Source organism: Reyranella sp. GW821-FHT12G01, assembly GCF_058806575.1.
Map to the genome: position 1 here is coordinate 2,769,527 of NZ_JBXAPV010000001.1, position 449,865 is coordinate 3,219,391.

Annotated in this window: 421 protein-coding genes, 2 tRNA genes and 2 other RNA genes (2 of these 425 only partly in view); 162 read left to right on the top strand and 263 right to left on the bottom strand. The window is 66.2% G+C overall.

Annotated elements, in window-relative coordinates; translation table 11 throughout:
• The 4 genes from AC1RP5_RS13375 to AC1RP5_RS13390 form a co-directional block, all read right to left on the bottom strand.
• A protein-coding gene (locus AC1RP5_RS13375; RefSeq protein WP_493111224.1) for an oxidoreductase crosses the window boundary here: on the bottom strand, positions 1 to 379 show its start. The gene continues 452 nt to the left of window position 1, outside the view; only the first 379 of its 831 coding nucleotides appear in the window; it begins with the start codon at positions 377 to 379; the stop codon falls past the left edge of the window.
• Between the two features lie 13 nt (positions 380 to 392).
• Positions 393 to 1,388: an aldo/keto reductase gene (locus AC1RP5_RS13380; protein WP_493111226.1), complete on the bottom strand. Its 996-nt coding sequence runs from the start codon at positions 1,386 to 1,388 to the stop codon at positions 393 to 395.
• Positions 1,389 to 1,455: 67 nt separating this feature from the next.
• Positions 1,456 to 2,952: an aldehyde dehydrogenase family protein gene (locus AC1RP5_RS13385; protein WP_493111228.1), complete on the bottom strand. Its 1,497-nt coding sequence runs from the start codon at positions 2,950 to 2,952 to the stop codon at positions 1,456 to 1,458.
• 16 nt (positions 2,953 to 2,968) lie between these two features.
• A complete protein-coding gene (locus AC1RP5_RS13390) occupies positions 2,969 to 4,465 on the bottom strand; it encodes an aldehyde dehydrogenase family protein (protein WP_493111229.1) in 1,497 nt (498 codons plus the stop codon).
• 201 nt (positions 4,466 to 4,666) lie between these two features.
• On the opposite strand from AC1RP5_RS13390, the gene AC1RP5_RS13395 reads away from it, so the two are divergent.
• The 4 genes from AC1RP5_RS13395 (at position 4,667) to AC1RP5_RS13410 (ending at position 7,332) form a co-directional block, all read left to right on the top strand.
• The gene (locus AC1RP5_RS13395; protein ID WP_493111231.1) at positions 4,667 to 6,007 is read left to right on the top strand and encodes an FAD/NAD(P)-binding protein; all 1,341 of its coding nucleotides are present in this window, start codon (positions 4,667 to 4,669) and stop codon (positions 6,005 to 6,007) included.
• Positions 6,008 to 6,047: 40 nt separating this feature from the next.
• Complete coding sequence (locus tag AC1RP5_RS13400) at positions 6,048 to 6,446, top strand: winged helix-turn-helix domain-containing protein (protein WP_493111233.1); 399 nt, start codon at positions 6,048 to 6,050, stop codon at positions 6,444 to 6,446.
• Between the two features lie 203 nt (positions 6,447 to 6,649).
• Positions 6,650 to 6,931: a hypothetical protein gene (locus tag AC1RP5_RS13405; RefSeq protein ID WP_493111235.1), complete on the top strand. Its 282-nt coding sequence runs from the start codon at positions 6,650 to 6,652 to the stop codon at positions 6,929 to 6,931.
• A gap of 2 nt (positions 6,932 to 6,933) precedes the next feature.
• Positions 6,934 to 7,332, top strand: coding sequence for a hypothetical protein (locus AC1RP5_RS13410; protein ID WP_493111237.1), 399 nt, complete (start codon positions 6,934 to 6,936; stop codon positions 7,330 to 7,332).
• On the opposite strand, the gene modA is transcribed toward AC1RP5_RS13410, so the two are convergent.
• Positions 7,316 to 8,110: a molybdate ABC transporter substrate-binding protein gene (gene modA / locus AC1RP5_RS13415; RefSeq protein ID WP_493111238.1), complete on the bottom strand. Its 795-nt coding sequence runs from the start codon at positions 8,108 to 8,110 to the stop codon at positions 7,316 to 7,318. The genes AC1RP5_RS13410 and modA overlap by 17 nt on opposite strands.
• 158 nt (positions 8,111 to 8,268) lie before the next feature.
• Between modA and AC1RP5_RS13420 the strand changes: the two genes are divergently transcribed.
• From AC1RP5_RS13420 to AC1RP5_RS13440, 5 genes are read left to right on the top strand one after another with little or no spacing between them, the layout of a single operon-like run.
• Entirely contained in the window at positions 8,269 to 8,478 is a 210-nt protein-coding gene (locus tag AC1RP5_RS13420; protein ID WP_493111240.1) for a TOBE domain-containing protein, read from the top strand.
• Between the two features lie 6 nt (positions 8,479 to 8,484).
• Positions 8,485 to 8,982, top strand: a complete 498-nt coding sequence (gene tsaA / locus AC1RP5_RS13425; RefSeq protein ID WP_493111242.1) for a tRNA (N6-threonylcarbamoyladenosine(37)-N6)-methyltransferase TrmO — start codon at positions 8,485 to 8,487, stop codon at positions 8,980 to 8,982.
• Positions 8,979 to 10,016 (top strand): iron ABC transporter substrate-binding protein, encoded by a 1,038-nt coding sequence (locus AC1RP5_RS13430; protein ID WP_493111244.1) that lies wholly within the window; start codon positions 8,979 to 8,981, stop codon positions 10,014 to 10,016. Before tsaA ends, AC1RP5_RS13430 begins: the two co-directional genes overlap by 4 nt.
• A gap of 7 nt (positions 10,017 to 10,023) precedes the next feature.
• Positions 10,024 to 11,025: a FecCD family ABC transporter permease gene (locus AC1RP5_RS13435; RefSeq protein WP_493111246.1), complete on the top strand. Its 1,002-nt coding sequence runs from the start codon at positions 10,024 to 10,026 to the stop codon at positions 11,023 to 11,025.
• Between the two features lie 2 nt (positions 11,026 to 11,027).
• Entirely contained in the window at positions 11,028 to 11,807 is a 780-nt protein-coding gene (locus tag AC1RP5_RS13440) for an ABC transporter ATP-binding protein (protein WP_493111248.1), read from the top strand.
• Between the two features lie 3 nt (positions 11,808 to 11,810).
• Here the strand turns inward: AC1RP5_RS13440 and AC1RP5_RS13445 are convergent, their stop codons facing one another.
• The 3 genes from AC1RP5_RS13445 to AC1RP5_RS13455 all read right to left on the bottom strand — a co-directional run bounded on the left by AC1RP5_RS13445 (position 11,811) and on the right by AC1RP5_RS13455 (position 14,905).
• Positions 11,811 to 12,554, bottom strand: a complete 744-nt coding sequence (locus AC1RP5_RS13445; RefSeq protein WP_493111249.1) for a BON domain-containing protein — start codon at positions 12,552 to 12,554, stop codon at positions 11,811 to 11,813.
• 124 nt (positions 12,555 to 12,678) lie between these two features.
• Complete coding sequence (locus AC1RP5_RS13450; protein ID WP_493111250.1) at positions 12,679 to 13,734, bottom strand: acyl-CoA dehydrogenase family protein; 1,056 nt, start codon at positions 13,732 to 13,734, stop codon at positions 12,679 to 12,681.
• 13 nt (positions 13,735 to 13,747) lie between these two features.
• Entirely contained in the window at positions 13,748 to 14,905 is a 1,158-nt protein-coding gene (locus AC1RP5_RS13455) for an acyl-CoA dehydrogenase family protein (RefSeq protein ID WP_493111252.1), read from the bottom strand.
• A gap of 76 nt (positions 14,906 to 14,981) precedes the next feature.
• Here AC1RP5_RS13455 and AC1RP5_RS13460 point away from each other — a divergent pair, with 76 nt between their 5' ends.
• Positions 14,982 to 15,458 (top strand): YybH family protein, encoded by a 477-nt coding sequence (locus tag AC1RP5_RS13460; RefSeq protein WP_493111253.1) that lies wholly within the window; start codon positions 14,982 to 14,984, stop codon positions 15,456 to 15,458.
• 7 nt (positions 15,459 to 15,465) lie between these two features.
• Here AC1RP5_RS13460 and AC1RP5_RS13465 read toward each other — a convergent pair whose 3' ends face one another.
• The 3 genes from AC1RP5_RS13465 to AC1RP5_RS13475 are packed head-to-tail and all read right to left on the bottom strand — an operon-like array spanning position 15,466 to position 18,856.
• Positions 15,466 to 16,458 carry a DUF3298 domain-containing protein gene (locus AC1RP5_RS13465; RefSeq protein ID WP_493111255.1) on the bottom strand — a complete coding sequence of 331 codons (993 nt, stop codon included), beginning with the start codon at positions 16,456 to 16,458 and terminating at the stop codon, positions 15,466 to 15,468.
• The gene (locus tag AC1RP5_RS13470; protein WP_493111257.1) at positions 16,455 to 17,606 is read right to left on the bottom strand and encodes a pyridoxal phosphate-dependent aminotransferase; all 1,152 of its coding nucleotides are present in this window, start codon (positions 17,604 to 17,606) and stop codon (positions 16,455 to 16,457) included. Before AC1RP5_RS13470 ends, AC1RP5_RS13465 begins: the two co-directional genes overlap by 4 nt.
• Before the next feature lie 8 nt (positions 17,607 to 17,614).
• The gene (locus AC1RP5_RS13475; protein ID WP_493111259.1) at positions 17,615 to 18,856 is read right to left on the bottom strand and encodes a gamma-glutamyltransferase; all 1,242 of its coding nucleotides are present in this window, start codon (positions 18,854 to 18,856) and stop codon (positions 17,615 to 17,617) included.
• A gap of 163 nt (positions 18,857 to 19,019) precedes the next feature.
• On the opposite strand from AC1RP5_RS13475, the gene AC1RP5_RS13480 reads away from it, so the two are divergent.
• The gene (locus tag AC1RP5_RS13480) at positions 19,020 to 20,345 is read left to right on the top strand and encodes a M48 family metalloprotease (protein ID WP_493111260.1); all 1,326 of its coding nucleotides are present in this window, start codon (positions 19,020 to 19,022) and stop codon (positions 20,343 to 20,345) included.
• Between the two features lie 20 nt (positions 20,346 to 20,365).
• Positions 20,366 to 21,136 carry a DsbA family protein gene (locus AC1RP5_RS13485; protein ID WP_493111262.1) on the top strand — a complete coding sequence of 257 codons (771 nt, stop codon included), beginning with the start codon at positions 20,366 to 20,368 and terminating at the stop codon, positions 21,134 to 21,136.
• Between the two features lie 3 nt (positions 21,137 to 21,139).
• Here the strand turns inward: AC1RP5_RS13485 and AC1RP5_RS13490 are convergent, their stop codons facing one another.
• From AC1RP5_RS13490 to hppD, 5 genes are read right to left on the bottom strand one after another with little or no spacing between them, the layout of a single operon-like run.
• A complete protein-coding gene (locus tag AC1RP5_RS13490; RefSeq protein WP_493111263.1) occupies positions 21,140 to 22,615 on the bottom strand; it encodes an aq_1923 C-terminal domain in 1,476 nt (491 codons plus the stop codon).
• The gene (maiA, locus tag AC1RP5_RS13495) at positions 22,612 to 23,256 is read right to left on the bottom strand and encodes a maleylacetoacetate isomerase (RefSeq protein ID WP_493111264.1); all 645 of its coding nucleotides are present in this window, start codon (positions 23,254 to 23,256) and stop codon (positions 22,612 to 22,614) included. The genes AC1RP5_RS13490 and maiA overlap by 4 nt, the downstream gene beginning before the upstream one ends.
• Before the next feature lie 29 nt (positions 23,257 to 23,285).
• Entirely contained in the window at positions 23,286 to 24,278 is a 993-nt protein-coding gene (locus tag AC1RP5_RS13500; RefSeq protein WP_493111266.1) for a fumarylacetoacetate hydrolase family protein, read from the bottom strand.
• Between the two features lie 11 nt (positions 24,279 to 24,289).
• Positions 24,290 to 25,450 (bottom strand): homogentisate 1,2-dioxygenase, encoded by a 1,161-nt coding sequence (locus AC1RP5_RS13505; RefSeq protein WP_493111268.1) that lies wholly within the window; start codon positions 25,448 to 25,450, stop codon positions 24,290 to 24,292.
• A 34-nt stretch (positions 25,451 to 25,484) separates the two neighbouring features.
• Positions 25,485 to 26,576 carry a 4-hydroxyphenylpyruvate dioxygenase gene (gene hppD, locus AC1RP5_RS13510; protein WP_493111270.1) on the bottom strand — a complete coding sequence of 364 codons (1,092 nt, stop codon included), beginning with the start codon at positions 26,574 to 26,576 and terminating at the stop codon, positions 25,485 to 25,487.
• A 40-nt stretch (positions 26,577 to 26,616) separates the two neighbouring features.
• Between hppD and AC1RP5_RS13515 the strand changes: the two genes are divergently transcribed.
• From AC1RP5_RS13515 to aat, 5 genes are all read left to right on the top strand, one after another.
• Positions 26,617 to 27,078, top strand: coding sequence for a MarR family winged helix-turn-helix transcriptional regulator (locus AC1RP5_RS13515; protein WP_493111272.1), 462 nt, complete (start codon positions 26,617 to 26,619; stop codon positions 27,076 to 27,078).
• A gap of 65 nt (positions 27,079 to 27,143) precedes the next feature.
• Positions 27,144 to 27,614, top strand: a complete 471-nt coding sequence (aroQ, locus tag AC1RP5_RS13520) for a type II 3-dehydroquinate dehydratase (protein ID WP_493111273.1) — start codon at positions 27,144 to 27,146, stop codon at positions 27,612 to 27,614.
• 22 nt (positions 27,615 to 27,636) lie between these two features.
• Positions 27,637 to 28,107 carry an acetyl-CoA carboxylase biotin carboxyl carrier protein gene (accB, locus tag AC1RP5_RS13525; RefSeq protein WP_493111275.1) on the top strand — a complete coding sequence of 157 codons (471 nt, stop codon included), beginning with the start codon at positions 27,637 to 27,639 and terminating at the stop codon, positions 28,105 to 28,107.
• A gap of 15 nt (positions 28,108 to 28,122) precedes the next feature.
• Positions 28,123 to 29,466 carry an acetyl-CoA carboxylase biotin carboxylase subunit gene (accC, locus tag AC1RP5_RS13530; protein WP_493111277.1) on the top strand — a complete coding sequence of 448 codons (1,344 nt, stop codon included), beginning with the start codon at positions 28,123 to 28,125 and terminating at the stop codon, positions 29,464 to 29,466.
• 7 nt (positions 29,467 to 29,473) lie between these two features.
• Entirely contained in the window at positions 29,474 to 30,124 is a 651-nt protein-coding gene (gene aat / locus AC1RP5_RS13535) for a leucyl/phenylalanyl-tRNA--protein transferase (RefSeq protein ID WP_493111279.1), read from the top strand.
• Here the strand turns inward: aat and AC1RP5_RS13540 are convergent.
• From AC1RP5_RS13540 to AC1RP5_RS13555, 4 genes are read right to left on the bottom strand one after another with little or no spacing between them, the layout of a single operon-like run.
• Positions 30,061 to 30,525, bottom strand: coding sequence for a DUF2155 domain-containing protein (locus AC1RP5_RS13540; protein ID WP_493111281.1), 465 nt, complete (start codon positions 30,523 to 30,525; stop codon positions 30,061 to 30,063). The two genes, aat and AC1RP5_RS13540, sit on opposite strands and share 64 nt — an antisense overlap.
• Positions 30,526 to 30,527: 2 nt before the next feature.
• Positions 30,528 to 30,758: a hypothetical protein gene (locus AC1RP5_RS13545; RefSeq protein ID WP_493111282.1), complete on the bottom strand. Its 231-nt coding sequence runs from the start codon at positions 30,756 to 30,758 to the stop codon at positions 30,528 to 30,530.
• Positions 30,755 to 31,204 carry an outer membrane lipid asymmetry maintenance protein MlaD gene (gene mlaD, locus AC1RP5_RS13550; RefSeq protein ID WP_493111284.1) on the bottom strand — a complete coding sequence of 150 codons (450 nt, stop codon included), beginning with the start codon at positions 31,202 to 31,204 and terminating at the stop codon, positions 30,755 to 30,757. Before mlaD ends, AC1RP5_RS13545 begins: the two co-directional genes overlap by 4 nt.
• A 26-nt stretch (positions 31,205 to 31,230) precedes the next feature.
• Entirely contained in the window at positions 31,231 to 31,581 is a 351-nt protein-coding gene (locus tag AC1RP5_RS13555; RefSeq protein ID WP_493111285.1) for an NADH:ubiquinone oxidoreductase subunit NDUFA12, read from the bottom strand.
• Between the two features lie 299 nt (positions 31,582 to 31,880).
• Here AC1RP5_RS13555 and AC1RP5_RS13560 point away from each other — a divergent pair, with 299 nt between their 5' ends.
• From AC1RP5_RS13560 to AC1RP5_RS13580, 5 genes are all read left to right on the top strand, one after another.
• Positions 31,881 to 35,573: a vitamin B12-dependent ribonucleotide reductase gene (locus AC1RP5_RS13560; RefSeq protein ID WP_493111287.1), complete on the top strand. Its 3,693-nt coding sequence runs from the start codon at positions 31,881 to 31,883 to the stop codon at positions 35,571 to 35,573.
• Positions 35,574 to 35,971: 398 nt separating this feature from the next.
• The gene (locus AC1RP5_RS13565; RefSeq protein WP_493111289.1) at positions 35,972 to 36,619 is read left to right on the top strand and encodes a TetR/AcrR family transcriptional regulator; all 648 of its coding nucleotides are present in this window, start codon (positions 35,972 to 35,974) and stop codon (positions 36,617 to 36,619) included.
• Positions 36,616 to 37,749, top strand: a complete 1,134-nt coding sequence (locus AC1RP5_RS13570) for an efflux RND transporter periplasmic adaptor subunit (RefSeq protein ID WP_493111290.1) — start codon at positions 36,616 to 36,618, stop codon at positions 37,747 to 37,749. The genes AC1RP5_RS13565 and AC1RP5_RS13570 overlap by 4 nt, the downstream gene beginning before the upstream one ends.
• A 9-nt stretch (positions 37,750 to 37,758) precedes the next feature.
• Positions 37,759 to 40,872, top strand: coding sequence for an efflux RND transporter permease subunit (locus AC1RP5_RS13575; protein ID WP_493111291.1), 3,114 nt, complete (start codon positions 37,759 to 37,761; stop codon positions 40,870 to 40,872).
• 55 nt (positions 40,873 to 40,927) lie between these two features.
• Entirely contained in the window at positions 40,928 to 42,106 is a 1,179-nt protein-coding gene (locus AC1RP5_RS13580; RefSeq protein WP_493111292.1) for a GNAT family N-acetyltransferase, read from the top strand.
• A 4-nt stretch (positions 42,107 to 42,110) separates the two neighbouring features.
• Here AC1RP5_RS13580 and AC1RP5_RS13585 read toward each other — a convergent pair whose 3' ends face one another.
• The 4 genes from AC1RP5_RS13585 to AC1RP5_RS13600 form a co-directional block, all read right to left on the bottom strand.
• Positions 42,111 to 42,284 carry a hypothetical protein gene (locus tag AC1RP5_RS13585; RefSeq protein ID WP_493111294.1) on the bottom strand — a complete coding sequence of 58 codons (174 nt, stop codon included), beginning with the start codon at positions 42,282 to 42,284 and terminating at the stop codon, positions 42,111 to 42,113.
• On the bottom strand, positions 42,284 to 44,605 hold the full coding sequence (gene clpA, locus AC1RP5_RS13590) for an ATP-dependent Clp protease ATP-binding subunit ClpA (RefSeq protein ID WP_493111296.1): 2,322 nt from the start codon (positions 44,603 to 44,605) through the stop codon (positions 42,284 to 42,286). The genes AC1RP5_RS13585 and clpA overlap by 1 nt, the downstream gene beginning before the upstream one ends.
• A gap of 42 nt (positions 44,606 to 44,647) precedes the next feature.
• Positions 44,648 to 45,052 (bottom strand): ATP-dependent Clp protease adapter ClpS, encoded by a 405-nt coding sequence (clpS, locus tag AC1RP5_RS13595; protein WP_493111298.1) that lies wholly within the window; start codon positions 45,050 to 45,052, stop codon positions 44,648 to 44,650.
• 63 nt (positions 45,053 to 45,115) lie between these two features.
• Positions 45,116 to 45,835, bottom strand: a complete 720-nt coding sequence (locus AC1RP5_RS13600; protein ID WP_493111300.1) for a hypothetical protein — start codon at positions 45,833 to 45,835, stop codon at positions 45,116 to 45,118.
• Positions 45,836 to 46,072: 237 nt separating this feature from the next.
• On the opposite strand from AC1RP5_RS13600, the gene AC1RP5_RS13605 reads away from it, so the two are divergent.
• On the top strand, positions 46,073 to 47,446 hold the full coding sequence (locus AC1RP5_RS13605; protein ID WP_493111301.1) for a D-alanyl-D-alanine carboxypeptidase family protein: 1,374 nt from the start codon (positions 46,073 to 46,075) through the stop codon (positions 47,444 to 47,446).
• On the opposite strand, the gene AC1RP5_RS13610 is transcribed toward AC1RP5_RS13605, so the two are convergent.
• The 10 genes from AC1RP5_RS13610 to fabD all read right to left on the bottom strand — a co-directional run bounded on the left by AC1RP5_RS13610 (position 47,415) and on the right by fabD (position 56,728).
• Positions 47,415 to 47,849, bottom strand: a complete 435-nt coding sequence (locus tag AC1RP5_RS13610) for a gamma-glutamylcyclotransferase family protein (protein ID WP_493111303.1) — start codon at positions 47,847 to 47,849, stop codon at positions 47,415 to 47,417. The two genes, AC1RP5_RS13605 and AC1RP5_RS13610, sit on opposite strands and share 32 nt — an antisense overlap.
• A complete protein-coding gene (gene pgmG / locus AC1RP5_RS13615) occupies positions 47,849 to 49,243 on the bottom strand; it encodes a phosphoglucomutase/phosphomannomutase PgmG (protein ID WP_493111305.1) in 1,395 nt (464 codons plus the stop codon). The genes AC1RP5_RS13610 and pgmG overlap by 1 nt, the downstream gene beginning before the upstream one ends.
• 32 nt (positions 49,244 to 49,275) lie before the next feature.
• A complete protein-coding gene (locus AC1RP5_RS13620; RefSeq protein ID WP_493111307.1) occupies positions 49,276 to 50,592 on the bottom strand; it encodes a UDP-glucose dehydrogenase family protein in 1,317 nt (438 codons plus the stop codon).
• A gap of 5 nt (positions 50,593 to 50,597) precedes the next feature.
• Positions 50,598 to 51,473 (bottom strand): UTP--glucose-1-phosphate uridylyltransferase GalU, encoded by an 876-nt coding sequence (galU, locus tag AC1RP5_RS13625; RefSeq protein ID WP_493111309.1) that lies wholly within the window; start codon positions 51,471 to 51,473, stop codon positions 50,598 to 50,600.
• Positions 51,474 to 51,594: 121 nt separating this feature from the next.
• A complete protein-coding gene (locus tag AC1RP5_RS13630; RefSeq protein ID WP_493111311.1) occupies positions 51,595 to 52,305 on the bottom strand; it encodes a J domain-containing protein in 711 nt (236 codons plus the stop codon).
• 3 nt (positions 52,306 to 52,308) lie between these two features.
• Complete coding sequence (mltG, locus tag AC1RP5_RS13635) at positions 52,309 to 53,352, bottom strand: endolytic transglycosylase MltG (RefSeq protein ID WP_493111313.1); 1,044 nt, start codon at positions 53,350 to 53,352, stop codon at positions 52,309 to 52,311.
• A gap of 17 nt (positions 53,353 to 53,369) precedes the next feature.
• Positions 53,370 to 54,626, bottom strand: coding sequence for a beta-ketoacyl-ACP synthase II (gene fabF, locus AC1RP5_RS13640; protein ID WP_493111315.1), 1,257 nt, complete (start codon positions 54,624 to 54,626; stop codon positions 53,370 to 53,372).
• A gap of 34 nt (positions 54,627 to 54,660) precedes the next feature.
• Entirely contained in the window at positions 54,661 to 54,900 is a 240-nt protein-coding gene (locus AC1RP5_RS13645; protein ID WP_068191947.1) for an acyl carrier protein, read from the bottom strand.
• A 135-nt stretch (positions 54,901 to 55,035) separates the two neighbouring features.
• Positions 55,036 to 55,776 (bottom strand): 3-oxoacyl-[acyl-carrier-protein] reductase, encoded by a 741-nt coding sequence (gene fabG, locus AC1RP5_RS13650; RefSeq protein ID WP_493111317.1) that lies wholly within the window; start codon positions 55,774 to 55,776, stop codon positions 55,036 to 55,038.
• Between the two features lie 10 nt (positions 55,777 to 55,786).
• Positions 55,787 to 56,728: an ACP S-malonyltransferase gene (gene fabD / locus AC1RP5_RS13655; protein WP_493111319.1), complete on the bottom strand. Its 942-nt coding sequence runs from the start codon at positions 56,726 to 56,728 to the stop codon at positions 55,787 to 55,789.
• A 238-nt stretch (positions 56,729 to 56,966) separates the two neighbouring features.
• Here fabD and rpsF point away from each other — a divergent pair, with 238 nt between their 5' ends.
• The 4 genes from rpsF to AC1RP5_RS13675 all read left to right on the top strand — a co-directional run bounded on the left by rpsF (position 56,967) and on the right by AC1RP5_RS13675 (position 60,046).
• The gene (rpsF, locus tag AC1RP5_RS13660; RefSeq protein WP_493111321.1) at positions 56,967 to 57,422 is read left to right on the top strand and encodes a 30S ribosomal protein S6; all 456 of its coding nucleotides are present in this window, start codon (positions 56,967 to 56,969) and stop codon (positions 57,420 to 57,422) included.
• On the top strand, positions 57,419 to 57,652 hold the full coding sequence (rpsR, locus tag AC1RP5_RS13665) for a 30S ribosomal protein S18 (protein ID WP_493111322.1): 234 nt from the start codon (positions 57,419 to 57,421) through the stop codon (positions 57,650 to 57,652). The genes rpsF and rpsR overlap by 4 nt, the downstream gene beginning before the upstream one ends.
• 21 nt (positions 57,653 to 57,673) lie before the next feature.
• On the top strand, positions 57,674 to 58,315 hold the full coding sequence (gene rplI / locus AC1RP5_RS13670; RefSeq protein ID WP_493113360.1) for a 50S ribosomal protein L9: 642 nt from the start codon (positions 57,674 to 57,676) through the stop codon (positions 58,313 to 58,315).
• Positions 58,316 to 58,396: 81 nt separating this feature from the next.
• Entirely contained in the window at positions 58,397 to 60,046 is a 1,650-nt protein-coding gene (locus AC1RP5_RS13675) for an ABC transporter permease (protein WP_493111324.1), read from the top strand.
• Here the strand turns inward: AC1RP5_RS13675 and AC1RP5_RS13680 are convergent.
• Positions 60,021 to 61,055, bottom strand: a complete 1,035-nt coding sequence (locus tag AC1RP5_RS13680; protein WP_493111325.1) for a Fe(3+) ABC transporter substrate-binding protein — start codon at positions 61,053 to 61,055, stop codon at positions 60,021 to 60,023. The genes AC1RP5_RS13675 and AC1RP5_RS13680 overlap by 26 nt on opposite strands.
• Positions 61,056 to 61,332: 277 nt before the next feature.
• Here AC1RP5_RS13680 and AC1RP5_RS13685 point away from each other — a divergent pair, with 277 nt between their 5' ends.
• From AC1RP5_RS13685 to AC1RP5_RS13720, 8 genes are read left to right on the top strand one after another with little or no spacing between them, the layout of a single operon-like run.
• Positions 61,333 to 62,859: a replicative DNA helicase gene (locus AC1RP5_RS13685; protein ID WP_493111326.1), complete on the top strand. Its 1,527-nt coding sequence runs from the start codon at positions 61,333 to 61,335 to the stop codon at positions 62,857 to 62,859.
• A 9-nt stretch (positions 62,860 to 62,868) separates the two neighbouring features.
• A complete protein-coding gene (gene alr / locus AC1RP5_RS13690; protein WP_493111328.1) occupies positions 62,869 to 64,038 on the top strand; it encodes an alanine racemase in 1,170 nt (389 codons plus the stop codon).
• Positions 64,035 to 64,814, top strand: coding sequence for an MlaE family ABC transporter permease (locus AC1RP5_RS13695; RefSeq protein WP_493111330.1), 780 nt, complete (start codon positions 64,035 to 64,037; stop codon positions 64,812 to 64,814). The genes alr and AC1RP5_RS13695 overlap by 4 nt, the downstream gene beginning before the upstream one ends.
• Before the next feature lie 11 nt (positions 64,815 to 64,825).
• A complete protein-coding gene (locus AC1RP5_RS13700) occupies positions 64,826 to 65,599 on the top strand; it encodes an ABC transporter ATP-binding protein (RefSeq protein ID WP_493111332.1) in 774 nt (257 codons plus the stop codon).
• A 2-nt stretch (positions 65,600 to 65,601) separates the two neighbouring features.
• The gene (gene radA / locus AC1RP5_RS13705; RefSeq protein WP_493111334.1) at positions 65,602 to 67,065 is read left to right on the top strand and encodes a DNA repair protein RadA; all 1,464 of its coding nucleotides are present in this window, start codon (positions 65,602 to 65,604) and stop codon (positions 67,063 to 67,065) included.
• Positions 67,066 to 67,084: 19 nt separating this feature from the next.
• The gene (locus AC1RP5_RS13710; RefSeq protein ID WP_493111335.1) at positions 67,085 to 67,696 is read left to right on the top strand and encodes a CvpA family protein; all 612 of its coding nucleotides are present in this window, start codon (positions 67,085 to 67,087) and stop codon (positions 67,694 to 67,696) included.
• Between the two features lie 46 nt (positions 67,697 to 67,742).
• A complete protein-coding gene (gene purF / locus AC1RP5_RS13715; protein ID WP_493111337.1) occupies positions 67,743 to 69,206 on the top strand; it encodes an amidophosphoribosyltransferase in 1,464 nt (487 codons plus the stop codon).
• Between the two features lie 10 nt (positions 69,207 to 69,216).
• Positions 69,217 to 69,963 carry an SDR family NAD(P)-dependent oxidoreductase gene (locus AC1RP5_RS13720; RefSeq protein ID WP_493111338.1) on the top strand — a complete coding sequence of 249 codons (747 nt, stop codon included), beginning with the start codon at positions 69,217 to 69,219 and terminating at the stop codon, positions 69,961 to 69,963.
• Positions 69,964 to 69,991: 28 nt separating this feature from the next.
• On the opposite strand, the gene AC1RP5_RS13725 is transcribed toward AC1RP5_RS13720, so the two are convergent.
• The 7 genes from AC1RP5_RS13725 to AC1RP5_RS13755 form a co-directional block, all read right to left on the bottom strand.
• On the bottom strand, positions 69,992 to 71,788 hold the full coding sequence (locus AC1RP5_RS13725) for a hypothetical protein (protein WP_493111339.1): 1,797 nt from the start codon (positions 71,786 to 71,788) through the stop codon (positions 69,992 to 69,994).
• A 127-nt stretch (positions 71,789 to 71,915) separates the two neighbouring features.
• On the bottom strand, positions 71,916 to 74,192 hold the full coding sequence (locus AC1RP5_RS13730; protein WP_493111340.1) for a xanthine dehydrogenase family protein molybdopterin-binding subunit: 2,277 nt from the start codon (positions 74,190 to 74,192) through the stop codon (positions 71,916 to 71,918).
• Complete coding sequence (locus tag AC1RP5_RS13735; protein WP_493111342.1) at positions 74,189 to 74,665, bottom strand: (2Fe-2S)-binding protein; 477 nt, start codon at positions 74,663 to 74,665, stop codon at positions 74,189 to 74,191. The genes AC1RP5_RS13730 and AC1RP5_RS13735 overlap by 4 nt, the downstream gene beginning before the upstream one ends.
• A gap of 4 nt (positions 74,666 to 74,669) precedes the next feature.
• A complete protein-coding gene (locus tag AC1RP5_RS13740; protein ID WP_493111343.1) occupies positions 74,670 to 75,536 on the bottom strand; it encodes an FAD binding domain-containing protein in 867 nt (288 codons plus the stop codon).
• Between the two features lie 230 nt (positions 75,537 to 75,766).
• On the bottom strand, positions 75,767 to 77,206 hold the full coding sequence (der, locus tag AC1RP5_RS13745) for a ribosome biogenesis GTPase Der (RefSeq protein WP_493111345.1): 1,440 nt from the start codon (positions 77,204 to 77,206) through the stop codon (positions 75,767 to 75,769).
• Positions 77,193 to 78,530, bottom strand: coding sequence for an outer membrane protein assembly factor BamB family protein (locus tag AC1RP5_RS13750; RefSeq protein ID WP_493111346.1), 1,338 nt, complete (start codon positions 78,528 to 78,530; stop codon positions 77,193 to 77,195). The genes der and AC1RP5_RS13750 overlap by 14 nt, the downstream gene beginning before the upstream one ends.
• Positions 78,531 to 78,535: 5 nt before the next feature.
• On the bottom strand, positions 78,536 to 79,183 hold the full coding sequence (locus AC1RP5_RS13755) for a tetratricopeptide repeat protein (RefSeq protein WP_493111347.1): 648 nt from the start codon (positions 79,181 to 79,183) through the stop codon (positions 78,536 to 78,538).
• 163 nt (positions 79,184 to 79,346) lie between these two features.
• Between AC1RP5_RS13755 and AC1RP5_RS13760 the strand changes: the two genes are divergently transcribed.
• Positions 79,347 to 79,682 (top strand): DUF2794 domain-containing protein, encoded by a 336-nt coding sequence (locus tag AC1RP5_RS13760; RefSeq protein ID WP_493111349.1) that lies wholly within the window; start codon positions 79,347 to 79,349, stop codon positions 79,680 to 79,682.
• Between the two features lie 2 nt (positions 79,683 to 79,684).
• Here the strand turns inward: AC1RP5_RS13760 and AC1RP5_RS13765 are convergent, their stop codons facing one another.
• Positions 79,685 to 79,900: a YMGG-like glycine zipper-containing protein gene (locus AC1RP5_RS13765; protein WP_493111350.1), complete on the bottom strand. Its 216-nt coding sequence runs from the start codon at positions 79,898 to 79,900 to the stop codon at positions 79,685 to 79,687.
• A 169-nt stretch (positions 79,901 to 80,069) separates the two neighbouring features.
• Here AC1RP5_RS13765 and AC1RP5_RS13770 point away from each other — a divergent pair, with 169 nt between their 5' ends.
• Entirely contained in the window at positions 80,070 to 81,041 is a 972-nt protein-coding gene (locus tag AC1RP5_RS13770; protein ID WP_493111352.1) for a homocysteine S-methyltransferase family protein, read from the top strand.
• Here AC1RP5_RS13770 and AC1RP5_RS13775 read toward each other — a convergent pair.
• Both AC1RP5_RS13775 and AC1RP5_RS13780 read right to left on the bottom strand, forming a co-directional pair.
• Positions 81,038 to 81,379: an ArsC family reductase gene (locus AC1RP5_RS13775; RefSeq protein ID WP_493111354.1), complete on the bottom strand. Its 342-nt coding sequence runs from the start codon at positions 81,377 to 81,379 to the stop codon at positions 81,038 to 81,040. The two genes, AC1RP5_RS13770 and AC1RP5_RS13775, sit on opposite strands and share 4 nt — an antisense overlap.
• Before the next feature lie 17 nt (positions 81,380 to 81,396).
• A complete protein-coding gene (locus AC1RP5_RS13780; RefSeq protein WP_493111355.1) occupies positions 81,397 to 82,980 on the bottom strand; it encodes an ABC transporter substrate-binding protein in 1,584 nt (527 codons plus the stop codon).
• 110 nt (positions 82,981 to 83,090) lie between these two features.
• Between AC1RP5_RS13780 and AC1RP5_RS13785 the strand changes: the two genes are divergently transcribed.
• Entirely contained in the window at positions 83,091 to 83,474 is a 384-nt protein-coding gene (locus tag AC1RP5_RS13785; RefSeq protein WP_493111357.1) for a hypothetical protein, read from the top strand.
• Here the strand turns inward: AC1RP5_RS13785 and AC1RP5_RS13790 are convergent, their stop codons facing one another.
• The 4 genes from AC1RP5_RS13790 to cysG are packed head-to-tail and all read right to left on the bottom strand — an operon-like array spanning position 83,475 to position 87,219.
• Entirely contained in the window at positions 83,475 to 83,918 is a 444-nt protein-coding gene (locus AC1RP5_RS13790; RefSeq protein ID WP_493111359.1) for a DUF934 domain-containing protein, read from the bottom strand.
• On the bottom strand, positions 83,905 to 85,578 hold the full coding sequence (locus tag AC1RP5_RS13795; RefSeq protein WP_493111361.1) for a nitrite/sulfite reductase: 1,674 nt from the start codon (positions 85,576 to 85,578) through the stop codon (positions 83,905 to 83,907). The genes AC1RP5_RS13790 and AC1RP5_RS13795 overlap by 14 nt, the downstream gene beginning before the upstream one ends.
• Complete coding sequence (locus AC1RP5_RS13800; protein ID WP_493111363.1) at positions 85,571 to 85,885, bottom strand: DUF2849 domain-containing protein; 315 nt, start codon at positions 85,883 to 85,885, stop codon at positions 85,571 to 85,573. The genes AC1RP5_RS13795 and AC1RP5_RS13800 overlap by 8 nt, the downstream gene beginning before the upstream one ends.
• Complete coding sequence (gene cysG / locus AC1RP5_RS13805; RefSeq protein ID WP_493111365.1) at positions 85,885 to 87,219, bottom strand: siroheme synthase CysG; 1,335 nt, start codon at positions 87,217 to 87,219, stop codon at positions 85,885 to 85,887. Before cysG ends, AC1RP5_RS13800 begins: the two co-directional genes overlap by 1 nt.
• A gap of 320 nt (positions 87,220 to 87,539) precedes the next feature.
• Here cysG and AC1RP5_RS13810 point away from each other — a divergent pair, with 320 nt between their 5' ends.
• Positions 87,540 to 87,992 carry an Hsp20 family protein gene (locus AC1RP5_RS13810; RefSeq protein ID WP_068194117.1) on the top strand — a complete coding sequence of 151 codons (453 nt, stop codon included), beginning with the start codon at positions 87,540 to 87,542 and terminating at the stop codon, positions 87,990 to 87,992.
• Between the two features lie 97 nt (positions 87,993 to 88,089).
• Here AC1RP5_RS13810 and AC1RP5_RS13815 read toward each other — a convergent pair whose 3' ends face one another.
• Positions 88,090 to 89,019, bottom strand: coding sequence for a fumarylacetoacetate hydrolase family protein (locus AC1RP5_RS13815; RefSeq protein ID WP_493111366.1), 930 nt, complete (start codon positions 89,017 to 89,019; stop codon positions 88,090 to 88,092).
• The gene (locus AC1RP5_RS13820; protein WP_493111367.1) at positions 89,016 to 89,348 is read right to left on the bottom strand and encodes a carboxymuconolactone decarboxylase family protein; all 333 of its coding nucleotides are present in this window, start codon (positions 89,346 to 89,348) and stop codon (positions 89,016 to 89,018) included. The genes AC1RP5_RS13815 and AC1RP5_RS13820 overlap by 4 nt, the downstream gene beginning before the upstream one ends.
• Positions 89,349 to 89,411: 63 nt before the next feature.
• On the opposite strand from AC1RP5_RS13820, the gene AC1RP5_RS13825 reads away from it, so the two are divergent.
• Positions 89,412 to 90,359, top strand: coding sequence for a VOC family protein (locus AC1RP5_RS13825; RefSeq protein WP_493111369.1), 948 nt, complete (start codon positions 89,412 to 89,414; stop codon positions 90,357 to 90,359).
• Positions 90,360 to 90,369: 10 nt separating this feature from the next.
• Here AC1RP5_RS13825 and AC1RP5_RS13830 read toward each other — a convergent pair whose 3' ends face one another.
• Genes AC1RP5_RS13830 through AC1RP5_RS13875 form a run of 10 tightly spaced genes read right to left on the bottom strand, consistent with a single transcriptional unit; the run spans position 90,370 to position 101,991 of the window.
• On the bottom strand, positions 90,370 to 91,239 hold the full coding sequence (locus tag AC1RP5_RS13830) for a fumarylacetoacetate hydrolase family protein (protein WP_493111371.1): 870 nt from the start codon (positions 91,237 to 91,239) through the stop codon (positions 90,370 to 90,372).
• 14 nt (positions 91,240 to 91,253) lie between these two features.
• A complete protein-coding gene (locus AC1RP5_RS13835) occupies positions 91,254 to 92,111 on the bottom strand; it encodes a DODA-type extradiol aromatic ring-opening family dioxygenase (RefSeq protein WP_493111372.1) in 858 nt (285 codons plus the stop codon).
• A gap of 4 nt (positions 92,112 to 92,115) precedes the next feature.
• Entirely contained in the window at positions 92,116 to 94,452 is a 2,337-nt protein-coding gene (locus AC1RP5_RS13840; RefSeq protein WP_493111374.1) for a xanthine dehydrogenase family protein molybdopterin-binding subunit, read from the bottom strand.
• A 36-nt stretch (positions 94,453 to 94,488) separates the two neighbouring features.
• A complete protein-coding gene (locus AC1RP5_RS13845; protein ID WP_493111376.1) occupies positions 94,489 to 95,454 on the bottom strand; it encodes a Bug family tripartite tricarboxylate transporter substrate binding protein in 966 nt (321 codons plus the stop codon).
• 37 nt (positions 95,455 to 95,491) lie between these two features.
• Positions 95,492 to 96,721 carry a VOC family protein gene (locus AC1RP5_RS13850; RefSeq protein WP_493111378.1) on the bottom strand — a complete coding sequence of 410 codons (1,230 nt, stop codon included), beginning with the start codon at positions 96,719 to 96,721 and terminating at the stop codon, positions 95,492 to 95,494.
• A gap of 11 nt (positions 96,722 to 96,732) precedes the next feature.
• Positions 96,733 to 97,512 carry an FCD domain-containing protein gene (locus tag AC1RP5_RS13855; RefSeq protein ID WP_493111380.1) on the bottom strand — a complete coding sequence of 260 codons (780 nt, stop codon included), beginning with the start codon at positions 97,510 to 97,512 and terminating at the stop codon, positions 96,733 to 96,735.
• 9 nt (positions 97,513 to 97,521) lie between these two features.
• Positions 97,522 to 98,229 (bottom strand): ABC transporter ATP-binding protein, encoded by a 708-nt coding sequence (locus AC1RP5_RS13860; RefSeq protein WP_493111381.1) that lies wholly within the window; start codon positions 98,227 to 98,229, stop codon positions 97,522 to 97,524.
• Entirely contained in the window at positions 98,219 to 99,967 is a 1,749-nt protein-coding gene (locus AC1RP5_RS13865) for a branched-chain amino acid ABC transporter ATP-binding protein/permease (RefSeq protein ID WP_493111383.1), read from the bottom strand. Before AC1RP5_RS13865 ends, AC1RP5_RS13860 begins: the two co-directional genes overlap by 11 nt.
• Positions 99,964 to 100,815: a branched-chain amino acid ABC transporter permease gene (locus tag AC1RP5_RS13870; RefSeq protein ID WP_493111385.1), complete on the bottom strand. Its 852-nt coding sequence runs from the start codon at positions 100,813 to 100,815 to the stop codon at positions 99,964 to 99,966. Before AC1RP5_RS13870 ends, AC1RP5_RS13865 begins: the two co-directional genes overlap by 4 nt.
• 6 nt (positions 100,816 to 100,821) lie before the next feature.
• A complete protein-coding gene (locus AC1RP5_RS13875) occupies positions 100,822 to 101,991 on the bottom strand; it encodes an amino acid ABC transporter substrate-binding protein (RefSeq protein WP_493111387.1) in 1,170 nt (389 codons plus the stop codon).
• A gap of 256 nt (positions 101,992 to 102,247) precedes the next feature.
• On the opposite strand from AC1RP5_RS13875, the gene AC1RP5_RS13880 reads away from it, so the two are divergent.
• Positions 102,248 to 103,300 (top strand): alcohol dehydrogenase, encoded by a 1,053-nt coding sequence (locus tag AC1RP5_RS13880; RefSeq protein ID WP_493111388.1) that lies wholly within the window; start codon positions 102,248 to 102,250, stop codon positions 103,298 to 103,300.
• On the top strand, positions 103,297 to 104,262 hold the full coding sequence (locus AC1RP5_RS13885; protein ID WP_493111389.1) for a class I SAM-dependent methyltransferase: 966 nt from the start codon (positions 103,297 to 103,299) through the stop codon (positions 104,260 to 104,262). The genes AC1RP5_RS13880 and AC1RP5_RS13885 overlap by 4 nt, the downstream gene beginning before the upstream one ends.
• On the opposite strand, the gene AC1RP5_RS13890 is transcribed toward AC1RP5_RS13885, so the two are convergent.
• Positions 104,237 to 104,992, bottom strand: a complete 756-nt coding sequence (locus tag AC1RP5_RS13890; RefSeq protein WP_493111391.1) for a TlyA family RNA methyltransferase — start codon at positions 104,990 to 104,992, stop codon at positions 104,237 to 104,239. The genes AC1RP5_RS13885 and AC1RP5_RS13890 overlap by 26 nt on opposite strands.
• Before the next feature lie 38 nt (positions 104,993 to 105,030).
• On the opposite strand from AC1RP5_RS13890, the gene AC1RP5_RS13895 reads away from it, so the two are divergent.
• Together AC1RP5_RS13895 and AC1RP5_RS13900 are read left to right on the top strand one after the other, a co-directional pair.
• Positions 105,031 to 105,774: an SDR family NAD(P)-dependent oxidoreductase gene (locus tag AC1RP5_RS13895; protein ID WP_493111393.1), complete on the top strand. Its 744-nt coding sequence runs from the start codon at positions 105,031 to 105,033 to the stop codon at positions 105,772 to 105,774.
• Between the two features lie 54 nt (positions 105,775 to 105,828).
• Positions 105,829 to 106,491: a peroxiredoxin gene (locus tag AC1RP5_RS13900; protein WP_493111395.1), complete on the top strand. Its 663-nt coding sequence runs from the start codon at positions 105,829 to 105,831 to the stop codon at positions 106,489 to 106,491.
• Between the two features lie 11 nt (positions 106,492 to 106,502).
• Here the strand turns inward: AC1RP5_RS13900 and dxs are convergent, their stop codons facing one another.
• Genes dxs through AC1RP5_RS13915 form a run of 3 tightly spaced genes read right to left on the bottom strand, consistent with a single transcriptional unit; the run spans position 106,503 to position 109,634 of the window.
• On the bottom strand, positions 106,503 to 108,419 hold the full coding sequence (dxs, locus tag AC1RP5_RS13905; protein ID WP_493111396.1) for a 1-deoxy-D-xylulose-5-phosphate synthase: 1,917 nt from the start codon (positions 108,417 to 108,419) through the stop codon (positions 106,503 to 106,505).
• A gap of 40 nt (positions 108,420 to 108,459) precedes the next feature.
• Positions 108,460 to 109,368: a polyprenyl synthetase family protein gene (locus tag AC1RP5_RS13910; RefSeq protein WP_493111398.1), complete on the bottom strand. Its 909-nt coding sequence runs from the start codon at positions 109,366 to 109,368 to the stop codon at positions 108,460 to 108,462.
• An 11-nt stretch (positions 109,369 to 109,379) separates the two neighbouring features.
• Positions 109,380 to 109,634 carry an exodeoxyribonuclease VII small subunit gene (locus AC1RP5_RS13915; RefSeq protein WP_296322317.1) on the bottom strand — a complete coding sequence of 85 codons (255 nt, stop codon included), beginning with the start codon at positions 109,632 to 109,634 and terminating at the stop codon, positions 109,380 to 109,382.
• 276 nt (positions 109,635 to 109,910) lie between these two features.
• Here AC1RP5_RS13915 and AC1RP5_RS13920 point away from each other — a divergent pair, with 276 nt between their 5' ends.
• Entirely contained in the window at positions 109,911 to 110,849 is a 939-nt protein-coding gene (locus AC1RP5_RS13920; RefSeq protein ID WP_493111399.1) for an IclR family transcriptional regulator, read from the top strand.
• Positions 110,850 to 110,879: 30 nt separating this feature from the next.
• Positions 110,880 to 111,356, top strand: coding sequence for a PaaI family thioesterase (locus tag AC1RP5_RS13925; RefSeq protein ID WP_493111401.1), 477 nt, complete (start codon positions 110,880 to 110,882; stop codon positions 111,354 to 111,356).
• A gap of 9 nt (positions 111,357 to 111,365) precedes the next feature.
• Here the strand turns inward: AC1RP5_RS13925 and AC1RP5_RS13930 are convergent, their stop codons facing one another.
• The 6 genes from AC1RP5_RS13930 to AC1RP5_RS13955 all read right to left on the bottom strand — a co-directional run bounded on the left by AC1RP5_RS13930 (position 111,366) and on the right by AC1RP5_RS13955 (position 116,625).
• Positions 111,366 to 112,775, bottom strand: a complete 1,410-nt coding sequence (locus AC1RP5_RS13930; protein ID WP_493111402.1) for a UdgX family uracil-DNA binding protein — start codon at positions 112,773 to 112,775, stop codon at positions 111,366 to 111,368.
• Positions 112,772 to 113,980, bottom strand: a complete 1,209-nt coding sequence (locus tag AC1RP5_RS13935) for a putative DNA modification/repair radical SAM protein (RefSeq protein ID WP_493111404.1) — start codon at positions 113,978 to 113,980, stop codon at positions 112,772 to 112,774. The genes AC1RP5_RS13930 and AC1RP5_RS13935 overlap by 4 nt, the downstream gene beginning before the upstream one ends.
• A gap of 103 nt (positions 113,981 to 114,083) precedes the next feature.
• Entirely contained in the window at positions 114,084 to 114,788 is a 705-nt protein-coding gene (locus AC1RP5_RS13940; RefSeq protein WP_493111406.1) for a dihydrofolate reductase family protein, read from the bottom strand.
• A gap of 28 nt (positions 114,789 to 114,816) precedes the next feature.
• Complete coding sequence (locus AC1RP5_RS13945) at positions 114,817 to 115,389, bottom strand: 2'-5' RNA ligase family protein (RefSeq protein WP_493111408.1); 573 nt, start codon at positions 115,387 to 115,389, stop codon at positions 114,817 to 114,819.
• 51 nt (positions 115,390 to 115,440) lie between these two features.
• Positions 115,441 to 115,893, bottom strand: a complete 453-nt coding sequence (locus tag AC1RP5_RS13950; RefSeq protein ID WP_493111410.1) for a GyrI-like domain-containing protein — start codon at positions 115,891 to 115,893, stop codon at positions 115,441 to 115,443.
• Positions 115,894 to 115,965: 72 nt separating this feature from the next.
• A complete protein-coding gene (locus AC1RP5_RS13955; RefSeq protein WP_493111412.1) occupies positions 115,966 to 116,625 on the bottom strand; it encodes a 2'-5' RNA ligase family protein in 660 nt (219 codons plus the stop codon).
• Positions 116,626 to 116,718: 93 nt separating this feature from the next.
• Here AC1RP5_RS13955 and AC1RP5_RS13960 point away from each other — a divergent pair, with 93 nt between their 5' ends.
• Positions 116,719 to 117,087 carry a hypothetical protein gene (locus AC1RP5_RS13960; protein WP_493111413.1) on the top strand — a complete coding sequence of 123 codons (369 nt, stop codon included), beginning with the start codon at positions 116,719 to 116,721 and terminating at the stop codon, positions 117,085 to 117,087.
• 1 nt (position 117,088) lies between these two features.
• On the opposite strand, the gene AC1RP5_RS13965 is transcribed toward AC1RP5_RS13960, so the two are convergent.
• The 6 genes from AC1RP5_RS13965 to AC1RP5_RS13990 all read right to left on the bottom strand — a co-directional run bounded on the left by AC1RP5_RS13965 (position 117,089) and on the right by AC1RP5_RS13990 (position 123,926).
• Positions 117,089 to 117,517, bottom strand: coding sequence for a hypothetical protein (locus tag AC1RP5_RS13965; protein WP_493111415.1), 429 nt, complete (start codon positions 117,515 to 117,517; stop codon positions 117,089 to 117,091).
• Between the two features lie 9 nt (positions 117,518 to 117,526).
• Positions 117,527 to 118,315 (bottom strand): 2-keto-4-pentenoate hydratase, encoded by a 789-nt coding sequence (locus AC1RP5_RS13970; RefSeq protein WP_493111416.1) that lies wholly within the window; start codon positions 118,313 to 118,315, stop codon positions 117,527 to 117,529.
• Positions 118,316 to 118,347: 32 nt separating this feature from the next.
• Entirely contained in the window at positions 118,348 to 119,136 is a 789-nt protein-coding gene (locus tag AC1RP5_RS13975; RefSeq protein ID WP_493111418.1) for a 2-keto-4-pentenoate hydratase, read from the bottom strand.
• Positions 119,137 to 119,209: 73 nt separating this feature from the next.
• Entirely contained in the window at positions 119,210 to 121,459 is a 2,250-nt protein-coding gene (locus AC1RP5_RS13980) for a 3-hydroxyacyl-CoA dehydrogenase NAD-binding domain-containing protein (protein ID WP_493111419.1), read from the bottom strand.
• A 93-nt stretch (positions 121,460 to 121,552) separates the two neighbouring features.
• Positions 121,553 to 122,764 carry an acetyl-CoA C-acetyltransferase gene (locus tag AC1RP5_RS13985; protein ID WP_493111421.1) on the bottom strand — a complete coding sequence of 404 codons (1,212 nt, stop codon included), beginning with the start codon at positions 122,762 to 122,764 and terminating at the stop codon, positions 121,553 to 121,555.
• 22 nt (positions 122,765 to 122,786) lie between these two features.
• Positions 122,787 to 123,926 carry an acyl-CoA dehydrogenase family protein gene (locus AC1RP5_RS13990; RefSeq protein WP_493111423.1) on the bottom strand — a complete coding sequence of 380 codons (1,140 nt, stop codon included), beginning with the start codon at positions 123,924 to 123,926 and terminating at the stop codon, positions 122,787 to 122,789.
• Between the two features lie 182 nt (positions 123,927 to 124,108).
• Between AC1RP5_RS13990 and map the strand changes: the two genes are divergently transcribed.
• A complete protein-coding gene (gene map / locus AC1RP5_RS13995) occupies positions 124,109 to 124,855 on the top strand; it encodes a type I methionyl aminopeptidase (protein WP_493111424.1) in 747 nt (248 codons plus the stop codon).
• Between the two features lie 27 nt (positions 124,856 to 124,882).
• On the opposite strand, the gene AC1RP5_RS14000 is transcribed toward map, so the two are convergent.
• The 3 genes from AC1RP5_RS14000 to AC1RP5_RS14010 form a co-directional block, all read right to left on the bottom strand.
• On the bottom strand, positions 124,883 to 125,452 hold the full coding sequence (locus tag AC1RP5_RS14000; protein ID WP_493111425.1) for a hypothetical protein: 570 nt from the start codon (positions 125,450 to 125,452) through the stop codon (positions 124,883 to 124,885).
• A gap of 66 nt (positions 125,453 to 125,518) precedes the next feature.
• Positions 125,519 to 127,033: a 3-hydroxyacyl-CoA dehydrogenase gene (locus AC1RP5_RS14005; RefSeq protein ID WP_493111427.1), complete on the bottom strand. Its 1,515-nt coding sequence runs from the start codon at positions 127,031 to 127,033 to the stop codon at positions 125,519 to 125,521.
• Between the two features lie 111 nt (positions 127,034 to 127,144).
• Entirely contained in the window at positions 127,145 to 129,046 is a 1,902-nt protein-coding gene (locus AC1RP5_RS14010; protein WP_493111429.1) for a propionyl-CoA synthetase, read from the bottom strand.
• 93 nt (positions 129,047 to 129,139) lie between these two features.
• On the opposite strand from AC1RP5_RS14010, the gene AC1RP5_RS14015 reads away from it, so the two are divergent.
• The 6 genes from AC1RP5_RS14015 to AC1RP5_RS14040 all read left to right on the top strand — a co-directional run bounded on the left by AC1RP5_RS14015 (position 129,140) and on the right by AC1RP5_RS14040 (position 135,283).
• Positions 129,140 to 129,727 (top strand): hypothetical protein, encoded by a 588-nt coding sequence (locus tag AC1RP5_RS14015; RefSeq protein WP_493111431.1) that lies wholly within the window; start codon positions 129,140 to 129,142, stop codon positions 129,725 to 129,727.
• An 82-nt stretch (positions 129,728 to 129,809) separates the two neighbouring features.
• Positions 129,810 to 130,778 carry a Bug family tripartite tricarboxylate transporter substrate binding protein gene (locus AC1RP5_RS14020; protein WP_493111433.1) on the top strand — a complete coding sequence of 323 codons (969 nt, stop codon included), beginning with the start codon at positions 129,810 to 129,812 and terminating at the stop codon, positions 130,776 to 130,778.
• A gap of 54 nt (positions 130,779 to 130,832) precedes the next feature.
• Entirely contained in the window at positions 130,833 to 132,725 is a 1,893-nt protein-coding gene (locus tag AC1RP5_RS14025) for an acyl-CoA synthetase (RefSeq protein WP_493111434.1), read from the top strand.
• 82 nt (positions 132,726 to 132,807) lie between these two features.
• On the top strand, positions 132,808 to 134,172 hold the full coding sequence (locus AC1RP5_RS14030; RefSeq protein WP_493111435.1) for an SrfA family protein: 1,365 nt from the start codon (positions 132,808 to 132,810) through the stop codon (positions 134,170 to 134,172).
• 93 nt (positions 134,173 to 134,265) lie between these two features.
• Positions 134,266 to 134,991, top strand: a complete 726-nt coding sequence (locus tag AC1RP5_RS14035; RefSeq protein ID WP_493111437.1) for an AzlC family ABC transporter permease — start codon at positions 134,266 to 134,268, stop codon at positions 134,989 to 134,991.
• The gene (locus AC1RP5_RS14040; protein ID WP_493111439.1) at positions 134,975 to 135,283 is read left to right on the top strand and encodes a hypothetical protein; all 309 of its coding nucleotides are present in this window, start codon (positions 134,975 to 134,977) and stop codon (positions 135,281 to 135,283) included. Before AC1RP5_RS14035 ends, AC1RP5_RS14040 begins: the two co-directional genes overlap by 17 nt.
• 21 nt (positions 135,284 to 135,304) lie before the next feature.
• Here AC1RP5_RS14040 and AC1RP5_RS14045 read toward each other — a convergent pair whose 3' ends face one another.
• Positions 135,305 to 135,484, bottom strand: coding sequence for a YdcH family protein (locus tag AC1RP5_RS14045; protein ID WP_493111440.1), 180 nt, complete (start codon positions 135,482 to 135,484; stop codon positions 135,305 to 135,307).
• A 507-nt stretch (positions 135,485 to 135,991) separates the two neighbouring features.
• Between AC1RP5_RS14045 and AC1RP5_RS14050 the strand changes: the two genes are divergently transcribed.
• Positions 135,992 to 137,476 carry a hypothetical protein gene (locus tag AC1RP5_RS14050; RefSeq protein ID WP_493111442.1) on the top strand — a complete coding sequence of 495 codons (1,485 nt, stop codon included), beginning with the start codon at positions 135,992 to 135,994 and terminating at the stop codon, positions 137,474 to 137,476.
• Positions 137,477 to 137,484: 8 nt separating this feature from the next.
• Here the strand turns inward: AC1RP5_RS14050 and AC1RP5_RS14055 are convergent, their stop codons facing one another.
• A complete protein-coding gene (locus AC1RP5_RS14055) occupies positions 137,485 to 139,224 on the bottom strand; it encodes an alkaline phosphatase D family protein (protein WP_493111444.1) in 1,740 nt (579 codons plus the stop codon).
• Between the two features lie 110 nt (positions 139,225 to 139,334).
• On the bottom strand, positions 139,335 to 139,892 hold the full coding sequence (locus tag AC1RP5_RS14060) for a TIGR02444 family protein (RefSeq protein ID WP_493111446.1): 558 nt from the start codon (positions 139,890 to 139,892) through the stop codon (positions 139,335 to 139,337).
• Between the two features lie 94 nt (positions 139,893 to 139,986).
• On the opposite strand from AC1RP5_RS14060, the gene AC1RP5_RS14065 reads away from it, so the two are divergent.
• Genes AC1RP5_RS14065 through AC1RP5_RS14075 form a run of 3 tightly spaced genes read left to right on the top strand, consistent with a single transcriptional unit; the run spans position 139,987 to position 141,864 of the window.
• Positions 139,987 to 140,211, top strand: a complete 225-nt coding sequence (locus AC1RP5_RS14065; RefSeq protein ID WP_068191729.1) for a DUF465 domain-containing protein — start codon at positions 139,987 to 139,989, stop codon at positions 140,209 to 140,211.
• Positions 140,212 to 140,218: 7 nt separating this feature from the next.
• Positions 140,219 to 140,752: a 5-(carboxyamino)imidazole ribonucleotide mutase gene (gene purE / locus AC1RP5_RS14070; protein WP_493111447.1), complete on the top strand. Its 534-nt coding sequence runs from the start codon at positions 140,219 to 140,221 to the stop codon at positions 140,750 to 140,752.
• Positions 140,752 to 141,864, top strand: coding sequence for a 5-(carboxyamino)imidazole ribonucleotide synthase (locus AC1RP5_RS14075; protein ID WP_493111448.1), 1,113 nt, complete (start codon positions 140,752 to 140,754; stop codon positions 141,862 to 141,864). Before purE ends, AC1RP5_RS14075 begins: the two co-directional genes overlap by 1 nt.
• On the opposite strand, the gene AC1RP5_RS14080 is transcribed toward AC1RP5_RS14075, so the two are convergent.
• On the bottom strand, positions 141,800 to 142,471 hold the full coding sequence (locus tag AC1RP5_RS14080) for a COQ9 family protein (protein ID WP_493111450.1): 672 nt from the start codon (positions 142,469 to 142,471) through the stop codon (positions 141,800 to 141,802). The genes AC1RP5_RS14075 and AC1RP5_RS14080 overlap by 65 nt on opposite strands.
• Positions 142,472 to 142,596: 125 nt before the next feature.
• Between AC1RP5_RS14080 and rpsU the strand changes: the two genes are divergently transcribed.
• Positions 142,597 to 142,800 (top strand): 30S ribosomal protein S21, encoded by a 204-nt coding sequence (gene rpsU, locus AC1RP5_RS14085; RefSeq protein WP_020696578.1) that lies wholly within the window; start codon positions 142,597 to 142,599, stop codon positions 142,798 to 142,800.
• Positions 142,801 to 142,862: 62 nt separating this feature from the next.
• Here the strand turns inward: rpsU and AC1RP5_RS14090 are convergent, their stop codons facing one another.
• The 5 genes from AC1RP5_RS14090 to AC1RP5_RS14110 form a co-directional block, all read right to left on the bottom strand.
• Complete coding sequence (locus AC1RP5_RS14090) at positions 142,863 to 143,501, bottom strand: HAD family hydrolase (protein WP_493111452.1); 639 nt, start codon at positions 143,499 to 143,501, stop codon at positions 142,863 to 142,865.
• Positions 143,495 to 144,754, bottom strand: a complete 1,260-nt coding sequence (locus AC1RP5_RS14095) for a hypothetical protein (protein ID WP_493111454.1) — start codon at positions 144,752 to 144,754, stop codon at positions 143,495 to 143,497. The genes AC1RP5_RS14090 and AC1RP5_RS14095 overlap by 7 nt, the downstream gene beginning before the upstream one ends.
• A 109-nt stretch (positions 144,755 to 144,863) precedes the next feature.
• A complete protein-coding gene (locus tag AC1RP5_RS14100) occupies positions 144,864 to 146,273 on the bottom strand; it encodes an NAD(P)(+) transhydrogenase (Re/Si-specific) subunit beta (protein WP_493111456.1) in 1,410 nt (469 codons plus the stop codon).
• 18 nt (positions 146,274 to 146,291) lie between these two features.
• Positions 146,292 to 146,714, bottom strand: a complete 423-nt coding sequence (locus AC1RP5_RS14105; protein ID WP_493111458.1) for an NAD(P) transhydrogenase subunit alpha part 2 — start codon at positions 146,712 to 146,714, stop codon at positions 146,292 to 146,294.
• Between the two features lie 9 nt (positions 146,715 to 146,723).
• On the bottom strand, positions 146,724 to 147,872 hold the full coding sequence (locus tag AC1RP5_RS14110) for a Re/Si-specific NAD(P)(+) transhydrogenase subunit alpha (RefSeq protein WP_493111459.1): 1,149 nt from the start codon (positions 147,870 to 147,872) through the stop codon (positions 146,724 to 146,726).
• Positions 147,873 to 148,015: 143 nt separating this feature from the next.
• Here AC1RP5_RS14110 and AC1RP5_RS14115 point away from each other — a divergent pair, with 143 nt between their 5' ends.
• Positions 148,016 to 149,020, top strand: coding sequence for a 2-hydroxyacid dehydrogenase (locus tag AC1RP5_RS14115; protein WP_493111460.1), 1,005 nt, complete (start codon positions 148,016 to 148,018; stop codon positions 149,018 to 149,020).
• Here AC1RP5_RS14115 and AC1RP5_RS14120 read toward each other — a convergent pair.
• Positions 149,017 to 149,673: a SanA/YdcF family protein gene (locus AC1RP5_RS14120; protein WP_493111462.1), complete on the bottom strand. Its 657-nt coding sequence runs from the start codon at positions 149,671 to 149,673 to the stop codon at positions 149,017 to 149,019. The two genes, AC1RP5_RS14115 and AC1RP5_RS14120, sit on opposite strands and share 4 nt — an antisense overlap.
• A gap of 45 nt (positions 149,674 to 149,718) precedes the next feature.
• Between AC1RP5_RS14120 and AC1RP5_RS14125 the strand changes: the two genes are divergently transcribed.
• Both AC1RP5_RS14125 and AC1RP5_RS14130 read left to right on the top strand, forming a co-directional pair.
• The gene (locus AC1RP5_RS14125) at positions 149,719 to 151,344 is read left to right on the top strand and encodes a thiamine pyrophosphate-dependent enzyme (RefSeq protein WP_493111463.1); all 1,626 of its coding nucleotides are present in this window, start codon (positions 149,719 to 149,721) and stop codon (positions 151,342 to 151,344) included.
• Entirely contained in the window at positions 151,344 to 152,003 is a 660-nt protein-coding gene (locus tag AC1RP5_RS14130; protein ID WP_493111465.1) for an HAD family hydrolase, read from the top strand. The genes AC1RP5_RS14125 and AC1RP5_RS14130 overlap by 1 nt, the downstream gene beginning before the upstream one ends.
• On the opposite strand, the gene AC1RP5_RS14135 is transcribed toward AC1RP5_RS14130, so the two are convergent.
• Genes AC1RP5_RS14135 through AC1RP5_RS14160 form a run of 6 tightly spaced genes read right to left on the bottom strand, consistent with a single transcriptional unit; the run spans position 151,993 to position 157,791 of the window.
• Positions 151,993 to 152,184 (bottom strand): DUF6726 family protein, encoded by a 192-nt coding sequence (locus tag AC1RP5_RS14135; protein WP_493111467.1) that lies wholly within the window; start codon positions 152,182 to 152,184, stop codon positions 151,993 to 151,995. The genes AC1RP5_RS14130 and AC1RP5_RS14135 overlap by 11 nt on opposite strands.
• Before the next feature lie 36 nt (positions 152,185 to 152,220).
• Complete coding sequence (locus tag AC1RP5_RS14140; protein ID WP_493111469.1) at positions 152,221 to 153,135, bottom strand: NAD-dependent epimerase/dehydratase family protein; 915 nt, start codon at positions 153,133 to 153,135, stop codon at positions 152,221 to 152,223.
• Entirely contained in the window at positions 153,132 to 154,466 is a 1,335-nt protein-coding gene (locus tag AC1RP5_RS14145; protein ID WP_493111470.1) for an ABC1 kinase family protein, read from the bottom strand. Before AC1RP5_RS14145 ends, AC1RP5_RS14140 begins: the two co-directional genes overlap by 4 nt.
• 6 nt (positions 154,467 to 154,472) lie before the next feature.
• Positions 154,473 to 156,242: a M3 family oligoendopeptidase gene (locus AC1RP5_RS14150; protein WP_493111472.1), complete on the bottom strand. Its 1,770-nt coding sequence runs from the start codon at positions 156,240 to 156,242 to the stop codon at positions 154,473 to 154,475.
• 50 nt (positions 156,243 to 156,292) lie between these two features.
• On the bottom strand, positions 156,293 to 156,817 hold the full coding sequence (locus tag AC1RP5_RS14155; RefSeq protein WP_493111473.1) for an AAA family ATPase: 525 nt from the start codon (positions 156,815 to 156,817) through the stop codon (positions 156,293 to 156,295).
• Positions 156,817 to 157,791: an NAD-dependent epimerase/dehydratase family protein gene (locus tag AC1RP5_RS14160; protein ID WP_493111475.1), complete on the bottom strand. Its 975-nt coding sequence runs from the start codon at positions 157,789 to 157,791 to the stop codon at positions 156,817 to 156,819. Before AC1RP5_RS14160 ends, AC1RP5_RS14155 begins: the two co-directional genes overlap by 1 nt.
• 174 nt (positions 157,792 to 157,965) lie before the next feature.
• On the opposite strand from AC1RP5_RS14160, the gene AC1RP5_RS14165 reads away from it, so the two are divergent.
• Both AC1RP5_RS14165 and AC1RP5_RS14170 read left to right on the top strand, forming a co-directional pair.
• Entirely contained in the window at positions 157,966 to 161,469 is a 3,504-nt protein-coding gene (locus AC1RP5_RS14165) for an indolepyruvate ferredoxin oxidoreductase family protein (protein WP_493111477.1), read from the top strand.
• Positions 161,470 to 161,595: 126 nt separating this feature from the next.
• Positions 161,596 to 162,813, top strand: coding sequence for an LLM class flavin-dependent oxidoreductase (locus AC1RP5_RS14170; RefSeq protein WP_493111479.1), 1,218 nt, complete (start codon positions 161,596 to 161,598; stop codon positions 162,811 to 162,813).
• Positions 162,814 to 162,825: 12 nt separating this feature from the next.
• Here AC1RP5_RS14170 and AC1RP5_RS14175 read toward each other — a convergent pair whose 3' ends face one another.
• A complete protein-coding gene (locus tag AC1RP5_RS14175; protein WP_493111480.1) occupies positions 162,826 to 163,317 on the bottom strand; it encodes an Lrp/AsnC family transcriptional regulator in 492 nt (163 codons plus the stop codon).
• A 124-nt stretch (positions 163,318 to 163,441) separates the two neighbouring features.
• On the opposite strand from AC1RP5_RS14175, the gene AC1RP5_RS14180 reads away from it, so the two are divergent.
• The 3 genes from AC1RP5_RS14180 (at position 163,442) to AC1RP5_RS14190 (ending at position 164,757) form a co-directional block, all read left to right on the top strand.
• Entirely contained in the window at positions 163,442 to 163,828 is a 387-nt protein-coding gene (locus AC1RP5_RS14180; RefSeq protein ID WP_493111482.1) for a nuclear transport factor 2 family protein, read from the top strand.
• Between the two features lie 229 nt (positions 163,829 to 164,057).
• Entirely contained in the window at positions 164,058 to 164,300 is a 243-nt protein-coding gene (locus AC1RP5_RS14185) for a hypothetical protein (protein WP_493111483.1), read from the top strand.
• Between the two features lie 94 nt (positions 164,301 to 164,394).
• The gene (locus AC1RP5_RS14190; RefSeq protein ID WP_493111484.1) at positions 164,395 to 164,757 is read left to right on the top strand and encodes a PRC-barrel domain-containing protein; all 363 of its coding nucleotides are present in this window, start codon (positions 164,395 to 164,397) and stop codon (positions 164,755 to 164,757) included.
• 57 nt (positions 164,758 to 164,814) lie between these two features.
• Here AC1RP5_RS14190 and AC1RP5_RS14195 read toward each other — a convergent pair whose 3' ends face one another.
• The 4 genes from AC1RP5_RS14195 to alaS are packed head-to-tail and all read right to left on the bottom strand — an operon-like array spanning position 164,815 to position 168,584.
• Complete coding sequence (locus AC1RP5_RS14195) at positions 164,815 to 165,252, bottom strand: hypothetical protein (protein ID WP_493111486.1); 438 nt, start codon at positions 165,250 to 165,252, stop codon at positions 164,815 to 164,817.
• Positions 165,253 to 165,281: 29 nt separating this feature from the next.
• Positions 165,282 to 165,572, bottom strand: coding sequence for a hypothetical protein (locus AC1RP5_RS14200; RefSeq protein ID WP_493111487.1), 291 nt, complete (start codon positions 165,570 to 165,572; stop codon positions 165,282 to 165,284).
• A gap of 1 nt (position 165,573) precedes the next feature.
• Positions 165,574 to 165,918 (bottom strand): hypothetical protein, encoded by a 345-nt coding sequence (locus AC1RP5_RS14205; RefSeq protein ID WP_493111489.1) that lies wholly within the window; start codon positions 165,916 to 165,918, stop codon positions 165,574 to 165,576.
• Positions 165,915 to 168,584: an alanine--tRNA ligase gene (gene alaS / locus AC1RP5_RS14210; protein WP_493111490.1), complete on the bottom strand. Its 2,670-nt coding sequence runs from the start codon at positions 168,582 to 168,584 to the stop codon at positions 165,915 to 165,917. Before alaS ends, AC1RP5_RS14205 begins: the two co-directional genes overlap by 4 nt.
• 56 nt (positions 168,585 to 168,640) lie before the next feature.
• Here alaS and AC1RP5_RS14215 point away from each other — a divergent pair, with 56 nt between their 5' ends.
• Positions 168,641 to 169,339: a YkgJ family cysteine cluster protein gene (locus AC1RP5_RS14215; protein ID WP_493111492.1), complete on the top strand. Its 699-nt coding sequence runs from the start codon at positions 168,641 to 168,643 to the stop codon at positions 169,337 to 169,339.
• 212 nt (positions 169,340 to 169,551) lie between these two features.
• Here the strand turns inward: AC1RP5_RS14215 and recA are convergent, their stop codons facing one another.
• The 3 genes from recA to AC1RP5_RS14230 all read right to left on the bottom strand — a co-directional run bounded on the left by recA (position 169,552) and on the right by AC1RP5_RS14230 (position 172,714).
• A complete protein-coding gene (gene recA, locus AC1RP5_RS14220; protein ID WP_493111493.1) occupies positions 169,552 to 170,622 on the bottom strand; it encodes a recombinase RecA in 1,071 nt (356 codons plus the stop codon).
• 238 nt (positions 170,623 to 170,860) lie between these two features.
• Positions 170,861 to 172,051 carry a CaiB/BaiF CoA transferase family protein gene (locus AC1RP5_RS14225; protein WP_493111494.1) on the bottom strand — a complete coding sequence of 397 codons (1,191 nt, stop codon included), beginning with the start codon at positions 172,049 to 172,051 and terminating at the stop codon, positions 170,861 to 170,863.
• Positions 172,052 to 172,066: 15 nt separating this feature from the next.
• On the bottom strand, positions 172,067 to 172,714 hold the full coding sequence (locus AC1RP5_RS14230) for a hypothetical protein (RefSeq protein ID WP_493111496.1): 648 nt from the start codon (positions 172,712 to 172,714) through the stop codon (positions 172,067 to 172,069).
• Between the two features lie 47 nt (positions 172,715 to 172,761).
• Between AC1RP5_RS14230 and tcuA the strand changes: the two genes are divergently transcribed.
• Together tcuA and AC1RP5_RS14240 are read left to right on the top strand one after the other, a co-directional pair.
• Positions 172,762 to 174,252: an FAD-dependent tricarballylate dehydrogenase TcuA gene (gene tcuA, locus AC1RP5_RS14235; protein ID WP_493111497.1), complete on the top strand. Its 1,491-nt coding sequence runs from the start codon at positions 172,762 to 172,764 to the stop codon at positions 174,250 to 174,252.
• A 104-nt stretch (positions 174,253 to 174,356) separates the two neighbouring features.
• The gene (locus AC1RP5_RS14240; protein WP_493111499.1) at positions 174,357 to 175,334 is read left to right on the top strand and encodes a Bug family tripartite tricarboxylate transporter substrate binding protein; all 978 of its coding nucleotides are present in this window, start codon (positions 174,357 to 174,359) and stop codon (positions 175,332 to 175,334) included.
• A gap of 58 nt (positions 175,335 to 175,392) precedes the next feature.
• On the opposite strand, the gene AC1RP5_RS14245 is transcribed toward AC1RP5_RS14240, so the two are convergent.
• From AC1RP5_RS14245 to AC1RP5_RS14290, 10 genes are all read right to left on the bottom strand, one after another.
• On the bottom strand, positions 175,393 to 175,680 hold the full coding sequence (locus AC1RP5_RS14245) for a carboxymuconolactone decarboxylase family protein (RefSeq protein ID WP_493111501.1): 288 nt from the start codon (positions 175,678 to 175,680) through the stop codon (positions 175,393 to 175,395).
• A gap of 21 nt (positions 175,681 to 175,701) precedes the next feature.
• Positions 175,702 to 175,944, bottom strand: a complete 243-nt coding sequence (locus tag AC1RP5_RS14250) for a hypothetical protein (protein ID WP_493111502.1) — start codon at positions 175,942 to 175,944, stop codon at positions 175,702 to 175,704.
• 42 nt (positions 175,945 to 175,986) lie between these two features.
• A complete protein-coding gene (locus AC1RP5_RS14255) occupies positions 175,987 to 176,418 on the bottom strand; it encodes a hypothetical protein (protein WP_493111504.1) in 432 nt (143 codons plus the stop codon).
• A gap of 55 nt (positions 176,419 to 176,473) precedes the next feature.
• Positions 176,474 to 184,591, bottom strand: coding sequence for a beta strand repeat-containing protein (locus tag AC1RP5_RS14260; protein ID WP_493111505.1), 8,118 nt, complete (start codon positions 184,589 to 184,591; stop codon positions 176,474 to 176,476).
• 399 nt (positions 184,592 to 184,990) lie between these two features.
• A complete protein-coding gene (gene serA, locus AC1RP5_RS14265; RefSeq protein WP_493111507.1) occupies positions 184,991 to 186,574 on the bottom strand; it encodes a phosphoglycerate dehydrogenase in 1,584 nt (527 codons plus the stop codon).
• Positions 186,575 to 186,678: 104 nt separating this feature from the next.
• Positions 186,679 to 187,854 carry a phosphoserine transaminase gene (locus AC1RP5_RS14270; RefSeq protein WP_493113362.1) on the bottom strand — a complete coding sequence of 392 codons (1,176 nt, stop codon included), beginning with the start codon at positions 187,852 to 187,854 and terminating at the stop codon, positions 186,679 to 186,681.
• 105 nt (positions 187,855 to 187,959) lie between these two features.
• Positions 187,960 to 189,612, bottom strand: a complete 1,653-nt coding sequence (locus AC1RP5_RS14275) for a hypothetical protein (protein WP_493111509.1) — start codon at positions 189,610 to 189,612, stop codon at positions 187,960 to 187,962.
• Positions 189,612 to 189,881 (bottom strand): cupin domain-containing protein, encoded by a 270-nt coding sequence (locus AC1RP5_RS14280; protein ID WP_493111510.1) that lies wholly within the window; start codon positions 189,879 to 189,881, stop codon positions 189,612 to 189,614. The genes AC1RP5_RS14275 and AC1RP5_RS14280 overlap by 1 nt, the downstream gene beginning before the upstream one ends.
• 9 nt (positions 189,882 to 189,890) lie before the next feature.
• Entirely contained in the window at positions 189,891 to 190,634 is a 744-nt protein-coding gene (locus tag AC1RP5_RS14285; RefSeq protein WP_493111512.1) for a class I SAM-dependent methyltransferase, read from the bottom strand.
• Complete coding sequence (locus AC1RP5_RS14290; protein ID WP_493111514.1) at positions 190,631 to 191,575, bottom strand: glycosyltransferase family 2 protein; 945 nt, start codon at positions 191,573 to 191,575, stop codon at positions 190,631 to 190,633. Before AC1RP5_RS14290 ends, AC1RP5_RS14285 begins: the two co-directional genes overlap by 4 nt.
• A 102-nt stretch (positions 191,576 to 191,677) precedes the next feature.
• Between AC1RP5_RS14290 and AC1RP5_RS14295 the strand changes: the two genes are divergently transcribed.
• From AC1RP5_RS14295 to AC1RP5_RS14305, 3 genes are all read left to right on the top strand, one after another.
• Entirely contained in the window at positions 191,678 to 192,841 is a 1,164-nt protein-coding gene (locus AC1RP5_RS14295) for an ATP phosphoribosyltransferase regulatory subunit (RefSeq protein WP_493111516.1), read from the top strand.
• Between the two features lie 119 nt (positions 192,842 to 192,960).
• Complete coding sequence (locus tag AC1RP5_RS14300; protein WP_493111518.1) at positions 192,961 to 194,253, top strand: adenylosuccinate synthase; 1,293 nt, start codon at positions 192,961 to 192,963, stop codon at positions 194,251 to 194,253.
• A gap of 2 nt (positions 194,254 to 194,255) precedes the next feature.
• Positions 194,256 to 194,516 (top strand): hypothetical protein, encoded by a 261-nt coding sequence (locus tag AC1RP5_RS14305; protein WP_493111519.1) that lies wholly within the window; start codon positions 194,256 to 194,258, stop codon positions 194,514 to 194,516.
• Between the two features lie 122 nt (positions 194,517 to 194,638).
• On the opposite strand, the gene AC1RP5_RS14310 is transcribed toward AC1RP5_RS14305, so the two are convergent.
• Together AC1RP5_RS14310 and AC1RP5_RS14315 are read right to left on the bottom strand one after the other, a co-directional pair.
• Entirely contained in the window at positions 194,639 to 196,249 is a 1,611-nt protein-coding gene (locus AC1RP5_RS14310) for an ABC transporter substrate-binding protein (protein WP_493111521.1), read from the bottom strand.
• A 41-nt stretch (positions 196,250 to 196,290) separates the two neighbouring features.
• Positions 196,291 to 197,151, bottom strand: coding sequence for a phosphotransferase (locus tag AC1RP5_RS14315; protein ID WP_493111522.1), 861 nt, complete (start codon positions 197,149 to 197,151; stop codon positions 196,291 to 196,293).
• 103 nt (positions 197,152 to 197,254) lie between these two features.
• Between AC1RP5_RS14315 and AC1RP5_RS14320 the strand changes: the two genes are divergently transcribed.
• The 3 genes from AC1RP5_RS14320 to AC1RP5_RS14330 are packed head-to-tail and all read left to right on the top strand — an operon-like array spanning position 197,255 to position 200,712.
• On the top strand, positions 197,255 to 198,928 hold the full coding sequence (locus AC1RP5_RS14320) for a thiamine pyrophosphate-binding protein (protein WP_493111524.1): 1,674 nt from the start codon (positions 197,255 to 197,257) through the stop codon (positions 198,926 to 198,928).
• Between the two features lie 12 nt (positions 198,929 to 198,940).
• On the top strand, positions 198,941 to 199,825 hold the full coding sequence (locus tag AC1RP5_RS14325; RefSeq protein ID WP_493111526.1) for an alpha/beta fold hydrolase: 885 nt from the start codon (positions 198,941 to 198,943) through the stop codon (positions 199,823 to 199,825).
• A 53-nt stretch (positions 199,826 to 199,878) separates the two neighbouring features.
• Positions 199,879 to 200,712, top strand: coding sequence for an alpha/beta fold hydrolase (locus tag AC1RP5_RS14330; RefSeq protein ID WP_493111528.1), 834 nt, complete (start codon positions 199,879 to 199,881; stop codon positions 200,710 to 200,712).
• Positions 200,713 to 200,835: 123 nt separating this feature from the next.
• Here the strand turns inward: AC1RP5_RS14330 and rpoH are convergent, their stop codons facing one another.
• Together rpoH and AC1RP5_RS14340 are read right to left on the bottom strand one after the other, a co-directional pair.
• On the bottom strand, positions 200,836 to 201,759 hold the full coding sequence (rpoH, locus tag AC1RP5_RS14335) for an RNA polymerase sigma factor RpoH (RefSeq protein WP_493111530.1): 924 nt from the start codon (positions 201,757 to 201,759) through the stop codon (positions 200,836 to 200,838).
• 142 nt (positions 201,760 to 201,901) lie between these two features.
• Positions 201,902 to 202,873 (bottom strand): RluA family pseudouridine synthase, encoded by a 972-nt coding sequence (locus AC1RP5_RS14340; RefSeq protein ID WP_493111531.1) that lies wholly within the window; start codon positions 202,871 to 202,873, stop codon positions 201,902 to 201,904.
• Between the two features lie 9 nt (positions 202,874 to 202,882).
• On the opposite strand from AC1RP5_RS14340, the gene AC1RP5_RS14345 reads away from it, so the two are divergent.
• The 11 genes from AC1RP5_RS14345 (at position 202,883) to AC1RP5_RS14395 (ending at position 215,806) form a co-directional block, all read left to right on the top strand.
• Complete coding sequence (locus tag AC1RP5_RS14345) at positions 202,883 to 203,224, top strand: DUF6476 family protein (protein WP_493111533.1); 342 nt, start codon at positions 202,883 to 202,885, stop codon at positions 203,222 to 203,224.
• A 42-nt stretch (positions 203,225 to 203,266) separates the two neighbouring features.
• Positions 203,267 to 204,313, top strand: a complete 1,047-nt coding sequence (locus tag AC1RP5_RS14350; RefSeq protein ID WP_493111535.1) for a threonine aldolase family protein — start codon at positions 203,267 to 203,269, stop codon at positions 204,311 to 204,313.
• Positions 204,314 to 204,320: 7 nt separating this feature from the next.
• Positions 204,321 to 206,618 (top strand): molybdopterin-dependent oxidoreductase, encoded by a 2,298-nt coding sequence (locus tag AC1RP5_RS14355; protein WP_493111537.1) that lies wholly within the window; start codon positions 204,321 to 204,323, stop codon positions 206,616 to 206,618.
• A 93-nt stretch (positions 206,619 to 206,711) separates the two neighbouring features.
• Entirely contained in the window at positions 206,712 to 206,894 is a 183-nt protein-coding gene (gene hemP / locus AC1RP5_RS14360) for a hemin uptake protein HemP (RefSeq protein ID WP_493111539.1), read from the top strand.
• A gap of 230 nt (positions 206,895 to 207,124) precedes the next feature.
• Positions 207,125 to 208,735 carry a multicopper oxidase family protein gene (locus AC1RP5_RS14365; protein WP_493111541.1) on the top strand — a complete coding sequence of 537 codons (1,611 nt, stop codon included), beginning with the start codon at positions 207,125 to 207,127 and terminating at the stop codon, positions 208,733 to 208,735.
• A gap of 7 nt (positions 208,736 to 208,742) precedes the next feature.
• On the top strand, positions 208,743 to 209,558 hold the full coding sequence (locus AC1RP5_RS14370) for an FAD binding domain-containing protein (RefSeq protein ID WP_493111542.1): 816 nt from the start codon (positions 208,743 to 208,745) through the stop codon (positions 209,556 to 209,558).
• Positions 209,555 to 212,257, top strand: a complete 2,703-nt coding sequence (locus AC1RP5_RS14375) for a molybdopterin-dependent oxidoreductase (protein ID WP_493111543.1) — start codon at positions 209,555 to 209,557, stop codon at positions 212,255 to 212,257. Before AC1RP5_RS14370 ends, AC1RP5_RS14375 begins: the two co-directional genes overlap by 4 nt.
• Positions 212,254 to 213,219: an antibiotic biosynthesis monooxygenase gene (locus AC1RP5_RS14380; RefSeq protein WP_493111545.1), complete on the top strand. Its 966-nt coding sequence runs from the start codon at positions 212,254 to 212,256 to the stop codon at positions 213,217 to 213,219. Before AC1RP5_RS14375 ends, AC1RP5_RS14380 begins: the two co-directional genes overlap by 4 nt.
• Before the next feature lie 68 nt (positions 213,220 to 213,287).
• Complete coding sequence (locus AC1RP5_RS14385) at positions 213,288 to 214,292, top strand: methyltransferase (RefSeq protein ID WP_493111547.1); 1,005 nt, start codon at positions 213,288 to 213,290, stop codon at positions 214,290 to 214,292.
• A 196-nt stretch (positions 214,293 to 214,488) separates the two neighbouring features.
• Positions 214,489 to 215,322, top strand: a complete 834-nt coding sequence (locus AC1RP5_RS14390) for a phytanoyl-CoA dioxygenase family protein (RefSeq protein ID WP_493111549.1) — start codon at positions 214,489 to 214,491, stop codon at positions 215,320 to 215,322.
• A gap of 13 nt (positions 215,323 to 215,335) precedes the next feature.
• Positions 215,336 to 215,806 carry a DUF3828 domain-containing protein gene (locus tag AC1RP5_RS14395; RefSeq protein ID WP_493111551.1) on the top strand — a complete coding sequence of 157 codons (471 nt, stop codon included), beginning with the start codon at positions 215,336 to 215,338 and terminating at the stop codon, positions 215,804 to 215,806.
• Positions 215,807 to 215,813: 7 nt separating this feature from the next.
• Here AC1RP5_RS14395 and AC1RP5_RS14400 read toward each other — a convergent pair whose 3' ends face one another.
• Positions 215,814 to 216,617 carry a class II aldolase/adducin family protein gene (locus AC1RP5_RS14400; protein WP_493111552.1) on the bottom strand — a complete coding sequence of 268 codons (804 nt, stop codon included), beginning with the start codon at positions 216,615 to 216,617 and terminating at the stop codon, positions 215,814 to 215,816.
• Between the two features lie 30 nt (positions 216,618 to 216,647).
• Entirely contained in the window at positions 216,648 to 217,871 is a 1,224-nt protein-coding gene (locus AC1RP5_RS14405) for a S1C family serine protease (RefSeq protein WP_493111553.1), read from the bottom strand.
• A gap of 179 nt (positions 217,872 to 218,050) precedes the next feature.
• Between AC1RP5_RS14405 and AC1RP5_RS14410 the strand changes: the two genes are divergently transcribed.
• Positions 218,051 to 218,126, top strand: a tRNA-Glu gene (locus tag AC1RP5_RS14410).
• Positions 218,127 to 218,197: 71 nt separating this feature from the next.
• Here AC1RP5_RS14410 and AC1RP5_RS14415 read toward each other — a convergent pair.
• Positions 218,198 to 219,745 carry a radical SAM protein gene (locus tag AC1RP5_RS14415; RefSeq protein WP_493111554.1) on the bottom strand — a complete coding sequence of 516 codons (1,548 nt, stop codon included), beginning with the start codon at positions 219,743 to 219,745 and terminating at the stop codon, positions 218,198 to 218,200.
• A gap of 351 nt (positions 219,746 to 220,096) precedes the next feature.
• Positions 220,097 to 220,387: a hypothetical protein gene (locus AC1RP5_RS14420; RefSeq protein WP_493111556.1), complete on the bottom strand. Its 291-nt coding sequence runs from the start codon at positions 220,385 to 220,387 to the stop codon at positions 220,097 to 220,099.
• Between the two features lie 77 nt (positions 220,388 to 220,464).
• Between AC1RP5_RS14420 and AC1RP5_RS14425 the strand changes: the two genes are divergently transcribed.
• Positions 220,465 to 222,189, top strand: coding sequence for a hypothetical protein (locus tag AC1RP5_RS14425; RefSeq protein ID WP_493111557.1), 1,725 nt, complete (start codon positions 220,465 to 220,467; stop codon positions 222,187 to 222,189).
• Positions 222,190 to 222,192: 3 nt separating this feature from the next.
• Here AC1RP5_RS14425 and AC1RP5_RS14430 read toward each other — a convergent pair whose 3' ends face one another.
• The 6 genes from AC1RP5_RS14430 to AC1RP5_RS14455 all read right to left on the bottom strand — a co-directional run bounded on the left by AC1RP5_RS14430 (position 222,193) and on the right by AC1RP5_RS14455 (position 228,606).
• Positions 222,193 to 223,287 carry a malate/lactate/ureidoglycolate dehydrogenase gene (locus AC1RP5_RS14430; RefSeq protein WP_493111559.1) on the bottom strand — a complete coding sequence of 365 codons (1,095 nt, stop codon included), beginning with the start codon at positions 223,285 to 223,287 and terminating at the stop codon, positions 222,193 to 222,195.
• 1 nt (position 223,288) lies between these two features.
• Entirely contained in the window at positions 223,289 to 224,053 is a 765-nt protein-coding gene (locus tag AC1RP5_RS14435) for an SDR family oxidoreductase (RefSeq protein ID WP_493111561.1), read from the bottom strand.
• Between the two features lie 182 nt (positions 224,054 to 224,235).
• A complete protein-coding gene (locus AC1RP5_RS14440; RefSeq protein WP_493111563.1) occupies positions 224,236 to 225,336 on the bottom strand; it encodes an ABC transporter ATP-binding protein in 1,101 nt (366 codons plus the stop codon).
• Positions 225,337 to 225,343: 7 nt separating this feature from the next.
• Positions 225,344 to 226,252, bottom strand: coding sequence for a carbohydrate ABC transporter permease (locus tag AC1RP5_RS14445; protein ID WP_493111565.1), 909 nt, complete (start codon positions 226,250 to 226,252; stop codon positions 225,344 to 225,346).
• On the bottom strand, positions 226,252 to 227,181 hold the full coding sequence (locus tag AC1RP5_RS14450) for a carbohydrate ABC transporter permease (RefSeq protein ID WP_493111567.1): 930 nt from the start codon (positions 227,179 to 227,181) through the stop codon (positions 226,252 to 226,254). The genes AC1RP5_RS14445 and AC1RP5_RS14450 overlap by 1 nt, the downstream gene beginning before the upstream one ends.
• Positions 227,182 to 227,265: 84 nt before the next feature.
• Positions 227,266 to 228,606, bottom strand: a complete 1,341-nt coding sequence (locus AC1RP5_RS14455; protein WP_493111568.1) for an ABC transporter substrate-binding protein — start codon at positions 228,604 to 228,606, stop codon at positions 227,266 to 227,268.
• A gap of 304 nt (positions 228,607 to 228,910) precedes the next feature.
• Between AC1RP5_RS14455 and AC1RP5_RS14460 the strand changes: the two genes are divergently transcribed.
• Positions 228,911 to 230,089 (top strand): aminotransferase, encoded by a 1,179-nt coding sequence (locus AC1RP5_RS14460; protein WP_493111569.1) that lies wholly within the window; start codon positions 228,911 to 228,913, stop codon positions 230,087 to 230,089.
• Between the two features lie 15 nt (positions 230,090 to 230,104).
• Here the strand turns inward: AC1RP5_RS14460 and AC1RP5_RS14465 are convergent, their stop codons facing one another.
• Positions 230,105 to 230,458, bottom strand: coding sequence for a DUF2200 domain-containing protein (locus AC1RP5_RS14465; protein WP_493111571.1), 354 nt, complete (start codon positions 230,456 to 230,458; stop codon positions 230,105 to 230,107).
• A 57-nt stretch (positions 230,459 to 230,515) separates the two neighbouring features.
• On the opposite strand from AC1RP5_RS14465, the gene AC1RP5_RS14470 reads away from it, so the two are divergent.
• Positions 230,516 to 231,388, top strand: a complete 873-nt coding sequence (locus tag AC1RP5_RS14470) for an alpha/beta fold hydrolase (RefSeq protein WP_493111572.1) — start codon at positions 230,516 to 230,518, stop codon at positions 231,386 to 231,388.
• Here AC1RP5_RS14470 and thiD read toward each other — a convergent pair.
• The 21 genes from thiD to AC1RP5_RS14575 form a co-directional block, all read right to left on the bottom strand.
• Entirely contained in the window at positions 231,381 to 232,172 is a 792-nt protein-coding gene (thiD, locus tag AC1RP5_RS14475) for a bifunctional hydroxymethylpyrimidine kinase/phosphomethylpyrimidine kinase (protein ID WP_493111574.1), read from the bottom strand. The two genes, AC1RP5_RS14470 and thiD, sit on opposite strands and share 8 nt — an antisense overlap.
• A complete protein-coding gene (gene glmM / locus AC1RP5_RS14480; protein WP_493111576.1) occupies positions 232,169 to 233,518 on the bottom strand; it encodes a phosphoglucosamine mutase in 1,350 nt (449 codons plus the stop codon). The genes thiD and glmM overlap by 4 nt, the downstream gene beginning before the upstream one ends.
• Positions 233,519 to 233,528: 10 nt before the next feature.
• Positions 233,529 to 234,347, bottom strand: coding sequence for a dihydropteroate synthase (folP, locus tag AC1RP5_RS14485; protein ID WP_493111577.1), 819 nt, complete (start codon positions 234,345 to 234,347; stop codon positions 233,529 to 233,531).
• Complete coding sequence (ftsH, locus tag AC1RP5_RS14490) at positions 234,344 to 236,281, bottom strand: ATP-dependent zinc metalloprotease FtsH (protein ID WP_493111579.1); 1,938 nt, start codon at positions 236,279 to 236,281, stop codon at positions 234,344 to 234,346. The genes folP and ftsH overlap by 4 nt, the downstream gene beginning before the upstream one ends.
• Before the next feature lie 12 nt (positions 236,282 to 236,293).
• Positions 236,294 to 237,382, bottom strand: coding sequence for a tRNA lysidine(34) synthetase TilS (tilS, locus tag AC1RP5_RS14495; RefSeq protein ID WP_493111580.1), 1,089 nt, complete (start codon positions 237,380 to 237,382; stop codon positions 236,294 to 236,296).
• Entirely contained in the window at positions 237,379 to 238,149 is a 771-nt protein-coding gene (gene ybgF / locus AC1RP5_RS14500) for a tol-pal system protein YbgF (protein ID WP_493111581.1), read from the bottom strand. The genes tilS and ybgF overlap by 4 nt, the downstream gene beginning before the upstream one ends.
• 104 nt (positions 238,150 to 238,253) lie before the next feature.
• Positions 238,254 to 238,715 (bottom strand): peptidoglycan-associated lipoprotein Pal, encoded by a 462-nt coding sequence (gene pal, locus AC1RP5_RS14505; RefSeq protein WP_493111583.1) that lies wholly within the window; start codon positions 238,713 to 238,715, stop codon positions 238,254 to 238,256.
• A gap of 76 nt (positions 238,716 to 238,791) precedes the next feature.
• Positions 238,792 to 240,114 (bottom strand): Tol-Pal system beta propeller repeat protein TolB, encoded by a 1,323-nt coding sequence (gene tolB / locus AC1RP5_RS14510; protein ID WP_493111584.1) that lies wholly within the window; start codon positions 240,112 to 240,114, stop codon positions 238,792 to 238,794.
• Between the two features lie 42 nt (positions 240,115 to 240,156).
• The gene (locus AC1RP5_RS14515) at positions 240,157 to 241,113 is read right to left on the bottom strand and encodes a hypothetical protein (protein ID WP_493111586.1); all 957 of its coding nucleotides are present in this window, start codon (positions 241,111 to 241,113) and stop codon (positions 240,157 to 240,159) included.
• Positions 241,114 to 241,134: 21 nt separating this feature from the next.
• Positions 241,135 to 241,686: a protein TolR gene (gene tolR / locus AC1RP5_RS14520; protein WP_493111588.1), complete on the bottom strand. Its 552-nt coding sequence runs from the start codon at positions 241,684 to 241,686 to the stop codon at positions 241,135 to 241,137.
• On the bottom strand, positions 241,686 to 242,420 hold the full coding sequence (gene tolQ / locus AC1RP5_RS14525; RefSeq protein ID WP_493111589.1) for a protein TolQ: 735 nt from the start codon (positions 242,418 to 242,420) through the stop codon (positions 241,686 to 241,688). Before tolQ ends, tolR begins: the two co-directional genes overlap by 1 nt.
• Before the next feature lie 17 nt (positions 242,421 to 242,437).
• Entirely contained in the window at positions 242,438 to 242,917 is a 480-nt protein-coding gene (ybgC, locus tag AC1RP5_RS14530; RefSeq protein WP_493111591.1) for a tol-pal system-associated acyl-CoA thioesterase, read from the bottom strand.
• Positions 242,914 to 243,972, bottom strand: a complete 1,059-nt coding sequence (ruvB, locus tag AC1RP5_RS14535; protein WP_493111593.1) for a Holliday junction branch migration DNA helicase RuvB — start codon at positions 243,970 to 243,972, stop codon at positions 242,914 to 242,916. Before ruvB ends, ybgC begins: the two co-directional genes overlap by 4 nt.
• On the bottom strand, positions 243,969 to 244,583 hold the full coding sequence (gene ruvA, locus AC1RP5_RS14540) for a Holliday junction branch migration protein RuvA (RefSeq protein WP_493111595.1): 615 nt from the start codon (positions 244,581 to 244,583) through the stop codon (positions 243,969 to 243,971). The genes ruvB and ruvA overlap by 4 nt, the downstream gene beginning before the upstream one ends.
• Positions 244,580 to 245,071 (bottom strand): crossover junction endodeoxyribonuclease RuvC, encoded by a 492-nt coding sequence (ruvC, locus tag AC1RP5_RS14545; protein WP_493111596.1) that lies wholly within the window; start codon positions 245,069 to 245,071, stop codon positions 244,580 to 244,582. Before ruvC ends, ruvA begins: the two co-directional genes overlap by 4 nt.
• A gap of 10 nt (positions 245,072 to 245,081) precedes the next feature.
• Complete coding sequence (locus AC1RP5_RS14550) at positions 245,082 to 245,840, bottom strand: YebC/PmpR family DNA-binding transcriptional regulator (protein ID WP_493111598.1); 759 nt, start codon at positions 245,838 to 245,840, stop codon at positions 245,082 to 245,084.
• Between the two features lie 302 nt (positions 245,841 to 246,142).
• Positions 246,143 to 246,949, bottom strand: a complete 807-nt coding sequence (locus AC1RP5_RS14555; RefSeq protein WP_493111600.1) for a TIGR00282 family metallophosphoesterase — start codon at positions 246,947 to 246,949, stop codon at positions 246,143 to 246,145.
• A 3-nt stretch (positions 246,950 to 246,952) separates the two neighbouring features.
• Positions 246,953 to 247,528 (bottom strand): 5-formyltetrahydrofolate cyclo-ligase, encoded by a 576-nt coding sequence (locus AC1RP5_RS14560; RefSeq protein WP_493111602.1) that lies wholly within the window; start codon positions 247,526 to 247,528, stop codon positions 246,953 to 246,955.
• A 22-nt stretch (positions 247,529 to 247,550) separates the two neighbouring features.
• A non-coding RNA gene (gene ssrS, locus AC1RP5_RS14565) (6S RNA) lies at positions 247,551 to 247,707 on the bottom strand.
• Between the two features lie 56 nt (positions 247,708 to 247,763).
• A complete protein-coding gene (locus AC1RP5_RS14570; protein WP_493111604.1) occupies positions 247,764 to 248,096 on the bottom strand; it encodes a cell division protein ZapA in 333 nt (110 codons plus the stop codon).
• A 113-nt stretch (positions 248,097 to 248,209) separates the two neighbouring features.
• Positions 248,210 to 248,443, bottom strand: a complete 234-nt coding sequence (locus tag AC1RP5_RS14575; RefSeq protein WP_493111605.1) for a hypothetical protein — start codon at positions 248,441 to 248,443, stop codon at positions 248,210 to 248,212.
• Positions 248,444 to 248,658: 215 nt separating this feature from the next.
• Here AC1RP5_RS14575 and tkt point away from each other — a divergent pair, with 215 nt between their 5' ends.
• Both tkt and gap read left to right on the top strand, forming a co-directional pair.
• A complete protein-coding gene (tkt, locus tag AC1RP5_RS14580) occupies positions 248,659 to 250,647 on the top strand; it encodes a transketolase (RefSeq protein ID WP_493111607.1) in 1,989 nt (662 codons plus the stop codon).
• Between the two features lie 13 nt (positions 250,648 to 250,660).
• Positions 250,661 to 251,665: a type I glyceraldehyde-3-phosphate dehydrogenase gene (gene gap / locus AC1RP5_RS14585; RefSeq protein ID WP_493111609.1), complete on the top strand. Its 1,005-nt coding sequence runs from the start codon at positions 250,661 to 250,663 to the stop codon at positions 251,663 to 251,665.
• A 98-nt stretch (positions 251,666 to 251,763) separates the two neighbouring features.
• Here the strand turns inward: gap and AC1RP5_RS14590 are convergent, their stop codons facing one another.
• A complete protein-coding gene (locus AC1RP5_RS14590; protein WP_493111610.1) occupies positions 251,764 to 252,486 on the bottom strand; it encodes a GntR family transcriptional regulator in 723 nt (240 codons plus the stop codon).
• The gene (locus tag AC1RP5_RS14595) at positions 252,476 to 253,756 is read right to left on the bottom strand and encodes a Zn-dependent hydrolase (RefSeq protein WP_493111612.1); all 1,281 of its coding nucleotides are present in this window, start codon (positions 253,754 to 253,756) and stop codon (positions 252,476 to 252,478) included. The genes AC1RP5_RS14590 and AC1RP5_RS14595 overlap by 11 nt, the downstream gene beginning before the upstream one ends.
• 72 nt (positions 253,757 to 253,828) lie before the next feature.
• Between AC1RP5_RS14595 and AC1RP5_RS14600 the strand changes: the two genes are divergently transcribed.
• The 9 genes from AC1RP5_RS14600 (at position 253,829) to AC1RP5_RS14640 (ending at position 261,280) form a co-directional block, all read left to right on the top strand.
• Positions 253,829 to 254,743 carry a polysaccharide deacetylase family protein gene (locus AC1RP5_RS14600; RefSeq protein WP_493111614.1) on the top strand — a complete coding sequence of 305 codons (915 nt, stop codon included), beginning with the start codon at positions 253,829 to 253,831 and terminating at the stop codon, positions 254,741 to 254,743.
• A gap of 70 nt (positions 254,744 to 254,813) precedes the next feature.
• On the top strand, positions 254,814 to 255,896 hold the full coding sequence (locus AC1RP5_RS14605) for an ABC transporter ATP-binding protein (RefSeq protein WP_493111616.1): 1,083 nt from the start codon (positions 254,814 to 254,816) through the stop codon (positions 255,894 to 255,896).
• A 19-nt stretch (positions 255,897 to 255,915) separates the two neighbouring features.
• Positions 255,916 to 256,935: an extracellular solute-binding protein gene (locus tag AC1RP5_RS14610; RefSeq protein WP_493111618.1), complete on the top strand. Its 1,020-nt coding sequence runs from the start codon at positions 255,916 to 255,918 to the stop codon at positions 256,933 to 256,935.
• Positions 256,932 to 257,771 carry an ABC transporter permease gene (locus tag AC1RP5_RS14615; protein WP_493111620.1) on the top strand — a complete coding sequence of 280 codons (840 nt, stop codon included), beginning with the start codon at positions 256,932 to 256,934 and terminating at the stop codon, positions 257,769 to 257,771. The genes AC1RP5_RS14610 and AC1RP5_RS14615 overlap by 4 nt, the downstream gene beginning before the upstream one ends.
• Positions 257,764 to 258,585 (top strand): ABC transporter permease, encoded by an 822-nt coding sequence (locus tag AC1RP5_RS14620; RefSeq protein WP_493111622.1) that lies wholly within the window; start codon positions 257,764 to 257,766, stop codon positions 258,583 to 258,585. The genes AC1RP5_RS14615 and AC1RP5_RS14620 overlap by 8 nt, the downstream gene beginning before the upstream one ends.
• Positions 258,586 to 258,598: 13 nt before the next feature.
• On the top strand, positions 258,599 to 259,072 hold the full coding sequence (locus AC1RP5_RS14625) for an ureidoglycolate lyase (protein ID WP_493111624.1): 474 nt from the start codon (positions 258,599 to 258,601) through the stop codon (positions 259,070 to 259,072).
• Between the two features lie 19 nt (positions 259,073 to 259,091).
• Positions 259,092 to 260,015 (top strand): polysaccharide deacetylase family protein, encoded by a 924-nt coding sequence (locus tag AC1RP5_RS14630; RefSeq protein WP_493111626.1) that lies wholly within the window; start codon positions 259,092 to 259,094, stop codon positions 260,013 to 260,015.
• 12 nt (positions 260,016 to 260,027) lie between these two features.
• The gene (locus AC1RP5_RS14635) at positions 260,028 to 260,357 is read left to right on the top strand and encodes a hypothetical protein (RefSeq protein WP_493111628.1); all 330 of its coding nucleotides are present in this window, start codon (positions 260,028 to 260,030) and stop codon (positions 260,355 to 260,357) included.
• Positions 260,357 to 261,280, top strand: a complete 924-nt coding sequence (locus AC1RP5_RS14640) for an allantoinase PuuE (protein ID WP_493111630.1) — start codon at positions 260,357 to 260,359, stop codon at positions 261,278 to 261,280. The genes AC1RP5_RS14635 and AC1RP5_RS14640 overlap by 1 nt, the downstream gene beginning before the upstream one ends.
• 3 nt (positions 261,281 to 261,283) lie before the next feature.
• On the opposite strand, the gene AC1RP5_RS14645 is transcribed toward AC1RP5_RS14640, so the two are convergent.
• The gene (locus AC1RP5_RS14645) at positions 261,284 to 262,582 is read right to left on the bottom strand and encodes an MFS transporter (RefSeq protein ID WP_493113364.1); all 1,299 of its coding nucleotides are present in this window, start codon (positions 262,580 to 262,582) and stop codon (positions 261,284 to 261,286) included.
• Positions 262,583 to 262,788: 206 nt separating this feature from the next.
• On the opposite strand from AC1RP5_RS14645, the gene AC1RP5_RS14650 reads away from it, so the two are divergent.
• Together AC1RP5_RS14650 and AC1RP5_RS14655 are read left to right on the top strand one after the other, a co-directional pair.
• Positions 262,789 to 263,709, top strand: coding sequence for a class I fructose-bisphosphate aldolase (locus tag AC1RP5_RS14650; RefSeq protein WP_493111632.1), 921 nt, complete (start codon positions 262,789 to 262,791; stop codon positions 263,707 to 263,709).
• A gap of 271 nt (positions 263,710 to 263,980) precedes the next feature.
• On the top strand, positions 263,981 to 265,669 hold the full coding sequence (locus AC1RP5_RS14655) for a GSCFA domain-containing protein (protein ID WP_493111634.1): 1,689 nt from the start codon (positions 263,981 to 263,983) through the stop codon (positions 265,667 to 265,669).
• 65 nt (positions 265,670 to 265,734) lie between these two features.
• On the opposite strand, the gene AC1RP5_RS14660 is transcribed toward AC1RP5_RS14655, so the two are convergent.
• Entirely contained in the window at positions 265,735 to 266,469 is a 735-nt protein-coding gene (locus AC1RP5_RS14660; RefSeq protein WP_493111636.1) for a Crp/Fnr family transcriptional regulator, read from the bottom strand.
• Between the two features lie 109 nt (positions 266,470 to 266,578).
• Here AC1RP5_RS14660 and AC1RP5_RS14665 point away from each other — a divergent pair, with 109 nt between their 5' ends.
• Complete coding sequence (locus tag AC1RP5_RS14665) at positions 266,579 to 266,962, top strand: response regulator (RefSeq protein ID WP_493111638.1); 384 nt, start codon at positions 266,579 to 266,581, stop codon at positions 266,960 to 266,962.
• Here AC1RP5_RS14665 and AC1RP5_RS14670 read toward each other — a convergent pair whose 3' ends face one another.
• Positions 266,963 to 267,997, bottom strand: coding sequence for an SGNH/GDSL hydrolase family protein (locus AC1RP5_RS14670; RefSeq protein ID WP_493111640.1), 1,035 nt, complete (start codon positions 267,995 to 267,997; stop codon positions 266,963 to 266,965). It lies immediately after the preceding gene.
• Between the two features lie 130 nt (positions 267,998 to 268,127).
• Between AC1RP5_RS14670 and thiE the strand changes: the two genes are divergently transcribed.
• Complete coding sequence (gene thiE / locus AC1RP5_RS14675) at positions 268,128 to 268,769, top strand: thiamine phosphate synthase (RefSeq protein ID WP_493111642.1); 642 nt, start codon at positions 268,128 to 268,130, stop codon at positions 268,767 to 268,769.
• Here the strand turns inward: thiE and epmA are convergent.
• Complete coding sequence (gene epmA, locus AC1RP5_RS14680; RefSeq protein ID WP_493111645.1) at positions 268,755 to 269,750, bottom strand: EF-P lysine aminoacylase EpmA; 996 nt, start codon at positions 269,748 to 269,750, stop codon at positions 268,755 to 268,757. The genes thiE and epmA overlap by 15 nt on opposite strands.
• 44 nt (positions 269,751 to 269,794) lie before the next feature.
• Between epmA and AC1RP5_RS14685 the strand changes: the two genes are divergently transcribed.
• From AC1RP5_RS14685 to AC1RP5_RS14695, 3 genes are all read left to right on the top strand, one after another.
• Positions 269,795 to 270,148, top strand: a complete 354-nt coding sequence (locus AC1RP5_RS14685; protein ID WP_493111647.1) for an MmcQ/YjbR family DNA-binding protein — start codon at positions 269,795 to 269,797, stop codon at positions 270,146 to 270,148.
• 135 nt (positions 270,149 to 270,283) lie between these two features.
• Entirely contained in the window at positions 270,284 to 270,853 is a 570-nt protein-coding gene (efp, locus tag AC1RP5_RS14690) for an elongation factor P (RefSeq protein WP_493111649.1), read from the top strand.
• Between the two features lie 73 nt (positions 270,854 to 270,926).
• A complete protein-coding gene (locus AC1RP5_RS14695) occupies positions 270,927 to 271,775 on the top strand; it encodes an inositol monophosphatase family protein (RefSeq protein ID WP_493113366.1) in 849 nt (282 codons plus the stop codon).
• Here the strand turns inward: AC1RP5_RS14695 and AC1RP5_RS14700 are convergent.
• Positions 271,772 to 272,662 (bottom strand): LysR family transcriptional regulator, encoded by an 891-nt coding sequence (locus AC1RP5_RS14700; protein WP_493111651.1) that lies wholly within the window; start codon positions 272,660 to 272,662, stop codon positions 271,772 to 271,774. The two genes, AC1RP5_RS14695 and AC1RP5_RS14700, sit on opposite strands and share 4 nt — an antisense overlap.
• 154 nt (positions 272,663 to 272,816) lie before the next feature.
• Here AC1RP5_RS14700 and AC1RP5_RS14705 point away from each other — a divergent pair, with 154 nt between their 5' ends.
• From AC1RP5_RS14705 to AC1RP5_RS14715, 3 genes are read left to right on the top strand one after another with little or no spacing between them, the layout of a single operon-like run.
• The gene (locus tag AC1RP5_RS14705) at positions 272,817 to 273,857 is read left to right on the top strand and encodes an OmpA family protein (protein ID WP_493111653.1); all 1,041 of its coding nucleotides are present in this window, start codon (positions 272,817 to 272,819) and stop codon (positions 273,855 to 273,857) included.
• A gap of 36 nt (positions 273,858 to 273,893) precedes the next feature.
• Positions 273,894 to 275,042, top strand: coding sequence for a flagellar motor protein MotA (locus AC1RP5_RS14710; protein WP_493111655.1), 1,149 nt, complete (start codon positions 273,894 to 273,896; stop codon positions 275,040 to 275,042).
• A gap of 5 nt (positions 275,043 to 275,047) precedes the next feature.
• Positions 275,048 to 276,247, top strand: coding sequence for a peptidoglycan -binding protein (locus AC1RP5_RS14715; protein WP_493111657.1), 1,200 nt, complete (start codon positions 275,048 to 275,050; stop codon positions 276,245 to 276,247).
• Between the two features lie 34 nt (positions 276,248 to 276,281).
• Here AC1RP5_RS14715 and AC1RP5_RS14720 read toward each other — a convergent pair whose 3' ends face one another.
• Positions 276,282 to 276,683 (bottom strand): RidA family protein, encoded by a 402-nt coding sequence (locus AC1RP5_RS14720; RefSeq protein WP_493111659.1) that lies wholly within the window; start codon positions 276,681 to 276,683, stop codon positions 276,282 to 276,284.
• 115 nt (positions 276,684 to 276,798) lie between these two features.
• Between AC1RP5_RS14720 and AC1RP5_RS14725 the strand changes: the two genes are divergently transcribed.
• Positions 276,799 to 277,371, top strand: a complete 573-nt coding sequence (locus AC1RP5_RS14725; RefSeq protein ID WP_493113367.1) for a TetR/AcrR family transcriptional regulator — start codon at positions 276,799 to 276,801, stop codon at positions 277,369 to 277,371.
• Positions 277,372 to 277,380: 9 nt separating this feature from the next.
• Here the strand turns inward: AC1RP5_RS14725 and AC1RP5_RS14730 are convergent, their stop codons facing one another.
• Complete coding sequence (locus tag AC1RP5_RS14730; protein ID WP_493111661.1) at positions 277,381 to 277,809, bottom strand: DUF1489 family protein; 429 nt, start codon at positions 277,807 to 277,809, stop codon at positions 277,381 to 277,383.
• A gap of 161 nt (positions 277,810 to 277,970) precedes the next feature.
• On the opposite strand from AC1RP5_RS14730, the gene AC1RP5_RS14735 reads away from it, so the two are divergent.
• Together AC1RP5_RS14735 and pbpC are read left to right on the top strand one after the other, a co-directional pair.
• The gene (locus AC1RP5_RS14735; protein WP_493111663.1) at positions 277,971 to 282,989 is read left to right on the top strand and encodes an alpha-2-macroglobulin family protein; all 5,019 of its coding nucleotides are present in this window, start codon (positions 277,971 to 277,973) and stop codon (positions 282,987 to 282,989) included.
• 5 nt (positions 282,990 to 282,994) lie between these two features.
• Positions 282,995 to 285,031: a penicillin-binding protein 1C gene (gene pbpC / locus AC1RP5_RS14740; RefSeq protein ID WP_493111664.1), complete on the top strand. Its 2,037-nt coding sequence runs from the start codon at positions 282,995 to 282,997 to the stop codon at positions 285,029 to 285,031.
• A 6-nt stretch (positions 285,032 to 285,037) separates the two neighbouring features.
• Here the strand turns inward: pbpC and AC1RP5_RS14745 are convergent, their stop codons facing one another.
• The 8 genes from AC1RP5_RS14745 to AC1RP5_RS14780 form a co-directional block, all read right to left on the bottom strand.
• Positions 285,038 to 285,631: a LysE family translocator gene (locus AC1RP5_RS14745; RefSeq protein ID WP_493111666.1), complete on the bottom strand. Its 594-nt coding sequence runs from the start codon at positions 285,629 to 285,631 to the stop codon at positions 285,038 to 285,040.
• Positions 285,632 to 285,806: 175 nt separating this feature from the next.
• The gene (locus AC1RP5_RS14750) at positions 285,807 to 286,715 is read right to left on the bottom strand and encodes a hydroxymethylglutaryl-CoA lyase (protein WP_493111668.1); all 909 of its coding nucleotides are present in this window, start codon (positions 286,713 to 286,715) and stop codon (positions 285,807 to 285,809) included.
• A gap of 67 nt (positions 286,716 to 286,782) precedes the next feature.
• Entirely contained in the window at positions 286,783 to 287,754 is a 972-nt protein-coding gene (locus AC1RP5_RS14755) for a hypothetical protein (protein WP_493111670.1), read from the bottom strand.
• Between the two features lie 111 nt (positions 287,755 to 287,865).
• On the bottom strand, positions 287,866 to 288,684 hold the full coding sequence (locus tag AC1RP5_RS14760; protein WP_493111672.1) for an ABC transporter permease: 819 nt from the start codon (positions 288,682 to 288,684) through the stop codon (positions 287,866 to 287,868).
• The gene (locus AC1RP5_RS14765; RefSeq protein ID WP_493111674.1) at positions 288,681 to 289,499 is read right to left on the bottom strand and encodes an ABC transporter permease; all 819 of its coding nucleotides are present in this window, start codon (positions 289,497 to 289,499) and stop codon (positions 288,681 to 288,683) included. The genes AC1RP5_RS14760 and AC1RP5_RS14765 overlap by 4 nt, the downstream gene beginning before the upstream one ends.
• A 157-nt stretch (positions 289,500 to 289,656) precedes the next feature.
• A complete protein-coding gene (locus AC1RP5_RS14770; protein ID WP_493111676.1) occupies positions 289,657 to 290,679 on the bottom strand; it encodes an extracellular solute-binding protein in 1,023 nt (340 codons plus the stop codon).
• An 11-nt stretch (positions 290,680 to 290,690) separates the two neighbouring features.
• Entirely contained in the window at positions 290,691 to 291,665 is a 975-nt protein-coding gene (locus tag AC1RP5_RS14775; RefSeq protein WP_493111678.1) for an ABC transporter ATP-binding protein, read from the bottom strand.
• On the bottom strand, positions 291,666 to 292,976 hold the full coding sequence (locus AC1RP5_RS14780; protein WP_493111680.1) for an aspartate aminotransferase family protein: 1,311 nt from the start codon (positions 292,974 to 292,976) through the stop codon (positions 291,666 to 291,668).
• A 152-nt stretch (positions 292,977 to 293,128) separates the two neighbouring features.
• Here AC1RP5_RS14780 and AC1RP5_RS14785 point away from each other — a divergent pair, with 152 nt between their 5' ends.
• The 4 genes from AC1RP5_RS14785 to AC1RP5_RS14800 all read left to right on the top strand — a co-directional run bounded on the left by AC1RP5_RS14785 (position 293,129) and on the right by AC1RP5_RS14800 (position 297,142).
• Complete coding sequence (locus AC1RP5_RS14785) at positions 293,129 to 293,887, top strand: GntR family transcriptional regulator (RefSeq protein ID WP_493111682.1); 759 nt, start codon at positions 293,129 to 293,131, stop codon at positions 293,885 to 293,887.
• Positions 293,888 to 293,900: 13 nt separating this feature from the next.
• On the top strand, positions 293,901 to 294,830 hold the full coding sequence (locus tag AC1RP5_RS14790) for an aminotransferase class IV (RefSeq protein ID WP_493111684.1): 930 nt from the start codon (positions 293,901 to 293,903) through the stop codon (positions 294,828 to 294,830).
• Positions 294,831 to 294,969: 139 nt separating this feature from the next.
• Positions 294,970 to 295,842 carry a DUF2189 domain-containing protein gene (locus AC1RP5_RS14795; protein ID WP_493111686.1) on the top strand — a complete coding sequence of 291 codons (873 nt, stop codon included), beginning with the start codon at positions 294,970 to 294,972 and terminating at the stop codon, positions 295,840 to 295,842.
• 25 nt (positions 295,843 to 295,867) lie between these two features.
• On the top strand, positions 295,868 to 297,142 hold the full coding sequence (locus tag AC1RP5_RS14800) for a solute carrier family 23 protein (RefSeq protein WP_493111688.1): 1,275 nt from the start codon (positions 295,868 to 295,870) through the stop codon (positions 297,140 to 297,142).
• A gap of 160 nt (positions 297,143 to 297,302) precedes the next feature.
• Here the strand turns inward: AC1RP5_RS14800 and AC1RP5_RS14805 are convergent, their stop codons facing one another.
• From AC1RP5_RS14805 to dapA, 9 genes are all read right to left on the bottom strand, one after another.
• Entirely contained in the window at positions 297,303 to 297,662 is a 360-nt protein-coding gene (locus AC1RP5_RS14805; RefSeq protein WP_493111690.1) for a lipocalin-like domain-containing protein, read from the bottom strand.
• Entirely contained in the window at positions 297,659 to 299,665 is a 2,007-nt protein-coding gene (locus AC1RP5_RS14810) for an acetyl-CoA carboxylase biotin carboxylase subunit (protein ID WP_493111692.1), read from the bottom strand. The genes AC1RP5_RS14805 and AC1RP5_RS14810 overlap by 4 nt, the downstream gene beginning before the upstream one ends.
• Positions 299,665 to 300,447: an enoyl-CoA hydratase/isomerase family protein gene (locus tag AC1RP5_RS14815; protein WP_493111694.1), complete on the bottom strand. Its 783-nt coding sequence runs from the start codon at positions 300,445 to 300,447 to the stop codon at positions 299,665 to 299,667. Before AC1RP5_RS14815 ends, AC1RP5_RS14810 begins: the two co-directional genes overlap by 1 nt.
• A 10-nt stretch (positions 300,448 to 300,457) precedes the next feature.
• Positions 300,458 to 302,065, bottom strand: coding sequence for a carboxyl transferase domain-containing protein (locus tag AC1RP5_RS14820; RefSeq protein ID WP_493111696.1), 1,608 nt, complete (start codon positions 302,063 to 302,065; stop codon positions 300,458 to 300,460).
• A 45-nt stretch (positions 302,066 to 302,110) separates the two neighbouring features.
• On the bottom strand, positions 302,111 to 303,193 hold the full coding sequence (locus AC1RP5_RS14825; protein WP_493111698.1) for a TRAP transporter substrate-binding protein: 1,083 nt from the start codon (positions 303,191 to 303,193) through the stop codon (positions 302,111 to 302,113).
• 110 nt (positions 303,194 to 303,303) lie between these two features.
• The gene (locus tag AC1RP5_RS14830; RefSeq protein ID WP_493111700.1) at positions 303,304 to 304,440 is read right to left on the bottom strand and encodes an acyl-CoA dehydrogenase family protein; all 1,137 of its coding nucleotides are present in this window, start codon (positions 304,438 to 304,440) and stop codon (positions 303,304 to 303,306) included.
• A gap of 2 nt (positions 304,441 to 304,442) precedes the next feature.
• Positions 304,443 to 305,114 carry an SDR family oxidoreductase gene (locus tag AC1RP5_RS14835; protein WP_493111702.1) on the bottom strand — a complete coding sequence of 224 codons (672 nt, stop codon included), beginning with the start codon at positions 305,112 to 305,114 and terminating at the stop codon, positions 304,443 to 304,445.
• A 30-nt stretch (positions 305,115 to 305,144) separates the two neighbouring features.
• Positions 305,145 to 305,618 (bottom strand): SsrA-binding protein SmpB, encoded by a 474-nt coding sequence (gene smpB / locus AC1RP5_RS14840; RefSeq protein WP_493111703.1) that lies wholly within the window; start codon positions 305,616 to 305,618, stop codon positions 305,145 to 305,147.
• 31 nt (positions 305,619 to 305,649) lie between these two features.
• A complete protein-coding gene (gene dapA / locus AC1RP5_RS14845) occupies positions 305,650 to 306,528 on the bottom strand; it encodes a 4-hydroxy-tetrahydrodipicolinate synthase (RefSeq protein ID WP_493111705.1) in 879 nt (292 codons plus the stop codon).
• Positions 306,529 to 306,639: 111 nt separating this feature from the next.
• Between dapA and AC1RP5_RS14850 the strand changes: the two genes are divergently transcribed.
• Both AC1RP5_RS14850 and trxC read left to right on the top strand, forming a co-directional pair.
• Entirely contained in the window at positions 306,640 to 308,727 is a 2,088-nt protein-coding gene (locus tag AC1RP5_RS14850) for a lytic transglycosylase domain-containing protein (protein ID WP_493111707.1), read from the top strand.
• A gap of 74 nt (positions 308,728 to 308,801) precedes the next feature.
• The gene (gene trxC, locus AC1RP5_RS14855) at positions 308,802 to 309,248 is read left to right on the top strand and encodes a thioredoxin TrxC (RefSeq protein WP_493111709.1); all 447 of its coding nucleotides are present in this window, start codon (positions 308,802 to 308,804) and stop codon (positions 309,246 to 309,248) included.
• A 22-nt stretch (positions 309,249 to 309,270) separates the two neighbouring features.
• Here trxC and AC1RP5_RS14860 read toward each other — a convergent pair whose 3' ends face one another.
• A complete protein-coding gene (locus AC1RP5_RS14860) occupies positions 309,271 to 310,236 on the bottom strand; it encodes an aldo/keto reductase (RefSeq protein WP_493111711.1) in 966 nt (321 codons plus the stop codon).
• A 60-nt stretch (positions 310,237 to 310,296) separates the two neighbouring features.
• Positions 310,297 to 310,581, bottom strand: coding sequence for a monooxygenase (locus AC1RP5_RS14865; protein ID WP_493111713.1), 285 nt, complete (start codon positions 310,579 to 310,581; stop codon positions 310,297 to 310,299).
• A gap of 67 nt (positions 310,582 to 310,648) precedes the next feature.
• Between AC1RP5_RS14865 and AC1RP5_RS14870 the strand changes: the two genes are divergently transcribed.
• From AC1RP5_RS14870 to AC1RP5_RS14880, 3 genes are read left to right on the top strand one after another with little or no spacing between them, the layout of a single operon-like run.
• Positions 310,649 to 311,338, top strand: a complete 690-nt coding sequence (locus AC1RP5_RS14870) for a haloacid dehalogenase type II (RefSeq protein ID WP_493111714.1) — start codon at positions 310,649 to 310,651, stop codon at positions 311,336 to 311,338.
• On the top strand, positions 311,335 to 312,345 hold the full coding sequence (locus tag AC1RP5_RS14875) for a threonine ammonia-lyase (RefSeq protein ID WP_493111716.1): 1,011 nt from the start codon (positions 311,335 to 311,337) through the stop codon (positions 312,343 to 312,345). The genes AC1RP5_RS14870 and AC1RP5_RS14875 overlap by 4 nt, the downstream gene beginning before the upstream one ends.
• A gap of 2 nt (positions 312,346 to 312,347) precedes the next feature.
• The gene (locus AC1RP5_RS14880; RefSeq protein ID WP_493111718.1) at positions 312,348 to 313,394 is read left to right on the top strand and encodes an adenylate/guanylate cyclase domain-containing protein; all 1,047 of its coding nucleotides are present in this window, start codon (positions 312,348 to 312,350) and stop codon (positions 313,392 to 313,394) included.
• Here AC1RP5_RS14880 and AC1RP5_RS14885 read toward each other — a convergent pair.
• The 10 genes from AC1RP5_RS14885 to AC1RP5_RS14930 form a co-directional block, all read right to left on the bottom strand.
• Positions 313,362 to 314,963, bottom strand: coding sequence for a GMC family oxidoreductase (locus AC1RP5_RS14885; protein ID WP_493111720.1), 1,602 nt, complete (start codon positions 314,961 to 314,963; stop codon positions 313,362 to 313,364). The two genes, AC1RP5_RS14880 and AC1RP5_RS14885, sit on opposite strands and share 33 nt — an antisense overlap.
• Positions 314,956 to 315,927: a branched-chain amino acid ABC transporter permease gene (locus AC1RP5_RS14890; protein WP_493111722.1), complete on the bottom strand. Its 972-nt coding sequence runs from the start codon at positions 315,925 to 315,927 to the stop codon at positions 314,956 to 314,958. The genes AC1RP5_RS14885 and AC1RP5_RS14890 overlap by 8 nt, the downstream gene beginning before the upstream one ends.
• A complete protein-coding gene (locus AC1RP5_RS14895; RefSeq protein ID WP_493111723.1) occupies positions 315,924 to 316,805 on the bottom strand; it encodes a branched-chain amino acid ABC transporter permease in 882 nt (293 codons plus the stop codon). The genes AC1RP5_RS14890 and AC1RP5_RS14895 overlap by 4 nt, the downstream gene beginning before the upstream one ends.
• An 81-nt stretch (positions 316,806 to 316,886) precedes the next feature.
• Positions 316,887 to 317,591: an ABC transporter ATP-binding protein gene (locus tag AC1RP5_RS14900; protein WP_493111725.1), complete on the bottom strand. Its 705-nt coding sequence runs from the start codon at positions 317,589 to 317,591 to the stop codon at positions 316,887 to 316,889.
• Between the two features lie 12 nt (positions 317,592 to 317,603).
• A complete protein-coding gene (locus AC1RP5_RS14905) occupies positions 317,604 to 318,377 on the bottom strand; it encodes an ABC transporter ATP-binding protein (RefSeq protein WP_493111727.1) in 774 nt (257 codons plus the stop codon).
• A gap of 30 nt (positions 318,378 to 318,407) precedes the next feature.
• Positions 318,408 to 319,721 (bottom strand): ABC transporter substrate-binding protein, encoded by a 1,314-nt coding sequence (locus AC1RP5_RS14910; RefSeq protein ID WP_493111729.1) that lies wholly within the window; start codon positions 319,719 to 319,721, stop codon positions 318,408 to 318,410.
• Positions 319,722 to 319,796: 75 nt separating this feature from the next.
• Complete coding sequence (locus tag AC1RP5_RS14915) at positions 319,797 to 321,749, bottom strand: alkyl/aryl-sulfatase (RefSeq protein ID WP_493111730.1); 1,953 nt, start codon at positions 321,747 to 321,749, stop codon at positions 319,797 to 319,799.
• A gap of 5 nt (positions 321,750 to 321,754) precedes the next feature.
• Positions 321,755 to 322,732, bottom strand: coding sequence for a Bug family tripartite tricarboxylate transporter substrate binding protein (locus AC1RP5_RS14920; RefSeq protein WP_493111731.1), 978 nt, complete (start codon positions 322,730 to 322,732; stop codon positions 321,755 to 321,757).
• Positions 322,733 to 322,741: 9 nt separating this feature from the next.
• Positions 322,742 to 323,716: a Bug family tripartite tricarboxylate transporter substrate binding protein gene (locus AC1RP5_RS14925; RefSeq protein WP_493111732.1), complete on the bottom strand. Its 975-nt coding sequence runs from the start codon at positions 323,714 to 323,716 to the stop codon at positions 322,742 to 322,744.
• Positions 323,717 to 323,816: 100 nt separating this feature from the next.
• Positions 323,817 to 325,010: an MFS transporter gene (locus AC1RP5_RS14930; RefSeq protein ID WP_493111733.1), complete on the bottom strand. Its 1,194-nt coding sequence runs from the start codon at positions 325,008 to 325,010 to the stop codon at positions 323,817 to 323,819.
• Positions 325,011 to 325,081: 71 nt separating this feature from the next.
• On the opposite strand from AC1RP5_RS14930, the gene AC1RP5_RS14935 reads away from it, so the two are divergent.
• From AC1RP5_RS14935 to AC1RP5_RS14950, 4 genes are all read left to right on the top strand, one after another.
• Positions 325,082 to 325,876, top strand: coding sequence for an AraC family transcriptional regulator (locus tag AC1RP5_RS14935; RefSeq protein WP_493111735.1), 795 nt, complete (start codon positions 325,082 to 325,084; stop codon positions 325,874 to 325,876).
• A 169-nt stretch (positions 325,877 to 326,045) separates the two neighbouring features.
• A complete protein-coding gene (locus AC1RP5_RS14940; RefSeq protein ID WP_493113369.1) occupies positions 326,046 to 327,860 on the top strand; it encodes an FAD-dependent oxidoreductase in 1,815 nt (604 codons plus the stop codon).
• A complete protein-coding gene (locus tag AC1RP5_RS14945) occupies positions 327,845 to 329,689 on the top strand; it encodes a 2-oxoacid:acceptor oxidoreductase subunit alpha (protein ID WP_493111737.1) in 1,845 nt (614 codons plus the stop codon). The genes AC1RP5_RS14940 and AC1RP5_RS14945 overlap by 16 nt, the downstream gene beginning before the upstream one ends.
• On the top strand, positions 329,686 to 330,741 hold the full coding sequence (locus AC1RP5_RS14950) for a 2-oxoacid:ferredoxin oxidoreductase subunit beta (RefSeq protein WP_493111738.1): 1,056 nt from the start codon (positions 329,686 to 329,688) through the stop codon (positions 330,739 to 330,741). The genes AC1RP5_RS14945 and AC1RP5_RS14950 overlap by 4 nt, the downstream gene beginning before the upstream one ends.
• A gap of 244 nt (positions 330,742 to 330,985) precedes the next feature.
• Here AC1RP5_RS14950 and AC1RP5_RS14955 read toward each other — a convergent pair whose 3' ends face one another.
• Entirely contained in the window at positions 330,986 to 331,471 is a 486-nt protein-coding gene (locus AC1RP5_RS14955) for a cupin domain-containing protein (RefSeq protein WP_493111740.1), read from the bottom strand.
• Positions 331,468 to 332,121, bottom strand: coding sequence for a helix-turn-helix domain-containing protein (locus AC1RP5_RS14960; protein WP_493111742.1), 654 nt, complete (start codon positions 332,119 to 332,121; stop codon positions 331,468 to 331,470). The genes AC1RP5_RS14955 and AC1RP5_RS14960 overlap by 4 nt, the downstream gene beginning before the upstream one ends.
• Before the next feature lie 82 nt (positions 332,122 to 332,203).
• Between AC1RP5_RS14960 and AC1RP5_RS14965 the strand changes: the two genes are divergently transcribed.
• Complete coding sequence (locus AC1RP5_RS14965; protein ID WP_493111744.1) at positions 332,204 to 333,133, top strand: hypothetical protein; 930 nt, start codon at positions 332,204 to 332,206, stop codon at positions 333,131 to 333,133.
• Here the strand turns inward: AC1RP5_RS14965 and AC1RP5_RS14970 are convergent.
• Complete coding sequence (locus tag AC1RP5_RS14970) at positions 333,116 to 334,831, bottom strand: ABC transporter ATP-binding protein/permease (protein ID WP_493111746.1); 1,716 nt, start codon at positions 334,829 to 334,831, stop codon at positions 333,116 to 333,118. The genes AC1RP5_RS14965 and AC1RP5_RS14970 overlap by 18 nt on opposite strands.
• 81 nt (positions 334,832 to 334,912) lie before the next feature.
• Here AC1RP5_RS14970 and AC1RP5_RS14975 point away from each other — a divergent pair, with 81 nt between their 5' ends.
• Positions 334,913 to 336,202 carry an RsmB/NOP family class I SAM-dependent RNA methyltransferase gene (locus tag AC1RP5_RS14975; RefSeq protein WP_493111747.1) on the top strand — a complete coding sequence of 430 codons (1,290 nt, stop codon included), beginning with the start codon at positions 334,913 to 334,915 and terminating at the stop codon, positions 336,200 to 336,202.
• A 60-nt stretch (positions 336,203 to 336,262) separates the two neighbouring features.
• On the opposite strand, the gene AC1RP5_RS14980 is transcribed toward AC1RP5_RS14975, so the two are convergent.
• The 15 genes from AC1RP5_RS14980 to AC1RP5_RS15050 all read right to left on the bottom strand — a co-directional run bounded on the left by AC1RP5_RS14980 (position 336,263) and on the right by AC1RP5_RS15050 (position 354,140).
• On the bottom strand, positions 336,263 to 337,804 hold the full coding sequence (locus AC1RP5_RS14980) for an amidohydrolase family protein (protein ID WP_493111749.1): 1,542 nt from the start codon (positions 337,802 to 337,804) through the stop codon (positions 336,263 to 336,265).
• 34 nt (positions 337,805 to 337,838) lie between these two features.
• Positions 337,839 to 338,669, bottom strand: coding sequence for an ABC transporter ATP-binding protein (locus AC1RP5_RS14985; protein ID WP_493111751.1), 831 nt, complete (start codon positions 338,667 to 338,669; stop codon positions 337,839 to 337,841).
• Entirely contained in the window at positions 338,659 to 339,594 is a 936-nt protein-coding gene (locus tag AC1RP5_RS14990) for an ABC transporter permease (RefSeq protein ID WP_493111753.1), read from the bottom strand. Before AC1RP5_RS14990 ends, AC1RP5_RS14985 begins: the two co-directional genes overlap by 11 nt.
• Positions 339,594 to 340,676: an ABC transporter substrate-binding protein gene (locus tag AC1RP5_RS14995; protein ID WP_493111755.1), complete on the bottom strand. Its 1,083-nt coding sequence runs from the start codon at positions 340,674 to 340,676 to the stop codon at positions 339,594 to 339,596. Before AC1RP5_RS14995 ends, AC1RP5_RS14990 begins: the two co-directional genes overlap by 1 nt.
• A gap of 272 nt (positions 340,677 to 340,948) precedes the next feature.
• Positions 340,949 to 341,923, bottom strand: a complete 975-nt coding sequence (locus tag AC1RP5_RS15000; protein WP_493111758.1) for a DMT family transporter — start codon at positions 341,921 to 341,923, stop codon at positions 340,949 to 340,951.
• Between the two features lie 49 nt (positions 341,924 to 341,972).
• On the bottom strand, positions 341,973 to 343,109 hold the full coding sequence (locus tag AC1RP5_RS15005; protein WP_493111760.1) for an FUSC family protein: 1,137 nt from the start codon (positions 343,107 to 343,109) through the stop codon (positions 341,973 to 341,975).
• Positions 343,106 to 344,110 (bottom strand): HlyD family secretion protein, encoded by a 1,005-nt coding sequence (locus tag AC1RP5_RS15010; protein ID WP_493111761.1) that lies wholly within the window; start codon positions 344,108 to 344,110, stop codon positions 343,106 to 343,108. The genes AC1RP5_RS15005 and AC1RP5_RS15010 overlap by 4 nt, the downstream gene beginning before the upstream one ends.
• A 180-nt stretch (positions 344,111 to 344,290) precedes the next feature.
• Positions 344,291 to 346,468 carry a hybrid sensor histidine kinase/response regulator gene (locus AC1RP5_RS15015; protein WP_493111762.1) on the bottom strand — a complete coding sequence of 726 codons (2,178 nt, stop codon included), beginning with the start codon at positions 346,466 to 346,468 and terminating at the stop codon, positions 344,291 to 344,293.
• Positions 346,469 to 346,474: 6 nt separating this feature from the next.
• The gene (locus AC1RP5_RS15020; protein ID WP_493111763.1) at positions 346,475 to 346,834 is read right to left on the bottom strand and encodes a response regulator; all 360 of its coding nucleotides are present in this window, start codon (positions 346,832 to 346,834) and stop codon (positions 346,475 to 346,477) included.
• Positions 346,835 to 346,842: 8 nt separating this feature from the next.
• Positions 346,843 to 347,979, bottom strand: coding sequence for an NADH:flavin oxidoreductase/NADH oxidase (locus AC1RP5_RS15025; RefSeq protein ID WP_493111765.1), 1,137 nt, complete (start codon positions 347,977 to 347,979; stop codon positions 346,843 to 346,845).
• Positions 347,980 to 347,995: 16 nt separating this feature from the next.
• Positions 347,996 to 348,925 carry an NAD(+) diphosphatase gene (gene nudC, locus AC1RP5_RS15030; RefSeq protein ID WP_493111767.1) on the bottom strand — a complete coding sequence of 310 codons (930 nt, stop codon included), beginning with the start codon at positions 348,923 to 348,925 and terminating at the stop codon, positions 347,996 to 347,998.
• 43 nt (positions 348,926 to 348,968) lie between these two features.
• Positions 348,969 to 351,896, bottom strand: coding sequence for an FAD-binding and (Fe-S)-binding domain-containing protein (locus AC1RP5_RS15035; protein ID WP_493111768.1), 2,928 nt, complete (start codon positions 351,894 to 351,896; stop codon positions 348,969 to 348,971).
• A gap of 94 nt (positions 351,897 to 351,990) precedes the next feature.
• Positions 351,991 to 352,332, bottom strand: a complete 342-nt coding sequence (locus AC1RP5_RS15040) for an endonuclease domain-containing protein (RefSeq protein WP_493111769.1) — start codon at positions 352,330 to 352,332, stop codon at positions 351,991 to 351,993.
• A gap of 120 nt (positions 352,333 to 352,452) precedes the next feature.
• Positions 352,453 to 353,445, bottom strand: coding sequence for a Bug family tripartite tricarboxylate transporter substrate binding protein (locus AC1RP5_RS15045; RefSeq protein WP_493111770.1), 993 nt, complete (start codon positions 353,443 to 353,445; stop codon positions 352,453 to 352,455).
• Positions 353,442 to 354,140, bottom strand: coding sequence for a GntR family transcriptional regulator (locus AC1RP5_RS15050; RefSeq protein ID WP_493111772.1), 699 nt, complete (start codon positions 354,138 to 354,140; stop codon positions 353,442 to 353,444). The genes AC1RP5_RS15045 and AC1RP5_RS15050 overlap by 4 nt, the downstream gene beginning before the upstream one ends.
• Positions 354,141 to 354,203: 63 nt before the next feature.
• Between AC1RP5_RS15050 and AC1RP5_RS15055 the strand changes: the two genes are divergently transcribed.
• The 3 genes from AC1RP5_RS15055 (at position 354,204) to AC1RP5_RS15065 (ending at position 356,951) form a co-directional block, all read left to right on the top strand.
• Positions 354,204 to 355,400, top strand: coding sequence for a pyridoxal-phosphate-dependent aminotransferase family protein (locus AC1RP5_RS15055; RefSeq protein ID WP_493111774.1), 1,197 nt, complete (start codon positions 354,204 to 354,206; stop codon positions 355,398 to 355,400).
• 4 nt (positions 355,401 to 355,404) lie between these two features.
• A complete protein-coding gene (locus AC1RP5_RS15060; RefSeq protein WP_493111775.1) occupies positions 355,405 to 356,049 on the top strand; it encodes a glutathione S-transferase family protein in 645 nt (214 codons plus the stop codon).
• 158 nt (positions 356,050 to 356,207) lie between these two features.
• Complete coding sequence (locus AC1RP5_RS15065) at positions 356,208 to 356,951, top strand: Hint domain-containing protein (RefSeq protein WP_493111777.1); 744 nt, start codon at positions 356,208 to 356,210, stop codon at positions 356,949 to 356,951.
• A gap of 5 nt (positions 356,952 to 356,956) precedes the next feature.
• Here AC1RP5_RS15065 and AC1RP5_RS15070 read toward each other — a convergent pair whose 3' ends face one another.
• From AC1RP5_RS15070 to AC1RP5_RS15100, 7 genes are all read right to left on the bottom strand, one after another.
• Positions 356,957 to 357,967: an ABC transporter ATP-binding protein gene (locus AC1RP5_RS15070; RefSeq protein ID WP_493111778.1), complete on the bottom strand. Its 1,011-nt coding sequence runs from the start codon at positions 357,965 to 357,967 to the stop codon at positions 356,957 to 356,959.
• The gene (locus AC1RP5_RS15075) at positions 357,964 to 358,977 is read right to left on the bottom strand and encodes an ABC transporter ATP-binding protein (protein ID WP_493111780.1); all 1,014 of its coding nucleotides are present in this window, start codon (positions 358,975 to 358,977) and stop codon (positions 357,964 to 357,966) included. Before AC1RP5_RS15075 ends, AC1RP5_RS15070 begins: the two co-directional genes overlap by 4 nt.
• The gene (locus AC1RP5_RS15080) at positions 358,974 to 359,849 is read right to left on the bottom strand and encodes an ABC transporter permease (protein WP_493111782.1); all 876 of its coding nucleotides are present in this window, start codon (positions 359,847 to 359,849) and stop codon (positions 358,974 to 358,976) included. The genes AC1RP5_RS15075 and AC1RP5_RS15080 overlap by 4 nt, the downstream gene beginning before the upstream one ends.
• A gap of 1 nt (position 359,850) precedes the next feature.
• Complete coding sequence (locus AC1RP5_RS15085) at positions 359,851 to 360,792, bottom strand: ABC transporter permease (protein WP_493111783.1); 942 nt, start codon at positions 360,790 to 360,792, stop codon at positions 359,851 to 359,853.
• A gap of 67 nt (positions 360,793 to 360,859) precedes the next feature.
• Positions 360,860 to 362,446, bottom strand: a complete 1,587-nt coding sequence (locus AC1RP5_RS15090; protein WP_493111785.1) for an ABC transporter substrate-binding protein — start codon at positions 362,444 to 362,446, stop codon at positions 360,860 to 360,862.
• A 138-nt stretch (positions 362,447 to 362,584) separates the two neighbouring features.
• Positions 362,585 to 364,057 (bottom strand): M81 family metallopeptidase, encoded by a 1,473-nt coding sequence (locus AC1RP5_RS15095; protein WP_493111787.1) that lies wholly within the window; start codon positions 364,055 to 364,057, stop codon positions 362,585 to 362,587.
• 7 nt (positions 364,058 to 364,064) lie between these two features.
• On the bottom strand, positions 364,065 to 364,955 hold the full coding sequence (locus AC1RP5_RS15100; protein ID WP_493111789.1) for a polysaccharide deacetylase family protein: 891 nt from the start codon (positions 364,953 to 364,955) through the stop codon (positions 364,065 to 364,067).
• A 45-nt stretch (positions 364,956 to 365,000) separates the two neighbouring features.
• Between AC1RP5_RS15100 and AC1RP5_RS15105 the strand changes: the two genes are divergently transcribed.
• From AC1RP5_RS15105 to AC1RP5_RS15120, 4 genes are all read left to right on the top strand, one after another.
• Positions 365,001 to 366,290, top strand: coding sequence for a hypothetical protein (locus tag AC1RP5_RS15105; protein WP_493111791.1), 1,290 nt, complete (start codon positions 365,001 to 365,003; stop codon positions 366,288 to 366,290).
• 139 nt (positions 366,291 to 366,429) lie between these two features.
• On the top strand, positions 366,430 to 368,193 hold the full coding sequence (locus tag AC1RP5_RS15110) for an ABC transporter permease (RefSeq protein ID WP_493111793.1): 1,764 nt from the start codon (positions 366,430 to 366,432) through the stop codon (positions 368,191 to 368,193).
• Between the two features lie 28 nt (positions 368,194 to 368,221).
• A complete protein-coding gene (locus AC1RP5_RS15115; protein WP_493111795.1) occupies positions 368,222 to 369,250 on the top strand; it encodes an extracellular solute-binding protein in 1,029 nt (342 codons plus the stop codon).
• Complete coding sequence (locus AC1RP5_RS15120; protein ID WP_493111797.1) at positions 369,247 to 370,350, top strand: ABC transporter ATP-binding protein; 1,104 nt, start codon at positions 369,247 to 369,249, stop codon at positions 370,348 to 370,350. The genes AC1RP5_RS15115 and AC1RP5_RS15120 overlap by 4 nt, the downstream gene beginning before the upstream one ends.
• Here the strand turns inward: AC1RP5_RS15120 and AC1RP5_RS15125 are convergent.
• From AC1RP5_RS15125 to AC1RP5_RS15155, 7 genes are all read right to left on the bottom strand, one after another.
• Complete coding sequence (locus AC1RP5_RS15125) at positions 370,317 to 371,627, bottom strand: hypothetical protein (protein WP_493111799.1); 1,311 nt, start codon at positions 371,625 to 371,627, stop codon at positions 370,317 to 370,319. The genes AC1RP5_RS15120 and AC1RP5_RS15125 overlap by 34 nt on opposite strands.
• 21 nt (positions 371,628 to 371,648) lie before the next feature.
• Positions 371,649 to 372,839, bottom strand: coding sequence for an aminotransferase class V-fold PLP-dependent enzyme (locus tag AC1RP5_RS15130; protein WP_493111801.1), 1,191 nt, complete (start codon positions 372,837 to 372,839; stop codon positions 371,649 to 371,651).
• A gap of 22 nt (positions 372,840 to 372,861) precedes the next feature.
• Positions 372,862 to 373,935, bottom strand: coding sequence for a cyanuric acid amidohydrolase (atzD, locus tag AC1RP5_RS15135; protein WP_493111802.1), 1,074 nt, complete (start codon positions 373,933 to 373,935; stop codon positions 372,862 to 372,864).
• A 1-nt stretch (position 373,936) separates the two neighbouring features.
• On the bottom strand, positions 373,937 to 374,779 hold the full coding sequence (locus tag AC1RP5_RS15140; RefSeq protein WP_493111803.1) for an ABC transporter permease: 843 nt from the start codon (positions 374,777 to 374,779) through the stop codon (positions 373,937 to 373,939).
• 1 nt (position 374,780) lies between these two features.
• Positions 374,781 to 375,635 (bottom strand): ABC transporter permease, encoded by an 855-nt coding sequence (locus AC1RP5_RS15145; RefSeq protein ID WP_493111804.1) that lies wholly within the window; start codon positions 375,633 to 375,635, stop codon positions 374,781 to 374,783.
• Positions 375,636 to 375,699: 64 nt separating this feature from the next.
• Entirely contained in the window at positions 375,700 to 376,989 is a 1,290-nt protein-coding gene (locus AC1RP5_RS15150; protein ID WP_493111805.1) for an ABC transporter substrate-binding protein, read from the bottom strand.
• Between the two features lie 44 nt (positions 376,990 to 377,033).
• On the bottom strand, positions 377,034 to 378,056 hold the full coding sequence (locus AC1RP5_RS15155; RefSeq protein WP_493111806.1) for an ABC transporter ATP-binding protein: 1,023 nt from the start codon (positions 378,054 to 378,056) through the stop codon (positions 377,034 to 377,036).
• 123 nt (positions 378,057 to 378,179) lie between these two features.
• Here AC1RP5_RS15155 and AC1RP5_RS15160 point away from each other — a divergent pair, with 123 nt between their 5' ends.
• Positions 378,180 to 380,258: a hydantoinase/oxoprolinase family protein gene (locus AC1RP5_RS15160; RefSeq protein WP_493111808.1), complete on the top strand. Its 2,079-nt coding sequence runs from the start codon at positions 378,180 to 378,182 to the stop codon at positions 380,256 to 380,258.
• Entirely contained in the window at positions 380,255 to 382,045 is a 1,791-nt protein-coding gene (locus AC1RP5_RS15165; RefSeq protein ID WP_493111810.1) for a hydantoinase B/oxoprolinase family protein, read from the top strand. The genes AC1RP5_RS15160 and AC1RP5_RS15165 overlap by 4 nt, the downstream gene beginning before the upstream one ends.
• Positions 382,046 to 382,048: 3 nt before the next feature.
• On the opposite strand, the gene AC1RP5_RS15170 is transcribed toward AC1RP5_RS15165, so the two are convergent.
• Positions 382,049 to 382,801, bottom strand: coding sequence for a glucose 1-dehydrogenase (locus tag AC1RP5_RS15170; RefSeq protein ID WP_493111812.1), 753 nt, complete (start codon positions 382,799 to 382,801; stop codon positions 382,049 to 382,051).
• Between the two features lie 77 nt (positions 382,802 to 382,878).
• On the opposite strand from AC1RP5_RS15170, the gene AC1RP5_RS15175 reads away from it, so the two are divergent.
• The 10 genes from AC1RP5_RS15175 to AC1RP5_RS15220 all read left to right on the top strand — a co-directional run bounded on the left by AC1RP5_RS15175 (position 382,879) and on the right by AC1RP5_RS15220 (position 391,631).
• Positions 382,879 to 383,610, top strand: a complete 732-nt coding sequence (locus tag AC1RP5_RS15175; protein ID WP_493111814.1) for an SDR family NAD(P)-dependent oxidoreductase — start codon at positions 382,879 to 382,881, stop codon at positions 383,608 to 383,610.
• An 8-nt stretch (positions 383,611 to 383,618) separates the two neighbouring features.
• Positions 383,619 to 384,926 carry an LLM class flavin-dependent oxidoreductase gene (locus AC1RP5_RS15180; RefSeq protein WP_493111816.1) on the top strand — a complete coding sequence of 436 codons (1,308 nt, stop codon included), beginning with the start codon at positions 383,619 to 383,621 and terminating at the stop codon, positions 384,924 to 384,926.
• A 94-nt stretch (positions 384,927 to 385,020) separates the two neighbouring features.
• Positions 385,021 to 385,115: signal recognition particle sRNA small type (ffs, locus tag AC1RP5_RS15185), an RNA gene on the top strand.
• Positions 385,116 to 385,211: 96 nt separating this feature from the next.
• The gene (locus AC1RP5_RS15190; protein ID WP_493111817.1) at positions 385,212 to 386,969 is read left to right on the top strand and encodes a DNA polymerase III subunit gamma/tau; all 1,758 of its coding nucleotides are present in this window, start codon (positions 385,212 to 385,214) and stop codon (positions 386,967 to 386,969) included.
• Positions 386,969 to 387,298, top strand: coding sequence for a YbaB/EbfC family nucleoid-associated protein (locus AC1RP5_RS15195; RefSeq protein WP_493111818.1), 330 nt, complete (start codon positions 386,969 to 386,971; stop codon positions 387,296 to 387,298). The genes AC1RP5_RS15190 and AC1RP5_RS15195 overlap by 1 nt, the downstream gene beginning before the upstream one ends.
• Before the next feature lie 8 nt (positions 387,299 to 387,306).
• Positions 387,307 to 387,900: a recombination mediator RecR gene (gene recR / locus AC1RP5_RS15200; protein WP_493111820.1), complete on the top strand. Its 594-nt coding sequence runs from the start codon at positions 387,307 to 387,309 to the stop codon at positions 387,898 to 387,900.
• A 10-nt stretch (positions 387,901 to 387,910) separates the two neighbouring features.
• Positions 387,911 to 388,513, top strand: coding sequence for a DUF4126 domain-containing protein (locus AC1RP5_RS15205; protein ID WP_493111821.1), 603 nt, complete (start codon positions 387,911 to 387,913; stop codon positions 388,511 to 388,513).
• Positions 388,514 to 388,597: 84 nt separating this feature from the next.
• Positions 388,598 to 389,332: an arginyltransferase gene (locus AC1RP5_RS15210; protein ID WP_493111823.1), complete on the top strand. Its 735-nt coding sequence runs from the start codon at positions 388,598 to 388,600 to the stop codon at positions 389,330 to 389,332.
• Positions 389,333 to 389,487: 155 nt separating this feature from the next.
• Positions 389,488 to 390,033, top strand: coding sequence for a TRAP transporter small permease subunit (locus AC1RP5_RS15215; RefSeq protein ID WP_493111825.1), 546 nt, complete (start codon positions 389,488 to 389,490; stop codon positions 390,031 to 390,033).
• Positions 390,030 to 391,631, top strand: a complete 1,602-nt coding sequence (locus AC1RP5_RS15220; protein WP_493111827.1) for a TRAP transporter large permease — start codon at positions 390,030 to 390,032, stop codon at positions 391,629 to 391,631. Before AC1RP5_RS15215 ends, AC1RP5_RS15220 begins: the two co-directional genes overlap by 4 nt.
• 403 nt (positions 391,632 to 392,034) lie before the next feature.
• Here the strand turns inward: AC1RP5_RS15220 and AC1RP5_RS15225 are convergent, their stop codons facing one another.
• From AC1RP5_RS15225 to recO, 6 genes are all read right to left on the bottom strand, one after another.
• The gene (locus tag AC1RP5_RS15225; RefSeq protein ID WP_493111828.1) at positions 392,035 to 393,138 is read right to left on the bottom strand and encodes a TRAP transporter substrate-binding protein; all 1,104 of its coding nucleotides are present in this window, start codon (positions 393,136 to 393,138) and stop codon (positions 392,035 to 392,037) included.
• Between the two features lie 200 nt (positions 393,139 to 393,338).
• Positions 393,339 to 394,445, bottom strand: coding sequence for a TRAP transporter substrate-binding protein (locus AC1RP5_RS15230; RefSeq protein WP_493111829.1), 1,107 nt, complete (start codon positions 394,443 to 394,445; stop codon positions 393,339 to 393,341).
• Positions 394,446 to 394,622: 177 nt separating this feature from the next.
• Positions 394,623 to 395,729, bottom strand: coding sequence for a TRAP transporter substrate-binding protein (locus AC1RP5_RS15235; RefSeq protein WP_493111831.1), 1,107 nt, complete (start codon positions 395,727 to 395,729; stop codon positions 394,623 to 394,625).
• A gap of 90 nt (positions 395,730 to 395,819) precedes the next feature.
• Positions 395,820 to 396,626, bottom strand: coding sequence for an undecaprenyl-diphosphate phosphatase (locus tag AC1RP5_RS15240; RefSeq protein WP_493111833.1), 807 nt, complete (start codon positions 396,624 to 396,626; stop codon positions 395,820 to 395,822).
• A 2-nt stretch (positions 396,627 to 396,628) separates the two neighbouring features.
• Positions 396,629 to 398,869, bottom strand: a complete 2,241-nt coding sequence (parC, locus tag AC1RP5_RS15245; RefSeq protein ID WP_493111834.1) for a DNA topoisomerase IV subunit A — start codon at positions 398,867 to 398,869, stop codon at positions 396,629 to 396,631.
• Positions 398,870 to 398,923: 54 nt separating this feature from the next.
• On the bottom strand, positions 398,924 to 399,640 hold the full coding sequence (gene recO / locus AC1RP5_RS15250) for a DNA repair protein RecO (RefSeq protein ID WP_493111836.1): 717 nt from the start codon (positions 399,638 to 399,640) through the stop codon (positions 398,924 to 398,926).
• A gap of 45 nt (positions 399,641 to 399,685) precedes the next feature.
• Here recO and AC1RP5_RS15255 point away from each other — a divergent pair, with 45 nt between their 5' ends.
• Positions 399,686 to 401,224 (top strand): alkaline phosphatase D family protein, encoded by a 1,539-nt coding sequence (locus tag AC1RP5_RS15255; RefSeq protein ID WP_493111837.1) that lies wholly within the window; start codon positions 399,686 to 399,688, stop codon positions 401,222 to 401,224.
• Between the two features lie 125 nt (positions 401,225 to 401,349).
• Here the strand turns inward: AC1RP5_RS15255 and era are convergent, their stop codons facing one another.
• From era to folK, 8 genes are all read right to left on the bottom strand, one after another.
• Positions 401,350 to 402,282: a GTPase Era gene (gene era, locus AC1RP5_RS15260; protein WP_493111839.1), complete on the bottom strand. Its 933-nt coding sequence runs from the start codon at positions 402,280 to 402,282 to the stop codon at positions 401,350 to 401,352.
• Positions 402,279 to 403,031, bottom strand: coding sequence for a ribonuclease III (gene rnc, locus AC1RP5_RS15265; RefSeq protein WP_493111840.1), 753 nt, complete (start codon positions 403,029 to 403,031; stop codon positions 402,279 to 402,281). The genes era and rnc overlap by 4 nt, the downstream gene beginning before the upstream one ends.
• Positions 402,983 to 403,807 carry a signal peptidase I gene (lepB, locus tag AC1RP5_RS15270; protein WP_493111842.1) on the bottom strand — a complete coding sequence of 275 codons (825 nt, stop codon included), beginning with the start codon at positions 403,805 to 403,807 and terminating at the stop codon, positions 402,983 to 402,985. Before lepB ends, rnc begins: the two co-directional genes overlap by 49 nt.
• Before the next feature lie 108 nt (positions 403,808 to 403,915).
• Positions 403,916 to 404,317, bottom strand: a complete 402-nt coding sequence (gene acpS, locus AC1RP5_RS15275) for a holo-ACP synthase (RefSeq protein WP_493111844.1) — start codon at positions 404,315 to 404,317, stop codon at positions 403,916 to 403,918.
• Complete coding sequence (locus tag AC1RP5_RS15280) at positions 404,314 to 405,066, bottom strand: pyridoxine 5'-phosphate synthase (RefSeq protein ID WP_493111845.1); 753 nt, start codon at positions 405,064 to 405,066, stop codon at positions 404,314 to 404,316. Before AC1RP5_RS15280 ends, acpS begins: the two co-directional genes overlap by 4 nt.
• Positions 405,067 to 405,100: 34 nt before the next feature.
• Entirely contained in the window at positions 405,101 to 407,281 is a 2,181-nt protein-coding gene (locus tag AC1RP5_RS15285) for a RelA/SpoT family protein (protein ID WP_493111847.1), read from the bottom strand.
• Positions 407,282 to 407,375: 94 nt separating this feature from the next.
• Positions 407,376 to 407,738, bottom strand: a complete 363-nt coding sequence (gene rpoZ / locus AC1RP5_RS15290; protein ID WP_493111848.1) for a DNA-directed RNA polymerase subunit omega — start codon at positions 407,736 to 407,738, stop codon at positions 407,376 to 407,378.
• Between the two features lie 81 nt (positions 407,739 to 407,819).
• Complete coding sequence (gene folK, locus AC1RP5_RS15295) at positions 407,820 to 408,335, bottom strand: 2-amino-4-hydroxy-6-hydroxymethyldihydropteridine diphosphokinase (RefSeq protein WP_493111850.1); 516 nt, start codon at positions 408,333 to 408,335, stop codon at positions 407,820 to 407,822.
• 145 nt (positions 408,336 to 408,480) lie between these two features.
• Between folK and AC1RP5_RS15300 the strand changes: the two genes are divergently transcribed.
• Together AC1RP5_RS15300 and AC1RP5_RS15305 are read left to right on the top strand one after the other, a co-directional pair.
• Positions 408,481 to 409,107 (top strand): LabA-like NYN domain-containing protein, encoded by a 627-nt coding sequence (locus AC1RP5_RS15300; RefSeq protein ID WP_493111852.1) that lies wholly within the window; start codon positions 408,481 to 408,483, stop codon positions 409,105 to 409,107.
• A gap of 14 nt (positions 409,108 to 409,121) precedes the next feature.
• Entirely contained in the window at positions 409,122 to 409,772 is a 651-nt protein-coding gene (locus tag AC1RP5_RS15305; protein WP_493111853.1) for a uracil-DNA glycosylase, read from the top strand.
• Between the two features lie 3 nt (positions 409,773 to 409,775).
• Here the strand turns inward: AC1RP5_RS15305 and AC1RP5_RS15310 are convergent, their stop codons facing one another.
• The 9 genes from AC1RP5_RS15310 to AC1RP5_RS15350 form a co-directional block, all read right to left on the bottom strand.
• Positions 409,776 to 410,249: a glutathione peroxidase gene (locus AC1RP5_RS15310; protein WP_493111854.1), complete on the bottom strand. Its 474-nt coding sequence runs from the start codon at positions 410,247 to 410,249 to the stop codon at positions 409,776 to 409,778.
• 16 nt (positions 410,250 to 410,265) lie between these two features.
• Positions 410,266 to 410,940 (bottom strand): sulfite oxidase-like oxidoreductase, encoded by a 675-nt coding sequence (locus tag AC1RP5_RS15315; protein WP_493111855.1) that lies wholly within the window; start codon positions 410,938 to 410,940, stop codon positions 410,266 to 410,268.
• An 8-nt stretch (positions 410,941 to 410,948) separates the two neighbouring features.
• Positions 410,949 to 412,484 carry an acyl-CoA synthetase gene (locus AC1RP5_RS15320; RefSeq protein WP_493111857.1) on the bottom strand — a complete coding sequence of 512 codons (1,536 nt, stop codon included), beginning with the start codon at positions 412,482 to 412,484 and terminating at the stop codon, positions 410,949 to 410,951.
• Positions 412,481 to 413,104: a TetR/AcrR family transcriptional regulator gene (locus AC1RP5_RS15325; protein WP_493111859.1), complete on the bottom strand. Its 624-nt coding sequence runs from the start codon at positions 413,102 to 413,104 to the stop codon at positions 412,481 to 412,483. The genes AC1RP5_RS15320 and AC1RP5_RS15325 overlap by 4 nt, the downstream gene beginning before the upstream one ends.
• A gap of 62 nt (positions 413,105 to 413,166) precedes the next feature.
• On the bottom strand, positions 413,167 to 414,339 hold the full coding sequence (locus AC1RP5_RS15330; protein WP_493111861.1) for an isovaleryl-CoA dehydrogenase: 1,173 nt from the start codon (positions 414,337 to 414,339) through the stop codon (positions 413,167 to 413,169).
• 24 nt (positions 414,340 to 414,363) lie between these two features.
• Positions 414,364 to 414,807 (bottom strand): hypothetical protein, encoded by a 444-nt coding sequence (locus AC1RP5_RS15335; RefSeq protein WP_493111863.1) that lies wholly within the window; start codon positions 414,805 to 414,807, stop codon positions 414,364 to 414,366.
• Positions 414,808 to 414,833: 26 nt separating this feature from the next.
• A complete protein-coding gene (gene mgtE, locus AC1RP5_RS15340) occupies positions 414,834 to 416,195 on the bottom strand; it encodes a magnesium transporter (protein WP_493111865.1) in 1,362 nt (453 codons plus the stop codon).
• The gene (locus AC1RP5_RS15345; RefSeq protein WP_493111867.1) at positions 416,192 to 418,474 is read right to left on the bottom strand and encodes an NADP-dependent malic enzyme; all 2,283 of its coding nucleotides are present in this window, start codon (positions 418,472 to 418,474) and stop codon (positions 416,192 to 416,194) included. The genes mgtE and AC1RP5_RS15345 overlap by 4 nt, the downstream gene beginning before the upstream one ends.
• Positions 418,475 to 418,569: 95 nt before the next feature.
• Positions 418,570 to 418,654, bottom strand: a tRNA-Leu gene (locus AC1RP5_RS15350).
• Between the two features lie 89 nt (positions 418,655 to 418,743).
• Here AC1RP5_RS15350 and lipB point away from each other — a divergent pair.
• The gene (gene lipB / locus AC1RP5_RS15355) at positions 418,744 to 419,421 is read left to right on the top strand and encodes a lipoyl(octanoyl) transferase LipB (RefSeq protein WP_493111869.1); all 678 of its coding nucleotides are present in this window, start codon (positions 418,744 to 418,746) and stop codon (positions 419,419 to 419,421) included.
• Here lipB and AC1RP5_RS15360 read toward each other — a convergent pair.
• From AC1RP5_RS15360 to AC1RP5_RS15395, 8 genes are all read right to left on the bottom strand, one after another.
• On the bottom strand, positions 419,399 to 419,680 hold the full coding sequence (locus AC1RP5_RS15360; protein ID WP_493113370.1) for an acylphosphatase: 282 nt from the start codon (positions 419,678 to 419,680) through the stop codon (positions 419,399 to 419,401). The two genes, lipB and AC1RP5_RS15360, sit on opposite strands and share 23 nt — an antisense overlap.
• Before the next feature lie 2 nt (positions 419,681 to 419,682).
• Positions 419,683 to 421,689, bottom strand: a complete 2,007-nt coding sequence (locus AC1RP5_RS15365; RefSeq protein WP_493113372.1) for an acetyl-CoA carboxylase biotin carboxylase subunit — start codon at positions 421,687 to 421,689, stop codon at positions 419,683 to 419,685.
• 107 nt (positions 421,690 to 421,796) lie between these two features.
• Positions 421,797 to 421,991 (bottom strand): hypothetical protein, encoded by a 195-nt coding sequence (locus tag AC1RP5_RS15370; RefSeq protein ID WP_493111871.1) that lies wholly within the window; start codon positions 421,989 to 421,991, stop codon positions 421,797 to 421,799.
• 34 nt (positions 421,992 to 422,025) lie between these two features.
• Positions 422,026 to 423,558, bottom strand: coding sequence for an acyl-CoA carboxylase subunit beta (locus tag AC1RP5_RS15375; protein ID WP_493111872.1), 1,533 nt, complete (start codon positions 423,556 to 423,558; stop codon positions 422,026 to 422,028).
• A 51-nt stretch (positions 423,559 to 423,609) separates the two neighbouring features.
• Positions 423,610 to 424,482 carry a phosphonopyruvate hydrolase gene (locus AC1RP5_RS15380; RefSeq protein WP_493111873.1) on the bottom strand — a complete coding sequence of 291 codons (873 nt, stop codon included), beginning with the start codon at positions 424,480 to 424,482 and terminating at the stop codon, positions 423,610 to 423,612.
• A gap of 10 nt (positions 424,483 to 424,492) precedes the next feature.
• Positions 424,493 to 425,209 (bottom strand): ATP12 family chaperone protein, encoded by a 717-nt coding sequence (locus tag AC1RP5_RS15385; protein ID WP_493111875.1) that lies wholly within the window; start codon positions 425,207 to 425,209, stop codon positions 424,493 to 424,495.
• Between the two features lie 17 nt (positions 425,210 to 425,226).
• On the bottom strand, positions 425,227 to 427,212 hold the full coding sequence (locus AC1RP5_RS15390; protein WP_493111877.1) for an AsmA family protein: 1,986 nt from the start codon (positions 427,210 to 427,212) through the stop codon (positions 425,227 to 425,229).
• Between the two features lie 61 nt (positions 427,213 to 427,273).
• Entirely contained in the window at positions 427,274 to 428,293 is a 1,020-nt protein-coding gene (locus AC1RP5_RS15395; RefSeq protein ID WP_493111878.1) for an RluA family pseudouridine synthase, read from the bottom strand.
• Between the two features lie 35 nt (positions 428,294 to 428,328).
• Here AC1RP5_RS15395 and AC1RP5_RS15400 point away from each other — a divergent pair, with 35 nt between their 5' ends.
• A complete protein-coding gene (locus tag AC1RP5_RS15400) occupies positions 428,329 to 429,219 on the top strand; it encodes a dienelactone hydrolase family protein (RefSeq protein ID WP_493111880.1) in 891 nt (296 codons plus the stop codon).
• On the top strand, positions 429,219 to 430,742 hold the full coding sequence (locus tag AC1RP5_RS15405) for a L,D-transpeptidase family protein (RefSeq protein WP_493111882.1): 1,524 nt from the start codon (positions 429,219 to 429,221) through the stop codon (positions 430,740 to 430,742). Before AC1RP5_RS15400 ends, AC1RP5_RS15405 begins: the two co-directional genes overlap by 1 nt.
• Positions 430,743 to 430,760: 18 nt before the next feature.
• Here the strand turns inward: AC1RP5_RS15405 and AC1RP5_RS15410 are convergent, their stop codons facing one another.
• Entirely contained in the window at positions 430,761 to 432,050 is a 1,290-nt protein-coding gene (locus AC1RP5_RS15410) for a replication-associated recombination protein A (RefSeq protein WP_493111884.1), read from the bottom strand.
• A gap of 22 nt (positions 432,051 to 432,072) precedes the next feature.
• Complete coding sequence (locus AC1RP5_RS15415) at positions 432,073 to 433,446, bottom strand: Do family serine endopeptidase (protein WP_493111885.1); 1,374 nt, start codon at positions 433,444 to 433,446, stop codon at positions 432,073 to 432,075.
• A gap of 135 nt (positions 433,447 to 433,581) precedes the next feature.
• Between AC1RP5_RS15415 and AC1RP5_RS15420 the strand changes: the two genes are divergently transcribed.
• Positions 433,582 to 434,583: a Bug family tripartite tricarboxylate transporter substrate binding protein gene (locus AC1RP5_RS15420; protein ID WP_493111887.1), complete on the top strand. Its 1,002-nt coding sequence runs from the start codon at positions 433,582 to 433,584 to the stop codon at positions 434,581 to 434,583.
• 6 nt (positions 434,584 to 434,589) lie between these two features.
• Here the strand turns inward: AC1RP5_RS15420 and AC1RP5_RS15425 are convergent, their stop codons facing one another.
• Positions 434,590 to 435,312 (bottom strand): lysophospholipid acyltransferase family protein, encoded by a 723-nt coding sequence (locus AC1RP5_RS15425; protein ID WP_493111888.1) that lies wholly within the window; start codon positions 435,310 to 435,312, stop codon positions 434,590 to 434,592.
• Between the two features lie 99 nt (positions 435,313 to 435,411).
• Here AC1RP5_RS15425 and AC1RP5_RS15430 point away from each other — a divergent pair, with 99 nt between their 5' ends.
• Both AC1RP5_RS15430 and hpt read left to right on the top strand, forming a co-directional pair.
• Positions 435,412 to 436,101, top strand: a complete 690-nt coding sequence (locus AC1RP5_RS15430) for a zinc-ribbon domain-containing protein (RefSeq protein WP_493111890.1) — start codon at positions 435,412 to 435,414, stop codon at positions 436,099 to 436,101.
• Entirely contained in the window at positions 436,101 to 436,658 is a 558-nt protein-coding gene (gene hpt, locus AC1RP5_RS15435; protein WP_493111892.1) for a hypoxanthine phosphoribosyltransferase, read from the top strand. Before AC1RP5_RS15430 ends, hpt begins: the two co-directional genes overlap by 1 nt.
• A gap of 117 nt (positions 436,659 to 436,775) precedes the next feature.
• On the opposite strand, the gene AC1RP5_RS15440 is transcribed toward hpt, so the two are convergent.
• Genes AC1RP5_RS15440 through argH form a run of 3 tightly spaced genes read right to left on the bottom strand, consistent with a single transcriptional unit; the run spans position 436,776 to position 442,125 of the window.
• Positions 436,776 to 439,385 (bottom strand): TIGR02302 family protein, encoded by a 2,610-nt coding sequence (locus AC1RP5_RS15440; protein ID WP_493111893.1) that lies wholly within the window; start codon positions 439,383 to 439,385, stop codon positions 436,776 to 436,778.
• Between the two features lie 14 nt (positions 439,386 to 439,399).
• Positions 439,400 to 440,674: a diaminopimelate decarboxylase gene (gene lysA, locus AC1RP5_RS15445; RefSeq protein WP_493111895.1), complete on the bottom strand. Its 1,275-nt coding sequence runs from the start codon at positions 440,672 to 440,674 to the stop codon at positions 439,400 to 439,402.
• Between the two features lie 2 nt (positions 440,675 to 440,676).
• Complete coding sequence (gene argH, locus AC1RP5_RS15450; RefSeq protein ID WP_493111897.1) at positions 440,677 to 442,125, bottom strand: argininosuccinate lyase; 1,449 nt, start codon at positions 442,123 to 442,125, stop codon at positions 440,677 to 440,679.
• 35 nt (positions 442,126 to 442,160) lie between these two features.
• Here argH and AC1RP5_RS15455 point away from each other — a divergent pair, with 35 nt between their 5' ends.
• The 4 genes from AC1RP5_RS15455 to nadC all read left to right on the top strand — a co-directional run bounded on the left by AC1RP5_RS15455 (position 442,161) and on the right by nadC (position 445,658).
• The gene (locus tag AC1RP5_RS15455; RefSeq protein WP_493111899.1) at positions 442,161 to 442,748 is read left to right on the top strand and encodes a TlpA disulfide reductase family protein; all 588 of its coding nucleotides are present in this window, start codon (positions 442,161 to 442,163) and stop codon (positions 442,746 to 442,748) included.
• 55 nt (positions 442,749 to 442,803) lie between these two features.
• Complete coding sequence (locus AC1RP5_RS15460) at positions 442,804 to 443,736, top strand: NUDIX hydrolase (protein ID WP_493111900.1); 933 nt, start codon at positions 442,804 to 442,806, stop codon at positions 443,734 to 443,736.
• Between the two features lie 73 nt (positions 443,737 to 443,809).
• The gene (nadA, locus tag AC1RP5_RS15465; RefSeq protein ID WP_493111901.1) at positions 443,810 to 444,799 is read left to right on the top strand and encodes a quinolinate synthase NadA; all 990 of its coding nucleotides are present in this window, start codon (positions 443,810 to 443,812) and stop codon (positions 444,797 to 444,799) included.
• A gap of 4 nt (positions 444,800 to 444,803) precedes the next feature.
• The gene (gene nadC / locus AC1RP5_RS15470; protein ID WP_493111902.1) at positions 444,804 to 445,658 is read left to right on the top strand and encodes a carboxylating nicotinate-nucleotide diphosphorylase; all 855 of its coding nucleotides are present in this window, start codon (positions 444,804 to 444,806) and stop codon (positions 445,656 to 445,658) included.
• A 55-nt stretch (positions 445,659 to 445,713) separates the two neighbouring features.
• Here nadC and AC1RP5_RS15475 read toward each other — a convergent pair whose 3' ends face one another.
• The 5 genes in view from AC1RP5_RS15475 to AC1RP5_RS15495 are tightly spaced (at most 28 nt apart) and all read right to left on the bottom strand, a layout consistent with a single transcriptional unit that may run on beyond the window.
• Positions 445,714 to 446,175 carry a hypothetical protein gene (locus AC1RP5_RS15475; protein WP_493111904.1) on the bottom strand — a complete coding sequence of 154 codons (462 nt, stop codon included), beginning with the start codon at positions 446,173 to 446,175 and terminating at the stop codon, positions 445,714 to 445,716.
• A gap of 28 nt (positions 446,176 to 446,203) precedes the next feature.
• Positions 446,204 to 447,298 (bottom strand): NADH:flavin oxidoreductase, encoded by a 1,095-nt coding sequence (locus AC1RP5_RS15480; protein ID WP_493111906.1) that lies wholly within the window; start codon positions 447,296 to 447,298, stop codon positions 446,204 to 446,206.
• Between the two features lie 11 nt (positions 447,299 to 447,309).
• Complete coding sequence (locus AC1RP5_RS15485) at positions 447,310 to 448,779, bottom strand: M81 family metallopeptidase (protein ID WP_493111909.1); 1,470 nt, start codon at positions 448,777 to 448,779, stop codon at positions 447,310 to 447,312.
• A 16-nt stretch (positions 448,780 to 448,795) separates the two neighbouring features.
• The gene (locus AC1RP5_RS15490) at positions 448,796 to 449,677 is read right to left on the bottom strand and encodes a 3-hydroxybutyryl-CoA dehydrogenase (RefSeq protein ID WP_493113373.1); all 882 of its coding nucleotides are present in this window, start codon (positions 449,675 to 449,677) and stop codon (positions 448,796 to 448,798) included.
• Between the two features lie 12 nt (positions 449,678 to 449,689).
• A protein-coding gene (locus AC1RP5_RS15495; protein WP_493111911.1) for an electron transfer flavoprotein subunit alpha/FixB family protein crosses the window boundary here: on the bottom strand, positions 449,690 to 449,865 show its final stretch. 760 nt of this gene lie beyond the right edge of the window; 176 of the gene's 936 nt are visible here — the last part of the coding sequence; the start codon falls outside the window, past its right edge; the stop codon is at positions 449,690 to 449,692.

The following is a 449,865-nucleotide window of genomic DNA, read 5'->3' on the forward strand; positions in this document are numbered from 1 at the left end:
CACGCCGTCGCGCGCGCATGCCGGGAAGCACGGCCTGGGTCATGGCCACGAGGCCGAAGAAGTTCGTCTCGAAGAGCTGGCGGATCTCGGCATCGCCCGCCTCCTCGACCGCGCCGCGGTAACCGTAGCCTGCGTTGTTGACCAGCACGTCGATGCCGCCGAAACGGCTCTCGGCCGTGCGTACTGCATCGGTAATATGCGCCCGATCCGTCACGTCGAGCGGCAAAGCGAGCGCGGTCGCCTCCTTGCCGGCAACGATGTCCGCCACCGTCGCGGGATCGCGCGCGGTGACGACGGCGTTCCATCCGCGCGCCAGGACAGCGCGCGCCAACTCGCGGCCGAAGCCCGTCGAGCAACCGGTGATCAGCCAGGTCGGCATGGTTTCCCCTCCTTCAGCGCTCGGCGTCGACCGCACGCCATTCGTGCGTGATCTGGTCCAGCTTTGCCTTGAGATCCTTGGGCAGCGGCCCCTGCTCGGCGGCGGCGAAGCTGTCGGCAAGCTGTTCGGGCTTGGACGCACCGATGATCGGCGCGGTGATCGCCGGGTTCGACAGCGTCCAGCGCATCGCCATGGTGGCCATGTTCATCCCGGCTTCCTTCGCGACGCGACGCAGCGCCTCGATGCTTTCGAACTCGCGCTGATGCCAGTAGCGTTCCTGGTACCGGGCGCCGGCTGTGCCGAGCTGGAAGCGCGAGCCTTCCGGCGGCGGCGCCGCGGCATTGTGCTTGCCGGTGAGAAGACCGCCCGCCAGCGGATTGTAGGGAATCACCGCGATGCCCTCCTCCTCGCACAACGGCAGCAGATCGCGCTCATAGCCGCGGAACAGGAGATTGTAGCGCGGCTGCACCGAGTCAATGCGGACCGTGCCTTTCACCTCGGCGCGGCCGATCCCGCGCGCCACCTTGTGGGCTGGCCAGTTGGACACGCCGACGTAGCGCGCCTTGCCTTGCCGCACGACCGTGTCGAGCGCATCCATCGTCTCGTCAAGCGGTGTGGCGGGGTCGTAACGGTGGAGCTGATAGAGGTCGACATAGTCGGTGCCGAGCCGCTTCAGCGACGCGTCGATCGCCTCCAGAACATGCTTGCGCGACGTGCCCTGCTCCCAGGGATGGCGCCCCATCACACCGGCGCATTTGGTCGCCACGATGAAGTTGTGGCGCTTGCCCTTCAGCCAATCGCCGACGATCTCTTCGGTGCGGCCCACCGTGTCGCGGATACCGCCCAGCGGGTAGACGTTGGCGGTATCGAGGAAGTCGATACCGCCCACCGCCGCCGCGTCCAGGATGGCGTTGCTCTGCGCGACGTCGCATTGCAGGCCGAACGTCATCGTGCCGAGGCAAAGTTTCGAGACACGCAGGCCGGTCCGGCCCAAATTTATGTGCTGCATAATCCCCTCCCAAACGACACGTGGGCCGACTGGCCCACGTGAGTAACCCTGATTGATGGTAACGGCGTCAGGCGGTCTTGATCCAGACCGCCTTCACGTTGAGATACTCCTCGACATGCTGCAGGCCGCTCTCGCGCCCGTAGCCGCTCATCTTGTAGCCGCCGAACGGCACGGCCGGGTCCATCGCCTGGTAGCAGTTGACCCACACCGAGCCGGCACGGATCGCCTTGGCCAGCCGATGCGCCTTGCTGACGTCGCGGGTCCACACGCCGCTGCCGAGACCGAAGGTCGTGGCATTGCCGCGCTGGATCACCTCGTCGATGTCGGTGAAGGGGATCGCGGAGATGACCGGTCCGAAGATCTCCTCCTGGGCGATGCGCATGTCGTCGCGCACGTTGGCGAAGATCGTGGGCGGCACGAAATAGCCCTTGCTGTAATCGCCCTCGGTGAGCTGCTCGCCACCCGACAGGCTTTTAGCGCCTTCCTGCCGACCGATGCCGAGATAGGTCGTGACCCTGTCGAGCTGCTCGGACGAGACGAGCGGCCCGACCTGGGTCTCCGGGTTGCTGCCGTTGCCCACCTTCAGACTCTTGGCGAAGCGCGCCACCTTGTCGGTGAACTCCTCATAGACCTTCTGTTCGACGAAGAGGCGCGTACCGGCGCTGCAGATCTGGCCGGAGTTGGCGAACACCGCCATCGCCGCGCCCGGCACCGCTGCTTCGAGATCGGCATCGGCGAAGACGATGTCGGGCGACTTGCCGCCCAGTTCGAGCGACACCCGCTTCAGGTTGCCGGCGGAGGCCTGGACGATCTTCTGGCCCGTGAGATGCGAGCCAGTGAAGGCCACCTTGTCGACATCGTAATGCGAGGAAAGCGCCGCGCCCGCCGTCTCACCCATGCCGGGCACGACGTTGACGACGCCCGGCGGCACGCCGGCTTCGAGGCAGAGCTCGCCCAGCCGCAGCGAGGTGAGTGGCGCCTCCTCGGCCGGCTTCAGCACGACCGTGCAGCCTGTGGCCAACGCCGGGCCGATCTTCCAGATCGTCGCGGTGAGCGGACCGTTCCACGGGATGATGGCACCGACCACCCCGATCGGCTCCTTCAAGGTGTAGGAGAAGATCTCGCCGGGCAGCGAGTTCTCGATCGTCTCGCCATGGATCGAGGTCGCCATGCCGGCGTAGTAGCGCAGCATGCCGACGGCGCGCTGGCGGTTGTTGCGGGTGCGCGAGATCGGCGCGCCCATGTCGAACGTGTCGAGCGCCGCCAGCTCCTCGATATTCTGCTCGACGAGGTCGGCGAGCTTCAGCAGCAGCGCCTGACGCTCGGCCGGTTTCCACTTGCTCCACGGGCCGGTGAAGGCCTTGCGGGCGGCGGCGACGGCACGATCGATGTCCTCCTTGTCGCCTTCGGCCACCTTGGCGAGCAGTTCGCCGGTGGCCGGATTGTGCGTCTCGAAGGTCTTGCCCGACGCGGCCGGAACCCAGCGGCCGTCGATCAGCATCAGCTTCGTCTTGCCGTCGATATAGGCCGGCTTCTGGGCCGTGCCCTTCTCCATCACAGTCATACTTTGTCTCCTTTGATCAGAGCATCGCGGCGACGGCCTTGACCTCGGTGTAGAGCTCGATCGCCTCGTAGCCCATCTCGCGGCCCCAGCCCGATTGCTTGTAGCCACCGAACGGCAGCGCCACGTCGTTGAAGTTGTGGACGTTCACCCACACCGAGCCCGCCTTGAGCTTGCGGGCGAGCTTGTGGGCAACGCCGATGTCGCGGGTGTAGATGCTGGCGGCGAGGCCGTACTCGGTCGCGTTGCCCTGCTTGGCGATGCGCTCGAGATCCTCGTCGTTGAACGGCATGGCGCAGACCACCGGCCCGAAGATCTCCTCACGCACGACCTTCATGGTGGGATTGGTCTTGGTCAGGATCGTGGGCTCGATGAAGTAGCCCTCGTTGCCGTGACGCTTGCCGCCGGTGATCGCCTCGGCACCCTGCTCCTTGCCCGAAGCCAGATAGCCGGTGACGCGGTCGAACTGCTCCTGCGAGACGAGCGGACCGACGCGCGTGGTCTTGTCGAGTCCGGGACCGATCTTGAGCTTCTTGGCCTCATCGGAGAGACCGGTCATCACCTTGTCGAACAGGCGCTCGTGCACGAACAGACGCGAGCCCGCCGTGCAGCACTGGCCCATGTTGAAGAAGATGCCGGTCGCCGCGCCCGGAATGGCGACGGAGAGATCGGCGTCGGGGAAGACGAAGGACGGTGATTTGCCGCCGAGTTCCAGGCTCACCTTCTTCAGGTTGCCGGCCGCCGCCTGCACGATCAGCTTGCCGACCTCGGTCGAACCGGTGAACGCCACCTTGTCGACATCGGGATGAGCGGCCAGCGCTGCGCCCGGCGTGCCATCCCCCGTCACGATGTTGACCACGCCCGCCGGGAAGCCCGCTTCCATGACCAGCTCCCCAAGACGGATGGCGGAGAGCGGAGTCTGTTCGGCCGGCTTCAGCACGATCGTGCAGCCTGCCGTCAGCGCGGGCGCGATCTTCCACACCGCCATCATCAGAGGGAAGTTCCACGGAATGATCTGGCCGACGACGCCGACCGGCTCGCGCATCGTATAGGCATGCCACTCGCCCGGCGCCGAGATCGGAATGGTCTGGCCGGTGATCTTGGTCGCCCAGCCCGCCATATAGCGCAGCAGCTCGCACGAGAACGGCACGTCGACATTGCGCGCATCCATCACCGGCTTGCCGTTGTCGATGCTCTCGATCTCGGCCAGCTCGTCGGCATGCTTCTCGAGAAGATCGCCGAGGCGCCACACGATCTTGCCGCGCTCCACCGGCTTCATCTTCGTCCACGGGCCTTCGTCGAACGCCTTGCGCGCGGCCTTCACCGCGAGGTCGATATCGGCCGCGTTGCCATCGGCGACTTGCGCGATCTGACCGCCGGTCGCGGGATCGAACACGCCGAACGATTTGCCGCTTTGCGGGGCGACCCACTTGCCGTCGATGAGAAGTTTGTGAGGCTTGGAGATAAAGGCGGAAGCAGCGGCGCCGAGGCGCCCGACATTGACGGAGACGTCCATGATTTCCTCCTGATAGAGCCGGCTGTCTTTTCGTTATATCTATTCAAACATAACGACTGCCGCCCCGCCCGTCACCGCCCAATCGAGCGACCGGGAGTTGCAGAATTATTTCCGCACCGGGAGCATGGAGACCGCGACAGCGCCGAGGGGTCGCACCTGCGTTTGCTGGCTTCCACGGCAGAGCCTCTGCATACTTCGGCAATGCAGCATTCCGAGTCGCCTTCTTCGTCCGTCGACATCGCAATCGTCGGCGGCGGCGCCAGCGGTGTGCTGCTCGCCGCCCAGCTGGTTCGCAAAAGCAACCTACGCGTTGCCCTGGTCGAACGCGGCGCCCATCCGGGACTTGGGGTCGCCTACTCGACCCATTGCCTGCATCACCTTCTCAACGTCCGTGCCAGCGACATGACGGCGCTGGCCGACGAGCCCGATCACTTCGTGCAATGGCTGGCCCGCGACGGCAGCGGCTATGGGCGTGCGGATTTCGTTCCCCGTGCCATCTACGGCCGTTACCTGCAGGACCTGCTGGCCGACGCCATCCAGCGTGCCGGAGGCCACCTGCAGGTGATCACAGGCGAGGTCGTGGCGATCCGTGACGACGGCGAAGGCGTCGAAGTCGACATCGAGGGCCAATCCCCGCTTCGCGCCCGCAAGGCCGTGCTGGCGACCGGTCATCGCCCGCCCTCGAAGGATTCAGGCGCCTATCACGGCAATCCCTGGCGCGACGAAGCCATCGCCGGCCTCGCGCCCGAGGGGTCGATCCTGCTGATCGGCACCAGCCTGACCATGATCGACCTCCTGCTCTCATTGCTAGAGCAAGGTCACAAGGGTCCGATCGTCGCCCTCTCCCGCCGCGGACTGGTGCCGCATCGCCATCCCGCCTCACCGATCCCGACGCCCGAGGCCGATACCGCCGATCTCTTCACCGGCAGCCTGTCGCAGCGCACCGCCCGCTTCCGCGCACGCTTGCGGGCCGGCCTGGGATGGCCCGGCCTCATGCAGCTCCTGCGGCCGCACAACAACGAACTGTGGCACGGGCTCGACCTCGAGGAACGGCGCCGCTTCCTGCGTCACCTGCGGCCGTGGTGGGACATCCATCGCCATCGCGTCGCGCCGCAGATCGGCGAGCAGATCGACGCCGCCAAGGCGCGGGGCCAGCTCTCGATCGTCTCCGGGCGAGTCGAGATCGGCAAGACGACGCCGGACAAGGTCGAGGTCACGATCATCCGCCGCGGCTCGGACATCCGCGAGAAGCACAGCTTCGACCGCGTGGTCGATTGCCGGGGCCCGCGCAACGAAGTCGACGTGCACGTGCCGCTGCATGCGCAGTTGGTGAAGGACGGTCTGCTGCGACCCGATCCGCTCAACCAGGGCCTCGACGTCGCGGTCGACGAAGCGCTGATCGGGAAGGACGGCACGCCGTCGAGCCATCTCTACGTGCTCGGGCCGCCGACCCGCGGCCGCTACACCGAGATCGTGGCGATCCCGGATATCCGCCTGCAGGCCGCCGATGTGGCTGACAATCTGATCGCCGCGCTGCGATAGCCATCTGGCCTTGCGGACAGTCCCGCCGCATAATCGCGGCATGGGACGCGGACCAGCCAAAACAGCAGCCAAGTCGGCCGACAAGACCTCCTTGCACCTCCGGATCGATTTCGGCGGCGAGCGCTCGATCGGTCCGGGCAAGATCCGGCTGCTCGAACTGATCAACGAGACGGGATCGATCTCCGCCGCGGGCCGCGCGCTGGCGATGTCCTACCGGCAGGCCTGGCTGCTGGTCGACGAGATGAACCAGATGTTCCGCGATCCGGTCGTCGCCGCCCAGACCGGCGGTGGCGGTGGCGGCGGCGCCTCGGTGACCGAGACCGGCAACGACATCGTCCGCCTCTATCGCGAGATGGAGCGCCGGGCCTACGGTGCCTCGTCGCCGGAAATCCGCTCGCTGGCCAAGCTGCTCACGCCACCCGACGTAAAGCTGCACTGAGCCTGCCTGGAGGCCGCCTTTCCCTCGTCCCGGGGGAACGCTTGCGCCCTCTCTCGTTATATCTTACTGGATATAGCGTCATTCACCGCAACGAGGTGTCGGTCATGGAGATCGTCGGCAAGGGTCTGACTGATTGTCAGGTGGATCCGACAGGCGTTTCGTTCCGCCTCAACCTCGAAAGCGTAGACGGCAACCCTGCCTCCGTGATCCTTCCGGTCGATTGCCTGCGGTCGCTCCTGATGACGTTGCCCAACGTGATCGAGAAGGCGCTGAAGGCACGCTACCAGGACGACACGCTGAAGATCGTCTATCCGATGGGCAGCTTTTCGCTCGAGGCCGCGGCCGGCAGCGACAGCACGATCCTGACGATGAACACGCCCGACGGCTTCAAGGTCTCCTTCGCCCTGACGCCCGAGGATGCCGGCGGGCTGGCGACCTCGCTCGTGGGGATCGACGTGGCGCAGCCGCGCGCGACCTTCAACTAAAGATGCCGGACGGCGACCAGAGGATCGATTTCGGCCAAGCCGCCGAGGTCAGCGGTGAATTGCTGCCGCAGGACAATGCGGTCCTGATCACCCTGGTTCGTCATGATGGTGGGCGCGCGACCCTGACGATCCCCGCGGGAGACCTGCAGCGGCTGGTGCCGCTCCTGCTCCTGCTGGGCCGCGCCCTGCCGCAGAACTCTTCGTCTGATTCCGCGAAGCTCTCACTGGTGCCCACCGACTCGCTGAGTGTCGGTGGCTTGCCCGGCGGAGAGACGCTGCTGGCCGTGGCGGTCGGGCCGGCCACGGTCGGCTTCTCGATGCCCGCATCGGCCGCCGAGAAACTGGGGCGATCCCTGCTTCTCGCCGGCAGCGATGCGGCGGAGACTACTTCAATACAGTGAAGCCCTGCTTCTCGAAGTACGGCTTGGCGGCCGGGGTCTTCAGGAAGTCGACGAACGCCTGCGCGTCCGGATTGGTCGAGGTCGACAGCAGCGCCATCGGATAGATGATCGCGGGATGCGAATCGGCCGGGAACGTGCCGACGATGCGGACGGCCGGATCGGACGCGGCATCGGTCTTGTAGACAATGCCGAGCGGCGCCTCGCCGCGAGACACCAGGGTCAGCGCCATGCGCACGTTCTCGGCCTGCGCCACGCGATCGGAGACCGACGGCCAGACGCCGAGATATTCCAGCGCCGCCTTGCCGTATTTGCCGGCCGGCACGGCGTCGACGCTGCCCATCGCTAGACGGCCATCGTTGCCCAGCGCGCCGCGCAGGTTGAAGCCCTTGTCGATCTTGAGATCGATCTTCGAATCCTTGGCGCCGATCAGGACGATCTGGTTGCCGAGATAGTCCGAACGGCTCGCAGGCTTGATGAGTTTGCGCTCGGCGACATAGTCCATCCACGGCACGTCGGCCGAGATGAAGATGTCGGCGGGAATGCCGCCCTCGATCTGCTTGGCCAGTGCCGAGCTCGCGGCATAGGAGATCTTGGTCGTCTTGCCGGTCTTCTTGCTCCAGTCGGCCGACGCCTCGTCCAGCGCGTTCTTGAGGCTGGCGGCGGCGAGGATGACGACGTCCTTGCCCTGCGCGCACGCCTGCTGCGCGAAGCTGCCCGCGGAGAACACGAAAGCAGCGGCAGCAAGGGCTGACGTGAAGGTCCGACGAGTACCCAGCATGTAAATCCTCCGGTTCAAAGAGGCGCGATATATCCCACTGAACATAGCGTTTATCCACCGGAATCGCAGTTTGGCTGCATCCGATGGGCCCGCTGTAGCCGAATGGCTATAAAGGTCGCCCGGCTCTATACTTCGGCCGTCAAATCTCAGGAGGAAACATGCGGATCAGCGCCAGGAACCGGTTGAAGGGTACCATCGTCGAGGTGAAGAAGGGCCAGACGACCGCCCACGTCCGGATCGACGTGAAGGGCATCATCGTCACCGCGGCCATCACCAACGAGGCGGTCGATGAGCTCGGCCTCAAGGCTGGCCAGGAGGCCTATGCCATCGTCAAGGCGTCCGACGTCATGGTCGGCCTCGACAACTAGCCCGTCATGGTCCGGCTGAACGAAATCCGCCAGGGCGAGCGGGCGGTCGATCTGCCGGACCGCTTCGGCGCTTCTGCCTACTTCATTGGGCGTATCCGCACGCCCTGGACGTCGCGGCTGGAGACGCCCCGGCAGGGGCGGCTCGACGGTCCGACCTGCCGCCTCGAACTCGATGCGCATTGGGCCGACGGCCTGCTCGGCATCGCCGAGTTCGAGCGGCTGGAGGTGCTCTACTGGCTGCATGAGTCGCGGCGCGACCTCGTTCACCAGAGCCCGCGCAACGACGGCGAGGCGCGCGGCGTGTTCTCGCTACGCACGCCAGTACGGCCCAACCCCATCGGGACGTCGATCGTCCGCCTCGTGAAGATCGAGGGGCCGGTCCTGTTGGTGCGCGGCATGGATTGCCTCGACGGCACGCCCCTGCTCGACGTGAAACCCGACCGCAGCCTGTTCGAGCCGCTGGCGCCGGCCCAGCCCGGCGACTTCCAGGTCGGCGACAAATGAAGCGGCGCAGCGCCCTCGCCCTGCTCGGCGCCGGCCTGCTGGCACGCCCGGGATTCGCGCAGGCCACGCGCGCCATGGTCGATTCTACCGGCCGCAAACTCACCTTGCCGGCGCGCATCGAGCGCGTCTTCGTGGCTGGTCCTCCCGCCTCGGTACTGGCCTACACGCTGGCGCGCGACGCGATGGTCGGCTGGATCCGCACGCCCTCGCCCGCCGAGAAGGAATTTCTGGCCGCCCCCGCCCGCGACCTGCCGGAGACCGGCCGGCTGACCGGGCGTGGCGATACGGTGAGCCTCGAGCGGCTGGTGGCTGCGAAGCCCGACATGGTCCTCGACTTCGGCTCGACGTCGGAGACGTTTGTGTCCCTGGCCAATCGCGTCCAGGAACAGACCGGTATCCCCTACGCATTGATCGACGGGCGTTTCGCCGCCACGGCGGCCTCGCTAAAGCTCGCGGCCGAGATGCTGGGAAGGGTCGAGCGCGGAGCCGCACTCGCGGCCTATGCCGAGAAGGCCTTCGCGCAGGTCGATGGCGTCCTCGCGCGCGTGCCCGCCGACAAGCGTCCGCGCGTCTATCTGGCGCGAGGCCCCGAGGGGCTGGAGACCGGCAGCCGGGGCTCGATCAACACCGAGATCATCGAGCGCGCCGGCGCCATCAATGTGGCCGAGGGGCTCGGCGGGAGCGGCAACATCTCCAGCGCCTCGCTGGAACAGATCATCGCCTGGCAGCCCGACATCGTCGTCACGCTCGACCGCGGTTTCTACAACAGCGTGGCGACCAAGCCCGGCTGGAACCAGGTGCGCGCCGTCGCCAACAAGCGCGTCTATCTCTCGCCCAACCTGCCCTGGGGCTGGATCGATGCGCCGCCCTCGCTCAACCGGCTGATCGGCCTGCGCTGGCTTCTGTCGATCTTCTATCCTGCCGAGGCCAACATCGATCTCAAGGCCGAGACGAAGGCCTTCTACGACCTCTTCTACGGGGTGAATGTGACCGACGCCCAACTGGCGCGACTGCTGGGCGGCGCGGCAAACTGACGGCGTCATGCGCGCCGGCTTCGTCCTCGCCCTCCTTGCTTTGTGCCTCCTCGTTGCCCTGCTTATAGGCAGCGTCATCGGGCCCTACCGGATCCCACCGGGCGAGGTGCTGAAGGCGCTGGTCGCCAGGCTTCTTGGCGAGCCCGCAGCGGCTCCGATCGATACGATCCTGTTCCAGATCCGCTTCCCGCGCGTGCTGGCCGCCGCTCTCGTGGGCGGCGCTCTCGCAGCCGCCGGCGCCAGCTACCAGACGCTGTTCCGCAATCCCCTCGTCTCGCCCGACATTCTCGGCGTCTCAGCCGGCGCGGGCTTCGGCGCCGTGCTCGGCATCCTGCTGTCGCTGCCGGTCATCGCCATCCAGGGACTGGGCTTCGTCACCGGGCTCATCACCGTCGTGATCGTCTATGCACTCGCGCGCGCGCTGCGCAGCCAGAACGAGGTGCTCGTGCTGGTGCTGGCCGGCATCGTCGTCGGCGCGCTCGCGGGCGCCGGCATCTCGCTGGTGAAGATCCTTGCCGATCCCTACAACCAGCTCCCGGCCATCACCTTCTGGTTGCTGGGCAGCCTGTCCGGCATCAAGGCGAGCGACGTGTGGGGCGTGGCCCCGCTGGTGATCGTGGGCCTCGTGCCGCTGATCCTCCTGCGCTGGCGGATCGGCATCCTGTCGCTGGGCGACGACGAGGCGCGCGCGCTCGGCGTCAACGTCGCCCTCGTGCGCGGCGTGGTGATCGCCGCGGCGACGCTGATGACCGCCGCGGCCGTATCGGTCTCCGGCGTGATCGGCTGGATCGGCCTGATGATCCCGCACATGGTGCGGCCCCTGGTCGGGCCGCGCTACGATCGCGTGCTGCCGGCCTCGGTGTTGATGGGCGCCGCGTTCCTGGTGCTGGTCGACACACTGGCGCGCTCCGCTGCCCGCATCGAGATCCCGCTCGGGCTACTGACCGCCCTGATCGGTGCGCCGATCTTTGTCTGGCTGCTGGCGCGCGGCCGGCGCGTGTGGAGCTGAGGATGATCGAAGCCCGCACCCTCACCATCGGCTACGGCGCGACGCAGGTCGCCGCCGCCATCGATCTGTCCGTCGCACCGGGCGAGATTCTCTGCCTGCTCGGTCCCAACGGAGCGGGGAAGACGACCCTGTTCAAGACCCTGCTCGGCCTCATCCCGCCTCTTTCAGGAACGGTCTCCATCGGCGGCAAGCCGGTGGCCGACCTGTCGCGCCCTGCCCTAGCCCGCGCGGTTGCCTATGTCCCGCAGGCGCAGGTGATGGAGTTCGCCTACACGGTCCTCGATCTCGTGCTCATGGGACGCACGGCGCATCTCGGTCCCTTTGCCGCGCCGGGATCCGTCGATATCGAGCGCGCCCGCGCCGCCCTAGATGAGCTCGGAATCCTGAACCTCGCCGACCGCGAGGCCAATCGAATTTCCGGCGGACAGCGACAGCTTGCCCTGATCGCACGTGCGCTGGCGCAGGATGCGCCGATGATGGTGATGGACGAGCCGACCGCGAGCCTCGACCTCGGCAATCGTTTCCTCGTTTTGGCCCGCGTGCAGGCGTTGAGGGAACGCGGTTTCGGGGTGGTCTTCTCGACCCACGATCCCGATCAGGCGCGCGAGCTGGCTACTCGCGTCGCGGTCATTTCCGACGGCCATATCGCCGCCTTTGGCACTGCCGACGAGACACTGACCGCGTCGGTGCTTTCGGCTGTCTATGGCGTGCCGGTCGCTCTCGAGCAGACCAACACCGGGCGCATTGTCGTCGCGCCCGGCAGGTCTCAGTCCCAAGGCTGATCGTCAGCGCCGGTCGGTGCCGGTGCGATTGAACAAGGGTGTGGCCGAGGCGTCCGCAAGATCGGCGCGTTCGGCAACACGCAGGTTGTTCTGTACGTGCTTCACGCCAAGGGCGCGCTCTGCAAGTTCCTCGGCGTGACGCCGGGCGCCGCGGCTGTCGATCGTACCGCTCAGCGTGACTTCGCCGCCCTTCACGAGCACCTCGATGTTGCTGGCATCGACATGCCGATCGTAGGTGAGGCCATCGCAGACATCCTCACGGATTCGTTCGTCCGACCGCGTGTAGCCCTTGGGCCCGCGTCCGCCATGCCCAGAATCATGAGGCGGCGAGCGATAGCCGCCAGCGCCGCGATAGCCATGGTTGACGCGGGCCGCGAAGCCCTCCTCCTCCGGCCAATTCTCGCGCACATTGCGTTGTTCGCTGTACCAGGTCGACGGATGACGCCTTGCCTCGCGGGTCCCCCATCGCCCGTAATCGTCGCCGCCGTACCCGCTGTTGAAGCGGTCGTGCTGGCGGTAGGAATGGTCCGGATCATAATAGTCGTCACGGTCGACGGTGCGTTCAGTGCCGTACCGTCCGCCGTTGCGCTGGTCCTCCATGTGGTAGCCCGGCCCCTGTTCGGCCCGGGCGCCATAAACGCCATGCTCGCGACGCTCCACGTGGCGGCGTTCGTCGCCCTGGTCCGAACCGCTGTAACGGCCATAGGCCTGTTTGATGTCGCGCCGGCTGGAATCGTGGCGTGCCATTTCATCCTCCATTGGGTTTGAGTTCCTCAATGAAGAAATGACCCCCGGCCGGGGTGGTTGCCTCTTCAGGCCAGAAGCCTCTCACGGCCGCATTTCTGCCGCGAGAGGGTTACACGCGGCCTTTTCAGGCGGCGTAGCGGCTCTCGGTAAGGGCTGGCCACAGGGCATCCTTGCCGGCCTTGGCAAAGGACTGACCGATCTTCTCGCCCCAGAAGCTCTCGCTGCCGAAGTCGCGACGCCACACCCAGAGCCTGCGCGTGTAGTGGTGCAGGATGTGCTCATGGGTGAAGCCCATCGCGCCCATCGACTGGTGCGATATGGCCGCGATCCGGTGCGCGAAGTCCGAGCACTGGGTCTTGGCGGCGGCGATCGAGAAGCTGCCGCCGTCGGTGAGACCACCCTCGTCGGCATCGCGCGACGCTGCCTCGGCCGAGGCGATGGTCGCAGCGGCGTAGCTCGCGAGCTCTGCCAGCATGTGCTGGATGGCCTGGAAGGTCGAGATCGGCCGACCAAACTGGACGCGCTGCTTGCAGTACTCTGTCGCGGTCACCAGGATCTTGTCGGCAGCTCCCGCCATCTGCATGGACCGGGCAAGCGCTGCGAGTTCGAGCGCACGATCTGCACTGATGGTGGAGGCTGCGGAGTATTCCGGCGTGGCGCCGTCGAACGACACCGAACCATAGGGCTCGCCCGCATGGCTCGGCGCATCCTCGATCTTGGCGGCATCGCGCGGCACGACGACCAGCGTCGACTTGCCACCGGCCGTCACGATCGCAACGAAACGCTCGGCGACGCCGGCGAACGGTACGCGCGCAACCTTGCCGCTGACGCGGCCGCCCTGCAGGGAAAGTTCACCCAGCGCCAGGGTCGACGGGCCGATGGCCGGCTTGCCGCCCGCAGCGGCGATCAGCAGGTTGGCCAGGGCCGTCTCGGCGACCGGCACGGGCACGGCATGCTCGCCGGCCACGCGCAGCATCGCCATCAGGTCGGCCAGCGTTCCACCCACGCCTTCAAGCTCTTCGGGCACGGCGATTAGCGGCAGGCCCATTTCCTCGATCTCCTTCCAGAGATCGGCAGGCCATACGCCCTTCTCGACGCCGTTTACGACGTCCTTGCCGGCACGTTCGGCGAAGAAGCGGCTGGCGGTCTCCAGCAGCATGTCACGGGTTTCGCGATCCATGATCCTGTCTCCTTCAGCGCAGACCGAGGCCGCGGGCAACGATGCCGCGCAGGACCTGGGTGGTGCCGCCCTGGATGGTGTAGCTCGGCGCCATCATCGACGCGTACTGGGCGATATCGAGGAAGTCGGCGAGATCGTCCTCGGTCGTGGCGTCGGACTCGGCCACGGTCCGCGCGATCTCCGGCAGGTCCTGCTGGTAGATCGTGCCGAGATCCTTCACGAGCGATGCCTCGATGGCGGGCGACTTGCCGCCCTGCATCATGCCGGCAACGGCGGTCGACATCTGGCGCAGGGTCCACAGGCGCGCGATCAGGCGGCCGAGGATCGCACTGGCGCGCTTGGCCGGCTGGCGGCCCAGCACGCGCACCAGCTCGCGCAGCACGTAGAAGTTCTGCATGAAGCGCTCGGGGCCAGAACGCTCGAAGGCCAGTTCGCTGGTGACCTGCAGCCAGCCGTCGCCCTCGTTGCCGATCAGGCAATCCTCGGGAATGAACGCGTCGGAGAAGGTCACCTCGTTCCAGTCGTGGCGACCGGCGAGATTGATGATCGGACGGATGGTGACGCCCGGCGTCTTGAGATCGACCAGGAGCTGGCTCAGACCCTTGTGCCGATCGCCATGCTGACCGGAGGTGCGCACGAGTGTGATGCAGTAGTGATTGCGATGGGCGCCCGAGGTCCAGACCTTGGTGCCGTTGACGCGGAAGCCACCTGGTACCGGCTCGGCGCGCGTGCGCACCGAAGCAAGGTCGGAGCCGGAATCGGGCTCGGACATGCCGATGCTGAAATAGCATTCGCCGCGCGTGATGCGCGGCAGGATCGCCTGGCGCTGCTGTTCGGTTCCGAACTTCAGAAGCAGCGGGCCAGACTGGCGATCGGCGACCCAGTGCGCGCCGGCAGGCGCGCTGTTGCCGAGAAGCTCCTCGGTCACGACGTAGCGGTCGAGGAAGGTGCGCTCACCGCCGCCATACTGCTTGGGCCAGGTGATGCCGAGCCAGCCCTTGGCGCCCAGCGCCTTGCTGAACTCGGGCGACGCCGTGTTCCAGCTCGCGAAGCGGTCCTCGGTTTTGATCTTGGGCAGCGTCTCCTTGAGAAACGCGCGGACCTCACCCCGCAAGGCCTCGGCCTCGGCGGGCAGATGGAACGGTGGGAATTCGAGCTTGGGGATGGACATCATCATCTCGGCTGTTGGATGCCTCTTCTGTGTCGGCTAATCCTGTGCCGCGCAACCCGTGAGTTTCGAGGGTCGAATGCCCCGCCGTCCCCCACGCCTGCCGCCGCTCTTGGCGGAATTCGACGATGACGAACGCGACGCCGTCCTGGCGGCCAACCGCGCCTTCTATCGAGCCTTCAACGATCGCGATCCCGCCGCGATGGACCTGATCTGGGCGCCGACCGGTTCGGTCGTTTGCCTGCATCCCGGACAGCAAGCCCTGCACGACCGGGCGGAAATCATGGCGAGCTGGCGCGCCATCATGAAGCATCCCGAGGCGCCGCGCGTGCGCTGCACCGAGGAATGGGTGGTCGGACGCCCGGGGCTGGCGCTCGTCATCTGCCGCGAGGTGCTGCCCAACGGCCAGCTGATGGCGAGCAACCTCTATGTCCGCATGAGCGACGGCTGGCACATGGCGAGCCACCATTCCGGCCCCGTGCCGCCGGTCGCGACCGAGCGACCCGCACCGACCTCCGCGCCGGCGACGGCGCGCGACCGACGCAAGCTGCACTGAGCCGTCGTCAGCGCGCGACCGGACCGTCGGCGCGCAACAGCGACTTCAGCCGGCTGTAGGGAATGTCGACCGTGTAGGGCCCCGACGAATAGGGGCCGACTTCGTACTGGTTGAAATAGACCTGCAGCCTTTCGGCCTGCCAGCAGAAGCGGCCGGCGCTGTTCACGGTCTTGGTGAGCTTCGTCGGCTGCAGCGCATCGTCGAATCCCGGGTTCTCGACAAACTGCTTCTTGAGGTCGGCGCCGACGATCGCGACGACTTCCTTCAGCCATGGCGTTCCCTTGGCGAAGACGGCGTCAGGCGGCACGGTCTTGCCGGTCTTTAGGTCGACCAGCGTGCAGCTCAGGCTGCCGTAGCCGTGCGCGCCTCCGGTAAAGGCCCAGAAGGTAAGCGCCACGGTGATGGCGTCGGGCCCGGGTCGATAGAGCGAATAGCCCTGCTCGGCCTGCCACTCTTCCTCGCGGTCGCTGCTGGCGTCGGCCGTGGGAGTCGTCTCGCGCGCCGCCTTGGCCGCCGAGTCGGCATAGGACCGGTTGATGACCGCGAAATCCGCCGTGTTGCCCGCGAAGCGCGGATAGCGAAGGTCGATCGTGTACTTCACCTTGCCAACCTTGCCGGTCTTCTCGATCGACTGGTCCTCGACAAACGGATAGGGCCCGGCAGCCGATGCCTTGAGATCGGCGATGCGATTGTCGTAGCGCGTCTTCAGGCAGCGCGCGATCACATCGGGATCCTCGTTCGGCAGGCAGGCGCGATTGCGGCCGACGATCCAGCGCACCTGGCTCTTCTCGAGGCTTTCCTTGGCCGGTCCCGTCAGCTTGGCCAGCAGCGAAGTGTAGAGGTTCGACAGTTCGCGATCGGTCTTCGCCATCGCGGGATCCTTGCAGATCGCGCGCTCCGCGCCGTTAGACGCCTTCGCGCAATCGAAGCTCGGGCCGGCCTGCGCCCACGCGGCAACCGGGCTGAGAGCGATCAGCGCCGCGACGGCAAATCCTCTCATGCACTCCTCCAGTGCTTGAGGCGGCGCACCGCCTCCTCCATCTCCGCCGTCGAGCCCGCGAAGGAAATGCGCAAGGTCCCCGCCCCGCGCGCACGGTCGAAATCGACGCCCGGTGTCACCGCCACGCCGGCTTCGCGCAGCATTCGGCTGCAGAATTCGCGGCTGTCGTTGGTTAGGTGCGAGACGTCGGCATAGATGTAGAAGGCGCCCTGCGCCGGCGTGAGGCGGTCGAGACCGGCCGCCGGCAAGCCCGCCATCAGCAGGTCGCGGTTGGTGCGATAGCGCTTCACGTGTCCGTCGAGTTCGTCGCGGCATTCGAACGCCGCCAGCGCCACGTGCTGGCTGAGGGTCGGCACGGAGATGAAGAAATTCTGCGTCAGGCGCTCGATCGACCGCACCATGTCGGGTGGCACGACCAGCCAGCCGACCCTCCAGCCGGTCATCGAGAAATACTTCGAGAAGCTGTTCACCACGATCGCGGTGTCGGACACCTCGACCGCCGAGTGGGTTTCGCCCTCGTAGACGATGCCGTGATAGATCTCGTCGGAGATCAACCGCACACCGTTGGCGTTGCACCAATCCGCCAGCGCCTTCAGTTCGCTGCGCGTCACCATCGTACCGGTGGGGTTGGAAGGGCTCGCCACGATCAGCCCGTCGAGCTTCCCCGCTTTCTCAAGCGCGGCAACCGTAGGCTGGAAGCGATCGGCTTCCGAGGTCGGCAGGTCGACCGCCTCGAGATTGAGCGCTGCCAGGATGTTGCGATAGGCGGGATAACCGGGCGCCGCGAGCGCCACCCGGTCACCGGCATCGAAGCTCGCGAGGAAGGCCAGCGGAAAGCCGCCGGATGATCCTGTCGTGACGACAACACGATCCGGCGAGACCTCGGCGCCATAGGTCTCGCGATAGAACCGCGCGATCCGCTCGCGCAACGCCGGCATGCCGAGCGCTGCCGTATAGCCGAGACGGTCGGCATCGAGCGCGGCATGCGCCGCGGCCAGCGCCCCCTTCGGCGCCGGCGTGCTTGGCTGTCCCACTTCGAGATGGATGACGACGTCGCCCGCCGCCTCCTTCTCCGCGGCGGCCGCCATGACATCCATCACGATGAATGGATCGACGCCGCTCGAGCGGCGCGAGAGCTTGCCCACCATCGCGAACGCTATTCGGTGGCAAGTGTCGACAGGCCGGCTCCAGCGGGATCGGCTCCCGTCCGGCAGGTTTCCGGGTTGCCCCGCAGGCCCGACGGGCAGGCGATGGCATTGACGAACCCGCCCTGTGCACGACGGTTCGCGAGCACGGTGGCGAGGTTCTTGCCGTTGTCGATGACCTCGCGCGCCACGAAGCCCAGGGCCTGCGCAGCACTCGCCGCACCACCGCCGGCTCCGGCGAAGGTGAACTCGCCGTTGCCCGGATTGGCGATGATCATCGGGCTCACCGAAGCTGCCTCGGGATTCGGCGAACCGAGCATGATGCCGCTGCCGGGTGGGACGACCCGCGCACCGAACAGCTGGCCCATCGAGACCTCGCAGGCAGCGGCGCCGCCCTTGGTGTCGACGGCGGCAAAACCTGCAAAGCCACCGGAATCGACCGGCGTGGCGCCGCCCGGCTGGCTGCCGTTCCACCCCGCCAGGACCGAGGCGCCCGCCGCCGGCGACGGCGCGACATAGACGCGGCTGCGATACTGGCTGACCGAATCGGGCGTCGCGGCGATCGGGATCGCATTGCGCAGCGCGTCCGGCGGAAGGCTGCCGCCCGCCTGCGAGACTTGCTCGGAGAAGGTGCGCCCCAGCGCGCCCTGGAAGAATTCGCCGCCGCCGCGCTGGCGGATGCCGCCCAGCACCGTGGCGAGGTCGGGCTGCGTGAGGAGAGTGCCCTCCGCGCTCGAGCCGAAGAGACGCCGCGCCTCGCCATCGCCCAGGAGTGCCGCGCCAGCCTGCAGATCGCGGGCGAACGCGCGCGAAACCGGGAAACCGAATCGCGCCAGCCGCTCGGCCGGCGCAATCGTCTGCTCCCAACGAAGCTGACCGTGACGGACATGCATCAGGGTGATGGCGCGCACGCCCACCGGCACGGCAAACGGCGTTCCCCTCACGCCGCCCGGCGCGGCGATCGGCGGGAAGATGAAAGCCTCGGCCTTCTTGGTCTTGTCATTGTGGACGATGCAGGCGCCCGAGGCGCCGAGCGATGCGGCCGACGGCAGGGTTACGGCGAGTGCAAAATACATGGCGACCGCCGCGTCGGTGGCATTGCCGCCGGCTAGCAGGATCTCGCGTCCGACCTCCGCCGCACGGCTTTCGTCCGCCGTCGTCGCGGCGAAACTGGTGCCCTTGGTGACAGGCGACAGGGGGCGCCGATTGGCCACCATACCGCCCGGATTGGTGGCGTTTTCGGTGCGGTCCATCTGCCGGTCCGTCTCACTAAAGCCACAACCGGCCAGCAAGAAGACCGCGCTCAGGGCTGCGTTGCGCAATTGACGCGGCCGCTGACCGTTCCTAGCCTGCTTCAGCCCCGTGCCGACCTTGTTCAAACGCATCACCACCCTCTTATGTCTGACGCTCTTCGCGTTGGCACCGTTTCGTGCCGCGACCGCACAGCAAGGTCAACGCCTCAATCTGATCCGTGACGCCGAGATCGAGAGCACGATCCGCACCTTCACGATCCCGATCTGGAAAGCAGCAGGCCTCGATCCCAACGGTGTCGAGATCATGCTCGTCCAGGATGGCTCGCTCAACGCCTTCGTGGCGGGCGGCCAGCGCATCTTCATCAACACTGGCCTGATCATGCGGACTGAACGTCCGAACCAGCTGATCGGCGTCATGGCCCATGAAAGCGGCCACATCGCGGGCGGCCATCTCGCCCGCATGCAGGAAGAGCTGCGCAGCCTGTCGACGCTGCAGATTCTCGAGACCATCCTGGCCGGCGGCGCGATGGCCGGCGGCGCAGTCGGCGGCGCCGGCGCCGGAAGTGGCGGCCACGGCGGCGGAACGGCCCGGCCGATGGCGCCGGGCTCGCTGATGTCGTTCCTGAAATACACCCAGACCCAGGAAAGCGCGGCCGACCAGGCGGCGATCACTTATCTGCAGCGGACCGGACAGTCGCCCAAGGGCACGATCGAATTCCTTCGCTACATGCAGCGTGAAGAGAAGCTCGCGATCAATCGCCGCGATCCCTATCTCACCACTCATCCGCTGACCCCAGAGCGCATCTCTGCCTTCGAGCAGGCCGCGGCGAACTCGCCCTACGTCAACACGCCCGATACGCCGCAATTCCTGCTGCTCCACCAGCGCATGGTGGCCAAGCTCTACGGCTTCGTTGCCCCGGACATGGCTCTCCAGCGTTACGCGGAAGCCGACCGCTCGGTGCCGGCGCGCTATGCCCGCGCCATCGCCCTCTATCGCAAGGGCACGCTGGGCTCGGCGCTGCTGACGATCGACGGCCTGCTCAAGGAGTATCCCAACGACCCGTACTTCCATGAGCTGCGGGCCCAGATGCTCTACGAAAACGGCCGCGCCGCCGAATCCATCCCCTCCTATCGCCGCGCCGTCCAGCTCGCGCCGGCGGCGGCGATCCTCAAGATCGACCTCGCGCGGGCCCTGCTGGACGTGAACAGCCCCGAGAACGACCGCGAGGCCATGCGCAACCTCGACCTCGCCTCCCAGCAGGAATTCGGCAACTTCGACCTGTGGCGCCTGATGGCTTCGGGCTACTCCAAGCTGAACGATCCGGGTATGACGTCCCTGGCGCGGGCGGAAATGGCGGCCCTCCGCGGCCAGCGCGCCGAGGCACAGAGCCATGCCGAGGCGGCGTCGCGCCAGCTCACCGCCGGGACACCGGCGTGGCAGCGCGCGCAGGATCTCAAGGCCTATATCAACACCCGGCCGCGCAAGTAGCCGGCCCTGGAGAACAAGCAATGCGTTCCCTTCTACTGGCTACCCTCGTCGCCATGATGGTCATCGGCGCGGCTGCAGCGACCCGCACCGGCCTGCCCCGCTTCACGAGCGCCTCGCCGGCGCCCGCCGCGGAGGCGTCAGTGCCGACCGATGTGGGCAAGAGCATCCGGGCCTATCTGATTGCCAATCCCGAGGTCCTGGTCGAAGCGATGCAGGAGCTGGAGCGCAAGCAGGACAGCCAGCGCGACGCCGTCGCCGGCAAGGCGATCGGCCAGAACGAGGCCGAGCTGTTCCGCGATGCCGACAGCCCCGTCGGCGGCAACCCGTCAGGCGATGTCACCATCGTCGAGTTCAACGACTACCAGTGCCCCTACTGCAAGCGCGCCTACCAGGCCGTGAAATCGGTCACCGCGGCCGACGGCAAAGTGAAGATCATCTACAAGGACCTGCCGATCCTGGGCGAGCCGTCGAAGATCGCCGCCCTCGCCGCGCTGGCCTCGATGAAGCAGGGCAAGCACAAGGACCTGCACAACGCGCTGATGGAATTCAACGGCAAGCTCGACCGCGAGAAGATCCTTCAGACCGCCGCCTCGGTGGGCATCGACGTGGCCCAGCTCGAGAAGGACATGGAAGATCCCAAGCTGAAGCAGACCATCGATCGCAACATGGCGCTCGCCGGTGCCCTCGGTGTGCGCGGCACGCCGGCCTTCGTCATCGGCAAGCAGTTCGTGCCGGGCGCCGTCGATGCCGAGTCGCTGAAGGCGCTGATCGCCGACGCCCGCAAGAGCTAGGAGCTAACGCGACACCGTCGCGGTGAGGCCGAGCGCATTCACGAGATCGGCGCCCGGCTTCAGGAGATAGTCGAGCTTTTCAAGGCCCAGCGCCGGTTGCGGCGCGGCCTCGACGGTAAGCGTTCCGCCCTGCTCCACGAAGCGGGCGACCGCATCGAGCAGCTTGGACATATCCTGCGTGATCAGGACTCCCGGCGGCTGGTAGCGCCGGATCTCCGCCGCCAGCGCCGCTCGCTCGGCCGCCGCCGATTGGCCGCCGAGTTTGGCTTTCGCCTGGAGCGCCCGCTGCAGCAGGCTCTTGTCGGCAACCACCAGCTTTGCCGACTGCAGCGCGGCCTTCGTGCCCAGCAGCGCGAAGAGGTCGGCCTCGTCGACCGCTCGCCAGAATTCGTCATCGGTCTCGACCACCTGCGCGGTCAACGAGACTTCCAGGAGGTCGGGACCGCTCAGCTTGCAGGCCTCGATCTTCAGGACATTGCGAGCGCGATCCTCGACGCTGCTGCATTCCGCGCCGAGCCGGACCTCCTTGAGATCCATCGACTGCATGACCATGCGCATGCCCAACGCCTCGACGCTGCGCAACGACGGCGCCAGCACGAAGCCTTCGACGCGCATGCGCGAGCGACTCACCTCGGGCCCTTCCCGCACCGTCTCGCCCGAGATGCTGCCCAGCGACATGCCGTAGCGCGTCATGAGCTCGCCGCCGAAGCCCGACATCCGGCCCTCGGCCACGGGAACCCGGCCGATCGGCGTGCCCGGCTCCCAGTCCAGCGAAGAGGCCATGCCGATCTGCCGGCGCAGGTCGATGCCACGCGCCGTGGTGTCGGCAATCGTCAGACCGGCCATCCGGGCACCCGCCGGCTTCACCTGGAAGTCCTTCATCTCGAACGCATCCGTCAGGCCGCGCGCATAACCCGCGATCGAGAGGCGCTTGACGGTCTGGTTGGTCTGATCGAACCCGACATGGACGAGATCGCTCTGCTCGAGGCGATCGACCGATAGCGCGCCCAACAGACGGGCAATCATCACCTCGTTGCGGAAAGGTCCTTCGTAGACCGCGTCGTAACGCGGCAGGTCGATGTTGATGCCCGTCAGCTCGCCGATCGCCCACGAGTCGCCCGCATCGGCTTCAGCCAGGCGGAAATTGCGCATGTGAAGCCGCGCAACGTGCAGCGGATCGCCCCAGCTCAACCCGCCGAACGGCGCCCGCCCCTTCAGGAGTTCATCGAGCGGCCAGGCAAGTCCGGACGCTTCCCACTCGTCGATCTTCAGTTCGCCGTTCGGGCCGCCCGCGACGTTGCGCAGGGAGATGCTGCGATCGAGCAATCCCACCTTCACCGTCTCGACCTTCATGCCGCCCTGCGCGAGCCCGGCCTTCAGGCGGGTGGCGGCGAAGCCTTCGACGAACGGAATGGCCGCGGCGCCGACGCCGACCAGGACAACAACGATGCCGGTGACGACGAGGAGCGACTTCCTCACGCTTCGGCATCCGGCTGCTTGAAGGGCTGGGCCGCGTCGAACGCCGGATGCTTCATGCAGGTGTCGTAGATGCGCTGGATGGTGGGGTAGCGCTTCATGTCGACCTTGAAGCGCGTCGCGTTGAAGACCTGCGGCACCAGGCACATGTCAGCCATGGTGGGCCGGTCGCCGTGACTGAAGTCGCCGGCGCCGCCTGCCTGGGCAAGTGTCGCCTCGTAGGCGTCGAAGCCGGTCTCGATCCAGTGACGCGACCAGGTGAAGGCGCTTTCTTCCGTTTGGTCGAACTTCTGGCGGAGATAGGCCATCACGCGGAGGTTCTGGATGGGATGGATGTCGGCGCTCACGATCAGCGACAGCGACCGCACCCGCGCGCGGCCGACCGGATCCTTAGGCAGCAGCGGCGGCTCGGGATGGGTCTCCTCGAGATACTCCATGATCGCGAGCGACTGGGTCAGCACCGCCCCGTCGTCGAGGACCAGCGCCGGCACCAGCTTCTGCGGATTGAGCGCGGCATAGTCGGCCGAAGACTGCTCGCCCTTGCGCAGGTGCCGCGACGCGTGTTCCACCGCGATGCCCTTGAGGTTCAACGCGATGCGCACGCGAAATGCCGCCGACGAGCGAAAATAGCCGATGAGCTTCATGACCGCCTCCGCGGTCACTCTAGCACGGCTCAGGCGGGTGGCGTGTAGCGCACGACCTTCTGGTCGATCGCCCCGAAGATCGATTTTCCGGCACGGTCGAACATTTCGATGCGGATATGGTCGCCGAAGCTCATGAACGGCGTCACCGGCTTGCCGCCCTCGATCGTCTCGCGCACGCGTCGCTCGGCGATGCAGGAGCAACCGACAGCCGCATCGCGGTTCGCCACCGTGCCCGAGCCCACGATCGTCCCCGCTTCGAGGTGTCGCGTGCGCGCGGCGTGCGCAATGAGCTGGCCGAAGTCGAAGGTGAGATCGGTCGCGGCGTTGGGACGGCCGAATTCCTTGCCGTTCAGGATCGAGATCAGCGGCCGGTCGAGCCGCGCGCCGTTCCAGTCGTCGCCCAGCTCGTCCGGCGTCACGGCGACCGGTGCGAACGCCGTCGCGGGCTTGCCGTGGAAGAAACCGAAGCCCTTGCCGAGCTCGGTTACGATGACATTGCGCAGCGACACGTCGTTCAGGATCGTCACCAGCCTGATGTGCTTGCGCGCAGCCTCGGGCGAGATACCCATCGGCACGTCGTCGACCATCACGCCGATCTCGCCCTCGAAATCGATGCCCCAGGCCTCGTCGGCCATCTCGATCTCGTCGTTGGGCCCGATGAAGGAATCCGAGCCGCCCTGGTACATCAACGGATCGGTCCAGAAGGACGGCGGCATCTCGACACCACGCGCCTTGCGCACCAGCTCGACGTGCACGACGTAGGCCGAGCCGTCGGCCCACTGGTAGGCACGCGGCAGTGGCGCCGCCAGCGCGGTCGTGTCGAGCTCGAAGGAGCCGACCGCCTTGTCGTCCTCGAGCTGCTCGGCGAGGTCCCGCAGCTTCGGCCCGTTGGTGGCCCAGTCGTCGAGCGCCCTCTGCAATGTGGGCGCCACGGTCGTGGCCCGGACACCGCGCGTCAGATCACGGTTCACGACGATCAGCGTGCCGTCACGGCCGCCTTCCTTGAGCGATCCCAGTTTCATTATGCGCTTCCCTATTCCGCCGCCTGCTTCACGTCCGCCGGCCGCCACGATTTCACATAGCCCTCGAACTCGACGCCGGCCGGCATCGCGGCAACGTCCACCGCGTCGCGCGTGTCGATCATCACCGCGACCTCGTCGGTCTCGGTCTTGCCGCCACTGCCGACCTTGGTCGTCGCCGCCTTGAACGCCTTGGGATGTGGCCCATGCGTGAAGCCGCTGGGATGCACCGTCATCATGCCGGGATGGATGTTGTCGCGGCTGAAGAAGCTGCCCTTGTGATAGAAGATCACCTCTTCGAAATCGTCGTTGTTGTGGAAGAACGGCAGGCGCAGCGCTTCCGGATCGCTCTCCAGCGGACGCGGCACGAAGGTGCAGACGACGAAGCGGCTTGTCGCCCACGTCGTGTGCGCCGACGGCGGCAGATGGGCGCGATGGCTCATCAACGGCCGCAAGTCGCGCCAGTTGATGCGCACGACGCTGAGATCGCCATGCCAGCCCACCGCATCCAAAGGATTGAACGGGAAGGTCACGGTCGAGAGCGTGTTGCGGCGCTTCACCGAGACTTTCCAAGACCGCTCGTCCTGCTGCGCGCGGAACACATCGTCGATGCGCGGCGTATCGAGCATCGCCGGGTCGAAGATCGCATGCCGGCCGACCAGTCCCTTCTCCGGCAAGGTGAAGTGGTCGTTGGTCGCCTCGATCATCAGCGACACGGTCGGCTTGGCGGGCTCCAGGCGCCACATCGTGCCGCGCGGGATCACGAGATAGTCGCCCTCGGCATAGTCGAGGTGGCCGTAGTCGCAGAACAGCGCGCCGTTGCCCTCGTGGACGAACAGGAGCTGGTCGCCGTCGCTGTTTCGCGCCAGGTCAGGCATCGGTTTGTCGAGCCGCCAGATGCGCATCTGCAGGTGGGTGTTGCCCATCACCTGTTCGGCATTCCAGGGATTGGCCTGGGCCGTCACCAGCTTGTTAAGATCGAGGGCGCGCGGCCGGATCGGGCCGTCGAATTCGACCCAGTCGGTCGGCTTGTGCTTGTGGTGGAACTGCGCGGACGGGCCGAAGAAGCCCTCCTTGCTGATCTCGCGCTCGTAGGTGCCCTCGGGCAGGCGCACATGGGCCTGCCGCGAGGCGGTGCCCTCGACCTGGCGCAATGGGATCCAGTTCTTGGCCATGGCTTCCTCCGTCGTTCTGTCGTTTCGTTCTTTGCTAGGCCTTCAACACGCCGCGGCGGATCTGGTCGAGTTCGATCGATTCGAACAGCGCGCGGAAATTGCCTTCGCCGAAACCTTCGTTGCCGCGGCGCTGGATGATCTCGAAGAAGATCGGACCGATCACGGTCTGGGTGAAGATCTGCAGCAACAGGCCGCCGCCCTTGGTCGGCGCGCCGTCGATCAGGATGCGGTCGGCCGCCAGTCGCGCCAGGTCCTCGCCATGGCCCGGCAAGCGCTCCTCGATCTGCTCATAATAGGTGTCGGGCACGGTCTGGAACGGCACGCCCTTGCCCTTCAGCGTCTCGACCGTCTCGTAGATGTCGCCGGTGCCCAGCGCGATGTGCTGGATGCCCTCGCCGTGATAGGCGGAGAGGTATTCCTGGATCTGCGACTTGTCGTCGGTGCTCTCGTTGATCGGGATGCGGATCTTGCCGCACGGGCTGGTCATTGCCTTGGACTTGAGGCCGGTCAGCTTGCCCTCGATGTCGAAGTATCGGATCTCGCGGAAATTGAAGAGCCGTTCGTAGAAATCGGCCCACTCGGCCATGCGGCCGCGATGCACGTTGTGCGTCAGGTGATCGATATAGGTGAGGCCGACGCCCTTCGGATTGTGGTCGACGCCCGGCAGCCACTCGAAGTCGACGTCGTAGATGGAACCGCGCTCGCCGTAGCGATCGACCAGATAGAGCAGCGAATCGCCGATACCCTTGATCGCCGGGATGTTGAGCTCCATCGGCCCGACCTTGCCCTCGACGCCCCAGGCGCCGAGCGACAGCGCGCGCTTGTAGGCGGCGCCGGCATTCTTCACGCGCAGCGCGATGGCGCAGACGCTGGGGCCGTGCACGCGCGCGAAGCCCTGGGCGAAGCTCTCCTTCTCGGCGTTCACGATGAAATTCACGTCGCCCTGCCGGTAGAGCGAGACGTCCTTGGAGCGATGCTTCGCCACCTTGGTGAAGCCCATGCTCTCGAACAGGGCGCCCAGCGCCGCGGGATCGGGGGCGGTGTATTCGACGAACTCGAACCCGTCGGTGCCCATCGGGTTCACGGCGTCGATCTCCAGGATCTTGGCTTCGCTGACACTCGCCATGTTTGACCTCCCGGCTGAATTAGTTTCAAATGTAACTATTATGCCGATCGAAGCGCAAGCCCTCGAACTGGAGAAATTTCTCCCCTACCGCCTCTCCGTCCTGGCCCAGCTGGTCAGCGAATCGCTGCACGATCTATACGCCGGGCCCTATGGCCTCAGCGTTACGCAGTGGCGGGTGATGGCGGCCCTCGGCCGGTTCGCTCCGCTCACGGCTTCCGATGTGGGACAGCGGATCGTCATGGACAAGGTTGCCGTCAGCCGGGCGGTCGCGGGCCTGATGAAGCGCGGCCTGGTCGAGCGGAACACCGATCTGGACGACCGGCGGCGAGCCTCGCTGCAGCTCAGCCCGAAAGGTCGCACGATGCATGCTAGGATCGTCCCGCTGGCGCTCGAATACGAGGCTAAACTCTACGAGGCCCTGTCCTCCGAGGAGCGTCTCGCCCTCAACGGCTTGTGTGACCGACTGTTCACCCACGCCAAGCTGTTGAGAAACCGGCCCTGAGGCCGCCTTGTGGCCCCGACTCCCCATGCTATAACGCCCGCCTCTTGTGATTCTGGGAGGCAGGATTGGCCGCAAAGGCCGCCCGGCGCCCGCCGGCCCTCAAGCCGGTGCTGGTGCTCAACGGGCCGAACCTCAACATGCTGGGTAAGCGTCAGCCGGAGATCTACGGCCGCGAGACGCTGACGGACGTCGAGACGGCGTGCCGCGCCGAAGCTGCACGCCTCGGTCTCGAGGTCGAATTCGCCCAGAGCAATCACGAGGGCGTGCTGGTCGACCGCATCCAGGCCGCGCGCGAGGGCAATTCCGGCATTGTCATCAATGCCGGCGCCTACACCCATACGTCGGTGGCCCTGCTCGACGCGCTCAATGCCGCCGAGCTGCCGGCCATCGAGGTCCATCTTTCCAACATCTACAAGCGTGAGAGCTTCCGGCATCATTCGTACATCAGCCCGGCCGCGGTCGGCGTGATCGCGGGTCTCGGAACTCAAGGCTATCTCCTCGCCCTCCAGGCGCTGGCGCGCCTGCTGGCACGCTGACCAACATCGGGAGCGTTTCTCCATGGCAAAGTTCGAACTGGATACCGAGTTCGTCCGCAAGCTGGCGGCAATTCTCGAGGAAACCAAACTCGGCGAGATCGAGCTGGCCGACGGTGAGCGGCGCATCCGCGTCGCCCGTCCGGCCGCGCCCGTCGCGCAGGCGGCCCCCGTCATGATGGCGGCCGCCCCCGCCGCGGCGGCCGCTCCGGTCGCTGCAACCGGTGCGCCTGCCGCCGCTTCAGGCGATCTCTCCAAGCATCCCGGCCTCGTGAAGTCGCCGATGGTGGGCACCGCCTATCTGGCGCCCGAGCCCGGCAAGCCGAACTTCGTCGCGGTGGGCGACAAGGTGACGGCCGGCCAGACGCTGCTCATCATCGAGGCGATGAAGACCTTCAATCCGATCAAGGCTCCGAAGGCCGGCACGGTGACCCAGGTCCTGATCGAGAACGGCCGGCCGGTGGAGTTTGGCGAACCGCTGATGATCGTCGAGTAAGGGGCACCAGTGCCGATGTTCGACAAGGTCCTCATCGCCAATCGCGGCGAGATCGCACTTCGCATCCATCGCGCCTGCCGCGAGATGGGTATCCAGACGGTCGCGGTCCACTCGACCGCGGACAGCGACGCGATGCATGTGCGCCTGGCCGACGAATCGGTGTGCATCGGCCCGCCGCCGGCGCGCGAGAGCTATCTCAACATTCCCGCGATCCTGTCGGCCGCGACGATCGCCGGCGCCGACGCGATCCATCCGGGCTACGGCTTCCTGTCGGAGAATGCGCGCTTCGCCGAGGCGGTGGAGGCACATGGCTTCACCTTCATCGGTCCGACGCCGCAGCACATCTCGATGATGGGCGACAAGATCGTGGCCAAGCAGACTGCCAAGGAACTTGGCCTGCCGCTGGTGCCGGGCTCGCCGGGTCCGGTCGACTCCGTCGAGGAAGTCATCGAACTGGGCACCAAGATCGGCTGGCCGGTGCTGATCAAGGCCGTCGCCGGCGGCGGCGGACGCGGCATGAAGGTCGTCGACGGCCCCGAGGCGGCCGCCGAAGCCTTCTCGCTGGCCCGCGCCGAAGCCAAGGCCGCGTTCAGCAACGATTCGGTCTATGTCGAAAAGTATCTCGGCCGGCCGCGCCACATCGAGATCCAGGTGCTGGGCGACGGGCTCGGCGCCGGCATCCATCTCGGCGAGCGCGACTGCTCGCTGCAGCGCCGCCATCAGAAGGTTCTGGAAGAAGCGCCCTCGCCGGCGCTGAACGCCGAGCAGCGCAACCGGATCGGCGAGTTGGCGGCCGATGCCGTCCGCAAGCTCAAGTATCGCGGCGCCGGCACCATGGAATTCCTGTTCCAGGACGGCGAATTCTACTTCATCGAGATGAACACCCGCCTGCAGGTCGAGCATCCGATCACCGAGGCGGTGACGGGCATCGATCTCGTGCGCGAGCAGATCCGCATCGCTTCCGGCTCGCCTCTCGGCCTCACGCAAAAGGACATCGTGATCCAGGGCCACGCCATCGAGTGCCGGATCAATGCCGAGAACCCCGAGACCTTCGTTCCCTGCCCCGGCACCGTCACCGACTATCACTCGCCGGGCGGACTGGGCGTGCGCGTTGATTCTGGCCTCTATGCCGGCTACGCGATTCCGCCCTACTACGACTCGATGGTCGCCAAGCTGATCGTAAACGGCAGCAGCCGCAACGAATGCATGATGCGTTTGCGCCGTTCGCTCGAGGAGTTCGTGGTCGGGGGCATCGACACCACGATCCCGCTGCATCGCCGCATCATCGGCGAGCAAGCCTTCATCGACGGCGACTACGACATCCACTGGCTGGAGAAGCTGGTCGGCCTGAAGAAGTAGAGCCGGCATGCTGGAGATCACACCCGACCTCCTGCTCCAGGCCTATCGCATCGGTGTCTTTCCCATGGGGGAAAGCCGCCAGGATCCCAAGCTCTATTGGCTCGATCCCCGCCTGCGCGCGGTCTTGCCGCTCGATGGCTTCCACCTCTCGCACCGGCTGGCGCGCACGGTCCGCGGCGGCCACTTCGAGGTGAGTGCCGACACCGCCTTTGCCGAGACGGTGCGCGCCTGCGCCGAGCCGCGCCCTGGCCATCCCGAAAGCTGGATCAACGAACCGATCGTCGCTCTCTACACGGAGCTGCACGCGCGCGGTTACGCGCACAGCCTTGAGTGCCGCGTCGACGGTCGGCTGGTCGGCGGCCTGTACGGCGTCTCGGTGGGCGCCGCGTTCTTCGGCGAGAGCATGTTCAGCCGCGAGCGTGACGCCTCGAAGGTGGCCCTCGTCCATTTGGTGGCGCGGCTGATCAAGGGTGGCTTCCGGCTACTCGACTGCCAGTTCATGACCGAGCATCTACGCAGCTTCGGCGCGGTCGAAATCCCGCGCGACGACTTCAAGGCGCTGCTGGCCGATGCGATCGACCAGCCGGCCGAGTTTCAGCGCGAGCTGGGCGGAGACGATCCCTGCGCCATCGTGCAGGAGAGCACGCGCAAATCGTAGACGCCGTGGTCGAGTGCCGACAGCGACGGCGTCGAGGCGAACATCCAGCCGGCGAACAGCTTCTCTTCCGCCTGGCCGGGCTTGTGATCGATGATGGTGAGATAGGCCACCGATTCCGGCGGCGCCTCGGGCACGTTCACGAGGCAATCGCTGACCGTGACCTCGAGCGTACCGAAGCGCGTCGACTTGCCGACCGGCACATAGAAGCGCTGGGTGCGGGCCGTCACCTTGTCGAGCCCCTGCAGTTCGGCCGACCGCACTCCGGGACCGTCCGGCACGGGTCGCAGGTTGGCGTTGCCCGGGCGTTGCGGAGGTTGCTGTTGTGCCGGCGGTGGCGGTGTTTGTGCCGACGCCGCGCCGATTCCTGCCACGAGGACAGCGAAGACGAGCAGCCCGCGCATGCTCAACTCTTGGCGCGGGGCGGCGTCAACCCGTCGATCAGTTCGTGAAGCGCCTGCTTTATCTGAGTCGCGTCGCATCCCATCAGAACCCCGTCCTCCAGCGCGTCGGCGCAGAGGCTTTCGATCTCCTGGATGTTCTGGTTCAGGACTTTGATCTTTTCGAGGCATGAGACCGGCTTGCCGTCCGGCTGCCGCCAGACCGGCGGCTCCTTCGGGGATTGGGTGCCCATCACTTACTGCTCGTGCTGCCGAACATGAACTTGGCGATCAGTTCGGTGAGCGGGATCGAATCCTGCGTCTGATGGATCTCGCCACCATTCTTCAGCATCTGCTTGTCACTACCCGGCTCGAGCACGACGACCATACCGCCCAGCAGCGACTCGCTCACGATCTTGGCGTTGGTGTCGGCCGGCAGATCGACGTTCGATGTAACCGCGAGACGCACCACCGCCTGATAGGTCTTGGGATCGAGGCTGTAGCTCGTGACGCTGCCGATCTTGACCCCACTCAAGGTCACGTCGGCGCCGCGCTTCAAGCCGTCGATGCGGCCGAAGCGGGCGACGAGTTCGTAGCCGTCAGGGCCCGCACGATCGGATTTCGAAAAGGCGTAAAAAACGAACGCGCCGGCCACCACCAGCACCAGCGCGCCCACGATCGTCTCGACAATATTGCGGCCCACGCGCGTTTCCCCCGCTGCCTGCGCCGTCAGCCTGGACGCCACGCCTCATAGGGAGGCTTGGGCTTCTCGCCCTCGGACAGCGCATGACCCGGAGGCCGATAGGCATGATCGGTGCCCGTAAGATTGGGCAGATGTTCCTTCTGCCACGCTTTGCGCGGCGCACCGCCGGCAGGCGGCGGATCGGCGAGCATGTTGTGCAGCCAACCATGCCATTCGGGAGGGATGCGCGACGCTTCGGCGACGCCGTTGTACATCACCCAGCGCTTGCGCCGCATGCCGGCGACGATGCGCTTGTCCTGGAAGTAGCGGTTGCCCTCCGCATCAGTGCCGACGAGTTCGCCGCGCATCTTGGTGAAGAGCCAGGTGCCGATGATCATGTACGAACCACGTTAGTAAGTGACTGCGCCGCTTGTACGCGGGCGCTCCATCGCGTGCAACGCGACGCGAAGGACGCTCGATTCGTGTCATTCGACGACAGCGAATCGAGTGATTCGATCACCTGTTGCTCACTTGCATCATCTAGTATCATCAACACCCTGGTCTACAAAATGTAGTTGCGCCCACAAGATTTTGTAATTTACTATCATCTCGTGCCCATATGTGCGTGTTCGATCTAGATCGAACACCCCCCGCGACAGGGAACCAGAATGGCGGGAACGGGCACGGGGGATCGTCGATGCGCTTCGAGCGTCGGTATACGCAAGCAGGAAAATCGCCATTCGCAGGAATGGCGTTTCGTGCTGCCGACTCCGAAATTCGCAACCCGGACGGGTCAATCGTCTTCCAGTTGAAGAACATCGAAGTGCCGGCCGCGTGGTCGCAGGTCGCAGCCGACGTTCTCGCGCAGAAGTATTTCCGCCGTGCCGGCGTGCCCGCGCACACGATCCGCGTCGCCGATGCCGACGTGCCGGAGTGGCTGTGGCGTTCGGTGCCCGACGAGGCAGCGCTTGCCGCGATGCCCGAGGCCGAGCGCTTCGGCAGCGAGAGCAGCGCTCGCCAGGTTTTCCACAGGATGGCCGGTGCCTGGACTTACTGGGGTTGGCAGGGCGGCTACTTCGACAGCGAGGAGGATGCCCGCTCCTTCTATGACGAGCAGTGCTTCATGCTCGCGGCGCAGATTTGCGCGCCAAACTCTCCGCAGTGGTTCAACACCGGTCTGCACTGGGCCTACGGCATCGATGGCCCGGGCCAAGGTCACTGGTTCGTCGATCATCGTGATGGTCAGGCCCATCCGTCGGCCTCGGCCTACGAGCGGCCGCAGCCGCATGCCTGCTTCATCCAGAGTGTCGCCGACGATCTGGTGAACGAAGGCGGCATCATGGATCTGTGGATCCGCGAGGCGCGCCTCTTCAAGTACGGCTCCGGCACCGGCTCAAACTTCTCCCGCGTGCGCGGCTCGGGCGAGAAGCTCTCCGGCGGCGGGCAGTCTTCCGGCCTGATGTCGTTCCTCAAGATCGGCGATCGCGCGGCTGGCGCCATCAAGTCGGGCGGCACCACGCGCCGCGCGGCCAAGATGGTGAGCGTCGACATCGACCATCCCGACATCGAGGAGTTCATCTCCTGGAAGATGCTCGAGGAGCAGAAGGTCGCCGCCCTGGTCGCGGGCTCGCGTCTGGCCAACCGGCATCTCAATGCCGTGATGCGCGCCTGCCTCGACGGTGCCGAAGGCGAAGCCGCCTTCGATCCGCGGCAGAATTCGAAGCTGCGGCGCGAGATCGTCGCAGCCCGGCAAGCCGAGCTGCCCGAGAACTACATCCAGCGGGTCATCCAGTTCGCCCGCCAGGGCTACCGGCACATCGAGTTCCCGAGCTTCGACACGGATTGGGACTCGGAAGCCTATGCGTCGGTTTCCGGGCAGAACGCCAACAACTCGGTGCGCGTCACAGATGCGTTCCTGCGCGCGGTCGAAGAGGACCGTCAGTGGGCACTGACCGAGCGCACGACCGGCAAGACGACCCAGACGATGCGGGCTCGCGCCCTGTGGGACCAGGTCGCCGAAGCCGCCTGGCATTCCGCCGATCCGGGCGTCCAGTACGACACGACGATCAACGACTGGCACACCTGCCCCGAATCGGGGCGCATCAACGCCTCGAACCCGTGCTCGGAGTACATGTTCCTCGACGACACGGCGTGCAATCTCGCCTCGCTGAACCTGATGCGGTTCCGGCGCGAGGACGGCTCGATCGATGTCGAGGCGCTGGAACATGCCAGCCGGCTGTGGACGGTCGTCCTCGAGATCTCGGTGATGATGGCGCAATACCCATCGCGCCGGATCGCCGAGTTCTCCTACGAATACCGGACCCTGGGCCTGGGCTACGCCAATCTCGGCGCGCTGCTGATGGCATCGGGCCTCGGCTACGACTCGGCCAAGGGCCGAGCCATCGCTGGCGCCCTCACCTCGATCATGACCGGCACCGCCTATGCAACGTCGGCCGAGATGGCGGGCCTGATGGGCGCCTTCCCGGGCTTCACGGCCAATCGCGAGCCCATGCTGAGGGTCATCCGCAACCATCGGCATGCCGCCCTGGGCTCGACCGAGGCCTATGAAGGTCTCTCCATCGCGCCGCAGCCCCTCGATGCAGCCAACTGCAGCGACGACCGGCTCGTCGCCGCGGCCCGCCGGGTCTGGAATCGCGCGCTGGCGCTGGGCGAACGTCACGGATACCGCAACGCACAAGTCTCCGTACTCGCGCCGACGGGCACGATCGGGCTGGTGATGGACTGCGATACGACCGGTATCGAGCCCGACTTTGCCCTGGTTAAGTTCAAGAAATTGGCTGGCGGCGGCTATTTCAAGATCATCAACCAGACCGTCCCGCTGGCGCTGCGCACCCTGGGCTACGACGACGCCGCGATCACGCGCATCGTCGACCATGCGGTGGGCCACGGCTCGCTTGCCGCCGCGCCGGCGATCAACCATCAGAGCCTTGCCGCCCGCGGCTTCGACGCCGCGACCCTGGAACGGATCGACCGGGCAATCGTCACGGCTTTCGACATCCGTTTCGCCTTCTCGCGTTACACGCTGGGCGAAGTCTTCTGCCGTGAAACGCTCGGCCTCGACGACGAGATGCTTGTCGATCCCAAGCTCGACATCCTCTCTCGCCTCGGCTTCTCACGCAGCGACATCGCCGCCGCGAACGTCCATGCGTGTGGCACGATGAGCGTGGAAGGCGCACGCGATCTCAAGCGTGAGCATCTTTATGTGTTCGATTGTGCGAATCCCTGTGGACGAGATGGCATGCGCTGCTTGTCTGCAGAGAGTCACATACGCATGATGGCAGCAGCACAACCCTTCGTATCGGGTGCCATCTCCAAGACCGTCAACATGCCCAACGCAGCGACGGTCGAGGATTGCCGCAAGGCGTATGAGATGTCGTGGAAGCTCGGATTGAAAGCCAACGCCCTCTACCGTGACGGCTCCAAGCTATCGCAGCCCCTCTCTGCGATGGCCTTGGGCGATGACGTTGCGGCCAATGACGACCTTGCCGACCTGTCTCCGGTCGCGCGGGCGCCGATCATTGCCGAGCGGATCGTGGAACGCATCGTCGAGCGCGAGGTCCGGGCCGGCCGCGAGCGGCTGCCGCAGCGCCGCAAGGGATATACCCAGAAAGCCATCGTCGGCGGCCACAAGGTCTATCTCCGGACCGGTGAATACGAAGATGGCCGCGTCGGCGAGATCTTCGTCGACATGCACAAGGAAGGCGCGGCGTTCCGCAGCCTCATGAACAACTTTGCCATCGCGATCTCGATCGGCCTGCAATACGGCGTGCCCCTCGAGGAATTCGTCGAGGCCTACACCTTCACCCGGTTCGAGCCGTCGGGCCTGGTCGAGGGCAACGACGCGATCAAGATGTCGACGTCGGTGCTCGACTATATCTTCCGCGAGCTGGCGATCTCCTATCTCGGGCGCAACGACCTCGCGCATGTCGAGCAGGCTGACCTCCGCCCCGATGGCGTCGGCCGTGGCGAAGTCCAGGGTGAGCTGCCCTCGCCCGGCACGAATGCCGCCGAAGCGGCCGCCGCCGCGGTCAGCCGCATCGCCAGCGTCGGCTATGTGCGCAGCAACCTTTACGTATTGAACGGCAGGAGTGCCGGCAATGCCGCGATCGCCGACGAGGCGATTGCAGGCGCCGCCCTGCCCCACGGACTGACCGACGGACCAGCCGTCGCTTCGGCGCACATCGCCAAGGCGGCCGTCGTCAGCGTCGCGCTCGGAGAAGCATCCTCCTCATCCTTGGGACAAGCCTTCACGGCGAAGCTCAAGGGCTTTGAAGGGGATGCCTGTCCGGAATGCGGCAACTTCACCATGGTCCGCAACGGGACGTGCCTCAAATGCACAACCTGCGGCGGCACCACCGGCTGCAGTTGAGCATGCGTGGCGTAGCGTACCAGCGTACCCCGGGGGCCTCACGGTTGGGGACCTCATAGCTAACCATAGGAGACAGTTATGGCTGCTAAGAAGAAGGTTGCGAAGAAGAAGGCTGCTAAGAAGAAGAAGCAGTAAATAGGAAAGGGCGTAGGTCAAAGTTTACTTTGACCCCTCTAACCAACGCCTTTCGGCTTCCGTGTGGGTGCCCCCTCTAGGGGCCCCACCGGAGGCCACCTAACAGAAGACGAGCATCAAGCCGATCCGACACCTTCGCTTGCGGAGGTGGAAAGGCGAAACTAGCCAAAGCGTCCGGCGACTTCGGTCTGCCGGACTTTTTTCTGTCCGGCCCCAGCAAACGCGGCTTGAACGACTGCCGTTTCCGCATTACATGGCGGAACATGGATACTGACCGGTCAGTCAATACCGTCCCTCTAAGCCCAACCCGCGTCCGGCGGCCGGAAGACCGTGCCTCCGAGATTGCCCGTGCGGCGCTCGACCTGTTCGTCACCCGGGGTTTTGCCGCCACCAAGCTGGAAGACGTCGCCAAGGCGGCGTCTGTCAGCAAGGGCCTCCCCTACCTCTACTTCAAGAACAAGGAAGAGCTCTTCAAAGCGGTCATCACCGAAGCCGTCCAGGGTCCGCTCGCGTCGGCGAGCGAGTTGATCGACCGCTTCGAAGGAACGAGCGAGGAGCTGTTGCGCGGCCTGGTCGCCGGCTTCCGCGCCTTCGAGGAGAGCCCGGCCGGCGGTGTCGTGAAGCTGATCCTGGCCGAGGCCGGCAACTTCCCCGAGGTCGCGCGTTTCTACTGCACCCACTTCGACGTGCGCGGCCGCGACCTCTTCGCCCGCACCTTGCGGCGCGGCGTGGAGAGCGGCGAGTTCCGTCCCCTTGCCGACCTGGAGACCACCGCCATCCTGGTGGTGCAGCCGCTTGCCATGTTCTCCGTCTGGAAGCGTTCGCTGGCGCCGTTCGATCCCGGCAAGGTCGACAGCGACCAGTACTACGCCGCCTATCTCGACTTCGTACTCAAAGGGCTGCGGCCATGAAAACCAGAAGCAAGATCGTCCTCGCCATCGTCGGCGCCAGCCTGTTGGTGGGCGGCGGCGCCTTCGCCTGGAAGCGCGGCAAGGTCGCGCCGACCGCCGGCAACGGCGCCGTTGCCGCGAAGACGACCGATCGCGCACTCGAGTTGATCCCCGCCGAAGTCCATACGATCAAGCCGCGCGGCCTTGTCGATGTTGTCCGGTTCACCGGCACCACGCAGCCGATCGACCAGACCATCGTGAAGAGCCGCGTCTCCGGCCGCCTCGCCGAGGTTCTGGTCCGCGAGGGCGACCATGTCACCGAAGGCCAGGTGCTGGCGCGCTTCGAGACGACCGAACTGCAGGCGAAGATGAACGAGCGCCAGTCGGCTCTCGAAGCCGCCCGCGCCGACGCGCGCTGGACCGCGCGCGACCGCTCCGACAAGGAGACACTTGCCAACCGCAACATCGTCTCGCAATCCGCCGCCGACCAGGCGCGCGCGACGGCCGAGAACCGCGCCTCCATGGTTGCCGTCAGCGAAGCCCAGCTCGACGTCGCCCGCAAGAACCTGGCCGATGCCGAGGTGAAGGCGCCGTTCGACGGCGTGGTGGGCGAGCGCATCGCCAACCAGGGCGAATCGCTGCCGATCGACGGCAAGATCCTGGCCCTACTCGACACAAGCCATGTCGAGATCGCCGCCCAGATGCCCGCGGCCGACGTGATCCGCATGAAGGTCGGCCAGGCCGCCACCGTCACGCTCGAAGGCTTCGGCGACCGTGTGTTCGACGGCAGGATCACCCGCATCAGCCCGACCACGCAGGCCGGCTCCCGCTCGATTCCCGTCTATGTCGAGATCACCGACCGCCACGAGGCCTTGCGCGGCGGCCTGTTCGGCACCGGCAGCGTCACTGTGCAGGAGAAGGGTCATGCACTGGCCGTCCCCGCCTCGGCGATGCGCAAGGACGATCAGGGTGAGTATGTACTGGTCGTCGAGAACGACGCGCTGGTGCGCAAGCCGGTCGGCGCGGTGCGGACCTGGTCGCGCGGCGAACTGGTCGAGGTGAAGGGCCTCGAATCGGGTATGACCGTGGTCTCGGCGCCCCTGCCCGGCCTTCGGGCCGGCCAGCCTGTCAAGATTGTCGAAACCCGCTAGGCCGCCGCCGTGAAGCTCACCCAGATCGCGGTCGACAATCCGGTCTTCGCCACCATGATGATGGTGGCGTTGCTGGTGATGGGCCTGTTCTCCTATCGCCAGCTCGGCATCGACCAGTTCCCCAACGTCGATTTCCCGATCGTCGTGGTCACGACCGACTATCCCGGCGCTTCACCGGAGACGGTCGAGAGCGAGATCAGCCGCAAGATCGAGGAATCGGTCAATGCCATCGCCGGCCTGAAGACGCTGACCTCGCGGTCGCTCGAAGGCCGGTCGATCGTCATCGCCGAGTTCGAGCTGTCGGTGCCGTCCGCCGTCGCGATGCAGGACGTCCGCGAGAAGGTGCAGATGGTCCGGGCGGCCTTCCGGCCGGAGATCAAGGAACCGCTGATCCAGCGCTTCAACCCGGACGACCAGCCGATCGTGTCGATCGCCGTGCGCTCCGACGTCCGCTCGGTGCGCGATCTCACGACCCTGGCCGACCAGATCATCATCAAGCGCCTGCAGACGGTGCGCGATGTCGGCCGCGCCACCATCGCCGGCGGCCTGAAGCGCCAGATCAACATCGAGCTCGATCCTGGCCGCATGCACGCCCTTCGCGTCGGCGTGAACGACATCATGCGGGCGATCAAGGACGAGAATCAGAACTTCCCCGCCGGCAACGTCCAGCGCGGCAACGACGACCGGGTGATCGAGGTCACCGGCCGGGTCGTCGAACCGGCCGACTTCGCCGACCTGATCGTGGCCCGCCGCGGCCAGGCGCCAGTCTATCTCCGCCAGGTCGCCAACGTGGTCGACGGCCAGCAGGAGCTGGAAAACGTCGCCATGCTGAACGGCGAACGGGCGCTCGCCATCGACGTGGTGAAGACCCAGGGCTCCAACACCATCGAAGTGGCCCGTGGCGTTCGTCGCGCCGTGGCGGAGCTGCAGACGTCCCTGCCCCCGGATGTGAAGCTGGAGATCGTGCGCGACAGCTCGCGCGGCATCCAGAACTCGGTCGACAACGTCCAGCAGACGATGGTCGAGGGCGGCCTGCTCACCATCGCCATCGTCTTCCTGTTCCTGCATTCCTGGCGCAGCACGGTCATCACCGGCCTCGCCCTGCCGATCTCGGTGTTCGGCGCCTTCATGGTGATGGCCGCGTTCGGCTTCACCCTGAACGTGCTCACCCTGATGGCGCTCAGCCTCGCCATCGGCATCCTGATCGACGACGCGATCGTGGTGCGCGAGAACATCATGCGCCACATCGGCTTCGGCAAGACGCACCGCCAGGCCGCCATCGACGGCACCAACGAGATCGGCCTGGCCGTGCTGGCCACGACCTTCTGCATCGTGGCGGTGTTCCTGCCCGTCGCCTTCATGGGCGGCATCATCGGCCGCTTCTTCTTCCAGTTCGGCGTCATGGTCTCGGCCGCCGTGCTGATCTCGCTGTTCGTGTCCTTCACCCTCGATCCGATGCTGTCGTCGGTCTGGTACGACCCGCAGGCCCACGGCAACGGCCGCTTCGCCCGCATCGTCAACGGCGCGCAGGAGAAGGCCAACGGCGTCTATCGTGTCGTGCTGGGCTGGGCGTTGCGCTGGCCCAAGCTCACGCTACTGATCGCGCTGGGCACTTTCGTCGGCAGCTTCGCCTTGCCGAAATACATCGGCTTCGAGTTCGTGCCCCAGGCCGATCTCGGCGAGCAGGTCGTGAGTATCGAAACGCCGGTCGGCTCCTCGCTGGAATACACCGAGGCCAAGCTGCGCCAGGTCGATGCGGCGATCCGCGAGTTTCCCGAGATCGAATACACCTACGGCACGGTCAACACCGGCTATGCCAACGGCAAGAACCAGGCGAGCCTCTATCTCAAGCTGAAGCCGCTGAAGCAGCGCACGCGCTCGCCCGACCAGCTTGCCCAGCCGATCCGCGAGCGGCTGGCCAGCATCCCGGGCATCCTGGTCTCCATCAACATTCCCGGCGGTCCGGGTGGCGGCGTCCAGAAGCAGCTCCAGCTTTCGCTGCAGGGACCGGACACCAACACGCTCGACACGATCTCGCAGGACGTGATGAAGCGCGCCGCCGGCATCCGCGGCCTCGTCGACCTCGATCGCAATCTCAAGGCCGCGAAACCGATCCTGTCGGTGCGCCTGCGCCGTGACGCCGCCTCCGACCTCGGGCTTGGCTCGGCCTCGGTCGCCCAGTCGCTGCGGCCGCTGTTCGCCGGTGACGAAACCAGCCTGTGGCGCGCACCCGATGGCGAGAACTACATGGTCATGGTCCGCCTGCCGACCGACGACCGCAGCGGCATCGCCGACCTCCATCGGGTCTGGTTCACCGCCGGCACCGAGGCCAACGGCCTGCCGCGCATGGTGCATATCGCGCAGATTGCCGATGTCATAACCGACGTTGGCGCCTCGCAGATCAACCGCCGCGACCTCAACCGCGAGGTCCAGATCACCGCCAACGTGTTCGGCCGCTCGGCCGGCGAAGTCTCGAGCGACCTGCAGAAGATCCTGGCCGAGACTAAGCTGCCGCCGGGCTACCGCTTCGTGTTCGGCGGCTCGACCAAGGACATGGCCGAGAGCGCGGCCTACGCCGGCCAGGCGCTGCTGATGGCCGTCATCCTGATCTACCTGATCCTGGCCTCGCAGTTCGGCAGCTTCCTGCAGCCCATCGCCATTATGATGTCGCTGCCGATGTCGCTGATCGGCGTGTTCCTCGGCCTCCTGATCGCCGGCACGACGCTGAACATCTTCTCAGCCATCGGCTTCATCATGCTGATGGGCCTCGTCACCAAGAACGCCATCCTGCTTGTCGACTTCTTCAATCAGGCGCGCGAGCGCGGCGCGCCGGTCAACGAGGCCCTGCTCGAAGCCGGTTCGATCCGCCTGCGGCCGATCCTGATGACCACGCTGGCCATGGTCTTCGGCATGATGCCGCTGGCCCTGGGCCTCGGCGAAGGCGCCAGCCAGCGTGCGCCGATGGCCCATGCGGTCATCGGCGGCCTGATCAGCTCGACCCTTCTCACCCTCGTCGTAGTGCCCGTGATGCTGATCTATATCGACCGGCTCAGCCTGTGGGCGACCCGCAAATTCAGCCATTCGCCCGACGAGATCGCGCGCGAACACAAGCCTGCCGAGTAGAATCGGCGGTATCGATTAGCCATCGTGCTGGCACGATTCGCGCTATGCTGTGTGTATGCCGGATGATGCCCCGACAGTAGGCCTGCGCATCGTCGACTCGCTCGCCGCGGTCGACGCCGCCCAGTGGGATGCCTGCGCCCTCGCGCCCGGATCGGCGGGCAATCCTTTTCTCAGCTACCGCTTCCTGAAGGCTCTGGAGGATTCCAAGTCGGTCGGACGGCGCACCGGGTGGCAACCGCAGTACCTGGTGGCCGAATCGGACGACGGCACCCTGCAGGGCGCCGCGCCGCTCTACATGAAGAGTCATTCCCAGGGCGAGTATGTGTTCGATCACGGCTGGGCACAGGCCCTCGAACGTGCCGGCGGCCGCTATTACCCCAAGCTCCAGGTTGCCGTGCCCTTCACACCGGTGCCCGGGCCGCGCCTGTTCGCCAAGCCCGGCCCGCTCGCGGATGCCGTGCGCGACGCCCTGATCGACATGCTGTCCAAGGTGGCCGACGACAACAATATCAGCTCGGTCCACGCCACCTTCTGCAGCGAAGAAGAATGGAAGCGCTTCGGCGAGCACGGCTGGCTGTTGCGGCTGGGCCAGCAATATCACTGGAAGAACGAAGGCTATCGTACTTTCGATGATTTCCTCGGCGCCCTTGCCTCACGCAAGCGCAAGGCGATCCGCAAGGAGCGCGAAGCCGTGAAGCGCGAAGGCATCTCGATCCATACGCTGAGCGGCGACGACATCCGCCCCGAGCACTGGGATGCCTTCTTCGCCTTCTACATGGATACCGGCGGCCGCAAGTGGGGCACGCCCTATCTCACACGTGCCTTCTTCGACATCCTGGGGTCGACCATGGCCGACAAGGTCGTGCTGGTCCTGGCCGAAGCCGATGGACGCCCGGTCGGCGGGGCACTCAACCTCAAGGGCGACGACACGCTCTACGGGCGCTACTGGGGTTGCCTGGAAAGCCACGCCTTCCTGCATTTCGAAGCCTGCTACTACCAGGCCATCGACTACGCGATCGCTCATGGCCTCGCGCGTGTCGAAGCCGGTGCCCAAGGCGACCACAAGATCCAGCGCGGCTACCTGCCGGTGCCGACCTACTCGGCGCACTGGATCGTCGATCCGAACTTCCGACATGCCGTCGCGGAATATCTCAAGCGCGAACGTCCCGCGGTCCAGCAGGAGATCGAAGGCTTGATGCAGTATTCGCCGTTCAGGAAGGAAAACGAGGGCTGACGGCCTACTTGGCCATCAGCACTCCGAAGAAGAACACGACGAAGAAGACGAGCTGCTGGGTGAGGCCGAGCGGCGCCTGCCAGCCGATCTTTTCGATGATGAACAAGGCCACCCAGAACACCGCGGTGGCGAACACCGCGGCGCGCAGGGCGACCCAGAGAGGCTTGAAGGCGCTCACTACTCGGCGAGCACCGGCTCTTTATTGGCCGGCGGCAACGCCCCGCGCTCAGGCGGCAGGAAGGTGAAGACGAGCTTGGCGGTCTCGGCCGGCCCGTCGACGTCGACACGGACCGTGCCGCCGTCGGAGAGTTTGCCGAACAGCACTTCCTCGGCCAGCGGCTTCTTCACATATTCCTGGATCACGCGGGCGAGCGGCCGGGCGCCGAACAGCTTGTCGTAGCCCTTCTCCGCCAGCCAGCGGCGTGCACCGTCGGTCAGCTCGATGAAGACCTTGCGGTCGGCGAGCTGGACTTCGAGCTCGGCCACGAACTTGTCGACCACCCGTCCCATCGATTCCGGGCCCAGGCTGGCGAACTTGATGATCGCGTCGAGACGGTTGCGGAACTCCGGCGCGAACATGCGGTTGATCGCGTCGTTGTCCTCGTCGTGCCGCTGCTCACGGCCGAAGCCCAGCGCGGGCTTGGCGATGTCAGCGGCGCCGGCATTGGTAGTCATGCAGAGGATGACGTTGCGGAAGTCCACCGTCCGGCCGTTATGGTCGGTGAGCTTGCCGTAATCCATCACCTGCAGCAGGACGTTGAACACGTCCGGATGCGCCTTCTCGATCTCGTCGAACAGCACGACGCAATGCGGATGCTGGTTCACCTTGTCGGTGAGCAGGCCGCCCTGGTCGAAGCCGACATAGCCCGGCGGGGCGCCGATCAGCCGCGAGACGCTGTGCCGTTCCATGTACTCCGACATGTCGAAGCGGATGACTTCAAGGCCAAGCAGGCGTGCAAGCTGGCGCGTCACCTCGGTCTTGCCGACACCGGTCGGGCCAGCCAGCAGGTAGCTGCCGATCGGCTTCTCCGGCGAGCGCAGCCCCGCACGCGCGAGCTTGATCGAGGCCGCGAGCTGATCGATTGCATGGTCCTGGCCGAACACGACCGTCTTCAGGTCGCGGTCGATCGAGCGCAGCAGCTCGGTATCGTCCTTGGAGACCGACTTCGGCGGGATGCGGGCGATCTTGGCGACGATATCCTCGATATCGGCTACTTCGATCGTGGTCTTGCGCTTGTCCGGCGCACGCAGCATCTGGGCCGCGCCGACCTCGTCGATCACGTCGATCGCCTTGTCCGGCAGCTTGCGATCGTGGATGTAGCGCGCCGACAGCTCGACCGCCGCCTTGATGGCGTCGTCGGTGAAGCTCACATGGTGATGCTTCTCATAGACCGGCTTCAGCCCCTTCATGATCTCGATCGCGTCGTTGATCGTGGGCTCCGGCACGTCGATCTTCTGGAAGCGGCGGACCAGCGCGCGATCCTTCTCGAAGTAGTTGCGATACTCCTTGTAGGTCGTCGAGCCGATGCAGCGCAGCTCGCCCGACTGAAGCGAGGGCTTCAGCAGGTTCGACGCGTCCATCGAGCCGCCCGACGTGGCGCCGGCGCCGATGATCGTGTGGATCTCGTCGATGAAGAGAACCGAGTTCGGCTTCTTCTTGAGTTCGCCCAGCACGGCCTTCAGCCGCTCCTCGAAGTCGCCGCGATAGCGCGTGCCGGCCAGCAGCGCACCCATGTCGAGCGAGTAGATGATCGCTTCCTTCAGGACCTCCGGCACCTCGCCGTCGACGATCTTGCGCGCAAGGCCTTCGGCGATCGCCGTCTTGCCGACGCCGGGCTCGCCGACATAGAGCGGGTTGTTCTTGGTGCGGCGGCACAGGACCTGGATCGTGCGCTCGACCTCGTGCTCGCGGCCGATCAGCGGATCGACGCGGCCCTCGCGGGCCTTCTGGTTGAGGTCGACGCAGTAGGCGGCCAGCGCCTCGTTGCCCTGCTTGGCCGCGGACTCGCCACCCGCCTCCTCCTCCGAGCCGCTGACGCGGCGCGCACGGGAGCGGCCCGGCACCTTGGCCTTGCCGTGGCTGATGTAGTCGACCGCATCGAGGCGCGTCATGCCCTGGTTCTCCAGGAACGAGACGGCATGGCTGTCGCGCTCGGAGAAGAGCGCGACCAGCACGTTGGCGCCGGTCACTTCGTTGCGGCCCGAGGACTGCACGTGCACCGCGGCGCGCTGGACGACGCGCTGGAAGCCCGCGGTCGGCAGCGGCTCGCTCGGATTCTGCGTGATGATGCCCTTCAGGCGATTGTCGACGAAGGTCTCGAGATCGTGCCTCAGCCGGTCGATATCGACGCCGCAGGCTTTGAGAACGGGCACCGCATCCTCGTCCTCGGTCATCGACAACAGCAGGTGCTCCAGCGTCGCATATTCATGGCGACGCTCACCTGCGAGCCCGAAGGCGCGATGCAGGGACTTCTCGAGGTTCTTGGACAGCATGGACATCGGACCACCTCGACTGGAAAAACAAACTACTCTTGGTCGGCTCTACTCTTTCTCCAACGTGCACTGGAGAGGGTGCTGGTTCTTGCGGGCGTAATCGACCGTCTGGGTCACTTTCGTCTCCGCGATCTCGTATGTGTAGACACCGCAGACGCCCACGCCCTTCTGGTGGACGTGCAGCATCACCTCGGTCGCCTCTTCGCGATTCTTCTGGAAGATGTTCTGCAGAACGTCGACGACGAACTCCATCGGCGTGTAGTCGTCGTTGAGCATGAGGACTTTGTACATCGACGGCTTCTTGGTGCGGGTACGCGTGAGCGTAAGCGCGCCAGTGCGACCGTCGTCGCCGCCCTCGCCGTCTTCACGACGCGGCGGCTGCTGGGGCGGTCCACCCGGCGGCTCGCTCGGTCCGCCTGACCGCCATTCGCCTGCGTTGCGCAGAAAGTCCATCTTGGTCGCCACACTCCAAAGCCAAGCCACACAGGAATTATATAGGTAGCCCAAACGATTCCGCTACCTCGGTCGGAGCCCATCCTTCCCCACCACGAGCATCCAGCGATCGGCACGGGCCCGGCTGATCGGGGCGTTCATGTCGCGGCGCAGTTCCGCAGGCTCCAGCTTGCGGGGCGGATTGACGGGGATTGGCACCTTGTCCCACGAGAACAGCTTTGCGGAGAACTTCACATTGGCGAAGCCGTCGCTCGGGTAATGATAGGCTTGGAAGCCCCAGACGCCGTTCCGGCAGGACGCCACGGTCCACCAGAAGTCGTTGTCCGGCAGGCGCATTCCGTCTCGCGGAGGCCCGAAGGCCCGGCTCTGCTCGAGCAACCCCACGAGTTCGCGGGTTTCATCCACGCTCAGGATCCGCTGGCCGCCCTTCATGCTCCAGGGCGCGAAGATGTCCGACGGCTGCGAGATCAACATGTTCGTGATCCCGGTTGTGACGGTGCCCTGTCCTTCGAGCACCCCGATGTTCAGACCGGCCGTGCCGTCGGGCTGCAGGAAGATGTCGTAGGCGCGGACCTGCTCCTCCCAGAGCGCGTTGTAGATCAGCCGCAGGTGGTTTCGTCCGCCCGGCACGCAGGCTGCGCGGATGTCGTTGGCCGCCACGAAATCGAACCAGTGGAAACTGCGCACGATCGGCTTTTCGACGTTGCGATCGGGGCGCTGGGCCGCCGCCGGCGCTGCGGCAAGCAGGCCCAGGGCAGCCAGCGTCACGAAAAAAGCCTTCATCGCACTCTCCTCTGGGGGTCCCAGCATAATCCGAACCAACTAGGGCAGCAGAGCGGCATGACCAAAGTTGCATAGCCCCACGAACTTTAGTAAAGTTACAGGAATTGCTCATAACCTATTGGTCGAGCACAAGAATTAGATTTGGCGTATGGCGTATTCGCAATGATATTCCCCCTCAGGCGAATTGCGGTCAGCCTTTCTTGGCTCGCCTTCGGCGTTCTCTTCGTCGGCGCTTCAATGGCGCCGTCGCCGGTCGAAGCCCAGACGACATCCATCAAGCGCGCCGCACCGCCGGCCAAGGCCCGCGCCAAGGCTTCCTCGCGCAACACGTCCTCGTCCTGGGTTCCCAATCCCGGCGTCAACGCCCGTGAATCCTATCTGATCGTCGATGCCACGAGCGGTCGTGAACTCGCCGCCGACCGCGCCGACGAACTGCGTCATCCCGCTTCGCTGACCAAGCTGATGACGATCTACCTCACCTTCTCTGCCCTCGATTCGGGCCGCCTGTCGCTCGGCGATGGCTTGCAGGTGTCGATCAACGCCCTCAACGCGCCGCCGACCAAGATGGGCATGACGCCGGGCGGCACCGTAAACGTGCGCGACGCCACGATGGCGCTGGTCACGCGCTCCGCGAACGACGCCGCGGTGCTGTTGGCCGAAGGCCTCGCCGGCAGCGAGGAAGCCTTCGCCCGCCTGATGACCCAGAAGGCGCGCCAGCTCGGCATGACGTCGACGGTGTTCCGCAATGCCTCGGGCCTGCCGAACAGCGAGCAGGTCACCACGGCGCGCGATCTCGCCAAGCTCGCCAACGCGCTGATGCGCGACTACCCGCACTACTACGCAATCTTCTCCGTGCAGAGCTACTCCTATCGCGGGCGCACGCTGGAGAATCACAACCGCATGCTCGGCAGCTACGAAGGCGCCGACGGACTGAAGACCGGCTACACGAACGCCTCGGGCTTCAATCTCGTGATGTCGGCAATGCGCGACAATCGCCGCCTGATCGGCGTCGTCATGGGCGGCACCAGCGCCGCGCAGCGCGACCGCACGATGGCCGCCCTCATGGATCGCGGCTTCTCGCTGGCGCAGGCCATGCAGCTCTCGCCCTGGACGTCGATCCGCAAGCCCGGCTCTGCCCGCTACACAGCCGCCCAGTTCGATCCCGGCGCCAGCTTTGCCGAGGCCTACAAGCCGCCGGCGGCCCCGCCGCAGCAGGTCAGCCCCAAGTATGCCGGCTTCGTACCGCCCGCCCCGGCAGCACCAGCCAACACGACGGCATTCGCCGCGGCCCCGGCCGCCGCTTCGCCGCCGCCCGCGCCCGCCACGCCGGACACGCCCGCTCTCGGGAGCTGGGTGATCCAGGTCGGCTCCTTCAGCGAGCCCGCCGCGGCGCAGGCCGCGCTCGAACGCGCGACCGCGGCGCTTCCCAACGCCCGCTCGGCCTCGGCGATCGTCGACGAAGTCCAGATGGCGAACCGCGTCTTCCATCGCGCACGGCTCATCAACCTGTCGCAGGAACAGGCCACCGAAGGCTGCAAGCGCCTCGAAAAGCGGAAGATCTACTGCTCGGCGCTGCAGGTCACGGCGTGGAATACGCCGGGTGCACGCTGATCGCCTTTCTCAGGCGATCGATGAACGACCGCTTGTGACGGCGCTGCCAGAGCGTCAGGTCCCAGAGTTCGCGACTGGGCTTTAGCCGCGATTGAATGGGTTCGAAAACCGACACTTCGGTCATCGCCCCACCAACCTTCACCCTGAGCGGCACGACGCGATAGCCCGGCCCTTCATAGGCCGCGAGCAAGGCAACGTCGCGATCGCTGAGGCCGCCGACGATCGCGCCCGGCACCTCGCCGCACGGATCGGCGATCACGATCGGATAGGTGGCGCCTTCCACTCGTCGCCGCGCATGGCCCGGCAGGCTGGCCGCCGTATAGGCCTGCGGCGGCAGGCGCCGCCGCAAGACCAGGGCCGTCACGTCGCGATCGAGCAACGTGCCGTAGAAGAAAAACCGCATCAGTGATGGCCGGACGAGGCGTCGTCCGGCAGCTCGACGCCGCACGCCGCGAGGGCGGCCTTCAGGTCCGACATCAGCCGCTCGAGGCCTGCTTCGTCGGACGCCTCGCAGCGCGCGACCAGGACGGGCTGCGTATTTGACGCCCGCAGGAGCCACCAGCCGTCCTTGGTGCTGACGCGCACGCCGTCGACATCGGAGAATTTGGCGCCGTCCTTCTGCAGCCGCGCCTTCACTTTCTCGACCACGCCGAACTTCTGGTCGTCCGGGCAGTCGAAGCGCAGCTCGGGCGTGTTGATCGGCTGGGGCAGCCCGTCGCGCATCTCGGCCAGGCTTTCCTTCGAGTTGGCCACGATGTTGAGCAGGCGCAGGCCGCAATAGAGCGCATCGTCGAAGCCGTAGAAGGTGTCGGCGAAGAACACGTGGCCGCTCATCTCGCCGGCGAGCGGCGAGCCGATCTCGGCCATCTTGCTCTTGATCAGCGAATGGCCGGTCTTGAACATCATCGGCTTGCCGCCGGCCTTGGCGATCTCGTCGAACAGCACCTGGCTCGCCTTCACGTCGGCGATGATGGTGGCGCCGGGATGGCTCTTCAGCACGTCGCGCGACCACAGGACCAGCAGCTGGTCGCCCCACAGGATGCGGCCCTTGCCGTCGACCGCGCCGATACGGTCACCGTCGCCGTCGAAAGCGATGCCGAGATCGCATCCCTGCTTCTCGACCAGGGCGATGAGCTGTTCGAGGTTCTTCGGAACCGTCGGATCGGGATGATGCGCCGGGAAAGTGCCATCGACCTTCTCGTTGATCACGAAGTGCTCGCCCTCGAGTTTGTCGACGACGGAGCGGATCGACACGCCGACGGCGCCGTTGCCGGTATCCCAGGCGACCTTGAGCTTCTTGCCGGGCTTCACGTCGCGCAGCAGGCGCGCGGCATAGTCGGCGAGGATCGGCCGCTTCTCGACCTTGCCCTGCCCCGTCTCCCAGTCGCCCTTGCCGGCCATCTCACCCAGCGTCTGGATGTCAGCGCCGAAGAACGACTTCTTGCCCATCATCATCTTGAAGCCGTTGTAGTCCGGCGGATTGTGCGATCCGGTGATCTGGATGCCGCCATCGGTCTCAAGGTGATAGACCGCGAAGTAGAGCATCGGCGTCGCCGCGAGGCCGATGTCCAGCACGTCGATGCCAGCCGAGGTGAGGCCCTCGATGCAGGCGGCCGCAAGCTCGGGCGAGCTCAGGCGGCCGTCGTAGCCAAGCGCCACCTTCTTTCCGCCCTTGCGACGGACGAGCGTGCCCAGCGTGCGCCCGATCGCCCGCGCATCGGCGGCATGGACGGTGCCGCCCACGATGCCGCGGATGTCGTACTCACGCAGGATGCTCGGATCGAACTTGTGGCTCATGCGATGGTCTCCGGAAAAAGCCGTGAGGAAAATCAGGACCGCGGGCCGGGACGGCCGACGCCTTCGTAGATGAAGCCGAGCGTACGCATTTCCCCGGGATCGAAGATGTTGCGCAGGTCAACGATGCGCGGCTGGCGCATCACTTCCTTGATGCGACGCGGATCGAGGCCACGGAACTCGTGCCATTCGGTGATCACCACCAGCACGTCCGCCCCCGTCGCCGCCTCGTAGGCGGTCTTGGTGAAGGTGACGTCGCTCATCAGACGCCCCGCCTCGGTCATGCCCTCGGGATCGAACGCGACGATCTTGCCGCCCGCCGCCTGCAGGGCCGGCACGATGTCGAGCGACGGCGCATCGCGCATGTCGTCGGTGTTCGGCTTGAAGGTGAGACCCAGCACACCGATCGTGAGGCCAGCGACCGAGCCGCCGCAGAAATCGATGACCTTCTGGGCCATCTTCTTCTTGCGGCTGTTGTTCACCTGGATGACCTGCTCGACGATCGTCTGCGGCGCGTCGGCCTCGCGTGCGGTGTAGGCCAGTGCCAGCGTGTCCTTGGGGAAGCAGGAGCCACCGAAGCCCGGACCGGGATGCAGGAACTTGCGACCGATACGGCCGTCGAGACCGATGCCGCGCGCCACGTCGTGCACGTCGGCGCCCACCCGCTCGCAGAGGTCGGCGATCTCGTTGATGAAGGTGATCTTGGTCGCGAGGAACGCGTTGCCCGCGTACTTGGTCACCTCGGCCGTCTCGATGTTGGTGAACACCATCGGCGTCTGGATCAGGTTGAGCGGCCGGTATACGGCCGACATCACATCGCGCGCCCGCTGGCTCTCGACGCCGATCACGACCCTATCGGGCTTCATGAAATCCTCGATCGCTGCGCCCTCGCGCAGGAACTCCGGATTGGACGCGACGTCGAACTCAGCGCCCGGCCGTGCTTCGCGGATGATGCGCGCGACCTCACGGCCGGTGCCGACCGGCACGGTCGACTTGGTGACGACCACCGTGTAGCCGGTGATCGCCTTGGCGATCTCGGCCGCCGCGGCATAGACGTAGGTGAGGTCGGCATGGCCATCGCCCCGCCGGGTCGGCGTTCCGACGGCGATGAACACCGCATCGGCATTGCCCACCGCGTCGCTGAGTTGGGTGCTGAAGGTGAGACGTCCGGCCCGTGCATTGTCGGCCACCAGCCTGTCGAGGCCGGGCTCGAAGATCGGGATCTCGCCATTGCGCAGCCGCTCGATCTTGGCTGCTTCCTTGTCGACGCACACCACGTCGTGGCCGAACTGGGCGAAACAGGCCCCGGAGACCAGTCCGACATAGCCGGATCCGATCATGGCAATACGCATTTCAATCAGCCTTTCAGGAGACGGCCCAGGAGAGCGCGCGTCTCGGTGGTGGTATCAGGGCGGTGCAGCGCCACAGCGACATTGGCCTCGAGGAAGCCGATGCGGCTGCCGCAATCGTAGCGCTGGCCGGCGTAGCGCAGGGCGTGGAACGGGCTCTGGCCGATCATCTTCGCCATCGCGTCGGTAAGCTGGATCTCGCCGCCCGCGCCGGTCTCGTGCCGGTCGAGATGGCCGAACACCTCCGGCAACAGCACGTAGCGACCGATCAGCGCCAGGTTCGACGGCGCTTCCTCGGGCTTCGGCTTCTCGACCATGCCGGTGATTTCCGACAGGTTGCCGTTCTCGTTCTTCACCGCCGCGATGCCGTAGCTCTTGGTCTGTTCGCGCGGCACTTCCATCACGGCGACGACGCTGCCGCCGGTCTTCTCATGTGCCTGCACGAGCTGGCCGATGCAGCTCGGCTTGTCGATCGTGAGTTCGTCGGGCAGCAGCACGGCGAACGGCTCGTCGCCGATCCAGTGACGCGCGCACCACACCGCGTGGCCGAGGCCGAGCGGCTTTTGCTGGCGCGTGAAGATGGCATTGCCCGGCTTGATCGTGGCGGCCTGGGTCTGCTTCAGCTCCGGCGCCTTCTTGCGCTGTTCCAGCGTCGCCTCGAGCTCGTAGGCGTGATCGAAGTGATCCTCCAGCGCGCCCTTGTTGCGGCCCGAGACGAAGACGAATTCCTCGATGCCGGCGGCGAGGCATTCCTCCACCGCGTACTGGATGAGCGGCCGGTCGACGACCGTCAGCATCTCCTTGGGCATGGCTTTGGTGGCCGGCAGGAACCTCGTTCCCAACCCGGCGACCGGCAGGACGGCTTTACGGACACGCTGCGCCATGCTCATCGACCTCGTTCATTCAGTGACTGGATTGTATATTAAAATCAATGATTTGACAGGATCGTGGCAAGAAGGTCCACGGGGCGCGTTTGATGCCATGTCAGCGCTCTCCCTGGCAAGATCAACCACCCAGCAGCACGTCCTTGGCGCGGTTGATACGCGCGGCAAGGTCGGCCGTGCCGCCCACGTCGGGATGCATGCGCTGGATCAGGCGGCGGTGAGCGGCCCGAATGTCGTCGACGCTGGCGCCTTCGGTCAGGCCAAGCACGGCCAGCGCCTCTTCGCGCGACATGTCGGTACGCGGCCCGCGGGGCGGCGGCGCCTTCTGCGCATTGCGCCAGTCAACGCCCAGTCGCCGGTCGAGATAGGCCTCGAGGACACGTAGCGAATCGGCGTCCGCCGCACATTCAGAGCGCAGGTCGAGAAGCTCGGCATCCGTCAGGGCATCCAGCGTCCGCCCGGCAAACCGGCCGGCCAGCACCGTCCCGCCGACATCGCCACTCGCATGATCGATCCAGGCTTGCAGGAACACAGTGTTGACCTGGGTCCGCTGACCGGTCCCCGGCGAGCTGAACCCGCCGGACGGGCGGTTCCGGACGGCCCGTGCGATCAAGGCCGTGATGACCACACCCGCCAGTCCCATCAGTTCCGGCAGGAGGCCGGGCAAGAAGCGCATGCCGAAGATCAACAGGCCGCCCACGCCAATGCCGCCCAGAACCACCATGACGATGCGCAGGCCGCGGGCCAGTGACGACGGATTGGCTCGCACCAGCCAGAAGATGACGAAAGCGACGGCAGCCAGGATGAGGAGCGCCAGAAGGAGCGCCGGCACGGCTTACTGCCGGGTCGTCGGCGCCTGTGGCGCCGGCGTCTGCGGCTGCTGCGTCTGGGTCTGCGATTCCGCGCGTTCGCGCTGGATCTGGCGCCACCGCTCGACGTTGCGATTGTGTTCGAGCAGCGTGTTGGCGAAGGCGTGCCCGCCCTGTCCGTCGGCCACGAAATACAGCGAGCGGTCGCGCGCCGGATTGGTCGCCGCCACGATCGAGGCGCGGCCCGGATTGCAGATCGGCCCGCGCGGCAGGGCGGCGATCACATAGGTGTTGAACGGCGTGTTCGACTGCAGGTCGGCGCGTGTCAGATCGCGGCCCAGCGCCACCTTGCCTTCGGTCAGCCCGTAGATGGTCGTGGGATCACTCTCGAGTTTCATGCGCCGGCGCAGGCGGTTCATGAACACCGCCGCCACCTTGGTGCGCTCGGCGGGCACCGCAGTTTCCTTTTCGATCATCGACGCGAGAATCAGCGCCTCGCGCTTGTTGGCCAGCGGCAGCCCCGCGGCCCGCTTGCGCCACGCGTCGTCGAGCGTCTTCTCCATCGCCTCCTTCATGCGCAGCAGCAGCCCGTCGCGGGTGTCGTCGCGCGAATAGAAGTAGGTCTCGGGCAGGAGGTCGCCCTCCTTCACGTCCAGCGTGATGTCGCCGGTCAGCGCCTCGGTCTTGCGCACCAGTTCCAGCACCTCGGGCGTCGTCGTGCCCTCTGGAATGGTGAGGCGGCGCTGGACCACCTTGCCCGACTGCAGGAGGTCGACGAGCGCCTGCATCGAGGTATGGGCCGGCACTTCGTACTCGCCCGCCTTGATGGGCTTGGGCGACGGATCGATCATCAGGGCCACGCGGAACAGGCGCGGATGGGCGATCACGCCCTCTTCCTGCAGCAGCTTGGACATGGTGGTCGGCCCGGCGCCGCGCGGGATCACGATGTTCTTCGTCTTTTCGAGCGGTCCCTGCGCCGTGAGGATGGCGTGGCCGACATAGACCGAGCCACCCATGACGGTCGCGAACAACGCGATGAAGAAGAGAACCCAGCGGAAGTAGCTGAGCATGACTCAGCTCCCGATGTTCAGGCTGGCCCGACGATCAGGGCCGCGTTTGTGCCGCCAAATCCGAACGAATTGCTGAGCGCGTAGCGGACCTTGCGCTGCTTCGCCTGCTTGGGAACCAGGTCGATGTCACAACCCTCGTCCGGCTCGTCGAGATTGAGCGTCGGCGGAACCGCCTGCTCGATCAGCGACTTGATCGAGTAGATCGCTTCGATCGCGCCCGCGGCACCCAGCAGATGTCCCGTCGCCGACTTGGTCGACGACATCGACAGCTTGTAGGCGTCTTGACCGAACGTGCGCTTCACGGCGCCGAGTTCGATCACGTCGGCCATGGTGGACGTGCCATGGGCATTCACATAGTCGATCTGGTCGGTGCCGAGATTGGCACGCTTCAGCGCCGCCTTCATCGCCCGCATCGCGCCATCGCCATCCTCGGAGGGCGCCGTGATGTGATAGGCGTCACCCGACAGGCCATAGCCCAGGATTTCGGCGTAGATCTTGGCGCCGCGCTTCTTGGCATGCTCGTATTCCTCGAGCACGACACAGCCCGCGCCTTCACCCATCACGAAGCCGTCGCGCTTCTTGTCCCACGGACGCGAAGCCTGGGTCGGCGTGTCGTTGAAGTCGGTCGACAGCGCCTTGCAGGCGTTGAAGCCCGCGATGCCGATCCGGCAGATCGCAGCTTCGGCGCCGCCCGCCACCATGACATCGGCATCGTCGAACTGGATCAGCCGCGCCGCATCGCCGATCGCATGCGCACCGGTGGCGCAGGCGGTGACGACGGCATGGTTCGGACCCTTGAAGCCGTATTTGATCGAGACCTGGCCGGAGACCAGGTTGATCAGCGCCGAGGGAATGAAGAACGGACTGACGCGACGTGGCCCCCGCTCCTTCAGCACCAGCGACGTCTCGTAGATCGTCTGCAGGCCACCGATGCCGGAGCCGATCATGACTCCGGTCCGCGTGAGACCTTCCTCGTCCTGCGGCGCCCAGCCGGAATCCTCGACCGCCTGCTGGGCGGCCGCGATTCCGAAGACGATGAACTTGTCGAGCTTCCGCTGCTCCTTGGGCGCAAGGTAATCGTCCACGTTGAAGTGGCCGTTCGCCTTGTCGCCCTGGGGGACTTCGCCCGCGATCTTGGTCGCGAGGTCGGATGTATCGAAAGCCTGGATCGACCGGATACCGGACTCGGCCGCCATCAGGCGACGCCAGTTCGTGTCGACGCCGTCACCCAACGGCGTGACCATACCCATGCCGGTTACGACAACTCGCCTCATCTTCCGCCTTCCTTCTTGCAGGAACCGGTGGAGATCAGGACTTCGCGTTGCCCTTGATGAAGCCGATCGCGTCGCCGACGGTCTGGATCTTCTCGGCGGCGTCGTCGGGAATCTCGATGCCGAACTCTTCCTCGAACGCCATCACGAGCTCGACCGTGTCGAGGCTGTCCGCGCCCAGATCGTCGATGAACTTGGCCTCTTCCTTGACCTGAGCGGCCTCGACGCCGAGATGCTCAACGACGATCTTCTTAACGCGCTCGGCAATATCGCTCATTTTCTTGTCCTTCCGTGTATCCAAAAAATCCCGGCCGCCGAAGGGGGTCGGCGAATGCCGGGCTCTTAACATAGCTGCCGTGCCATTGGCTAGGTCCGAAAAGCCCACAAAATCAGGCACTTGCAGCCTTTACCCTCAGATCATCGCCATCCCGCCGTTGATGTGCAGGGTCTGGCCGGTGACATAAGCGGCTTCGTCGCTCGCGAGATAGACCACACCGGCCGCAATCTCCTCGGGCGAGCCGAGCCGGTCGGCGGGCACGCGGCCCAGGATGGTCTTCTTCTGGTCGTCGGTCAGCACGTCGGTCATCGGCGTGGCAATGAAGCCCGGCGCGAGACAGTTCACGGTGATGCCGCGCGACGCCAGCTCCTGGGCCAGCGACTTCGACATGCCGATCAGTCCGGCCTTGGCCGCGGCGTAGTTCGCCTGTCCGGGATTGCCGGTGACGCCCACGATCGAGGTGATGTTGATGACGCGGCCGAACCGCCGCTTCATCATCCCGCGCATCGCAGCCCGGGTGAGACGGAAGGTGCCGGTGAGGTTCACCTGCAGGACCTTCTCCCACTCCTCGTCCTTCATGCGCATCGAGATGTTGTCGCGCGTGATGCCGGCGTTGTTCACCAGGATGTCGAGCTTGCCGCCCATCGCGGCTTCGGCTTCCTTGGCCAACCGGTCGATGTCGGCCGGATCGTCCATCTTGGCGGCGACGACATGCGCGCGCTCGCCGAGTTCGCCCTTGAGCTTCTCCAGCGCCTCGGCGCGAGTGCCCGACAGCGTCACGGTTGCACCCTGCTTGTGCAGTGCACGCGCGATGGCGCCGCCGATGCCGCCGGACGCACCGGTCACGAGAGCTGCCTTGCCGGTCAGATCGAACATGGCACTCTCCTCAAACCGTCTTCAAAAAGGCTTCGATATCGGCCGGCGTGTTCAGCGCGAGGCCCGTCATGTCCTTGTCGATGCGCTTCACCAGACCCGACAGGACCTTGCCGGTGCCACACTCGACAAGCGCGTCCACGCCCCTCGCCTTCATATATTGCACGCTCTCCCGCCAGCGGACGAGACCGGTGACCTGTTCCACCAGCCGCTGTTTGATGGAGTTGGGATCGCTGAGCTCGGATGCAAGCACATTCGACACCAGCGGCACGCGCGGCGGCATCAGCGTCACTTCCTCGAGCGCGACCTTCATCGCGTCGGCCGCCGGCTGCATCAGCGGGCAATGGAAGGGCGCGCTCACCGGCAGCAGCATGCCGCGCTTGCAACCCTTGGCCTTGGCTGCCTCGATGGTGCGCTCGACCGCTTCCTTGTGGCCGCTGACGACGATCTGGCCGCCGCCATTGTCGTTGGCGACCGCGACGACCTCGCCCTGCGCTGCTTCCTTGCAGGCTTCCTGAGCGGGCTCGAGTTCGATGCCCAGCAGCGCGGCCATCGCGCCGACACCCACCGGCACCGCTTTCTGCATCGACTGTCCGCGCAGCTTCAGGAGCCGTGCGGCATCCGAAAGCGTCAGCGCGCCGGCCGCGGCCAAGGCGGAGTATTCGCCGAGGGAATGGCCCGCGACGTAGGCAGCCATCGCCGGCAGCGGCTTGCCGCCGTCCTTTTCCAGGATCCGGACGACCGCGACACTGACCGCCATCAGGGCCGGCTGGGCGTTCTCGGTCAGGACCAGGTCGCTTTCCGGCCCTTCCCGCATCAATTTGGAGAGATTCTGCTTCAGCGCCTCGTCGACTTCGCCGAAAACGTCCCGGGCGGTGGCGAAGGCACCGGCGAGGTCGACTCCCATGCCGACCGCCTGCGATCCCTGTCCCGGAAAGACAAAAGCCCGACTCATGCGCGTTTTCCCCTGATTTCGGCTAGAATTGCGGCAGTCATACCGGGGTGCCGGACGCAGTCAAGCCGCACCGGGAATGCCTTGCTTTCGGGGCGCTGGCCTGTATAACCGCCCCTCTTCGGGGCCTGAATCGGCCCCGATCTCCTTGCCGCCCCGATGCATTCCGCGATGGGGCGGCTAGATCCGGCCGGTTCCTCGGAACTCCGGGTCGCTAACAGCCATAAGGAGCCGAATCTACATGGCACTCTACGAGAATGTCTTCATTGCGCGTCAGGACGTTGCGACGACGCAGGTGGAGGCTCTGACCACCCAGTTCTCCGAACTGGTCACCAGCCTGGGCGGCACCGTCTCCAAGAAGGAGTACTGGGGCCTGCGTTCGCTGACCTACCGCATCAAGAAGAACCGCAAGGGTCACTACACCCTGCTCAACATCGACGCCCCCGCGGCGGCGGTGAAGGAGCTGGAGCGTACGATGTCGATCAACGAAGACATCATCCGCTACATGACCGTGCGCGTCGACGAGCTCGAGGAAGCGCCGTCGGCCATCATGGTGCGCAGCGCCGAGAAGTCCGACCGTCCGGGCGGCGATCGTGGCGACCGCTGGGGCGATCGCCCGCCGCGTCGCGAGCGTCCGCGCTTCGGTGACGAGGGCGGTCCCGCCCCGGCCGCTGCTGAAACGGGAGAAGAAGCATGAGCGCCCAGCGTCGTCCGTTCACCCGCCGCCGCAAGAGCTGCCCGTTCTCCGGCGCCAACGCGCCGAAGATCGACTACAAGGACGTGCGCCTTCTGCAGCGCTTCGTTTCCGAGCGCGGCAAGATCGTTCCGAGCCGCATCTCGGCGGTCTCGGCCAAGAAGCAGCGTGAGCTCGCCCAGGCGATCAAGCGCGCCCGCTTCCTGGCTCTCCTGCCCTACCTCATCGCCTAATCGGGAGACGCAATCATGCCGATGAACGTCATCCTGCTCGAGCGCGTGCCGAAGCTCGGCCAGATGGGCGACGTTGTGAAGGTGAAGCCCGGCTTCGCCCGCAACTTCCTCCTGCCGCAGAAGAAGGCGCTGCGCGCGACCAAGGACAACATCACCTACTTCGAATCGCAGCGTAAGGTCCTCGAGGCGCAGAACCTCGAGCGCCGCCAGGAAGCCGAAGCGGTCGGCGCCAAGATGAGCGACCTCAAGGTCGTCCTCATCCGTCAGGCGTCCGAAGCGCTCCAGCTCTACGGTTCGGTCACCTCGCGCGACATCGCCGACGGCGCTGCCACGCAAGGTGTGAAGATCGAGCGCAGCCAGGTCGAACTGGACAAGCCGATCAAGGCGCTGGGCGAGCACAAGATCAAGATCCACCTCCATGCGGAAGTCGTGGTCGAGATCTCGGTGCTGGTTGCCCGCTCCGCCGACGAGGCCGAGTTCCTCGCCAAGGGCGGCAAGCTGGTCGCCGAGACCGAGCGTGCGCAGATGGAAGCGGCGGAAGCCGCGCAGCGTGCGGCCGACCAGGCCGCCGCGCTGTTCGAGGCCAAGTCGGCCGAGCCCGCCGAGGGCGAAGGCGAGACTGCCGAGGCCGCGGCCGAGGAAGCGCCAGCCGACCAGAAGTAACCGCGTGCCGACAGGCACTGCGCATCTCTTCGAACGCATGTCATCGCACCGCGATGGCATGCGTTTTCTTTTGGTGAACCCGTGATCTGGCGGCTGGGCGCTTTTCTGGTCGCCGCGGTAGTGGCGCTGCCCCTGCTCGGCATCGCCTCCAGCCTCTTCACCTCACAAGGCGAACTCTGGCGTCACCTCGCCGAGACGCAATTGCCCGACATCGTCGGCAACACCATCGTGCTGCTGCTCGGCGTCGGCATCGGTACGGTCGTGATCGGAACCGGCACCGCCTGGCTGGTGACGACCTGCCGTTTCCCCGGCGTCCGCCTGCTGCAATGGGCGCTGCTGCTGCCGCTGGTCCTACCGACCTACATCATCGGCTATGCCTACGCCGACCTGATGGCCTTCGCAGGACCTCTACAGTCCGGATTGCGAGGCGCCACGGGCTGGTCGCGCGCCGACTACTGGTTCCCCGACTTAGGCTCTGCAGCGGGCGTCGCGTTCCTGTTCACGCTGGTCCTCTATCCCTACGTCTATCTCGCCGCACGCGCTTCCTTCCTGACGCAATCGCAGGCCCTGCTCGAGGCGAGCCGCATTCTCGGCAACGGCCCGTGGCGGACCTTCCTGCGTATCGGCCTGCCGCTCGCGCGTCCCGCCATTGCCGCCGGCGCGGCGCTCGCCCTGCTCGAGACGCTCGCCGACTTCGGCACCGTCCAATATTACGGCGTTCACACCTTCACGACGGCGATCTATCGAACCTGGTACGGGATGGGTAACCGCGAAGGCGCGGCGCAGATCTCGCTGATCCTGATCGCTATCGCCATCGTGCTGATCCTGCTCGAACGCCATTCGCGCGGCCGCGCGAGCTTCGCCATCGCCTCGAACCTGCGCCACCGCGGCGAGCCGGTCACGCTGTCGCGGCGCGCGGCACTTGCCGCCATGGTGGCCTGCGCTCTTCCCGTCCTGCTGGGCTTCCTGCTGCCGACCCTTCACCTCGCCCAGCTTGCGCTGACCTCGGGCACCACGATGGCGGACCATCGTTTCATCGGTGATGGCATCAACAGCCTGATCCTGGCCTCGCTGGCTGCCGCCATCATCGTCGGATTGGCGCTGTTCCTGAGCTATGCCGGGCGCCTGGTGCAGCGGCGCTCGCTCGACCGCACGATCGTGTTCGCGTCGCTGGGCTACGCCATTCCCGGCGCCGTCATCGCCGTCGGCATCCTGCTGCCGCTTGCCGTGGCCGACCACGGCATCGACCTCGTGTCGCGCGGCCTGTTCGGCCTGCCGACCGGGCTGTTGCTGAGCGGCACCGCCTTTGCGCTGCTGACGGCCTACACAGTCCGCTTCCTGGCCGTCGGCATGGCCAACATCGCGCCGGGCCTTGCGGCGATCGATCCCGCGATGGACGCGAGCGCGCGCGTGCTGGGCGCAAAGCCCCGCCAGGTGCTGCGCTACATCCATCTGCCGATGCTGCGCGCGCCAGCCCTGACGGCCGGCATCATCGCTTTCGTCGAAGTGCTGAAGGAGTTGCCGGCGACGCTGCTGATCCGGCCATTCAATTTCGACACGCTGGCGGTCGGCGTCTTCCGGTTCGCCTCCGACGAGCGCCTTGCCCAGGCGGCCGTCGGCGCGATCGTGATCGTTCTCGTGTCGCTGGTGCCGGTGATCCTGCTCAGCCGCGCGGTGGCCGCGGGATCACCGGCTCGCGGGCAGCTTACTTCCAGCCCGCCCGGTCCATGATCTTCAGCGCCTCGGCGTTGTTCTGCGCGAACACCCGGGCGTTGAGCTGGTCTTCCTTGAAGGTGCCGAGCGACTTCAGCTCGGGCGACAGCTCGACGCCGGCCACCACCGGGAACTCCGAGTTGCCCTCGGCGAAGTAGCGCTGGGCGCCCGGCGAAACCAGGTACTCGAGGAACTTCACGGCGGCGTCCTTGTTGGGCGCGTACTTGGCCACGGCGCCGCCGCTGATGTTCACGTGGGTGCCGCGACCGGCCTGGTCGGGGAACACGATGCCGAGCTTGGCGGCGACCTCGCGGTCCTCCGGCTTCTTCGAGCGCAGCAGGTTCACGTAATAGTAGGTGTTGGACACCGCGAGCATCGCCTCGCCGGCGGCCGCGCCCTTGAGCTGGTCGGTGTCGCCACCCCGCGGCGGACGCGCGAGGTTGGCCGCAACGCCCTTGGCCCACGCCTCGGTCTTCTCCGGTCCGAGCGCTGCCAGCAGTGAGCCGACCAGCGATTGATTGTAGATGTGACCCGACGGGCGGATCAGGATCTGGCCCTTCCACTTCGGATCGGCCAGCGCCTCGTAGGTCTTCGGTGCATCGGCCGCCGTCACCTTCTCCTTGTTGTAGAAGATCACGCGGGCGCGCTTGGAGAAGCCGAACCAGTTGTTGTCAGGATCGCGCAGGTGCGCCGGAACGGCCTTCGCCAGCACGGCCGAATTGACCGGCTGCAGCAGGCCCATCTCACGCGCCCGCTCGATGCGGCCGGCATCGGTGGTGATCAGCACATCGCACGGGCTCTTGTCGCCTTCGGTGCGCAGGCGCTGCACCAGCGGATCGGGCTCGGCGTCGACACGGTTGATCTTCACGCCGGTCTGCTTCGTGAAATCTTCGTACAGCGCTTCATCGGTATTGTAGTGGCGGGCGGAATAGAGGTTGAGCGTTCCCGCCTGCGCCCAAGCCTGCCGGGCAATGAAAATGCCGGAACCAAAGGCCAGGCCGGTCTTCACGAGCGCACGTCTTTTCACGACTTCCTCCACTGCGAATGACTATCAGTGGCCCGATATCATTCGGTGTGAAGAATCGCAATTCAAATGCATTTTATTAACAATTACCGTTAGTTAATTCTGTCGGTGGGCGATTCGCAGGCCCCGTGGTCAGCGTGCGCTGGAGATAGGATGTCGCCTCACAGGGAACGCCTTAAGAACACGGGAGTGGTAGTATCCACCTGATCCTCCTTACACTCGGAGGGTCGGCCCGATTGTTTGGTGGCACCCCTCTCGTCTTGAGCGCAAAGACAATGTGATGGAGCCGCTTAAAGAGTCCTCGAACGTCACCCGTCTGCCCGGCGCGGAAGACACGCGCCTGCGCGAGCCGCCGCACAATTTCGAGGCGGAGCAGGCCCTGCTCGGCGCCATCCTCGTGAACAACGCCGCCTATCAGCGCGTGGCCGAGTTCCTGCGCCCCGAGCATTTCGCCGATCCGTCGCACGGCAAGCTCTTCGATTCCCTGACCCGCCTGATCGAGCGCGGACAGGTCGTGAGCGCCGTCACGCTCAAGACCTATGTCGAGCAGGACCCGGCAATGAAGGAAGCCGGCGGTGCGGCCTATCTCGCGCGCCTCGCCGCGGCCTCCGTGCACGTGATCGACGCCGCCGCCTTCGGCCGCGCCGTGCACGATCTCTACCTGCGCCGCCAGCTCATCGACCTCGGCGAAAACGTCGTGAACGGCGCTTTCTCCGGCGACGTCGACGAGACCGCGCTGCAGCAGATCGAGGTCGCCGAAAAGAAGCTCTACGATCTCGCAACGACCGGTCAGACCGAGGGCGGCTTCAAGCCGTTCCGCATGGCCCTGACCGAAGCCACGACCGCAGCCGAGGCCGCGTATCATCGCGAGGGCAAGCTCACCGGTGTGGCCACTGGCCTGTTCAACCTCGACCAGTTGCTGGGCGGCCTGCACAGGTCCGACCTTCTGATCCTCGCGGGCCGACCGTCGATGGGAAAGACGGCTTTGGCCACCAACATCGCCTTCCATGCGGCGAAGTCCTACCGGGAGGACATCGTTGACGGTCACCCGAAAGCGGTGGACGGCGCAGTGGTCGGCTTCTTCTCGCTCGAAATGTCCGCCGAGCAGCTCGCCACCCGTATGCTTTCGGAGCAGGCCGAACTCTCCTCGGAGAAGATCCGCAGAGGCGAGCTGAACAGCACCGAGTTCGACAGGGTGCTGCATGTCAGCCAGGAACTCGAGCACCTCAACTTCTTCATCGACGATACGCCCGCTCTCTCGATCGCCGCGTTGCGTACCCGCGCCCGCCGGCTGAAGCGGACGCACGGTCTTGGCCTGATCATCGTCGACTACCTCCAGCTCCTCAATCCGTCGGGCAAGAGCCGGCAGGAGAACCGCGTGCAGGAGGTCTCGGAAATCACCCGCGGCCTGAAGACGCTCGCCAAGGAACTCGACGTGCCGGTGATCGCGCTGTCACAGCTCTCCCGCGCCGTCGAGCAGCGCGAAGACAAGCGTCCCCAGCTTGCCGACCTTCGTGAATCGGGGTCGATCGAACAGGACGCCGACGTCGTCATGTTCGTCTACCGTGAAGAATACTACCTGACGCGTGCGGAGCCCGCGCGCCGCGCCGAGGAAAGCGACCAGAAGTTCAACGAACGCCATGACGACTGGAAGCAGCGCTGCGAACTGACCTACGGCAAGGCCGAGGTCATCGTGGCCAAGCAGCGTCACGGTCCTACAGGCATCGTGCGTCTGTCGTTCGAAGGCCAGTTCACGAAGTTCGGCAACCTCGATGGTGTTGCTGACGAACCGGTGTCGGCGTTCTAAGGTCGCGGCGTGTCAATTCCTGCCGATGACGATGCGGCGCGACGGGCCGGCGCGATCCTCTCGATCGACCTCGGCGCCATCGCAGCCAACTGGCGCGGTCTGCGCGATGCCGGACGGGCCACCGGACGACCGGTCGACTGCGCCGCCGTCCTGAAGGCCGATGCCTATGGGACCGGTGCGGCCATCGTGGGACCACGGCTGGCGGCCGAGGGCTGCCGGCAGTTCTTCGTGGCCCATATCGACGAGGGCATCGCGCTGCGCCGCGTACTGCCGGAGCCGCCGATCTATGTGCTGAACGGCCTGCTGCCCGGCACCGAGGGCGATTTCGTGGAGCACCGCCTCACCCCGGCGCTCAATCACCTGGCCCAGCTCAACGCCTGGCGGGCGGCGGCCCAGCGCTTCAATCAGGCGCTCGACGCCGTGGTCCATCTCGACACCGGCATGCACCGGCTGGGTTTCGGCGCGGAGGATGCACAGGTCCTGATCAACGAGCGCGGCCGGCTGCGCGGCCTGCGGCTCGCCCTGATCATGAGCCACCTGGTGGCTGCCGAGGAAACCTCCAATCCCGTCAATGGCGAGCAGCTTTCGCGTTTCCGCACCTTCGTGCGGGCCATGCCGGGCGCGCCGACCTCGCTCGCCAACTCCTCGGGCATCTTCCTGGGCCCTGACTTCCATTTCGACCTGCTGCGCCCGGGCGCTGCGCTCTATGGCATCAATCCCCTGCCCGGCCAGTCGAATCCGATGCTGCCGGTCGTGACCCTGCACGCCCACATCCTGCAGACACGGCGGATCGATGCCTTCCAGACGGTGGGCTATGGCGGCGCCTGGCGCTCGGCCCGACCCAGCCGGATTGCCACGATTGCGCTGGGATATGCGGACGGCTATTTCCGTAACCTCGTCAACCGCACCTTCGTGCACCTCGCCGGACACAACGTGCCCGTAATCGGCCGCATCTCCATGGACCTCGTGACCATCGACGTGACCGACGTGCCCGAAGCCCTGTGCCAGCCCGGCGCCATGGTCGAGGTGCTGGGCCCTCATCTCACGCCGGATGACCTCGCCGACCATGCCCGGACCAACGCCTACGAGATCATGACGGCGCTCGGCCGGCGCTATCACCGCGCCTATGTCGACGGCTATGCCGATGCGCCGGCGGACGAAACGGGAGAACCGGCGTGACCATTCCCCTGTTCACCATCCTGGGGCGGATGACGCTCGCCCTCCTGGAAGCGATCGGCAACGTCACGGCCTTCGCCTTCAAGGCAATCCGGCAGGGCCTGCAGCCGCCCTACTATCATCGACAGATCCTCCGGCAGATCATCGAGATCGGCTACTACTCGCTGCCCGTGGTCGGCCTCACCGCGATCTTCACCGGCATGGTGCTGGCGCTGCAGAGCTACACCGGCTTCGCGCGCTTCTCTGCCGAAAGCGCCATCCCCAACGTCGTCGTGGTCTCGCTGACCCGCGAGCTGGGCCCGGTGCTGGCGGGCCTCATGGTCGCGGGCCGGGTCGGCGCCGCGATGGCGGCCGAGATCGGCACCATGCGCGTCACCGAACAGATCGATGCGCTCACCACGCTCTCGACCGACCCATTCAAATATCTCGTCGTGCCGCGCCTGATCGCCGGCGTGCTCACCCTGCCCTTCCTGGTGCTGATCGCCGACATCATCGGTGTGTTTGGCGGCTTCCTGGTCGGCGTCTACAAGCTCGACTTCAACGACGCGGCCTACCTGCGCAACACGATGGATTTCCTGCAGTTCCAGGACGTCTTCTCAGGGCTCGTGAAGGCCGCCGTGTTCGGCTTCCTGATCACCCTGATGGGCTGCTACCACGGCTACACGTCGCGTGGCGGCGCCCAGGGCGTCGGCATGGCAACCACCAGCGCGGTGGTTTCCGCCTCGATCCTGATCCTGACGTTCAACTACTTCATCACCGAAGCCTTCTTCGCGCGCTGACCGCCCTGCCCATGTCGTCTCCCAAGATCTCGCTGCGCGGCGTCACCAAGGCCTTCGGCCCGAAGAAGGTGCTTCAGGGCATCGAGCTCGACGTGGCACCCGGCGAATCGATGGTCGTGATCGGCGGCTCGGGCACCGGCAAGTCGGTGTTGCTGAAGTGCATCCTGGGCCTGCTGTCTCCCGACAACGGCTCGATCAAGATCGAGAACGAGGAAACGAGCGACCTCACCGATCGCAGCCGGGCACGCGTCATGCGCAAGTTCGGCATGCTGTTCCAGGGTGGTGCGCTGTTCGATTCACTGAAGGTCTGGGAGAACGTCGCCTTCGGCCCCATCCAGAGCGACGGCATGGCGCCGGGACAGGCCCGCGAGGTCGCCATCGCCAAGCTGGGCGCCGTGGGCCTCAGCCCGGAGATCGGCGATCTCTTCCCCTCGGAACTCTCGGGCGGCATGCAGAAGCGCGTGGCGCTCGCCCGCGCGATCGCACGTGAGCCCGAGATCATCTTCTTCGACGAGCCCACAACCGGGCTCGATCCGATCATGGCCGACGTCATCAACGATCTGATCGTGAAGTGCGTCAGCGATCTCGGCGCCACAGCCGTCTCGATCACCCACGACATGGCAAGCGCCCGCAAGATCGGCCATCGGATCGCCATGCTCCACGAAGGCAAGCTGATCTGGCAGGGCCCGGTCGCCGACATCGACCGCTCGGGCAATGCCCATGTCGACCAGTTCATCAATGGCCGGGCCGAGGGTCCGATCCGGATGCAGGTCCGGAGCCTCTAGGCGTGGCGCGCCCGCTCAAGCGCTACGTTTGCCAGGCGTGCGGCTCCGTCACCAGCAAGTGGAGCGGCCGCTGCGAATCGTGCGGCGAATGGAACACCATCGTCGAGGAAGCGGCGCCCGCGCCGGGTCCCGCGGGAGGCGGTCTTGCGCGCGGCGGCAAGGGCCGGCTGCTCGAATTCACCGGCCTGACCGGCTCGACGCCTCAACCACCCCGCCTGAAGAGCGGCATCAACGAATTCGACCGGGTGTGCGGCGGCGGACTGGTCGTGGGCTCCGCGCTGCTGATCGGCGGCGATCCCGGTATCGGCAAGTCGACACTGCTGCTGCAGATGGCGGTAGCACTTGCCCGGCAGAACACGGCCTGCGCCTACATCTCCGGCGAAGAAGCCGTCGATCAGGTGCGCCTGCGCGCCGAGCGACTGGGTCTCGCCGATGCGCCGGTCCAGCTCGTCGCGGCCACGTCGGTCCGCGACATCGTGGCCTCGCTGGAACGGGCGGATGCACCCAAGGTCGCGGTCATCGATTCGATCCAGACGATGTGGCTCGACACGGTCGATTCGACGCCCGGCACTGTCACTCAGGTCAGGGCCTCGGCGCAGGCGCTGGTCGAACTCGCCAAGCGGCGTGGCATTGCCGTGCTGCTGGTCGGGCACGTCACCAAGGATGGCGCCATCGCCGGGCCCCGCGTGCTCGAGCACATGGTCGACACGGTCCTCTATTTCGAGGGCGAGCGCGGGCACCAGTTCCGCATCCTGCGCACCGTCAAGAACCGCTTCGGCCCGACCGACGAGATCGGCGTCTTCGAGATGTCCGACCGCGGCCTGTCCGACGTCGCCAATCCCTCGGCCCTGTTCCTGGCGGATCGCCGTGGCCACGTCTCAGGCACCTGTGTCTTCGCCGGCATCGAGGGCACGCGCCCCCTCCTCGTGGAGATCCAGGCGCTGGTCAGCCCCTCTTCCCTGGCCACGCCGCGCCGCGCCGTGGTCGGGTGGGATTCGAACCGGCTGGCGATGGTGCTGGCCGTGCTTGAGGCGCGCTGCGGCGTCACGGTGGGCGCCAACGACGTCTACCTGAATGTGGCGGGTGGACTGCGGATCGGCGAGCCGGCTGCGGACCTCGCGGTGGCGGCGGCGGTCATTTCGTCGCTGGCCGACGAGCAGGTACCGGGCGACATGGTCGTGTTCGGCGAGATCGGCCTCGGCGGCGAGGTCAGGCCGGTCGGCCAGCGCGAGGCGCGTTTGCGCGAGGCCGCCAAGCTCGGTTTTCGCAGCGCGCTTATCCCCCAGGTCCGCAGTGGCTCGGGGCCTGCCCCGCGTGCGCCGGAGGGCATCGCCATTGACGAAATCGAGCATCTATCGGACCTTGTGGCGCGTTTCCAACCGGCTGACCGGCCTCTAAAACGTGGCCGGCGCGAAGGGTCCGGTGACGGATCCGGCGACCGCCGACGCGATCAGGATCAGGACTAGGGCAGAGAGAACGGGATCGATGGAGCAGCTTGGTATTACCGTTTTCGATGTCGCCGTGATCGCCATCGCCGTGTTTGGAGCGGCCATCGGCATGTCCACCGGGTTCGCGCATGCCGTCCTCTTCATCGCCTCCTGGATCGGCGCCGGATGGGTCGCCTGGCGCTTCTCGCCGGTGGTCCAGCCCGAGATCGAGAAGCTCGTCGGCAGCACAGAACTCGCCTATTTCATCTCCCTGCTGACGGTCTTCGTAGGCGCACTGATCGTGCTGATCATGCTGACCAGCGTCCTTTCCCGCTCGATCCGCTCCAGCCCGCTGGGCAAGCCCGACAAGATCCTGGGAGCGGGTTTTGGCGTGCTGTGCGCCTGGGTCGCCATGGGCACGGCCTTCCTGTTCTACGGCTATCTGGGTCCGCGCGCGCTGCCGCCCGCGGTCGAGGGCGCCGCGAGTTTTCCCATGATCCGCGAGATGGCGACCTTCGTGGAGCCTCATCTGCCGACCGGCTTCCGAAATCGCCTGCAGCGTCCGGGCATGGAAAGTGGCGTGATTCCGCCGTCGACGGCGCCGCGCGCCGCGCCCACCCCCGCCGAAACGGCGCCGGCGACGCCTGGGGAAACCAAACCGCCGCAGTGAGTTATCCTTGATAGCTTCGGGGCGACACCCCAGCTATAACCCCGCCGTGCACAGCACCCCGAAACGCTCCGAAGACGACCTCGACAAGTTTCACGAGGAATGTGCGTTGTTCGGCATCTACGGGACGTCAGATGCCGCCGCTCACAGCGCACTGGGCCTGCATGCCCTGCAGCATCGTGGCCAGGAAGCCTCTGGAATCGTCACTTTCGACGGTCGCCTCTTCCACAATCACCGCGCCGCCGGCCTCGTCGGAGACATCTTCGGCACCCAGGCCATCATGGAAAAGTTGGTCGGCTACTCGGCGATCGGCCACAATCGCTACGCCACGACCGGCGGCTCCTCGGACCGCAACATCCAGCCGATCTTCGCCGATTTCGACTTCGGCGGCCTGGCGCTCGCGCATAACGGCAATCTCACTAACGCGTACCTCCTCCGCAAGGAGCTGGTCCGCATCGGCTGCCTGTTCCAATCGACCACCGACACCGAAGTCATCAACCACCTGATCGCCCGGTCGAACTACTCGACCGTCGTCGACCGGCTGATCGATGCGCTGGGCCGGGTCAAGGGCGCGTACTCCCTCCTGCTGCTGACCAACGAGGCTCTGCTGGGCGTTCGCGACCCGATGGGCGTGCGGCCGCTGGTGATCGGCAAGCTGGACGATGCCTGGATCCTGACTTCCGAGAGCTGTGCGCTGGACATCATCGGCGCCCGCTTCGTGCGCGACGTCGAACCGGGCGAGATCGTGATCGTCGACGGTAACGGCCTCAGGTCCATCAAGCCCTTCGCCAAGCAGAAGCGCCGCTTCTGCGTGTTCGAGCACATCTACTTCGCGCGGCCGGATTCGAAGGTCGAGGGCGTCGGCGTCTATGACGCCCGCAAGCGGATCGGCATAGAGCTGGCCAAGGAAAGCCCCGTCCCGGCCGACGTCGTCGTCCCGGTGCCGGACTCCGGCGTGCCCGCCGCGATCGGCTATGCCGCGCAATCAGGCCTGCCATTCGAGCTGGGCATCATCCGCAACCACTATGTCGGCCGCACCTTCATCGAGCCGGCCGACCACATCCGCCATCTCGGCGTGCGCCTGAAGCACAACGCCAACCGCGCCCATATCGAGGGCAAGCGCGTGATCCTGGTCGACGATTCGATCGTCCGCGGCACGACCTCGATGAAGATCGTCGAGATGGTGCGCAATGCCGGCGCCAAGGAAGTGCACATGCGCATCGCGGCGCCGCCGACCACCGACCCCTGCTTCTACGGCATCGACACGCCGGACAAGGACAAGTTGCTGGCCTCCCGCTACGACGTCGCCGGCATGGCGAAGTTCATCGGCGTCGATTCGCTCGCCTTCGTCTCGATCGACGGGCTTTATCGCGCCATGGGCCTGCCGGGCGGCCGCAACTCTGCCGATCCCGCCTTCTGCGATGCCTGCTTCACCGGCGACTACCCGATCGCGCTCGACGACGTGACCGGCGCCGACGACCGCCAGCTCTCCCTTCTCGTCGAATCCGCCTGAGTTCCAAGCCATGACCGAAGCTGCCGTCGGCCGTCTCGCCGGGCGCATCGCGCTGATCACCGGCGCCTCGCGCGGCCTCGGCGCTGCAGCGGCGCTCGCCTACGCGGCCGAGGGCGCGCACTGCGTGCTGGTCGCTCGCACCGTCGGCGGTCTCGAGGAGGTCGACGACAAGATCAAGGCGATCGGCGGCTCGGCGACCCTGGTGCCGCTCGACATCACCGACGGCCCCGGCATCGACCGGCTGGGCCAGGCGCTGTACGAGCGCTTCGGCCGCCTCGACGTGCTGCTGGGCAATGCCGGCATCCTGGGCACGCTGTCGCCGATGGGCCATTTCGAACCCAAGGTGTTCGAGCAGGTGCTCGCGGTGAACGTCACCGCCAACTGGCGCCTGATCCGTTCGATGGACCCGCTGCTGCGCCGCTCCGACGCCGGTCGCGCGATCTTCGTCACGTCGGGCGCTTCGCGTCGCATCCTGCCCTACTGGGGCGCCTACGCCACCAGCAAGGCCGCGCTCGACATGATGGTCGGCATCTATGCCGCCGAGGTCGCGCACACGCCGCTGAAGGTGAACCTCTTCAACCCCGGCCCGACCCGCACCTTCATGCGCCGCGAGGCCTTCCCGGGCGAGGACGAGGCCCAGCAGACGCCGCCCGAGGCGCACGGCGAAGCGCTGATCCAGCTCGCGATGCCATCGTGCACGATGAACGGCGAATGGATCGCCGGCGACGAAGCGCTGGTGGCGCAAACCCGCCAGTAGGTCGGTCGCGGCGAGCGGCGACGCCCGTTCAGCCGCCTTTGAGAACCGGCCGCGGCTGGCTCGCCGCCCGCAGGTTCACCGCGGTTATCACCTTGTCGATGCATTGCTTGGCGTTGGTGACGTAGACCATCTTGTCGTAGTCGCCGCGTGGCGTTGCCGGCCGGCAGGCCTGATAGATCTTCTGCTCTTCCGGGACGCCCGTCCTCGCGAGCGCGCGGTCGATCCGCGAGAGGAAACTCTCCAGCGGATCGCCACCCGACACCCATCCCAGATAGTCCGAAGAGGATCCCAGCGCATACAGAACGTCGATGACCGACGGCTGCTTTTCGGCATGCTCGACGCGGTCGAGATAGGCGATCGCCACATTGATCCGCGGCGCATACCAGTCGGGTGCCAGATCGGCCGCCTGCTGGTATCGGCTGGCCGCATCCTCGAACTTGTGCAGGGCGCGCAGGGTATTGCCCCAATGCGTCAGGAGAACCGCCGTGGGCTCGTATCTCGCGGCTGCCTCGTAACTCTGGTTCGAGCGTTGCAGCAGCGCGATTTCACCGGCGTCCTTCTTGTCGGCGACGGTCACCAGTCCCTTCTGCGTGCGCTGGTGGGCCTTGATCATCCAGAGGCGATAGTAGAGCTGCCCTTCGAAGCCCTTCACCAGCGCATGCAGCTCCGGCGTGCGGTTCGCGGGGATCTTCTTCAGGTTTTCCTCGGCATCCTTGAACGTCGCCCCGGCCAGGTAGAGTTGATACTGCATCGGCGAGCCGGGATCGCTCTGCCACTTCATCGTCGTCGTGGCTTCGTGGATCAGCGTCCCTTTCATCACATAGGCTTCGAACAGGGTCGCCACGGCGCTGGGCGCGTTGTTGAGCTCGATCGTTGCGCCAGTGAAGCGGCCGATCGCCTGATCGAGTTCGCTGAGCTGGTCTTCGCGATCGATGCCGGCCAGCGCGATCGCGCGCGCCATATGGACCCGGCCGTAGACATAGGAGACCCAGGGCCGATCGTCGGGCCGGCCGCGATCAAGCGCCTTGGCGATCAGCGACCGCGTGCGGTCGAAGCCGCACGCCACCCGGCGCTTCTTGAGGCGGCGCATCTCCTGCGTCGTCTCGTCCTCGTCGGCCCGCTTCTCCGCATCGAGGTCCTTGCACTGTTCCTTCTCGATATTGAAGACGTAGGACGCGGCGACCTTCGGGTCGACGAAAGTCATCACCTCGAGCGCGACGCATTCGAGAAGGCGGTCCATGCCGCTGGCGTCGGCATAGGACTCGCACGAGGCACGCCCCGCCGGATCGCCGACGACGTAGACCGAGGCGGCCAGGGCGGGAGACGTCCGCCGCGATACGACCGATGCCTGGATGGTCGTGCGCGACTTGCCGAACAGCGAGGCGACCTCGCGCATGCCCGCGCGCATGGTGAACGGTACGCCGGGAATCTGGAGATCGATGGGGCTCGATGAATGGTCGACGTAAAGCTTTCTCCACTCGGTGGCGCCGCTGCGCTGGATGGCGTCGAGGTGCTTGGCCAGGCTCTGCGCCGCCAGTTCCGGCGTCATGGCCTCTTTGAGATCGAGCAGTTCGACGATGACCGGATCGATGGCGAGCGCCTGCTTGCGCGTCTCGCGGATGACCAGAATGGTGACGATGGAGACAGCGACGATCACCACCACCGAGACGGCGATCTTGCGCACGACATCGAGCCACTTCGCGAGGCCTTCAAAGGCCTGGAATGCGGTCGGACGCGGCTTCAGATTCGAAGAGGAAGCTGTCGGCGGCGACGGCGGAGTCGGACCGCCCGACGCACCTCCCCCGGTGTCGGCATCTGTCGGCATTCTGTCCCCCAAAAAGCCAGACGGCTCATTGTAGGACCAGCTTTCGACCAGCCGCCACGCCCCGAAAATGCAGAGCTAAACGCGGTTTGCAGTGCAGGCGGCCGCCCCTCGACGACCGCCGTCCATGCTATTCGGCGGCCGCAAGCTCCATCGCCGCCAGCACCTTCGGCGGCGACATCGGCAGGCTGTAGAAGCGCCGGCCGAGCGCGTCGTAGATGGCATTCGAAACAGCAGCCAGCGGCGGTACCAGCGGCACCTCGCCGACGCCGCGAACGCCCTGCGGGTGCTTGGGGTTCGGGATCTCGAGGATCACCGAATCGAGCATGGGCAGGTCCGAACAGACGGGCATGCGATAGTCGAGGAAGCTCGGGTTATCGAGCTTGCCGTCCTTGTTGAAGATGTACTCCTCACTCAGCGCCCAGCCGATGCCCTGCGCGGCGCCGCCCTGGATCTGGCCCTCGACGTAGCTCGGATGGATGGCGCGGCCGACGTCCTGGAAGGCCGTGTAGCGCAGCACACGCACGATGCCGAGATCGGGATCGACCTCGACGTCGCAGACATGCGTGGCGAATCCGCCTTCGGCACCCGTCGTGTTGAGCTGCTGGCCGGCGCCGATCGGGCCGCCGGTGGCGCTTGCCTGTGCCGCGATCTGGCCGAGGCTGAGCGGCTCGAACTTGCCGGCATTGTCGCCGGCCGGACGGGCCTCGCCGTTCTCCCAGACGACCGCGTCGGGATCGATCTTCCAGATCTTGGCGGCCCGCTCGCGAAGCTGGGTGATCACCCGCTCCGTCGAGTGAGTCACGACCATGGCCGAGGCGTAGGTCACGCGGCTGCCGCCGGTCAGGTTGCTGAAGCCGATGACGCTGGTGTCGCCGATCAGCACCGAGACCTTCTTGTAGTCGATGCCCAAAAGCTCGGCGGTGATGTTGGCCGTCGAGGCGCGGGAGCCGCCGATGTCGGGATGGCCGGTGATCACGACGACGGTGCCGTCCTCGTTGATATTCACCTGTGCGCTCGATTCGCCGCCGGCGTTGAACCAGAAGCCGGAGGCGACGCCGCGGCCATACAGCATGCCCTTCCCGGCCTTGGGCAGCGGCGTTGTATAGTGCGCGTGCTTCTTCGCCTCTTCGATCGTCTCGACAAAGCCGATGCGCGGGAAGACCGGGCCGTGCGCGGCTTTGGTACCCTGCTTCGCGGCGTTCTTCAGGCGGAAATCGAGCGGATCCAGCTTCAGCGCTTCGGCCAGCTCATCCATGACGCATTCGACGCCATAGGCGCCGATCGGGGCGCCCGGCGCGCGATAGGCCGCGACCTTCGAGCGGTTGGACACCACGTCGTAGCCGAACGAATGAACGTTCGGGATGTCGTAGGGCGCGAAGGCGCAGCCGGCCGCGCCGCGAATGGGCGAGCCCGGCAGTGCGCCAGCCTGCAGGCAGAAGGTGCCTTGTGCGGCCAGCAGCTTGCCGTCCTTGGTCGCGCCCAGCTTGACCTTGCTGTAGGAGCCCGAGGTCGGACCCGAGGCGTGGAACACCTCGCCGCGCGTCATCGTCATCTTCACCGGACGGCCGGACTTCTTGGCGAGGATCAGCGCCAGCGGCTCGAGGTAGATGATGGTCTTGCCGCCGAAGCCGCCACCGATCTCGGCGGGGATGGCGCGGATGTCGTTCTGCGGGAGGCCCGTCAGATAGGCGCACATGGCGCGGACCATGAACTGGCCCTGGCTCGAGCTCCAGATCGTGGCCTTGCCGTCGGAGACGCTGACCAGGCAGGCATGCGGCTCGATGTAGCCTTGGTGCACCGGCTGGGTTCGGAAGCTGCGCTCGATGACGACGTCGGCCCTGGCGAAGCCTTCGCCGATGTCGCCCAGCTTGTGCTCCAGGGTGCCCGCGATGTTCGAGGGCTTGTCCTTGAACTTGATGAAGTCGTGCAGGATCGGTGCGTCGGGCTTCATCGCCTCCTCGACGTCGATCACGAAGGGCAGCACCTCGTACTCGACCTCGATCAGCTTGCAGGCTTCCGCCGCGATCTTCTCCGACATCGCCGCGACCGCCGCGACCGGATGACCGGCAAACAGCGCCTTCTCGCGCGCCATGACGTTGCGGCACATCCAGCGCATGTCCTGAATGCCCAGCATCACGGACTTATCGAGCGGGAAGTTCACGATGTCCTTGGCCGTCATCACGGCCTTCACGCCGGGATAGGCCTCGGCCTTACTGGTATCGATCGACTTGATGCGCGCATGCGGATGCGGGCTGCGCAGCACCTTGCCCCAGATCATGCCGGGCATGGTCGTGTCAGCGGCATAGGCCGCACGACCCGTTACCTTGTCGGCGCCGTCGGGACGGACCGTGCGCTTGCCGATCCACTTGTTGTCGTTGGCGGTGTCGGGAGAGTTGGTGCTCATCGTGCGGCCCTCATGTCGGCGGCGGTATCCATCACGGCGCGGATGATCTTGTCGTAGCCCGTGCAGCGGCACAGGTTTCCGGCCAGCCAGAAGCGAACCTCGTGCTCGGTCGGATCGGGATTCTTTTCCAGCAAGGCGCGCGCGGCCATCAGCACGCCCGGCGTGCAGATGCCGCACTGGAGAGCGGCGGACTCGAGGAACTTCTGCTGCAGCGGATGCAGCTCCTCGCCGGCCATGCCCTCGATGGTACCGATCTTCTGGCCCTCGGCCTCGGCCGCCAGCATCAGGCACGAGCAGACGATGCGGCCGTTCACGGTGATGGTACAGGCGCCGCAGTCGCCGGTGCCGCAGCCTTCCTTAGCGCCGGTCAGGCCGAGCGGCCCGCGCAGCACGTCGAGCATGCTCTGCTCGGCATCGCAGAGGTATTCCTGCGGTTCGCCGTTGATCGTGGTGGTGACGTGGAGCTTGGCCATGGTCTTACTTTCCTCCCGCGCGTTCGGCGGCGATGAGTGCGGTGCGCTTCAGCAGGACGCCGGCGACCTTGGTGCGGTAGGCGATGGTGCCGCGCTTGTCGTCGATCGGGCGGCAGGCGGCACTGCAGGCGGCCGCAGCCTTGGCCAGAGCCGCCTCATCGAGCTTCGAGCCGATCAGCGCCTTCGCAGCCTCCTCGACCAGCAGGACGGTCGGCGCGACGGCGCCCAGGCCGACACGCGCGGCGGTGCAGGTTCCCTTGTCGAGCGTCAGGCTGACGCCGCAGCCCACGACGGCGATGTCCATCTCAGTGCGAGGGATCATGCGCAGGTAGGCGTCGCTCGATCCCTTCGCGCGCGGCGGCAGGTTGAAGCAAACGACGATCTCGCCGGCTTCGAGATTGAGGCGGCCCGGCCCTTTCGGCACCTTCTCGACGGGAAGCTCGCGACGGCCATTCGGCCCCTGGATGACGACGATGGCGCCGGCCGCGACCATGGCGGGCACGCTGTCGCCGGCGGGCGAGCCGTTGCACAGGTTGCCGCCGGCCGTGGCGCGGCCCTGCACCTGGGTGGAGCCGATCAGGTTGGCGGCCTCGACGACACCCGGCCAGACCTTGCTGAGCCTGGGATGCTCGCGCAGCACCATCCCCGAGACGGCGGCGCCGACCCGGAAGCCTCCGTCTTTCGTCTCCTCGATCGAGGTCAGTTCGCCGATCTTCTTGATGTCGATGATCGTGCCGGGCGTGACGACCCCGTTGCGCATCTGGACCAGCAGGTCGGTGCCGCCGGCCAGGATCCGGCCGGAGCCTGCGGCCGCGGCGAATGCCCGAACCGCTTCATCGAGCGTTTTCGGCGCTACGTACTGAACGTCCATCGTTCTACCCTTTCATCCCGTCGGCGGCTGCGGTGCAGCTCGTTATTTCGACTTTGTTGGAATTAAACCTAGGGCAGCAGGTCGCCTTGGGGCAAGGCGCGTCTCTTCTGTCGGCCGCAATGCGGCCGACAGAGGGGTCAGAGGCTTCCTGCGATCGCTCTTTCTTCGGCGCTCTCGGACATTGCCGGGGGCAATGTCCTGACGCTCCCTGGGCTGAGCTCCGCTCAGCCCTACCGCTGCGGCTTGCGACGGCCTTCGTAGGGGTTCTTCGGCTTGCGCATGCTGAGCCGGATCGGCACGCCGGGCATGTCGAAATCGTCCCGCAGGCGGTTCGTCAGGAAGCGCAGATAGTCATTACCCAGCTCTTCCGGCTGGCTGACCGACAGGATGAACGTCGGCGGCCGGCGCTTGATCTGGGTCATGAAGCGCAGGCGGATGCGGCGGCCGTTGCTGGCGAGCGGCGGCGGATGCAGCGTCTCCATCTCGCGCAGCCAGCGATTGAGCTTGGGCGTCGGCACCCGCTTGTTCCAGATCTCGTAGGTCTCGAACACCTTGGGCATCAAGCGATCGATGCCGCGGCCGGTCAGCGCCGAGAAGCCGACGATGGCCGCGTCCTTCACCTGGGAGAACGACATCTCCAGCCGGTCGCGCAGCTTGCGCCACTGCTTGGAAGAGTTCGATTGGTCGTCGGCCAGCAGATCGGTCTTGTTGACCGCGATCACCAGCGCGCGACCTTCCTCGATCACCCAGCCGGCGATGTTGAGGTCCTGCTTCTCGGCCATGTCGGCCGCGTCGAGCACGACCACCGCCACGTCGGCGAGCCGGATCGTGTCGAGCGTATCGGCCACCGAGGCAGCCTCGAGTTTGGCCTCGATGCGGCTACGGCGACGCATGCCGGCCGTATCGACCAGGCGCACCGGGCGCCCCTTCCACTCCCATTCGACCCGGATCGAGTCGCGGGTGATGCCAGCCTCCGGGCCGGTCAGGACGCGTTCCTCGCCGACCAGGCGGTTGAGGAGTGTGGACTTGCCGACATTGGGACGGCCGACGATGGCCAGCAGCAGCGGCCGGCCTGCGGGCAATTCGGCCAGGTCCGGGTCGTCGCCTTCGCTGGCGGCGGCCACCTCGTCCTCGTCGGGCATCGGCTCGATGTGACGGCCGAGCGCTTCGTGCAAATCGCTCAGGCCCTCGCCATGCTCGGCCGAAACCGGGATCGGCTCGCCGAGACCCAAGCCATGCGCTTCGGCCAAGCCCTGCTGGCCCGCCCGGCCCTCGCACTTGTTGGCAACCAGGATCACCTTCGCCGACCGCTTGCGCAGCCAGCTCGCAAAACTCTGGTCGAGCGGCAGGACGCCGGCGCGGGCGTCGATCAGGAAGAGGACGACGTCCGAGCCTTCGATCGCGCGCTCGGTGAAGCGGCGCATGCGCGCCTCGAGCGCCTCGCCACCCGCGGTTTCCCAGCCCGCCGTGTCGAGCAGCATGAAGGCGAGGTCGCCGAGCTGCGCGGGCTGCTCGCGCACGTCACGCGTGACGCCGGGCGTGTCGTCGACGATCGCGCGCCGACGGCCTGCCAGGCGATTGAACAGCGTGGACTTGCCGACGTTGGGACGACCGACGATGGCGACCCGGCGCAGGCCCTGGGGCGCGGGGCGTTCTTCAGCGGAGGGCAACGAGTCGCCCGGAATCTGTCAGCACATAAATGGTCCGGTTGGCGATGACGGGACCGAGGCGCACGCGGTCGCGCACGTCGATCTTGCCGAGCACTTCGCCGGTATAGGGCGAGACGGCCAGCAGATCGCCCAACGAACTCGTCAGCAGCAGGCGGTCACCCGCCAGCACCGGCCCGCCCCACAGGACCGGCGTGCGGCGCTTGGCATCCTCGTACTGCGTCAGCGGCGTCACCCAGCGCACCTTGCCGGTGTCGCGGACCATGGCCACGACATCGGCATTGCCGGTCATCACGAACAGGAAGCGGCCGGCCGTCCACGGCGTCTGGCTGCCGCCGATGTTGCGGTCCCATTGGCGCTGGCCCGAGCGCAGCTCGATGCCGGCGATCTGTCCGGCCGATCCCATCGCGATCACCAGGCCGCGATCGATCACGGGACGGCCGCGAATGTCGGCCAGGTTGCCGAAGGCGCGAAGGTCGGCGCGGGCGCCGATCAGCGATTCGTTCCAGACGGGACGGCCATTGTCGATGCGCAGCGCAACGACTTCGCCCGAGGTGAACGGCGCCACGACGAAGTCGCCGGAGCCGGCCGGGCTGTTGCCGCCGACATAACCCGACGTCTCCTGCAGGCCGGAGAACTGCCAGAGGTCCGAGCCGTCCGAGGCGGCCAGCGCGTGCAGCTTGTTGTCGATGGCGATGACGAAGACCCGGTCGCCGAACACCAGCGGCGAACCACGCACCGGTGCGCTGACGCTCGAATTCCAGTCTTCCTTGCCGGTGGCCGGGTCGAGCGAATAGACGACGGCGAAGCCGGTCGTCACGAACAGCTTGCCGCCGTAATAGGCAAGACCGCCGCCGAATTCGTCGGAGTCGCGCGCCTTCTCGGGCGACAGCGTGACACGCCAGAGAAGCGCGCCGGTGTCGGCGTTGAAGGCCGAGACCGTGCCCTGCGCATCCTTGGCGAACACCTTGCCCTCGGCGACGACCGGCGGCGTGGTGAGGATGCGCGTCGAGCTGCTGCCCGAGCCGACATCGGCGGTCCAGATGATCTGCGGCGAGTCGCCGATCGCCAGGTTGTGCATGGCGTTGTTGGCGAAGCCGCCGGACTGCGGCCACGACTCGTTGACCGTCGGCGGCGGCAACACGACCTGCATGTTGGCGACGTCGCTGTCGGGTTCGAGATCCTTCCGGTCGCCGAGCACGGAAATGCGCTCGCCCGGAATCGGCGTCTTCCTCTTGTCGAAGAAATCGCAGCTCGAGAGGGACGCCACCATGACGACGGCGGCGAGGAGGAAACGGAGATCGGCCACGCGCAACACGCTCGACATCGAAACTACTTCGCCTCCGTGCCGCCGTAGAGATTGAGCATTGCCGTGACGCGCTGCGAGGTACCCTGCGGCACCGCGGGATCCTTGGCGATCTCGTTCCACAATTCCTTTGCGCGCTTGGTGTCGCCCTTGCGGACCACCAGCATCGCCTGCAACTCGCGCACGCTGAGCCGGAACGGACGGCCGGGGCCGGCCAGCGGCTCGAGCTTCGCCACCATCTCCTCGGCCTTCGGCGTGTCTATGCTCTTGAAGGCCGCGATCACCACGGCGAGGTCGCTGAGCTCGGACGCCGAGAGCTTGGGTGCCACGGCCGTCAATGCGGTCGCCTGCTCTTCCAGCGTGGGCAGGAGCTGCGCGGCGGCGAGTGCGGCGAGCGACCGGTACGGCTGCATGGCGTTCGCGGCCTGCTTTTCCAGCTCGACGCGGGCGGCCGCCGGATCGGTTGCGATCTGGGCCAGTGCCGCGGAGTAGGTAGCGCTGGCCGCGGCGCGCTGCGCCTGGTCGTACTGGCGCCAGCCGACGAAACCCGTGACGGCGACCACGACAACGACGGCGCCGGCCACCACCCAGGTGCCGTAGCGGCTCCACCACTCCTTCATCTCGTCCTTGCGGACGGCCTCGTCGATCTCATGGAACGCGGCGGAGTCGGACACGTAGTGCTCCCGGAATATCGCGGAATATCAACAACCTGAGCGGCGGTTCATAGCCCCCCACCCATGCTTTGGCAAACAACGGAATGGGGCTGGAAGGACGCTTTACCCCCACCGGCGGTTCTGCAAGTATTCACACCACTGACATGTTCGAAGTCATGGCGGCATGAACAACCTGTACCGTTTGGCCGATCAGCGGGCCCGGCGCCGTATTGTCTCATTCGACAAGCGCGAACTGTCGCGGCTTCTCGGCGTCTACAGCATGCGTGTGGCTTCCGGCGAATGGCGCGACTACGCCATCGATTTCCGGCCGGGCATGGCGATCTTCTCGATCTTCCGCCACACCGCCGAGCAACCGCTCTACGCCATCGCCAAGGTCCCGGGCGGCGGCAGCGGCTCCAGCTACATGGTCTACAACGGCCCGCGCAAACTGGCGCACGGAGACACGCTCGAAGACGTGCTGCGCGTCTTCGAGCGTAAGCTCAAGCTTCTGCTGGGATAGTGCTACTTCTTCGGCGTGGTGGCAGCGCCGATGCCGGCGCCGACCGCCGTGCCGACCAGCACGGGCGCGACCAGCGGCCAACCCGCAATCGCGCCCACCGCGAGACCCGTGCCCGCGCCAATGGCGCCGCCGGTCACGGCGCGTTCACCCCAGGTGTCGCCGCAGGCGGAAACCGACATGGCGAGGGGCAGAAGAAGGGCAACAGTAGCGATTTTCATTTTCGGACCTCGAATAAAGAGGGGGACAGCCATAACGGCCGACAGCAATCAATTATCTTGCCCGTAAAAGGCTTTATGAGCCGACTCTCTGATATTTCTCCCAATGTGTCAATTATACAGTATAATATCTTGATAAATAACGATTATTTAAATTCAGGAGCGCCACGAGATGAAGATGAGCGCCAAGTATCGCCACGGCCTGCCCCAGGGTGATGGCGGCCTCTTCCTGACCGACGGCGGCATCGAGACCTGCCTGATCTTCCACGACGGACTCGACCTGCCCCTCTTCGCGGCCTTTCCCCTCCTCCGCGAAGCCGAGGGGCGGCGGAAGCTGATCCGGTATTACGAGCGCTACATCGAGATCGCGCGCGCCCACGGCATGGGCTTCATTCTCGAGAGCCCCACCTGGCGGGCCAGCGCTGACTGGGGCGCCCAGCTCGGGTACTCCACGGCCGACACCGCCGCGGCCAATGCGGAGGCAATCCGGCTGATGCATGACCTGCGCGAGGCCCACGAGACCCCGGCCTCACCGATGGTGATCAGCGGCTGCATCGGCCCGCGCGGCGACGGCTATGTCCCCGGCGAGGCCATGACGGAGGGTGCTGCCGAGGCTTATCACGCCCTGCAGATCGACGCCTTTGCCGAGGCCGGCGCCGACATGGTGACGGCCATCACCATGACCAACACCCCGGAAGCGATCGGCCTGGCACGCGCGGCCCTGCGAGCCGGCATGCCCGTGGCGCTGTCCTTCACCGTCGAGACCGACGGCCGCCTGCCGGCCGGACAGACGTTGGCCGAGGCGATCGGGCTCGTCGACGCCGCGACCGCGAACGGGCCGGCCTACTACATGATCAACTGCGCCCACCCCACCCACTTCCAGGACGTGATGGGTTCGGGCCAGGGCTGGACGGGGCGCATCCGGGGGCTGCGCGCCAACGCCTCGCGGCGCAGCCACCAGGAACTGAACGACGCGCCCGATCTCGATGCCGGCGATCCGGTCGAACTCGGCGATCAGTATCGTGCGTTCGTCGAGGCCCATCCGCAGATGAACGTGCTGGGCGGGTGCTGTGGTACCGACCACCGCCACGTCGAGTGCATCGCCCTCGCCTGCACGTCAGTGCGCGCGGGAAAGACGGGCTAGGCCAAAGTCTCGTACTGATCGGGCTTGAAGCCGACCAGCAGCTTGGCCCCGGCTTCGAGCACCGGCCGCTTGATCATCGAGGGCTGGGCTATCATCAGCGCGATCGCCTTGGCCTCGGTCAATCCTTCCTTGTCGCTGTCGGGCAGCTTGCGGAAGGTCGTGCCGGAGCGATTCAGCAGCACTTCCCAGCCGACCTTGCGGGCCCAGCTTTCGAGACGGCCGCGGTCGACGCCGGCCGTCTTGTAGTCGTGGAAGTCGTAGGCGACGCCCTTCTTGTCGAGCCAGGCGCGCGCCTTCTTCATCGTGTCGCAGTTCTTGATGCCGTAGATCGTGGTCATGCCCCACGATCCCGAAGTCAGGGCTGCACGTCCAGTCCCTTGTAGAGGGCCGCGCTGTAGATGCCGTGCGAGCGCACGTTCTTGATGCTCTTCTTGGCGACCAGGAAGAGCCTGGAATGCGCCGCCGGAATCATCAGCGCCTCGTCGTGCATGCGCCGCTGGATCTCCTTGAAGAATTTCTCACGGTCGGCGTCGTTGGTCGCGGTGCGCCCGGCGTCGAGGATGCGGTCGGTCTCGGCATCGTTCCACATCATGCGGTTGGGCACCGGTCGGTTCTTGGAGTGATAGTAGAGATACATCTGGTCACCGGCCGAGGTGTAGGGCACCGAGAGCGTCCAGATGTCGTAATCCTGCTGGGCGATCTTCTGGAAGAAGACCGTGGGATCCCAGGTCTGGATCTTGATGTCGACGCCAACCGTGCGCGCGGCGCCCTGCAGCACTTCCGACAGTTTCGGGTTCTGCCCCACCGTGTAGGAGTACATCAGCAGCTCGAGCTTCTTGCCGTCCTTGTGGCGGAAGCCGTCGGGTCCCATCTTCCAGCCCGCCTCGTCGAGCAGCTTCTTCGACTTCTCCGGATCGCGCTTGGTCAGCACGTCGAGCGTCGCGGGTTCGAAGTCGAGCGCCTTGGGATGGACGAGCGACCGCGCCGTCTCCGCCTGGCCGAAGAAGATCGCCTTGTTGATCTCCTCGCGGTCGACGAGATGGGCGAGCGCCTGGCGAACCCGCTTGTCTTGCAGGTTCTCACGCGTGCTCTTCAGGCCCCAGTAGTACATCGCAAAGTCGGCGGTCGGCTCGTAGACGGCGAGGTTGGGCGCCTTCTTGAAGCTCTCGATCGCCTGCAGCGGATTCCAGTGGCAGAAATCGGCCTGCCCCGAGAGCATGGTGGCGATGCGTGTCGTCTCCTCCGGCACGATGCGCCAGATCATCTTCTCGTACTTCACCGGCCCCTTGTTGGCGTAGACGCCGGTCGGTCCCCATTTGTAGGCATCGTGGCGCTTCAGCACGAGTTCCTTGCGCGGCTGCCAGCTTTCCCAGCACAGCGGCCCGGTGCCGTCGAAGCCCTTGACGCCGAAGTCGGCGCCGAGCGCCTCGACATTGTCCTTGTTGATGATGGTCGCCGCGAAGTTCGCGAGATCGACCAGCAGCTCGGAGTGCGGCCGCTTCAGCTTGTAGACGAGCGTGTGGGGATCGGGCGCGGTCAGGCTATCGATCTCGCCCAGTCGCCAATAGAAAGGCCAGCGCGCCGAAGGATCGGCCAGTCGGGTGAAGGAGTAGATCACGTCGTCGGCGGTGAACTTCTTGCCGCCGCAGAAGGTGACGTCGTCGCGTAATGCGAACGTGTAGGTGAGCCGGTCGTCGGAGATCGTCCACGACTTGGCCAGCAGCGGATGGACGCTCTTCAGGTCCCAATCGAGCGCGACCAGCGTGTCGCCCATCATGAACATGGGATGGCCCATGCCGCTCGACGTGTTGTTGTGCGGGTCGTACTTCGGTGCATCCTGCGAACGAATGTTCACGAAGATTTGCGCGGAGGCCGGCATCGCGAGCGCGCACCAACCCAGCGCGAGCGCCAGCGCGGCGCCCGTTGCTCCCTTGATCATGTCGCTTCCTCCCGCCGGTGTATCCCCGGCTATTGGAGGAAGCCTATCCGGGGTTGCAGGAACCGCCAAGCGGCTCGACGACCGCCACCGGGTTCGCGTAAAATCCGCCCATGCCCATCGAGTACACGATCGACCACGAAAAGCGCTTCATCCACGCCCGGGTGCTGGGCGTCATTGCGCTCAAGGATATTGAGGATTTCACCGATATCGTCGTGGCTCAGAACGCCCTCACCTACCGCAAGCTGTTCGACGGCAGCCGGGGCGACGGCACCTATACCGATGAGGACGTCATGGCGCTGGCTGCCCGGGCGACGGCCTATGCGAGCCTGGCCAACCGCGGCCCCCTGGCGCTGGTCCCGAGGCCCGGGCTCGGCGCGGAACTGGCCAAGCGATACGTCAATCTCGGCAAGTTCACCGGACAGGCGCAGATTTTCGACACCACCGAGGAAGCCCAGAAGTGGCTCGACTCCCAGCCGGATGGCAGCGACGCCTGATCAGGACGCCGCGACGCTGCCGTGTTCGAGCCGGCGCAGCGACGCCGGCACCTGGTCGTCCTCGGCGGGCTGATAGACAACGCTGAACAGAGTCCGCGCCTTCGCGAGGGCATCGCCGAATCCCTTCTGCTCACTCTCGAAGGAATCGAAACCGCAGCGCAGCATGAACGCGATCTGGTCCTGCAGCACGCCGCCGGTCGCCCGCAGCTCACCGCGATAGCCCATGCGGCCGCGCAGCAGGCGGGCCTGGCTATAGGCCCGGCCGTCGCTGAACTTGGGGAAGTTGAGGACGATCAGGCGCAGGCGGCCAACATGCGGCGCGAGGTCCTCGACCGGATCGGTGTTTGACAGGGACACGGCCGGCCATTCGGGCCGCGACTGCCATTCGCTGAACGGCAGGGCGACATAGGAGGCCGGCAGTCCCGCTTCGCTAAACAGTGCCATAGACTCTCTCCTTGAAAGGCTGGGCGCCGATGCGCCGGTAAGTGTCGACGAAACGTTCGCCGTCCTGGCGAGCGTCGAGATAAGTGCCGACCAGGTCGTCGACCGCTTCGACCACCTTGTCCGCGGTCACAGCCGGCCCGAGGATCGTGCCGATCGCCGTCTTGCCGAAGTCGACGTCGCCACCGAGGCTGATCTGGTAGAGCTCGACGCCGTTCTTATCGACGCCGAGGATGCCGATGTGGCCGACATGGTGATGGCCGCAGGCGTTGATGCAGCCCGAGATCTTGATCTTCAGGTCGCCGATATCGTGCTGACGCGCGAGGCTCGCGAAATGGTTGGAAATGCGCTGCGCCACCGGAATCGAGCGCGCATTGGCCAGCGCGCAATAGTCGAGCCCCGGGCAGGCGATGATGTCGGTGATCTTGCCGACATTGGCCTCGGCGAAGCCCAGCGCCTGCAGCGAACGATAGACCTGCGGCAGGTCCTCGACCGCGACATGCGGGAAAATCAGGTTCTGCTCGTGGCTGACCCGCAGCTCTGCCTGGCTATAGGCTTCGGCGATATCGGCGACGCCATCCATCTGGGTGGCGCTGGCATCTCCCGGCGGCGCGCCGGCGGGCTTCAGTGAGGCCGTCACGATGGCGTAGCCCGGCACGCGATGCGGCGCGACGTTGGACTTGAGCCAAAGGGCGAAATCCGGATCGCTCAGGCGCTGGGCCTCGACCAGCCCCGAAACGGCAGGCCGTGCCGACAACTCGGGCGGCGCGAACTGGCGCGCGATCGCCTCGATGGTCTCGGCCGAGAGTGTGAGCGCGCCGTCGCGCATCGCGGCGTACTCGGCCTCGACCTCCTCGCGCATCTTCTCGGCGCCGACCTCATGCACCAGGATCTTGATGCGTGCCTTGTATAGGTTATCGCGGCGTCCGTAGCGATTGTAGACGCGCAAGGTCGCCTCGAGATAGGCGAGCAGCTCGTTCTTCGGCAGGAACTCGCGCAGCGTCTTGCCGATCATCGGCGTGCGGCCAAGACCGCCGCCCACGATCACCTCGAAGCCGACCTCGCCCTGCTCGTTGCGCCACAGGCGCAGACCGATGTCGTGCACGCGCACGGCGGCGCGATCGTTGGGTGAGCCGGTGATGGCGATCTTGAACTTGCGCGGCAGGAAGGTGAATTCGGGATGCAGGGTCGACCACTGGCGCACGATCTCGGCCCAGATGCGGGGATCCTCGATCTCATCGATGGCGGCGCCGGCATAGTGGTCGGCCGTCACGTTGCGAATGCAGTTCCCCGACGTCTGCATCGCATGCATGTCGACTTCGGCAAGCGCCGCCAGCGCGTCCGGCGCGTCCTCGAGCTTGATCCAGTTGAGCTGGAGGTTCTGGCGCGTCGTGAAGTGGCCGTAGCCGCGATCGTACTTGCGCGAGATGTCGGCGAGCTTGCGCAACTGGCGCGACGACAGCGTGCCATAGGGAATAGCGATCCGCAGCATGTAGGCGTGGAGCTGCAGGTAGAGGCCGTTGTGCAGGCGCAACGGCTTGAACTGCTCCTCGGTCAGTTCGCCGGCCAGACGGCGGCGCACCTGGTCGCGGAACTGATCGACCCGCTCGGAGACGAGCGTGCGGTCGTAGTTGTCGTAATGATAGAAATGGGTATCAGGCATAACGCACCGCGTCGGCGGCAATGGCGTCGAAGGTGAGGCCCGAAGCGCGGATCTTCTCGCGCAGCGACAACGGCTCGAGCGTGCCGTGATCGTCCTCGGCCACCGCGACCAGGAACGGATCGACCACTGTGAAGGATTCGGCGCGCGCACGATCCAGCAGGATCTCCGAATTACGCTTGTCGCGGGCAACGGCGGCCCTCTCCAGCCGGTCGGTCCACTGCCCCGCCTCGTCGAGCCAGACGACCATGCCGTCGGCCAGTCGATTGGCGGAAGCGACCTGCAGGTCACCGCTGAGATTCTTGGCCATCAGGACACCTTTGCGAGGGGCAGGCTCTGCGCGACCGCATAGGCCGCGACATCGCCCACGATGATCAGGCTGGGACCGCCGCCGGCCTGGGCGGCAAGCCGCGTCAGATCTGCGAGCGGTCCCGTGGAAACTGTCTGGTCCGGGCGCGTGCCGTTCTCGATGACGGCGACGGGGGTCGAGGGAGCCGCCCCGGCGGCCAGAAGCTGGTCGCGGACCGAAGGCGCTTCCGTCGCGCCCATGTAGATCGCGAGCGTATGGCCCTGCGCGGCAAGTGCCGGCCACGCGGCCTGCTTGCCGCCGACGGCGCTGTGGCCGCTGACGAAGGTCACCGCCGAGGCGTGCTCGCGGTGAGTGAGCGGAATGCCGGCGGATGCCGCGCAGCCCAGGGCCGCCGTAATGCCCGGCACGATCGTGTAGGCAAGGCCCGCCGCGCGCAGCGCATCGACTTCCTCGCCGCCACGCCCGAAGACGAAGGGGTCGCCCGCCTTCAGGCGGACCACGGTCTGCCCGGCCCATACCCGGCGCACCAGTTCGGCATCGATGTCGGCCTGGGCCCAGCTCGGACGACCCTTCCGCTTGCCGACGGAAACGACCTCCGCGTCGCGACGCGCCCGAGCCAGCACTTCCGGCGGCACGAGGCTGTCGTGAAGGATGGCGTCGGCCTCCTGCAGCAACTGCGCAGCCTTCAGGGTCAGCAGATCAGGATCGCCCGGCCCCGCTCCCACGATGTGGGCGATGCCGGCCGGCGCCTTGTGCCGCCGCGCTGCATCGAGATCACCCAGAACGACACGACGCGCGCCCGCTTCGTCGCCCGCGAGGGCAAGGCGCGCCGCCGGCCCTTCGACCAGACGACGGAAGAACGCCCGGCGGCGGGCAGGTTCGGCGATCAGCGCATTGACCTGCGTACGGAACGTGGCCGCCAGCCGCGCAAGCACGCCCAACCGCTGCGGCAACGCCGCCTCGATCCGCCCGCGCAGGACGGTCGCCAAGGTCGGTGACGCACCACCGGTCGAGATCGCCACCACCACGCCGTCGCGATCGACGATCGCCGGCATGATGAAGTCGCAGAGAGCCGGCCGGTCCGCCACGTTGACGGGAACGCCAGCCGCCTTGGCTTGCCGGTAGACGGCTGTATCGGACTCTTCGCCGGACGTCGCCACGAAGGCGGCAACGGCGCCACGGAAATCCTCGACCGCGACCGACGGGCCGGTCAGCCGGTGGACATCGGCCCCAGCCGAAGCGGCCAGGTTGGCGCGAAGGTCGGCCTTGGGCCCTTCGCCCACCACGACGACCTTGCGGCCGGCGAGGTCGAAGAAGAGCGGCAGGTGTTTCACGACACGGCCACGCGCAGTGCGACGTTGAGCGCAAGCATGCCGACCGCCTGGGAGATCGACAGGACCCAAAGGGAAGTCTCGGACTTGGGAAGGAATTTGGACATGCTGGTACCCGCCTTTGATCTGGCGATTCCTCGCATATCCGCCACGAAGTGAATTTCCGAAGGTTGTTCCGGAGGGAGCAATTCCTGCCGTTCAAGAGGCGCGGAAGGAAATTTTTAACGCCCTTGAAGGTCCCTCTTCCCTCCCCAAATCAGCGTCGTTCCCCGCGCCCATCCGGGGCGGGGACGTCCAACATCGCTCAAGAGAGGATGACCAACATGCGTACTGTCGACTATTCCCCGTTCTATCGCGCCACCGTCGGCTTCGACCGGGTCTTCGACCTGCTCGACTCGGTGGCCAGCCAATCCGGCGCCAACGGCTACCCCCCGTACAATATCGAGAAGGCCGGCGATAACGCCTACCGGATCGTGATGGCGGTTGCGGGCTTCGCCGAAGCCGAGCTGAACGTGACCCAGAAGGAGAACGAGCTCCTGGTCACCGGCCAGGCCGCGCCGACCGAAGGCCAGGACGAGAAGCAGTATCTCTATCGTGGCATTGCCGGCCGCAACTTCGAGCGCCGCTTCCAGCTCGCCGACCATGTGAAGGTCACGGGTGCGAAGCTCGCCAACGGCCTGCTTACGATCGAGCTGCAGCGCGAGATCCCGGAGGAGAAGAAGCCCCGCGCGATCCCCGTCCAGGCCGGCAACGGCCAGGCCGCTCTCACTCACTAAGTAGGTAGCAGCCTACTGTCTCGAAGGGGCGTCGCGGGAAACCGCGGCGCCCTTTCATTTTGTCTTCGAGCCGGATCAACGGCTCGCCACGTCGCCGTTACTTGGCGTACTTGCCCGTGAGCTGCGGCGTGTGCGGGCCCTCGCCGCCCTTCTCCTTGTGCTGGAGACGCGTGGTGCGGGCCCAGGTGCGCTTTAGCTCGTCCTTCACGCTGAACTTCAGCGTGCCGATCTTCTCGACCGTCAGCTCGATCTTGTCCCCGTCCATGAACGAGTTGAGACCGCGATGGTTGGTGCCGGTGGCGACGATGTCGCCGGGCTCAAGCGTATGGATCGAGCTCACCCATTCGATGATGTGCGGGATGTGGTGCGCCATGTCGGAGGTGTTGAACTTCTGCATCACGGTGCCGTTGTTGGTCAGGGTGATGTTGAGGTTCTGCGGATCGGCGATCTCGTCGGCGGTGACGATGCACGGACCGATCGGCGCGAACGTGTCACGCGACTTCATCTGGAAGAACACGTTGCCCGGCGGCGGCAGGCCGCGGGCCGATCCGTCGATGAAGCAGGTGTAACCGAAGATGTGCTTGAAAGCGTCGGCCGGCGCCACGCGCGTGGCGCGCTTGCCGATGATCAGCGCCATCTCCGCCTCACCCTCGAAGATCGAGGCCGGCGCGTCGGGCAGCACCATCGTGTCGCCGTCGCCGATCACCGCGGTCGCCGCCTTGTGGAAGGCGTTGATGGCGGGCTTCTCCGGCAACGTGCCGTCTTCCATGTAGTTCACCGCCATGCAGACGATGTTGCCGGGCTTCGGCACCGGCGGACGCAGCTTCACGCCCGACACCGGCACGCCTTTGCCGTCGGCGGCAGCCTTCTCGACCTTGGCCTTGTAGGAATCCCACTTGGCGATGAGGCCGATGATGAGATCCCGCGAATCGAGATGCGGGATGTCCTTCACGGCATCCGTCACGTCGACGACCTGGTCGCCCTTGATGACGCCCAGGCGGTAGTCATTGAAATAGCAAAGCTTCACTTCTTCTCTCCCTCTTCGAGCACTTTCTTGGCGACGTTGGCAGCCGACATGGCCGTCGGCCAGCCGGAATAGAATGCGAGATGCGTGATGAGTTCTATCAGCTCATCCTTGGTCACGCCGTTGTTGATAGCGCGGGCGAAATGACCCGTCTGCTGCTCCGTGCGATTCATCGCCACCAGGGCTGCACACGTTATGAGGCTGCGGTCTCGCTTCGACAGGCCGGGACGCTCCCAGACGTCACCGAACACGACATTGTCGGTTAGTTCGATCAGCTTCGGGGCAAAGGACCGGAGCGCGTCGCGCGGATTGGGAGCCGGCGGCTTGGACATTGTTTCTCTCCTTTTCAGGGTCGGACGACGGGGCTAGCGTTCCTCCAAAGAGCGGAGGAAACAATGGCCGTAATCAAGGCTGCGGAATTTGCCTGGCCCCGGATGGAGGCGCCCGACCTCGACCAGATGGAGGAGTTCCTCACCCATTTCGGCCTGGTCCGGTCCGAACGCACGCCCGACGCGCTCTACATGCGCGGCACCGACGATCACCATCATCTTCATGTCACACACAAGGGCGGCACGAAGTTCATTGGCTTCGCCTATCACGCGGCCGACGAGGACGATCTGAAGCGCCTCGCGAAGCTGCCCGGCGCTTCGGGCATCGAGACACTGGACGAGCCCGGCGGCGGCAAGCGTGTCCGCCTCACCGAGCCCAACGGTTATCGGATCGAAGTCGTCTCGGGACAGACGCGCATCGAGCCGATCAAGATCGCCCGCGACGAGCACAACACCGCGCGAGAGCCCAGCCGCCGGGTCGGCCGCGTGATGCGGCTCGGCAAGTCGCCCACATCGATCCAGCGGATCGGTCATGGTGTGCTCTCCTCGCCGAAGGTGACCGAGACCGTGGCCTGGTTCCGCGAGACGCTGGGCATGATCCGCTCCGACGACGTCTATGTCGGCGAGAAGGAAAACATCATCGGCTCGTTCAACCGTCTCGATCGCGGCGACGCCTATGTCGATCACCATGTCTTCTTCTGCAATCACAACACCAGGGCCGGCCTGAACCACGTTTCCTACGAGGTTCAGGACATCGACTGCGTCTTCCAGGATCACGAGTACATCAAGCGGCTGGGCAAGTACGACCATATGTGGGGCATCGGTCGCCACCTGCTGGGCAGCCAGGTCTACGACTACTGGTGCGATCCATGGGGCCGCGTGCACGAGAGGTGGGCCGACACCGACCGCCTGAACGCGGCCAATGGCGGCAACCTGCTCAGTGCCGAGGAAGGCTTCCAGTCGCAATGGGGCGACCGGCCGCCTGACCGTTTCCTGGGTCACGCCAGCCCCTGAAGGCCGCGGCCTACTTCGTCTTGAACTTGTCGGGCAGGCGCTCCTCGTTGCCGAGCGCCACCTTGCGTACGCCCTCGCTGTCGGGGCTGGGCGGGAAGCCTTCGGATGCGCGCGGCGCCGGCGTCTCGACGACCGTGTTGGACAGGCGGCCAACGCCGGTCACCTCGATGTCGATCGTGTCGCCGGCTTCGAGCGGGCGCGAGTTGGCCGGCGTGCCCGTCAGCAGGATGTCGCCCGGCAGGAAGGTGATGTGTCGCGCCAGGTCGGCGATCAGGTAGCCGCAGTCGAAGATCTGCTCGCTGACCGCGCCCTCCTGCACCATCTTGCCGTTCTTGTAGCTGCGCAACGTCGACTTGCGGACGTCGACACCCGACACGAGCCCCGGCCCGATCGGGCAGAACCCGTCCATACCCTTCACGCGCAGCATCGAGCCCCCGTCGGTGTCGCGGAAGTCATGGCAGCCGAAATCGTTGGCCGGTGCGAAACCGGCGATGCAATCCCAGGCCTCTTCCCGGCTCACGTTCTTCGTGACCTTGGAGAAGACGACGGCCATCTCGCCTTCGTAGTTCACGTACTTGTAGCCCTTGGGCTTCACCAACTCGCCCTTGTGGGCGTTGAGCGCCGTCAGCGGCTTCTGGAAATAGGTCGGCGTCTTGGGCGGTGTGTGCGTGTTGTTGAACTCGTAGTAGCGCGAGATGTAGTTCACATGGACGCAGAGGATCTTCGTCGGATTGCACGGCGGCAGGTGCACGACGTCCTTCTCGTCGGCGGTGCGCCCGTCGGCAAAGACGATCTTGCCGTCCTTGAACTCGACCCAATAGGCGCTGCCGTCCTTCATGACGTGACGGATTTCCTTGCGCGGTCCCTCGAGTACGCTCATCTCAACAACTCCCCCTACTGAAGATCGAACCAGACATGAACATTGCCGGTGCCGGCCGCGTTCTCGTATTCCGAGAGCTGCGTGCCGCGGGCGCGGCAATTCCTGCCGCCCAGCGCCCCCATCATCTGCGCGTAGTGCGCGCCATGACCTTCGTATTTCGCCGCTTCCAGTTCCGGGAACCGGTCGATCACCGTGTCGTGCCGGCCCTGCTTCCAGAGCTCCAGTACTTCCATGTCGAGTGCACGGTTCTTCGGCTCCGACACGTTGTCGGGATGCCAGGCGCGCGGATTCGGCGGCACATGGTCGAGGTCGTAGAATTTGTGGCTCATCGCGCCCGAAGCCAGCAGCACGACCCGTGCGTCAGAGCGCCGGATCGCCTCGCCGACGACCTCGCCCATCTGCAGGAAATGCTTCAGCTTCGCGGTCTGACAGGTGCCGACGCTCAACACCTTCTCGCCGCGGCCGAGATAGTGGATCACGTTCAGGGTCGGATAGTGCAGCGGCAGCGTCTCCTCGACGACGTTGCGCGCCGCGACCTTCTTCTCCTGCGCCACCTTCTCGACTTCGGCGGCCAGCGCCGGTGCGCCCGCATGATCGTAGGGGAAGCGCGTCATCGAGAACGGCAGCTCATCGGACGTATAGGAACCCTTGTAGTGCGCCGCACCCGCCACGAGATGCAGTGACGTGGTGAGCCAGTGCGTGTCGAACAGCACGAACGTGTCGGGCTTCACCTCGTCGATCTTCGCGCGCACGCGATCGAAGCCCTCGATCAGGTCGGAGTCGCGGCCGTTGCCGCGCTGGACCCGGATCTCCTTCGGTTGCACCAGGCCGGGATGGTGCGAAACGACGGCCGCGCCGACGATCTGGCCCATACGTCTATGCTCCCTTCGCCGCCTGGATGGCACGCCAGACATTCTCCGCCGTGGCCGGCATGACCACGTCGCGGACGCCGAGCGGCGCCAGCGCGTCGATCACGGCATTCATGACAACAGGCATAGCGCCCACCGTGCCCGCCTCGCCCGCGCCCTTGGCGCCCAACGGATTGTATTTGGTCGGCACGGGGTTCGACTTTACTTCCATGCTGCACATCATGTCGGCGCGGGGCATCGTGTAGTCGAGGAAGCTCGCGGTCAGGAGCTGGCCGCTCTCGCGGTCCCAGATCACCTGTTCGCCCAGGATCTGGCCGACGCCCTGCGCCACCCCACCGTGAATCTGCCCCTTGAGACCGATCGGGTTCATCACCGTGCCGACATCGTCAACCACCGCATATCGTTCGAGTTTCACCTCGCCGGTGTCCGGGTCGACTTCGACCTCGCAGATATGGCAGCCGTTAGGATAGGTGTCCTTCTCGCCGAGATAGGTCGCGTTCTCGTAGAGGCCGCCCTCGAAGCCGCTCTTGGGCCACTTGGTCGGATTGAACGCGGCCATCGCGACCGCCTTGAGCGACACGGTCTTGTCCGTGCCCTTCACCTTGAAGATGCCTTCGGCGAACTCGATGTCCTGCTCGCCGGCCTCAAGGAGATGGCCGGCCAGTCGCTTGCCCTTCTCGATCACCTTCTCGGCCGCCATGAACAGGGCCGAGCCGCCCAGCACGGTCGAGCGCGAGCCGTTGGTGCCCATGCCGAACGCCACACGATCCGTATCGCCGTCGATGAACTGCACGTCGTGCGGGTCGATGCCCAGCCGCTCGTTCAGGATCTGCTTGAACATGGTCTCATGGCCCTGCCCCTGCGCTTTGGTGCCCATCAGCAGCGCCGCCGTGCCGGCCGGGTTGAAGCGGATCTCGGCATATTCCGGCTGGGCCGTGCCAGCCGCCTGTTCGATCGCGTTGATGATGCCGAGCCCGCGCAGCTTGCCGCGCTTCTTTGATTCGTCGGCGCGCGACGCGTAGCCCGCGACGTCAGCGAGCTTCAGCGCCATGTCGAGATTCTTCTCGAACTCGCCGCAGTCGTAGAACGGCCCGACCGGACTCTGATACGGCAGGGCCGCCTCGGACAGCATGTTCTTGCGCCGCAACTCGATCCGGTCAACGCCCAGCTCGCGCGCCGCATCGTCAATCAGCCGCTCAATCAGGTAGATGGCCTCCGGCCGCCCCGCCCCGCGATAGGGAGCCGTCGGGTTGGTGTTGGAGAGCACGCCCACCACGTTGATGTAGGCCTTGGGGATCAGATAGACGCCCAGCACCGTGCCGATCATGCCGAAGGGCGACAGCAGGTTGCGGTCCGAGCCGACATAGGCGCCGATATTCGCCAGCATGTTGAGACGCAACGCAACGAACTTGTTGTCGGCATCGAGTGCCAACTCGAGCTCGCCGACATTGTCGCGGCCATGCTCGTCAGCCATCACCGCCTCTGAGCGCTCGCAGCACCACTTCACCGGCCGCAGCAGCTTGCGCGCCGCCCACAGAGTCAGGCGATGCTCGACATACTGCCAGCCCTTGGTGCCGAAGCCGCCGCCGACATCGCCGGTAATGACCCGCATCTTGCTCTCGGGCACCTTGAACACGTTCTGCGCCAGCATGTTGCGCACGCGATGGGGATACTGCACGTCTGCGTAGAGCGTCATGCGGTCCTCGCCCTGGTCGTAGACGCCGAGCGTCCCGCGCGGCTCCATGTACTGGGCATGCACGCGCGTGATGACGTAGCGGCGCCGGATGACCTTGGCCGCTCCCTTGATCGCTTCCTCGGTCGCCGCCTTGTTGCCGCGCTCGATGAAGTTGGAAATGTTGTCGGGGCAATCGTCCCAGACCGCCGGCGCACCGGGCTTCACCGTGTCCTCGGTCAGCGTCACCGAGGGGATCGGCTCGTAGTCGATCTCGACCAGCTCGGCCGCATCCTTGGCTTCGGCCAGGGTCTCGGCGATCACCATCGCCACCGGATCGCCGACATAGCGAACCCGGTCAACGACCAGCGCCGGCCGCTGCGGTGCATACATCGGCTTACCGTCAGGCCGCTTCCTCGGCATGTTGGCCTTGGGCATGCCAAGGCCGTCGGCGACCACGTCGTGGCCTGTGTAGACGGCGAGAACACCAGGGGCCGCGGCTGCGGCCTCGGTGCTTATCGACCGGATCTTCGCATGCGCGTGAGGCGAGCGAACGAACACCGCATAGGTCTGACCATGCAGGTTGATGTCGTTGACGAAGCGGCCCTGCCCGCGCAACAGACGCGGGTCCTCGAAACGCAACACCGGCTGGCCGATTCCATACTTGCTCATGACGCTCTCACTCCCGGCGAACTTCGAAATTCAATCTCAGGTCTGGTTGACGACGTGGGCCAGTGGGCGCCAACGCGCCATGTCGGCCTCGACCCGCGCCCGGAACTCAGCCGGACTGCTGAGCGTCGTGTCGTTGCCCAGCTCTTCGAGCTTGGCCTTGATGTCGGGCCGCGCCATCGCCTGCCTGAATGCGTCGTAGAGCCGATCGCGAATGGCAGGCGGCAGACCGGCCGGTGCGGTGAATCCCAGCCACGACACCACGTCGTAGTCCGGCACTATCGTCTCCGCGACGGTCGGCACGTTGGGGAATCCCGGATGCCGCTCCTTTGAGGTCACGGCAAGCGCACGCAGCTTGTCGGTCTTCATCAGCGGCTGGGCGTTGGAGAAGGTCACGACATGCATGTCGAGTCGCCCGCCCACGAGATCGTTGAAGGGCTGGCCGATGCCGCCCTTGTAGGGAATATGGGTCATCTTCGCGCCAGTCTTCTCGAGGATCAGCTCCATCGCCATGTGGAGCGTCGATCCCACACCCGATGTGCCGTAGGTGAGTTTACCCGGCTCACGCCTGCCCTCTTCGATATAGGCCTGGAGCGTCTTGAAGCGCGACTCCGGCGCGACGGTGAGGACGAAGGGAAAGCGCGTGACGATCGAGATGAAGTCGAAGTCCTTCAGGAGATCGTAGCTCAGGCTGCGGTCGGTGGCGGACACCACCGCCTGCCCGCCGGTCATCAGATAGAGCGTGTAGCCGTCAGGCTTCATGCGTGCGATCTGGCTGGCGGCCAGCCGCTCGGCCGCACCAGGTCGCGGTTCGATGACGATCTGCTGTCCCAGAATCTCGGTCAGCGGCACGCTGAGATGGCGGGCGATCGTGTCGGGGTTGGAGCCGGCGTCGTAGCCGTGCATCAGGCGAATGGTTTGCGACGGGTAGGCCTGGGCACGCGCAATCGCGGGTGCTCCGACCGCCGCCGCCGCGGCAGACATCAGCAGACTCCTGCGTCTCATGTTTCCTCCTCCTGTTTTTTCATTGTTCGGGCCGCCGTTATCCCAGCGGTCCCATGAACGTCTGATCGGCATAGGTATCAGACATCGGCTCGATCGCCGCCGGCCAGTCCTTGCCGACCTTGCGGCGCAGCTCGGCTGGACGCGGTTTGCCGTCCCAGCCGATACGCTCCATGTAATAGTGCAGCATGATGCAGTGGCCGGCCGGATCGATGATGTGCGCGGCATAGTCGACGCCGGGATAGAGTTCCGGCGGGATGGCGTCGGTGAACTGCACACCATGCTTCTTCAGGAAGGTCACCGCGTCGCGCAGCTGCTGGTAGCTGCCGACCTCGACGCCCATCGAAGCGCAGCTCGTGTCGGGATTGAGACCGAGCTCGCCGCGCAGCGCCTTGGGGAACAGCGACAGCGAATGGTGCTCGCTGCCGTTGCGCAGGAAGACGCAGCGATGGCCCTTCCAGGTCACAACCTCGGTCCGGATGAAGCCCATCGTCTGGGTGTAGAAGGCTTCCGATGCACCGACGTCGGCCACGAACAAGCTCATCGGGCCGATGCTGGTGACCTTGAACGGCCGTGGCAGGCGCGTGCCGGCGACGATGTATTCCTCGCCCGTCTTGTCCTGGATCACGTTGCCCGAGTTGATATCGATGCCCTTGGCGATGGCGTCGCGCACCTCCTGCTCCTCGGAGATCTGCGGCAGCTCGGGCGTCTCGCGGAAGGCCCGGTAGTACATCGATTCCGGCTTGGAGCGGCCGTCCCAGCCGATCTGCTCCATGCCGTAGTAGAGCTCGACCGTGTGGCCGTCGGGATCGCGAATATAGGTGTGCCAGTTGCTGCCCGGCATGTCGCGGCCGACGCGGCGGATCTCGACGTCGTGCTCGCGGAAGTAATCGGCCGCCGCGAAGACCTCGTCCATCGTGCCGACCTGCCAGGTGATCTGGTTCACCGTGACATCGCGCGAGACGGCATCATCACCGAAGATCGCGCCGAGCGACTTGTGGGCCAGCAGGAAGGCGTGATGGTCGGAATTGTGGCTCATGAAGATGATGCGCGGATCGCCCAGACGCTTCGCCATCTCTTCGCGGCCGGGCACCTTCGAGAAGTCACGCGTGTCGGTGACCCGGAAGCCCAGCAGGCGCTGGTAGAAGTCGAGGCCCTTGTCCATGTCGGCCACGTTGAAGCCGAAATGGCCGAGCCGGCGGATCTTGAACGGTCGCGGATAGCGCACGCCGCCGACATCGTAGGTCGCTGTCTTCTGAATGGTGTCCATCGCTTCTCTCCCTAGCTCTTGCGGCGCTTGGGTTTGAGCACCCTTGCATTGCCGCGGATCAGTCCCGGAACGTCGGCCACCGCCTGTTCGACGGTGGTGCGGATATGCTGCTCCAGCAGGGAGCAGGCGAGATCGGAATCGCGCGCCAGCACGGCGTCGCGGATTTCGAGATGCTCGTTGCGGCGATGCAGCCGGCTGTGGATCATCGTCAGCCAGTGATAGCGGCGGGCCTGGTCGAACAGCTCGCTGCGGTAATGCAGCGACCAGGGCGAACGGCAGGTCGCCACCAGCGCGTCGTGGTAGCGCTTGTGGCGCTTGCCCCATTCCTGCTTCACCGCCAGCGGGTCGTCCTGCTTCGGCGCCGCAAGCTTGCTGAGCAGAAAGTACGAGCTGACGATCTCCGCCTCCCAGGCGTCGGTGCCGTGGCGGATGGCGTCGGCCAGCGTCTTGGTCTCGAGATAGACGCGCAGCTCGGAGAGATCGAGGAAGTCGGCCAGCGAGATCGGCGACACCTGGAAGCCGCGGCCCGCTTCGGTCCGCGCCAGCCCTTCGGAGACGAGATGCGACAGCGCCTCGCGCAGAGTGCCGACGCTGGTGTCGTAGCGCTGGCGCAGCTCGCCGAATTTCAGCTTCTGATCGGGCTTCAGCACGCAGCACAGGATGTCCTCGCGCATCTTACGCAGGACGTCGAACGTCGCCGCGTCCTCGCGGCTGACATCCTGCGGCGCGGTGGTCGCCGACAGGTTCTCGTTGGCGCCCTCGAACGGGACAGTGGAAAGGACTTTGGCCATGAAGGCTCCTCAAACTCCCAGGTAAGCTTCGCGTATGTGCGGCTGCTTCATTAACTCGTCAGGCAGGCCGGTCGCCACGATGCGGCCCTGCTCCAGCACGTAAGCGCGGTCGGCGACACTGAGCGCCTTCACCACGTTCTGCTCGACCAGCAGCACCGCGGCGCCGTCGTCACGCACGCGGACGATGATGTCGAACATGTCGTCGACGATGGTCGGCGCGAGACCGAGCGACGGCTCGTCGAACAGCACGATGCGCGGTTGCGCCATCAGGGCCCGGCCGATCGCCACCATCTGCTGCTGGCCGCCGGACAGCTCGCCGGCCGGCTGGCGGCACTTCTGGCGCAGGATCGGGAACAGGTCGTAGACCCGCTCCAGCGACTGCGCCCGCGCCGAGCGCGGCCCCGGCAGATAGCAGCCCAGTTCGAGGTTCTCCTCGACCGTCATCTTGGTGAACAGCCGCCGTCCCTCCGGCACCAGCGCAATACCGTGGCCGCAATAGCCGTGGGCGCGCACGCGCTTCATGTCGGCGCCATCGAAACGCAGCTCACCCTGCCGGCAGCGCAGCATGCCCGCGATGGCGTTGATCAGCGTCGTCTTGCCCGCACCGTTAGGCCCGATCACCGAGACGATCTCGCCGGCATCGACGTCGAGCGATACATCCCACACAGCAGACGCGTCGCCGTAGCCGACATGGAGGTTGCGGACTTCAAGCAGCATAGGCTTTGCCGAGATAGATGCTGACGACCCTCGGATCGCGCATGACGTCGCGCGGGGCGCCAAGCGCGAAGAGCTTGCCTTCATTCAGGACGGCGACCCGATCGGAGAGTTCGACGACGGCGCGCATGAGATGTTCGACGAAGACGATGGTGGCCCCTTGCGCCCGGATCGCGCGCACCAGCCGGATGGCATTGTCGACCTCGGCCGGGTTGAGACCCGACAGGACCTCGTCCAGCAGCAGCAGCTTGGGCTTGGCCGCCAACGCGCGCGCCAGCTCCAGGAACTTGCGCTCATGCAGGTTCAGTTCGGCCGGCAGCGACTCTTCCTTGCCGGCGAGGCCGGTGAAGCCGATCCAGTGCAGCGCCTCGGCCCGGGTTTCCGCGGCGCTGCGCGGCGGGCCGCCGAAGGTCGCGGCCATCGCCACGTTGTCGAGCACCGTCATATTCGCGAACGGCCGCGGGATCTGATAGGTGCGCGCCACGCCGCGACGGGCGATCTCGTGCGCAGGCAGGTGGCCGATCTCCGCGCCGTCGACCGTGATCGTGCCACCGGTCAGCGGATAGAAACCCGAGATGACGTTGATCAAGGTCGTCTTGCCCGAGCCATTCGGCCCGACCAGCCCCAGGATCTCGCCCTCGCGCACGTCGAGATCGACACCGGCCAGCGCCTGCAGGCCGCCGAACCGCTTGGCTGCCCCCCTCGCCTCCAGGATGTTGCGCGTGCCGACCTGGTGCGGCGTGGCGGGCACGACCGGCACTACGTCGGCATGGGTCTTCTCCTCGACCGGCCGGCGCCGCTTCATCCAGGCCTGGATCGCCGGCACGACGCCGTCGGGCAGCCACAGGATGGCGAGGATCAGGATCAGGCCGACCACCGCGCGGCCGACCATCGCCTCGCCGCCACTGATGAAGGCATAGAGCAGCGCCGTGATGACCGTCGCCCCGATCGCGGGTCCGAACCAGTTGCGCGAGCCGCCCAGCACGCTCATCAGCACGACATAGAGCGGCACGGTGAGTTCGAACGTGCCGCCCACCGTGAGGAAGCCGACATACATCGCGTGGATGCCGCCGACCGCGCCGGCGATGCCCGAGGACAAGGCGAAAGCGATCAGTTTGTAGCGGAAGGTCGGCACGCCCTTGGCTTCGGCGACATCCTCATCGTCATGGATGGCGAACAGGCCGAGGCCGAGCCGTGAATGGGCGACCCACCAGGCGATGCCGAGCGTCAGCACGCACATCAGGAAGCCCAGCATGTAGATCGTACCAGTCGGGGTCGGCATCAGATGCGGCAGTGGCACCGCGCTCATGAACACGCCGGCGCCGCCGTCGATCGGCGTGTTGAGGATCACCGTGGCGATCACGAAGGTGACGGCGAGCGTCAGCAACGCGAACAACTCGCCGCGCAGCCGCTTCATGCGGAACACGACCGCACCGATGCCGACGCCCAGCAGCGCCGCCATCGCCGCGGCGAGCGGCACCGTGGCCAGGAATGGCATGTCCGCCTTCGTCGTCAGCGTGGCGGTCGTGTACATGCCGACGCCGAAGAAGGCAGCGTGGCCCAGGCTGAAATAGCCCGCGAAGCCGGAGAGCAGCGCCCAGCTCGTCGACAGCGAGATCCAGAAGAAGACGAGATAAAAGAAAGAGTCGTAGAAGGCCGGGAGGCCCGCCGTCGGCAGGATCGCGAAAATCGCGATGCCAGCGACCGCCGCGACCTTGGGAATGTTGTGGCCCGCCGTCATGACCACTCCGGATCCCACAACAGGATGGCGATCAGCACCGAGAAGGACACGACCGGCGCCCAGGCGGGACTGAAGATCGCCATGGCGATCGATTCGCTGGCGCCGATCAGCAGGCCCGCCAGCAGCGCGCCCAGCGGATTGCCGAGGCGCCCGATGATCACCACCGCGAAGACGACGCCCAGCCAGGCCCAGATCTGGGCCGGCGCCAGGGTCGCGATCAGGGCGATGAAGGTGCCGGCGACACCGGCATAGGCAGCCCCGATCCCCGAGACCAGATAGGCGAGCTTGCGGTGATCGACGCCATAGGCCGCGGCGATATCGGCATCCTCCGCGCTCGCCCGCAGCGCCTTGCCGACATAGGTCTTGCGCAGCCACAGCCAGGTGCCCCAGGCCAGCACGCCGGCCACCAGGCAGAGGATCAGTTCGAGCACCGGGATGTAGAAAGGCCCTGCCTTGATCGACAGTGTCGAATAGTGCGTCTCGAAGCGGCGATAGTCGGCCGTCCAGTAGAGCTGGATGCCGACTTCGAGCATGACGGCGAAGCTGAAGGTGATCAGCAGCGAGCCCAGCTCGTTCACCTTGAAGCGGATGAACACCCAGTGCTGCGCGAGGCCAATGGCGAACATCGCCGGCACGATGACCAGCACCGACCACCAGGGCGCCACGTGATAGGTCGTGCCCAGCTCGTAGGTCAGGTAGGCCGCGAGGAAGGCGAGCGCGAAATGGCTGAGGTTGACCAGCCGCAGCAGGCCCCAGCTCAGGCTGAGGCCCAGCGCCAGCAAACCGTACATTCCGCCGGCCAGGACGCCCGAGATCAGCGCCTGGCCGAGTAGCGTTGCGCTTGGCATCCGTCGCTACGGCAGCAGCTTCACGCCGGGCGCCGCGAACTCCTTCGGCCAGACGACCTTCCACTCCTTGTTCTGCACCTGGCGGATGAGCTGCGCCGGGGCGCCGTGATTGTAGAGACCGTCGAACTTCAGCGGTCCGTAGATCGTGTTGACCACGTTCTTCTTCAGGAAGGCCGCGATCTGCTTGTCCTCGAGGCTCTTGGCGCCATTCACGCCCTGCTCGAGAATCTGCCATTCCGAGACCATGCCGGCCGCCTGCGCATCGATCAGCGGATAGGGCAGGTTCGCCTTGGTGGCGCGCTCTTTGTAAGCCTCGGCGATCTTGCGGACGCCGGGCCGGCTCATGAAGGGCTCGTCCGGCTCGAGGAAGGTCGACGACCAGGCAAGATTGCCATCCGGCGACAGCGCCAGCGGTCCTGGCGCGGGATAGAGATGGAAGCTGCCCTTCGGCGTGTATTCGAGCTTCTTCAACGCTTCGAGGATCTGGTTGCTCTCCAGTCCCAGCGAGCCCACCCACAGGAAGTCGGCGTTGGCCTCCTTCACGCGCGCGGCGATGGCGCCGAAGTCGCGGTTGCCGGCTTCGTATTCGAGATAGAGTGGCACCTTCACGCCACGCTTCTCCGCCTCCGTCTTCATGCCGTGCGCCATGAACTGCGCCGACGGGAACTTGCTGGTCAGCACCACCATGCTCTTGGGCGGCGCCGGCAGGCTGGCCATCGCATCGAGGATCACGTTGGGATAAGTCTTGTCGGGCTCCGGCCCGAACGGCGTCGCCGGAAACGCCATGTCGTAGGTCTGCAGCTTGGGGATGCCCATGCTGCTCTGGATGATGACCTTGCCGTAACGCTGGGCGACGCCCATCGCCGCCAGGATCGGCGCCGTCGCGTAAGGCCCCTGGATCAGGTCGACCTTGTCGACGGTGATCAGCTTCTCGTAGAGGCTGCGCGCCACGTCCGGCTTGGACTGGTCGTCCAGCAGCACATATTCGACGGGCCGGCCGAGGAAGCCGTCGCGGCTGTTGATCTCCTCGACCATGATCTCCGAGGCGATCTTGTGGATGACCGCGGTCTGGGCCAGGAACCCGGTCAGCGAGAGCGTGCCGCCCACCCGCACCGGCTTGCCCGAAGGCGCCGCCCGTACGATCGCCGGCGCCGCCAGCGCCGCAGTCGAACCCAACAATCCCGCCAAGACATGGCGACGCCGCCATGAGCCCACCCGCTCCTGCATTCGGCTTCCTCCTTCGACGTTTGCTTAATTTGAACGTCGTTGAAATAGAGCCTGCCGCAAGCATCGTCGTAAGTAAACGGATTTTCGAAACTTTCGAAAATATTGAATGTGGACCGTTCTGCGAGATCGGACGGTCGCGAGAAACGCAGACGGCGCACGTCTTTCGGCATATTCTCCGGCCCGGTTTTTAAACGGAGAAGTCCCAATGAAGAGCTACAAGGTCGTCGAGTTCGGCCAGCCGCTGCAGAAGGTCGAGGAAAGCAACCCGGCGCCGCAGGGCGGCGAGGTGCTGGTGAAAGTCACCGCCGCCGGCGTCTGCCACAGCGACGTCCATCTGTGGGAAGGCTTCTTCGACATGGGCGGCGGCAACAAGGTGTCGACGCAGAAGACGATGAACCCGCCGCGCACCATGGGCCACGAGATCGTGGGCGAGGTCGTGGCACTCGGCCCCGACGCCAAGGGCGCGAAGGTCGGCGACAAGGCCGTGGTCTATCCGTGGATCGGCTGCGGCACCTGCTGGTACTGCGCCAACGGCCGCGAGCATCTCTGCCCGACCCCGCGGGCGCTGGGCGTCAACAAGGACGGTGGCTACGCCGACCACGTGCTCGTGCCCGATGCGAAGTATCTCTACCCCTACGGCAACATCCCGACCGAGCTGGCCTGCCTCTATGCCTGCTCCGGCATCACGGCCTTCAGCGCGGTGAAGAAGGCGGTCGGCGAGGATGCCGGCAAGCCCATCCTGGTGATCGGCGCCGGCGGCGTCGGACTGATGGGCGTGCGGTTCGCGCAATCGGTGCTGGGCCATGCTCCGATCGTCGCCGACATCGACGAGGGCAAGCGCAAGCTGGCGCTCGAAAACGGCGCGATGGCCGCCGTCGATCCGCGCGACAAGGACGCGCGCAAGAAGATCATGGAGCTGACCGGCGGCACCGGCGTCGGCGCGGCGATCGATTTTGTCGGCGCCGACAGCACCGCGCAATTCGGCGTCCGCGCGCTGGCCCGCGGCGGTCGGCTGGTCGTCGTCGGCCTGTTCGGCGGCACCTTCTCGCTGCCGATGCCGATGTTCGCCTTCACCGGCTGCCAGATCGTGGGCTCCGTCACCGGCAGCCCCGGCGAGATGAAGGAGATGATGGACCTCGTCACCGCCGGCAAGGTGACGCCGGTGCCGATCGTCAAGCGCACGCTCGACGAGGCCGACACCACGCTGCAGGAGCTGCGCAAGGGCCTGATCATGGGGCGGGCCGTCCTCGTCCCGTGAGCCAGGCGACACGCGCCCTCGCCCACGCCTTCGACAACGGAGCGCTCGCCGCAAGGCGGGCGTTCTTTCTGCGCGCCGAAGAACCGCCTTTCGCGGAGATCGACGCGGAGCAGTCGTTCCGGCCGGCTTTCCTGCGCCTGAAGAAGGCCGTGCCACGCCTGGAGAGCGGCGGGCACGAGCTCGGCCTCGTGCTGCTGACCAAGCACAAGGAAGAGAACTTCGCCAACATCGCGCGCGGTTGGGCCCTTCTCACGCCCGGCGGCAGGTTGGTCTGTGCAGGCGCCAATGATGACGGCGCGGCGAGCCTCGAGAAGCATGTCGGCAAGGCCTTTGGTGGCGTCGACACGCTCTCGAAATTTCATAGCCGGGTCTTCTGGTTCACGAAGACAGCCGGCCACACGCCCCCCGACTATTGGCAGAAGCTCGCGACTTTGCAGCCAGTCGGCGACGGCTCGTGGCAAAGCCAGCCCGGCGTCTTCTCCTGGGATCATGTCGACGACGGCTCCGCCCTGCTCTCGGCGCACCTGCCCACGGATCTCTTCGGGCATGTCGCCGATTTCGGTTGCGGCTGGGGCTTCCTCACCCGGCACGTGCTGGCGACGAGCACTGCCGTGACGAAGATTGACGGTATCGACGCCGAGCATCGCGCCATCGAAGCGGCGCGCGCCAACGTCACCGATCCCCGTGCGGCCTTCCATTGGCTGGACCTGATCAACGAGGCGGCGCCGGGGACCTACGACGCCATCGTCTGCAATCCGCCCTTCCATGCCGGCCGCGCCGCCGAGCCCGCGCTCGGCCAGGGTTTCATTGCGGTCGCGGCCCGGGCGCTGAAGCCGCGCGGCCGCTTCTACATGGTCGCCAATCGCGGCCTGCCCTACGAGCCGCTGCTGAAAGCGAACTTCGCGTCGTTCGAAACGCTGGCCGACAACAACAAGTTCAGGGTGACGCTGGCGCGCCGCTGAACCGGCCGGCGATCAGGAACTCCTTGTTCCCTTCCGCGCCGGTGATCGGACTCTCCGTCACACCCAGCACCTGCCAGCCACTCTGCTCGGCCAGCCACGCCGAGATCGTCTCGACGACCTCGGTGTGAAGCTCCGGCTCGCGCACGATGCCGCCCTTGCCGACGCGGCCCTTGCCCACTTCGAATTGCGGCTTGATCAGCGCCGCCAAATGCGCGCCCGGCGCGGCGAGTGCCAGCGCGGGCGGCAGGACGAGCTTCAGGCTGACGAACGAGGCGTCGCAGACGACGAGGTCGACCAGCTCGGGAACTTCAGCGCGGGTGACGTCGCGGATATTGGTCTTCTCCATCGAGACGATGCGCGGATCGGTGCGCAGCTTCCAGGCGAGCTGATTGGTGCCGACATCGACGGCATAGACTTTCGCGGCTCCGTGCTGCAGCAGGCAATCGGTGAAGCCGCCGGTCGAAGAGCCGACATCGAGCGCGACGCGGCCCGTCACGGTGATCGCGAAGTGATCCAGCGCCTTCTCGAGCTTCAGCCCGCCGCGCGAGACATAAGGGTGAAGCTGGCCTCGCACCTCGAGCGGCGTGTCGGGCGCAACCGCCTGCCCTGCTTTTTCGAGCCGCCGGTCGTTCGAGAAGACGAGCCCCGCCATGACCAGCCGTTGCGCGGCGGCGCGTGTTTCCACGAGCCCGCGTTCGACCAGCGCCACGTCCAGACGAGTCTTCGCCAATACTGTCTCCCTTCGATTGTCCTGCTAGCATGGCGGGCATGAGCATGAAACTTCTGGAGGGCGAACGCGCCCTCGTCACCGGCTGCGCCGGCGGCATCGGCCGCGGCGTTGCCAATGCCTTGAAAGCTGAAGGCGCCATCGTCCTGGGCAGCGATATCACGGCGCCGCCCGCCGAAGACGGCATCGACTTCCTGCAGGCCGACCTTTCGAAGAAGGACGGCTGGAAAGGCCTGCTCGACGGTGCGCTCGCAAAGCTCGGAACGATCTCGCTGTTCGTGCATGCCGCGAGTCCGCGCCGCCTCGAAGCCGACACGCCGCTGTCGGTCAGCGAGGAGACATGGGACCTGATGACCGACATCAACCTGCGCTCCGGCTTCTTCCTCGGCCGTGAGGTCGGGCGTCACATGCGCAACAACAGGATCAAGGGTCGCATCATCCTGGTCACGTCGCAGCACCGCCAGACGCCGCGCAACCTGCCGCACTACAGCGCCTCCAAAGCCGGCATGACGATGGTGATGAAGGAGCTGGCTCGCGTGCTGGCGCCGGACGGTATCCGGGTAAATGCGATCGCGCCGGGCGCCATCCCGGGTGGCGGTTTCGTCTCCAACGACCTCGGATCGCTGGTCGCGCAGATCCCGTTGGGCCGCGCCGGCACGCCCGACGACATCGCCCAGGTCGCCGTAGCAATTCTGTCGGAAAGATTTGGCCGTTATGTCGTGGGCACGACGGTAGAAGTCGATGGTGGTTTGGGCCTCGCAAGCTGGATTCCTTCCAAGGCTTGACCGCGCCAGGCGGAAAGGTTGAGGTGCGGGCCGCCAAACCGGAGGACTTCAGCCATGACGCTTCGCATCAATTCGACCGCGCCCGATTTCAAGGCCGAGACGACCCAGGGTCCGATCGAGTTCCACAAGTGGATCGGCGACGGCTGGGCGATCCTGTTCTCGCACCCCAAGGATTTCACGCCGGTCTGCACGACCGAGCTCGGCTACATGGCCGGCCTCAAGCCGCAGTTCGACAAGCTCAACACCAAGATCATCGGCCTCTCGGTCGATCCCGTGACCAACCACTCCAAGTGGGCGAAGGACATCGAGGAGACTCAAGGCCACGCCGTCACCTATCCGATGATCGGCGATCCCGAGCTTAAGGTCGCGACCGCCTACGACATGCTGCCGGAAGGCGCCGGCACGACGTCGGACGGCCGTACCGCGGCCGACAACGCCACCGTGCGTTCGGTGTTCATCATCGGCCCGGACAAGAAGATCAAGGCGATGCTCACCTATCCGATGAGCACCGGCCGCAACTTCGACGAAGTGCTGCGCCTGCTGGAATCCTGCCAGCTCACGGCCAAGCACCAGGTGGCGACGCCGGTGAACTGGAAGAAGGGCGAGGACGTGATCATCGTCCCGGCCGTGTCCGACGAGGCCGCCAAGGCCAAGTATCCGAACGGCTGGAAGGCGCCGAAGCCCTACCTGCGCATCGTTCCCCAGCCCAAGGACTGAGGAAACGGCAATCAGCCTCGCGCGCGCTCGGTCTGCTGGCCGAGTGCCGCGAGCGCGGTCGCCACGATCTGCGGCGCGTTGAGGCCGGCCCATTCGTATTGCCTGGCCGGCGCGGCGTGATCGATGAAGCGGTCGGGCAGAACCATCGGCCGCACCTTCAGGCCGGCATCGAGCAGGCCTGCCGTCGCCAGATACTGCAACACGAAGCTCGAGAAGCCGCCGACCGAGCCTTCCTCGATCGTGATCAGCACTTCGTGCTCGCGTGCCAGGCGGCGGATCAGGTCGGTGTCGAGCGGCTTGGCGAAGCGGGCATCGGCCACCGTGGTGCTGAGCCCCTTGGCGCCGAGATCCTCGGCCGCCAGCAGGCACTCCTGCAGGCGCGCCCCGAAGTTCAGGATCGCGATCTTGGTGCCCTCGCGCACGATCCGGCCCTTGCCGATCTCCAGAGGCGTGCCCTTGGCCGGCAGCTCGACGCCGACGCCTTCGCCGCGCGGATAGCGGAAGGCCGAGGGGCGGTCGTCGATCTGGGCGGCCGTCGCCACCATGTTCATCAATTCGAGTTCGTCGGCCGCGGCCATGATGACGAACTCCGGCAGGCAGCCGAGATAGGCCACGTCGAACGAGCCGGCATGGGTAGCGCCGTCGGCGCCCACGAGACCGGCGCGATCGATGGCGAAGCGGACGGGAAGTTTCTGGAGCGCAACGTCGTGCACGACCTGGTCGAAGGCGCGCTGCAGGAACGTCGAATAGATGGCGGTGAACGGCTTGAAGCCCTCGGTCGCAAGACCGGCGGCGAAGGTGACGCCATGCTGCTCGGCGATCGCCACGTCGAAGGTGCGCTCGGGAAAGCGCTCGGCGAACTTGTCGAGGCCGGTGCCCGACGGCATCGCCGCGGTGATCGCCACGATCTTCTTGTCGGCTTCCGCTTCGGCGATCAGCGCCTTGGCGAACACGGCGGTGTATTGCGGCGCATTGGCGATCGGCTTGGACTGCTTACCGGTCACCACGTCGAACTTCACGACGCCATGGTACTTGTCCGCGCTCGCCTCGGCCGGGGCATAGCCCTTGCCTTTCTTGGTGACGACATGGACGAGGATCGGCTTGTCGAGCTTGCTGTCGCGGGCGTTCTTCAGCACCGGCAGCAGATGGTCCAGATTGTGACCGTCGACCGGGCCGACATAGTAGAAGCCCAGCTCGTCGAACAGGGTGCCGCCGGCCACGAAGCCGCGCGCGAATTCCTCGGCGCGTTTGGCGGCGAGTTCGAGCGGCTTGGGCAGGTTCTCGGCGAAGGTGCGCCCGAGGTTGCGCAGGGTGACGTAGGGCCGACCCGACAGCAGGCGCGACAGATGGCCCGACAACGCGCCGACCGGCGGCGCGATCGACATGTCGTTGTCGTTCAACACGACGATCAGCCGCGAACGCAGCGCGCCCGCATTGTTCATCGCCTCGTAGGCCATGCCGGCGCTGAGCGCGCCGTCGCCGATCACGGCGATCACGTTGTTGGAGCCGCCCGCGAGGTCGCGCGCCACCGCCATGCCGAGGCCGGCCGAGATCGACGTCGAGGAATGGGCGGCACCGAACGGGTCGTACTCGCTCTCGGCGCGCTGCGTGAAGCCCGACAACCCACCTTCCTGGCGCAGCGTGCGGATGCGGCTGCGGCGGCCGGTGACGATCTTGTGGGGATAGGCCTGGTGGCCGACGTCCCAGATCAGGCGGTCGGCCGGCGTGTCGAAGACGTAGTGCAGCGCCACGGTGAGTTCGACGACGCCCAGCCCCGCGCCGAGATGGCCGCCGGTGACGGAAACGGCCGAGATCGTCTCCTGGCGCAGCTCGTCCGCAAGCTGGCGCAGTTGCTCTGCGCGCAGACGGCGGATGTCAGCGGGAATGTCGACGGTGTCGAGAAGCGGCGTCGTGCTCTGGCCGGTCATTGAAAGATCATACTCCTGCACAGCGACCTGTGCCCCAACTTCAAGTGCGGCGCGCCACGACGAATTCTGTGGCTTGCTTTAGCAAATCCGCCGCCTCGCCAAACGGCTCGAGATGCGCGGCGGCCTGTCGCGCCAGCATCCCCGCCTGTGCCCGCGCCCGCTCGACGCCCAGGATCGACACGAACGTCGCCTTGCCCGCCGCCTCGTCCTTGCCCGTCGCCTTGCCGAGTTCCTCGGCATTGCCCTCGATGTCGAGCAGGTCGTCGACGATCTGGAAGGCGAGGCCCAGGTCGTGCGCGTAAGCTGACAGCGCGGCCCGCATGGTCTCGCTGGCCTTGCCCAGGATCGCACCCGCTGTGCAGGAGAAGGAGATCAGCGCGCCCGTCTTCAGTCGTTGGAGATGCGTGATGGCGCCGATCGACTGGTCGGAGCCCTCTTCCTCGGCCAGGAGATCGAGCATCTGGCCGCCCACCATGCCGCGCGCGCCAGCGGCCTTGGCGAGTTCGCCCACCAGCGCCATGCGCACCGCCGGATCGCCATGCGTGTCCTCGTGCGCCAGCACCTCGAAGGCCAGCGCCTGCAGTGCATCGCCCGCCAGGATGGCCGTCGCCTCGTCGAATTGCCGGTGGCATGTGGGCTTGCCGCGCCTCAATTCGTCGTCGTCCATTGCCGGCAGATCATCATGGATCAGCGAATAGGCGTGCACGAACTCGATGGCGGACGCGGTGCGCAGGGCGGGCAAGGTGCCGACCTTGAACAGCGTGGCCGTCGCCAGGACGAAGAAGGCGCGAAGCCGCTTGCCCCCGCCCAGGCTGGAATAACGCATTGCCTCGAAGACGCGCGCCTCGCCCGAAGCGCCGGACGGCAGCAGGCGGTCCATGGTGCGTTCGACGGACTCGGCCGCGAACGAGAGCGCAGTGCCAAACTGGGTATGCGACGACAAAGGCATGGCGAAGGAAATCAGCCGAGGTCGGCGGGTTGCGTCGCGACCGAGCCGTCGGCGGAGAACACGATCTTTTCCACCTTCATCTTGGCCTCGGCGAGCCGCTGCTCGCAGTGACGCTTCAGCAACGCGCCCCTTTCGTAAGCCGAAATCGCCTCGTCGAGTTTGACCTGGCCGCGCTCGAGCTGCTGGACGATGCCCTCCAGCTCCTTCAGTGCGTCTTCAAAAGACAGGGCGGTAATGTCCTTCGGCAGGGTGGGTTCTTTGGCCAATTTTTGCCTCTTAAAGGGGTTGGTCCGGATCGTACCCGGACGGCGCGAACATGCCGAAAGATGCCGCCCGCGTCATCAAAATAGGCCGAAAATTCCCGAATCAGAGAGCAAAACTACGCCTCTGCAACTGACGATAAGTGAATCACGCATCTGTGACATGGCCGCTTTGCATGTTCGCAGGACAAAACCCGCTTCGGCGCATTGCGATAGACTTAAGCCAATGGCAGGTTCCGCTCCGCAAAGAAATAAACGGCCATTCACCAGGAGTAAGCGCCCATGGGCAACGTCAGCCATCTCGTCACGCGAACCGCCGCTTTCCAGAGCTCCGTCGAGAACGGTCTCGCCGAGGGAACGAGCAGCAAGGATCGGCAGTTCGTCACGGCGCTCGCCCGTGGCCTCGACATCCTGCGCGCCTTCCATGCCGGCGAAGGCATGCTGGGCAACCAGGAGATTGCTCATCGCACCGGTCTGCCGAAGCCGACCGTCGCCCGCCTCACCCACACGCTGACCGAGCTGGGCTACCTCAACTACATCCGCCGCTTCCGTAAGTACGAGCTGGGCGCCTCGGTGCTGGCACTGGGCTATGCCGCGATCTCTAGCATGGACGTCCGCCGCGCCTCGCGTCAGCCGCTGGAGCAGCTCGCGCACGCCCTCAACGCCTCGACCGCGCTGGGCGGCCGCGACCGTCATTCGATGATCTACCTCGAAGCCTGCCGTGGCCCGTCGGTCGTGGCGATCACCCACGATGTCGGCACGCGCGTTCCGATGGCGAGCACGGCGATGGGCCGCGCCTACCTGTTCTCGCTGCCGGACGTCGACCGCAACAAGCAGATCGACGCCATCCGCCGCCGCTGGCGCGACGACTGGGCCAAGGTGAAGACCGGCCTCGAGCGCTCGTTCAAGGAACTGACCGACCGCGGCTTCTGCGTCACCTGGGGCGAGTGGCTGCCCGAGCTGTGCGGCGTCGGCGCGCCGCTGCGCAACTCCGATGGCACGGCCGCCTATGCCGTCAATGCCTCGGCGCCGATCTACCAGATCAGCCGCGACCGTCTCGAAGCCGACTGGGGCCCGCGCCTGGTCAAGGTCGCGCGCGACATCCGCACCGGCATGGCCGCGCAGCCGGCCGTCACCGCCTCGGCCGGCCCGGCCGTGCGCCCGGTGATGACCAATGGCAACGGCCATCGGCCGCCGATGTCGGCGATGGCGCGCCGCTAGGCGCGCCTTCTTCCCAAAGGCTTTTCAGACATGGCGATCCAACGACCGGCCGATGCGCGGCCGGTCGCTTCCCACAAGTTCCGCGGCTTCAACGACCTGATCGGACATCAGGTCGTGTCGTGGCGGCATGGCTTCGTCGAGATGCGCCTCGACGTGCGGGCCGAACTCTGCAACGCCAACGGCCTGCTGCATGGCGGCGTGCTGATGACCCTGCTCGATTCGGCCAGCGGCTTTGCCTGCACCTTCAACGAGACGGCGACGGTTCGACGGCTCTCCGTCACGCTCGCCTTCACCACCCAATTCATCAAGGCCGCGCGCGAAGGCGACGTGCTCACCATCCTCGGCGCCTGGCGGCCCTCGACCAGCCAGAGCACCTTCGCGGCCGAAACCGAGATCTACGACCAGAAGGGCGACCTGATCGCCACCGGTGCCGGCACCTTCCGCTACCTCAAGGGTGAGCGCAGCGACGGCACGCTCGAGTTCCTCGATCAGAAAGCCGCGGACTAGCGCCCGACGCTACCTGCTCGCGGCGATCAGGCGGCGCACGGCCACCAGATCGTCGCGGAACGCTTCGTAGGCTTCGTGCCGCGCCGTCTCGTCCGGCAGGCGCAGCAGATAGGACGGGTGCACCGTCGCATACCCCGCCCACCCTTCCAGGACGATCGGCCCGCGCACCTTCAGCACCGAATGCGGCTTGCCGGTCAGCCCCAGCAAAGCCGTGCCGCCCATCGCGACCACGAGCCTCGGCCGCACGAAGGAAAGCTCGCGCTGCAGCCACCAGCGATAGCGTTTCACTTCGCCCGGGTTGGGGCGCTTGTGCAGCCGCTTCTTGCCGCGCGGCTCGTACTTGAAATGCTTCACCGCGTTGGTGACGTAGACGCGCGAACGATCGATGCCGGCCTCGGCCAGCGCCCTGTCGAAGAGCTGCCCGGCCGGCCCGATGAAGGGCCGCCCTTCCCGTTCCTCCTGGTCGCCCGGTTGTTCGCCCACGAAGGCGACGTCGGGCTCCATCGGCCCCTCGCCCAGCACCGCACGATCTGCACCGGGCGTCAGCGGCTCGGAGGCTGCGATCAGCCGGTTCAACTCGCCGAGCGTCTGCGGTCCCTGATCGGCCATCGCCGCCACGGCCTTCAACGGGTCGCGCTTTTCCCGTTCGGCCGCCTCGCGCGCGATCATCTCGCGGGCCCGTGCCGGCGCCTGCTGCACCAGACCGGCGATGGACGTCGCCTCGGGTAGATTGCGCCAGTACTTCTCCGGCATGTGCTGCCGCATCGCCTTCGGATTGAGGCGCGCCGGATTGAAGATGTTCTCGTAGTAGCAGCGCCACCCCTCTTCGAACGCATCCGATTGCGGCGCGTCGCTGCGTTGCGCGGGCGGCCCGACCATCAGCGCCGCGCGGTCCCAATGGAGCGAGCCGACCGGGGTCAGGATGGACCAGATCAGGCTCCGGAAGCGCTCCACGAAGAAACCTGCCGTCGCTTCGACGATGAAGTGCTGCGGCTCGAACCACGCGACGAACCGCTCGGCGCCGTCGGGATCGTGCGTTTCGCGGAAGCGAAGGAAAGCGTGCATCTTGTGCAGGTCGCGGCGCACCGACTTCGCCATCATCTCCAGCCGATGCACCAGCGGGTCGCTCTGCACCTCGAGAAGCGCGCGCTCGCCGTTCAGCACGCGCCAGATCGCGCCATAGAGCAGCGCATAGCGCTCCCGATCGGTGTGGCAGACCACGAGCTCGATCAGTTCGCCCAGGGCGCGCGGCAGGCCGACAGGTGGTGCTGCGTTCAAGACACTCTCGCCGAAGAGGTCGGCAGCGCCGGCCTGCGACCAGGCAACGGCTTCCGGCATGGCGCGGCGCGCCACCAATCCACGAACGGCCGCGCGGAAACCGCCCAGGTCCGCGCCCGGCTGCAGCGCGACGCCGATCAAAACAGGCTCGCCTGGACGGGCACGTCCGCAAGGCCGCTGCGAAGGTCCCGCCCGTCGGAGATCCGCGTCGGCCGGTAGTCGTCGGCAATCAGGAACGGCAGCAGCCGCTTCACGCTGCGCGCCAGTCGCGCCACGTCGGCCAGGCGCAGCCGCGCATGACGGCGCGCCGCGATAATCTTGTCGACGGACCGCACGCCCAGGCCCGGAATGCGCAGAAGCATCTCACGATCGGCGGTGTTCACGTCGAGCGGGAAACGATCGCGATTCCGCAAGGCCCAGGCCGACTTTGGATCGATGTCGAGAGCGAGCATGCCGTCATGGCCGGCGCTGGCGACCTCAGCAACAGAGAAGCCGTAGAAGCGCAGAAGCCAGTCCGCCTGATAGAGTCGATTCTCGCGCTGCAACGGCGGCGCCTTTTGCGGCAGCACGGCGCTCGGCGACGGGATCGGGCTGAAAGCCGAGTAGTAGACGCGACGCAGCGCATAATCCTTGTAGAGGGACGCGCTGGTCTGCAGCAGCGCTGCGTCGGTCGTCGCATCGGCGCCGACGATGACCTGCGTGCTCTGTCCTGCCGGCGAGAACTTGCGCCGGTCCTCCTTCGCCTCGTCGATCCGCTCCTTCATCTGGCCCATCGCCCCGGTGATCGACGCAGCCTTCTTCTCCGGCGCAAAGCGCGTGAGGCTCTCAGCCGATGCGAGCTCGATGTTGATCGACAGCCGGTCGGCGAATAGCCCGGCCTGTTCGATCAGCCAGGGATTGGCCTCCGGAATCGTCTTCAGATGGATGTAGCCCGCGAAGCCGTGCACGTGCCGCAGCGTCTTCGCGACCAGGACGAGCTGCTCCATCGTGTGGTCGGGATTGCGGATGATGCCCGAGGAGAGGAACAGGCCCTCGATGTAGTTGCGCTTGTAGAAATTGAGCGTCAGCGAGACGACCTCATCGACCGAGAAGCGCGCCCGCTCGACGTTCGAGGAGCGGCGGTTGATGCAATAGGCACAGTCGAACAGGCAGTAGTTGGTCAGCAGGATCTTGAGCAGCGACACGCAGCGTCCGTCGGGCGTGTAGGCGTGGCAGATGCCGTTGCTGGTCGAGCCGATGCCGTCGGGCCCCGCCGCCCGCTTCGGCGCGCCCGACGACGCGCAGGACGCATCGTACTTTGCCGCATCGGACAGGATGCGAAGCTTGGTCTTCAGCTTGTCGTCCACAAACGCCTCCGCAATGAAAGCCCGTTTGTTCTCTATATGTTCCCTTCATTTGCAGACGCAAGCATCACAAATTCTCTCGTTGATTCAATGACTTGAGGTCGAGCTATCCGGACGGTGTCGAACGCAACTTGTAGCGCAGCCACATCGTGCCGCCCTCGAGGACGTCGTGGCTCACGAGCGTCATGCTCTCGATCGGCGCTGGCCCGAGATCGGTATCCCCGGAGTTGAACAGGATCGGGCCGCCGGTGCTGCCGTCGATGACGGGACAGATCACCAGGCTCAGCTCGTCGATCAGGCCAGCCCGCAGCAGCGCGCCGTTCGCGCCGCCTCCGCCCTCCAGCATGATCCGCTCGATGCCGAGCTCGCGATTGAGCGTCTCCAGCGCCGCCGCGAGATCGACCTCGGTCTTGCCGGCGAAGATGTAGGACACGCCGTCGGCGCGCAGCCCGGCGAGGTGACGATCGGGCACCCCCTCGGTCAGAATCACCAGGATCGGATCGCCACCGATATCCTTGCGCGCCCACACCGCCTTGCCCTTGGCGTCGAGAAAGATCCCCCACGCCTTGGCCTCGCGCTGCGCGAACCAGTTTTCGCGCGGGAACACCTGGTCGGTCGGCGGGTAGTGCGGTTCCTTGCTCTTGGCAAACTCCTGCGCCGTGACGCGGCCGCACAGCCACGAGCCGCCGCCCATCTGGTCATGCAGGCGCTCGAACAGGTTGGGCACGACGTTGACCTTGGGCCGCCAGCGGCTCCCCCAGATGCGACCATCGACGCTGCTGACCATGTGGCAAAGGACGTAAGGCTTCATGCCTCGCAGCTTAGCCGAAAGCCGATCCTCAGGAGAATCCGGGAAACGACAACTGCCCGCCTCCGCCTCCTCCCGAGCCCAGCGGCAGGCGCGCGAGATGCCGATGTGTCGTCTTGCCCAGCAGGCTGTGCACGAGGACGACCTCGCGGGCCGTCCAGGTGATCGGAGCGACCTCACGGGACGGCAGGATCGCCTTGCTCCGCCACAATGTCATGTGAGGCATGAACGGCGGCTTCTTCTCGACGCCGGGAGGCGTCAGCACATCCCGAAGGCGCGTCGACAGTGCCTCAAGACCGGCAACGCCCTTGCCGCCATGCAGGACGAAGGCGCCGCCGCTGAGGCTCCGTGCGCGCGTGAAGGCGATCTGGAAGGCCGGCATCTCGACGTAGCTGGCTCGACGGACAAGCGTGGCGATGAATTCCGGCGGCGGCGGAAGCAAGGCATCTCCAACATGCCAAAGAGTGACATGCAGATGTTCCGGCAAGACCTCCGTGCCGGCGAAGCCCGATTCTTCCCGGAGTTTCCGGCGAGCGTCGCCAATCATGTCGACGGTCTTCGCGTCCGGCTTCACTGCGAAAAACAGACGGTCGGTGGCTCGCACAGAAGTCATCTCATCCCTCCTTCAAAGTGAAATGCCCTGCGCGGCTTTCGCTCAAGCGAGCTTGGCGTAGAGATAGGTTTCCTGTTTCGCCGGATCGCTGGCCGTCGCGCCGTAGACTTCCCAGTTCACGCCGGCGAGCTGCAGCTTCTCGGCGGCACACCATTCGAAGACCTTCTGCCACGCCGCGCCCATTCCATCGAAGGGACCGGTCATCACGTAGTGCACGGCGCGCCCGGCCGGCAGCTCGGATGCCACGACCTCGCCATTCGTCCCGATCGGCTTCGAGACGATCGTCCCCGGCTCCATCGACAGCACGCCATCGACCGGAGGCTGCCAGCGCGTGCAGGTGAGTCCGAGCGCTCCGGCGTCGAGCTTCGGCAGGGCCTCGTTGATCTTCGCGCGGGCCGACTGGTGCGCCTGCATGAGCTGGTTCATGGGGGCGGCGACCTTGACCACGGCGGTGAGCTGACGATCGACGGTGACGATGCTGCAATCAGATGACATTTAACTCTCCCGTTACATAACTTGTTAGTTATGGTTAGCGCAGGCTGAGAGAACGTGTCAACCGCGACGATCTCAGCCGAGGGGAATCCGGGCCACGTGACGGTGCGTCGTCTGACCGACGAGGCTGTGCACCAGCACGATCTCGCGAACCGTCCAGGCGATGGGCTCGACCGGCTCGGCTTCGATGTGCCGGCCGTCGTAGAGCAGCGTCACGTGCGGCGTATAGCGACGGGCCGGCCGCGGTGTGTCGTCGAGCGAATCGCTCAGGCGCTGCTGCAGCACTTCCATGCCGACCGTCGAATCGTCGCCCGTCAGCACCAGCGCCCCGTTGGAGAAGCTCATCAGCCGATCGAAGGCGACACGGAACGACGGCATCGGGATTTCCCCGGCACGCGCCATCCAGCCGTCGATCTCGTCCGCGTCCGGCAGCCCATGCCCTTCATGGACGGTCGCCAGGGTGACGTGGAAATGCCCGGTCTTGAGAAGGCGGCCTGTGAGGCCATGCCGGGCACGCCAGGCCGCGGCTTGCTCGGAGATCCGTTCGGCCGTCTCGGCATCGGGCAGGACCGCGAAGAACAGCCGGTCGGTGAAGCTCTGGCGGGTGCGGCGCAGGCCGGCATGACGCCGGCTGAGACGGTCCACACTGAGGCGCGACAGGCCCTGCTCCGGCCGCGGCGCCAGCGGCAGGCGTCCTCCGAACGTCTCGATCGTCGCTCCGAAAAGTGCGCCCAATTCCGCCTCCCTGATCATTTGTTCATGTTATGTTCCTATTGGGGATAAGGCAAGGGCTGCGGGCAGGCTGGAAACATTTGATACGATGGGCGGATGCAGATCCGTGGCTTCTACGAATTCGGCCATACCCTCGACGTGCTCGATGCGGAGAGCCATGGCTTCGCGCCGGCCGACGTGGCGCACGTCGACCGGTTCTGGGCCCATGGCGACATGCACGACAGTTCGGCGGGGTTCGTGCTGCAGCTCCGTGACGGCCGCCATGCCTATGCGGAGTTCCTGCACTGGCACGGCTTCGAGCAGGACGAGGATTTCCGGATCGACGTCGAGATTCTGGACGGTGCCGATCTGCCGACCGCGCCGCTGAAGGAACCCCTCCCCGGCGCCGAGCCCTGGCCGCCGGGCGGCTGGTCAGCCGAGACGGCCCATCTCGACCGCCTGCTCCTTCAGGGCGACCCGGACTGAGCTATTTCTTCGTCGCCTGCTCGCGCAGCGTCTCGGCGATCCTCTTGGCGTCGTAGGTCGGATAAAACTCGGTGCGGAACGCCTTCCATGCGCCCTGCTCCACCGCACGATTGACCTCGCGCAGCCGCGCCGGCGGCACGCGCAGGGTCACGATGTAGCCCAGGCCCATCGCGATGTACCAGGACTCGACCTGGATGCCCTCGGGCGGGAACTTCGCCCAGAAGCCCTGCTCCGTCTGGATCTTGTTGATCTCGTCCAGATTCATCGTCTGGTCATGCCGCATGATGACCGTGAGCAGGATGTAGTCCGACGGCGTGGCCGAAGGGCCCGGCACCGCGGCAGGCGGCGGCGGAGTCTGGGCCGCAGCCGGCAGGGTGAACGAGACACCTGTAAGCATTGCGATGGCGAGCCAGACTCCGAGTCGCTTCATGCCGATCTCCTACTTGATCGTGATCTCCGTCGAGCCGAGACCTTCGAACTCGGTCTTGGCGACACCAGAGCCCGGCAGGAACGCCGGCGGATGAACCGAACCAGTGAGGATCATGTCGCCGGCCTTGAGCTGCCTGCCATGCTTGTTGAGCGCATTGGCGAGCCAGGCGAGCGAGATCATCGCACCGCCCATGACGGCGCTGCCGGGACCGGACGCCAGTTCCTTGCCGTCGAGCGTCGAGCGGCCCTTGAGGCCGGCAAAGTCGAGCTTCTGCCAGTCCTTGATCTCGGTGCCGACGACCAGCGCCGCCTGCAGCACATTGTCGGCGATGCGCGCGGGGCCGGTCATCTTGGTGACGTCGGCATAGCGGTTGTCGACCAGCTCCATGCCGCAATGGAGCGCGCCGACATGGGCGCGGATGCTGTCAGCGGTGTAGGGCGCACCGCCGGCCGGCGCGTCCTTCGAGATGCGGGCAACCAGTTCGGGCTCGATGCCGGGCTTCAGCGGCCATCCCTTCTCGAACGATGCACCGCTCTGGCGCAGGCCGCTGTGATAGACGCCGGCAAAGACCGGCCCCGAGAGCTTCAGCGGCTCGTACTGCGTCGGCAAGGTCAGCGCCACCTTCCAGCCGGCGAACTTGTCGCCGGCCGCGGCATAGAGATCGTGGACCGCGAACTGGACCTTATAGGCGTCGGCCTCCGAGAGGTTGGCCGTCGCTGCAATGATGTCCATCGGCTTCTGCGAGCGCCTTCCCTCGGCGATCTTTTCGGCGAGGGCGGCGATTTCCTTGGCGTCCACGGCAATTCTCCTGACTTGAGCGAGCGATACGCTTACTTGACGGTGATCTCGGCGCCGCCCAGTCCGACGAACTCGGTCCTGGCAACGCCGGCTCCCGGCAGGAACTGCGGCGGGTGCACCGAGCCGGTGAGGATCATGTCGCCGGCCTTGAGCTGCTTGCCGCTGGCGATCAGCTTGTTGGCAAGCCAGGCGAGCGAGATCATCGCGCCGCCCATCACGTTGCTGCCGGGGCCGGCGCCGATCTCCTTGCCCTCGAACTCCGAGCGACCCTTCACGTTGACGAAGTCGGTCTTCTGCCAGTCCTTGATCTCGGTCCCGACGACGCAAGCCGCCTGCAGCACATCGTCGACGATGCGGCCCGGGCCGCCCAGCTTGGAGACGTCGCCGTAGCGATTCTCGACGACTTCCATGCCGCAATAGAGATTGGAGACGAAGCCCATGATCGACTGGGCGGTGTATTCCGTGCCGGCCGGCACGTCCTTGCCCATGCGCGCGACCATCTCGCATTCGACGCCGGCCTTCAGCGGCCAGCCCTTCTCGAACACCACGCCGCTCTGCTTGATGCCGCTGGTGTAGAGGCCGGCGAAGGCCGGGCCCGAGAGCTTCAGCGGCTCGTACTGCGCGGGAACGGCGAAGGCGACCTTCCAGCCCGCGAGCTTCCAGCCGGCGGCCTCGAGCTTGTCGTGGACCGCGAACTGGACCTTGTAGGCATCGGCTTCGGAGAGGCTGGCCGTTGCGTCGGCGAGCCAGTCCATCGTCGTCTTCGAGCGCCGACCTTCGACAATCCGGTCGGCGAGTGCGGCGATTTCCTTGGCGTCCACGGCAATTCCCTCCTGATTTGAGGGAGGGATAATTGCCGTGTCGCCGTGTCAGTGCAAGCGAAGCAGGCCCTGCTCAGGCCGCCTTCGCCGCATGGTAGTTGGCGTAGAAGCTCTCGCCCTTCGCCGCCATGTCGCGCAGCAGCTTCGGGACCTCGAACTGCGCGCCGTACTTTTTGGCGAAGTCGTCGCATTCGGCGACAAACTTCTTGATGCCGACCTGGTCGATCAGGCTGATCGCCCCGCCGGTCTGCGGCGCGAAACCCAGGCCCATGATCGAGCCCACGTCGCCGTCCTGCGGGTTGGTCAGCACGTTGCTTTCGAGACAGCGCGCGGTGTCGACCGCCTGGACATAGAGCAGGCGCTTCTTGATCTCGTCTTCCTTCTCGCGCTTGTCCTCGCCCTCGCCGTAGAGGAGCTTCGGATCGGCCGGGAAGTACTTCTGCAGCTCCGGCCACAGGCGCTTCTTGCCGTCGGCCGGATAGTCGTAGAAGCCCTTGCCGTTCTTGCGGCCGAAGCGCTCCAGCTTCTTGACCATCAGCTCGAGGATATCCTCGGTGCCGCCGCCCTCGAACTTCTGGCCGGCCGCCTCGGCGTCGCGACGAGTCTGGTCCATGATCTTCCACGACAGGTCGATGGCGACCTCGTCGTTCAGCGACAGCGGGCCGACCGGCATGCCGGCATAGCGCGCGCAGTTCTCGATCATGGCGGCAGGCACGCCCTCCTTCAGCATGCGGTGGCCTTCGCTGATGAAGGCGCCGCAGACGCGGGAGGTGAAGAAGCCGCGGCTGTCGTTCACGACGATCGGCGTCTTGCGGATCTTCTGGACGAGGTCCATCGCGCGGGCGAGCGTCTCGGGCGACGTCTTCTTGCCGACGATGATCTCGACCAGCGGCATCTTCTCGACCGGCGAGAAGAAGTGCAGGCCGATGAACTGCTCCGGCCGCGACGAGGCCTCGGCGAGGCCGGTGATCGGCAGCGTCGAGGTGTTGGACGCGAACACCGCGGTCTTCGGCAGAGCGGCCTCGGCCTTCTTGGTCGCCTCGGCCTTGACCTCACGGTTCTCGAACACGGCCTCGATCACGATGTCGCAGTCCTTGAGCGCACCGAAGTCCGGCGTCGCCGTGACCTTCGCGAGCAGCGCGTCGCACTTGGCCTGGTCCATGCGGCCGCGCTTCACGAGCTTGCCCAGCTCTTCGGCGATGTGGGCCTTGCCCTTGTCGGCCGCCGCCTGGTCGCGGTCGAGCAGCACGATGTCGAGGCCGGCCTGCACCGAGACGGTGGCGATGCCGGCGCCCATCAGGCCGGCGCCCAGCACGCCGATCTTCTTGTATTCCTGCTTCGGCACGCCCTTGGGCCGGCGCACCAGCTTGTTGGCTTCCTGCAGGCCGAAGAACAGCGTGCGGATCATGCTCTTGGCGACGGGATCGCGCAGCAGCGAGACGAAGTAGCGCGTCTCGACCTTGAGCGCGGAGTCGAACGGGAGCTGCAGGCCTTCATAGACGCAGCTCATGATCGCCTTCGGCGCCGGATAGACGCCATTGGTCTTGCCGCGAATCATGGCGCTGCCGCCGATGAAGGTCATGACGCCCGGCGGGCTCCAGACCTGGCCACCGGGGAAGCCCGGCGTCTTGAAGCCCTTGCGGTCCCACGGCTGCACCGCGCGGCCGTCGATCGGCTTGGCGCCCTTGCCGGCATATTCCGGTACGACCTGCTCGGTCGGCGGCGCGGTCAGCCACGCCTTGGCGCGGGCCAGCAGCTCGCCCGCCGGAACGACCTCGTGGATCAGGCCGAGGTTCTTGGCGGCGTCGACCGTGAGGTCCTTGCCTTCGAGCAGGATCGGTGCGGCGTTCTGCACGCCGATCAGGCGCGGAATGCGCTGCGTGCCGCCGCCGCCTGGCAGCAGGCCGATCTTCACCTCGGGCTGACCGACCTTGGTCTTCGGATTGGCCGCGGCGATGCGGTAATGCGTGGCGAGGCAGATCTCGAAGCCGCCACCCAGCGCCGTGCCGTTGATCGCCGCGACGATCGGCTTGCCGCCGGTCTCCTGCTGGCGAAACATCTTCTGGAGCTGGCTGAACTGCTCCATCAGCTTCGACGCATCGGACGTGTCGAGGCTCAGGATCATCTCGAGGTCGGCGCCGGCAATGAAGCTGTCCTTGCCCGACGTTATGATGATGCCCTTGACCTTCTCGTCCTTCAGTGCGGTGCCGAGCGCGCCGGCATAGGCCGTCATCGAGGCCTCGTTCAGCACGTTCATCGCGCGGTTGGGCATGTCCCAGGTGATGGTGGCGATGCCGTCCGAATCGACGTTGTAGTTGATCATAGTAGTAGTCCTTTCATGGTCGCCCGGACCGCGGGCCTCCAGGCCCGCATCAGAGTCATGAGCGGGCCTGGAGGCCCGCGGTCCGTATGAGCGTTAGACGCGCTCGATGATGGTGGCCGTGCCCATGCCGCCGCCGACGCAGAGCGTGGCGAGGCCGGTCGAGAGGTTGCGGCGCTCGAGCTCGTCGAGCAGCGTGCCGAGGATCATCGCGCCGGTGGCGCCCAGCGGATGGCCCATGGCGATCGCGCCGCCGTTCACGTTGATCTTGTCGTGCGGCATCTTGAGGATCTGCATGTAGCGCAGCACGACGGCGGCGAAGGCCTCGTTCAGCTCGAACAGGTCGATGTCGTTCACCGACATGCCCGCGCGCTTCAGCGCCTTCTCCGAAGCCGGCGCCGGGCCGGTCAGCATGATCGCCGGCTCCGAGCCGATCGACGCGAAGGAGCGGATGCGGGCGCGCGGCTTGAGGCCGGCCTTCTCGCCGAACTCCTTGGTGCCGAGCAGGATCGCGGCGGCGCCGTCGACGATGCCCGACGAGTTGCCGGCATGATGGACGTGCGTCAGCTTCTCGATCTCGGGATAGCGCTGCTGCGCCACCGCGTTGAAGCCCGGCATCACCTCGCCCTGCATCTTGAAGCTGGGCTCCAGCGAGGCCAGCGTCTGCATGGTCGTGGTCGGGCGCATCAACTCGTCATGGGCCAGCAGCTCGATGCCGTTCTGGTCCTTCACCGGCACGATCGACTTCTTGAAGTAGCCGGCGTCCCAGGCGGCCTTGGCGCGCTTCTGCGACTCGACGGCGTAGCTGTCGACGTCGTCGCGGCTCATGCCGTACTTGGTCGCGATCAGGTCGGCCGAGATGCCCTGCGGCACGAAGTACATCGGGATCGCCACGGCCGGATCGACCGCCCAGGCACCGCCATCCGAACCCATCGGCACGCGGCTCATGCTCTCGACGCCGCCGCCGATCGCGGCCTGGCTCTGGCCCGACATGACCTGCGCCGCCGCCATGTTGGTGGCTTCGAGGCCCGAGGCGCAGAAGCGGTTGATCTGCACGCCCGAGACGCTCTCGGCATAGCCCGCCATTACCGACGCGGTGCGCGCGATGTCGGCACCCTGCTCGCCGATCGGCATCACACAGCCCAGGACGATGTCGTCGACCAGGTGCGTGTCGAGCTTGTTGCGGTCGCGCACGGCCTGAAGCGCGGTGACGGCCAGACGCACCGGCGTCACTTCATGCAGGGAGCCGTCCTTGCGGCCCTTGCCACGCGGCGTGCGGACGGCGTCGTAAATGTATGCGTCGGTCATGTCGGTCTCCTTATTCCAAAACTTAAAGCGTGCGGCCGATCAGCTCTTTCATGATCTCGTTGGTGCCGCCGTAGATCTTCTGCACGCGGGCGTCGGCGTAGAGACGCGCGATCGGGAATTCCCACATGTAGCCGTAGCCGCCGTGGAACTGCAGGCACTCGTCGATCAGCTCGCACTGCAGCTCGGTCGTCCAGTACTTGGCCATCGCCGCGGTCGCGACGTCGAGCTCGCCCTTGAGATGCCTCGCCACGCAATCGTCGACGAACACGCGCGCGATATGGGCCTTGGTCTTGAGTTCCGCCAGCTTGAAGCGCGTGTTCTGGAAATCGATGATCTGCTTTCCGAACGCCTTGCGCTCCTTCACGTAGGCGAGCGTATGTTCCAGCGCCGCTTCGATCGCCGCCACCGCCTGGATGGCGATGACCAGCCGCTCCTGCGGAAGCTGCTGCATCAACTGCACGAAGCCCATACCCGGCCCACCGAGCAGATGATCGGCCGGCACGCGCACGTCCTGGAAGAACAGTTCCGACGTGTCCTGCGCCTTCATCCCGATCTTCTCGAGATTGCGGCCGCGCTTGAAACCTTCGCTCTTCGTCTCGACGGCGATTAGCGACGTGCCCTTGGCGCCGAGCGCGGGATCGGTCTTGGCGACGACGATCACCAGGTCGGCGAGCTGGCCGTTGGAGATGAACGTCTTGGAACCGTTGATGACCCAATGGTTGCCGTCCATGACGGCGGTCGTCTTGACCGACTGCAGATCCGAGCCCGTGCCCGGCTCGGTCATGGCGATGGCCGTGACCAGCTCGCCCGAACAGGCCTTCGGGATCCACTTCTTCTTTTGCTCCTCGGTGCCGTAGTGGAGCAGGTAAGGAACGACGATGTCGTTATGCAGCGAGAAGGCCGGACCCGACGCCAGCGCGCGGCCCTGCTCCTCGATCATGATGGCGCTGTAGAGGAAATCGGCGCCGGCGCCGCCATAGGCCTCCGGCATGGTCATGCCCAGAAGCCCCTGCTCGCCCGCCTTGCGCCACAGCTCGCGCGGCACGATCCCCTCCTCCTCCCACTTCATGTGGAACGGAGTCACTTCCTTCTCGAAAAAGCGCCGGCAGGTGTCGCGGAACATCTGGTGTTCGGGCGTGTAATGCGCGGCCAAAGCGGTCACGAGCGTCGTCCTCCAACGAACAGGATAGTCAGTCTTCTTGGGAGGACTGTGGGCTGCCGACGGTTTATCCGCCAGTGACTCGGGATGTAGTTTACCTTTACGTAAACGTCAACGCACAGAACCGGCGAAGGACGCGAAGTTTCGCGTGCAGAACCGGGCGCTGGGGGCTACGGAGCGCGGCCATGACCATCGAAAATGAAGAGCAACTCGAAAAGCTGCGTGTCATCGGCAAACTGGTGGCCCGCACCCTGACGGCCATGGGCGAAGCGCTGGAACCCGGCATGACCACCAAGGAACTGGACGACCTTGGCCGCGCCCTGCTGGAAAAGGAAGGCGCACGCTCCGCGCCCGAACTCACCTACAACTTCCCCGGCGCGACCTGCATTTCGGTCGGTCCCGACTGCGCGCACGGCATTCCGGACGGCACGAAGGTCAAGGCGGGCGACCTGATCAACATCGACGTCTCGGCCGAGCTCGACGGCTTTTTCGGCGACACCGGCGCGAGCTTCGCCGTTCCTCCGACCAGCCCGCGCATCGAACGCCTCTGCGAGGATGGCCGCCGCGCCATGTGGGCCGGCATTCGCGCCGTAAAGCCCGGCGCGCGGCTGAACGAGGTCGGCCGGGCGATAGAGACCTTCGCCCAGAAGAACGGCTACAGCCTCGTCCGCAACCTCGCGAGCCACGGTGTCGGCCGGTCGCTGCACGACGAGCCGTCGGAAATCCCGACCTGGTACGAGAAGCGCGACCGCCGCAAGATCACCGAGGGTCTCGTCTTCACGATCGAGCCCTTCCTGTCGCTCGGCGCCGACTACGTCGACCAGCTCGACGATGGCTGGACGCTGTGCCCTCCCGGACACGAAGCCACCGTGCAGTACGAACACACGCTGGTCGCGACCCGCCGCGGACCGTTGATCCTGACGCTCGCGTGAGCGCGAAGCCCGGCCGCTACTTCACCGCTACTTGACGGTGGGACAGGCCGCCGCGGGCAAGCGTGAATCGCAGACGCTGACGTCCTCGATGTATTTCTTGATCGTTTCCAGCCGATCAGGCGACGGCACCGAGCGCACGGCACGCTGCACGACGTAGAAACTGTCGTTGCCCTTGATCGCCTTCAGCATCGCCGTCTCCGGCTTGCCCGTCGAGGCGAGCAAGGGACAGCGCAGTAGGACCGACGCGGACTCGTAGCCGTTCACCTTGCCGGTCGTGACCGGCGTCGACGTGCTGCCCTTGCAGGCGCCGGACCACTGCTTCTGCATGGCATTGAGGAACTGCGACGGCTCGATGTCCTTGCGGCTCAGGAAGACCTGGACCGTGACCATCTCCGTCCAGTTCTGCACCGTCTCCGCGGACGGCACGAACTCCTGCATGTTCATGCCGTTCTTGGAGTCCTTGAAGCCGAGCTTGAAGCCTTGCGGCATGCCGACCAGCAGGTTCTCGTTCTTGAGCTGCTGCGCCTGCAGCGCACTGCCGCCGAGGCACATCGACAGGCCGAGACCTGCTGCCGCCCACTTGCTCCGCTTCGTCATCCAGATCCCCTGCAAGGTTGCAGGGGATTGAACGGCGATTGAGCGCCGCTGTTCCCTGTCGGCTCTCTATTCGACCGTCGTCGCGCTCAGCCCCAGCATCGCGCGACGGCGCAGCCACTGGCTCGGACGATAGCGGTCGTCGCCGGTGATCGCCTGGATCTGCACCAGGATCTCGTGGCACTCCTTGACGCCCAGCCAGTCGGCCAGCGCCAGCGGGCCGCGCGGATAGTTGAGGCCGAGCGTCATCGCCGTGTCGACGTCGGCGGCCGAGGCGATGCCAATCATCGCCATCTCGCAGCCGAGATTGGCGATCATCGAGCACATGCGCTGGGCGATGAAGCCGGGCGAATCCTTGATCACCGTCACCTTGGTGCCTGACTTGGCGAGCAGCGCCACGGTGGCGTCGCGGATGGCCGGATCGAAGCCCGGCGCCATCATGATCGTGATGCGCTTGGAGACGTCGCCGGTCAGGTCGACCGCGACGGTACGCTTCGGATCGAGGCCAAGCTCGATGGCCGTCGTCGTGCAGTCCTTGCCGATCGGCGCGACGAGGATCGGGCTCTTGCCGTCGTCGGCCGCCAGCATCTTGGCGCCGTCGCCGCTCACCAGGCCGAGCAGCTTCTTGTTGTGCGTGTCCATGATGACGACGCTCGACGCCGGCACGTGCGAGGTCGGATGGTCGGCGCCCGAATCGATCTTGGCGCCCTTCTCGTCGTAGCCGTACCAGCCGCCGCCGGTCTTGCGGCCGAGCTTGCCCGCCGCATAGAGGCTCTCGTGATAAGGGCTCGGCGTCATGCGCCGGTCATGGAAGAAGCCTTCGTAGATGATCTTGCGCGCCGGGAAGTTCACGTCGATGCCGGTGAGGTCCATCAGCTCGAACGGTCCCATGCGGAAGCCGCAGCTGTCGCGCATGACGGCGTCGACCTGCGAGGGCGTCGCGCGGCCTTCCTGCATGATACGCAAGCCTTCGGTGCCGATCGCGGTGCCGCCAAGATTGACCAGGAAGCCCGGCGTGTCGCCGACCACGACCGGCACGCGCGTCTGACGCTTGCCCAGCGCCACCATGGCGTCGACCACCCACTGCGCGGTGTCGGCGGCGCGGATGACCTCGACCAGCTTCATCAGCGGCACGGGGTTGAAGTAGTGCATGCCGCAGATGCGGTCGCGATGCTTCAGCGAGCGCGCGATCGAGGCGATGCGGATCGACGAGGTGTTCGAGGCCAGGATGGCGTCGGGCGCGATCACCGCCTCGAGTTCGCCGAACAGCTTCTGCTTCACCTCGAGATTCTCGAACACCGCCTCGACGACGACGTGGCAGCCCTTGAGGTCCTCGATCTTGTCGGCGACGCCGAGGTTGGCGTCGGTCTTCGCCAGATCGGCATCGGTGAGGCGGCCCTTCGCGACCAGCCCCTTCAGCGTGTCGAGGATCGCGGCCTTGGCCTTCGCCGCACCGCCGGGTGCGGCGTCGAACATGATGGCCTTCATGCCGCCCTGCGCAGTGACCTGCGCAATGCCACGGCCCATGGCGCCGGTTCCCACGACGCCGACGGTGAGATCGGCGCGGTTGATGTCGAGACTCATACTTCCTCCAAACAATCGACTGTCGTCTTCAAAGCAACGGTGTCATCCCGAGCGCAGCGAGGGATCCTTCAGGGCCTCGCGAAGGATCCCTCGCTGCGCTCGGGATGACAATCAGTTCGCAAACCCGGCCGTCTTCAGGCCGTCCTTGATTTCATCCAGCACCGCCGGATCTTCGATCGTGGCCGGCAGGGTCCACGGTTGGCTGTCGGCCATCTTCTGCATCGTGCCGCGCAGGATCTTGCCGGAGCGTGTCTTGGGCAGCCGCTGCACGACCAGCGCGCTCTTGAAGAAGGCGACCGGCCCGATGCGGTCGCGCACCATCTGCACGACCTCGTTGGTGATCTCCTGCGATGGCCGGTTGACGCCGGCCTTCAACACCAGGAAGCCGAGCGGCACCTGACCCTTCAGCTCGTCGGCGATGCCGATCACCGCGCATTCGGCGACGTCGTTGTGTGCCCCCAGCACTTCCTCGATCTGCCCCGTCGAGAGGCGATGGCCGGCGACGTTGATCACGTCATCGACACGCGTCATCACCGAGACGTAGCCATCGGCATCGATGAAGCCTGCATCGCCGGTTTTGTAGTAGCCGGGGAACTCGCTCATGTAGCTCTGCTTGTAGCGCTCGTCGGCGTTCCACAGCGTCGGGAAGGTTCCCGGTGGCAGCGGCAGCTTGCCGGCCAATGCGCCGACCTCACCGGCCTTCATCTGATGGCCGTTCTCGTCGAGCACGTCGAGATGCCAGCCCGGTGACGGCACCGAGGTCGAACCGAGCTTCACCGGCATCGGATCGAGGCCCTGGAAATTGCCGCAGATCGCCCAGCCGGTCTCGGTCTGCCACCAGTGATCGACCACCGGCACGCCGAGAAGCTTCTGCGCCCATTCGACGGTCGGCGGATCGCCGCGCTCGCCCGCCAGGAACAGCGTGCGGAACTTCGAGAGGTCGTACTGCTTCAGCAGCTTGCCGTCGGGATCCTCGCGCTTGATCGCGCGGAACGCGGTCGGCGCGGTGAACAGCGCCATCGCCTTGTGCTCGGAGATCACGCGCCAGAAGGCGCCAGCGTCGGGTGTACCGACCGGCTTGCCCTCGTAAAGGATCGAAGTCGCGCCGTGGATCAGCGGCCCGTAGACGATGTAGCTGTGGCCCACGACCCAGCCCACGTCCGAGGCGCACCAGTACACTTCGCCCGGCTCGACGCCGTAGAGGTTCTTCATCGACCAGGCGAGCGCCACGCAGTAGCCGCCGGTATCGCGCACCACGCCCTTGGGCTGCCCGGTCGTGCCCGACGTGTAGAGAATGTAGAGCGGATCGGTCGCCTTCACCGGCACGCATTGCGCGGGCTGTGCCGCCGCGAGCGCCTCGTTCCAGTCGAGGTCGCGACCGGCCACCATCGTCGCGGCGCATTGCGGCCGCTGCAGGAGAATGACTCGCGGCACCTTGTGCGCCGCCTGCTCGATCGCCTGATCGACCAGCGGCTTGTACTGCACGATGCGCGTCGGCTCGATGCCGCACGAGGCAGTGAGGATGAGCTTCGGCACGCAATCGTCGATGCGGCTCGACAGTTCCTTGGCCGCAAAGCCGCCGAACACCACCGAGTGAACCGCTCCAATGCGCGCGCAGGCGAGCATCGCCATCACCGCTTCGGGGATCATCGGCATGTAGAGGATGACGCGATCACCCTTGCCCACGCCTTGCGCGGCGATCATGCCCGCAATGCGCGCCACGTGATCGCGCAGTTCGCGGTAGGTGAAGGTCTTCTTCGTGTTGGTGAGCGGCGAATCGTAGATCAGCGCCGCCTGCTCGGCGCGCCCGCCCTCGACATGACGGTCCAGCGCATTGTGGCAGGCGTTGAGTTCACCGCCCTCGAACCAGCGATAGAAAGGCGGATTGGCGCCGTCGAGCACCTTGTCCCAGCGCTTCGTCCAGTCGATTGCGGCCGCCTGCTCCGCCCAGAAACCTTCCGGGTCGCTGAGCGAGCGCGCATGCACGGCGCGATACTTGTCCCCGACGGCCATGAGGTTTCTTCTCCCTTGTCGCAGGCAGGATTAACGCCGGGCATGGACGGCCGCAATCCGGATGTGGGACGATGGCGCATACGGAGGATTTCGATGCGCAGACATTTCATGGCAAGCCTGCTGGCCAGCCTCACGGCGACGGCGTTCCTGGCAGCCACGGCCAATGCCCAGGCACCGGCACAGTCCCAGATACCCACTCTGACTCTGGCCGCTGGCCCTGCGACCGCGGCCACTGGCTGGATCGACTACAAGCCCGAGGGCGGCCGCTTCCGCGTCGACATGCCGACCTTGCCGAAGATCACCATCGTCCAGGTCCCGATCGGCAACAACAACACCGTGCCGATGACCGAGGCGACCTCGGTCGTCCGGCAGGTCGCCTATTCCGCCTCGTATACCGACTATCCCGCCACCGTCACCAAGGGTGCGGCGGCCGAAGTCATCCTGAACCAGGTGCGCAACGGCGCGGGCCAGAGCGCCACCATCCGCGACGAGAAGAAGCTGCAGCTCGGCCGCGCCGAGGGCCGCGAATACACCGTCGTGCAGAGCAATGGCAGCGTCTCCATCACACGCATCTACTGGTCGCGCGGCCGACTCTTCCAGGTACTGGTCGAGGGCAAGGCTGGCATCGAAACCCAGCCTGCGACGCGCCACTTCCTGGAGTCGTTCGCGCTGGTTCAGTAACCAGCTCATGCGCTGACGAGGCTGTCGCCTCGTCCGTCTCCCCGCTATCCTCCCGGCAACAAAATGTTCCTGGGAGGGAACGATGATCGGTCGCCGTGAGGTGACATTGGGCGCGCTCGCCGCGCTCGCGTCGACGCGTGTGCAGGCTCAATCCACCAATTGGCCCGCCAAGCCGATCCGCCTGATCGTGCCCTACGGGCCTGGCGGCTCGGCCGATCAGGTCGCCCGCCTCTACGCCGAGAAGATGAGCGCATCGCTCGGCCAGCAGATCATCGTCGAGGACAAGCCCGGCGCATCCGGCGGTGTCGGCGCACAGATGGTCGCGACCTCTCCGCCCGACGGCTACACGCTTCTCCTGTCGCCGACCGCGATCATGGCGATCACGCCGGCAGCACGAAAGGTGCCGTACAATCCCGAAGACCTCGTGGCCGTCGCGCGCCTGTCAACACCGATCCTCGTCGTCACCTTGACCAATGCGCTGGGCGTCAAGGACTGGGCCGGCTTCGTGGCGCTGGCCAAGGCGAACCCGGGCAAATACTGGTTCGGCTCGTCGGGCCTCGGCACCATCACCCATCTCACCGGCGAAGTGCTGACCCGTGCCGCCGGTATCCAGATGCAGCACTCGCCCTACAAGACCATCGTCGATGCGACGGGCGACGTGTTCGACGGTCGCATCCAGATGGTCTTCGATCCCTCCTTCGTGCCCTACGCCAAGGCCGGCAAGGTGCGCGCCGCCTTCGTCGACCAGCCGTCGCGGATGGCCGATCTTCCCGACACGCCGACCGCGACCGAGGTCGGCCTCGATCTCAAGGGTTTCAGGGCGCGCAGCTGGTTCGGCCTGTTCGCGCCCAAGGGCACGCCCGAGCCCGTCCTGAAGCGACTGTCGGATGCTGCGGCACAGGCCGCTTCACTGCCCGACATGAAGGAGAAATTGCTCCTCGTGGCGCAGAACGTGGATCATCAATCCAACGTCGAGTTTGCGCGTCAGGTGCGCGAGGACCAGGCTTATTTCGCAAAGCTGCTGAAGGACCTCGATATCAAGCTGGAGTAGTCGCGGCGCCCTGTGAGAGAGTGCCGCCACCCAAGGAGGCAGACGGAAGCGATCATGGCCAAGCGCAAGTCGGGAAAAGGCAGCAGCAAGTCGAAGGCTCCGGCCAAGCGCAAGGTCGCCGCCAAGGCGAAGAAGCCGGTCCGTCGCGTCGCGAAGAAAGTCGCGCCGAAGAAGGCCGCTGCGCCCCGGAAGGTCGTTGCCCCCAAAAAGATCGAGGCGCACAAGCCCCTCGCCCGTCCCGGCCTGCGCCGTTCGGTGAAGAGCCGCACGTCGGTCACGCGTCTCGCGCCACCGCGCCCGGTCTCGCACAAGGCGGCGCTCGCCGCCCAGAACATCTACGAGCGCGATCTCGACAAGACGCCCGCGAACTACGCAGCCCTCACGCCGCTGCAGTTCATCGAGCGCGCCGCCAGCGTCTATCCCGACCACCTTGCGCTGATCCACGGCGAGCGCCGCCAGACCTGGTCGGAGACCTACGCACGCTGCCGTCGCCTCGCCTCGGCGCTGGTGAAGGTTGGCATCGGCGTCGGCGACACCGTGGCGATCATGGCGCCCAACATCCCCGAGATGTACGAGGCGCATTTCGGCGTGCCTATGAGCGGCGGCGTGCTGAACTCGCTGAACACGCGTCTCGACGCGGCGATGGTCGCCTTCATCATCGACCATAGCGAGACCAAGGTGTTCCTGGTCGACCGCGAGTTCCATCGCGTCGTCACCGAGGCGCTGGCGATCGCCAAGACCCAGCCGCTGGTCGTCGACATCGACGATCCCGAATGCGAGGACCGCGCGCAGATCGGCGACACGACCTGGGAAGAGTTCATCGCCGACGGCGATCCCGATTTCGCCTGGGCCTACCCCGCCGACGAATGGAACGCGATCACGCTCAACTACACGTCGGGCACGACCGGCAACCCCAAGGGCGTCGTCTACAGTCATCGCGGCGCGACGATCTCGTCCTACGGCAACGCCACGCAATGGCCGATCGGCCTGCACCCGGTCTATCTCTGGACCTTGCCGATGTTCCACTGCAACGGCTGGTGCTTCCCGTGGACGCTGGCGCTGGTCGCCGGCACCTCCGTCTGCCTGCGCCGTCCCGCCGCCAAGCCGATCTTCGATTCGCTGGCCGACAATGGCGTGACCCATATGTGCGGCGCGCCGATCATCATGCAGCTCATCATCGGTGCGACGCCGGCTGAACGGCGGCCGCTCGCGCGCAAGGTCGAGTTCATGACCGCCGCCTCGCCGCCGCCCGCCGCCGTGCTCGAGGCGCTGGAGAAGCAGAACTTCCGCGTGACGCACGTCTATGGCCTGACCGAGGTCTATGGCCCCGCCACCGTCTGCTCGTGGCACGAGGACTGGGACGCACTGCCGGCGCACGACCGTGCGCGGCTGAAGGCGCGCCAGGGCGTGCGCTATGCCGCCGAGGACGGCGTCACGGTGATGGATCCGAAGACCATGAAGGAAGTGCCGCGCGACGGCACGACCATGGGCGAGGTGATGTTCCGCGGCAACCTCACAATGAAGGGCTATCTCAAGAACCCGGCCGCCACGCGCGATGCCTTCGCCAACGGCTGGTTCCATTCCGGCGACCTCGGCGTGATGCACGAGGACGGCTATATCGAGCTGCGCGACCGCTCCAAGGACATCATCATCTCGGGCGGCGAGAACATCTCGACCATCGAGGTCGAGGGCGTGATCATCGCCCACCCGGCTGTCGCCAACGCCGCCGTCGTCGCCAAGCCCGACGAGAAATGGGGCGAGACGCCCTGCGCCTTCGTCATGCTGAAGCCCGGTACGACGGCCAGCGCCGAGGACATCATCGCCCACTGCCGCGCCAATCTCGCCAGCTACAAGTGCCCGCGCTTCGTCGTCTTCCGTGATCTTCCGATGACCTCGACCGGCAAGGTGCAGAAGTTCGTCCTGCGCGAATGGGCCAAGGCGGCCTAGCGCGGCCAAACTGACGCGGCCCCTGCAGCAACAACTGCAAACCATCGCGCCGCCATAATCGCCGGGCTAATTTCCGCTTCCCATGCCCGGCGAAACAACGCTCATCGTGACGACCCGCAGCGGCGTGCGCCCCTTGGGCGTGCGCGGCGAGCCGTTGCACAATGCAGCGCCGCAGTTGCGCCGGGTCGTACGTCGTCGCCTGGGCGACGCGGCCGCCGACCTGTTGGCCGATCCGCAGTTACACGAGAACGATGGCGCCATCGACTGGTACGCTGGCTGGTCAGGTCCCGTACGCGCCGTCGACAATCTCGATCCCGCCGAACGCAACGCCGTGCTGGCCAAGGTCGAAGCCACGCTCGCCGAGATCCGGCGGTTGGGCGACCTGCTGGCGGGCCACGGTCCGAAGGAAGAAACCGGCGTCGTCGGCCTGTCCCTGAAACTGGCGGCGCGCGCGCCGTCGCCAGCCTTCGTCTTTCTCGTCGGCGATCGCCCGGTCATCGTCGCCTGGGGCTACGAGAAAGAAGCCGCCAACGCGCTCCTGCCGCTGGCTCTGGCCCGCGTTCCCGACGCGCGCCCGCCGGAACTGCGTGCCGAGCGCCGCCCGGTTCTCGACGCGACCCAGGTCGCGCCGGCCGCGTCGCTGCCCGCCGTCATTCCCGCCGCCGGTGTGCCGTGGTGGCGCACGCTCGCTCTCGCCGTGCCGCTGCTGCTGCTCCTGCTGGGCGGTGCCTGGCTCCTGCGCGGCTTGCTGCCGGTTGATCCCGACGTCGCCATCGCCACGCGCGAGGGCCCCGCCGGCCCGCCGGCGCCGGAAGCGCTGCCGGATCCGGTTCCGGTGCTGAAGACCGCCTATTCGGCTGAGCAATCACGCGAACGCGTCCTCAAGGTCGAACTGGCGCTCGCGGAAGCCGAACTGAAGAAGCGCATCGCCGACTGCAAGCCGCCCGAACCGCCCAAGCCACCGCAGGTCGCCGCCGCGCCGCCGCCGATCATCCCGCCGACGCCTGCTCCCGCTCCTCCGAAGGTGACACCGCCGCAGCCGGCGCCCCAGCCGCGCAATCCGGGCGACAACCGCCTGCGCCTGCCGAATTCGCCGACCAACGATTACTCCTTCATGCAGGGCTGCTGGCGCACCGATCCGTTCCGCCACGAAGCGCTACAGATGCAGCCCGGCATCTCGTCCTATTGCTTCGACGCCAACGGCGGCGGCCAGCTCGAATGGCGGCGCGGCCGGACGGCCTGCCGCACGCGAGCACAGGCGCGTTTCGAGGGCGCCGTGCTGCGCCTGCGCGATGCCGACTCCACCTGCAACGACGGCTCGCGCTGGTTCTCCGACCAGCTCGTCTGCCAGCGCGGCGCCGACAACGTGGCGGTGTGCAGCGGCCAGTCGCGCAACGCCTACGGCGCGCCTATCACCTGGTCGGTCAATCTGCACAAGCTGAACTGAGCCAGCTAATGGGCGGCTGAGGTAAAGTCGGTTCCGGCACCGCGACGCCTCGCCTAGAGTGCGCGCCGTCCCCCTCTTCATCCGGTAGCTTCAGTGTCCCTTTCCGCGCGCGTGACGTGGCGCAGTTTTCAGGCCGGCGCGTTGCGCATGATCCTGCCCGGCCTCGCCTCCCTTCCGTTCGGGATCGGCTTCGGCGTCGCCGCCGCGCAAAAGGGCCTCAGTGCGTTCGAGACGACGCTGATGAGCTTCACCGTCATGGCCGGAACCAGCCAGATGGTGGCGCTCGACATCTGGGCGCAGCCTTTGCCGCTGATCGCGCTCGCCGTCTCGGTGTTCGTGGCCAACCTCCGTTACTTCGTGATGGGCGCGGCGCTGCAGCCGCATCTTCCGCATCTGCCCTGGTGGCTGCAGCCACCTGTCTGGTACGTGACGGTCGACCAGAACTGGGCGGTGAACATCGCCGAATACCGGAGCGGCCATGGCGATCTCGGCAAGTTCCTGGGCGGCGGCTTCGTCATGGCCTGCATCTGGTCGGGCTCGACCCTGGCGGGACATCTCGCGGCCGGCGGTATCCTCTCCGATCCAACGATGGCCAAGCGCCTCGGCCTCGACTTCGTGGGCATCGCCGTGTTTGTCGTGGTCGCGACCATCCTGTTCCGCGGCAAGCGCGACATCGCGCCGTGGATGGTGGCAATCGCCACCGCACTTGCCGCCAAATGGCTGATCGGCGGCAACTGGTACATCGTCATCGGCGGACTGGCCGGCGGCATCTTCGGCGCACTGCGAGACCTCAGGAAAGACGATGTCCGCCAATCCTGAGAATCTCATTGCGATCTTCGTGATGGCGCTCGCGGCGATGGCCGCGAAGGGCGGCGGCTTCATCGCCATGCGCTGGCTCGGCCGTCATCGCTTCGTGACCGCATTGCTCGATCACGCGCCGGGCGCGGTGCTGGTGTCGGCCGCCATCGTCCCGCTCGTTCAAGCAGGCGGCGCCTTCATCGTCGGCGCGGTTGTCGGCGCCGTACTGACCCGGAAGGTCGGAGGATTTACCCCCGGTCTGTTCGGAGCCGTCGGCGCCGTGGCGCTGGCCCGCTGGGCGGGCCTCACCTGAAGATGTCGGTGGTGATTGTCGTCAGTGCGACGTGTCGGGCTCGCTGAGGCGGACGATCTCGTCCTTGATCATGAGCTTGCGCTTTTTGAGGCTGCAAACCGCATCGTCATCGGGATGCGGCCGGGTGATCTCTTGATGGATCGCTTGCTCAAGAGTGGCGTGCTTGCTCTTGAGCGCTTCGATGTGGTCCACGGTGCTCATAGTCGGATACCTCCGAGTTTGTTTGCGGGGACAGCAGAAGTCTGACTCCGACATTGGGGTAGAGTCACGCCAAATCAACCCGTTCATCAACCGGCCGTTACAGATTGTGCATAATCCCGGAACAGCCATGAGCGTTGCGCCGGTTTCCAGGATCGACACAGGCGAACAAAATTGTGGGCCGTCAAAAGCGCGCCATGCGTAGCGTCATGAAGCATCGCGAAGCGGGCCTGGTCCGCGACGAACCTCATGTAAACCCTTCATTGGGCAGCTCAATTTCGCATACCCCACGCATGAATATTGCACAACACTAGAACATTGTTGAGCGAGTTAAACGCACGTCCACTTCGAAGCCACTGGCGCTGAGCTATTTCTGGAAGGCCTTTTCCTGGTCCGGGATCACTGCCGGCCCGACGCCTGGACACTTTACCCGGGTAAAACTCAATCATATGCTCGATTTGGTAGCGTGTACTTTACGTACGATACTGCAATCGAACTATCGAGACTGTCATGAGTTTCACCAACGACCTCGCCGCTTTCCTCGATTTCGGCGCTGCCCTCAAATTCATGGGCCTGTTACTGGCCTTGACGATCCTGGTCTTCGCGATCTGCCTGACCTTCGTCATAGGTCGTGAACTAGTGCGCTGCACGCCGGATTGGATCAGGGCCAAATCGAACAGGATGAGTGCCGGTCTCGCTAGCGAACCGAACACATGGACCGACATCCTGAAGCGCAAAGAGTTCCTCGGTATTGCCGATTGGTTCATCACGCGTTTCTCGGTGATCGGTGTTATCGGCGTCTTCCTGGCGGGTGGCGCGGCCTGGCTGGACCAGGGCAAGTTCTCGCTGGGTATGCGCGTGCTGGCCCTAAGCATCATGTTCGGCGCAGCGAGCTTGGTCGGCGGCTGGCTACTGGGCCTATTGTTCGGCGTACCTCGTACCGTTGCCCGGCTTGATGACACCACCCCGGCCGCGCCGGCGCCTGTCGAAGGACAGCCTGCCACACCGGCAACTCCACCGGCGCCCCCCCGGCCTCGGCCCGTAAGTGGCGTGAACACCAACCTCACGGACATTTCCGACTGGTTGACCAAGACAATCGTCGGTGTCGGCTTGACCCAGCTTTATCAGGTGCCGACTTTCCTTTGGTCTACCGCCGGCAAACTCAACACGCATGGCTTCCAGTGGGAAACCCACGGGCAGCTGCTCGCTCTTGCGCTGTTCATCTATTTCGCCGTCGGCGGCTTCTGGCTAGGCTACGTCGCCACGCGCACCGTGCTGACGGAACTTCTCAACCAGATCGACGGTGTCGGCCGGGAGACAGCCCAGACGGCCGTCGCTTTGTCCGATCTTAACATCGGCTATTCCGGCGTCATCGAACCGGCGCCGCCCGGCTCGCTTCTGGCGTCGGCCGACGCCGCCCTTTTGAGTGTGTCACGTGAATCCCTGACCAGCCCGCTCGAGATCGCCGCCTGGGGCGCCGCGGCGGCGCGTGCGGGGCGGATGCCGGAGGCGAGGCGCGCCTTGGAACTCGTTCACTCCATGGTCCCGGGAGATCCGGTCTACCGCCAGCTTCTGGCGAAGGTCTACTCGGCAATGGGTGATCGCAGGGCCTCGCAGCAACTGGGGCCCGACCCGTGGCTCGAAGTCTTCAACGCGCTCTATGAGGAGCCGCCTAACGGCTTCACCACTGCTATCGAGAAAGGCGAAGCGCTCGCCATGAAGGAAGGAGCAGGTGCTCCGAAGAGCGCTTCCCTGCATCTGTGGCTGGCCTGTGCCTACGGCCAGAAATATGGTCACCAGCAGAGGGCATCGGCGTCGGCTGATACGCTTGCCGAAATTAGGCAGAAAGCACTCGATGAGTGCAGAACGGCGATCACGATCGATCCCAACGTGCGCCCCACCCTGCAACGCATCTGGAATGCGCCAGCGGACGCCACCGACAATGACCTGGCCGTCTTCAAGGACGACCCGGAGTTCAAGAGCCTGCTGGGCTGATTACGTCATCAGGTCCAGGGAGCGAGCGGTAGGACGTTGGTAACGACTTTCTTGTCTTCGCGGTCGAACACCTCGATGGCATCGCCATTGCGGTCGAAAAGTCGGACTTTCAAAACCGTTTCCGACTTATCGATGTCGATTCGGCAAAAATTGTCTTCCTGCGTGAATCCCCACGAGCGGTAATTCATCTCCCCGCCGTCGAATGGAAACGGATCTCGCTGGTTTGGCGCCTTTGAATCGTGAACATAGTTGTTCGGATTGCCGTCAGCGAACGGGAATGGCCAATAGAAGGCGGACGATGTGATGTCGTAGGCGACAAGCCCGGTGTCGACGCCATCGCGCTCGAAGGTCAGCCGGGCCGTGTTCGCGCAGTGAATGTCACCGGTAAGGAAAATGACATTCTGTATCCTGCTCGAGACAATTCGATTAATGATGGCTTGCCGTGTGTTCGGGAATGCAGGCCACGAGTCGCTGCCATCGCGTCGCACGGCGTTGGCCGAGAACAGGCTGGCCGCCGCCGCTCCCGGAGCCGCATCCAGCCGCTCGCTCATGTCGTTGGGACAGAACACGCTAGAGGACGTGACGAACTTGGGCGTGTCCCCATAGGCCTTCTGCTGATCGTCCAGCCAATCCAGAAAGATATCGAGCTGGCTCCGGTGCGCAATGTCGATGGTCGGCATGCCGAGCATGTGGTTGTCGGCGAGTCCGGCTTTTTCGTCCTTGAAGCGCTCGTTGCGAGTGTCGAGGACGAAGAATGGATAACCGCCGCAGGCGAAACGGTAGTAAGGGCGCAGGCCATAGGATCGCGGACTATGGCTCCACTGGTAGCTCATGTAAGCGCCGATGGCGAAATTGTAGAGCGTCCGTTCCTTGTCGATCCGGTCCTGCGTCCAGTTGTCCTCGATCTCATGATCGTCGAGGATCATGTAGTTCGGCGCCGTGCGCAGAAGCTGTCTCATGTTCGGAGACGAAAATGCCGTCCGGTAGCGCTCCTGAAACTCCTCGTAGGTGTCGGCCCGCCCGATCGGCACCGAGCGGTTAAACTTGTCGGCATAAATCTGATCGCCGACCATCAAAGTGAAGCGCGGCGGCGGATCGGCACTGGCAGGATCGAACTGCTTCACCATGTGTTCGAAGATCCGATCGGCATCCTTGATCTTCCACAACAATCCCGGATACCGGCACGACCCGAAGAGAAACGACAGCTTGTCCTGCCGCTTGCCGTTCACCGCCCCATCATGAGGGCCGGGATGAGGGAAAGTGCGGATCGTTACCTCGCACTGGTCCGCGGTGAGATCGAGGAGGCGTGGACCAATGTTCTCGATAGGTGGCAGGATCTTCGCCAGTTCCGCGTCGCTGATCGTTTCCGCATCCGGTGCCGGATCATCTGTGGTCAGGGTTGCCATTCGCACGCGGTAGGTCGTATCCGGCTTCAGCGACATCGGGGCGCCGTGATCTTCGGGCTTCACTCCGTCGGTTGGGAATTTTCCGAGTTCGACGTCGAACCCGAGCACGAAGGTTCCGCAACGATCGTATTCACGCGGCAGGCGAAAATAATAAGCCGGAGAGATCGTGACTTTGCCACCGGTCCCCTCCTTCACCACCCCGAGGACGCCGACGGTCCGTCGGCTGGATGCAAGTTCACCCGACCGGTCTTCGACGTCCGCCGCTTGAATCCAGAGTCGACAGGAATCATGGGTCGTGTGGCCGATCAGAGGACCAAGTCCCGGCGGACGAAGGACAGACATCGATGCTCCCCCTGCTCAGGTGGCTGCCTCAATCATAGCTGTAGAATGGGTAAGAACAACATCCTATAGTAGCAAATCGTCGTGTTCTGGCTTGATGGGGAATGCTGTCCCTACAACCCGACAGCCTGCGCTACTTCGGGCGATGTCAGTGAGGGGAAGGTTGCCGCCATCAAAGTCGCGACGGCCTTGCGATCCTTGTCGTCGGGTACAACTCCCAGACACACTGCATAGACACCAAGATTGCCGACGGCCGCGCGCAGGCGCTTCTCCGGCGGCCGATCGCGATCCGCAGGCGGCATATGCAGGTTCGCAAGCTTGATCTGTTCGGCATGCTCTGCCGCCAGTTCGGCGTCGGCCACGCGGCGGCGGACGGCATCCACCGTCTCGGGCAGCGCGCCCTGCCAGGTCTCGTTCTTCAGCCGCCGCCGCATCTCGCGCAGCGGCTTCACGATCCCGGATTGCCAGGAGTCGCTCGCGGCCAGGATGCCGCGCAACCGATCGGCGGTGAGGGTCGGCCGGCCCGAGGCGCCCAGCCAGCAGCAGAACAGCAGGATATTGACGTCGCAGCCGCGGCGCTCCTGCAGGTCGAGGCAGGCCTCGGCCACGCCTTCGCCGGCATAGAGCTCGAGCGAGAAATTCCAGAACGGGTGAGGCAGAAAATCCGACACGGCTGATAGGCCTTTGGGCGCTTCCCTTTGGGCGGGCGAAGGGGTACACGGCCGGGAGCGACGTGGCTAGCCTGCCTGGACGAGTGCGCCCCGCATGAATGACCTGACGTCGTCGGACCCGCCGGACGCCGAGACCATCAAGGCCAAGCTAGAGGGCCTGAAGAGCGAGCATCGCGATCTCGACGAGGTGATCGATCGCCTGATCGAGAAGCCGCCGTTCGACCAGCTCCAACTCCAGCGCCTGAAGAAGCGCAAGCTCGGCCTCAAGGATCAGATCCTGCGACTGGAAAGCCAGCTCATTCCCGATATCATCGCCTGAGAAGAGCATGGCCAAGAAAATCACCAAACGCCGCCCGACGCCCAAGCCGGTGATCGGACTGATCATGGGCAGCCAGTCCGACTGGACGACCATGCGCCACGCCGCCGAGACCCTGGAGGCGCTGGGCGTCCCGTTCGAAGCACGCATCATTTCCGCACACCGGACGCCGAAGCGCATGATGGACTATGCGTCGGGCGCCAAGGCGCGCGGCCTGAAGGTGATCATCGCCGGCGCGGGCGGAGCCGCCCATCTTCCCGGCATGACCGCGGCCATGACGCCGCTGCCCGTTCTCGGCGTTCCGGTCGAGAGCGCGGCGTTGAAGGGCCAAGACAGCCTTCTTTCCATTGTCCAGATGCCGGCTGGCATACCCGTCGGCACCCTGGCGATCGGCCGGGCCGGGTCGGTCAATGCTGCCTTGCTGGCTGCCTCGATCGTTGGTCTTGGCGACGCCAAGATCATGTCGGCGCTGGAAGCCTGGCGGGCTCGCCAGACACTGGCCGTCGCCAAGATCCCCACCGACAGCCCCGCTCCCACTCACTGATGCCGGCCCGGAAGCCTCTGCCGCCGGGATCGACGATCGGCATCCTGGGCGGCGGCCAATTGGGCCGTATGACCGCCCTGGCCGCCGCGCGCCTAGGCTACCGCTGTATTGTCTACGCCCCCGACGACCATCCGATCGCTGCGCAGGTCTGCGCCGCTCACGTCAAAGGTGAGTACGACGATGCCGGCGCCCTCGCCCGGTTCGCCGCTCAGGTCGACGCGGTCACCTACGAATTCGAGAACGTGCCCGAGGGCGCCGTCCTGGAATGCGAGAAGCTGAAGCCGGTCCGTCCCGGCGTGAAGCCGATCCACTTCGCCCAGCACCGGCTCCGGGAAAAGGACTTCCTGCGCAAGCTCGGCATCGGCACGGCCGATTACCAGCCCATCCGCTCCGAGGCCGACATCTCGGCCGCCACCGCCCTGCCCGGCATCCTCAAGACCTGTACCGAGGGCTATGACGGCAAGGGACAGGCGCGCGTGACGGACAAGGCGAGCCTGTCCGCCGCCTGGGAAAAGCTCGGCCGGCGCGAATGCATCCTCGAGGCGCTGGTCGACTTCGAATGCGAGGTCTCGGCCATCGTGGCGCGCGGCCTCGACGGCACGACGCGCTGCTTCCCCATCGGCATCAACGCCCATCGCGACGGCATCCTGCGCACCACCACCGTGCCCTCGGGCCTGCCGGCCGCGACGCTGGCCATCGCCGAGGGCTTCGGCATCGAACTGGCGAAGGGCCTCGACCTGGTCGGGCTCGTGGCGCTGGAGATGTTCGTAACCAAGGACGGGAAGGTCCTCGCCAACGAGATGGCGCCGCGGCCGCACAATTCCGGGCACTGGACCATGGACGCCTGCGCCACCAGCCAGTTCGAGCAGTTGGTGCGCGCCGTCTGCGGACTTCCGCTGGGTTCGGTCGAGGTGCTGGCGCCGTCGCGCATGGAAAATTTGATCGGCGACGAGGCCAACGACTGGCCGCGCTATCTCGCCGAGCCGACGGCCCGGCTGCACCTCTACGGCAAGGCGGAGGCCCGCCCCGGCCGCAAGATGGGCCACGTCACCTACGTGCTACCGGGCGTGCCGCCGTCCGCCCCGGCCGCTTCGGACCGCTCCACGACCTGATCTGCCGCTTCAGCTTCTCGAACTTCATCACGTCGTCGATGCGGCGGTCGAGAAAGGCCCAGGTCGCCTCGGAGTCGGGCGAGCGGTCGTTCAGCCAATAGAGCAGCGTCGAGGAATAGACGCCCGCCAGGGTGGCGCGCTTGGTGTAGAAATTGAAGTCGGTGCTGGTGTCGCCGGCGGCGTACCACATGGCATCGACCGTCCTGTAGAGCAGCTTCAGCGCCAGCCCGGCATTGAACGGCAGCGACAGCATGGAGAGCGCCCGGCGCGCCGATTCCCGCTGGCCCACGTGGCGCTCCAGCCGGATGCGGACGGCCGCGGTGATACGATCACGGATCTTGAGGGAAGCGGCGCCCTCCTTCTCCATGTCGGCGACCATCCGCTGGTCGGCCCGCTCGCTGAGATAGGTCAGGACCTGCAGGGGACCGCCCGGAAACAGCCGGTCCGCTTCCCCCGCCGGCAGGTCGATCCCGCGTCCGGCCGCTGTAAGAGCCGCCCGGGTCCAGCCCTCGAAGGTCGCCTCGGCCGAAACTTGGTCGGCCAGCCGGTCCCGCAGGGCGGAGTCAGGGTCGATTTCCGGTAAAATTGGGGGTGTTTGCTCGGTCATAACGTGAAATATAGCCCCTCGACGGGGGGTTCCCAAGGGTATCGCCCTGTGATACCTACGCCGCCTCTGGAATTCCGGCCCCGGGACATCTGTGGGCCAAGCCGCATTGGAAGGAAGCGATCGAAGTGCAGGTTCTCGTTCGTGAAAACAACGTCGATCAGGCGCTGCGCGTCCTGAAGAAGAAGATGCAGCGCGAAGGTATCTTCCGCGAGATGAAGCTCCGCCGCAATTACGAGAAGCCCAGCGAGCGCCGCGCCCGCGAGCGCGCCGAGGCCATCCGTCGCACGCGCAAGCTGATGCGCAAGCGCATGGAGCGCGAGGGCTACTAGTCCTCCCTTCTCCGCACGAAACGACAACCCCCGGCATTCCCGGGGGTTTTTGTTTGGCCGGATCAGGCGTCCAGCAATTCCAGGATCGCCGCTTCCAGTTCCGCGATGTCTGTGACGACCACATCGGGCGCCTCGGCCGCCGACCGTGGGCGCTGACGGCGCCAGCGCCCCGATCGGAACTGGATGGTCGCCATACCGGCGGCCTTGGCGGGTGCGATATCGATGTCGATCCGGTCACCCACCAGTATGCATTCGGCTGGCGGCACGTCGGCATCGCGCGTGAACAGCGCAGCGAGCCCTGCCCGCTCCAGCCGCTCCCAGCGCGGCTCACGCGCGACCAGCACGAGCCCGCGCGCCAGCAGGCGCTTCAACAGTTCCCCGATCCCGGGCCTGAGCTGGAAGGCGTCGAGCTGTCCCGTCATTGCCTCGACGCGTCGCGCCACGCGCGCGACCGTCGAGGGCTCGCCGCCGCACAGCGACTCGATCATGTGAGAGGGAACATCCGGCGCGAAGGCCGCGACCGCCTGTGCAGAGGCCTCTTCGACCATCGCGGAATCGACGCGAATGCCTTCCATTCCGCAGGCCGAGGCAATGGCGCCATCGAGCGCCATCTCCCAGGCGAATTCGAGATCGACCGCGCCGCCGATATCGAAGATGACGGCGCGATAGCTTGGATCTGTTGGCATCACCGGTTTCAGCATCTCGTCGTTCCGACACCCGTGAAGCGGTCCCCGAACGGCCTCGAGGCGATGTTCCACAGGCACTGCCATCTTTCCTGATCGTGAAGAAGAGCCACGTCCGGATCGACCGGCCTGCCGTTACGCCACTTCCCGTCGAAGCGCCGCCCATCGCGCGTCACGAAAACGCCCATCCCTTCCGGAACGCCGTTGGTCCAGTTGCCTTCGTACTGTCCTTGCGGTCCCCGGGCGATGCTCTTGCCCGTGAGCTGTCCCTGATACCAGCGATCTTCCAAGCGATAACCGCCGGGCGCCGTCAGCACGCCTCTGGTCCAGCTCCCCAAGTCCCATTTGCCGCTGTAGCGCCGGCCGTCGGGATAGATTGCTACTCCCTCGCGCAGTTCGCCGTTCTTCCACGTGCCTTCGTATTTAATTCCATTTTCGGTTAACTCGCCCTGCCCTGTGATGCGGCCTCCCTCCATTTGTCCCGAATAGCGCACCGTCAGCCTGCCATCGCGAAACCATTCGAGGACACCCGGGCCCTGGGCGCGCCCCTCGACACACGGCCCGGTCCAGGCGGCGGTCGTCGTTTTCGCGCGCCTCCAATGCCTGTCGTCATACCGATTGCGCACGTCGCATTGCGCTGCCGCTTCGATCCAGCGTGGCGGATTGAGAAGGGCGAAGGGCGACGCCAGAAGGGCAACGAACAATACCAGGCCGATCGCGAACGGCGCCCGCCCCGGCAGACGGGTGAACAGAGATCCGTAGCTCATTTCAGGCGACGGATCGGGATCGGCCGTCCCCCATCGGCGGATCGCCGCGTTTACAGCCAGGAGCACCTGCTCCGGTTCCATGTCGAGGCCGGTGGAGGCGAGCGGGTAGTATTTGGGGCGTAATCCGGTGTCTGGCCCCAGCCATCGCGGCTTGCCGGCATCCAGCCGAGCGTAGAAGGATCGCGGATCGACAAGCTGCAACGCAACGATCGGCACGGTTACCCGCTGGCTGCCCTCGATCGCGGCATGAGCCCCCTTGATGTCGGACCACAGGATGAGATCCGGCGAGCGCCCCCGGTAGGCCGTGATCCCCTTATCGGAGATCTGGATCGCAAAGGGCACGGGCCGGACCAGGTTCCGGATGGCAACGTAAAGACCGGACGCGCCAACTGCGAAGATGATGAAGCCGTACACATAGGCGGCTTCAGGGTGCGTCAGAACGAACGACCGCCACAGCCACCAGCCAAGCCCCGAGAACCCGATGGCCATGACGATGCTGATCATCCCGCCCACGACGGGCGAGCCGAACGGCATCTTCTGATGGATGGTGACTGTCTCTGACGGAGAAGGCCTTGCCCCTTCCCCCGGCGGTGCAGCGGCTTGCGCCGGCTCGCTAATGCGCCGAGCCCTCGAGCGCCTTCACGATGTTCTCGCACATCACCTTGGCGTCGGCGAAGAGCATCATCGTGTTGTCGCGGAAGAACAGCTCGTTATCGACGCCGGCATAGCCCGAGGCCATGCCACGCTTCACGAACAGCACGGTCTGCGCCTTCTCGACGTCGAGGATCGGCATGCCGTAGATCGCGCTCTTCGGGTCGGTCTTGGCCGCCGGATTGGTCACGTCGTTGGCGCCGATCACGAAGGCCACGTCGGTCGAGGCGAAGTCGCGGTTGATGTCGTCGAGCTCGAAGACCTCGTCGTAGGGCACGTTGGCCTCGGCCAGCAGCACGTTCATGTGGCCGGGCATGCGGCCGGCCACCGGATGGATGGCGTAGCGGACCTGCACGCCTTCCTTCTTCAGAAGGTCGGACATCTCGCGCAGCGCGTGCTGGGCCTGCGCCACCGCCATGCCGTAGCCCGGCACGATGATGACGGACTGCGCGTTCTTCATCAGGAAGGCCGCGTCCTCGGCAGAGCCCGCCTTGACCGGCTTGTCGTTCTTCGCTGCCGGGCCGCCGGCCGCCGCGCTGTCGGTGCCGAAGCCGCCCAGGATCACGTTGAAGATCGAGCGGTTCATGCCCTTGCACATGATGTAGCTCAGGATCGCGCCCGAGGAGCCCACCAGCGCGCCGGTCACGATCAGCGCGGTGTTGCCCAGGGTGAAGCCGATGCCGGCCGCCGCCCATCCTGAATAGGAATTGAGCATCGACACCACGACCGGCATGTCGGCACCGCCGATCGGCAGGATCAGCAGGAAGCCCAGCGCCAGCGACAGCACGACCAGCAGGACGAAAGTCGAGGGATGGCCGCGCATCGCGAACCAGACCAGCAGGACCACCAGCGCGATGCCCAGCAGCGCATTCAGCGGATGCTGGCCCTTGAAGACCAGCGGCGAGCCGGTCACCAGCCCCTGCAGCTTGGCGAAGGCCACGACCGAGCCGGTAAAGGTGATAGCGCCGATCACGGTGCCCAGGCCCATCTCGATCAGGCTCTGGGCCTTGATCTTGCCGGGCAGACCGATGCCGAATGCCTCGGGTGAGAGGAACGCGGCGGCGGCCACGAAGACCGCGGCGAGACCGACCAGCGAATGGAAGGCCGCCACGAGCTGCGGCAGCGCCGTCATCTGGATGCGCAGCGCCACGAAGGTGCCGACCGCGCCGCCGATCACCAGACCGGCGAGGATCAGCCAGGGCGAGACGACACCGGGCGAAAGGACGGTGACGCCGATCGCGATCACCATGCCGACGATGCCGTAGAGATTGCCGCCGCGCGACGTGGTCGGCGACGAGAGACCGCGCAGCGCCATGATGAAGCAGATAGCGGCGATCAGATAGCCGTAGGCGGCCAGTTCCTGGGTGAACATCCCTGCTGCTCCCGCCGACTACTTCTTGACCGGCTTCTTCTTGAACATCGACAGCATCCGGTGCGTGACGATGAACCCGCCGAAGATGTTCACGGCGGCGAGCGCCACCGCGATGAAGCCGAAGAGCTGCGCCGCGCCCAGGCCTTTGAGGCCCGCCGCCAACAGCGCGCCGACGATGATCACGGAGGAAACCGCGTTGGTCACGGCCATCAGCGGCGAATGCAGCGCCGGCGTCACCCGCCAGACCACGTAGTAGCCCACGAAGCAGGACAGGGCGAAGATCGTCAGCAACGCCACGAACGGCATATGGCCGTCGGGCACCGCGACCGGGCTCGCCGCGGCCGCGTCGGTGATCTGCTGCGCCATGAGCTTGAGCTGGGCGGCGACGTCCTGCGCCTGGGTTGCGAGCTTGGAGGCCTCGCCTGCGATCTTGTCGTCCATGGGCCGCTCCTAAGCCTGGGTCAGCGAGGGGTGCACGATCTGCCCGTCGCGGGTGACCAGCGTACCCTTCACGACCTCGTCCTCGAGGTTGATCGTGAGCGCCTTGGTCTCCTTGTCGACCATCGGCGTGATGAAGTTGAGCAGGTTGCGCGAGAACAGCGCCGAGGCATCCGTCGGCAGCTCGCCGGGCAGGTTGGCCGGACCGACGATCTTCACGCCGTATTTCTCGACCACCTTGCCGAACTCGGAGAGCGGGCAGTTGCCGCCTTGTTCAACGGCCATGTCGACGATCACCGAGCCGGGCTTCATGGTCTTCACCATCTCCTCGCTGACCAGCACCGGCGCCTTGCGGCCGGGGATCAGCGCGGTGGTGACCACGATGTCCTGCAGCTTGATATGGTCGGCCACCAGCGCCGCCTGCTTGGCCTGGTACTCCGGGCTCATCTGCTTGGCATAGCCGCCCGCCGTCTCGGCTGCCTTGAACTCCTCGTCCTCGACCGCCACGAACTTGGCGCCGAGCGACTGGACCTGCTCCTTGGTGGCCGGGCGCACGTCGGTCGCGGTGACGATCGAGCCCAGGCGCCGCGCCGTCGCGATCGCCTGCAGGCCCGCCACGCCCACGCCCATGATGAAGCTGCGCGACGGCGCCAGGGTGCCGCCAGGGGTCATCATCTGCGGGAAGATGCGGCCGTAATTGTTGGCCGCCAGCAGGACCGCCTTGTAGCCGGCGAGGTTGGCCTGCGAGGAAAGGATGTCCATCGACTGGGCGCGCGTGATGCGCGGGATCAGCTCGAGTGCGAACGAGGTCACACCGCGCGACGCCAGCGCCTGCACCAATTCACGGTTGGTGAGGGCGCCGAGCGGCGACATCAGGGTCTGGCCCTGGCGCAGCAGGCCGAGCTCGTCGAGCCCTTCCTCGGCCGTCATCGGCCGCTGGATCTTGAAGACGATATCGCCCGCGGCGATGGCCGAAGCCGCATCCGGCACGATCGTCGCGCCGGCCTCGCTATAGGCCTGGTCGGTATAGGCCGCGACGGTCCCCGCCCCTGCCTCTATCGTGATCTCCGCGCCCAGCGCTTTCAGCTTCTTGACGGTCTCGGGAGTGGCGGCCACGCGGGTTTCGTGGGGCCGGCGTTCTTTGACAATGGCGATTTTCATGGAGCGCTTTGGATCCGTTTGAACGCGGCGGGACGCTTCGTGCGCCGCACCTTGCACAGCGTTCCGTTCTTTGCCAAGGCGGTTTTTCGCCGCGTGGAAGCCCCACGCTTACGGTCCGTCATGCCGCGTGCTAGGGCTCTACCATGGCTGAGCAACCCCACATCCTGACCGGTTTCCATTTCACCAAGACGACGCTCGCCTCCTTCGGGGAGCGCTGCAGGATCGTCGGGCAGATGCACAGTCCCACACCCACCCCGGCCGACATCCCGCCCGGCACCGCCGCCACCGTGCAGGCGATCGTCAGCACCGGCAGCGTCGGCATCTCCGACGCGATGATGGCCGCCCTGCCCCGGCTCTCGCTGTTCTGCTGCTACGGCACCGGCTACGAGCGCGTCGATCTGGAGGCCGCCCGCCGGCGCGGCATCATGATCACCCACGGTGCCGACGCCAACGCGCCGGACGTCGCCGAACTGGCGCTCGGCATCCTGCTGGCCTCGACCCGCCGGCTGGTGCGCGCCGACAAGATGATCCGTCGTGGCGAGTGGAAGCAACGCATCCCCAACCGGTTCGGCCCGATCGCCGGCCTGACCGGCGGCAAGGTCGGCATCCTGGGCCTCGGCGCCATCGGCCTGGAGTTCGCCAAGCGCATAAAAGGTTTCGACGTCGAGATCGGCTACTGCAACCGCAGCAAGCGCGGCGACGTCGATTTCCGGTATTTCCCCGACGTGATGAAGCTCGCGACCTGGTGCGACTATCTGATCGTCTGCCTGCGCTCGGACGCCTCGAACCGGCACATCATCAATGCCGACGTGCTGAAGGCGCTGGGCCCGCGCGGGCATGTGGTCAACATCTCGCGCGGCTGGGCGGTCGACGAGGCAGCGGTGGCCCACGCGCTGCGCAACGACATCATCGAAGGCGCGGCGCTCGACGTGTTCGACGAGGAGCCCTACACCGGCACCGAACTGCTCGACCTCGACAAGCTGGTGATGACGCCGCATTTCGGCGGCGGCACCGAGCACGCACAGCGCCGCATGACCGACCTGGTGTGCCGCAACCTCGACAATCACTTCGCCGGCAAGCCGGTCGTTTCGCCGGTGGCCGAGTTGCGCGAGTGGGCCAATTCTCCCGAGGCGCCGAAGCCGCGCTAGTTCGGCGGGTCCTTGCCGATGACGATGCGCGGGCCGGTGTATTTTGCCGGCGTGTCGAACCAGACGTCGAAGTAAGCACGCAACGCCGACGGGTAGCGCCGCAGAATCGTGACGATGCTGTAGGCGCGCACAACATCTTGCGCCTCGAAGCCCCAGGCCTCGATGCCCTGTTCGCGGGCGAGGAAGATCGCGCGGGAAAGATGGAAGCGCTGTGACACGATGATCATGCGCGTCTGACCGAACACCGATTCCGCCCGCAGGACCGAGTCGAGGGTGCGCAGGCCCGCGAAGTCGCGATAGATCGCCTCGGCCGGTACGCCGCGCTTGATCAGGCCGTCCCGCATCGCCGTCGGCTCATCGTAGTCGACACGGCTGTTGTCGCCGCTCACCAGCAGGTACTTCACCTTGCCGGTCTTGTAGAGCGCGGCCGCCGCATCGAGCCGGTAGACGAAGTAGCGGTTGGGACCGCCCTCGGGCCCGATCGGCGCGGCACCCAGGACCAGCGCCACCGGCACGTCGGGCAGCGTGGCGACGTCGGCGCTGATGTAAGGCGCGGCGATGGCCTCGAGCCGGCGCTCGGCAACCCAGGACAGGAGGGACAACAGGAGTGCTATCGCGCCCAGCGCGAGCACCGCGTACAACATCAGCCGCATGTCATCGCCTTGATCGCACTCCCCGCCGCCCCTAGAGAGCCAAGCATGCCCCGCCTCAGCACCGCCGAAGCCACGGTCGAAACCCTCCTGCGCCACGGCCTCGACACGGTATATGCCCTGCCCGGCCTGCATCAGGATCCGCTGTTCGACGCCTTCTATCATGCTTCGGACCGGCTGCGGGTGATCCATCCACGCCACGAGCAGACGGCGGCCTACATGGCGCTGGGCGCGGCGCTCGCGACCGGCAAGCCGCAGGCGTTCGGTGTCGTGCCTGGCCCTGGCCTGCTCAACGCCGGCGCGGCGCTGCTCACCGCGTACGGCATGAATGCGCCGGTGATCGGCCTGATCGGCCAGATCCCGCAGGCCGACATCGACAAGGGCCACGGCCATCTGCACGAGATCCACGATCAGTTGGGCCTCATGCGCCACATCACCAAATGGGCCGAGCGCATCCGCAGCCCGCAGGAAGCGCCCACCCTGGTCAGCCAGGCGATCTGGCACGCGACCTCGGGCCGACCGCGTCCCGTCGCGCTGGAATGCGCGCTCGACACCTGGGCCAAGCGCAGCGAGGTCGTGATTCCCGACGGACCGCTGCCCCTGCCACCCGAGACGATCGACGACGAGATGGTCGAGACGGCCGCGAAGATCCTCGGCAATGCGGAACGGCCGATCATCGTGCTGGGCGGCGGTGCGATGGATGCAACCGCCGAGGTGATCAGGCTCGCGGAGATACTCGAAGCGCCGGTCAGCTCTTATCGGCGCGGCCGAGGGATCATTCCCTCGTCGCACCGTCTCGCCGTCGACATGCCGATCGGCCATCGCTTGTGGAAGGACGCCGACGCCGTGCTGGCAATTGGCACGCGCTTCTTCATCCAGAACGGCAGCTGGGGCATCGACGACAAGCTCAAGGTCGTGCGGGTCGATATCGATCCCGACGAACCGGAGCGTTTCCGCAAGCCCGACGCCGCGCTCGTCGGCGATGCCGCGCCGCAGCTTCGCGCGCTGATCGCGGCGCTCGCCCGGCACAATCGCAAGCGGACCTCGCGCGCCGACGAACTTGCCGGCCATCGTGCCTGGCTGGCCGAACGCCTGTCGCGCCTGGAGCCGCAACTCTCGTTCCTGAAGGCGATCCGCAACGCGCTGCCGGAAGACGGCATCTTCGTCGACGAAGTCTCGCAGATGGGCTTCGCCTCGCGCGTCGCCCTCCCCTTCGAGAAGCCGCGCACGTTCCTGTCGCCCGGCTATCAGGACAATCTCGGCTGGGGCTTTGGCACGGCGCTGGGCGCCAAGGCCGCGATGCCCGACCGCAAGGTGCTGGCGATCGCGGGCGACGGCGGCTTCATGTACCAGGTTGGCGAACTCGCGACCGCCGTCCGTCACAATATCGCGGTCGTCGTGGTGGTGTTCGACAATGGTGCCTTCGGCAACGTGAAGCGCATCCAGCAGCAGAGCTACGGTAACCGGCTGATCGCCTCGGACCTGCAGAATCCCGACTTCGGAAAGCTGGCCGATTCGTTCGGTATCGCCTCGTTCAAGGCGCTCGACGCAAGGCAACTGGAAGACGTGTTGCACAAGGCGTTCGCCCTGAATGCACCGGCCCTGGTGTGGGTCCCCCACGGTGACGTGCCGAGCCCGTGGGACATGATCATGATGCCGAGAGTACGAGGGTAATGGAGCTTCCGCGTCGCCCGCAGGCCGTCATCTTCGACATGGACGGCCTCATCTTCGATACCGAGCATCTCTATCAGGAAGCGATCATGGAGGCCGCCCGGGAAGTCGGCCAGCCGATGACGGCGGAGATCTTCCACGGCATGATCGGCAGGCCGTGGCTGCTGACGCGCCAGTTCCTCGTCGAACATTACGGACCGTCTTTCGCCGTCGACGCATTCAGGGCCGCCTGGAATCGCCATTTCGACGTGATCGTCGAGACGCGCCTGTCGCTGAAGCCGGGCGTGGTCGAGCTGCTGGAAGTGCTCGATCAACTGGACCTGCCCCGTGCCATCGCCACGTCCTCTGCGCACAGCACGGTCCGGCATCATCTGGCGGCTCACAAGTTGACCGATCGTTTTCACCATGTCGTGGCGCATGGCGACTACGCGGCCGGCAAGCCGGCGCCCGATCCCTACCTCAAGGCGGCGGCATTGCTGGGCGTCGCTCCGGGCGACTGCCTGGCGCTGGAGGATTCGCACAATGGAGTGAGGTCGGCCGCCGCAGCCGGCGCCATGACCGTGATGGTGCCCGACCTGCTCGAGGCCACCGACGAGATCAACGAACTCTGCGCGCTGGTCCTGCCGGACCTGCACGCTGTCCGCCACCTCATCAATCGATAGCGTCGGCCGTCTTGTCGAGCGGGTAAGCCACGACGTCGCCCGCGACCGGCACGATCTTGGCCGTCGCGCTGGTCACCCGGACCGGAAAGGCCACGACGCCACAGCCCGACAAGGCCGCTGCCATAGCCAGAAGCACCGCGGCACCGACAAGACGCTTGGGATGGAGAATGCGGGTCATCATGCCCTGAAAACGCCCGTGAGCCGGAATCGTTGCAGCCTACCGCAGCGCAGCAAGAACCTCGCGGAAACCCGTGCGGCAGGTAAAACCCAGCACGCGCTTGGCCTTGCTCGCGTCGTAAACACGATCGATCGTGTCGAACATCGTCCAACCGAGCCGTTCATAGAGCGCGCGATATTCAGGGAACAAGCGAGCCACCACTGACGGCGCATCCACGATCAACTCGCGGCAGTCCTCGCGGCCGAAAGGTGTAGGCGCAGAGACGATGAACGTGTCGAAGCCGATGTCCTTCGCCTTCGCGAGCGCCACGACATGCGCCTCGGCCGCATCCTCGACGCTAAGGCGCCGGAACAGGAACTCGTTGGCCTTGGTGTTCTCACCCGACTGCCTGATGGCATGCGCCATGTCGTCTTCCTCGGGGAAGAAACGCGAGGTACGCAACACGAGCACGGGCAGCTTGTGCAAATGATTGAACAGACGGCACAGTTCCTCGGCCGCGAGCTTGGTGACGCCGTAGATGTTGCGTGGCTTAAGCGGCGCCATCGTCTCGTCGATCCACACCGCCTCCTTCGCGCCGCCCGCCTTCCCGTCGCGGATCTCCTGCGAGATCATCAGCGACGTCGTCGACGTGAAGACGAAGCGGTCGACCGCAGAGCCCGGCGCCACCGCCTCCTCCAGCAGGTTCAGCGTGCCTTGCACGTTGACGGCGACGAACTCCGAATTGTCGTGGGTCTCGATGTGCGGCTTGTGACGCGCGGCAGCGTGCACGATCGCGGTGATGCCCTCGTCCTCGATCACGTGACGGACCAGAGCGCGATCGACGACCGAGCCCACGACGGAAGTGGTCGCACCGGGCTCGGGATCGAGGCCCACGACCCTGTGCCCGTCGCGGACAAGCCGGGGTACCAGGGTCTGGCCAAGCCAGCCCGACGAACCGGTGACGAGGATGTTCACGCGAGCCCGACTTCTTTCAGGGCCAGGTCCTGCCGTGCGGCCAACGCACCGACGTCGAAGCCCTCGATCAGGTTCTCGAAGAGCTGGTGCCAGTTGATCGAGGCACGGAGATGGATGAACACCGAGCCGAGGCCGATCGCGGCGCGGTCCATGAACACGAATTCGCGCGGCGGCCGCACGCCGCCCATCTTGCGCAGCTCGCCGAACACGTTCTGCGCCATCTCGCGACCGTAACCTTCGGCCATGCCCTCGGTAAGGCGGCGCGGTCGATCGTCCATCAGCGGTCCGTAGAGGAAGGCGGCCCAGCGATTGAGGATGGCGACCATTTCCTTGCTGAGACCGGTAAAGCCCCAATCCTCGTAGGCCGCAACGGCTCGCGCCTCGTCGTCGGTCATCAGTGCGCGGTAGAGCTCGATGGAGCCGCGCACGAAGCGCGGCGGGAAGATGCGGATACAGCCAAAATCCATCAGGTTCACCGAACCGTCCGGCCGTACCGAATAGTTGCCGAGATGCGGGTCGCCATGGATCGCGCCGTAGAAATAGAACGGCACGTACCAGGCCCGGAACATCGCGATGGCAAGCGCGTCGCGCTCCTCCTGCGAGCGGGTCTTCCAGTTGAGCAGCGGCTCGCCGCTCAGCCAGTCCATGGTCAGCAGGCGCTCGGTCGAATGCGAAGCCACGACGCCAGGCACGTGCACCTGGCTCTCGTCGCGCAGCATGTGGCGGTAGAGCGCGGCATGCTTTGCTTCGCGGCGATAGTCGAGCTCCTCGCGCAGGCGGTTGGTGATCTCGGCATGGATTTCGTCGGTGCGGATCGCCGGATCGAAGCGCTGGCCGATCGCGAACACCATCTTGAGCTGGTTGAGATCGGCTTCGAGTGCCGAAGTCATATCGGGATATTGCAGCTTCGCCGCCACTTCGCGCCCGTCGAGCAGCGACGCGCGATGGACTTGGCCCAGCGAGGCGGCAAACGACGCCTCCTTGTCGAAGCGCGCGAACTTCGCCTGCCAATCCGGTCCCAGCTCCGAGGCCATGCGACGGCGAACGAAGGCCCAGCCCATGGCGGGTGCGTTGGCCTGCAACTGTGCAAGCTCGCGGGCATATTCAGGCGGCAGCGCATCGGGGATGGTGGCGAGCAGCTGCGCTGCCTTCATCAACGGGCCTTTCAGCCCGCCCAACGCCGCCTTCAGTTCGCCGGCATGCTTGTCGCGGTCGAGGTTGAAGCCGAGATAGCGCTGCCCCGCGAGCTTGACCGCCAGCCCGCCGACCGACGTGCCGACCCGCGCATAGCGGCCGAGCCGCCCGCCGAGGGAATCGCCTTCGTCTGCCATCGCGGCCTACAGCTTCTCCAGCTCGTCGATGAAGCCCGAGATGACGTCGAGTCCCTTGTCCCAGAAGGCGGGATCCGAGGCATCGAGGCCGAACGGCGCTAAAAGTTCCTTGTGCCGCTTCACGCCGCCCGAGCGCAGCATGTCGAGGTACTTCTCCTGGAAGCCGTCGGGCTTGGCCTGATAGGCAGCGTAAAGCGAGTTCACCAGGCAGTCGCCGAACGCGTAGGCGTAGACGTAGAACGGCGAATGAATAAAGTGCCCGATATACGACCAGTAATACTTGTACTCGTCGTCGTAGCGGAAAGCCGGACCGAGGCTCTCCTTCTGCACCGCCATCCAGATCTCGCCGATCGCATCGGGCGTCAGCTCACCCTCGCGGCGCGCCATGTGGATGCGCGATTCGAAATCGTAGAACGCGATCTGGCGCACCACGGTGTTCAGCATGTCCTCGACCTTGCCGGCCAGCATCGCCTTGCGCGTGGCCTTGTCCGGCGCGGTCTTGAGCAGCGACTGGAAGGTCAGCATCTCGCCGAACACCGACGCGGTCTCGGCAAGCGTCAGCGGCGTGTCAGCCATCAGCGGACCCTGCTTGGCCGCCAGGACCTGATGCACGCCGTGTCCCAGCTCGTGCGCCAGCGTCATCACGTCCCGCACCTTCCCCTGGTAGTTCAGCAGGAGATAGGGATGCGCCGACGGCACCGTCGGATGGGCGAAAGCGCCCGGAGACTTGCCCGGCCGCGCCGGCGCATCGATCCAGCCGGTGCCGAAGAACTTGCGCCCGACATCGGCCAGCTCGGGCGAGAAAGCGTGATAGGCGTCGAGCACGATCTTCTCGGCCTCGGGCCACGGGATCGTACGGTCGTCATGCTCGGGCAGCGGCGCGTTGCGGTCCCAGTAGGGCATCGTCTCGACGCCGAACCACTTGGCCTTCAGCTTGTAGTAACGGTGCGCGAGCTTCGGATAGGCGGCCTTCACCGACGCGGCGAGCGCATCGACGACCTCGTCCTCGACCACGTTGGCGAGGTTGCGGAACGATTGCGGCCTTGCGTACTTGCGCCAGCGGTCGTCGATCTCCTTGTCCTTGATCAGCGTGTTGGTGACCAGCGAGAAGACCGCGATATTGTCGCCCTGCACCTTGCCGAACGACTTGGCGGCTTCCTTGCGCACCGCGGCGTCCTTGTTCGACAGCTTGTCGAGGATCTGCGGCTCGCTCAGCATCTCGTTGCCGAACGGATAGCGCAGGCGCGCGATCGTCTCGTCGAACAGGCGCGACCAGGCGCTGCTGCCGACCACCGACTGGTCGTGCTGGAACTTCTCGAGCTCGTCGGAAAGCTGGTGCGGCCGGAACAGGCGCGCGTCGCGCAGCCACGGCGCGTACTTGGCGAGCTCCGGCGCCTTCAGCTTCTCTGCGAGATCGGCATCCTCGATCTTGTTGATCTCCAGCCGGAAGAACAGGAGCTTGGAGCCGACGTCGTTCAGCTTCTCGGAGATGTCCTGCGCGAAGCGATTGCGCTCGGGGTCGGACTGGTCCTGCGCCGAGTAGAGCTGCGCGTAGGAGCCGATGCGGCCCAGCAGGTCGCTCATCGCTTCGAGGCGCACGATCGCGCCGCCCAGCGCCTTCCCATCGAGCCCGACGATCTTGCCCTCGTAATCCCTGGCAAAAGCATCCGCTTCGGCGGCGGCGCGCTTCAGGTCGGCGTTAAGATCCGTCCCGCTCGGACTGGAATAGAGGTCGGCCAAGTTCCAGGTCGGCAGATCGCCCAGCACAACGTTCATCCAAAAACTCCCTGCGTCGCCCCTGATATGGGGGGCCGATCGTGGCGTGGCTAGAGGAAGCGCCGGATCTCGGCCACCCGATCTACCACGCTTCCCGGCTCGACGGGCACCAGCTCGAAGCCGTGCGCACGATAGGTGCGCTCATGCACCGCCTCGAAGCGAAGCGCGTCCTCCAGCCCGATCCGCCGTGCCGCCGTCGGCTCGACGAAGCCCATCAGCCGCACGAAAAAGACGCGCCGGTCATAAAATCCCGTTCGCTTCAGCTCCTCGATCTCCCGTCCCAGCAGGTCGGAGGGCGGATGGCCGAGGAACGTCGCCAGCGCCTCGGTGCAAAAGGCGGACCGGTCGTGGAACTGCGTCTCGCCCGACGCCGTCAGGCGCCGCTCTCGCTGGAGGGTCACGATACGGTCGATGAAACCCGGGTCGGTCCACGGCTCGGCGACGCCCCTGGCCTGCTCCAGCGCGATCACGTCGGTCGCCGCTTCCTCGACCGTCCCGAATCCTTCGGTCTCGAGTTGTCGCAGGAGCGTCGTCTTTCCCGCCCCGGGCGCGCCGGTCAGGATGAAGCGGCGCATCAGAGCCGGTTGTAGGCCTTGAACCAGTCGACGAAGAGCGGAATGCCCTGGTCGACGGTCACCTTGGGGGCCCAGCCGAAATCGCGGGTCGTATCGTCGATGTCGGCGGCCGTCTCCTGCATGTCGCCCGGTTCGCCGGGTTTCAGCTCGATAACAGCCTTCCTGCCCAGCGCCTTCTCGAACAGTGCGATCACGTCGGTGATCTCCTCGCTGCGCGAGGCGCCAAGATTGTAGAGCCGATGGCGGGCGGTCTCGGGCGGCTTGTCGAGTGCTGCCAGGGTGCCGGACACGATGTCGTCGATGTAACTGAAATCGCGCCGCAGCTTGCCGTGGTGATAGAGGTCGATCGTGCGGCCCTCGTGGATCGCGCGGGCGAAGATATACGGCGACATGTCGGGCCGGCCCCACGGCCCGTAGACCGTGAAATAGCGCAGGCCGGTGGCCTTGAGCCCGTACTGGTGGACGTAGGTCTCGGTCATCAGCTCGTCGGCCCGCTTGGTGGCGGCATAGAGCGAGACCGGATGGTCGACCGGGTCCTCGACGGCGAAGGGGATCTTGATGTTGCCGCCGTAGACCGACGAGGACGAGGCATAGACCAGGTGCTTGAGCTGCGGCCCCAGCCGGCGGGCCAGTTCGAGCAGGACGACCTGCCCCATCACGTTGGTCTGCACGTAGATATAGGGATCGACCTTGGAATGGCGGATGCCCGGCTGGGCGGCCAGGTGGACGATCCGGTCGATGTCGCCGTGACGGTCGGCCAGCCCCTGCATTACCGCGCGGTCGGAGATATCGGCCTCGACGAAGGTGAACCCGGCCGTCTCGCGCAGCGGCTTGACCCGGGCGAACTTCAGGACCGGGTCGTAGTAGTCGCTGAAATTGTCGATGCCGATCACCGTCTCGCCTCGGGCAAGCAGGGCGCGGGCGACGTGGGAGCCGATAAAGCCGGCGACACCGGTAACAAGGACTGAAGTCATGCGGCCGGACGCTTACAACATTTCACTTGGCGGTGACACCGTGAAACGGCAACGGCACTTACCCCGGCATCGGCGGACGTAAAACGTCGTTTTTGTGCCACCTCCGCGTTCCGCATTGCCCGGAACGTGCAAACGTCGCTACCGTCCCCATATTGAAATGTCAGGGAGGTTGCCATGCCCCTCGCGGTGACCCTGGACGACAAGTACGTACTGGAACGTGGACGCGTTTACCTGACCGGGACGCAGGCGCTGGTGCGCCTCCCCATGATGCAGCGCCAACGCGACCTCGCGGCCGGCCTCAACACCGGCGGCTACATCTCCGGCTATCGCGGCTCGCCGCTGGGCGGCTTCGACCAGGCGCTGTGGCAAGCCAAGAAATTCATCAAGAAGAGCCACATCGAGTTCCAGCCGGGCGTCAACGAGGACCTGGCCGCGACCGCCCTGTGGGGCACCCAGCAGATCCACCTCTATCCCGGCGCACGATACGACGGCGTTTTCGGCATGTGGTATGGCAAGGGCCCGGGCGTCGACCGTTCGGGCGACGTCCTGAAGCACGCCAACTACGCCGGCACGTCCAAGCATGGTGGCATCGTGGCCCTCGCGGGCGACGACCACATGGCCAAATCCTCGACCGTCGCCCACCAGAGCGAGCCGGCCTTCATGTCGGCCGGCATCCCGGTCATCCACCCGGCTGGCGTCCAGGAATATCTCGACTGGGGCCTCCACGCCTTCGCGATGTCGCGTTACTCGGGCCTATGGGTCGCCTTCAAGGTCCTGAGCGAGACCGTCGACAGCTCCGCCTCGGTCTACATCGACCCGCACCGGGTCGAGATCCACACGCCCACCGACTTCGTCCTGCCGCCCGACGGCGTGCATATCCGCTGGCCCGACGACTGGCTGGGCCAGGAGCGCCGCGTCGTCACGGTGAAGCAGCCCGCGGCACTCGCCTACTGGCGCGCCAACCGGCTCGACCGGCTGATGCTCGGCCGTCCCGACGCCCGCTTCGGCATCGTCACCGTCGGCAAATCCTATCTCGACGTGCGCCAGGCGCTGGACGAGCTAGGCCTCGACGACGCCGAGGCCGAGCGCCTGGGCCTCGCCATCTACAAGGTCGGCATGGTCTGGCCGCTGGAGACCGAGGGCGCCACCGCCTTCGCCGCCGGCAAGCGCGAGATCCTCGTCATCGAGGAGAAGCGCGCCCTGATCGAGCAGCAGCTCAAGGACGCGCTGTTCAACGCCCCCGCCGACCGCCGCCCCGTCGTGGTCGGCAAGACCGACGAGCGCGGCCAGATGCTGCTCAAGACCGACGGCGAGCTGACGCCCTTCGAGATCGCCTCGGCCATCGTCGCGCGCTTCGGCCTCGACTCATTCAGCAGCCGCACCAAGGAGCGCTTCGAAGCACTGAAGCGCCGTGCCGGCCGCCAGGTGCGCAACGAGGCCGGACTCGCCCGCGTCCCCTATTTCTGCTCCGGCTGCCCCCACAATACGTCGACCAAGGTGCCCGACGGTTCGATGGCGATGGCCGGCATCGGCTGCCACACACTCGCCATCGGCATGGAGCGCAACACCAAGACCTTCACCCACATGGGCGCCGAGGGCGCGCCGTGGGTCGGCGCCAGCCACTTCACCGACATGCCGCACGTCTTCCAGAACCTGGGCGACGGCACCTACTTCCATTCGGGCTATCTCGCGATCCGTCACGCGGTGGCGACCAACACCACCATCACCTACAAGATCCTCTACAACGACGCCGTCGCCATGACCGGCGGCCAGCCGCACGACGGCAACGTCCATCCCTGGACGATCAGCCAGCAGGTCCATGCCGAGGGCGTGCGCCGCATCGCGCTGGTGAGCGACGATCCCGACAAGTATCCGATCGGCACCGAATGGGCGCCGCACGTCACCTTCCATCACCGCGACCAGCTCGACGAAGTGCAACGCGAGCTGCGCGAGTACAAGGGCGTCTCGGTCCTGATCTACGACCAGACCTGCGCCGCCGAGAAGCGCCGCCGCCGCAAGCGCGGCACCTTCCCCGACCCCAACAAGCGCGTCTTCATCAACGAGGCCGTGTGCGAAGGCTGCGGCGACTGCTCCGTGAAGTCGAACTGCCTCTCGGTCGTGCCGGTCGAGACCGAGTTCGGCCGCAAGCGCGCCATCGACCAGTCGTCCTGCAACAAGGATTTCTCCTGCCTGAACGGCTTCTGCCCGTCGTTCGTCAGCGTCGAAGGCGGCTCGCTGAAGAAGGGCAAGGCGGTCGCCGCGAAGAAGACCGACGCTGCTACGGCCACGCCTGAGCCCGAGATGCCGGCCGCGCCGTCGTTGCCGTCGGTCGAGGACAAGCCCTACGGCGTTCTCATCACCGGCATCGGCGGCACCGGCGTCGTCACCATCGGCGCCATCATGGGCATGGCCGCCCATATCGAGGGCAAGGGCGCGACCGTGCTCGACCAGCTCGGCATGGCCCAGAAGGGCGGCGCGGTCATCAGCCACGTCCGCATCGGCGCGAATCCCGAGGCACTGCACGCCGTGCGCCTGGCTGCCGGCGGCGCCAACGTCCTGCTGGGCTGCGACCTCGTCGTCAGCGCCAGCCCTAACGCGCTGGCGAGCCTCGAGCCCGGCGTCTCACATGCCGTCGTCAACACGCACGAGACCATCACCGGCGAGTTCACCCGCCATCCCGACCTCGCCTTCCCGGCCAACACGCTGAAGCTCTCGGTCGAGGCCGCGGCCGGCGCCGACGGTGTCGAGTTCCTCGACGCGACCGGCATCGCCACGGCGCTGATGGGCGATTCGATCGCCACCAACATGTTCGTGCTGGGCTACGCCTACCAGAAGGGCCTGATCCCGCTCGCCCACGAGTCGATCGAGCGCGCCATCGAGCTGAATGGCGCCGCCGTGCCGATGAACCTCGCCGCCTTCCGCTGGGGCCGCCGCGCCGCCAACGACCGCGCCGCCGTCGAGAAGCTGGTCGCGCCGAAGGAGACGAAGAACAACGTCGTCGTCTTCGCCCGCACCCAGCCGAAGACGCTCGACGAGATCGTGGCCTCGCGCACCAGGCACCTGACCGGCTACCAGAACGCCGCCCTCGCCCAGCGTTACAAGGCGCTGGTCGACAAGGTCCGCGCCGCCGAACAGAAGACCGGCCTGACTGGCCTCGCCGAATCCGTCGCGCTCTATTACGCCAAGCTGCTCTCCTACAAGGACGAGTACGAGGTCGCGCGCCTCTACACCGAGGCCGCCTTCCAGGCCGGCCTCAGCAAGCAGTTCGACGGCGACTACAAGCTCAAATTCCACCTCGCCCCGCCGCTCTTCTCCAGCCGCGATCCGCAGACGGGCCAGCTCATCAAGCAGGAGTTCGGCGCCTGGATGCTCCCGGCCTTCCGGATTCTGGCGAAGCTCAAGGGCCTGCGCGGTACCGCCTTCGACGTCTTCGGCTACACCGAGGAACGCAAGACCGAACGCCGCCTGATCGCCGACTACGAGACGCTGATCACCGAACTGCTGGCGACCCTGTCAGCCCAGAACCACGCCCTCGCGATCAAGCTCGCCTCCATCCCCGACGACATCCGCGGCTACGGCCACGTGAAGGACGCGCACCTGGTAAAGGCCAAGAAGAAGGAAGCCGACCTGCTCCACCAGTGGCGCAACCCGGAAGCGATGAAGGCGGCGGCGGAGTAGCAGCAAGCCTGCCACTGGGCCCGCCAGCGGCCATTTCTATCGGCGGCTGGCCGTCTCTTCCTGCGGAACAGCCCCTATTTGCATGGAGTGCATTTAAGGTCATGCTTTCCCGTGGAGGAACGCACCATGAAATTCGGCATCTTCTACGAACTGCAACTGCCCCGTCCGTGGGCGCCGGGTGACGAGCATCGGCTCTATCAGAACGCACTCGACCAGATCGAGCTGGCGGACCGGCTGGGCTACGACCATGCGTGGCAGGTCGAGCATCACTTCCTCGAAGAGTATTCACACTCGCCGAGCCCCGAATCCTTCCTCGCCGCAGCGAGCCAGCGGACGAAGAACATCCGGTTGGGCCACGGCATCTTCCAAGTGACGACCAACCATCCCACGCGCGTCGCCGAGCGTGTGGCCACGCTCGACCTGCTGTCGAACGGGCGCTGCGAGTTCGGCATGGGCGAAAGCGCCTCGATCACCGAGCTGGAGCCGTTCGGCGTCACCATGGAGAACAAGCGCGAGATCTTCGAGGAAGCGGTCCGCGCCATCATGCCGATGTTCAAGGACGGGCCCAGCGAGCACCAGGGCAAGGTCTGGAACATCCCGTTGCGCATGGTCGTGCCGAAGCCGCTGCAGAAGCCGCATCCGCCGCTGTGGGTCGCCTGCTCGCAGCTGCAGACGCTGACCAAGGCCGGCGAATGGGGCATGGGCGCGCTCGGCTTCCAGTTCGTCTCGGCCGACGCCGCGCACGCCTGGGTGCACGCCTACTACAACGCCTTCGTGAAGCGGCAGAAGAAGCTTACCGACTACAAGACCAACCCGAACATCGCGCTGGTCAGCTTCTTCATGTGCGCCAAGACCGACGAGGAGGCGCGCGAGCGCGCCGACGGCGACACGTTCTTCCAGTTCGCGCTGCGCTTCTACGGCGCGTCGGCAGGCCGGCGGCGGCCGCCCGCCGGCACGGTCAACATGTGGGACGAGTACAACAAGTGGAAGAAGGAGAACCCGGAGCAGCATGCCGCGTCGCTGCGCGGCGGCCTGATCGGCTCTCCCGAAACCATCCGGCGCAAGCTGAAGAAGTTCCAGGCCTCGAACATCGACCAGGTCGTGCTGCTGAACCAGGCCGGCCGCAACGAGCATTCGCATATCTGCGAATCGCTCGAACTGTTCGCCAAGGAAGTGATGCCCGAGTTCCAGGGCGCCCACCCTGAGCTGCTGAAGTGGAAGGAGCGCGTGCTAAACCGCGACATCGAGCTGGAAGAAATCGATACGACGGCTTTCACCGATCGCTACGGCGGCACGATGAAGGCCATCACGCCGGCCACACAGGGCGTGCGCGCCGCGGAGTGACGGCGCGCCGCTTTAGCGGACGGCCTGGTCGAGGTGCTCCAGCGGGAGCGCCCCGCCCGCCTTCAGGGTCTGGATCGCGATGGTGCTCTTCACCTCGCGGACCAGCGGCAGGTTCAGCAGCTTGCCCACCAGGAAACGCTGGTAGGCATCGAGGTCGGGCACGGTGACCTCCAGCAGGTAGTCGGCCTCGCCGGCGACCATGTGGCAGGCGATGACTTCCGGGCAGGCGACCGCCTGCTCCTCGAAGCTGGTCGCGCGGTCGTCGGCATGGCCCTCGATCTTCACGCCGACGAAGACAGTGAGACCGAGACCGATCCGCTTGCGGCCCAGCATGCCGCGATAGCCTTCGATATATCCCTCGCGCTCCAACCGGTTGACCCGGCGCAGGCAGGGCGACGGCGACAGGCCGATCTTCTCGGCGAGGTCGACGTTGCTCAGTCGGCCGTCGGCCTGCAGGGCCGACAGAATGCGCCGGTCGATGGCGTCGAGATCCTCGTTTGGCACGCTCCCGCTCCTTGCCTTTCCAGTACGCAATATCGTGCCAAAAGATGAGGTTAAACGAGGCATAAAAGCAAGGACATACCCTCTGGTATCGCTGGAATGTAGCCGCCCTTCACAGGAGCCAGACATGACCCAGCACGACGGACTCGAGAGCTTTTCCATCCCCGGCGCGATCGCCGAGACGCTCCAGCGTTATATCGATGGTGCCCGGACAGGCGACATCGCCCTGCTGCGCTCGGCCTTCGCCGAGGGCGCGCGCGTGAGCGGCAGCTATGGCGGCAAGCCGGTCACGTGGAGCCTGGGCGAGTTCTGCGACGCCGTCGCCAAGGGCGGGCCGGCGCCCGGACTCGAGGCCCGCATCGTGTCGATCGATCCGGCGGGAGGGGCCGCCATGGCGCGCCTGGAAGCGCTCAACTGGCGCGGTACGCGCTACACCGACTTCTTCGTGATGGTCCGGCGCGAGGATGGCTGGCGGATCGATAGCAAGGTTTTCCACGCGCACGCCCGCGCCTGAGCGCTTCGTGCCGGCCGGTGGAAAAGGTTCCCTCCGGTCGCAGCAATGTCACAGACGGCACCGCACAAGTGCTGTTTGAGTTCGCTAGTGAACCCACAAACGGAAAACCGCACCGGAGATGCGGCGAGTTGATGTTGCCCTGCGGACAGGAATGGGCCTCTAGTTGTGCGAGGGGAAGACGATGTCACGCAGTTTGGAAGCTCCGCTTAGTCCCAACGAGGAGGTGACGTTGCGCCGTGTCGCGCTCGGCATTTCCCCGATGAAGGATCTCGCCCCGCGCGACCTCACCCGCCTGACCTCCCTCTCACTGGTTGAGATCGATGCCGGCGTGCCACGGCTCACGGATGTGGGCCGCCAGCGCTATCGCGCCCTGCCGCGCGCCGGCAGTGCGAAGGATGTGTCCTCGTATGAGGCGATGATTGCCGCCGTCGGCGAGAGGTTGCGCAAGACGGCCGATAAGACTTCTGAATAAGCATCTCGTCGGCACTGACTTTTCGCCAACTCCGGCAACTGGTCGGGTGAGCCTCGCGTTCCTCAGGCACCCCACCATCGAACAGGAGAGAGCGATGACCGACCTCACCATCACGCCGAAGAATCTGATCGCCGCCGAGCGCGTCAACGGCACCGACGTCTACAACCTCCAGGGCGACAAGCTCGGCACCGTCGAGGACATCATGATCGACAAGGTGAGCGGCCGCGCCATCTATGCGGTCATGTCGTTCGGCGGCTTCCTCGGCATCGGCGAGAAGCACCATCCGCTGCCGTGGTCGACGCTGAAGTACGACGAACGCCAGGGCGGCTATGTCGTGGCGCTCGACAAGAAGATCCTGGAAGACGCACCGGCCTACGACGATACCGAGGATTTCCGCTGGACGCCCGACTACGGCCGCCAGATCGACAAGTACTACGGCGTGCCGACCTACTGGTAAACGCGATACCCGTACGTGCCGGCCGGTTGTCCCTTCAGGGACGATCGGCCGGCATTTCTATGGCGTGACGTTCTGGCAGCCCGCGCCCTGCCAGCGATAGCCTTGCGCCGATCCCGACGCCATCGTCCACTCGACGATGCAGCTCTGGCGCACCAGGGTCGGCGGGAAACCGCCCATCGCGACCCAGAGACCGCCTCCCCAGCCCCAACCCCACCCACCGAAACGCTGGTACATGGGCGGCATGCCGGGATCGATGTAGGACGTGTCCCACCGCCATTGCAGGATCTTGGTGCCATCCTCGAGCTGGTAGGTATTGTCCGGGATGCGGCCCATGCTGCCGAGCAGCTTCGCTTCGGACGCGCCGGCCATCGCGCGCAACTGGCTGTCGAAGACCGCCTCGCGCTCCGCGCGCGTGGCACATCCGGCCGTCAGGGTCGCGAGACCCACGACGAGAGCGAAAGCCTTGAACAGCCGCGCGGTGGACATGGCGTCCATTCTAGCGCGCCGCGCACCGGCTTTCACCGCTATCTGATGGCGCCGAGCTTGATCTTGCACTCAACGGTGAGCTGGTTCGTGCGCTGGTCGTTGCAGGGCTTTTGCCGCTCGATCAGGACGGCGGACCAGTAGAAGACGAACACGCCCAGAATCCAGACGGTGATCGACCACCCCATGGCGCTGTCGAGCCGCTGATGGAAAGCCGGCGTCGCACGCGCTGGCGCCGCGATCGAAACGGCCGCCCGCACCGCCATGATGGTGAGTGGGAAAGTCGCCGCGCCGGATGCGAAGTAGAGAAGGATGACCGTGAGCGCGCTCATCTCACCAGGTCAGCTTCGGCATCGGAATCGGCCCGTTCTGCTTGGGCGCCCAGCCGCGCGCCTGCATGCAGTCGGCCATCATGCGCTCGAAATTGTACTTGTAGCCCTGGTTGGCCATGTCCGAGTAAAGGCCCTGCTGGCCATAGCGTTCGCGCTCGGCCGAGAAGGTCGCGCGACGCTGGTCGTCGATGTTGCGATCCTGCTGCGCGATGGCGCGCACCTGGCTGCGGCACTGCGCTTCGTCCGCGCTGAACTGCCCCTCGGTGGCGCCCTGCTTGCTGAAGTCCTTTGGCGCACAGGCGGACACTGCCGCCGCCGCCATCACGAGGACGATGGCGAGCTTCATGTGGCCCCCGCCAACGCCGCCTCGATGGCCTTCAATGCGTCGGATGCTTTCGCACCGTCCGGGCCGCCGCCCTGCGCCATGTCGGGCCGGCCGCCGCCGCCCTTGCCGCCGAGCGCCGCGACGCCCGCCTTCACGAGTTCGACCGCGCTGTGGGTCTTGGCGAGATCTTCCGTCACGCCGACCACGGCCGAAGCCTTGCCGTCCTCGACGCCGATCAGCGCCACGACGCCCGAGCCCAGCTTCTTCTTGAACTCGTCGGCCATGCCCTTGAGATCCTTGCCGGGCACGCCGTTCAGCACGCGGCCGATCAGCTTGACGCCGCCGACATCGCGCACTTCGTCGGCGGCAGAACCGCCGCCCGAGCCGCCGCCGGCCAGCGCCAACGCCTTGCGCGCGTCGGACAGTTCGCGCTCGATCTTCTTCTGGCCCTCGACCAGCGCGGCCAGGCGCGCCGGCAGATCTTCCGGCCGCACCTTCAAGGTCGCCGCCGCCTCGACCAGCAGGTCGGCCTGGTGGCGGACATGCGCCTCGGCGGCATTGCCGGCCAGCGCCTCGATGCGGCGGACGCCCGCCGCGACCGCGCCCTCGCCCACGATCTTGAACAGGCCGATGTCGCCGGTGCGGCGCGCATGCGTGCCGCCGCAGAGTTCGACCGAATACTTCTCGCCACCGGGCACGTTGGCGTCGCCGCCCATCGAGAGCACGCGGACCTCGTCGCCGTACTTCTCGCCGAACAGCGCCATCGCGCCGGCGGCAATCGCCTCGTCCGGCGTCATGAGCCGCGTCTCGACCGCCGAGTTGTGGCGGATGCGATCGTTCACCTCGTCCTCGATCTTGCGCAGCTCCTCGGCCGACACCGCCTTGGTGTGGCTGATGTCGAAGCGCAGGCGGTCGGGCGCGACCAGCGAGCCCTTCTGCGTGACGTGATTGCCGAGATGACGGCGCAGCGCCTCGTGCAGCAGATGGGTTGCCGAATGGTGCGCGCGCAACTGGGCGCGGCGGATCGGGTCGATGGTCATGACCAGATCGTCGCCGACCTTGAGCTCGCCCTTCACGAGCTTGGCGTGATGGGCATGCAGGTCGCCGACCATCTTCTGGACGTCGGTGACCTCGGCCTCGTTGTTGCCGCTCACCAGCTTGCCGGTGTCGCCCTGCTGGCCGCCCGACTCGGCATAGAACGGCGTCTGGTTGGTCAGGATCCAGCCGGTTTGCCCCGCCTTCAGCGAGGTGACTTCCTTGCCGTCGAGCAGGATCGCCTTGATCTGGCCCTCGGCGCGCTCGGTGTCGTAGCCCAGGAACTCGGTGGCGCCGGCCTTCTGGCGCACGTCGAACCAGATCGCCTGGTCGGCGGTCTCGCCCGAGCCCGCCCAGGCGGCACGCGCCTTGGCGCGCTGCTCTTCCATCGAGGTCTCGAAGCCCGCCGTGTCGACCTTGATGTCGCGCGCGCGCAGCACGTCCTGCGTGAGGTCGAGCGGGAAGCCGAACGTGTCGTAGAGCTTGAACGCGACCTCGCCCTTCAAGGTGCCGCCGGCGCTCAGCCCCTTGGTCTCGTCCTCGAGCAGCTTGAGGCCGGTGCCCAGCGTCTTCTTGAAGCGCGTCTCCTCGAGCTTCAGCGTCTCGGTGATCAGCGGCTGGGCGCGCGACAGTTCGGGATAGGCGTCGCCCATCTCGTGCACCAGCGTCGGCACCAGCTTGAAGATCACCGGGTCCTGCGCACCCAGGATGTGGGCGTGGCGCATGGCGCGGCGCATGATACGGCGAAGCACGTAGCCACGGCCTTCGTTCGACGGCAGCACGCCATCGGCGATCAGGAACGAGGTCGCGCGCAGATGGTCGGCGATGACCTTGAGCGAGGCGCTCTGGGCGCCGTCGGGATCGACGTTGATCTCGTGCGCGGTCGCCTCGATCAGGGCGCGGAACAGGTCGATGTCGTAGTTGTTGTGCTTGTGCTGCAGGACGGTCGCGAGACGCTCCAGGCCCATGCCGGTGTCGATCGAGGGCTTGGGCAGCGCGACGCGCTCTTCCTTGGTCACCTGCTCGAATTGCATGAAGACCAGGTTCCAGATCTCGATGAACCGGTCGCCGTCCTGGTCGGGGCTGCCCGGCGGGCCGCCGGGGATGCCCTCGCCGTGATCGTAGAAGATCTCCGAGCACGGGCCGCAGGGGCCGGTGTCGCCCATCGCCCAGAAATTGTCCGAGGTCGGGATGCGGATAATCTTGTCGTCGGACAGACCCGCGATCTTCTTCCAGTGACCGGCCGCCTCGTCGTCGGTGTGATACACCGTGACCAGCAGCTTCTCCTTGGGCAGGCCGTAGTCCTTGGTCAGGAGGTTCCAGGCCAGCTCGATCGCGTGTTCCTTGAAATAGTCGCCGAACGAGAAGTTACCGAGCATCTCGAAGAAGGTGTGGTGGCGGGCGGTGTAGCCCACGTTCTCGAGGTCGTTGTGCTTGCCGCCGGCGCGCACGCACTTCTGCGAGGTCGCCGCCCGCGAATAGGAGCGCGTTTCCAGCCCGGTGAAGACGTTCTTGAACTGCACCATGCCGGCGTTCGTGAACATCAGCGTCGGGTCGTTGCGCGGCACCAACGGGCTCGACTCAACGACTTCGTGGCCGTTCTTGCGGAAGTACTCTAGGAAGGTACGACGGATTTCGCTGACGCTTTGCATGCCGGCCTTGTAGCGTGCGCCAGCCCGCCAAGTCCAGAACAGGGAACCCAGGGGAAATGGCCGCCGAGGCCCATTCTACCGCCACTCTTCGCCTCTCCGTGGGCGACCTCAGGATCGCCCACCCGATCACCGTTCCGACCGGCCCGGTGGCCGCGGCGGAGGTCGTGCCGGCGCTGCAGGGGCTGGTGAACGCGGTGGTCACCGCGGCCGAGGCGGGAAAGGCGATTTCCTGCCGCAAGGGTTGCGGCGCCTGCTGCCGCCAGCTCGTGCCGATCTCCCGCACGGAGGCTGAACGGTTGATGGTGACGGTCGGGGCGCTGCCGGCCGAACGGCGCGCCGTGCTCGACGCCCGCTTCGCCGCCGCCGAAGCCGCCCTTGCCGCCGCCGACCTGAAGGAACGCAAGGGCCGTCCCGACCGCGAGATGTCGACCGGCTACTTCGCGCTGGGCATCCCCTGCCCGTTCCTCGAGGAGGAAAGCTGCTCGATCCATCCGGACCGGCCGCTGGTCTGCCGCGAATATCTCGTCACGTCGCCGGCCGAACTCTGCGCCGGCCCCGCGCAGGAAGGGGTGACGCCGGTGCCGGTGCCGAAGGTATCGCTGGCGGCGCGCGGCCTGCAGGACGAGCGCGAGGACTGGTTTCCGCTGGCGCTGCTGATGGATTGGGCGAAGACGCGGCCCAGAGCTGGAGCGCGGCGCACGGGTCCGGAATGGATCCAGAAGTTCCTGCAGGGGATGTCGCGGAAGCGACCCTAACAAAAGCCCCGACTCAACCCCGGTATCAGCACCTGGATTCTTTCTGAACCGTGCGGGCTCTCGCGCCTCGCGACTTGTAACCAAGCCGCTTGAAGGCGCTGCCGCCCGCCCCGCCCATTCTTTTGCGCGCCTTCGCGCGCAAAAGAATGGGCGGTACCGCGCGTGGGTGCGGTACCGCCCTTAGGGACCCGGAGACAGGGGATCGGGGTTCCCTATTCCTCGTCGTCGTCCTCTTCCTTGCCGCCTTCCATCAAGGCGTTGGCGAGGATGCCGGCATTGGCACGCACCTTGTTCTCGATCGCATTCGCGACCTCGGGGTGCTCCTTGAGGTAATTCTTGGCGTTCTCGCGGCCCTGGCCGATGCGGGTGCCGTCGTAAGAGTACCAGGAGCCCGATTTCTCGACGACGCCGGCCTTCTCGCCGAGGTCGATCAGCTCGCCGCTCTTGGAGACGCCCTCGCCGTACATGATGTCGAATTCGACGACCTTGAACGGCGGCGCCACCTTGTTCTTCACGACCTTGACGCGCGTGGCGTTGCCGACGACTTCATCCTTGTCCTTCAGCGCACCGATGCGGCGGATGTCGAGACGGACCGAGGCGTAGAACTTCAGCGCATTGCCACCGGTCGTCGTCTCGGGGCTGCCGAACATGACGCCGATCTTCATGCGGATCTGGTTGATGAAGATCACCAGCGTGTTCGACTTGGAGATCGACGCGGTGAGCTTGCGCAGCGCCTGGCTCATCAGGCGGGCATGCAGGCCTGGCAACGAATCACCCATCTCGCCTTCGAGCTCGGCGCGCGGCACGAGGGCGGCCACCGAGTCGATGACCAGCACGTCGACGGCGCCGGAGCGCACCAGCGTGTCGGCGATTTCGAGCGCCTGCTCGCCGGCGTCGGGCTGCGAGATCAGCAGGTTGCCGATGTCGACGCCCAGCTTCTTGGCGTAACCGGGATCGAGCGCATGCTCGGCATCGATGAAGGCGCAGGAGCCGCTCTTCTTCTGCGCCTCGGCGATGACGTGCAGCGCAAGCGTCGTCTTGCCCGAGCTTTCCGGTCCGTAGATTTCGACGATGCGCCCCTTGGGCAGGCCGCCGATGCCGAGCGCGATGTCGAGGCCCAGCGAGCCGGTCGAGATCGCTTCGATTTCCAGCGCCTCGCGCTGGCCCAACTTCATGATGGAGCCCTTGCCGAAGGCGCGCTCGATCTGGGCGAGAGCGGCGTCCAGCGCCTTGTTCTTGCTTTCCATGCCTTCTTTTTCGACCACCTTGAGCATCGCCGACATTGGCTCTCTCCTTCTTCCCATGCCCCTGTCAGGAGCGGCAATGCGGATAAGTCCGCAGCGGGCTAGAACGTCCGATGGCGCCAATGTACCCATTTTGTTCCATCCGGCAATGGAACAATTAACCCTCTGAAAGAACTAATGTTCTTGACACAAGTTCTAGATATGTTCCCTGAGGATTATCCCCGATTCGGGATAGTTCCGCTCATGCAATGAACGGGTGCCAAGTCTCGACGGGCCGCTATTTGGGCCCCAGCAGCCCGGCCGTCTTCAGCCCCGCGATGCCCGCGGGATCGTAGCCGATCTCCGACAGCACCTCGTCATTGTGCTGGCCGATCTCGGGCGGATTGGACACCAGCGGCGGCCGCCAGCCCATCATCTGGAAGGGCAGCAGCGGCAACTGGGTCTGCACGCCGCCCGGCAAGGTCGTCGGCGCCAGCGAGCCGTTGGCCAGGAGGTGCGGATGGTCGAACAGGTCCTGAGGCCGGGCGACCGGCGCGAAGGAGATGTCGGCGTCGAGGCACATCTGTTCGAGCGCTTCCTTGGTGTAGGCCTTGAACACTTCGGCGACCTTCGGCACCAGCCACGGCCGCGCCTCGATGCGCAGGTTGTTGGTCGCGAGCTTCGGGTCGGCCGCCAGTTCCGGCTGCTTGAAGAACTCGCAGAAGCGCTTCCACTGGCCGTCGCTGGTGATGCCGATGAAGACTTGTAGCCCGTCGGCCGTGTTGAATATCTCGTAGACCGCCCACGAACTCACGCGCTCGGGCATCGGCGGCGGCGCGGCGCCGTTGAGCGCGGTGATCGCGAGATGCTGGCCCATCAGGAAGACGACGGATTCGAACAGCGCGCTCTCGACCAGACCGCCCTTCCCCGTGCGGTCGCGCTGCTTCAGCGCCAGTACCGTGCCGAAGGCGCCGAACATGCCGCCCACGATGTCGATCACCGACGTGCCGGCGCGCAGCGGCCGGCCGCTGGGACCGGTCATGTAGGCGAGCCCGCCCATCATCTGCACGACCTCGTCGAGTGCGGGCCGCTTCTCATAAGGCCCGGGCAGGAAACCCTTCAGCGCGCAATAGACGAGGCGCGGGTTGATCTTCTCGAGGTCCGCGGGCCCGAGCTTGCGCTTGGCCATCGAGCCCGGCGCGAAGTTCTCGATCAGCACGTCGGCCTTCTCGAGCAGCTTCACCAGCACCTTGCGGCCTTCGGGCGAATCCGCATCGAGCGCGAGGCTCTTCTTGTTGCGGTTGAAGTAGCCGAAGAAGCCGGCGCCGAAGCCGCGCAGCTTGCGCGTGCGGTCGCCGTCGACCGGTTCGACCTTGATCACCTCGGCACCGAGGTCGGCCAGGATCATGCCGCAGGACGGTCCCAGGATCGTGTGGGTCAGTTCGACGACGCGGACGCCCTTCAGGGGCGGTTCAAACGATGAGGTCATGCCCCATCAAATACCTCACCCCGCCGGGGCGAGCCACGTATCGATATCCTTGGTGAACGGCAGGCCCGCGGCTTCGCCCAGCACCTGATGGCCGACGCCGGCGCCGACCAGGAAGGCTTCCTGATGCGGGACGGCATTGGCCTTGAGCATCGTGCGGATCGCCTTGCCGTCATGGCCCCAGCCGATCGCCTCGACCTTGCCGTCGAAGGCGCGATTCACGGTCGACAGGAACTGCGCGCGCTCCTCGTCGGTGAGCGCCGGCACGGCATCGATATCGCCCAGCAAAAACAGCCGGCCGCCGAACTTCGCGACCAAAGCGGCCACCGAATTGCGGGCCTCGACGATGATCTCCCGGTTGGGTCCGCGGCGCACGCGGGCCGCAAGCGACAGCGGCATCACCGCGGCGCCGAGATTGGCGCCGGTGTTCATCAGCGCTGCGGTCAGTTCCTTGTAGGTGATCCCGAGGCGTTCTGCCCGGCGCACGCGCATTTTTGCGATTTCGGGACTGGGCGTCTTCCAGGCCTTGGCGGCGGCGCGACGCCACACCCAGGCCCCCCACGACATGTCGAAAGTCGGCCCGTTATTGTGCCCGATGCCGGGACGGCGTAGCAGGACCTCGACATTTGCATGCCGGGTCGCAAGACGGTCGAAACGATCACCCATTGCGCCTATTGTATCGCAAATTTGATGCCGGAATCGAGGAGCGAGGCGTGGACGATTTTCAGGTCGATGTGTTGGTGGTGGGTGCCGGAAATGCGGCGGCGTGCGCGGCCCTGGCGGCGCGCGAGACGGGCGCTTCGGTCGCCATGCTGGAGGCCGCTCCCGAAGCCGAACGCGGTGGCAACAGCACCTACACGGCCGGCGCCATGCGCGTGGTGTTCCACGGTGTCGACGACCTGGTCCAGCTCTACGACCTGACCGAGGACGAGAAGCGTGACGTCGATTTCGGCAGCTATTCGGCCGACGAGTTCCTCGACGACATGGGCCGCGTGACCAACTACCGCTGCGACCCCGAACTGACCGACATCCTGATCGGCCGCTCCTTCGAGACGATGAAGTGGATGCGCTCCAAGGGCGTGCGCTTCCAGCCCTCCTACGGCCGCCAGGCCTTCAAGGTGAACGGCAAGTACAAGTTCTGGGGCGGCCTCGCGGTCGAAGCCTGGGGCGGCGGGCCGGGCCTGGTCGATCTCGAGCACAAGGCGGCGGTGAAGGCCGGCATTCCGATCCACTACGAGACGGCGGCGGTGTCGCTGATCGAGGAAGACGGCGTCGTGCGTGGCGTCATCGCCCGCCACAAGGGCCGCAAGGTAAAGATCGGCGCCAAGGCGGTCGTGCTGGCCTGCGGCGGCTTCGAGAGCAACGCCGAGATGCGCACGCGCTACCTCGGGCCGACCTGGGATCTCGCCAAGGTGCGCGGCACCCGCTTCAACACCGGCGCCGGCATCAACATGGCGCTGGCGATCGGCGCCAAGCCGCACGGCAACTGGTCGGGCGGCCACGCCGTCGGCTGGGACATGAACGCGCCGGAGTTCGGCGACCTCGATGTCGGCGACAACTTCCAGAAGCACTCCTACCCGCTCGGCATCATGGTGAATGCCAACGGCCTGCGCTTCGTCGACGAGGGTGCGGACTTCCGCAACTACACCTACGCCAAGTACGGCGCGGTGATCCTGTCGCAGCCGCAGCAGTTTGCGTGGCAGATCTTCGATTCCAAGGTGCTCGACAAGCTGCGCGACGAATACCGCATCAAGCGCATGACCAAGGTGAGCTCCGACACGATCGAGGGCCTGGCCAAGAAGCTCGAGGGCGTCGACGAGCAGCAGTTCCTCAAGACCATCAAGGAATGGAACGCAGCCGTGATGACCGAGGTGCCGTTCAACCCGGCGATCAAGGACGGCCGCGGCACCCGCGGTCTTGCCGTGCCGAAGAGCAACTGGGCCAACACGATCGACCAAGGCCCGTTCGAGGCCTATGCCGTGACCTGCGGCCTCACCTTCACCTTCGGCGGCCTGAAGATCAGCAACGAGGGCGAGGTCGAGAACACCGACGGCCAGGCGATCCCCGGCTTGTTCGCCGCGGGTGAGCTGGTCGGCGGGCTGTTCTATCACAACTATCCCGGCGGCACGGGCCTGGTGTCCGGCGCGGTACTGGGCAAGCTCGCGGGCGACGGCGCCGGCAAGTACGTCGCCGGCAAGAACTAGGTTGAAAAAGCCGCAGCACACTTGCTGCGAATTCGGATTGGCCGCAAGGTCAGGTCCATGATTGCGCGACGCGGATCAACCGCGCGCGCCTCAGGAGGAAGTAGATGTTCCAGGTAACCCGACGTCACGCCCTGGCCCTCGGCGGCTCGTCCCTGCTGATGCCACAGGCCTTGCGTGCCCAGACGGCCTGGCCGACCGGCCCGGTCACCTTCGTCGTCGGCTACGCCGCCGGCGGCAGCACCGACATCAATGCCCGCGAACTGGCGAACGTCATGACGCCGGTGATCGGCCAGCAGATCATCATCGACAACAAGGGCGGCGCGGCCGGCTCGATCGGCCTGCGCGCCGTCGCCAACGCCAAGCCGGACGGCCAGACGATCTTCGTCGCCGTCGGCACCAACGTGATCATCAATCCGCACGTCCAGAAGGGCATGATCGACACGCTCGCCACCCTGGCGCCGATCTGCCAGATCACCGACTACCAGTACGTGCTGGTCGTCGGTAACTCGGTGCCGGTCAAGAACGCGGCCGAACTGGTGGCGCTGGCCAAGAAGGATCCCGAGAAGCTCACCTACTCGTCGTCGGGCGTGGGCGGCAACAATCACCTGGCCGGCGCGCTGTTCGCCGAAGCCGCCGGGGTCAAGCTGACCCACGTGCCCTACAAGGGCACCGGACCGGCGGTCGCCGACGTGATCAGCGGCCAGATCACCATGAACTTCTCGTCGCTGCCGCCGGCGGTCTCGCAGGTCAAGGGTGGCAACCTCAAGGCGCTGGCAGTGACCGGCAACAAGCGCATCAAGTCGCTGCCCGACGTGCCGACCCTGAAGGAACAGGGCATCGACGTCGTGGTGACCAGCTGGCAGGGCCTGTTCGCCCCGGCCAAGACGCCGGCCGACATCCTCGACAAGATCGACAAGGCCACCAAGGAAGCGATGAAGAATCCGAAGTGGGAGGAAGCGCTCGCCCGCGACGGCCTGGAAATGCCGCCCGATCGCACCCGCGCCGAGTTCACCAAGTTCGTCGCCGACGAGCATGCCTTCTGGGGCACGACCCTGAAGAAGCTCAACATCCAGATGGAGTGACGGCCCAAGGCCGTCATCCCGAGCAGTTGCGAGGGATCTTTTAAGGCCGGCGCGGTCCCTACCGCTTCGGCACCATACAAAAGCCCTGCGCCTCGATGCCGAGCGCAGGATTGAACTTCGAACGGAAGTTCTCCATCGCGATCGCCGCCGTCAGTTCGACGATCTGCGCATCGGTGAAGTGCCGCTTCAGCGCTTCGACCAGCTCCGCGTCGACCTTCCGGTCGGTGTAGGTGATGCACTCGGCATATTCGAGCGCCAGGCGCTCGGCCTCGCTGAACAGCTTGCTGTCACGCCAGCTTGTGACCTCGCCGAGCTTCTCCAGGCCGCCTTCCGTGGTTTCCAGCACACGGCCGGAATTGATGTCGATTCAAAACGGACAGCCGTTGATCGTGGCGACCCGCACATAGAGCAGCGCCGGCAACCCCTTGGGCAGCAGCCCCGACTGCTCGATCGATTGCCCGAGCATGCCGGCCGCGCGCAGGATCGGCGGGCAATGCGCCATCACCTTGGTCGGATTGAGCAGGCCGCCGAACATCTCGCGCTGCCGGTCGAAGACCTCCTTGAGCGTGGGGTCGCCGCCATCTTCCTCGATCTCGCTGACACGCGGCATGGTCGCTCTCCTCATGGTCCGGGCAGCGGACTGTAGCAGGCCTCAGGCTGTCCCATGAAGGTCGGGCCGAACGATCAGCCAGAAGACGACGGCTGACGCCAGCGCACAGGTCAGCACGAACGGCAGCAGGAAGGCGAGATTGGCCAGCAGGTTCAGCCAGGCGCTGTTGGCGGCATTGCCCTCGGAGCCCGCCAGCCCGGCGAACACGCCGAGGAAGACCAGGCCCAGCGCCAGGCCGGCCAGCGCGTAGGCACGCAGCCGGTTCCAGCCACGCCGGCGCATGACGAGGAAGGCCGGCAGGCCGACAAGCAGGGCGAACGGATAGGAGATGTAGCCCGCGAAGGCCGCGTATCCCAACGTCTGGGCGTTGCCGCCGGCGACCAGGACGACCCCGGCCAGGATAAGCGCCGGCGTCATCGGCGCGACCACGAAGCCCGCCACGGTACGATACGCCCTGCTGCGCGCGGACGGCATCCCACGTCTCCCCGCGGCCGGATCGGTGAATCCGGTCCGGCCCTCGTCCTTAGCGTCAGACGATCAGGAAGTCAGTGTGGTCGAGCATCCCGCCCTGCAGGTTCTGCATCGTCGCGAAGACGACGGCCGCGCCGGCGCCCGAGCCGTCGGCGTCGTACATCACGTTGCCCGTGGCGCTGTTGAAGATAATGCGGTCGTTCGCATCCAGCGCCGCGGTGCCGTTGACGAAGGCGCCCGCATCGAGTGGCCCCTCCGCGGCAAGTTGCGTGAAGATGGCGTTGTCCAGGTTGAAGTGATCCTGGCCGTGCCAGTAATAGACGATCGTGGCGAGGTTGCCCGCCCCGATCGCCGAGTCGAACACATAGGTGTCGCCCTGGCCCAGCCCGACGATGGTGTCGATGCCGCCGCGGCCGTTGAAGATGTCAGCTCCGAGCAACCCGTCGATGTAGTTGTTGCCGCTGTTTCCGATCAGCGTATCGTTCTGATAGGAGCCCGCGAGATTTTCGATCGAGATGTAGTTGTCGCCGGCAGCATCGCCGGTATTGATCGACGAGTTCTCGAGCGAGGCCGTCACGCCGTTGGCGTCATAGTATCCGACCAGGTCCGTACCGGCGCCGCCATTCACCAGATCGGCGCCCGATCCCGCCAGGAGCTGGTCGTTTCCGTCGCCACCATTCAGCACATCGTCACCGGCGCCGCCGTAGAGAACGTCGTCGCCCGCTCCTCCGTTTATCGTGTCGTTGCCGCCTGCACCGAAGAAGTTCTGGATACCGTCGGTTCCGTTGAATGTGTCGTTGAACTCGGATCCGAAGATGTCGTTTACGTTCGTAAACGTGTCCGTCGACGTATCGGCCCCGTACGTAGCGACCACAGTGCCCGAAGTCGCACTGCTCATGTTGACCGTGATGCCTCCGGTCGCGTGCGTATAGTAGATTCCGGTGGCCGTCATCGTGCCCGCAGGATTGAATGTCGGGGCACCGGTGATCGTGTCGGCCCCGCCGAAGCCTTCGAAGAAGTTGAAGTCATCGGACGTGTCGCCCGCCGTGCCGGCGTTGTAGGCGGAGGCATCGTAGGTATCGGCGAAGTTCGATCCGTAGATGCCCTCGATGGAGATGAGCGTGTCCTGGCCGCCGCCGCCGTTAACCATTCCAGTCGCCATGTTGACGCTGATGCCGAAGTTCGCGCTGTCGTACCGCGAGATATCGCTGAACCCGCCGCCGTTTATCGTGTCGTTGCCGAATCCGCCGATGAAGACATCATTGGTGGTGTCGGAGCCGGTCAGAACGTCGTTGAACCCGGACCCGATCAATCCGTCGATATTGGTGAAAGTATCGCCGAACGCCTCACCCGTGTTCAGGCTCGGATTGGCGAGAGAGACCGTCACCCCGGCGGAAGAGTTGGCGTAGGACGCGTAGTCGGTGTCCTCGAAGGACATGTGCTGGCCGGCACCGCCGTTCAGCGTGTCCGCACCGAGGCCGCCGATCAGGATGTTGCTGGTGACGTCGCCGGTCAGGGTGTCGTTGAAGTTCGAGCCGATCACGCCCTCGATCGTGGTGAAGTGATCGCCCAGCGCATCTCCCAGGAATCCCGCGCTGGCCAGGATGACGCTCACGGCCGAGCTTGCGTTGCGGTAGGAGGCATAGTCGAAGCCTGCGCCGCCGATCAGGAAGTCCGCTCCGGCGCCGCCTTCCAGAATGTCGTCGCCGGCGCCGCCGTTCATGAAGTCGTTGCCGCCCTGACCGAAGAAATTGTCGGCCCCGCTGCCGCCGTTGAAATTGTCGTTGAAGTTGCCGCCATTGATTCCGCCGACGCCGGTAAAGGTGTCAGTCGCGGTATTGCTGCCGTATGTCGCCGACACGGTGCCGGATCCCTGCCCGGTCGTCGCGACGTTGACGGCGGCGCTCGTATTGAAATAGTCGAGGTAGGTGTTGCCGTTGCCGATCACTTGATCGGCACCGCCCTGGCCCTCGAAGCGATTGAAGTTTCCGGACGAGCCGGCGTTTGTGCTGCTGCCCGAGAAGCCCGTCGCGTCGAAGCGGTCGTCGAACTCCGAGCCACGGATACGTTCGATCGAATCGAGCGTATCGGAGCCGATATTCGATCCCGGTGCGCGGCCGGTCACGGTGCCGGCCGCCAGGTTCACGTCGATCGCCATGCGGGCACCGCCGTCGTACTCGACGATGTCCATGTTGCCGCCACCGTGGAAGACGTCGTCGCCGCCGTCACCGCCGTCGAAAATCTCGACGTTGTTCGTGCCGGTGAACGAGTCGTTGTAGCTCGAGCCGATGAAGCGGTTGACGTTGGTGAGCTGATCCGTACCGACACCGCCGCCCGTCGCCGTTCCCGTGTAGCTGTTGCCCACAAGGCTCAGGACGATCGTCACCGCGCTGGTTGCGTCGGAATAAAGCACTTCGGTGTTGTTGTTGCCGATGATCGTATCGTTGCCGCCGCCGCCGCGAATGAGCTGGTAACCGCTGAAGTCACCGGCGCGGGCCGAAGCGCCGGAGTAGTTCGTTGCGTCGAACGTATCGGCGAGCGACGTGCCGTAGATGCCTTCGATGTTGAACATCGAATCGGTATCGATGATCCCGGCCTGGCCGGTGACCGTACCCGCCACCCAGTTGACCGAAATGCCCTGCGACAGGCCCGTCACCGTGCTGTAGTCGACCCTGTCGGTGGCGCCATCGGTCGCGGCCGTCGGCGCGTTGCCATAGAACGTGTCGTTGCCCGCGCCGCCGAAGAAGGTGTCCGCGCCACCATTGCCGATCAGGACATTGGCGTCCGAGTTGCCGAGCAGGAAGTCGGCAAAGTTCGATCCGGTGAGGTTCTCGATCGAGATGTAGGTATCGCCTGCGGCCTCGCCGGTATTGGCAATCGGCAGCGACGTATCGAGCGATGCCGTCACGCCCGCCGTCGCATTGTTGTAGGAAGCGGTGTCGATGCCGCCGCCGCCGTCGAGTTGGTCGGCGCCACCCTGGCCGCGCAGGTTGTTGTTGTTGCCGTCACCGATCAGGATATCGTTGAACGACGATCCGCCAAGGTTCTCGATCGACGTATAGGTGTCGCCGGCCGCTTCGCCGGTATTGGCCGCCGGATTGGCGAGGGAAACCGTCAGACCGACCGAAGAGTTCTGATAGCCCGCGGTATCGGTACCAAAGCCGCCATCGAGTTGGTCGGCCCCGGCATTGCCCACCAGCCAGTTGTCGCCGCTATTGCCGATGAGGATGTCGGCGAAAGTGCTGCCGATGAGACCTTCGATGGTCACATAGACGTCGCCCGCCGCCTCGCCGGTATTCATCGCGGGACTGTCAAGCGAGGCCGTGAGGCCGACCGTGGAGTTGAAGTACGACGCATAGTCGAAGCCGTTACCGCCTTCGAGATAGTCGGCGCCGAGATTGCCGCGCAACTGGTTGTCGTTGTTGTCGCCGATGAGGACATCGTCGAAATTCGAGCCCGAGAGCGCCTCGATCGATATGTAGACGTCGCCTGCGGCTTCACCGGTATTGTTGAAGGACGCGATCAGGGACGCCTGGACGCCGCTCGTCGCGTTGTTGTAGCCGGCATAGTCGAAACCATCGCCGCCATTCAGCGTGTCGAAACCAAGTCCGCCGAGCAGCCAGTTGTTTGACGCATTGCCGATCAAGGTGTCGTCGAAGTTCGAGCCGACCAAGCCCTCGATCGAGATGTAGGTGTCGCCGGCCGCCTCGCCGGTATTGCTGCCCGGCGCGATCAGGGATGCGGTCACCGCCACGCTGGCATTGGTGTATCCGGCGTAGTCGAAGCCCGCGCCGCCATCCAGGATGTCGGCGCCGCCGTTGCCGAGGAGCGTGTTGTCGCCGCTGTTGCCGGTCAGCACGTCGTTGAAGGCGGAGCCCGACAGATTCTCGATGGAGATGTAGGTATCGCCCGCCGCCTCGCCGGTATTGCTGCCGGGATTGGCAAGCGAGACCGTGAGGCCGGCGCTGGCCGTGAAATACGACGCCGTGTCGCGCCCCGCCCCGCCGTCCAGCACGTCCGCGCCTGCGAGGCCCCTCAGGGAATTGTCATTGGCGTCGCCAGTCAGCTTGTCGTCGAAGGCCGAACCCTCCAGGCGCTCGATCCCGATATAGCTGTCTCCAGCCGCCTCGCCCGTGTTGTCGGCGGGGGTCGCCAGCGAAACCGTCAGGCCTGCCGTCGCATTCTTGTACGAGGCCCAATCACCACTGCCGGCACCGCCATTGAGGACGTCCGCCCCCAGGCCGCCGATCAGCGTGTCGTCGCCACTACCGCCGACCAGCGTATCGTTGCCGCCCAGGCCGCTTAGCGTGTCGCCGGAGGCGCCGCCGGTGATCGTGTTGGCAAGCGCGTTGCCGGTTCCGGTGAAGGCGCCATCGCCGATGAACGTGAGATTGTCGGTGACGGAGTCGAGCGTGTAGCTCGTCATCGCCGTCTCGACCGTAGTCGAACCGGTGGTCTGGACCTGATCGATACCCTTGCCCGCGAGAGCGGCATTCTCGGCCGGAGTCAGGGTCGCAATGTTTGCCGAGGTGTCGGCCAGGGTGACGAAATCAGCCTGCGTCAGGGTCACCGTTCCGAGCGCACGATACTGCGCGACCGAGAGGGTCAGCGTGTCGTCGGTCGCATTGATCGCGTCGATGCCCTTGCTTCTCAAAGCAGTGATCTCGGCAGGCGTCAGCGCGCCCAGCACCAGGCCCGTGTCGGTGAGCGTGACGACGTCCGCCGTGATCAGCGTCACCGTCCCCAGTGCCTGGTATTGGGCCAGACTCAGCGCCAGCGCATTTTCGGTGGCGTGGATCTTGTCGATGCCCTTGTCCGCCAGTGCCGCAAAGTCGCTGGCGAGGAGCGCCTGCAGGTTTGCGCTCGTGTCGGTCAGCGTGACGACATCCGAGGCGGTCAACGTCACCGCGCCGAGGGCATTGGTCTTGGCGATCGTCAGCGCCAGCGCATTGGTTGTGGAATCGATCTTGTCGACGCCCTTGCCCGCCAGCGCGGCAAAGTCGACCGCCGTCGCCGCTTCGAGATTGGTCGCCGAATCCGCGATCGTGATCACGTCACCGGCGGTCAGCGTAACCGAACCCAGCGCCTGCAGCTTGGCCAGCGTCAACGACAGCGCATTGGTCGTCGAGTTGATGACGTCGATGCCCTTGCCGGCCAGCGCCGCGATTTGCGTGGCCGAAAGTGTCGCCAGATTGGCGCCATCGTCGAGCAGCGTGATCGTATCGGCGGCGGTCAGGGTCACCGTACCGAGGGCCAGGTACTTGGCAACGGTCAGCGACAGCACGTCGTCCGTGGCGTCGATCTTGTCGACGCCCTTGCCGGCGAGAGCGCCGATGGTCCCGTCGGAGAGCCCGGCGATGTTCGCGCCGGTATCCGCGAGCGTCACCACGTCGGCGGCCGTCAGCATGCCGGCGGGCAGGCTGGCGAGCTGGGCCGCCGTCAGGGAGAGCGCATTGTCGGTGGCGTCGATCTTGTCGACACCCTTCGTGACCAGTGCTTCGAAGGCCGCGACCGACAGGGCGGCGATATTCGCGCCGGTGTCGCGCAGGGTCACAGTATCGCCCGCGGTCAGGGTAATGACCCCGAGCGCGCCATACTGGGCGGCGGTAAGGACCAGCGAATCGTTGGTCGCATCCAGCCGGTCGATCCCCTTGGCCGCCAGATCGCCAAGCTGCAGCGGCGTCAGCTCGCCCAGGCGACCTCCCGCATCCGCCAGTACGACGATATCGCCGGCGGTAAACGTCATTGCACCCAATGCCAGGGCCTGCGCCCTGTTCAGCAGGACCGAGTCGTCAGTCGCATCGAGCCGGTCGACACCCTTGGTCGACAGTGCCGTCAATTGCGCCGCGGTGAGCGCCGCGATCTCGGCGCCGGTGCCGGTCACCGTGATGACGTCCGCCGCGGTCAGACTCACGGCACCCAGGGCCTGCGCCTGCGCAATCGACAATGCGAGCGCGTTGTTGGTCGAATCGAGCCAGTCGATGCCCTTGCCCGCTAGACCCGTGATGTCGGCCACCGACAGTCCAGCCAGCGTCGTGGCGGCATCCGACAGGGTCACCACGTCGCCGCTGTTCAGCGTCACCGTGCCCAGCGCCTGCAGCCTCGCCAGCGAGATGGTCAAGACATTGTCCGTCGCGTTGATCGTGTCGACGCCTTTGCCGGCAAGTGCGCCAAGCTGGGCCAGCGTCAAGGTCGCGAGATTGGCGCCGGTATCAGCCAGGATGACCGTATCGTCGGCCGTCAGGGTCACGGTGCTCAGCGCCTGATACTGCGCCACCGAGAACGTCAGCGACCCATTGGTGCTGTCGATCTTGTCGATGCCTTTGCCCGCTAGGCCCGAGATCGTGGCGGCCGTCATGGCGCCCAGGACGGTGCTGGTGTCGGCGAGCGTCACCACGTCCGCCGTCGTCAGCATGCCCGGCACGACGCCGGCGAGCCTCGAAAGGCTGAGAGTGAGGACATTGTCGGTGGCATCGATCTTGTCGATGCCTCTCTCGACCAGCGTCTGGAAGTCCGCCACCGACAGGGCGCCGATATTGGCCCCGGTGTCACGCAGGAACACGAAGTCGCCGGCGGTCAGGAGAATGTCGCCCAGGGCGCCGTATTGTGCGGCGGTGAGGACCAGCGAATCGTTGGTCGCGTCGAGCCGATCGACGCCCTTGGATTCCAGATCGGCGATCTGCTCCGGCGTCAGCTCGACCAACCGCCCGCCGGCATCCGCCACCACGACGACATCCTCGGCGGCCAGCTTGAGCGTGCCCAGCGCCAGGGCCTGCGCCTTGGTCAAGGTGAGCGAATCGTTGGTCGCGTCGAGCCGGTCGACGCCCTTGGTTCCAAGGCTGACGAGTTGCGGCACGGTCAGCGCCGCGAGTTCTGCCCCCGTGCCGCTCACGGTCACGACATCGGTGGGAGACAGAACCCCGCTACCCAGTGCCAGGATTTGCGCCACCGACAGGGTCAGGGCGTTGTCCGTGGCGTTGAACTTGTCGACGAAATTCGCGGCGAGCGCGGTGACCTCGGCGACCGAGAGGCTGGCCAGGTTCGCGCCCGTATCGGCCAGCGTCACCACATCCGCAGAGGTAAGCTTGATCGTCGTGCCCAGCGCACGATACTGCGCGACGGTCAGGGAGAGTGCGTTGTCGCTCGCGTTGATATTGTCGACGCCGGCCACCGCCGCCGCGGCAAGTTCAGACGGAGTCAGCGTCGCAAGGTTCGCGCCGGTATCCGTCAGCGAGACGACATCAGCCGCCGTCAGCGTGATCGAGCCCAGGGCGCGGACCTGCGCCACGGTGAGCGCCAGCGCGTTGTCGGTGGCATCGAGCACGTCGACCTTGCCCGCCATGTCGGTGAGCTGCGCCGGCGTATAGAGCTTCAGCTTCGCGCTCGTGTCGGCCAGCGTAACCGCGAGGCCGCTGTCGATCGACGTGAACTTTGCGAACTGTGTCGTGCTCATCCGCACCGTGCCGGTGCCGGTCAGCGTGACGGCCTCGATGTCCAGCAAGGACGGGAAACGCGTCGTGAGATCGACGTTGCCGCTGGTGACGACGTTCAGCGTATCGACGCCGGCATACATGAAGAACGCATCGATCCGCGTGAACTGGTCGATATTGACAGTGAGTGTCTCGTCGCCCGTCCCGCCAAATACCTGCAACGACTCGACATTGGAGATCGTGGGCTTGGTCGCCCCCGAAATGTCGACCGCGCCTTCGAACCGGATCTTGACCGTATCAGCACCACCGCCGGCATCGAACGTGTCGAAGGAGACGAATTGGGCGGCGCTCAGCGTGATCGTGTCGGCGCCGCTGCTGCCGAGGAACTGTTCGACACCCGTGACCGTGGAGCGCGAGAAATCGAGCGTCGTCGTGTTGAAGAGACCGAGCGTATCGACGCCTGCTCCACCGTCGATGATGTAGCCGACGGCAGTGCCGCCGATGTTGATCTGGTCGTTGTCGTCGCCGCCCAGCAGCGTCTTCACGCCGGTACCGACCGCCTCGACATTCAGCGTGTCGTTGCCTGCTCCACCGGAGGCCGTGCTGGTCCCGTTCGCCCCGAGTTGCAGCGTGTCGGCGCCGCCATTGCCGTTCAACGTATCGTTGCCGCCGTTGCCGAAGGCGGTATCGCTGAATTCGGTGCCGTCGAATGTCTCGCTCGCGGAAGTGCCAGTGAAATTAGCCATGTGCCCGCGTACCCCCAAGGTAAAATCGCCACACCGAAGCAGGCCGCGTCACGCGGCCGAAGCTTTACGCTATTGGGATTTCAGGCAGCACTTTGCGATCGGCAGTTTCCTGCCACCGACGGACGGGACGCCCACACAAGCGCCCGTCAAATGTCACGCATTTGCGAAGCCAATTCCCCAACTACCCACTTACAGTCCCAGCGCAAGTAGAGGGAAAATCGAATCGCTTGTAAATCACCAACCACCCGCAACTCACGACAAATTGCGGATGCTCAGTCACATCCCGTACACAATCGGTATCGGAATGCACTCGATCTGTAGTGTGGGCAGCCGTGGGATAGCTGCCCACTCCTACCGCGAAAGCCTGCGATGGGCTTTCGCGGCGTCGAGAAGATGACGCTAGAAACCGAGCGCCTTGGACTGCACCACACCTTCGATGCCACCGATCTTGCCCATCAGCTCGGGCGAGATCGGCTGGTCGACCTGGACCAGCGCGATGGCCGAACCGCCCGGCTTATCGCGGCCGAGATGGAAGGTCGCGATGTTGACCTTGCCCTCGCCCAGCAGCGTGCCCAGGCGACCGATGAAGCCCGGCTTGTCGTCGTTGGTGATGTAGAGCATGTGCGGCGCGAACTCGGCGTCGATCTCGATGCCCTTGATCTCGACGATGCGCGGATGCTTGCCGCCGAACAGCGTACCCGTGACAGAGCGTGTGTATTTTTCCGTCGTGACCGAGAGGCGGATCATCGAATTGTAGTCGGTCTCGCGCTCGTGCTTGACCTCGGCCACTTCGACGCCGCGCTCGCGCGCGATCACCGGGGCGTTGACCATGTTCACCGAGGTGAGCTGCGGACGCAGCACGCCCATCAGCGCCACCTGGGTCAGCGGCTTGACGTTGAGCTTCGCCACCTGGCCTTCGTATTCGATCGAGACGGCCTTGATGTCGGTGTCCGTGAGCTGGCCCGCGAACGAACCCAGCTTCTCGGCAAGGTCGAGATACGGCGCGAGCTTGGGCGCGTCTTCGGCCGAGACGTTCGGCATGTTGAGCGAGTTGGTGACGGCGCCGGTCAGCAGATAGTCGGCCATTTGCTCGGCAACCTGCAGCGCCACGTTCTCCTGCGCTTCCACCGTCGAGGCGCCGAGATGCGGCGTGCAGACGAGGTTCGGTGCGCCGAACAGCACGTTGGTCTTGGCCGGCTCCTCGACGAACACGTCGAAGCCCGCGCCGGCGATGTGGCCCGAGACCAGCAGGTCGCGCACCGCCAGCTCATCGACCAGACCGCCGCGCGCGCAGTTGACGATGCGCACGCCCTTCTTGGTCTTCATCAGGTTGGCGCGCGACAGGATGTTCTTGGTCTGCTCGGTGAGCGGCGTGTGCACCGTGATGAAGTCGGCGCGGGCCAGCACCTGCTCCAGCGTCGCCTTCTCGACGCCGAGTTCGGTGGCGCGCTGGTCGCTCAGGAACGGGTCATAGGCCACGACGCGCATCTTGAGGCCGATGGCGCGCTCGGCGACGATCGAGCCGATGTTGCCGCATCCGATCAGGCCCAGCGTCTTGAAGCTGAGCTCGGTGCCCATGAACTTGTTCTTCTCCCACTTGCCGGCCTGCGTGCTGGTATTGGCCTCCGGCACCTGGCGGGCGACGGCGAACATCAGCGCGATGGCGTGCTCGGCGGTGGTGATGGCGTTGCCGAACGGCGTGTTCATCACGACGACGCCGTGCGCGGTGGCGGCCTTGATGTCGACATTGTCGACGCCGATGCCGGCGCGGCCGACGACCTTCAGCTTCTTGGCCTCGGCCAGCACTTCGGCAGTGACCTTGGTGGCCGAGCGGATCGCCAGACCTTCATAGTTGCCGATGATGGCGCGCAGCTCGGCGGGCTTCAGGCCCGGCTTGAAATCGACGTCACAGCCACGCTCCGAGAAGATTTCGACGGAACGCGGGGACAGCTCATCGGAAATGAGAACCTTGGGCTTGGCCATGACTGGCTCCTCTGGAGAATATTTGAAGGTGTCAGCGGACCGCGGGCCTCCAGGCCCGCTCATGAGCGGGCCTGGAGGCCCGCGGTCCGTTTGAAAGTCGCTGTTTAAGCGGCCTTGGCGCCGAACTCGCGCTCGATCTCGGCATAGGCCCAGTCGAGCCACGGCAGCAGCGCTTCGAGATCGGCCTTCTCGACCGTCGCGCCGCACCAGATGCGCAGGCCCGGAGGGGCGTCGCGGTACGAGCCGACGTCGTAGCCGGCCTTCTCGGTCTCGAGCAGATCGCCCATCTTCTTCGCCGCCGCGGCCTGCTTGTCGGCTGCCAGCGAAGTGAACCACGGCGCCTTGATCACAAGGCATACCGAGGTGTTGGAGCGGATCGCCTTGTCGGTGGCCAGGAAGGCAGCCCACGGACGCTCGGCGACGAACTTCTCGAGCACGCCGAGATTGCCCTCGGAGCGGGCCATCAGACCCTTCAGCCCGCCGACGCCCTCGCCCCACTTCAGGCCGTCGATCGCGTCCTCGATGCAGAGCAGCGACGGCGTGTTGATCGTGTCGCCCTTGAAGATGGCTTCGGAGAACTTGCCGCCCGAGGTCAGGCGGAAGATCTTCGGCATCGGCCAGGCCGGCGTGTAGCTTTCGAGGCGCTGGATGGCGCGCGGCGACAGCACGAGCATGCCGTGCGCGCCTTCGCCGCCCATGACCTTCTGCCAGGACCAGGTGACGACATCGAGCTTGGCCCACGGCAGGTCCATCGCGAACACGGCCGAAGTCGCGTCGCAAATCGCGAGGCCCTCACGATTGTCGGCGATCCAGTCGCCGTTGGGGACCTTCACGCCCGAGGTCGTGCCGTTCCAGGTGAAGACGACGTCATGCGTCCAGTCGACCGCCTTGAGGTCGGCGATCTGGCCGTAGGGCGCCTTGAGGGTGCGGGTGTCCTTGAGCTTGAGCTGCTTCACCACGTCGGTGACCCAGCCCTCGCCGAAGCTTTCCCAGGTCAGCATGTCGACCGGGCGGGCGCCGAGCAGCGACCACAGTGCCATCTCGACGGCGCCGGTGTCGGACGCGGGAACGATGGCGATGCGATGGTCGGCGGGAATGCCGAGGATCGCGCGCGTGCGATCGACTGCTTCGACAATCTTCTTCTTGCCGAGCTTCGAACGATGGGACCGCCCGACGGCGGCATCTTTGAGAACTTCCGGTGTCCAACCCGGACGCTTGGCGCAGGGGCCCGAGGAAAAGTCGGGACGCGCAGGACGCAGAGACGGCTTCGTCATTGTCAGTTCTCCCTTACAGAAGAAATGCACTCCGGTGGGGGAGCGTGGCCCGCGGCCGATATACGGGCCGACGGGTGTGGCGTCAATGTGGAGAGATTGTCGCGCTTCTGCTCAGCGACGCCGCAGCTCGTAGTAGGTTCCGGCGATCGGGTCGCTGAAGACCTCGGTCGCCGTGAAGTCCTCGTGCAGCATCCGGTAGATCGCATCGGTACGGCCGGCGGCTGCAACCGTGCCGAGATAGGCCGCCAAGACGTCGGGCGGCCACGACCACATGTCGGCGACAACGACTCGATAGCCGCGATCGAGCGCCAGATCGATGTCGCGCTTGATCGCCGCCGCATGCTCGGCGCCCGTCCAGCCGGGATGGCGAATCGCGCCGGCATTGACGGCGATCCACTTGAACTTCGGATCGGCCGAGGGTGCGGGCGGGATCGCGACCTTGTTGTCCCAATCCCACGTGCGGCTCCACAATGCGTACTTCCAGGTCGTGATCGGTTCGTAGCCGAAATAGAGGAAGACGCTGGAGTCCGGCGGGAAGCGCTTCTCCAGGGCCGCCGTCGCCGCGAGCCATCGCGTGTCCTCGCCGCGCCACTTAGCGAGCGCCGGGACGTTCCAGGCAAACGGCGCGAACGACAGGAGTGTGAGCATGACGGCAGCACCGCGCGGCGACGGCAGCAGGGCCGCCAGCAGCGACGCCCAGGCCACCGCGAGCCAGGGCATCACGTTGAGCTGCATCTGAGGATCCTGCGGCTGCGAATAGAAGTTCAGGACCTGCCCTGCTCCCAGCGTGCCGAGGAAGACGACGGCGACGGCACGCAACCGCGGTTCGTTGCGACGAGGCCACAGGACGATCACGCTCGCGATGAAGATCGCGGCCTGGACGAGCACGGAAAGCGCCAGCGGCAACAGGGCCTCGCGCGCCGATCCCGGGTCGACGAAGCCGCCGACAAGCAGGAAGTAGTTGCCGACGCCGGACAGCATCATCCAGGTCTTGTCCCAGGTGATGCCCGCCCAACCGGTGGCGACGCCCTTCCCGGTCCACAGAATGTCGTGCAGCCCGATCGCACCGTTATGGCCCTCCCACAGGAGCTGGACGATGCCCGATGTGGCGAGGACGGAGATCAGCAGCACGAGCACATGACCGAGCCGTCGCCGCATCGGCTCCGGTGCGACCAGCAGAGCCAGCACCAGCGCCGGCAGGGTCGGAAACATCAACCGCCATTCGATCAGCCAGCCCAGGGTGAACACGGCGCCGACGATCGCGATCCGCTTCCAGGTCGGCCGGTCGAACCAGAGTCCGGCCAGCGCCATCGAGGCGAGGACGAACACGTAGCCCGGCATGATGTCCTCGCTGATGACCGACAGCAGCAGGACGAAGCCGCATCCGAGATGGAACACCGACGTGAGCACGGCAACGAGCGCGTTGCCGGTCAGGCGATGGACAAACGCATAGATCACGACGGTGCCAAGGCTCGCCCAGAAGGCATTGAGATAGGCGAACTGCTTCCACGGCACGCCGCGCAGGATGCCGAGCGCATCGAGCAGCCGGGCGCTCACGCCATAGAGCGGAAAGAACAGATAGTTCGATTGATCGAGACGCGCGGTCGACGGCGAGGCGATCCAGGGTTCGGCCTGGATGCTCTTGTACATGCCGTTGGCGCTGATGATGTGGACGTTCTGCAGCCATCCGATCAGGCCACACAGCACCAGCAGGGACAGCGCGAACGCCAGCAGCAACTGCCAGGCTGGCGCCGCCTTCGTCACTAGTGCTTGCGGCCGACCAGGGTAACGGCGCCTTCGGGACCGAACGTCTCGGTATGCGGGCAGCCGCGGGCCATCGTGAAGACGTCTCCGGGACGATAGGTCTGGCTCTTGCCGTCCCAGGCGAGCGTGATCGCGCCGTCGATCACCATCGCCTTTACGTCGTAGGGATGGCTGTGCTCGGTGTTGTGCTTCGGCCCCTGGGTCGTGCCGGTGAGGATCTCGTCGTAGCCGTCACGCTTCAGCTCGGTTTCGAAAACCTGGCGATCCATCCATCCCTCCTAGGCCGCTTTGCGGGCCGCCACCGCATATTGCGCGCCCATGGGCAGCCATGTCAGCAGGCGATCGACACCCCGGAGGGCGGCGATGCCGGGTGGCATGAACATGAGGTAGTCAGTGTCGAGCTCGTAACGCGCGGCATCGAGCAGCCCGTGCCGCACTTCGTTGGCGTCGAGCAGGATGGCGTTGCGGTCGATCGGGGTGCGGGCGATCACGTGGCGCACCAGCGGGTTGCGGGGATTATGCTCGAAGACATAGAGCCGCCCGCCCGGCTTCAGAACGCGGCCGAGTTCAGCATAGACCGCCGGCCGGTCCTCGATCGGCACGTGATGCAGCACGGCGCTGATCATGGCGATGTCGAACTGCCCATCGGCGAAGGGCGTGCTGGCGCCCTGCTGCGGCGCCAGTTGCGGCGGCGCCCCCAGCTCGCGCGGCCAGCGCTTCTCGACCTGCTGCAACATGCCGGTCGAGATGTCACAACCAGTGAAGGACCCTTTCGCGCCGTGCCCAATCAGCACGCGCATCAGGCTGCCGACGCCGCAACCATAGTCGAGCACGGACAGCCCGCCGGTGCGCAAGCCCGGCTCGCGGCGCAGTAGCCAGCGCGCCTTCACGGCGATGAACTGGTCGGGCGAGCTGCCGAGCATGCGCTTGATCGGATTGTCGAGCCCGCCCTGGTACTCGGCGGCATAGTCGTCGAACTCAGCCGGTTCGCCCGACCAGGATTGCGGATCGGGCGCGCTCATTTCGGACCACCGACGATGTCGCGGATCATGAACAGCGGCCGTCCCTTGCTCTGGTCGTAGAGCCGGCCGAGATAGGCGCCGATGACGCCCAGCATCAGGAACTGCATGCCCCCCAGCAGGCCGACCGCGGCCATCAGCGACGTCCAGCCCGGCAGCGTGTGGCCGTTCAGCCAGCCGACGATCGAGTAGAGGAAGAAGCAGAAGCCCAATCCCGCCATGACCCAGCCGATGGTCATCGACATCATCAGCGGCACCACCGAGAAAGAGGTGATGGCGTCGGCGGCAAAGCGGACCATCTTGGCCAGAGGATACTTGCTCTCGCCGGCCACGCGCGCATGACGGTCGTAGACCAGTGGAACCTGCCGACCACCGATCCAGGCCACCATGCCGCGAATGAAGCGGTGACGCTCAGGCATGGCCAACAGCAGGTCGAGCACGCGCCGCGTCATCAACCGGAAGTCACCGGCATCGGCCGGAATTTCCACATCGGTCAGGCGACCGATCAAACGATAGAAGGCCGCGGCGGTGGCGCGCTTGAACAGGCTCTCGCCGTCGCGCTGGCGACGCTGGCCGTAGACCACGTCGGCGCCTTCGTCGACCAGCTTCATCATGTCGACCAGGAGCTCCGGCGGATCCTGCAGGTCGGCGTCGATGATCATGATGCGCTCGCCGCGGCAGACCGAGAGGCCGGCGGTCAGGGCGAGCTGGTGGCCGTGGTTGCGCATCAGGCGCACCGCCACGATGCGGGGATCCCGGGCGGCGGCTTCGGCCATGACATCCCAGGTGCGATCGCGCGAGCCGTCGTCGACCAGCACGACCTCGCTCGCGCCGCCGATCCCGTCGAGAACCGCGCAGACACGGCGCAGAAACTCGGGCAAGGCGTCCTGCTCGTTGTAGCAGGGCGCGACGACGGAAATGGCCGGGCGTGGGGCGGGACTCATGCCGGGAGCAATAACCCATGCGGAACGGGAAAACGAGCCGTCCCTCAGCCGCCTCCCCGCCCATCTCCCAATCGGGGGCGCAATGGGCTATCAAGCGGCACCATGACATCCAACGACAACGACCATCGCGGCCTGCTGCCCGCAGGCCTCGCCGACCTGCTGCCTCCCGACGCCGCACGGGAGGCGCGGGCCATCGACATCGCCATCGAGCGGTTTGCCGCCTTCGGCTACGAGCGGGTCAAGCCCCCTCTGGTAGAATTCGAGGAGTCGCTGCTGGGCGGCCCTGGCGCCGCCCTCTCGCCGCAGACCTTCCGGCTCATGGATCCGGTGTCGCAACGCATGATGGGCGTGCGTCCCGACATGACGGTCCAGGTGGCACGCATCGCCGTCACGCGGCTGAAGCACGAGCCCCGCCCCTTGCGCCTGTCCTACGGCGGCAACGTGATCCGCGTGCGCGGCAGCGCGCTCAAGCCGGAGCGCCAGTTCGCCCAGGTCGGGACTGAGCTGATCGGCGTCGACAGCGCCGAGGCCGATGCCGAGGCCGTCCTTCTGGTGGTCGATGCGCTGCGCGCGATCGGCGTTTCGGACCTGACGGTCGACCTCAACCTGCCCACGCTCGTCGCTGCGGTCGCAAGCGGACTGAAGCAACCCGAAGAAGCGATGGCCCGGCTGCGCCGCGCGCTCGACCGCAAGGACGAAGGCGGCATCGCCAAGGCGGGTGTCGACAAGAAGTCGGCCGATCTTTTCGCCGGCCTGCTGCGCGCCGCCGGCCCTGCTGACAAGGGTCTCGATCAGCTCGCCAAGCTCAAGCTGCCGGACGCCGCCGCTGCGGAAGCGGCCCGCCTCGCCGAGGTCGTGAAGCTTGTCGCTGCCGCCGAGGACGACCTGCCGCTCACCATCGATCCCGTCGAGTATCGCGGTCTCGAATACCAGACCGGCGTGTCCTTCTCGGTCTTCGCCCTCAAGGGGCGTGAGGAATTGGCACGGGGTGGCCGCTATTCCGCGGGCTATCCCGAGGACGGCGTCAGCGAGTCGGCGACTGGCTTCACCGTTTACATGGATGCCGTGCTCGCGGCTTCCGCAGCGCCGCCGGAGAGGCCGCGCCTCTACGTCGGGCTGGGAACACCATGGGCCAACGCCGCGCCCTGGCAGGCGAAGGGCTATGCCGTCGTGCGCGCTGTCGTCGCAGCCGACGAGCCGCGCACCGAGGCCAAACGCCTGCGCTGCAGCCATGCGCTGATCGACGGCGAGGCCGTTCCCCTCTGAGGATGCATTTCGCCTCGCTCGGGGCGAGGGGAAGTGCTATCCGACATCACGCCTCTCCGGAACCGGCCCCGGGGAGGCGTTTTCGTGTGTGAAGGGAACTGGCCGAAGGAAAACAGGCAATGGCCAACGTGGCAGTGATCGGCGCCCAGTGGGGCGACGAAGGCAAAGGCAAGATCGTCGATTGGCTGAGCGAGCGCGCCGAGGTCGTGGTGCGCTTCCAGGGCGGTCATAATGCCGGCCATACGCTGGTCATCGGCAACCAGACCTACAAGCTGGCGCTGTTGCCGTCGGGCGTGGTGCGCGAAGGCAAGCTCTCGATCATCGGCAACGGTGTGGTGATCGATCCGTGGCATTTCCTCGAAGAGGTGAGGAAGGTCAACGAGCAGGGCCTGTCGGTGACACCGGCCAGCCTGAAGATCGCCAACCACGCCGTGCTGATCCTGCCGCTGCACCGCGACCTCGACGGCTGGCGCGAGGACGCGCCGGGCGTCATCCGCGTCGGCACGACGCGGCGCGGCATCGGTCCCGCCTACGAAGACAAGGTCGGCCGCCGCGCCATCCGCGTCGGCGACCTCGCCGAACCGGACATGCTGCCGCTCAAGGTCAACACGCTGCTCGCGCATCACAACGCGCTGCGCCAGGGCCTCGGCCAGCCGCAGATCGACGCCGCCAAGCTGACCGCCGAGCTGCTCGAGCTGGCGCCGAAGCTCCTGCCCTTCGCGGAAGACGTCTGGGAGCGGCTCGACGGACTGCGCGCCGCCGGCAAGCGCATCCTGTTCGAAGGTGCGCAGGCCACGATGCTCGACATCGACCACGGCACCTATCCCTACGTCACCTCGTCCAACACGGTGGCGGCGCAGGCGATGATCGGCAGCGGCATGGGCAACGGCTCGGTCGGCTACGTGCTGGGCATCGCCAAGGCCTACACGACGCGCGTCGGCGATGGGCCCTTCCCCACCGAACTGACCGACGCGATCGGCCAGGGGCTGGGCGATCGCGGCAAGGAATTCGGCACCAACACCGGCCGGCGGCGGCGCTGCGGCTGGTTCGATGCGGTGATGGTGCGCCAGGCCGTGAAGCTGAACGGCATCGACGGCATCGCGCTCACCAAGCTCGACGTGCTCGATGGCGAGAAGGTCATCAAGGTCTGCGTCGGCTACGAACTGGACGGCAAGCGCATCGAGCGCTTCCCCTTCACCATGGGCGCGCAGGCCAAGCTGAAGCCGATCTGGGAAGAGTTCGAGGGCTGGAGCGAGAGCACCCAGGGTGCGCGCTCCTTCGCCGAACTGCCGGCGACCTGCATCAAGTACGTGCGGCGCGTCGAGGAACTGGTTGGTTGCCCGGTGGCGCTGCTCAGCACCAGCCCGCAGCGCGAGGACACGATCCTGATGACCGATCCGTTCCGCGACTGATCGTGGAACAGCTCAACGAACTCCTGACGCGAGCCAATCTCGGCACCTGGGACAGCTGGAGCATGCAGTATCGCGTGCTCGCGGTGGTCATCGGCCTGCTCGTCGCCTACTGGGCGCTGCAGGTGCTCCTGCCGGTCGTGTTGCGTGTCCTGCGACCGTTCATCTTCCTGGCGATCATCCTCGCCGCGGTCTGGGCCCTCTTCCCGACCGAGACCTGCTCGATCGAGATCCTGTCCAAGATCCCGATGATCTGCGCGCGTTGAGGCGGTTTATCCGTCGCCCTGAGCGAAGCGCAGCGTAGCCGAAGGGCCTCTTTTCCTCTTGGCAGAAAAGAGGTCCTTCGACTGCGCACCTGCGGTGCTCCGCTCAGGACGACGGGCGCGTCCTACTTCAAGCTCACGTTCGTCAGGTCGACGAACCAGGACTGCGCCGGCACGAAGCCCTGCACGTTCTTGCTGAAGGCGCGCGGATTGAGATCGTGCACGATGTAGAGCCACGGCGGGTTGTCGACCAGGCGCTCGTGCGCGGCCTTGAAGTTCTGCAGGATCGTGGCGTCGTCGGTCGCTTCCGCCAAGGTGGCGAGGGCGGCCTCGAACTTGTCGTCCTTCCACTGCTCGAAGTTCGAGCCGCTCGGCGAGAAATTGGCGGCGGCAAAATAGCGATACATCATGCCTACGTCGCTCGACGGCGAGCTGACGTTGAGGCCCATCGCACCGTTCAGCGACGGAGCATCGGGTGTCGCGCGGCTGGCGTTCAGCAGCACCTGCCATTCGACCGCATCGACCTGGACATCGACGCCGCAGGCCTGCTTCAGATTCTCCTGCAGCGCCTCGTTCATCGGCAGCGGAAGCATCTGGCCCGAGCCCGAGGTCGAGATCATAACCTTGAACGACAGCGGCTTCTGCGGTGTGAAGCCGGCTTCGGCCAGCAGCTTCTTGCCCTTCGCCGGATCGAACGTATAGCGGTTCTCGGGATTGCCGAATGCGGCATCCGTGGGCTTCAGCCAACCGACCGACGGCTCGGCGGTACCGTTCAGCATGGACACGATGGCGCCGCGGTCGATGCAGTAGTTCAGCGCCTGGCGCACGCGAACGTCAGCCAGCGGGCTGTTCTTGGCGGCCATATTGTAGAACCACGGCCAGACGTGCGGATACGAATTGGTCGAGATCACGTAGCCCGCCTGCTTCAGCGACGGGATGCCATCCGGCGGCGGCACCTCGATCCAGTCGACCCGACCGGAGCGCAGCGCGGCCAGGCGCGTGTTGGCCTCGGGAATCGGCAGCAAAAGGACCGCGTCGACCTTGGCCTTCTTCGCCGCGTCCCAGTACTCGTCGTTGCGGGCAAGCGACACCGATTGGCGCGGCACGACCTTGGTGATCTTGAACGGTCCGGTGCCGGCGCCGCCGGCCGCGGCCACCTTGTTCCAGTCCTTGCCGGCCTTGTCCCACTGCGTGGGCGAGGCGGTCAGGATGTAAGGCACCATCCAAGGAAAATACGAGGCGACGACCGTCGTGGTGAGCGCCACGGTGTTGTCGTCGATCTTCTTGTAGCTGGCGAGGATCGGCACGCGCGAGCGCATGATGCCGGCGGCATTCGCCTCGAACTGCGCACTGTCCTTGTTGAAGATGCGTTCGAGGTTCCAGATCACCGCGTCGGCGTTGAAGTCGGTGCCATCGTGGAATTTCACGCCCTTACGAAGATTGAAGATCCAGGTCTTCTTGTCGTCCGGCGCCTGCTTCCAGCTCTCGGCGAGGCCGGGCCGCAGGGTCGCGAGCTGATCCGACTTCGAGAGGTCGAACAGAACCAGGCCCTCGAAGATCGGGAAGCCCAGGAAGCGCATGCCCTCGAAGCCGTTGTTGGGCATGCCGGTGGTGGTCGGAATGTCCGACGCCGTCATGGCGATGCGGAGCGTCTTCTCCTGGGCCTGAGTTGCCGACAGAGGCAACAAGGATGCGGCGGCCAATGCCACGGCGAGACGGAATCGGCGAAGGCTCATGCTTATGCTCCTGAAATCTGCTCCCCAGGTGCGATATGCAATCAGCGGGCCATCAATTCCTCGAAGCGGTTGAGATAGTCCCGGGCATGCGCTTTGTAGTCCGCACCGGGGATTTGCAGGTGAGCGTCGGAAACCATGGCCCACATGGCCTCGCGCAGGGCGCTGGCCGCCTTCATGGCCTGGAAGGACCGGCGCAGGTCGGCTGAAACCTTGCCCTCGAAATAGGCATCCAGCAGTGCCGCATCTTCGGCCTCGCCGAAGGCTCCGTTGGCCGAGAGATTGGCCAGGTCGAACATGGCCGTGCCGAAGCCGCCATACTCCCAGTCGATCAGCCAGAGGCGCTGGCCGTCGTCCATCACGTTGCCGGGCAGCAGATCGTGGTGGCCGAAGATGATGGGCATCGGCACTTGCGTGGCTTCCAGCACCCGGTTCACCTCCAGGTAGCGCGGGACGTCGGCGGCGAACGGGCTGTCGGCCGCCGCGATCGTGCGTCCATAGTCGCGGATCACGTGGAAGACCGAGAAGAAATTCGGCGGACCGCTGAGATGCTGGCCGACGTCGCGGTGACATGTCTGCAGCAGCGGCGCGAGGCGATCGATGTTCGCGCGCAGGTCCGCTTCAGTGAAGGTCTGTCCTTCGATCAGGCGCATCACCAGGATGCCAGGCTCGGTATGGATCACTTCGGGCGAGAGACCGGCGGCATGCGCGGCGATCGAAGCGGCCCGTTCGCGATCGCGAAAGACGTGATGGACGGGAATGTCGTCGCCGCAGCGCACGACGAATTTTTCGCCGGCATCCTCGACCACGTAGGAAAGATTGGTCAGCCCGCCCGTCAGCGGCGCCATCGTCACCGGGCCGCGCCAGCACGGCAGCGCCGCGATCCTCTGCTCGAGGTCAGTCACGGGCTTTTCGCATCGCGGCGTGGTCTCCCAACCGTCATCCACTCGATCATTTCACGAGGCACGGCGGCACGCTACCCTCGCCGCCTTCTCAAGGAGGAAATGAATGCCCGACGCACGCGTCACCAACACCATCACCGGCCGCGACGCCTTCCTGCGGGTGCTGAGCGACGAAGGCGTCACCAAGATGTTCGGCAATCCCGGCACGACCGAACTGCCGATCATGCATGCCCTCTCCTCGGCGCCGGAGATGGGCTACGTGCTGGCCCTCCAGGAAGCCGTCGTGATCGCCATGGCCGACGGCTATGCCCGTGCCTCCGGCAAGCTGGTGTCGTGCAACGTCCACGTGGCGCCGGGCCTCGGCAACGCCATCGGCTCGATCTACACCTCGATGATGTCGGGCACGCCCATGATCGTGACCGCCGGCCAGCAGGAACAGGGCCATGGCCTCACCGAGCCCCTGCTCTACGCGCCGCTGGTGCCGATCGCCCAGCCGGTCGTGAAATGGGCCACCGAGGTCAGCCGCATCGAGGACCTGCCGCGCATCCTGCGCCGCGCCGCCAAGGTCGCCCTGACCGCGCCGACCGGCCCGGTCTTCATCTCCCTGCCGGGCGACATCCTGAACAATGAAGCCGCCATCGACATGGGCGACGTGACCCGCGTCGACACCGCCGTGCGCCCGAGCGACGCCGCGCTCGAGCAACTCGCCAAGCGCCTGCTCTCGGCCAAGAAGCCGGTCATCCTCGCCGGCCACGAGATCGCGACTTCCGATGCCTTTGCCGAGGCGGCCGAGCTTGCTGAGACTCTGGGTGCGCCGGTGCTGCAGCAGACCGTGGCCTGGGGGGCGCATTTCCCGTCCGAGCATCCCGCCTATCTGGGTGCACTGAACCGCGACCAGAAGTATGTCCGCCGCGTTCTCTCCGACTACGACCTGATGCTCTGCGTCGGCGCCGATGTGCTCAAGATGTCGGTGTGGAGCGAGACCGAGCCGCTGCCGGAGACGACGAAGGTGGCGATGATCGGCCTGCGCGACTGGGAGATGGGCAAGAACTTCCCGGCCGAGATCGCGCTGCGCGCCGACGTGAAGGAAACCCTCAAGGCGCTCATCCCGCTTCTGAAGAAGCTGGGTGGCAAGCAGCTCGCCGACCAGGCCAAGGCCTCCCTGGCCGAGATCTCCACGCGCAACTGGAGCGCCCAGCGCGCCCAGAAGGCCGCCAAGGTCGCGACGCCCACCACCACGCCGCTGCCGGCGGAATGGGTGATGATGCGCCTCAGCGACAAGCTGCCGAAGGACGCCATCGTGGTCGAGGAAGGCCTCACCAGCACGATGACCCTGCCGAGCTACTTCGCCTTCCGCGACAAGAACAGCTTCTTCGGCAATGTCAGCGGCGGCATCGGCTGGGGCATCGCCGCGGCCGTCGGCGTGCAGATCGCCGAGCCCAAGCGCCGCGTCGTGGCGGTGATCGGCGACGGCAGCGCCATGTACTCGATCTCCGCGCTGTGGAGCGCCGCCAACCAGAAGCTGCCGGTGATCTTCCTGATCACCAACAACGAGGGCTACCAGATCCTCAAGAACCGCCTGAAGCTATTCCACGGCAACGACACGCCGATCGGCATGGACTTCAACGACCCGCCGATGAACATCGCCAAGATCGCCGAGGGTTTCGGCCTTCCCGCCGAGCGGGTCGATACGGCGGAAGGCTTCGACGCCGCCCTCGACCGGGCGCTGGCGCGGACGGACGGACCGACGCTGATCGAGGCGATGGTGAAGCGGACCTAGCGGGAGGCATCGATGTCGGCCGTCAGGCACGCTTTCGTCGAGACACGCGGCTTCCCGACCCACGTCGCGGAAGCCGGCAACGGCCCGCCGCTGCTCCTGCTGCACGGCTGGCCGGAGTTCTGGGCGACCTGGGAGCCGATGTTCGAGCGGCTGGGCGATCGCTTCCGCCTGATCGCGCCCGACTTTCGCGGCTTCGGCGAAAGCGGCAACCCGACCTCCGGCCCCTCGGACCAGGCCGGACCGGACGTGCTGGCCGACGACATCGTGGCCCTGCTCGATCGCCTCGGCATCGCGAAAGCAGGCTTCGTCGGCCACGATGTCGGCGCCTATGTGATGCAGCGGCTGGCGATCCGTCACCCCGACCGGGTGGCCGGACTGTTCTTCTTCAACTGCGGCACCCATGGCGTCGGCGCGCGCTGGCGAGATCCCGCGCAAATCAACGAGATCTGGTACCAGACCTTCCACCAGATGCCGTTCGCGCCCTCCATCGTCGGCGCGTCACGCGATTCCTGCCGGGCCTACTTCCGGCATTTCCTGACGCACTGGTGCCATCGCAAGGAGGCATTCGACGGCGTGCTGGAACGCTGGGTCGACAACTTCATGCGCCCCGGCAATCTCCAGGGCGGCTTCAACTGGTACATCTCGCAGAATGCCGGGCGTTTGGCCGTCATGGCGGGCACGGCGCCCAAGCCACCCATGATCACCCAGCCCACGCGGGTCTTGTGGGGCCGGCACGATCCGGTGCTGAAGTCTTCGTGGATCGATGTCGTCGGGAACTACTTTCAGGACGTGGACGCCGGCATCGCGGAAGATGCCGGCCACTTCGTTCACTACGAGCAGCCCGATCTCGCCGCGGCGGAGATCGCAAAGTTCTTCGAGAAGATCGGTTACCGCTAGAACCGAACGGATCGCAACTTGTGGAACATCGAAAAGAAGTGAAGCCTGTACTCATGGCCGAGGGGGAACGGAGCGAGGTCCGCGCCCCTGACGGCACCCGGCTCGCCGTCTACGAATGGGGAAACCCGTCAGGACCTGAAATGGTGCTGATACACGGGTTCGCGCAGTCTCACCTTTGCTTTGAACCGCAGTTTTGCAGCACGCTCGCCAGCCACTGCCGCATTATCGCTTTCGACTTGCGCGGTCACGGCAGCTCCGCTCAGCCGGCCGATCCCGCCGCATACCGTGAAAACCGTGTTTGGGCAGACGACATCGCCGCCGTGCTGTCGGCAAAGGGTCTCGTGCGGCCTGTTCTGGTCGGATGGTCGATGGGTGGGCGAGTCATTCGCCAGTACCTGATGACCTACGGCGATGGCCGGCTGGGGGGCGTGAACTTCGTCGCCTCGCAGGTGATCGAGGAGCCGCACTTTCGCGGCCCGTCGGCCCCGAAACCGCTGCCGGAAGAATTGTCACTCGCGGGCGAGATCGAAGCGGCCATCGCCTTCCTCGATGGCTGCTACGGTCGCAAGCCCGATGAGCACTCGTTTCGAAAAGCGTTGGCCTACAACATGAAGGTGCCGGCGGCCGTACGCCGGGCTATCCGCGGCTGGTCGACCGACGCCACCGCAACGCGCGCTTCGCTCGCAAAGCTCCAGGTACCTGTTCTGGTCACGCACGGCCGCGCGGACACGGTGGTGTTGCCGGCCGCCGCGGAAGCGGTCGCATCGATCGTGCCGCATGCGACACTGTCGTGGTTCGAAGACTGCGGCCACTCGCCCTTCTGCGAAGATGCTCCACGCTTCAACCGTGAACTGCTGGCTTTCGTGGCGTCCTGCCAAGAAGCGTGAGTACCGGAGACTCTGTACGGCCCACCTCGGGGGACGTGCGTAACAGCCCAAACGAAACCGGCCGTCGCAGCGGAGGCTGGACGGCCGGTGGAAGCTATGTGGAGGGGCTCACGCCCTTTCCGGTTACCGCGCCGCGGCCGGCTGAGTGGACGGCCGCGCCGCCGCCTCGACGACCATGTTCTTCATGGCCTTCTGCAGCTTGTCGAAGGCGCGCACCTCGATCTGGCGCACGCGCTCGCGGCTGATGCCGTACTTGGCCGACAGGTCCTCGAGCGTCTTCGGCTCGTCGACCAGGCGACGCTCCACGATGATGTGACGCTCGCGGTCGGTGAGCTGCTTCAGGGCACCGGCCAGCATGTGCTTGCGCTGGCCGAGTTCCTGGCTCTCGCCGAGTCGGGCTTCCTGGTTGGGCGCATCGTCGACCAGCCAGTCCTGCCACTCCATGTCGCCCTCGGCCTTCACCGGGGCGTTGAGCGACGAGTCCGGACCGGAGAGGCGGCGGTTCATGTTCACCACCTCCTCCTCAGGCACGCCGAGGCGGGTGGCGATCTTGGTCACCTGCTCGGGCGTCAGGTCGCCTTCCTCGATGGCCTGCATCTGGCCTTTGAGCTTGCGCAGGTTGAAGAACAGCTTCTTCTGCGCCGCCGTGGTGCCCATCTTCACGAGCGACCAGCTGTGCAGGATGTATTCCTGGATCGAGGCGCGGATCCACCACATGGCATAAGTGGCCAGGCGGAAGCCGCGATCCGGGTCGAAGCGCTTCACCGCCTGCATCATGCCGACGTTGCCCTCGGAAATGAGCTCGGCGACCGGCAGGCCGTAGCCGCGATAGCCCATGGCGATCTTGGCGACGAGGCGCAGATGGCTGGTGACGAGGCGATGCGCGGCTTTCGAATCGCCGTGCTCGCGCCAGCGCTTGGCCAGCATGAATTCTTCCTGGGGCTCCAGCAGGGGAAACTTCCGGATGTCCGACAGGTATCGGCTGAGATTGCCCTCCGGCGTCAGGGATGACGGCAGGGAGGGAAGATTTGCGGTGGCTGTACTCATGGCTACTCCCCCTTTCGTACGCGGGAACGCCGGTGAACGAGCATTTAGCACTCTCGTCCCCCGACTGCTAAATCCGACTGTAGAAGTCGGAATGGCCCCGGGTCAATATAAATCCTACTAATCCCCTCGGGTATTGGGGGCTTTACTTAACGCTGTTCAGCGTTCCCACCAACTTCAGAAAGTCCTGAGGCAATTCTGTGGCGAACCTCATGTCTTTCCCCGTGATTGGGTGCCGAAAACCGAGCACAGATGCGTGAAGCGCCTGCCTTGGGAAGCTTCTCAACGCCTCCGGGGCACTGCCGTTGCGGGATTTGCGGCCGTAGACCGGATCCCCGACCACCGGACAACCGAGATGAGCCATATGGACGCGCACCTGGTGGGTCCGGCCGGTGCCCAGCTTGGCGCCGACCAGGCTGGCGATCGGCGCGATCGGCTGGCCGAAACGCTTCTCCAGCCAGTACTCGGTGAAAGCGGCCCGTCCCCCGCTCTTGCGGACCGCCATGCGCTTGCGGTCCACAGGGTGCCGTCCCAGCGCCGCCTCGACCGTCCCACGCTCGGGTCGGGGCGCTCCCCAGACCAGCGCCTTGTAGATCCGCTCCAGGTCGTGGGCGGCGAACAGCTTGGACAGGGCGTGATGGGTGCGGTCGTTCTTGGCCGCCACCATGACGCCCGACGTGTCCTTGTCGAGCCGGTGGACAATACCCGGCCGCCGGACGCCACCGATGCCCGAGAGGCTGTCGCCGCAATGGGCCAGCAGCGCGTTCACCAGCGTGCGGTCGGGATTGCCCGGCGCGGGATGGACGACCATGCCCGCGGGCTTGTTCAGGACCAGCAGGTCGGCGTCCTCGAACAGGACCTCCAGCGCCATGTCCTGCGCCACCGGCACCGCCGGTTCGGGCTCGGGAATATCGACGACGAAGACCTCGCCGCTTTTGACCTTGCGGGACGGCTCTTCTATCGTCCGCCCTCCCGCCAGCGCCACGCGGCGACCCTCGATCAACGCCTTCACGCGGCTGCGCGTGAGGGCGGGCAAGGCAGCAGCCAGCGCGCGGTCCAGCCGTTCGCCGGCGGCGCTCTCGTCGAAGGTCACGGTGTGGCGACCGGCGTCGCTCATGGAGTTTTCTTGGCGTCCTCTACTCAGGCCTCTACACCGCTCTGGCTCAAGGTGCTGGTGATTGGAATGGGCCTGCTGATCGTGGTGGGCTTTGTCGTCGCCGTGGCCGAGATCGCCCGGCGCATCTCTACGCCCAACGCCGCCCGTTCGCCAGCATCGGCCTCCGGCGAAGGTTTTGCCGAACGAATCGCCCTGCCCTCCGGCGCCCGCGTCGTCTCGATGAACGCCGTCGGCGACCGCCTCGTGGTGCATGTCGAGTCCCAGGGCGGGCCGTCCGCCGCCTATGTCGTCGATCCGCGCAGCGGCACGCTGCTGGGCAAGATCGAATTTCCGCCGGGAGCCGGCCGCTAGGCAGCCCTCCACGGCGCTTCAACAGTTTCAAAAGGACAAGGAATGAATTTCCGCAGCGACAACGAAGTGGGCGCGCATCCCATCATTCTGGATGCCGTGACGCGGGCCTTTTCGGGCGGCAGCACGGCGCCGTCCTATGGCGCCGACGACTGGACGCACAATGTCGAACGCCGCCTGCGGGACATCTTCGAGAAGCCCGACCTCGTGGCCTTTCCGGTGGCCACCGGCACCGCCGCCAACTCGCTGGCGCTGTCCTGCTGCACGCCGTCCTGGGGCTCGATCTACTGCCACGCCGAGGCGCATATCGTCGTCGACGAAGCCAACGCGCCGGAATTCTTCACCTCGGGCGCCAAGCTCTGCACGATCCCCGGCCCTGCCGGAAAGATGGACCAGAAGAAGCTGGCCGAGGCGCTGGCCCAGCCGGTCTACGGCGTCGTGCATCACCCGCAGCCGGCGGCCGTCAGCATCACCCAGGCCACCGAATGCGGCACGGTCTACGGTCCCGACGAAGTAGCCTCGATCGCCACGACGGCGCACCGCCACGGGCTGAAGCTGCACATGGACGGCGCCCGTTTCGCCAACGCCGTATCCTATGTCGGCTGCTCGGCGGCCGAGCTCTCCTGGATGGCGGGCGTCAATGTGCTGAGCCTGGGCGCCACCAAGAACGGCGCGCTGGCGGCCGAGGTGGTCGTGTTCTTCGAGCCGGAACTGGCGCGCGAGTTCGAGTTCCGACGCAAGCGCGGTGGCCACCTCTTTTCCAAGATGCGGTTCCTGTCGGCCCAGCTCGAGGCCTACCTGACCGACGGGCTGTGGCTCGCCAATGCCCAACACGCCAACACCATGGCGCGCCGCCTCGTCGCCGGGCTGACGCCGCTGAAGGGCACCCAGCTCCTCTACCCGGTCGACGCCAACGAGATTTTCGTCATCCTTCCGGCGCGGATGCATGATGCGCTTCAGGCCGCAGGGGCGCAGTATCATCCCTGGACGTCGGACCGGCCCGGCGAGCGCGCTTATCGCCTCGTCACGGCCTTCGACACCGAACAGACGACCGTCGACCGCTTCCTGAGTATCGCCAAGAAAGCAGCGTGAGCGTTCCATGACCCATCAGCGTACCCTGACCGCCGCCCACTGGGGCGTCTACGAAGTCGAATACGACGACAAGGGACAGGCGACGAAGCTCCATCCCTTCTCCAAGGACCCCGATCCCTCGCCGATCGGCCTGCACATGCTGTCCGACGAAGTCGCGCGCATGCGGGTGCGCCGGCCGGCCTTCCGCAAGAGCTGGCTGGAACACGGGCCCGGTGCGAACAGCGAGAAGCGTGGGCAGGAACCGTTCATCGAAGTGCCGTGGGATGAGGCGCTCGATATGGTCGCCGCCGAACTCAAGCGTGTGAAGGACGCGCACTCGAACCGCTCGATCTTCGGCGGTTCCTACGGATGGTCGAGCGCCGGCCGCTTTCATCACGCGCAGAGCCAGGTCCATCGCTTCCTGAATGCGCTCGGCGGCTATGTCCGCCACCAGGATTCCTACAGCCTGGGTGCTGCGCGCGTGCTGATGCCGCACATCGTGGCCAGCATGGAAGACCTGATGGCGATGCACACGACGTGGGAAGTCCTCGCCGATCACTGCAAGCTGTTCGTCACCTTCGGCGGCGCGCCGCACAAGAATGCGCAGATCAGCGCCGGCGGCGCCATGGTGCATCGCCTCAAGGACGGCCTCTACGGCATGCGCGCCAACGGCGTGCGCTTCATCAACATCACGCCGACCGCCGAGGACCTCGACACCGGCGGCGATTTCGAATGGCTGGCGATCAAGCCGAACACCGACGCCGCGATGATCCTGGCGCTCTGCCATGTGCTCTACACCGAGAAGCTCTACGACCGGGAGTTCCTCGACCGCTGCACCGTCGGCTTCGACAAGTTCGCGCCGTCGCTCGCGGACAAGACGCCGGAATGGGCCGAGAAGATCACCGGCATCTCCGCCGTTCGAATCCGTGCGCTGGCCCGCGAGATGGCGGCGACCCGCACCACGGTGAATATCAACTGGTCGCTGCAGCGCTCGCATCACGGCGAGCAGCCCTTCTGGGCGCTGGTGTCGCTCGCCTGCATGCTGGGCCAGATCGGCCTGCCGGGCGGTGGCTTCGGCGCGAGCTACGGCCCGACCAACGGCATGGGCAGCAACTCTCCGTTGCTGGCGGGCCCGACCCTGTCGCAAGGCACCAACGCGGTCTCCGACTTCATCCCGGTCGCCCGCTTCACCGACATGCTGCTCAATCCGGGGGCCAAGATTCCGTACAACGGGAAGGTCGTCACCTACCCCGACATCAAGCTGATCTACTGGGCGGGCGGCAATCCGTTCCATCACCACCAGGATCTCAACCGCCTGCGGACGGCCTGGGCCAAGCCCGAGACCATCATCTTCAACGAGCAGTTCTGGACGCCGGCCGCGAAGATGGCCGACATCGTGCTGCCCGCGACCACCGGCCTCGAGCGCGACGATATCGGCTACGCGCGACGCGAGCCCTTCCTGATCGCCATGAAGAAGGCGCGCGAGCCGATCGGCGAGGCGCGCGACGACTACTGGATCTTCTCGGAGATCACCCGCCGTCTCGGCGCCGCCGACGTCTACACCGAGGGCCGGGATGCGATGCAGTGGCTCGTCCACATGCACGAGGAAAGCCGCGAGAAGTCGGCCAAGATGGGCGTCGAGCTGCCGTCGTTCGACGAATTCTGGGAGGCCGGCATCGCCAAGGTCCCTGGCGTGAACCACGACCCGGTGATGCTCGAGAAGTTCCGAGCCGATCCGGCCGCGCATCCGCTCCGCACGCCGTCGGGCAAGATCGAGATCTTCTCCGAGAAGATCGCGTCGTTCGGCTACGACGACTGCCCCGGTCACGCGACCTGGATGGAGCCGATCGAATGGCTGGGCTCCAAGACGGCCGAGCGCTATCCGCTGCACATGCTGTCGGACCAGCCGACCGACAAGCTGCACAGCCAGCTCGACCACAGTCCGCATGCCAAGGCGACCAAGGTTAAGGGCCGACAGCCGGTCACGATGAATCCGCAGGACGCCGCCGCGCGCGGCATCTCCGACGGCGACCTGCTGCGCGTCTTCAACGATCGCGGCGCCTGCATCGCCTCGGCCCGTCTTTCGGATCGCATCCGCCGCGGTGTGGTGCGGCTGTCGACCGGCGCGTGGTTCGACCCGCAGGATTCCGGCTCCAACACGCCGCTGGAAAAGCACGGCAATCCCAACGCGCTCACCCTCGATATCCCCGCCTCGAAGCTCAGCCAGGGCTGCATCGCGCAGACCTGCCTGGTCGAGATCGAGCGGTTCGACGGGGTGGCGCCAGCGGTGACGGCACACCAGCTCCCCGCCTTCTCGGGACGTTAAAGGAAAGGGCTTCAAAGGCTTCGCTTCGCCATTGACAAGGCATGCGTTTCATCTGCAAATGCGAGTGACTTGCAACTTAAGGAGCGAGCGAAGATGGACCAGATGGTGACGCTGCATTCCGCAGGCGATGTTTCCCGTTCGAAGCCCGAGCGCGATTCCATGAGCATCGAGAGCAGCACGCTCATGGCCGGCCGCCGTGAACTGATCATCCGCCACGGCGCCAGCACCTATCGTCTGCGCGTGACGGCGTCCGAGAAGCTGATCCTCACGAAGTAGGCCCGACGGTCGGGGGCGATGTTGGACATGCGACATCGCTCCGCTTTGGAGCACGCAAGCGACCGCAGGCTCGCACGCGGCTCAACTGTCAGCCTCAATCACAGGCTGTAGCCTCCCTTCTGGTCCCTGGAAGTGCTAATCGTCTCCGGGGAGCCGATCGGGGAGTGGCAAGGGTGGACAGGACGTCACGGCGGGACGGGCTCGACGGGCCACGCCCGGCAAGAGCAGCGATGCCAAGACGGCACCTGCTGAACGGCGGTACCGCACTCGGCGCCTCCCTGCTGCTGTCACGGACGGCAGACGCACAACACCAACATCACGTGCCGTCGCCCGCCCCGGCACGGCCGCAAGTGCAGCAGGCCCAGGCGCAACCACGGCCCGCGCCGCGCCCACAGCACGATCATTCCGCGATGGGCCTCGATCCCGGTCCCATCGTCGAGCCCCCTCCGCCCGCGATGGATCAGCCGCTGGTCGAACCCGAGGTGCGACGCTCGGTCAATGGCGTGCTGCAGACCACGCTGTCCTGCCGCTACGCCTACAAGGATATCGGCGGCCAGCGTCTGTACCTGCGCAGCTACGAGGGTGCGCCGTACGGTCCCACCCTGCGCATGAAGCCCGGCGAAACGCTGAAGATCCGGATGGCCAACGAGTTCCCGCCCAACCGCGATCCCATGCCAGCGAACTTCGCGATCCCGCACCAGTTCAACAACACGAACTTCCATTTCCACGGCGCGCATTGCAGCCCGAGCGGCATTGCCGACAACGTCATGCGTTCGATGCAGCCGGGCAAGAAGTACGACATCGAGATCGCGCTGCCGAAGGACCATACGCCGGGCACCTACTGGTACCATCCGCACCATCACGGCGGCGCCGACGTGCAGATGGCCAGTGGCATGGCCGGCGCGATCATCGTCGAGGGCGACTTCGCGGATGTTCCCGAGATCGCTGCCGCCCGCGAGCGCGTGATGCTGATGTCGCAGGTCGTGTTCGATGCCTTCGGCATGATCGAGAATTTCGCGACCCTGTTCCCGGAGACGGCGACCCGCTTCCTCGCGATCAACGGCCAGCGCCGACCGACGATCGAGATGCGGCCGGGCGAAGTGCAGCGCTGGCGCCTGGTCGGCTCGCAGTACCAGGACGACATGTTGCTCGAACTCGAGAAGCACGACCTGAACGTCATCGCCTACGACGGCATCGCGCTCCGCAACATGCAGTCGCTGAAGACGCTGCTGTTCGCGCCCGGCCAGCGCGCCGACATCCTCGTGCAGGCGGGCGCGCCCGGCACCTACGAATTCCGCGCCCTGCCGTACGACCAGGGCCATCCCTCCCCGGTCGGCCCGCTCGCCCGCGTCGTCGTCTCGGGCGATCCGATGCCGATGAAGCTGCCGGCACGCCTGCCCAAGCCGCCGCTGGAGGACATCAAGGACAGCGAGCTCACCGGCCGCCGCACCCTCGTCCTGTCTGCGATCTCACCGGAGGCCGACGCCGCCGGCCACTGGCAGGAATTCAAATTCTTCGTCGACGGCAAGAGCTTCGACCCGAACCGCATCGACCAGCGGGTGAAGCTGGGCGCGGTCGAGGAATGGACGATCGTCAACACGCACGAGCACGACGATCACGTATTCCATATCCACACCAACCCGTTCCAGGTGACGCAGATTAACGGCGAGCCGCAGAAGGATCTGCTGTGGCGCGATTCGGTCATTGTGACCCGCAAGGGCGGCAGCGTCGTCTTCCGCTCCCGGTTCCTCGATTACACCGGCATCTTCATGCTCCACTGCCACATGATGAACCATGAGGAGATGGGCATGATGCAGACCGTCGAGGTCTACAAGGAGTGATGCTCCAATGAACCTCAACACCATCGCGGAAGTGAAGCGACCGGCTTCCGCCGACGAGATCGGCCCGTGGCGCCCGAACTATGCGTGGCTGGCGGGCGGCACCTGGCTGTTCTCCGAGCCGCAGGTGACGACGGACACGCTGATCGACCTCGACTCGCTGGGTTGGGCGCCCCTCACCGCGACGGCGGCAGGGCTGGAGATCGCCGCCACGTGTCGCGTCGCTGATCTGCATGCCTTCAAGGGGCCGACGGACTGGAAGGCGGTGCCGCTGTTCCGCGACTGCATCAACGCGTTCCTGATGTCCTTCAAGATATGGAACGCCGCGACGATCGGCGGAAACGTCGTCATGTCGCTGCCGGCCGGCGCGATGATCTCCCTGACAGCGGCCCTCGAAGGCGTCTGCACTTTGTGGCCGCGCGATGGTGCTCCCCGGCAGGTTCCGGTCGTCGACTTCGTGACGGGCAATCATAGGAACGTTCTGCAGCCCGGCGAACTGCTGCGCTCGATCCACCTGCCGGCGACCGCGCTCACGAAGCGCTACGCCATGCGCCAGATGTCCCTCACCCATCTCGGGCGCTCGGCAGCGCTGATCGTCGCGACCGTCGATGATGACGGGAAAGACTTTCTCCTGACCGTCACGGCGTCGACGCCGCGCCCTGTGCATCTGCGCTTCGACCGGACGCCGACGGCCACCGAACTGCGCCAGGCGATCGACGAGCGCTTGCCGGCCGACGGCTACTTCCAGGACGTGCACGGCTCGGCCGCCTACAAGCGGCACATCACCTATTTCTTCGTCGAGCAGATCCGCGCGGAACTCGCATGAGCAAGTACGACGTCAACGGCCATCTCTATGCGGCCGAGCCGCGACCCGGCCAGTGTCTGCGTACCTTCCTGCGCGACCTCGAAGTGTTCGGCGTCAAGAAGGGTTGCGACGCGGGAGACTGCGGCGCCTGCACGGTCTGGATCGACGGCAAGCCCTTCCATTCCTGCCTCGTCCCGGCCTTCCGCGCCGAGGGCCGCAAGGTCACGACCATCGAGGGGCTTGCCGCCAATGGCGAAATGCACCCGATCCAGAAGGCCTTCCACGACGCCCAGGCCTTCCAGTGCGGTTTTTGCGCCGCCGGCATGATCATGACCACGGCGACCTTCTGCCAGGAGCAGAAGGACGACCTGCCTCACGCACTCAAGGGCAATCTCTGCCGCTGCACTGGCTATCGCTCGATCACCGATGCGCTTAACGGGAAATCCAACATCGAGCCCGACATTGCGGGCAAGGCCTGCGGCGCCAGCCTGCCCAACCCGTTCACGGATGCCATCCTGACCGGCAAGGCCCGCTACACGATGGACGTCGCGATGGAGGGCATGCTGCACCTCAAGGTGCTGCGCTCGCCGCACGCCCATGCGCGCATCATCGCCATCGACAAGACGGCGGCGCTGGCCGTGCCCGGTGTCGTCGCCGTCTATGCCTGGGAAGACGTGCCACGCCGCCTCTACAGCACGGCGCTGCACGAGGACCATCTCGTCGACCCCGACGACACCTACATGCTCGACAACGTCGCGCGCTTCGCGGGCCAGCGCATCGCCGCCGTGGTCGCCGAGAGCGAGGGTGCCGCGGAAGCAGGCTGCCGCGCGCTGCGCGTCGAATACGAGCTGCTGCCGGCCGTGTTCGATCCGGAGCAGGCCATGGAGCCGGGTGCGCCCCTTCTCCACGACAAGGACGTCGTCACCAGCAGCGGCAACATCTACTGCACCCTTCAGGGCGAGATCGGCGATGTCGCCAAGGGCTTCGCGGACGCCGAGGTCACGCACGAAATGACCTATTCGACGTCGCGCGTGCAGCATGTCCATCTCGAGACCCACGGCTCGATCGCCTGGCAGGGCGAGGACAAGCGCTGGCACGTGCGGACCAGTTCGCAGGGGCCGTTCGCTGCCCAGAAGAAGCTCTGCTACCTGATGGGCCTCACCACGCGCGAACTGCACGTCTTCACCGAGAGGGTCGGCGGCGGGTTTGGCGGCAAGCAGGAGATGATCTCGGAAGATCTCGTCCTGTTCGCGACCATGAAGCTCGGCCGGCCCGTGAAGTGGGAATGGACGCGCGAAGACGAATTCCTCGGCGCCACGACGCGCCATCAGATGACGACCCACGTCAAGATCGGCGCCCGCAAGGACGGCACGCTGACGGCCATGGACGTGCGCGTCGTGTCCAATACGGGCGCCTACGGCAACCACGGCGGCGAAACGCTGGCCGCCGCGATGGGCAGCCCGATCGCCGCCTATCGCTGCCCGAACAAGAAGGGCGCGGGTTACGCCGTCTACACCAACATGGTGCCGGGCGGCGGCTTCCGCGGCTACGGCGCCTCGCAGACCACCTTCGCCATCGAATGCGCCATCGACGAGCTGGCGCGCATTCTCGGCATCGATCCGGTCGAGATGCGCCGCAGGAACATCGTGCGCGTGGGCGACAACGTCGAATCGATCTGGCAGGAACCCAGCGACGCGAGCTTCGGCAGCTACGGCATCGACGAATGCCTCGACATCGTCGAGCGCGAGCTGGCCAAGGGCAACGGCGTCCCCAAGCCCGAGGGCGAGCACTGGGCCGAGGGCACGGGCGTCGCCCTTGCGATGCTCGAATGCGGCCCGCCGACCGAACATCGTTCCGGCGCGGAGATGCGGCTCCTTGCCGACGGCACCTATCACCTGGCCGTCGGATCGTCGGAGATGGGCAACGGCATCACCACGGCGCACAAGCAGATGGCCGCCGCCGTCATGGGCGTGCGCGCCGGCGACATCGCCATCATCAACGCCGATACCGATCGCACGCCTTACGACACAGGCACCTTCGCCAGCACGGGCACCGTCGTCGCGGGCAAGGCCGTCCACATCGCCGCGCAAGCGATGTGCGAGGACATCATCGCCTTCGCCAGCCGCCATACCGGCGCGGCGCCCGAACATTGCCGGCTGGACGGCGACGCGGTGGTCTGCGGCAACGAGCGGATTCTGCTGAGCGAGCTTCATGCGGCCGGGGCGGCGATCGATCATCGCTTTGCCGTCACCCGCAAAGCCTATCTCTCGCCGCGCACCATCGCCTTCAATGTGCAGGGCGTCCGGCTCGCGGTCCATCGGGTCACCGGCGAGATCCGCATCCTGCACAGCGTCCATGCCGCCGATATCGGCCGGCCGATCAATCCCATGCAGTGCCGGGGTCAGCTCGACGGCGCGGTCGCCATGGGCTACGGCTGGGCGCTGACGGAGAACATGGTCCACGACGAGGGCCACATGGTGAACCCGCAACTGCGCAACTACCGCATCCCGGCCTACGCCGACACGCCTCACACCGACATCTTCTTCGCCGGCACGATCGACACGATCGGTCCCCTGGGAGCCAAGTCCCAGGGCGAATGCGGCATCAACCCGATCGCACCCGCAGTGTCGAACGCGCTGGCGAATGCGACCGGCGTCCGCTTCGCCCACCTGCCGTTCACGCCTGATCGGCTCTTCGCCAAGCTCGCGGACCAGCGGTGAGCGGCGCGGCGACCTCGCCCGGACGCAGCGTCAGCATCGTGACGCAGACCTGCGTACGGCCGGAGCGCGCCGAGGATTTCGCGCGCTGGCAGGGCGAGACCAGCAGCTTCATCCAGGGCTTCCCGGGCTTCATCGAGCAGCGCCTGCTGCCGCCCAATCCGCCCCTGCAGGTCGACTGGGTGATCCTGCAGCGCTTCGCGAGCCTGCCCGAGGCGCAGCGTTGGCTGGCGTCGGCCGAACGCCAGAAGCGCATCGAGGGCGCGGCCCCCATGCTGGTCGGCCGCGACGACGTACACATCGTCCAGGACCAGGCCGATGGCGTCAGGCGCGCCCCGGTCTCGACCATCATTTCCACGCGGGTGAAGCCCGGCAAGGAAGCAGCCTACCGGGCGTGGGAGCGCAAGATCGCCGCCGCGCAGTCCAAGGCCCCCGGCCTGCAGGGCTACCGGTTCGAGCCGCCGGTACCGGGCGTTCAGGAGGATTTCGTCGCCATCCTGCGCTTCGACACCGAGGCCAACCTGCAGGCCTGGCTGGACTCACCCGTGCGAAAGACGCTGATCGACGAGGCCACGCCCCTCACCGACGAATTCCATTCGCGCATCGCCAGCTCGGGCTTCGAACAGTGGTTCCGCGATGGCGGCGCCGCCGACAGCGCTCTTCCCGTGTGGAAGATGAACATGCTGGTCCTGCTGATGCTCTACCCGATCGTCATGCTGTTCGGGTACTTCGTCGGCACGCCGCTGCTCGACCGGTTCTTCGGGTTACCCTTCGCGGTCTCCCTCTTCCTCGGCAATGTCGTGAGCGTCGTCCTGACGGGTTTCCTGGTCCCCTGGATCGCCGGCCATTTCGGCTGGTGGCTCAGTCCCGCGCCCGAGCACAAGCTGCGCATCAACGCGCTGGGCGCCACCCTCCTCGCGGCGCTCTATGCCGCCATGGTCTTCCTCTTCCTCCGCCTGCTCTGACCCTCGCCGCGGCCAGCGGACGCCCCGACTCTGCGCTATGGTCGGGCAACAAAAGAGGAAACGTCAGAATGCCGGAACCACAACGCCTCGACACGACGCGTTTGCAGAAGATCGCCCAGGCCTACTGGGAGAGTGCGGCCCTGATGGCCGCGGTCGAACTCGAGATCTTCACCGCCATCGCCCACGGCCATGACACGATTCCTGCCGTGGCGAAGGCGGCCGGGATCTCCGATCGCAATGCCGAGCGGTTGTTGACCGTCCTTGCCGCCATGACGCTGCTGTCGCGCGACGGCGACCGCTTCGCCAACGCCGCCGACGTCCAGCGCTTCCTGGTGAAGGACGGTGAGCGCTATGCAGGCCCGTGGATACTGTTCACCAAGCCGCGCTGGAAGGCGTTCGGCGAACTCTCGGAGCGCCTGCGCGACCCGCAGGAGAACCGGCTCGGCGCCTATGTGAACTTCACGGTCGAGGATGCACGCCGCTATCACGCCGCCACCTATTCGATCGGCATGGGCGCGGCACGCCTGTTCAGCCGCAGCGTCGACCTTTCGGCCCGCAAGCTGATGCTCGATCTCGGCGGCGGCTCCGGCGCCTACAGTATCGTTGCCACCAAAACCTTTCCCGGCCTCAAGGCGATCGTCCTCGACCTGCCTCCGGTCACGGTCGTGGCCGATGAATACATTGCCGCCAACGGCGCCGCCGAGCGCGTCAGCACCCTGCCCGGCGACTTCACCGAGACCGCCTTCCCGCAGGGCGTCGATGTCGTCGTCATGGCGAGCAACCTGCCGCAATACGAACCCGCCCTGATCCGGCTGGTCGTCGCCAAGGCCTTCGCAGCCCTCATGCCGGGCGGCGAGATGCACCTGATCGGCGAGACCCTGCACGACGACAGGAGCGGCCCGGTCTCGGCCGCGCTGTGGGGTCTGAACGAGGCGATCCAGAACAGCACCGGCCGCGCTCACACGGAATCCGAGGTGAAGGGATATCTGCAGGACGCCGGCTTCGTGGACGTCATCGCCCACCCGTTCGTCCCTGGCGTTCTGTCCCGGATCGCGGGCCGCAAACCGGCCTGACACGAGCCGGGGGCATCCAGCTTCATTGGATGCAAAGTCGGCGACCATAAGTTCGGATATGTCGCGGCCCGCCGGCGAACAGGCGTCCGCGTCCTCCCCGAAGCTCGAGCCCCTGACTCCCGCCGGGCCGCCGCCCCTTCTTGCGCCTGCCCGGCAGGCCCGCCAGAGTCGATCGTCCCAGCAGGGCGGAGGTCCCATGGCCAGGCGTCTCAGTGCCGACGAAGTCTCACGCTATCGCCGCGACGGGTTCCATTTCCCCGTTCGCGTGCTGTCGCCGAAAGAGGCGCGCGCCTGTCGCAATCACCTTGAAGAGCATGAGCGGGCGACGGGAGGTCCCATCGCCGGCAACATGCGCCACAAGGTGCATCTGCTGTTCACCTGGGCGAACGCCCTGGCGCGCCATCCCGCGATCCTCGACGCGGTGGAGGATGTCATCGGTCCGGACATCCTGTGCTGGAGCAGCACCTTCTTCATCAAGGAGGCGCACTCGCCCTCCTTCGTGTCGTGGCATCAGGACGCCACCTATTGGGGCCTCAGCACCGACGAGGTGATCACGGCCTGGGTGGCCTTCGCCGACGCGCCCGTCGAGAGCGGCGCCATGAAGTTCTGGCCGGGAAGCCATCTCAAGAAGCAGATCGAGCATCGAGACACGTTCGACGAGAACAACCTGCTGAGCCGCGGCCAGGAGATCGCCGTCGAGGTGCCGGAGGGCGCCGGCGTCGACGTCGCCCTACGCGCCGGGGAGATGTCGCTGCATCACGTGCTGCTCGCCCATGCGTCGGGGCCGAACACGACCGGCGATCGCCGCATCGGGCTGGCACTGCGCTACATCCCCCCGCATGTCCGGCAGCTCAAGGTGCGTGACTCCGCGACGCTGGTGCGCGGACGCGATCGCTACGGAAACTTCGACCCGGAGCCCGCCCCTCGGGCCGATCTCGATGCGGCGGCGCTCACCACCCACAAGGAGGCAGTTGAGCGTTCTGCGAAGGCGCTTTATTCCGGCACCGACCGGACGACTTTTCGCGCCTAGGCAGGAGCAGGATTTGAACGCTTGGAAACCGGGGCGCCGCCTCGTCGTGGCAGCCGCGCTGGCGGCCGCCTTCAACGCGGCCACCGCGACGGCGCAAACGGCAACGGCCCAGGCTTTCGTGGAAGGCCTCTACAGGCCGTATCTCAACAAGGCTTTCAAGGGACAGCCCTACGAACAGACGGCCCGCTTCTTCGTGCCCGCGCTGGCCCAGGCCATGGACCGCGACTATCGCGAGGCCAAGCGCCGCAACGAGGTGCCGACCCTGAACGGCGACCCCTTCGTCGACGCGCAGGACTGGGAGATCTCGAAGCTGTCAGTCGACGTAACGGCCAGGGACGACACAGCGACCGCCCGGGTGTCGTTCCAGAACTTCGGCGAGACCAAGCGCGTGGTGCTGGAGCTGGCGAAGACGCCGGTGGGCTGGCGCATCGCCGAGATCAAGGCGCCCAGCGGCTCCCTGAAGGCGCTCTACAAGCTCAGGTAACGATTGGTCAATGGCGCCAGCTCGAGTCGACCTTGTCCAGCTTGCGCACCAGCGCCGCGAACTCCAGGTCGCCGATGCCGACCGCCGATTCCATCTCCGAGAAACGGTCCATGTCGGCGCCCGACTTGGCCGCCAGATTGTCGCCCAGCACGTTGAGCGTTCCGGCCGCGGCCGCGTCGAGCTGAATCTGGCAGGCGCGCTCCAGGCGATAGAGGCGCAGGAAGGCTTCCGGCACCGAGCGGCCCGTGGTCAGCAGGCCGTGGTTGCGCAGCATCATCGCCTGGTTGTTGCCGAGGTTTTTTAGCAGCCGGTCGCGCTCGTCGAGATCGAGGCTGGGGCCTTCATAGTCATGGTACGAGAGCTTGCCGTGGAAGGCAGTCGCCACCATTGACACCGGCAGCAGCCCATCCTTCAGCGCGCAGACCGCCATGCCGGCCCGCGTATGAGTGTGCATCACCACCTTGTGCCGGTCGGCATGGGCCATGTGGACGGCCGAATGGATGACGAAGCCCGCATAGTTCACCGGATGCGGGCTCGGCTCGACGATCTTGCCGTCGAGGTCGATCTTCACCAGGTTCGAGGCCGTCACCTCGTCGTAGTTGAGACCGTAGGGATTGATCAGGAAGTGCGGCGCCTCGCCCGGCACGCGCGCCGTGAGATGGCCGTAGATCAGTTCGGTCCAGCCGAAATGGTCGATCAGCCGGTAGGCGGCGGCGAGCTGCCGGCGCAGCACCCACTCGCCATCGGCCGGCGGCAGCGAATGAATGTCGATGCCGGTGAGCGGCAGTTCGGAAGCGATCGGCATGTCCATGGCGGGTCCTCCGGCGACGGCTGCAAAATACTATCGGGCGTATTCTTCGGCGGCGATGGCGAAATTGACGTTCTGGGCGTCCCTGATCATGAAGGTCGTGATCCCGATCAGGTTGCCCTGCGCGTCGAACAGTCCGCCGCCCGACGATCCGCGCGAGATCGGCGCCGACGTCTGTACCAGGCGTTGATTGTCTTTCACGCGCTTCGACGAGACGATGCCGTCGGCGAGGGTCAGTTCGAGGCCACGCGGCGCGCCGATCGTGAACACCCGCTCGCCCACCTTGACGTCGGCGTAAGGCCGCACCCGCACCCACTTGGGCAGCGGCTCCGGCGGGCCGCCGACCCGGAGCACGCACCGGTCGGCACTCGGGTTCGCCGAGATCACCGCGGCCTCGAAGCGAACCCCTTCGCGCTCGATCGTCACCGTCGTGGCATTTTCCACGACGTGGCAGTTGGTCAGCAGCTCGCGGTCGCTGATGGCGATGGCCGATCCCAGCGACTTCTCCGCCTTGACCACGTAGACCGCGGCACCCGCCTTCTCGAACACCTCATAAGGCTTCAACTCGCTGCCGTCCCCCAGCACGAGCCGGACCGCAGAGGATTTTCCCGAACGATCGCCAACGTTGGGGCCAGCGGACGGTCGCGGCTGAGCCGGCGACGGCGGCGGCGACACCGACGGCTGGGCGGGTGGAATCGGCGGTGCGGGCGGCACCGGTGATGGCGGCGCGGCAGCGGAGGTGGAGGCGCCGGGCGGCGTGCCTGAGCCACCGCCATACCGGGCCGTGCAGTTCAGGACTTCGCTGAGCGCGGCGTAGGTGCCGTCCAGATTGAAAGCGTAGGTGTTGCCCTGCGCGCGGACGGTCATCCGGTTGCCCTTGCGCATCACGTCGAACAGCTCTTCCTTGGCCGGAAGCTCGGCCAGCGCCAGGTTCTCAGTCGCCGCAACGGCCCGCAACGGAAACGGACCTGCATTGTCGACGAGCACCGACACGTCGACGGCCTGGCCCTTGGTGAATCGCCACGATTCGTGGGTCCAGCCGACGCGCCAGCTATAGTCGCCCGACACCGAGAAAAGCATGCGGATGCCGCTCTTGTAGGGCGCGGATATCGCACAGTGCGAAAACTTGCCGGACCGGTCATGGGCGCTCAGCGACCACCCGCCGACCGTCGCCCGCGATCCCGGAATGAGATCGGCCCATGCGACACCGTGCCAGGAACAAGCAGCAACCAGGGCGACAGCTAGGGCGCGTTTCATGAGGCAATCCATGTGGACGACGACTGAGACGTTAGTTCCGAAAGTCTGCCACAGATACTGAAAGAGTCGAGCCACGCGGGTGGTGTTGCACCGAACCGTGAGAAAGCCGCCGAAACAGGGCCCATGACCGGGGTTGCGTCGGCGCTCCCATTCGACTATCAGTCCCGCTTCTGGCTCTAGCTCCCTTCGTCTAGAGGCCTAGGACGTGGCCCTCTCAAGGCTAAAACACGGGTTCGAATCCCGTAGGGAGCGCCAGCCGGAAACCTCGATGAAATCGAGATTTTACGGCTCGCCGGGTCGATGCACCCGGCTCGAGACCGGACGCGTCATTTGTAGACAAGTCGCGCCGTGCCCGTCTGGTTCGAACGGATGAAGTTGCAGCTCATGCACGTCTTGGGCAGCGTGCCGGAATTGAAGGTCGCCCGAAGCTTCTGGTAGCCGTCGCCATTCCAGCATTCCTCGAACGACCTGGCATGAATGGAGCCGAGTTCAGGCACAGTTCGCGACTGGCCGCACGGCTTCACGCGGCCATCGACCAGGATCATCGCCCGGTCGTACATCAGCCGGCAGTGGCCTTCGACGGAAGTGGTGCCGTGCAGGTTCCAGTAGGTGTCCTTGTGCCCGAGTCGGACCGCGGCCTTGAGACTCGGCCCCGTCGGCAGGTCGAGCGGGATGCGGACCGAGATGCCCAGTTCCTTACCGACACGCCGTGTCTCGGCCATGTAGTGGTTGGTCCTCTCGGGATCGCCCGTCAGGCCCTGCTCCTGCGTCCACGGCAGATCGTGGAAGGGAACCAGCCAGGCCGCCTGCAGTTCCTGGCCGCCATGCTCCTTGGTGAAGCGGACGAGATCGGGAAGCTGGTGGATGTTGCACTTCAGCATGACCACGCCAATGATCAGCTTGAGGTCGGGGCTGCGATACTTGTTGATGTGATCGAGGCCGCGCAGCAGCTTGTCCCACTTCCCGCGCAGCCGGACATATTCGTAGGTCTCCTGGTCGACGCCATCGACCGAGACAGTCAGCGTGGTGAAGGTCTGGCCGATCAGGCTGCCGAGCCGGTCGGTGATCAGGTTCGCATTGGTCACGGTGTTGAGGCGAACGCCTTCGTCGCGGAAGACCTCCAGCACTTGCTCGATCTGCGGATGAAGGAACGGCTCGCCGCCGCCGTGCAGTTTGCAGTCGCTGATGAAAGGCAGGGCCGGCCTCAGCCGCTCCAGCGTCTCGAACTTGATGAACGTGCGGTCGCGCCCGCGGCCCGGCCGGGTGATCGAGCAGGTCCGGCAGCGGATGTTGCAGGCCGTCGCCAGCTCGACATGGATGAGCTTGGGATAGTTGCTCAGGACCAGATCGCCGCGCCCGTGGTTGCCGCGCATATAGTCGAGATTGCGCTTCTTCAGGAGCGCCAGCATTCCGAAGGCCTTTACGCCGGCGACGGCGATCGCATGCAGGCGCTTGGATCTCGTCTTGAACGCCGCCACATCGAGAAGACGAAGCTGCGAATCCGAACGGGCGAAGCGCGATCCCGGCAGCAGGCTGCCGGAAGGAGCCGCAATGGCCGAGAAGAGCGCACGAACGATCTTCGAGCCGGTTCTCAATGAGACCGTCCTCAGGATCGAGTGATGGCTCAGCTCGGTCGCGATATCCCGGTAGATGCTTTTCGGCATCCAGCTCGCGGGCCAGGGTTCGCGCGTCGTCTGCGCAAGCCACCGGTAGGCATGATCGAGCTGGCGCTGAAACCTTTCGATCTGATCGCTGGCCTGCGGGGCGCGCCGCCAGCGCCCAGGCGGGATCGCGATCTCGGCCAACACCCGGGCGTAGATCGAAACGAGGAGGATTTCCTGGACGATGACTTCGTCGGAGAAGGCCCGTTGCAACGCCGCCCGGCACCGGTCGATCGCCGCTCGCGCCTCCTCCTCGCTTGCAAAGGCTGGGAGCGCACCATTTTGCGACCTGGATGGTGTCGCGGCGACCAGCTCTACTGCCGGCTCCGAAAGCGGCTCTCGATCCAGGACAAGCATTCTGCGTGTCTCCCTGACATCGGTGAGAGGACGACAACCAGGCCGGGAGCGGCTCTGGAATATTCGCCAAGTCTGAACCTGTCAGGTGACGGCGTCACGTCAGAATCGACGTTCCACCTCGCAAGGTACACGCGCCGGGATTGCATGGCGTCACCCCCTACGCGGGGGTTGCAGCTACGGAGGCAGCACGGTGGAGTGGTCCCAGCGCTAGGCCGCTTCGCCTCTCAACTGCGCCAGCCCGCGCCGCATCAGCGCCTTGGTGTAGCGTTCGCGCGTGATCACCGGCACCACGGCATTCTTGTCGGGAGGAGACGCGAACACGGCGCTCAATTCCTTCAGCTCGGCCTCGGCGAGCTTGAAGTTGCCGCGCTTCATGTAGCCCAGGGCGCGGAACAGCCGCTCCTCCTCGAGGTAGTTGGGCTCACGGTTCCAGTCGTCGAGCTGATGCAGCGCCGCCGCGAAACGCGCCAGGACCGTCGCCTTGAATTGGGAAGTCACTCGATACATGCCTAATATCCGCCCGATCCTGTTGCCAGAAGCGATGGTGCGCGCGCCGCCTCCGGGCCGCAAGCGCCGTGGCCGCGGCCCTTCTCGATTGGCTGAAGATTTTGAGCTTTCCCGCCCTTTTCCCGGATCTGGACGAAAAACCGAAAGGCCGCCTGGTCGATCTTGCCCTCCTCGTGACCGGCAGCGCCGCGGTCCTGATCGCCATCATCCTGTGGTTCGACAATGCGCAGGGCGGACTGACGGGCAACGGCGTCTTCAAGAGCCTCGAGTTGAAGCCGTGGGTGGCCGATCCGGCCAACGCCCCGCTCTACGCGTCGAATTACCTGTTCTATCCCGCCTATGGCGCGCTCTGCCGGCTGCTCGACCTGCTGGGCGTCTTCGCCGGCGACCCAAGACGCCAGCTCACCATCCTGAATGCGGCCAGCGCGAGCCTCTGCGTCGGGGTCGCCTACCTGCTGGCACGGGCGATCACCGGCGACCGGCGCGTGGCGTTGCTGACCGGGCTGTTTCACCTGTCGACCAGCCACGTGATGTTCCTGGCCATCGTCAACGAGGACATCATGCCGAGCTACACGGTGATGTTCGCTGCGATGTCGCTGGGCGCGGTGTGGCTCGCCCGGCCGACGATGACGCGCGTCCTCGCGGTCTCGGTCCTGTTCTCGATCGGCTGGCTGTTCGAATGGCGGCTGATGTTCCCCACCCTGCCGGCCATGCTGGCGGCACTTTGGTTCTGCGAGCCGCGCTGGGGCCGGCGCCTCGGCTGGGTGGCGCTGTTCGTCGCCGGCATGGTCGCGACGGCTGCCGTCGTCGCGCTCGCCTGGCGCGGGCATGCGGGCGCGGTCGGGCCAATCGATCTCATCTGGACCGGCAAGGCGGTGCGCTCGGTGTGGGCGGGCTTCACCTGGCCCAAGGTCGGCTATCTGTGGGACGGCATCGTGGCCTACCTGCTGGGAACCGGCGTCACGACATTCGACACGATCCCGGGTTGGGACATCTGGCGCTTCGCCACGAGCTTCTGGCTGTTGGCCCTCGCCGGGATTGCCGGTTCGACGCTGTGGCATGCCCGCGGCGACGGTCGCGCCCGCGCGCTTCTGGCGGTGTTCGGCGTCACTTTCCTCGCGGGCTCGGTGTTCAACCTCTATTCCCAGCCGCAGGATCCGCAGATGCAGATCAACGTCATGGCCTGGGTCACGCCGGCCTGGGCGCTGACCCTGCTCGCGGTGCGGCGACGCTGGCCCGCGCGCGGGCTCGCGGCGATGGCCGGCCTCACCGTGGCGCTGTTCGCCTACAATGTCTGGAGCATTGCACCGCTGCGCGGGCTCGACACCAAATGGCGTCTCGCCATCGAACGGCTGGAACAGCACGGCGATCCGGCCCGCACCGTCTTCCTGCTGCACGATTTCGACTGGACGATGGTCTACGCCTCGCTGCACTGGGGCACGTCCGAGCCCGGCGTCGCGCAGCTCGGCCCCGCGCCACAGGCGTTACCGAAATTCAAATGGATCGGCTTCACCGGCGAGGTCCTGCGCCATCCCGACTGGAGCACCGAACGGCACGTCGAGGCCCTGCGGCGGCAGATCGATCGCGCCCTGGAGCTCGGCTACGAGGTGCAAGTCGTGCGCCTCTGGGACATTCCCGAGGCGCAGCTTCTGACGGAAACCGGCATGGTGGCCGACGCCACCCGTCTCGGTGCGCTGCAGCGCCTGCTGCGCACCGACTATGTCGCGACACCGGTATCCGTCGATGCCGTGGCGGGATCGGTCTACCGGCTGCAGCGCGCAGCCGGCCGATAGGTCCTACATCGCGGCCTGCTGGATGCGCCGCTCGTCGAGGCCGACGGAGCGTGCGGTCTCCACGATCGCAGCCCAGGTGTCGTCCGGCAGCGGCACGCCCTCGGCGAGACGCTTGGCGCGGGTCCGCGACTCCTGCTCGCCCGGCACCAGGATCTCGACACCCGGCGTCGCGGGCTTGGAGCCCTTCACGAAGCCCACATACTTGGCGATGTCGGTCGGGAAGAAGCCCTCGGCGTCGAACACCTTCGGGTCGACGTAGAAGGACAGCATACCGTTGGCGAAACGGCCGCGCTTGGGATCGGTCGCGCCCGTGCCCGACAGCGAGCCACCCAGGATCTCGCACATGAAGGCGAGGCCCGAGCCCTTGTGGTCGCCGAACGCACGGATGGCACCGGTGCCCTTGCTGTGGTCGCGCGGGCCCGTCGGCGTGTAGTCGCCGTAGAGCAGGTGAGGATCGGCGCTGGGTTGGCCGTCCGGGCCGATCAGCGCTCCTTCCGGCAGCTTCTTGCCGCCCTGGCTGGTCACCAGCACCTTGCCCTCGGCCACGATCGAGGTCGCGAAGTCGAGGACCAGCGGATCCTCGCCCGGCCGCGGAACGCCGACGCAATAGGGCGCGGTCGAGAAACGCCGCTCGACGCCGCCGAACGGCGCCACGAGGACGCTGCCGGAGGCGTTTACGAAGTGGACCGAGACGAGGCCCGCTTCGGCCGCCATCTCCGCCCAGTCGCCGACCCGGCCGACATGGCCGGCATTGCGCAGCGTCACGGCCGAGAGGCCGTTCTTCAGGCACTTGTCGATGCCGATCCGCACGGCCTGCGGCGTCACGGTCTGGCCAAAGCCGTACTTGCCGTCGACCACGGCGATCACCGGCGTGTCGACCAGCACATCGACCTTCACGTCGGCGATGACGGTGCCGGTCTTCTTCTGCGTGGCGTAGCGCGGCACGCGCACCACGCCGTGGCTGTCATGGCCCGACAGGTTGGCGCTGACGAGGTAGCGGCCGATGCGAGCGCCCTCTTCTTTCGAGCATCCCGCGGTGGCAAAGATGTCCGCGACGAAGGATTCGAGTTCCTTCGCATTGATCGTCACGTTGCCCATGTCAGGACTTGCCGCGCTGCAGGTTGGCGACGTAGCCGCGGTTCCAGGTCGGGGTGATCCAGACCTCGTTGATCGTGATGTGCGCCGGCGCGCAGGCGACGTAGCGGATCAGGTCGCCGACATCCTCCGACTGCGCCATGCGCTTGCGCTCGGCCGGGGTGATCGGCACCGGTCGCTTGTCGAGGATCGGCGTTGCGACTTCGCCCGGCAGCAGCGCGCAGGAGCGGATACCGTTGACGCATTCCTCCTGATTGATGGTGTGGCTCATCGCGACGACGCCGTGCTTGGCGGCCGAATAGGCCGGGCCCGACAGCAGGCTCGGATGGCGCCCGGCCATCGAGGAGGTGTGGATCAGCACACCGTCCTTGCGCTTGCGCATCATCGGCAGCACCGCGGTCGTGCAATAGAAGGCGCTGGCGAGATTGCCGTCGATCACCAGCTCGGCATCGGCCGGTGTCAGCTTGGCCCACTGGCGCTTCAGGATGTTGAGGCCGGCGTTGTTCACCAGGATGTCGCAACGGCCGTACTTCTTCTCGATCTCCTTGGCGATCTTGGTGACCGCGGCCGCCTTCATCAGGTCACCCGGCTTCACGTCGGACGTGCCGCCGGCCTTCTTGATCATGGCCGCCGTTTCCTTGAGTGGCGCGCTGCGCCGGCCGGTCAGCACGATCGTGGCGCCCTCTTTCGCCAGCGCGACCGCCGCCGCCTGCCCGATGCCCGATCCGGCGCCCGTCACCCACGCGACCTTGCCCGTCAGAGTACCCATCACGCTCTCTCCTCGTTCTCTCTGAAATTCATTGTTCCCGAATGCCGTCCGGCCTCAGCCGCGCAGACAAAATCCTACGCCTTCGGCATCCAGCCGTCGCGTGGAGATGCGCAATGATTGCGGACGTTCGCCCGCAAGGCGACACGCCGGCAGCGCAATGAACGCTCCCGGTAGCCGATGCCTCAGAGCACCTTGCCGGTGCCGTCGTCGATCAGGTGCATGTTGCTGAGATCGGCACGGAGCTTCATCGACCGTGCCGCCGCGGCACCGGCGTTTGGATTGACGCGGCCACAGACTTCGCGGCCGTTCACCGTGAAGTAGACCAGCGTTTCCATGCCCATCGGCTCGACCACGTCGATCACCATGTCGAAGTCGTGCTGGTTGGGCTCGATGTGCGGACGGGTCTCCGCGATATGCTCAGGCCGCAGACCCAGCATCAGGTTGGACTTGCCGACATGGGCCGTGTAGCGCGACGTGCGCTCGGCCGGCACCGGGAAAGACAGCGTGTCGTTCAGGCGCACGCGCAATGCGCCCGCCGCCTGCTCGAGTTGGCAGGAGATGAAGTTCATGGCCGGCGAACCGATGAAGCCCGCGACGAACTTGGTCGCCGGCGAGTGGTAGAGATCGTTCGGCGAACCGACCTGCTCGATCAGGCCGCCGTTCATCACCACCACGCGGTCGGCCAGGGTCATCGCCTCGACCTGGTCGTGGGTGACGTAGACGGTCGTCGTGCGGACCTTCTGGTGGACCTTCTTGATCTCGGTGCGCATCTGCACGCGCAGCTTGGCGTCGAGATTCGACAGCGGTTCGTCGAACAGGAACACCTTGGGATCGCGCACGATGGCGCGGCCCATGGCAACGCGCTGGCGCTGGCCGCCCGAGAGCTGCTTGGGCTTGCGGTCGAGCAGCTCGGTGATGTCGAGGATCTGCGCCGCCTGCTTCACCCGCTTGTCGATCTCGTCCTTCGGCGTCTTCTTGAGCTTCAGGCCGAACGACATGTTCTCGTAGACGTTCATGTGCGGATAGAGCGCGTAGTTCTGGAACACCATGGCGATGTCCCGGTCCTTGGGCGGCACGTCGTTGACGACGTCGCCGCCGATCGCGATATCGCCGCCGCTGATCTCCTCGAGACCGGCGATCATGCGAAGCGTCGTGCTCTTGCCGCAGCCCGACGGGCCGACCAGCACGATGAACTCCTTGTCGGTGATGTCGAGATCGATGCCGCGGACGGCGAGGACTTCATCGTACTTCTTGACGACCTTACGCAGTGTTACCTGAGCCATGTTTACTCTATCCCTTGGTCGCACCGGCCGTCAGGCCGGCAATGTAGTAGTCCATGAGGAAGGCATAGATGATGAGCGGCGGCGCGGCGCCCAGCAGCGCACCGGTCATGATCTGCCCCCAGTTGAAGACGTCACCCTTGATCAGCGTCGTGATGATGCCGACCGGCAGCACCAGTTCGCTGGCCGAGGTGGTGAAGGCCAGCGGGTAGAGGAACTGCGCCCAGGCCACGGTGAAGGTGAAGATCGTCGCCGCGATGATGCCGGGAAGCGCGACCGGGATGAAGATCTTGGTCAGGGTCTGCATCCAGGTGGCGCCATCGATCAGCGCCGCCTCGTCCAGCTCCTTCGGGATCGACGCGAAGTAGCCGATCATGATCCAGGTGGCGAACGGCACGGTGAGCGTCGGATAGAGGATGATCATCGTCCACCAGTGGTTCATCAGTTGGACGCCGGTCACCTCGTTCACCCAGGCGAACATCTTGAACAGCGGGATGAACAGCAGGGTTTCCGGGATCAGGTAGGTCAGGAACACGCCGGTGGCCAGCGTCGCCGATCCCCAGAACTTCATGCGCGCGAGCGCGAAGGCCGCGATCACGCTGATCATCATGGTCAGGATGACGACGCAGATCGACACGATCGCGGAGTTCCGGAAGAAGACCAGGAACTGGTTCTGCGACAGGAGGTCGATGTAGTTCTGGATCGTCGGATTGCTGATCCACCAGGGATTCGTCGCCGCCGATATCTCCTGGCTGGTCTTCAGCGAGGTCAGCAGCATGTAGATCGGCGGCATCAGGAAGAAGATCGCGAACAGCACGAGGAAGAAATAGGACCAGCGCAGCGCCCAGGCCCTGTCGCGGCTCATGCTGCCGTACTTGGGGCGGGTCGGCGCCCCGGTTGCGACTGCGGTGTTGGCCATCAGACTTCACTCCCCCGCTTGGTGATGTCGCGCAGGATGAAGGTCGCGGCGACGGCCAGGATCGGCACCATGAACAGCGACACGGCGGCGCCGAGCGGTATGTCACCGCCCTCGATGCCGACGCGGAAGGCCCAGGTGCCGAAGATGTGCGTACTGTTGAGCGGACCGCCCGCCGTCAGCACGCGCACGATGTCGAAGTTCGCGAAGGTGACGATCAGCGAGAACAGCGCGGTGATCGCGATGATGTTGCGCATCATCGGCAGGGTCACGTACCAGATGCGCTGCCACCAGGTGGCGCCGTCGATCGAGGCCGCCTCGTAGAGCTGTTCGGGCACCGACTTCAGCGCCGCGAGGTACATGATCATGAAGAACGGCGAGCCGATCCACACATTGACCAGGATCACCGAGAAGCGCGCCCAGCCGGCCTCGCCGGTCCACGGGATGTTGCCGATGCCGAACAGCGCCAGGATCCAGTTCAGCGCGCTGTAGGACGGATCGAACAGCCACAGCCAGGCGAGCGTGCTCATGGCCGGCGGAATGACCCACGGAACGAGGAGCATGCCGCGCCACTTGCGCTGGCCCTTCGAGGGAATGTTGTGGACGAAGTGGGCGACCACGAAGCCGATGATGGCCTTGAAGATCACCGCCGTGATGGCGAACAGGCAGGACTGGTAGACGACCAGCCAGAACGTATCGCGGCCGAACAGGAACTCGAAGTTCCCGAAGCCGACGAAGCGCGTCATGCCCTTGTTCAGGGTCGCGAGATAGACGGCAAAGCCCGCGGGATACGCGACCAAAATCGCCAGGAGCAGGATCAGTGGCAGCGCCATCAGGAAGGCGATGGTCGACTTGCGCTGCATGAGTTTGTGCAGGCTGCTCCGACGATCGCCTGCGAGGACGGCCGGATTGCGGGCGGCGATATCTGCCATGGGGTACTCCCGGCGGCGGGACGGATGGTGCAGTCGCGGGGACGCCGCCTCGGGCGGCGCCCCCTACGGATGCGGGACGACGCGTCAGTTGCGCGAGAAGCCCTCGAGCTCCTTGGCGGCCCAGTCGAGCGTCTTGTCCATGGCTTCGCCCTTGGCGTACCGGACGATCATCTGCGTCTGGATGGCCTGGGTGTAGATCTGCTCGGCGATCTTGTGCGGTGCGGGCGCCGCGGCGATCGAGAGCGTCTGGTGGTTGTGCGGGTTCGGGTAGTGGTAGAGCGTGCCCTTCGGCGGCCCTTCCTCGGCCCAGACCTTGAAGGTCGTGAGGTTGGCGAAGGCCGGCAGGTCATAACCCTGTGAGGCGTTGACCATCTTCTCCGCGGCACTCGCCTGCGACAGGTAGGTGATCAGGCTCTTGGCGGCCGGCTGGTTCTTGCTGAAGTTCCAGACGCCCCAGAAGTACGGCAGGAACGGCGCGTAGCGGCCCTTCGGACCGACCGGGAAGCCGTGCGTCCAGAGCTGCTCGGCGACCTGCGGCGCGTCGCGCTTGGCGACGGCCCAGGCGCTGGGCGGGTTCATGATCAGCGAGCCCTGGCCCGAGACGATGAACTTGTTGTTCGACGCGTCGTCCCACGACGGCACGTCGGGCGGCAGGAAGGCCATCAGCTTCTTGTAGTAATCGAGCGCCTGGCGGACCTGGTCGTTCTTCACGACGATGTCGCCCTTGGCGTTGACGAGCTGCGCACCGAAGGCGTGGAAGATCGCGCCGGCCGTGTCGACATTGTCCGAGGTCGTGCCAAGGCCGATGCCGAACGGGTTGCCGCCCTTCTGGCACGCTTCCGCCGCTTTCAGGAAGGTGTCGAGGTTCCAGCCGTCGGCCTTGGGGGCCTCGCCGGCCGGGTACATCGCCTGGATGTCGATGCCGGCATGCTTCTTCAGGAGGTCGATGCGCGAGCACGGGCCCTTGATCTGGCTGCCTGCGGTCGCCGGGACGGCGAGCCACTTGCCGTCGACCTTGCCGAGATATTCGACCGTGCCGTTGACGGCACCGTTGGTCTTGATCAGCGGCTCCATGATGTCGTTCATGGGCACGAGCTGGTCGGAATAACGGGCCGGCAACCAGGTCGAAAAAGCGAGCACGTCATGGCCCGACTTCGCCGTGCTTTCGGCCGCCGTGGTGAGCAGCAGCTTGTTGCCCTGGGAGGTGATGAAGTCCATCGAGACTTCAACTTTCTCCTTTTCGGCCCACTCCTTCACGAGGTCCTCGGTCGCCTTGTTGGCGCCCGGCACCCAGTGATCCCAGAATCCGACGGAGAGCTTGCCCGCGGCGTAGGCGCCCCGGACAAACGGCGCGGCCACGAACGCTGCGGAAGCCGCAGCAGTACCGGCCACGAATCGACGACGATTGACCTTCCTCGAGACCATGTTTCCTCCTCAGAGCCGTTTCGAACGGCCGATTAACCCAGCCCGCGTCTGTGCGAAGGCGATGGCTCTCATGCGGAGCCTTGGCATCGATGCTATGCACAAGACGCCGGGCAAGCAATGCATTTTGACATGCGGTCGTCATTTGAGCGGGATTTGACAGGCTGCAGGGAGACTTGGATGCTCCGCCGCCTCGCGCCGGAGCGGGGCCTGCAATTCCTGCGAGAATTCGCTGTAAAATACATCCGGCCGAATGCCACCGCCGGCCCGCTCGGCAGCCAGTTTTGAAAGAAGCGTACGCCTCCTCATGAATACCGTTCCGACCGCCAATCCCTGGCTCGCCGCCGTCGCCCCCTCGCCCATCGGCGAGACCAAGCGCTGGGTGCTGAACCGCACCTTCCCCGCCGACCGGCCGCTGATCGATCTCAGCCAGGCCGTACCGGGCTATCCGCCGGCGCTCGAGCTGCGCCAGCATCTCGGCCAGTTGCTGCTCGATCCGACGATGCACGGCTACACGCCGATCCTCGGCATGCCGGTGCTGCGTGAGGCCTATGCGGGCCACCTCTCGGAATTCTACGGCGCGCCGATCGCGCCCGGCGAAGTCGGCATCACCTCGGGCTGCAACCAGGCCTTCTGCCTGGCGCTGATGAGCATCGCCAAGGCCGGCGACCAGGTGATCCTGCCGCGTCCGCATTACTTCAATCACGACATGTGGATGCGCATGCAGGGCGTCGAGCCGGTGTCGCTCGACTTCCGGCCGGGCTCCGGCGCGGTGCCGAATGCCGAGGATGCCGAGAAGCTGATCGGACCGCGCACCCGCGCCATCATCCTGATCTCGCCCAACAACCCGACGGGCGCGGTCTATCCGCCGGCCACGATCCACGCCTTCTATGAACTCGCGAAGAAGCACGGCATCGCCCTGCTGCTCGACGAGACCTACAAGGATTTCCTGCCGCAGGGAGAGCGGCCGCACGATCTCTTCAGCCGGCCCGACTGGCGCGGCACGCTCGTGCACCTCTACAGCTTCTCCAAGGTGTTCGCGCTGACGGGTTATCGCGTGGGCGGCGTCACCGCCGGCGCCGGCCTGATGGCCGAGATCGAGAAGGCGATGGACTGCGTCTCGATCTGCCCGCCGCGGCTTGCGCAGGAGGCCGCGCTCTACGGACTGCGCAACCTGCTGCCCTGGGCTCGCAACAACACCGCCGGCCTGAAGGCGCGCGCCGACATGCTGGGCCAGGGCCTGGAGCGCTCCAACCGCTGGCGCCTCGTCAGCATCGGTGCCTACTTCGCCTACGTGGAGCACCCGTTCGCGGGCACGCCCTCGACCGAGGTCTCCAAGCGCATGGCCGACGAGGAGAACCTGCTCACCATCCCCGGCGACATGTTCGGCGCGGGCCAGGAGCGCTTCATCCGCCTCGCCTTCGCCAATGTCACCGACGACAAGATCCCGACGGTGCTGGAGCGGCTGGAGCGATTCGGCGTGTGAGGCCGATCCCGCGCCTCACTCCTTGCGCAGGATCTTCTCCATCGCCTTGCCCTTCGCCAGCTCGTCGATGAGTTTGTCGAGGTAGCGGATCTCGCGCATGGTCGGTTCCTCGACCTCCTCTACGCGAACGCCGCAGACGACGCCCTTGATGAGGGCGCGCGACGGATTGGGTTTCGGGGCGTTGGCAAAGAAAGTCTCGAAGTCGGTCTGCTTCTTGATCTGAGAGTCCAGCGCCTTGGCGCTGTAGCCGGTCAGCCAGGCGATGATCTGGTCGACCTCGGCCTTCGTGCGCCCCTTCCTCTCCGCCTTGGTGACGTAGAGCGGGTAAACGCTCGCGAAGCTCGTCGTGTAGATGCGATGCTTTGCCATGACGGCGATGCTAGCCTATCCGCCGACGCCATCAACGCCCTCACGAGGATTCCCCCAATGCCGCACGCGACGACGCCGGATGGCGTGAAACTCTATTACGAGGAAGCCGGCACCGGCACGCCGATCCTGTTCGTCCACGAATATTGTGGCGACTGGCGCGCCTGGGAGCCGCAGATGCGGTTCTTCGCCCGCCGCCATCGCTGCATCACCTACTCGTTCCGCGGCTATCCCGGCTCCGACGTGCCGGCCTCCGGCGACATGTACGGCCAGCAGTTCGCCGTCGACGACGCCCTGCACATGCTCGACCACCTGAAGATCCCGAAGGCGCACATCGTCGGCCTGTCGCAGGGCGCCTTCGCGACCGCGCATTTCGGCCGCTGCTATGCCGACCGCGCTCTATCGCTCACCCTGGCGGGCGTCGGCTCCGGTGCAGGCCGCGACGGGCATGAGCAGTTCAAGAAAGACGCGGTGACGACGGCCGGGCTCATCCGCAAGGATGGCATGGCGAAGTACGCCGAGAGCCTGACGACCAATCCGACGCGCTCGCGCTTCAAGGTGAAGGATCCACGCGGCTTCGCCGAGTTCACCAAGCATCTCTCCGATCATCCCGACGTCGGCGCCGCCAACACCATGGAGAATTACCAGGGCAAGCGGCCGTCGCTCTACGACTTCGAGGAGGAATGGAAGAAGCTCGACGTGCCGACGCTCATCATCTGCGGCGACGAGGACGATCCTTGCCTGCAGCCGAGCCTCTACCTGAAGCGCGTCCTGCCCAACGCCGGCCTCGCGATGTTCGCCAAGACCGGCCATGCCGTGAACATCGAGGAACCGGACGCGTTCAACCGCGAGCTCTGGAACTTCATCATCATGTCGGAAGCCGGCAAGTGGACCGGACGGCAGCCCGTCGCCGCCGGCGCGGGCCTTATCTGACCGTTACGGCGTGATTGAGCGGGCCATGGCCGCGTCCGAAGCCGGGCGCGGTCTCGATGGCCTTGCGGACATAGTCGCGCGCACGGGCGACGGCATCGTGCAGCGTCATCTTCTGGGCGAGGCCCGCGGCGATCGCCGAAGCCAGCGTGCAGCCGGTGCCATGGGTGCTGCGGCTGTCGATACGCGCATCCTCGAAACGGTCGAACTTCCCATCGTGAAACAGCAGGTCGACCACGCGGTCGCCCTCAAGATGGCCGCCCTTCATCAGCACGGCCTTTGCACCAAGCGCGGCAAGCCGTTCGGCCGCGCGCTTCATGTCGGCCTCGACGCGAACGGGAAATCCCACCAGCACCTCGGCTTCAGGAAGGTTGGGCGTGATCAGCGCCGCCATCGGCAGGAGCGTGTCGCGCAGCGCCGCTTCCGCCTCGGTCAGCAGCAGCCGGTGACCGCCCTTGGCCACCATCACCGGATCGACCACCAGCGGCACGCCGGCGGCATGCTTCCGCAAGTTCGCGGCCACGACCTCGATCACCTCGGCGCTGTGCAGCATGCCAGTCTTCAGCGCGTCGGCGCCGATGTCGGTCAGCACGACCTCGATCTGCTGCGCGATGAACGCCGGATCGATGCCGATGACGCCATGCACGCCTTCGGTGTTCTGCGCCGTGAGCGCGGTGATGGCGGTGGCGGCAAAACCGTTCATCGCGGTGACGGCCTTGATGTCGGCCTGGATGCCCGCGCCGCCGCCGGAATCGGAACCGGCGACGATCAGCACGCGGCCCTTCATGCCGCCTGCCGGGGAATCGCCTCGATGATCTGGTCGACGACGCTGCGGACGAGATCGGAATCGTCGCCCTCGGCCATGACGCGGATGAGAGGCTCGGTGCCGGACTTGCGCACCAGGATGCGCCCGCTCTTGCCGAGCTTGGCCTCGGCCGAGGCGATCGCCTTTACGACGGGCGCAGCATCGAGCGCGGCCGTCGCGTCGACCACGCGGACGTTCTTCAGGAGCTGCGGCACCGGCTCGAAGGCGCGGAATAACTCGCTCGCCGGCTTGCCCACCTGGATCAGCGCGGCCAGCGCCTGCAGCGCCGCCATCAGCCCGTCGCCGGTCGTGGCATGGTCGGTCATGATGATGTGGCCGGACTGCTCGCCGCCGAGATTGTATCCGTCGGCCCGCATGCGCTCGAGGACGTAGCGGTCGCCGACCTGGGTGCGCACCAGCTTGAGCTTGCGCGCATCGAGGTAGCGCTCGAGGCCAAGGTTGGACATCACCGTCGCCACGACACCGCCGCCGGAGAGCCGGCCGCTCTGCGTCCACTGGTCGGCGATCGTCGCCATGAGCTGGTCGCCGTCGATCACCTGCCCGTTCTCGGCCACCATGATGACCCGGTCGGCATCGCCATCGAGGCCGATGCCGATATGGGCGTGGTGAGCGACGACCTGCTCCTGCAGGACGCCGGGATGCGTCGAGCCGCAATTGCCGTTGATGTTGAAACCGTCCGGCGAGACGCCGACGCGGATGACTTCCGCGCCGAGTTCGGAGAGCACCGTCGGCGCCACCTTGTAGGCCGCGCCATTGGCGCAATCGACGACCACCTTGAGGTCGCTGAGATCGAGGCCGCGCGGCGCCGACGCCTTGACTGCCTCGATGTAGCGTCCCTGCACGTCATCGAGTCTCTGCGCCCGCCCGATCAGAGCCGCGTCGGCGAGCTTGAGGTCCGACGGCGCCATCACGAGCGCCTGAATCTCGGCTTCCACGGCATCGGAGAGCTTGAAGCCGTCGGGACCGAACAGCTTGATGCCGTTGTCCTCGTAGGGATTGTGCGACGCCGAGATCATCACGCCGACATCGGCGCGCATCGACCGCGTGAGGAAGCCGACCGCCGGCGTCGGAATGGGGCCCAGCAGGAACACGTCGACGCCGACCGACAGGAAGCCCGCCGTCAGCGCCTGTTCCAGCATGTAGCCCGAGAGGCGCGTGTCCTTGCCGATGACGGCACGATTGCGATGGGCGCCGCGACGGAACACCTGTCCGGCGGCCATGCCGATACGCATCGCCATTTCGGCGGTCATCGGAGCGGTGTTTGCACGACCGCGAACGCCGTCGGTGCCGAAAAGAGAACGAGCCATGACGGCCGTTTTACCGCATCGCCTCGAAGACCGCGAGGGCTTGCCGGGTGGCGACGACATTGTGCACGCGCACGATCGATGCGCCCCGCCGCACCGCCTCGACCGCCAGCCAGGCCGAAGCCGGATCGCGATCGGCCGGTTTCTCGAGGCCCGTCAGCCGGCCGATGAAGCTCTTGCGCGACGAACCCACTAGCACCGGATAGCCCGCATCGGCCAGCCGCCCGGCGCCCGCGATCAGCGCGAGTTCCTCCTCGACCTTCTTGCCGAAGCCGAGGCCGGGATCGAGCGCGATGCGCTCGCGACGAACGCCTGCCGCCTCACAGACGGCGGCGCGGTCCAGCAGGAAGCGACGGACATCCTCGACGACGTTGTCGTAGGCCGGGCCGGCGTAGCGCTCTTCAGGGGTGCCGCGTCGGTGCATCAGCACGACATCAGCGCCGGCTTGGACGACCGCCGGCAGCATCGCCTCATCGTCGCGCAGGGCCGAGACGTCGTTGACGATGCGCGCACCCGCCGCGAGGCCCGCACGTGCGACGGACGCCCGCCGCGTGTCGAGCGATATGACCGCGCCCTGCCGCGCCAGCCCCTCGACGACGGGAAGGATGCGCCGCTGTTCTTCCTCGGGAGAGACCGCCGCCGAGCCGGGGCGCGTCGACTCACCGCCGACATCCAGGATGTCGGCGCCCTCGGCCATCAGGCGCAGGCCATCTTCTATGGCCCGCGCGGGGTCGAGGCGTTCACCGCCGTCGGAAAAAGAGTCGGGCGTCACGTTCACGATCGCCATCACGAGAGGGCGATCGAGGGCGAGGCCCGCGAAGCCGGGCGTCAAACGCCCGGCTGAGGCTCGGGATTGGCACCCGGCGCGGGGCCGGCGCTGGTCGGGACCGATGCACGGCGGCGGCGATCGGACGAACCCGCTCCGCCGGTGTCGTCGCGCACGACCTTCTCGCCGCGCAGGATCGTGCCGATCTCGTCGTTGCTCAGCGTCTCGTACTCGAGCAGCGCCTTGGAGATCGTGTGCAGGTCCTCGAGACGCTCCGTCAGGATCGTGCGGGCACGGCCCTCGGCCTCCTCGATCAGGCGGCGAACCTCCTGGTCGATGAGCTGCGCGGTCGCCTCGGAGATGTTCTGCGTCTGCGTCACGGCGTGACCCAGGAAGACCTCCTGCTCGTTCGCCTGGTAGCGGACGCGGCCGAGCTTCTCGGACATGCCGTAGGCGGTGATCATGCCGCGCGCGGTCTGGGTCGCGACCTGGATGTCGCTGGCGGCACCCGTCGTCACGTTCTCCGGACCGAACACCAGCTCCTCGGCGAGGCGGCCGCCGAACATGATGGCTAGGCGCGACTCGAGGTACTGCTTGGTGTGACTGAGGTGATCGCGCTCAGGCAGCTGCATGGTGACGCCCAACGCGCGACCACGCGGGATGATCGTGACCTTGTGCAGCGGATCGCTCTTCGGCACGTGCATGGCGACCAGCGCATGGCCCGCCTCGTGATAGGCCGTGAGCGTCTTCTCCTCGTCGGTCATCGCCATCGAGCGGCGCTCGGTGCCCATCAACACCTTGTCCTTGGCGTATTCGAAGTCGCCCATCGTCACGAGGCGCTTGCCCACGCGCGCGGCGCGCAGGGCGGCCTCGTTCACGAGGTTGGCGAGATCGGCGCCGGAGAAGCCCGGCGTACCGCGGGCCAGCACGCGCGGATCGACGTCCGGCGCCAGCGGCACCTTGCGCATGTGGACCTTGAGGATCTTCTCACGACCGCCGACGTCCGGATTCGGCACCATGACCTGGCGATCGAAGCGGCCCGGACGCAGCAGCGCCGGATCGAGCACGTCGGGACGGTTGGTGGCGGCGATCAGGATCACGCCCTCGTTCGCCTCGAAGCCGTCCATCTCGACCAGCAGCTGGTTCAGCGTCTGCTCGCGCTCGTCGTTGCCGCCGCCCAGGCCCGCGCCACGATGGCGGCCGACGGCGTCGATTTCGTCGATGAACACGATGCAGGGCGCGTTCTTCTTGGCCTGCTCGAACATGTCGCGCACGCGGCTCGCGCCGACGCCCACGAACATCTCGACGAAGTCGGAGCCCGAGATGGTGAAGAACGGCACGTTGGCCTCGCCCGCGATGGCGCGTGCCAGCAGCGTCTTACCGGTACCCGGGGGACCGACCAGCAAGCAGCCCTTGGGAATCTTGCCGCCCAGGCGCTGGAACTTCTGCGGGTCCTTCAGGAAGTCGACGATCTCCTCGAGTTCGCCCTTGGCCTCGTCGATGCCGGCGACGTCGTCGAAGGTGACGCGGCCGTGCTTCTCCGTCAGCAGGCGCGCCTTCGATTTGCCGAAGCCCATGGCGCGGCCGGTGCCGCTCTGCATCTGGCGCAGGAAGAAGATGTAGACGCCGACCAGCACGAGCACGGGCAGCCAGCTCACGAAGATGCTGCCGAGGTTGACGCCCTCTTCCGCCGGGCCCGCATCGACGCGGTCGACGTTCTTGATGAGCATCGGCATCAGCTGGTCATCGGGCGGCGTGCTCGGCGCGTAGGTCGAGAACTTCTGAACGCCGTTGCGCGGCTCGCGGAAGGTGCCGCTGATCGTGTTGCCCTGGATGCGGACATCCTGGATCTGCCGCTGCTCGACCGCCCGGACGAACTCGGAATACGAGATCGTGTTGCCGGGAGAACGGGTCGTTCCGCCCTGGAAGACGCTGTAGAGCAGCGCCAGCAGCAGGACGATGACGATCCAGAGGGCAGCGTTACGATTGAACGGGTTCACTGATGGCTTCCGTTAAATGGGGCTACGATCAAGATGGGTTGCGGCCGCCGGGTCGCAAGCGAAAAATACAGCGGGAATCAAGGGCTGCCGTCCATTCCTGCCATTTTCGGGCCGGACAATCCACATCAGCCGCCGCGAGTCGGCAGCCTGACGCAGGGCAAATTGGCAGCCCGCCAGGGTAAAATCCCGGGCGCGGCCGGATTTACCGCGCTCCGGCCCGCCCGCCAGCCGGACCAGCGCCCGGTCCAGCCGGTCCCGTCGGGGCGGATGATCGCTGCCCCCCAGGGCCTGGACGACGCGGCTCACCAGCCGGCGGCGCAGATCGAGGGGCAGCCGCTCGACGGCCTCCCGGTCGACGGCGACGCTTCCGTCCTCCCGAGATTCCAGCAGCCCGACGCCGGCCCGTGCGGCCTTGGCCTCCTCGCCGGCCCTCACCTGGTCTGCATCCGACGGGTCAGCCGCCACGCCGCCCGCCAGCCGCAGGCGCGCCCGCTCGAAGCGTGGATCGGTGTTGGACGGATCGTCGATCCAGCCGATGCCTCGCTCCGCAAGCGTGGCCGACAGTCGCCGCCGCGGCACGGCCAGGAGCGGCCGCAGGAGACGGACTTCCGGCCACTCCACGAGCGCCGCCATGCCGGCGAGCCCGTCGGGGCCGCTGGCGCGGGACGCCCGCATCGCGATGGTCTCGGCCTGGTCGTCGGCGTGATGGGCCACCAGCAGGTGCAGGATGCCGCGGTCGCGGCAGGCCTCGCGCAGCAGCCGATAGCGCGCTTCACGGGCGGCTTCCTGCAGCCCGGCCTGCGGCTTTGCGCCGGTCCAGCGCAGCACGACGCTCTCGATGCCCTGACACTTCAGCACATCGGCCGTCAGCTTCGCCTCATCGGCCGCTTCGGCTCGCAGTCCATGGTCGACGATCAGCGCCAGCGCACGGCCGCCTCTCCCCGTGGCCCAGGCGTGCGCCAGCAGCGCGAGGCTGAGCGAATCGCGGCCGCCTGAAACGGCAACCGCGAGATCGGGATATGTCTCGAAAGGCGCAAACGGCGCCATCAGGCGCGCGAAGGTCTCCCCGTCGACCGGCCGAGAGTCGGCAGGCTCGCTCACCCGCAGGCGTTCTTCGTCCGCTCCTGCTCGATCCGCCGCTTCTGCAGATCGGTCGCGCGCGGATAGTCCTGGTTGAAGCGCGCGAACACCGCGCAGGCATCGGGCTTGCGGCCCAGCATGGACATCGTGATGCCGAGCTTCAGCAGGTTGTCGGGCCCCTTCGGGCTCGTCTTGTAGATTTTGTAGCCCTCGGCGAAGGCCGTCAGCGCGTTGTTGTAGTCGCGGCGGGCGTAATAGGTCTCGCCCAGCCAGTACTGCGCGTTGCCGGCCAGCTTGCTCTGGGGATTGCGCTGGACGAACGTCTTGAAGCCGCGCTCGGCGCCGGCATAGTCGTTCTCCTGCAGCTTCTTGAAGGCCTCGTCGTAGAGCTGCTCACCCGAGGCCTGCGCGCCGGCGGCCGGCGTGGGCGTCGGACCCGGAGGCGCCGCGGGAGCGCCGGGGGCTGCCGTCAGACCGCCGGGACGCGGCGCCGCGCCCCCCGGCTTGCCGCCGCCACCCTTCTCGAGCTGGTCGATGCGATACTCGTAGTCGGCCTGCATCTTCTCCATCTGCTGCTGCAGCGTCGCGTTGCGATGCTGAAGCTGCTCGATCTGGCCGGTCATCATCGTGAGCGACTGCTGGAGCTGGTTGAGCCGGTCTTCCAGGTAGACGGCATCGCCTCCCCGTTGCGCCGCCGCGGCGGTCGGCAGGGCAAGGGCGACAAGGAGGACAAACCGGGACGAAAGGATCTTCATGGTCAGCGCTTTGTTCACATCAAACGCGGCCATTTTCAGGCATCGCCGCCCCGCCTCCAAACGAAAATGCTCCAAATGAAAACGCCGGTCGCATGCGACCGGCGTTTCCTTCACTCGACCTCGGTCCGAGGCGGGTTCTACTCGAGCGCCGTGACGGCGCGGCGGTTACGCGCCCAGGCCGCTTCGTCGGAGCCGACCGGATCGGGACGCTCCTTGCCGTAGCTGACCGTCTTGATGCGCGCCGCGGGGATACCCTGGGCGATCAGGTACTGGCGCGCCGCGTTGGCGCGACGCTCGCCGAGCGCCAGGTTGTACTCGCGCGTGCCGCGCTCGTCGCAATGGCCTTCGACGGTGATCTGGTAATTCGTGTACTTCTTCAGCCACTCGGCCTGACGGTTCAGCGTCTGGCGACCGTCTTCGCGAACGGTGGACGAATCGGTGTCATAGAACACCCGGTCGCCGACGTTCTGGCGGAAGTCGCCGACCGAGCCGGGCGTCACGGATGTGGAGGCCGCCGATGCTGTCTGCGTCTCGTTGTTGCTGCAGGCTGCGATGAGGAACATCGCTGCAAGGGCCGACAAAGCCTTGATCATGCTCATATTTCGATCCACTCCCTGACAGAAGCGACCCGGGCGAAAGCCACGCACGGGTCGACGCGGGTTACCATATACGTCGTTACTGCGGAATCAACGGTGACCATGCAGGGTCCGACGCGTCCGTCGGCGTCGGCACCTGCCGTTCGAAGCGGCCGGTGATGTCGACCTGATGCAGCGTCGCCGAGCCCGCCCGACCGCCCGAACTGGGTTGCTGGCGGAAGAACATCAACACGCGTCCGTTGGGCGCCCAGGTCGGTCCTTCGACCAGGAAGCCGTTGGCCAGCATGCGCTCGCCGCTGCCGTCCGACCGCATCACGCCGATGCCGAAACCGCCGGCCGAGATCTTGGTGAAGGCGATGAAGTCGCCGCGCGGCGACCAGACCGGCGTGGCGTAGCGGCCCTCGCCGAAGCTGACCCGCCGTTCGCCGCCGCCGCCGGCGCTCATGATGTAGAGCTGCTGGGCGCCGCCGCGGTCGGAGTTGAACACGATCTGCGAGCCGTCGGCCGAGAAGCACGGCGAGGTGTCGATGGCCGGCGAGTTGGTCAGGCGGCGAAGCTGGCGGCCGCGCACGTCCATCTCGTAGATATTGGTGCGGCCGTTCTCGGCGATGCTCATCACGACCTTGGAGCCATCCGGCGAAAAGCGCGGCGCGAAGCTCATGCCCGGGAAGTTGCCGAGCAGCTCGCGGCGGCCGCTGTCGACGTTCTGCAGGTAGACGCGCGGCGGGCCGTTGTTCTCGCCGTACGCCATGTAGACGATTTCCTGCAAGGTCGGCGAGAAGCGCGGCGTGAGCGCAATGGTCTTGCCGTCGGTGATGTAGCGGTTGTTGGCGCCATCCTGGTCCATGATGGCGATGCGCTTGACGCGATTGCCGGCCGGGCCGGTCTCGGAGACGTAGGCGATGCGGGTGTCGAAGTACCCCTCCTCGCCGGTCACGCGCTTGTAGATGGCGTCGGAGATGATGTGCGCGAGGCGACGCCAGTTGCTGGGCTGGCTGGTGAACGACAGGCCGGTGGCCTGCTGGCTGGTGACGACGTCCCACAGGCGGAAGTCGACCTTGATGTTGCCGCCGACCGACGCGACCTGGCCGACCACCAGGCCGGCCGCGCCGACGCTGCGCCAGTCCTGGAAGCGCGGCGGCGCCGTCGCATCGATATCCTGCTGGATGTAGGCGCTGGACGGGATGACGCGGAACAGGCCGGAATTCTGCAGGTTGTTGCGGATGACGCCCGCCATCTGGGCGCCCACCGGGTCGCCCTTGAAATCGACGATGGCGATCGGCACCGGCTCGAAGCTCGGCCGCGTCATGTCGATCGTGAGCTGCGCGCGCGCCGTGCTCGCAATGCCGGCGGTGGCGAGAGCCACACCGCCCAGCAGGGTCGTCCGTCGGGGAAGCATCATGTGGGACCTCTTCATCTTAAGGTTTCTGTAGCGCGAGGGGTCTTAGTAATCGCGTGGGTCGAAATTGAACGTGATCGATTTCCAGCTGGTGAACTTCTCTGGCGAAAGCGGCCAGGGCTGGCAACGCGGATTCATGATGGCGCGGTGCGCCGCATCGGCGGCGGCACGATACACCGGATCGCTGTTGTAGCGACCGGGATCGCGCAGTTCAGCCTTCACCGGCGTGCCGTTCTGATTCATGTCGACGACGAACGAAATGATCATAGCTTGGTCACGGGAACCGCCCTGCGTGTTCCAGCACGGGCGGATCTTCTGGCGTACGCCCTCGATCTCGCTCGCCGTCACGACGGTGGCAAAGTTCGGCGCGGCCGGCGCCTGGCGCGTGACCTGCTGCACCGGCTTGGGGCTCTGCTCGGGCGTCTGAACCTTATTCTTCGAATCCTTGTTCTTCAGGATGTCGTCGATCATCGAATCGACGGTCTGCTTGGGCGGCGTCGGCTTCGGCGGCGGCGGCTTGGGCGGCTCGGGCTTCTTCACCTCGGGCGCAGGCTTCGGCGGCTCGGGCGGCTTCTCGACCTTCGGTGGCTCCGGCTCCTTGGGCTTCATCGCCACAAGATCCTCGACCGGCTTGGCGGCTTCGGTCTTGGGCTTCTCTTCAGGCTTGGGCGGCGTAGGCGGGGCCGGCTTCTCGACGACCTCGGGCGGCTTGGGCGTGGGCGGTGTCGGCGGCGGCTCGCCCGACTTCGGCGGCGGCGCCTTGGTCGTCTCCTGGGCGATCGGCACGTCCTTGGGCTGCGGCGGCGGATTACCCAGGGTCGGCGCCGCAGCCTTCGCCGCGATCGCCTCGAACTCGACCATCACCGGCTCAGGTTCCAGCGGCGGCGTGCGGCCGAAGAAGTCGAGATTGAGCACCGCCGCCGCCAGCACGAAGACATGCACCATCGCCGACACAATGGCCGGTGTGCGCATCTCGATGCTGGCGGGGTGGCGTGACACCATCGTCCTCTTCGTATCGGTCGACTAGCGCCGCTGCGCCGGCGCCTGGGGTTGTGGCGTGGGCGCGGGCGCGCGCGGTGCCGTTTGCCCCGGCGCCGCCGGGCTCACGGTCCCACCGCCACGGCCCAGAGCCTGCGCCTGCTCGCCGAGCAGGCCGAGCTGCCGGAAGCCGCTGTCGATCACCACGCCCATGACCTCCATCATCTTTCCGTAGTCGACGCTCTTGTCACCGCGCATGAACACGCGCTGGTCGGGCTTCTCCTCGTGGATCGCCTTCAGCTTGGCGCCCAGTTCGGCGACGTCGTACTTGGTCTCGCCCAGGAACACCTCGCCCTGTGAATTGACCGACACGACCATCGGCTCGTCCTTGCCGCCGACCTGCGTCGCGCTGGTCTTCGGCAGGTCGACCGGCACGCCGACCTGGAGCAGCGGCGCGGTGACCATGAAGATGATCAGCAACACCAGCATGACGTCGACCAGCGGTGTCACGTTGATGTCGGCAATGGGCGTATACCCACGCCGCCGGAACTTGCTGCCCGACGAGTTGCCGCCAGGTGCCGGGATGATGCCCGACATCAGACCTGTTCCTCGAGCTGACGCGACAGGATGGTGATGAACTCACCGGCGAACGCCTCGAGCTGCTGGGCGTAGCGCGAGACCTGGCCCGACAGGATGTTGTAGGCGGCGGCGGCGGGAATGGCCGCGACCAGGCCGATCGCGGTGGCGAACAGCGCCTCCGAGATGCCGGGCGCCACGACCGCCAATGAAGTGTTCTTCGACTGCGCGATGTGGCTGAAGCTGTTCATGATGCCCCACACCGTGCCGAACAGGCCCACGAAGGTGGCGTTGGCGCCGACGGTGGCCAGGAACCCCAGCCGCTTCTCGATCGCCTCCATCTCGCGCTGGATGGTGACGCCCATCACCTGCTCGATGCGCTGGCGGAGCGCCGCGCGTGCCGTGGCGCTCGAGGCCAGCCCCTTGGAGACCGACCGCCGCCATTCGCGCATGGCGGCGGAGAAGATGCTCGACATCGGATCGTCCGGCTTGGCGCCGACGCGGTCGTAGAGATCTTCCAGCGAGACGCCGGACCAGAACGTGTCCTCGAACGTCTGGGCGCTGCGCTTCAGCGAACGAAGGCGGAGAACCTTTTCGAAGATGATCGCCCATGACCAGAACGAGGCCAGCATGAGCAGGATCATGATGCCTTTGACGACCCAGTCGGCCTGCATGAACAGGCCGTAGACGGACATGTCGATAGTCCCCGTGCCGCCGCCGAGGGGGGCTCCGGCGACCTGCGCAAACGCGTCCATTTATGTTCTCCGTTGGTTCAAGAGGGTTGTATCCGAATATGGCGTGAGCGGGGCGATCCGCTCGCTGCAACCTGGGCCAGGGCAGTCCGCACGAGCGGCGGCAATCGGACAGGCCGACCGCCCTCGCCCATGCAGGCGACGACGAGTTCGGCTCGAACCAGGGTCTCTTCGCCGCGGCGTGCGTGCTGGATCATGTCCAGCGACGCGCCGCGCAATTCTCCGCAGCTGGTGACGATCTCGATTGTATCGTCGAGCCGCGCGGGCTTCAGGTAGTCGATGGCGCAGCGGCGCACCACCCAGTTGATGCCGCGCTCCTCGCGCAGCGCCGTGTGCTGCTGTCCCAGCAGCCGCAGCATCTCGGTGCGGCCGCGCTCCAGGAAGCGCAGCCAGTTGGCGTAGTAGACGATGCCGGCGGCATCGGTGTCCTCGTAGTAGACGCGCAGCGGCAACACGTGGGTGCCCTCGTCGATGCGCCCGGACATCGGCGCGGCGTTCACGCGTCCTCCGCCGGCCCACCGCCGGCCAGCAGGTCGAGCTGCTGCTTCTGTCCCTTGGGTATCTGCATGCCGACGTGACGATAGCCGCCCTCGGACAGCAACCTGCCGCGCGGCGTGCGCATCAACAGGCCGAGCTGCATCAGATAGGGCTCGATCACGTCTTCGATCACGTCGCGCTGTTCGGACAGGGCCGCGGCGAGCGTCTCGGCGCCCACCGGACCGCCGCCGTAATTCTCGGCGATGCAGACGAGGTAGCGGCGATCCATGGCGTCGAGCCCGCGCCCGTCGACCTCGAGCCGCGTCAGCGCTTCGTCGGCCACCCGCGCGTTGACCGTGGCATGGCCGCCGACGGCGGCGAAGTCGCGAACCCGGCGCAGCAGGCGGTTGGCCACACGCGGCGTGCCGCGCGAGCGCTTGGCGATCTCGGCGCTGCCGTCGGGCGCCAGCGACATCTTCAGGACGCGGGCGGCGCGCTGGACGATCGTCTCGAGTTCGGCCGGTTCGTAGAACACCATGCGCAGCGGAATGCCGAAGCGCTCGCGCAAGGGGCGCGTCATCAGGCCCGATCGCGTGGTCGCGCCCACGAGCGTGAACGGCGGCAGCTCGATGCGTACCGACCGGGCCGCGGGCCCCTCGCCGATCATCAGATCGAGCTGGAAATCCTCCATCGCAGGATAGAGGACCTCCTCGATTGCAGGATTGAGACGATGGATCTCGTCGATGAACAGTACGTCGTGCGGCTGTAGATTCGTGAGCTGCGCGGCGAGGTCACCGGCCTTCTGGATCACCGGGCCCGAGGTCGCGCGAAATCCCGCGCCCATCTCGCGCGCCACGATCTGCGCCATCGTCGTCTTGCCGAGGCCCGGCGGCCCATGCAGCAGGACGTGATCGAGTGCCTCGCCTCGCCCCTTGGCGGCAGCGATGAAGATCTTGAGGTTCTCGCGGACCTGCTTCTGGCCGATGAAGTCGTCGAGCGTCTGCGGGCGCAGCGCCAGTTCGGCCGCATCCTCCTCGGAGCGCTTGGCCGTCACGAGACGGTCGGGCACGGCGTTCATCGCGCAAGCTCCTGTAGGCCGGCACGGATCACGGCATCGAGCGGCGCCTCGGCGCCGAGGCGCTGCGTGACGCGGGCGACGGCGCCGAATGCCTCGACGCGCTTGTAGCCGAGGTTGACCAGGGCGGAGACCGCGTCCTCGTTGATCGAACCTGGCGCGCTCGACGGGGCGCCGGGTTTGGCGTCCGTGGCGGCCACCGGCTTGATACCGAAAGCAGCGGCCTTGTCCTTCAACTCGGTCGCCAGGCGCGCCGCGAGCTTGGGACCGACACCGGCGGGACGGCTGAGGGTCGCGCGATCCTGCGCGGCGATCGCGCGGGCGATCTCGTCGGGCGAGAGGGTGGAGAGGATCGACAGCGCCACGCGCGCGCCCACGCCCTGCACGGTCGTCAGGATGCGGAACCAGTCGCGCTCCGCCGTTTCGAGGAAGCCATAGAGCGAGATCGCGTCCTCGCGCACGATCGTCTCGACCAGCATCGTCGCCGGTCCACCGACCGCGAGATCGCGCAAGGTGCGCGCCGAGGCCGAGACGAGATAGCCGACTCCGCCCACATCGATGACGGCGCTGTCCGGATCGACCGAATCGACCATGCCCTTCAGCTTGGCGATCACAGCGCGGCCTCGATCCGTCGCGCCGTGGCGCGGTGATGGGCGTGGCAGATCGCGATCGCCAGCGCATCCGCGGCATCGTTCTTCGCATCGACGCCGGGCAGCAACCGGCCGACCATCATGGCGACCTGGTGCTTGTCGGCGTGGCCGGCGCCAACCACCGACTTCTTCACGAGATTGGCCGAATACTCGAAGACCTGCAGGCCGACGCGCGCCGGCGCCAGCATGACCACGCCGCGCGCCTGACCGAGCTTCAGTGTCGAACCCGGATTGACGTTCACGAAGGTCTCCTCGACCGCGGCCTCGAAAGGCTGCTGCGCTTCGATGACGCCGGCGACGCCCTCGAACAAATCCTTCAACCGCTCTGCCAAGGTGCCGGCGGTGGCGACCTTGACGACGCCGTGCGCCACATGGCGCAGGCGGTTGCCCTCGACCTCGATCACGCCCCAGCCGGTCAACCGCAGGCCGGGGTCGAGGCCGATCAGTCTCATTCCGCCCGGCTCAGGCCGCGAACTTCGCCAAAGCGTCGTCGGACACTTCGAAGTTGGCGTAGACGTTCTGCACGTCGTCGTTGTCTTCCAGGGCCGAGATGAGGTCGACCATGGTCTCGACCGTGTCGCCCTCGATCGGCGCGCCAGTCTTGGGCCGCCAGGTCAGCTTGGCGACGCTGGGCTGGCCCAGCGACTTTTCCAGCGCCTCGCGCACCAGGTTGAAATCGTCCTGCGCGCAGTAGATCTCGTGGACGCCGTCTTCGCCCTCGCCGCTCACCACGTCGTCGGCGCCGGCCTCGATCGCCTTCTCCATCACCTCGTCGGCGGTGCCGACGGAGAGCGGGAAGCGGAACTCGCCCAGCCGGTCGAACATGAACGACACGCTGTTGGATTCACCCAGGTTGCCGCCATGCTTGGAGAAGATCGAGCGAACCTCGCCCGCGGTACGGTTGCGGTTGTTCGTCAGCGCCTCGACGATCACGGCGACGCCGGCGGGGCCATAGCCCTCGTAGCGCACCTCGTCGTAGTTCGCGTCCGCATCGGGGCCCGAGCCACGCTTGATCGCGCGATCGATCGTGTCGCGGGTCATGTTGGCATCGCGCGCGGCGATCACGGCCGCGCGCAGGCGCGGATTCGAGGCCGGATCCGCAGCGCCCAGCCGGGCAGCCGTCGTGATCTCTCGGATCAACTTGGTGAAGATCTTGGCCCGCACGGCGTCCTGACGCCCTTTGCGGTGCATGATGTTCTTGAATTGGGAATGCCCCGCCATCGCCGACAACCAGATTAAGTAACGAGATGAGCCGGCTATACCACTTCTCGTGGGTTTTGGCAGGCTAGAGAGGCTGCGGAGACGGTATCGGGACAAAAAAAGGCGGGGGCCGAAGCCCCCGCTAAAAAACGTCGGAACCTTGATTCCGACGCCCCCTCTAACCTTGAAGACAGCTCGCCGATGCGGCGAAAAATCGTTTAACTTCAAAAGGATGCCGGTTTTTCCCCAGGCCGTCAATGACCCTCTTTCAGCCACCGCTAATAGCTATGCACGCACCCTGTGGGATACAAGATGCTGGAAAGTCAGGCCGCCGGGGAGAGCCTCCCCCCCACCCGGACCGGCCGGATCGACTTGGCGAGGCCCGTCCGGTCGTCGGTTTCGACAATCGCCGCGCACAAAGTGCCCTCGCCCTCGGCCGGCGACAGGCGTTCGCCCGGCATTTTCCGGATGAATCGCTGCATCGCGACCTCCTTCTTCATGCCGATCACGCTGTCATAGTCGCCGCACATGCCGACGTCGGTCTGGTAGGCGGTCCCGCCGGGCAGCACCCAGCCGTCGGCCGTCGGGACATGGCTGTGGCTGCCCAGCACCGTCGAGGCGCGGCCGTCGCAGAAATGCCCGATCGACTGCTTCTCGCTGGTCGCCTCGCCGTGGACGTCGACCAGGATCAGGTTGGCGCCGCGGCCCAGCGCATATTTCGAGAGTTCTGCATCGAGGGCGCGGAACGGATCGTCGAGCGCGTCCATGAACAGCCGGCACATCACGTTGATCACCACGATCTTCAGGCCGCGCGGCGTCTGGAACAGGTTGGCGCCCCACCCCGGCGTACCCGGCGGGAAGTTGATCGGCCGCAGCAGGCGCTTGTCCTGCGCGATGTAGGGAATGATCTCGCGCTGGTCCCAGGCGTGATTGCCGGTGGTGATGCAATCGACGCCGGCCTCGTGCAGTTCGGCGCAGATCTTGGCGGTGATGCCGAAACCCGCCGCCGCGTTCTCGCCGTTCACCACGACGAAATCGAGCCCGAGTTCGCGCCGCAGCCGCGGGACTTCCTTGACGACCGCGTCGCGGCCGGCGCGGCCGACGATGTCGCCGCAAAACATGATTTTCATGCGCTAGACAAAGGCGCAAGCGCGCCGGTCGGTCAACAGCCAATCCAGCCGCTGGTCATCGGCGCCGTGCGGAACTTCCGGCACGAGCTGCAGATCGAAGCCCAGTCCGATCGCCGTCACCTGCCGTCGCTTGCGGAGATGATCGAGCGTGCGGTCGTAGAAGCCGCCGCCATATCCCAGCCGCCAGCCCTCGCCGTCGCAGGCCAGCAGCGGCACGAGCAGGACATCGGGTTCCAGGGCCTCGCAGCGCGCCGCGGGCTGCAGAGTGCCGAACACGCCCGCTTCCAGCGGATCGCCCGGCTTCCAGGCGCGAAACAGCAGCCGCTGGTCCCGCCCCTGCACGACCGGCAGCGCCATCTGGCAGCCTTCGTCGAACAGCGCTTCCATCAGCGGCCGGATGTCGATCTCGTCCTTGATCGGCCAGAAACCCGCGACGACGGCGGGCAGTTCGACGGGTCGTTCAAGAAGGAAAATGCTCAGCAGGCCGTCGGCGGCGAGGCGCCGGTCGTCCTCGCCAAGCGCCTGTCGCTTCGCCCGCATCTCGCGGCGTAGCGCTTGCTTGCCATCGATCAGGGTCATGTTGGCAGAAGAAGCAAGGTGGGGCGGCTCCACGATGGGCCGTGGCTCGAAGAACCTCCAAGGCCTGCAAAAGCAGGTGGGCGTCGTGTAGCCAAGACCAGGGTCAAGGCCAGGAACAACTCCCAGGAGTTCTTATTGGCCCCGGGGTTTTTAGCGAACCACGCGCCGCGCAGAAATCCGCCCCACGTCCAATGTAGGGACTCGGGGCGGCCGTCGCAATGAGTGGCCCCAACGTCTAGGCCGCGCCCGACACCTTCTTCGACATCTTGTCGACGCGCGCCGTGATCAGGTCCTCGAGCGCGGTGGCCAGCGTCTCGGCGCTGTCGGTGGCGCTCGCACGGGCCGTTTCCGCGGCCTTGGCGACACCGCGCGCCTCGCGGCTTTCCTCGGCCAGCAGCAGCGAGGCGAACACGAGGAGCTTGAATTCGGGCGTGCCGGGAAGCTGGCGGCGAAGCTCGCTCACCTTCTCTTCGACATAGGCGGCCAGTTCCTGGACGCGCGCTTCCTCGCCTTCGCCACAGGCGAGATCGTAGGTGCGGCCACCAATCTGAACCGAAACTTGCGGCATTTCCGCTTCTCCTGTTTTTTTGCGCCTTATGCGGCGTCTGAGGGGATCGGCACTCTGCCACGTCGCCGGCGGCGACGCACTCCCCCCGGGCTGGGGAGGAAACGGCAGAACGGTCAGGACTGGTCGGCGGCGAGCAGCGAGCGGATATATTCCATCGCCCGTTCGAGACGGGTCTCGACCTCGATCGCCACCCGCTTCAGCTCTTCGTGCTCGCCCTCGACCTTCGCGAGGCGGGCGGCAAGCTCGTCGGAACGCTCGCGTTCGACCCGCAGCCGCTCATCGACCATCGACTCGAGCCGGCTGAGCGCGCTGTCTACACGGTCCTTTGCGCTGGCTGCCCTGGACATCGCTCCCCCGACAGCGGATCGCCGTTCGTTCGCCGGCTGAATCTGCTCCATCGACCAAGGATAGGAGGTGTGCCTGTTAGCGGTCAACATCTTGGCCCTGTGGAGGGTAAAAGCCCGCAATATGTTGGCTTTGCCTCAGGTTTTGCGCATTGACGCGCCAAGGGGTGGTCGTCATGTTGCGCGCCATTCGAAAAACCATACGGTATGCGCACAAAATGACCGACCAGAACGCTGCCCCACGCGACATGGCGAACGCCATCAGGGCACTGGCCATGGACGCCGTGCAGCAGGCGGATTCGGGTCATCCCGGCATGCCGATGGGCATGGCCGATGTGGCCACGGTCCTGTTCTCCAAGTTCCTGAAGTTCGACGCCTCCGAGCCCAACTGGCCCGATCGCGACCGCTTCATCCTGTCGGCCGGCCACGGCTCGATGCTGCTCTACTCGCTGCTGCATCTGACCGGCTACGCCGACATGACCCTCGACGAGCTGAAGAAGTTCCGTCAGCTCGGCGCCCGCACCGCCGGCCATCCCGAGTACGGCCATGCCAGCGGCATCGAGACGACGACCGGCCCGCTCGGCCAGGGTCTCGGCAATTCGGTCGGCTTCGCGCTGGCCGAGCGTGCGCTCGCCGAGCGCTTCGGCCGCGACGTGGTCGACCACTTCACCTACGTGATCGCCGGCGACGGCTGCCTGATGGAAGGCGTCGGCCAGGAAGCCATCACGCTGGCCGGCCACCTCGGCCTCGGCCGCCTGATCGTCCTGTTCGACGACAACGGCATCTCGATCGACGGCCCGACCTCTCTGTCGACCTCGGAAGATCACAAGAAGCGCTTCGCCGCTGCCGGCTGGCATGTGCTCTCGGTCGACGGCCACGATGCCGAGGCCGTGACGCGCGCGATCCGCAAGGCCCGCAACGTCACCGACAAGCCCTCGCTGATCGCCTGCAAGACGGTGATCGGCTACGGCGCGCCGACCAAGGCCGGCACCGCCGCCACGCACGGCTCGCCGCTCGGCAAGGACGAGATCGCCGGCGCCCGCGCCAAGCTTGGATGGAACCACGGCCCGTTCGACATTCCCGAGGCGATCTTCTCCGCCTGGCGCAAGATCGGCGCGCGCGGCAAGTCGGCCCGCCGAAAGTGGAACAAGAACCTCGCCGCCATGGCCCCCGAGGATCGCGCCGAGTTCGACCGCCGCCAGAAGGGCGACCTGCCGCCCGCCGTCGGCGAGGCGATCACGGCGTTCAAGGCCAAACTTGCCGCCGAGAAGCCCTCCTGGGCCACGCGCAAGTCGAGTCAGGAAGCGCTCGAGGTCATCAATCCGGTGCTGCCCGACACGGTCGGCGGCTCGGCCGACCTGACCGGCTCGAACAACACCAAGACCGCCACCCTGAAGGGCGCCTCGCGCACCGAAGCGGCCGGCCGCTACGTCTATTACGGCATCCGCGAGCACGCGATGGCCGCGGCGATGAACGGCATGTCGCTGCATGGCGGCGTCATCCCCTACGGCGGCACCTTCATGGTGTTCACCGATTATTGCCGCCCCTCGATCCGCCTCTCGGCGCTGATGGGCGTGCGGGTCATCTACGTGATGACGCACGATTCGATCGGCCTCGGCGAGGACGGCCCGACCCACCAGCCGGTCGAGCACCTCCCTGCCCTGCGCGCCATTCCCAACCTGCAGGTGTTGCGTCCCGCCGACGCCATCGAGACAGCGGAATGCTGGCAGATCGCACTCGAATCCAAGCACACGCCGAGCGTTCTTGCGCTCACCCGTCAGAACCTGCCGACCCTGCGCGGCGCCGGCGACGAGAACCTGTGCGCCAAGGGCGCCTATATCCTGGCCGGTGAAGAATCCGCGCCGATCCGCCTGATCGCGTCGGGCTCGGAAGTACAGCTCGCCCTCGCGGCGCGCGACCTTCTCGCCAAGGACGGCAAGGAGGCCGCCGTGGTCTCCATGCCGTCGTGGGAGTTGTTCGCGGCGCAGGACGACACATATCGCAACAAGGTCATGGGCGGCGACGGCACGATCCGCGTCGCCTGCGAAGCGGCAACCGGCTTCGGCTGGGAGCGCTGGCTCGGCGCCAAGGGCGCGTTCGTGGGCATGAAGGGCTTCGGCGCTTCGGCCAAGGCGTCCGAGCTCTACAAGCATTTCGGCATCACGCCCGAGGCGATCGCGGAAGCGGCGCGTCGGCTGGCGCAATAACGGAGGGAAGAAGATGGCTGTTCGTGTTGCAATCAACGGCTTCGGCCGCATCGGCCGCAATGTGCTGCGCGCCATCATCGAGTCGGGCCGCAAGGACATCGAGGTCGTCGCGATCAACGATCTCGGCCCGGTCGAAACCAATGCCCATCTCTTCCGCTTCGACTCGGTGCACGGCCGCTTCAACGGCGAAGTGAAGGTCGCCGGCGACACGATCGATGTCGGCCGCGGCCCGATCAAGGTCACTGCCGAGCGCGATCCCGCCAAGCTGCCGCACAAGGCGATGGGCGTCGACATCGCCCTCGAGTGCACCGGCATCTTCACCTCGAAGGACAAGGCCTCGGCCCACCTGACCGCCGGCGCCAAGCGCGTCCTGGTCTCGGCCCCCGCCGACAACGCCGACCTCACGGTCGTCTACGGTGTGAATCACGACAAGCTCACCAAGGATCACATCGTCGTCTCGAACGCCTCGTGCACGACGAACTGCCTGGCGCCGGTCGCCAAGGTCCTGAACGACGCGGTCGGCATCGACCACGGCTTCATGACGACGATCCACGCCTACACCGGCGACCAGCCGACGCTCGACACGATGCACAAGGACATGTACCGCGGCCGCGCCGCGGCGCTGTCGATGATCCCGACCTCCACGGGTGCGGCCAAGGCCGTCGGCCTCGTGCTGCCGGAACTGAACGGCAAGCTCGACGGCGTCTCGATCCGCGTGCCGACGCCGAACGTCTCGTGCATCGACTTCAAGTTCGTCGCCAAGCGCAAGACGGACAAGGAAGAGATCAACAAGGCCATCAAGCTGGCCGCCGGCAACCAGCTCAAGGGCATCCTGGGCTGGACCGATCAGCCGAACGTCTCGATCGACTTCAATCACGACAGCCACTCGTCGACCTTCCACATGGACCAGACCAAGGTGCTGGAAGGCACGCTGGTCCGCGTCATGAGCTGGTACGACAACGAGTGGGGCTTCTCCAACCGCATGGCCGACACGGCCGTGGCTATGGGTAAGCTCTAGGGGCCAAGCTCTAGGCCGATCCGGATCTATCCACGATGAGACGACGGGCGCCCCACGGGGCGCCCGTTTTCGTTGGAGGATGCGACGACCTCCGTCCCTCAGTCCCGATCCGTCCGCCGCGCCTTGATGCCGCGAAACGCCTCCGGCAGGTCGATGGGCTTCTGCTCAAGCGGGCGCGACGCCTGCAAGTCCACGAGGCCTGCCAGATGCCCAAGCATCAACTTCGCGGCCTTGTCGGCCTTGCCGCCCAGGATCGCCTCGGCGATGTCGCCATGGTCGTGCGGCCCGGCGCAGTTGGTGAGCTGCTGCGGGGCCGCGAGCGAGAAGTGCATGGTCGAGCGCGTCAGCAGGCCACGCAGCAGGCGCGTCAGCTCGTCGTTGCCGCAGAGTTCGGCGAGCAGGACGTGGAACTCGCCTGACAGCTCGAACAGGCGTCCGCGATCGTCGCGGCGCGTCGCCACCTTCTCCTCGGTGACATGCGCCTTGAGGCGCTTCGCCGCCGCCGCCGTATGGCCCTCGCTCAGACGGCGCACGATGGCTGCCTCCAGCATCGAGCGCACGTCGTAGATCTCGCGCATCTCCTCGACCGTGAGCGACGGCACGAAGGTGCCGCGGTTGGGGATCGCGGTCAGCCAGCCCTCGTGCACCAGCCGATGCAGCGCCTTGCGCACGCGCTCGCGGCTGACGCCGAGCACGCGCGCCAGCGCCGGCTCCTGCAGCTTGGTGCCGGGTGCAAGGCGGCCCATGTGCATCGCCCGCCTGATTGCCCCGTACACCGCCTCGTCGGCGGCGACGTCGCCCTTTCTCGCCTTACGCGGCATCGATCTCCTCCACCGCGGCGACCAGCAGCCGAAGGCCTTGCGCAAAGTCGGCGAGATCCATCGCCTCGTCCGGATTGTGGCTGCCGTGATCGTTGCGCACGAAGATCATCGCAGTCGGCACGCCCATGATGCCGAACACCGCCGAATCATGCCCCGCCCCGCTCGCCATCGACAGCGTCTCGACGTTCAGGTCCCGCGCCAACCGTTCGAGCCGTGCGCGATGCGTGCCGTCGATCGGACCGGGCTTCGCATTGGTGAAGGCGCCGAGATCGATCGTGACGCCGCGCCGCGTGCCGATCTCCTGCGCGATCTCCCGCAATCGCCGGTCGATGGCGAGCAGCACGTCATTGTCCTCGCTGCGGATGTCCATCGAGAACCAGACTTCGCCCGGGATCTTGGTCATCGTGTGCACGGCGGTATCGGTATGGAACTGGCCCACCGTGCAGACCAGATCCTTGCTCGCCGCCTCGTGCTCCAGCCACAGCGCTTCCAGGCGCGACACGAACTCGACGCCGGCCAGCAGCGCATCGTTGCGCAGCAATCGTGGTTCGGCGCCGGCATGACCGTAGCGGCCGACGATATGCGCATCGCGATAACGGAGGTTGCCGCGGATGCCCGTCACGATCCCGACCGGCAGCCCACGCTTCACCAGCACCGGCCCCTGCTCGATGTGCAGCTCGAGGAAACAAGCGATCTGCGCGGGATCGAGCTGCCGCTCGCGATTGCGGATACGGTCGGGCTTGAAACCTGACTCCCGCATGTGTTCGGCCAGAGTCCGGCCGGTGTCGGGACGCCGGCAGCCATCGAGTGCCTCGGGTTCGAGCAGGCCGAACACGGCCCGGCTGCCGATATAAGGCGCGGGAAACCACGATAGCTCCTCGGCGCGCACGCCCATCACCGTGATGTCACGGCGCGGCCGGCGGCCCGCGCGATGCCAGCGCGCCAGCATCGCCATGCCCGCGACGACGCCTGCCGCGCCATCGTAGTTGCCACCCTCGGGCACCGAGTCGAGATGCGAGCCCGTCATGATGGCCGGCAGCGACCGGTCCTGCCCCGGCAGGGTCAGATAGAGATTGCCCGCCGCATCGATCCGCTTTTCCAGCCCCAGTGTCTGGCCGATGCCTTGCATCAGGTCATGCGCCATCTGCTCGCCCTCGCCATACGACGCGCGGGTGACGCCAAGGCGGCTTCTGGAATGGGTGCGAAGGTGTTCGAACCACTGGCCTGCAAGGGCCGTTTCAGGATCGAGATCGCGATGGAGATCAGTCATGGGCCTGTCGAGAGCTGGTAAAATTATGTGCACATTACGTCAAGAAATGTGCACATCCGTCTGGAGCACGACATGCAAGCCGTGAGCCAGACACGCGATCTGGTCGGCTACGGCGGCACGCCACCGGCCTGGAAGCTGCCCGGCGGCGCCCGGCTCGCGGTCTCCCTGGTGATCAATTTCGAGGAAGGCGCGGAGTTGGCCGTCAGCGACGGCGATCCGCAAGCCGAGAAGATCTCGGAGGTGGTGAGCGTGGTGCCGCCCGGACGCTGGGACCAGGGCAACGAGCAGATCTTCGCCTACGGCATGCGCGCCGGGATCTGGCGCATGCTGGCGGCGCTTGAGAAGCACCGGCGGCCCGTCACCTTCTACATGTGCGGCCGGGCGGTCGAGCGCCTGCCACAGGTCGCGAGACGCATCGTCGAGGCCGGCCACGAGGCGGCCTGCCACGGCTGGCGGTGGCGTCCCCATGCCGACTACGCCGACCGGGACAGCGAACTGAACGACCTGCGGCGCTGCGTAGAAGTCATGGAAAGCGCGACAGGGCAGCGTCCCAAGGGCTTCTTCTGCCGCGGCAGCGAAAGCCCTGAGTCGCGCTCCATCCTGCGCGAGCTGGGCTTCGGCTATGCCAGCAACGGCTTCGACGACGACCTGCCCTACTGGGACAAGTCGGACGCCCGGCACCCGCTCCTGGTGGTGCCCTACGCGCTCGACAGCAACGACATGAAGTTCTTCCATCCCAACGGCTTCGTGCGCGCCGACGAGATGGTCGACTATGTGCGCGACGCCATCGACATGCTGATCGAGGAAGGCGAGGCCGGCCATCCGAAGCTGCTGAACATCGGCTGGCACCTGCGCATCGCCGGCCGCCCCGGCCGTTTCGCCGCCTTCAAGCGCGTGCTCGCGCTGCTCGATTCCTACGGGGACAAAGTGTGGATCGCGCGGCGCGATGCCATCGCGCAGTCGTGGCGAGAGCAGTTCCCGGCATGAACGATCCGCCGATGGTTGGCATGCCCCTTGCGTTTGCGCTGAACGGGAGGCGGCACAGTTGCAGGAAGCATTGAAAACCAACGCGGCACGCACGCTGGACGTCGAGGATCTGAGCGTCCGCTACGGAACGTCGACCGCGGTCGACGGCGTGACGCTCGCCATCGAGCCCGGCGAGGTCGTGGCCCTGCTCGGCCCGTCTGGTTGCGGCAAGACCACCCTGCTCCGCGTGATCGCGGGCTTCGTACGCCAAGCCGCCGGCCGGGTGCGGGTCGACGGCGCGGTGATCGACCATCTGCCGCCCAACCAGCGCAACATCGGCATCGTCTTCCAGAACTACGCCCTCTTCCCGCACATGACGGTGGCGGAAAACGTGGCCTACGGCCTGCGCGCCCGTGGCGTTCACGGCCCCGAGGTGCAGGCCAAGGTCTCGCGCTTCCTCGAGACCGTCCAGCTCGGCGCCTTCCACGAGCGCCTGCCCCGCCAGCTCTCGGGCGGCCAGCAGCAGCGCGTCGCGCTTGCCCGGGCGCTTGCCATCGAACCGTCGATCCTGCTGCTCGACGAGCCCTTCGCCGCGCTCGACCGCAACCTGCGTCTCGACATGCAGATCGAGATCAAGCGCCTGCAGCGGACGCTCGGCCTCACCACCATCCTGGTGACGCACGACCAGGACGAGGCGATGAGCGTCGCCGACCGCATCGCCGTCATGAACAAGGGCAAGGTCGAGCAGTTCGACACGCCCGTCTCGATCTACGACCGGCCGCAGACGCTGTTCGTGAATGGCTTCATCGGCACCACCAACCTGATGAACGGCAAGGTGGCCTCGCTGCAGAACGGCACCGCGACGGTGGTGCTGGATGCCGGCGCCAGCCTTACCCTGCCAGCGCCCGCCGGTGTCGGCCTCGGCGCGCCCGTTCTGATGTCGGTGCGGCCTGAGCAACTGGCGCTTTCCGCTGTTCCCGGTCCCGATACCTGGAAGATCGAGCCCGGCCTCGCCCTGCCGATCGGCGCGCAGCTCGTCCACGAGGCCCGCACCGCCGACGGCGCTTTCCTCAAGATCATCGAGCCGCGCCGCGCCGTCATGGGCGAGGCCGCCCGCGCCTACTGCACCCTCGCTGCCGACGCCCGCCCCACCCTGTTCCCGCGTTCCACCTGACAACCACGGAGATCCTTCCATGTTCAGCCGCAGACATCTGCTCGCCGGCGCCACCGCCCTCGGAGGCGCCTCCTTGCTCCCCTCGATCGCTCACGCAAAGGGCAGCGTCGCCGCCGCCATCTACCCCGGCAGCTGGGAGGAAGCCTTCCGCGCCATCGTCGCGCCGGCCCTGAAGAAGAAGGACAGCGTCGACCTCGAGCTGCAGCCGCTCTTCGCCGTCGACCAGGTCGCGAAGGCCAAGGCCGCGCGCGGCGCCCCGCCGTTCGACGCCTTCGTGCTCGATCCGGGTCCGCGCATCACCGCGATCCAGGACGGGCTGTTCGACAAGCTCGACGCCAAGAAGATCTCCAACGCTTCCAAGCTGCCGGCCGGGCTGGTCGACGAATGGGGCGTCGGCGTCAACGCGCAGGTCGTGGGCATCGCCTACAATCCCAAGAAGGTTCCGGCACCCAAGGGCTGGAAGGATCTCTTCACCGATCCGTGGGTGTCGCGCCTCGGCCTGACCGGCTTCCAGACGACCTTCGGCACGGTGTCGCTGATCGAGATCGCCAAGGTGTTCGGCGGCTCGGAAACCAACATCGAACCCGCGCTCGTCGAGCTGAAGAAGGTCCTGCCGAAGATCGCCGCCGTCGGCCAGCCGGCCGCCATGCCGAGCCTGTTCCAGCAAGGCCAGTGCGACGTGATGTATACCAACACCCAGACCGTCGCGACCTTGAAGGGCCGCGGCGTCGACATCGAGTTCGTGAAGCCCGAGACGGGCGCCATCACTTTCCTGACGACCCTGCACATCGCCAAGGGCGCCGGCGACGTCGAGAACGCCTACAAGTACATCGACATCGTCGCCGGCAAGGAAGTGCAGGAGGCTCTCACCAAGCCGCCGTACAACTTCATCCCGGTGAACAAGGACGTCCCGCTCCCCGACTACCTGCCGATGAAGAACCTCGACGAGATGTCGACCTACATCCGTCACGACTGGGCCAAGATCAATCCGCTGCGCGCCGGCTGGATCGAGAAGTTCAACAAGGAAATGGCGAAGTGAAAAAGCTGGCAGAGTGGCAGCTCGCGCTGCCGCTCGCGCTGGCCTTTGCATCGATCTTCCTGGCGCCGCTCCTCATGCTGGTCGGCGTCAGCTTCTTCAACGACGACAAGATCAGCCAGCCGGGATTCGGCCAGTGGGCCAAGTTCCTCGGCGATCCCTTCAGCTACAAGGTGATCGCCGACACGATGCTGCTTGGCCTGAAGACGGTGTGCGCCACCATCGTGATCGGCTATCCGTTGGCACTTATCTATCTCGATGCGGGACCGCGCCTGCAGAAGGTGCTGATCTTCATCATCGTCATGCCGCTGCTGCTCTCCGTGGTGGTCCGCACCTTCGCCTGGATCGTGGTGCTGGGTCGCGAGGGCGTGGTCAACACGCTGCTGATGCAGCTCGGCATCATCTCCGAACCGCTGCGCCTGCTGCAGACCGAGCTCGGGCTCGTGATCTCGCTGACCCAGATCGAGATGCCGCTGATGCTCCTGCCGCTGATCAGCGTGATGTCGCGGCTCGATCCCAACCTGCGCGACGCCTCCTCCGCCCTCGGCGCCTCGCGCTGGCGGACGCTGTTCAAGGTGATCGTGCCGCTCAGCATGCCGGGCCTGGTCGCGGGCTGCCTGCTGGTGTTTGCAAGCTCCACCACCGCCTTTATCTCGCAGACCGTGATCGGCGGCGTGCGCCTGATCTACCTGCCGCTGCTGATCTGGCAACAGTCGCTGGTCGTCTTCAACTGGCCCTTCGCCGCCGTGGTGTCGCTCACCCTGCTCGTGTCGGTACTGACGGTGGTGAGCGCGCTCTCCTATCTCGGCCGTCGCTCCGGAGGCTACGTCCATGGGTAGGCGCCGCAGCATCGGCGATCTGTCCTACAGCATCGTGATCGGCACGCTGGCGGCGCTGGCGCTGCTGATCATCGTGGCGCCGGTGGTGATCGTGCTCACGACCTCCTTCACCGAGGGCCGCTCGCTGAAGTTCCCGCCGACTGGCTTCTCCCTGCAATGGTACGAGGCGCTGTTCGACGAATCGAAATCGCGCCAGATCCATCGCGCTGTCTACAATTCGCTCGAAGTGGCAGCCTGGTCGACCGGCTTCGGCATCCTGTTCGGCAGCATGGCGTCGCTCGGGCTGGCGCGCAGCCGCCACAAGCTCGCACGCGCGGCCGACGGGCTCTTCATGTCGCCGCTGGTCCTGCCCGGGCTCACTTTCGGCCTGGCGGCGTTGATGTACTTCACCTTGATCGGCTTCCGGCCGTCCATAAACCTGATCATTGCCGGCCACATGATCGTGACCGTGCCGTTCATCATTCGGACGACCTCCGCCAGCATCTCGCAGCTCGATCCGGCGCTGAACGACAGCTCGCAGAGCCTGGGGGCGAGCTGGTTCTACACCTTGCGCCGCGTGACCCTGCCGCTGATCGCGCCCGGTATCTTCGCCGGTGCGTTCCTCGCTTTCATGGCGTCGATCGACAACGTGCCGGTATCGCTTTTCCTGTCGACGGCGCGCACCGACATGCTGCCCATCCGCATGTGGGGCATGATGGAATCCACGCTCGATCCGCGCATCGCCGCGGTGTCGGGCGTGTTGATCGCCGCGGCCTTCCTGTTGATGCTGATCATGGAATGGACGGTGGGATTGACCCGCCGCATGCGCGACTGACGAGGACCCGCCAATGGAACTGATCCCCCAGCCCCTCACGAAAGAAGCCTTCGCCCCCTTCGGCGACGTGATCGACGTGCCCGACACGGCCGGCCGCACCTACTACGAGGAGGCGCTCGGCAACCTGCGGCCGACCGCGCATGCGAGTATCTCGGTCAGCATGAAGGCCGAGACGCCGGACCGGCCGCTGCGCAGCGACTACATGGAGCGCCACGAATTCTCCTCCCAGACCTTCATGCCGCTCGATGTCGAGCGCTGGCTGATCATCGTGGCGCCGCATGCGGCCGCGGGCGGTCCCGACGTCGGCGGCATGAAAGCCTTCGTCGCCACCGGCAAGCAGGGAGTCACCTATCGTCCCGACACCTGGCATCACGGCCTCACCGTGCTCGACCGCCCCGGCCGCTTCGCCGTCTTCATGTGGCGGGACGGCGGCAAGGGCGACGAGGAGTTCGTGCCAGTGCCGCCCTTCACCGTCCGCATTCCCTGAGCCATGCTGGAGTTTCACGATGCCCTACGAGGTCCGCCGCGATTTCATCGGCTACGGCGCCAATCCGCCCGATCCGAAATGGCCCAACGGGGCGCGCATCGCGGTGAACTTCGTCATGAACTACGAGGAGGGCTCTGAGCCCTCCATCCAGGACGGCGAGGGCCATACCGAGATCGGTCTCAGCGACGCCGCCGGCATGGGCCAGTCGATCCAGGGCCGCGATCTCGCGGCCGAGGGCCTGTTCGAATATGGCAGCCGGGTCGGCTTCTGGCGCCTGATGCGTCTCTTCCAGGAGCGCGGCCTGCCAATGACGATCTTCGGCTGCGGTCTCGCCATGGAGCGCAATCCCGAGGCCTCGGCCGCCATCGCCAAGTCGGGCTTCGACGTCTGCTCGCATGGCTGGCGCTGGATCAAGCATTACGAGCTCGACGAGGCGACCGAGCGCGAACACATCCGCAAGGCGATCGCCGCCATCCAGAAGATGACCGGCGAGCGGCCGCTCGGCTGGTACTGCCGCTATGGACCCGGCGTGAACACGCGCCGCCTCGTGGTCGAGGAAGGCGGCTTCCTCTACGACAGCGACTATTACGGCGAGGAGCTGCCCTTCTGGCTCACCGTCGACGGCAAGCCGCAGCTCGTGGTGCCCTACTCCGTCACCAACAATGACGGCCAGTTCGCCGCCTCGATCGGCACGTCGGACCAGTGGTTCTCCTTCGTGCGCGATGCCTTCGACATGCTCTACCGGGAAGGCGCCACGCAGCCCAAGATGATGTCGATCGGCCTGCACATGCGCCTGATCGGCCATCCCGCGCGCGCGGTCGGCTTGCAGCGGCTGCTCGACCATATCCAGAAACACGAGGGCGTCTGGGTGACCCGCCGCCTCGACATCGCGCGCCACTGGATCAAGACCCATCCCTATCCGGGCAAGGGCTTGAATGAGTAGTATCGCCACGCCATGGCGGACGAAATCGTGCTGGTACGCGACTGGAAACAGACCGAAGCCGCGCTGCTGGCAGCGCGCGCTTCCGGCACGGCGCCTGTCTTGCTGACGCCCGAGAACGCGGCCGCGATTTATGGCGCGGGCTATCTCGGCGCGCTGCAAACGCGGGCGCGCGAGGAATTCCCCGACGTGCCGTTCACGCTGATCGTCGATTGCGGTGACACGCCGGGCTACGCGCTGGCCTGCCTGCGCGCCGGCGTGAGCACGATCTCGATGGCCACGCACAACGACAAGATCGCCGACATTGCCCGCCAGATGGGCGCCGAATTGGTAAGGAGACCTTGATGAGCTGGGAACCGACACGCGACCTCATCGGCTACGGCCCCAATCCGCCCGATCCGAAATGGCCCGGCGGCGCGCGCATCGCCATCAACTTCGTCGTGAACTACGAGGAAGGCTCGGAACCGTCCGTGCAGGACGGCGAGGGTTACACCGAAACCGGCCTCACCGAATCGAGCACCTCCTCGCAGGGGCTGAAGGGCCGCGACCTCGCCGGTGAAGGCATGTTCGAGTTCGGCAGCCGAGTCGGTTTCTGGCGCATCCACCGCGCCTTCCAGGAACGCGGGATGCCGCTCACTGTGTTCGGCTGTGCGCTAGCGCTGGAACGCAATCCGCTGGCTGCGCAGGCGATCAAGGCCGCGGGCTGGGACGTCTGCTGCCACGGCTGGCGCTGGGTACGCCACTTCCAGCTCTCCGAGGCCGAGGAGCGCGAGCACATCCAGAAGGCCATCAAGTCGCTGGAGCAGACCGTCGGCGAGCGCCCGGCCGGCTGGTACTGCCGCTATGGACCGAGCGTGAACACCCGCCGCCTGCTGATCGAGGAAGGCGGCTTCACCTACGACAGCGACTATTACGGAGAGGAGCTGCCGTTCTGGCAAACCGTCGAAGGCAAGCCGCACCTGATCGTGCCCTATTCACTGACCAACAACGACGGCAAGTACGCCGCCGGCATGGTCCATTCCGAGCAATGGTTCGGCTTGGTGAAGGACGCCTTCGACGTCCTCTACAAGGAAGGCGCCACGCAGCCCAAGATGATGTCGGTCGGTTTGCACCAGCGCCTGATCGGTCACCCTGCGCGCATGGCCGGTCTCTGGCGCTTCCTCGACTATGTCCAGAAACAACAGGGCGTCTGGGTCACCCGGCGCCTCGACATCGCCAAGCACTGGATCGCGACGCACCCGTACCCGGGCAAGGGCCTCAACGAATAGCCTTCAGGGCTTTGCGCGCCCGGCAACCATGCGGACCTTGCCGGGCGACGCGAACCAGATCGATGCGGCGCCCAGGGCGCTGAAGCCCAGTGCCACCGCGAAGGCGATGCGATAGGCGCCTTCGACATCGTACAGCACGCCGGTGACCCACGGTCCCGCGGCGCCGCCGGCCAACAGCGAAACCATGATGATGCTGAAGATCGAGCCGAAGTGCGGGCCTTCGAAGATCTCGGCCACCACCGAGCCCATCAGGCTGGTGAAGGAATAGCCCAGCACGCCCTGCGACAGGACCATCAGATAGAGCAGCGGCTGCGACGGCCCGGCGCCGAGCGCCAGGAGCGCCGCATAGCAGATCACGAAGCCTGCGCCCGCGATGGTCCAGACGATCTCGCGGCCGATGCGATCCGACAGGGCGCCGAGCAGGATTTGTCCCGGAATGCCCACCATCGCCACGAGACCCAGCGCCCAGGCCGACTGCATGGGGCTGAAGCCGATCTCGACGAGGTACTTCGTCTGGTGGACCTGCACCGCGTACCAGGCATAGCCCGTGCTGAAGAAGCCGATGCAGAGCCACCAGAAGCGATGCGTCCGCACCGCCTTGCCCACCGTCCATTCGATGGCGGCCCATTTCGGATCGACGATGGCGGCCGCCCGGCGCGCGGCGGCCGCACCCGCTTCTTTCGCGCCGTCGGGCAGGAGGCCCAGATCCTGCGGCCGCTTGGTCACGAACAGGTTGATCGGCAGCAGCACGAACAGCGTCATCAGCCCGAGCGCCCAGCAGGCGCTGCGCCAGCCGTCTTTCAGGATGATCGTCTGCAGCCACGGCAGGATCAGGATCGCGCCGACGCCGACGCCGGAAAACGCCAGCCCGGTTGCCAGCGCCCGGCGGCGCACGAACCAGTTGGGCAGATACTGCGACTGCACGGAAAAGCTCATGCAGTTCGCGCCGGCGCCCACCAGCACGCCGAGCGTCGCGTAGAGCTGCCAGGGCGCACTGATCACCGTGGCGCCCAGCAGGCCCGCCGCCGTCAGCACGACGCCGATCTCGATCACGAAGCGCGGGCCCCGCCGGTCCATGGTCCGGCCGACGACCGGGCTGATCACGGCCGAGATCAGGAAGCCGAAGGAAAACGCGCCCGCCGCCAGGCCGCGGTCCCAGCCGAATTCGTCGACGATGGGCGGGAACATCAGCGAGAAGGCCGTTCGGGTGGTCACGCTGACCGCCACCGTCAGGAAGGCGATCGCGATGATCACCCAGCCGAAGAAGAACGGCAGGCGTGCCGCGAATGACTTGGGCGGCATGGGCGACGAGGGAGACGGCACCGACTTTTCCTTTATCCGTTTCGCCAGTCGCGTTGTGGCTTTAGGAGTACCCAGCCTGTCCACAGCTCCGCCCCGGGGTCAATAACGTGGCAGGTAGTCGTCAGCGGCAGGGCTTGAACCGGCCCGCCGGCACCGCTATCACCGGCTCCGTTTCCCCTCGAATGAACTGCTTTGGGAGCTGGCCCGTGAAAATCACCCGTACCGTCAAGAAGATCCTCGACAACTACGAGAGCGATTGCCCCGGCACCAAGGCCAACCTGGCCCGTATCCTGATGCACGGCCGCCTCGGCGGTTCGGGCAAGATGGTGATCCTCCCGGTCGACCAGGGCTTCGAGCATGGCCCGGCCCGCTCCTTCGCGCCGAACCCGGACGCCTACGATCCGCACTATCACTACCAGCTGGCCATCGACGCCGGCCTGAACGCTTACGCAGCCCCCCTCGGCCCGCTCGAAGCCGGCGCCGACACCTTCGCGGGCGCCATCCCGACCATCCTCAAGGTCAACTCGGCCAACTCGCTGTCGACCAACAAGGACCAGGCCGTGACGGCCACCGTGGCCGACGCGCTGCGCCTCGGCTGCTCGGCGATCGGCTTCACGATCTATCCGGGCGCCGAAGACCAGTACGAGATGATGGAAGAGATCCGCGAGCTGTCGGCGGAAGCCAAGGCGGTCGGCCTCGCCGTCGTCATGTGGTCCTATCCGCGCGGCGGCAAGCTCGACAAGGCCGGCGAGACGGCGATGGACGTCTGCGCCTACGCCGCCCACATCGCGGCCCTGCTCGGCGCCCACATCATCAAGGTGAAGCCGCCGACGAACGTGCTGTGGCAGCCCGAGGCGAAGGCCGCCTACGAGAAGGCCAAGGTCGACATCTCGACCCTGCCCGCGCGCATCAAGCACGTAATGCAGGCGACCTTCAACGGCCGCCGCATCGTCGTCTTCTCCGGCGGCGAAGCGAAGGACCTCGAGGGTCTGTTCAACGAAGTCCGCGGCCTGCGCGACGGCGGCGCCAACGGCTCGATCATCGGCCGTAACACCTTCCAGCGCCCGCGCGAGGAAGCGCTCGACATGCTCGACAAGATCATCGCGATCTATCAGGGCAAGATGTAAAGACGGCTATCCGCCGATCCACGAAGGGCGCTGGGCAACCAGCGCCCTTTTTGTTTGTCGGTCGTCCAACTCGGCTGACGAAGTCGTTTACTGAGAAGCCTCCCCGAAAAACCCACACAATATCTGATGATCAGGTAACTCGGCTCATCGTTAGTCGACGCAGATGCAAAGTCCGGCTCCATAATACAACTTGGCGGCGCACCCATGGCATGCGTTCTTGACGGGTGCGCGATCTACCACCTACAACCGGTGGTCACTGGGGATGATCGCATTGCCGCTCGTCGAGATTACCGCTCACCAAATTCTTGCCTCTCGCGGCATACCCAACGACGCGAAGGTGTGGCCGAGTCGGGAGCAAAGCGGCAACAGGGTGGAACCTTTGGCCCAGCCCCATTTTGATGTTCCGTTCCGCCTGGTCCCAGGAGAGAATGTCTTCACAATTGGCTCCTGCTTTGCTCGGAACGTTGAGGCTAAGCTCCTCGATTTTGGCTACAAGCTCCCGGCCTTAGAAATCTTCAAGCGAGAGGATTTCGCCAAGATCGGTTCAAGTGCTCTGAATAACTACGGAGTACCGTCGATCTATCAAGAACTAGCGTGGGCCCTCGATCCATCGTTCCCCTTCGTGGCAGAAGCCAACTTCAGCGAAGTTTCTCCCGGCAAGTTTGTCGATAATCATCTGCCCATTGGCATCCGGCCTGCGGCAATTGAGGATGTTGCCGGCCGCCGCGAGGCGGTGCGCCAAGCGATGGGGTGCATAAAGAATTGCCGGGTCGTGATCATCACCCTCGGACTAACCGAGGTTTGGTACGATAAGAGGCATGCACTTTACATCAACACCCGTCCGCTCATTAGCTCGTTGAGGGCCGAGCCAGATCGCTATGTGTTGCGAGTGCTGACCTTTGACGAAACCATAGGCTATTTGCGCAAAATCGCCGACGTCATCGACACCTTTGGCCGTTCCGAAACTCAAATCATTTTGACGGTTTCGCCGGTGCCTATGAGTTCTACTTATCGGTCTGTCGACGTAATGGTGGCCAATACTTACTCCAAGAGCGTTCTCCGTACCGCCGCCGAACATCTGGTTGCGGAGCGTTTGAACGTTCATTACTTCCCGAGCTACGAAAGCTTCGTGCTATCCGATCGCAATCGTGCCTTTAAGGACGACATGATTCATGCTCGGCGGGAACTCATCGACCTTAACGTCGGTCGCATGGTGAACGATTACTCTCGTCAAAAAGCGAACTCCCATGCTGACAGCAGCACCAACACGAACAGCACAGATGCAGCGACTTTTCTGGCGCACATCAAAGAGGCAACCGCGAACAATCCCGTCTTGAAGTGGCATCTTCTTGAGAAGGGCTACGCTCACCACAAAAATGACTTCGCCTATGCGAGAACCTACATTCAAACAGCCCTTTACCGAAAGGCGTGGGAGCTGGCCAGAGTGGCGCTTAATGAAGCACCGGGCCAATGGCCACCGCTGCAAAGAGAACTCCTCGAAGCCGAGCTTCTGATTGGAGAAGAAAAGCTCACCAATGCGAAGGCCGTACTTCAGAACCTCAAACTAGGCGAACTGAGCAAGTTAAATGCAGACGCGCGCCGCGCATACTTTCTTCTAGTGAAGGTCAACATCGGATTGAAGAACATGGACGCGGCCCATGATGCGGCTGTCGTGTACTCGCGGGAAATCGCCAAGCGTGGCGGGCGCAACCTCGTATTCGAAATATTGGCGCGCGGTTACAAGGATGCCGATCGCTTGGAAGAAGCCGCTCACTACTATGCCCAAGCCCTTGAAGTCAGCCGCACTGACCTTGTGATGCTCGACTATGCAGACGTTTTGACGAGACTGAAGCGATTCAAAGCTGCGCACACAATACTTTCTTCAGCGTTCTGCGAGAATGTCAAACTACGCCGACGGAAAGAATTACTCCTGACATTGATCCCAGCAGATCTCGCTTAGCAGGCTAAATCGTCCCTGCATGGGGCAGTAGGCCACACGAAGACAGCAGTGCGTGCCGCGCGTCTCTAGTCGGCCGGATAGATTCCGTGCAGGACCGTATCGAAGTGATCCTCGATCGCGGTGGTGCAGCTGCAGGATTTTCCCCGTAGCGCGGTCTCGTCGTTCACCTTGAAGACGCCGCGCCGGGTCTCGATGATTCCCTGCTCGCGGAACTGGCGCACCACGCGGGTGACGAAGGTGCGGCCGGCGCCCAGCATCTGTGCCAGCTGATCCTGCGTCATCTGGAATTCCGAACCGCTCGTGCGCGCCATCGCCGCCAGCAGCCATTTCGCCGTCCGCTGGCTGATCGTATGCGAGGCATTGCAGGCCGCCGTCTGGAAAACCTGGGCCAGCATGCAATCGGAGTAACGTGAGAACCAGTGGCGCAGCGCGATGGACTCGAGCTTGGCCGACTCCAACGCCGACGTCTTGATGCGCAGGAACCGTCCGCTGGCGCGCACCTGCGAGGTGGCAAAGGCCGGGAGCCTGCCGTTGGAAACCACCCCGCCGATGGCGCCCTCGCGCCCGACCAGTGCGACTTCGATGTTCGAGCCGCTCTCCTCGACCCAAACGCAGAAGCTCGCCATCGCCGCGCCGCACGGGAACCACGTCTGCACCACGTCTTCACCGGCCTTCTGGAGGATATCCTTTGCCTCCAGATCCACGACCACCATGTGCGGCGCCAGTCGCTTGCGATCGTCTTCCTTCAGGATGGCCAGGAGCGCGTTGCCAAGAAGATCTTCCGCGGTAGGTGCAGTCATTGATCGAATCTCCCGACGAGGTCACGCGGACTGTCGACTTGTGGACCGACGCGATGCGTCAGCCATGGTACCGAACTCGCCGCTTACGCGAGGAGAGGATCATAACGAAGTGAGTGCGTCGCTCGACGCAAAATCCGTCCTGGTTGTCGAAGATCAATTCCTGATCGCCATGGATGCCGAACAGGCCTTGCAAAAATCGGGGGCCGTCGATGTGCGCCTGGCTTCATCCGTTCAAGACGCACTTCGGATTCTCGCAAGCTTCACACCGGACGTCGCCGTCCTGGATTTCGTCCTGAGCGACGGTACCGCGATCGAGGTCGCGAAGGCGCTGACGGAGCTACAGGTGCCGTTCGTGTTTGCGACCGGCTACGGCAGCGACGTGCCGATACCGGCGCCGTACAGACATGTTCCCGTCGTGCGAAAGCCGTTCAGTGCCGACGATCTGGTGTCGCAACTCAACCTGGCCATTGCAGCGGGTCCCCGGAAGACCTGACTAGAGCAGGCCGTTGTCGCGGACGTACTTCGCGATCTCCTGCGAGATCAGCTCGTGGGCGGCCCGGTTCGGATGGCCGTCGCCGACGATGTAGAGGTTGATGCCCTTGTCCCTCTCCCGCTGGAAGGCTTCGGTGAGGTCGAGCAGCCGGGTGTCGCCCACGACGCGCTGCAGGGCCTCAGGCGCCGAATAGTAGTTCGTCGGCAGATAGACCACGAGAAGCTCGGCATCGATCTCGTCGGCCGACCGCTGCATCTCGCGCAGCAGGAATGCCAGCGCCTCTTCCTTCTTCTCCTGGCTCGGCGTGCTGTAAGCGGCGCGGCCATATTCGATGCGGCCGCGGATCACGTCGATGCCGTGCGACAGCCACGTCAACGGATTCATGAAGTCGCCGGCGAGATGGCGCTGGAAGCGCTGGACGCCGTTGCTGCCCGGCGGAGCGATCAACGGCTCACCCGCCTCGTTCCACGCGACATGGGAGGCGCTGAAGCAGAACGGATAGTAGGACGGAAGGCACGGCATGACGTTGCGTTCGAAATGGTGCGCAATGATCCCGTAGACGATGAGCTTCGGCGCGAGGTCGCTGTTGCGCCGCAGGATCTGCAGCGATTGGGTGGTGCCGTAAGCAGCCATCGCGAAGTTCGAAACGCCGGTATCGAGCTCGCGCGCCAGGTGCCGGGCGTAGGTGTCCTCGTTGGGCAGCGCATAGCCCCAGGTGAACGAATCGCCGATCGCCAGCACATCGACCTGCTCGGGGCTGCGTTGGCCCGGCCCGTCGACCCGGGCGCCGCGGTCGTCGGTGTAGATGTCGAAGGCGAAGGTCTGGCGGTCGCGCACCGCAGGATAGATGCGCCGGGCGTGCGAGCTGGGATTGGCGGTGGCGCCGATCTCGGGATCGAAAACCAGGAGGCGGTCGCCTTCCGACAGCAGCGGAATGCTGGGAATGGTCAGATAGCCGGCGACGGCAATGCCCACGAGGAGGCTGACGGCGGTCGACGCTACCGCCAAAAGAACGGTCTTCCTGACTTTACGCATGATCCCTGGCGAGATGGCTCGTTCGTAGTTAGCCGGCGTCCCGGCGGGAAGGCAATGCAGCGTTTCCGCGCGCCCTCTCGACGCCAGACCGCGATGCGCCTACACCACGGACAAAATCAGGCAGACCCTCGTGAACACTCGTCTCTATCTCATCTCCCCCGCCCTCATCGAACATCCGTCGATCTTCGCTGACGAGCTGCGCGCCGCCCTCGACGGTGGCGACGTCGCGGCCTTCCAGCTCCGGCTGAAGGACGTTTCCGATGACGCGATTGCCCGCGCCGCCGACACGCTGCGCCCGATCTGCCAGCAGCGCGACGTGGCGTTCATCATGAACGACCGGCCCGATCTCGCGGTGAAGCTCGACTGCGACGGCGTCCATGTCGGCCAGGACGACATGCCCTACGCCGAGGCGCGCCGCATCGTGGGGCCGAACCGCCAGGTCGGCATCACCTGCAAGGACTCGCGGCACCTCGCCATGGAAGCGGCCGAAGCCGGCGCCGACTACGTGGCCTTCGGCGCGTTCTTCACCTCGACGACCAAGCAGGTCACGACTCCCGCCAGCCTCGAGATCCTCGAATGGTGGACCGAGATCATGCAGGTGCCCAGCGTGGCGATCGGCGGCATCACGGTCGAGAACTGCACGCCGGTGGTGAAGGCCGGCGCCGACTTCCTCGCCGTCGCTGGCGGCGTGTGGAACCACAAGGACGGTCCCAAGGCGGCCGTGCAGGCCTTCAACGAGATCTTCGCGGCACACCCGTCAGCGAACGGGTAACCACAGAACGTCCTCGATGTGGGGCGCGCCGGTCGCCAGCATCACCAGGCGATCGAAGCCCAGAGCGATGCCGGAACAATCCGGCAGGCCATGGTCGAGCGCCGCGAGGAAGTCGTCGTCGACCGGCCAGCGCACGCCGTAGAGATTTTCCTTCTGGTCCATGTCGGCCACGAGCCGTTCGCGCTGGATTTGCGGATCGGTGAGTTCGCCGAAGGCATTGGCCAATTCGACACCACAGACATAGAGCTCGAAGCGCTCCGCGACCCTGGGATCGCCGGGCTTGGCGCGCGCAAGGGCCGCCATCGAGATCGGATACTCGCAGAGGATGGTCGGCCGGCCCATGCCGAGCCGGTGCTCGATCTTCTCGAACATGATGCGGAAGAACACGTCTTCCCAACTGTCGCCGGCATGCATGGCGACGCCCGACGCGCCGGACAGCGCCTCGGCATTGCCCAGCGTCGCGAACAGGTCGACGCCCGCGTACCGCACGAAGGCGTCCGGCACCGTCAGCCGCTCCGGCTCGGCGAAAGGATCGCAGGTGTGGTCGCCCCAGCGCAGCTCGCGAACACCGAGCGTGGCCAGGAGCGACGCGCAATCGGCCATGATCGTCTCGTAGCCGACTCCCGCGCGATACCATTCGAGCATCGTGAATTCGGGATGATGCAGCGCCGAGCCCTCGGCATTGCGGAACACGCGCGCGAACTGGAAGATCTTCGGCAGGCCACCGGCCAGCAGCTTCTTCATCGCGAACTCGGGCGAGCTGTGCAGCCAGCGTTCGCGCGCCTCGCCGTCGGGCAATTCCCATTCCGTGGCGAAGCCGGTGAGATGGACCTCGGCGCCGGGCGCGGCCTGCAGGATCGGCGTTTCGACCTCGATGAAGCCCTCATTCGCGAACCACTGACGCATCGCCGCCAGCACGCGTGCACGCGCCCGCAGATAGGGCAGACGCCGGGAGAGCTTGTCGGGACGCCACTCGGTCATGTCGGACCATCGCACGCAGGCGACACCACGTGTAGGGTGTCGCGATGACGCCTGCCCAGGTCGATGCCTATTGCCGAAAGCTGCCGGCCGCGACGCGGACCGTGCAATGGGAGGGCGTCACCGTGTTCAAGGTCGGTGGCAAGATGTTCTGCCTGATCGGGCCACCCGGCCATTCGGTGGCGCGCATCTGCTTCAAATGTCCGCCGGAGCATTTCGAGGCGCTGTCACATGCCAAGGGCTTCAAACCGGCGCCCTACCTGGCCCGTGCGAAATGGGTCGCCCTCGAGGATCCGTCGGTCCTGACGCCGGCCGAGACCCGCGCTTACCTGAAGCAGGCGCACGCGGTCATCGCGGCGGCCCTGCCGAAGAAGAAACAGGCCGAATTGGGCCTGAAATAGCCCCGAAAGGCCCCGGATGGGCCGGTTGCGACCCCGGGCTGCCTTTGATAGAAGGCCCGCGCCGGCCTCGTCCCGCCGCCAGCGGGAGAGGCCGAATTCCATTCATCCGAGACAGCGGTAGGGCCGGGTAACTCCATGAAAGTCCAAGTCAATTCCATCCGAGCCGGCAACGTCCTCGAGTACAACGGCAAGCTCTGGGTCGCCTCCAAGGTGCAGCACATCAGCCCCGGCAAGGGCGGCGCGTTCGTGGCCATCGAGGCCAAGGCGCTGCGCGAGGGCAACAAGCTGCAGGAGCGCTTCCGCTCGGGCGAGACCATCGAGCGCGTCCATATCGACGAGCGCGAGTGCACCTACCTGTTCAAGGACGAGAACGGCTTCACGTTCATGGACAAGGAAACCTTCGAGCAGCTCGTGGTCGGCGCCGACGTCCTCGACGAGGACCAGTCGCGCTGGCTGCAGGACGGCATGGAAGTGACCGTGTCGCTCTATGAAGGTACCCCGGTTGGCGCCGAGCTGCCGAAGACCGTCATCCTCGCCGTCACCGAGGCCGACGCCGTGGTGAAGGGCCAGACCGCCTCCTCTTCCTACAAGCCGGCCATCGTCGAGGGCGGCATCCGCGTGATGGTGCCGCCGCACATCGGTGTGGGCACGCGCCTCGTGATCAACACGGAAGAAGGCACCTACATGGAACGCGCCAAGGATTAGGCGCGTACCCGTGGCCCTCCCCACCAATCGTCCCCCGCGCGAGACCCCGGTCGCCCGCGTCGGCCGCGCCCCGATGGGCGAGGCCCGCGAACGCTCGGGCCCGCCCGAACGCAAGTCGCTGGCGCAACGTTCGGCCACGATCACCGTGATGATCCGCGCCGCCTTTGCCGCGGCGAAGAATCTCAAGCGCGACTTCGGCGAAGTCGAGCATCTGCAGATCTCCGAGAAGGGTCCCGGCGACTTCGTGAGCCACGCCGACATCAAGGCCGAGCGCACCCTGCGCGCCGAGCTGTCGCGCGTCCGCCCCGACTACGGCTTCCTCGGCGAGGAAGGCGGCGAGACCAAGGGCGACGGCCGCAACCGCTGGATCGTCGATCCGCTCGACGGCACGACCAACTTCCTGCACGGCGTCCCGCACTTCGCCATCTCGATCGCGCTCGAGCGCGAAAAGGAGATCATCGCGGGCGTCATCTACCAGCCGATCTCCGACGAGCTGTTCTGGGCCGAGAAGGGCAACGGCGCCTATATCGACACGCCGAACGCCCGGTCGCGGCGCCTGCGTGTCTCGGGCCGCAAGGACCCGGCGCGCGGCCTGATCGGCACCGGCATTCCCCATATCGGCAAGGCCAACCACGCCGCCTATCACGCCAAGCTGGCGGCCGTGACCGAACGCACCGCCGGTGTTCGTCGCTGGGGCGCCGCCGCGCTCGACCTCGCCTTCGTGGCGGCCGGTCGCTACGACGCCTTCTTCGAGTTCGGCCTCGCGCCGTGGGACGTCGCCGCGGGCATCCTGATGGTGCGCGAAGCGGGTGGCATCGTGGGCGACATTGCGGGCCAGCCCTACGAGCTGGGCGGTCCGTCGATCCTCGCCAGCAACTTCGGTCTGCGCGACCCGATGGTCGAGATCCTGAGCAAGGCCTAACGGCCCTTCAGGATATCGCGCGCCAGGCGCGCGACCGTGCGCGCCGCGAGTGTCACCGGTCGCTGCGTGCCGACGGCCAGCCAAGTCGCCTGTTCCAGGGTCGGCTTGACGATGCGCGATGCCGCGAAGGCGGAGCCCGCCATCTCGCGCTCCACATAGGGGCGCGGAAAGACCGTGCAGAGGCCGCAGCGCATGACGGCCTCGCGCAGGATCGCCGACGAGCTTCCCTCCAGCACGAAGTTCAGCGACACGCCAAGACGCGCGGCCTGTTCGCTCATCACCGTGGTCAGGCCGTTCGGCCGGACAGGCCCGCACAGCGCCACGCCGTCGAGCGCGCGGAACGGAACGTCCTTCTGCTTCAGCGAGGGATGCCCCTTCGGACCGACCAGCATCATGTCGCAGCGGGACACCAATTCGGCGCCGCGGACCGCGCCGCGGCGGTAGCGATTGAAGATCGCCACTTCGACCTGGCCGTTGGCGATCCACGCCTCGATCTGTCCGCTATAGGCTTCGTGTACGCGCAGGCGGATGCGGGGATAGGCCGCCAGCACCTTTGCCGTCAGGGCGCTGACCAGCGGCTGCGCCCAGCCCGGCACGACGCCGAGATCGACACTGCCCACCGGACTGGCGCCCTCGCCACGGGCCTCGGCCGCAAGCTGCTCGGCCTCCGCCAGGACTGCCCGCGCACGTGGCAGCAGCGCCTCGCCCAACTCGGTCGGCTTCACGCCGCGTCCGGTGCGATGAAACAGGCGACCGCCCAGTTCCTTTTCCAGGGCCGAGACCTGACGGCTCAGCACGGATTGCGCCACGCCTTCGGCCGCCGCCGCGCGACTGAAGCCGCCGCCATCGGCCACGCTACAAAATGCCCGCACGCCTTTCAGGTCCATCGCCGCTCCGTTTGAAACCGGCGACACGAGTGTAGCGGCCGCGATGTGCCTGTCGTGTGCGCATTCGTCCGCAGCTCCATGGCCGCGAGCGGTTGAGCCTCAAGATTCCATTCGGTATGGTCGATTGCCAAATCCCTTGGAAAGGCAATTGGTTATGCCCCCCTCTTCGGTCGCTGCACGCAGCCTGGCTCTCGCCGTGATCGGCGTCGGCGCTGCGTCGTTTGCGGCCCAGGGGCAGAACGTCACCGCCTTCAATCCCTATTCCGGCGTCGGCCTGCCGGGCGGCAGTCCGGTCCCGCAGCAATACGCTCCCCCGGTCGTCTCTGCGCCCGCGAACGTGGCGGGACCGGCCGCGGGTCCGGCCTTCAATCCCTGGTCCTCTCGCGGCCCGGCGCCCGCGGCGCCGCAGACCGCGACGGCCGCTTATGCGGCTCCCTCTTCCAGCCCGGCCGCCTCGCTGCCGCCGCCCCCGCCCGGACCGATCGCGAGCCGCGTCATCGCCGTCCCGGAACTGCCAACGAAACGCAAATCGGCCGCTGTCCAGAAGGCGAGCGCTGCACCGATACCCGCGGCCAAGCCCGCGCCCAAGGCATCGGCGCCAGCACCGGCCATCGCGGCACCCGCTCCCGTTCCGGCGGCGAAACCCGCTCCAGCCATCGCAGCCGCGCCCGCCGCTCCTGTGGCAACGCCGACTCCCGCACCGGTGCCACCGGTTGCTGCAGCACCTGCCGTGACAACGCCGCCGCCGGCTCCGGCCGTCGTCGCTCCACCCGCAGCGCCGCCCGTGGCGACAGCGCCCGCCCCTGCGCCCACACCGGCTCCGGCGCCGCCCGCGGCCCCCGAGCAGAAGATGGCGGCGCTTGCCCCGGCGCCCGCGCCACAGCCGCCGGCTCCTCCGGCACGCGCGCCCATCGCTGCGACGGTCGCCTTCACCGCCCAGTCCGCCGAACTTTCGGATGCGTCCAAGCTGGAACTGGATCGCGTTTCCAAGGCCATCCTCGATCGCGGCCCGCGCCAGGTCGAGTTGCGCGCCTTTACCGGCAACGGCGATCCGGCGGATCGCAAGATCTCGCTGGCGCGCGCGCTGATCGTGCGCACCTACCTGATCGACAAGGGCGTGAAAGCGAAGATCGAAGTCGCCGCCTTCGCCGGCGACGGCAACGAGCGGGTCGAAATCCTGGTGCCCAACACATGATCGCCAGCATGCGGCTCACCGGCACCGGGAGATGGCATGAGTAATCCGCTTCCGTATCTCGTCCGCATGCTGCTGTTCCTGGCGGTGGTGGCCTGCATCGCCTACCTCCTCCACCATGACCTGCTGCGCGTGTTCATGAACACGCCGATCCTCAACAGCGTCATCGTCGGCGTCCTGGTCATCGGCATCTTCTTCGTCATGCGCCAGGTCATCGCGCTGTGGCCCGAAGTGCGCTGGCTTCGGCGCTTCCAGCATCGCGAAGCCGGCGCCCCGCCGCTCGACACCAGCTCGATCGAGCTGATGGCGCCGATGGCCGCCATGATGGGCGAACGCCAGGACAATTTCCGCCTGTCGCCCACGGCAACGCGCGCCATGCTCGACGGCATCGCCAGCCGCCTCGACGAGCGGCGCGAACTCAGCCGATACATGATCGGCCTGCTGATCTTCCTCGGCCTGCTCGGCACCTTCTGGGGCCTGCTCGAGACGATCGGCGCGGTGGCCGACGCCATCGTCGGCATGCAGGTGACCGGCGGCGATGCCGTGCAGATGTTCGCCAAGCTGAAGCAGGGTATCGAAGGGCCGCTCAAGGGCATGTCGACCGCCTTTGGCGCCTCGCTGTTCGGCCTCTCCGGCTCGCTCGTGCTGGGCTTCCTCGAACTGCAGGCCAGTCAGGCGCAGGGCCGCTTCCATACCGAACTCGAGGAATGGCTGGCCGGCGTGACGCGGCTCTCCAGCGGCACCCTGCAGACCGAAGGCGATCAAGGCGTCTCGGCCTATGTCGAGGCGCTGCTGGAGCGCACCGCCGACGGTCTCGACGATCTCGCCCGCACGCTGCGCCGCAGCGAGGAAGGCCGCGAACAGGCCGCCGCCGCCAATTCCGCCCTGGTCGAGCGTCTGTCGGCCCTGACCGAAAGCATGCGTTCGCAGCAGGCGCTGCTGGCGCGGCTCGCCGAGCAATCGATCGAGCTGCGCGGCACGGTCGCGCGCCTGACCGAGCGCAAGCCGGAGACTGATAGCGACGCGCTGCTGGCGCACCAGCGCAACCTCGAGGCCGGCCTCGCCCGGCTGATCGACGAAAGCGTGCGCAGCCGCACGGCGCTGGCCGACGAGCTGCGCGGCGAGTTCCGCCTGCTCGCCCGCACCATCGCCTCGACGCGCGGCACGACGCCGCCGGGCGAAGGCTAACCGCCATGGCGGCCGCATCCCGCCGCCGCGGTGGAGGAGGCGCCGACTACACGTGGCCGGGCTATGTCGACGCGCTGACGACATTGCTGATGGTGCTGATCTTCCTGCTGTCGCTGTTCAGCGTCGCGCAGTTCACGCTGACCGACACGCTGAGCACCCGCGACAGCGCCATCGATGCCCTCAACAAGCAGCTCGGCAACCTGGCCAGCGTGCTGTCGCTCGAGAAAGCCGCGAGCGATGGCCTGAAGCAGGACCTCGAGAAACTCACCCTGCAGCTCCGCCAGAGCCAGGCCGAACGCGACCGGCTGGGTGCGGATCTCACGACTCAGCGCGGCGCGGCCGATGCGCTCAAGATCGAGCGCGACGCCCTCACCGAGCGCCTGACCTCGATGCTGGCGGAGCGCGACCGGCTCGCCTCCTCGCTCGAAAGCTCCAACAAGGAAGCGGCCGCCAAGGCCGGCGACCTGCAGAAGGAGATCGAACGCCAGAGGCTGGAGCTCACGCGGCTCGCCGCTTCGCTGGCCGCCGCCAACCAGGACAAGGGCAAGCTGTTCGGCGACCTCACCGAGGAGCAGAAGCTCACCGCCGAGCAGAAGGCCGCCGTGGTGCGCCTCACCGCCGAGCTGGCGGCCCTCAAGGACGAGCTCGCGCGCCTCAGTACCGCGCTCGACGCCGCCGACGTGAAGGCCAAGGACCAGCAGGCGCAGATCGTCGATCTCGGCCAGAAGCTCAATCGCGCGCTGGCCAGCAAGGTCGAGGAGCTGGCGCGCTACCGGTCCGAATTCTTCGGCAAGCTGCGCGAAGCTCTGCGCGGGCAGCGCGACGTGCAGATCGTCGGCGACCGCTTCATCTTCCAGTCCGAAGTGCTCTTCCCCTCGGGCTCGGCCAAGCTGCAGGAAAGCGGCGAGAAGCAGCTCGCCAGCGTGGCCAAGCGCCTGGTCGAGATCGCCGCCACGATCCCCAAGGACATCAACTGGGTCCTGCAGGTCGACGGCCACACCGACAACAAGCCGATCAGCAACGCGACTTATCCATCGAACTGGGAACTCTCGGCCGCCCGCGCCATCGCCGTTGTGAAGTTCCTGAACAGCGAGGGAATCCCGAACAGCCGTCTCGTGGCGGCGGGCTACGGCGAATACCAGCCGCTCTCGTCCACCGACACGACGCGCAACCGGCGCATCGAGCTGAAGCTCACCAACCGGTAAGGCCGGCTCCTGGCTCGGGCCCTTCGAGCCTGGCTCAGTTCCGGCGTTCGGGAATGCGGGCGATGACCTTGATCTCGAAATCGAAGCCGGCCAACCAGGTCACGCCGATGGCGGTCCAGGTCGGATAGGGAGAGTCGCCGAACGCTTTCTCTTTCACTGCCATTACCGCCGGGAACTGGGCCTCCGGGTCGGTATGGAAAGTGGTGACATCGACGACATCGTCGAGTGTGGCGCCCGCCGCTTTCAAGACAGCCGACAGATTGTCGAACGCCCGCTGCACCTGTTGCTCGAAAACAGGTTCCGGCGAGCCGTCTTCCTTGCTGCCGACCTGCCCCGAGACGAAGAGCATGTCGCCTGAGCGGACAGCCGCGGAATAGCGGTATTTTTCGTAGAGGGCCTGCCGGCCCGCGGGGAAGATCGCTTCGCGTTGGTTCATCTTTCGCTCCATTGATATACGCTCCGTATGTCAGCATATGGGAGCATACGCTCCGTATGTCAATTGACATACGAAGCGTATGTCACCGGAGGCGGTCGTGGCTAAACGGGCAGAAATGGTCGAGGAATCGAAAGGCAAACTGGTGAAAGCGGCGCGGCGCGCCTTTGCCACCAAAGGCTATGCGGCGGCTTCGATGGATGACCTAACGTCCGACGCCGGGCTGACGCGAGGCGCCCTCTATCACAACTTCGGAGACAAGAAGGGACTACTGCAGGCCGTCATCGACCAGATCGATGGGGAAATGCTGGCGCGGATGCGTATCGCACAGGCCAAGGCGAAGACCCCCTGGGAGGCGTTTCTGGACGAGGGTGTCGCCTACATCGAGATGGCCCTTGAGCCGGAAATCCAGCGGATCATGCTGCTGGATGGGCCGGCCGTGCTCGGCGATCCGTCGCAATGGCCGAACCAGACCGCATGCCTGCGCACCACCACCGAGACGATCGAAACGCTTATCCAAAACGGCACGGTCAAGCCGGTGGACGCCGAAGCCGCTGCCCGCCTGGTAAACGGCGCGGCCCTCAATGCCGCGCTCTGGATCGCGGCGGCGGACGATCCGAAGGCCGTTTTCGCAAAAGCCGTGGACGCATTCCGGACGCTTGTAGCCGGCCTGCGGCGTTCGCAGGCCTGAGTTGAAGGATTACAGGAGACCGAGTCTCTTCAGTTCAGCCGCCATCTCCACCGGCATATCGGCGGTATCGCCGCTCGACAGATCCGGCGGGGCACGCTCGGGGTCGAGATAGCGCCAGCCCTGGAAGGCCTTGCAGGCGCGCGGTGCGGTCTGGATCAGGGTGCGCTTGAGCTTGATGCGGCAGAACTTCTTGCCGCTCTCCTCGTCGAAATCGTCCTCGAAGCCGATCAGCTCCTGGCGGACGCGGATGACGCCGCGGATCACCCAGTAGAGCGAGCCGCCCAGCAGGTCCTCGCCTCGTCGCGGCGAGTTGCGCGTGTAGACCCAATGCGGCGAGCGCGCCGTCTGCCGGCGCTCCTTGCGCCGGGCCGCCTGGACCTTCTTCATGTGGGCAAGATCGTCGACGCCGACCGCGAGCTTGATGAGATGCAACGCCATCGCTTGCGCTTAGTACGCCGGACACCCCTTGCTCAAGCGCCGGCTATCCACAGCGTGACCTTCCCGCCACAGCCTGCGAGAATTGCAGACCGGGCGTCAGACTCCACATTGTTTGCACAATCCGCGCTCTACTGTCCGGTCGCTTTATCGCGAGGGTTCTTATGAATCGGTCGACGCTGGCTGCCTTGGTTGTGGCCCTGATGCTGGGTTCTGGCATTGCGGGTTATCTGATCGGGAGGCCGGGCGATTCGGTCGACCGCCCCGCACCAACCCGCACCGCGACGACGACCACGACGCCTCCGGCCGCGGCACCTGCCGCTCCGCCGACGGCGGCCGCTCCTCCCGCCACACCCACCGTCACGCCCTCCGTCACGCCCACCCAGGCCGGCAACCCATCGGCCGCGCCGACGCCGATCGCACAGCCGCCGGCGCTGCCCTCTGATCCTTTCACTTTCCGTCGCGTCGGGGTCGATTCCTCCCGCTCGGAAGCGGAAGCCTGCCTTGCCTTCAACAAGCCGCTCGCCGGCGGCGACGTTAAGTATGGCGACTTCATCCGCGTCGAGCCCGAGGCGAAGACGGCGTTGCGCACCGTCGACGACCGGCTGTGCATCGCGGGCCTGACCTACGGCCAGGACTACACCGTGAAATTGCTGGCGGGCTTCCCTGGCAGCAACGGCGAGAAGCTGCGCGAGGAGCAGAGCGTCAGCGTGGCGCTGGGCGCCCGCCCCGCCGTCGTGAACCTGCCCGGCAAAGGCTTCATCCTGCCGCGCGGTAGTGCCGCCGGCCTGCCCGTCACCACCATCAACGTCTCCAAGGTCGGCATCTCGGTCTATCGCGTGAACGAGCGCGGCATCGATCGCTTTTCGTCCGACCGCGCCTATGACGTGTCGTTCCCCGGTTCCGAGCCGATCACCGAGACGTGGTCGCTGCGCAGCTGGCTGAACGGCAACAACGGCGCCGAGCAATGGACCGGCACGATGGAAGTGCGCAACGCGCCCAACCAGGCCGTCGTCACCGCCTTCCCAATCCGCGAGACGATCAAGGACTGGAAGCCCGGCGCCTACTTCGTCGTGGTGTGGAACGCCGCCAAGCCGCCGTCGCGCGACTATGACGACGACGAGACGATGACCGGCGCCGCCGCCGGCATGTGGGTGATCGACACCGACATCGGCCTGACATCCTTCAGTGGCGACGACGGCCTCAACGTCTTCGCGCGCTCGCTCCAGACCGCCCAGCCGATGGCGGGCATCGAGGTCACCGTCCTGTCGCGCGGCAACGAGCCGATCGGCAAGATGGTCACCGGCGCCGACGGCCGCGCCTCGTTTGCCGCCGGCTTGCTCAAAGGCACGGGCGCGGCCGAAGCGGTCGCGGTCATGGCGCAGGATCCCGCCAAGAAGGAATTCGCGCGCCTCGAACTCACCAAGGCGGCCTTCGATCTCTCCGACCGTGGCGTCGATGGACGGGCGCAGCCCGGCCCGGTCGATGCCTTCCTCTACACCGAGCGCGGCATCTATCGCCCCGGCGAGACCGTGCAGCTCATGGCGCTGATGCGCGACGACGCGGCCAATGCGCTCTCGAACCTGCCCGTCACCCTGATCGTGAAGCGCCCCGACGGCAGCGAGTTCACGCGCTTCACCCATGCCCTGCAGGGCTCGGGCGCCGTCTCGCAGGCGATCGACCTGCCGAAATCCTCGCGCCGCGGCCGCTGGTCGGTCGCCGCCCATATCGATCCCAAGGGCGCGCCCGTCGGCCGGGTCGAGTTCTCTGTCGAGGATTTCGTCCCGGAGAAGCTCAAGATCGAGCTGACCTCCGAGCAGGAGATCATCAAGCCCGGCACCGTGAACAAGTTCGGCCTCTCGGCCGACTTCCTCTACGGCGCGCCGGCCTCCGACCTGCCCGTCGAGGGCGACATGCGCATCACGGTCGACGACACGCCCTTCCCCGCCTTCGCCAAGTACCGGTTTGGCCCCGAGGAAGCGCGCCAGAAATTCGAGCCGCCGTTCATCGAGCTGAAGGGCGAAGATACCGACCAGGCGGGCAAGTCGCGCCTCGAATGGGCCGGCAGCCTCGCCAATGACACGGTCCTGCCGTTGCGGGCCTCCGTGCAGGCCCGCGTCTTCGAGCCGGGTGGCGGCCGTGCGACCAAGACCGACAAGGTCGTGCCGGTCCGCACGCGCGACACCTATCTCGGCGTCGCGTCCACTTTCGACGGCCGCTATTCCCGCGAAGGGTTTGACACCGAGTTCGACCTGATCGCCGTCGACGGCAGCGGCAAGCAGATCGCGCGCCCGTCGGTCGAGTACCGCATCGAGCGCATCGTCTTTGCCTATCAATGGTACCAGGTCGATGGCCGCTGGCGCTGGCAGTCGATCCAGAACATCCGCCTCGTCACCTCCGAGAAGGTGACGTTGAAGGCCGACGCTCCTGTCCGCCTGTCGCAGCGTCTCGACTGGGGGCAGTACAAGCTCACCGTCGTCGACAACGACGCCAACACCACGACCAGCCTCACCTTCTATGTCGGCTGGTACGGCGGCGATTCGACCGAGGAAGCGCCCGACACGCTGCGCGTCGCCAGCGACCGGCAGAACTATGCGCCGGGTGACAATGCCCGCCTGCGCATCGAGGCGCCCTTCGCCGGCGAGGCGTTGATCGCCGTCGCCACCGACCGCATCGTCTCGACCCAGTCGGTGCAGGTGCCGGCGGGCGGCGCGACCGTCGAGATCCCGGTGAAGGCCGAATGGGGCGCCGGCGCCTATGCGCTGGTCACTGCCTGGCGGCCGCTGTCCGCACCCGCGGAACGCACGCCCACGCGCGCGATAGGCGCCACATGGCTCGGCCTCAATCCGGCCCTGCGCACGCTCGCCGTCCAGATCGGCACGCCGGAAAAGATCACCCCGCGCCAGCGCATCGACGTGCCGGTGAAGGTGTCCAACCTGCAGGCCGGCCAGGACGCGTTCGTGACCTTGGCCGCGGTCGACGAGGGCATCCTCCAGCTCACGCGCTACAAGACGCCCAATCCGGCCGACTACTATTTCGGCAAGCGCCGGCTCGGCGTTTCCATGCGCGACGATTACGGCCGCCTGCTCGACACGCGCGCCGATGAACTCGGCCGCATCCGGGCTGGCGGCGACGCCGGCGAGATCGGCGGTCTCGACCTCGTGCCGACACGCACCGTGGCGCTGTTCAGCGGACCGGTGAAACTCGACGCCAATGGCGAAGCGAAGATCGGCCTCGATATCCCCGACTTCATCGGCCAGCTCCGGCTGATGGCGGTCGCCTACGACAAGACCCGCGTCGGCTCGGGCGAACAGCGCCTGTTCGTGCGCGACGCCGTCACCGCCGACGCCGTGCTGCCGCGCTTCCTCGCGCCGAAGGACATCGGAAGGGTGGCGCTGTCGCTGCACAATGTCGATGGCCAGGCGGGCGACTACCGCGTGACGTTGACCGCCACCGGCTCGGTCTCGCTCGAGCGTTCGGTCAGCGAGACCAAGCGGCTGGCCGCCAACCAGCGCGAGCTGCTGACCTGGCCGCTACGGGCCGGCGACGCCGGCTTCGGCAAGGTCACCGTCGCCGTCCAGGGTCCCGGCAACTTCAATGTCCAGCGCGAATGGGACATCCAGGTGCGGCCGGCGCAGACGCCCAGCGCGGTCGACACGGTCGCGCGCCTGGGACCGGGCAACGAAGCCACGGTCGACCGCAACGTGATCGCGGCCTTCGCGCCCGGCACGGCGCAGGTCAGCACCTCGCTGACCCGCATCCCCGGCATCGACGTCGCGGGGCTGCTGCGCTCGCTCGACAAGTATCCGTTCGGCTGCATCGAGCAGACGACCAGCCGCGCCATGCCGCTGCTCTACTACAATGACGTGGCGCTGCTCGGGTACGGCCCGACCGACCCGCGCATCAACGACCGCGTGCAGGACGCCATCTATCGGATCGTCGACATGCAGCTGGCCGACGGCTCGTTCGGCATGTGGGGTCCCTTCTCCACCCCGGCCGCCGAATGGCTGCAGACCTACGTGCTGGACTTCCTGGTCCGCGCCAACCAGCAGCAGATGGCGGTGCCGTCGGCGTCGCTGCAGCGGGCCCTGGGCTGGCTCAACAGGACCGCCGACAAGTTCTCGCCCAACGCCCAGGCCTATGCCTGGTACGTGCTGGCGAAGTCCGGCTACGCCGATCCCGGCCGTGTCCGCTACTTCCAGGACACGAAGGCGTCGGAGATGAAGGGCGGCATCGCCTGGGCGATGCTGGCCGCGGCGCTGAACCAGGTGGGTGAGCCGGGCCGCGCCCGTCTCGCCTTCGCCTCGGCGCGCCAGAAGATCGACGAGCGCGATCCGTCCGACTATTACGGCTCGCCGCTGCGCAATCGCGCCGCCCTCGTGACCCTGGCGGTCGAGGCAGGCGGTCGCGACGGCCTGACCGAGATGACGAACCTCGTGGGCGATCGTCTCGCCGCATCGATCGGCCTGACCACCACGCAGGAACAGGCGTGGCTGGTGATGGCCGCGCGCGCGATGAGCGGCAGCGCCCAGCTCAGCTACTCGGTCGATGGCCAGCAGCGTCAGGCGGCGACCGAGCCGGTGACGATCAACCCCGACGCGGCGGCGCTCGCCCGCGGCCTGAAACTGCGCAACGACAGTGATCGTCCGATCTGGATGCAGGTGACGGCGCGCGGCGTGCCGCTCGATCCGCAGCCCGCGGCCACTTCCGGCATCAGCGTCCAGCGCGAGTATTTCAAGCTGAACGGCGAGACCAGTACGCTCGCCCGTGTCCGGCAGAACGAGCGCTTCATCGTCTCGATCTCCGGCCGCAACCTGGAGGGCGGCTACCATGAGGTGGCGCTGCTCGACCTGCTGCCGGCCGGCTTCGAGATCGAATCGGTGCTGAACGAAGAGACGGTGAAGTCTTTCCCGTTCCTCACCGACTTGACCGAGACCCGCGTTTCCGAAGCCCGCGACGACCGCTTCTTCGCGTCCTTCAACATGGGCACGCGGCCTTATCTGACCTGGTGGGATTCCTCTGCCAAGAACCCGAACTCCTATCATGTCGCCTACATCGTGCGCGCCGTGACGCCCGGCACCTACGCGGTGCCCGCGACCAACGTCTCGGACATGTACGCGCCGCGGATCTTCGGACGGACCGGGATGCGCTCGCTCACGATCCTGCCGCCGGAGACGAAGTAGCCGGCATGCGCTTCAAGCGCCTCCTCGCGGGCCTTGCCGTCGTCGCCACGACCGTGGCAGCGACGGGGCTGGCGCTCGACCACGCCTTCCCACCCGACCTGACGCGCTATCAGGACCGGTCGACGGAGGTCGTCGACGCCAACGGCCGCCTGTTGCGCGCCTTCACGACGGCGGATGGCAAGTGGCGGCTGAAGGCGACGGTCGACGAGGTCGATCCGCTCTATCTCGGCCTGCTCAAGGCCTACGAGGATCGCCGCTTCGACGATCATTGGGGCGTCGATCCCTTTGCCGCGCTACGGGCGGCATGGCAGCTCGCCGAGCGCGGCCGCATCGTCTCAGGCGCGTCGACGATTTCGATGCAGGCGGCCCGCCTGCTCGACCCCAGGCCGCGCAGCTTCACGACCAAGGCGATCCAGTCGGCGCGCGCGCTGCAACTGGAGTGGCGTTACTCCAAGTTCGAAATACTGGCGATCTACCTCACGCTCGCCCCGATGGGCGGCAACCTCGAAGGCGTGCGCGCAGCCTCACTTGCCTATTTCGGCAAGGAGCCGCGCCAGCTCAGTGCCGCCGAAGCCGCACTCCTCGTGGCTATCCCGCAGTCGCCGGAGCGGCGGCGTCCCGATCGCGCTTCCGCCGTCGCGCAGGCCGCGCGCGACCGCGTGCTGGAGCGCGGCCTCGAGCATGGCGTGATCGACGCGCCCCTGCTCGCCATGGCACGCAGCCGTCCCGCGCCCGACCGCCGCCTCGCTCTGCCAATGCAGGCGCCGCATCTCTCGGCCTGGCTGGCCAGCCAGTCGCCGGGCGCCGTGGTGCCGACCACCGTGCGCTATGAGTTGCAGCAGTCGCTGGGCCAGCTCGTGCGCGAGGAGCGCCGGGCCTTCGGCGACGGCGCCGAGATCGCGATGGTCGCGCTCGACAACCGGACCGGCGGCGTCGTGGCCTGGCTGGGCGGTGACAATTTCTTCGGTCGCGCCGGACAGGTCGATCTCGTGCGCGCCCGCCGCTCGCCGGGCTCGGCGCTAAAGCCGCTGATCTACGCCATGGCGTTCGACGATCGCACGCTCCATCCCGAGACGCTGGTCGAGGACGTGCCGGTACGCTTCCGCGACTGGCTGCCACGCAATTTCGACCGCGACCATCAGGGCGCCGTCACCGTGCGCCGCGCGCTGCAGCAGTCTCTGAACGTGCCGGCCGTGCTGGCGCTGGAGAAGGTCGGCCCGCAGCGCTTCCTCTCCACCCTGCGCACCGCTGGCGTTTCCCCCGGCCTGCCGCCGGGCGACAACGGTAATTCGCTGGGCGTGGCGCTCGGCAGCGCCACCGTGTCGCCGCTCGAGATGGCCGGGCTCTATGCCGGCCTCGCCAACGGCGGCACCTTCGCGCCCCCGCAGGTCCGCCGCGACCGGCCCAAGCCCGACGCCCTGCGCCTCGTGGGCCCGACCGCAGCCTGGTATGTCTCCGACGTGCTGGCCGAAGCGCCTTTACCCGAAGGCTTCGCGTCGCTGCCCGTGGCGCTGCGCGACCGCCGCATCGCCTTCAAGACCGGCACCTCCGCCGGCTATCGCGACGCTTGGGCCGCCGGCTACAGCGCCAACTGGACGGTGGTCGTCTGGGTCGGACATGCCGACGGCACGCCCCGCCCCGGCCAGCTCGGGCGGCTCTCGGCGCTGCCTGTCCTGCTCAAGGCGTTCGGTCGCCTGCCGGGCGAGGACAATCGCGCGATCCGCCCGCCGGCCGATGCGATCAAGGTCGCCTCCCATCGTGAACTGCCGCCGCGCATGCGCACGCTTGCGCCCTATGCGGAGACGAACGGTGGCCCGCGCATCGCCTATCCGCCGGCCGATGCCCGCATCGAGCTCGCTGCACGCGAGGCCGTGCCGCTGAACGCGATGGGTGGCCAGGGCCGCCTGCGCTGGCTGGTCGACGGCCGCCCGCTCGACGGCAACCAGTGGGTGCCCGACAACGCCGGCACTGTGCGTCTCGCCGTCGTCGATGAGGCCGGACGATCCACCGCGGTGACGGTCAGGATCGTTCAGCGGCAGTAGCTGCGATCAGACGGCGAAAGCCAGAGCGACCGATCCGACGAGCAGCAGCGAGAACGCCACGTTGATGATTCGGTTGGTGCGCGGATCGCGGAAGAAGCGCGTGAGCGCCGCACCCGCCAGCAGCCAGGCGACATTCACCAGGGCAATGACGACCGTCAGCAGGACAAGTTTCAGCGCCACGTCCGCGCCGAGGCGCCCCGGCAGCAGGGTGAAGCCCGAATAGAGCGCCGCCATCGCGACATAGCCCTTGGGATTGACCAACGACAACAGCAGGCCCGCGGTCAAAGTGGGTGGCGCGCTGCGCCCGCCCTCTTCCGACAGAGGCGGGGCGTTGGCGATGCGCCAGGCGAGCCACAGGAAATAAAGCGCCGCCAGGATCGCCACGACCGGCGCGACACCAGGAACCGCCAGCAGCAGCCCGACCATGCCGCTTGCCACCAGCGCCATCACGGCGACCATACCCAGCACGATCCCCACGAGATACGCGAGGCCACGTCGCGCGCCGAAGGCGGCGCCGGCGGCAGCAAGACTGAGGGTCGCCGGGCCGGGGCTGCCGGCCAGCGCGATCGCCGCGATCAGGAAACCGGGAAGAGCATCCATGCCGGCGATTTGACGCCGGACATGGAACTCCGTCTTGAACGTTCGTGAGGCTTCCGCAAGCGAAACGGAATTCTTGTCATCCTGAGCGCAGCGAAGGATCTCACGCCAGCGACAGACTCCTTTGATCGCTGTGCCAGGTCCTTCGCTGCGCTCAGGACGACATTGAGAAGTCGTCCTACGCAGCCACCTTCGCCTTGAGCGCCTGCGCCACCTTGGAGGCGGGCTCGCGGCCCAGCGCCGTGCAGATCTCGCGGCCGGCCTTGGCGATGGCGTCGAGATCGACGCCGTGTTCGATGCCGAGACCGTTCAGAAGATAGATCACGTCTTCGGTACCGACATTGCCTGATGCGCCCTTGGCGTAAGGGCAACCGCCGAGGCCTGCAACCGCGGTGTCGAACACGGCAATGCCGCGCTCCATGACGGCCAGGATATTGGCCAGCGACTGGCCGTAGGTGTCGTGGAAGTGCGCGGCGATCTTTTCGCGCGGCATCTTCTCCGCCACGGCGTCGATCATGGCGACGCATTCGCCCGGCGTGCCGACGCCGATCGTGTCGCCGAGCGAGACCTCGTAGCAGCCCATGCGGAACAGGCGGTCCGACACTTCGGCGACCTTCGCGGGCGAGACCTTGCCGTCATAGGGACAGGCGATCACGGTCGAGACGTAGCCGCGCACCTTCATGCCGTGCTTCTGCGCGGCTTCCATCACCGGCGCGAAGCGCTCGAAGCTCTCGTCGATCGAGCAGTTGGTGTTCTTGCGGCAGAAGGCTTCCGAAGCCGCGGTGAAGATCGCGATCTCGCCGACATTGGCCTCGACAGCGCCGTTCATGCCCTGCTTGTTGGGCACCAGCACCGGATAGCTCACGCCCGCCTTGCGCTGGATACGCGCCATCACCTGGTCGGTGTTGGCCATCTGCGGCACCCACTTGGGCGACACGAAGCTGCCGGCCTCGACCGCCGAATGACCGGCGGCGGAAAGCGCGTCGATCAGGGCCACCTTGGCTTCGACCGGCACCGGCTTCGCTTCGTTCTGCAGCCCATCGCGCGGCCCGACTTCGACGAGCCGCACGCGCTTGGGGTGATTCATGGTTACCTCCCGTTACTGGCGCCACATACTGCACCAGCGGGAAGCCCGCCAGACAGGAATTTCGCCGTTACGGCGTCTGCGAAATATGCGCGGTGCGATCGTGTCCGGGATGGCTGAACATGATCTCCAGGGTGCGCAGATAGGTATGCAGGCCGGCGTCCTGGATCGGCAGGACGTGGGCGTCCGCACCCGATTCGTTGTGATGCGAATGCCAGTAGCCGGGCGGCGTGATGAAGCTGGCGCCGGGCGCCCAGTCCTCGCGGCGGCCGTTCTTGATCATGCCGGACTCGTCGAGCTCGGTGCCGATCATCGTGTAGCAGCCCGGTTTGCAGTCGATCACGAAGTCCAGCGCCACCGACTCGTGGCGGTGCGGGTACTGCACCGCATCCTTCGGCAGGAGGCCGAACATCGTCCACATCGTGTGGGTGATGGTGCGGGTGGCTGGAAAGTTCTTGTTGGCCAGCAGGACGCTGACGCGATTGGCGTTCGCCGTCTTCGGATTGGTCGCGATCTCGTCGAGCTTCTGCTGCGCCTTGCCGTGCTGATAGAAGGTGGGCTTGAAGCGCGCGACCGTCGGCGCCGCGCCGAGATAGCGCAGCAGCGGTGCGTCATGCACCCAGTAGAGCCCCGCCTCGCCGTCGGAATGATGCATCGCATGGCCGTGCGCCGGCAGGACCATGTAGTCGCCCTGCGACCAGTGGATGGTCTCGCCGCACGCGTCCGTGCGGCCATTGCCGCGGTACACGAAGAAAACCTGGCTGGTCGCCTCGGCCGAGGTCATCAGCGAGCCGCGCACGATGCGGATGAAGTTGGCGCAGAGGGCCGGGCTACTCGCCGGCCCGACGATCCCCAGTTCGTCGCTGACATCGAGCGGCTGAACGCGCGTCGGGCCCTCGTCGAAGAAGGACGGCGAGAAGGTCCGGTAGGGCACCGGCGGGATGATGCCCTGGCTGATCGGATTGGCGGCCGAGCTGTAATCGAAATACTGCGCGTCGCTCGTCAACAGGTCGTAATTGGGGAAACTCTCGATACCAGCCACAAAGACCTCCTCGTCTGGAATCCACGTAGGACTCGGTCCATTCAGGACCAGGACAGTCTTGTAGCCTCGCCGTATTTCAAATCCACGAAGTCATGCGGTCGCGGGTTTGACCTAGACCACCGTCTCCTTGAGCTTGCCTCCGCGCTTCAGCACGAAGGCGACGGCCGCCAGCGCCAGCACGGTGAAGGCGATCAATAGCGTCGCCACGGCGGTGATGGTGGGGTTCACCTCGAGGATCAGTTCGTTGAACATCTTCTTCGGCACGGTCTCGTACTTGCCGGCAATGAACGAGGTCACGATCACCTCGTCGAAGCTGCCGATGAAGGCGAAGATCCAGGCCGCAAAGACGGACGGCGCCAGGTTGGGCAGCACGACCTTGCGCATCGTGTAGCCCCAGGAGGCGCCGAGGCTCCAGGCCACCTGCTCGATCCGCTGATCGAACTCGCGGATCGCCACGCCCAGCACCATCATCACCAGTGGCACGTTGAGCAGCGTATGGGCGATCACGAGCCCCACCAGCGAGCCCAGCAGGCCGACCTTGGCGAAGGCAAGATAGAGAGCGATGGCCACGATGATGGTGGGCACGATCAGCGGCGCCATGAAGTTGCCTTCGGCCCAGTCGCGCCCCTTGAAGCTGCCGCGACGCAGTCCGTAAGCCGCCAGCCCACCCAGGACCAGTGCCGCCACCGAGGAGATCGCCGCGACAAAGACCGAGGTCCACATCGCCTCCATCCAGCGCGAATCGCCGAAGAAGGTCTCGTACCAGCGCAGCGACAGGCTGGGCGGCGGGAACGTCAGTGCTCGCGCCGAGGAGAAGGACATCGGGATCACGATGAGCAGCGGCACCGTCAGGAAGACGAGCCCGAAGATGCCCATCGCAGCCAGGCCGCGCCGCGCCCAGATCGAGCCGCCGATCGTCTCGCGGTTCATGCCGAGGCCTTGCGATCGAGGCGGCGATAGGCCGCGAAGATCGCCAGCGTCACGATCAGCAGGATCGTCGAGATCGCCGAGGCCTGCTCCCAGCGCGGGATCTGGTTGATCAGCGTGTCGAGCAGGTTGGAGATCATCGGCACCCTGCCGCCACCCAGGATCGCGGGCGTCACGTAGAAGCCGAGACAGAGAATGAAGACCAATAGCGCCCCCGCGGCCAGGGCCGGCAGGGTGAGCGGGAAATAGACCTTCCAGAAGATGGTACGCGGCGGCGCACCCAGCGAGGCCGCGGCCTGCAGCAGGCGATCGTCGATGCGCAGCATGGCGGCGAACAGCGGCAGCACGAGGAACGGCAGCAGCACGTTGGCCATGCCGATCGTCACGCCCAACTCATTATAGAGGAAGGAGACCGGCGCGTCGGTAAGCCCGCTCCACTGCAGGGCGCGGTTCACGATGCCGCCGTTGCCCAGCACGACGATCCAAGCGTAGGTCCGGACGAGGATCGACACCCAGAACGGCAGCACGACCAGCGCCAGCGCGATCATGCGGCCGCGGCTGCCGAGCCCGCGCATCCAGTGCGCCAGCGGATAACCGATGATGATGTTGGCGATGGTCGCGATCAGCGCGATACGCATCGTGTTGCCCAGCACGCGCAGATAGACCGGCGCCTCGAGCAGACCTTCATAGTGTTCGAGCGTGAAGCCCCGCCCCTTCTCCCAGAAGGCGAGGCCCAGCATGTAGACGATGGGCGCGTTGAAGGCGACGACCATCAGCACCAGCAGCGGCGCGATGAAGGAGAAGCCGTTGGCGCGCACTACTCCTCTCCTCCCCATTCAAATGGGGAAGTGGCGCGGTAATCCGCGACGAAGGGGTCATGAGCACCACGAGCGATGCCTATGACCCCTCCGTCGGCGTAAGACGCCGACACCTCCCCATTTGAATGGGGAGGCGTGCGATTCACCGCCTTCGTCATCACAGGCTGAGCTTGAAGGCTTCCCACTTCTTGTTAACGGCCTCGCCGTTGGCCGCCCACCATTCGGCGTTCTGGAACCACTGGATCGACTTGTTCTGCTTGCTCGACGGGAACTCCGAGAGCTTGTCCTTGGGCAGCAGCGCGTCGAGCTCGGGGCTCGGGCCGGTGTAGGAGATCACCGTCGCCGCCTTCGCCTGGTTTTCCGGCAGCGACATCTCGTGCATCAGCTTGTAGGCCGCCGCCCGATCCTCGGGCTTGGAGCCCTTCACGATCGAGAAGTAGGACAGGTCGGCCATGCCGCCCTCGAAGTTGCACCCGAAGGCGGGATCGCCGACGACGCGGCCCGACCAGCAGATCACGTACTGGACTTCGTTGTCCTTCATGAGCTGCGGCGGCTGAGCGCCCGCCTTCCACCAGACGGCGATGTCCTTCTTGATCTCGTTCAGCTTCTTGAAGCCGGTCTCGACGTCGAGTGGGAACAGCTTGTCGGCCGGCACGCCGGTCGCCATGACGGCGAACGGCAGGCTGTAGTGCGGGAAGTCCGGCAGGCAGCGCTTGCCCGGGAAGGCCTTGGTGTCGAAGAACTCGGTCCAGTTCTTCGGCGCCTTGGCGCCGGCGCGCCACGCCATGATCGTCGAGAAGTATTGATAGCCGAAGCCGTACTCGTTCTTGGCCTCGGGAAACATCGGCGCGGGATTGACGGCCGCCCAGTCGATCGGCTCGATCAGCTTCAGGTTACGCGCCTGCACCAGCGTGCCCGAGCCGATTTCCATCAGCACGGTGCTGGTCTGGCCGCTTTCGACCAGCGCCCGCAGCTTGCCCAGCGAATTCGGGCTCTCGCGGATGACCTTGATGCCGGTCTTCTTGGTGAACGGCTCGATATAGCCGACCTCGATCGACTCACCGGACTTGCCGCCCGACTCGATCATGCGGATTTCCTTGACCTGCGCACGCGCGGTCCCGGACAGGAGGCTCACGGCCGGCAGAGCGGCGGCCGCACCGACGAAAGTACGTCTCTTCATTTCGATCCCCTCTATGTTACCGGCCAGACATCGGCCGCTTCCCATGAAACGCTGACACGCTCTCCCGGCGCGTGGGCCGTGCCGAGGAACGGCACGGCGACCACCACCGACTGATTGCCTTCGAGGGCCAGGTGGTAGCGCACCATCTGCCCGAGATAGATCGCCTCCACGACGCGCGCGGGTTTGCCCTGAACCTGGCCCTGCCCCTCGCCCGCCAGCCGCACGCGCTCCGGCCGCACCACGCCCTGGCGGCCGTCGGGCAAGGCGACGAAGTTGGCGATGCCTAAAAACTCCGCCACGAAACGGTTCGCGGGCTTGAGATAGGCCTCGGCCGGCGCCGCGACCTGCTGCGTGCGCCCCTTGTCGAGCACCATGATGCGGTCCGACAGCGACAGTGCCTCTTCCTGGTCGTGCGTCACCAGAAGCGTCGTGACACCGAGCGAACGCTGGAGCTGCTTCAGCTCGACCTGCAGCTCCTCGCGCAGCTTGCGATCGAGCGCGCCCAGCGGCTCGTCGAGCAGGAGGATGTCCGGCTTGAACACGACGGCACGCGCCAGCGCCACGCGCTGCTGCTGGCCACCGGAAAGCTGCGACGGGCGGCGGTTCTCCAGACCGTCGAGGCGGACCAGTTTTAGCGCATCGCGCGCCAGCCGGTCGGCCTCGGCTCCACCGATCTTGCGGACGCCGAGCGGAAACAGAACATTCTGCAGAACCGTCATGTGCGGGAACAGCGCGTAGGACTGGAAGACCAGCCCGATATTGCGCTCCTGCGCCGTCGCGTTGGTGACGTCGCGCCCGCCGATGAAGATTTGCCCCGAGGTCGGCCGGTTGAGGCCGGCAATCAGCGACAGCAAGGTCGTCTTGCCCGAGCCGCTTGGTCCCAGGATCGTAACGAATTCGCCTTGCGTCACCGAGAGGTCGACGGAGTCCGCCGCGGCAAAGGTGCCGTAGCGTTTGGTCACTCCTTCGAGGCGGATATCCGACATCTAGGCGCGTGCCACTTTCGCCATGGCGCGGTCCGCGGCGGCGAGAGTCTCATCGATGACCGATTTGTCGTGGGCCGTGGAGAGGAACCATTTGCCGGCCTGCTGGGCGCGCACGCCCTCTTCCTGCAGGGCAGCGTGAAGCGTCAGCATGCGGTCGCGATCGCAGGCCGCCGACTCGCGATAGTTCCGCGGCGCCGTGCCGGACGTGAAGAAGGTCTGGAAGATCGCCGGCATGCCCTGCACCAGGATCGGCAGCTTGTGCTTGGTCGCGAGCGACGAGAGCCCCTGCATCAATTCCTTTCCACGTGCTTCGAGATCGCGATAGACCGCGCCGTCGTTCGCTTCGAGGATATCCAGTGCCGCAAGGGACGCCGCCATGCTCTGGACGTTACCGTTATAGGTACCCCCGTGCATCACGCCCTTGTCGAGCAGCGTGTCCATGATGTCGCGCCGTCCGGCGACCATGGCGAGCGGGAAGCCCGCGGCGACCGCCTTCGCATAGATGCTGAGATCGGCCGTCACACCGAATTTGCCCTGCGCACCGCGCAGGCCGACGCGGAAGCCGGTGATGACCTCGTCGCAGATGAACAGCGCGCCGTGCTTGGTACAAAGCGCACGGACGCCCTCGAGATAGCCGGGCGCCGGCGGAATGGCGCCGCCATTCACCATCACCGGCTCCATGATCACGGCGGCGATCTCGCCGCGATGGCGCTCCAGCGTCTGCTCCAGCAGATCGAGATCGTTCCAGGCGCAGACCGCGACGTCGCCCAGCACGCTCGCCGGCATGCCGGGCGAGCCGGCAACCGGCACCGGCGCATTGGCGGGCCCCGCTTCGTTGAGCGGCGGCCGGGCGCTGATATAGGCCTGGTCGCTCCAGCCGTGATAGTGGCCCTCGAACTTCAGGATCTTGGTCCGGCCGGTGAAGGCGCGGGCGAGGCGGAAGGCCATCAGCACCGCCTCGGTGCCCGACGTCGAGAAGCGCACGACCTCGGCGCCCGGCAGCAGGCCGCACAGGCGTTCGGCAAGTTCGGTCTCGCGCGGATGCTGCGCGGCGAAGAGCTGGCCCTCGCCCAACGAGGCCGCGACGGCATCGACGACCTTCTTCGGCGCGTGGCCCAGAATGGCCGGGCCGTTGCCCAGCACGTAATCGATATGCACGTTGCCATCGACGTCGTAGAGGCGCGCGCCCTCGCCACGGGCGAAGAACAGCGGCACCGGGACGCTGGCGTAGCGCACATTGCTGCTGACGCCGCCGGCCAGGTGCTTTCGGGTCTTTTCGTAGAGCGCGATGGATTTCGCGTAGGAGCGCATGTCCCTCACCCAGCAAAAACAATGCCCACGGCAGCGGGGCGCCGCAGAATAATGTGATCACAAATCCGGGGAAGCGTAGCCGCCACTTCTCACCCCAGCAATGCATTTTTGTGATCACAAATTTGGAAAGCGTGCGCTAAGCTTCGCCACCGATGCGCCGTTCCGCCACCGCTCCGGATGCCGCCGACACCTCACTTCGCCAGCAGGTGTACGATTCGTTGCGCGAGGCGTTGACCGCAGGACGCTTCGCTCCTGGACAGAAAGTGACCTTCCGTTATGTCGCGGGCGTGCTTGGCGTCAGCCTCACCCCGGTGCGCGAGGCGCTACGTCGCCTGGTGGCCGAAGGCGCCTTCGAGATGAACCCCAACCGCTCGGTGCGCGTGCCGCTGATGACCCGTGACAAGGTCCTCGAGCTGCGCGACATCCGCATGGAGCTGGAAGGCCTCGCCTCGGCCAAGGCGGCGCTCGTGGCGACGCGCAGCCAGATTGCCGATATCCGGCGCGCCGCCCGCGAGATCATCGTCGCGCGCAATCGCGGCGACAGCGCCACCGACCGCCAGAAGGTGCGCGAGTTCCATTTCGCCGTCTATGCCGCGGCCCGCCAGCCCAACCTGCTGCGCCTGATCGAAAGCCTGTGGCTGCAGACCGGGCCCTACATGAACCTGCTCTATCCCGACTTCATCGCCTCCTCGCGCGGACCGGCCGGCCGGCAACGTCTGATCGAGGCATTGCAGGCGCGCGACGCCACGGCCGCCCGCCGCGAGATGGCGGACGACATTCGCCGCGCCCTTTCCTATGTCGCCGACCTCGCCGACGAGAACGGCAACATCGCACCGGCGGCCCCGGTGATCGCCAAAAAGCGACGCAGCCCGTCGGCGGGCGCCGCAGCCTTCGAAATCCGAGTTACCTGATCAGGAGAAGAACATGGCCACACAGCTCAGCAATCAACGCATCGCCTGGTTCAACGGCAAGTTCGTGCCCGAAAACCAGGTCATGATCCCGTTCCGCGACCGTAGCTGGAAATACGGCGACGGCGCCTTCGACATGACCCGCACCTTCAACGGCGTGCCGTTCCGCCTGAAGGAGCATATCGACCGCTTCTATCGCTCGCTGCGCTACCTGCAGATCGATCCCGGTCTCTCGGCCAAGGAAATGGTCGCGCACAGCGAGGAAGTCGTGGCGCGCAACGAGCACCTGCGCGCCGAGGTCGGCGACTGGTGGCTGGGCCAGCGGGTCAGCCGCGGCGTCGATGCGGTCGGCGACGAGGGCTGGGACAATGTCGGCCCGCAGGTCGTGATCGAGATGCTGCCGCTGCCGCTCGCCAAGCGCGGCAAGCTCTACCGCGAGGGCGCCGAGGCGATGACCACGACGGCGCGCCGCATCGCCCCGTCGATGCTGTCGCCGCGCGCCAAGACGCACAACTATCTCAACATGATCATGGCCGAGAAGCCGATCAAGGCGCTCAATCCCGACGCCTGGCCGATCCTGCTCGACGAGAACGGCAACCTGGCCGAGGGCCTGGGCAGCAACATCTTCATCGTGCGCGAGGGCCAGCTCTTCACCCCGTCGGAGCGCTACGTGCTGCCGGGTGTCAGCCGCCAGATGACCATGGATATGGCCAAGCAGCTCGGCATCGAGTGCACGCCGGGCGACGTCGACCTGTTCGACGCCGCCAATGCCGAGGAGATGTTCCTCACCTCGACCAGCCTGTGCATCCTGCCGGTCAAGAGCTTCAACGGCGCGCCGGTCGGCGACGGCAAGGCGCCGGGCCCGATCACGAAAAAGCTGATCGACGCCTACTCCAAGAGCGTCGGCTGCGATTTCGTGGCCCAGTACCTGAAGTTCTCGCAGTAGCGAACGGCGCCTTCGCAGGTGCATGGAGAGGGGGACGACTTCCCCCTCTCGCGGGCGTAGACTCCTCCGCGTGGTAGATCGCGCTCCGCCGTGATCACGACGGACGCGACCTTCGAACTTCGTTCGCAAGGAGGCAGTCATGGCCATGCAGAACCACGTGCGTAATCCCCTCGAATGGGGATGGGACCACCTGAAGCAGACAAGCCAGGCCGTCGGATCGGCGGCCGATACGCTGGACGGAGCCTGGGAGGATCGCGCCTCCACCGTTCCCACGGTGCGCCGCATCACCGCCGACGATGTCGGCGACGCCCTCGCCAAGGGCTTCCGCGATTTCGGTGCCTGCCGCACCGACATCATGATGCTCTGCCTGCTCTATCCGATCGCGGGCCTTGCGATTTCGCGCATGGCCTTCGACTATGGGATGCTGGCGCTGGTGTTCCCGCTGATCGCGGGCTTCGCGCTGGTCGCGCCGATTTTCGGTCTCGGCCTCTACGAGATCAGCCGGCGCCGCGAACGTGGCCTCGACACCCACTGGACCGACGCCTTCGCCGTCGCGCGCTCGCCCAACATCGGCTCGATCATGGTGATGGGCTTCCTGCTGCTGGCGATCTTCTGCCTGTGGCTGTTCGCGGCGAACCTGCTCTACACCGTCACCCTCGGCCCCGATGCGCCGGTTTCGGCCCAGGCCTTCGTGCGCGATGCGCTGACCACGCCGCAGGGCCTGACGATGACCTTCGTCGGTATCGGCGTGGGCTTCCTGTTCGCCCTGGTCGTGCTGGTGATCGGCGTCGTGTCGCTGCCGCTGCTGCTCGACCGCAATGTCGGCGTCGGCACCGCCATCGCGACGTCGGTGCGCGCGGTACGGATGAACCCGGGACCGATGGCGATGTGGGGCATCATCGTCGCGGCAAGCCTGGCGTTCGGTGCCCTGCCGCTGCTGATCGGTCTCGCCATCGCATTGCCGGTACTAGGCCACGCGACGTGGCACCTCTATAGAAAGGTCGTCGTCTAACAAGAAGAAGCAAAAGAGGGGGAGAATGCTCGACTGGAGCGTGAAACAGCCGGCCGACGGCGTCGTCGTCGCGCCGGACGAGCGGCTGCCGTGGCCGCAGACCGTGGCGCTGGGCATCCAGCATGTGGTGGCGATGTTTGGCGCCACCGTGCTGGGGCCCCTGCTGATGGGCTTCGATCCCAACGTCGCCATTCTGATGAGCGGCGTCGGCACCCTGATCTTCTTCGCCTTCGTAGGCGGCAAGGTGCCGAGCTATGTCGGCTCCTCCTTCGCCTTCATCTCCGTCGTGGCGGCGGCGACCGGCTATGCCGGCCAGGGCGCCAACGCCAATATCGCGATGGCGCTGGGCGGCATCGTGGTCTGCGGCGCGCTTTACGCGCTGATCGGGCTGATCGTGATGGCGAGCGGCACGGGCTGGATCGAGCGGCTGATGCCGCCGGTCGTGACCGGCGCCGTGGTCGCCGTGATCGGCCTCAACCTCGCCGCCGTGCCGGTCAAGAACATGGCGCCGACCTCGTTCGATGCCTGGATGCAGGCGGTGACCTTCGTGAGCATCGCGCTGGTCGCGGTCTTCACGCGCGGCATGACGCGGCGCCTGCTGGTGCTGGTCGGGCTGGTCATCGCCACCATCGCCTATGCCGTGCTGGCCAACGGGCTGGGCTGGGGCAAACCGGTGAGCGGCGAGCTGCTGGCCAAGGCTGCCTGGTTCGGCTCCCCCGCTTTCGCGGCACCTGTCTTCGACACCAGGGCGATCGTGTTGATCGCGCCGGTCGCGCTGATCCTGGTCGCCGAGAATCTCGGCCACCTGCGCGCCGTCAGCGCCATGACCGGCCGCAACATGGATCCCCATGTCGGGCGCGCCTTCCTGGGCGACGGCGTCGCGACCATGGTGGCGGGCAGCGTCGGCGGCACCGGCGTCACGACCTATGCCGAAAATATCGGCGTGATGGCCGCGACCCGCATCTACTCGACCGCGCTGTTCGTGGTCGCGGGCCTGTTCGCGATCTTGCTCGGCTTCTCGCCCAAGTTCGGCGCGCTGATCCACACCATCCCGCTGCCGGTGATGGGCGGCGTCAGCATCGTGGTGTTCGGCCTCATCGCCGTCGCCGGCGCCAAGATCTGGGTCGACAACAAGGTCGACTTCACGGAGAGCCGCAATCTCATGGTCGCCGGCATCACCCTCGTCCTGGGCACCGGCGACTTCACCCTGAAGTTCGGCGACTTCGCCATGGGCGGGATCGGCACGGCGACCTTCGGCGCGATTTTGCTGAACGCGGTGCTGGGAGCTGCGCGGCGGTAAAGCAAAAGCTCGTCGTCTCGACCGGAGCCGAGCGCAGCTCGGCGGAGTGGAGAGACCTTTTTTCGCCCGTTAGACGTCTATTGGCGGAAAAGAGGTCTCTCCGCTCCGCGCTGCGCGCTCCGGTCGAGACGACGGGTTTACCGTTCGATACGCGTTGTCTCTAAGCGCGGCGCCAGACGATCTGTTGCGTGCGGGCGGTGCCGGCGGCGAAGTCCGGGCCCGACAGGGTCAGCCGGTCACCGTCCAGCTTGATGTGTCGTGTCGAGCGCAAGCCGACCAGCGCCTTGTTGGTCGACAGCTCGATATTGTGGAACACAGTGCCATCGGCCAGCTCGTAGCGGCCCGCATAGGCAAAGCATTCGCTCGCATCGGCGCGCATGATGGTCGCGCTCACCTGCCCCTGCGGCGTGTAGAGGATGTAACCGCGCGCATCGGCACCCATCGGAAACTCCGGCGGGCGGCCGTCCTCGTAGAGGTACGACCAGCTCTCGAGCCGCCAGCCGCCCAGCAGGGCGCTCATTCGAACTCGACCAGTTCGGCGCCTTCCGGCACCTGCTCGCCCACGGCGTAGCGCAGGCTCTTCACCGTGCCGTCGGCCGGGGCCGCCAGCGTGTGCTCCATCTTCATGGCTTCGAGCACCAGCAGCGCCTGGCCCTTGCTCACCGTGTCGCCGGCCTTCACGCGCAAGTCGATGATCTTGCCCGGCAGCGGCGCCCGCACCATCGCATCGGCGGAGGCCGTCGCCTCGTACTGCGTGACGTCGAGCGGATCGACCAGCCGCAGCCGCCGGGCGCCGCCCTCCATGAACAGCGTGTAGTCGATGCCGCCGTCCAGGGCGGTGCGCCGGACCACCGTGGCCGCGAACGTATCCTCGTCCAGCCCGACCGACAGGCGACCATCCGCCAGACGCTGCACCCGCGCTTCGCGCGCGCCGCCCGGCAATTCGAGCCGCAGGCCACCGGCGCGCAGCCGGCGCGCGAGCACGATCACCTCGCGCTCGCCATCCTTCCAGCGCACTTCCTCATGGCCTTCGTCGAGCAGGCGGAAGCCGTTCTGATCGTTCCAGGGCGACCAGGGATCGCTCTCCGCGGGCTTGGCCGCGTCCTGCCATTCCAGCAGGCGCGCCAGGGTCGCGACGGCAAAAGCGCGGTCGCCGGCCGGCTCCGGCTTGATGAACAAGGTCGCGCGATGGCGCTCGATGAAGCCCGTATCGACTTCGCCGCCCACGAAAGCCGGATGCGAGCACAGCGCCTTCAGCAGCGCCGAATTGGTCGTGACGCCGACCACCTCGGTCTCGCCCATCAAAGCCGCCATGCGCCGCATCGCCGAGGCGCGATCGCGGTCGTGCACGATCACCTTGGCGATCATCGGATCGTAGAACGGCGTCACCGTGTCGCCCTGGCGCACGCCGGTATCGACGCGCACATGCGCGCCCTCCTCCGGCAGCTTGAGGTGCACCAGTGTGCCGGTCGAGGGCAGGAAGTTGCGCGCCGGGTCCTCGGCGTAGAGCCGGACTTCCACGGCGTGCCCGTCGATGCGCAGCTCGTCCTGTGTCAGCGGCATCTTTCCGCCGGCCGCCACCACGAGCTGCCATTCGACCAGATCCTGGCCGGTGATGGCCTCGGTCACCGGATGCTCGACCTGCAGGCGGGTGTTCATCTCCATGAAGAAGAAAGTGCCGTCCTGATCGGCGATGAACTCGACCGTGCCGGCGCCCTGGTAACCAATGGCCTTCGCGGCAGCGACCGCCGCCTCGCCCATCTGCTTGCGCCGCCCCGGATCCATGTTGGGGGCCGGCGCCTCCTCGATCACCTTCTGGTGGCGGCGCTGGATCGAGCAGTCGCGCTCGAACAGGTAGAGGCAGCCGCCGTGCCCGTCGGCGAAAACCTGGATCTCGATATGACGCGGCCGCGTCAGGTACTTCTCGACCAGCACATGGTCGTCGGCGAACGAGGCCTTCGCCTCGCGCTTGGCGCCCGCCAGCGCGTCGGCGAACTTTTCCGCGCTCTCGACCACGCGCATGCCCTTGCCGCCGCCACCCGCCGACGCCTTGATCAGCACGGGGAAGCCGATCTTCGCGGCCTCGGCTGCCAGCAGCTCCGGCGACTGGTCGTCGCCGTGATAGCCCGGCACCAGCGGCACCCGGGCCTTTTCCATGATCTTCTTGGCTTCGCTCTTGGAGCCCATGGCGCGGATCGAGGCGACCGGCGGTCCGATGAAGACGATGCCCGCCTTGGCGCAGGCCTCTGCAAAGCCCGCATTCTCGGACAGGAAGCCGTAACCCGGATGCACCGCCTGCGCGCCCGTGCGCTTCGCCGCATCGATGATCTTGTCGGCCACGAGATAGCTCTCGCGCGCCGCCGAGGGGCCGATATGCACGGCCTCATCGGCCATCGCGACGTGACGGGCGTTGCGGTCGGCGTCCGAGTAAACAGCCACCGTCTTGATGCCGAGTCGCTTCGCCGTCTTGATGACCCGGCAGGCGATCTCGCCGCGATTGGCGATCAGGATCTTGGAGAACATCAGAGAGCCCACTTCGGTTTACGCTTGGCGAGGAAGGCGCTCATGCCCTCGATCGCCTCTTCGGTCGTGCACTGGACGGCGACCTGCTCGCCGATCAGTTCCGCCACCGGGCCGTTGTGCGGCATGAAATCGATCTCGGTGACGAGCTTCTTGATCAAGGTCTGGACCGATGGCGCGCCCAGGCGCAGTTCTTCGGCAAGTGCTGCAACGGTGGCATCGAGCACATCCTCCTCGACCACCTGGTCGACAAGGCCGATGCGCAAAGCTGTAGCGGAATCGAATGTGCCGCCGTGCATCAGGAGCTGCCGCGCCATGCGTGGGCCGACCGCCTGAATCAGTACGGGGATGGCAATGCCTGCCAGCAAGCCGTTGCGCGCCGACGTCAGGCCGAAACGCGCCGAAGAGACGGCGATCGAAAAGTCACAGGCCAGCATCAGCCCCACGCCACCGCCCACCGCCGCGCCCTGGATACGTGCGATTGACGGTTTGGGGAAATCGTAGACCGCCTGAATGGCCGCCATCAGTGAATCGGCACCGACCTTGCGGGTGATGGAATCGAGTTCCGGCCAGGTCAGGACCCAGTTGAAGTCGCCGCCGCCGCAGAAGACCGGCCCTTCGCTCGCCACCACGAGCATGCGCACGGCGTCATCGGCGGCAAAGGCCTCGACGGCATCGATGATGGCGTGGGCCATGTCGCCATCGAAGGAGTTCATCTCCTTCGGCCGGTTGAGCGTGAGCGTGGCCACGCCACGCTCGATCTTCGTCAGGATGGTATCGGTCATCGCAATCCCATCACATCCTGAAGACGCCGAACTTGGTGGGGCCGATCGGCTGGTTCATCGAGGCCGACAGAGCGAGGCCCAGGGTCATACGCGTGTCGACGGGATCGAGGATGCCGTCGTCCCACAGCCGGGCCGAGGCATAGTACGGATGCCCCTCGCGCTCGTACTGCTCACGGATCGGCTGCTTGAACCTGTCTTCCTCTTCCTTCGACCAGGCACCGCCCTTGGCTTCGATATTGTCGCGCCGGACCGTGGCCAGCACGCTGGCCGCCTGCTCGCCGCCCATCACCGAGATACGCGCCGAGGGCCACATCCACAGGAAGCGCGGGCTGTAGGCACGGCCGCACATACCGTAGTTGCCGGCGCCGTAGCTGCCGCCGACGATCACGGTGAACTTCGGCACGTTCACCGTGGAAACGGCGGTCACCATCTTGGCGCCGTCGCGCGCGATGCCGCCCGCCTCGTACTTCTTGCCAACCATGAAGCCGGTGATGTTCTGAAGGAACAGCAGCGGGATGCCGCGCTGGCCGCACAGTTCGATGAAATGCGCCGCCTTCAGCGCCGACTCGTTGAACAGGATGCCGTTGTTGGCGACGATGCCGACCGGATAGCCCCAGATGCGCGCGAAGCCGGTGACGATGGTGGTGCCGTAGAGGTGCTTGAACTCGTCGAGCTCGCTGCCGTCGACCAGCCGCGCGATGATCTCGCGAATGTCGTAGGGCGTGCGGGTGTCCATCGGGACCACGCCGTAGAGCTCGTCGGCGGAATATTTCGGATCGCGCGGCGGCAGCAGCGACGCCGACGGAGACTTCTTCCAGTTGAGGTTGGCCACGATGCGGCGGGCGATGCCCAGCGCATGGCTGTCGTTGTGGGCATAGTGATCGGCGACGCCCGAGGTACGGGCATGGACGTCGGCGCCGCCCAGATCCTCGGCGCTCACGATCTCGCCGATCGCGGCCTTCACCAGCGGCGGGCCAGCGAGGAAGATCGTGCCCTGCTTGCGCACGATCACCGTCTCGTCGCTCATCGCCGGCACGTAGGCGCCGCCGGCCGTGCACGAGCCCATCACCACCGCGACCTGCGGGATGCCCTGCGCCGACATGTTGGCCTGGTTGTAGAAAATGCGGCCGAAATGGTTCTTGTCGGGAAACACTTCCGGCCATTGCGGCAGGTTGGCGCCGCCCGAGTCGACGAGATAGAGGCAGGGAAGCCGGTTCTCCATCGCCACTTCCTGGGCGCGGAGATGCTTCTTCACCGTCATCGGATAGTAGGTGCCGCCCTTCACGGTGGCATCGTTGCAGACGATCACGCACTCGACGCCGCTGACGCGGCCGATGCCGGTGATCACGCCCGAGCCCGGCGCCTCGTTGTCGTACATGTCGAGCGCGGCGAGCGGCGACAGTTCGAGGAAGGGCGATCCCGGATCGAGCAGCGCCCGCACCCGCTCGCGGGGCAGCAGCTTGCCACGCGCGACGTGGCGCTTGCGCGACTCCTCACCGCCGCCCAGGCGGACAGTGTCGGTGCGGCGACGCAAATCCTCGACCTGTGCGCGCATCGCTTCGGCGTTGCGCTTGAAGGTGTCGGAGCGGGTGTCGATCTGGGAGGAAAGTACAGTCATGCCCGGGCAAACTGCCCGGACCGGTGACCGGGTGCAAGCCGGCGGTTACGGCAGGCGAGAGAGTGACCGCCAGTGCGCGCCCTGGGCCATGAAGGCCCGCTGGTTGGCGAGTGCAGCTGCGAAGTCGGGATCGCGATCGGCCAGTTCCTTGACCACGATGTCGCTGTTCTTGCGGAAGGCCGCCAGCACGCTCGGCGACCATTCGCGGACGACCACGCCGGACGATTTCAGCTTCTCCAGCGCCAGGCCCTGGACGTTGGGCGAGCGGCCGAGCATCCAGGCGATGTTCGCCTGGCAAGCCGTCTCGATCTGCGCCCGGACCGAGGCCGGCAGGGCCGCCCACTTGTCCTTGCGCATCAGGAAGTCGAGGACGGCCGAGGGCTGCTGCCAGCCCGGCATGTAGTAAGGCAGGCCGAGCTTGTCGAAGCCGAGGGCGGCGTCCATGGCGGGCGTCGACATCTCGCCGCCGTCCACATTGCCCTGCTGCAGCTTGTAGAAGAACTCACCCGGCGGCAGCGGCACCGGCGTCGCGCCCATCCGGGCGATCACGTCGGCCGCCAGCTTGCCGTAGCGCAGGCGCTGGCCCTTGAAGTCGGCGACGGTGTTGACCTCGCCCCGGAACCAGCCGCCGCCCTTGGGGCCCTGGATGCCGCAGGGAATGCCGGCCACGCCCAGCTTGTCGTAGGCCTCACGGTGGATGCGGGAGCCGTCGCCCTCGAGCATCCAGGAGGTCATGTCCTCCGGGCCGAGGCCAAACGGAACGGTCGCGAAGACATTGAAGACAGGCGCCTTGCTGGCGGCATAGCCCGACCAGGTGAAAGCGGCTTCCAGGTCGCCTGAAACGATGGCGTCCAGCATGTCCGCCGTCGGCGTCACCCGCCCCGGCTCGACGATCTTGATGGAGAAGGCCCCGGCCGTCATGTGCTTGAGGGTCCGGGTGAACACCCGCACGCCCTCGCCCGAACCCGGCAAAGCGGGGTTGAAGGCGGTCTGCATCTGGATGACCCGGCCAGTCGAGGCGGCGGCCACGTTCTTGGCCGGCGGCTTGCTGTCCTGAGCGAAAGCACCGCCTGCCACCGCCAGCAACGCTGAGGTGAATGCTATTAGTTTCAAAAGGTTACGGCGCACGACCGACCATCCGTCGCCCGGCTCCCCCAAGTTCCCCCGGACCGCTTTTGCGGCCTTCACACCGCATGATGTTGGCACGCGGGATGACCGGGAACAAGCGAAAGGCGGGCCTATAAGGCTGCCAAACCACGGCCGATCAGGATGCGCTGGACGTCGCTGGTGCCCTCGTAGATCTGGCAGACGCGGACGTCGCGCCAGATCTTCTCCACCAGGTAATCGGAAACGTATCCGTAGCCGCCGTGGATCTGAATCGCGGCCGAGCAGACTTCCTCGGCCATCTCGGACGCATATAGCTTAGCCATTGCGGCCTCGGTGAGGCATGAACGGCCGGCATCGCGCAGCGTTGCCGCATGCAGAACCATCTGCCGCGCGACCGCAACCTTGGTCGCCATGTCGGCCAGCCGAAACAGGACGGCCTGATGATTCGCGATCTTGGTGCCGAAGGCTTCGCGCTCCTGGGCGTAGCTGCGTGCGGCCTCGAACGCAGCGCGCGCCATGCCGACCGACTGTGCAGCGATGCCGATGCGCCCGACCGAGAGGTTGGCCAGCGCCACGCGATAGCCCTCGCCCTCGCCGCCCAGCATCGCGTCGGCGCCGACCGCGCAGTCCTCGAAGGCGATCTGGCAGGTGTCGGAGGATTTCTGGCCGAGCTTCTTCTCGACCGAAGCGACGCGATAGCCCGGCGCGTTCGTCGGCACGATGAAGCAGGAGATGCCGCGCTTGGACGACGACGGATCAGTGACGGCGAAGACCAGCGCCATGTCGGCGGTACGGCCCGAGGTGATGAACTGCTTCACGCCGTTCAGCACCCAGCCATTGCCGCGCCGCTCGGCCCGCGTCTTGAGGTTGGAGGCGTCGGAACCGGCGTGCGGCTCGGTGAGGCAGAAGGCACCCAGCATCTCGCCGCGCGCCAGCGGCTTCAGCCATTTCTCCTTTTGCTCGGGCGAGCCATAGGCCAGCAGCGCCGCGCAGTCGGGCGAGTTGTTGACGCTCATCACGGTCGAGAGCCCGCCGTCGGCCGCCGCGATCTCCTCCAACGCCAGTACGTAGGACACCATGTCGGCGCCGGCGCCGCCCCATTCGGGAGGCACCGTCATGCCCATGAAGCCGAGGCGTCCCATCTCCGCCAGCAGCGACCGCGGAATCTCGCCAGCCGCTTCCCAGGCCCGCGTATGCGGCAGCACCTGCTCCTGCGCGAAGGCGCGGGCGGTGTCGCGGATCAGCTCCTGTTCTTCGCTGAGCAGCATGGCTACCAGGGCAGCTCGGCGCCGTCGTAGTTGAAGAACCGGCCATTGTCGGAGGTCTTCAGCCCTTCGATCACTTTCACCATGGCCGGCACGCTCTGCTCGATGGTGAGGGTGGCGCCGCCGCCGCCCATGTCGGTCTGCACCCAGCCCGGATGCAGCACGACGCAGATCAGGCCCTTGGAGGCCGTGTCCTTCGACAGGCTCTTCCATTCCATGTTGAGCGCCGTCTTGCTGGCGCGGTAGGCATAACGCGCACCGTCATTGTGCGTGATGCTGCCCAGGCGGCTGGAGATCGCGACCAGCTTGCGGTCCTTCGAGGCGGCGACATGGTCGACGAAGGCCTCGGCCATCATCAGCGGCGCCAGCGCGTTCACCTCGAATGTGTCGCGCCAGACCTTGGGATCGATGCGGCCGAGATCACCGGCCTCGCGTCCCGCCACGCCGGCGTTGCAGATCAGCACGTCGATCGCCTCGCCCTTGAGCTTGGCCGCCAGCGCCTTCACCGCCGCGTAGTCGGTGACCTCGAGCTGGTGGGCATGGATGTCGCCCTTGACCTGCTTCAGCGCCTCCGGCGCGCGGGCGCAGGCGTGCACCTTGAACCCCTTGGCGGCGTACTGCTTCACGAAGTCGAGGCCGAGGCCGCGCGCGGCGCCGGTGATCAGGACTGTGCTCATCGCATGCTCCTTCGATTTGGCAGGGACGCCCTAGCGGCGTGTCGACATCATCCGGGCGCGCTGGCGCTGCCAGTCGCGATCCTTGATCGATTGGCGCTTGTCGTGCGCCTGCTTGCCGGAGGCCAGAGCGATCTCGATCTTGGCGCGGCCGCGCGGGTTGAAATAGACCAGCAACGGCACGACGGTGCGGCCCTCGCGCTGGATGGCGCCGATCAACTTGTTGATCTGGGCACGATGCAGCAGCAGTTTCCGCGCCCGGCGCGGTTCGTGGTTGTTGCGGTTGCCCGAGGCGTAGATCGGAATGTTGGCATTGACCAGCCAGGCCTCGCCGCCCTCTTCCGTGACGTAGGACTCGGCGATCGTGCTGCGCCCGCCGCGCAGCGACTTGACCTCGGTGCCGGTCAGCGCGATGCCGGCCTCGAAGGTCTCCTCGATGAAGTAGTTGTGCCGCGCCTTGCGGTTCTGGGCCACAACGGTGCGGTCCAGTTCCGGTTTCTTGGCCACAGGACGCTCGTGAGTTTCTAGGACTCTCTATTTAGTTAGTGAGGCCGGCATGTACCATGGCTTCCTGCACGGCCTTCTTGCTGCTCTCGGCGATCGGCACCATCGGCAGCCGCATCTCGGCGCTGCACTGGCCGATCAGCTCGGCGGCGTACTTCACCGGACCCGGGCTCGTCTCGCAGAACATCGCCTTGTGCAGCGGCATCAGCCGGTCCTGCAGTTCGAACGCCTTGTCGAGGTCGCGCTTCTTCCACGCATCGTGCATGTCGCCGCACAGGCGCGGCGCGACGTTGGCCGTCACCGAGATGCAGCCGTCACCGCCCTGGGCCAGGAAGCCCAGCGCGCTCGCATCCTCGCCCGAGAGCTGGACGAAGCCCTTCTTCGCCTTGAGGCGGGTCAGCGTCGGGCGGGCCATGTCGTAGCTCGCGTCCTTGATGCCGATAATGTTCTTCACCTGCGACAGCCTGATCACCGTCTCGACCTGCATGTCGCCACCGGTCCGCGGCGGCACGTTGTAGAGCAGGATCGGAATGTCGACGGCCTCGGCCACCGCCTTGAAATGCTGGAACAGGCCTTCCTGGGTCGGCTTGTTGTAATAGGGCACGACCAGCATGGCGGCGTCGGCGCCGGCCTTCTTGGCATGCTGGGTGAGTTCGATCGCCTCGGCGGTCGAGTTCGAACCGGTGCCGGCGATCACAGGGACGCCCGAGCCCTTGGCCGCGCTGATGCAGATTTCGATGACGCGCTTGTGCTCTTCCATCGACAGGGTCGGCGATTCGCCGGTGGTGCCGCACGGAACGAGCCCGTCGGTGCCTTCCTTGATCTGCCAGGCCACGAACTTCTCGAATCCCTTCTCGTCCACCGATCCGTTCTTGAACGGTGTAATCAGCGCAACGAGCGATCCGGTGAACATGGCCTTCCTCCGATTTTCCCTTGATAATTCACTCTAGGCTTCGGGGTTTGGCGCTGCAAGGTGAGCAACTTGCCATTGTGATGCCGCAACTCCCTGCCTACGATTCCTAGCGTGAAAAACAACAAATCCCCCCTCATCTTGCTCGCGGCCCTGCTCGCGACCGCCCCCGCCCTGGCCCAGACGGCGGCGCCCACGACCGGCGTGCGGCGGCTGCCGGGCGACGTCGAGAAGCTCTCGCCGCCTTCTCCCGCACCGACCGTGCAGGGAAGCAGCGGCGCGGCCGCGCCCGTCGTGGCTCCCCTGACCTCCCAGCCCATCGCCGCCGCTCCGCTGAATGCCGCGGAGACCGCCGCCTTCGCCGCCGCGCTAAAAGCGATCGACGAGAACCGCTGGGCCGATGCGCAGGTCGCGGTCGCGAACTTCCGCAATCCTCTGCTCGATCGCTACGTCGCCTGGAGCATCCTGCGCGCCGCGCCGAAGACCGAGGCGAGCTTCGCCGCGACCTGGCGCTTCCTGCGCGAACAGCCCGACTGGCCCGAACCCGAGGTGCTACGCCGCCAGGCCGAGGAGCGGATCGGTCCGGAGACTCCCGCCACCGAAATCGTGCGCTACTTCACGGCGTTCCCGCCGCTCACCAGCACCGGCCACATGCGCCGGCTCGAAGCTGCCAGCACCGCCGCGCCCGGCGACGTCGCCCGCTTCGCACGCGACACCTGGCAGACCGCCACGCTGCGCGGCTCCGACGAGAACGACTTCCTCAATCGCTACGCCCAGCTTCTGACCGGGCCCGACCAGATCGCCCGCTTCGACCGCATCCTGCGCGAGGGACGCCTGGAGATTGCGCGCGGCCTCGTGCCCAAGCTGCCGCCGGACTATCAGCCGGTCGCCAACGCACGCCTTGCGATGGCGACGAAGGCGGCCGATGCCGGCACACTCCTGAAGGCCGTCTCGCCCGCGCGCCTCGCCGAAGCCCCGCTGCGCTTCGAGCGCATGCAGTGGATACGGCGCACCGGCACGCTCGACGAGGCCAAGGCGGCCCTCTCCGGACAGATCCCCAACCAGACCGACGCCTGGTGGAACGAACGCAATCTCGTCGTCCGCGCCCTGCTCGATGCCAACCGTCCGGCCGACGCCTATGCCGTCGCCGTCAACCACGGCCTCACCAAGGGCGTCGCGTTCGCCGAGGGCGAGTTCCTCGCGGGCTGGATCGCGCTACGCCAGCTCAAGAAGCCGGCCGATGCGCTGAAGCATTTCTCCACGCTGTATGACGGCGTCTCGACCGACATCTCGAAGAGCCGCGGCGCCTACTGGCTCGCCCGCACCTACGAGGCGGCCAAGCAGACCAAGGACGCCAACGACTGGTATGCGCGCGCTGCCGGTTTCGGCCAGACATTCTATGGCCAGCTTGCCGCCAAGAAGCTCCAGGGCGTCAGCCCCAAGCTGCCGGTCGACCCTGTCCCGACGACCGCCGAGACGCAGGCGCTGGCTGGCCGCGAGCTTACGGTCATGGCGCGCTATCTCGGCCAGGCCGGCGACTACGATCGCGCGCGGCCCTTCCTGCTGCGCCTCGCGCGCTCGATCACGGCGCCGGGTGAAGTGGCGGCGCTGGCCCAGCTCGCCCTCGAACTGAAGCGGCCCGATGTCGGCCTTACCGTGGCGCGGCGCGGCGCCGAGAACGGCGTGGTGCTGTTCGACGCGGCCTTCCCGATCGTCGATCTCGGCCCCACCAGTTCGATCGAGCGCCCGTTGGCCTTGGCGCTCACCAAGCAGGAGAGCTCGTTCAACGCCGGCGCGGTCTCGACATCGGGCGCGCTCGGCCTGATGCAGCTCCTGCCCGGCACGGCGCGCGACGTCGCGGGCCGCGCGAACGTGCCCTTCATCCAGGACAAGCTGACGCGCGATCCCGCCTACAACGTCCAGCTCGGCAGCCAGTATCTCGCCGAGATGCTGCAGCGCTTCGGCGGTTCCTACGAGCTGGCGCTCGCGGCCTACAATGCCGGCCCCAACCGGGTGGCGCGCTGGCTCGAATCGGGCGGCGACCCGCGCACCGCGAAGATCGACATGGTCGACTGGATCGAGATGATCCCCTTCCGCGAGACCCGCAACTACGTGCAGCGCATCATGGAAGGCGTGAACGTCTACCGCGACCGCCTGAACGGCCAGTTCAAGACCGTGCCGCCGGCGACCGGGCGGTCGTAGATCCGGGGACTGCCGTCAGAAACGTTCGGTGCGGCGCGGCGTTTGACCCTCGTCCAATTCCTCCGAGGTAAGCCATGACCGATGCCCTGCTCCTCGCCTGTCCTCGCTGCAGCACGCTGAACCGCTTTCCCCGTGAAAAGCTGGCGGCGGGCAACACCGGCAAATGCGGCCAGTGCGGCTCGCCGTTGTTCGACGGCCATCCCGTCGCCCTCGATGCCGCGAGCTTCGGAGCCCATGCCGAAAAGAGCGACCTGCCGGTGCTGGTCGACTTCTGGGCGCCGTGGTGCGGCCCCTGCAAGGCGATGGCGCCGCAGTTCGAGAAAGCGGCAGCCCGCCTCGAACCCGCCGTCCGATTGGCCAAGGTCAACACCGACGACGAGCAGGAGCTCGCCAGCCGCTTCGGAATCCAGGGCATTCCGACCATGATCCTGTTTCATCACGGCAAGCCGATTGCGCGCCAATCCGGCGCCATGGACGCGAGCGCCATCGAGCGTTGGACGCGCGACGCCCTCGCGCGCTGAGACTGTCGCGGCGGCTCCTGCCTTATCCCGCAATTCGCTGCACGGCAGCCGCCGGCAGTGCGCCCTTGTTCACCGCTGCAATCGCTTCCTCCAGGTGCTGGATCGTCGAGTAGCCGACCAGCATCGCCGAGACATTCGGGTGCGAGATCACGAAGCGCTCGCCGAGTTCGGTGAGGCTCGCGGCACCTGCTTCCTTCACCAGCGGCTCCAACTTCTGCGCGCGCGCCACGTCGCCCGCAAAGTCAGGCGCCGAGCCGATCGGCGGGACCTGCTGCTGCGCCAGCGGATGGCGGTCGGTCGTGCCGGCGAGCGCACCACCCGCGAGCGCGCGGATGACGATGGTGCCCATGTCGGCGGCCTTCGCGCGATCGAGCAGGCGGCCATAGTCGAGGCCGGGCGCGCCCTTCGGCATCGGGCCACCGGCGCTGGGGTTCAGCGCGTTGTAGACGACCTGCACCGTATCGAAGAGCTTCGAGTCGACGGCCTTCAGGAGCGCGGCGGGTTCGCCCACGCCGCTGAAGCCGATGAAGCGCGTCTTGCCTTGCTTGCGCAGTTTCTCCAGCGCCGGCACCACCTCGTTCAGCGCGATCTCGACGTCGAGATTGTCGCCACCGTCCTTGGCCGTCAGTGGATTGTGGAGCTGCAGCAGGTCGACATGGTCGCGGCCCATGCGCTTCAGGCTTTCCTCGGTCGAGCGGATGACGAGGCCCGCGACGTCGGCGCGATCGGCGGCGGTCAGGCGGAACTTGGTGCCGACGACGACATCGGCCTTCAGCGCCTTCAGCACGCGGCCGAGATTCTTCTCCGACTCGCCGTCACCGTAGCGCGCGGCGGTGTCGAAGTAATTGACGCCGGCCTCGATGGCGCGCGCCACGGCGCGCTCCTGGTCGTTCGCCGCGCCCTTGGTGAACAACCCGCCCACCGCACCGGCGCCGTAGCCCAGCACCGAAACCTCAAGGCCCGTCCGGCCAAGCCTGCGCTTCTGCATCTCTTCCTCCACGATCATTTGATTGGTGTGGCGCGGCTTTGGGCTCGCGCAGGTAACGGCTCAGTCTTCGACCCAGACCTGGCCCTTCTCGTTGTCCACGACGACATGGTTGTCGTAGTAGGTGACGGTCGGCCTGGCGCCGAAGGCCGCCTCCATGCGGGTCTCCCACTCCGGCGTGTACCAGGCGCGGGCCGCCTGTTCGGAATCCCAGATGTAGACCCCGCCCCCGCCGGCCTCGCCGTTGAGGTAGTACTTCTTCAGCAGGCCCTTGGCGCCCAGCGCCGTGTAGGTCGGCGCCGACTTCCGCGCGGCCTCGACCGCAGCATTCCGGGGGCGCTTCGACATGGGGATTTGAACGATGGCGATGAACATGCTTGTTAGCCTACGGTCTACGTTCCCGCGGAGCAATTGAATGGCCGCTGCCCTGCCCGGCATCGAGATGTGCGTCTTTGACGCCTACGGCACGCTGTTCGATTTCAACTCGGCGGTGGCGCGCCATCGCAGGGCGGTCGGGCCTTCCGCTGGTGCACTGTCTGAGATGTGGCGACAGAAGCAGATCCAGTACACGTGGCTGCGCAACGCCATGGGCGCCTATGCGCCGTTCTGGCAGGTGACCGGCGAAGCACTCGACCATTGCCTGGCCGCGCATCGCATCGCCGACGCCTCCGTGCGCGAGCGGTTGATGGGCGCCTACCTGGCGCTCGAACCATTCCCCGAGGCGCCCGGCATGTTGGCCTGCCTGTCACGCGCCGGCATGCGCACCGCGATCCTGTCCAACGGCAATCCCGGCATGCTCGATCCGATGGTCGCGGCCTCGGGCCTCGCCAACCATTTCGAGGCCGTCCTGAGCGTCGACCCGGCGCAGGCTTTCAAGCCCGATCCCCGGGTCTATCGCCTCGTCGAAGCGCGTTTCGGCGTCACGCCCGACAAAGTCTGCTTCCTGTCGTCGAACTGCTGGGATGCCCATGGCGCCGCGCAGTTCGGATTCAAAGCGGTCTGGGTGAACCGCACCGGCGCGCCCGACGACGGGCTGCCGGGCGCGCTCGCCGCCCAGGTGCGCGATCTTTCCGACCTTCCTGACCTGATTGGTGTTCAACGATGAGTTCGCTGCCGACTTTTGCCACCCCGACCTTCGCTGACGTTCAAGCCGCCGCCCGCCGTCTCGAAGGCGTCACGATCCGCACGCCCCTGCTCGAAAACGAGCGCGTCAACCGCAAGCTGGGCGGCCGCCTCTTCCTCAAGGCCGAGTGCCTGCAGCGCACCGGCTCGTTCAAGCTGCGCGGCGCCTACAATTTCCTCGCCTCGATGAGCGAGGCCGATCGCGCCAAGGGCGTGGTCGGCTGGTCGTCGGGCAACCACGCGCAAGGACTGGCCGAGGCGGCGCGCCTGCTCGGCATGAAGGCCACCATCGTGATGCCGGCCGATGCGCCGGCGCTCAAGGTCGCCAACACGCGCGCCAGCGACGCCGAGATCGTGCTCTACGACCGGGTGAAGGACAGCCGCGAGGAGATCGGCCAGGGCATCGCCACCAAGACCGGCGCCACCATCGTGCCACCCTACGACCATCCCTGGATCCTGACCGGCCAGGGCACCGCCGGCCTCGAGATCGCCGAGCAGGCCAAGGCACTGGGCGTCACGCTCGATGCCGTCGCCGCGCCCTGCTCCGGCGGTGGCCTGGCGACCGGCGTGGCGCTGGGCGTCAAGGGCATCAGCCCCTCGACCAGTGTCCATGCCGGCGAGCCCGCAGGCTTCGACGACCTCGCCCGGTCGCTGGCCACGGGAACGAAGCAGAAGAACGAGAAGCTCTCGGGCTCGATCTGCGACGCGCTGCTGGCGCCGACGCCGGGCGACGTCACCTTCCCGCTGGCGCAGAAGGTCCTGGGACCGGGCCTCGTCGTCACCGACGAGGAAGTGCTGGATGCGATGGAACTGGCGTTCCGCGAGTTCAAGCTGGTGGTCGAACCGGGTGGCGCCGTGGCGCTCGCCGCCGCCCTCACCGGCAAGCTGCCCGTTCAGGGTCGCGCCGTCGCCGTGGTCTGCTCCGGCGGCAATGTCGATCACGCGACCTTCAAGCGGGCGCTGGAGCGGATGGGCCGCGCCGCCGGATGACGATGTCGCGGCGCAACCGCCGCGAATGGCGGATCATCCTCTGGATCAGTCTCGCCAGCGCCGTGATCAGCGCCTACTTTGGCTATGCCGTGGCGTCGGCCGACGAACCGCCGATGAGGGGCGCCCTCCAGGGCATTCTCACGTCATTGCTGATCGCCACGCCGATTACGTTCTTCGAGGTGCGGCGCGCACGTATCAACACGCTCGGCTGGATGCGCCGCCTGCCTCTCGCCAGCTATTTCATCGTCAAGGTCGTCTTCTACTGCGTCGTCATCGTCGCGGGCCTGATCCTGTCCCGCCTGCTGATGTCGATCGGCGAGTCGAAGATCGTCATCTTCGATCCGATCTTTCGCAATTCTGTCCTCTTCGCCATCGGCATGTCGGTGTTCGGCAACCTTATCGTCGAGACCGGCCGACTGCTGGGCTTCGGCACGCTGAAGAACCTGCTGGTCGGGCGCTATGCCCAACCCCGAAGCGAGCAGAAGGCTTTCCTGCTGATCGACATGAAGGATTCGACGGGGCTCGCCGAGAGGCTGGGCGCGATCCGCTTCCACGAGCTTCTCAACGCCTTCTTCCGTGACGTCGCCGACGCTTCGTTGGAATGCGACGCGGAGATCCACAAATACGTGGGCGACGAGGTGATCATGACCTGGCCCGCCGGACCCGCCCTCCGCGAGGGCGACTGCCTCGCCTGCCCTTTCCTCGCCCGCAGGTACATCGCCCGAAATGCCGCGCGCTATCGCGACAGGTTCGGGGCCGTCCCGGAGTTCCGCGCGGCGCTGCACTATGGAGAGATCGTTGCTGGCGAAATCGGCGACGTGCGCCGCGAGATCGCCTATGTCGGCGACACGCTGAACGTCGCCGCGCGCCTGCTCGAAGCTTCCAAGAGCCTTCACCGCGACGTGCTGGTGTCGACCGAGTTGCTGGCCCTGGTCCGTCTGCCGACCGACATCGAGGCCGAGAAGCTGCCGACGCTGTCTATTCGCGGTCGCGACGCACCGCTGGAGATTGCCGCGCTATCGCTGCGCGTCGGCCAGGATCAGGTCTGAGGCCTTTTCGCCGATCATCATGCAGGCGGCATTGGTGTTGCCCGACACCAGGGTCGGCATGACGGAGGCGTCGGCGACACGCAGCCCCCGGACGCCCTGCACGCGGAGCTGCGGGTCGACCACCGATCCGGCATCGTGGCCCATGCGGCAGGTGCCGACCGGATGATAGGCCGACTGGCCTTCGCGACGCGCGTAGTCGAGGAAATCCTCGTCGCTCCACACTTCCACGCCCGGCAGCATCTCGTCGGTGATGATGCGGGCCAGGGCGAAGCTGCGGGTGATCCGGCGGGAGAACTTGCCGGCGGCGACGACGGCCCGCCGGTCGGTCTCGGCCGAGAGGTAATTGGCCACGATGGCTGGCGGCGTCGCCGGGTCGCGCGCGGTGATCCTTATATGACCGCGGCTTTCCGGCCTCGACTGGTTGGCAAGAAGGGTGAAGCCGGGAAAAGGATGCGGGCCCTTGTCCATGCGGTCGAGCGACCACGGGAAGAAATGGATCTGCGTGTCGGGCTCCTCCGACTGCGGCAACAGCCGCGCGAAGGCGCCCGCGAAGGCCGGCATTGCCGTCAGCGGACCGACCCTCGCCGCCGCATAGAGGAGTGCCGCGCCGATGCGCCTGTGAAGGGCGCCGAGTTCGTCGTTCAGCGAGATCTGCCACCATGTCCTGTAGGTCGAGCGGATGCAGAAATGGTCCTGCAGGTTCTCGCCGACGCCCGGCAGGTCGCGGACTACGGGGATGCCAAGGGCGGAGAGATGCGCGCCCGCGCCGATGCCCGAAAGCTGCAGGATCTGCGGCGAGCCGATGGCGCCGGCGCACAGGATCACTTCGCTGCGCGCGCGCGCGATCCGGCTCTTGCCGCGAACCTGGTAGGCGACGCCGATGGCACGGCCATCCTCGATCACCACGCGCTCGACCAGAGCCCGGGTCACGACATGGCAGTTCGAGCGGCGGCGCGCCGGCGCGACATAGGCGGTGCCCGTAGAATTGCGCCGGCCGTCGCTTGCCGTGGCGTGATAATAACCGGCGCCGGCCTGCTGCTGCGCGCCGTTGAAGTCCGATGTCGAGGCGAGGCCGACCTCGGTGCAGGCCTCGAGGAACGCGACGCCCAGCTCGTTGGGATAGTTGCCCTGGGTGATCTTGACCGGGCCGCTGCCGCCGTGGAGTTCCGTCTCGCCGCCGGCGTAGGATTCCAGCCGCCTGAAATAGGGCAGGCAATCCTCGAACGACCAGCCCTCGTTGCCCATCTGGCGCCACTGGTCGTAGTCCGAGGCGAGGCCGCGGATATAGACCATGCCGTTGATCGCGCTCGAACCGCCCACGACCTTGCCGCGTGGCCAGTAGATGCGGCGGCCGCCGAGCTGCGCCTCGGGCTGGGTGGAGAATTTCCAGTTGAGGGCGGGGTTGAGGAAGGTCTTGGCGAAGCCGGCCGGGATCGACAGCCAGGGGCTCTTGGCCTCCGGGCCAGCCTCCAGCAACAGGACGGAATGGCGTCCCGTCGCCGTCAGGCGCTCAACGATAGGGCCGCCGGAGGACCCCGCCCCTACGACGACGAAATCAAACTCATCCATCCTTGTGCTTGCTAGGCGACTTCAGCCACGCGAGCAAGCTGCCGAGAATGCCTTTGGGGAGGAAGATGATGAAGAGGACCAGCAGGACGCCGTAAACCAGGTTGTCCCAGCCGACCGCCTTGGTGCCGAAACCGATGCGCAGCACCTCGGCCAGCAGGATGGTGATGATGGCGCCGATCGTGGGTCCCAGCGCCACGTAGATGCCGCCGACCACGGCCGCGAACACCATTTGCAGAGAGACCGCAATTCCGCTGACCGTGTCGGGGGAAATGAACATCTGGTACTGGCCGTAGAGGGCCCCCGCCATCGCCGTCATGACCGCGCTGAGCACGGTGATGCGCAGTTTTTCGGCCGTCACGTTGACGCCCGCGGCGGCGGCGGCGTCCTCGTCCTCGGAGATCGCCTCCATCGCGTACCGGCTCATGCTGCGATCGATCCAGTACCAGATCGCCAGCCCGCCGGCCCAGACGCCGAGCGCGATCAGGTACCACACGACCTTGTCGTCGAATTGCAGGGCCAGGAGGTGGCTGCCCTTGGTGCGCTCCGGCGTGTAGCCCAGCGATCCGCCGGTATAGTCGCGGGTGGCGATGATGATCTGCAGCACGATGCCCGAGAGGGCGAGCGTCACCAGCGCGAAATAGTGGCCGGTGATGCGGAAGCGGAAGCACGGATAGGCCACGACCAGTGCCAGGGCGCCAGCACAGAGCATGGCGGCCGGAATGCCGATCCACGGCGAGACGCCGAGATGGTTCCACAGCAGCGCCGTCACATAGGCGCCGACGCCCATGAAGCCGCCATGGCCCAGCGACACCAGACCGAAGCGCCCCATCATCGACCACGATGTGTAGGCGAACGACCAGATGAGGATCAGCACGAGGATGTGCAGGTGATAAGGGTCGCGATAGACGAAGGGAAGCGCGACCAGCGCCACCAGGCCGATCCCCCAGGCAAGCTGCTTGTTCATGGGCGCTTCGCCAGCAGGCCGGCGGGGCGGATGAACATCATGACGATGAAGAAGGCGAAGGCGAGCACGTAGCCCCATTCGAGGTCGGAGAAGAGGCCGCCCAGCGAGATGATCTCGGCAAAGACGAAGGCGGCGACGAAGCCGCCGACGAAGTTGCCGAGCCCGCCCAGCACGCAGATCAGGAAGGTGATCGGCCCGAACGACAGACCGACGAACGGATGCACGTCGTACTGCAGCACCAGCAGGCAGGCCGCGAGACCCGCGAGGCCGCCGCCCAGCGCCGAGGTCACGAGGTAGATCTTCTTCGTGTCGACGCCCATCAGCGCCATGATCTGGCGGTCCTGTGCGATCGCGCGGATGGCGGTACCGGTGTAGGTTCGCGTCATGAAGAGATAGACCGCGACCATGCCGATCAGCGCCGCGCCAAACGCCAGCAGGCGGGCGTAGCTGAAGTGCATCTCGCCCAGCGCCAGCACCGGCAGGCGGATGCCGAGATTGCGGAAGTCGATGCCGAAGGCGACGGTCGCGAAGCTCTGCAGCACGAACAGCACGCCGCCGGTGGCGAGAAGCTGGTTGATCGGCGGCGCAGAGAGCAGCGGCGCGATCACCAGGAAATGCAGCGCCGCCCCCATCGCCGCGACCAGCAGGATGCAGATCGGCGCCGCGACCCAGTATGGCAGGTGATAGACCGAGAACAGGTAGTACATGCCGTACATCCCGATCATCACCAGCTCGGCGTAGCAGATCCACGTCACGTCGATGACGCCGAAGATCAGGTTGAGGCCGAGCGCCAGCAGGGCCAGCACGCCGCCCAGCAGGATGCCGTTGACCAGCGCTTCAAGCAGGTAGATGTCGAAAATTTCGAGGAATGACCCCATTACCGTCTCCTCATCGGACCGCGGGCCTCCAGGCCCGCCTCATGAGCGGGCCTGGAGGCCCGCGGTCCGTCTGAAACGAACTCAAACACCGAGATAGGCCTGCCGGATGGAATCGTCGGCCAGCAGGTCGGCCGACGTGCCGGAGGCGCGGATCGAGCCGGCCTCCAGCAGATAGGCGCGATCCACGACCTGCAGCACCTGCTGCACGTTCTGCTCGACGATCAGCACCGTGAGGCCACCGGCCCGGATGCGCTTCACCAGCTCGAACACCTGCTGCACCACGACGGGCGCGAGACCCGCCGACGGCTCGTCGAGCAGCAGCAGCTTGGGGTCGCTCATCAGCGCGCGGCCGATGGCGCACATCTGCTGCTCGCCGCCGGACATCGTGCCGGCAAGCTGGTTGCGCCGTTCCTTCATGCGCGGGAACAGGTCGAACACGAAGTCCATGCGCTCGCGGTAGCGGGCGCGCGCCTCGGGCATGAAGGCGCCCATGCGAAGATTGTCCTCGACGCTGAGCCGCGGGAACAGGCGACGGTTCTCCGGCACGTGGGCGATGCCGAGGCTGACGATGCGATGCGCCGCGGTCGTCAGCACGTCGGTACCCTGCATCTTGATCGAGCCCTTGGTCGGGCGGATCAGGCCGGAGATCACGCGCATCAAGGTCGTCTTGCCGGCGCCGTTGGGGCCGATGACACCCACCGCCTCGCCCGCCTTGACGTCGAGGTCGACGCCGAACAGCGCCTGGAACCTGCCGTAGCCGGCGTCGATCGATCGGAGTTCAAGCATGTCGCGACCCCGTCAGCGCTTGGCCGAGCCGGCGGCAGCCGCCGCGGCGGCCGTGGCCTGCGTGGAGTGCGCGTCGGTGCCGAGATAGACCTCGACGACGCGGGGATCGTGCGAGACGTCGCTCGGCAGGCCCTCGGCGATCTTCTCGCCGTGGTCGAGCACCATGACGCGGTCCACCACGCGCATCAGCACGCCCATGATGTGCTCGACCCAGATGATGGTGATGCCGAGTTCGGTGCGGATCTTGCGCAGCATGTCGGCGGCCTGGTCCATCTCGGCCTCGTCGAGACCGCCCAGGCTCTCGTCGGCCAGCAGGAGCTTCGGCCCCGTGGCGATGGCCTTGGCGAGTTCGAGCTTCTTGAGGCCGGCGGCGCCCAGCCCGTCGACGCTGGCCTGGCGATCGGTCGGCAGGCCGACCATGTCGAGCGCCCGCTCGGCGGCTTCCTCGGCCTTGGCCAGGCTGTGGCTGCCCTGGCCGTAATAGCCCGCCAGCGCCACGTTCTCGAAGATGGTGAGGCGACGGAACGGGCGCGGGATCTGGAAGGTGCGCCCGACGCCGCTGTTGATGATGCGGTGCGACGGCAGGCCCGAGATTTCGCGGCCGTCGAACTTGATCGACCCCGCGCTCGGCGGGAACGTCCCCGACAGCATGTTGAAGATCGTGCTTTTTCCCGAGCCGTTCGGGCCGATCAGGCCGAGAATCTCGCCCTGGTCGACCTTGAACGACACGTTGTTCACGGCCGTGAAGCCGCCAAAACGCTTTACCAAACCCTCTACAACCAGCACGGCCCGCCCTCTCCCGTTTGCGGCCGCGGCCTACTGGTTGCTGAAGCCCGAGGTCTTGGGCAGCGGCAGCACCGGCTCGCGCTGCTGCTGGCTCTTCGGCCAGACGACGTAGGACTTGTCGTCGACGTACTGGATGATGACGGGGAACGAGCGCTCGTTCTGGCCGGCGATCGGCGAGCCCTCGCCTGCGAACTTCACGCCGAAGCCCAGCATCGTGCCGCCTTCCGGCAGGTCGACCTCGAGGGCCGCCTTGCGCAGAGCGTCGGGATCGACGCCGCCATGGTTCTTGATGGCGCGCGGCAGGACCTCGGTGAAGAACACGTAGGTGTTCGACGCGGCGATGCCGACGTGGGCGGAGCGGATCGCGACCCCCGGCTTGATCTTGTCGAACTCCTCGCCGACCATCTTGATCACCGGCGGCAGCTTGGGATTGAGGCCGTCGGCCTTGGCCAGCCAGATCGAGATCGGGTCGATGTTGAACACGTAGTTCACATCGCTGCCCATGCCGTCCTTCAGCTTCTCGTAGACGCCGTAGCCCGCGCCGTGGCCGACCAGCGCGCCGAACTTCAGGCCCTGCTCGCGCGCCTGGCGGGCGAACAGCGTGATGTCGGGGTTGTAGCCGGTATGGAAGATCACGTCCGGACGGGCGCGCTTCAGCTTGGTCACCAGCGCCGAAAGATCGGGCGCGGTGGCCGAATAGCCTTCCTTCATGACGATGTTGAAGCCGGCCTTCTTGGAGCCCGCCTCGTTACCCTTCGAGACGTCGACGCCGTAGGAGCCGTCCTCGTGGATGATCGCCACGCGCATGTCCTTCGGTTCCTTGCCGAACTTGGACTTGGCGTGCTTCTCGATCATGTCGGCCGCCATCTGGCCGAACTGCTGGCCCGAAGCCTGCGGGCGGAACGTGTATTTCAGGTTCTTGTTTTCGACCACGCCCGTCGAAATGCAGGTGGTGATCCACATGAAGCTCTTGAGCTGCTCGACGCGGGCCGCCACCGGCACGCATTGCGCCGAGGAGAAGAAGCCCAGCACGAGATTGACCTTCTCCTGCTCGATCAGGCGAACCGCCTCGTTGATGGCGACGTCGGGCTTGCTCTGCGCGTCGGCGTAGACGGCCTCGATCTTGTAGCCCTCGACCCCACCCTGCTTGATGAAGTTGTCGATCATGATCTTGGCGCCGGTGTAGTTCAGCTCCGAGCCGCCGCCGGCCAGCGGGCCGGTCAGGTCGAAGATGACGCCGATCTTGATCTTCTTTTCCTGGGCCTGGGCGGAGACCGCCATGCCCAACGCCGCGACGGCGGCGATTGCCCCCCCCAGAATGCGGACAGCCCTACGCACGAGCATAAACTCCTCCCATAACTTTTAATATTTCTTGTCCCCATCACAGGGAACACGGGAGGTTCTGTCAAGCGTTTCGCGTCAGCGATCTTCTCCCGGCGTTAGAATCTCGAACATCATTCCCGACGGCGGATCCATCATCGCAAACAGCGCGCCGAGCTTCGGGATCTCTCCTTCGAGCTTCAGCGCACCGCTCGCCAGCGCATCGGGAATGGTGAGCTTGCGCATCACGATCTGGTCCATCGTCGCGCGCGTCGTCGTCACCGAAACGTCGGCCTTGGCCGCCGTCTCGCCCATGCGATGCGTGAGCGTGCTGTGCTTGAGCGTCAGCGCCAGCGTCTCGTTGCGATCGGTGAAGCGCCAGTTGACGACCAGCGACTGCCCCGCCGCCTTCGCAGCATCGAGGCGGATCGCCATCAGGTCGAAGAAGACGTCGCTGGTCAGGCCCGCCAACGTGTCGGCGCCCATGCCAGGACGCACCGGCATCTGGAAGACGCCATGGCGCAATTCCTGCGCGCCATAGAGGAAGGCGTTGCGCCAGGTCGCCGACTCCGCCTGGTAGCCCATCTGCTCCAGCGCATCGGCGCAGAGCGCGCGGGCTTCCTTGTTGCCGGGCTCGGCGTAGACGACCTCCTTCATCACCTGGGCGACCCAACGGAACTCGCCCTTGGCGAAGTCGGCGCGCGCCTTCTCCATCACCGCGGCCGCGCCGCCCATGTATTCGACGAACTTCCGCGCCGCCGGCGCCGGCGGCAGCGGATGCAGGTTGCACGGGTTGCCGTCGTACCAAGAGAGATAACGCTGGTAGACCGCCTTAACGTTATGGCTGACCGAGCCGTAATAGCCGCGCACCGACCAGCGCTCGGCGAGGCCCGGCGGCAGGTCGATCACCTCGGCGATCTCGGCCGGCCGCCAGCCGCGATTCATGTAGCGTAGCGTCTGGTCGTGGATGTGCTTGTAGAGGTCGCGCTGCGCCTCGAGGTAGTCGATGATCTTGCTGTTGCCCCAGGTCGGCCAGTGATGCTGGCCGATCAGGATCATCGTCTTGGGCCCGTACATCGCGATCGCGTCGCCGATATACTTGGCCCAGATGCGCGGATCGCGCGCCACCGCGCCGCGCAGCGGGATGAAGTTGTGCAGCAACGGGCAGGCATTCTCCGCCATGTTGAGCACGCCGAGCTGCGGATAGAACATGTGCATCTCGGCCGGCGCCTCGGTCTCGGGCGCGAGCTGGAAGACGATCTCGATGCCGTCGATCGTATGCGTCTCGACCGCCTTCTCGATCGACTGCGTCGGCGCGATCAGGCCCGGCGTGCCGCGCGCCACGCTCTTGCCGAGGCCGGCATCGACTTGGCCGCGCGCGCCGCGCGGCAGCATCGTACCGAACTGAAACTGCGCGCGCCGCGACATCGGCGGTCCCGCCAGCACGTTCTCGCCCGAGATCGCTTCCATGAAGCCCGCCGGCGCGATCACCCGTGCCTTGCCCGCCTTCACGTCAGCCTCGTCGACCACGCCACGCACGCCGCCGTAATGGTCGATATGGCTGTGCGTGTAGATGACGGCGACCACCGGCTTGCGCGGCCGGTGCGCGTAATAGAGGTCGAGTGCGGCGCGAGAAACCTCGGCGGTGGTCAGCGGGTCGATCAGGATGAGGCCGCTGTCGCCCTCGATCACCGTCATGTTGGCGATGTCGAAGCCGCGCAGTTGGTAGAGCCGGTCCGTGACCTTGAACAGGCCGTTGGCAAGGTTGAGCCGCGCCATGCGCCACAGGCTGGGATTGACCGTGTTGGGCGCCAGCTCGCCGTCGATGAAGGCGTATTCGCCCAGGTTCCACAGCACCGTGCCGCCGCCGGTGCGCACGATCCCTTCCGGCACTTCGGCGATCAGGCCGCGCTTGGCCATGTCGAAGTCCGCCGTGTTGCCGAAGGGCAGACGCGCCGCCATCGCCTCGTTGGCGGCTCTGGTTGCGGGTTCGGCGTCGCGGGCGGCGTCGAGATGGGAGGAAGGAACCGGTACGGACGACGCGGACGCCATGAACTTTAACCCTCAGCCTTGATGTCGTTTTCCTTGACCACCCTGGTCCAGCGCTCGGTCTCGGACTTCACCCGATCGAGATAGGCCTGTGGCGTGCTGCCCGTCGTGAAGAAGCCGAGTTCGGCGAACTTCTTCTTCACCGCCGGGTCTTTGAGCGTTTCGAGACAAAGCTCATTCAGTCTCTCGACGATGGGCGCCGGCAGGCCGGCCGGTCCCACGAGTCCGAAGAAGGCCGCGCTTTCGAGGTCCTTCATGCCAAGCTCGGCCACGGTCGGCACGTCGGGGCAGACGGTCGAGCGTTCGGGCGAAGCCACGGCAATGCCGGTCAGGCGGCCGGCCGCGACATGCGTGCCGGTCGGCATCACCACGTCGACCATGATCGGCACGTGGCCGCCCATGACGTCGCGCAACGCATCGGCCGCGCCCTTGTAGGTGACGCTCTCGAGGTTGAGCTTGTTACGCGTGCGGAACAGCTCGCCCCACAGATGCGGCTGGTTGCCCATGCCCGACGTGGCGTAACGCACGCGCTGCGGTTGCTTGTTCACGTACTCGGCGAACTCGGCATAGTTCTTCGCGGGCAAGGTCTTGCTGTCGATCGCCAGGAGATCGGGGATGTCGACCAGGGTCGAGATCATCTGGAAATCCTTCAGCGGATCGAACGGCTGCTTCAGGCCGAGCGCCACGTTGGTCGCCATCGTGGCCGCGCCCAGCAGCAGCGTGTTGCCGTCGGGCTTGGCCTTCGCGACCACGTCCATGCCGATGATGGTGTTGCCGCCGCCCTTGTTCTCGACGATCACCTGCTGGCCGAGCAGTCCCGTCAGCTTCTCGGCGACGATGCGCCCGGCCGCGTCGGTCGAGCCACCGGCCACGTAAGGAACAACGAGCTTGATGGGCTGGTTGGGCCAGGCCTGTGCCCGGACCGCGGAAGCACCGACAATCGTCCAGCCGGCGGCGCCCGCCAGCACAACACGTCTTTTCAGCATGATGAAACGCTAACCCTCGACCTTGATATTGTTGTCCTTGACCACCTTGGTCCACCGCTCGGTCTCGAACTTGAGCTTCTCGAGATAGGCCTCGGGGGTGCTGCCGGTCATGAAGAAGCCCAGCTCGCTGTACTTCTTGATGACCTCGGGATCCTTGACGATCTGCTGCACCAGCCCGTTCAGCCGGTCGACGATCGGGCGCGGCACGCCGGCCGGCGCCACGATGCCGTAGAACACCGCACTCTCCATGTCCTTCATGCCGATCTCTGCCACCGTCGGCACATCGGGGCAGATGGTCGAGCGCTGCGCGGAAGCCACGACGATGCCGGTCATGCGGCCCGCGGCGACATGGTTGCCCGTCGGCAGCACGACGTCGATGATCACCGGCACATGGCCGCCCATCACGTCGCGCAGCGTGTCGGCCACGCCCTTGTAGGCGACATTCTCCATCTTGAGCCCGGTGCGGGCGCGGAACAGCTCGCCCCACAGATGCGGCTGGTTGCCGACGCCGGAGGTGCCGTAACGCACCTTCTGCGGCTGCTTGTTCACCCATTCGATGAACTCGGCGTAATTGCGGACCGGCACGTCCTTGTTGACGGCGATCATGTCGGGAATGTCCGCGACAGTGGAGATCGGCTGGAAGTCCTTCAGCGGATCGTAGGGCTGCTTGAGGCCAAGCGCCGCATTGGTCGCCAGTGTCGTGGTGCCGAGCAGCAGCGTATGGCCGTCGGGCTTGGACTTGGCCACCACTTCCATGCCGATGATGGTGTTGCCGCCACCCCGGTTCTCGACGATCACCTGCTGGCCGAGCAGCGCGCCCATCTTCTCGGCGACGATGCGGCCGGCGGTATCGGTCGCACCGCCCGGAATATAAGGAACGACGATGCGGATCGGCTGGCTGGGCCAGGCCTGGGCGCGGACCGCTGAAGCGCCGACGATCGTCCAGCCGGCGGCTCCCGCCAGCACAGTGCGTCTCTTGAGCATTGCGTCCACCCTTCCTCTTTATCGTTGCGGGAAGGATCGCAAACGCAAGACGGCCGCGCAATCAGGCGCGGCCGTCGATTCTTATTGCAGTGAACCCTGTCTATTCGGCGGGCTTGGGCGCCGCCGCGATCGTGTGCACGTCCTTCTCGCTGGGCAGCATCGACAGAGCCAGGAACGAGCAGAAAGCGACGCCCGCCAGCACCGAGAGCAGCACGGGGAAGCCTGCGTCCTTCACCAGCGGACCGATCAGCGCCACGACGAACGAGCTGACGCCGAACCCGATCGCCAGGCGAACGCCGGTGACCCGGCTGCGCATGCGGTCGTCGATGTAGCGCACGATCATCGCGTCGGTGAACGGGATGGCGCCGAACACCAGCAGCATGAAGGCGATGGCCGTCAAGAACAGCGCCCAGCCCTGCACCTGCGAGGCGATCAGGAACAGCGGCACCTGCAGCAGCACGATCGGCAGGTAGATGTTCTTCAGCGGATAGCGGTCGATCAGCTTGCCGACCACGAGCTGTGCCAGCGAGGCCAGCGAGAAGATGATGAACAGCATGGTGGCCAGCATCGTCGGATCCTGCGCGATGCTCTTGGCGCGGTTGGCTAAAAGCTCGCCGTTTCCGTTGGTCGTGAAATTGAAGATGATGCTGCCGGTCACCGCGGTGAAGGTCATGATCGCGAACACGCGCGCCATCACCGACGGCGGCAGGTCGAGCATCTTGGCCTTGCGCTTGGCCGGAGCCTCTTCCTCGCGCGGCACCAGCAGGACGAAGGCCGCGGCGCAGACCAGGCAGATCACACCCGGGATGATGAACGCCGCCTGCCAGCCGAAGCGCTGGGCGATATAGACCGACAGGCCCGCCGCGATCGCGATGCCCATGTTGCCGGCCAGACCGTTCACGCCGATCGTGAAGCCGGGGTTCTTGGCCTTCTGGACCAGCATCGGGATGCCGACCGGGTGATAGATCGAGGCGAAGGCGCCCATCAGGGTCAGCGCCGCGCCGATCTGCCACTTGTTGGTGCAGAGCGCGATGATCAGGGCCGAGACGCCCATGCCGACGAAGAAGATCACCATCATGATCCAGCGGCCCCAATGGTCGCCGAGGCGGCCGCTGACGATCGAGCCCGCGCCGAACATGAAGAGTGCGCCGTAGTTGAACGGCGTGAGCTCGGTCCACTCCACGCCCCAGACGCCGGCGATGACGCCCCAGGAATAGGCGAAGACCACCAGGATCCAGTGATCCATGGCGTGGCCGATGTTGAGCAGGATCGAGGTGGGACTTCCGTGGCTCATCTTGTTGGTTCCTCCAGACCTGACAGAGTAGGCGTGGCCGGCCTGTCTGTCTTGCGCTAGATTGCCAACCAATGTCGCAAAACCGCCAAGCCGATCCGCGCTCGACCAATCCCGAGGACTACCAGCGGGTGCCGCGGGCCGTCGCGGCGATGCCCAAGGACTTCGCCAACGGCTACGAAATCGCACCGCATCGCCATCGCCGCGCCCAGCTCATCTACGCCACGGTCGGCACGATGCGCATTTCGACCGAGGCCGCGGTCTGGGTAGTCCCGCCGCAGCGCGCTTTGTGGATGCCGCCGGGCGTGCGCCATTCCATCGTGATGTCGGGCGACGTCACGATGCGCACTCTCTATCTGCGCCAGGATGCGGCGGCCGGCATGCCCGACGTCTGCCGGGTGCTGCACATCTCTCCCCTGCTGCGCGAGTTGATCGTGCGGGCGACCGAGCTGCCGGTGCATTACGACGAGCGCGGCGCGGCCGGCCATGTCGTGGCGTTGATCCTCGACGAGCTGCACCACGAACCGTCCCTGCCGCTTCATCTCCCGATGCCGCGAGACAAGCGCCTGCATCGCCTCTGTTCGGCACTGCTCGCCCATCCGGGCGACCAGCGCACGCTGGAAGACTGGGCGGGCTCGGCGAATGCCAGCCCGCGCACACTGGCCCGATTGTTCGTGACGGAAACCAGCCTGACGTTCGGCGCGTGGCGCCAGCAGGCGCGCGTGCTCGAAGCGATGGGGCGTCTCAGCGGTGGCCAGGCCGTGACGGACGTCGCACTCGACCTTGGCTACGACAGCGTCAGCGCCTTCAGCGCGATGTTCCGCAGAGCGTCAGGAGTATCCCCAAGTGCTTATCGACCGGCGCGCTAAAAGCCCTGTGTGTTGTGAGGGGATTTTGCACGGTATTGCAAATGGTTAGCAAAGAAGATTGCTTGACGCTGAATGGTAATAATCCCCCAATGCGCCCCCTGTTTAGGGTAATCTAAATCGTCGTTTACCGGAGTGTGTCGCTGCTCCCCGCCGCCGCCTGGAGTTTATGTTGAAGCCGACCGATATCGCCAATCCCGACTACTTCCATAAGGTCGTCGATTGCCAATGGGCGTGTCCTGCTCATACGCCCGTCCCTGAGTACATCAGGCTGATCGCGCACGGACGCTATTCCGATGCGTACATGATCAACTGGAAATCCAACGTCTTCCCGGGAATCCTGGGCCGGACCTGCGATCGCCCCTGCGAGCCGGCTTGCCGGCGCAGCCGCGTCGAGGACGAGACCCTGGTGAAGGGCAAGAAGGAGCCGGTTGCGATCTGCCGCCTGAAGCGCGTCGCCGCCGACTACAAGGACGATGAGGACATCAACGCCAAGATGCCCAAGGCGCCGGAGAAGAACGGCCGCCGCATCGCCTGCATCGGTGGCGGCCCCTCGTCCCTCACCGTGACGCGCGACCTTGCGGTGCTGGGCTACGAGATCGTCATCTACGACCAGGATCCCAAGCTCGGCGGCTTCATCCGCACGCAGATTCCGCACTTCCGTCTTCCTGAGTCGGTGATCGACCAGGAGGTCGGCTACATCACCGGCATCGGCAACGTCGAGTTCCGCCATCAACGCGTCGACTCGCTGAAGGCCGTGCTGGCCGAAGGCTACGACGCGGTGTTCGTCGGTTCCGGCGCGCCGCGCGGCCGCGACCTCGACGTGCCCGGCCGCAAGGAAGCGGCCGCCAACATCCATATCGGCCTCGACTGGCTGTCGTCGGTCTCGTTCGGCCACATCACCAAGGTCGGCAAGCGCGTGATCGTGCTGGGCGGCGGCAACACCGCGATGGACTGCTGCCGCACCGCTCGTCGCCTCGGCGGCGACGACGTGAAGGTGATCGTCCGCTCCGGCTTCGACGAGATGAAGGCGTCGCCGTGGGAGAAGGAAGACGCGATCGGCGAGGACATTCCCATCCTCAACATGCTCGTACCGAAGGAAGTCCGCCACGAGGGCGGCAAGATCCAGGGTGTGCTGTTCGAGAAGGTGGTCGCCAAGTACGACGACAAGGGCCGCCGTTCGCTGGTCCCGTCGGGCGAGCCCGACGAGTTCCACGAGTGCGACGACGTGCTGGTCGCGATCGGCCAGGAGAACGCCTTCCCGTGGATCGAGAAGGACGCCGGCATCGAGTTCGACAAGTGGGGCCTGCCCCAGCTCAACGAAGCGACCTTCGCCAGCACGCATCCGAAGGTGTTCTTCGGCGGCGACGCGGCGTTCGGCCCGAAGAACATCATCTGGGCGGCCGCGCACGGCCACGACGCGGCGATCTCCATCCACAAGATGCTGATCGGCGAGAACCCCGAGGATCGCCCCGCCCCCGGCGTGAACATCGCCAGCCAGAAGATGGGCATCCACGAGTGGAGCTACGACAACGCTCCGACCATCGACCATCGCCTGAAGGTCCCGCATCGCCCCAAGCAGGAAGCGCTGAAGGACATCATGGCCGAGGTCGAGCTGGGCTTCGATCCGCAGCTCGCCTTCAAGGAAGCGCAGCGCTGCCTGAACTGCGACGTCCAGACGGTGTTCAGCGGCCAGCTCTGCATCGAATGCGACGCCTGCGTCGACATCTGCCCGATGGACTGCATCACCTTCACCGAGAACGCCGACGAGAAGGAGCTGCGCCACCACCTGACGGCGCCGGCGATGAACCCGACCCAGGACCTCTATATCGGCGACGGCCTGAAAACCCAGCGCGTGATGGTCAAGGACGAGGACGTCTGCCTGCACTGCGGGCTGTGCGCCGAGCGTTGCCCCACCGGCGCGTGGGACATGCGCAAGTACTACACTGAAATGACTCACGCGGGGCACGCATGCCACAAGCAATAGCCGCCGTTAACGACTTCGTCGTCAAGTTCGCGAACGTCAACGGATCCGGATCGGCCTCGGCCAACGAACTCTTCGCCCGGTCGATCCTGCGCATGGGCGTGCCCGTCAGCCCGCGCAACATCTTCCCCTCTAACATCCAGGGTCTTCCGACCTGGTACGAGGTCCGCGTCACCGAGAAGGGTTATCTCGGTCGTCGTGGCGGCGTCGACATGATGGTCGCCATGAACCCGCAGACCTGGGCCGAGGACGTGAAGGAAATCACGCCCGGCGGCTACCTGTTCTACGATTCGACCAAGCCGATGCCGGCGTCGATGTTCCGCGAGGACATCAACGTGATCGGCGTGCCGCTGACGGCGATCACCAACGCCACCTACACCGACGCCCGCCAGCGCCAGTTGTTCAAGAACATCATCTATGTCGGCGCGCTCTCGGTGCTGCTAGACATCGACGAGAAGCAGATCCAGCGGCTGTTCAGCGAGCAGTTCAAGGGCAAGGAAAAGCTAATCGACTCCAACGTCAAGGCGATGAACCTCGGCCGTGACTGGGTGAAGCAGCACATCGATCCCGACCTGGTGAAGATCAAGGTCAAGCATGCCGACAATGTCGGCGACCGCATCTTCGTCGAGGGCAACAGCGCGGCCGCGCTCGGCGCCGTCTACGGCGGCGCCACGGTCTGCGCCTGGTATCCCATCACGCCGTCCTCGTCGCTGGCCGAGGCCTTCCAGGCCCATTGCAAGAAGCTCCGCCACGACAAGGAGACCGGCAAGGCCAAGTACGCGATCGTGCAGGCCGAGGACGAGCTCGCCTCGATCGGCATGGTGATCGGCGCCGCCTGGAACGGCGCGCGCTCCTTCACCGCGACCTCCGGCCCCGGCATCTCGCTGATGACCGAGTTCATCGGCCTCGCCTACTTCGCCGAAGTCCCGGCGGTGCTGGTCAACGTGCAGCGTGGCGGTCCCTCGACCGGCATGCCGACGCGCACGCAGCAGTCGGACCTGCTGGGCTGCGCCTACGCCTCGAACGGCGACACCAAGCACGTGCTGCTGTTCCCCGAGGATCCGCGCGAGTGCTTCGAGTTCACCGCCGACGCGCTCGACCTCGCCGACCGCCTGCAGACGCCGATCTTCGTCATGACCGATCTCGACATCGGCATGAACCATCGGCTGTGCAAGCCGTTCGCCTGGGACGAGAACCGCGATCTCGACCGCGGCAAGGTGATGACCGCCGAGGATCTCGACGCGGGCAAGACCTTTGGCCGCTACCTCGACGTCGACGGCGACGGCATCCCGTTCCGCACCTATCCGGGCACGCACCCGACCAAGGGCTCCTACTTCACGCGCGGCACGACCAAGGACGAGTTCGCGCGCTACTCGGAGGAAGGCCCGGTCTATGTGCGCAACATGGAACGGCTGCAGAAGAAGTGGGAGACCGCGAAGAAGATCGCGCCGCAGCCGCTGCGCTATTCCTCGCCCAAGCCGACCCGCTTCGGCGTGATCTATTTCGGCTCGACCAGCCCGGCGATGGACGAGGCGCTCGACCATCTCGAGGCCGAGGGCCATCACGTCAACGCGCTGCGTGTGCGGTCCTTCCCGTTCGCGCAGAGTGTCGAGGACTTCATCCACGAGCACGACCGCGTGTTCATCGTGGAGCAGAACCGCGACGGCCAACTCCGCATCATGCTGATGGGCGAATACACGCTCGACGCCCGCAAGCTCGTCCCGGTGCTGCACTATGACGGCACGCCGATCACGGCACGCTTCATCGCCGGCGACATCGCCAAGAAGCTCAGTCAGTTCAAGGTTGTCTCCTTCGACAAGGCCGCGTCATGACCTACATCGCCAAGCCCCGGCTCCATCACCCTTCGCTGGTCAAGAACAAGGCGGGCTTCACCCGCCGCGACTACGAGGGCGCCGTCTCGACGCTGTGCGCCGGTTGCGGCCACGACTCGATCAGCGCCGCGATCATCCAGGCCTGCTACGAACTCGACATCCTGCCCCACCAGGTGGCGAAGCTCTCGGGCATCGGCTGCTCGTCGAAGTCGCCGACCTACTTCGTGGGCGCCAGCCACGGCTTCAACACCGTGCACGGCCGCATGCCGTCGGTAATGACCGGCGCCAACCTGGCCAACCGCGACCTGATCTACATGGGCGTGTCGGGCGACGGCGACTCCGCCTCGATCGGCCTCGGCCAGTTCGCCCACGTCATGCGGCGCGGCGTGAACATGACCTACATCGTCATGAACAACGGCGTGTACGGCCTCACCAAGGGCCAGTTCTCCGCCACCGCCGACAAGGGCTCGATCAGCAAGAAGGGCGTCTCGAACCCCGACTCCTCGATCGACATGGTGTCGCTCGCCATCCTGATGGGCGCCACCTTCGTCGGCCGCTCTTTCTCGGGCGACAAGCACCAGCTCGTGCCGCTCATCAAGGCGGCGATGGACCACAAGGGCGCGGCCTTCCTCGACGTCATCAGCCCCTGCGTGGCCTTCAACAACCATCCGGGCTCGACCAAGAGCTACGACTATGTGCGCGAGCACAACGAGGCGCTGAACCGCATCGACTTCATCGAGACCCGCGAGGAGATCACCACCGACTACGAGCCGGGCTCCATGAAGATCGTGCAGCAGCACGACGGCTCGCTCCTGCGCCTGCGCAAGCTCGGCGAGGAGTACGATCCGTCCGACAAGGTCTCGGCGATGAAGCGCATCCAGGAAGGCATGCATGCCGGCGAGGTCGTGACCGGCCTGCTCTACGTCGACCCGACGCCGAGCGACCTGCACGCCAACCTCAACACGGTCGACGTGCCCCTGAACACGCTGAACGCTCCTGAACTCTGCCCGGGCACCTCGGCACTCGACAAGATCAACGCGAGCCTGCGCTAGTCCGCACGCCGAAAGCAAAGAGCGCGCGTCCCTCAGGGGCGCGCTCTTTTGATTCGGGAGTCTTTCGGGCGAAGAAAAATCGGCTTCCTCCCCATTCAAATGGGGAGGTGTCGTCGTCTTAAGACGACGGAGGGGTCATAGGTTTGCGACGCCATGACCCCATCGCCCCGTATGACGGGACACTTCCCCATTTGAATGGGGAAGCAAGCGAGGCGTGATCGTTCAACCCGTTTCAGAAAGGCCTCTAAAGGTCGACCCTTTCCTCGGCGACCGACTTGCGCTTCTCCATGTTGAAACGGCCGGCGTAGATTGGACGTTCGCCGGTCGTCGGGCCGGGATACTGCACGATCAGGATCTCGCCGCCGGTCTCGGTCTTGAACTCGCCCTCGAAGTGCGGGTCGGGGTGATAGAGCATCGTGCCCGCCGGGCACGTGCGGCCGTCGATCACGAACTCGCCCTTCAGCACCAGCCAAACCTGCGCAAAGCCGTGATAGTGCTCGGGATGATAGGCGCCCGGCTCCAGCCGCAGGATGCCGGCATTGGGCTGCGTCGGATCCTCGGGCCGGGGATGGAACAGCATCTTGCCGGTCTCGCCCGGCCAGCGGATCGTCTCCCATTCGATCTCGTCGAGATGGCGCACCTGGTAGGCCTTGTGGTCGCGGCGCGAGGCCTCGCGCGTCGTGTCCAGCGCGGCATTGGCCGCCGCCGTGTCGGGAACGTGCTTGCTCATGGCTTGCTTTCCTCCTTCGGTTTTTTCTCTTTGAGTCCCGGTGCCGAGAGATGCCACCAGTCCGGCACGTTCGCCGCCTCGGCCGGCCGCGCGACCGACATCAGCACATGCGCCTGCCCGCGCCCGGCATTCTCGGCGCGGTGCGGCTGCTGCGAATCGATCAGGATGCCGTCGCCGGCCTTCAGCCGGTACGTCGCCTCGCCGACATGGAACAGCACCTCCCCCGACAGCACGTAGCAATGCTCCTGGCCGGGATGGGACACCGTCGCTTCCATGCCCTTGGCGCGCGGGAAGACGAGGTGGAAGACCTCCATGCGGTCGAGCGGCGCGCCGCCGCCGAGATGGCGCCAGCGATAACCCGTCGCCGCAACCTCCTCGAGATCGCCACCCTCGGCGCGATGCACCGCCACCCGCGTCATCGCCGGCGCGCCCTCGTTGGGAAACAGCTCGTGCATGCCGAGTCCCAGCACCTCGGCAAGCTGGATCAGGTTGGCGATCGAGGCCGCGGCCTGTCCTCGCTCGAGCTTCGAGAGGAACCCTTCGGAGACGCCCGCGCGGCCCGCGACGTTGGCCAGGGTGAGGCCCGCACCGGTCCGCGCCGCGCGCAGGCGGCGGCCGATGTCTCGTGTCGTCCGGGCGATCTTGTCCATGGCGGGGAGGCTAGCCCGGACTTTCCTGTGAGGCAAGACACCTGTCTTGGGATGCAATCCGGATTTCCGCTACTGTCTCGCCATGGACGACACCGCAAAAGGCTTTGCGCTGGGCGACGCGGGCTTCTTTCCCTGGGGCACGCGCTTCGACGCGATCGTCGCAACCGCCACGGACCCGGGCTACTGCAGCCATTCCTTGCCCTGCACCGAAGCCCTCGGCTTCGCCACCGGCTCGGCCGAGATCACGGCCTCCCAGCCCAACCGGCCGATCCTGACGGTCACCTATCAGCTGGCAGCCGGCGCGATCGCCGCCAAGGAAGTCCTGGCCGGGCTGGTGAAGCGCCTCGGCGCACCGCAGGAAATCGAGCGCGACGAGCTTTCCCCTTATGCAAGCTCGCCCGACCATGTCGTGCTGTACGCCACCTGGACGACGGGCGACGACATCTCGATCGGACTCTCGATCTACGGTGCACCGCGCGACACCGAATTCGGCGACAGTATCGGCGCGCTCTATCTGGGCTGGGGCGACCTCGAGGCCGCCGCCGCGCCCTGGGTCGCCGATTGGCAGGCGGCCAATGAAGAGGTCGCGCGGGCTGCGCTGTCGCCGGGAACGGTCGAGACCTTCACCGTCGCCTACGATGTGCTGACGGCCGATGCCGAGGATCCGCATCGCATCGCCAACCGCTGCCTGCACACGCGCGACCTGCTCGACACGCCCGAGCCTCTCGCCCGCAGGCTCGGCGAGAAGGACTTCGCGCTGTGGAGCGACGCCACGGGCCAGCGCTGGCATCTCTCGACCGCCGCCTGCACCGTGGTGCTGGGCCGGCCCGGCACCTCCACGGTGAAGGTCGCCAGCGTCGAGCCGGCGCGCGGCGGTGGCTATGCCTCGATCGACGTCGGCCCCTGGTGGGTGCGCGACGCCTGGAAGTCGCGCACCGTCGAGGAGGCCGTCCACGCCCTTGAGCGCGTGCCCGGCCTCACCATCGAACGCTCGTCAGGTCACGACGTTTAGCGTCCCCGTCTCGCCCGGCGCACGCTTCAGGTCGAGGCGGGTCGCATGCCACTCGCGCAGCGACGGCCGATGGCCGATCGACACGACGGTCGCCTGCGGCAGCCGCTCCTTCAGCACGCCGTAGACCGCGGCCTCGTTGGCTTCGTCCAGCGAGGCTGTGGCCTCGTCGAGGAACAGCCAGTCAGGCTTGAACACCAGCGCCCGCGCGATGGCGAGCCGCTGCTGCTCGCCACCGGACAGGATGTTGCCCCAATGCGCCTCCTCGTCGAGGCGGCTTGCGAGATGGCCGAGCCGAGCCGCCTCCAGCGCCTGCACGATGTCGGCGTCCGTGGCGGTCGAGTTCTCGTCGGGATACTTCACCGCGTCGCGCAGGGTGGCGATCGGGATGTAGGGTTTCTGCGGCAGGAACAGCACGCGCGCGCCCGCCGGGATCAGCACCTTGCCGTGGCCAAACGGCCAGATGCCGGCCAGCGCGCGGAACAGCGTGCTCTTGCCCGAGCCGCTGGTGCCCGAGATCAGCGTCCACGCGCCCTTCGGCAGGGTGAGGTTCAGGTCCTTCAGCAGCGCCTGCCCGTTGGGCAGTGCCAGATCGACGCCGCTGGTGCCGACATCGGCACGACCGGTTTCGGCCGTGACCGTGATCTGCTCCGCCGGCTTCTCCTCGATGGCGGTCTGCAGGCCCCTCAACCGGTCCATCACCGCGCGCAACTCGGCCACGTTGGTGTAGTTGTCGAGGAAGAACGACAGCGCCGTCTGGACCTGCCCGAAAGCCTGCGCCGTCTGCATGACGACGCCCAAGGTGATGGCACCTGCGAAGAAGCGCGGGGCGATCACGATGTAGGGGAAGATGATGGCAACCTGGGCGTAGCCGATCTGGTAGAAGACGAGCTGTGTCTCGGTCAGCAGCACGCGCCAGGCATTATTGAAGACGTCGGTGAACTTCTCTTCGAGCACCTCGTTCTCGCGCGGCTCGCCGCGATAGAGCGCAATGCCCTCGGCGTTCTCGCGCACCCGCATCAGCCCGAAGCGGAAGTTCGCCTCGTAGCGCTGTTGCAGGAAGTTGAGCGGGATCAGTCGACGGCCGACCAGGTTGGCAAGCCAGGTGCCCACGAAGGCGTAGAGCAGCGCCGCCCAGACCATGTAGCCCGGGATCACGACATCGAGGCCGATGGCGGACAGCGAGATTGGCCCGGAGAGCTCCCAGAGGATGAACAGGAACGACACCAGGGTCGCCACGGCGCTGATCAGTCCCAGCAGCAGGGTCATGGTGTAGAGGCCGAGCAGCCGCAGATCCTCGGCGATGCGCTGGTCGGCGTTGTCGACCTTGCGCTCGAGCTCGATGCGGTAGTAGCCGCGGCCGTCCAGCCAGTGCGAGAGATAGTGGCCGGTCAGCCACCGCCGCCACCTGAGGCGCAGATAGGGGCTGACCAGCCCGCGCGCCACGCCGAAGGCGATGGCGAGCGCCGCGATCCAGCCGAAATTGACCATCTCGATCCAGAACGCGGCCTCGTCCTTGTTCTGCAGGCTGTCGTAGAAGCGCCGGTTCCACTCGCTGTAGGCGACGTTGACCACCACGCTCGCGAGGGTGAGCGCGATCGCGCCGACCAGCAGGCCGATGGCGATCCAGCGCTCCTCCGAGCGGAAATACGGAACGACCAGCCGCCACCAGTCTCCAAAGTAGGAACTCACGCTTTTCATGCAGGAAATCCTTTCGGGCCGCACACTGCCGAGACAGGGCGACGATGACAACGGCGTCTGCGGCAGCTATAGCGCCGCACGATGGAAGCTACTCCTCTCGCCTCACGCCGCGCCGCAGTCGATGTGATGATGGCCTGCCTCGACAAGGGCCAGCCGCTCGACGACGCCCTGGGCCAGCATCGCGGCTTTACCGCGCTCGATCCGCGCGACCGCGCCTTCGTGCGCCTCCTGCTCGCCACCACCCTGCGCCATCTCGGCGAAATCGAGGGCGTGCTCTCCGGGCTGATCACCAAGCCGCTGGATGGCGCCAACGCGGTCGGCCGCCAGGTCCTGCGCCTGGGCGCCGCCCAGTTGATGTTCCTCGGCACGCCGCCGCACGCCGCCGTCGATACCTCGGTACGGCTGGTCGAGGATGCCGGCCTGCATCACCTGAAGGGCCTGGTGAACGCCGTCCTGCGCCGCATTTCGCGCGACGGCGACGCCCTGCTGGTGGATCGCGATCCCGCCCGGCTCAACACGCCGCGGTGGCTGTGGGAGAGCTGGATCCACGCCTATGGCGAGGATACGACGCGCGCCATCGCCGCCGCGCATCTGACCGAGGCGCCGCTCGACCTCACGGTGCGCCGGGATGCCGATTTCTGGGCGGGCCAGCTCGAGGCCGAGAAGCTGCCCACCGGCACGCTGCGGCGGAAGGGCGGCGGCCACATCGCCGAGCTGCCCGGTTTCACCGAAGGCACATGGTGGGTGCAGGATGCCGCCGCCGCCCTGCCCGCGCGGCTGCTGGGCGACATCACCGACAAGCGCGTCGCCGATCTCTGCGCCGCACCGGGCGGCAAGACGATGCAGCTCTGCGCGGCCGGCGCCCAGGTGACGGCCGTCGACATCTCGGCCCGGCGCATGACGCGCCTCGGTGAAAACCTCGCGCGCGCCGGCCTGTCGGCCAATCTTGTGACGGCCGATGCCAGCAAGTGGACGCCTGAGGAAAAATTCGACGCCATCCTGCTCGATGCACCCTGCTCCGGCACCGGCACGCTGCGCCGCCATCCCGACATCGCCTGGCTGAAGGACGATGAGGATGTCGCGCGGCTGACGGTCACGCAGGACCGCCTGTTGGTACGCGCACTCGAAATGCTGAAGCCCGGCGGCACTCTCGTCTATGCCGTCTGCTCGCTGCAGGAGGACGAAGGCGTCGAGCGGATCAACGCGCTGCTCGTGCGCAATCCCCAGGTCAAGCGCGTCCGCGTCACGCCGGCCGAACTGCCGGGCCTCGAGGACGCCATCACTCCACGAGGCGACGTCCGCACCCTGCCCTTCATGTGGTCCGAGCGCGGCGGCCTCGACGGCTTCTACGTCGCAAGGCTGACGTCTTAGACGGACCGCGGGCCTCCGGGCCCGCTCATGAGCGGAGCTGGAGCTCCGCGGTCCTTCTGATCAGACTCTTGAGCTCGGGCTGTAGAACGGCTGGTGCTTCGACGGGTCCATGTAGTTCTCGTAGAACTTGCGGGCGTGCGGCAGCAGCGCGACCGAGAGCTTGCGGCGCTCGACCTCGTCGTCGGCCAGCGCCTTGCTGAGATCGTCGTGCAGCGCCTTCAGCGCCGCGGTCTTGTCGACCTTGGTGAAGAGACCGTCCTTGTAGATCACCTCGCCGTCGCACATCGTCATGGTGACGGCCTGCTGCTTGGCGCGCTGCACGACCGCGTCGAGCGTCGGCGTCATCTCGTCGAGATAGGGATAGGCGACGCTCTCCCAGTCGATCAGCACCATGTCGGCGGCCTTGCCGACTTCCAGCGTGCCGAGACTATCACCGAACGGCGTCGTCTTCGCCCCGCCCACCGTCGCCATGCGCAGCACCTGCGCCATGGTCGGCACGTCGGCCTCGACCATGCCGGGCACGCGGTGCGCGCGCAGCACCAGCTTCAGTTCCTGCAGCATGTCGCGGTCGTCGTTGATGCCGGCCTCGTCGAGGCCGATCGCGGTGTTGATGCCCTTCTTCTCGAAGTGATTGAGCGCCGCCACGCCCGAGCGCAGGCGGAAGTTGGACGAGCAGTTGTGGCAGACGCAGCCCTTGGCCTCGGCCAGCCGATCGATGTCCTTCTCGTTCAGCCAGACGCCGTGACCCAGGGTCAGCCGCTCGTTCACCATGCCGAAGCGGTCGATATATTCCAGCGCCGTGCAGTTGCCGCGCCGCCAGGCATATTCCTTCTGATAGGCCGTCTCGAGCAAGTGCATGTGCATCGGCGCGTTGTACTCGGCCGAGGTCTCGCTGAGCTTCGTCAGAGCCGCGTCCGAGCACCAGTGCAGGTTGGCCGGTGCGAGCTGGATCTTCACCCGGCGCTTGTTGTGATGCTGCGAATGGAAGGACTTGAACATGTCCATCGCATCGTCGAGGCCCATCTTGAACCGGTCGAACCAGCGCTGCATCGGGCCCTGCAGCTCCTTCGGCAGGCTTTTAACAAACTCCTCGTCGGCCTGGTAAACGAGCCGGTTCTGGTCGCGCACCGCGTAGCAGTAGCTGACCCGCATGCCGACATCTTCGTAGGCCTTGATCGTCTCGGTCGCGCGCTTCTCGACGTCGGGCAGCGTGCCCGGCATCCAGCCCTGGATGTGCTGCACCGTGGTGATGCCCGAGCCGATCATCTCGAAGGCCGAATAGAGCGTGTCGAGATAGAGGTCGAGGTTGCGGATCACCATGCGCGTGATGAACCACAGTTCCAGCGGCATGTCGGGCGAGCCGAGCTGGACCGGCGTCAGGCCGACATGGTGATGGCCGTTCACGAAGCCCGGCAGCAAGATCTCCTTGCCCGTGCCGATCACCGGCACCGTCGGGTGCTTCCGGTGCAGATCGTCGTAGGTGCCGACCTCGACGATGACGCCATCCTCCTGCAGGACGGCGCCGTCCTTGATCTCGTTCCAGGTGAAACGGTCCTTGGTGCCCGTGATGGCGGCGCGGCTACGGATCAGGCTGGTGGCCATGGTTCGGCTTCTCCTTTGATGAATGATTACGAAATCAGGCGGTGACGGCGAGCGCTTCCTGTTCAGCGAAGGCGCGGTCGACCTCGTCGCGCAGCAGGTCGGTGAGCTGGATCCTTAGATCCTCCGCTTCGCGCGAGAAGAGATTGCGCGGGCGCGGCAGGTCGATCGGCACGATGGTCTTGATGCGACCCGGCCGCGACGTGAACACGACGACCCGGTCGGCCAGCGCCACCGCCTCGTCGATGTGATGCGTCACGAACAGGACCGAGGCGCCCGAATCGCGCCAGACATCGAGCAGGAAATCCTGCATGCGGGCCCGCGTCTGCACGTCGAGCGCCGCGAAGGGCTCGTCCATCAGCAGCACCTTGGGCCGCATGGCGAGCGCGCGCGCCACCGCCACCCGCTGGCGCATGCCGCCCGACAGCTCATCCGGCCGCTTGTCCATGGCAGCCTTCAGGCCGACGCGCTGCAGCGCCTCGGCGGCGACGGCCCGGCGTTCCTCCTTGCTTGCGCCCTTGATCGACAGGCCGAAGCTCACGTTTTCCCAGACCGTCAGCCACGGGAAGAGCGAGGTCTCCTGGAAGATCAGGCTGCGCTCGGGCGACGGCGTCTCGACGAGATCGCCGAACGACCAGACCCGCCCCTCGGTCGCGTCCTCGAGACCGGCGATCAGATAGAGCAAGGTGCTCTTGCCGCAGCCCGAGGGGCCGAGAAAGACCACGAACTCGCCCGGCGCCACGTCGAGGTCGATGTCGGTCAGGGCGTTGTGGGCGCGCCTCGTGCCGGCCGCCCAGGTCTTGCCGACGCCGCGGCAGACCACGGCGTCCTTGGACGAAAAAGTCGGTGGGGCATCATCAAAGGCCACGCAGCTTCTCCTTGGTGTCGGGCAGCCAGTAGAGGATGCGCCGCTGGGCCTGGCGTAGCAGCCAGTCGAAGGCGAAGCCCAGCACGCCGATCACCGCGATGGTGAAGAACACCAGCGACGGGTTGAAGGTGTTGCGCGCCAGCATGATGACCTGGCCCATGCCGTAGCCAACGCCCGTCGACTCGGCGACCAGCACGACCATCCAGGCGCCGAACAGGTTCATCCGCAGGACCTGCAGCATGCCGGGCAGGATCGCCGGCACGATGACCCGCCAGTAGATCTGCCGCTTCGACGCGCCCATCGTGCGCGCGACGTTGATGAAGTTGGGGCTGACGCCGTCGATCTGGGCGACCGTGGCCAGCACCATGTGGAAGAACAGCGCCACCACGACCATGAAGATGGCCGGCGCGTTGCCGATGCCGAACAGGAAGATCGCGACCGGCAGCCAGGCGATCGGCGAGACCGGCGACAGCAGGGTGATGGTCGGCAGCACCAGCTTGTCGAAGAAATGGTAGTAGCGGATCAGCACGCCCATGCCGATCGCCAGCACCGACGCCATCGCGAGGCCGACGAAGACGCGGGCGGTCGTGGCGCCCACCGTGATCATCACCGATTCGAAGGCCGAGGGGCCGGCATTCATCGCCTGCCCGACCTGCCAGCGCGTGGCGGTGTTGAAGAACTTGCCCTGCTCCGCGAGGTTGCCGAGGAAGATGTGCGGCGGCGGCAGCAGCTTCGGGTCGGCCCAGCCGAAGAACCAGCAGGCCTCCCAGATCCCGGCGAACAGGCTGATCGACAGGATCGTCCACCAGGCCTTGGTCAGCCATTCCAGGTTGACGAGCCCTGGGTAGGAGCGGGAAACCGCCGCCGGGCGGGATGTCCCGGCGGCGGAACCCGATGGCTCGCTGTCGCGTGTGACGACGGCCATCAGGCGGACTTGTACTTGAGCTTGCCGTAGAGGTCGGGATTCTCCTTGATGACCTCTTCCAGAAGCGTCCAGTCGATCGCGTCGCGGCCGGGCTTCTTCTTGATGTAGCCCATCTCCATGACGCTGTCGGTGCGCTGCAGGATGAAGTCGGTCTGGCTGCGCGCATCGACGATCGCGGGCTGCTTGCCCTGGGCGATCTTCGCGTTCTCCATCGAGGTCTTGTAGTACTTGCCTACAAGCTCCTTCAGCACGTCGTCGGTCTTGGTCTCGGCCTCGAGCTGGGCCTGCATCATGCTCTTGATGACGGCCTTGAGGCCGGCGGGATTGTCCTTCATCAGGCTGGCGCGCGAGGCCAGCACGCAGTCGGTGTAGCCCTTGCCGTAGAGGTCGACGCCGTTGGTCAGCATCACCGCGCCCTTGACGTCGTTCACCAGCGCCGTGGCGTAGGGCTCGATCGTGCAGATCCAGTCGATGGCGCCCGCCTTGAAGGCCTCGACGGCTTCCGGCGTGTTGCCCATGTAGCGGACCTTCACGTCCTTGAAGGAGACGCCGTGCTTCTTCAGGTAGTCGTAGGGCATGACCTCCAGCGTATCGAGCTGGAAGGTGCCGAGCGTCTTGCCCTTGAGCTTCTCGGGCGAATCGAGACCCGGGCGCGCGACGATCGCGCAGCCCTCGACACCGCCGCCGGCCACGATCTTGACCGGCGCGCCGGCGTCATAGAGCGCCATGAAGCTGGTGTAGGGCATCAGGCCGAGATCGACCTGGCCCATGCCGAGGAAGGTCACCATCTCGGCCGAGGTCGGCGTGTTCACGAACACCAGCTCGGTGCCGGCGTCCTTGGCGAACTGTCGCGAATGGGCGAGGAACAAGTTGAGATTGCAGAAGCCCGTGCCGTGGGTCGACTTCAGCGCCGGCCCGGCGTGAGCGGGGCCGCTCAGCAGCATGCCCGGCCCCGCCGCCATGGTGATGGTGCTGACGGCGGCGGCGGCCTTCAGGAAACCACGGCGTGACGGCGCGGCGGCACCGGCAAAGTTCATCTGGGACAGGTTCGGGAAATGCGTACAGCCGATGCGATCACACATGGAGAGCCTCCTCGGGCAGCGGAGATTTTTGAACTTGGAATGCTGGGTTCTGGCGATTCTGCGACTGACAACTCCTTGTCGGTCGCCACTCGGCGCGACCGTCCTCAAAGGTGCCGGCACGCCAACCGAGAAGAATCGCGCTAGCGCGATTCTGCGCTGCTGATTTTTAAGCAAGGGATGTGCCAGCGCCCGAAAGCAGCGATGGCATCGTGTGTCGGCCGCGCGGCCACGCGGCCTCAGGTCAATTCCTGACCACGCGCGCTATTTCTTGATCAGGACTTCTTCATCATGGCGCGATGCCGCTGCCGTTCGATGTGTCCGAGATAGAGGCCCGAGCAGATGATCACACCCGCCCCGACCCAGGTCCAGAAGTCGGGAAAGTCGCCGAACACGAGATAGCCCAGCAGCGCCGCACCCAGCAGCTGCACGTAATTGAAGGGCGCCACGACGGCGGCCGGCGCCTGGCTGTAGGCGATGGTCAGGAAGTAGTGGCCGACGCCCGCCATGATGCCCATGCCGACGAACAGCACCCAGTGCCAGCCGAAGGTCGGCGTCACCCATTCGAACGGCAGCATCGGCAACGCCACCGCGGTGCCCACGATGGTGGCCATCGTCGCCGAGGAATCGGGCCGCTCGGCCTGGCCGTAGCGCCGCGAGAAGAGCTGATAGAGCGAGCTGCAGATCGTGCTGCCGACGATCCACAGCGAATGCCATTCGAAATGCGCCGAGCCCGGCCGCACCACGATCAGCGCGCCGACGAAGCCGATGACCACAGCGCCCCAGCGCTTGGGCCCGACCGGCTCGCCTAGGAATTTCGAGGACAGCGCCGTGACGATCAGCGGGCTGGTGAGCGAGATCGAGGCGGCCGAGGCCAGCGGCATGTCGACGATGCCGTGGAAATAGAGGAACGACGAGAAGAACAGCAGCAGCCCGCGCACGATCTGGCTCGGCACGTTGTGCCAGCGGAACAGCGCGAGACCCGCCCGTGGCAGGAAGATCGCCATCATGAAGACGAAGGCGAAGACGTAGCGGCCCCAGATGACCTCGATGACCGGATAGGTCTGGCTCAGCGTCTTGGACATGGCGTTCAGGACGGAAAAGCACAGGACCGAAAAGATAATCGACAGAATGGCCCGCAGGATCCGGTCGGTCGGCGGAGGCGCGTCAACTTTCATCGCGGCCAAACTAGCGCCCCCCACCCGCCGAACAAGCGCCTGAGGCGGACAACGCAATCCCGGCAGGCGCATGGGTCCGCCCTGCAGATGGCATGGGCCGTGAACAGACCTCTGCTGGTCCTCAGGCCTCCCGGTCCGCCTTCATCTCCTCGTCGCTCGGCCACAGCATCAGCGAGACGAGCATGAGGATTCCCAGCCCGCCGGTAATGCCCACGAAGCGGTCGACCCCCGGCATGATGCTGCTGGGCGGCGCCAGCCCCTGGATCATCGTGATGATGAACACGAAGGTGAACTGGGTCCCGACATAGCCCACTCCCCGCTTGCCCATCTGGACGTGCATGCCGATCCAGACCACGGCGGCGATCAGCCCCAGCCACCACAGGAACGACTCGACCTGGAGGGCGAGACAGGCCAGCGCCACGATGCCGCCCATCAGGCAGCCCAGGAAACGATGCAGAGACCGCTCGGCGACCTGGTGGCGCGTGCCGAGCCCGCCCTCGGCGATCAGCGGCGCCGACATGACGACGGCGATGGTGACCGCCATCTGCGAGATGTCCGGCAGGTCGATGGCGATCCAGATTTCCAGCACGGCGACCACGGCAATCGCCGAGCGCAGGCCGTGCAGCACCGACGGCCATTGCGCGCCCAGCAGGTGGCGCCATCCCGGCGCTGTGGGAGGTTTATCGGCGTGCCAGTCCTGCAGGACGTTGGCCACGATGATCGCCGACGTGACGCCGATCGCCACGTCGAGCACGCGGTAGACCGAGATTTCGAGGGCCTGCTGCGGATTGTCCAGGCTCATCAGGAGCACCATGCTCGAGGTGATGGTCATGAACAGCCAGGCGAGGCCATGCGGGCTGACCTGCATGGCGATCACGCCCAGCATGGTCGTCGCGGCCAGGAACAGGCACAGCGCGAAATGATCGTAGGGCAGCCAGCGCGCCATGACGAAGCCCATGGCCGCGCCGATCACGGTGCCGGTCATGCGCAGCAGGCCGCGGCGTACCGAGCCGGCGCCGGTCGCCATCAGGGACATGTAGCCGCTGATCGCGGACCACCAGGGCGAGTCCATCTGCAGCAGCAGCGCCAGGGTCGTCGACAGCACGACCGACGAGGCCGCCACGACACCCTGGCGATTGCGCACCGGGTCCTCGCCCAGCTCGGCCAGCTCCTGAAAGAACCGTGTGAGCGTCTCGCCGATCATGCGGCGGCCCTCGGCGAAATCGTCGATCACGCCCTGGGCGAAGGCCCACTTCACGGGAAAATCACCGTCCGCGCGTCGGCGCCCATGTAGAGCTTGAAGCCGGGCGGCGGGTCTTCCAGCACGATCGTCACCGGGATCCGGCGCTGCAGGCGGATCCAGTCGGTCGTCGGCGCGACATAGGGCAGGAGCTTTTCGACGCCGGGCTCGCGGCTGAAGCCGCGCGCGATGCCGGTGATTTTGGCCTTGTGGAAGTGCCACGGCGCGCTGTCGAGCCAGACCCAGGCCGTGCCGCCGATCTTCAGGTCGCGGATATAATACTGCTTGTAGTTGGCCATGATACGCCAGGCATCAGCGTCGACGATGCCGATGATCGGCACGTTGATCGTGGCCATGTCACCCTTGCGCAGCGTGAGGTTGGTGATCGGCCCGTTGGTCGGCGAGAGCACCACGGTGCGGTCGAGGTTCCACTGCGCCGACGCCAGTTGCGCCTTCGCCAGCTCGAGCGACGCCTGATGGGCGCCGATGTCGGTCTGCGCCTTGGCGATGGCGACGGTGGAGATCGTCATCTCGGCCTGCGACCGGCGCAGCTCGTCGTTCGCGCGGTCGAGCTCGGCGCGCGGCGCATATTCGCGCTTGGCGAGATCGGAGAACCGGCTCTGTTCCTGCAGGGCGTAGGTGTGGCTCGACGTCGAGGATTGCAGGGTCGCCTGGGCCGTCGCCAGCTGCTCCTGCGAGACCTTGAGCTCGGCCTCGGCGCGATCCATCTGCGCCTTCCACTGATTGACCACGAGCTGGAACGGCACCGGGTCGATCGTGAACAGCCTGTCGCCGACCTTGACCTCCTGGTTGTCGACGACGTGGACCTCGATGACCTGGCCGGTCACCTGCGGCGCCACCGCCACCAGGTCGGAGCGGACATAGGCATCGTCGGTATAGGCGACGAAATAGGTGAAGACCTCGTAGAGGATGAACAGGCCGAGGATCGTGCCGCCGACGGTGATCAGCCGGTGCAGCCGGCTGGTCTCCTTCGCCGGCCGCTTCGGCGGCGGAGCCACGGGAGCGGGCGATGGGGCCGGTGTGGGTTCGGCCGTTGGGCTGGCAATGACGGGCGACGGCGCCGCTGGCACGGTCGCCGGCTTTACAGGCAGTTCCGATGGAGGCGCGGTCTCAGGCGCCGTCTGTCCGGGCGGGGTCACGTCGGGTGGCATCGCACCCCGAAAGTACCGCGTCCGGGGCTAGAAGCCCATGCCCTTGATCTTGACCGCCAGCGCCGAGACCGAGAACGGCTTGCCGAGGAAGTTCACGCCGGCATCGATGACGCCGTGATGAACGATCGCATTGGCGGTGTAGCCCGTCGTGTAGAGCACCTTGAGATCGGGCCGTCGCGCCAGCACCGCTTCAGCCAGCTGGCGGCCGTTCATGCCGCCGGGCAAGCCGACATCGGTGAACAGAAGCTGGATGTCGCGATGCTGCTCGAGCTGGCGCAGCGCCTGCTCGCCATCGCCCGCCTCGTAGACGGTGCAGCCGCATTCGCGGCAGGCGGCCACGGCGAATTCGCGCACGACGGGATCGTCCTCGACCACCAGCACGACCGGCCCCGCCCCTGCCGCGACGGTGACCGCCGGCGCGAGTTCCGGGACTACGCTCGCTTCGGCCTGGGCCCGCGGCAGATAGACCTTCACCGTCGAACCGTGGCCCAGCTCGCTGTAGATCTTCAGGTGGCCGCCGATCTGCTTCACGTAACCGTAGGTCATGCTGAGGCCGAGGCCCGTGCCCTGCCCGCGCTCCTTGGTGGTGAAGAACGGCTCGAAGGCCCGCGCGATCGTGTGCTGGTCCATGCCGGTGCCGGTATCGGACACCGCGATCATCACGAACTGGCCGGGCGAGACCTCGGCGTTGGCGGCGGCATAGGCGTCGTCGAGATGGGCGTTCGCCGTCTCGATCGTGAGCGTTCCGCCACCCGGCATCGCGTCGCGCGCATTGATCGCGAGATTGAGCACCGCCGCCTCGAGCTGGGCCGGATCGGCGGTCGCCCGCCACAGGCCGCCGCTCAGCACCGTCTCGATCTGCACCGTCTCGCCGAGCGTGCGCCGCAGCAGCTCCGACATGCCGGTCACCAGGCGGTTGGCATCGATCGATTCGATCTGCAACGGCTGCTGGCGCGAAAAGGCCAGCATGCGCTGGGTCAGCGTCGCAGCCCGCGACACCCCGGTCTTGGCAAGGTCGAGGAAGCGGACCACGTCCGGCGACGGCTGCGGCACGCGCCGTCCGACCATCTCGATTGCGCCGCCGATGCCGGTCAGCAGATTGTTGAAATCGTGGGCGATGCCGGCCGTGAGCTGGCCGACCGCGGTCATCTTCTGCGACTGGCGCAGGCTCTCTTCCGCCGCCGCGCGCCGGATCTGTTCCTCACGCAGCCGTTCCAGCGTCTCGCCCTGGCTCGCCGCCCGCTTCGAAGCAAGCAGCGCCAGGGCGAACAAGGCCAGGGTCGCCGGCAGGCCAAACAGCAGATGCGACAGCATGCGATGCATCCAGGCCTCGCGCATCGCGTCGCTGGCGACGCCTACCGCCACATAGACCGGAAGATCCGGCAGCTTGCGATAGACGACGGTTCGCGCGACGCCGTCGAAGCTTCCCTTGGGGTTGCTGTAGCTGCCGCTGTCGCGATCCAGCGCGATCGCCTGCATGAACTTCGAGCCGGGCTCGAGACGGGTCGCCGTGCCGGGAGACGTCGGGAAGCGCGCCAGCAATTCGCCGTCGGCGCGGACCAGCGACGTCGTGTAGTTGTCGGTCTCCGCGGCCTGCTCGAACAGCTTGGCGAAATAGGCCGGCGGAATGGCGACCAGCACGACGCCGTCGAAGCCGCCGTCCGGACGCTGCCGCCGCTCGCTGTACTGGAAGATGTCGGAACTCTTAATCCGGCTGCGGAACGTCTCGCTGACGTAGCGCATCTCCTTGCCGTCGCGATGGGCGATGAAATAGGGCCGGTCGGCGGCCGAGACGTTGGCCGGCATCGGGAAGACGTTGGCGGCGGCGAGCGGGCGGCCTTCCTTGTCGAGGATGAACACGTCCTCGACCTGCGGCAGCTTGCGGATCAGATGCTGGAGCTGCTCGTGCAGCTTGGCCTCGTTCTGCCGGATCTCGCTGTCGTTCATGTCGTCGATCAGGCCCAGCACGTTGCTCACCACGAGCTGCTGGGTCTCGAACGTCGCCCGGGCACCGACATAGAGAAGGTCGAGGGTCCGCGACAGACGCTCCTCGTACTGGCGCTGCGTGTCGCCATAGGCCAGCCAGCTCGCCCCGATGAACAGCAGCACCGGCACAACGACGGTGGCGGCCAGAAGGACGAAGGAGGCATCCGCAGCCGTCGTGCCGCGAAGCGTCCAGGTCTGCAGTTTCAGGAGCCGCCGCACGTGCGCCTACTGTCCCTTCTGGATGAGGGAGAGCACGAAGTTGGAAAGCTCCGACGCGCTGTAGGGCTTGGGAAACGAATGCATCTTGATGCCGGGCGGCAGGTTGCTTGGCCCCGACGCGCCCGAGCAGCGGATGATCGGCACGTCGGGACGATGGAGCGCCGCCGCCTCGATCACCTTTTCACCCGACATGTCGGGAAGGCCGATATCGACGATGATGGCCGCGAGCGGCTTGTCGCCCTGCACGACGTCGAGGGCCTCGCGCCCGGTCGCCGCCTCGATGCAGTCGATGCCGACATCGGCCAGCGAATCGACCAGGACGGCGCGGATCAGGAACTCGTCTTCAGCCAGCAAAACACTCGACATGAACAGCCCTATTCCGCCGCCTTGGCCATGCCGGTCTGGGGCTTGAACGGCAGGATCGTTGTGGCGCGCGCGGCGGGCAACGGCAAGGGCGGGGTTTCCACACCCAGCGCCTTCGCCGCGTTCCACGCCCAGCGCGGGTCGAGCAGGAACGGCCGCGCGTGCGCCGTGCAGTCTGCTTCGCCTGCCGCGATGATCTTCTCGGCCTGCTCCGGTTCGGTGATGAGACCCACGGCCCAGGTCTTGATGCCCGCTTCCTTGCGGATGCGGGCCGAGAAACCGACGTGGTAGCCAGGTGCGATTGCGATCTTCTGGCCCGGCGAGTTGCCGCCCGAGCTGACATCGATGAAGTCGCAGCCCAGCGCCTTGAGCTGACGGGCCGTCTCGATCGAATCCTCGATGGTGATGCCGCCCTCGACCCATTCGATCGCCGACAGCCGCATGCCCAGCGCCTTCTCGGCAGGCCACACCTTGCGAATGGCTTCGAACACTTCGAGCGGGAAGCGACGGCGCTTCTCGGCGGTGCCGCCATACTCGTCGGTGCGGTGGTTGCTGAGCGGCGACAGGAACTGGTTGAGGCAGTAGCCGTGCGCGCCGTGCAGCTCAACCACGTCGAAGCCCAGCCGCAGGCTACGTTCGGCGGCATCGACGAAGGCCTGCTTCACGCGCTTCAGGCCGACGGCGTCGAGCGCCACGGGCGTATGCCACTTTGCGGCCGGATCGTAGGCCAGCGCCGACGGGCCGTAGGTCGTCCACGGGAGATCCGGCGCATCCGCCTGACTGAGCGGACCGCCGCCCTTCCACGGGCGTTGCGCCGAAGCCTTGCGGCCGGCATGGGCAAGCTGCACGCCGAGCTTCACGCCCGGCATCCAGCCGCGCACCCAGTCGATCACGGGCTTCAGCGCGGCTTCGTTCTCGTCGCTGTAGAGGCCGAGGCAGCCCTGCGTGATGCGGCCCTCGCGCTCGACATGCGTGGCCTCGAGGCAGAGCAGGCCCGCGCCCGACATGGCGAGCATGCCGTAGTGCACCTGGTGCCAGGGCTGCGCGCTGCCATCGACGGCCGAGTACTGGCACATCGGCGAGACGACGATGCGGTTAGGCAGCGTGACGCCGCCGAGCTCGACGGGAGTGAAGAGTTGGGCGGTCATGGTGTTCCCTGGAAGATCAGCCGTTGATCGAAGGTCCGGCTTCGTGGCCAAGCCACTCCTCGATCAGGCGGCGCGCGATCGAATCGCGGCGCGGCATGAAGAAGGAGCCGTCCTTCGGAAGGTTTTCGGTGCGCAGCTCCTCGCGGCTCATCCAACGCGCGCTTTCGAGCTCGGATTCGTTGACGCTGAAATCCATCGACTCGGCCTCGGCGTGGAAGCCGATCATCACCGACGCCGGGAACGGCCAAGGCTGGGACGAGCGGTAGATGACGTCCTTCACCTTGACCTTCACTTCCTCGTAGACCTCGCGTGCCACGGCATCCTCGAAGCTCTCGCCGGGCTCGACGAAGCCCGCCAGGGTCGAGTGCATGCCGCGCGGGAAATGCTTGCCGCGGCCCAGCAGGCACTTGTCGCCGTGATGGACCAGCATGATCACCGCGGGATCGGTGCGCGGGAAGGTCTCGGTCTTGCAGTTCTCGTTGGTGCACATGCGCACGTGGCCGCCGCGCGTCACCTTGGTGCTGGCGCCGCAGACGCCGCAGTAGCGGTGGCGGCGGTGCCAGTAGGTCATGCCGCGCGCATAGGCGAGGATCGAGCCCTCGCGCGCGAACAGCAGCGGGCCGACCTGGCGCAGGTCGACGAACTCGCCCAGGTCCGTCAGCGGCACGTCCTTGCCGGTGACGTCGACGGCGAAGTACGGCGTGCCCTCGACATAGCCCAGGAAGATCTGGACGTCGGCCGAGTTGGCGATCGCGCGCCCCATCATACCCTGGAGGAAGACGGCTTCCGGATTGCCGCCGGTCTTCACCAGGTTCTTCTCCGTGTCGATCGGCACGAAGCGTGCGGCCCCCGAGGAGGCCAGTTCGATCATCCGTTCATCGTCCTCGCGCTCGTGGCTGGCGCGGTCGATTTCGGCGCTGGAATAGGGATTTCTTGGGTTTCTCATAGGCCGCGGACCGTGCCACAGGCCCGCCGCCACCGCAATTGGATCAGGCGGCTAACGCGCGCTCCAGCACCTGTGCCACGTGTATCGCCTGACGGTCCGACCCGTCGGCGATCTGGTGCCGGCACGAGGTGCCGTCGGCCACGACCAGCGTCTGTGCATCGGCCTTGCGCACCGCCGGCAGCAGCGACAGCTCGGCCATGGCGATCGAGGTCTCGTAGTGCTCGGCCTCGTAGCCGAAGCTGCCGGCCATGCCGCAGCAGCTCGATTCGATGGGCGTCACGGCGAGGTCGGGCACCAGCGACAGCACTTCCTGCACCGCGCTCATCGCCCCGAAGGCCTTCTGATGGCAGTGGCCATGCAGCAGCGCCTTCTTCTCGGACAGCGGCTGGAGGTCGAGTTCGAGACGCCCCGCCTTCTTCTCCCGCGCGAGGAACTCCTCGAACAGCACGGCGTGCGCCGCGACTTCCTCGGCATCCTCTCCGAGGCCCATCGCCAGGAATTCGTCCCGCAGGGTGAACAGGCACGACGGTTCGAGCCCGATGATCGGCACGCCCTTCTGCGCGAACGGCCGGAGCGCGTTCAGGGTGCGCATCGCCTCGCCCCTCGCCCGCTCCACCTGGCCCGTCGCCAGATAAGTCCGGCCACAGCACAGCGCCGGTGCGCCGATGGTCGGCCAGGCCACCGCGACGCGATGACCGGCGGCGGTCAGCACGCGCCGCGCGGCATGCAGGATCTCGGGCTCGAAATTGCTCGAGAAGGTGTCGGCGAAGATCACCACCGTGGCGTCGCGATCGTCGACCTCGGTGGTCGACAGGAACGTGTCGCTCCGCCACTGCGGCAGGCGGCGCTGCTTGGCGAAGCCGAGATAGGACTGCACGAACCAGGCGGCGTTGAACAGCCATGGCATGCGCCGCGCCCACGGCGCCATCGACGGCGTGCCGCCGATCAGCCGGTCGCGCCACGAAAGGCCACGCGCCATGCGGCGCGCCGACTTCACCTCGATCTTCATGCGCGCCATGTCGACGCCGGTCGGGCAGTCGCGCTTGCAGCCCTTGCAGCTCACGCAAAGGTCCATCGCCGCGGCGACCGCGTCGGAGCGCAAGCCCTCGGACCCGAGCTGTCCGGACAGAGCCAGGCGAAGCGTGTTGGCCCGGCCGCGCGTCAGGTGCTTTTCGTCGCGCGTCACGCGGAAGGACGGGCACATGGTGCCGGCATCGAACTTCCGGCAATGGCCGTTGTTGTTGCACATCTCGGCGGCCTTCGCGAAGCCGCCGGCCAGGTCGCCGCCGGTGCCGGGTGCGGTCGTGATTTCGGTGACGGGATCGGTCTGGACGTTCCATGCCGACCAGTCGAGCGCCGGCTCGTACTTGATCGATTCGTAACCCGGCTTGAAGCGGAACAGCGAGCGGTCGTCCATGCGCGAGGCACGGACGATCTTGCCCGGATTCATGATGTTCTCGGGATCGAACAGGTCCTTCACCTGCTCGAAGGCCTTGGTGAGGCGTGGCCCGAACTGCCAGGCCACCCACTCCGAGCGCACCAGCCCGTCACCGTGTTCGCCCGAGAAGGCGCCCTTGTATTCGCGCACCAGCGCCGAGGCCTCCTCGGCGATCGCGCGCATCTTCTCCGCACCGTCGCGGCGCATGTCGAGGATCGGCCGCACATGCAGGGTGCCGACGGAGGCGTGGGCGTACCACGTGCCGCGCGTGCCATGCTTGCCGAACACGTCGGTCAGGCGCTGCGTGTAATCCGCGAGATGCTCGAGCGGGACGGCGCAGTCCTCGATGAAGGAGACGGGCTTACCGTCGCCCTTCATCGACATCATGATGTTGAGGCCGGCCTTGCGGACCTCCCACAGCTCCGACTGCGGCTTGGGCTCCGGCATCTCGACGACGCTGCCGGGCATGCCGAGATCGGCCATCAGCTCGACGAGGCGCGCGAGATCGCGCAGCTGGGCCTCGCGCTCCTCGCCCGCGAACTCGACCAGAAGGATCGCCTCGGGCTTGCCGATCAGTGCCCGCTCGATCACCGGCCGGAAGGCGGGATTGGCGCGCGCCAGCTCGATCATCGTGCGATCGACCAGCTCCACCGCGGCGGGCTTCAGCTTCACGATGTGCTGGGCGCTGTCCATCGCCTTGTAGAAGCTGGGGAAGTTCACGACGCCCAGCGTCTTGTGCTTCGGCAAGGGCGAAAGGTTGAGCGTCATCCGCTCGGTCACCGCCAGCGTGCCCTCGCTACCAACAAGAAGGTGCGCGAGGTTCACCGAATTGTCGGTCGTGTAGGGCCGCTCCGATTGCGGGAAGAAGATGTCGAGGTTGTAGCCGCTGACCCGGCGCATCACGTGGGGGTACATGCGCTCGATCTCGGCGCGCTCGGCGAAGGCCAGCGCCGCCACCTTGTCGGCGATCGCACGCACCGCCTCGGGCATGTCTTCCGGCCGGCCCGATCCGAAATGCGCCCGCTGGCCGTTGGCCAGCAGCGCGTCGATCGACGCCACGTTGTGCACCATGTTGCCGTAGCGGATCGAACGCGAGCCGCAGGAATTGTTGCCGGCCATGCCGCCCAGGGTGCACTGCGCCGAGGTCGAGACGTCGACCGGATACCAGAGCCCGTGCGGCTTCAGCCACGCGTTGAGCTGGTCGAGCACGACGCCCGGCTGAACCGTGACCTGCGCCTTCTCCTTGTCGAAGCCCACGATCTCGCGGAGATATTTCGAGCAGTCGATGACCAGCGCATCGCCCACCGTCTGCCCGCACTGCGACGTGCCTGCACCGCGCGGCAGGATCGCGGCCTTGGCATCGCGCGCGATGTCGACGGCGAGCCCGAGATCGGCCTCATCACGCGGCACGACCACGCCCACCGGCTCGATCTGATAGATCGACGCATCGGTCGAGTAGCGCCCCCGCGAGGCCCTGTCGAACAGCACCTCGCCCTTCAGGCTGCGACGCAGATTTTGCTCGAGACTGGCCATGGCTACCAACGCCTAAAATTGCCCTCTCCGCCCGCGTCACACGCGGGGGGAGAGGGAGGGGACCCGCGCGTAAGCGTGGGGAGGGAGAGGTGGGTCATGGCGCCCGAAGAAGCGCTTCGATCTCCGCCCAGACACCCTCTGGATTCGCCACCATCTCGTTCGCCCAGAACCGCACGACCCGCCAGCCAAGCTGTTCCATTGCCGCTGTACGCCGCGCGTCCGCTTCGACCTGAAACGCGTGTTGCTCGCCGTCGATCTCGATAACCAGTTTCTTCGCAACACAAGCGAAGTCCGCAAAATAAGGACCTATCGGATGCTGGCGCCTGAACTTCACGCCACCCATTCGCTTGGCGCGCAGTAACTCCCAACAGACTTGCTCGGCCCGACTGCCGTCCCGACGGAGTTCTCGCGATCTCGTCGTGCGGTGTTCCGGCATCCGACCCACCTCTCCCTCCCCGCGCTTCGCGCGGGTCCCCTCCCTCTCCCCCCGCGTATGACGCGGGCGGAGAGGGCGTGGTGTTCAAAAGCGGCGGCATGGGAGGGATGCTCTCAATCCTCAGTCGAGTTTCACACCGGCCGCTGCGACGACCTTCTGCCACTTTTCGATTTCGGTGCGGATGCGCTTGGCGAACTCCGCTTGCGACTCGCCGCCGACCTGCGCCAGCTGTTCCTTCCAGATCGCCTGGAGCTTCGGGTTGCCCAGCGCCTTCACGATCTCGTCGTACATGCGCTTCACGATCGGCTCGGGCGTTCCCTTGATCGCCCACAGTCCGTACCAGGTCGACACGATCCAGGCCGGCACGCCGATCTCGGCCGCGGTCGGCATATCGGGGAACTCAGGCACGCGCTTGTCGGTGGCGACGGCGAGGCCCAGGAGCTTGCCGGCCTTGATCTGCTGCGCCGAGGTGCCCATGCCGTCGAACATCATGTCGGCGTTGCCGGCGAGCAGGTCCTGCATCGCCGGGCCCGCGCCGCGATAGGGCACGTGGACGATCTCGGTCTTGGTCTCGAGTTTGAACAGTTCGCCCGCGAGGTGATGCGCCGTGCCGGCGCCGGCCGAAGCGTAGTTCACCTTGTTCGGGTTGGCCTTCAGGTAGGCGATGAACTCGGCCGCGGTCTTCGCCGGCACCTTGTTCGGGTTGATCGAGATCACCTGCGGCACCAGCGCGATCATGGTGATCGGCTCGAAGTTCTTCTCGAGGTCGTAGTCGAGGTTCTTGTAGACCGACGGGGCGATGGTGTGATGGATCGCGCCCACGAAGAAGGTCTGGCCGTCGGGCTTCATCTTGGCGGCCTGCGAGGCGCCGACCGTGCCGCCCGCACCGCCCTTGTTGTCGATCAGGATCTGCACGCCGAGCTGCTCGCCGACCTGGGCGGCCAGCGGCCGTGCGAAGACGTCGGTGCCGCCGCCGGCCGGGAACGGGTTGACCCAGGTGATCGGACCGTTCGGCCAGCCCTGCTGGGCGCGGGCCACGGCGGGCGCCGCCAGCGTCGCGGCGAGGCCGAGCTTGAGGGCTTTGCGGCGCGAGGTTGAGAAACTCGACGTCATGGCTCTTTTCCTCCCAGAAGGTTCTTGTCGTCTCTGTTGTCCATTGAATCGAGGACGGCCTGCTGCTTGGCACGCAGGTGCCCCACGAGCAGGTCACGTAGCGCAGCGCCGTCCCGGGCGGCAAGCGCTTCGATCATGGAACGATGTTCAGAGACGGCCTGATCCCACTTGGCCGGGTTGAGGTTGGAGCGAAATCTGAGCGCGTGCAGGCGTGCATTGATGGTGCGGTAGGTCTGTTCCAGGACCGCATTGTCCGCCAGCGCGTTCAGCCGGTCGTGGATCAGGCGGTTGGTCCGGTAATAGGCCGGCAGGTCGCGGTTGGCATGGGCCGCTTCCATCTCTCCCTGCAGGGCGCGCAAATCGGCGACGTCGGCGTCGGTGACCCGGGCCACGGCGAGCTCCCCCGCCAGGCCCTCGAGCGCCCCCATCACCTCGAAGGCGCCGCGAACATCCTCGCGCGACAGCGCCACGACCTGGGCGCCCTTGTTGGGCAACTGGACCAGCAGGCCGTCGGCCGCGAGCATGCGGAAGGCCTCGCGCAGCGGCGTGCGGGAGACGCCCAGCCGCTCGCTCAGTTCGCGCTCGTTCAACTTGGCGCCCGGCACTAGCTCGCCCTCGATGATGAGGGTGCGCAGCCGCTCGGCCGCCGCCTCGGGCAGGGTCAAACGCGCAATCGGGAACGTCGAGCCATCCATCTCTGGACTCACTCTGGCATATTGTATACAAAATGCAACAGCGAAGCCGAAAGGAACTTTCCGATGCGCCTGAACTCACACCCCGCCGGACGTCATTTCCTGCAAATTCCCGGTCCGACCAACGTCCCCGACCGCATTCTTCGCGCGATGGATTATCCGACGATCGATCATCGCGGCCCCGAGTTCAACGCGCTGGCCAAGAAAGTCCTTCGCTCGGTTCGCCAGGTTTTCCAGACAAAACAACCAGTTATCGTCTATCCCGCATCCGGAACCGGAGCTTGGGAAGCGGCCCTCGTAAACACCCTGTCGCCCGGCGATCTTGTGCTGATGTGGGAGACCGGCCACTTCGCTTCTCTGTGGAAGAAGATGGCCGACAAGCTTGGAATCAAATCGGAATTCATGGGTGGCGACTGGCGCAAGCCGGCCGATCCCGCTGCCATCGAGAAGCGCCTGAAGGAAGATACCGGCCACGCCATCAAGGCGGTCTGCATCGTCCACAACGAGACCTCGACGGGCGTGGTGAGCGACATCTCGGCGGTCCGGCGCGCCATCGACGCGGCCAAGCACCCCGCCCTCCTCCTGGTCGACACGATCTCCTCGCTGGGGTCGGTCGACTATCGCCATGACGCCTGGGGCGTCGACGTGACGGTGGCGGGCTCGCAGAAGGGCCTGATGCTTCCGCCGGGCCTCTCCTTCAACGCGGTGAGCGAGAAGGCTATCGAGGTGTCGAAGTCCTCGAAGATGGTGAAGGCTTTCTGGAACTGGGACGAGATGCTGACGGCCAACGCCAACGGCTGGTTCCCCTACACGCCCGCCACCAACCTGCTCTATGGCCTGAGCGAAGCCTGCGACATGCTGCTCGAAGAAGGCCTCGACGCGGTGTTCGCCCGCCACACCCGCCACGCCGAGGCGACGCGCACCGCCGTCACGGCCTGGGGCCTCGAGATCCTGTGCAGCGATCCCAAGGCCTATTCGGGCTCGCTGACCGCGATCGTCATGCCCGAGGGCCATGACGCCGACGCCTTCCGCAAGGTCGCGTTGGAGAACTTCAACATGTCGCTCGGCCAGGGCCTGACCAAGGTCGCGGGCAAGGTGTTCCGCATCGGCCATCTCGGTGACTTCAACGACCTGATGCTGATGGGCACCCTCTCCGGCGTCGAGATGGCGCTGGGCCTCGCCAAGGTCCCGCACAAGGAAGGCGGCGCGCAGGCCGCCATGAACTACCTGCGCGACACCGCGCCGGGCGCCCGGAAGGCCTGAGCGGATGGCCGATCCGATGCGCCTCTACGTCACGCCGGCCTCGCCCTGGGTCCGGCGTGTCCGGATCTGCATCGAAGAACTGGGGATCGGCGACCGCTTCGAATACGTCCAGACGAAGTGGCCGCACGCCTGGGGCACGCGGACCGTGGAGATGCCCGCCGACTTCGTGCAGGCAACGCCTGCCATGCGCATCCCCGCGCTGGTCGCCGACGACGTCACACTGACCGACTCCCATTCGATCTGCGACTACCTCGACGGCAAGTTCGGCCACCATCGCCTCCTCGCGGCGGACGGGCCTGAGCGGTGGCGGGCGCTCGAGATCAACGCGCTGGCCTCAGCGATCCTGGAAGCGCAGATCATGCGCCGCGCCGAACTGCTGCGCACCGGCGCCGACCGTTCCGACGACTTCATCGCCAAGATGCGCGACCGCGGACTGAGATGTTTCGCGATTCTGGACAAAAAAATGTCGCCGAACGGCGACATTTTCGGACTGGCCGAGATCACATCTGCCGTCGCCTGCGGCTACGACGAATGGCGCTACGGGCCGGGCTGGCGTGACGCGGCCCCGAAGCTCGCCGCCTGGTACGATATCGTCGCGCAGCGCCCCTCGATGAAGGCGACCGAACCGGCCGAGACGCCGCAGCGCTGACGCCACGGTACCGATTTACCCTCCAGCGGTATTCGCGAACCGCAAACATTGGTTGTGCTGTCCGATAGCGGACTTCACCCGCCAGAGTTGCAACTCAAAGACTGACCCGAAGTTACTCCGTCATCGACCGACTTCCGTCCTCACGTGCGGAGCGCTCAATGACCGAACTCGCGACATCACGGCGTCACCTGCTGAAAGCGGCGGGCATCGTAACGGGCACAGTCACCGCCTACGTCCCCGCAAAGGCCTCGGCCGACTGCATCCTGGGCATCATCTGCATAGGCGGCGGTGGCGGCAGCAGTGGCGGTGGTGGATCGGGCGGCAGCAGCGGCGGCACCTGCTTTCATCGCGGCACGAAGGTCCTGACGACCAAGGGCTATCGCACGGTCGAAACGCTCAAGGTCGGCGATTTCCTGCCGTCGCGCTTCGGCGGTCCCCTGCCCCTTCGGCGCATCGAGAGCTTCACCGTGCATCGCAATCCGGCCGGCGACTGGCCGGAAGAGACACGGATGGTTCGCGTGAGCCGCAGCGCGCTGGCCGACAACGAACCGTCGGCCGACCTCTACGTGACCTGCTCGCACGCCTTCTTCCTCGACGGCGTACTGATCCGGATCGGCAGCCTCGTGAACGGCACGACGATCGCGTTCGACGATGCGCCCGGCCGCGACTCGCTCGACTTCTTCCATTTCGAGTTCGACCGACATGACGTGATCGATGCCGAAGGCGCCGCCGCGGAATCGCTCCAGGCCGCGGGCATGCAAGCGTGCGCACCGATCCTGGAGTTTCGCGGCGGCCGCAGCCGGCTCAGCTCGCGGCTGCGCAGCGCGGCGGCGCCGATCATCGACCGGCGCCAGCCTCTCGACCTGATTCGTGACCGGCTCGAGGAACGCGCCGGCGCCTGAGAAGCCTAGCCCGGGATCGAGAGCGGCGCCGGATCGCCACCGACCGGCCGACGCAGGCAGGCGACATGATGACCGGGCGCCACTTCGAGTAGCGGCGGCGACGTCACGCGGCATTCCGCCGTCGCATAGAGGCAACGCGTGTGGAAGTGGCAGCCGGGCGGCGGCTTGGCCGGACTCGGCACGTCGCCCTGCACGATCCTCTTCCTCTTGCGGCGGCGCGTGGGGTCGGGCGCGGTCGCGGCCGACAGCAGCGCCTCGGTGTAGGGGTGCAGCGGCTGCGTGAAGAGCGTGCGCTTGTCCGTCAGCTCGACAATGCGGCCGAGATACATCACGGCGATGCGGTGGCTGATGTGGCGCATGACCGCGAGGTCATGGCTGATGAACAGATAGGCGAGCCCGTATTCTTCCTGCAGGTCGATCAGCAAGTTCAGCACCTGCGCCTGCACCGACACGTCGAGCGCCGAGACCGGCTCGTCGGCCACGATTACGTCGGGATTGACCGACAGCGCCTTGGCGATACCGAGCCGCTGGCGCTGACCGCCGGAAAATTCGTGCGCGTATTTGCGCATCGCCTCGGGGCGCAAGCCGACGCGGCGGAACAGTTGCGCCACCCGCTCGTCGCGCGCCGCGCCCCGGGCGATGCCGAAATTCTCCAGCGGTTCGCCCACGATCGTGCCCGACGGCAGGCGCGGGTTCATCGAGGAGTACGGATCCTGGAAGATCGTCTGGATGCGCCGGCGATGCGGCCACATCGCGCCGGGCTTCAGGGTGGTGACGTCCTCGCCAGCCAGCACGATCTTCCCGGCAGTCGGCTCGATCAGCTTCAGCACGACCTTGCCGATCGTCGACTTGCCACAGCCCGATTCGCCCACCAGGCCCAGCGTCTCGCCGCGCCGGATCGAGAAGGTGACGCCATCGACCGCCTTCACCGCGCCGACCTGGCGCTGCAACAGGCCACCATGGATCGGGAAGTGCTTTACCAGCCCTTCGACCTGCAGGACGGGGGTATCGCTCATGCCGCCCTCCTCACGCTGTCGATCTCCCAGCAGGCGACGAGGTGCCCTGCCCCGGCGTCGATCAGTGGCGGTGCCTCGCGGCGGCAGCGGTCGGTGGCGAAGCCGCAGCGCGGCGCGAAGGCGCACCCGATGATCGGCTGGGTGAGGATCGGCACGAGGCCCGGGATCTCCTGAAGGCGCGGCCGCGTGCCGGCGGCATCGGCCTCGACATCGAGCCGCGGGATCGCCCGCATCAGCCCGCGCGTATAGGGATGCAACGGCTCGGCGAAGAGCTGGTCGACCGAAGCCTGCTCGACCTTGCGGCCGGCATACATGACCACGACCCGCTCCGTCGTCTCGGCCACGACGCCGAGATCGTGAGTGATCAGGACGATCGCGGTGCCGGTCTTCTCCTTGAGCTCGAGCATGAGGTCGAGGATCTGCGCCTGGATTGTGACGTCGAGCGCCGTCGTCGGCTCGTCGGCGATCAGCACCTGCGGATCGCAGGACAGCGCCATCGCGATCATGACCCTCTGGCGCATGCCGCCCGAGAGCTGGTGGGGATATTCGTCGAGCCGGCGCCGCGCGTCGGCGATGCGCACCAGGTCGAGCATCTCGAACGCCCGCTCCCGCCCCGCCTTCCACGACACGCCGAGATGGCGCACGACGTTCTCTGCGATCTGGGTACCGACGGTCAGGACCGGGTTGAGGCTGGTCATCGGCTCCTGGAAGATCATCGAGATGCGATGACCGCGCAGGCGCTTCATCTCCGCCTCGGTGAGCGTCGTGAGCTCCTCGCCCTCGAACTTGATCGAGCCCGAGGCAATGCGGCCGGTCTCCGGCGGGATCAGCCGCAGGATCGACATCGCCGTCACCGACTTGCCGCAGCCTGATTCGCCCACGATGCCCAGGGTCTCGCCGCGCGCCACGTCGAACGACACGCCGTCGACGGCACGCACCACGCCGTCCAGCGTGCTGAACTGGGTATGGAGGTCGCGAACCTCGAGGATCGCGCCGGGGTTCGCGCTCACAGGCGCCTCGCCAGACGCGGGTCGAGCCGGTCGCGCAGACCGTCGCCCAGCAGGTTCACCGCCAGCACCGTGACCGCGAGGAAAGCGCCGGGGATCATGATCGTCCAGGGCGCGATCTGAAAGAAGGTGCGGCCCTGGGCGATGATGTTGCCCCAGCTCGGCACCTCGGGCGGCACGCCGGCGCCGAGGAAGCTGAGCCCCGCTTCGATCAGCATCGCCGAGGCACAGACATACGTCGATTGCACGATCAGCGGCGCCAGTGTGTTGGGCAGGATGTGGCGCGTCATCAGCTTCCAGTTCTTCGTGCCGCCGGCGATGGCGCTCTCGATATAGGGCTGGGCCCGGATCGACAGCACGACCGCGCGCACCACACGTACGACGCGCGGCACCTCGGGGATCACGATGGCCACGATCACGATGCCGAGGCCCGGACGCGACAGGGTGATCAGTGCGATGGCGAGCAGGATCGACGGGATGGCCATCAGCCCGTCCATGATGCGCATCACCAGCGCATCGACCTTGCGGAAGTAGCCGCAGGCGAGACCAAGCGCGAGGCCCAGGATGCTGGAGAAAGCCGCCACCGAGAGTCCGACGATCAGCGACACGCGCGCGCCGTAGATGGTGCGGGAGAAGACGTCGCGGCCGAACTGGTCGGTGCCGAACCACCAGCGCTCCGACGGCGGCCGCAGCCGGTTGACCGGCGCGATCTTGAACGGGTCGTTGGTGGCGATGTACGGCGCGAATATCGCCATCACGATCAGGACGGAGAGCAGCACCGCGCCGAACGCGATCGTCGGATTGCGCCGGATCGCCTTCCACAGCGAGAAGCGGCGGGCGGCGGGCAGAGCGAGGTCGTCGGTAACTACGGCCATGTCAGTACCGGATCCGCGGATCGAGGAAGGCGTAGGAGATGTCGATGATCAGGTTCACCAGCACCTTGGCGCCGGCAAAGACCAGGATCAGCCCCTGCACCACCGGATAGTCGCGCTTCAGCACGGCGTCGACCGTGAGGCGGCCGAGGCCCGGAATGTTGAACACCGTCTCGGTGATGACGACGCCCGAGATCAGGAGAGCGATGCCGATGCCGATCACGGTGACGATGGGCACGGCGGCGTTCTTCAGCGCATGCAGCAGCAGCACGCGGTCGGTCGCCAGGCCCTTGGAATTGGCCGTGCGGATATAATCCTGCGACAGCACTTCCAGCATCGAGGCGCGGGTCGTGCGGGCAATCAGCGCCATGTAGGTGATGCCCAGCGCCAATGACGGCAGGATCAGGCTCTGGACGAAGGGCCAGAACCCTTCCTTGATCGGCGTATAACCCTGAACTGGCAGCATCTGCCATTGCACGGCAAAGAAGTAGATCAGGATATAGGCCAGCACGAAGGTCGGCATCGCGAAGCCCAGCACGGCAAAGCCCATGGCCAGCCGGTCCACCAATTTGCGCACCTTCCACGCGGCCAGCACACCGATCGGAATGGCCATCGCCACGGCCACGAACAGGGTCGAGAGCGTGAGGGCGACCGTCGGCTCGAGACGCTGCGAGATCAGCCGCGTCACGGGAAGGTTGGAGAAGATCGAGACGCCCATGTCGCCGCGCACGAGCTGGGTCGTCCAGACGAAGAACTGCTCGACCATCGGCCGGTCGAGACCGAGCTTGGCGCGGACCGAGGCGATCGCCTCGGTCGTGGCGTCCTCGCCGGCGATAATCGCGGCCGGATCGCCCGGTGCGAAGCGCAGCAGGAAGAACACGAACAGCGCCACCACGGCCATGACGGGCAGCGTGGCAAGCAGGCGACGGATGATATAGGCGGTCATGACGAGGCCTTGCCCGGGTCAGGCAAGGCCTCCCTGCGTGCGACGGCTACGCGTACTCGAAACGGCATTATTTCTTCGTGATTCCCCAGAGCACGGCGAGACCCGTGTTCGGCACGATGCCCTCGATGCGGTCGGCACGATAGGCGAGCGGCGTGTCCCACTGGCCGAACGGGATGTAGACGACCTGCTCCATCGCGCGTGCCTGCAGCTCGTTGGCGATCTTCTTCCGCTCTTCCTCGGTCTGCGCCATGCCGAAGGCGCTGCGCAGTTCCTCGATCTTGGCGTCACAGGGCCAGCCGAACAGGCCCTTGTCGCAGGCCGCGCCGATCCAGGTGTGCAGCACCGGATTGGCCGAGCCGACGCCGCCCGAAGTGGTGACGAAGATGTTCCAGCCGCCCTGGGCCGGCGGGTCCTTCTTGGCGCGGCGCGTGACGACCGAGCCCCAGTCCATCGACTGCGCGTCGACGTTGATGCCGGCCTCGCGCATCGCCTGGATCAGCACCTGGGTCGCCGGCGTGATCGTGGCGTGGTCGGTCGCCGACAGGACGGTGATCGGTTCGCCCTTGTAGCCGGCTTCCTTGAGGAGCTGCATCGCCTTCTTGGGATTGTACTCCTTCATCCACTCGCGGCCGCCGGCGCTGTCGTAGGGGCCGCCGCAGGTCAGGAGCGCCGGGCAGACCTTGTAGTATTTCGGGTCGCCGACGATGGCGCGCAGGAAGTCTTCCTGGTTGATCAGGTAGTACATCGCCTGCCGCGCCTTCACATTGTCGAACGGCGGCTGGAGATGGTTGAGGCGGATGAAGCCCTGCGTGCTGTCGATCTTGCCGGTCTTCATCAGCTTCACGCCCTTGGCCTTCTCCAGCAGGGGGAGGAAGTCGTTGCTCGGCGCCTCGTAGAAATCGATCTCGCCGTTGATCAGCGCCGACATCGCGGTCTGCGGATCGGAGATCCAGACCAGCTCGATGCGGTCGACGCCCGGGATCTTGGCGCCGGCGAAGGACGACGGCGCCTCGGTGCGCGGCTGGTAGTCCTTGTTCTTGAGGTAGACGGCCTTGCTGCCCGGAACCCACTGGTCCTTGGCGAAGACGTAGGGGCCGGAACCGACCGATTCCTTGACCTGCTGCTGCGGATCGGTGAGCGCATCCTTCTCGCGCATGATCGCCGCGATCGAGCTGCCGCTCTTGCCGAGCGACTCGAGCACCATGCCGTAAGGCTCCTTCAGCACCATGGTGAAGGTCTTGTCGTCGACCGGCTCCATCTTAGCGACGAAGCCCATCAGGCGCTGGCCGACGCCGTCCTTGGCGCCCCAGCGCTTCAGCGAGGCGATGACGTCCTTGGTCGTGACAGGAGAGCCGTCATGGAACTTGAGGCCGTCGCGCAGCGTGAAGGTGTAGGTCAGCTTGTCCGGGCTGATTTCATACTTCCCAACCATCTGAGGCTGGGGCTTCTGGTCGGAATCGTTGCCGAACAGCGTGTCGTAGACCAGCGCGCCATGGATGTTGGCGATCGTCTGGGTGGTCCAGACCGGGTCGATGACGCGCACGTCGGCGTGCATCACCGCCTTGAGGACCTTCTCCTGCGCCTGGGCCGGCGCCTGGACGGCGGCGAACGGCAGCGCCAGCGCCAGCGCGCCCGCGAAGACTCGGTTGAACATTTTAAACACTCCCTTACTCCCCGCAGAGAGTATGCAAAGCCACGCTCCGCTTTGTCCAGCGCGACGCTCTTCCCTGCTCATTGGACCGCGGGCCTCCAGGCCCGCCTCATGAGCGGGCCTGGAGGCCCGCGGTCCGACTTAGAAGATCAGCCCGCGCGGCTTGGCGCCTTCGTCGAGCGGCCAGATCGGACGTTGGACCTTTGTGTAAGGCACCTTGCGATGATCGCGCGGCAGCGGGCCGGTCGATTCGACGTAGATCACTTTCTTGGCAATCGGGCCGTAGGCCGCCATGAAATGGTTCGTCGACTTCACCACGACGAGCTTCCGCTCGGTCGGATCGATCCCGAGGTTGGTGAACAGTTCCAGCCCGGTCGCCTGCGTGCGATTGGCAATCAGCACGACCTCGACGCCGCCAATGCGAATTGCCGCACAGTCGCCGACCGAGACCTGCGTCGGCCCGAACCGCTGCCAGGCATCGCGCTTCAGGCCAATGATCTCGACCTCGGCATCGATCGGCTGGCCGGAACTGGGCGCGATCTTGCCGCCGAAACGCAAGCCGATGCGGGCGCAGAGACCGGCGTCGAAGCAGATGCGGACGGCGATCGGATCCCAGATCGGCCCGAGGCAGGCGCTCTCGACGTCCTTATCGATCAGGTGCCGCAGGATGTCGGTATTGTCCGACGGCGCCCCGCCACCAGCATTGTCCGACGGATCGGCGATCACGACCGGCAGGTCGTTGAAGGCGACGCCCTCGCCGATGCCGGCCGCCACACTCAACGACTGAGGCGCGGTCTTGCCGCGCAGGGCTACCAGCTCCTCGCCCAGCGAGGTCGCCAGCGCATCGGCCTTCTTCTTGTCGCCGTCGGCGATCACCAGAACGCGCGTGCCGATCTCGGGAACGTCGCCGTAGGGAAAGCAGTGCGCGATCGAGACGGAAAGGATGCCGTCCTTGCCCTCCATCGCCATGATCCGGTCGACGATGCCACGCATCGGCTGCATCGTCGTCGGATAGCTCTGGATCTGGCGGCAGTCGTAGACCGACATGACCGGCTTGATCTTGCCGCGCAGCGTCGCCAGCACGAGATCGAGCACATCTTCGGCGCGCTCGACGACGTCGGTGTGGGGAAATTCCTTGTAGAGCACGATGATGTCGGCCTGGGACACGCGCTTCATCGTGAGATGGCAGTGCGGGTCGAGCTCGACGCCGATCACGCAGTTCGGCCCGACCAGGGCGCGGCAGCGTTCGATGATGTCGCCTTCGACGTCGTCGTAACCGTGCGCCACCATCGCGCCGTGCAGGCCGAGCAGCAGCCCGTCGACCGGCAGCGCCGCCTTGAGCTGGCCCAGGATCTCATCGCGCATGGTCTCGTAGTCGGCGCGATTGGTCGTGCCGGCGGGGCTGGCGGCAAAGCAGCTCCCTTCGATCAGCTCGAAGCCTTCCGCCTTGGCGCGGGCCCGCGCCACGAACAGCGGCGCGGTGCACATGCGCGGCGCGTCGGTCGGATGCTCGCCCGCCCCGAAGAACACCGACTCGCGATAATTCTCCAGGCTCGTCGGCAAGGGGGAGAAGGTGTTGGTTTCGGTGGCCAGCGTGGCCGAGAACAGACGCATGGTGCTCCTAGGGGACGATACCGGCGGGTAGGGAAACACAGTGCCGGGCAATCGCGCCCGGCGTCGTCAGCCATATCGAGTCGCGATGACCGGCGATATGACGAAGCGCGCGCTTGAGGTGCCGCAGCCGATGCGGCTGGCCCACGATATAGGCGTGCAGCGCGATGCCCATGACAAGCGGCCGCTCCTGCGACAGTTCCATCATCTCGTCGAACTGGTCGATCAGGATGTCGGCGAACTGGGCGGCGCCATCCTTGCGTCCGACGATCGAAGGAATGTCGTTGGCTTCCTGAGGATAGGGCACCGCAAGGATGCGCTTGTCATTGCGGCAGCGGAACCAGATCGGCTGGTCGTCCATGCACCAGTCCAGAAGGTAGCGATAACCCGCTTCGGCCAGCAGGTCGGGCGTGACGTGACTGTGTGAAATCCACGGCCCCAGCCAGCCTTCCGGCGCGCGGCCCTCGGCGTCCGCCAGACGTTTGGTCGCCTCGCCGATCAACGCCCGCTCGCCCACTTCGTCGAGCACGCCCTGACGCTCGGCATTGGTGCGTCCATGGCCCACGATCTCGTCGCCGCGCGCCCGGCAGGCCGCGATCAGCTCCGGCGCATAGTCGTACATCGAGCTGTTGACCAGGGCCGCCATCGGCAGCTTCAGGGCGTCGAAGGCGTCGAGCATGTACCAGGCGCCGACGCGATTGCCATAATCGCGCCACGCGAAGTTGAGAACGTCGGGATGTGGACCACCCGGCGCCAGTTCAGCCCCAAGACCCTCGCCATAAGAAAAATGCTCGAGATTGAGCGCAAAGTAGACGGCGAGCCGTCGGCCAGCCGGCCAGGAGTAATCGGCGCGGCCCCGCAGGGGGACATAGCTGTAACGGTCGTGTGTTCGCAGTTCCATCCCGACAAATTAACGTCGCAAACCACGAAGGGCTACGGTTTCACCATGCTCAATCGAGTGCTGTCGGCTGCCGCCACGGGCTGCATGCTTCTGCTCACCGGTTCGCCGGCCTTCGCCTACTATTCGAAGGATTCCTACGAAGCCGAAGTCACCTTCACCAGCATGGTCGAGATCGCCTCGGACACGCCGGAATACATCCTGTTGCCCTCCTACATCAACCGGCAGCTCGTGTATCTCGCCGGCCCGCTGCAGGCCGCCCCGAAGAAAGCCGCCGCCAAGAACGACGCAAAGGTCGACGTTCTCGGCAAGTATCGCGACGACAAGACCGGCAAGCACTATGTGCGCTATCGCTACACCGGCACTTTCGTTCTCGATAATGGCCTTCAGGATACTGTGAAAATCCGCCTGCCCCTCAATCTCGACGAGGTGTGGGATCGCTCGACCGACAAGTGCTTCAGCTGGGGCGAGAAATATCGCATGGCCTACTTCTGGGCGCCGCTGAACAAGGGATGCCCGCTGGTCGACGGGGTCGACTATTCCACGGCAGACGGCACGATCGTCGCGAAGCGGCCCAACAGCGCCAACACCGCGCCCGCGTACGAACGGCTGACCAACGGCAATGGCGAAATCCGCATCGTCCTGGCCTACGGCGCCGACGACGACAAGAACGGCAACATCGCTCCCGAAAAGAACAACCCCGACTACAATGCCGCCAACTACCGCGACATCCGCAAGTACTTGACAGGCCAGGGCTTCGCGGTGCGCACGGTTCCCACCGACGAGCGCGCGCGTGAATGCGGCACGACGAAATCCCTCGCCGCCTCGCCGGGCCTCGTCGAGGAATTCACCCGCCAGGATGGGGCGCGCAAAGTCGTCGTCCGCCTGTTCTGGGGCGTCACCAACATCGGCGAGGACAGCGTCGCCTTCTTCTGCATGGCGAAGGAAGCAGCGGAGCGCGGCTCCCTGTTCCTATATGCAGGACACTCGCGGGTCGGCCTGCTGGACCTCACTTACATGGGCGAGCAGATCGGTGCGCCCATCAAGATGAACAAGGACCAGTACCAGATCTACGCTTTCTTCGGCTGCTCGAGCTACAGCTACTACAATCTCTCCTATTTCGCGGCGAAGGCCACGACGGCCGATCCCGAGGGCACGCGGAACGCCAACATAATCACCAACGGCATCACTGGCTCGTTCAGCTCGATGACGGACTTCACGACCAAGACCCTGTCGCCGATCCTCAACTGGTCCGCCCGCGGCACCAGGGCGAGCTGGCAGCAGATCATGAACTCCTACTCGGAGCGGTTCCTGACCGGCGTCAACGGCGACCAGTAGAGCCGGATTTCACACGGCCGGGCGACGACTCCGCGCACCTACGGGCCGTAGCGCCGCAACGATGGATGAGCTACGGTCGCAGTCTTAATGAAGAAGCCGCACCCTTCCAGGCTGCGGACGAGCCGGGAGGAAGAACACGTTGACGGCGACGAGTGCTGCCGCTTTGCCTGCGACCACGGAAGCCGCGCCGACACAGCGCCGGTGGGCCGTACCGCTTTGGGTCGGCGGACTGCTGATCATCCTGGCCTTCCTGGTCATCTATCCGCTGCTGATGCTGTTCTTCGGCGCGATCAGCGATTCCAATCCGGTGATCGACGGGTTCGGCAAGTTCAATCCCTCGCTGACCCACTTCCTCGCGGTGCTGGGCAACGAGAACGTCCGCCTCGCCTTCTTCAATGCGCTGGTGGCCTGCGGCGGCGGCACGTTGCTCGCGGTCGTGATCGGACTCACCTTCTCGTGGATCGTCGTGCGCACCAACACGCCGTTTAAGGGCTTCATCGCCGGCGCCAGCATGATCCCGCTGTTCGTGCCGCCGCTCGTGGCGGGCGTCGCCTGGAGCATCCTGGGGTCGCCCAAGACCGGTCTGCTGAACACCGCGCTCAAGTGGATCGGCATCGACTTCCGCTTCGACTTCTATTCGATGGCGGGCCTGATCCTGGTCTTCGGCTTCTACTACGCGCCCTATGTCTACATGTTCACCGCCTCGGCGCTCAGGAACATGGACCCGAGCCTCGAGGAGGCTTCCGAAGTCTCGGGCGCCTCGGCCTTCACGACGCTCTTCACCGTCACCTTCCCGCTGATCGCGCCGGCGATCCTGGCGGGCTCGCTGCTTTCCTTCGTGGTGATGCTCGGCATCTACGGCATCCCCGCCGCGCTGGGCGCGCCGGCCAATATCAGCGTGCTCACGACCTATATCTTCAAGCTCACCGCCTGGAGCCCGCCGCTCTACAACACGGCCGCCGCCGTCGCGATCCTGCTGATGATGGTCACGGCCATCTTCGTGTGGGCACAGCAGCGCGTCCTGTCGGGCCGCAGCTTCGCCACCGTGGCCGGCAAGGCCTTCCGCCCGCGCAGCCTGAACCTCGGGCCGTGGCGCTGGTTCACCTTCGGCCTCGCCCTCGTCTACCTGTTCATCGTCGTCGTGCTGCCCACGATCGCCCTGGTGATCGCGGCCTTCCGCCGGTTCCTGTTCTTCAAGGACTTCGACGCGGTCTTCGACATGAAGGCCTATAGCTGGGTGCACTTCAATTCGATCTTCGACAATCCGCTGACGATGGTTTCCATCTGGAACACCATGAAGGTCGGCGTGATCACGGCGGTGGTCGGCGGCGTCCTGGCCTTCGCCATCGGCTACACGATCAACCGCACGCAGGTGCCGGGCCGCAAGGTGATCGACATGCTGTCGACCATCCCGGTCGCCATTCCCGGCCTGGTCGTCGGCGTCGCCTATCTGTGGGCCTGGATCGGCCTGCCCGGCGGCCTCTACGGCACGATCTGGATCCTGGCGCTGGCTTTCGTGGCGCGCTTCATCCCCGACACGGTCAAGGCGCTGTCGACCTCGTTCATGCAGATCCATCGCGAGCTCGAGGAAGCGGCGTGGATCTGCGGCCGCGGCCTGCTCAGCACCATCGCCACGATCATGGTGCCGCTGGCCCGACCCGGCATCGTCGCGTCGATGACGCTCCTGTTCGTGCTGTCGGTGCGCGAACTGGGTTCGTCGCTGTTCCTCTACACCAGCGACACGACCGTGATGGCCGTGCTGCTGCTCGACTATTACGAGGGCGGAAACGTCGGCAAGACCGCCGCCTTCAGCCTGGTGCAGACCGTGATTCTCGCGGTGCTGCTGGGCATTACCACCTGGCTTTCCCGCGGAGCTGCCGAGAGCAGCGCTCGCGCGGGCTGATAAACGACAACGATCGGAGGAAAAGACAATGAAGCGTAGAACCGTACTGGCCGGCATCGCCGGCGCCGCCGCAACGGCCGCACTCCCCGCCCGCGCCCAGCAGGAGCAGTTCGGCTCCAAGGAGCTGATCGCCGCCGCCGAGAAGGAAGGCGGCCTGACGCTCTACACGGCCGACTTCGCCGAGACGCAGCAGGAAGTGATCAAGGAGTTCAACAAGCGCTTCCCGAAGATCAAGGTCGCGATGGTCCGCGCCCCGGGCGGCCAGCTCATCACCCGCATCAAGACCGAAGCCGCCGCCGACAAGCTCGGCGCCGACGTGGTCAACCATTCCGACCGCGGCCTGATGCTCGAGATCGCCGATCTCTTCCAGGACTACTCGCCGCCGAACGCCGCCGACTATCGCACCGACGTGATGGTCTCGCCGAAGCTGTGGCCGGGCGTCACGCTGGGTTGGGCGATCGCCTACAACACCCAGCTCGTGAAGAACGCCCCCAAGACCTGGATGGATCTCACCAAGCCCGAATACAAGAACAAGCAGATCGGCCAGGTGATCGGACCGTCGGGTGGCACGACCTGGACCCGCATCATGTTCGAGCGCCAGGTGCTGGGCGAAGACTACTGGAAGAAGCAGGCCGAGCTCGGCATCGCCCTCTACCCGTCGGGCGCGCCCTGCTCCGACGCGCTGGTGCGTGGCGAAGTCTCGATCGCGCCGCTGCTCTACAACATCATCTACACCAAGATCGTCGAGGGAGCGCCCGCCGAGGCCATCTTCGCGCCTGAGGGCGTGCCGATCGTCCCGTACGCCGACGGCATCACCAAGTCGTCGAAGAACCCGAATGCCGCGCGGCTGTTCATGAACTGGCGCCTGTCGAAGGAAGGCCAGACCTTCATGATCAACAAGCTCGGCAACATCACCTCCCTGAAGGAGCCGCCGGCCTATCCGAAGGGCTGGGATCCGAAGGTCATCAAGGTCTGGGTGCCGAAGTTCGAGGAGTTCGACAAGCTGCGCGCCACCTGGATGGAAGAGTGGAACAAGACCTACGGGTATCGCCAGTGAGCGCTGCGCTTCTCGTCGAGAGCCTGGTCAAGAAGTTCGGGACCGGCAAGGCGGCCGTCGATGGCGTGAACTTCGACGTGCCGGCGGGCGAGATCGTGGTGCTGCTGGGGCCTTCGGGTTGCGGCAAGACCACGACCTTGCGCTGCGTTGCGGGTCTCGAACATCCGACCGGCGGCCGCATCTCGATCGGCGGCCGCGTCGTGTCGGAGCCCGAGCGCGGCACCTTGGTGAGCCCGCGCGAACGCGACATCGGCATGGTGTTTCAGTCCTATGCGGTCTGGCCGCACATGACGGTGCACCAGAACGTCGCCTATCCGCTGAAGCATCGCCGCAAGGGCGGTGGCGGCGACATCGACAGCAAGGTCCGCGAGACCCTGGAGCTGGTCGGCCTGGGCGAATATGCCCAGCGGCCGGTGACGTCGCTGTCGGGCGGCCAGATGCAGCGCGTCGCCCTGGCGCGCAGCCTCGTCTATCGGCCGCAGCTCCTGCTGCTCGACGAGCCGCTGTCCAACCTCGATTCCAAGCTGCGCATCCGCCTGCGCGACGAGCTGCGCCGCATCCTGAAGATGACCGGCATGACCGGCCTCTATGTGACGCACGACCAGTCCGAGGCCGTGGTGCTGGGCGACCGGATCGGCGTCATGAAGGACGGCAAGCTGCTGCAGATGGCGCCCCCGGGCGAGATCTACAACAGACCGGCCGATTCCTTCGTCGCCAACTTCACCGGCGCGTCGAACCTGCTGAAGGGCAAGGTGCTGGAGCGCAAGGGCGAGCAGGCCGTGATCGATCTCGGTGCGGCCGGCCGCATCGAAGCCTGGACGCCGCAGCCGCTCTCGGCCGGCGACAATGCCCGCATCGCGCTGCGCGCCGAGAATATCCGCCTCGGCGAGCGCGGCCCGGCCAACTGCTTCACCGGCCGCGTGATCGAGCGCCGCTATCAGGGCATGCAGACCGTCTACGACGTCGAGTTCGGCGGCCACAAGCTCGAGGTGCTGGAACTCGGCACCGCCGCGCGCCACAGCGACGGCGAGGTCGCGATCACGATGCCGCCCGACAGCTGCTGGGCCTATCGCGACGACGGGCAGGCGACCGCCGACTGAGGACAGGAAGCGCCGTCGCGAGCGGCGCTTCCCTCTCTCTTCCGCTGCCCGGGCGGAATCAACGATGCCGGCTCGACGTCCTGCGGTGCCGCGATCAGCACGCCCTTTGGCGTCGTCTTTGGATCGCCGTCGAGATAGTCCCTCGAAATGTACGCGCCGTGAGTGACGAAGGTGCGTGGAAAATCGAGGTCGGCCAGCGTCGTGCCAAGCTGGCGATGGACCCATGCGCCGGCCAGGTACAATTGCGCCGCCGTCAGCAGCGCCACCACGATGAAAGCCGTTATGGGAAAGCGCGGCATCGCAGCCCCGACCATCAGCGGCACGACGAGCAGCGGCGCGAACAGCACGAAGCGCGGACTCGACAGTTCGTCATAGACCCAGGTGATGTTGAACAGGATCAGCAGCATCGCCGCCGCCAGGGCCACGAAGGCCAATGCGAACCGCAGCGCCGTGGCCTGCTTCGCACTCGCCAGGAAGCAGGCAACGGCACACAGCACGATCCAGCCCGCAAGGCCGGCGTGATACCGCCCGCTCACCAGCAGATCGCCGGGACCGCTTAGCAACTGAACAAGGTAGTCGCCGACCCCGAACCTTCCGACATCCCAACCGAGGGGATGACTGCCGGATTGGCTGAGCAGATGACGAAGCGTCCCCCAGAGGACGAGCGGGACGCCGCCCGCGATCGCCGCCAGCGCGAACCGCCTGGTCCGCCAGATCATCACCATGGAGGCGGCTGCAATGAAGGCGATGCAGGCATTGTGGGCGAGCATCATCAGCGTTCCGACGATGGCGAGCGTTGCGGCGTCGCGTATTTCCGCGCGTGCTCCACTGAAGCTCCACAGCGCCTGAAGGTATATCGGCAGCAGCAGGTACACGACGTTATGGGCCAACACGACCGACTCGTTCACCGCGATGAACGCGCCGATGAAGACGCCCACCACCAGCGCGGCTTTCGGCGGCAACGCCGGCGCGCTGTCGCCGATCAATCGACCGGCCAGCCGCGACCAGAGCCAGGCCTGCGCCACGATCAGCACGCCGTTTGCCACGACGAGGCCCGCGCCCGTCGGGCCGAAAGGGATGGTCCAGAGCGCCAGATAGGCTGAATAAAGCGGCGGCCAGGAAACGATCGGTTCGCCGGAAAGCGTGCGATATCCGTGGCCGTCGGCCAGCGACACGGCCGCCTGCCACAAGGCCCAGCCGTCTCCGGAAAGCCCGATCCCCTGCCAGTGCAGCAGGATGAAAAGGGCGGCCGCGACCAGCGCCGCAACGACCGTCATCGATGATTGATGGTCATCGCGTCAGGCCGTCGTCGACCGAAGCACGGCACGGAGCGCCGCGATCAAGGGCGCGTCGTGCTTGGGCAGCAGGACCTGCGGATCGAGCGTGAGAACACCGCGTGCGGCGTGCCGCTCAGACAGGTGGACCGGCGGATCGCTGTTCTGCAGCTTCGCGCTGACGACCAGCGCATCGGGCATGGAGATCTCCAGCACCGGCACGCGGCCGGTCTGCGCCGCCGGCACCAGCTTCACGTCGAAGCCGTTCAACGACGCCGCCATCGCTTCCAGCCGCCTCTCGAGCGCGGCATTGGCAGCCGCGTCATCGGCTTCCACGAAGCGCTCCAGCGCCACGAGCAAGCCAACGATCTCCTCCTTCCCGGCCTTGAAGCCGCGACCGATCCCATGATGCGGGACGCCGCGCAGATTGGCGCGGTCGACCAGGCGCGGTGGCGACCACGTATCGGGCGCCACATCCATGTCGAGTTGCTGCAGCAGCGCCGAGGCCACGAGATCTCGCCGGCCGGCCAGGATGCCGGATGCCTGCGGGCCGCCCAGCGCCTTGCCGCCGGAGAACGCCACGAGATCGACGCCCATGTCGATGAAGCGCCGCAGGTTTTCCTTGGGCGGCAACTGCGCCGCCGCATCGACGATCAGGGGAATCCCATTGGCGTGGCATGTCGCGATGGCGACCGGCAGGTCGACGATGCTGCCTGCATTGACCGAAAAGGCCATCGCCACGACCGACGGCGACAATGCGGCCTCGATCTCCCAGGCTTCCAGCCCGCGCACCCCGGCGCCGGTGCCACGATCGTTGTGGCCGATATCGACCAGCCGCGCGCCCGACGCGGCCAGCGCATGGGCGTAACCGGTTCGCTGGGTGCGCGGGATCAGGATGTCATGCGGAAAGCCGCCGGCATGCGGCAGCGCTGCCATCTTCGCGATGTCCCAGCGGGCGATCGAAGCCGCCGCCGCGAGCGTGAGCGCCGCGGCCGCACCCGTCGTGACGAGCCCCGCCTCGGCACCGGTCGCCGCCGCGATGCGCCCGCTTGCGGCATCCTGCAATTCGCCGATGTCGACCGACGCGCGCGAAGCTGCGGCCATGGCGGCCACGACTTCCGGCGCCATCACCGCGCCACCCAGCCGCGTCAGTGCACCGGCCGCATTGATGCGCCGCCGCACGCCCAGAAGTTCGTAAGGATCCGTCTCGCTCATGCGGCGAGCTTAGCCCAGCCGCTCAGACCCGCCCAATGATCGCGATCGGGCCGCCGCCCGCCGGCCCCTGGTGCTCGGCGCCGCCGGAGACATAAAGCATCGTGTCGCCCAAAACGCCGGCCAGCACGCCGCCCACCAGCGCCCTGGCATGGCGGGTCGAATGGATGTCGCTGTCGTCCAGCATCGTGTGCCGCCGCCCGCGAATCGCGCCCGACGGTGCGGCTTCCGCCTTGGCCAGCACCGCCGTCACGTCGTCGCCAGCCACGCCGAGGCGCCCCAGGATGCGATGCGCCGCGCCGGCATCGATCGCGTCGCGCATCACGTCGTGGTCGATCACCAGGTCGCCGGACCAGCCGGCGGCATTGCCGAGCACGACGATCTCGTTGCGCAGCAGTTCGACGCCCGCCGAGGTGCTGGCGACCCGCGAATAGAGCGACCAGTCGTGGCAGATCGCCTCCTCCGGTGCGTCCCTGATCTCGCCCAGTGCCAGGGCGACGCCCAACGCCGAGGCGCCGCGCGACAGGGCCATCGAATGGTAGGTGTCGCCGGTCGCCGTCGTCGCGCCCCGCTTCGTGGCCTCCTCGATACGCTCCTTGGTCAGCAGCGGACACTTGATCTGCACGAAGTGCACGTCGGCGGGCGTGGCGATGCCAGCATCCTTCAGGGCGAGCGTCACGGCCGCTGCCGTCTCCTCGATCTGGGCCGCGCGACCGATCTCCTCAGGCTTGAAGGGCCGCGTGAGGCCGACGCCGATGGCGAGCCGCGGTACTGTTGCGGCAGCGTCGGACACCGTCTCGCGACAGAAGACGATCAGGTGCGGCGACAGCCCACCCTCGGTGCCGCCCGACATCACGATGGCGACCCGCTTCTCGATCTCCGCCAGCGTACGGCCAAGCGCTTCCGCCAGCACCAGCTTCAACGCCAGGGTGGCGTAACCGCGGGTGAAATCGTTGACGCAGCCATTGCCCTCGGTCTTGCCGACGATGGCGACGATGGTCTTCGCGTCAACCTCGCCCGAAGCGATCGCGGAAGCGAGCGGCGCGGTATCCTGCGGGCCGGCCGTCGGCAGGCGCAGCACTCTCGTCCGGCGCGGCATCTCAGGCCGCCTTGCCGGCGTCGCTGCCGTGACGCGTCCGGCGGCGGCGCAGCCACGTGACCGACAGAAGCGACAGCGCGATCACGACCACGGACACACCGGTGGTGACGGTACCCAGCGCATAGAGCACCGGCGTCGTCACGTTGGTGGTCATGCCGTAGATCTCGAGCGGCAGGGTGTTGAAGGTGCCGGCCGTGTAGAGGCTGCGCGCGAACTCATCGTAGGAGAGCGTGAAGCCGAACAGGCCGACGCCGATCAGGCTCGGCAGCAGGATCGGCACGACGACGTGCCGGATCGTCTGCCACGAGGTCGCGCCCAGGTCGCGCGCGGCTTCCTCATAGCGCCGGTCGAAGCGGTTGAAGACCGCGAACATGATTAAAAGGCCGAACGGCAGGGTCCAGGTCAGGTGCGCACCGAAGGCCGAGCTGTACCAGGCGGGTTCCCAGCCCAGCACGCGATACAGCAGGCCGATACCCAGGCTGATCAGAATCGAGGGCACGATCAGGCTGGCGATCGCGAGGTAGAAGATGATCGCAGAGCCGCGAAAGCGCGAGCGGAAGGCGAGGCCTGCCGAGAAGGACGCCACGACCGTCACCAGCATGGTGGCGAAACCCAGGATCAGCGACCGCTGCAGCGAGCCCGCGAAGTCGCCGACCATCTGCTTCTCGAACAGGTTCTTGAACCAGTGCAGCGAGACGCCGTTCATCGGGAAGGTGAGCCCGCCCGACGGTCCCTGGAACGACAGGATCAGGATGGTCAGCGTCGGCCCGTAGAGGAACAGCACGAACAGGCAGAAGAAGGCGCCGAGGAGCCAGAAGGCGGGACCGCGCTTGCCGTGCTGCACGTCACAGCTCCTTGCGGATGTCGACCATGCGCATCATGGCGGCGACGATGAACAGGACCAGCAGGAGCAGCACGACGGCATTCGCCGCGGCGGCCGGATACTGCAGCAGCGACATGGCGTTCGCCATCATCAGGCCGACCGAGGCGCTGAGGCCCCCGCTCATCATGCGCACGGTGACGAAGTCGCCCATCACGATGGTGACGACGAAGATCGAGCCGATGGCGATGCCCGGTTTGCACAACGGCAGGATGACGTTGACCAGCGTCTGCCAGCCGGTCGCGCCGGCATCGCGCGCCGCTTCGAGCAGGCTGCGGTCGATGCGCATCATCGAGTTGAAGATCGGCACCACCATGAACAGCGTGTAGAGGTGGACATAGGCCAGCACGACGGAGAAATCGGAATAGAGCAGGAACTCGAGCGGCTGATTGATCAGCCCGAGATTCATCAGCGTGGTGTTGGCGAGCCCGTGGCGGCCGAGGAACGGGATCCACGAGATCATGCGGATGACGTTCGAGGTCCAGAACGGGATGGTGCAGAGCAGGAACAGCACCGTCTGCATCGTGGACGAGCGCACATGGAAGGCCACGAAATAGGCGACGGTGAAGCCGATCCCGAGCGTCAGCGCCCAGGTGATCAGCGCAAACTGGATGGTCTGGAAATAGGTGCGCCACGTCACCGGCGAGAGCAGCAGCTCCTCGTAGTTCTGCAGCAGGAAGGCCGGAATGATCTGGGTCGTGTTGTAGTCGAAGAAGCTCACCACCACGATCGTGGCGATCGGGACGATGAGGAACAGCAGGAAAACCAGCGCGAGCGGCGCGACCTGCAGGTAAGTGACCCAGATTTTTACGCGGGACATTCGGTGGCGAGGCGCCGCCGATGAACGAACATCGGCGGCGCCCTCTCCTACGCTTTGCTTTCGATCAGGCGGCGATGAACTGATTCCACTTCTGGACCATGTAACGATCCTCATCCATCACCGCGTTCCAGCAGGCGACGGCGCCCATGCGGTCGTAGAACGAGCCGCCATCGCGCACCGCGCCGGCCTTCTCGACGATCTGGCCCTGCGGGTTCTTGATGTCGCCCTGCGCGGGCTTGCCTTCCATCCAGAAGCCCCACTCGTCGGCCGTCATGTTGGCCTTGGCCGTCTCGAGCACCGCCGAGTAGTAGCCCTGGCGATTGAGGAAGGCGCCGACCCAGCCGGACAGGTACCAGTTGATGTAGTCGTAGGCCGCGTCGAGCTGCGCGCCCTGCAGATGCTTGGCGAGCGCCAGGCCGCCGCCCCAGGCGCGATAGCCCTCTTTCAGCGGCTGGTAGGTGCAGGGCACGCCCTTGCCGCGCACCGCCGAGACCGCCGGCGACCACATCGACTGGATCACGACCTCGCCCGAGGTCATCAGGTTCACCGACTCGTCGAAGGTCTTCCAGAAGGCGCGGAACTGGCCGTCCTTCTTGGTCTTGATCAGGAAATCGATGGTCTTGTCGATCTCCGCCTTGGTCATGTTGCCCTTGTCGCCGTACTTCACGATCCCGGCGGCCTCGCAGATCATCGCGGCGTCCATGATGCCGATCGACGGGATATTCAGGATCGACGTCTTGCCCTTGAACTTCGGATCGAGGATGTCCTTCCACGAATCGATCTTGCGGCCGACCAGGTCGGGCCGGATGCCGAGCGTGTCGGCGTTGTAGATCGTCGGCACGATCGTGAACCACTGGGTCTGGCCCTTGGCGAACTTGGTCGAACCCGCGCCCTCGACGAAGCTCACGGTGCTGGGCGCCGTGCCCTGGGCGATGACGCTGTCGGGCTTCAGCTTGCCACTGGTAAAGATCGGCACGATCTTGTCGAACAGCTTGATCTTCTTGACGTCCATCGCCTGCAGCGTGTTGGCGCCGAAGACCTTCTTGATCATCCAGTATTCGATATCGCCGATGTCGAAGGAGTTCGGCTGCGTCACGACGCGCTGCACGACGGCGTCGGAATCGAGCGCCGTCATCTGCAGCGTGATGCCGAGGTCGGCCTTGCACTTCTCCGCGATCTCGTTGATCGCCGACACGCCGGTGCCGCACTGGCGCAGCACGATGTTTTTGTTGTTCTGCGCCCAGATCACCGGGAAGCCGGTGATCGCGCCGCTGCCGATCGCGGCGCCCGCGATGCCGGCTGTGCCCTTGAGCATGCCGCGGCGTCCGATGCCGCCGTTCGATTTCCGAGCCATCTGTTCTTCCTCCTGTTGCGACGGCGCGGGGCCGCCTCCCTTACTCAACGGCCGAGGACGTGAACGTCCTCGGGCTTCCACGACAGAATGACGGGCTCTCCGGGCCGCACCGGCGACGCATCGAAGCGCGCCTCCGAAAGCGTGGCCGACAGCGTTTCGAGTCCGGTGACGTCGATGCCGACCTGCACGGTCGAGCCGAGATACTCGACGGAGCGCGTGACGCCCTGCAGCGACGTGATGCCGGCTTCGCCGGACGTGCCGGGCTGCACCGACATGCGGTCGGCGCGGATGGCGACGAACGGCCCCTCGCCCGCACCGGCGCGCGCCACCGCGGCGGGCAGCACGTTGTGGCCGCCGATGAACTTGGCGACGAAGGCCGAGGCCGGCTTGTTGAAGACTTCGCGCGGCGGGGCCGCCTGTTCGATCTTGCCGCCGTTCATCACGACGACGAGGTCGGCCAGCGCCATCGCCTCGTCCTGGCTGTGCGTCACATGGATGAAGCTGATGCCGAGCCGCGTTTGCAGGCTCTTCAGTTCCTCGCGCATCTTGATGCGCAGGAAGGGATCGAGCGCCGACAGCGGCTCGTCGAGCAGCAGGACCTGCGGATCGGTGATCAGCGCCCGCGCCAGCGCCACGCGCTGTTGCTGCCCGCCGGAAAGCTGGGCCGGCAGGCGGCCGGCATAGGCGTCCATGTGCACGCGCTTCAGCATCTCGACAGCGCGGGCCCGACGCGTCTCCTTGTCGACGCCGCGCATCTTCAGGCTGAAGGCTACATTGTCGGTGCAATCGAGATGCGGAAAGAGCGCGTAGCTCTGGAACATCATCGCCGTGCCCCGTGCCGCCGGCGGGAGCACGGTGATGTTCTCGTTGCCCAGGATGATGTCGCCCTCGGACGCCTCCTCGTGGCCCGCGATCATGCGCAAGGTCGTGGTCTTGCCGCAGCCGCTGGGGCCCAGAAGACAACAATAGGAGCCGGCGGGGATGCGCAGGCCGATCGAATCGACCGCCACTGTCTCGCCGTAGCGCTTGGTCAGGGAAACGAGTTCAATGTCGGGCTGCTTGGCCATGCCATCGGGGAAGCAAGCTGTATGCCAGCACTGTAAAATTGCCTGGGGACAGGGCTGCGGCCGGACCGGCGTTGGCGCGGCTCTTGCTCCCCTCCGGCCAATGCGAAGCAAAGGGAGGCTGCGATGCGGTTGATCGGCGTGGACGTGGGCGGCACCTTCACGGATCTGGTCTTTGCCGACACCGAGGCCGGCCGTACCGCCGTGCACAAGGTCTCGACCACGCCCGACGATCCGTCGCGTGGCGTCGTGCAGGGCCTCATGGCGCTCTGCGACAAGTATTCGATCCCGCGCGAGACCATCGACACCGTGTTCCACGGCACGACCATCGCCACCAACGCGATCCTCGAGCATGACGGCGCGGTCACCGGCATGATCACCACCGGCGGCTATCGCGACATCCTGCATATCGGCCGCCACCAGCGGCCGCAGCATTACTCGATCATGCAGGACATTCCCTGGCAGGACCGGCCGCTGGTGAAGCGCCGCCATCGCAAGACGGTGACGGAACGGCTGGTGCCGCCGCGTGGCGAGGTGCTGGAGCCGCTCGACGAGGACGGCGTGCGCCAGGCCGTTCGCGAGTTGAAGGAGGCCGGCGTCCAGGCGATCGCGATCTGCTTCCTCTTTTCCTATCTGGACGCCAGCCACGAGGCGCGCGCGATGGAGATCGTGCGCGAGGAATATCCCGAGTGCTTCGCCACCACCTCTTCGTCGGTGTCGCCGCAGTTCCGCGAGTTCGAGCGCTTCACGACCACGGCGATGAACGCCTTCGTCGGCCCGAAAGTACGCAACTACGTGACCCGGCTCGAATCGGAGATCGAGGCCTCGGGCTTCAAGGCCGACCTGCGCATCATGGCCTCCAACGGCGGTGTCGCGACGCCAGCTATGGTGGCTGAGCGGCCGGTACTCACCCTTCTGTCAGGCCCGGCCGCCGGCGTGATCGGCGGCGACTGGGCTGGCGCGCTCTCGGAAAAGCGCAACCTCATCACCTTCGACGTCGGCGGCACCTCGGCCGATATCGGCATCGTCACCGAGGGCGGCTTCGGCGAGGCGACGGCGCGCGACACGTGGATCGCGGGCTTCCCGGTGCTGGTCCCGATGATCGACGTGCACACGATCGGCGCCGGCGGCGGTTCGATCGCCTATGTCGACCAGGCCGGCGCCTTCAAGGTCGGCCCGCGCTCGGCCGGCGCCGTGCCCGGTCCCGCCGCCTACGGCCGCGGCGGCACGCGCGCCACGGTGACCGACGCCAATGTCGTGCTGGGCCGCCTCGACAAGGGCAACTTCCTGGGCGGCGGCATGTCGCTCGACGAGGTCGCGGCCCGGCGCGTGATCGGCGAACTGGCGCGCGAGCTTGGCCTCTCCGACCGCGAGGCAGCCGAAGGCGTGGTCACGCTCATCAACGCCAACATGGCCAACGCCATCCGCTCCCGCACCGTCCAGAAGGGCATCGATCCGCGCAACTACGCGCTGGTGGCGTTCGGTGGCGCGGGACCGCTGCACGGCGCGGAGGTCGCCGACATGCTGGGCGTCACCGAGGTGATCGTGCCGCCCCATCCCGGCATCACCTCCGCGGTCGGCCTGCTGATCAGCGACCTGCGCTACGACGCCATCCGCACCTCGTTCCAGGTCTCGGGCGCCGCCGATCTTTCACGCATCAACGCCGATTTCGACGCCATGGCGAAGGAGCTTGCCGGGCGCTTCACCGCCGACGGCATCGATCTCGCGCAGGTAAGGTTCGAGCGGCGCGGCGACCTGCGCTACGTCGGCCAGGGTTACGAACTCCGGGTCACCTTCCCAGATGGACTCCTCGACGAGGCCGCCCTCGCCAAGGCCTTCGAGGCCTTCCACGAGGTCCACAAGCGCGAGTACGGACATCACTTCGCCGACTCCGCGATCGAGATCGTGAACCTGCGCGTGGTCGGCGCGGCCAGCGCCGCCACCATCGCCAAGCCCGTGCCCGACGGCGCCCGTTCGCTGGAGGCGGCGACCGTCCGCTCCGGCAACGGCACCTTCCGCGTCGACGGCAAGCTCGCCGACTACCCGACGACCTTCTACCGCCGCGACCTGCTGCCGGTCGGCGAACGCATCCCCGGTCCGGCCATCGTACTTCAAATGGACACCACGACGGTCGTGCCGCCGCACTTCAGCTTCGAAGCCGACACCGCCGGCAATCTCATGATCCGCAAGGAGGCCAAGCAATGAGCACCGCCCCCGCCCGCCAGCCCGCGACCAAGCCCGATCGCATCGACCCGATCACCACCAGCGTGATCCAAGGCGCGCTCGAGAACATCGCCGTCGAGATGGGCTACAAGCTGATGCGCATGAGCTACTCCTCGATCATCCGCGAGTCGGAGGATTTCGGAGCGGCCCTCGTCGATGCGGAAGGAAGAGGTCTTGCCGAATCGGCGCAGTCGACGCCGCTGCAGTCCGGCCCGATCCCCGGTTATGTGCGCGGCATCCAGCGCATCCTGAAGGAGCGTGGCGACACGATCCGGCCCGGCGACGTCATCATGCACAACGACGCCTATTCCGGCGCCAGTCACGGACCGGACGTCGCTTTCATCGTGCCGGTGTTCGTGGCCGGCCGGCTGATCGCTTTCGCGGCGACCACGGCACACCATCTCGACATCGGTGCGCTGTCGCCCGGCTCCTGCGGCATCGTCGAGGCGATCGACGCCTATGCCGAGGGCCTGCAGTTCAAGGCCATCAAGGTCTACGACCGCGGCGTGCGCAACGACGCGGTGTGGCAGATCGTGCGCGACAATATCCGCGCCTCGGACCTCGTGGTCGGCGACATGGATGCCCAGGTGGCCGCCGCCCGCATCGGCGCGGAACGCATGGTCGAGCTGGTCGAGCGCTATGGGCTCGAAACCTTCGATCAGGCCTGCGACGCGCTGATGGACCATGCCGAGCGACTGATGCGGCAGGCGATCGCCAAACTGCCCGACGGCGTCTATCGCGCCGAGACCGCCATCGACGGCTATCTCGACAGCGACGATCCCTCCAAGAAGGAACTGCCGATCGTCGTCACCATCACCAAGAAAGACGACTCCCTCGTCGTCGACCTCACCGGCACGGCGCCGCAGGTGCCCGACCGGCCGATCAACATGCCGCTCGAAGGCACCGCCGACATTGCGATCTGGCTCACCATCCGGTCCGTGCTTCTCGATACCGAGGTCCACGGCCACATCCCGGTGAATGCCGGCCTCATCCGGCCGATCACCATCGTAGCGCCCAAGGGATGCCTCGCCAACCCGACCTTCCCCGCCCCCACCATCGCGCGCTTCTGCCCAGGCAATCAGCTCGCCGACACGGTGATGAAGGCGCTGTCGGCCGCGATGCCGGGCAACGTCTCGGCCGGTATCGGCAACCTCAAGGTCATCGCCTTCTCCGGCCTCAAGGACGGGACGCACTGGGTGCACATGGAGATCTTCGAGGGCTCCTATGGCGGGCGCCTCGGCAAGGACGGCATGGACGCCGTCGACACGCTCTACGCCAATACGCGCAACAACCCGATCGAGGACATCGAGACCCACCTACCGTTGCGCGTGCTGCGCTACGAGCTGCGCGAGGATGTGGCCGGCGCCGGCAAGTGGCGCGGCGGCCTGGGCTCGGTGCGCGAGTTCACTTTCCTCAGCGAGGGCGGTGCCTCGGTCGAGGGCGAAGGCCATCGCTATCGTCCCTGGGGCTTTCTCGGCGGCAGCGAAGGCATGCCGGCCAAGCTCGACCTGATGATGCCCGGCCATGCCGACCGCGCACTCCCGTCGAAGGTCCCGCACATGAACATCGGCAAGGACGGCCGCTTCGTCTGCTACGGCCCGGCCGGCGGCGGCTACGGCAACCCGCTGGAGCGCGATCCAGCCGATGTCGCCGACGACGTGCTCGACGGCGTGATCTCGGTCGAGACCGCGCTCAGGGACTATGGCGTCGTGATCTCGGCCAAGGGCATCGTCGATGCCGAGGCGACGCTGAAGGCGCGAGCCCGCTGAGCCTCAGAAGCTTGCGGCGCCGCCGTCGATTGGCACCTCGATGCCGGTGATGTAGCTCGCCTCATCCGACGCCAGGAAAAGGACGGCGCGCGCCACTTCCCCGGCGGTGCCGAAGCGCTTCATCGGATTGCCGGCGACCCATTGCTGTTTCGTCGCGGCAAGGTCGTTTCCGCTCACGCCAAACGTCTCGAAGATCGGCGTGTCGATGGGACCGGGGCTCACCACGTTGACCCGGATCCCCCGGTCGACGAGTTCGGCGCCAAGACTGCGTCCCAGCGAGCGCGTGGCGGCCTTGCTCGCCGAATAGACCGTAGCAGTCGCCACACCCTTGCCCGACGCCAGCGAGGCGTTGAGCACGATGGCGCCGCCGCGTCGCATCAACGGCAGCGCCTTCTGCACCGTGAAGTACAGGCCCTTCACATTTGTGTTCATGATGCCGTCCCAGTCGGACTCGGTCACCGCCTCGATCGGCGCAAAGCGGGCGATACCGGCATTGGCGAACAGCACGTCGATGCGTCCCTTGCGGCTCTCGACCTCGCGCATCAGCGCCTCGATGTCCTGCAGGCGCGAGACGTCGGCCACGACGCCGATGGCTTTCGCCCCGATCTCCGACACGGCGGCATCGAGCTTGCGCCGGTCGCGGCCGGAGATCACCACGTCAGCGCCCTCGGCGGCAAAGGCCTTCGCCGCGCCCAGACCCAGCCCGCTGTTGCCGCCGGTGACGAGCACCACCTTGCCGTCGAATCTCGTCGCCATCGTGCGGCCCCCTTACGTGATTTGCGGCGCAGTATACGTCTATTGGCAGGACGCGACTTCTGATCCATCAAGGCGCGATGGATTATCAGCTCAAAGGCCGGACCTGCCTCGTGTCCGGCGCAAGTTCCGGCATCGGCGCCGGCGTCGTCAGGCTCCTGGCCCAGCAAGGCGCGCGCGTCGTCGCCACGGCGCGACGGGCCGAGAAGATCGAACGGCTCGACGGCGTGACCGTCGTTGCGGGCGACGTCACCGACAAGGCCGATCTTGCGCGCATCGTCTCCGAGGCCGGCACGGCGCTCGGTCCCATCGATATCCTGGCGAACTGCGCCGGCGGCTCGCGGCCGACCGGGCCGGATGCCGCCGAGGATGTCTGGGAGGAGGCCTTCGCCCTCAACTTCACGGCGGCGCGGCTGCTCACCAAGGCGCTGCTGCCGGCGATGCGGGCGCGCAAGTGGGGCCGGATCGTCAACATCAGCGGCTCGATGGAGCCGCGCGGCCTCAACGCCGCCATCGCCGCCAAGGCCGCTCTTCATCTTTGGGCGAAAGGCCTGTCCTGCGACGTGGCGGCCGACGGCGTCACCGTCAACACCATCCAGCCCGGCCGCATCAACAGCGAGCAGATCCTGCAGAAGCTCCATCCGACCGAGGAAGCACGCCGCACCTTCATCGAACGCAACATCCCGATCGGCTATTTCGGCGAGCCCGAGGATGTCGCCAGTCTCGTCGCCTTCCTCGCCTCTCCGGCCGCGCGCTACATCACCGGCGCCGTGATCCCGGTCGATGGCGGCATGCACTATTTCGGGCACTGAGGGTCGCGATGAAACAGCATGGCCAGATGCGCCTCGGCGTCTTCGTGCAGACGCCCGGTCATCATGTCGGAGGCTGGCGTCATCCGGATGCCGATGCGCGCACGCCCAACCTCGCGCTGATGCAGCACATCGCCGCCACGGCGGAAGCGGCCAAGTTCGACATGTTCTTCCTGGGCGATGGTTTCGCCACCGGCTACGGCGAGCATCCCTCGACCATCGGCAAGTTCGAGCCGCTCGGCCTCTTGTCCGCGCTCGCGATGGGCACGAAGCGCCTCGGCCTCGCGGCGACCGCTTCGACCACCTACGCCGAGCCCTATCACGTGGCCCGTGGCTTCGCCTCGCTCGACCATCTCTCCGGCGGGCGCGCCGGCTGGAACGTGGTGACGACGGCCTACTCGAAATCCAGCGCCGTGTTCGGCCGCCAGCATCCGCCGCATGCCGAGCGCTATGCGATGGCGGAAGAGTTCGTCGAGGCCTGCCGCCTCCTGTGGGACAGTTGGGACGACGACGCCTTCATCGCCGACAAGGAGGCCGGCCTCTTCGTGCGGCCGGGCAGCCTCCACGTGCCGGCCTTCGAGGGGAAATATTTCTCGATCCAGGGCGCGCTCAACGTGCCGCGGCCGCCGCAGGGCCATCCGGTGTTGATCCAGGCGGGCTCCTCGGGTCCCGGCCAGGCGCTCGCGGCGCGCATCGCCGACGTCGTCTTCACGGCGCAGAACGACCTCACCGAAGCGCAGGCTTTCTATAAGAGCGTGAAGGCGCAGCTCGCGGACAATGGACGTGGGCCCCGGGCGGGCCTGGTGATGCCGGGCGCGATGCCGGTGGTGGGGCGGACCGAGAAGGAGGCGCAGGAGATCTTCGCCGAGCTCAACCGCAACATCGACACCGCGCAGGCCTTCACCGTCCTGTCGGAACGGCTGGGCGCTGACATGTCGGTCCATCCGCTCGACGGTCCCGTGCCGGACGTGCCGGAGACCGAGCATCTCAAGAGCCGCGCGGCCCTGCTGATCCAGATGGCGCGGCGCGAGAACCTGACCCTGCGCCAGCTCTTCCACCGGGTCGCCGCGGCGCGCGGGCATCTCCTGCCGATCGGTACGCCGCTCCAGATCGCGGACGTGCTGGAGAAGTGGTTCCGCGAAGGAGGCGCCGACGGCTTCAACGTCATGCCGCCGTTCTTTCCCGGCCAGTTCGACGCCTTCGCTCAGGGTGTCGTGCCGATCCTGCAGGAGCGTGGCCTGTTCCGTGCCGACTACTCCGGCGCCACGCTGCGCGACCATCTCGGTCTGGAGCGGCCGGCGGACCGCCGCGGACGATAAAATAACCCATTTGAATCAACGGCTTGACCACAGTTATCCCGGGTCTGCACTCCGCCCTTGCGCCGGGCGGTGCGACTCCTGATATAACGACCTCGAGGGGCCGATGTGGGCGGAGCAGTCGCCAACCCGGTCAGATCCGGAAGGAAGCAGCCGTAACGAATTCGCTTCGGGTCATGTCGGTCTCTCACCCGTTCCCCTGCGCGCGCCGCCGCGGAGGGCGGGCGGCCCAGGCGCGATGACCGCCGGGCCTTAAGGGGTCACGGCGCAGAATAGCGGGTGATCGCCATGGCCAAGGCCACCACGGGCTCGGAAGACCCGGCACTCCCGTATCGTGTCCTAGCCCGCAAATACCGTCCCGTCGATTTCACGACCCTGGTCGGCCAGGAAGCAATGGTGCGCACCCTGCGCAACGCCATCGCCACCGGCCGCATCGCGCATGCCTTCATGCTCACCGGCGTGCGTGGCGTCGGCAAGACGACGACCGCCCGCATCATCGCCCGCGCTCTGAATTGCATCGGCCCCGACGGCAAAGGCGGCCCGACCGTCGATCCCTGCGGCGTCTGCGACAACTGCAAGGCCATCACCGAAGACCGCCATGTCGACGTGATCGAGATGGATGCGGCCTCCCGCACCGGCATCGACGATGTACGCGAGCTGATCGAGGGCGTGCGCTACCGCCCGGTCTCGGCGCGCTACAAGGTCTACATCATCGACGAAGTGCACATGCTGTCGGAGAAGGCCTTCAACGCGTTGCTGAAGACGCTGGAAGAGCCGCCGCCGCACGTGAAGTTCCTGTTCGCCACCACCGAGATCCGCAAGGTGCCGGTAACGGTGCTGTCGCGCTGCCAGCGCTTCGATCTGAAGCGCGTGCCGCAGGAAACGCTGGTCGAGCATTTCGGCAAGATCGCGCAGGCCGAGAAGGTCGAGATCTCGCCCGAGGCGCTGACCCTGCTGGCGCGCGCCGCCGACGGCTCGGTGCGCGACGGCCTCTCCATGCTCGACCAGGCAATCGCCCATGGCGGCGGCGTGGTCGACGCCGCTCAGGTCCGCGACATGCTGGGTCTCGCCGACCGCAGCCGCGTGCTCGAACTGTTCGAGAAGGTGATGCGCGGCGACGCCCCCGCCGTGGTCGCGGCGCTGGGCGAGATGCACGATTCCGGCGCCGATTCCGTGGTCGTGCTGCAGGACCTGCTGGAACTCACGCACTGGGTGACGCGCCTCAAGGTGGCACCCGAAGCCGCCGCCTCCACCGCCGACAGCGAGCGCGCGCAAGGGCTCGCCATGGCCGGCAAACTTTCCATGGCGTCGCTCACGCGCGCCTGGACCCTGCTGCTCAAGGGCCTGCAGGAGACGCTGGCCGCGCCCTCACCGCTGCGCGCCGCCGAGATGGCGCTGATCCGCCTCTGCTACGTGGCCGACCTCCCCTCGCCCGGCGACGCCATCAAGGCGCTGCAGAATGGCGGCGGTGTTCCGGCCGGTGCTGGCGCCCCGGCGCCAAGAGGCAATGGCGGTGGCGGCGGTGGAGCCGCCGCGCGCCTCGCGACCCAGCCCGTCACGGCGGTCGCCGCCCAGGCGGCCCCGGCGATGCCGGCGCCGCGCAACTTCACCGAGGTTGTGGCGCTGTTCGAGACCCGGCGCGAGGCGCGGCTGGTGCACAGCCTGATGCATCATGTCCACGAAGTGCGCTGCGAGCCTGGCCTGATCGAGTTCCGCCCGGAGCCGCGCGCGCCGACCGATCTCGCGCCGCGCCTCAGCGAGCTGCTGAGCCAGTGGACCGGCCGCCGCTGGATCGCCTCGGTCTCCAGCGCCGAGGGCAAGCCGACCCTCATCCAGCAGAAGGCGACCAAGGCCGACGACCTGCGCAGCTCCGCCGGGAACAACGAGCTGGTGATGGCCATATTGAAGACATTCCCCGGCGCCAAGCTCGATGCGGTGAAGCGCAAGGGCGAGCAGACGTCCATGGTGGGCGAGTTCATCACCGAAGAGCCGCCCCCCGCCGAGGAATACCCGGCCGACGACGATATCCCGGAAAGCGAGTACTGATGTTCGACAAGCTCAAGGACCTTGGCGGCCTGATGCAGCAGGCCCAGCAGATGCAGCAGAAGATGCAGGAGCTGCAGGTGGCGCTCGAGCGCCTGGAGATCGTGGGCTCGTCGGGCGCCGGCCTGGTCAAGGTGACGGTCAACGGCAAGAACGAGACGCGCAAGGTCGAGATCGACGCCTCGCTGTTCAAGCCCGAGGACAAGGGCGTGGTCGAGGACCTGATCGTGGCCGCCGCCAACGACGCGCGCGGCAAGGTCGAGCAGACCGTGCAGGAGCAGATGCGCGACATCACCGGCGGCCTGCCGCTGCCGCCGGGCTTCAAGCTCTAGTCGACGCGATGAACGGGCCCGAGATCGAGCGGCTGATCCAGCTCCTCGGCCGCTTGCCGGGACTTGGTCCGCGCTCGGCGCGACGCGTCGCGCTGCATCTTCTGAAGAAGCGCGAGACGCTGATGCAGCCGCTGGGCGCGGCGCTGGCCGACGCGGCGCGCGCCATCCGCGCCTGCGGCGTCTGCGGCAATCTCGACACGATCGATCCCTGCTCGATCTGCGCGGACTCGCGTCGCGACGCCGGCCTGATCTGCGTCGTCGAGGATGTCGGCGACCTGTGGGCCATGGAGCGCGGCCGCATCTTCTCCGGCCGCTACCACGTGCTGGGCGGCTCGCTGTCGGCGCTCGACGGCATCGGACCCGAGGAACTGAACATCGGCAGTCTGGTGAAGCGCGTCGCCGCCGGCGGCGTGCGCGAGATCATCATGGCGACCAACGCCACGGTCGACGGCCAGACGACGGCGCACTATCTCGCCGAACGGCTGGCCGAACACGACGTGCCGCTGACGCGGTTGGCGCACGGCGTGCCGGTGGGTGGCGAACTCGACTGGCTGGACGACGGCACGCTGGCCACCGCGTTCAAGGCGCGGCGAGCTCTCTAGCGGCATCCTCATGAGCTACGAAACCCTCGCCGCCATCGCCGTCGCCCTGGGCGCCGGCTGGGCGAGCGGGTTGAACACCTATGCCGCCGTGCTGGTCCTCGGTGCCGCGCAGCGCCTGGGCTTCGTGACCCTGCCGCATGATTTGCAGGTGCTGGGATCGCCCTGGGTGCTGGGCGTGGCGGGGATCCTGTTCGCGCTCAATTTCTTCGCCGACAAGATCCCCTACATCGACAGCATCAACGACGCGCTACAGACCTTCGTGCGCATTCCGGCCGGCGCGCTGCTGGCCTATGGCGCGGCCGGCGGTCTCAGCCCCGAGGTCGCGATCATCGCCGGGCTTCTCGGCGGCACGCTCGCGGCCGGCACCCATGTGGCCAAGACCGGCACGCGCGCGCTGATCAACACCTCGCCCGAACCGTTCAGTAACGTGTTCGCCTCGCTGGGCGAGGACGTCACAGTGTTCGGCGGGCTGGCGCTGGCGATCGCCCATCCGATCACTTTTTTGTGCCTGCTGGCGCTGTTCGTGATCCTGCTCATATGGCTGCTGCCGAAATTGATCCGGCTCGCCCTGGTGCCGTTTCGCCGGTTGGCACGGGCCCGCCAAAAACCTTGACCCGGACGCCCGTCGTCGACCTAAGGCGTAAGAACTGCCGCTTTCCTTCGCCGTCCCGAGGGGTACACTCCTAGCCGCAAGCACATGTTCATCCGTCAGAACATCCAGTCCCTTCGGTTCTTCCGCACGACGCCGGCGATGCGCTGCCCGTACTTGCCGCATCGCCTGGAGACCAAGCTCGTCACCGAGTTGAGCGGACCGGATGCGATTTCCCAGCACGACACGCTGACCGACGCCGGCTTCCGCCGCTCGCACCACTTCGTCTACAAGCCGCTGTGTGACGGTTGCAGAGCGTGTGTGCCGGTTCGCATCCGGGTGCGGGACTTCGAGCCCAGCCGGGCGCAGCGCCGCATCCAGCGCCGCAACGAGCATGTCCACGCGACCGAAGTGCAGGCCCTGGCGACCGGCGAACAGTTCTCGCTGTTTTCACGCTATGTGCTGACGCGCCACCGCGACGGCGACATGGCCGACATGGATTTCGACGACTACCGCGCCATGGTCGAGGAAAGCCCGGTCGAGACGGCGATCATCGAGTTCCGGGACGATTCGGCCGACGGGCGGCTGGTCGGCGCCTGCCTCGTCGACTGGCTGTCGACCGGCGTGTCGGCGGTCTACAGCTTCTTCGATCCGCAGGACCCGCGGCGGGGCCTCGGCACGCATATGATCCTGTGGCTCGCCAATGCCGCGGCCAAGCGCGGCCTGCCCTACGTCTATCTCGGCTACTGGATCGCCGATTCCACGAAGATGGCCTACAAGCAGTCGTTCCGGCCGCTGGAATTCTTCGGCCCCGACGGCTGGACGGAATTGCCTACGGCATAGGCACTGCAGCCGCGGTGGAGCGACTTGACGCACTTTCTCCGCCACGCGGACCCTTGCGGGCTCTGGCATCGCCCAGCGGACCACGTTAAGAGAGTCCATCCGTCGGCGAGAACGGATGGTCGGCCAAAAAAGAACTCGCATGCAGGGGAGACGGGATGCGCTCATTGCTGGCATTCAGCGCGCTTATCGACGCGTTAAACGAAAAAATCGGCGGTCTATGTAACTGGCTTGTCCTGCTGGCCTGCGTCGTCAGCGCCGGCAATGCCATGGTCCGCTACGCCTACGATACGAGCTCGAACGCCTGGCTCGAGATCCAGTGGTACATGTTCGCCGTGATCGTGATGCTCGGCGCCTCCTACACGATGAAGCGCAACGAGCATGTCCGGGTCGACATCTTCTACATGACCTTGAGCCGCCGCGGGCAGCTCTGGGTCGACATCCTCGGCACGCTGGTCTTCCTCCTCCCGACCTGCACCATCCTGGCCTGGCTGAGCTGGCCGTTCTTCATGCAGTCGTTCAACGTGAACGAGCATTCCTCGAATGCCGGCGGACTGCTGCGCTGGCCGATCAAGCTGGTGCTGCCGGTGGGCTTCGCCCTGGTGGCCCTGCAGGGCCTTTCCGAACTCATCAAGCGTGTGGCGTTCCTCAACGGATACCCCGTGGATAGCCTCGAAGCTCATTACGAGAGGCCCACGCAATGATCCCGTTGGAGTGGATGCCGCCGCTGATGTTCGGCGGCCTGGTCGTCTTCATGCTGATCGGTTATCCGGTCGCCTTTTCCCTCTGCGCCGTCGGCTTCTTCTTCGGCTTCCTGTCGATCGACATGGGCTATTTCACGATGGCCTTCATGCAGGCCATCCCCGGCCGTGTGTTCGGTTCGATCCTGTCGAACGAGCTGCTGCTCGCCATCCCGTTCTTCACCTTCATGGGCGCCATCCTGGAGAAATGCGGGTTGGCGGAGGACATGCTCGAATCGATGGGCCAGCTGTTCGGCCCCATCAAGGGCGGGCTGGGCTACTCGACCATCATCGTGGGCTTCATCCTCGGCGCCATCACCGGCACCGTGGCCGCGCAGGTCATCGCCATGGCGCTGATCACCCTGCCGGTGATGATGCGCTACAAGTACGACATGCGTTACGCGACCGGCGTACTGGCCGCGTCGGGCACGATCACGCAGCTCGTGCCGCCCTCGCTGGTGCTGATCGTGCTGGCCGACCAGCTCGGCCGGTCGGTCGGCGACATGTATCTCGGCGCCTGGGGCCCCTCGCTCCTGCAGATCGCGCTGTTCGCCGGCTACACCTTCTATGTGACGATCGTGAAGCCGGAGGCCCTGCCCCCGGTGCCACGGACGCTGTTCGGCAAGGCACTTCTGGTCAAGTGCGCCTGGGGCATCATCCCCGCCGCCGTGCTCATCTTCCTGGTGCTCGGCACCATCATGATGGGCCTGGCGACCCCGACCGAGGCAGGCGCGATGGGCACGATCGGTGCGATCGTCCTGGCGGTGGTGCGCAATGCACCGCTCACCAAGTTCGATCGCATCATGTTCTTCGGTGGCTGCGCCGCCGCGATCATCGGCGCCCTGATCGGCACCGTGGCCTTCAAGTCGTTCGCCTTCAAGGTCGCCTTCACGATCATGTTCGCCTCGATCATCTGGCTGTGCTGGCGAGCCTGGCAGGAGAAGGACCTGCGTGACCTGATCGTCCAGGCCTTCCAGGCGACGATGCGCATCACCGCGATGGTCGCCTTCATCCTGGTCGGCGCCACCTGCTTCTCGATCACCTTCCAGGGTGTCGACGGCAACCTCTGGGTCGAGCACCTGATGTCGAGCCTGCCGGGCGGCGTCTGGGGCTTCCTGATCGTCGTGAACCTGTTCGTGTTCTTCCTGGCGTTCTTCCTCGATTTCTTCGAGATCGCCTTCATCATCATCCCGATGCTCGCGCCGGTGGCCCAGAAGCTGCTCGCGCCGGTCGTCGGGGCCGATGCCGCCCTCATCTGGTTCGGCGTCATGCTCTGCGTGAACATGCAGACCTCGTTCATGCACCCGCCCTTCGGCTTCGCGCTGTTCTACCTGCGCAGCGTGGCGCCCAAGGAAGTGAAGAGCTCGGACATCTACTGGGGCTCGATCCCCTGGGTGCTGCTGCAGCTCATCATGGTGGCGATCGTGATCGCGGTGCCGCAGTCGGTGACCTACTTCCTCGACAAGCCGAGCGGGATCGATCCCAGCAAGGTGACGATCGAGCTGCAGGCGCCGCCATCGGAAGACTCGGCCCCGCCGGTGTTCGGGGCGCCGCCTAAATAAGGGGTAACTCCCTCCCACGAAGAAAACGACACTCGCCCGCCGGCACCACCGGCGGGCGTTTTCTTTGGTATCCTGCGCCCATGATGCTGGTCTTCAGAACGGCGCTCCTTTGGAGCGCGAAGAAACCGGATGCGTCATACACGCAGCCTTCACGCCCTACGTTCGTGCCTTGGGCCGCGAGCTCCCAGCCGATGGACCTCAGGTCTCGATTGCTTCCCCATTCCGATGGGGAAGTGCCCCGTCTTACGGGGCGATGGGGTCATGGGCGTCGCAAAGCTATGACCCCTCCGTCGCCGTACGACGGCGCCACCTCCCCATTTGAATGGGGAGGAAAACGATTCTTACGATACCAAACAAAAAAGCCCCGCCAATCGGCGGGGCTTTCTCTTTGTGCGCTTCGCTGTTAGCGGCCGGCGGCCGACATGGCGAAGTTGAAGTTGTCGAACGTGTTCTCGGCGACGCGGAACCACAGGTTCTCGTCGGAACGGAACGCCTTCAGGCTGTCGTAGATCTTCTTGAACTTCGGATCCTTGGCCGAGAGTTCGTCGTAGTACTTGTAGGCCTCGTTGAAGCACGGCTCGAGGACCGAGCGCGGGAACGGCCGCAGCTCGGCGCCGCCGGCCACCAGACGGCGCAGCGCCGCCGGGTTGCTGGCGTCGTACTTCGGCACCATCCAGGACGTGACCAGGCCGGACGCGACCTCGACCATGCTCTGATAGTTCTTGGGCAGCTTCTCCCATGCCTGGTTGTTGATGTAGAGCGAGCCGCCGGAGCAGCCTTCCCACCAGCCGGGGTAGTAGTAGTACTTGGCGACCTTGTTGAAGCCGAGCTTCTCGTCGTCATACGGGCCGACCCATTCGCAGGCGTCGATCGTGCCCTTTTCCAGCGCCGGATAGATGTCGCCGCCGGCGATCTGCTGCGGCACCACGCCGAGACGCTCCAGGATCAGGCCCGCGAAGCCGCCGACGCGGAACTTCAGGCCCTTCATGTCGTCCATCGACTTGATTTCCTTGCGGAACCAGCCGCCCATCTGGCAGCCCGTGCCGCCGAAGACGAAGGAGCGGAAATTGTACTCCTTGTAGAAGTCGTTGATCAGCTGGTGGCCGCCGCCGAAATAGAGCCAGGCGTAGAGCTGGCGCTGGTTGAGCGAGAACGGCAGGCCGGTCTCGAACACGAAGTTCGGATGCTTGCCGAAATAGTAGTAGGCGGCGGTCTGGCCGGCCTCGACGGTGCCGTTCTGGACGGCGTCGGCGACCTGCAGGCCCGGGACGATTTCGCCGGCGGCGAAGGCGCGGACCTGGAACTTGCCGTCGGACATCTCGCCGATGACCTTGGCGAACAGCTCGGAGCCGCCATAGAGCGTGTCGAGCGACTTCGGGAAGCTCGACGTCAGACGCCACTTCACTTCCGGCATGCTCTGGGCGATCGCCGGCGCGGCGACCGTGGTCGCTGCCGCAACTCCCGCGGCGCCCACGCCCGCGGTCTTGATAAACTTCCTGCGTTGCATTTTTCTGTTTCCTCCCGTGGTTGCCTTTATGGCCCCCTTCAGCAACTGCAACACTGGCATGCGAAATTGGCTTTGAAAAGCTCCCGCATGCCGAAAAACCCTTAAATATCTGCAATGTTCCACGCGTCAGCGCCGTGGTTTGGGCAACAAAAAAGCCCCGCCGAAGCGGGGCTTTTCGACCGGCGGACGCCGGCTGGTTTCTAGAGCTTATTGGCCGCCGACTGGCGCGCCATGAAGTTGTCGAACGTGTTCTCGGCCACGCGGAACCACAGCACCTCCTCGTTCCGGAAGGGCTTCCACGAGTCGTAGACCTTCTTGAACTTCGGGTTCTTGGCGATGGTCTCGGCATAGAGTTCGTTGGCCGAGTTGAAGCACGCTTCCATCACCGCCTGCGGGAACGGCAGGAACTTCGTTCCGGCCGCGACCAGCTCGCGCAGCGCGCGCGGGTTCTGGGCGTCGTACTTGGCGACCGACCAGCTCACCGTGTCGCCGGCAGCCGCCGCGACGGCTTCCTTGTACATCGGCGGAAGCGCCTCGTAGGCCTTGTCACCGCAGTAGAGCGACAGCGCCGCGCAGCCTTCCCACCAGCCGGGATAGTAGTAGTACGGCGCGACCTTGTTGAAGCCGAGCTTCTGGTCGTCGTACGGACCGACCCACTCGGCCGCATCGATCGTGCCCTTTTCGAGCGCCGGATAGATGTCGCCGCCGGCGATCTGCTGCGGCACCACGCCGAGCTTCGCCATGACCTGGCCGGCGAAGCCGCCGATGCGCATCTTCACGCCCTTCAGGTCGTCGACGGTCTTGATCTCCTTGCGCCACCATCCGCCCATCTGGGCGCCGGTGTGGCTCATCAGGAAGGAGGTCATCTTGTATTCCTTGTAGAAGTCCCGCATCAGCTCGAGACCGCCACCGAAATAGACCCACGCATTGTGCTGGCGGGTGTTGAGGCCGAACGGCAGCGCCGTGTCGAAGGCGAAGGTCGGGTCCTTGCCGACATAGTAGTAGGCGGCGGTGTGGCCGCACTCGACCGTCTCGTTCTGGACGGCGTCGACGACCTGCAGGCCCGGGACGATTTCGCCGGCGGCGAAGACGCGGATCTGGAACTTGTTGTCGGTGAGGGCGGCAACGCGCTTGGCGAAGTACTCACCCGCGCCGTAGATCGTGTCGAGCGACTTGGGGAAGCTCGACGCCATGCGCCACTTCACCTCGGGCATCGACTGGGCAACCGCCGGGGCGGCCAGGACGCCGGCAGTGGCGACCGTCGCACCGCCGACTCCGGCCGTGCGCAAGAATTTGCGACGTTGCATTTGGAATATCTCCCTAAAGTCTCTTACTTCTGAACGCGCTTCTGCAACGCGAACCACCTTGGCGGCGCCGGTTTATCGCATAGCGCAACGGCGATGAAAAGCAGTTGCCGGGAGCCTGCAGACAAAGAAAAACCCCGCCGAAGCGGGGTTTTCCGAAGCTTTTACAGGGGCTTGGGCTCAGAGCTTCCCGGCCGCCGACTGGCGCGCCATGAAGTTGTCGAGCGTGTTCTCGGCGACGCGGAACCACAGGACTTCCTCGGCGCGGAACGGCTTCCACGTTTCGAAGATCTTCTTGAACTTCGGGTTCTTCTCGTTGAGCTGCGCGAACACGTCGTTGGTCGCGTTGTAGCAGGCCTCGAGGATCTGCGGCGAGAACGGCAGCAGCTTGGTGCCGGAAGCGACCAGCTCACGAACCGCCTTCGGGTTCTGAGCGTCGTACTTCGACAGCATCGAGGTGTGCGCCTTGGCGGCGGCGGCCTCGACGATCGCCTGGTACGACTTCGGCAGTTCCGCCCACTTCGTGGTGTTCACGTAGGCCGAGAGCTGCGGACCGGCTTCCCACCAGCCCGGATAGTAGTAGTTCGGCGCGACCTTGTTGAAGCCGAGCTTCTGGTCGTCGTACGGGCCGACCCACTCGGCGGCATCGATCGTGCCCTTCTCGAGGGCCGGATAGATGTCGCCACCAGCGATCTGCTGCGGCACCACGCCAAGCTTGGTCAGCACTTCACCGGCGAAGCCGCTGACGCGGAACTTCAGGCCCTTGAGGTCGTCGACGGTCTTGATCTCCTTGCGGAACCAGCCGCCCATCTGGGCGCCGGTGTTGCCGCACGGGATCGAGTGGATGTTGTAGTCCTTGAAGAAGTCGTTCATCGCCTGACGACCGCCGCCCCAGTTCCACCAGGCATCCTGCTGGCGGGCGTTGAGGCCGAACGGCACGGCGCAATCGAGCGCGAAGGTCAGGTCCTTGCCGACGTAGTAGTAGGACGCGGTGTGGCCCATCTCGACGGTGCCGTTCTGGACGGCGTCGGCGACCTGCAGGCCCGGGACGATCTCACCAGCGGCGAACAGGCGAATCTGGAACTTGCCGTCGGTCGCGTCGGAAACGTACTTCGTGAAGAGCTCGCCCGACCCGTAGATCGTGTCGAGCGACTTCGGGAAGCTCGACGCCATACGCCACTTGAGCTCGGGCGACGACTGCGCGATGGCCGGAGCGGCCAGCGCACCGGTGGCGGCGACGGCGGCGGTGCCGACGCCGGCCGTACGGATGAATTTGCGACGCTGCATAAACTTGGACTCCCAGATCGTGAGCAGGACGGCACGGATGCCGCCTGAATTGCGCGGCTTATGACATGCGCGCCATGCCTGGCGAAAGGTTCAACGCATGAGCAATAAGGTGAGCGCCAATGCGCCCACTGCAATGCGGTACCAGGCAAAAACGGTAAAGCCGTGGCGGCTGATGAACTGCACGAAGGCGCGCACGACCAGCATCGCCGAAACGAAGGCGGCGACGAAGCCCAGGGCGATGATGCCGCCATGGTCCCAGCTCAGCGACGACCAGTTCTTGAACAGGTCGTAGACCGTCGCCCCGAGCATGGTGGGCATCGCCAGGAAGAACGAGAACTCGGCAGCCGTCGCACGATCCACGCGGAAAGCGCGGGCGCCCATGATGGTCGAGCCGGCACGCGATACGCCCGGGATCATCGCCAGGCATTGGCACAGGCCGATGTAGAAAGCGGTCTTGAGGTCGACATCGTCGAGCGTCTTGATGCGCGGGCGCTGCGCGAACCTCTCGATAACCAGGATGGCGATGCCGCCCACGATCAGGGCGATGGCGACCACCCACGGATTGAACAACACCGATTTGATGTACTTGTGGGCCGCGACGCCGATGACCGCCGCCGGCAGGAAGGCCACCACGATGGCCGTGGCGAAGCGGATCGCCGGCTTGTCGCGCCGCAGGACGCCTTCGACCGTCGTCCAGATCTTCGCGCGATAGAGAAGGCAGACCGCGAGGATCGCGCCGAGCTGGATCACGATCTCGAAGACCTTGCCGGGCGGTCCCTGGAAGTGGAGCACATCCTCGGCAAGGATGATGTGTCCCGTCGACGAGACGGGCAGGAACTCGGTGAGACCTTCGACAACGCCGATCAGCAGCGCCTTCCAGATCAGCGTCAGGTCCATTTCTAGTCCTTAAATCGTTTGGCCCGCGGCCAGCCCTTCTCGGGCATGCGCCCCGCCTGCGCGCGCTCGCCCCGCCAGAACTTCAGCTCGCTCGCCGGGATGAGGCGGTTGGCCCACGGCAATCCGTCCGCAAGGACGAAGGCCTGCGCGTCGGAGAGCTGGTCGCCCTTCGACTTCTGCAACAGCACGCCCCTGCCCCGGCCCATCTCGGGCACTTGGTCGAGCGGGAAGATCAGCAGCTTGCGGCCTTCGCTCAGCACCGCGATCGAGTTCGCGCCCTCGGGCACAATATTGAAGGCCTGCGCCTTCTCCTTGTCTGCGAGATTCAGGACGCCCTTGCCGTTCTTGGTCTGCGCCACGACCTCGTCTTCCGGCACGATGAAGCCGCGCCCGGCATCCGATGCGACCAGGAACTTGCGGCCGCCCTTCAGCACTTCGAGCTGAACGATGTCCTGGTCGTTGCCCAGTTCGATCATCAGACGGATCGGCTCGCCGTGGCCGCGCGCGCTCGGCAGCCGGTCGCAGCCGATCGTGTAGAAGCGGCCGTTTGTGCCGAACAGCAGGATCTTGTCGGTCGACTGGGCGTGCATGGCAAAGCGCGCCGCGTCGCCTTCCTTGTATTTCAGCTCACCGGCGGCCTTGTCGTCGAGATGGCCCTTGGCGGCGCGGATCCAGCCCTTCTCGGACAGGACGACCGTGACCGGCTCGCGCTCGACGAAATCGTCCATCGTGTGCTCGATCTCGGCCGGCGCGTCGGCCAGCTCGGTGCGGCGGCGACCGAGTTCGGTCTTGCCGCCGAACTTCTTCTTGGTCTCGCGCACCTCGTCGGCGATCGCGTTCCACTGCAGCTCGTCGCTCTTCAGCAGCGCCTTGAGGTCCTTGCGCTCGGCGCTCAGCTTCTTGTGCTCGCCGCGGATCTCGAACTCCTCGAGCCGGCGCAACGCGCGCAGCCGCATGTTCAGGATCGCTTCGGCCTGCATGTCGGTGAGGCCGAAAGCCTTGATCATCTTGGGCTTGGGCTCGTCTTCCTCGCGGATGATCTTGATCAGCTTGTCGAGGTTCAGATAGGCGATCAGGTAGCCGTCGAGGATCTCCAGGCGGCGCTCGATGGCGGCCAGCCGGAAGGTCGAGCGCCGGATCAGCACCTCGCGCCGGTGATCGAGGAAGGCCTGCAGTGCCTCGCGCAGGTCCATCACGCGCGGCGTGTTGTCCTTGTCGAGCACGTTCAGGTTCAGCGGGAAGCGCGTCTCGAGGTCGCTGAGCTTGAAGAGCTGCTCCATCAGCAGCTCGGCCGGGACATTGCCGGTCTTGGGCTCCAGCACGATGCGCACGTCGTCGGCCGACTCGTCGCGCACGTCCTCGAGGATCGGCAGCTTCTTGGCGTTGATGATCTCGGCGATCCGCTCGATCAGCCGGCCCTTCTGGACCTGATACGGGATCTGCGTGACGACGATGCGGTACTGGCCGCGCGGAAGCTGCTCGACTTCCCACTTGGCGCGCAGGCGGAAGGCGCCGCGGCCGGTCTTGTAGGCCTCGACGATCGATTCGCGCGGTTCGACCAGGATGCCACCGGTCGGGAAGTCCGGCCCCTTTACCAGGTCGACCAGCGTCTCGATGCGCGAGTTCGGCGTCTTGATGAGATGCAGCAGCGCGTCGCACAGCTCGCCGACATTGTGCGGCGGGATCGACGTCGCCATGCCGACGGCAATACCGGCAGCACCATTGGCGAGGAGATTGGGGAAGCCACCGGGAAGCACGATCGGCTCCTCGGTCGAGCCGTCGTAGTTGGGCCGGAAATCGACGGCGTTCTCGTCGATGCCGCCCAGCAGCGCCTCGGCGACCTCGGTGAGGCGGGCCTCGGTGTAACGCATCGCGGCGGGGTTATCGCCGTCGATGTTGCCGAAGTTGCCCTGGCCCTCGATCAGCGGATAGCGCGCGGCGAATTCCTGGGCGAGGCGCACCAGCGCGTCGTAGATCGACTGGTCGCCGTGCGGGTGATACTGGCCGATCACGTCGCCGACGACGCGGGCGCTCTTCTTGAAGGCGCTGTTCGGGTCCAGCCGGAGCTGGCGCATCGCGTACATCAGGCGGCGATGCACGGGCTTCAGCCCGTCACGCACGTCCGGCAGCGACCGCGACATGATGGTCGACAGCGCATAGGACAGGTAACGCTCGGAGAGCGCCTGCCCGAATTGCACCGGCTTTACCTCGGCCAGTTGGACGACGTTGTTGCGCTTTGCCATGGACCAGACTGACGAGGGGTAAGGACCGCAGTTCGAGCCACGGCCGTGATTATTCTAGCGTTGGAGCGATTCCATAAATCTCGACCGTGCGGGAGGCAAGGGCTTGTTGTGCGGCCAAAACACGTGCCGTTCGAGGAAAAAGCCCGTCAGGTCGAGACCCTGGCGCAGTTCGTCGTCATCCGACGGTAACCCGCCGGTGGATAGAAACGCCGGCAGGGCCAGCAGCTTCTCCTTGTAAGGGCCGGCAGCCTCCTGCGAGACGGCCCGGCCGGTCTTCGGGGAGACGTAGGCCAGGTTCTCGGTCGACCCGGTGGCTGCGCATTTCTCGAGATCGAGGCCGAAGCCAAGTTCCTGCAGCAGCCCGAGTTCGAGGCGGACATAGATCGCGGGCCAGCCGGGATGGCCCAGCACGCCGAGGAACGCCCGGAACCCGTCGAACATCGCGGGATGCGGCTCGCGCTCCGGCAAGGCGGCGTCGATCACGGCGCAGGCCGCCGCGAGGCCGGCCAGTTCGGCGGCATCGTCCATGGCGCGCGCGGCATGCGGCTCGCGCAGTTCGCCTGAATAATTGCCGAGCTGTTCGGGAAGGCGCCCCCGCCAGCCGACCTCGACCAGGTTGCCGGATTGCCAGACCGGACGGGCGCGCCGCGAGACGCCGCCGGGCACGAAGCCCGAATGGCGACCATGCTCCCGCGTCAGTAGCGACACGACGAGGCCCGTCTCCCCATGAGACCGCGCCGTCAGCACGATGCCTTCGTCGTTCCAATCCATGGGCCTGTATGACGCGTCCCGGGAAATCGCGCTAGGTTGGGCACCATGCCGAAACTGAGACGCCGGGCGCTACTGGGGGCAGGCGCGCTCGCCACCCTGCCCTCTCGCCTCTTCGCCCAGACCGCCGCGTCCTCTCGCCCCCGCCTGCTGCAGGGTGTGCAGTCGGGCGATGTCGGCGGCGACAGCGCGACCCTGTGGAGCCGCGCCGACCGGCCGGCCCGCATGATCGTCGAATATGCGACGACGGAGAGCTTCGCTGGCGCGACGCGCCTTCAGGGACCCGAGGCTCTCGCCGCGACCGAGTTCACATCGCGCGTCCGCCTGAACGGATTGCCGGCGGGACAAACCATTTTCTACCGCATTGCCTTTGCCGCCGACGGTGCGACGAGCGACTGGGTATCCGGACGCTTCCGCACGCCGGCGACCGCAAAAGGCGATGTGAGTTTCGTCTGGTCGGCCGACACGGTGGGCCAGGGCTGGGGCATCAATCCGGATGTCGGCGGCATGACGATCTACGAGACGATGCGCTCGCTCGCGCCCGACTTCTTCGTGCATTGCGGCGACACGATCTATGCCGACGATCCGATCGCGCCGGAGAAGAAACTGCCGGACGGCCGTATCTGGAAGAACCTCACGACCGAGGCGAAGTCGAAGGTCGCCGAGACGCTGGCCGACTTCCGCGGCAACCATCTCTACAATTTCCTCGACGGCAACCTCCGTCGCTTCAATGCCGAGGTCCCGATGATCGCCCTGTGGGACGATCACGACGTCCTCGACAACTGGTACTGGGAGAGGCGCGTCGACGAGGACCCGCGCTACCGGGAAAAGAGCGTGGGCGTGATGGCGCAGAAGGCCGAGCGCGCCTTTCGCGAGTTCATGCCGCTGGCCGACGGGCTCGACGGCACGATGCGCCTGTTCCGCAAGTTCTCGTTCGGACCGCAACTCGATCTCTTCCGCCTCGACATGAGGAGCTTCCGGGCGCCCAACGGCCCGAACCGGCAGGAGTTCGGCGGCCAGAGCACGGCCTTTCTCGGCATCGAGCAGATCATCTGGCTGAAGCAGGCGCTCAAGGCCTCCACGGCTACGTGGAAAATCGTCGCCGCGGACATGCCGCTGGGGCTCGTCGTCTATGACGACTGGCGCCGCAAGTCCGGCTTCGAAGCCGTCGCCAACGCCGACGACGGCCCGCCGCTGGGACGCGAACTGGAGATCGCCGACCTTCTGTCGTTCCTGAAGCGAGAGGACATCCGTAACGTCCACTGGATCACCGCCGACGTGCACTATCCCGCCACCCACCGCTACGATCCCGCGCGCGCGGCCTTCCAGGATTTCACGCCGTTCTACGAATTCGTGTCGGGCCCGCTCTGCGCCGGCGGCTTCGGCCCCAATGCGCTCGACGGCACGTTCGGGCCGCAGGTCGTGTTCCAGAAGGTGCCGCCGACCGGCCGCTTCGATCTCTCGCCTCTCGAAGGCTCATGCCATTTCGGGCACGTGAAGATCGACGGAAGCTCAGGCGTGATGACGGTCAGTCACCGCGACGCGGCCGGCACCGTCATCCATTCGCTTGAGCTGGCACCAACTTAACCGTCGTCTCGACCGGAGCACCGAAGGTGCGGAGTGGAGAGACCTTCTCTCCACGAAAAGCCAACAATTCGTTGAGAGAAGATCTCTCCACTCCGCGCTGCGCGCTCCGGTCGAGATGACGGGAGTTACGACTGGTAGTCGAGGCCGATCGTCTTGTAGTGCGAGGGATCGTCGGCCCAGCGCTCGCTCACCTTCACGTGCAGGAAGAGGTGCACCGGGCGCTCAAGCATCTGCGACAGCTCGTGACGAGCGCGCGCGCCGATCTGCTTGATGCGCGCGCCACCCTTGCCGAGGAAGATCGCGCGCTGGCCCTCGCGCTGGACATGGATGATCTGCTCGACGCGAACGCTGCCGTCGGGACGATCCTCCCACTTCTCGGTCTCGACCGCCGCCTCGTAGGGCAGTTCCTGGTGAAGCTGCAGGAACACCTGCTCGCGCGTCACTTCGGCGGCCAGCAAGCGCAGCGGCAGGTCGGCCGCCTGATCCTCCGGGTACAGGAACGGTCCCGGCGGCACGGCGAGCGCAAAGGCGGCTAAAAGATCGCCGACGCCGTCGGCCTTGAGTGCGCTCACCATGAAGGTGCGCTCGAACGGGACGATGGCGTTCAGCTCGGCCGTCAGCGCCAGCAAGGTCTCGCGCGCGACCAGGTCGATCTTGTTCAAGACCAGGATGCGCGGCGTCTTCGAATCCTTCAGCCGCTCGGCGATCGCCTTCGTCTCCTGCCCGATGCCGCGCTCGGCATCGACCACCAGCGCCACCAGGTCGGCATCGTCGGCGCCCTGCCAGGCGGCGGCGACCATGGCGCGTTCCAGGCGGCGCTTGGCGACGCGGAAGATGCCCGGCGTGTCGACCAGGATGACCTGCGCGCGAGAGGGGCCCTCGCCGGTGTCGGGAACGTCGGCCATGGCGATGCCGATCACGCGCATGCGCGTGGTCTGCACCTTCGGCGACACGATGCTCACCTTCGAGCCGACCAGCCCGTTCACCAGCGTCGACTTCCCGGCATTCGGCGCGCCGACGACGGCGACGAACCCGGCCCGCGTTGCAGGCGTGCTCATGCCCTGTCCAACCTTTCCAGTAATGCCATGGCGGCTAGGCGTTCGGCCTCGCGCTTGCTGCCGCCACGGCCGCGCGCGGGATCGTGTCCCTTGAGGGTTACATCGACCACGAACACCGGCGCATGCGGCGGTCCCTCGCGGTCGATCTCGACATAGGCCGGCAGCGGCAGGCGACGGGCCTGCGCCCATTCCTGCAACGCCGTCTTCGGGTCGCGCGGCGCCACCGCCTGGCTGCTCAGCCGATCGCCCCACAAAAGCTCCACGCTCGCCGCCGCCGCTTCGAGGCCTGCATCCAGGAACACTGCGCCAAGCAGCGCCTCCAGCGCATCGGCCATGATGTTGGGTTTGACGCTATGGCCGTGCGCGCGCTCGGAATCGCCCAGCCGCAGATGGTCGCCGAGACCGATGGCCGTCGCGATCTCGACCAGCGTCTCGGCCCGCACCAGCGAAGCGTGGCGCCGCGCCAGCTCGCCTTCCCGCTCGTGCGGAAAGCGGCGCAGCAGGAGATCGGCCATGGCCAGCGACAGCACCCGGTCGCCCAGGAATTCCAGTCGTTCGTTGCCGTTGGGGAAGGCGGCCTTCAGCTCGGGCCGCCGGTCGAGGGCACTGCGATGGGTCAGCGCCTCGGCGGCCAACGCGGCGCGCACGAACACATGACCCACACCCTTCGACAGCGCCGTCAGATCGACGTCGGTCGAACTCAGTGGATTGCCATGAAGAAGCGGTTCCAGCGTATCGCCTGAGGCCATTTCCATGGCTCCAGCCAGCCTGCGGCCGACGGATCGTGCGAGAAGAAGATGAACTCCGCCCGGCCCACGAGATTCTCCGAGGGCACGTACCAGCCGAGCTGGTCGCGGTCGCGCGTCGAGCCGGAGAAGTCGCGCAGCATCAGCCGCGTTCGACTGTCGAGCGAGTCGTCGCGATTGTCACCCATGACGAAGTAACTGCCGGCCGGCACGAGGAACTCCGGCGTGTTGTCGGCCATGCCGTCGTCGCGATACTCAAGCACCGTGTAGCGGCGGCCGTTGGGCAGGGTCTCGCTGTAGAGCGTGCCCTTCTGGTAGTGGCCGTTGTTGCCCTTCACATAGTCGCCGATCTTCAGGCGATCGACCGCCACGCCGTTGATGTGCAGCAGGCCGTTCGTCACCTGGATGCGATCGCCCGGCATGCCGACGATGCGCTTGATGTAGTCGGTGCGGTTGACGCCCTGGCCCTGGTCGCCGGGATACTTGAACACGGCGACGTCACCGCGCTCCGGCGGGGCACCGAAGATGCGGCCCGAAAAGACGCCGAGCGAAAAAGGGAAGGAGTGCTTGCTGTACCCGTACGAGTACTTCGAGACGAACAGGTAGTCGCCGACCAGCAGGGTCGGGATCATCGAGCCGCTGGGAATGTTGAACGGCTCGATGGCGAACGTCCGCACGACCAGTGCGATCAGAACGGCATAGACCACCGTCCGGACGGTTTCTCCCCATCCGCCGGTCTTCTCCTGTCCCCGCTTCCGACGCTCAGCCACGTCCGTCATCGCCGTACCAGTTTGAACAAGCCGGGCCTATAGCAGGACCCGGACGCCCTGTCTCCCGCCCCAACCGCGGCATGGGAGCCTTGCGAATTGCTGAAAGCGCCCTGCGGATCATGCCGCCGGCACCGCCGAGATGATCACGATCGCCTGGGCCAGCGGGTATTCGTCCGTGATGCTGAGGTCGATTTGCGCCGTCATGCCAGCCGGTGTGATCTTTTGCAGCCGCGCCAGCGCCCCGCCCGTCAGGGCCAGGGTGGGCTTGCCGCTTTTCTGGTTGATCACGCCCATGTCACGCCAGAAGACCCCTGCCCGCAGCCCGGTGCCCAGCGCCTTGGCGCAGGCCTCCTTGGCGGCGAACCGCTTGGCATAGCTTGCGGCACGGGTCGCCCGGCCCTCGGAGCGCTTTTGTTCAATCTCGGTGAAAACACGCTGCACGAAGCGATCGCCGAACCGCTCCAGCGATTTCTCGATGCGCCGGATGTCGCAGAGGTCGTTTCCGAGGCCGATGATCACGCGGCGGCTCCCCCGGCGCGCGCGGCATCCATGATGCGCCGCATCTCGCGGATCGCCGGCTCCAGGCCCACGAAAATCGCCTCGCCGATCAGGAAGTGACCGATGTTCAGTTCGCGGACCTCGGGGATGGCCGCAACCGGCGCCACGTCGGCATAGCTCAGCCCATGGCCGGCATGGCATTCGAGCCCGAGCTTCGCGCACAGGGCGGCGGCATTGCGTATGCGCTGCAACTCGGCCTGCTTGGGCTCGCCCTCGATCTCGCAATAGCGGCCGGTGTGCAATTCGACGACGGGTGCACCCAGCGTGACCGCCGCCTCGAGCTGGCGCGGATCGGCCTCGATGAACAGCGAGACCCGGATGCCGGCGTCGCGCAGGCGGGCGACCATCGGCTTCAGGTGATTGTGCTGGCCGGCCGCGTCGAGCCCGCCCTCCGTGGTCCGCTCCTCGCGCTTCTCGGGCACGATACAGGCGGCATGTGGCTTGTGACGCAGGGCGATGTCGACCATCTCCTGGGTCGCCGCCATCTCGAAGTTGAGCGGCACCTTGAGGTCGCGCATCAGCCCCTCGATGTCGGCATCGATGATGTGGCGCCGATCCTCGCGCAGATGGGCGGTGATGCCGTCGGCACCGGCCGCCTCGGCCAGGCGCGCCGCGCGCAGCGGATCGGGCAGATGGCCGCCGCGCGCGTTACGCACGGTGGCGACGTGATCGATGTTGACGCCAAGACGCAGGGGATTGGACGCAGTCATACGCATCTTTCGCTGGAAAGGGACGAGGAAGCCGTCAATTGCGCGCGCGTTCGACGGCGTTGATGGCAGGAGTGGCGCGCAGCGCCGCCGTAATGTCGGCAAGATGCTTCACGTCGGCGACCTCGACATCGATCACCATGTCGAAGAAGTCCATCGACCGGTTGACGATGCGCAGGTTGGAGATGTTGCCCTCGTGGCGGGCGATCACGGTCGACAGGCTCGACAGGCTACCGGGCTGGTTGGACACGGTGATCTTGAGCCGGCCCGTGTAGACGCCGCCGTCGCCCTCGTTCACCGAGTCCCAGCCGACGTCGATCCAGCGCTCGGGCGCCTCGGAGAAGCTCTCCAGCGTGGCGCAGTCGATCGTGTGGATGGTGACACCCTTGCCGGTCGTGATGATGCCGACGATGCGGTCGCCGGGCAGCGGATGGCAACAGCGCGCGAAGTGCACCGCCATGCCCGGGATCAGTCCGCGGATGGCGATCTGACCCGGCTCCTGCTTGCCCCCTCGTCCGCCCTCAGTGGCCTTGCCGGACTTGGCGCGGGCGCGCGAGATCGGCACGACGTCGGCCCCGCCCTTGCGCGGCTGCTTCAGCCCCGGATAGACGGCCGTCAGCACCTCGCGGGCGCCCACGAGTCCGGCGCCGACCGTCGCGATGAGATCGTCCGACGAGGCCTGCTTGAAATTGAAGCGCACGCCGTCGAGGCCCTTGTCGGTGACCTCGTAGCCTTCCTCGTGGAAGGCCTTCTCGAGCAGCGACTTGCCGAGCTGGATGTACTGTTCGCGCTGGCGAACGCGGATGAAGCGCCGGATCGCGGCCTTGGCCTTGCCGGTGACGACGAAGCGCTCCCAGGTCGGCGACGGCGTCTGCGCCTTGGAGGTGACGATATCGACCTGGTCGCCGTTGGAGAGCTGCGTGCGCAACGGCAGCATGCGACCGTTGATCTTGGCGCCGACGCAGGTATCGCCCACCTGGCTGTGCACCGCATAGGCGAAGTCGATCGGCGTCGCACCGCGCGGCAGGGCGATCAGCTTGCCTTTCGGCGTGAAGCAGAAGACCTGGTCCTGGAACATCTCGAGCTTGGTGTGCTCGAGGAACTCCTCGGCGTTGGGCGCCTTGTCGAGGATGTCCATGAGGCTGCGCAGCCATGCATATTGCGGCGCGTCGGTCGAAGGGCCGCCCTGCTTGTAGATCCAGTGCGCCGCCACACCACGCTCGGCCTGGTCCTGCATGTCCTCGGTGCGGATCTGAATCTCGATGCGCTGGGCGAGCGGCCCGATTACGCCGGTGTGCAGCGAACGATAGCCGTTGGGCTTGGGAACCGAGATGTAGTCCTTGAAGCGTTGCGGCAGCACTTGATACTTGCCGTGCAGCAGGCCGAGCGCCTGGTAGCACTGCGCAACGTCGGCGACGATGATGCGGAACGCCATGATGTCGGCGAGCTGTTCGAACGACACGTTCTTCGTCTGCATCTTGCGCCAGATCGAATAAGGCGTCTTCTCGCGGCCCGAGACCTGCGCGTTGAGGCCCCCTTCCTTTAGCGTCTTCACCAGCTCGACTTCGATCTGGGGCACCAGCTTGTCGCCGCGCTCGCGCAGGTAGCCCTGCCGCGCCAGCACCGAAGTGCGGCCGTCGGGATTGAGCTCGCCGAAGGCCAGTTCCTCGAGTTCGCGCTTCACCTTCTCCATGCCGATGCGCGAGGCGAGCGGCGCATAGAGGTCCATGGTCTCGCGCGCGATGCGGCGGCGCCGTGCCGGCTCCTTGATGTGATGCAGGGTGCGCATGTTGTGGAGACGGTCGGCGAGCTTCACCAGCAGCACGCGGATGTCCGACGACATGGCCAGCACCAGCTTGCGCAGGTTCTCGGCTTCCTTGGTGCTCTCGGACTGGATCTCCAGTCGCGAGAGCTTGGTGACGCCGTCGACCAGCCGCGCGATGTCCTCGCCGAACAGGCCCGCGATCTCGTCGCGCGTGGCGTCGGTATCCTCGAGCGTGTCGTGCAGCAGGCCGGTCACGATCGAGGCGGTGTCGAGCCGCATCTCGGACAGGATGCCGGCGACCTCGACGGGATGGGAGAAATACGGATCGCCCGAGGCGCGCAGCTGGTTGCCGTGCTTCTTGAGGCCGTACACATAGGCGCGGTTCAGCACGTCCTCGTCCGCATCCGGATCGTAGGCCTGCACCCGCTCGACAAGTTCAAACTGACGAATCATGGCAATCACCCACTATATGGGGACGATTGCGTTCACTCCACGACGTTTGCACGAATAGCAGGCTGAACCCTGTTAGGGCTCAGCCTTCCGCGGGCTATTCCGTGACGTCGTCTTCCTCGGCCATCGGCAGGGCCTTCGGCTGGGCGGCTTCCGCACCGCCCTGCGCCAGCGCCGCCGCCAGCTCCTGCTCGAGCTCGGCCATCTCGTTGACCTCCTCGGGCTTGTCGACGTCGGCGTGCTTCTGCATGCCGGAGATGAGCGAGTCCTTCAGGGCGGCCTGGTCGAGCTTGACCTCGGCGATCTCGCGCAGCGCCACGACCGGGTTCTTGTCGCGATCGCGGTCGAGCGTGATCTGGGCGCCGGCCGAGATGTCCCGGGCGCGCTGCGAGGCGAACATGACGAGCTCGAAACGGTTGGGGATCTGCACGATGCAGTCTTCGACGGTGACACGCGCCATGGCGGGAACCTCAGATTTCGCGGGAGCCGCGGGTTATACCCTCCCCGGCCCAAAAGGCAAGCCAACCGGCCCGGAAGCAGCCTAGAACCGGTGGGCGACCTGGTCGGCCGGCAGGGCGGCCAGCAGATCCTGGATCGACGCTCCCGACGCGGGATGGCGCCAGCCGGGAGCCAGATCGGCCAGCGGCCGCAGGACAAAGGCCCTATCCGCCATACGGGGATGCGGCAGGGTCGCCTTTCCGGGGCCTGGCGCGGCTATTTCCCCCTGATAATCGAGTAAATCCAGGTCGATCAGCCGGGGGGCGTTGGGCACGCTGCGGACGCGGCCGAACAGGTCCTCGATCTCGTGCAGGGTGGCCAGCAGCTCGTCCGCGGGCAGCCGGGTCGCGATCTCGGCGACCACGTTCACGTACCAGGGCTGATCCGAAACCGGCACCGGCGCCGTCCGGTACCAGGGCGAATAACGCAGCACTCGGACCTCATGCCGGTCCAGCTCCAGCAGGGCCGCCTGCAACGTCTCGCGGGGAGACGCGTAGGACGGATGAGGCAGGTTGGCCCCGGCGCCTATGAAAATCGGCTGACGGCCCGTGTTGTCCACCAGCGAACTCCTCCAACCCCTTGTGATCTAAAGGTTAACAACCTACTCTTAATATGCTTTCGGAGAGGCGTGGGTTACCAGCCTTCCGCTGCTACATAAATTTTTCGCTCGGTCTGCGCATATTCTTTCAAAGGGTTTGACCGCCATGAAGGGCAATTTTTACGAGAACGAGCGCGTGGCGCTGTTCATCGACGGCGCCAATCTCTACTCGGCCGCGCGTTCCCTGGGCTTCGACATCGACTACCGCCGCCTCCTGAAGGTCTTCCGGGAAAAGGGCCGGCTGGTTCGTGCCTACTACTACACCGCCCTGGTCGAGGATCAGGAATATTCGCCGATCCGCCCGCTGATCGATTGGCTGGATTACAACGGCTACACCATGGTCACCAAGCCGGCCAAGGAATTCACCGATGCCATGGGTCGCCGCAAGATCAAGGGCAACATGGACATCGAGTTGGCCATCGACGTGCTCGAAATGGCCGACCATCTCGACCACGTGATTCTGTTCTCGGGCGACGGCGACTTCCGCCGGCTGGTCGAGGCGGTGCAGCGCCGCGGACTCCGCGTCTCGGTCGTCAGCACCATCAAGTCCGCCCCGCCGATGGTGGCCGACGAGCTGCGCCGCCAGGCCGATGACTTCATCGAACTGTCCGAACTCGCGCCCCTGATCGCCCGCAACCCGTCGGAGCGCGCTCCGCGCCCGGCCACCGCGCCTCGTGAATCGGATGCCGAGGACGACGACGCGCCGTCCGAATCGCTGATGCGCTCGGCCTGAGGCCATCCACTTAAGTGCCCGCGCCAGCTTTCGAAGAGCCGCCGCTCGATTGCCCGCGCTGTCCGAGGCTCGCGGACTTCCGTCACGACCTGCAGGGCAAGCATCCCGACTGGAAGAACGCGCCCGTACGTTCGTTCGGCAAGCTCGACGCACGGCTGCTGATCGTCGGACTGGCGCCGGGCATGAAGGGCGCCAACCGCACCGGCCGTCCCTTCACCGGCGACTATGCCGGCGACCTCCTCTACTCGACCCTGCTGAAGTTCGGCTTCGCGAAGGGCGTCTTCCGCGCCGATCCCAATGACGGGCTGGAACTGGTCGACTGCCGCATCGCCAACGCGGTGCGCTGCCTGCCGCCGGAAAACAAGCCGCTGCCGATCGAGTTCACCGCCTGCCGTCCGTTCCTGCAGGCCGAACTGGCCGTCATGCCGGAACTGAAGATTCTCGTGGCGCTGGGCAAGGGCGCCCACGACCAGATCCTGCGCGCCCTGACGGTGCGACCGGCCGGCGCCTATCCGTTCATCCATAACCGGCTGCACAAGCTACCGACGGGCCTGATGCTCGCCGACAGCTATCACTGCTCGCGCTACAACACGAACACCGGCCGGCTCACGACCGAGATGTTCCACCAGGTCTTCGACGGCGTCCGCAAGGCGCTGGACGCCTGAAACCTAGAGCGCTGCTTCGATCGCCGAGGTGATCTCGCTGGAGGACGGACGTACGCGGCTGGGCCAGGCGCCCAGCAGGCTGCCGTCCTTGCCGATCAGGTATTTGTGGAAGTTCCACTTGGGCGCGGCGCCCTCGCCTGCCTCGGCGGCGATCCAGCGATAGAGCGGATGCGCCTCGGCGCCGATCACCTTCTGCTTCGCGGTGAGCGGAAAGCCTACGCCGTACATCGACTCGCAGAACTTCGCGATCTCGCCCTGGCTGCGCGGCTCCTGCGCGCCGAAGTCGTTCGACGGCACGCCCAGCACGACGAGGCCCTTGGGGCCGTAGGTCTCATGCAGCTTCTGCAGGTCGGTGTATTGCGGCGTGAACCCGCAATAGGAGGCGACGTTCACCAGCAGGACGGGCTTGCCGGCGAGGCTCTTGAGATCGAGCGGCTTGCCGTCGATCGCGGTGAAGGAGAAGTCGTGCGCGCCCATCGTAAACCGCCTCCCGTCAGATTTCGTCGTCGTAGCGCTGCTCCCGCCACGGGTCGCCGTAATTGTGATAGCCGCGCACTTCCCAGAAGCCCGGCTTGTCCATGATGGAGAATTCGATGCGCTTGATCCACTTGGCGCTCTTCCAGAAATAGAGCTTCGGGATCACGACCCGCAGCGGCCCGCCATGCTCGCGGCTGATCGGCTCGCCGTTCCAGCTCCAGACGAGCATGACGTCCTCGGCCGCGAAGTCGGCCAGCGGCACGTTGGTCTTGTAGGTGTCGTAGGAGTGGAAGATCACATGCTCGGCCGACGCCTTGGGCTTCACCAGGGCGATCAGGTCGCGGGCGCTGACGCCCTCCCATTTGTTGTCGTAGCGCGACCAGGCCGTGACGCAGTGAATGTCGGTCGTGAGTTCGGTCTTCGGCAGCGTCTTGAATTCGTCCCATGTCAGGGTGACGGGATTCTCGACCTCGCCGTCGACGAACAGGCGCCACGCGTGCGTCGGGATCTCGGGCTGGATGCCGAGGTCGAGGACGGGCCAGGTCTCGACCAGGCGTTGACCCGGCGGCAAGCGCTCGGCGGGAGCAGCCGTCGTACCGGTCAGCAGGCGACCGTCCTCGGCCCACTTCTGCTTGGCGTCGATCAGCTTCGTCTTCAGCGTCCCGGACAGGGTGACATCGTCGTCGGCCATGGAACCTCTCAGATGCTGCGACCCGCTTTCTCCCAGTAGGGCGCCCGAAGCTTGCGTTTGAATATCTTGCCCGAATCCTCGCGCGGCAGGGCCGCGCTGAACTCGACCACCCTGGGCACTTTGTAGCGTGCCAGATGCTCCGCAAGATAGGCACGAACCGCGCCGGCATCGAGGGTCACGCCGCCGGCCGGCTCGACATGGGCGCAAATCTGCTCGCCGAATTCCTCGTCCGGGATGCCGAACACCGCGCAGTCGCGCACGCCCGGCATCTGGATCAGCGCGCCCTCGATCTCCGCCGGATAGATGTTCACGCCGCCCGAGATGATCATGTCGCGCTTGCGATCGCACAGGAACAGGAAGCCATCTGCGTCGAGATAGCCCACGTCGCCCACCGTCACGAGATCTCCCAAGGCGATCTCGCGCCGCTTGGCATCGTCGTTGTTGTAGGTGAACTCTGAAAGATGGGGTCCGCGCAGGTAGATTTCGCCGACCTCGCCCTGCTTCACGTCGCGTCCCTCTTCGTCGACGATGCGCAGGATGCCGCCGGGCACCATCCGACCGACGGTGCCAGGCTTGCGCAGGGCTTCTTCAGAACCGTGCCAGACGACGACGCCGGTTTCGGTCGCGCCGTAGTATTCGTTGATGACCGGTCCCCACCATTCGATCATCTGCCGCTTCACGGCGGGCGCGCACGGCGCCGCGCCGTGGCTGACAAACCGCAGCGACGAGACGTCGTAGCGCTGGCGCACGTCGGCAGGCAGCCGCAGCAGGCGCACGAACATCGTCGGCACGATGTGCATGTGGGTGATCCCGTGCTTGGCGATCAGCCGCAGCATGTCCTCAGCCTCGAAGCGCGGCTGCAGCACCATGTGCAGGCCAAGCCGCGCACTCGCCATGCCGTAGGCGGCGGGCGCAGAGTGATACATCGGACCGTTCATCAGGACGACGATCGCGGGATCGGGCTTCAGCCCCCAGAACATTGCGGCTTCCTGCGCGCCCGCGGCCTGCTGTTCGGGCGTGCTGGGCTGGCGACGCACGCCCTTGGGGCGGCCCGTCGTGCCGGACGTGTAGATCATGCTGCCGCGCGCGGCGCGCGGCGGCTCGGTCCGCGGCGGGAAAGCAGCCACGAAGGCGCCCCAGGCTTCGGCGCCGTCGGGCACGCGCAGCTTCTCGGGCGCGACACCATAGGCGGCGGCGATCTCGGCGGGCGTGGGCACCGCGAAGACCTTCACGCTCTCGGGGATGCCGCCGGCAATCTGCGCCAGCAGATCGGTGTGTGCGACCAGCACTGAGGCCCCGCTGTCGCGCAGGATGTAGTTCGCCTCGTCGGGCGTGAAGTGCCAGTTGATCGGCACGGCATAGGCGCCGAGCTGGCTCGCGGCCATGTTGACTTCGAAGGTCGCGAAGTCGTTGCGCAGCATCAGTGCCACGCTGCCGTTCTCGCCGACGCCGATCGCCGACAATCCGCTCGCCGCCCGCGCGGCATTGGCCTGGATCTCCGCCCAACTCCGGAACCGGTCGCCTGCCGTAACGCCTGCCGTCATCGTTTCTTCCCTGTTTTCTTTGGGGGCGCCATCGCACCCTTGAACATCAGCATGCCGTGGAAGCCCGCCAGCGTCCGGATATCCGGCGCGTGATCGAGCATGCCGGCCTGCTGCAGCATGACCAGCCCGTGCGCGGCCGCCCACATCGACCAGCCGTACAGCGCGGGATCGACGTCGATCAGCCCCGCCTTCGCCATCTCCTCAGCCTGGAGCGTCACGAAGCCGCGCGCCCGCTGGGCCTCGCGCATCAGGTCGGGATGCTCGTCGCTTATCGGCTGGTCGATCTCGAACATGATGCGGTAGGCGTGGCGATGCTCGGCGGCAAAGCGCAGATAGGCGTCGCCGACGCGGCGGGCGCTGTCGAGCGGCCCCTCCCCCTTGGAAGCGGCGGCCTCGAGCGCATCGGCGAAACGGCCGAACGCCTCCGCCCGCACCGTCGCCAGGATGTCGGCCTTGTCCTTGAAATAGCGATAGGGCGTCTTCGGGCTACAGCCCAGCGCCTCGGCGAGCTGGCGCATGGTGACGCCCTCGTAGCCGAAGCGGGCGAAACGCTCGGTGGCGACCCGGCACAATTCGGCGCGGAAGTCGGCGATGTCTTTTTCGGTCAGATAACGCGGCATCGGAGGCTTTCCATACACACTGTGTACGAAAAAGCCCCCGTCAGGTCAAATCCTGTCGTCGGTCAGGCCGTCTCGGCGAACAGCTCGCGGCCGATCAGCATGCGGCGGATCTCGCTGGTGCCGGCGCCGATCTCGTAGAGCTTGGCGTCGCGCAGCAGGCGGCCCGCCGGATAGTCGTTGATGTAGCCGTTGCCCCCCAGGAGCTGGATTGCGTCGAGCGCGATCAGGGTCGCCTTCTCGGCGGCGTAGAGGATCGCGCCGGCCGAATCCTTGCGCGTGGTCTGGCCGCGGTCGCAGGCCTTGGCGACGGCATACACATACGACTTGCAGGCGTTCATCGTGGTGTACATGTCGGCGAGCTTGCCCTGCACGAGCTGGAACTCGCCGATCGCCTGGCCGAACTGCTTACGCTCGTGGACGTAAGGAACGACGATGTCCATCGCCGCCTGCATGATGCCGATCGGCCCCGCCGCCAGCACGGCGCGCTCGTAGTCGAGGCCGCTCATCAGCACGTTGACGCCCTTGCCGACCGCGCCCAGCACGTTCTCCTCGGGGATCTCGCAATCCTCGAACACCAGCTCGCCGGTCGACGAGCCGCGCATGCCCATCTTGTCGAGCTTCTGCGCGACCTTGAAGCCCTTGCGGTCGGTCTCGACGATGAAGGTGGTGATGCCGCGCGACCCTGCCGCCGGATCGGTCTTGGCGTAGACCACGATCAACTGCGCATCGGGGCTGTTGGTGATCCACATCTTGGTGCCGTTCAGGACGTAGCGGTCGCCCTTCTTCTCGGCCCGCAGCTTCATCGACACGACGTCGGAGCCCGCGCCCGACTCGCTCATCGCGAGGCTGCCGACATGCTCGCCGGAGATCAGCTTCGGCAGGAAGCGCTTCTTCTGCTTGTCGGTGCCGGTGCGGCGGATCTGGTTGATGCAGAGGTTCGAGTGCGCGCCATAGCTCAGGCCGACCGCGGCCGAGGCGCGGCTGATCTCTTCCACGGCGATGACATGCTCGAGATAGCCGAGGCCGGAGCCGCCGAACTCCTCCTCGACGGTGATGCCGTGCAGGCCGAGCTCGCCCATCTTGGGCCAGAGTTCGCGCGGGAAGCGGTCGCTCTTGTCGATTTCGGCGGCGATCGGCGCGACTTCGCTGGAAGCGAAACGCTGGACCTGGTCGCGCAGCGCGTCGGCGGTCTCGCCCAGGCCGAAGTCGAACGGCGGCATCGCATTCGGGATCATGATCTGTCTTACCTGTTGAATGGACTAGGACTTGGAGCCGAGCTTGACGTGGATGCGGACCAGCTTCCACTCGCCATCCGACGGGATGAACTCCAGCTCGAACAGCAGTTTGGAGGGTTCGGTCGGGAAGCTGCCCTTCGCCACCAGCTTGCCGTCCCCGTCGATCGCGGGCGCCGGATCGTAAGCGGGCTTCATGGCGGCGATGATGTCGAAGTCGGCGTTGTTCTGGCTGAACTCCCTGAACGTCTCCTTGAGCTTCTCCGGCGAGAATTGCTGGCGGAACGGCTTGGAGAGCTTGGCATGCAGCACCGAATAGTTTCCGGTCACGTTGGCGTCGTTCAGGGTGAGCAGCGACGCCTTGACCAGGGTTTCCAGGATGCGATCGGGCGGCACCTTGTTCTGCGCCTGCACCGCCGTTGCGGTCAGCAGCAGGACGAACGCACCCACCAGGCGAACGATTGCCGACATGAAGGACCTCCGCCGGAAACGATACCTCAAAGCAGGAAGATCGTCGCCAGTCCGAGGAAGGTCAGGAAGCCGGTCACGTCGGTGACCATGGTCAGGAAAACAGTCGACGAGACGGCAGGATCGACGCCGAATTTCTGCAGGCCGAGCGGGATCAATGAACCCGCGAGCGCCGCGGCCAGCAGGTTGCAGATCATGGCGGCGGCAATCACGCCACCCAGCCGCCAGTCGTGGAACACCAGGATCACGCCGATGGCCAGCAGCGCGGCGAACAACAGCCCGTTCAGGCCGCCGACCACCGCCTCCTTGCCGATGAAGCGCAGCACGTTGGCCGCCGTCAGCTCGCCCATGGCCAGCGCCCGAACCGTCACGGTGACGGTCTGGATGCCGGCGTTGCCGCCCATCGACGCCACGATCGGCATGAGGACGGCCAGGATCACGATCTTCTCGATCGTGCCCTCGAACTGGCCGATGACGCAGGACGCCACTAGCGCGGTGGCGACGTTGACCAGCAGCCACGGTGCCCTCAGCCAGGTCGTGCGCAGCGTGTCGGCGTGCATGTCGTCGGAACCGACGCCGCCCATCTTCAGCAGGTCTTCCTCCGCTTCCTCGTCGATCACGTCGACGACGTCGTCGACCATGATCACGCCCTGCAGCCGGCCGTCGTCGTCGACGACCGGACAGGAGACCAGGTTCTTGTCGCGGAAGACGTGCGCCACCTCGGCCTGGTCGGCCATCGCCGGCAGCGACGGGATGTCGGGATCGACGATGTCGAGGATCGGCACGGGCCGCTTGGTGCGCAGCATGCGGCCGAGCGGCACCGATCCGCGCAGCCGCCCCGCCCCGTCGACGACAAAGATGTCGTAGACGTCATCGGGCAGGTCAGTCGCCTCGCGGCAGAAGTCGATCACCTGGCCCACGGTCCAGCTGTCGGCGACCTTGACCAGCGAGCGCTGCATGAGGCGCCCGGCTGTATCCTCGGGGTAAGCCAAGGCGCGCTCGATGTCGGCGCGCTCCTCGGCTGGCAGCTCCGCCAGGACCTCCTGCCGTTCGTCCTCTGACAGGTCCTCGAGGATGGTGGCCGCGTCGTCGGCCTCGAGTTCGCGCGCGGCGGCCGCGATTTCCTTGCTGTCGAGCTGGTCGAGAACGTCCTCGAGGACTTCCTCGTCGAGCTCGGTCAGGGTTTCGGGGTCGAGGTCGGCCTTGAGGATGCCGATCAGCGTGTCGCGCTCGGCTTCCGAAATCTGTTCGAGGATCGAGGCCTGGCCGGTGGCGCTGAGATTGGCCAGCAGCTCCCGCGCTTCTTCCGGCCTGTTTTCGACGAGGGCCGCCTCGACACGCCGAACGAGTTCCGGCGTCACTTCATCGACGAGATCGATCTCGCCGCTCATCCACGCGCCTCGGCGAGGCGTTGCGCTTCGACCACCGCCAGGGCGGTCATGTTGAGGATGCCGCGGGCGGTGACCGACGGCGTCAGCACATGCGCCGGCAGGTCGGTGCCGAGCAGCATCGGCCCGATATGCAGACCGTCGGCGCCGTCCTTCAGCAGGTTGAAGGAGATGTTGGCGGAGTCGAGCGACGGACAGACGACCAGATTCGCCACTTCCTTGAGCTTGGAGCGCGGGAAGACGCCCTGGCGGATCTCGGTGTCCAGTGCGGCATCGCCGTGCATCTCGCCGTCGACCTCGAGCGTCGGCGCGCGCTGGTGCAGGATCTTGACCGCCGCGGCCATCTTCTTGGCCGAGGGATGGTCGGAGCTGCCGAAGCTCGAATGCGAGATCAGCGCGACCTTGGGCTGGATGCCGAAGCGCAGCACCTCGTCCGCCGCCAGCAGCGTGATCTCGGCCAGCGTCTCGGGATCGGGATCGTAGTTCACGTAGGTGTCGGCGATGAACAGCGAGCGGGTCGGCATGACCAGCAGGCTGAGTGCCGCCATATTCTTCACACCCTCGCGCAGGCCGATGACATCGCGCACATGGGCGAGATGGGTGCGGAAGCGGCCATAGGCGCCGGCGATCATCGCGTCGGCGTCGCCGAGCTTCACCGCGAGCGCGGCGATCAGGGTCGGGCTGGAGCGCACGAGGTTGCGCGCCGTCGGCTCGGTGACGCCGCGCCGCTCCATCAGCTCGTGATAGGCGCCCCAGTATTTGTCGTAACGCGGATCGTTGGACGGATCGACGAGTTCGGCATCGACGCCCGGCTGGAAGCGGAGGCCGAGCCGCTCGGCGCGGCGGCGCACGATTTCCGGGCGGCCGATCAGGATCGGCTTGGCGATGCCCTCGTCGAGGATGATCTGCACGGCGCGCAGGACGCGATCGTCCTCGCCCGCGCTGAAGATCACCCGCTTCGGATCGGAGCGCGCCTGCTCGAACACCGGCCGCATGACCAGGCCCGACTTGAAGACGAACTGATTGAGCTGCTGGCGGTAGGCATCGAAGTCGGTGATCGGCCGCGTGGCGACACCGCTGTCCATGGCGGCCTTCGCAACGGCCGGCGCCAGCTCGACGATCAGGCGCGGATCGAACGGCTTGGGAATGATCTGGGTCGGGCCGAAGCCGCCCGCCTGGTCGCCGAAGGCGCGCGCCACCACCTCGGAGGGCTCCTTGCGCGCGAGCGAGGCCAGTGCCCGCACGCAGGCGATCTTCATCTCGTCGTTGACGGTGGTCGCGCCGACATCCAGCGCCCCGCGGAAGATGTAGGGGAAGCAGAGGACGTTGTTGACCTGGTTGGGATAGTCGCTGCGGCCGGTCGCCATGATGGCGTCGTCGCGCACGCTGGCGACATCTTCCGGCGAGATCTCGGGATTGGGATTGGCCAGCGCGAAGATCAGCGGCTTGGCGGCCATGCGGGCCACCATCTCGGGCTTCAGCACGCCGGCGGCCGAGAGGCCCAGGAACACATCGGCCCCCTCGATCACTTCGCCAAGGGTCCGCGCCTGGGTCTCGCGGGAGTAGCGCTCCTTCCACGGGTCCATCAGCTCGTTGCGGCCCTTCCAGACCACGCCAACGATGTCGGTGACCCAGATGTTCTCGCGCGGCAGGCCGAGCTTCTCCAGCACGCCGAGGCAGGACAGCGCCGCGGCGCCCGCACCCGATACGACCAGCTTCACCTTGGCGATGTCCTTGCCGACCAGCGACAGCGCATTCAGCAGCGCGGCGCCGACGATGATGGCGGTGCCATGCTGGTCGTCGTGGAACACCGGGATCTTCATCCGCTCGCGCAGCTTCTGCTCGACGTAGAAGCACTCCGGCGCCTTGATGTCCTCGAGATTGATGCCGCCGAAGGTCGGCTCGAGCGAAGCGACGATGTCGACCAGCTTCTCCTGCTCAAGCTCGGCGATTTCGATGTCGAAGACATCGATGCCGGCGAACTTCTTGAAGAGGACGCCCTTGCCCTCCATCACCGGCTTGGCGGCCAGCGGACCGATGGCACCGAGGCCCAGCACGGCGGTGCCGTTGGTCACGACGGCGACGAGATTGGCTCGCGCGGTGAGTTCGGCGGCCGTCGCGGGATCGCGCACGATCTCGTTGCAGGCGGCCGCGACGCCCGGCGAATAGGCCAGCGAGAGGTCGCGCTGTGTCGCCAGCGGCTTGGTCGGAACGACCTCGATTTTGCCGGGTCTCGGCAGGCGATGGTATCGGAGAGCGCTTTCGCTGAGTTCGTCCGCCAAAACTCGTCTCCCCGCCTCAAAAACAAAAGGGCCGCCGGTTGGGATTTACCAACAGGCGGCGACCTCTCGTCTACCTTTTCGTTTCGATCCGGCGATGGTGCGGCCAAGAAGACTCGAACTTCCACGCCTCGCGGCACTAGCACCTCAAGCTAGCGCGTCTACCAATTCCGCCATGGCCGCGCCGGATCGATGGCGCGGGGGATACCAAATCGCCTCCCCAGTGGCAAGGCGGGCTTGCATGAAGGCCCGGAAGTACCGATTTTGCTGCAATGAACCGGCCCGAATGGCGCATCTCCGACAGCGCCGTCCCCTATGACGAAGCCCTCGCCGCCATGGAAACGCGCGTCGCCGACATCCGTGCGGGACGGGCCAGCGAAATGATCTGGCTGCTGGAGCACCCGCCGCTCTACACGGCCGGCACCAGTGCCCGCACCCAGGACCTGCTGGAACCGGCACGCTTCCCGGTCCATGTAGCGGGCCGCGGCGGCCAATACACCTATCACGGGCCCGGCCAGCGGGTGGCCTATGCGATGCTCGACCTCAGGGCGCGCCGCCAGGACGTGCGCCGCTATGTCTCCGACCTCGAGGAATGGACGATCCGCACTCTGGGCCGCTTCAACGTGAAGGCGGAACGGCGCGTGGGCCGTGTCGGCGTCTGGGTCGTGCGGCCGGACAAGCCGCCTTTGCCCGACGGCACGCCGCGCGAGGACAAGATCGCGGCCATCGGCGTGCGTATTCGCCACTGGGTGGCGTTCCACGGTATCTCGATCAACGTCGAGCCGGATCTTTCGCACTATGCGGGAATCGTTCCTTGCGGCATCGCCGACCATGGCGTGACATCGCTGGTCGATCTCGGCCTGCCGGTGACCCTGGCCGACCTCGACGCGGCGCTGGCCGAGACGTTCGAAGAGGTATTCGGCGAAATCAGGCCGTCGGCAGCCGCGTAAAGCCAGTCGGCAACACATCGAGATCGACCGGCTCGACGTCGACCGCGTCCACCCGCGCCAGCGTCGGTCCGCGCCGGCAGGCTTCGATCATCTTGCCCACGGCGTCTTCGTCGCCCACGACCAGCGCCTCGACCGAGCCGTCCGTGCGGTTGCGCACCCAGCCGCTCACACCGAGCCGCCGGCCGGTCTCGATCGCCCAGTCGCGATAGCCGACGCCCTGGACCCTGCCGCTGATCGCGAGGCGCGCCTGCAGCGTCATGCTCACTCGAACTCGATGATTTTCTGATCGACGCGCAGGCTGTCGCCCGGCATGGAATGCAGCATCTTGACGACGCCATCGCGCGTGGCGCGCAGCACGTTCTCCATCTTCATCGCTTCGACGACGGCCAGCGCCTCGCCCGCCTTGACCTCCTGCCCCTCGTTGACCGCGACCGAGGCGAGCAGGCCCGGCATTGGCGCCAGCAGGAACTTCGACGTGTCGGGCGTGGTCTTGACCGGCATCAGCGCGTAGAGCTCGGCCTGCCGCGGCGTCAGCACCAGCGCATCCGCCTGCCCGCCCTCGTGCATCAGGCGCCAGCCCGATCCCTGCACATCGACCTGCACCACGACCGCCTGTCCATCGACGAGACCGCGCAACAGCGGGTCGCCGGGGGCCCAGTCGGTTTCGATCGCAAGCTTCCGCTCGCCGACGGTGATCGCGTAGTGCCCGTATTGTCCGACCACGGACAGAGGCACGGGCTCATGGTTCAGGATGACGACCTTGTCTTCATCCGGCGGGATCAGCTCCGAATAGGGCTTGTACCGATCCGGCAACCTGGCCGGCCGGCTCGAGCGCCCGCGTTCGCTGCTCGCGAGGTCCAGCACGGCGGCCATGGCAGCGAGCACCACTGGATCCTTCGGCGGCAAATGCTTGGCCGTGAAGCCGCCCTTGAATTCCTCGGCGATGAAGTTGGTCGTGAGATTGCCGGCCACGAAGCGCGGATGCGCCATCAACGCCGCCAGGAACGGCACGTTGTGCGCCACGCCGCGCACGTAGAACTCGTCGAGGGCACGGCGCATGCGGCCGATCGCGTCGGTGCGTGTCTCGCCGTAGCTGCAAAGCTTGGCGATCATCGGATCGTAGAAGGCAGAAATCTCGCCGCCCTCGAAGACGCCGGTATCGACCCGCACGTCGAGGCCGGGCGCGGGCTCGCGATACTTCACGAGGCGCCCCGTGGAGGGCAGGAAGTTGCGGAACGGATCCTCGGCATAGAGCCGCGCCTCGACGGCCCACCCCTTGAGCTTCACGTCCTTCTGCTGCAGCGGCAGCCTCTCGCCCGCCGCCACGCGGATCATCAGCTCGACCAGGTCGAGGCCGGTGATCAGCTCGGTCACCGGATGCTCGACCTGCAGGCGCGTGTTCATCTCGAGGAAGTAGAACTTGCGGTGCTTGTCGACGATGAACTCGACGGTGCCGGCGCTCTTGTACTTGACGGCCTTGGCCAGGGCGACGGCCTGCTCGCCCATCGCCTTGCGCGTCCTGGCGTCGAGGAACGGGCTCGGCGCCTCCTCGATCACCTTCTGGTGGCGGCGCTGGATCGAGCACTCGCGCTCCCAGAGGTAGACGCACTCGCCACGCCCGTCGGCCATGAGCTGGATCTCGATGTGCCGCGGCTCCTCGATGTACTTCTCGATGAAGACGCGATCGTCGGCGAACGAGGCCTTGGCCTCGCTGCTCGCCGATCCGAATCCCTCATGCGCCTCGGCGTCGTTGTAGGCGATGCGCATGCCCTTGCCGCCGCCGCCGGCCGAGGCCTTGATCATGACCGGGTAGCCGATCTTCTGGGCGATCTTCACCGCTTCGTCGGCGTTGGGAATGGCCGCCAGATGGCCAGGCACGGTGCTGACGCCGGCCTTCTGTGCGAGCTTCTTGGACTCGATCTTGTCGCCCATCGCGTGGATGGCGCGGGCATTGGGCCCGATGAAGACGATGCCTTCCTGCACCAGGGCCTTCTGGAAGTCCTGGTTTTCCGAGAGGAAGCCGTAGCCCGGATGCACGGCCTGGGCGCCGGTCTGCTTGCAGGCCGCCACGATCCTGTCGATCTGCAGGTAGGACTGCGCCGAGGGCGCCGGCCCGATCAGCACCGCTTCATCGGCCTCGCGCACATGCAGCGCGCCGGCATCGGCTTCCGAATAGACCGCCACGGTCTTGATCCCGAGCCGCTTGCAGGTGCGGATGACGCGGCAGGCGATCTCGCCGCGATTTGCGATGAGGATCTTGTCGAACAGCGGACCGCCCGGGACAGGTTTGCGGACCGGAGCCTTCTTCGGGACGACGCTCTTCGACCTGCTGGCGCCTTTCGCGGTCTTCGCGACCTTCTTCCTGGCGGCCATTCTCACGTTCCTTCTTTGCTGCGATCGAAGACACCCCTGGCCCACAACGAATGGGCGATGATCAGGGGCAGCCAGACGATGAGGACCCAGAGCCACCACGGATACTGGCGGCTCACGATGAAGTTGAGCGGGATGATCACGAGCAGCGTCAGCAGGCCCACGATCTGGTGCTTGCGAACGATCCGGGTGCGCCTCACGCGCTCTTCGGGCGACAGGTGAACCACGTTCCGATCACAGAGGCAGGTTGCCGTGCTTGCGCCACGGATTCTCGAGCTTCTTGGTCTCGAGCGTGGCCAGCGCCTTGCAGATCCGGCGGCGCGTGCCGTGCGGCATGATCACGTCGTCGATGAAGCCGCGCCGGGCGGCCACGAACGGATTGGCGAACTTCTCGCGATATTCCTCGGTGCGCGCCGCGATCTTCTCGGCGTCGCCGAGGTCCGAGCGGAAGATGATCTCGACCGCGCCCTTAGCGCCCATCACCGCGATCTCCGCGCCCGGCCAGGCGTAGTTCACATCGCCGCGCAGGTGCTTGGACGCCATCACGTCGTAGGCGCCGCCATAGGCCTTGCGGGTGATCACCGTCACCTTAGGCACCGTCGCCTCGGCATAGGCATAGAGCAGCTTGGCGCCGTGCTTGATGATGCCGCCATATTCCTGCGTCGTGCCCGGCAGGAAGCCCGGCACGTCGACCAAAGTCACGATCGGGATGTTGAAGGCGTCGCAGAAGCGCACGAAGCGTCCGGCCTTGCGCGAGCTGTCGATGTCGAGGCAGCCCGCCAGCACCATCGGCTGGTTGGCGACGAAGCCCACCGTGCGCCCGTCCATGCGGCCGAAGCCGATCACCATGTTCGCCGCCCACTCGGGCGCGAGCTCGAAGAAATCGCCCTCGTCGACGATCTTCAGGATCAGTTCCTTGATGTCGTACGGCTTGTTGGGATTCTCCGGCACCAGCGTGTCGAGCGAGGCATCGTCGCGGTCGGCCGGATCGATCGTCGCGCGGACCGGCGCCTTCTCGCGGTTGTTCAGCGGCAGGAAATCGATAAAGCGGCGAAGCTGCAGCAGCGCGTCGATGTCGTTCTCGAAGGCAAGATCGGCGACGCCCGACTTCTGCGTGTGCGTGAGCGCACCGCCCAGCTCCTCCTGCGTCACGGTCTCGTGCGTGACGGTCTTCACCACGTCGGGACCCGTGACGAACATGTAGGAACTGTCCTTCACCATGAAGATGAAGTCGGTGATGGCTGGCGAGTAGACCGCACCGCCGGCGCAGGGTCCCATGATCATCGAGATCTGCGGAATGACGCCCGAGGCCAGCACGTTGCGCTGGAACACGTCGGCATAGCCCGCGAGCGAGTCGACACCCTCCTGGATGCGGGCGCCACCGGAGTCGTTCAGGCCGAGCAGCGGCGCGCCGACCTTCATCGCCATGTCCATGACTTTGCAGATCTTGGCGGCATGCATGCCCGACAGGGCGCCGCCGAAGACCGTGAAGTCCTGGCTGTACACATAGACGAGGCGGCCGTTGATCGTGCCGTGGCCGGTGACCACGCCGTCGCCCGGGATCTTCTGGCCCTCCATGCCGAAGTCGGTCGAGCGATGCTCGACGAACATGTCGTATTCCTCGAACGAACCGGCATCGAGCAGCACTTCGATGCGCTCGCGGGCCGTCAGCTTGCCCTTGGCATGCTGCGTGTCGACACGGCGCGGGCCGCCGCCCTGACGCGCCGCCTCGCGCCTGCGCTCGAGCTCCTGCAACATTTTCTGCATCGATATCTCCGGCCTTCAAGGGTCAGTTTTCGGCCAATCGCGCGGTTGCGTCTAGCGGAGGAATCGCTTCTCGTTGTCCTTGACCGTTCCCATGCCCTGCAAATCGAAGACCTCATCGACCGTGGGTATCTTCGCCTCGACGCCGTGGATGCCGCCATCCTTGCGGATCTGCGCGAAGGTCGCGCGCATCGCGCCGACCGAGGCACGGATCGCGTGGTTGCCCCAGATCAGCAGCCCGACCTTCTTCAGCTCCCTCACCCGCGCCACTGTCATCTGCGGATAGGCGGTCGGCACCAGCGCGATCGGCACCTTGCCGTCCCACGCCTTGATGAAGGCCTCGATCTCGTCCGGCGTCTTCTGCTTGGAATGGACGAGGATCAGGTCGGCGCCCGCGGCCTCATAGGCCCGCGCGCGCTTCAGCGCCTCGTCCTGGCCGAGACCGGCGATCAGCGCTTCGGTGCGGGCCACGACGACGAGATCGGGATCGCGGCGGGCCGAGCGGGCCGCCTCGATCTTGCCCTGGAATTCTTCGATCCGGACCATGTCCTGCCGGCCGCCCGCGATCAGGCTGGTGACCTTGGGGAAGCTCTTGTCCTCCATCACGATCGCACCGACGCCGGCGCGCTCGTACTGCTCCACGGCGTAGAGCACGTTGATGGCGTTGCCGAAGCCGGTGTCGATGTCGGCCACCACCGGCAGGCCCGACCGATCGGCCATGGCGCGGGTCATGTCGAGATGCTGGGTCATCGACACGACGCTGACGTCCGGCACGCCGTACATCGCGGAGAGTTCGAAGCCCGACGCCCAGATCGCATCGAAGCCCGCTTCGGCCGCGAGCATCGCCGACAGCGGGCTGTGCGCCGCCATCGCCTCGACGAGTCCGTTCTTCGCCATAACCTGCCGCAGCCTGGTGCCCGCTCCCATGATCCCTCTCTCAGCCGCGCAGACGCGCGTTTTCCAATAATGAAAGGAAGCGCGCACCCGCCTCGATATCCCGACGCACGCCTTCGCGTTGTTTCTCCGCCGTCGGATCGTCGCCCCAGCGATCGATCTGGTAAAGCTCGTCGGTCTGCGCGGCTTCAAAAGCGCCGACCGCATCGAGACGGCCATCCGACACCGCCAGCGCGATCACGACCGATCCCGCGATGTGCGTGAGATTGTAGAGCGCCGACAAAGCGAGATCGCCGTGCGCGGCCACTGCCTCGTGCAGCTTCGCTTTCGCCTCCTCCGCCTGTTCGACGAAGCCGATACCCTCGACATTGACGAGACGGGCGCCATGGCGTTCCGCAGCCCAATCGAGCAACGGCTGCCAGCGATCCCGCTGAAGCTTCACCAGACTGTCCGGCGCCGAAGCGCGGTAGCAGAGCAGATCCGACCCCGCATACTTCGACGTATCGGTGATCACCTCGGCGCGGCGCGTGACGACGCGGTCGATGCCGGTCGCCGCCAGCCGCGTGAGCGGCAGGTGGGCGGCGTTGATCTCGGCCTTCTCCGGGACACCGGCCCATTCGGCGGCGATCGCCTCGGCCAGCGCGCGCGTCGGCACGACCAGTGTCGCCTTCGCCGGCGTGCGCATCGGCTTACCATCGAGCAGGACGCGAAAACCGCCTTCGCCCTCGTCGACCGCCGTCTCTTTGTAAAAGCGCTTCATTCAGCTTCCGGATGGGGTTAGCGGGCGGGAGTGCGCGGCGGCGTGGTCGTTTGGCCGGGCTGCCGCGCCGCCCGCTGGCGAATGTCCGACGCCGGCGCCGGCAACTGGGCGCGCAGCCCCGGCCGCAGGGCCTCGACACGCGGCGCCAGTACGGCACAGGCGTTGGCGCCGGCCTGCCGTCCCGCCTGCGACACCTGCGCAACGAGGCTCGGGACCGTGCCTGCGCCGACCAACAGCTTGGACATGTTGGGATCGAGTGCGCTGGCCGTCTGCTTGCCCGCACCGCCCTTGATGCGCAGCGGCGACGCCAGCACCGCGTTCTGATTGTCGCGCGCTTCCGGCGCCAGGATGAATTCCCAGCCTTCGGTGCGCAGATGCAGGTAACCGCCACCGACCAGCACGCCGCGTGGCGTGTCGACGACCAGGCGGCGCAGATTGGCGACGCCGCCGCTCACGTCGAAACGGCCGGCGATGCAATTGAACGGCACGCCGGCATCGCCGCCGCCCAGCAGCCGCTGCGTCTCCGGCGGCCAGTTCACGAGCTGGCTGTGAGGCCACAAGCCCTTGCCCATCGAGATGTCGATCGAGCCGCTGGCCGAATTCAGCGCATCGCGCGTCGTCCGGCCGCCACCGCGCAGCCGAAGATCGACGTCGGCGACACCGTCTCGCAGGCCGAGATCGAGACCCAGCAGGGAGGACAGCTCGCCGAGCGACACGCGGTTCGCGGTGGCCGTCAGCGTGGTCTGGCCGATGCGTCCCGCCGGATCGTAGACGAGATCGACGCCGGCCGATCCTCCGCCGACCGTCGCGGCGGCGCGGAACGTGAAGCGCGTCTCGCCCGACACCAGGGTCACCGACGCGTTCTGCATCTTGGCGCCGAGCCCCACGACCTCGCCCAGCCGCACCGTGACCGACAAAGCGGAGCGGCCGAGCCAGCTCGCGACAAAGGGCATCGCCGGGATGAGGCGCGGCGGCGGCGCGCCGGGCGGAGGCGTTGCCGCGGCGGGCGTCGCACCGGCTGGCGGCGCCTTCAATTCCGAAACATCGAGACGCGTTATGTCGGCATTTACCGCGATCGTGGCCGTGCCCTTGCGATCGATGCGGAAGAGCGCCTCGCCCGCCGCCTCGCTCGAGCCGACCTTCAGGCTCTGGACCTCGACCTTGAAGCCGTTGCGCTGGGTCGAAGCCTTGGTGACCATCGAATAAGGACCGCCCGACGGCACCGGCAGGCGAACATAGGGCCCGAGCGCAGAGACATCCGGCCCCTCGCCGTTGATCTGCAACGACGTGCCCTTGGCGTTGATGCTGCCCTTGATCGAGATCTTGCCGCCGCCGAACCCGCCCTGCAGGTCGATGTTGCCCGGCAGCCCGGCCATCCAGCCGTTGAACGAACCGGCCGTGCCCGTGAGATCCATCGGCACGCCCTGCGCGACGCCGAACCGGCCGTCGACCTGCAAGGTCTGGTTGGGTGCCGGCGACTTTAGGGTCGCGTTCGGAATCTCGATCACGACCGGCGGGCGACCCTGACCTTCAGACACTGTCAAGATGGAGTCACGGACCTCGACCGTGCTGATCCAGGGAAACGCCGCCGTCGTGCGCAGCCGCAGCGAACGGTTCTCGCCGGGATGCGGGCCCGAGCCATCCGGTGGCGGCAGCATTTCCAAATTGGCATCGCCTACATCGTTGCGTTCGACGAGGATGTCGGCGCCCTCGAGCACGATCTTGCCGATCTTCACCTCGCCCAGGAACAGCGAGAACGGATCGAGGAAGAGCGTCATGCGACGCACGCGGGCGAGATCGGGCCGCGACCCCCACGGAGCGTTGGAGAGGGTCACGCCCTCCGCGACCATCGCGGGCTCGCTGCCGAGCTTCACGGTGAGCGGCACGCGGGCCGACAGCTCGCGCCCCGTCACTTTGCGGACCTGTTCGGTCAGCCGCGCCTGATAGCGCGAGAGATCCCGTGTGGCGGCCCAGATGACGCCCGCGACGGCAGCGACTGGCACTGCTACCGCCGTGATAATCGCCAATCGCCTCCAGGGTATCCGCATCCTGCCCGATTCTCGCTCAAACACCGTCCGTAGAGAAGCCAAATGCCTCGACGGTGCGGCGGAAGTGAGGTGGCAGCTCGGCTTGCGCCTTCAGCTCGCCCTTCCCCGACGGATGCGGCAGCGTCAGGCGCCGGGCGTGGAGATGGAGTTTCCGCGAGTCGGCGACCGCCGACAGGAGCGCCTCTTCGCCTCCGTATTTGCGGTCTCCGAGGATCGGACAGCCGATCTCGGCGCAGTGAACGCGGAGCTGATGGGTTCGACCGGTTCGCGGCCACAGCGCCATCATGGCCGCACGCCGGCCGGCGCTATCGACCACGCGGAAGTGGGTCAGCGCCTTCTGGCCGTTCTCCTCGTCGACCTGCATCAGCTCGCGATCGAAAGCGCCCGGCCGCTTGGCCAGCGGCAGGTTGATCGCGCCCTCCTTCTTGGGCGGCACGCCGACCACGATCGCCCAGTAGAGCTTCTCGGTCTCACGGTCGCGGAACGACTCGGCAAGACGCTTGGCCGCCTGCCCGGTGCGCGCGATCAGCAGCAGGCCGCTGGTGTCCTTGTCGAGCCGGTGGACGAGCTTCGGCCGCTGCTCGAAGCCGAAGCGCAGCCCGTCGAGCATGCCGTCGATGTGCTTCTCGGTGCCGCTCCCGCCCTGGACGGCGAGGCCCGGCGGCTTGTTCAGCACGATCACATGGTCGTCACGATGAATGACCATCTTCTGGATCTCGGCGGCATCGCGATCCGAGATGGTGGGACCGGCCGGAGAAGAAGACGCTCGCACCTTGGGCGCCGGCGAGTTCGAGACGCCGGGCGGCAGACGGATCGCCTGGCCCGGCTCGACCCGATCCTTGCCTTCGGCACGCTTGCCGTCGATGCGGACCTGGCCGGTGCGCAGCAGCTTCTGCAACGCGCCATGGCTCAGGTCAGGGAAATGGCGCTGGAACCAGCGGTCGAGGCGCATCCCGGCTTCGTCGTCGGACACGTCGCGGGTCTGGACCTTGCCCTGAACTTGGCGGGTACCACTGCTGGCGGGGCTGTCGCTCATGGCGCGCAACCTAAGGGACAAGCTACACAGGGTCCATGGAATCGGTGTCTTTCGACACGCTGACTTTCGATCATCCGACCGCCAGCCGGCCGGCCCGAATTTCCGCGACCCTGCACATTCCCGCCGACCGGCCGGGACCGGCGCCCTGCATGGTGATCCTGACCAGCAGCGCGGGCGTCCAGCGTCACCGCGAGCATTATTATGCCAACCTGCTGAACGAAGCCGGCACGGCGGCGCTGATCGTCGACAGCTTCAAGGGCCGGGGCGTGCGGCGCACCGTGGCCGACCAGTCGCTGGTGTCGGCGGCACAGATGGAGGGCGACGCCTTTGCCGCCCTCGCCCTCCTGCGCGCCGATCCGCGCCTCGATCCGGGGCGCATCGGCATCATGGGCGTCTCCAAGGGCGGCGTGGCGACGCTCAATGCCGCCATCGCCGTCCGGCAGCGCTGGCGCCACGGCTTCCCGCACCTCTTCGACCTCCACGTCGCCCTCTGTCCCGGCGCGACGGCGCAGCACCGCGATCCGACGACCCACGGGCGGCCGATGTTCTTCATGCTGGCCGCCAAGGACGACTACACGCCCGCCGAGCTCGCCATCGACTATGCCGAGCGCATGCGCGCGGCCGGCAACACCCGGATCAAGGTGAAGGTCTACGGCAGCGCCCATCATGGGTGGGAGTCGCTGGGCCCGGTTTTCGACATCAAGGACGCCGAGAACTGGTCGCGCTGCCGCAACATCATCGAGGATGACGGCCGTCATTTCGTCCCGGCCCTCGACCGCGCGATGGAGGAACCGGACTTCCAGGCCTGGGCCCGCGCGCATTGTGTCACCCGGGGCGCCCGGGCCGGCGGCGGGACGGCGGACCTGAAGCAGCGCGCCAGTGCCGATCTTGTGACCTTCCTGGCCACCCACGGTTTTGCCGCCTGATGGACGAATCGGCCGGTTCCGGCTATACCTCAGGTGTGATCCGCTTCAATTTTTTCGCCGCTTTCCTGGCGTTCGCGCTCTCCTTCGCGGGAGCTTCGTCCTCTTACGCCTCGGGCGTTCTGTGGACTGGATCCAGCCAGGCGACGGCTCGCGCCGAAGCCTTGCTGAAGGCGCTGAAGAGCGCCGGCGAGCACGGGCTCGATCCCAACTGGTACGGCGTCGCCGATGTCGAGAAGGCGATGGCGCCGGGCGCCGATCCGGCCGCCGCGGAAGCGCTCATCTCGGCGGCCTTCGTCGCCTATGCCAGTGACGTGTCGACCGGCCGCGTTCGCGCCAACCGGGTCGACAAGGACATCGACATCATCCAGCGCAAGGCCGACAAGGCCGACCTGCTGCAGGCCGCCGCCGACGCGCCCGATTTCGCCGTCTACCTGGCGTCGCTGCCGCCGAAGGGCGACTACCCCGCCCTGCAGAAGGCGCTGGCCGCCTGGCGCGAGAAGCGCGGCAAGGTCGCGTACACGCCGATGGCCGACGGCACCGCGCTCAAGCCCAACATGATCGACAGCCGCGTGCCGGTCTTGCGCAAGCGCCTGGCCGAACTCGACTTCACCGTGCCCCCGGCCGGCGCCGTGGCCGACCTCTACGACGAGCCGCTGGTCGCCGTCGTGAAGTCGTACCAGGAGATGAAGGGCCTGACCGTCGATGGCGTCATCGGCGCCAAGACCGTCCGTTCGCTCAACACCACGGTCGACGAGCGCATCGAGCAGATCGTCGCCAATCTCGAGCGCCGCCGCTGGCTGCCGGAAGACCTCGGGAGCCGCTACGTCTACGTGAACACCGGCGACTACTCGATGGTGTTCGTGAACGAGGGCAAGGTCGCGTTCCAGAGCCAGGTCATCGTCGGCACGCCCAAGGACCCGACGCCGGAAATCCAGTCGGTGATGCGCGGCTTCCAGACCAATCCCTACTGGACCGTGCCGTCGTCGATCGCGGGCGAGGAATACCTGCCGATCCTGCGCCGCGATCCCAACGCGCTGGCCGGCAGCGGCTTCAAGATCTTCGCGAACTGGAGCAACGACGAAGAGGTCGATCCCAACACGATCGACTGGAGCTCGATCCATCCCAAGGCCTTCCCGTACCGCATCCGGCAGGATTCGGGTGCGTCGAACGCGCTGGGCTACATCTTCTTTCCGTTCGCCAACAAGTACGGCATCTACATGCACGATACGGCGAGCCGCTGGCTGTTCACCGAGGGCAGCCGCAACTTCAGCCACGGCTGCATCCGCCTGCAGAACCCGCTCGACTTCGTCGAGAAGGTCTTCAACGGCAAGAACGGCTTCAGCAAGGAGCGTGTCCAGCAGGTGATTAATGCGAACCAGCAGGCCCACTACACCTTCCCCGAGTCGATCACGCTCTACGTGACCTACCGGACCGTCAGCGCGAACGCCGAGGGCGTTCCGACCTTCCGCGACGACGTCTACGGCCGCGACAAGCGCGTCGTGAAGGCGATGGCGAAGCCCTGAGGCCGAGCTTCACTCGGCCTAACGCTTCTTTTCCCTGAGCTTCTTCCAGTAGTCGAGGCGCTTCACGATCTCGCGCTCGAAGCCGCGCTCGACCGGCTGATAGAACTCCTCGCGGGCCATGCCGTCGGGGAAGTAGTTCTGGCCCGAGAAGCCGTCGGCGGCATTGTGGTCGTACTCGTAGCCCTTGCCGTAGCCGATCTCCTTCATGAGCTTGGTCGGCGCATTCAGGATGTGCATCGGTGGCGTCAGCGAGCCGTGGGTCTTGGCAGCGCGCTTGGCGGCCCCATACGCGACGTAGCCCGCGTTCGATTTGGGCGCGGTGCCGAGATAGATTACGGCCTGCGCGATCGCGAGTTCGCCCTCGGGTGAGCCAAGCCGATCGTAGGTCTCCCACGCCGCCAAGGTCTGGGTCAGCGCCTGCGGATCGGCCATGCCGATGTCCTCGACGGCGAAGCGCACGAGGCGGCGGGCGATGTATTTCGGATCCTCGCCGCCATCGAGCATGCGCGCGAACCAGTAGAGCGCGGCATCGACGTCCGATCCGCGCAGCGACTTGTGCAGCGCGCTGATCAGGTTGTAGTGCGCCTCTTGCGTCTTGTCGTAGAGCGGCGCGCGCTTCTGCAGCAGGGTCGCCAGCCGCGACGGCGGCACCGGCCCCTTGTCCTTGAGCTGGGCGAGTTGCTCGGCAAGGCCGATCATGTAGCGCCCGTCGCCGTCGGCCATGGCGAACAGCGCCTGACGCCCGGTCTCGTCGATCGGCAGCGGCCGGCCCAGCGCCTCCTCGGCCCGCGCCAGCACGGCCGACAGGGCCGCGTCGTCGAGCCGGCGCAGGACCAGCACCTGGCAGCGCGACAGAAGCGCGGCGTTCAGCTCGAACGACGGGTTCTCGGTGGTGGCGCCGATCAGCGTCACCGTGCCGTCCTCGACATAAGGCAGGAAGCCGTCCTGCTGGGCGCGGTTGAAGCGATGGATCTCGTCGACGAACAGCAAGGTCCCCTTGCCGTCCTTGCGACGCTGGCGGGCCGCCTCGAACACGCGGCGCAGGTCGGCGACGCCGGAGAACACCGCCGACAGCGGCTCGAAATGCAGGTCGACGGCTTCCGCCAGCAGGCGCGCGATGGTGGTCTTGCCGCAGCCCGGTGGGCCCCAGAGGATCAGCGAGCCGAGCTTGCGGGCCTCCAGCATACGGCCGAGCGGCCCTTCGGGGCCGAGCAGATGATCCTGTCCCAGGATCTCGCCCAGCGTCTTGGGACGCAGGCGTTCGGCGAGCGGCGTCGGGGCGAGCGAGGCGAAGAGTTCAGCCGGCACGACGACCCGACGCCCTGCCGGCTCAGCGGAACTGGACGGGGAAGATCACGCCGTCGCGGCCGACGCTGATGCTGTTGATGCCGCTGGCGACGCGCTTCTTGAGATCGGCCACGTTCTTCACCTCCTGGCCGTTGACCGCCAGGATCATGTCGCCGGGACGCACAAAGCGGCTGGCATAAGCGCCGTTCTTCACCTCGACGATGATGATGCCCGGGCGCCATTCCGCCAGCCCCATCTCCTCGGCGACGGCCGGCGACATGTTGACGACGGAAGCGCCCGACAGAGGCTGCCGTCCATCGAGTTCCGAAAGATCGCGCGGCGGATCCTCGGGCGGGGCCGCGAGCTTCAGCTGGACGATCGTTTCCTTGCCGCCGCGCATGACCTTCACCGGCACGACCGAACCCACGTTGAGCGTCGAAAGCCGGAAGCGCAGCGCCGCCTCGTCGTCGATCGCCTGCTCGCGGATGCCGACGATCACGTCGTTGCGCTTGAGCCCTGCGTCGGCGCCGGGACCATTGGCGTAGACTTCCTTGACCACGAGACCCGCGGGCCGCGACAGGCCGAAGCCCGAGGCGAGGTCGGGCGTCACCCGCTGCATGCTGACGCCGAGCCAGGGACGCACGATGCGGCCGCCGGTGGTACCGGTCGCAATGATGCGCTCGACGATGTTCGAGGGCGTGGCGAAGCCGATGCCGACCGAGCCGCCGCTCTGCGAATAGATCGCCGTGTTGATGCCGATCAGGCGGCCGTCGAGCGAGACCAGCGCGCCGCCCGAATTGCCCGGGTTGATGGCCGCATCGGTCTGCAGGAAGAAGTTCGAATCGTTGATGCCACCGGCGCTGCGCGCCACCGCCGAGACGATGCCGCTGGTCACGGTCTGGTTCAGGCCGAACGGATTGCCGATCGCCAGCACGACGTCACCGACCTCGATCGAGTCGGAATCGCGCAACTCGAGGAAGGGAAACTTCTCCTCCGCGCCCTCGATGCGCAGGAGCGCCAGGTCATAGCGCTCGTCCTGGGTGACAAGCTTCGCCTCGAACTCGCGGCGGTCGGCCAGCACGACGCGGATCTCGTCGGCGCCCTTCACGACATGCGCGTTGGTGACGATCAGCCCGTCGGGCCGCACCAGCACGCCGGAGCCCAGCGAGTTCTGCACCCGGTCACCGCCCTGCTGGGGCACACCGGGAAAAGGGAACGGCAGGCGGCGCTGCACGCGGGCGGTGGTGGTCGTGTAGATGTTGACCACGGCCGGCGAGACCTTCTTGACCAGCGGCGCGTAGGAATAGGCGAGTTCGGTCCTCGAGCTGGGCAGCCCCTGTGCCTGGACCGCCGGGGGCAGCGAAACCGCCGCACCGCATCCCACGAGAACCGCCGCCAGAATTACCCGCCGAATCATCCATTCATCTCCTTGGTCGGGCCGGATTTGCGGACTCTCTTATGGCAAATCAAGGGCCGATTGGGATGGCATATCGATTGCAGGGCTTGCGTACAACGCGCCAGCCATTGGCGCGAGGGGAAACCGGAGCGCTTCATGAAACTGACCCGTCGTACCGTCCTGGCCGCCTCGGCAGCCACCCTGGGCTCGTCCCTCGCCGCACCCGCCGTCAAGGCGAGCCCCGGCTGGCCGACCAAGCAGCCGATCAAGCTGATCGCCACCTTCCCGCCCGGCGGCACCGCCGACACGATTTCGCGCATCCTGGCGCCCAAGCTCTCGGCCGCCCTCGGCACCCAGGTGGTGGTCGAGAACCGGCCGGGCGCTGGCGGCACGATCGGCTCGGACCTCGCCGCCAAGGCCGCCCCGGACGGCTACACACTCGTGATCTCGCATGCCTCGCCGCTGGGCATTGCGCCCGGCATCTATCCAAAGCTGCCGTACAACGTGGTCACCGATTTCACCCACGTGACCCTGATTGGCCACACGCCCAACGTCCTGATCGTGCCGGGCGATTCGCCTTACAAGACGCTGGCCGACTACATTGCCGCCGCCAAGGCCAAGCCCGACGAGATCGCCTTCGGCAGCTCGGGCATCGGCTCCAACACCCACCTGATGGGCGAGCTCCTGGGCACCCTGGCCGGCATCAAGCTGAAGCACGTTCCCTATCGCGGCTCCGCGCCGTCGCTGCAGGACATGCTGGCCGGCGCCATCCCCTCGATGTTCGATCCGATCACGACCAACGTGCCGCACATCAATTCCGGCAAGGTCCGCCTGCTGGCGGTCAGCTCCGACAAGCGCCTCGACATGTACCCGAACGCGCCGACCTTCGCCGAGCAGGGCTTCCCCAAGATGACGACCTCGACCTGGGTCGGCGTCTCGGGCCCCAAGGGCATGTCACCCGACGTCGTGGCGCGGCTCTACGACGAGCTGCAGAAGGCCTACAAGGCGCCCGAGGTCGTGGAACGCTTTAAGGAAGTTGTGCTGCTGCCCGGCGACAAGCCGATGACGCCCGCCGAATACACGGCCTTCGTCGGCGAGTTCGCGACCCTGTGGGCGGGCGTCAGCAAGTCGGCCGGCATCGAACTCGAGCTGGGCTGAGCGCCGTCACCGGCGGGCGGCGTCCACCAGCCGGTCCGTCGCCTCCTCGATCCGCTCGCGCAGCGTGTTCATGAAGACATCCCGCCCCAGTCCGGGCGGGATGGCCGGCAGGATTTCGACGTCGATCACGCCCGGGCGCTTGATGAACTTGCGGCGGCCCCAGAACAGGCCGGAGTTGAGTGCCACCGGCACGACCGGCACGCCCAACTGACGGTACAGCGCCGCCGTCCCCACTTGATAAGGCCGTTCATCGCCAACCGCCACGCGCGTGCCTTCTGGAAAGATCAGCACCGAGCGGCCCTCGGCCAGGGTCGCCTTTGCCTGCTTGATCAGCCCGCGCAGCGCCTTGGAACCGTCGCCCCTCTCCACCGCGATGTTGCCGACCCGCGCCATCGCCCAGCCGACGACCGGGATCAGCACCAGTTCGCGCTTCATGACGGTGGCGGCGCCGGGAAACAGCCGCGAGAAGGCCAGCGTCTCCCACGAGGACTGGTGCTTGCAGGCAAAGATGACCGGCCCGGCCGGCATGTTTTCCAATCCGCCGACGCGGTGCGTCAGGCGGCAGGTGATCCTGAGCCACCACAGGCAGAAGTCGATCCAGAACAGCGACCACGCGACCACGAAGCGCCGGGGCATGAGGAGGATCGGCGATCCGACGATGGCGATGATCGTCGTGCCGACATACCAACCGACGTTGAAAAAGAATGAGCGCAGCCCGAGGCCAATCATTTCAAATGTATGCGTGAACGACGTGTTGCTTGTACGCCAAGTTTTAGTGGCCTAGTGTCCGCTCGCAAAGCACATCTGGTGGGGCATCCCCCGCTTATCATGCAAGTTACCTGTTCAAACTGCAGCGCTCGTTACGCCGTCGACCCGACCGCGATCGGCCCGACCGGCCGTACCGTCCAGTGCGTCCGCTGTAACCACCGCTGGTTTCAGGAGCTGGACGCACCGAAAGCGACAGCAAAGGCCGCGCAGGCCGATGCGGCGCCCGCGCCGACCGTCGCCGCCGTGCCCGATTTCGTCATCCGTCCGGTTACGCCAGGCAGCGGCCTTCCGGCCGTCATCGCGCCGCGCAAGAGGAACTGGGGCACGTGGATCGCCTTTGCGATCGTCTTCGGCGTGCTGGCCGGCGGCGCGGGCTACGCCTACCGCGACACCATCAAGGCCCGCCTGCCCGCGTCGTGGCGGACGATGCTCCACCTCGATGCCGCGGCGCGCGATACGCCCGCCCGCGATACCCCGGCGCGCGCCCAGGTCGGGGTCGACATGGCCGCCACCAAGATCGACCTGGTCGACGGGCGCTACGTCGTCCAGGGCGAACTGGTCAATACCGGCACGGCGCCTGGCTCGACCAGCCGCCTGAAGCTGGTCTTCCGCGCCGGCAACGAAATCCTGGCCGAGCGCGCCCTGCCGCTGGTCGAAGGTCCGATCGCTCCGGGTGCCCGAAAGAGTTTCAGCCTGCCGCTGGACGAGCCTCCGTCCGGGGCGACCAACATCATACCGACCGTCGACTGATGCCCGATCGCACGACCGCCGACCGCCCGACCGTTTCCATCCGCTTCTCCGCCGCCGAGATCGCGACGCGCGTCGAGGAGATGGCCGTCGACCTTGCCGGCAAGCTAGAGACCGACACCCTGGTCGTCTCCGTCCTGAAGGGCAGCTTCGTCTTCGCCGCCGACCTGATCCGGGCGCTGAGCCGCAACGGCGCGGACTGGTCGATGGATTTCCTCACCCTCTCGAGCTACGGCACCGGGACCCAAACGAGCGGCAGTGTCCGCATCGTGCGCGACATCGTGGACGACGTGCGCAATCGCGACGTGCTGCTGGTCGACGACATCCTCGAGTCCGGCTTCACCCTCAGCTTCGCCAAGAAGCTGCTGGAAGAACGCGGCGCCCGCCGCGTCTCGATCTGCACCCTGCTCGACAAGCCCGGCAAACGGCGCACCGCGCTGGCCGCCGACTTCGTGGGCTTCGAGGCGGGCGACGAGTTCCTCGTCGGCTACGGCCTCGACTGGGCCCACCGCTTCCGCGGCCTGCCGTATATCGGCGTGGTGGAGAAGACGGCGGGGTAGCCGGCTCGAAGCCGCTCAACGGAGCGCGCAACTCCAGTTGCGCTCATCCCTTGCTGATCGACAAAGCTTGAGCGCAACTGGAGTTGCGCGCTCCAATGAAGCCGCTCGGCAGAAGACCTAGTACGTCTTCAGCAGCCGGTCGATGTAATCGAGCTCTTCCTTCGGACGCTGCTGGTCGCCGGCGCGGCGGCGCAGTTCGTCGAGAATCTCGCGGCTGCGCTGGCGGTCGAGTTCGAGCGGCACCTTGTCAGCGCCCGAGTCGATCGCATCGCCATAGTTGCCGTCGGAACGGCCCAGCGGATCGCGATCCTCGCTGCGGCGCTCGCGCTCCTCGATCTCGGCGATGTCCTGGTTGTTGCCGGGGCCGCGCTGCTGGCGCATCTGCTCGGCCATGTCGCCCATGCCCTGCTGCAGATTGTCGAGCGCGCGGCGCTGGGCACGCGACGCCTCGCGCGGGTCGCCACGGCGAAGCGCGTCCTCGGCCTCGCGCATCGAGCGCTCGGCGCGGCCCAGCGACTCGGGCATCTGCATGCCGTTCTCGTCGAGCTTCTTCATGAAGTCGCCGAGCTGGCCGCGCAGGCCTTCCTGCTGGCCGCGCTGCTGATCGCCCCACTGGCCCTGACCCTGGCCTTGGCCGGGCTGCTGGCCCTGCCCCTGCTGCCCTTGCTGGCCCTGCTGACCGCGTTGACCCTGCTGGCCTTGCTGTCCCTGTTGCCCTTGCTGGCCACGCTGGCCTTGTTGGCCCTGCTGACGGCCCTCGCGCTCGGACTCGCCCAGAAGCTGGTTCTGCCGCCGCGACAGCCGGTCGAGCTGGTTCATCATCTCGCGGCCCTGTTGGCTGCCCTGCCCCTGCTGGCCGCGCTGTCCCTGCTGCTGGCGTTGCTGGCCGTTGGGGTTCGCCATCATCGGGGTGGCGTTCTCCATCATTTTGCGCAGCTCCTCGAGCATGCGCTTGGCCTCTTCGCGCTGGCCGTTCTTTGCCATCTCGCGAATCTTGTCGAGCATCTTCTGCAGGTCGTCGCCGGTGATAGTGTTGTTCGGATCCATCTTCTCCGCCTGCTCTTCCATGCGGCGGCGCTCGTCGGGATCCTTCATCTTCTCGGCCAGTTCGCGCTGCCAACGCGCCATCGCGTCGTAGAGCTGCTGGATCAGCTTCTCGATCTCCTCGTCGCCGGCCTGACGCTGCATGGCGTCGCGCAGTTCCTGGCGGGCCTGCTCGACGGCACGCTCGGCATCCGACGTGGCGCCGCTCTCGAGGCGCATGGCGAGGTCCCAGAGGAGTTTCTGGGTGTCGGTGATCGTTTCCTTGTTGTCGTTCTGCGCGAGCCGCACCGAGCCGATACGCAGGCCAAGCTGGACGACCGGGTCCTCGCGGTAGCTCTTCGGGCTCGCATGGACCAGGCGCATGCCGTCGGCGACGTCGATGCGATAGCCCTTGGGATCGCGGGTCAGCGCCTTGCGCAGCACGATCAGCGCGCGCGCCGTCGGGTCGTTGAACACGCGCTCCGGCAGCAGGAAGGTCTCGACCGAGCTACGACCCTTCTGGCCCAGCGCATCGGTGGCGAACAGCATCACCGTGACCTTGAGGCCGGCCCAGGGATGGCTGGTGAGGTCGCGCACGAAGGTGTCGGAGATCTTCTTGGAATTGCCCGCGACCGGCAGGTCGATGCGCATCACTTCCGGTTCTTCGTCGCTGCTCAGCGCATCGTCGCCCAGCACGCTGCCGTGCAGGCGCATCTGGAGCTGGACGCCGGTCACGCCGAAATCGTCGCCGGCGAGGTACTCGATCTTGGTCGACCACTTGTCGACACCGATCGGCCGGGTGAAGTCGATGGTCGGGGCGAGGTCGGGAATGACGTGGAGCTTCCAGCGCGCCTGTTCGTCGCCGCGCGCCTGCAGGGTGATCTGCTTGCCTTCGGTGATGACCTCTTCGACCTGGTACTTGCCCTTGCTGACGGTCGAGAACTCGGTCGTCTTGCCGTCGATCGACAGAACCGGCGGCTTGCGGCCGCGCGTGTCGTCGACGAAGCCCGCAATCTTGCTGCCGACAGGAATGCGCAGGACCTTGTCGTGCTCGGCCATGTCCAGATAGACCGGCGGCTTGCCGGTATAGGCCGGCGGCGCGATCCACAGGTTGGCGACGACCGGCGGTGGCGGCGGGAACGCCGGCGTCACGGCGGCGGCCATGCGGTCGCTGCGCCAGCCGCCCGCGATGGCGATGGCGACGACCAGGGCCAGCACCGGCACGAAGCGCAGCGCCCACTTGTCGAGACTGGCGAGGCCGGGATGGGCCGCCTTGTTGCTCAGGGCCGCGAGGCGCTCGGCCTCACGGCGGCGATGGGCTTCCCAAAGGGCCACGGCCATCGGGTCGGAGCTGCCGGCGGCCAGATGGTCCTGCACGGCGGCCAGCGGCCGGTGCGGAATGTTGCTGTCGCGCTCGAGGCGGCGGGTCGCCTCTTCCCGCGTGGGCCAGGAGAAATCACGCAGGCGCCACCAGGCGAGGCCGGCGAAAGCCAGCGCCAAGGCTGCCAGGATGCCGGTATGCACCCAGGGATCGAGGCCGGCGAACAGGTCGAGATGGGCCGCGGCGACGAACAGGGCCACGAAGGACAGCAGCGGCACGAAGCGTGGCCACAGGCCCTCCCACGCCAGGGCAGCCCACGCCAAACCGATCTTGCGCCCCAATCCGGGGGCCTCGATCGTCGAAGTGGTCTGGCTGGCGTCCATCGACGTCCTTTCGTTCAGGCCTTTTTCGGCTCCATCCAAGGCGGAAACCGCTCGGCGGAGATCATCTCTTCGACAGTGGGCCTCGGTCGCGTAACCGCAAACCTCGTGCCATCCACCATCACCTCGGGCACCAACGGACGGCTGTTGTAGCTGGAAGCCATCACCGCCCCATAAGCGCCCGCCGAGCGTATCATGACGAGGTCTCCGGCAGCCAGCGGCGGCAGATCACGATTCTGAGCCAGGAAGTCGCCGGATTCGCAGATGGGACCGACAATGTCGCAACGGATCGTGGCCGCATCGGGGCGTGGCTCGCGAACCGGCAGGATATCGTGCCAGGCCTCGTAGAGCGTCGGCCGGATGAGGTCGTTCATCGCCGCATCCACGATGACGAAAGTCTTGGCGGAACCGGGCTTCACGAGGATCACCTCGCCCACCAGCACGCCCGCTTCGCCCACCAGCCGGCGTCCCGGCTCGAAGGCCAGTTCGCAGCCGAGGCCTTCGGTCTCGCGCGCGATCACAGCCATGAAGTCGGCGATCGAGGGCGGCTTCTCGTCGGCATAAACAATCCCCAGGCCGCCGCCGATGTCGAACCGGTCGATCGTGTGGCCGTCCTGGCGAAGCTGCCCGATCAGTTCGCGCACGCGCACGATGGCGTCGCGGTAGGGCGTGAGCGAGGTGAGCTGCGAGCCGATATGCATCGCCACGCCCACGACGTTCAGGTTGGGCAGGCGGCCGGCCAGCGCAAAGGCCTCGCGCGCGAGATCGATGTCGATGCCGAACTTGTTCTCCTTGCGGCCCGTCGTGATCTTGGCGTGCGTCTTGGCATCGACGTCGGGATTCACACGGATGGTGATGTCGGCCTTCAGGCCGAGCTGGCCCGCCACCGCGTTAAGCGTCTCGAGTTCGGCCGAGCTCTCGACGTTGATCTGCCCGACGCCGGCCTCGAGCGCCGCCATCAGCTCCGACGCCTTCTTGCCGACGCCGGAATAGATGATGCGCCTGGCCGGGATGCCGGCGGCCAGCGCCCGCTTCATCTCGCCGACCGAAACGATGTCGGCGCCCGCCCCCATCTCGCCGAACAGGCGGATGACGGCCAGGTTGCTGTTCGCCTTCATCGCGTAGGCGACGCTGGCGTTCATGCCCTTGATGCCGTCGGCGAATTCCTTCCAGCCGGCGCGCAGTGCGCCAGCGGAATAGCAATAGAACGGCGTGCCGACCTGCGTGGCGATGGTGGCGAGTGCGACGCTCTCGGCGTGCATCTCACCGTTCTTGTAAGCGAAGAAACTCATCGTCATCGTCCCCCCGCCTTGCCGAGGAAGCGGCGGCGCGCCTCGCCGACGGCCCGCTCGACATTGGCCGGCGCGGTGCCGCCCAGGCTCTTGCGGGCGTTGACCGACGCCTCGACGGTCAGCACGCGATAGACGCTGCGATCGATCTTGGGCTCCACCGCCTGCATCTCCTGAAGCGACAGCTTGTCGAGATCGATGCCCTTGTCCGACGCGATGCCGACCAGACGGCCGGTCACGTGATGGGCCTGGCGAAACGGCAGGCCCACCTTGCGCACCAGCCAGTCGGCGAGATCGGTCGCCACGGAGTAATCGGCCGAGGCCACGGCGCGCATGCGCTCCGGGTTGGCCTTGAGGTCGCGGATCATGCCGGTCATGGCCGCGATGCCCAGCTCCAGCGAATCGGCGGCGTCGAACAGCGGTTCCTTGTCCTCCTGCATGTCCTTGCCATAGGTCAGCGGCAGGCCCTTCAGGATGGTGGTGAGCGCCACGAAGGCGCCGACGATGCGGCCGACCTTGGCGCGCGTCAGCTCGGCGGCGTCGGGATTGCGCTTCTGCGGCATGATCGAGCTGCCGGTCGTGAAAGCGTCTGACAGCGAGATGAAGCGGAACGGCGCGGAGCACCAGATCACGATCTCCTCGGAGAGGCGCGACAGGTGAACGGCGGTCGTCGACGCGGCGGCGATGAACTCGATCACGTAGTCGCGGTCGGACACGGCATCGAGTGAGTTGGCCATCGGCCGGTCGAAGCCCAGCGCCTTGGCGGTCTTGCGCGGATCGATCGGATGTGGCGAGCCGGCAAGTGCTGCGGCGCCCAGCGGCGATTCGTTGAGGCGCGCGCGGCAGTCGGCGAAGCGGCTGCGGTCGCGGCCGATCATCTCGACATAGGCCATCAGATGATGACCGAAGGTGATCGGCTGCGCCGTCTGCAGGTGCGTGAAGCCCGGCATGATCGTCGACGAATACTGGTCGGCGCGGTCGATCAGCGCCGTCTGCAGGTCGCGCAGCATCAGCTCGAACTTGTCGATCGTGTCGCGCACCCACAGGCGCACATCGAGCGCGATCTGGTCGTTGCGCGAGCGCGCGGTGTGCAACCGGCCGCCGGTCGGACCGATGATGTCGGTCAGCCGCTGCTCGACGTTGAAATGGATGTCCTCGAGCTTGGTCGAGAACTTGAACTTGCCGCTCTCGATCTCGGCCTTGACCTGCGCCAGCCCGCGCTTGATGGCGCGGCCGTCCTTGGCCGTCAGGATGCCCTGGGCCACCAACATGTCACAGTGCGCCACGGAGCCTGCGATATCCTGCGCATAGAGCCGCCGGTCGAAACCGATGGAGGCGTTGATTTTCTCCATGATTTCCGCGGGGCCCAGCTTGTACCGGCCGCCCCACATCGTGTTGGAGCGACGATTGGAGCCATCCTTGGATGCTCGCGCAGTCGTGTTCTTCCGTGCCATGAATTACGCCATATATCCTTTTAGGAACGCGGCTTATGGCACATCCCCAACGAGATTTCCTCCCCGGCAGACGGCTGATCCTGGCAGGCGGCCTGGCCGCCCTCGCCCTGCCCGTCGTCGCGGGGCAGGCCTTCGCCGGGGTGAAGCCGGACATGGCCAAGGGCGCCATGGAGCGCTTCAAGGTCGCCAAGACGCCCAAGCCCCTGCCCGACCTCGAAATCCAGAACGCCGACGACAAGCCGCTGAAGCTCAGCGACTTCAAGGGCAAGGCAGTGCTCCTGAACTTCTGGGCGACGTGGTGCGCGCCCTGCGTGAAGGAAATGCCGAGCCTCGACCGGCTGCAGGCGGCGCTGCCGAAGGACAAGTTCCTGATCGTGCCGCTGTCGATCGACGGACCGTCCAAGCCCAAGGTCGCGCCCTTCTACAAGGACCAGAAGCTCAAGAACCTCGGCATCTACTTCGACAAGGGCCGCAAGACGATGCAGGGCCTCGACGTCACCCTGCTGCCGACCTCGATCCTGGTCGACGCCAAGGGCCGCGAGCTCGGCCGCATCGAGGGCGATGCCGACTGGGACATGCCTGAGTCGATCGCGCTCATGAAGGCGGCGATCGGCAAGGGTTGACGAGAAGCGCTGACAGGAGCGAAGTCCCGCCGCGTTCGTGCATAATGCGGCCAACATGACGCCGCCCCCCGGGATATCCGACGCCGTTGCCATCGAACTCAACGCGGTGCTCCTTGCCCTGACGGGGAACCAGCCGCTGGTCCTCACCCTGGAAGACGGCGCGCTGCTGCCGTCGGGTCCCTTCGCGACCGAGCATCCGACCCTGCAGAGCGGCGTGCGCGCTTGGGTCGAGCGGCAAACCAACCACCCGCTGGGATACGTCGAGCAGCTCTATACGTTCGCCGACCGCAACCGCCCCGGCTCCGACGGACGGCAACGCGTCGTGTCGATCAGCTATCTCGGCCTCACCCGCGAACGCCTGTCGGCCGGTGCGCGCGATCCGGAATGGCGCAGCTGGTATCGCTATTTCCCGTGGGAAGACTGGCGGGCCGGCCCCTCGCCGCTGGTCGCCGAATCCATCCTGCCACAACTCGCAAAATGGGTGGGCGCCGCCCCCGACACGGCGAGCCGGCGCGAACGCCAGCAGCGGGTCGAGGTGAACTTCGGCGACGGAATCGAAAGCTGGAACGAAGAGCTCGTCCTCCAGCGCTATGAGCTGCTCTACGAGGCGGGCCTGGTGCCCGAAGCGAAGCAGCCGGCGGCCGAGAACGTGCCGGGCATGCCGATGCGCCACGACCATCGCCGGATCCTCGCCACCGGCATCGCGCGGCTCAGGGCCAAGATCAAATACCGGCCCGTCTTCTTCGAGTTGATGCCAACCGAGTTCACGCTCCTGCAGCTCCAGCGCGCCGTCGAGGCGCTGGCCGGACGGCCGATGCACAAGCAGAACTTCCGCCGCCTCATCGACCTGCAGGGCCTGGTCGAGCCGACGGGCGCCTCCACCTCGGAAGCGCGCGGCAGGCCCGCCAAGTTGTTCCGCTTCCGCCGCGAAGTGGTGCTCGAACGCGCCGTCGCCGGCTCCAAGCTCCCCCTCTCCCGACCGATCTGACGACTTGACCGAAATAATGCTCATTCCTAGTATAAATCTCTAAATGCTCCTTTTGAGCATTATGAGGTGTCAGATGTCGTTGTCCGCTTCGCCGGGCCTGATGGCCCGAACCGCCCCGCTCTATGACCGCGTAAAATCGGTGATCCCGTCGATCGAATGGCCGGCCTTTGCCGAGGACATCGACGCCATCCTGGCGCTGAAGCGCGAACGGGATGCCGTGATCCTAGCGCACAACTACCAGACGCCCGAGATCTTCCACTGCGTGGCCGACATCGTGGGCGACAGCCTGGCGCTGGCCCGCGAGGCCATGAAGGTCGATGCCGGGACGATCGTCCTGGCCGGCGTCCACTTCATGGCCGAGACGGCGAAGCTCCTGAACCCGGCCAAGCGCGTGCTGATCCCCGACCTCGGCGCCGGCTGCTCGCTCGCCGCCTCGATCACCGCCGCCGACGTCCGGCTGCTGCGCCAGCGCTATCCCGGCGTTCCGGTCGTCACCTATGTGAACACCTCGGCCGCGGTGAAGGCCGAGAGCGACATCTGCTGCACCTCCGGCAATGCCCGGAAGATCGTCGAGAGCCTCGGCGTGCCGAAGGTCATCATGCTGCCCGACGAATATCTCGCGCAGAACATCGCAGCCGAAACCGGCGTCGAGATCGTCACCTGGGCCGGGCACTGCGAGGTGCACGAACGCTTCACGGCGCGCGACATCCGGCAACTGCGCGCGGGCCATCCCGGCATCGTCGTGCTGGCCCATCCCGAATGCCCGCCCGAGGTCGTGGGCGAGTCCGATTTCACCGGCTCGACCGCGGCGATGATCGACTATGTCGACGTGAAGCGGCCAGCGCGGGTCGTCCTCGTGACCGAATGCTCGATGAGCGACAACGTCGCCGTCCAGCATCCCGATGTCGAGTTCATCCGGCCCTGCAATCTCTGCCCGCACATGAAGCAGATCACCCTGCCGAAGATCCGCCGCACGCTCGAGACGATGCTGCACGAAGTGACGATCGATCCCGCGGTGGCGCAGCCGGCCCGGCGCGCCGTCGAACGCATGCTGGAAATCTGAGGCCATGACGATGATCCCTTCTCTCCCCGCTCTGCTCGTCGAACCGGCCGTCCGCGCCGCCCTCCTCGAAGATCTCGGCCGAGCCGGCGATCTCACGACCGACGCGATCGTGCCGGCAACGGCACAGGCAAAGACCGTCATGGTCGCGCGCCAGCCCGGCGTCGTGGCGGGCCTCGCGGCGGCAGCAACGGCCTTCCGGCTGGTCGATCCGTCGATCGAGGTGACCGTCGAACGGCCGGACGGCACGACCCTCGCGCCTGGCGATCGCATCGCGACCATCACCGGTCCGGCGCGCGGCATGCTGACCGCCGAGCGCGTCGCGCTGAACTTCCTAGGGCATCTGAGCGGCGTCGCCAGCGGCGCGGCGACGCTCGTCGAAGCAGTGCGCGGCCACAAGGCGCGCATCTGCTGCACGCGCAAGACCATGCCGGGTCTGCGCGCGCTGCAGAAACATGCCGTGCGCGTCGGCGGCGGCATGAACCATCGCTTCGGCCTCGACGATGGCGTCCTCATCAAGGACAACCATGTCGCCGTGGCCGGCGGCATCCGGCCGGCGATCCTCGCGGCACGGCGCGGCGTCGGTCATCTGGTGAAGATCGAAGTCGAGGTCGATACGCTCGATCAGCTCGAAGAGGCGCTGGCGACCGGGGTCGATGCCGTCCTGCTCGACAACATGACGCCGGACCAGCTCGCCACGGCGGTCCGCATGATCGACGGGCGCGCCATCGCCGAAGCCTCCGGCCGCATCACGCCGCAGACGGCGCCGGCCATCGCGGCCAGCGGCGTCGATCTCATCTCAGCCGGCTGGCTGACGCACAGCGCCAGCGTCCTCGACATCGGCCTCGACTGGCAGAGCTAGATCGCTTTCCTCCCCATTCAAATGGGGAGGTGTCGGCTGAGCTCCGCTCAGCCCATCAGTTGCTCACTTCGCAGTGCTTGTTCAGTTCCTTGCAGATACGAAGCACGGCCTGAACGATGAGCGGTGCCGTCGAACTCTCGCCCTTACCGGCATGGCCCGCGATCAACAGTTGCGAGACGTCGTCGTTGAACGGCACGACGTTCAAGGTCGCCGTGCGATCTCCTTCAGCAATCTGGATGCGCCGGGCGCCGGGGTCCTGCATGAGAATGCGGACTGCATTGTTCCTGCGTGCGTGGTCGAGCGCCACCGCGAAGACCCTGTCGGCCGACGCGTCGAGGATGACTGTCGCGAAGTCATAGCCGGCGCGGCCATCCGGCTGGCTGCCCTCGGTCATCTGGTGGATGCGGCCCAGCGCCTTGCGGGCGACGAACACCCATTGCGCCTCGGCGGGCGCGAACGGCAGCGCCAGGCTCGCGAGCACGATGGCGGCAACGAACGGCTTGAAGATCTGGCGCATGTATCGGCTCCCCGGTGGAAGCCGCAGTTTACGCGAGTGTCGCCAGCGATGAAGCCGAGAATGGCGCCAGTTCGGAGAAGCGGCCGGCGCGGACCTTGGCGGCCCATTGCGGATCCGCGAGCAATGCACGCCCGACCGCGACCAGATCGAACTCGTCCCGCTCCAGCCGCGCTTCGAGTTCACCGAGATCGCCGATCTCGGAATCCTCGCGCGTCCGGAAGGTCTGCACGAAGTCGGCGCCCTTGAGGCCGACCGAGCCCACGGTGATCGTGGGCCTGCCGGTGAGCTTCTTGGTCCAGCCCGCGAGGTTGAGCGTCGAGCCCTCGAACTCGGGCTCCCAGAAGCGGCGCGTGGAGCAATGGAAGATGTCGGTGCCGGCGGCGGTGAGCGGCTCGAGGAAGCGCGCCAGCTCGTCGGGCGTCAACGCCAGCCGCGCCGTGAAGTCCTGCTGCTTCCACTGCGAGAAGCGGAAGATGATCGGGTAGTCCGCACCGACGCGGGCGCGGATCGCCTTCACGATGTCGGCCGCGAAGCGCGTGCGCTGCACGAAGTCGCCGCCCCATGCATCCTCACGCTTGTTCGCGCCTTCCCAGAAGAACTGGTCGACCAGGTAGCCGTGTGCGCCATGGACCTCGACGGCGTCGAAGCCGATCTCCTTGGCAACGCCTGCGGCGCGCGCGAAGGCATCGATCGTGTCGGCGATGTCGGCATCGCTCATCGGCGGGCCGACCTGCTTGCCGGACGCCGCCAGGCCCGACGGGCCATCGGACGGCGCTTCGGGGTTACGGCCGGTGCCGCTCTTGCGCATCATGCCCTGGTGCCAGAGCTGCGGCGCGATCTTGCCGCCGGCGCCATGGACCTCCGCAACCACGCGCCGCCAGCCGTCGAGGCTCGCCGGCGAATGGAAGTCGGGCACGTTGGTGTCGTTGGAGGCGGCCGGCCGGTCGACCGTCGTGCCCTCGGTGACGATCAACCCGACGCCACCCTCGGCGCGGCGGCGATAATAGGCCGCGACATCAGCACCCGGGATGCTGTCGGGACTCTTGGAGCGCGTCATCGGCGCCATCACCAGCCGGTTGGCCAGCGACTTGGACGTGAAGGGACGGAAGAGCGCGCTGGTCATGGGGGTCTCGCTCAGGGGAAGGCGACGTCGCCGTAAGGATAGAACTTCTTCAGGTCGACGTGCTTGTAGGGCAGGCCATCCAGCCGCACCGTGCCGAGGAAAGGCTCGACCGGCTCGACCAGCAGGATCGTCTTGGCGAAGCCGCTATCGTCGAAGCCGCGCCGGAAGTGCACGCGCGACTTGATGGCGATCGCCTTGAACTGCCCGAGGTCGAAACCCGGGCCTGCCAGTTCCGACGGCTCGACGATCTGCGTCAGATAGCGGCTGATCAGCACGACGTTGCCGCGACCGAAGCCGACGCTGACCCACAAGGTGCCACGCGCCTCCGCGACGCCGACCACCTTGCCTGTGATACGCACCGGCAGGCCGGCCGATTCGTCGGCGAGGCCGCCGATCTCGCGATCGAACGCGTCGCCCACTTTCACGCCCGCGGTCTTCAACTCGTCGATGGCCCTGGCGTCGGCGATGGTGGCGATCAGCGTGTCCGAGAGGTCCTGCTCGACCACTTCCTTCAGGATCCAGGTCGCATAGCCCGAGCGATCGCTGTGGTCGGCGAGCACGACGGGCGTCTCGCCGCGCGCCATGGCGTCCTTGGCGAGCCGGACGCCCTCGGGAATCGGATGGACCTTGGCGGTATTGAGCAGCGCCTCGCGGCGGCGCCAGGCCCAGGATGACATGTCGTCGGCGACCTTGCGGGCCAACGCCGCATTGCCGTTGGTCATGACCTGAAAAGTAAGACCGACATCGGGCACGTCGGCGAAGGGAAAGCCGAAGAAGACGTTCACATAGACATCGGGTTCGCGCGCTTCCCACACGAGCGCGCGCTGCACCAGGTCCATCCACGGTGAGGCGCCGGTCCATTGCAGCACGGTCGGCGTGATGATCGGCACCTTCACCGTCACCGTGGCCGGCGCGTAATCGCCGCGGATCGCGCGCACCAGCATGCGCGCCGCACGCTGGCCCTGCAGATGGCTGTCGTAGTGCGGGAAGTATTTGACCGTGAAGGCCATGTCGGCCTGGGCCAGGAACTCGGCATCCTCGTTGCCATGCGGATCGAAGGTGCCGACGATGAAGGCCGCGCGGCCGACCACCTCGCGCACCCGCCGCGCGATGTCGGCTTCCGGCCGCGCCACGCCGCGCACGCCCATCGCGCCGTGCAGGCTGAGATAGACGCCGTCGAACGGCCCCTGCTCCCTGAGGCCCGCGATCATGCGGTCAAGGAAGGTCTCGTAGGCTTCTTCCGTAATCCAGCCCGAGCCGGTGCCGGTGCGCGGCCACAGCGGCGATTCGATGCCGACAAGCTCGACGCCGTCATACTCGCGCGCCACCTTCACGAACCCACCCATGTAGGACTTGGGATCGTGCGCCAGCAGCTTTTCGCCGCTGGCGGGTGAACCGGGATAGGTGAAATCGGCGAGCGTGGTGTCGTTCGGAAGGAACGTCACCGTCTCGTGGGCGAACTGCAGGACGGCGATACGCATCGCGCCGCCCGCCTCCTTAGCGCGTCGGAACCGGGCGTTCGCCGGAATAGTCGTAGAAGCCGCGCTTGACCTTGCGGCCGATCCAACCGGCCTCGACATACTTCACGAGCAGCGGGCACGGGCGATACTTGGAATCGGCCAGGCCCTCGTGCAGCACCTGCATCACCGACAGGCAGGTATCGAGGCCGATGAAGTCGGCGAGTTCCAGCGGGCCCATCGGATGGTTGGCGCCCAGCTTCATGCCGGTGTCGATCGCCTCGACGTTGCCGACGCCCTCGTAGAGCGCATAGACCGCCTCGTTGATCATCGGCAGCAGGATGCGGTTCACGATGAAGGCCGGGAAGTCCTCGGCATTGACCGGCTTCTTGTCGAGCTTGACCACGACCTCGCGGACCGTGCGGAAGGTCTCTTCTTCCGTCGCGATGCCGCGGATCAGCTCGACCAGGCCCATCAGCGGGACCGGGTTCATGAAGTGCATGCCCATGAACTTGCCGGGACGGTCGGTCACCGCGGCGAGCCTCGTCACCGAGATCGACGAGGTGTTGGTGGCGAGCAGGACGTTGGCCGGCAGGCCCTCGCAGACCTTCTTGAAGATCTCGCGCTTCACCGCCTCGTTCTCGGTCGCCGCTTCGACGATCAGGTCGCAGTCGGCGAACGGCTTGTAGTCGGTGGCGGTCGAGATACGTCCGAGCGCCGCATCCTTGTCCTCGGGGCGGATCATGCCGCGGCTGATCTGCCGGTCCATGTTCCGTCCGATCGCGTCGATGCCCTTGTCGAGATGGGACTGGTCGATATCCGCGAGGCGGATCTCGTATCCCTTCAACGCGCAGACATGGGCGATGCCGCTGCCCATCTGGCCAGCGCCGATGACGCCGATGCGCTTGATCATGATGGGTATCCTCGGGTTACTTTACTTTTTCTCGACCGCGGCGGTCAGCTCGGGGACGATCTGGAACAGGTCGCCCACGATGCCGTAATCGGCAACCTGGAAGATCGGCGCTTCCTCGTCCTTGTTGATCGCGACGATGGTCTTGCTGTCCTTCATGCCGGCGAGATGCTGGATCGCGCCGGAGATGCCGATGGCGA

Bases quoted from the DNA above. Each gene is read 5' to 3' on its own strand.
- AC1RP5_RS13380 (WP_493111226.1), bottom strand. From the start codon at position 1,388: ATGCAGCACATAAATTTGGGCCGGACCGGCCTGCGTGTCTCGAAACTT.
- AC1RP5_RS13385 (WP_493111228.1), bottom strand. From the start codon at position 2,952: ATGACTGTGATGGAGAAGGGCACGGCCCAGAAGCCGGCCTATATCGAC.
- AC1RP5_RS13390 (WP_493111229.1), bottom strand. From the start codon at position 4,465: ATGGACGTCTCCGTCAATGTCGGGCGCCTCGGCGCCGCTGCTTCCGCC.
- AC1RP5_RS13395 (WP_493111231.1), top strand. From the start codon at position 4,667: ATGCAGCATTCCGAGTCGCCTTCTTCGTCCGTCGACATCGCAATCGTC.
- AC1RP5_RS13400 (WP_493111233.1), top strand. From the start codon at position 6,048: ATGGGACGCGGACCAGCCAAAACAGCAGCCAAGTCGGCCGACAAGACC.
- AC1RP5_RS13410 (WP_493111237.1), top strand. From the start codon at position 6,934: ATGCCGGACGGCGACCAGAGGATCGATTTCGGCCAAGCCGCCGAGGTC.
- modA (WP_493111238.1), bottom strand. From the start codon at position 8,110: ATGCTGGGTACTCGTCGGACCTTCACGTCAGCCCTTGCTGCCGCTGCT.
- AC1RP5_RS13420 (WP_493111240.1), top strand. From the start codon at position 8,269: ATGCGGATCAGCGCCAGGAACCGGTTGAAGGGTACCATCGTCGAGGTG.
- tsaA (WP_493111242.1), top strand. From the start codon at position 8,485: ATGGTCCGGCTGAACGAAATCCGCCAGGGCGAGCGGGCGGTCGATCTG.
- AC1RP5_RS13430 (WP_493111244.1), top strand. From the start codon at position 8,979: ATGAAGCGGCGCAGCGCCCTCGCCCTGCTCGGCGCCGGCCTGCTGGCA.
- AC1RP5_RS13435 (WP_493111246.1), top strand. From the start codon at position 10,024: ATGCGCGCCGGCTTCGTCCTCGCCCTCCTTGCTTTGTGCCTCCTCGTT.
- AC1RP5_RS13440 (WP_493111248.1), top strand. From the start codon at position 11,028: ATGATCGAAGCCCGCACCCTCACCATCGGCTACGGCGCGACGCAGGTC.
- AC1RP5_RS13445 (WP_493111249.1), bottom strand. From the start codon at position 12,554: ATGGCACGCCACGATTCCAGCCGGCGCGACATCAAACAGGCCTATGGC.
- AC1RP5_RS13450 (WP_493111250.1), bottom strand. From the start codon at position 13,734: ATGGATCGCGAAACCCGTGACATGCTGCTGGAGACCGCCAGCCGCTTC.
- AC1RP5_RS13455 (WP_493111252.1), bottom strand. From the start codon at position 14,905: ATGTCCATCCCCAAGCTCGAATTCCCACCGTTCCATCTGCCCGCCGAG.
- AC1RP5_RS13460 (WP_493111253.1), top strand. From the start codon at position 14,982: ATGCCCCGCCGTCCCCCACGCCTGCCGCCGCTCTTGGCGGAATTCGAC.
- AC1RP5_RS13465 (WP_493111255.1), bottom strand. From the start codon at position 16,458: ATGAGAGGATTTGCCGTCGCGGCGCTGATCGCTCTCAGCCCGGTTGCC.
- AC1RP5_RS13470 (WP_493111257.1), bottom strand. From the start codon at position 17,606: ATGGTGGGCAAGCTCTCGCGCCGCTCGAGCGGCGTCGATCCATTCATC.
- AC1RP5_RS13475 (WP_493111259.1), bottom strand. From the start codon at position 18,856: ATGGACCGCACCGAAAACGCCACCAATCCGGGCGGTATGGTGGCCAAT.
- AC1RP5_RS13485 (WP_493111262.1), top strand. From the start codon at position 20,366: ATGCGTTCCCTTCTACTGGCTACCCTCGTCGCCATGATGGTCATCGGC.
- maiA (WP_493111264.1), bottom strand. From the start codon at position 23,256: ATGAAGCTCATCGGCTATTTTCGCTCGTCGGCGGCATTTCGCGTGCGC.
- AC1RP5_RS13500 (WP_493111266.1), bottom strand. From the start codon at position 24,278: ATGAAACTGGGATCGCTCAAGGAAGGCGGCCGTGACGGCACGCTGATC.
- AC1RP5_RS13505 (WP_493111268.1), bottom strand. From the start codon at position 25,450: ATGGCCAAGAACTGGATCCCATTGCGCCAGGTCGAGGGCACCGCCTCG.
- hppD (WP_493111270.1), bottom strand. From the start codon at position 26,576: ATGGCGAGTGTCAGCGAAGCCAAGATCCTGGAGATCGACGCCGTGAAC.
- AC1RP5_RS13515 (WP_493111272.1), top strand. From the start codon at position 26,617: ATGCCGATCGAAGCGCAAGCCCTCGAACTGGAGAAATTTCTCCCCTAC.
- accB (WP_493111275.1), top strand. From the start codon at position 27,637: ATGGCAAAGTTCGAACTGGATACCGAGTTCGTCCGCAAGCTGGCGGCA.
- accC (WP_493111277.1), top strand. From the start codon at position 28,123: ATGTTCGACAAGGTCCTCATCGCCAATCGCGGCGAGATCGCACTTCGC.
- aat (WP_493111279.1), top strand. From the start codon at position 29,474: ATGCTGGAGATCACACCCGACCTCCTGCTCCAGGCCTATCGCATCGGT.
- AC1RP5_RS13540 (WP_493111281.1), bottom strand. From the start codon at position 30,525: ATGCGCGGGCTGCTCGTCTTCGCTGTCCTCGTGGCAGGAATCGGCGCG.
- AC1RP5_RS13555 (WP_493111285.1), bottom strand. From the start codon at position 31,581: ATGATCATCGGCACCTGGCTCTTCACCAAGATGCGCGGCGAACTCGTC.
- AC1RP5_RS13560 (WP_493111287.1), top strand. From the start codon at position 31,881: ATGCGCTTCGAGCGTCGGTATACGCAAGCAGGAAAATCGCCATTCGCA.
- AC1RP5_RS13565 (WP_493111289.1), top strand. From the start codon at position 35,972: ATGGATACTGACCGGTCAGTCAATACCGTCCCTCTAAGCCCAACCCGC.
- AC1RP5_RS13570 (WP_493111290.1), top strand. From the start codon at position 36,616: ATGAAAACCAGAAGCAAGATCGTCCTCGCCATCGTCGGCGCCAGCCTG.
- AC1RP5_RS13580 (WP_493111292.1), top strand. From the start codon at position 40,928: ATGCCGGATGATGCCCCGACAGTAGGCCTGCGCATCGTCGACTCGCTC.
- clpA (WP_493111296.1), bottom strand. From the start codon at position 44,605: ATGTCCATGCTGTCCAAGAACCTCGAGAAGTCCCTGCATCGCGCCTTC.
- clpS (WP_493111298.1), bottom strand. From the start codon at position 45,052: ATGGACTTTCTGCGCAACGCAGGCGAATGGCGGTCAGGCGGACCGAGC.
- AC1RP5_RS13600 (WP_493111300.1), bottom strand. From the start codon at position 45,835: ATGAAGGCTTTTTTCGTGACGCTGGCTGCCCTGGGCCTGCTTGCCGCA.
- AC1RP5_RS13605 (WP_493111301.1), top strand. From the start codon at position 46,073: ATGGCGCCGTCGCCGGTCGAAGCCCAGACGACATCCATCAAGCGCGCC.
- AC1RP5_RS13610 (WP_493111303.1), bottom strand. From the start codon at position 47,849: ATGCGGTTTTTCTTCTACGGCACGTTGCTCGATCGCGACGTGACGGCC.
- pgmG (WP_493111305.1), bottom strand. From the start codon at position 49,243: ATGAGCCACAAGTTCGATCCGAGCATCCTGCGTGAGTACGACATCCGC.
- AC1RP5_RS13620 (WP_493111307.1), bottom strand. From the start codon at position 50,592: ATGCGTATTGCCATGATCGGATCCGGCTATGTCGGACTGGTCTCCGGG.
- galU (WP_493111309.1), bottom strand. From the start codon at position 51,473: ATGGCGCAGCGTGTCCGTAAAGCCGTCCTGCCGGTCGCCGGGTTGGGA.
- mltG (WP_493111313.1), bottom strand. From the start codon at position 53,352: ATGCTCAGCTACTTCCGCTGGGTTCTCTTCTTCATCGCGTTGTTCGCG.
- fabF (WP_493111315.1), bottom strand. From the start codon at position 54,626: ATGAGGCGAGTTGTCGTAACCGGCATGGGTATGGTCACGCCGTTGGGT.
- AC1RP5_RS13645 (WP_068191947.1), bottom strand. From the start codon at position 54,900: ATGAGCGATATTGCCGAGCGCGTTAAGAAGATCGTCGTTGAGCATCTC.
- fabG (WP_493111317.1), bottom strand. From the start codon at position 55,776: ATGTTCGATCTGACCGGCAAGGCAGCTCTCGTGACCGGTGCGTCCGGC.
- fabD (WP_493111319.1), bottom strand. From the start codon at position 56,728: ATGAGTCGGGCTTTTGTCTTTCCGGGACAGGGATCGCAGGCGGTCGGC.
- rpsF (WP_493111321.1), top strand. From the start codon at position 56,967: ATGGCACTCTACGAGAATGTCTTCATTGCGCGTCAGGACGTTGCGACG.
- rpsR (WP_493111322.1), top strand. From the start codon at position 57,419: ATGAGCGCCCAGCGTCGTCCGTTCACCCGCCGCCGCAAGAGCTGCCCG.
- rplI (WP_493113360.1), top strand. From the start codon at position 57,674: ATGAACGTCATCCTGCTCGAGCGCGTGCCGAAGCTCGGCCAGATGGGC.
- AC1RP5_RS13685 (WP_493111326.1), top strand. From the start codon at position 61,333: ATGGAGCCGCTTAAAGAGTCCTCGAACGTCACCCGTCTGCCCGGCGCG.
- AC1RP5_RS13700 (WP_493111332.1), top strand. From the start codon at position 64,826: ATGTCGTCTCCCAAGATCTCGCTGCGCGGCGTCACCAAGGCCTTCGGC.
- AC1RP5_RS13710 (WP_493111335.1), top strand. From the start codon at position 67,085: ATGGAGCAGCTTGGTATTACCGTTTTCGATGTCGCCGTGATCGCCATC.
- AC1RP5_RS13720 (WP_493111338.1), top strand. From the start codon at position 69,217: ATGACCGAAGCTGCCGTCGGCCGTCTCGCCGGGCGCATCGCGCTGATC.
- AC1RP5_RS13725 (WP_493111339.1), bottom strand. From the start codon at position 71,788: ATGCCGACAGATGCCGACACCGGGGGAGGTGCGTCGGGCGGTCCGACT.
- AC1RP5_RS13730 (WP_493111340.1), bottom strand. From the start codon at position 74,192: ATGAGCACCAACTCTCCCGACACCGCCAACGACAACAAGTGGATCGGC.
- AC1RP5_RS13735 (WP_493111342.1), bottom strand. From the start codon at position 74,665: ATGGCCAAGCTCCACGTCACCACCACGATCAACGGCGAACCGCAGGAA.
- AC1RP5_RS13740 (WP_493111343.1), bottom strand. From the start codon at position 75,536: ATGGACGTTCAGTACGTAGCGCCGAAAACGCTCGATGAAGCGGTTCGG.
- AC1RP5_RS13750 (WP_493111346.1), bottom strand. From the start codon at position 78,530: ATGTCGAGCGTGTTGCGCGTGGCCGATCTCCGTTTCCTCCTCGCCGCC.
- AC1RP5_RS13760 (WP_493111349.1), top strand. From the start codon at position 79,347: ATGAACAACCTGTACCGTTTGGCCGATCAGCGGGCCCGGCGCCGTATT.
- AC1RP5_RS13765 (WP_493111350.1), bottom strand. From the start codon at position 79,900: ATGAAAATCGCTACTGTTGCCCTTCTTCTGCCCCTCGCCATGTCGGTT.
- AC1RP5_RS13770 (WP_493111352.1), top strand. From the start codon at position 80,070: ATGAAGATGAGCGCCAAGTATCGCCACGGCCTGCCCCAGGGTGATGGC.
- AC1RP5_RS13775 (WP_493111354.1), bottom strand. From the start codon at position 81,379: ATGACCACGATCTACGGCATCAAGAACTGCGACACGATGAAGAAGGCG.
- AC1RP5_RS13780 (WP_493111355.1), bottom strand. From the start codon at position 82,980: ATGATCAAGGGAGCAACGGGCGCCGCGCTGGCGCTCGCGCTGGGTTGG.
- AC1RP5_RS13785 (WP_493111357.1), top strand. From the start codon at position 83,091: ATGCCCATCGAGTACACGATCGACCACGAAAAGCGCTTCATCCACGCC.
- AC1RP5_RS13790 (WP_493111359.1), bottom strand. From the start codon at position 83,918: ATGGCACTGTTTAGCGAAGCGGGACTGCCGGCCTCCTATGTCGCCCTG.
- AC1RP5_RS13795 (WP_493111361.1), bottom strand. From the start codon at position 85,578: ATGCCTGATACCCATTTCTATCATTACGACAACTACGACCGCACGCTC.
- AC1RP5_RS13800 (WP_493111363.1), bottom strand. From the start codon at position 85,885: ATGGCCAAGAATCTCAGCGGTGACCTGCAGGTCGCTTCCGCCAATCGA.
- AC1RP5_RS13810 (WP_068194117.1), top strand. From the start codon at position 87,540: ATGCGTACTGTCGACTATTCCCCGTTCTATCGCGCCACCGTCGGCTTC.
- AC1RP5_RS13820 (WP_493111367.1), bottom strand. From the start codon at position 89,348: ATGTCCAAGCCGCCGGCTCCCAATCCGCGCGACGCGCTCCGGTCCTTT.
- AC1RP5_RS13825 (WP_493111369.1), top strand. From the start codon at position 89,412: ATGGCCGTAATCAAGGCTGCGGAATTTGCCTGGCCCCGGATGGAGGCG.
- AC1RP5_RS13830 (WP_493111371.1), bottom strand. From the start codon at position 91,239: ATGAGCGTACTCGAGGGACCGCGCAAGGAAATCCGTCACGTCATGAAG.
- AC1RP5_RS13835 (WP_493111372.1), bottom strand. From the start codon at position 92,111: ATGGGCCAGATCGTCGGCGCGGCCGTCGTTTCGCACCATCCCGGCCTG.
- AC1RP5_RS13840 (WP_493111374.1), bottom strand. From the start codon at position 94,452: ATGAGCAAGTATGGAATCGGCCAGCCGGTGTTGCGTTTCGAGGACCCG.
- AC1RP5_RS13845 (WP_493111376.1), bottom strand. From the start codon at position 95,454: ATGAGACGCAGGAGTCTGCTGATGTCTGCCGCGGCGGCGGCGGTCGGA.
- AC1RP5_RS13850 (WP_493111378.1), bottom strand. From the start codon at position 96,721: ATGGACACCATTCAGAAGACAGCGACCTACGATGTCGGCGGCGTGCGC.
- AC1RP5_RS13855 (WP_493111380.1), bottom strand. From the start codon at position 97,512: ATGGCCAAAGTCCTTTCCACTGTCCCGTTCGAGGGCGCCAACGAGAAC.
- AC1RP5_RS13860 (WP_493111381.1), bottom strand. From the start codon at position 98,229: ATGCTGCTTGAAGTCCGCAACCTCCATGTCGGCTACGGCGACGCGTCT.
- AC1RP5_RS13865 (WP_493111383.1), bottom strand. From the start codon at position 99,967: ATGACGGCGGGCCACAACATTCCCAAGGTCGCGGCGGTCGCTGGCATC.
- AC1RP5_RS13870 (WP_493111385.1), bottom strand. From the start codon at position 100,815: ATGCCAAGCGCAACGCTACTCGGCCAGGCGCTGATCTCGGGCGTCCTG.
- AC1RP5_RS13880 (WP_493111388.1), top strand. From the start codon at position 102,248: ATGAAGAGCTACAAGGTCGTCGAGTTCGGCCAGCCGCTGCAGAAGGTC.
- AC1RP5_RS13895 (WP_493111393.1), top strand. From the start codon at position 105,031: ATGAGCATGAAACTTCTGGAGGGCGAACGCGCCCTCGTCACCGGCTGC.
- AC1RP5_RS13900 (WP_493111395.1), top strand. From the start codon at position 105,829: ATGACGCTTCGCATCAATTCGACCGCGCCCGATTTCAAGGCCGAGACG.
- dxs (WP_493111396.1), bottom strand. From the start codon at position 108,419: ATGACCGGCCAGAGCACGACGCCGCTTCTCGACACCGTCGACATTCCC.
- AC1RP5_RS13910 (WP_493111398.1), bottom strand. From the start codon at position 109,368: ATGCCTTTGTCGTCGCATACCCAGTTTGGCACTGCGCTCTCGTTCGCG.
- AC1RP5_RS13920 (WP_493111399.1), top strand. From the start codon at position 109,911: ATGGGCAACGTCAGCCATCTCGTCACGCGAACCGCCGCTTTCCAGAGC.
- AC1RP5_RS13925 (WP_493111401.1), top strand. From the start codon at position 110,880: ATGGCGATCCAACGACCGGCCGATGCGCGGCCGGTCGCTTCCCACAAG.
- AC1RP5_RS13940 (WP_493111406.1), bottom strand. From the start codon at position 114,788: ATGAAGCCTTACGTCCTTTGCCACATGGTCAGCAGCGTCGATGGTCGC.
- AC1RP5_RS13950 (WP_493111410.1), bottom strand. From the start codon at position 115,893: ATGTCATCTGATTGCAGCATCGTCACCGTCGATCGTCAGCTCACCGCC.
- AC1RP5_RS13960 (WP_493111413.1), top strand. From the start codon at position 116,719: ATGCAGATCCGTGGCTTCTACGAATTCGGCCATACCCTCGACGTGCTC.
- AC1RP5_RS13965 (WP_493111415.1), bottom strand. From the start codon at position 117,517: ATGAAGCGACTCGGAGTCTGGCTCGCCATCGCAATGCTTACAGGTGTC.
- AC1RP5_RS13980 (WP_493111419.1), bottom strand. From the start codon at position 121,459: ATGATCAACTACAACGTCGATTCGGACGGCATCGCCACCATCACCTGG.
- AC1RP5_RS13985 (WP_493111421.1), bottom strand. From the start codon at position 122,764: ATGACCGACGCATACATTTACGACGCCGTCCGCACGCCGCGTGGCAAG.
- map (WP_493111424.1), top strand. From the start codon at position 124,109: ATGACCATCGAAAATGAAGAGCAACTCGAAAAGCTGCGTGTCATCGGC.
- AC1RP5_RS14000 (WP_493111425.1), bottom strand. From the start codon at position 125,452: ATGACGAAGCGGAGCAAGTGGGCGGCAGCAGGTCTCGGCCTGTCGATG.
- AC1RP5_RS14005 (WP_493111427.1), bottom strand. From the start codon at position 127,033: ATGAGTCTCGACATCAACCGCGCCGATCTCACCGTCGGCGTCGTGGGA.
- AC1RP5_RS14010 (WP_493111429.1), bottom strand. From the start codon at position 129,046: ATGGCCGTCGGGGACAAGTATCGCGCCGTGCATGCGCGCTCGCTCAGC.
- AC1RP5_RS14015 (WP_493111431.1), top strand. From the start codon at position 129,140: ATGCGCAGACATTTCATGGCAAGCCTGCTGGCCAGCCTCACGGCGACG.
- AC1RP5_RS14020 (WP_493111433.1), top strand. From the start codon at position 129,810: ATGATCGGTCGCCGTGAGGTGACATTGGGCGCGCTCGCCGCGCTCGCG.
- AC1RP5_RS14025 (WP_493111434.1), top strand. From the start codon at position 130,833: ATGGCCAAGCGCAAGTCGGGAAAAGGCAGCAGCAAGTCGAAGGCTCCG.
- AC1RP5_RS14030 (WP_493111435.1), top strand. From the start codon at position 132,808: ATGCCCGGCGAAACAACGCTCATCGTGACGACCCGCAGCGGCGTGCGC.
- AC1RP5_RS14040 (WP_493111439.1), top strand. From the start codon at position 134,975: ATGTCCGCCAATCCTGAGAATCTCATTGCGATCTTCGTGATGGCGCTC.
- AC1RP5_RS14045 (WP_493111440.1), bottom strand. From the start codon at position 135,484: ATGAGCACCGTGGACCACATCGAAGCGCTCAAGAGCAAGCACGCCACT.
- AC1RP5_RS14050 (WP_493111442.1), top strand. From the start codon at position 135,992: ATGAGTTTCACCAACGACCTCGCCGCTTTCCTCGATTTCGGCGCTGCC.
- AC1RP5_RS14055 (WP_493111444.1), bottom strand. From the start codon at position 139,224: ATGTCTGTCCTTCGTCCGCCGGGACTTGGTCCTCTGATCGGCCACACG.
- AC1RP5_RS14065 (WP_068191729.1), top strand. From the start codon at position 139,987: ATGAATGACCTGACGTCGTCGGACCCGCCGGACGCCGAGACCATCAAG.
- purE (WP_493111447.1), top strand. From the start codon at position 140,219: ATGGCCAAGAAAATCACCAAACGCCGCCCGACGCCCAAGCCGGTGATC.
- AC1RP5_RS14075 (WP_493111448.1), top strand. From the start codon at position 140,752: ATGCCGGCCCGGAAGCCTCTGCCGCCGGGATCGACGATCGGCATCCTG.
- AC1RP5_RS14080 (WP_493111450.1), bottom strand. From the start codon at position 142,471: ATGACCGAGCAAACACCCCCAATTTTACCGGAAATCGACCCTGACTCC.
- AC1RP5_RS14090 (WP_493111452.1), bottom strand. From the start codon at position 143,501: ATGCTGAAACCGGTGATGCCAACAGATCCAAGCTATCGCGCCGTCATC.
- AC1RP5_RS14095 (WP_493111454.1), bottom strand. From the start codon at position 144,754: ATGATCAGCATCGTCATGGCCATCGGGTTCTCGGGGCTTGGCTGGTGG.
- AC1RP5_RS14100 (WP_493111456.1), bottom strand. From the start codon at position 146,273: ATGTTCACCCAGGAACTGGCCGCCTACGGCTATCTGATCGCCGCTATC.
- AC1RP5_RS14105 (WP_493111458.1), bottom strand. From the start codon at position 146,714: ATGGACGACAAGATCGCAGGCGAGGCCTCCAAGCTCGCAACCCAGGCG.
- AC1RP5_RS14110 (WP_493111459.1), bottom strand. From the start codon at position 147,872: ATGAAAATCGCCATTGTCAAAGAACGCCGGCCCCACGAAACCCGCGTG.
- AC1RP5_RS14115 (WP_493111460.1), top strand. From the start codon at position 148,016: ATGGCTGAGCAACCCCACATCCTGACCGGTTTCCATTTCACCAAGACG.
- AC1RP5_RS14120 (WP_493111462.1), bottom strand. From the start codon at position 149,673: ATGCGGCTGATGTTGTACGCGGTGCTCGCGCTGGGCGCGATAGCACTC.
- AC1RP5_RS14125 (WP_493111463.1), top strand. From the start codon at position 149,719: ATGCCCCGCCTCAGCACCGCCGAAGCCACGGTCGAAACCCTCCTGCGC.
- AC1RP5_RS14130 (WP_493111465.1), top strand. From the start codon at position 151,344: ATGGAGCTTCCGCGTCGCCCGCAGGCCGTCATCTTCGACATGGACGGC.
- AC1RP5_RS14135 (WP_493111467.1), bottom strand. From the start codon at position 152,184: ATGATGACCCGCATTCTCCATCCCAAGCGTCTTGTCGGTGCCGCGGTG.
- AC1RP5_RS14145 (WP_493111470.1), bottom strand. From the start codon at position 154,466: ATGGCAGACGAAGGCGATTCCCTCGGCGGGCGGCTCGGCCGCTATGCG.
- AC1RP5_RS14150 (WP_493111472.1), bottom strand. From the start codon at position 156,242: ATGAACGTTGTGCTGGGCGATCTGCCGACCTGGAACTTGGCCGACCTC.
- AC1RP5_RS14155 (WP_493111473.1), bottom strand. From the start codon at position 156,817: ATGCGCCGCTTCATCCTGACCGGCGCGCCCGGGGCGGGAAAGACGACG.
- AC1RP5_RS14160 (WP_493111475.1), bottom strand. From the start codon at position 157,791: ATGACTTCAGTCCTTGTTACCGGTGTCGCCGGCTTTATCGGCTCCCAC.
- AC1RP5_RS14165 (WP_493111477.1), top strand. From the start codon at position 157,966: ATGCCCCTCGCGGTGACCCTGGACGACAAGTACGTACTGGAACGTGGA.
- AC1RP5_RS14170 (WP_493111479.1), top strand. From the start codon at position 161,596: ATGAAATTCGGCATCTTCTACGAACTGCAACTGCCCCGTCCGTGGGCG.
- AC1RP5_RS14180 (WP_493111482.1), top strand. From the start codon at position 163,442: ATGACCCAGCACGACGGACTCGAGAGCTTTTCCATCCCCGGCGCGATC.
- AC1RP5_RS14190 (WP_493111484.1), top strand. From the start codon at position 164,395: ATGACCGACCTCACCATCACGCCGAAGAATCTGATCGCCGCCGAGCGC.
- AC1RP5_RS14195 (WP_493111486.1), bottom strand. From the start codon at position 165,252: ATGGACGCCATGTCCACCGCGCGGCTGTTCAAGGCTTTCGCTCTCGTC.
- AC1RP5_RS14200 (WP_493111487.1), bottom strand. From the start codon at position 165,572: ATGAGCGCGCTCACGGTCATCCTTCTCTACTTCGCATCCGGCGCGGCG.
- AC1RP5_RS14205 (WP_493111489.1), bottom strand. From the start codon at position 165,918: ATGAAGCTCGCCATCGTCCTCGTGATGGCGGCGGCGGCAGTGTCCGCC.
- alaS (WP_493111490.1), bottom strand. From the start codon at position 168,584: ATGCAAAGCGTCAGCGAAATCCGTCGTACCTTCCTAGAGTACTTCCGC.
- AC1RP5_RS14215 (WP_493111492.1), top strand. From the start codon at position 168,641: ATGGCCGCCGAGGCCCATTCTACCGCCACTCTTCGCCTCTCCGTGGGC.
- recA (WP_493111493.1), bottom strand. From the start codon at position 170,622: ATGTCGGCGATGCTCAAGGTGGTCGAAAAAGAAGGCATGGAAAGCAAG.
- AC1RP5_RS14225 (WP_493111494.1), bottom strand. From the start codon at position 172,051: ATGACCTCATCGTTTGAACCGCCCCTGAAGGGCGTCCGCGTCGTCGAA.
- AC1RP5_RS14230 (WP_493111496.1), bottom strand. From the start codon at position 172,714: ATGGGTGATCGTTTCGACCGTCTTGCGACCCGGCATGCAAATGTCGAG.
- AC1RP5_RS14240 (WP_493111499.1), top strand. From the start codon at position 174,357: ATGTTCCAGGTAACCCGACGTCACGCCCTGGCCCTCGGCGGCTCGTCC.
- AC1RP5_RS14250 (WP_493111502.1), bottom strand. From the start codon at position 175,944: ATGCCGCGTGTCAGCGAGATCGAGGAAGATGGCGGCGACCCCACGCTC.
- AC1RP5_RS14255 (WP_493111504.1), bottom strand. From the start codon at position 176,418: ATGCCGTCCGCGCGCAGCAGGGCGTATCGTACCGTGGCGGGCTTCGTG.
- AC1RP5_RS14260 (WP_493111505.1), bottom strand. From the start codon at position 184,591: ATGGCTAATTTCACTGGCACTTCCGCGAGCGAGACATTCGACGGCACC.
- serA (WP_493111507.1), bottom strand. From the start codon at position 186,574: ATGGCCAAGCCCAAGGTTCTCATTTCCGATGAGCTGTCCCCGCGTTCC.
- AC1RP5_RS14280 (WP_493111510.1), bottom strand. From the start codon at position 189,881: ATGGATCGCCAGGTTTTCGAAACCGAGCTGAAGCGTGACGGCTACGAC.
- AC1RP5_RS14285 (WP_493111512.1), bottom strand. From the start codon at position 190,634: ATGAGCGCGCCCGATCCGCAATCCTGGTCGGGCGAACCGGCTGAGTTC.
- AC1RP5_RS14290 (WP_493111514.1), bottom strand. From the start codon at position 191,575: ATGAGTCCCGCCCCACGCCCGGCCATTTCCGTCGTCGCGCCCTGCTAC.
- AC1RP5_RS14295 (WP_493111516.1), top strand. From the start codon at position 191,678: ATGACATCCAACGACAACGACCATCGCGGCCTGCTGCCCGCAGGCCTC.
- AC1RP5_RS14300 (WP_493111518.1), top strand. From the start codon at position 192,961: ATGGCCAACGTGGCAGTGATCGGCGCCCAGTGGGGCGACGAAGGCAAA.
- AC1RP5_RS14310 (WP_493111521.1), bottom strand. From the start codon at position 196,249: ATGAGCCTTCGCCGATTCCGTCTCGCCGTGGCATTGGCCGCCGCATCC.
- AC1RP5_RS14320 (WP_493111524.1), top strand. From the start codon at position 197,255: ATGCCCGACGCACGCGTCACCAACACCATCACCGGCCGCGACGCCTTC.
- AC1RP5_RS14325 (WP_493111526.1), top strand. From the start codon at position 198,941: ATGTCGGCCGTCAGGCACGCTTTCGTCGAGACACGCGGCTTCCCGACC.
- AC1RP5_RS14330 (WP_493111528.1), top strand. From the start codon at position 199,879: ATGGCCGAGGGGGAACGGAGCGAGGTCCGCGCCCCTGACGGCACCCGG.
- rpoH (WP_493111530.1), bottom strand. From the start codon at position 201,759: ATGAGTACAGCCACCGCAAATCTTCCCTCCCTGCCGTCATCCCTGACG.
- AC1RP5_RS14340 (WP_493111531.1), bottom strand. From the start codon at position 202,873: ATGAGCGACGCCGGTCGCCACACCGTGACCTTCGACGAGAGCGCCGCC.
- AC1RP5_RS14350 (WP_493111535.1), top strand. From the start codon at position 203,267: ATGAATTTCCGCAGCGACAACGAAGTGGGCGCGCATCCCATCATTCTG.
- AC1RP5_RS14355 (WP_493111537.1), top strand. From the start codon at position 204,321: ATGACCCATCAGCGTACCCTGACCGCCGCCCACTGGGGCGTCTACGAA.
- hemP (WP_493111539.1), top strand. From the start codon at position 206,712: ATGGACCAGATGGTGACGCTGCATTCCGCAGGCGATGTTTCCCGTTCG.
- AC1RP5_RS14365 (WP_493111541.1), top strand. From the start codon at position 207,125: ATGCCAAGACGGCACCTGCTGAACGGCGGTACCGCACTCGGCGCCTCC.
- AC1RP5_RS14370 (WP_493111542.1), top strand. From the start codon at position 208,743: ATGAACCTCAACACCATCGCGGAAGTGAAGCGACCGGCTTCCGCCGAC.
- AC1RP5_RS14375 (WP_493111543.1), top strand. From the start codon at position 209,555: ATGAGCAAGTACGACGTCAACGGCCATCTCTATGCGGCCGAGCCGCGA.
- AC1RP5_RS14385 (WP_493111547.1), top strand. From the start codon at position 213,288: ATGCCGGAACCACAACGCCTCGACACGACGCGTTTGCAGAAGATCGCC.
- AC1RP5_RS14390 (WP_493111549.1), top strand. From the start codon at position 214,489: ATGGCCAGGCGTCTCAGTGCCGACGAAGTCTCACGCTATCGCCGCGAC.
- AC1RP5_RS14400 (WP_493111552.1), bottom strand. From the start codon at position 216,617: ATGGACATGCCGATCGCTTCCGAACTGCCGCTCACCGGCATCGACATT.
- AC1RP5_RS14405 (WP_493111553.1), bottom strand. From the start codon at position 217,871: ATGAAACGCGCCCTAGCTGTCGCCCTGGTTGCTGCTTGTTCCTGGCAC.
- AC1RP5_RS14430 (WP_493111559.1), bottom strand. From the start codon at position 223,287: ATGGGCAACGTGACGATCAATGCGAAGGAACTCGAATCCTTCGTCGCG.
- AC1RP5_RS14435 (WP_493111561.1), bottom strand. From the start codon at position 224,053: ATGGGTACTCTGACGGGCAAGGTCGCGTGGGTGACGGGCGCCGGATCG.
- AC1RP5_RS14440 (WP_493111563.1), bottom strand. From the start codon at position 225,336: ATGGCTCAGGTAACACTGCGTAAGGTCGTCAAGAAGTACGATGAAGTC.
- AC1RP5_RS14445 (WP_493111565.1), bottom strand. From the start codon at position 226,252: ATGGCCAACACCGCAGTCGCAACCGGGGCGCCGACCCGCCCCAAGTAC.
- AC1RP5_RS14450 (WP_493111567.1), bottom strand. From the start codon at position 227,181: ATGGCAGATATCGCCGCCCGCAATCCGGCCGTCCTCGCAGGCGATCGT.
- AC1RP5_RS14455 (WP_493111568.1), bottom strand. From the start codon at position 228,606: ATGGTCTCGAGGAAGGTCAATCGTCGTCGATTCGTGGCCGGTACTGCT.
- AC1RP5_RS14460 (WP_493111569.1), top strand. From the start codon at position 228,911: ATGAATACCGTTCCGACCGCCAATCCCTGGCTCGCCGCCGTCGCCCCC.
- AC1RP5_RS14465 (WP_493111571.1), bottom strand. From the start codon at position 230,458: ATGGCAAAGCATCGCATCTACACGACGAGCTTCGCGAGCGTTTACCCG.
- AC1RP5_RS14470 (WP_493111572.1), top strand. From the start codon at position 230,516: ATGCCGCACGCGACGACGCCGGATGGCGTGAAACTCTATTACGAGGAA.
- thiD (WP_493111574.1), bottom strand. From the start codon at position 232,172: ATGAAGGGCCGCGTGCTGATCGTCGCCGGTTCCGATTCCGGCGGCGGC.
- glmM (WP_493111576.1), bottom strand. From the start codon at position 233,518: ATGGCTCGTTCTCTTTTCGGCACCGACGGCGTTCGCGGTCGTGCAAAC.
- ybgF (WP_493111581.1), bottom strand. From the start codon at position 238,149: ATGGCCGCGTTTGATGTGAACAAAGCGCTGACCATGAAGATCCTTTCG.
- pal (WP_493111583.1), bottom strand. From the start codon at position 238,715: ATGAGCATGATCAAGGCTTTGTCGGCCCTTGCAGCGATGTTCCTCATC.
- tolB (WP_493111584.1), bottom strand. From the start codon at position 240,114: ATGATGCTTCCCCGACGGACGACCCTGCTGGGCGGTGTGGCTCTCGCC.
- AC1RP5_RS14515 (WP_493111586.1), bottom strand. From the start codon at position 241,113: ATGGTGTCACGCCACCCCGCCAGCATCGAGATGCGCACACCGGCCATT.
- tolR (WP_493111588.1), bottom strand. From the start codon at position 241,686: ATGTCGGGCATCATCCCGGCACCTGGCGGCAACTCGTCGGGCAGCAAG.
- tolQ (WP_493111589.1), bottom strand. From the start codon at position 242,420: ATGGACGCGTTTGCGCAGGTCGCCGGAGCCCCCCTCGGCGGCGGCACG.
- ruvB (WP_493111593.1), bottom strand. From the start codon at position 243,972: ATGAACGCCGTGCCCGACCGTCTCGTGACGGCCAAGCGCTCCGAGGAG.
- ruvC (WP_493111596.1), bottom strand. From the start codon at position 245,071: ATGAGACTGATCGGCCTCGACCCCGGCCTGCGGTTGACCGGCTGGGGC.
- AC1RP5_RS14550 (WP_493111598.1), bottom strand. From the start codon at position 245,840: ATGGCGGGGCATTCCCAATTCAAGAACATCATGCACCGCAAAGGGCGT.
- AC1RP5_RS14555 (WP_493111600.1), bottom strand. From the start codon at position 246,949: ATGAAAATCATGTTTTGCGGCGACATCGTCGGCCGCGCCGGCCGCGAC.
- AC1RP5_RS14560 (WP_493111602.1), bottom strand. From the start codon at position 247,528: ATGACCCTGATCGATGGCAAGCAAGCGCTACGCCGCGAGATGCGGGCG.
- AC1RP5_RS14570 (WP_493111604.1), bottom strand. From the start codon at position 248,096: ATGCCGCAAGTTTCGGTTCAGATTGGTGGCCGCACCTACGATCTCGCC.
- AC1RP5_RS14575 (WP_493111605.1), bottom strand. From the start codon at position 248,443: ATGTCCAGGGCAGCCAGCGCAAAGGACCGTGTAGACAGCGCGCTCAGC.
- tkt (WP_493111607.1), top strand. From the start codon at position 248,659: ATGACCGACCAGAACGCTGCCCCACGCGACATGGCGAACGCCATCAGG.
- gap (WP_493111609.1), top strand. From the start codon at position 250,661: ATGGCTGTTCGTGTTGCAATCAACGGCTTCGGCCGCATCGGCCGCAAT.
- AC1RP5_RS14590 (WP_493111610.1), bottom strand. From the start codon at position 252,486: ATGCCGCGTAAGGCGAGAAAGGGCGACGTCGCCGCCGACGAGGCGGTG.
- AC1RP5_RS14595 (WP_493111612.1), bottom strand. From the start codon at position 253,756: ATGACTGATCTCCATCGCGATCTCGATCCTGAAACGGCCCTTGCAGGC.
- AC1RP5_RS14600 (WP_493111614.1), top strand. From the start codon at position 253,829: ATGCAAGCCGTGAGCCAGACACGCGATCTGGTCGGCTACGGCGGCACG.
- AC1RP5_RS14610 (WP_493111618.1), top strand. From the start codon at position 255,916: ATGTTCAGCCGCAGACATCTGCTCGCCGGCGCCACCGCCCTCGGAGGC.
- AC1RP5_RS14620 (WP_493111622.1), top strand. From the start codon at position 257,764: ATGGGTAGGCGCCGCAGCATCGGCGATCTGTCCTACAGCATCGTGATC.
- AC1RP5_RS14625 (WP_493111624.1), top strand. From the start codon at position 258,599: ATGGAACTGATCCCCCAGCCCCTCACGAAAGAAGCCTTCGCCCCCTTC.
- AC1RP5_RS14630 (WP_493111626.1), top strand. From the start codon at position 259,092: ATGCCCTACGAGGTCCGCCGCGATTTCATCGGCTACGGCGCCAATCCG.
- AC1RP5_RS14635 (WP_493111628.1), top strand. From the start codon at position 260,028: ATGGCGGACGAAATCGTGCTGGTACGCGACTGGAAACAGACCGAAGCC.
- AC1RP5_RS14640 (WP_493111630.1), top strand. From the start codon at position 260,357: ATGAGCTGGGAACCGACACGCGACCTCATCGGCTACGGCCCCAATCCG.
- AC1RP5_RS14645 (WP_493113364.1), bottom strand. From the start codon at position 262,582: ATGCCGCCCAAGTCATTCGCGGCACGCCTGCCGTTCTTCTTCGGCTGG.
- AC1RP5_RS14660 (WP_493111636.1), bottom strand. From the start codon at position 266,469: ATGACTGCACCTACCGCGGAAGATCTTCTTGGCAACGCGCTCCTGGCC.
- AC1RP5_RS14670 (WP_493111640.1), bottom strand. From the start codon at position 267,997: ATGCGTAAAGTCAGGAAGACCGTTCTTTTGGCGGTAGCGTCGACCGCC.
- epmA (WP_493111645.1), bottom strand. From the start codon at position 269,750: ATGACCGAGTGGCGTCCCGACAAGCTCTCCCGGCGTCTGCCCTATCTG.
- AC1RP5_RS14685 (WP_493111647.1), top strand. From the start codon at position 269,795: ATGACGCCTGCCCAGGTCGATGCCTATTGCCGAAAGCTGCCGGCCGCG.
- efp (WP_493111649.1), top strand. From the start codon at position 270,284: ATGAAAGTCCAAGTCAATTCCATCCGAGCCGGCAACGTCCTCGAGTAC.
- AC1RP5_RS14695 (WP_493113366.1), top strand. From the start codon at position 270,927: ATGGGCGAGGCCCGCGAACGCTCGGGCCCGCCCGAACGCAAGTCGCTG.
- AC1RP5_RS14700 (WP_493111651.1), bottom strand. From the start codon at position 272,662: ATGGACCTGAAAGGCGTGCGGGCATTTTGTAGCGTGGCCGATGGCGGC.
- AC1RP5_RS14705 (WP_493111653.1), top strand. From the start codon at position 272,817: ATGCCCCCCTCTTCGGTCGCTGCACGCAGCCTGGCTCTCGCCGTGATC.
- AC1RP5_RS14710 (WP_493111655.1), top strand. From the start codon at position 273,894: ATGAGTAATCCGCTTCCGTATCTCGTCCGCATGCTGCTGTTCCTGGCG.
- AC1RP5_RS14715 (WP_493111657.1), top strand. From the start codon at position 275,048: ATGGCGGCCGCATCCCGCCGCCGCGGTGGAGGAGGCGCCGACTACACG.
- AC1RP5_RS14720 (WP_493111659.1), bottom strand. From the start codon at position 276,683: ATGAACCAACGCGAAGCGATCTTCCCCGCGGGCCGGCAGGCCCTCTAC.
- AC1RP5_RS14725 (WP_493113367.1), top strand. From the start codon at position 276,799: ATGGTCGAGGAATCGAAAGGCAAACTGGTGAAAGCGGCGCGGCGCGCC.
- AC1RP5_RS14730 (WP_493111661.1), bottom strand. From the start codon at position 277,809: ATGGCGTTGCATCTCATCAAGCTCGCGGTCGGCGTCGACGATCTTGCC.
- AC1RP5_RS14735 (WP_493111663.1), top strand. From the start codon at position 277,971: ATGAATCGGTCGACGCTGGCTGCCTTGGTTGTGGCCCTGATGCTGGGT.
- pbpC (WP_493111664.1), top strand. From the start codon at position 282,995: ATGCGCTTCAAGCGCCTCCTCGCGGGCCTTGCCGTCGTCGCCACGACC.
- AC1RP5_RS14745 (WP_493111666.1), bottom strand. From the start codon at position 285,631: ATGGATGCTCTTCCCGGTTTCCTGATCGCGGCGATCGCGCTGGCCGGC.
- AC1RP5_RS14750 (WP_493111668.1), bottom strand. From the start codon at position 286,715: ATGAATCACCCCAAGCGCGTGCGGCTCGTCGAAGTCGGGCCGCGCGAT.
- AC1RP5_RS14760 (WP_493111672.1), bottom strand. From the start codon at position 288,684: ATGAACCGCGAGACGATCGGCGGCTCGATCTGGGCGCGGCGCGGCCTG.
- AC1RP5_RS14770 (WP_493111676.1), bottom strand. From the start codon at position 290,679: ATGAAGAGACGTACTTTCGTCGGTGCGGCCGCCGCTCTGCCGGCCGTG.
- AC1RP5_RS14775 (WP_493111678.1), bottom strand. From the start codon at position 291,665: ATGTCGGATATCCGCCTCGAAGGAGTGACCAAACGCTACGGCACCTTT.
- AC1RP5_RS14780 (WP_493111680.1), bottom strand. From the start codon at position 292,976: ATGCGCTCCTACGCGAAATCCATCGCGCTCTACGAAAAGACCCGAAAG.
- AC1RP5_RS14785 (WP_493111682.1), top strand. From the start codon at position 293,129: ATGCGCCGTTCCGCCACCGCTCCGGATGCCGCCGACACCTCACTTCGC.
- AC1RP5_RS14790 (WP_493111684.1), top strand. From the start codon at position 293,901: ATGGCCACACAGCTCAGCAATCAACGCATCGCCTGGTTCAACGGCAAG.
- AC1RP5_RS14795 (WP_493111686.1), top strand. From the start codon at position 294,970: ATGGCCATGCAGAACCACGTGCGTAATCCCCTCGAATGGGGATGGGAC.
- AC1RP5_RS14800 (WP_493111688.1), top strand. From the start codon at position 295,868: ATGCTCGACTGGAGCGTGAAACAGCCGGCCGACGGCGTCGTCGTCGCG.
- AC1RP5_RS14805 (WP_493111690.1), bottom strand. From the start codon at position 297,662: ATGAGCGCCCTGCTGGGCGGCTGGCGGCTCGAGAGCTGGTCGTACCTC.
- AC1RP5_RS14810 (WP_493111692.1), bottom strand. From the start codon at position 299,665: ATGTTCTCCAAGATCCTGATCGCCAATCGCGGCGAGATCGCCTGCCGG.
- AC1RP5_RS14815 (WP_493111694.1), bottom strand. From the start codon at position 300,447: ATGACCGATACCATCCTGACGAAGATCGAGCGTGGCGTGGCCACGCTC.
- AC1RP5_RS14820 (WP_493111696.1), bottom strand. From the start codon at position 302,065: ATGACTGTACTTTCCTCCCAGATCGACACCCGCTCCGACACCTTCAAG.
- AC1RP5_RS14830 (WP_493111700.1), bottom strand. From the start codon at position 304,440: ATGCTGCTCAGCGAAGAACAGGAGCTGATCCGCGACACCGCCCGCGCC.
- AC1RP5_RS14835 (WP_493111702.1), bottom strand. From the start codon at position 305,114: ATGAGCACAGTCCTGATCACCGGCGCCGCGCGCGGCCTCGGCCTCGAC.
- dapA (WP_493111705.1), bottom strand. From the start codon at position 306,528: ATGTTCACCGGATCGCTCGTTGCGCTGATTACACCGTTCAAGAACGGA.
- trxC (WP_493111709.1), top strand. From the start codon at position 308,802: ATGACCGATGCCCTGCTCCTCGCCTGTCCTCGCTGCAGCACGCTGAAC.
- AC1RP5_RS14860 (WP_493111711.1), bottom strand. From the start codon at position 310,236: ATGCAGAAGCGCAGGCTTGGCCGGACGGGCCTTGAGGTTTCGGTGCTG.
- AC1RP5_RS14865 (WP_493111713.1), bottom strand. From the start codon at position 310,581: ATGTCGAAGCGCCCCCGGAATGCTGCGGTCGAGGCCGCGCGGAAGTCG.
- AC1RP5_RS14870 (WP_493111714.1), top strand. From the start codon at position 310,649: ATGGCCGCTGCCCTGCCCGGCATCGAGATGTGCGTCTTTGACGCCTAC.
- AC1RP5_RS14875 (WP_493111716.1), top strand. From the start codon at position 311,335: ATGAGTTCGCTGCCGACTTTTGCCACCCCGACCTTCGCTGACGTTCAA.
- AC1RP5_RS14880 (WP_493111718.1), top strand. From the start codon at position 312,348: ATGTCGCGGCGCAACCGCCGCGAATGGCGGATCATCCTCTGGATCAGT.
- AC1RP5_RS14885 (WP_493111720.1), bottom strand. From the start codon at position 314,963: ATGGATGAGTTTGATTTCGTCGTCGTAGGGGCGGGGTCCTCCGGCGGC.
- AC1RP5_RS14890 (WP_493111722.1), bottom strand. From the start codon at position 315,927: ATGAACAAGCAGCTTGCCTGGGGGATCGGCCTGGTGGCGCTGGTCGCG.
- AC1RP5_RS14895 (WP_493111723.1), bottom strand. From the start codon at position 316,805: ATGGGGTCATTCCTCGAAATTTTCGACATCTACCTGCTTGAAGCGCTG.
- AC1RP5_RS14900 (WP_493111725.1), bottom strand. From the start codon at position 317,591: ATGCTTGAACTCCGATCGATCGACGCCGGCTACGGCAGGTTCCAGGCG.
- AC1RP5_RS14910 (WP_493111729.1), bottom strand. From the start codon at position 319,721: ATGCTCGTGCGTAGGGCTGTCCGCATTCTGGGGGGGGCAATCGCCGCC.
- AC1RP5_RS14915 (WP_493111730.1), bottom strand. From the start codon at position 321,749: ATGGCGTCCGCGTCGTCCGTACCGGTTCCTTCCTCCCATCTCGACGCC.
- AC1RP5_RS14920 (WP_493111731.1), bottom strand. From the start codon at position 322,732: ATGCTGAAAAGACGTGTTGTGCTGGCGGGCGCCGCCGGCTGGACGATT.
- AC1RP5_RS14925 (WP_493111732.1), bottom strand. From the start codon at position 323,716: ATGCTCAAGAGACGCACTGTGCTGGCGGGAGCCGCCGGCTGGACGATC.
- AC1RP5_RS14930 (WP_493111733.1), bottom strand. From the start codon at position 325,010: ATGAGCCACGGAAGTCCCACCTCGATCCTGCTCAACATCGGCCACGCC.
- AC1RP5_RS14935 (WP_493111735.1), top strand. From the start codon at position 325,082: ATGTCGCAAAACCGCCAAGCCGATCCGCGCTCGACCAATCCCGAGGAC.
- AC1RP5_RS14945 (WP_493111737.1), top strand. From the start codon at position 327,845: ATGCCACAAGCAATAGCCGCCGTTAACGACTTCGTCGTCAAGTTCGCG.
- AC1RP5_RS14950 (WP_493111738.1), top strand. From the start codon at position 329,686: ATGACCTACATCGCCAAGCCCCGGCTCCATCACCCTTCGCTGGTCAAG.
- AC1RP5_RS14955 (WP_493111740.1), bottom strand. From the start codon at position 331,471: ATGAGCAAGCACGTTCCCGACACGGCGGCGGCCAATGCCGCGCTGGAC.
- AC1RP5_RS14960 (WP_493111742.1), bottom strand. From the start codon at position 332,121: ATGGACAAGATCGCCCGGACGACACGAGACATCGGCCGCCGCCTGCGC.
- AC1RP5_RS14965 (WP_493111744.1), top strand. From the start codon at position 332,204: ATGGACGACACCGCAAAAGGCTTTGCGCTGGGCGACGCGGGCTTCTTT.
- AC1RP5_RS14970 (WP_493111746.1), bottom strand. From the start codon at position 334,831: ATGAAAAGCGTGAGTTCCTACTTTGGAGACTGGTGGCGGCTGGTCGTT.
- AC1RP5_RS14975 (WP_493111747.1), top strand. From the start codon at position 334,913: ATGGAAGCTACTCCTCTCGCCTCACGCCGCGCCGCAGTCGATGTGATG.
- AC1RP5_RS14980 (WP_493111749.1), bottom strand. From the start codon at position 337,804: ATGGCCACCAGCCTGATCCGTAGCCGCGCCGCCATCACGGGCACCAAG.
- AC1RP5_RS14990 (WP_493111753.1), bottom strand. From the start codon at position 339,594: ATGGCCGTCGTCACACGCGACAGCGAGCCATCGGGTTCCGCCGCCGGG.
- AC1RP5_RS14995 (WP_493111755.1), bottom strand. From the start codon at position 340,676: ATGTGTGATCGCATCGGCTGTACGCATTTCCCGAACCTGTCCCAGATG.
- AC1RP5_RS15000 (WP_493111758.1), bottom strand. From the start codon at position 341,923: ATGCGCCTGCCGGGATTGCGTTGTCCGCCTCAGGCGCTTGTTCGGCGG.
- AC1RP5_RS15020 (WP_493111763.1), bottom strand. From the start codon at position 346,834: ATGTCGAGTGTTTTGCTGGCTGAAGACGAGTTCCTGATCCGCGCCGTC.
- AC1RP5_RS15025 (WP_493111765.1), bottom strand. From the start codon at position 347,979: ATGACCGCCCAACTCTTCACTCCCGTCGAGCTCGGCGGCGTCACGCTG.
- nudC (WP_493111767.1), bottom strand. From the start codon at position 348,925: ATGAGAAACCCAAGAAATCCCTATTCCAGCGCCGAAATCGACCGCGCC.
- AC1RP5_RS15035 (WP_493111768.1), bottom strand. From the start codon at position 351,896: ATGGCCAGTCTCGAGCAAAATCTGCGTCGCAGCCTGAAGGGCGAGGTG.
- AC1RP5_RS15040 (WP_493111769.1), bottom strand. From the start codon at position 352,332: ATGCCGGAACACCGCACGACGAGATCGCGAGAACTCCGTCGGGACGGC.
- AC1RP5_RS15045 (WP_493111770.1), bottom strand. From the start codon at position 353,445: ATGACGTCGAGTTTCTCAACCTCGCGCCGCAAAGCCCTCAAGCTCGGC.
- AC1RP5_RS15050 (WP_493111772.1), bottom strand. From the start codon at position 354,140: ATGGATGGCTCGACGTTCCCGATTGCGCGTTTGACCCTGCCCGAGGCG.
- AC1RP5_RS15055 (WP_493111774.1), top strand. From the start codon at position 354,204: ATGCGCCTGAACTCACACCCCGCCGGACGTCATTTCCTGCAAATTCCC.
- AC1RP5_RS15060 (WP_493111775.1), top strand. From the start codon at position 355,405: ATGGCCGATCCGATGCGCCTCTACGTCACGCCGGCCTCGCCCTGGGTC.
- AC1RP5_RS15065 (WP_493111777.1), top strand. From the start codon at position 356,208: ATGACCGAACTCGCGACATCACGGCGTCACCTGCTGAAAGCGGCGGGC.
- AC1RP5_RS15070 (WP_493111778.1), bottom strand. From the start codon at position 357,967: ATGAGCGATACCCCCGTCCTGCAGGTCGAAGGGCTGGTAAAGCACTTC.
- AC1RP5_RS15080 (WP_493111782.1), bottom strand. From the start codon at position 359,849: ATGGCCGTAGTTACCGACGACCTCGCTCTGCCCGCCGCCCGCCGCTTC.
- AC1RP5_RS15085 (WP_493111783.1), bottom strand. From the start codon at position 360,792: ATGACCGCCTATATCATCCGTCGCCTGCTTGCCACGCTGCCCGTCATG.
- AC1RP5_RS15090 (WP_493111785.1), bottom strand. From the start codon at position 362,446: ATGTTCAACCGAGTCTTCGCGGGCGCGCTGGCGCTGGCGCTGCCGTTC.
- AC1RP5_RS15095 (WP_493111787.1), bottom strand. From the start codon at position 364,057: ATGCGTCTGTTCTCGGCCACGCTGGCCACCGAAACCAACACCTTCTCC.
- AC1RP5_RS15100 (WP_493111789.1), bottom strand. From the start codon at position 364,955: ATGGAACTGCGAACACACGACCGTTACAGCTATGTCCCCCTGCGGGGC.
- AC1RP5_RS15105 (WP_493111791.1), top strand. From the start codon at position 365,001: ATGCTCAATCGAGTGCTGTCGGCTGCCGCCACGGGCTGCATGCTTCTG.
- AC1RP5_RS15115 (WP_493111795.1), top strand. From the start codon at position 368,222: ATGAAGCGTAGAACCGTACTGGCCGGCATCGCCGGCGCCGCCGCAACG.
- AC1RP5_RS15125 (WP_493111799.1), bottom strand. From the start codon at position 371,627: ATGACGGTCGTTGCGGCGCTGGTCGCGGCCGCCCTTTTCATCCTGCTG.
- AC1RP5_RS15130 (WP_493111801.1), bottom strand. From the start codon at position 372,839: ATGAGCGAGACGGATCCTTACGAACTTCTGGGCGTGCGGCGGCGCATC.
- atzD (WP_493111802.1), bottom strand. From the start codon at position 373,935: ATGCCGCGCCGGACGAGAGTGCTGCGCCTGCCGACGGCCGGCCCGCAG.
- AC1RP5_RS15145 (WP_493111804.1), bottom strand. From the start codon at position 375,635: ATGTCCCGCGTAAAAATCTGGGTCACTTACCTGCAGGTCGCGCCGCTC.
- AC1RP5_RS15150 (WP_493111805.1), bottom strand. From the start codon at position 376,989: ATGGCTCGGAAATCGAACGGCGGCATCGGACGCCGCGGCATGCTCAAG.
- AC1RP5_RS15155 (WP_493111806.1), bottom strand. From the start codon at position 378,056: ATGGCCAAGCAGCCCGACATTGAACTCGTTTCCCTGACCAAGCGCTAC.
- AC1RP5_RS15160 (WP_493111808.1), top strand. From the start codon at position 378,180: ATGCGGTTGATCGGCGTGGACGTGGGCGGCACCTTCACGGATCTGGTC.
- AC1RP5_RS15165 (WP_493111810.1), top strand. From the start codon at position 380,255: ATGAGCACCGCCCCCGCCCGCCAGCCCGCGACCAAGCCCGATCGCATC.
- AC1RP5_RS15170 (WP_493111812.1), bottom strand. From the start codon at position 382,801: ATGGCGACGAGATTCGACGGCAAGGTGGTGCTCGTCACCGGCGGCAAC.
- AC1RP5_RS15175 (WP_493111814.1), top strand. From the start codon at position 382,879: ATGGATTATCAGCTCAAAGGCCGGACCTGCCTCGTGTCCGGCGCAAGT.
- AC1RP5_RS15180 (WP_493111816.1), top strand. From the start codon at position 383,619: ATGAAACAGCATGGCCAGATGCGCCTCGGCGTCTTCGTGCAGACGCCC.
- AC1RP5_RS15190 (WP_493111817.1), top strand. From the start codon at position 385,212: ATGGCCAAGGCCACCACGGGCTCGGAAGACCCGGCACTCCCGTATCGT.
- AC1RP5_RS15195 (WP_493111818.1), top strand. From the start codon at position 386,969: ATGTTCGACAAGCTCAAGGACCTTGGCGGCCTGATGCAGCAGGCCCAG.
- recR (WP_493111820.1), top strand. From the start codon at position 387,307: ATGAACGGGCCCGAGATCGAGCGGCTGATCCAGCTCCTCGGCCGCTTG.
- AC1RP5_RS15205 (WP_493111821.1), top strand. From the start codon at position 387,911: ATGAGCTACGAAACCCTCGCCGCCATCGCCGTCGCCCTGGGCGCCGGC.
- AC1RP5_RS15210 (WP_493111823.1), top strand. From the start codon at position 388,598: ATGTTCATCCGTCAGAACATCCAGTCCCTTCGGTTCTTCCGCACGACG.
- AC1RP5_RS15215 (WP_493111825.1), top strand. From the start codon at position 389,488: ATGCGCTCATTGCTGGCATTCAGCGCGCTTATCGACGCGTTAAACGAA.
- AC1RP5_RS15220 (WP_493111827.1), top strand. From the start codon at position 390,030: ATGATCCCGTTGGAGTGGATGCCGCCGCTGATGTTCGGCGGCCTGGTC.
- AC1RP5_RS15225 (WP_493111828.1), bottom strand. From the start codon at position 393,138: ATGCAACGCAGGAAGTTTATCAAGACCGCGGGCGTGGGCGCCGCGGGA.
- AC1RP5_RS15230 (WP_493111829.1), bottom strand. From the start codon at position 394,445: ATGCAACGTCGCAAATTCTTGCGCACGGCCGGAGTCGGCGGTGCGACG.
- AC1RP5_RS15235 (WP_493111831.1), bottom strand. From the start codon at position 395,729: ATGCAGCGTCGCAAATTCATCCGTACGGCCGGCGTCGGCACCGCCGCC.
- AC1RP5_RS15240 (WP_493111833.1), bottom strand. From the start codon at position 396,626: ATGGACCTGACGCTGATCTGGAAGGCGCTGCTGATCGGCGTTGTCGAA.
- parC (WP_493111834.1), bottom strand. From the start codon at position 398,869: ATGGCAAAGCGCAACAACGTCGTCCAACTGGCCGAGGTAAAGCCGGTG.
- recO (WP_493111836.1), bottom strand. From the start codon at position 399,640: ATGGATTGGAACGACGAAGGCATCGTGCTGACGGCGCGGTCTCATGGG.
- AC1RP5_RS15255 (WP_493111837.1), top strand. From the start codon at position 399,686: ATGCCGAAACTGAGACGCCGGGCGCTACTGGGGGCAGGCGCGCTCGCC.
- era (WP_493111839.1), bottom strand. From the start codon at position 402,282: ATGAGCACGCCTGCAACGCGGGCCGGGTTCGTCGCCGTCGTCGGCGCG.
- rnc (WP_493111840.1), bottom strand. From the start codon at position 403,031: ATGGCCTCAGGCGATACGCTGGAACCGCTTCTTCATGGCAATCCACTG.
- lepB (WP_493111842.1), bottom strand. From the start codon at position 403,807: ATGACGGACGTGGCTGAGCGTCGGAAGCGGGGACAGGAGAAGACCGGC.
- AC1RP5_RS15280 (WP_493111845.1), bottom strand. From the start codon at position 405,066: ATGACTGCGTCCAATCCCCTGCGTCTTGGCGTCAACATCGATCACGTC.
- AC1RP5_RS15285 (WP_493111847.1), bottom strand. From the start codon at position 407,281: ATGATTCGTCAGTTTGAACTTGTCGAGCGGGTGCAGGCCTACGATCCG.
- rpoZ (WP_493111848.1), bottom strand. From the start codon at position 407,738: ATGGCGCGTGTCACCGTCGAAGACTGCATCGTGCAGATCCCCAACCGT.
- AC1RP5_RS15300 (WP_493111852.1), top strand. From the start codon at position 408,481: ATGAAGGGCAATTTTTACGAGAACGAGCGCGTGGCGCTGTTCATCGAC.
- AC1RP5_RS15310 (WP_493111854.1), bottom strand. From the start codon at position 410,249: ATGGGCGCGCACGACTTCTCCTTCACCGCGATCGACGGCAAGCCGCTC.
- AC1RP5_RS15315 (WP_493111855.1), bottom strand. From the start codon at position 410,940: ATGGCCGACGACGATGTCACCCTGTCCGGGACGCTGAAGACGAAGCTG.
- AC1RP5_RS15320 (WP_493111857.1), bottom strand. From the start codon at position 412,484: ATGACGGCAGGCGTTACGGCAGGCGACCGGTTCCGGAGTTGGGCGGAG.
- AC1RP5_RS15325 (WP_493111859.1), bottom strand. From the start codon at position 413,104: ATGCCGCGTTATCTGACCGAAAAAGACATCGCCGACTTCCGCGCCGAA.
- AC1RP5_RS15330 (WP_493111861.1), bottom strand. From the start codon at position 414,339: ATGATCCCGAATGCGATGCCGCCGTTCGACTTCGGCCTGGGCGAGACC.
- AC1RP5_RS15335 (WP_493111863.1), bottom strand. From the start codon at position 414,807: ATGTCGGCAATCGTTCGCCTGGTGGGTGCGTTCGTCCTGCTGCTGACC.
- mgtE (WP_493111865.1), bottom strand. From the start codon at position 416,195: ATGAGCGGCGAGATCGATCTCGTCGATGAAGTGACGCCGGAACTCGTT.
- lipB (WP_493111869.1), top strand. From the start codon at position 418,744: ATGAACCGGCCCGAATGGCGCATCTCCGACAGCGCCGTCCCCTATGAC.
- AC1RP5_RS15360 (WP_493113370.1), bottom strand. From the start codon at position 419,680: ATGACGCTGCAGGCGCGCCTCGCGATCAGCGGCAGGGTCCAGGGCGTC.
- AC1RP5_RS15375 (WP_493111872.1), bottom strand. From the start codon at position 423,558: ATGCAGAAAATGTTGCAGGAGCTCGAGCGCAGGCGCGAGGCGGCGCGT.
- AC1RP5_RS15380 (WP_493111873.1), bottom strand. From the start codon at position 424,482: ATGGGAGCGGGCACCAGGCTGCGGCAGGTTATGGCGAAGAACGGACTC.
- AC1RP5_RS15385 (WP_493111875.1), bottom strand. From the start codon at position 425,209: ATGAAGCGCTTTTACAAAGAGACGGCGGTCGACGAGGGCGAAGGCGGT.
- AC1RP5_RS15395 (WP_493111878.1), bottom strand. From the start codon at position 428,293: ATGAGCGACAGCCCCGCCAGCAGTGGTACCCGCCAAGTTCAGGGCAAG.
- AC1RP5_RS15400 (WP_493111880.1), top strand. From the start codon at position 428,329: ATGGAATCGGTGTCTTTCGACACGCTGACTTTCGATCATCCGACCGCC.
- AC1RP5_RS15405 (WP_493111882.1), top strand. From the start codon at position 429,219: ATGGACGAATCGGCCGGTTCCGGCTATACCTCAGGTGTGATCCGCTTC.
- AC1RP5_RS15415 (WP_493111885.1), bottom strand. From the start codon at position 433,446: ATGATTCGGCGGGTAATTCTGGCGGCGGTTCTCGTGGGATGCGGTGCG.
- AC1RP5_RS15420 (WP_493111887.1), top strand. From the start codon at position 433,582: ATGAAACTGACCCGTCGTACCGTCCTGGCCGCCTCGGCAGCCACCCTG.
- AC1RP5_RS15425 (WP_493111888.1), bottom strand. From the start codon at position 435,312: ATGATTGGCCTCGGGCTGCGCTCATTCTTTTTCAACGTCGGTTGGTAT.
- AC1RP5_RS15430 (WP_493111890.1), top strand. From the start codon at position 435,412: ATGCAAGTTACCTGTTCAAACTGCAGCGCTCGTTACGCCGTCGACCCG.
- hpt (WP_493111892.1), top strand. From the start codon at position 436,101: ATGCCCGATCGCACGACCGCCGACCGCCCGACCGTTTCCATCCGCTTC.
- AC1RP5_RS15440 (WP_493111893.1), bottom strand. From the start codon at position 439,385: ATGGACGCCAGCCAGACCACTTCGACGATCGAGGCCCCCGGATTGGGG.
- lysA (WP_493111895.1), bottom strand. From the start codon at position 440,674: ATGAGTTTCTTCGCTTACAAGAACGGTGAGATGCACGCCGAGAGCGTC.
- argH (WP_493111897.1), bottom strand. From the start codon at position 442,125: ATGGCACGGAAGAACACGACTGCGCGAGCATCCAAGGATGGCTCCAAT.
- AC1RP5_RS15455 (WP_493111899.1), top strand. From the start codon at position 442,161: ATGGCACATCCCCAACGAGATTTCCTCCCCGGCAGACGGCTGATCCTG.
- AC1RP5_RS15460 (WP_493111900.1), top strand. From the start codon at position 442,804: ATGACGCCGCCCCCCGGGATATCCGACGCCGTTGCCATCGAACTCAAC.
- nadA (WP_493111901.1), top strand. From the start codon at position 443,810: ATGTCGTTGTCCGCTTCGCCGGGCCTGATGGCCCGAACCGCCCCGCTC.
- nadC (WP_493111902.1), top strand. From the start codon at position 444,804: ATGACGATGATCCCTTCTCTCCCCGCTCTGCTCGTCGAACCGGCCGTC.
- AC1RP5_RS15475 (WP_493111904.1), bottom strand. From the start codon at position 446,175: ATGCGCCAGATCTTCAAGCCGTTCGTTGCCGCCATCGTGCTCGCGAGC.
- AC1RP5_RS15480 (WP_493111906.1), bottom strand. From the start codon at position 447,298: ATGACCAGCGCGCTCTTCCGTCCCTTCACGTCCAAGTCGCTGGCCAAC.
- AC1RP5_RS15485 (WP_493111909.1), bottom strand. From the start codon at position 448,779: ATGCGTATCGCCGTCCTGCAGTTCGCCCACGAGACGGTGACGTTCCTT.